Here is a 455067-nt window from a genome sequence, read left to right on the forward strand (position 1 = left end):
TCAGCTGGGCCAGCTCATAGGTGCGGAACTCACCCAGCTGCGAGCGCACTTCGCCGAGGTACTGCACGGACGGAATATCGTTGGAGGCCATCGCGCTCAACTGCGCGTTGGCCTCGGACAGGCGGACCAGAGCGAAAGCGCCCAGTACGACGGTCATCAGGGTGGTGAGGGTGAACCCCACGGCCAGCTTGCGGGCGATGGGCAGATCGTGGAACCACTTCATGCAGGGTGCTCCAGGTGGGCAGGGCGCCGGCGTCGTTGCGTCGGCTGGGGGTGGTTGCAGAGCGAACGGTGGTGCCCGGTGGGGGTTCGGTGACGGCCGTCAAAGCGAAATAGCGGCGCAGTTCGGATGGACTTTATGGACGCAGATCACATTCGGTTGCGTAGGGACGGCGGCGCGAAAGTGGCGCCATGACAGGGCTTTCGCTTGAACGGCAAGGTTGCGCCCGAAACCTTCGTGCAGACGGAGTTCACGGTATGCCTGGCGAAGCGAGCGCGGTCAGATCGTGGCCGTGCGCGCAAACGAAAACCGCCGCCCCGAAGGGCGGCGGCTCAGTGCACGCATGCAACGTGGATCAGGCGGCCTGCGGCATCCGCAGCGAACGCACCAGACCGCCGATGTCGACGATCAGGGCCACGCGGCCATCGCCAAGGATGGTGGCACCGGATACCCCGCCGATGCGGCGGTAGTTGTTCTCGATGTTCTTCACCACCACCTGCTGCTGACCGACCAGCTCGTCCACTTCCAGCGCAATCTTCTGGCCATCACCTTCAACCACCACCACCAGCGATTCGCTGCCCGGTGCGCGGTTGCCGTAGCCGTAGTACTCGCTCAGCGACAGGATCGGCAGATACTCGCCACGCACGCGCAGCACGCGGCCTTCGCCGGCCATGCTGCGGATGTCCTCGGCCTGCGGCTGCAGGGCCTCAAGCACATAAGCCAGCGGCAGGATCAGGGTTTCACCGGCCACTGCCACGGTCATGCCGTCGAGGATGGCCAGGGTCAGCGGCAGCCGGATCAGCGTGCGGGTGCCGGCGCCGAGGCTGCTTTCGATCTGGACCTCGCCCCCCAGTGCCTGGATGTTGCGGCGGACCACGTCCATGCCGACGCCACGGCCGGACAGGTCGGTGACTGCATCGGCGGTGGAGAAACCCGGCTGGAAAATCAGGTCCCAGACCTGCGAATCGGTCGGGTTGTCCGGCACCGCCAGGCCGCGTTCGGTGGCCTTGGCCAGGATCTTGGCGCGGTCCAGGCCGCGGCCGTCGTCGCTGACTTCGATGACGATATGGCCACCCTGATGCGAGGCTGCCAGGGTGATCGTGCCGGTCTCGTCCTTGCCCGCACCGCGACGTACGTCGGGCATTTCCAGACCGTGGTCGATCGAGTTGCGCACCAGGTGCACCAGCGGATCGGCGATCTTTTCGATCAGGCCCTTGTCCAGTTCGGTGCCTTCGCCGACGGTGCGCAGGCGGACCTGCTTGCCGAGGCGGCTGGACAGGTCGCGGACCAGGCGCGGGAAGCGGCGGAACACCGCATCGACCGGCAGCATGCGCACGCCGATCACCGCTTCCTGCAGGTCGCGGGTGTTGCGTTCAAGCTGGTCCAGGCCGGCGAACAGGCTCTCGGCGTGGACCGGGTCCAGCGCGTGCGAGACCTGCTTGAGCATGGCCTGGGTGATGACCAGTTCGCCGACCAGGTTGATCAGCGCATCGACCTTGTCGACGCTGACCCGGATCGAGGTTTCGGCTTCCTGGCCGCCAGCGCTGCTGGCAGCGGCGGCGGGTGCCGCCGGTACAACGGCAGCCGGTGTGGAAGGGGCGGGTGTGGCAGGTGCCTCGGTGGCCAGGCTCGGCGGCGCAGCCGGACGGATGTCCAGTTCGCAGTCGTCAAGCACCCAGGCGAAGGTGTCTTCGATCTTGCTGCGCGGCACCTTGCCGACCAGACCCAGGTCCCACGCCAGGTGGGCCTCGAGCGGGTCGAGTTGGGCGAAGCCGGGCAGGCGTTCCATGCGCGCGGCGACCTGCAGCGAACCCAGGTGCTCAAGTTCGCGGATGATGCGCAGCGGGTCGTTGCCGCTCATGAACAGCGATGGCGCCGGGGTGAAGCCGATCTGCCAGGCTTCCGGCGTATCGTCCACCTTGGCTGCGGCGGCCGCGGGGGCGCTCGCTGCGGCCTCGCCGGAAAGAACCGCCTCCAGGCGCGCCTTCACCGCAGCAACTGCGGCGGGATCGGCGGCTTGGCCGTGTTCGGCTTCGCGCAGCAGGGCGCGCAGCACGTCCACCGAGGACAGCATGGCGTCGACGGCGTGGCCTTCCAGCGCCCGCTTGCCGGCACGCAGCTCATCGAGCAGCGTTTCCAGCACATGGGTCAGGCCGGCGATCGCATCGAAGCCGAAGGTGCCGGCGCCGCCCTTGATCGAGTGGGCGGCGCGGAACACCGAATTGATGATCTCCGCGTCCTGCTGCCCCGATTCCAGGGCCAGCAGGCCAGCCTCCATCGCGTCGAGGCCTTCGCGGCTCTCCTCGAAGAAGGTGGCGTGGAAGCGTTGCAGGTCCATGCTCATGGCAGTGGTGGTCCGGAAGCGAAGAGGGGGAGCGGTGGCGGGCGATCAGCCCAGCACTTTCTGCACGGTGGCGACCAGCTGTTCCGGATTGAACGGCTTGACCAGCCAGCCGGTGGCACCGGCGGCCTTGCCTTCGGACTTCTTGTCGGCGGCCGATTCGGTGGTCAGCATCAGCAGCGGCGTGAACTTGTAGTCCGGCAGCTGGCGCAGTTCGCGGATCAGCGCGATGCCGTCCATGTTCGGCATGTTGACGTCGGTGACCACCGCATTGAAGCGCTGGCCCTTGGCGCGACCGAGCGCGACCGCGCCGTCTTCAGCTTCTTCGACGGCAAAACCGGCCGAGGTGAGGGCGAAGGACACCATCTGGCGCATTGACGCCGAATCGTCCACCACCAAGATACGTGCGCTCATGCAGCGTTCTCCACAGATTTCAGGTTGTCATGGGTTACGTCCAGGCCCAGGGCCTGGGTGACGCCCAGCAGGCGCGCGGCGTCACGGAAGGTTGCAGTGCAACCGTGGAAGTCGGTGCCGAGGCCTGCCTCGCGGCGGGCCTGCACGAACGCACACAGCACCTGCACGGCGGCCGTGTGGATGCGGGCGACCTGGCTGGCATCCAGGGTCAGCTCGCCTGCCTGCGCCACCAGCGGGGCGAGGCGGTTCTTGAGCTCGGTGGTGCTCTCGATGCCGAGATCCCCACCCAGTTCGACAGTGCTCATCGTTGCTCCGGACAAACGGTTCCGTGATCCATAACGGCACCCCGGTGGGGTTCTTTAGGGGAATCGACGCGGTGCGTCGATGCGGTCGCTGTTGAAAAGGGGACGGAGGGGATTAAGTCGCAACTGGCTCGGCGCTTTGCGCCGATGCGGTGCCTGTCGGGTACGCAAGGTGTTGATCCGTTGGATCAACGCCTTACGTGCCCACTGCGTGGTCGCCGTTGCCGAAGGTGGCTGCGGGAGAGCCTGGTCGATTGCGACTTAATCCCCTCCGTCCCCTTTTTTTCCGCTCAGCTCAGCAGCCGGGTGGCATCCAGTAGGATCATCGGGCGCTGGCTGACCCGGGCGACGCCACGGAACAGGTCGTTGGAGATCTGGCAGATGCGAGCGGTATCGGGCGGCTCGATCTGCGAGTCGGTGAGGTTGGCGACATCTTCCACTGCCGACACGCGCAGGCCGATGGTCTCGCCGTCTTCCTCCAGCACCACGATGCGGGTCTGTGAGTCGTCTTCGGCGGCCGCGGCGCCCAGGTGCAGGCCGAGGTCCATCACCGGTACCACCTGGCCACGCAGGTTCATGATGCCCAGCATGGCCGGCGCAGTGCCGCGCAACGGCAGCAGCGGCACCGGCAGCACCACTTCCTGCACCTTCAGCAGTTCCAGTGCATAGGCCTGGGTGCCGCAGCGCAGGCGCAGCCAGCGCGAGGTGCGCTCGCCGGCGCGTCGGTTCTGTGGATGCGGGCTGCTGGCGGGCCGATGTGCCTGTGCCTGCAGCTCCTGCCAGCTGCTCGGGCGGTTGCCTGCTGGCGCGTCCACGGCCACGCGCGGGGGCGGCGCGGCATCGGTGCGTGCAACTGGAGCGGGTGCTGCGACCACGGCCGCTGGTGGCGCAGGAACGTCCTCGCCGCCGGCAGCGGCCTCGAACGCGGCCTCCAGGCCGGGGCTGTCGGTGTGGGCGAGTCGATGGCTGTCGGCCGGATCGGTCTCGTAGATCACTTCGTCCGGCAGGTCGTCCCATGTAGGTTCCGGGCCGGACTTGGCGGTGGCGGGAGCAGGGGCCGTCTCGTGGATCACCTCGTCAGGCAGGTCATCCCAGGTCGGTTCGCGCTCGGGGGCGGCGACAGGCATTGCGGCGGCCTCGAAGGCGGCCTCCAGTGCCGCGTCGTCCTCTGCCGCGGCAGCAGCAACAGTCTCCGTTTCGTAGATCACTTCGGCGGGCAGATCGTCCCAGGTGGGCTCGCGCTCAGCCGTTGCGGCCGCCTCGAAGGCGGCTTCGAGTGCGGCGTTGTCGACGGCAGGCGCAGCGGCGACGGTCTCGGTTTCGTAGATCACCTCGGCCGGCAGGTCATCCCAGGTCGGCTCGCGTTCGGCGTCGGCTGCAATTGCCGGGGACGCTTCGTCGCTCGCCGGCGGCGGTGCAGCCGGTGGTGCCGCGGCGATCGCTTCGCCTAGCAGTTCGTCCAGGTAGTCGTCCAGTACACCGGTGCTGTTCATGCGGCCTGCTCCAGAGCGCGGGCATCCTCGCCGAGGATCCAGTTCAGCGCGCGGCGATAGGCGGCCAGGCCGCGGCCCGGGTAATCCTCACCAACGCTCGGCAGGGTCAGGCCGGCGGCGTTGCTGATGCGGGTGTCGATCGGAATCGCGTCTTCCCACACACGGGTGCCGTGACGATCCTGCATCGTGCGCAGCGACTCGTTGCCGGCGCGGGTGCGGCGGTCGAACAGGGTCGGCAGGATCGAGATCGGCAGCGGGCGGCGGCGCGAGCGTTCGACCATCTCGCCGGTGCGGACCATGCCATCCAGGCCATGCAGGGCCAGCGGCTCCGCCTGGGTGGGGATGATCAGGCGATCGGCTGCGGCCAGCGCATTGATCATCAACAGGCCGAGGGTGGGGGCGCAGTCCAGCAGGATGTAGTCGTGCTGGCCCTGGTGGCGCGCAAGCGCATTCTGCAGTGCCAGGCCAAGGCCGGGCTGGTTGGCGCTGCGGCGTTCCAGCGTGGCCAGCGCGGACTGTGCGCAGACATAGTCCAGGCCATGGATGCTGCTGGCATGGCACAGGCTGGAAAGATCGGCGGGCGGGGCGCCGAATAGCTCCAGCACGCCAGCCGGCGGCGGGTCCACCGGTACGCCGAACGCGCGGCTGAGCGAGGCGTGCGGATCGAGGTCGATCAGCAGCACGCGATGGCCAAGTGCGGCCAGTCCGCGGCCGAGGGCGAGGGTGGTGGTGGTCTTGCCGACTCCGCCCTTCTGGTTGGCGACTGCCCAGATGCGCATCGGATTACTCCTTCATTGCCGGGGGAACGGCGGCGCCGACGCGGCTGCCAGCCGGCACCGGCGGCAACTTCACCGGTGCGATGGGGGAGGTGGGGGCGGTAGCCGGAGTTGCCGCGGCTTGTTTGGTATCGGTGTTCCGGGTGGCACCGGTGGCTGCGTTCAGGCGCTGGCCCAGCGGGTCCACCGAGTGCGAGGTGTCGGCCAGGATGATGACCATCACCCGGCGGTTGCGGTTGCGGCCCTGCGCGCTGTCGTTCTCTTCGCGCGGGCGGAACTGGCCGTAGCCGACCATCGCCAGCCGCGACGGCTGCACGCCCTGGTCGGCGAACAGGTGCACCACGCTGGCCGCGCGCCCGGCCGACAGTTCCCAGTTCGACGGGAAGGTGGCGGTGGCGATCGGTACGTTGTCGGTGTGGCCTTCCACGCGCACGCTGTTGGGTACGTCGCGCAGGACCTCGGCCAGGCTGGCCAGGGTCTGCCGCGCATGCACGTCCAGCGCGGCCGAACCGGTGGGGAACAGGATGTCGCTGTTGATCTCGACTTCGATCCACAGCTCGGTGCGGCGCACGCTGATCATGCCGCGGTCGATCAGCGGCGCCAGTGCGGCGGTCAGGCGGTCCGCGATGCTGTTGAGCTGGCGCTCGGCGCGCGCGATCTGCTCCTGGTTGTGCACCGAAACAGGCATGCGCATCTGCGAGGCCATCGACGGCAGCAGGGTCGGGTCGTGCGACGGCGCAGGCGCCGAGGGCCCGATCTTGGTGCCGGACTTGATCACCGAGGGGCTGTCCCAGCCGCCACCCTGCACCTGCTTGTTACCCACCTGTACCGGATTGATGGTGCGCGGCGCGCCCCCGAAGGCATCGGTCAGCGCGTCGGCCATGATCCGGTACTTGCCTTCGTTCACCGAGGAAATCGCGTACATGACCACGAAGAAGGCGAGCAGCAGCGTCATCAGATCGGCATAGGGGATCGCCCATGCTTCGTGGTTGGCGTGCTCTTCGTGGTGCTTGCGGCGGGCCATGTCAGTGCAGGAAGCCGGAGAGGTTGGTTTCGATGTTGCGCGGGTTCTCGCCCTGGGCGATCGAGATCAGGCCTTCAATGACCATTTCGCGGTCGCGGGTGTTGTGCGAGATCACACTCTTGAGCTTGGCGGCCACCGGCAGGAACAGCAGGTTGGCCGAGGCGATGCCGTAGATGGTGGCGGTGAACGCTGCGGCGATGCCGTGGCCGAGCTTGCTCGGATCGGCCAGGTTCTTCATCACCGCGATCAGGCCAAGCACGGCACCGATGATGCCCAGCGTCGGTGCATAGATGCCCATCGCTTCGAAGACCTTGGCACCGGCCTGGTCCTGGTGTTCCTGGCTGCCCAGTTCGATTTCCAGCATGTGCCGCATCGATTCGGGTTCGACGCCGTCCACCAGCAGCTGCAGGCCCTTGCGCAGGAACGGGTCCTGCTGTGCTTCCACCTGCGATTCCAGGCCCAGCAGGCCCTGGCGGCGGGCGATGTTGCTCCACTCGACGATCTGCTGGATCAGTTCGCGGCGATCGCTGTGCGGCGGGCGCACGACCCAGCGCACGATCTTGAAGGCATGCTTGAACACCGCCGGCGAGGTGTGCAGCAGGATCGCGGCGACGGTGCCGACGATGACGATCACGAACGCCGCAGGCGACCACAACGACGCCAGGCCGGCGCCCTTGAGGATGCTGCCGCCGACCAGCGAGGCCAGGGCGAGAAAGAGTCCAATGAGGCTGAGTCTATCCATGGTTCCGGTATCGGCGTGTATGAATGGGACTTGAGACACCGGTAGATCGCGTACAGACGGTAGTCACAGTTTTCGGGGCGCCGGGCATGGCCCGGCGGGGTTCATCGCAGCCCGTCCACGTCCAGGATCAGCGCCATGCGACCATCGCCGATCAAGGTTGCACCGGCATAACCGCGCAGGCCGCGCAGCGCCTTCGGCAGCGGCTTGATGACCACTTCCTCACGCCCGCGTACCTGGTCCACGACCAGCCCGAAGCGCGCTTCGCCAGCCTGCAGCACCACGATGGTCAGCAGCGGCGAGGCGGCCGGCGTCACATCCAGCCACTGGCGCAGATCGACCAGCGGCAGCGTGTGCGAGCGGCGGTCGAGCACGGCACGGCCATCGAACCAGCCCAGCGAGGTGCGCGGCGCGTGCAGCACTTCCATCACGCGGGCCAGCGGCAGCGCATAGACGTCCTCGCCGGCCTGCACCAGCAGGGTCGGCAGGATCGCCAGGGTCAGCGGCACGCGGATCAGGAAGCGGCTGCCACGGCCCAGTTCCGACTGGATCTGGATCTGGCCGCTCAGTTCGCGGATGCGTGACTGCACCACGTCCATGCCGACGCCACGACCGGAGATGTCGGTGACCTGCTGCTTGGTCGAGAAGCCGGGCAGGAACACCAGGTGCAGGCACTCCTCGCTGCTCAGGCGGGCGGCGGCTTCCGGATCGATCAGGCCCTTCTCGCGCGCCTTGGCGCGCAGCTTTTCCGGGTCGATGCCGGCGCCATCGTCCTGCACTTCGATGCTGACGTAGTCGCCTTCCTGCTGTGCGGACAGGCGCACATGGCCCATCCGTGGCTTGCCCTGTGCCTCGCGCAGGTCGGGCATTTCCACGCCATGGTCGATGGCGTTGCGGACCAGGTGCACCAGCGGGTCGGCCAGCGCTTCGACCAGATTGCGGTCGAGCTCGGTCTCGGCGCCGATCAGTTCCAGGTCCACTTCCTTCTTCAGCGAGCGGGCGACGTCACGGGCAACCTTGGGGAAGCGCGAGAAGACCTTGCCCACCGGCTGCATGCGGGTGCGCATCACTGCCGACTGCAGGCGGGCGGTGGCGATATCCAGAGTGGACACGGCCCGGTCCAGCTCTTCATCGCGCAGGCGTGCACGCAGGGTCTTGAGCCGATTGCGTGACAGCACCAGTTCGCCGATCAGGTTGACGATCGCGTCCAGGCGCTTGGTGTCCACGCGCACGGTATGTTCGGCCTCGGCCAGCGGCTTGGCGGCCGGCTTCGCCGCCGGTGCCGGTGCGGCGACCGGGCGCGGCGCTGTGATCGGTGCCGGTGCCACCACGGCCGCAGGCTTGGTGCCCGGTGCCGCGCCACCGTGCAGCTGGTCGAGCAGGGCTTCGAACTCGTCTTCGCTGATCAGTCCGTCGTCGGCCTTCTTCGCTGGCGCGACCGCGGTCGGCGCGTTGCCACCATGCAGCTGGTCGAGCAGAGCCTCGAATTCGTCGTCGGTGATCAGGTCGCTGCCACCCGCGGTGGGTGCTGCTGCGGCGGCGGGTGCAGCCACGGCACCGCCGTGCACGTCGAACTGTGCGATCAGGTCCGGCGGCGCATAGCCCGGCTCGGTGCCGGAGGAAACCGCGTCCAGCATCGACTGGAGGTAGTCCAGCGATTGCTGGGCCGCGTCGAAGTGGTGGGCCTGCAGCACGGCCTGGCCGGCACGTGCGGCGCCCAGCGCCTCTTCAGCGGCATGGCACAGCTCGACCATGGCGGTGACGCCGAGGAAGCCGGCGCCGCCCTTGAGCGTGTGGTAGCCGCGGAACACCGCGTTGAGCTGATCGCTGTCCTGCGGTGCCTGCTCCAGCGACACCAGCTGTTCGCCGAGGCGATCCAGGATCTCCTGCGCCTCGATGATGAAATCGGCAGTGATGTCGTCGGATACCGCGCTCATGCTTACAGCCCCAGATCCGACAACAGGTCGTCGGCGTCGTTCTGCGAGACCGCGTGGCGGTCCAGTCCCTTCAGTGCCGGCCCGGCCAGTTCCGGGTCGGTGCGATGCTGTTCCGGCGGCAGGCCGAGCGCGCCGAAGCCTTCGTGCACGCGGCGGACGATGCCGACCACGCGACGGATGATCTGCCCGGTCAGGTCCTGGTAGCTCTGGGTCAGGGCGATCTCGGTCAGGTTGTGGCGGATGCGCTCGAGCTGCGCGTCCTGGCCCGGCTGCAGGCCTTCAGCGCGCAACTGTTCGGTCAGGCTGCGGCATTCCTCGGCCAAGTCCAGGGTGCGGTGCGTCGCCTGTTCGGTCATCGCCACCACGTGGTCCAGTCGCGCGCAGGCGTCGTCCAGTTCGCCGGCTTCGCTCGGCACGGTCGGCAGTTCGCCCAGCGCCTGTCCCAGCTCGCGGGCCAGCCGCGAGAGGCCGCTCATCATCGGCTGCGTGCGCAGCGCGGCCAGCCCATCGATGCGCTGCCGCCAGGCGGCCTCGTCACCGGACTCGAGTGCGTCCAGAGCCTCCTGCAGGCGCAGGGCGAGGGCGTTCTTGTCGACCGTGGTATCCATCAGGCGCTGGCCGCCAGGCGTTCGAAGATCTTGCCGAGCTTCTCTTCCAGCGTCTGCGCGGTGAACGGCTTAATGATGTAGCCGTTCACACCGCTCTGGGCGGCTTCGATGATCTGCTCGCGCTTGGCTTCTGCCGTGACCATCAGCACCGGCAGGGTCTTCAGCTTGGCATCGGCACGGATCGCCTTGAGCAGCTCGATGCCGGTCATCACCGGCATGTTCCAGTCGGTGACCACGAAATCGAACGGCTGGCTCTGCAGCAGCGACAGCGCGGCATGCCCGTCCTCGGCTTCGGCGGTATTGGTGAAGCCCAGATCGCCCAGCAGGTTCTTGACGATTCGACGCATGGTCGAGAAGTCGTCGACGATCAGGATGCGCATGTTCTTGTTCAAAGCAGAATTCCTTTGTTGTTCATTCCGGACGGCCGGGGGCAGCCGCCTCGGGGATGTTCATTCTTCGAGGCCTGCGTCGGCAGCCTCGAACAGCTTCAGCCGGCCACGCAGGCGCAGTACCGCCTGGCCGTGGATCTGGCAGACCCGCGACTCGCTCACGCCGAGCACCGCGCCGATCTCCTTCAGGTTCAGTTCCTGCTCGTAGTACAGCGAGAGCACCAGTTGTTCGCGCTCGGGCAGGTGGCCGATGGCCTTGCCCAGCTCGCGACCGAACTCGCCGCGCTCCAGTACCTGCTGCGGGGTCGGCCCGCCCTGGGCGACGGTGTCCAGCTCGCCCTGGTCCTCGATGCGCGATTCCAGGCTCAGCACCTGGCCACGTGCAGCGTCTTCCATCAGCCGCAGGTACTCGGGCAGCGGCATCTCCATCGCGGCGGCCACTTCAGTGGCGCTGGCGGCACGGCCACTGCTCTGTTCCAGGCGGCGGATGGTGGCGGCGGCATCACGTGCACGGCGGTGCACCGAGCGCGGGACCCAGTCACCACGGCGGATCTCGTCGATCATCGAACCACGGATGCGGATCGAGGCGTAGGTCTCGAAAGAAGCACCCTGGTCGGCGTCATAGCTGCGCGAGGCTTCGATCAGTCCCATCATGCCGGCCTGGATCAGGTCGTCGACCTCGACGCTGGCAGGCAGGCGCGCGGCCAGGTGGTGGGCGATGCGCCGCACCAGGTCCGAATGCTGGGCGATGACTTCGTTCGCCGCCGAGCGCTGCACTTCCCTGTACTGGGCTGCGCCTTTCATGCCGTCACCCCACGCTGCTTGAGGATGCGTTCGAGGAAGAACTCGACGCCGCCACGCGGTTCGGTCGGCGCCTGCCAGCGCGCGGTACGGCGCGCGATCTCGGTGATCGCCAGCGCCGCCGGGCTGGACGGATAGGCCTTCACCACCGGCTGCTGGCGCTGCACCGACAGGCGCAGCCAGTCATCCTGCGGCACGCAGCCGAGGTAGTTCAGCGAGACATCGGCAAGGAACTTCTCGCAGACGCGGGTCAGCTTTTCGTACAGCACGCGGCCCTCGTTCGGGTCGCGCACCATGTTGGCCACCACCTGGATGCGGTCCACGCCGCGCTCGCGCGACAGCACCTTGATCAGTGCGTAGGCGTCGGTGATCGAGGCCGGCTCGTCACAGACCACCACCACGGTGTCCTGTGCGGCCTGGCAGAAGGTCAGCACGCCATCGGTGATGCCCGCGGCAGTGTCCACCACCATGATGTCCAGCTCGCGCTCCAGTTCGGAGAACACGTTGACCAGGCCAACGTGCTCGGCCGGGGCCAGCTCGGCCATGTGGCGGCGGCCGGATGCGGCCGGGACCACCAGCACGCCGTTCGGGCCTTCGACGATGACGTCATCCAGCGTGCAGCGGCCGGCGACCAGGTCGGCCAGCGTAAAGGTGGGGTTCAGGCCCAGGATCACGTCGATGTTGGCCAGGCCGAGGTCGGCGTCCAGCAGCAGCGTGCGCTTGCCCATGCCAGCCAGTGCCACGGCCAGGTTGGCCGACACATTCGTCTTGCCCACGCCGCCCTTGCCGCCAGTGACTGCAATGGTGCGCACAGGGCCGAGCGGCTCGCTGCGGGTGGCCGACAGCGGGAAGGTCTTGGTCAGCTTGGCGTACTCACGCGACGGCATGGTTCAACTCCGGGTTGCAGGGCATATCGGCCGCGCGGCGCAAATCTTCAAGGCGAAGTACAAGATTGGCTGCACTGGCCCGGTGCAGGTCCTCCGGGACGTCCTGGCCATCGGTCACCCAGGTGATCGGCAGGGCATGATCCACGGCCACCGACAAGGCGTTGCCGAAGCGGCCGGTCTCGTCCAGCTTGCTCAGTACCAGGCCCTGCAGGTTGGCGGCGCCGAAGCGGCGGACCACCTCGTCCATGTCGCCGAAGCTGGTGTTGGCCGGCAGCACCAGCAGGGTGCGGACCTGGCGGGCGGCACGCAGCCACTGCAGTTGGGCGGCCAGTGCGCGGTCGCGCGGGCCCAGGCCGGCGGTGTCGATCAGCACCAGCTTGTAGTCCTTCAGGCGTTCCAGCAGCTGGTCCAGGTCGGTGCCGCTGTTGGCCTCGTGCACGGCGATGCCGAGCTGGCGGCCGTAGCCGTACAGCTGCTCGCGAGCACCGATGCGGGTGGTGTCGGTGGTGACCAGGGCCACGTCACGCGGCGCGTGCTTCTCGGCGAAGCGCGAGGCCAGCTTGGCGATGGTGGTGGTCTTGCCGGCGCCGGTCGGGCCGACCAGGGCGATCACGCCGCCTTCTTCCAGCGGGTCGACCGGGGCGATCGGCAGCTTGCGCGAGATCAGCCCCAGCATCAGGCCACGGCCACGGTGGGCTTCGGTCTCCAGCGGGATCTGCATGGCCACGTCGCGGGCGAGGCCGGCATCGAAGCCATACTCGTCCATCAGGTCCAGCGCGGTGGCGCGCACCGGGCAGCCGCGCAGGCGCTCGTCGGTGAAGCGGTTCATCTCGCGCTCGATCACATGGCGCATGCCGGCCACTTCCTGGCGCAGCTGGCGGATCTCGGCGTCGTCCTGGGCCACCAGGGTCAGTGCCGGGGCTGGGGCCAGCACGGGGGCAGCGCCGGTTTCGTCGCTGGCTTCGACCGGTGCCGGTTCGCTGGCGACGATCCCGGGTTGCGCTTCGGTCACGGGAGCGGTCGGCAGCGGCGGCGGCTGCACGGCCGACGCCGCGCTTTCGTGAGGCGTCTCGTGCGGCGGGTCGATCTGGAAGCGGGCGCGGTTGGCCGGTGCGGCGGTGCTGGGCGCCGGTGCGACGATGGCTTCGGCGAACGGAGCGAAGATCTGATCCGGCAGCGCCGGTTCGTTGACGGCGGCGCGTGCCAGGGTGGCGGCGAAGCCGGTGCTGCCGCGGGTCGGCACGATCTCGTCGGCGCTGTCCAGGGTGCGGCCGGTGGCGCCGACCGCAGCGCGGGCGAGGGCCGCCACGGCCGAGGTGGTTGCGGCGACCGGTTCCGGTGCTGGGGTATTGCTGCGGCGGCGGGTGACCGCGGCGATCACCGCGTCGGCGGCGGTGCGCGGCTTCGGCGCCGGCGGCGGAGCGATGTCACGACGCGAGGCTTCCAGTGCACGCTGCACGGCGCTCTCGTCGTAGTTGGCGGCGGCGACGATCTCGATGCCTTCCTCGATCCGGCGGTTGGACAGGATCACGGCGTCAGGACCATGTTCCTTGCGCACCAGGTTCATGGCCGAGCGCATGTCGGCGGCGACGAATCGTTTGATTTTCATGCTGTGGTCACGGGACGAAGACGGCGGGGTGGCGGTCGGAGAACTCGGGTGGTCGGTGGTCTGCACGGTGCGGGTTCCCCTTGGTATCTGTCTGTTGCGTTGGTTCGAAAGTGGTGTCTGTTTTCTGGCGCATCGGAGGGCGGCGTCAGCTGATCGTTCCGACCAGCTTCAGGCGCTTGTCCTCCGGCACCTCGCTGTAGGCCAGGACCGACAGCGACGGAACGCTGTGGCGGACCAGGCGGGCCAGCGCGGCACGCACCGGGCCAGGTACCAGCACGACCGCGGGCTCGTTGCGGGCTTCCTGCTTGCTGACACATTCGGCCAGGCTCTGGTGCAGTCGCTCAGCGAGTCCGGGTTCCAGCGCGGCGCCGTTGCCCTGCGTGGACTCCTGCAAGACACGTTCCAATTGTGGGTTGAGCGTGAACACCGGCAGCTCCGCCGACATTCCGGCGATCTCCTGCACGATGAAACGACCCAGTGCGGTGCGCACGGCGGCAGTCAGCACGGCCGGGTCCTGGCTGTTGGGCGCGTGTTCGACCAGTGCTTCGGCGATCTTGCGCAACTGGCGGATCGGAATGCGCTCGATCAGCAGGTTCTGCAGCACGCGTACCACCGCCGACAGCGGCAGTGCCTTCGGCGTCAGATCTTCGACGAGCTTGGGTGCGCTCTTGGCCAGGTTGGCCAGCAGGTGCTGCACTTCTTCGTGGCCGAGCAGCTCGGGCGCGTGTTCGCGGATCAGGTGCGACAGATGGGTGGCCACCACGGTGGCTGGATCGACCACGGTATAGCCCAGCGTTTCAGCCTGGGCACGCTGGTGCGGTTGGATCCAGGTCGCGTCCAGGCCGAACGCGGGGTCCTTGCCGGCGATGCCTTCCAGCGCGCCGAGCGCGCTGCCCGGGTCCAGGGCCAGCTCGCGGTCCGGATGGATCTCGGCGGTGGCCACCGGTACGCCGTGCACCAGCACGCGGTAGCCGTTGGCCGGCAGTTCCAGGTTGTCGCGGATGTGCACCGACGGGATCAGGAAGCCGACGTCCTGGGTCAGCTTGCGCCGCACGCCCTTGATGCGTGCCATCAGTTCGCCGCCCTGGCTGCTGTCCACCAGCGGAATCAGCCGGTAGCCGACCTCCAGGCCCAGCGGATCGACCGGGCGCAGTTCGTCCCAGCTCAGTTCGGCAGTCGGAGCCGGCGCGGCCGGGCGGCCGAGTGCGTTGAGCGCGGCAGCGTCATTGCCTGCGGCTGCAGGATCGGTGGCCGCGGCCTTGCCCTTGCGGTAGACCTTCCAGGCGATGAAGCCGAGGATCGCGGACAGCGTCAGGAAAGCGACGTTGGGCATGCCCGGCACCAGGCCGACCACGCCGATGATGCCGGCGGTGATCGCCAGCGCGCGGTACTGGCCGAACACCTGGCCGGTCATGGCCTGGGCCATGTCCTGCGAACGCGAGGCGCGGGTGACCAGCATGGCCACGGCGCTGGAGACCAGCAGCGCCGGCAGCTGCGCCACCAGGCCATCACCAATCGACAGCAGGGTGTAGGTGGCAGCGGCATCGCCGAACGGCATGCCATGCTGCAGCACGCCTACGGCCAGGCCGCCGAGCATGTTGATGAACAGGATCAGGATGCCGGCAATGGCATCACCACGGATGAACTTGCTGGCACCGTCCATCGCGCCGTAGAAATCGGCTTCCTCGCGGACTTCCTCGCGGCGCAGCTTGGCTTCTTCACGCGTCAGCAAACCGGCGTTGAGGTCGGCGTCGATCGCCATCTGCTTGCCGGGCATCGCGTCGAGGATGAAGCGCGCGGTCACTTCCGAGACGCGGCCGGCGCCCTTGGTGATGACCACGAAGTTGATGATGGTCAGGATCGCGAACACCACGATGCCGACCGCGTAGTTGCCGCCGATCACGAACTCGCCGAAGGCGGCAATGACCTTGCCCGCGGCGTCATGGCCGTTCTGGCCGTTCAGCAGGATCACGCGGGTGGAGGCCACGTTCAGCGCCAGCCGCAGCATGGTGGTGATCAGCAGCACGATCGGGAAGATCGTGAAGTCCAGTGGGCGCTTCACGTAGACCACCGCCAGCAGCACCATCAGCGAGATGGCGATGTTGAAGGTGAACAGGGCGTCGAGCACCGGTGCGGCCAGCGGCACCACGACCATGGCCAGCAGGGCCAGCACGATCAGCGGTGCGCCAAGGCCCTGGCGGATCATTTCCAGCGCGCGGCGGGTGTTGAAACCGGTGGAGGGCTGGGCGCTCACAGGCGGCCTCCCTTGCCGAATTCATCCACCTGGATGTGCGGGGCGTCCGGCATCGGGCCAGTGCGCCAGGCGCGCAGCTGGTAGACGTAGGACAGGACCTGGGCGACGGCCGAATACAGTCTCACGGGGATTTCCTTTCCGAGTTGGCCTTCCCGATACAAGGCGCGTGCCAAAGGCGGGGCGGAGACAATAGCGACCTTGTTGCCGTCGGCCACTTCACGGATGCGCAGCGCGGTCTCGTCCACACCCAGGGCGACCACTTTGGGGGCGTTCATGGCGCCGCCTTCGTACTTCAGGGCCACCGCGTAGTGGGTGGGGTTGACCACCACCACGTCGGCAGTGGGCACCGCCTCCATCATCCGGCGGTTGGCCATCTGCTGCTGCAGCTGGCGGATGCGGCCCTTGACCTCGGGGCTGCCCTCGCTTTCCTTCATTTCCCGGCGCAGCTCTTCACGCGTCATCTTCAGCTTGCGCATCCAGTTCCAGCGCTGGTAGGGCGCATCGATGGCAGCCAGCACCAGCATCGCGCCGGCGGTGGCCAGCAGCAGGCGCAGGGTGAAGCCGAGCCCGTCGGTGATGGCGGTCTCCAGCGGGTGGTGGATCAGCCCGCGCAGGGTGTCGAAGCCGGTCCACACCACCAGCCCGGCGGCAACGCCGACAAAAGCCACGCGCAACAACGACTTGGTGAACTCGGCGATGGCTTCTGGGCCATACAGGCGCTTGAGCCCACTCATCGGGTTCATGCGGTTGAAGTCGGGCATCATCGCCTTCTGCGACCAGCGCAGGCCGCCCATCACCAGCGGGGCGACGAAGCTGGCCAGCAGGCAGACCAGCACCAGCGGCGCGATCACCAGCATGAACTGCAGCAGCAGGTCGCCGAAGTGGCCGAACAGTGCCTTCGGGTTCTGCCGCAGGCTCTGCTCTGGGCTGAGTGCATGCTTCATCCAGGCGCTTGCACCGCGGCCGATCGAGCCGCTCATGGCCATCACCGCCAGTACGCCGGCGCCGAACACGGCGGCCGTGCCGAGCTCGCGCGAGCGCGGCAGGTTGCCCTGTTCACGGGCGTCGCGCAGGCGTTTTTCGGTAGGTTGTTCGGTCTTTTCGCCGGCGGATTCGTTCTCGGACATCACGGGCACTGCGGCAGGGGATGCCGGGGTGCGTGCAAGAAGTGTTCCGTGATGGGTTCATGTGCCAACCAAGGTTGGCATCTACCAGAGCAGGTGCAGGTGGGAGCGCAGCCTGGATCTACCCCGGCGGGTGCTGCGTCGGCGGGCTCTGCGCCAGTTCCACCCGAGGCCGGGGCAGGTCATGCAGCTGCATGAAGCGCGCCGCATCCACCGGGCGGCCGAGCAGGTAGCCCTGCAGGTAATCGCAGCCCAGCCGCTCCAGGTAGGCGCGCTGCGCGGCGGTTTCCACGCCTTCGGCGACGATGTCCATGTCCAGCGCGTGGCCCAGCGCCACGATCGCCGAGACGATCACCACGTCCTCGGCGCTGTGCTCCAGGTCGCGTACGAAGGCGTGGTCGATCTTGATTTCGGTGGCCGGCAACCGCTTCAGGTACAGCAGGCTGGAATAGCCGGTGCCGAAGTCATCGATGGAGATGCCCACGCCCAGTGCCGAGAGCGCCTGCAGCAGGCGCAGGCTGGTATCGGTATCGCGCATGACCGTGCTTTCGGTGATCTCCAGCACCAGGTGGCGTGGGGCAATGTCGTAGCGTTCGATCACTTCACGCACATCCTGCAGCAGGTGCGGCGAACTGAACTGCACCGGCGACAGGTTCACCGACATCGACCAGCCCTCGTGGCCGGCATCGTGCCAGCGGCGCAGCTGCTGGCAGGCCTGGTCCAGCGCCCAGCGCCCGATCTCATTGATCGCACCGCTGCGTTCGGCCAGCCGGATGAAGCGGTCCGGCGGGATCAGGCCATGCTCCGGATGACGCCAGCGGATCAGCGCTTCGGCACCGGCCACCTTCTGCGTGGCTACCTGGATCTTCGGCTGGTAGTGCAGGAACAGCTGCTCGCTGCCGATGGCCCGGCGCAGGTCGGCCAGCAGCCGGAACTGTTGTTCGGCGCTGTCATTCATCCAGTCGGCGAACAGCACGAAGGCGTTGCGTCCGGATTCCTTGGCCTGGTACATCGCTGCATCGGCAAAGGCCATCAGCTGCCGCTCGCTGGCAGCGTGATCCGGACAGATCGCCACGCCGATGCTGGCGGTCACCTGCAGTTCGTTGTCGGCCAGCAACGGCCCGCTGCCGACCGCCTGCAGGATGCGCCGGGCCAGGGTCGGCAGGTCCTCGTCGTGCTCGATGCGCACCACCAGCACGAATTCGTCACCGCCCAGACGGGCCAGCATGTCGTTGGGCCGAAGCAGCTGGCGCGTGCGTTCGGCCACCGCAACCAACAGTGCATCGCCGGCCTGGTGGCCGTAGGCATCGTTGACCTGCTTGAAGCCATCCAGGTCCATGAACATCACCGCGAAGCGGCTGCCACCCTGTTCGGCCTCGGCCAGCGCCTGCACGATGCGACGCTGCAGCAGCAGGCGGTTGGGCAGGCGGGTAAGCGGATCGTGCAGTGCGGCCTGGGTCAGTTCCTGCTGTGCGTCGGTCAGTGAGGTACTCAACAGGGAATTGCGCAGGCGCAGCAGCTGCGCCTCCACCCGCTGGTCCAGCCAGGAGACCACCAGCACCACGGCCAGGATGGCGACGGTCAGCACCACCACCAGCATGGCCAGCCATTCGCTCTGCAGCCCATCGCCGACGGCTGCGCCGCAGATGCTGCCTTCCGGAAAGCGTGCGGCGGCCATGCCGGTGTAGTGCATGCCGACGATGGCCAACCCGAGCAGGCCGGCAGCCGCGAGCCGGTCGCCGACACGGGTGCGCTGCGCGCGCAGGCGGAACGCCACGTACAGCGCCGTCCACGAGGCGGCCACCGCCACCATCAGCGAAAAAAGCAGCCAGCCCGGGTCGTAGTCGATGCCAGGCTGCATGCGCATTGCGGCCATGCCAACGTAATGCATGCCGGCAATGCCGGTGCCCATCAGCAGCGCGCCACCGGCCAACCGCGGGTGGGGCAGGGTGCGAAGTGAAACCAGCCACAGCGCGAACACCGATGAGGCGATCGCCAATGCGAGGGAAAGCAGGGTGATCGGCAGGTCGTAGCCGAGCGGAATGGGCAGGTCGAAGGCGAGCATGCCGATGAAGTGCATCGACCAGATGCCCAGGCCCATGGCGAAGCCACCACCGAGGCGCCACCACCACGCCGCGCCCTTGCCGGGTGCAGTGACCGTGCGCCCGGCCATCGCCAGCGCGGTGTACGAAGCCATCACGGCCACCAGCAGCGAGATCGCCACCAGCCACGGGTTGTACGTGCCTACCAGCATTCGTCAGTCTCCCGGACCTGCCTGTCGACGGAAACCACGGTGGGGCATGCATGAGGCAGGCCGACGCACGGCGCCGGCCACGTGCGGCATCCCCCCGGTTGCCGCGTATTCACTCTAACGCGCAGACCCGGGGGAAGGGCAAGCAGTAAAACGTGATGATCCGGTCAGTGTGTGACCGTGTCCGCAGCCTGGAAGGCGGCATCGAACAGGCGCTGTACCGGCGGACCCATTTCCCCGGCCAGCAGCGCCAGCAGGAACAGGCCCAGCAGCAACGACACTGGCAGGCCGAGCTGGATCGGGTTCAGCGCTGGGGCCGCACGGGCCAGTACGCCGAACGCCAGGTTCACCGCCAGCATTGCCACAGTCAGCGGGATCGCCAGGGTCAATGCGCCGCGCAGTACGGTCAGCAGGAAGGTTGGGGCGATGCTGAAGAAGGCGTGCGGGTCCGGCAGCGGGGCGCCGATCGGCAGCGCCCGGTAGCTGTCCACCACCAGCGAGATCAGCGCAAGGTGCCCGTTGGCGGTGAAGAACAGCAGGCCGAACAGCAGATAGAACCACTGCCCGATCACGCCGGAGGTGCCGCCACGCAGTGGGTCACTCATCTGCGCGAAGGCCAGGCCGGTGCCCTGGGCGATCAGTTCGCCGGCCATCGCACCGGCCTCGAACACCAGCCGCAGCAGGAAGCCGATGGATACGCCGATGGCCAGTTCACGGGCGATGGTCAGCACCGTGGCGGCATCGAAACCGGTCCAGTCCGGTACCGGCGGCAGCAGCGGCGCCAGCGCGATGGCCAGGGTGCCAGCCAGCACCACGCGCACCCGTGCGGGAACGGCACGGGTACCGACCATCGGCATGGCCATGGCCACTGCGCCGATGCGCAGCATGGTCCACAGCACGGTGCCGATCATGCCGAAGGCCTGCAGGCCGTCGGCAGCCATCTGGGTGGCGGCGTCCATCGAAGCGCGTGTCCTAGCCGATCAGGTGTGGAATGCGCTGGAACAGCAGCGTGGTGAACTCCACCAGGTGGCCGATCAGCAGGCTGCCCAGCGCGAACAGCACCGCGGTCAGCGCCGCCGCCTTGGCGACGAAGGCGATGGTCGGCTCATTGAGCTGGGTCGCGGCCTGCACCACGCCCACCACCACACCGACCACCAGCACGGTGAGCAGCAGCGGGCCGGCCACCCACAACACGGTGATCAGGCCGCCACGCAGTTCGGTCAGGGCAAGTTCGGGAGTCATTCGGGTTCCATCTGCTCATGTAGAGTCGAGCTGCGCTCGACTGTGCTTCTGTAGAGTCGAGCCATGCTCGACTGCCTCTCGATCACGCCGGATTGAAGCTCGCCGCCAAGGTACCGACAGTCAGCACCCAGCCATCCACCAGCACGAACAGCAGGATCTTGAACGGTGCCGACACCAGCATCGGCGACAGCATCATCATGCCCATCGACATCAGCACGCTGGCCACGACCAGGTCGATGATCACGAACGGAATGAAGATCAGGAAGCCGATCTCGAAGGCGGTCTTCAGTTCACTGGTGACGAACGAGGCGACCAGCACCGGGAACGGGATCGCGTCGGGGCTGGCGTAGGTGCCATGCCCGGCGATGCCGGCAAAGGTCATCAGGTCGGTCTCGCGGATCTGCGCCAGCATGAAGGCGCGCAGCGGCGTGGTGGTCAGCGTCCAGGCGGTCTGGAAGTCGATCTCGCCGTTGAGGTACGGCGCCATGCCGGTGCTCCAGGCCTTGTCCCAGGTCGGCAGCATGATCATCGCGGTGAGGAACAGGGCCAGGCCCAGCAGCACCTGGTTGGACGGCGTCTGCCCGGTACCCAGTGCCTGGCGCAGCAGGCCCAGCACGATGATGATGCGGGTGAACGAGGTCAGCACCAGCAGCATCGACGGGATCAGGGTGATCGCGGTCATCAGCAGCAGGGTCTGCAGCGGCAGGCTGACCGGCACACCCCCGATCTTGCCGACGTTGATGTCCGGCAGCGGGGTGGTCGGCGCGCCGGGTGCGGCGAAGGCCAGCGCCGGCAACAGGCACAGGGCGAGCAACAGCAGCCACGGCATCAGGGTGGCAAGACGGGTACGGGTGACACGCATGTCAGGGATCCTTGCGCAGCCGCTGCTGCAGCAGCTGGGCGAAATTCGGCAGGTTCTTGAAGTCCGGCACGCGCACCGGCGCGGGCGCCGGCAGCGGTTCGGGCAGGGTGTGCAGGGTGTTGATGCCGCCAGCGGTGACGCCCAGCAGCAGCTGCTGGCCGTTGACCTCGACCACCACCACGCGCTCCTTGGCACCGACACTCAGGCTGGCCACCACCTTCATGCCGTCGGCCGGGCGGAAGCCGCTGCCGGGCAGGCGCTTGAGCAGCCAGCCGAGGCCGATGACCAGGGCCAGCACGGCCAGCAGCGCCAGCACCGCACCGAACAGGCTCGGTGCGGCGGCCGCGTGCTGGCCGACCTGCGGACCGATCGGTGCGGCGGTCTTGCCGACCGCCAACAGGGTGGAGGCCAGCAGGCTCAACGCAGTCTCCGGATCCGCTCGCTCGGGCTGACCACGTCGGTCAGGCGCACGCCGAAGCGGTCGTTGATCACCACCACCTCGCCGTGGGCGATCAGGGTGCCGTTGACGAACACGTCCAGCGACTCGCCGGCACCGCGTTCCAGTTCCACCACCGAGCCCTGGTTGAGCTGCAGCAGATTGCGGATCGGCAGGCGGGCACGACCGACTTCCAGCGACAGGGTCACCGGCACGTCGAGGATCACGTCCAGGTTGAGGTCGGCGCCGGCCCCTTCTTCGGCCTGCAGGGTGCCGAACTGGGCCGGGGTCGGTTCGAGGGCGTCGATATCGTTCATTGCGGGTCTTCCTGGATGACGGGTGCGCGCGGGCGGGTGCCCGGCGGATGGGTAGCGGTGATCTTCACGGCGTTCATGCCGTTGGCGATGCCGAACTCGCCGGTGAACACCGGGATGTTCTCCACGCACAGCGGCACCTGCGGGCTGAGCTCGATCGGCAGGATGTCGCCGACCTTCAGCTGGGTCAGGTCACGCAGGGTCATGCGCTTGCTGGCCAGTACGCTGGACAGGGTCACCTCGGCGATGTTGAGCTGTTCGCGCAGGGTCTGGCCCCAGCTTTCGTCGCGATCATTGCGGTCGCTCTGGATGCCAGCGTCGAGCAGCTCGCGGATCGGCTCCAGCATCGAATACGGCAGGGTGACGTGGATGTCGCCGCCACCGCCGTCGAGCTCGACGTGCAGGCGGCACACCACCACGTACTCGCGCGGCGTCACGATGTTGGCGAAGTGCGGGTTGATCTCCGAGTTGATGTATTCGAAGTCGACATCCATCACCGGTGCCCAGGCCTCGCGCAGGTCGGCGAAGGTCTGCTTCAGCAGCAGGTGGATCACCCGCATTTCGGTGGCGGTGAACTCGCGGCCTTCAATGCGGGTCGGGTAGCGCCCGTCGCCGCCAAAGAAGTTGTCGACGATGGCGAACACCAGGGTCGGTTCGAACACGATCAGGCCGGTACCGCGCAGCGGCTTGAAGCGGATCAGGTTCAGGTTGGTCGGCACATACAGCGAGTGCATGTAGTCGTTGAACTTGATCAGCTCGATGCCGCGCACCGACAGTTCGGCCGAACGGCGGATCAGGTTGAACAGGCCGATCCGCCACAGGCGCGCGAAGCGCTCGTGGACCATTTCCAGGGTCGGCATGCGACCGCGGATGATGCGGTCCTGGCTGGCGAAGTCGTACGAACGTGCTTCGCCTGACGGCGGTTCCGCATCGGTCTCGACCGCGCCACTGTCCACGCCGTGGAGCAGGGCATCGATCTCGTCCTGGGACAGCAGATCATTCATCGGTGGGCCCTTACTGGGTCACGAAGCTGGTGAACAGCAGATCGTCGGCGCCGTTGCTGCCGGTCTCGGCCTTGAGCACTTTCTGCACTTCGGCCAGCGAAGCGACCTGCAGCTTCTGCTTGCCGGCGATGTCGGCGATCTGGTCGGGGCTGACCTGCGAGAACAGCATCAGCAGGCGTGCGCGAATGGCTGGCGCATGCGTCTTGATCGCTTCCAGTGCGGCTGGGTCGCGGGTCATCAGCTGCACTTCCAGCTGCAGGTAGCGCGGGCCGTCGACCGGGCCGTTGAGATTGACCACGAAGGCCGGGTCCAGGGCGAAGTACTGCGCCGGTGCCGGGGTCGTGGTCTTCTTCGGGGCCTGCGCGGTCTTCTCTTCGTGCTTGGACTGGGTGAAGAACCAGACGCCGCCACCGGCGGCAGCGGCGGCGAGCACGGCCACCAGTGCGGTGATCAGGATCGGACTGCGCGGCTTGGCGGCCTTGTCCTTCTCGGCGGTCTTCTTGGTTTTGTCAGCGGCTGCGGCCACGGGGTGAAGCTCCTGAGGGTTGCTTCACCGGGATATGCAAGGGGCGTGCCGGAGCCGGGGCAGAGGGGTGCGACGGAATTCCGTCGGGGTGCCGGTGGGGCCGTGCGGAGCACGCTCCGCACCCACCAACGCGATACTGGTAGGTGCCAACCGTCCGGCTCTGGTGGGTGCCAACCTTGGTTGGCACGTCTGTCAGGCGTACGCGTCCAGCAACCCGCGCTGGCGGATCAACTGCGCGGACGACACGCTGGCCTCGCCCGGCGACGGTTCTCCGTCACCCGCGATGCCGCCGCTACTGGCCTGGCCTGACGCATTGCCGTCACCACCGGGCGCCTGATGACCAACATCAGCATGAGCCAGCTGGAAGCCTTGTTCGCCGAGGAGTTCGCGCAGGCGCGGCAGGCTGCTTTCCAGTGCCTGGCGCACATCCACGTGTGGGCTGCTGAAGCTGGCATGCACCTTGTCGCCGTTCAACTGCAGGCGCACATCGACCGGGCCCATGTCGTCCGGACTCAACCGGATGTGGGCGTGGCCGATCTTCTGGTCGGCCAGCCAGCCCAGGCGCGCGCCGACGGCCTGGTCGAAACCATCGTCACCGAGCACCGGCTTCGGTGTCGGCTCGCCGTTGAAAATGGCGTTGCCGGTAGCGAGTGCGGCTTTCAGATCCTGCACAGCCGCGTTGCCCGGCGCATGCAGCAGCGGCGCTGCGGCACGGTCGCCGATGAGGGGTGCGTCGCTGCCTTCGCCACGCTCGTTGCGCTTGCCGGGCAGCACCAGTTCAGGCAACGGCAACGTGGCTGTCTGGTCGGTGCCGCTGCTGGTGGTGGACGATGTGGCCGCCGCCGCTGTGGATGGCAGGGCTGCGGCGGCCGGCAGTGCGGCGGGGGCGGGTAGTGCGTTGCCGTCTGCGTCGGTAGCCGTTGCAGCCACTGTTGGCAGAGCGGCGACAGGATCGGCAGGCGCCGGTGCCGCCAGCACCAGCCCAGCCAGGCCGAGTGGCGGCCACGGGGCTTCCTCGGTCGCCGCCGGGGTGTCCTTTTCGGCAACCGGCTTGGCCGGTGTTGTGGGCACCGTGGCGGCGGTCTCTTCGGGGGCGGCAGCGCTGTCCGGCCTGCGCTCGGCGCCGGCCTGGCCAGTACTGTCCGATGCCGGTCCCTGCGTGGACGGCATGGGCGAGTTCGAGGGTTTCGAGGGTGCATCGGCACCCGGCGAGCCACCCTGCAGCAGTTGGCTGAATCCCTTGTTGCCATCACCGCGTGGTGCGCGGGGGGCGCTGCTGCCGGAATGCTGTGGCTGCGCGTTGGCGCTGCTGGCCAATGGCGCGGGCATCACGAGCGGCCTCCCTGCTCGGCGCCGTCCTGATCTTCGGCCTGTACCAGGCGGGCGCGACGCGCGCCAATGTCGTCCATCTCGCGCTGGTCGCGGCGGTCGGTCACCACTTTTTCCTGTGCGCGGTAGCTGGCGGCCAGCTGTTCCAGCACGGCTTTGTCACGGCTGGCCAGGATCAGGCGGGCGCGCTCGGCTTCCACCTTTTCGCGGTTGCCGTTGACCGTGGCCTGCTGCTGCTCCACCGCACTGTCGAGACGGTCGAGGAAGGCGCGCCGGTTCAGCAGCTGCGCCGGGCTGGTCGCCGCCATCTGCGCGTTCGCGTATTCCTCGGCATAGCGGCGCAGTTCGTCCAGTCGCGATAGATGGGTATCGAGCACGCGCTGGCGTTCGGCCAGATCGCGGGCGACTGCGTCCTCGTGTTCCTGGGCCCGCTTGAGCAGGGGATCGATGCGCTTGGACTGGTTCATGGCTTAACTCTCTTGTTCCACCAGGCGCTGCAGTGCCGCCTGGCTGTGCGGGAGATCTGCGGCCTTGGCGACGTCCTGGCCGAGGAACTCCATGATTTCCGGCCAGCGTTCCAGGGCTTCGTCGGTGGCCGCGTCGTTGCCGCGCTGGTAGGCGCCGATGGCGATCAGGTCGCGGTTGGCCGAGTAGGCCGAGACCAGCCGCTTCAGCTTGCGGATGCGCAGGCGCCACGGTTCGTCGGCGATTTCCGTGACCACGCGGCTGACCGACGATTCAACGTCGATGGCCGGGTACAGGCCACTGTCGGCCACGCGCCGCGACAGCAGGATGTGGCCGTCGAGGATCGCGCGCGCTGCATCGGCGATTGGATCCTGCGGATCGTCGCCTTCGGTCAGCACCGTGTAGAACGCGGTGATCGAGCCACGGCCCTTGGCACCATTGCCGGCACGCTCGACCAGCGCCGGCAGCTTGGCGAACACCGACGGCGGATAGCCGCGGGTGGTCGGCGGTTCGCCCACCGACAGGCCGATCTCGCGCTGGGCCTGGGCGAAGCGGGTCAGCGAGTCCATCAGCAACAGCACGTTCAGGCCCTGGTCGCGGAACCATTCGGCGATGGCGGTAGCGCGATAGGCACCATGCAGGCGCGCCAGCGGCGGCCGGTCGGCGGGACTGGCCACCACCACGGCGCGGCGCAGGCCTTCCTCGCCCAGCGTGGTCTCGACGAAGTCGCGTACTTCGCGGCCACGTTCACCGATCAGGCCGACCACGATCACGTCGGCGGCGGTATAGCGGGTCATCATGCCCAGCAGCGTCGACTTGCCGACGCCGGAACCGGCGAACAGGCCGACACGCTGGCCGCGGCCGATCGGCAGCAGCGCGTTGATCGCGCGCACGCCCACGTCCAGCGGCTGGGTGATCGGTTCACGCGCCAGCGGATTGATCGACACGCCGGCCATGCCGACATGCCCTTCGGCGCGGATCGGGCCCTTGCCATCCAGCGGCACGCCGTCGCTGTCGATGACGCGGCCGAGCAGGCCTTCACCCACTTCCACGCCACCACGTCGCGCCGACGGTACCACCCGCGCATTGGGCAACAGGCCATGCAGCTCTGCGCTGGGCATCAGGTAGGTGCGCTCGCCGGCGAAGCCCACCACTTCGGCATCGACCCAGCCACCATCAACCACTTCCACCTTGCAGCTGGCGCCGAGCGGCGCCTCGCAGCCGACCGCTTCCAGGGTCAGGCCGACCGCGCGACGCAGGACGCCTTCGCGGATCAGGCCGCGGCCATGGGCGGTATCCACACGCAGGCCATCGAGGCGACGGGCCAGGCGCAGGTTGCGGGCAATGGCCCAGTCCGCCGGTGGCGGCGTCGGCTGCTGATCGGGGTTCATGCATTGGCTCCGGTCTGGCGGATCACCGCATCCAGCGCGCCGCGCAGGCGGGCTTCCAGGGTGCCGTCGATGCGCACGGCTTCGGCGTGCACGCGAAGATCGCCGCGGCTGAGGCTGGTGTCTGGCACCAGGCGCTGTTGTGGCGGCAGGCTCAACAGCGGGGCGAGGGCGGCGATGTCGTCCGGGTGCAGGCGCACTTCGACCTCGCGGGTGCTGCCACCGACCGCGTCGATGGCCTCACCGACCAGCTGTGCCAGCAGTGCCGGGTCGGCTTCATAGGCGCGGCCGACCAGCGCACCGGCGATGCGTACCGCCAGCTCGCCCAGTGCGCCGACCACTTCGTTCTCCAGCCGCACCAGCGGTCGGCTGAAGTTGTCCAGGATGCCTTCGATCTGCGCGGCGAGGCGACGCACCTCCGCCTGGCCCTGGCCGTAGCCTTCGGTATGGCCCTGGGCGAACCCTTCCTTCTCGGCGCTGTCCTGGATGGCCTGGATTTCTTCCAGGGTGGGCAGCTGCAGCGGCGGCTCCGGTTCGTGTTCCGGGTCCGGCTCGGTGAGTTCGAACGCATCCTCCTGATCCAGCGCCGGTTCGGGCTGGGCCAGCAGGTCCGGGGCAAGCCAGCGCACGACGTTGCTCACAGCATGGCCTCCGCACTGCCACCGATGGTGACGGTGCCTTCATCGGCCATGCGCTTGACGATGGCCAGGATCTCGCGCTGCGCGCCTTCCACGTCGGACAGGCGCACCGGGCCGCGGGCTTCCATGTCTTCCAGCAGGATTTCGGCCGCGCGCTGCGACATGTTGCGGGTGATCTTGTCGCGCACCTTGATGTCGGCACCGCGCAGGGCCAGGCCCAGGCGCTCGCCGCTCACTTCGCGCAGCACCAGCTGCATCTCGCGGTCGTCCAGGTCGACCAGGTCGTCGAACACGAACATCAGGTCCTGGATGCGGTTGCTCAACGGCGCGTCGATACGGGCGATCTCGCCCAGGATCGCCTGGTCCTGGCCGCTGTCCATGAAGTTCAGGATATTGGCCGCGCACTGCACGCCGCCGATGTTGGACGACTTCAGGTTCTGGTTGCCGGCGAACTGGCGCTCCATGATCTCGTTGAGTTCATTGAGCGCGTTCGGCGGAATGCCGTCGAGGGTGGCGATGCGCAGCAGCACGTCCACGCGGGTACGGTCGGGCAGCAGCTTCAGCGCGTCGGCGGCCTGGTCGGTTTCCAGATGCGCCATCACGATGGCGATGATCTGCGGGTGCTCGTTGCGCACCAGGTCGGCCACCGCGCGCGGGTCCATCCACTTCAGCGCGTCCAGGCCGGTGGTGTTGCGGCCGAGCAGGATGCGGTCGATCAGGTTCCCGGCCTTCTCGCTGCCGAGTGCCTGCACCAGCATGTTGCGGATGTAATCGTCCGAGCCCACGCCCAGCGAGGTCTTCGAGCCCAGCTCCTGGCCGAACTGGTCCATCACCCGTTCCACCTGTTCGCGGGTGATGTCGGTCATGGTGGCCATGGCGATGCCGATTTTCTGCACTTCCTTGGGTTCCATGTGACGCAGCACTTCGGCCGCATCCAGCTCACCCAGCGAAAGCAGCAGTACGGCGGCGCGCTGCACGCCAGTCAGTGAGGCCTCAGTCATTGGCCACCCAGCCCTTGACCACCTGGGCCACGCGCTTGGAGTCGGTCTTCACGGCTTCACGCGCCATCCGCAGTCGTTCCTCATATGAATCCACCGGCAGGGCCAATGCATCCGGCCCGCCCAGGCTGGCCCGGTCGGCGCCAAGCGCCGGCAGCGGCATGCCATCGTCATCGACCAGCTGCACGTCCGCGGTATGCGGCTCCAGTGCCTGTTCGTCGTTCTTCTTGTTCTGGCCGGTGATCGCGCGCAGTGCAGGGCGCAGCACACCGAACAGCAATGCCAGCACCACCACGGCACCCAGCAGCATGCGACCGGCGTCGTGCACCCACGGCAGCTCCCACCATGCCGGGCCTTCGACCGGCGTGGTGTCACGCACGAACGGGGCATTCATCACCGACACGGTGTCGCCACGCTCGGCGTTGAAGCCGACGGCCTGCTTGACCAGCGCCTCGACGCGGGTCAGCTCGGCGGCCGACAGCGGCTGCGGGCTCATCTTGCCGTTGGCACCGGCGCGCGGGACGTTGTCCACCAGCACCGCCACCGAGACGCGCTTGATGCGGCCAGCCGGCTGGCGGGTGTGCTGCAGGGTGCGGTCCAGCTCGTAGTTGCGGGTCGCGTTCTTGCTGCTTTCGGTCGGAGTCTGTGCGGTTGCCGGTGCGGCCTGCTGGCCCGGCGGGCTGTTGCTGGTCGCGCCCGGCACGCCCTGCGGGCCCGGGGTGCTGGTGGTGTTCTCGCTCATCTGCTCGCTGCGCAGCTTCTGCGGTTCACCGTTGTAGAGCTCACGGGCTTCCTCGGTTACCGAGAAGTCCATGTCCACGCTCACTTCCGGATTGACGCGGCCAGGACCGGTCATCGGCTCCAGCAGCTCGCGGATGCGCTGGTTGAACGAGGTTTCCTGGCGGCGGACCTGCTCGAACTGGGCCGCATTGACCGCCGCTTCGCTGTTCGGGTCGGTGATGCTGAGCATGCGTCCGCTCTGGTCGACCACGGTCACCCGTTCCGGAGCGAGGTCCGGAATGCTGGCCGCGACCATGTGCACGATGGCGTCGACCTGGCTGCGTTCCAATTGCTGGCCGCCACGCAGTTCCAGGGTGACCGAGGCGCTGGCTACGTCGCGCTGCCGGGTGAAGGCGCTGGGTTTGGGAATGGCCAGGTGCACGCGCGAATCGCGCACCGGGCGCAGCGTGTTGATGGTGCGCGACAGCTCGGTTTCCAACGCATGCTGGTAGCGCGCGCTTTCCACGAACTGGCTGACGCCGAAGCCCGGGTCGCGTTCCATCAGCTCGAAGCCGAGCTTGCCGCTGTCGGTCAGGCCGGAGCCGGCCAGCTTCAGGCGGGCGTCGTGCAGGTTCTTTTCCGGCACGGTGATGCCACCGGTGGCCGGGTCGAGCGCGAACGGGATCTGCGCGGCGCGCAGCAGGTCGGTCGCTTCAGCGGTGGCCTTCTGGTCCAGGCCGGTATACAGCGGGACCATGCCGGGCTTCTGCGACCAGAAGAATACGGACAGCCCGGCCGCTACGGCCACGGCGATCATCGCCATCAGTCCGAGCCGACGGGTGATCTGCAGGCTTTGCAGCCGATCGAACCACTGGCCCGCCTTTTCGGCGTTCAGGGATTCCTTGGAGAGCGACAGGGCCATGCGGTTCTATCCTTACAGCGGCATGTTCATCACGTCCTGGTAGGCCTGGACGAGACGGTTGCGGACTTCCACGGTGGCGCGGAAGGCGATCTGGGACTGCTGCGAGGCGACCATGACCTTGGCGAGGTCGGCGCTGGGGTCGCCCATTTCGAAGGCTTTTGCCAGGGCGCCGGATTTCTGTTGCGCGTCGTTGACGCCGGCAATCGCACCACGCAGGGTTTCGGTGAAGCTGGCCGGCTGGGCCTGCGGTGCATCCAGCACCGTGCCCGGCAGGGCGTTGCTGCGCGGCGTTTCGCCCAGCGGGTTGAGCGCCGGCTGTCCCATCTGGGTCTGATAGGAGCGGATCTGCGAAAGGATCGACGTGACGGAGTGGGACATCTGCAACGGTTCCAGAAACAGGGGATGGGGTTGTCTGCTGGAGCAGGTGCAAGTGCCGTGCCGAAACCGGTTTTCGATTCAGTGAAGTGAGGGTTTTGGGTGTGCTGGCAGGGCTGCGCCCTGCACCCGCCGAATCAACGTCAACGTCAACGTCAACGGCTGGCGATCCGTGGGGGGCGGGGTGGGTCCGGTTGCGGGGGACGCTGCAAGTACATCCATGTAAGCTCGGTCGCGCCATCCATGGCGCTCACGCCCCCGCAACCGGACCCACCCCGCCTTCGACAGAATTCCGCGATCTGTTGGAACCTGCTGCTGATGGTGGGTGCCGACCGTTGGTCGGCACGGGCTCTTACCCCATTGAAGGCGCCATTTAACCGGCGTCGGTTTTCTGGCCTATGGCTGCAGGGTCCAGCGGCCGGAATTCTGGCGCTGGCGGGGTGCGATGGGGCCGTCGTGCTGGGTGTAGATGAAGCGGCCCTGGTGGTCGGTCTGGCAGGTCAGCAGCAGGGTGTAGTGGGTAGGGCCGGCCGGGTGGGCTTCGGTCATCTGGATTTCCGCGATATGCGGGGCCAGGTGCTGATAGCGGTAGCTGCCGCCGATGCGGAGGTCGGTGCCGAGGATGTCCAGCACATACTGGTTGCCGGCGAAGCTGACCTGCACCATGCGTCCGGCATTGGGGTTGTCCGGTGCGTACAGCGGGTCGCTGAGGTTGGTGAACTGGCGCTGGTCCAGCGTGGTGGGCAGGGTGCAGTCGGCGGCGCTGGCCAGGGGCGGGCAGAGCAAGGCGGCGAGCAGAGTGAGGCGATGCATGGTGGGACCTCGTTGGGATGTCCTTGCCATGCTCCGCACTGCGGCGGTGATGTCTTTAGGAAAACGTGCAAATGCAATGGGGTCAGATCTCTTTCCGCAGGAAAGGGATCTGACCCCAGGTACTGGAAACACCAACGCCCGGGCAAGCCCAGGCGTTCGTGCCCCCTTCATGCTGGTCGCGAGGTTCAGCCGGCCAGTTCGGCCTGCTCGCGTTCGATGCCGTACTTGCGCAGCTTTTCCACCAGGGTGGTGCGGCGCAGGCCGAGCAGCTGGGCGGCGTGGGCGACGACGCCCTGGGTGCGCTCCAGTGCTTCGTTGATCAGGCCCAGTTCGATGTTGGCCATGTGGTTGCGCAGGTCCATGCCTTCATCGGGCAGCGCCGCCGGTGCTGCGGCGCGATTGACGGCAATGCCGTGCTCCAGCGCCGGTTGGTTGCCGCCGCCCGGGGTGTGGAACGAGAAGCTGCGCAGGTCGAGGCGTTCTTCGCTGGCCGTCGGCTGTACCGGTGCCGGTGCGGCCACCGCTGCCAGTGCAGCGTCGCCACGGTAGCGGGCCGGCAGGTCCTGCACGCGCACCGAGCCACCCGGGTGCAGCACCGCCAGGCGCTCGACCAGGTTGGTCAGTTCGCGCACGTTGCCGGGCCACTCGTAGCCGGCCAGGGCCTGCAGGGCTTCCGGGGTGAAGCGCACTTCGCCACGGCCGGTGCGGGCCAGCTGTGCGGCGATGGTTTCCACCAGCGCCGGCAGGTCTTCGCGACGCTCGCGCAGGGCGGGCACGTCGATCGGGAACACGTTGAGGCGGTAGAACAGGTCCTCGCGGAACTTGCCTTCGGCGATGCGGGTTTCCAGGTCGCGATGGGTCGCGGCCACAACGCGTACGTTGCAGCGGATGGTCTGGTTACCACCGACACGCTCGAAACTGCGTTCCTGCAGCACGCGCAGCAGCTTCACCTGCATCGGCAGGCTCATGTCGCCGATTTCGTCGAGCAGCAGGGTACCGCCTTCGGCCATTTCGAAACGGCCCTTGCGCGCGGTCAGTGCGCCGGTGAAGGCACCCTTTTCGTGGCCGAACAGTTCGCTTTCCAGCAGGTCGGCCGGAATGGCGCCGCAGTTGATCGCCACGAACGGGCCGTCGCGGCGCGGCGAGCGCTGATGGATTGCGCGCGACACGACTTCCTTGCCGGTACCGGATTCGCCCAGCACGAGCACGGTGGTGTCGAATGCGGCCACCTGTTCGATCATCGTGCGCAACGCAGTCACTGCCGGACCGTTGCCGGTCGGGCCCTGGTCCTGGGCGGCGCCGGCCTGGTGCTCGGCGTCCAGGCGCTTGAGGCTGGCGCGGCGCAGCAGGGCTTCCATCTGCGCATGGCGCAGCGGCGTTTCCAGCGGCCAGATGTTGGCTTCGTGCAGGCCGTGCTGATGGGCAAAGGCTGCGGCATCACCGTCGGCCAGCAGTACCGGCGGCGGCAGGCTGCTGCCGCCCAGCCAGTTGTACAGCGCGGTGCTGGCAGCGGTGTCGTCCAGGCTGCCGACGATCACGGCCATCCAGTCGTTCTGGCGCTGGCGACCCAGGTCGAAGTCGGCCGCGTCGGAAACCCAGCGCGGGTTGAAATCCATGAATTCCAGCAGGGCAACGGTGCGCTCTGCACGCACGGCGTCGTTGTCCAGCACCAGGATGCGCGATTCGCTCACGATCGATCCTCCCTGAGGCCTTCCAGGATCGGCATGACTTCCTGGATGTAGGACAGCTTGCTGACAAAATTGTCGGCGCCAGCGCGCAGCGCGTGTTCGCGGTGCTCGGCGTCGTCGAAGTGGCTGGCGATCACGATGTACGGTGCATCGTCCTGCGACTTGATCAGGCGGGTGGCCTGCAGGCCGCCCATTTCCGGCATCGCCAGGTCCATCAGCACCACCTGCGGGCGCAGCGTTTCCGAGCGCTCGATCGCTTCCAGGCCGTTGCCGGCGCTGCCGACGATCTGCAGCCAATCGATCTTGCGGAAATGGCGCATCGCCGCGTTGATGAAGCCCTCGTGGTCATCGACCAGCAGGACCGTGAGCTTGTTCATGTCCAACATCCTTTTCAGCCCACCCGGGCCAGCTGCGGTTGCCTGGCGCCAAGCCGGCGCCGTTCACGGGCCGGGGCGATGTCCAGTTGTTCTCGGTATTTTGCGACGGTTCGGCGGGCAATGTTCACCCCCTGGCGCGACAGCAGGCCGGCGATGGCCTCGTCGGCCAGCGGGCGGCCGGCCGGTTCGGCGTCGATCAGGCGGCGGACCATGGCCTTCACGGCCTGGCCGGAGACGCTGGCGCCTTCCAGGCGCACGGCGAAGAAGTGCTTCAGTTCGAAGGTGCCGCGCGGGGTCTGCAGGAACTTGCCGGTGGTGATGCGCGAGACAGTGGACTCGTGCATGCCGATTTCCTCGGCCACTTCCTTCAACGTCAGCGGCGCCATGGCCTCCTCGCCACGCACCAGGAACGCGGCTTGGCGCTCGACGATCACCCGCGCGGTGCGCAGCAGGGTGTCGTAGCGCATCGACAGGCCGCGGCTGAACCAGCGCGCTTCCTGCAGCATTTCGCGCAGTGCCGGTGCGGCCTCGCTGGTCTCGGCCAGGGCCTGTTCGTACTGGCTGTTGATCGAGACGCGGCGGCTGGTCGCCGGATTCAGCGCCACCTTCCACTGGTCGTCGGCGTGCCAGGCGACCACGTCCGGCACCACCACGGCATTGCGTTCGGGCAGCAGGCTGTCACCCGGGCGCGGCTGCAGCGAGAGGATCAGGCGCACCGCCTCGCGCACGTCGTCGATCTCGGCGTCGTGCAGGCGAGCGAGGGCGGGGTAGTCGTGCGCGGCCAGCGCGTCGAGCGCGCCATCGAGAATGCGTGCCGCCAGGTGGCGGGCGGGGACTACGCCGTGCAGGCTGCGCAGCTGGGCCTGCAGGCCTTCGCGCAGGTCCTGTGCGGCCATGCCGGCCGGCTCGCCATGCAGCAGCTGCTGACGGATGGCTTCCACGCCGTCGGCGGCGATGTCGAACTGGGCGCTGGCCAGCAGCTGCAGCTGGTCCAGCGGTGCCTGCAGGTAGCCTGCCTCATCGCAATGGTCCAGCCAGAAGGCGGCCACGGCCAGCTCGCGGTCATCCATGTCCAGCGACAGGCGCTGCAGCACGCGCAGCTGCGGGTCGCTCGATTCGCCGGCGGCGATGCGCGCCATGCGGTCGTCGTCGCCGTCCTGCCAGCTGGCGCCGGCCACGTCCCACATCGACGACTCGGGCAGCTCGTCGAACGCAGCGGTTTCCAGCGTGGTGGCGCCGGCCTCGGTGGCTTCGGCGGTGGGTGCTTCAGCCTCTTCGATCTCCAGCAGCGGGTTGGAGTCCAGCAGGCGCTGGATTTCCTGTTCCAGGTGCAGGCCATCGAGCTGCAGCAGCCGGATCGACTGCAGCAACTGCGGGGTGAGGTGAAGTTGTTGGCCCAGCTGGGCCGAGAGTGCAGCCTTCATCGTGGTTCCCCGGCACCGCTCCCCGGCGCCTTGTGGAACGCATCTTGCTTTTGATCCGGCGGGGGCGGAATCAGGGGGTTCCTGAGGGGCTTCGTGAATGTCCTGACAGGGTGTAGGGGTATTCCCTACATTGCCGCGGAATGTTGACGATGATCGCCGCTAAGTTGCTGATTTCCGGTGTTGGTGCCGGGTTAAGCGGGCTGCGCCGTGTACGGATTCCTGTCAGGGAGTGTCGGGGTGACGGGAATTCGTCGTCAGTGCGGATCTGGCCTCCTTCGCAGAGGATCACTCCAGCTCGTGCTGGTGGCGCGCGGCCAGCAGCAGCAGATCGTTGGCGCGGCGACAGCCCAGCGACTCCATCATGCGTGCGCGGTGGGTTTCCACTGTCTTGACGCTGATGCCGAGGTCGGCGGCGATTTCCTTGTTGCTTTCGCCCTTGCCGATGCGGCGCAGGATCTCGCGCTGGCGCGGCGACAGTGCGGCGATGCCGGTGGGTTTCTCTCGACCGAGCATCGGTGCCAGCATCTTGGCGGAGATCTGCGGGCTCAGGAACACCTGGCCGGCGTGCGCGGCACGCAGCGCCAGTTCAAGCTCCTGCGGTGCGGCATCCTTGACCAGGAACCCGACCGCACCGCGATCGAGTGCATCGCGCACGTGTGCGGCGTCGTCGTGCATGGTCATCATCACCACCCGCGTGCCGGGGGCGCGCAGGCGGATGTCGCTGAGGGCTTCCAGGCCGGTGCGGCCGGGCAGTGACAGGTCCATCAGGATCACGTCCGGGGCGTGCTGCAGGGCCAGCTGCAGTGCCTGCTCGGCATTGCTGGCCTCGGCGACGAGCTGCACGTCGGCAAACCCCTGCAGCAGCCGCGCCAGGCCGGCGCGGACCAGGGTGTGATCGTCGACGATGAGAACTCGCACAGGCACGTTGGAGGTCCGTGAGGGGAGTCCACCTTAACTTAGCTGAACGGGCGCGCCAAGGGTTGCCCATCCGGCGTCATGGTGGCAGGTTTCAGCGGGCGCGGCGTGCTTCGGCCACCTGGCGGCGATGCAGGCGGAACAGATGCCGCTCCATTGCCATCTCCAGGCCATCGCCAAGACGCTGGAAACGCAGCCACAGGTAGTGACCACCGCCACCGTCCGCCGCTTCGGCGATCACTTCCACGGGCAGGTCGATATGGTCAGGCAGCCAGTCGCTGGGCTGCAGGCGCACCAGGCCGGCCTGGCCGGGGCTGGCGCCGCTGCGCGGCCCCAGCTGCAGGCGGATGCCGCGGCGTGACCAGCGCACGGGGCGCAGCGTCAGTTCCTGGCCCTGCTGGCGTACCAGGCGGCCGAGCAGCACCATTGCCAGATCCAGCTTGGCTTCCAGCCGCTGCAGCTGCAGGCTGGACTCATTGCGGTCGTCGTGCTCGTCAACGCGGCTGTCCTCGACCAAGGCCAGGCTGCGCAGCAGGCCTTCGGCACTGCTGGTGCGACCGGCGGCGCTGCCTGCCTGGAACTCGGCCGGCAAGGCCAGCTCGCAACTGAGCGTTTCGTCGAACAGCTCGCTTTCGGCGGGGTGGTGCAGCGACGTGGTCGGCAGTTGGGTCATGCGAGTGATTCTGCCTGCAGGTAGGCATGCGCCGCGCGAAGGGAGCGGCCGGTGTGCTTCAGGTGAGCTGCGGCTTCATCGCGGAGGGAGATCATGCGCGCCAGTACGCGTTGCTGGTGGTCGCGCAACGCGAGGATGGCGGCATCACTGGGGCGCTCGACAACCAACGACAGGGCAGCCACGGCTTCCAGGTGTTCGGCCATCAGCCGTTCGCTGGTGTCGTGGTCCTCGCCTTGGAGGCTGGTTTCCAGCGTATCAAGGGCGTCGTGCATAGTTTGAAGGTTCATGGCGCCACCGCTTTGGTGACCTGGCGCTGGTCTGCCGGAATCGCGTTCCAGGCCGAATCGATCTCCACCATCAAGCCCAGGGCTTCCTTCAGTGCGGTTGGATCGTTGTGCAGGTTGCCCTCGGTCAGGCGCATGATGACGAAGTCGTACAGTGCCGACAGATTGCCGGCAATCTCGCCGCCGGCTTCGTGATCGAGCGAGCCGTTGAGGTGGCCGACGATGGCGCAGGCTTCGCCGATGGCCTTGCCCTTGCGCGCCTGGTCATTCTGCTGCAAAGAGGCTTCAGCGGTGCGGATGCGCTCGCAGGCACCGGCCAGCAGCAGCGCTACCAACTTGTGTGGATCGGCATCGACGACCGAGGTGGTCACGCCGACTTTTCGGTACTGCTCGGCGAACTGCCGATTGGAACCGTACATAGGGGAAGTCTCCTGGAATGCCTGCCCATCCGCGTGGGTTGAGGGGTTCGGCACGGGTCTAACGGGTTATCGGCGCAGCCGGGGCTCTACTTGAGTACCGACTGCGCCGGAAAAATGCCTGGAAATCAGTTGCCGAGCTGCTGGATGAGCGAGCCGCCGGCCGATTGCATCTGCGTGACCATCTTTTCCATCGCGGTGAACTGCTTGGTGTAGCGGTCGGCCACCTTTTCCATGTTCTTGTCCAGCTCGTCCAGCTGCTTTTCCAGTGCCTTGATCTGCTTGTTCAAGGTCGCCGTACGCTGGGTGATCGTGCCGGTGGTCGCGTCCAGGCTGCTCTTGAGCAGTTCGGTCATCGGCTTGCCCAGCGCGCCCTCTGCACCGAACAGCTTGGTGGCGGCCTCCGGGTTCTTCGCCAGCGCGGTGTCGAGCTTGGCGCCATCAAGGCTCATGCTGCCGTCGGCGGCAATGGTGATGCCCAGATCCTTGAGGTCGTTGACGTTGGCACTCAGCTGGGCGCGCAGCTGCTGCTGCAGGCCACGGACCATGGCGTCGCCGGTCATGGTCGAGGCCGTGCGCGTCTCAGCGTTGTAAGCGCTGGAATTCTTCAACGTGGTCTGGATGCCGTTGTAGGCGGTGATGAAGGCCGTGAGATTGGTCTTCAGCGTGCTGTTGTCCGGAGTGACGGTCAGCGTCTGCGTCTCGCCTTCCTTCGCCTTGGTCAGGGTGAGGCTGATGCCGGGTACCAGGTCGGTGATCGTGTTCGAGCTGCTGGTGCGGGTGAATCCATCCACCACCACCACTGCATCCTTGGCGGGCACCATCTCGGTCATCTTCGATGCGGATGTGCCGTCATAGGCCAGCTCGGAGAGTCCGCCATTGCCGCCACTGGCGCTGACCTTCAACGCGCCCTTGCTGCCGGAATCAACGGCGGTCAATACCAGGTGCATGCCATCGTCTGCGGTTACCACGGCCGCGGTGACGCCCTTGCTCTCGGCGGCGGAATTGATCTCGGCTGCGATCTTCTCCATCGTCGCGCCGGGTTCGATGTTCACGCTGATGGACTTGTCGCCGTATGCGATCGTCAGCGTTCCGTCGCCAACCACGGCGTCCTTTGTATACGCCTTGGAGCTGAGCTTCTGGTTCTGTGCCAGGGATTTGACTTCCACCTGGTGGCTGCCCGCAGCGGCCTTGCCGGCGGTCGTGCTGGTGTCCAGGGTCGCAGTGAAGTTCGACTCGGTCGGCGTGCTGACTTTCAGGCCGGGGGTGGCCACACCCTTGACCAGGGTCTTCAGCGCGCTCTGCAGACCTGTCATTCCGCTTTTGATGGTGCCAAGCGCCGAAAGCTTGGCGCTGGCGGCAACACCCGCCGAGTTGATCTGCTTTTCCCGGGGCTCGCGTTCCTTGGCGGTCAGCTGTGCAACCAGGCTGGGAATGTCGAGGCCGGAACCAATCGTGCCGATGGCCATGAGGGGAATCCTTTTTCTTGGACGGGCCGGGCGGGTGTCCTGCACCTGCTATCGGCCTGGGAGGGGCGAGCTTGAGCGTGGAAACGCTCTCCAGCCTTCTGCAAGGCCCATGCCAATCCGCCACCGGGCACGAAGAAGGGGGCTTGCGCCCCCTTCCCGTTGTTGCCTTGTACTACCGCTGGATCAGCGCAGCAGGCTCAGCACGTTCTGGCTGGACTGGTTGGCCTGGGCAAGCATGGCGGTACCGGCCTGCTGCAGGATCTGGTTGCGGGTCAGCTCGGCGGTTTCCGAAGCGTAGTCCACGTCGCGGATGCGGCTGCGGGCAGCCGACATGTTTTCCGACGAGGTGTTCAGGTTCGCAACCACCGAGGTGAAGCGGTTCTGGATTGCACCCAGGTCGGCGCGGGCGGAGTTGATCGAGTTCAGGGCAGCGTCCATCGCCAGGATGGCGTTGTCGGCACCGTCCTTCGAGGAGATGTCCAGATCGGCAAAGCCTTCAGCGGCCTTGCCTGCCGTGAACTTGGCGGTGCCAGTGGCCAGGCCGGTAGCATCCTTCAGCTTGTCGGCGGTCAGGCTGCTCTTCACTTCGAAGTCGGCCTTCTCCGAGGTCAGCTGCAGCTTGCCTTCCACCAGCGAGGCGGTGACACCCGTCTCGTGGGTCTTCGCATTGATTGCGTTGACCAGTGCGGTGCTGCGCTCGCCTGCGGTCTTCGCACCGCCGACGGTAATGTCGACGAAGCCGGAGCCATCACTCTTGCTGATCTGAAGTTCGCCAGCGGCGACGCCGGTGGAGAAGTCGGCAGCCTTCGGCAGAACGGTCGCTGCAGCAACAGTCTTCGCTGCGGTGAGGTTGCCACCCGTCATGCTAAAGCCGGCGCCAGCGTTCGAGATGACGCCAGAAGTGCCATCCATGGTCACACCAGAGGCGGCCAGAGTAGCGTTGCTATTGATCGCCGTGGCCATCTTCGAGATGAGGTCGGCAGCAGCAGCGGCATTGTCCGCGCCCGTTGCAGCAGCGACGGTGACGTTCACACCGTTCACATTCAGAGTGGACTCGGCATAGCTCGTAGCTGCCGTGAAATCACCCGCTGCGACGGTCGCCGCAGTTGCATTTGGGGTGCCTGCGGTTGCGCCACCCACCGGTACGGCGCCGGTTGCGGTCGCAGCTTTCGACGCGGTGGTCCAGTTACCCAGCTTGCTGATGTTGGCGTTGGCAACCTGCGAGATGTTGATCGTCTGGCCCTGGTTGGCGCCGATCTGGAAGGCCTGGTTGGTGAAGGTGCCGTCCAGCAGGTTGGTGCCGTTGAAGTTGGTCTGTTCGGCGACGCGCTGGATTTCCTGCTTCAGCAGCTGCACTTCGGCGTTCAGGGCCTGACGGTCGGAATCAGAGTTGGTTGCGCTGCGCGACTGCACGGCCAGCTCGCGGACGCGCTGCAGGTTGTTGCCGATCTCACCCAGTGCGCCTTCGGCGGTCTGGGCCAGCGAGATGCCGTCGTTGGCGTTGCGGGCGGCCTGGTTGGCGCCGCGGATCTGGGTGGTGAAACGCTCGGAGATCGCCAGGCCGGCAGCATCGTCCTTGGCGCTGTTGATGCGCATGCCCGAGGACAGGCGCTGAATGGTGGTGGCCAGGTTGGCGCCGCTGGTGCCCAGGTTGCGCTGGGCGTTCAGCGACATGGTGTTGGTGTTGATGACTTGTGCCATGGTGCGGTTTCCTTGTAGGCAGTGTGTCCGGCAGAGCAGCCTGACCGGTTTCGGGGGGCAGTGGCTGGCGTCCCCCCAAGGGGTGTGCTACCGCTGCTGAAATCAATAACGGCACTACCCCTCCGGCCTTTAGCGGAGTTTCGATCCTTTTTTCTCTGGTCAAACGAAAAGGCCCCGCCATCTGCATGGCGGGGCCCGGCTCCAGCTCGAGTGGTGCAGGAATTACGACTGCAGCAGGCGCAGTACGTTCTGCGGCACCTGGTTGGCCTGGGCCAGCATGGCCGTGCCGGCCTGCTGCAGGATCTGCCCGCGGGTCAGTTCGGCGGTTTCCTGTGCGTAGTCAACGTCGCGGATGCGGCTGCGTGCGGCGGACAGGTTCTCCGAATTGGTGTTCAGATTGGCGATGGTCGAGGTGAAACGGTTCTGGATCGCGCCGAGGTCGGCGCGGGCCGAATTGACCGACTGCAGCGCCGCATCCATGGCGAGGATGGCGTTGTCGGCGTTGGCCTGGTTGGAGATATCCAGTTCTGCAAAGCCCGTCTGGGCCGTACCTGCGGTGAATGCCGTGCCATTGGTGGCGCTGCTGCCTGCCGTCAGGCCAGTGGCATTGGCCAGCGCGGTGGCGCTCAGCGAGCCACCAATGGTGAAGTTGCCTTCCTTGTTTTCCAGCTGCACCTTCCCGTCGATCAGCGATGCGGTGACGCCGGTTTCGTGGGTCTTGGCGTTGATGGCGTTCACCAGCAACGTATTGCGTTCCGAGGCGTTCTTTGCCGCACCCACGTTGATGTCGACCACGCCACTGCCATCGGCCTTGGTCAGCGTCAGCTGACCGGCAGTGATGGCGGGGAAATCAGCAGCAATTGCCGGCGTGCCGTTCTGATGGTTGGCGACAAAGGCGCCAGTGGCGAAGCCCTCACCGGCACCGGCACCGGTGACGGTGATCGGCAGGTCATTGCCGTCGGCGCGCGAGAACGCCAAAGTGCCGGCAGCGACGGTGCCACTCATGGTGATGCCGGCGGCGGCCAATGCATCGGACTTGCTGGCCAGTGCTGCGGTAATGTCAGCGGCGGTTACATTGGCGCCAGCAGCAGCGGTATGGATCGAAATGCCGCCTACTGAGAAGCTGAAAGCAGGAGCAGCGGCCGCGACATCATTGAAGATGCCGGAGGTCCCCGAGGTCGTCGGAATCGCAGCCTCGGCGCCACCGGTCGCAGTCTTGCCGGCCACGCTTGCCGGGGTCGAGGCACTGGTCCAGTCGCCCAGCTTGTGCACATTCGCATTGGTGATCTGCGAGATGTTGATGGTCTGGCCCTGGTCGGCGCCGATCTGGAAGGCCTGGTTGGTGAAGCTGCCGTCCAGCAGGCTGGTGCCGTTGAAGTTGGTCTGCTCGGCAACGCGCTGGATTTCCTGCTTCAGCAGCTGCACTTCGGCGTTCAGCGCCTGGCGGTCCGAGGCCGAGTTGGTCGCGCTGCGGGCCTGTACGGCCAGTTCGCGGATGCGCTGCAGGTTGTTGCCGACTTCGCCCAGTGCGCCTTCAGCGGTCTGTGCCAGCGAGATGCCGTCGTTGGCGTTGCGCGCGGCCTGGTTGATGCCACGGATCTGGGTGGTGAAACGCTCGGAGATCGCCAGACCGGCGGCGTCGTCCTTGGCACTGTTGATGCGCATGCCCGAGGACAGGCGCTGGATCGAGGTGGCCAGCGAGCTGCTGCTGGTGGACAGGTTGCGCTGAGCGTTCAGCGACATGGTGTTGGTGTTGATGATCTGTGCCATGGTGCTTCTCCGTGGTTGCTCGGTTGTTTCGGTGTGGAAGGCGCGGGACGCGCCGTGCTGGAAGACGGATGGAACGGGGAAAGGGACTAGCGGATCTTGTTGAACAGGGACATCGCCTGCATCTGGCTGAAGATCGTCTGGGCGGCTTGAAGGGCGGCGGTCTCCAGCTTGTATTGGCCGATGGCATCGGCGTAATCGAGGTCGCGCATCGTCGAGAGCGTGCTCTTGACGGTGACGGCAGTGGCTTCGCGGGCGCTGGCCGCGGTATCGATGGCGGCCAGCTGGGCGCCGCCCTTGGCGCGGGCGTCGATCATCGTTTCCGAGGCCCTGTTGAGGTCGCGGATGCTGGACTGCAGCGTGTTCTGCAGCGCCGTGCGCTGGCTTTCGGTGGACGGGTCGGTTTCCAGTGCGGCGACCAGTTTGTCCAGGGTGGAGAAGATGTCGCGGCTACCCGCGTCGCTGACGTTGAACTGATCACCGGCGGCTGGCTTGCCCTCGATGCGCATGCGCACGCCGCCAACGACAATGTCCTCGCCGGGTTTGTGGGTTCCGCTGCCGACCACCGTGCCGGTGCCATCAACCACCTCATAGGCACCTTCGGCAGTGCCGGTGAAGCGGACATTGAGCGTGCCGCCGGCCCAGCTGCCGCTGCCGTCACGGCTGACCGAGGTCAACAGGCCACTGCCGGTGTTGCCAGCGGCCGCGCTGGCATCCACACGGCCATCGCCGGTGGGGATGCGCATGAAGATCTCGCTGCCGGGCAGGGCGTCGGAGACCAGTTGGCCCGGTGCCACCTCCACCTGCCGCTGGTTCTGGTCACCGCTGTAGGTCACGGTGCCGCCGCTCCGCTGGAACGGGGCGTCAGCATCGTTGCTGCCACCGAACAGGTAGCGTCCGCTGCCATCCCGGGAATTGGCCAGCGACAGCAGGCTTTCCTGGATGGTCTTCAGCTCGCTCACGATGGCCTTGAGGTCACTGGCCTTGGGCACCGGGCTGTTGGCCTGGATACTCAACTCCACGGCGCGCGACATGAGCTCATTGACCTGAGCCAAGGCGTTTTCCTGCAGGCCCAGGCGGTTCTGCACGCTGTTGGCGTTCTTGCCGAGCTGCTCGAGCCCGGCCACGACACGGTCCAGGCCAACGGCCGTACCTGCAGCGACGGGGTCGTCCTTGGCGGAGGTGATCTTGCTGCCAGTTGCGATCTGCTGCTCGAGGTGGCTGATTTTCGACTGCTTGGCGAGCATCAGCGACACCGACTGGTTGAACATCATCCCGGTGGAAATTCGGCTGCTCATCGACGGACGGCTCCCAGGATGGTCTGGAACATGTTGTCGGCGGTGGAGATCAGCTGCGAGGCGGCCTGATAGGCCTGCTGCAACCGCAGCATGTCGGCTGCTTCCTCATCCAGGTTGACGCCGGAGATCTCGTCGCGGGCTGCCTGCGCCTTGTCCGTGATGACCTGCTGCGCGTCCAGCGAGTACTCGGCCGAACGTGCCGCCGCGCCGACCTGCGTGGTCACCCCCCCAGCGCACCGTTGAGGGTGACGGTGCCGCCGTTGAACGCCTTGGCGTCCTCGACCTTGGCCAGCTTTGCCGCGTTGCTGTTGTCCGACGAGCCTGCCGGAGTAGGGCTGATATTGAAGGTGTCGCCGACCTTCGGTGTGCCGTCCAGCACGAAGCTCCAGCCATTGGCGCTGATGGTCTGGCCCGGCGTGTAGGTCTGCGGCGGCCCACCGTTGATGGTGTAGGTGGTCGCCGACGTGAACACGATTGCGGCAGGGTCGCGCAGGTTCGGATTGGATACGTCGTTGACGGTGACGCCGGTCAACTTCCCGGTGCCGGTGTTGGCCAGTGCAGCCGTACCCTTGACCGCTGCCGCTGCGGCGATGCGGGAGGGATCGGTGATGGCGGTTTCCAGGCTTCCGGCGACGCCCGCGGTCGGCTGCAGGAGGAAACGGTCGTTGGTGGCCGGGGTGCCGCCGACCACCAGCTTGACGCCATTGATCACCAGCGGATCGGCGGTCGTGCCGGTACCGGTCAACGCAACGGTGGCGCCGGTGTCGGCGCGGGTGGCCTGCCACTGGGTGCCGTCGAACTTGAGGACGATGTTCTGTGCCTCCAGCTTGGAGAGGTCACCGTAGGTCGCGGTGAGGCTGCCGGTACCGGTATTGCTCGCGTTGGGCGTGACGCGCGGGTTGCCGATGGTGAAGAAGTCGCCGCCCATCTTGCCGTACAGGTCCACGCCCTGGTGGTGCGCCTGGTTGAAGCTCTCGGCCAGGCCGACGGCGAGCTTGCCCAGTTCGGCCTGGGCCGGTGTCAGCACGGTATCGCGGAACTCGAGCATGCCGCCGATCTTTCCGCCCACTGCCTTGGGATCGAGCGTGATCGTGTTGCCCTGGGTTTCCAGCGCCAGTTGCAGGCGTTCGGGCTGGTATGGATCGGTCACCGTAGTGACCTTGGACGCAGTCGTGCCCACCACCAGCGCATTGCCGCCTGCGGTATAGACGTTCATCACGCCGCCATCCTGGACGACGGCAGTGCCACCGGTGTAACCGATCAGCTGCGAGATCAGCTGGTCGCGACGGTCGAGCAGGTCCGGCGCCGCGTTGGCCACGTTGCTGCCAATGGCGCCGTTGATCTGCGCAATCTCCTGCGCCAGGCGATTGACTTCCGTGGCGCCGGCAATGAGCCCGTTGTTGACCTCGCTGCTCAGGTTGTTCATCTGCGTGTTGAGCTGCACGAAGCGGCTCGCCAGGGCCTTGCCGCCATCGAGCAGGCTCTGCCGGTCGGCCGTGCCGGCCGCGTTGGACGAAAGGCCACTGACGGCGTCGAAGAAGTTGGACCAGGAGCCGGCGACATTCGTGGCCGGGTCCGAGAACAGGGCATTCACCCGGTCGGCCATGCCCGAAAGCTGCTTCAGGCGTGCCAGCTCGCCGCTGCTGTCGAGCAGGCGCGAGATGGCCAGCTGGTCGGCAGCACGGCGGATATCGGTGATGCGGGTGCCGCTGCCAACGTCCCCAAAGCCGTAGTTCTGCGGATCAGACGTGGCGAAGTCGACCTTCTGCCGGCTGTAGCCAGGGGTGTTGATGTTGGCGACGTTGTGGCTGGTGGTCGCCAACGCACGCTGGAAGGCGAGCAGGGCACCAGTACCGGTGGAAAGTACGCTGGACATGGGGTTCCTCAACGACGAGTGATACCCAGCGCCGCGGTTGCGGTGCTGGCGAAGGTCTGGCCAAGGCGCGAGCCGGCATCGGCGACGGCGCTGACGGCGCGCTCGATGGTCGGTCCGCCGGCGATCGCGGCGATCTTGGCCGCATAGCGAGGATCGGTGGCGTAGCCGGCGCGCTGCAGGCCGCGGGCGAAGCCCTGCACGTCGGTGCCGGCCTGCAGGGCCTGCTGGTAACGCGGGCTGGTCTTCAGCAGACGCACGTAGTCGGCGAAGCTTTCGGCCGGCGAACTGTAGGCACGGAAGCTGGCGGTCTCGTTGCGGCGCACGCCATCGACATATTCATGGGTGCCGGCTACGGCGCGCTGGCCGTTCCAGCCATTGGCCTTGATGCCGAACAGGTTGTGCGAAGTGCTACCGTCGGCATGCTTGATGTGGCGCTTGCCCCAGCCGGTTTCCAGCGCCGCCTGGGCGACCAGGGCGCGGGCATCCACGCCCAGTTCCTTGGCTGCACTCTGCGCGTGCTGCCAGATGCTGGCAACGAAGCCTTCCGGGGTGTGCTCGCCCAGCTGGGCGACGGCGGTGCGGGTAGCCATCGCATCGGCCGGACTGATCGCGGTGCCGCGGTTGCTGGCGGTGGCCGACCACTGGTCGCTGTTGGCGGCCCAGTCCTCGCCCTGCAGGCTGCCGATGTACGGATCCTCGGTGCCCAACGAGCGGTGCATGCTGCTGCTCTCGCGGCCGGCGATCAGGTCCAGGGCCTGTTCCATCGGTGCGACCGCCGCCTGCGCACCGTGCTGTGCACCGGCGGCCATCTGCTGCAGCAGGCGTACGGCCTGGCTGCCGTCTTCCAGCGGCAGCGACGGTGCCGGCTTGGCCGGTGCATTGAGCTGGTAGGCACGACTGGCCTGGGCCGGGTCCACGCGGGTATCCAGCGCCGGGCCGTCGGCGGCCTGGCCGGACAGCTGCCGGCTGATCATGCCCGACAGTCCCAGGCCCTTGCCGCGGGTCATGGCCTCGGCAATCTTCTGGTCGTACATCTCGCGGAACATCTTGTTTTCGCCGGGGAACAGCGAATCGCCGAAGCTGGCGTCACGCATGCTCTTGACCAGCATCTGCGCGAACTGGCCTTCCAGCTGGCGCGCGACCTTGTCGATCTTGGCCGGATCGTTCTGTTGCGCCGGGTGCAGATCGAATGCGGGAGTGATACGCATATCAGATCACCTCGAGCTCGGCACTCAGTGCGCCGGCCTGCTTCAGGGCTTCCAGGATCGCGATGAGATCGCCCGGTGCCGCGCCCACGGCGTTCACCGCGTGCACGATCTCGTCCAGGGTGGTGCCGCCGCTGAACTTGAACATGCGGCTGCCGTCGTTGGTGGCGGTGATGGTCGACTGCGGGCTGGCCACGGTGCGGCCGCCGGACAGCGCATTGGGCTGGCTGACGTTGGTGTTTTCCTGGATGGTCACGGTCAGCGAACCATGCGAGATCGCCGCCGGTCCCACGCGCACCTGCTGGCCGATGACCACGGTGCCGGTACGCGAATTGACCACCACCTTGGCCGGGGCGCTGCCGGGGGTCAGTTCCAGGTTCTCGATGCGTGCCAGCAGGCCGATGCGCGCGCCTGGGTCGGTCGGCGCGGTGACCGCCACGGTCACGCCATCGACCGCACGCGCCGCACCTTCGCCGAAGGCGTTGTTGAGCGCGGCAACCATGCGCGAGACCGTGGTGAAGTCGTTGTTGTGCAGGTTCAGGGTGATGTCGCCGCCGTTGGCCAGCGGGTCGGGCAGGGCGCGTTCAACGGTGGCACCGTTGGGAATGCGGCCGACGCTGGGCACGTTCACCGAGACACGGGAACCATCCTTGCCCTGCGCACCAAAGCCGCCGACGATCAGGTTGCCCTGTGCGATGGCATAGATCTGGCCGTCAGCACCGCGCAGCGGCGCCATCAGCAGCGAACCGCCCCGCAGCGAGACCGCGTTGCCGATCGAGGACACGGTGATGTCGATCGGCTGGCCCGGCTTGGCGAACGGCGGCAGTTCGGCGTGGATCGCCACGGCGGCCACGTTCTTCAGCTGCGGGTTGACGTTCGGCGGCACGTTGACGCCCAGTTCGCCGAGCAGGTTCTTCAGGCTCTGCACGGTGAAGGGTGCCTGGCTGGTGCGGTCGCCGCTGCCATCCAGGCCGACCACCAGGCCATAACCCACCAGCGCATTGCCGCGCACGCCGCCGACCTGGGCCAGGTCCTTGATGCGCTCGGCGCTGGCAGGGGCAGCCACGACCAGCAGCATCAGCGCGACGAACGACGCCATGCGTCGCTGCCAGGAAGAAGAGGAGAAGAGTTTCATGGCCATACTCAGAACGGCGTCAGGCCGGAGTTGAAGAAGCGGCTCAGCCAGCCCATCGCGTTGGACTGCGCGACGGGACCGCGGCCGCCGTAGACGATGCGGGCCTCGGCCACGCGGCTGGACGGAATGGTGTTGTCCTGGCTGATGTCGCCCGGGCGCACGATGCCCTGCACCTGCACCAGTTCATCGCCCTGGTTGAGCCGCAGGTTCTTCTGACCCTGCACCACCAGGTTGCCGTTGGGCAGGCGCTGCACCACGGTGACGGTGACGCTGCCCTGCAGGCGGTTGCTCTGCGCGCTGTTGCCCTTGCCGGTGAAGTCACGCGCGCCCTTGGCTGTGGCACTCAGGATGTCCTTGCCGCCGAGGGTGACCGGAGCGCCGAGAATGGACGGCGTTCCCAGGCTCAGGTTCGATTCCTTGTTGGTGGCCGTGTTGGCGCTGGTCTGCGCGGTGGTGTTTTCCAGCAGGGTGATGGTCAACAGGTCGCCAACATCGCGCGCGCGCCGGTCCGAATACAGCTGCAGGGTCGGGCCGGCAGCGTAGATCGCGCCGGCGGTCGGCTGTGCCTGCGGCGGCATGATCGGCTGGATCGGTGCCATCGTCGGGTAGGGGCGCACGTCGCCCGCGATCACGCAGCCACCGAGCAGGGTGGCCACGGCGCAGGCGAGAGCAGTGCGGGCGAAGTTGGAAATGGGCGACATGGCGGTTTCCCGATTTGGCCGGTCAGAGCTTGTTGTTGAGATAACCGAGCATCGAGTCGGTGGTGGAGATCGCCTTGGCGTTCATCTCGTAGGCGCGCTGGGTTTCGATCATCGACACCAGCTCCTCCACCACGTTGACGTTGCTGCCTTCCAGCGCGCCCTGCACCACAGTGCCGAGGCCGTTGAGGCCGGGGTTGCCGTTCTGTGCCGGGCCGGACGCAGTGGTCTCCAGGAACAGGTTCTCGCCACGTGCCTGCAGGCCAGCGGGATTGACGAAGTCGGTCAGGGTCAGTACGCCGACTTCCACCGAGGCGGCGCCGTCGGCCATCTTCACGCTGATGGTGCCATCGGTGCCGATGGTCACCGACTGCGCGCCTTCGGGAATCTGGATGCCCGGCTGCACCGGGTAGCCGCTGTTGGTGACCAGCTCGCTGTCCTGGTTGATCTTGAACGAGCCATCACGGGTGTAGGCCGAGCTGCCATCAGGCATCTGAACTTCGAAGAAGCCGCGGCCATTGACCATCACGTCCAGGGCGCGGCCGGTCTGCTGCTGGCCACCCTGTTCAAAGTTCTTGGCGGTGGCGACCACGCGCACGCCGGTACCCAGCTGCAGGCCGGTGGGCAGCTGCGTCTGCGCCGACGAGGAGCCGCCGGGCTGCCGTACCTGCTGGTACAGCAGGTCTTCAAAACTGGCACGGTCCTGCTTGAAGCCGGTGGTGTTGGTGTTGGCGAGGTTGTTGGAAACCACCGACATGCGCATCTGCTGCGCATCCAGTCCGGTTTTCGCGATCCACAATGCCTGGTTCATCTTCGATGTCCTGTCTGCTGAAGCCGGCCGCGTGGTGCGGCCCTTGTATGCGGGTGTGCAAGCGGTGTGCCAGCGCCGGCATCAACCGGCGCCGGAATTCCGTCAGCTGCCCAGGCGCAGCATGCTGTTGGCGCTGCGCGCGTTTTCGTCGCCGTGCTTGATCACCTGCACCTGCATTTCGTACTGGCGCTGCAGCTGGATCATCTGCACCAGCGCGCCAGCGGCATCCACGTTGCTGCCTTCCAGCTGGCCGCTGTGCACGGCCGTGCCCTGTGCCGGTGCGAACGGCTGCAGCGGGTCGGTGTTGCGGAACAGGCCATCCAGGCCGCGTTCGAGGCGCTCATCCGGTGCCTGCACGACCTTGATCCTGCCGATCTGCGCCATGGTCTGCGGGCCTTCGCCCTGCGGAATGATCGAGAGCGTGCCGTCGGCACCGATCTCCATCGCCTGGTAGGGCGGAATGGCGATCGGGTTGTTGTTGTCATCCAGTACCGGGCGGCCGCTGGAGGTCACCAGCTGGCCGTTCGGCGTCACCGACAACGCCGCGCCGCGCGTGTACGCCTCGCTGCCGTCACTGGACTGCACGGCCAGCCAGGTGCCGGTCTGCAGGGACAGGTCCAGCGGTTTGCCGGTGATGTGCTGCGAACCGGGCGTGCGGTTGAATCCGGCGTCGACATGCAGCGCATCCACCCGCGAGGCAAAGCCCGGGCCACGGATCGGGAAGGCTTCGGTGTTGGCCAGCGCTTCCTTGAAGCCGGGGGTGTCGGAGTTGGCGAGGTTGTGGCTGAGCGTACCCTGCGCCTGCAGGGAGGCGCGGGCACCGGTCATCGCGACGTAAAGGGCTTTATCCATGCGGGGAGTTCCGTGACGGGGTCAGCAGGTCATCAACGGATGTTGATGACGGTCTGGGTGATCTGGTCCTGCGTGGTGATCATCTGCGCGTTGGCCTGGAAGTTGCGCTGCGCGGTGATCATGTTGACCAGCTGCTCGGTGAGGTCGACGGTGGATGCTTCCAGCGAGCCGGCCTGGATCTTGCCGAGGTTGGAGGTGTCTGGCATGCCGGTGCGCGGCGTGCCCGACTCGAACGTCTCCACCCACAGGTTGTTGCCCTTCTGCTCCAGACCCTGCGTGTTGTTGAACGTGGTCAGTGCGACCTGGCCGAGGGGCTTGTCGTCGCCGTTGGAGTAGCGGGCATAGACCACGCCGGTTTCCGATACGGTGATCTCGTTGAGCTTGCCGGCGGCATAGCCATCCTGCTGGGTGTTGCGCAGCGCGAACTTCTCGCCGTACTGGGTCGAGCCGCTGATATCCAGCGTCATGTTCAGCTGGCCCGCGCCGGTGGTCGGGGTGAAAGTACCGAGGCTGACCTTGCCGTTGGCAGGATTGGTCAGCTTGCCGCTGTTGTCGAACGTCACCGGGGTCGGTGCGCCGGCCGGCTGGCCATCCACGTAGTTGCGCACGGTCCACTCGTTTGGGTTGGCGCCCTTCACGAAGTACGAAACCTGGATGTGGCTCACGCCCAGCGAGTCGTACACGGTGATGCCGCCGCTGGAGTGGTTGTAGCTGTTCGAGTCGGTCGGGTCGAAGGTATTGACCGTCGGTTGCTTGGCGTTGGCGGGCAGGGTGAAACCGACCTTCACTTCGCTGGTCTGCTTCGGCGCGCTGTCGGTAGTCAGCAGCTGCAGGTCCACCAGGCGGCCGGCATCGAAGTTGGTGCCATCGGCGTTCGGCGCGAACACCTGCAGGCGCGCGCCCTGCGGGTTGATCACATAGCCGGCGGAATCGGTCTGGAAGTTGCCGGCACGCGAGTACACGCGCGAGCCGTTCATGTTCATGGTGAAGAAGCCCTCACCGGAGATCGCCATGTCCAGGCTGCGGCCGGTCTGCTCGTTGTGGCCCTGGATGAACTGTTGGGCCACGTTGGAAACACGCACGCCCGAGCCGGTCTGGTTCTTCGACAGGCCGTAGCTGGTGGAGGCGAACAGGTCAGCGAACTCGGCGCGTGATTGCTTGAAGCCGGCGGTATTGACGTTCGCGACGTTGTTGGCGGTGACGCTCAGGTCGGTATTGGCGGCATTGATGCCGGACAGGGAGACGTTGAAGCCCATGGGATGCTCCTGGTAGATGCGGAATGTGCGGCTCAGCTGACGCGGAGCACGTAGTCGATCGGGGCCGTGCCCAGGCCCTTGAGATTCAGGTACAGGCCGTCGGAGCCGACGGTCACGCTCTCCACCGGGGCCTGCACGAAGGTGGACAGCTTGGTGCTCTTGCCGGCGGTGTCGACGTGGTTGGCGACGATGGAGTACTTGCCCGGTTCCATGCGCTTGCCGTTGGCGTCCTTGCCGTCCCACTGAAACGCGGTTTCGCCAGCGGCCTTGGCTTCTACGCTCAGCGAGGTGACCTTGGTGCCGTTGGCATCGGTGATGTCGACGGTCACGATGCCGGCCGAGGGCGCAGCCACCGTGCCTTCGACGCTGCCTTCCTTTTCCAGTACCAGCTTTTCCGACGGCACCAGTACCTGGTGGCCAACCAGAGCGGCACCGCGCAGCACCTGGTCGCTGGCCATCGATTCCTGGAAACCCTTCACCGTCTTGTTCAGATCGGTGATGCCCTGCACGGTGGACATCTGCGCCATCTGCGCAACCATCTGCGTGTTGTCCATCGGCTTCAGCGGATCCTGGTGCTGCAGCTGCTCGGTCATCAGGCGCAGGAAATCGGCCTGGTCCAGCGTGTTCTTCTTCTTGGTGGCGTTGCTGTTCGGGGCGTTCAGGCCGAGCGCGGCGTAGACGTCCTGGTTGGTCTGGTTGTTGACGGCGGTGGTCATGGTGGTATCCGGTGCTACGGGCCTCAGCGGCCCATGGTCAAGGTCGCCAGGGCCAGTTCCTTGGCGGTGGTCAGCATCTCCACGCCAGCCTGGTAATTGCGCGAAGTCGAGATCAGGTTGACCATCTGCGCCACCGGATCGACATCCGGCTGGTAGATGTAGCCATCGCCGTCGGCCAGCGGGTGGCCCGGTTCATAGCGCTTGATCGGCGCGGCTTCGCTCTGGGTGATCTCCTTGACCTTCACCGACGTGATGTTCGGATCGTTCTTGCTGGTCACTGCCTGGAAGATCGGTTCCAGCGGCTTGTACACGGCATCGGCGGAACCGGCGACGGTGTCGGCGTTGGAGAGGTTGGAGGCGATGGTGCTCATGCGCACCGACTGCGCCTGCAGCGCGGAGCCGGCGATATCGAATATCGGCAGGTTGCTCATGGCTTATTGCCCCGTGATCGCGGTCAGCATGGAACGCACCTTGCTCTCGACGAAGCTGAGCGAGGCGCGGTATTCGAGTGCGGCGCGGCCATAGGCGGCACGCTCGGCATCTGGATCGACGGTGTTGCCGTCCAGGCTGGGCTGCACGCCTTCGCGCGAGATCTGGAACGGGTTCAGGCCACTACTGATCTCGTAGTGCTGCTCGTGGGTGGTGGCCATCAGGCCATTGGCATCCTGCCCCTGGGCGTGGCGCAGGGCGGCATCGAAGTCCAGATCCTGGGCCTTGTAGCCGGGAGTGTCGGCATTGCCGAGGTTGCTGGCGATCAGCTTCATCCGCTGTTCGCGCAACGGCATGGCCTGGGCGTGGACGCCCAGGTAGTCGGTAATCAGGTTGCGCACGGTGCACTCCCACAGGAACGTTGCCCGGGAAGCTGCAAGGGGTGTGCCAAATTCGAGAGGGTAGTGCCGGTCGCTGGCCGGCTTCCCGGATTGTCCGCGGTTGCCGGCCAGCGGCCGGCACTACCGGATCAGAGGCCTCAGGCCGCCATCGCGACCTTGCGCAAGCGGTCCAGCACGAAGTCGGCCAGTTCGTGCGGCGAATACTTGGCGACGAAGGCGTTGGCACCGACGCGCTCGACCATCGCATTGTTGAATACGCCCGACAGCGAGGTATGCAGCAGGACATACAGGCCGGCAAGGCCCGGGTGGCGCCGGATTTCCGTCGTCAGCGTATAGCCGTCCATGGCCGGCATTTCGATGTCCGAGATGACCATGGCGTAGCGCTCGGCGGGGTTCTCGCCCGAGGCCTGGATCTGCAGCAGGTGGTCCAGCGCCTGCTTGCCGTCGGAAAGCAGGGTGGCACCCACCCCAAGCTGGTCCAACACGCTGCGGATCTGTTGGCGGGCTACACGAGAGTCGTCCACCACGAGCACCTGCAGTTGCGGGCCGTCGGCGGGCATTGCCATCGCCGGGTCGAGTACTGCTTCACCGCGTACCTGGGCGATATCGGCCAGCACGCTTTCAACGTCGATCACCTGGATCAACTCGCCCTGGAAGCGGGTCACCGCCGTCAGATAGCTCGATTCGGCGCCCAGTTCCGGTGGCGGATGGATGTCTTCCACCGCGATGTTGACGATGCGCTCCACGCCGCTGACCAGGAAGCCCTGGATCGAGCGGTTGAACTCGGTGACGACCAGGTAGCCGGGCGAGGTGTCCGCATCGGGCTCACGCTCGGGGTGGCCGATGGCCAGGCCCAGGTCCAGCACCGGCACCGAGCGGCCACGGACGTCGGCCACGCCGGCGAACTGGCTGGGCAGTCCGGGTACCTGGAACAGCTCCGGGCGGCGCAGGACTTCCTGCACCTTGAAGACATTGACGCCAAAAAGCTGACGTCCGCCGAGGCGGAACAGCAGCAGCGCCAGGCGATTGTGGCCGGCCAGTCGGGTCCGCTGGTCGATCCGGTTGAGCAGGTCATGGGACATGGCTGCTGTATCGGCGGGGTGGGCCCCGAACTTGAGCGCTTTTGTAGAGTCGAGCCATGCTCGACTGCTCTGCTCCGGACGGCCAGTCGAGCATGGCTCGACTCTACAGAAGCCGCTCCGTCGATCTGGCACACCCCTTGCACGCACCTGGGCCAGATCCCTTCGACAGGAGGCGCCATGCGCCGGGTCACATCTCTGTTCGCCATCGCGCTGGCGCTGGCCCCGCCGTGGGCGGTTGCCGCCGACTGGCAGCCGGTGGCCAGTATCCGCACCGCCGCGTTGTCGACGCTGCCGGCCGGCAGCGAGGGCGAGGCCCAGGTGGCCGATGCGCTGCGCTTGCCCAGGTGTGCTGGCGCGCTGCAGGTGCAGCCCACCGCCAACACCACGGTTGAAGTCAGCTGCCCCGATGCCGGCGGCTGGCGCCTGTTCGTGCCAGTAAAGGTGCGGCGCAACCAGACCGTGCTGGTGCTCAACCGCGGAATCGGTACTGGAGAAACCCTCACCGCCGCCGATATCACCACTGCCCAGCGTGACGCCGCCCGGATTGCCGGTGCGGTGCTGGCCGATCCGAATGCAGCGATCGGCCGCATCGCCCGCCGTCCGTTGCAGGCCGGAGCCCTGCTGTCGAACAACGATCTGGTGGTGCAGCGTCTCATCAAGCGAGGAGACAATGTGGCCCTGGTTTCGCGTCGCGGCTCGGTCGAGGTCCGTATTGCAGGCCGTGCGATGGGCGATGCCGGTGAAAACGAACGGGTCTCGGTGGAGAACCTGTCCTCGCGGCGCATCGTGCAGGGCACGGTCGATGCCGCCGGTGACGTAATCGTGGCGCGTTGATTTACCGCAAAATATCCCTAAAGATCACGGCCCTGCGGCCGTTATCCCTTGTGAACGGCAACTCCAGGACACCCCATGAGCCAGAAAATCGACGGCAACCTGCAGGTCCCCCAGGCACTGCGCAGCGTGACGACCCCGGCCAACAAGCCCGGCGTCAGCACCGATGCGGCGACGCGCCCGGTCGAAGCGGCCGACAGCCTGCGCCTGACCGGCGAGGCCACCAATCTGCAGGCCATCGAGCGTGAGCTGACCACCGCCCCGGCAATCGACGCCCAGCGCGTGGCTGCGGTGCGCGAGTCGCTGCAGAACGGCACCTACAAGATCAATCCGGACGCGATCGCATCGCGCATGCTCGAGCTGGACCAGCAGCTGCACGGATGACTGCGGCGATGAGCGAGCCGCTGCAGCGTCTTGCCCAGGCCCTGGACGTTGAACGCCAGGCCCTGGTCGAGCACGACGTGCACGCCCTGATCCGGGCCACCGGTGCCAAGCTGGAGGCGCTGCGTGCGCTGGAAGGCGCGCCGCCGGTGGGCGAGGGTGAACAGCTGCAGGAACTGGCCGAGCGCAACCGTGCCAACGGCGTACTGCTGTCGCGCCGCCGCCGCGAGGTCAACTGGGCACTGCGCCAGCTGGGCCGCACCGAAGATGCCTCGGCCTACGATGCCAAGGGTCAGGCGCACACGGTCACTGCGCGCCGCCCACTCGCCGTCGCCTGACGCGACGGCGGTCGCACAACCCCATCAAGCGGGCTGAAGCCCACCGCACGACCGCGTATATTGGGCGCCTGTTCGAATGCCCCGAGTCGCCGTGTCCGCTGCCAACGCCCTGGTTACCGCCCCCCTTCCGCCGCAGCCGGTGCTGCAGGCGCTGCTTGAGCGCCTGCGCGAAGGGCTGCTGCTGTTCACCGAAGACGGGCAGGTGGCCCTGGCCAACCCGGCCGCGCAGAACCTGCTGGCCAGCGGTGAGGGCGGCGGCCTGCCGCCGCCGCAGCGCCTGCGTGAACTGCTGCCGCCTGATGCATTGGAGCAGGCGCGCCAGCATGGTCACTGGAACGGCAGCCTGCCGCTGGGCGAGGGCGTGGTCATCGCCCATCTGTATCACCACGGCCCGGTCGGCCAGGGGCACTTCCTGGCGTTGTTCCGCCATATCGAAGGCCAGGAAGACTACGAACGCGAATTGCAGCAGCGTCATGCAGAGCTGCGGCAGGCCTACCTGCGCCTCAACGGTACCCAGGAAAAACTGCTGCAGTCGGAGAAAATGGCCTCGATCGGCCAGCTCGCCGCAGGCGTCGCGCACGAGATCAACAACCCGATCGGCTACGTGCACTCCAACCTGGGCAGCCTGCAGGAGTACCTGCGCAGCCTGTTCACCGTGATCGAAGCCTACGAGCGCGCATTGCGGGCGCCGGACCCGAAGGCGCTGATCCCGGAGATTGACGATATCCGTGACCGCCTGGACATCGATTTCATCAGCCGCGACCTGCCGCAGCTGATGGCCGAGTCGCGCGAAGGCATCGAGCGGGTGACGCGCATCGTGCGTGATCTGAAGGACTTCTCGTATTCCGGCCGCGACGAGTCGTGGAAGCTGGTCGACCTGCACGCGGGCCTGGAATCGACCATCAACATCATCTGGAACGAGCTGAAGTACAAGGTCACCCTGGTGCGGGAGTTCGGCCAGTTGCCGTTGGTGGAGTGCCTGCCGTCGGAATTGAACCAGGTCTACATGAACCTGCTGCTCAACGCCGGCCACGCCATCGCCGAGCGCGGCACGATCACGGTGCGTACCGGCGTTGATGGCGATCATGTATGGGTCGAGTTTGAAGACACCGGCGGCGGCATCTCGCCGGAACTGCGCCAGCGCATCTTCGATCCGTTCTTCACCACCAAGCCGGTCGGCAGCGGCACCGGCCTGGGCCTGTCGATCTCCTACAGCATCATCAACAAGCACCACGGCCGTATCGACCTGGACAGTACCCCGGGCGTGGGTTCGCGTTTCCGCGTGGTGCTGCCGGTGAAGCAGCCGCGCTGACCGCTTCAGGTAGTGCCGGCCGCTGGCCGGCGATCCCATTGGACCGGGCATCGAGAGCAGCCGGCCAGCGGCCGGCTCTACCAGGGCTTGTCCCAGACCTGGATTCGCGCTTCGGGTAGTGCCGGCCGCTGGCCGGCAACCTCATTGAACCCGACATCCAGAGCAGCCGGCCAGCGGCCGGCGCTACCAGAGGGGATCGTTACCGCAATGGGCGATCCTCGCCGCCATCTCCGCTTTCCACCGGCGCCGGACCGGCGTTGCTGCGGCGCTGTTCCTCATAGGTGCGGAACGCCTGGTGGATGTGCTTGCGCAGCTCGTCGTCGTTCCACGGCTTGGTCAGGAAGCGATAGATCGCACCGCGGTTGATCGCGTCGGTCACGGTGTTCAGATCGGTGTAACCGGACAGCACCAGGCGGATCGTGTCCGGGTACAGCATCTTCACCCGGCCCAAGAACTCGGTGCCGCTCATGTCGCTCATGCGCTGGTCGGACAGGATCACCTGCACGTCATTGATTGCCAGCAGGTCGAATGCATCGCGCACGTTGCCGGCGGCCAGGATGCGGTAGCCGTCGCGACGGAACAGGCGCACCAGCGAGCGCAGTACGTTTTCTTCGTCGTCCAGCAGCAGCAGCGTGCGGTCGGGACGGGTCTCGGCAAAGGCTTCCGGACGCAGGTAGCGGCGGCGCAGGGTCATGCCGGCGGCATCGGCCGACATCGGTTCGCCGAACAGGTAGCCCTGGAACACATCGCAGTCATTGCGGCGCAGGAAGCCCAGCTGGGCCTGTGATTCCACGCCGTTGGCGATCACGGTCATGCCCAGCTGATGGCCCATGGCGACGATCGCGCGGGCGATGGCCGCCTCACGGTTGCCGGCCGGCGCGCTCTTGATGAAGCTGCGGTCGATCTTGAGCTTGTCCACCGGGTAGCGGACCAGTGCACTCAGGCTGGAATCGCCGGTGCCGAAATTGTCCAGGCTCAGGCTGATACCTTCGTTGCGCAGATTGGCCAGCGTCTCGTGCACGAAGTTGACGTTGTTGGTCAGCGCGCTTTCGTTGATCTCCAGCGTCAGCATCTGTGCCGGCACGCCCGCGGCCTGGATCAGGCCCATGACTTCAGCGAAGAAGTTGGGCCGCAGCAGCTGCAGGGTGGAGACATTTACCGCGATGGTGAAGTCGTCGAAGCCCTGGTCGCGCCACAGGCGTGCCTGCTTCAGTGCGCCTTCCAGCACCCAGGTGCCGATCTGCACGATGATGCCCAGCCGCTCGGCGGTGCGCATGAAGCGCTCCGGCACCAGCATGCCCAGCGTCGGCGACTGCCAGCGCAGCAGCGCTTCCATGCCGACCACGTGGCCATCGCGGGCGCTGACCAGCGGCTGGTAACGCAGTTTCAGCTCACCATTGGGAATGGCGTCCACGATCTGGCGGGCGATGATGCTTTCGCTGTGCGCGCTCGGTGGCGTATCCACGGCGTGGATGCGCACCGCGTTGCCGCCTTCGCGGGCCGCTTGGTACAGCGCATCTTCGGCGTGATCGAGCAGGCGCGAGGTGCTGCTGGCATGGTCCGGGCACAGGCTGACGCCCAGCTTGCCGGTCATGAACAAGGTGTACGGCAGCACCGACAGCGGCAGCTCCATCTGCTGCCGGATCTCCTCTGCGAAGTCCTCCGGCAATGGCACGTCGGCGGTGCGTGGCACTGCGATCAGGAACTCATCGCTGCCGTGGCGCCACAGCTTGCCGCGACCACGCAGGTAGGACTGCAACCGCTGCGCCACCAGCACCAGGGCCTGGTCACCCACCTCGGCGCTCATGTTTTCGTTGACCGAGGCGAAGTGGTCGATGTCCACGTGCATCAACATCAGTGCGGTGCCGCCCGAGGCCGCCTCGGCGACCATCGCCTGCAGCTCGGGGTTGCCGGCGCCAAGGCGATCAGGCGCATCATCGATGCTGACCGGGGGCTGGTTGGGATTCCACATAGGCTCAGTAGTCCGGTGACTCAACGGCGGCCATGCTGGCCGCCTGGTAGGGGAGGTGTACGTCGATCAGGGTGCCTTCGCCGTGTGCGGATTCGATCCGCACATGGCCACCGACGCTCTGCGCACGCTCACGCATCACGATCAGGCCCAGCCCGCGCGGACCGTCCGGGTCGAAGCCCTCGCCATCATCACGGATCTGCAGGTGCAGGCCGCGCTGGCCGACATCGCGCAGCTGCAGCAGGACCTGGCTGGCGCGGGCATGGCGCAGGGCATTGGTCAGGCTCTCCTGCGCGATGCGGAAGCAGGCCTGCTCGATGCTGTTGTCAGGACGTTGTGGCAGCGGTTCGATCTCGGCCAGCAGTTCCACTGGCGACGAACGGAACAGCACCCGTGCCTGCCAGCTCAGTGCGGCCTCCAGGCCCAGGGCATCCAGCTGCGGCGGGCGCAGCAGCGTGGAGATGTCGCGCAGCTTGGCCACGGTGGTGTCGGCCAGGCTGACGATCTGCGCCAGATCCTCGGCGCGGCGCTGTGGATCATGCTCGTCCTGCGCAGCATGGGCGGACAGCTTGATTGCGGTGATCGCCTGGCCGATGTCGTCGTGCAGGTCGCGCGAGATCGCGCGGCGCTCATCCTCCTGCAGCGAGAACAGTCGGCCGGCCATCGCCTGCAGCTCACGGTTGCTGGTTTCCAGTGCAATGCGGGTGCGTTCGGAATCGCTCAGGTCGCGCACGATCAGCAGCTTGCAGTCGCGTCCGCCATAACGCACTTCGCCCACCGCCAGGCCGGCATGGAAGCTGCGGCCATCCGCGCGCTGCATCGCCACCACGCTGCTGTGACCGGGCCCCAGGTGTGGTTGGCCTGCACGCAATTGGCTGCGCACGCGGGCCAGATCGGCGCTGTCCACCAGTGCTGACAGGGGTTCGCCCAGCAGGGTGTGGCTGCCATAGCCGAACAGGCTGGCGGCCCAGGCGTTGGCGTACAGCACGTGTTCGTCGGAGAGGATGACCACGCCGTCGGGCAGTACTCGTACCAGCTCGCGGAACTGTTCCTCGCGCTCGCGCAGCAGGCGTCGCGACTGCTCGCGCTCCGTCACGTCCTGCAGGGTGCCCAGCACGCGGTTGCGGCCGGCCTCGTCGATGCCGCTGGCCGCACGCAGATGCACCATCAAGGCGCGCCCATCCATCGACAGCAACGGCAACAGCACGTCCACCTGGACCGGCTCGCCGGAGCAGAGCTCGGCCAGCAGCTGTTCGGTCTGGGTGGCGGTGGCCGGGTCTGCCGGCACCAGCAGTTCGTCGAAGCGATGCCAGCGCCGCGCCTCGGGCGGGCGGCGACCGAGCAAGCGATAGACCTGGTTCGAATAGCGGCCAAGTCCCGTGGAGGGGTCCAGTTCCCAGGCGCCGATGCGCGCCAGCTCGTGGGCTTCTTCGACCCGCGCCAGCGCCTGGTCACGGCGCAGCTGGGCCAGGTCTTCAGCGGTGCGGTCGATGGCAATCAGCAGGCGGGCGTTGTGGCCGTCATAGCTGATGGCATTGGAGCGAAGTTCCATCTGCCGCAGCGAGCCGTCCCGCAGCTGCAGTTGGGTACGCAGGATGCACAGTTCCTCCGGTGCCTCGCGGATCGCCTCCAGCTTGGTCTGCAGTGCCTGGTCCTGGCCTGGCGGCCACAGCGAATCGATGGTCTGCTCCAGCAGTTCGCCACGGTCCCAGCCGAAGGCCGTACAGGCCGCCGGATTGGCATCGAGGATCGCCAGCGTATCGAGGTCGTAGACCAGGATAGGGCCGGGGTTGCCTTCGAACATCTGCCGCAGGCGCAGCTCCGAGGCTTGCTGGCGTGCATGGGTGTGCAGCACATGCTCGGCCAGCGGGCGCAGCAGCAGATACAGCAGGCCGGCACTGGCGAGGGCAAAGAACGAGCCCTTCAGGCCCTGCCACAAGGCCGCCTGCTGCGGGTCGGGCACCAGTGCCTGCACCGCACTGTCGGTGGAGATCATCCAGGCCAGCGCCATCGCCAGGTAGCTCAGCACCACCCGGCGCCGGTCGCGGCTCAGCGCCTGCGCCATCCGCGGGTCGGGAACTGGGGCGTTGCCGGTCGGTTCTGCGGGCATGGACAGGGCGGAAGAAAGGGGCGCCGGCCATCTTACCGCGCAGGTGCGCCCAGACCACTCAATTATCCGCCGCAGGCGCCGTTAACCACTGCGTGCCCCGCTGACGGGCGTGTCATCCGGAGCAAGATCGCGTGGACCAAGGGATCATCGCCAGCCTGCTGCAGCACCCGCTTGCGTCGGCGCTGGTCATCGTCGACCGCACGGGCCGCCCGCTGGCGGCCAATCCGGCTGCGCGCGAGCACGGCCTGCCGGCGACCGTGGCTGCGTATGCGCCGATGCTGGAAGATCTGCGCCTGATGGCCGCCGATGGCGGCATCGTGGCCTGTACGCTGCCGGGTGGCCCGCACGGCCACTACGACGGCCACCTGCGCGCGGTGCATGATGGCGCCGGCAACCTGCTGGCCTTCACGCTGAGCATTCCCGAGCCGGTGCCGCTCGGCGGCGGTGGGCGCTGGGAGCTGGCGCTGGACAGTGCTGGCCACAGCCTCTGGGACTGGGACATTCCCAGCGACCGTGTGGTGCGCACCCCGGCACTGGGCGATGAAACCGCTACCGAGATTCTGGCCCGCGTGCACAGCGAGGACATCGCACAGGTGCGGGCTGCACTGGATGAGCATCTGCGTGGCTTGAGCGAGCAGTACAGCGTACAGTTCCGTTTCCGCCAGGCCGATGGCCAGTGGCGTTGGGTACTGGACCGCGGCCGCGTGGTCGCGCGCACCGCCGATGGCCAGCCGCTGCGCATGGTCGGCACGCATACCGATATCGAACAGCAGAAGCAGCTGGAAGGGCTGCTTCAGGAACAGCAGCTGCACCTGAGCGAGGCCCAGCGCATCGCCAGCATGGGCAGCTGGTCGTTCGACCCCAACAGCGGTCATTTCTGGTGGTCGCCGGAGCTGCGTTCGCTGCTGGCGTTGGAGCAGGGGGCCGTACCCGGCCAGCGGCGCTGGCTGAAGCAGCTGCATCCGCGCTCGCGTGGTGCGCTACGCGCAGCATGGCGACGCTTGTGGCGCGACGGCCGGGCCGCCAACATCGAACTGGAACTGACCCGCGGCAATGAGCCGTCGCAGCATCTGCGGCTATGGATGCAGCCGCTGCTGGACATGGATGGCCAGCCCAAGCGCCTGCTCGGCCAAGTGCAGAACATCACCGAGCAGCACCAGACCGATGCACTGATCCGCTGGCGTACCGAACTGCTCAACCGTGTTTCCGCGCTGGGCCGCATCGGCGGCTGCGAGATCGAAGTGCAGACCCGGCACATGCAGTGGACCGAGGAGTGCTACCGCATCCACGGCCTGCGCAAGGAGCCGATCACCCTCGATCAGGCGCTGGCGCTGTACACCGAGGATTCGCGCAATGCCTTCGAGGCGGCGCTGGGCCGGATCGCTGCGGGTGGACTGCCGGAACAGCTGGACCTGTGCTTCTATCGCCAGTCAGGCCTGCGCGTGTGGGTGCAGGTGCTGATCGAGCTGGATCGCCGTGACGGCCTGCCGCCTCGGTTCGTGGTGCTGTTCCGTGACATCACCCGCGAGCGCGAGGCCAACGAGCGCATCGAGCTGCTGGCGCACTACGATCTGCTCACCGGTCTGCCCAATCGTGTGCTGCTCGGCGAGCAGACGGCAGAAGCCATCGAGGAAGCGCGCGACCGCGGCACCTCGCTGGCGATGTTGTTCATCGACCTGGACGGCTTCAAGACCATCAATGACAGCTTCGGTCATGCCACCGGTGATGCGCTGCTGAAGGCCGCCGCCACCCGCCTGCACCAGAACCTGCGCAACAACGACCTGTTTGGCCGCTTCAGTGGCGATGAGTTCATCGTTGTGCTGCGCGACCTGGCCGAGCCGGAAGATGCGGGTCATGTCGCCCGCAAGCTGATTGCCTCGCTGGCCGAGCCACTGCGGCGTGGTGAGACCACGTTGAAGGTCGGTGCCAGCGTCGGCATCGCGATGCTGGGCGATGCCCAGACCGATTTCGATTCACTGCTGCGTGCCGCCGACGCCGCGATGTACGCGGCCAAGGAAGCGGGGCGCAACACCTACCAGTACTACAGCCAGGACGCATTGGCCCGCATCCAGCGCAAGCTCGAGTTGGAGCATGCCCTGCACGGGGCGATCGAACGCGAAGAGTTCAGCCTGGCCTACCAGCCGCTGCTGCATGCGCACCAGGGCGAGCCACCAGCGGTCGAGGCACTGCTGCGCTGGCATCGTCCCGGCATCGGCTACTGCAGCCCGGCCGAGTTCATTCCGATTGCAGAGAAGTGCGGCGAAATCGTGCGCATCGGCGACTGGGTACTGAATGAAGCCTGCCGCCAGGCGATCGCCTGGGACCGGGCCGGCCTGTGTTTCGACCGCATCGCGGTCAATGTATCGGCGGTGCAGTTGCGTGACCGTGGCTTTGCCGAGCGGGTGATCGAGATCTGCCATGCCCATGGCTGGCCGCCGCAGCGGCTGGAACTGGAGCTGACCGAGTCGGCGCTGATCCGTGACACCGACATCCTGCGCCACTGCTTCGACGTGCTGGAACGGCATGGTGTGCCACTGGCGGTGGATGACTTTGGTACCGGCTTCTCCAATCTGAACTACCTCAACCGTTTCCCGGTGGGGCGCCTGAAGATCGACCGCAGTTTCGTGCAGGGCATGCTGCATGACTCGGGCACGGCCGAAGTGACCCAGGCCATCGTGCACCTGGGCCACGCGCTGGGCATGAAAGTGGTGGCCGAGGGCGTGGAAACGCACCAGGAAGAAGATATGCTGCGTCGCCAGGGCTGCGACGAGATCCAGGGCTACCTGTACTCGCGCCCGCTCAGCCCGCGCGACCTGGCGCAGTGGCTGCGCCAGCAGCACGCCGCGCCCGGGCGCACCGACGCTGCCAGCGAGGTCGTGCTGGCACGCTGAGGTTGGCGCCGGGCCATGCCCGTCGGGATCGCCGCACGCCGACGCACCGCTCTGGTAGGTGTCGACCTTGGTCGACACGGATGCCGGTGCTCGCGATCATCCACGCATGGCGTGGATCTACTGCGATGCGGCAACCATTCGCTGCGGAAATTCGGAGCGAAGCCGTGCGCGCACTGCTTCCACCACATGTGCATAGCGTCGGCGCTGGATGAAATAGCCCATGTAGAACAGCAGCAGGGCCACCAGCATCGGCGACGCAGCCGGGCGGACCAGGATGATGGGCACCAGCATCAGTGTCAGGCCCAGCGCGAACCAGCTGCACCGCCCGACCACCCGCACCTCCCTGCGTTGCGCGTCGATCATCACCCGCCCGCGCATCAGCGGAAAGTAGCGACCGCCAAAGCTCGGCGTGAAGCTCTCGCGAAAGGCGACACTGCCGTCCGGCAGCGCGCGGAATACCAGGCGCAGCCAGGTATCGGCCGGCAGATCATGCTCCAACCCGGCCAGCGAAAGCTGCGCCAGCTCTGCCGGCGTAGCGGCAATGCGTTGATTGAACAGGACGATGCCGGTGCGGAAGAAGAACGGCGCCCACAGCACTAGCAGCAGGACTTCGATCAGCAGCAATGCGATCAGGGCGATGGCCATCGGTCTTCCATGAACGGGACCGGGGCATCATGCCATAGCGAATACGCCACGCCAGTAGATCCACGCCGTGCGTGGATGTTGCCCGGAACCAGCTACCGTCCTCGCGGGGGCGGTCCAGTGAATCGAGCAGTCTCCTGGGTTCAATCGTCTTCCACCAGATCGCTGAGATCCAGAATCTGTGGATCAACACTGTGCGCGACGATGCTTCGGAGCATTCCAGCCTTTGGGCGTAGGGCATAGCAATGCATCGTATGGATGGGATTGAATTCCAGCCACGGGCAGGATGAGTGCCCCACGATAACCGGCATGTTGAAATTGATGTCTTTTGGATCATCCAGTGGAAGGGTCCATTTGCCGCCGTGATGCTCCCACACTACATCGCCCAGATATCGTGCAAACACAATCCTCAGGCCATCCTGTTCGTCCTCCGACAACGTTGCAGCCATCGTCGTGTACAGCGTCTCCAGGCGATCAAGGCTCTCCAAGCTGCCGTCAAGGTCGACGCCGCGGAGCTGTGCTTGTTCGATCAGCCATTCAATCTGATCGTCCATGATGATCAGAAACTGTTCGAAGGTTTCTCGCGCTTCTTCGAAATTGAATGCCATGCGGCCACCAGGGTGGGAGAGCGACGAGTGTGCCCCGGGCCTGTGATCCACACCATGCAACAAGTCCGAAAGGGTGGAGGGGCGATCGCATGCACCCACGCATGGCGTGGATCTACCGTTTCATCAATGCGATGCCTGCAATGGAATAGCTGGCGATCAACAGCCCGAACACTTACTCCGCGACGATGATCAGCCAGAAGGTTATCGGCTCGATGTCCCGCCATGCATCAATGGTGCCGGAGCGGTGATGGCTCAGATGAACATGCCCGGTGTTGATGGCAGTTGCCGGCGCCCAGGCAAATAGAAAGGCCATCAGCATGAAGAGCAGGCTGCCGAACAGGAATGCGACAGGTCTATGCCGGGGTGGCCGCAAAGTGGCGTAGGCGGGGCGCCAGGTGAAGGTGACCGCGATGAGCACCATCACAGAAAATCCCAGCCAGGTCATGAACGTGGTGCTCATGCGACGACACTCCGTGTCCAGCCGTAGGTGGCATGGGCGGATCATGCCATGGGTTTGGAGCGGGTGGTGGTGAAGACCATCCACGCATGGCGTGGATCTACCTCAAGCCTTCCCCATCCAACCCCAGGTCCCACGCCAGACCCAGCAGCGCGTCGTCCGTGCGGGACAGGGCAGGGCGCGCATCGGCCAGCTGCTGCAGTTCGCGGATCTCCTCGCGGGCCACCTCTTCCAGCTGCTGCAGCTGCTCACGCACGCTCGCGTTGCGCGGGCGCTCGGTGTCGGCGAGGGAGGGCAGGGCGCGGATCAGGGTCATGGTGCGGGTACAGGATGCATCCAACGGCGGGTTACAGGCAAAGGCCCCGGACGAACCGGGGCCTTGCGGGCTGCCGGCGGCGGCAGCGGACATCAGGATCAGAACAGCTCGACGGTGCCGGCGCCCATGCTCTGCTGGGCAACCGGCTTGTGCGGCGGGCGTTCCCATTCGCTGCGCAGTTCGCGCAGGCGGCTGCCGGTGCGCTGCAGGGCGGTGGCGATCTCTTCGTCGAACACGCCGCCATTGCGGTGCAGCAGTTCCTGCAGGGCCACCGCCTCGCGGTTGATCGCGGTCAGGCGGTCCAGGTGGGTGTGCACGCCGCCCAGCGCCTGGGTGGCGATGTCTTCGAACTGCAGGGCGCGCACGGCTTCGGCCACGCTGCCATCGATCGAACGGGCGCAGTCGGAGACTTCGCGCATGCCATCACCCAGCGACGCATTGATCTGCGCGACGTTGTCGAGCATCGCCGCCGCCTCCTGGCGCGCTTCGCGGGAGCGGTCCATGTCACGCGAGGCCATGTGCGAGACCGTCTCGCGCACCTTGGCAATGGCGTCCTTGGAGCTGTGCGCCAGCTTGCGGATCTGCTCATTGAAGGTGGTCGAGCGCTCGGACAGGTTGCGCACTTCGTCGGCGACCACCGCGAAGCCACGACCGGCTTCACCGGCACGCGCGGCTTCGATGGCGGCGTTCAGCGCCAGCAGGTTGGTCTGGTCGGCGATCGACTTGACGTCTTCCAGCAGCGCGAAGATGCCATCCAGGTGCTGCGCCATCTGATCGATGTGCTGCACGGTGGTGCTGCTCTGGCCGCTCACCTGTTCCAGTGCTTCCACCAGCTGCTCCATGCGATGGCTGGCGTGCTGGGCGAAACGGGCAACGTCGAGGCCGGCATTGCCTTCATCACCGGCACGATCGACGATGCGCGACAGGGCCTGGCTCTGCTGGCGCGACTTGCGGTTCATGGCGTCGAAGCTGCCGCCCAGGCTGGACACCGCCTGGCGGATCAGGTCACGGGCGCGTTCCACTTCGCCACGCGAACCGTCGATCTCGTTGCCGACGAAGTTGCGCAGTTCGGTCAGCAGCTGGTCCTGCTCACGCAGGACACGGGCGTGTTCCGGGGAACGGTGCGCCTGGGCGCGGGTGGTCCACCACGCAAAGCCGAGCCAGCTCAGCGTCATCGTGGTCAGGATCGCCCAACGCAGGGCGGCCGGCCATTCGAAACCGATGGCGAAGGGGAGCAGCAGGGTCAGAGCCAGGGGGGCGGCCAGACGGATGAAAATGCGTGAGTACATGGACGTTCTCGGGAGGTGCACGGAGGATGTATCGGCCGTACCCCCTTTCTCTTTAACGTCGAAATGCCTCGAAGTGCATTCTGAATGCGCCGGTTTTCCGACGCCTCGGCGGCTTCGGGGTCAGAGCCCTTTCCTTGCCGGAAAAGGATCCGACCCCATGGGGCTCAGGCCAGCTGGCGGTCCACGGCCTCGATCATCGCCTTGCGGCTGAACAGGAAGTCCCAGTAGCTGCCGCCCAGCTGCCGCCACAGCACCGCCGAGCGCACCGCGGCCAGCAACAGGGCGCGGATCTCGGCGACCACACCGGCCTGGCCCAGGTAATGCGGGTTGCCCTGCACCATCACCCGCGGCTTCAGGTGGCTGATGGTGTCGGCGTACAGGCCACCCAGGTTGGCCAGCACGTCCGGGTGCCCACTGTCGCCCAGCTCGACGGCTTGGCGCTGGGCGCGTTCGATGCCCGAGGCGACCTTGTTCACGGTGGCGCCGTCCTGCACGAAGCGGCGCTCCAGCTGCAGCACCGACAGGGCCAGCTTGGGCAGGATCGGGTCCTGGCCCTGGCTGCGGAAGTAGTTGTGCAGCAGGCGCAGCCCAGCCTTCAATGCATGGCGGTCACCGAACACCTCCTGCGGCGAAGACGCGTCGACGCGGAACACACTGTCCACGGCGGTGCGCACGGCAGCGGCGTCGGAATGGCCGGTATCGGCGATGCGGCGTACCTGCTGCAGGGCCTGGGCAATGCCGGCCAAAGCCAGGACGCGGTCGTCGACAGTGAAACTCATGCAGCGATTACCTCAAAAGGGGAAGGGGTGGTGCGCAGGCGCTGTTCCAGCGGCGCATCGGTGGCGGCGATCACCGCGCCACCCAGGCACACATCACCGTCATACAGCACCAGTGATTGACCGGGAGTAACGGCGCGCTGCGGGCGCGCAAAGGTGACCAGCACGCTGCCATCGTCCAGCACCTCGACCGTACACGGCTCGTCGGGCTGGCGGTAGCGGGTCTGGGCGGTGCATTCGAAGCGCCGTGCCGGCGGCGCGCCGGCAATCCAGTGCGCGGTTTCCGAGCGCAGGCGGTCGGACAGCATCCACTTGCTGTCGCGGTCCTGGTCCACGTACAGCACGTTGCTGGCCACATCCTTGCCGACCACGTACCACGGCGCGGCCGGGCGGCCACGCACGCCGCCGATGTTCAGGCCCTCGCGCTGGCCCAGGGTGAAATAGAAGACGCCTGGGTGCTCGGCGATCACACTGCCGTCGGCCGGGTCCAGGATCTGCCCGGGCTTGGCCGGCAGGTAGCGGCCGAGGAACTCGCGGAAGTCGCGCTCACCGATGAAGCAGATGCCGGTGGAGTCCTTCTTGGCGTGGGTCGGCAGGCTGACGTCACGCGCGATCCGGCGCAGGTCGGTCTTTTCCAGGTCACCGATCGGGAACAGGGTGGCCGCCAGCTGCGCCTGGCCCAGCTGGTGCAGGAAGTAGCTCTGGTCCTTGGAGCGGTCGGCGCCACGCAGCAGCAGCCATTGGTGGCCGCGCTGGGTCACCCGCGCGTAGTGGCCGGTGGCAATGCGTTCGGCGCCCAGCTCGCGGGCGGCATCCAGGAAGTGCTTGAACTTCACTTCGCGGTTGCACAGCACGTCCGGGTTCGGGGTGCGGCCGGCCGCGTACTCGGCCAGGAAGTGCTCGAACACGCCCTGCCAGTACTCGCTGGAGAAATCACGGAAGTGGAACGGGATACCGAGCAGGCCGCAGACGGCCACTGCATCGCGGCGGTCGTCCTCGGCGCGGCAGTCGCCGCTGCCGTCGTCGGCCCAGTTCTGCATGAACAGACCGGCTACGGCCTCGCCCTGCTGCACCAGCCGCCAGGCGGCGACCGAGGAGTCGACGCCACCGGAGACGCCCACCATCACGCGCGGAGTGCTCATGCGACCTCCCGGACCAGCGAAAGCGGATGGCGCTGGCCACCCAGGAAATCAGCCACCACCTGCCAGACCAGCGGGCTACGCAGGCGCTCCGTGGCGGCCTGCAGCTCGGCCGGGGTCAGCCACAGCGCGCGATCGATGCCGGTGTCCAGCGGCTGCGCCGGGTCGTGCGATACCGGACGCGCCGCATAGCAGAAGCGCAGGAAGGTGGTGCCGTCGCCGGCCGTCCACTGGTAGCAGCCGATGAAGTGGGTCAGCTGCACCGTCCAGCCGGTTTCCTCGCGGGTCTCGCGCAGGGCTGCCTCGGCCAGGCTTTCGCCCGGCTCGAGGTGGCCGGCCGGCTGGTTCAGCACCTGGCGGCCGTCGATGGTCTCCTCGACCAGCAGCACGCGGCCGCCGTCGACCACTACGGTGGCGACAGTGGCGTGCGGTGCCCAGCGCGGGTCCGGCGTGGTGTTCAACTCAGAACTCGTCCTTCTTGGTCAGTTCCAGCTCCATGGCGTCGGCGGTGCGGATGGCCGCATCGATGGCGTCGCTGAGCTGGTCGGCCGTGGCATCGGCGTCGATCTTGACCACGAACATGGCGGTGGTGTCCTGCTTCACCCAGCCGCCCATCTTGGCGTCCTGCGAATCTTCCAGCAGGCGGTTGGCTACGGCCACCGGGAACTGCTTGGTCTTGGCGTTGTAGGCCGGCGACCAGATCTCGCGGATGTTGTGGGTGCCGAAATCTTCCACCGACGAGCGCACGTAGACCATCTGGGTGCGATCACCCTCGACGTCGAACACCATGCGGTAGTCGCCGTCCTCGTCGACCTCGTAGGTATAGCCCAGCTTGTCCAGGTGGCGGGCCACGGCCTTGTCGGCCTGGGTCTCGGCGGCGGCGGAGCCGGCGGCGGCCAGGGCGATCAGCAGGGCGGGGAGAAGGGTCCTTTTCATGAAGATCCTGTGAAACAGTGTTGAGAGAGGATGCAATTGTGACGGTGGGCGTGCGTGCCGTCCAATCTGCGGCAGGCCGACGCAGGCTGGCCCGTGCCTCTATAATGGGCAGATGCCCCATGAGTCTTCCCCCGATTCCCATCACGAGCACGGCGTTGCCGTGGAGCCCGCGCGCCCGGAAGTGGCGCCGCCGCCGTTTTACCAGGTGATGCTGCTCAACGACGACTACACCCCGATGGATTTCGTGGTGGACGTGCTGCAGCAGTTCTTCAGCATGGACCTGGACAAGGCCACGCAGGTGATGCTGCACGTCCATACCCGTGGCCGCGGCGTGTGCGGGGTGTTCACCCGCGAAGTGGCCGAGACCAAGGTCGCCCAGGTCAACGAGTACTCGCGGATGAACCAGCACCCGCTGCTGTGCACGATGGAAAAGGCCTGACCGGCTGACGGTTTTCGTCCGGGCACATCGACTCCGGACCCGGTGTGCCCACCAAGGTGGGCACCTACCAAGGCAGGGGCCTGTATCGATAGTGGATGGGGCGTGCCCACCAAGGTGGGCATCTACCAGAGCGCGGGATCAGCCCTCCGCCAACGCCTCCAGTGCCATCCGCGCCACCGCCTCGTCGACTTCGGCGGGGTCGCCATCATCCCGGAACCACACCGCTGACAGCCCCGCGCTGGCTGCGATCCAACGCAGCAGGCGCGTGCGTTCCAGGCCCGCCAGCGCGCCGACCTGTTCCAGCCGGGTGGCAAACCGCTCGGGTCGGGTGGCCACATGGATGCCGGGGCCGCACAGGTCCGGATTGCTGAACATCGTCGTGTAATCGAACGCGCGGTCGCCCAGCAGCCGCTTCGGGTCGATCGCCAACCAGCCGCGCGCGCCGAAATCCAGCACGTTGTCGTGGTGCAGGTCGCCGTGCAGCGGCCGGATCTCCTGTTCCTGCTGCAGCAGGCCCTCCGCCAGTGATCTGCACTGTTCCAGCAGTGTCGGCAGCGCAGCCCTTGGCTGCAGCAGGTCGGCGAACCATGTTCGCAGGCAGATCAGTTCCGCTGGCGGTGCGCCCCGTGGCCGGTGCAGCCGTTGCAGGACCTGGCACAGGACCGTGGTGCAGGTGTCATCGTCGCCCTTGATCGAACGTTGCCGCAGCGAGTCGCCGCCGGCACGTTCGATCAGGATCGCCGGGCCCTCGTGGGCCAGCAGGCGGGCGGCGCCGTCACCGTCCCACCAACGCAGCAGGCGATGGCTGTTCTGCTCTTCGGTTTCGCTGCTGATCTTCAGCATGGCCGGCTTACCGGCGGCGGTCAGCACCGGCCAGAGCCGGGCATGGGGCGTTTCGATGGCTGCGCCATCACGCCGCAATCGCCAGCGGCTCAGGTAGGGTTCGCTCATGCTGGGTGGGCTGTCCTGGAGTGAATGAAGATCAAGCGATTCGCACTGATAACGCCATCTGAACGCAGCAATCCGCTAGGGTGATGGAAATCGCGTAGTCAGGCCGCATATTGTCCCCATCTGCCGCCGGAGTAATCCATGTTCAGCAAAGACCTCGAACACACCATCGGCCAGTGCTACAAGCGCGCCCGTGAGGCCCGGCATGAGTTCATGACGGTCGAACACCTGCTGTTGGCACTGCTCGACAACCCGTCCGCCCAGGCCGTACTGAAGGCCTGTGGCGCCGACGCCGAACGCCTGCGCCAGGAGCTGGAGCAGGCCATCGAGGCCTCCGTGTCCCGCCTGGCCGAAGATGACGGCCGCGATACCCAGCCGACCCTGGGCTTCCAGCGCGTGTTGCAGCGGGCCGTTTACCACGTGCAGTCCTCGGGCAAGAAGGAGGTCACCGGCGCCAATGTGCTGGTCGCCATCTTCGGCGAGAAGGACTCGCACGCCGTCTACTACCTCAACCAGCAGGATGTCACCCGGCTGGATGTGGTCAATTACCTGTCCCACGGCATCGCCAAGCTGGGCGAGGAAGGCGAGCAGCCGTCGTCCTCCTCCGAGGGCGAAGGCCGCATCGAAGGCGGGGAGGGCGAGCCGAAGGGTGATGCCCTGACCGAGTTCGCCAGCAACCTCAACGAACAGGCCCGGGCCGGTCGCATCGACCCGCTGGTCGGCCGTGCCGACGAGATCGAGCGCACCATCCAGGTCCTGTGCCGCCGCCGCAAGAACAACCCGCTGTACGTGGGTGAGGCGGGCGTAGGCAAGACCGCCATCGCCGAGGGCCTGGCCCGCCGCATCGTCGAGGGCTCGGTGCCCGACGTTCTGGCCGATGCGGTGATCTATTCGCTCGACCTGGGCGCGCTGGTGGCCGGCACCAAGTACCGCGGCGACTTCGAGAAGCGCCTGAAGAGCGTGCTGACCGCGCTGAAGAAGGTGCCCAATGCTGTGCTGTTCATCGACGAGATCCACACCATCATCGGTGCTGGCTCGGCGTCGGGCGGCACCATGGATGCCTCCAACCTGATCAAGCCGGCGCTGGCGTCCGGAGAGCTGCGCTGCATCGGCTCGACCACCTTCCAGGAGTACCGTGGCATCTTCGAGAAGGACCGGGCGCTGGCCCGCCGCTTCCAGAAGATCGACATCGTCGAGCCGACCGTCGGCGAGACCTACGAGATCCTGCAGGGCCTGAAGTCCAAGTACGAGCTGCACCACGGTGTGACCTATTCCGACGAGGCTCTGCAGGCGGCGGTGGACCTGTCGGTGAAGCACATCGGCGACCGCCTGCTGCCGGACAAGGCCATCGACGTGATCGACGAGGCGGGCGCCCGCCAGCGCCTGCTGCCGGAAGGCCAGCGCAAGGAACTGATCGACGTCGAGGAAGTGGAGGCGATCGTCGCCAAGATGGCGCGTATCCCGACCAAGCAGGTCAGCGCCACCGACAAGGATGTGCTGCAGCACCTGGAGCGCAACCTGAAGATGGTGATCTTCGGCCAGGACCCGGCCATCGAGACGCTGTCCTCGGCGATCAAGCTGGCCCGTTCGGGCCTGGGCAACCCGGAAAAGCCGATCGGCAACTTCCTGTTCGCCGGTCCCACGGGTGTCGGCAAGACCGAGGTGACCAAGCAGCTGGCGCTGCAGCTGGGCATCGAGCTGGTCCGCTTCGACATGTCCGAGTACATGGAGCCGCATTCGATCAGCCGCCTGATCGGTGCGCCTCCGGGCTACGTCGGCTTTGACCAGGGCGGCCTGTTGACCGAGAAGATCGTCAAGACGCCGCACTGCGTGCTGCTGCTGGATGAGATCGAGAAGGCGCACCCGGACATCTTCAACATCCTGTTGCAGGTGATGGACCGCGGCGTGCTGACCGATACCAACGGTCGCGAGGCCAACTTCAAGAACGTCGTGCTGGTGATGACCACCAATGCCGGTGCGGCGCAGGCCTCGCGGCGTTCGATCGGCTTCACCAAGCAGGACCATGCCACCGACGCGATGGAGACCATCCGCCGCAGCTTCACCCCGGAATTCCGCAACCGCCTCGACGCGGTGGTGCAGTTCCAGGCGCTGGGCTTCGAGCACATCCTGCGCGTGGTCGACAAGTTCCTGATCGAGCTGGAGATGCTGCTGCAGGACAAGCACGTCAGCCTGTCGGCCACCCCGACCGCGCGCGACTGGCTGGCCCACCATGGTTTCGACCCGCTGATGGGTGCCCGCCCGATGGCCCGCGTGATCCAGGACAAGATCAAGCGTCCGCTGGCCGACGAGCTGTTGTTCGGCAAGCTGGTCAACGGTGGCAAGGTCAGCATCGACGTCCGCGACGACGAGCTGGTGGTCGAGACCCAGGCGGAGCCGGAGCGGCTGCTGCCGGTCACGGTGGAATGAGCTGATGCCATAGGCTTGGCGTGAAAGCCTGGAAATGACAAGGGCGGCTTCGGCCGCCCTTGTTGTTTCCAGTGGGACTGTCGTCCGCGGCCTTGCTTGAACGGAACGGAGGTGCCAATGCTGTCTTCTGGTCGCGATAGGGTGTTGCCCTGTTTGTATCGCGAAACGATACAGGATACAGTGATGATCATCGGTTTTCGCCACAGGGGCCTCGAGCGGCTCTACCGTTCCGGCAGTAGCAGTGGAATCCGCCACAGTCACGCCAGCAAGGTGTTGTTGATCCTGTCGATCCTGGATGTTGCTTCGGGTCCTGAGGATCTCGCCATGCCTGGATTGCGTCTGCATACGCTTCAGGGCGGCCTGAAAGGGCATTGGTCTGTATGGGTCAATGGAAACTGGCGGATTACCTTCCGTTTCGCCGGCAGCGACGTGGAGCTGCTGGATTACCTGGACTATCACTGAGGCCGCGCATGATTCATCACCATCCGCATCCCGGGCAGGCGATCAAGGCAATGGTCTTTGATCCAATGGATCTGTCTGTGACCGAAGCGGCCGAGCGCCTGGCAATGTCGCGGGTAGCCCTTTCGCGGGTTCTGAACGGCAAGGCGGGCATCAGTCCTGACCTGGCCATCCGCCTTGAGATGGCGGGGGTAAGTACTGCGGTTTTCTGGATGGGGCTGCAATCCAGCTACGATCTCTGGTTGGCACGGCAGCGCGCGCAACCGAGAGTGTTGTCGCTGGTTGCCGCGACGCGTTGACGTATATCGCGACAAGGGCGGCTTCGGCCGCCCTTGTCCTGTCTGGGGTCAGCGGCTGCGGCGGCGCGCCTCACGCTTGAATCGCTCGGCATCGATCGGCTCGATGCGTGCAACCTCGCAGCTGCCGCGACCTGTGTCCAGTGCGCTTCGGCCCTCGCTGCACAGCTCGTCAGCTTCTTTGCCGTCGGTCTTGAAGCCGAGGCGGGTGGCCAGTACGGCAGAAGGGCAGCTGTTGCGGAAATGCACGACATAGTGGTCTTCGCCGGAGCGAAGCAGGATGTTCTTGTCGGCGCCGGCGCGAACGATCTGCTGTTCGCTGGTCAGTGATACGCACTGTGCCGGCGCGGTGTCGGCGGCATGGGCGGACGACGCCAGCAGGGTGACGGCAGACAAAGCCAGGGGGATGAGCAGGGAAGACAGGTTCATGGCGGGGCAGGGGGCAGCGATCCGGACTGGATCGGATCCCAAGATGCCGCCGCCGCTGCAAATGCGAATCTGCCGCAAGCAGGGCTGACCGACGCCACGGTGAGATCGGTCACGATGACCTTTGGCGCCTCAGGCCGCGATCGAACGGAATCCCTGCTGGCGCCCCTGGTCGCCGCCGTCTTCGATGACAAAGGCGACCGCCTCGTGCGGAATGTGCAGGCGCTGCTTGAGGGTGCTGCCCATATGCGGAATCTCGCGCTGCACGGCCAGGTACAGCGGGTGCGAGGCGTCCATGCTGGTGCAGACCAGGCAGGGCTGGCCGAACCAGGTGCCGTCCGGGCCCTTGCTGGCGTAGCAGCGGCTGGTGACGGACTGGGGGTCCAGGACGATCAGGTGGGTCATGCGCGCAACGCCTTCTGTGAAGAACGCATTGAGTCTAGAGTCGCGGCGCGATGCGGTATTTCGGACAGGGACGAAAATCGATCGGTCCCGGTGCCGGTCGCTTTCTTCCGCGCACGACAAAGGGCCAGCAGCGAGGCCGGCCCTGTCGGAGTGGCGCAATGCGCCGACCGCTTACTTCATGCGGTAGGTGATACGACCCTTGGTCAGGTCGTACGGGGTCATTTCAACTTTGACCCGGTCACCGGTGAGGATGCGGATGTAGTTCTTGCGCATGCGGCCGGAGATGTGGGCGATGATTTCGTGCCCATTTTCCAGACGAACGCGGAAAGTGGTGTTCGGCAGCGTCTCGCTGACGGTGCCCTCGAACTCGATGGAATCGTCTTTCGACATGTAGTCCTGTGCGGTTCAGAAAACGGCCACGCTGGGCCTAAGGCGCGGTATTTTACGCGTGATGGGCCCGGCTTGCAAAGTTTGTGTTAACCCCCGGCCAAACGCTGTGCTGGCAAGCGTCCTACCGCCTGGGTCCAGGGGCCTTCACGGCCGTCATGGTGTACGGCCTGACGGACGTGCTCCAGGAAGTCCGCGCGCGGCAGGTGCTCGGCGCCCATCCGCAGCAGGTGCGGATTCTCCACCTGGGCATCGATCAGTTCCCAGCCCCAGCCACGCAGGGTGGCTGCCAACGCGGCCAGGGCGATCTTGGAGCCGCCACTGGCGCCACTGAACATGCTCTCGCCGAAGAACATGGCGCCGATCGCGACGCCGTAGATGCCGCCGACCAGTGTCTGCCGATCCCAGACTTCGAAGGAATGGGCGAAGCCAAGGTCGTGCAGTTGGCTGTAGGCCTCGACCATCGCCGGGCTGATCCACGTACCGTCCTGGCCAGGGCGTGGTGCGGCGGCGCAGGCGCGCATCACCTGGCTGAAGGCGCTGTCGGCGGTGATCTCCCACGTGCTGCTGCGCAGCTGGCGGCGGAAGCGACTGGACAGATGCACGCCGTCGGTGCGGAACACCATGCGCGGGTCCGGCGACCACCACAGGATTGGCTCACCCTCGCTGAACCACGGAAAGATACCGCCGGCGTAGGCATTGAGCAGACGCACCGGATGCAGGTCGCCGCCCACCGCCAGCAGGCCATCGGGCTGGCGCAGTGCGGTCTCGGCCGGAGGGAAGGGGGCGTCCGGCGCATCGGCCAGGCGCCAGGGCAGCTGGCGGGTCATGGGGCCATTGTATTCGTCGTGGTGATTCGTGATGTCTGGCACCATCACTGTTCACCGGCAAGGAGCCTCCGAATGAGTGACTCGATCAGCGCCATCCTCGACCTGCATGACGCCCCGCGCACGCGCAACGACAGCCAAGGCATGCTGCTGTCGATGGCCACTGAACAGCCGCGTCAGCTGGGAGAGTTGATGCTGCAGGCGCTGGCGCGGCCTTCGCCGAGCTCGGCCTTCCTCGACATGGCACTGGACCTGCTGCCGGATGACGCGGTGCCCGCGGTCGTGGCCGACGCGTGGCGCCGCTATCGCGCGGGCGAGCGCGGTGACGTGTTGACGAGCGTGATGGAGTTCGCCAGCTATCAGGCGCCGCAGGTGCTGCAGGGCGACTGGGAGGCATTGCTGGCGGTCGCCAGTGAGGATGAGGTGCAGTTGGCCACGCAGGTCTGGCAGGGCCTGCCCAGCGCGACGGCCGCGCATTGGGCGCAGATCCTGGCCGAAGCCGATGACGATCGCGAAATGGCGCGGGCCAGGGCGTTGCTGCTCGCCGCCCAACCCGAAACCTACGCCATTGCTCGCGGCTACCTGGTCGACTGGGGGCGGTTGGATGCCGAGGTCTGGGCGCACTGGGCCGGCCTCGCCGAAGGTCCGCAGCCGCGTCGCCTGCATGGCGAGCGGCCATTGCACTTCCGCTTCGGCCACGAACAGCATCGCGCGCAGCAGGCAGACGAACCGAGCTGGCGCAAGCGCACCTGGCGCCTGCACCCGACCTGGAATGGTGGGCAGGTACACCATGTTGGGGAGATGGGAGGGCCGCTGGAAGCGCTGTGTAGCAGCTGCCATGCGCCGCTTCAGCGCCTGCTGCAGACCGATGCTGCCGCGCTGCAGCCGGGCGCGTCGGGCGAGATCACGCTGGGGCTGTGCCTGGACTGCTGCGGCTGGGAAGACCCGCCCGTGCGTTTCTATCGCCACGATGCCGACGGTCTGCCCACCTGCCATCCCAGCCAGCACCGTGCGGTGCCGAGTACGCCCACCGACAGTGGCGACCTGATGCGGGCCGAGGTGGGCCTGGTGGCGCTCGAAAGCGCGCGCTGGCAGCAACAGGACTGGGGCCAGTCCAATCATCGGCAGAACCTGTCGCGTGTGGGCGGAGCGCCAAGTTGGGTGCAGAGTGCGTGGTACCCGGCGTGCATCGATTGCGGCGAAGAGATGCCGTTCGTGATGCAGCTGGATTCGACACTGCCGACCACGGGTGAGGGCACGCTGCTGTGGGGCAGCGGCGGCATGCTCTATACGTTCTGGTGTGCAAAGTGCCGGGTGAGCGGGCACTTCTGGCAGTGCACCTGAGCACAGCGCCCTCGCTATTGCCTTGGTAGGTGCCAACCTTGGTTGGCACGCCTTTCGGCACCGCGCCAATCGAGCAAGCGCGCCTCTACGGTTCTACGCGGAACGGCCCATGCCCCTGCAGCTCCTGCTGGTAGCGCCGCACACTCTGTCGCTCCTGCCGGCACCACTCCTGCAGCGCTTCCGCGAAGTCCGGATCGGCCACCCAGTGCCGGCTGCGCACCAGCGTCGGCAGGAAACCGCGTGCCAGCTTGTGCTCGCCCTGTGCGCCCGGCTCGAAGCGGGTCAGCCCTTCGCGCAGGCAATACTCGATGCCCTGGTAGTAGCAGGCCTCGAAGTGCAGGCCGGGCAGCGTGGCGCCGCCCCAGTAACGGCCGTACAGCGTGTCTCCACCGCGCAGGCATAGCGCGCCGGCAATCGGCTCGCCGTCCTGTTCGGCCAGGAACAGCACCAGCCCCCGACCCAAAGAAATGGCCAGGTGACGCAGGAAGGTCTCGGTCAGCGCCGGGGCATTGCCGTACTCGAGGAACGTCTGCAGGTAGAAGCGGTACATCGCCTGCAGATCGGCGCGGCTCGCTTCATCGCCGTGCACCACGCGGAAGGTGATGCCCTGGCGAACGACCTTGGCCCGTTCCTGGCGGATGTTCTTGCGATGCTTGTGGTTCATCGCACCGAGGAACTGGTCGAACGTGGCCCAGTCGCCCGGGTTCTGCCACTGGAACTGCACGTCCTCGCGCAGCAGCCAGTCATCGCCGAACAGCGCCTCGTCGCCGGCGGTATGGAAGTTGATGTGGGCCGACGACACCCCCAGTGGCGGCAATGCGTCGCGCAATGCCGACAGCAATGCGGCGCGCTCTGAATCGTGACGGGCCAGCAACCTTGGGCCAGTGACCGGCGAGTACGGCACCGCGCCCAGCCACTTCGGATAGTAGTCGCGGCCATGACGGGCATACGCGTTGGCCCAGGCATGGTCGAACACGAATTCGCCGTGGGAGTTGGTCTTCAGGTAGCCCGGAATGGCGCCGACCAAGGTGTCACCTTCCCATAGCGTGAAGTGCCGGGGCTGCCAGCCCCAGTCCTCGCGCAGGCAGCCGTGCTGTTCAAGCCCGGAAAGGAAGGCATGACTGACGAAGGGGTTGCGGCCGTCGTGCAGGGCATCCCAGTCGGTGGCGGAAACGGACTGCAGGGAGTCGAGGAAGCGGAGGGAGGGCATGAGGGAAGGATAGGGCAGATGAAACAGAAAGGCCGACGCACTGGCGTCGGCCTTTTGCCTGAGTCGAGCTTGGCTCGACGCTACAGAAGCAGATCCGCTTCTCAGCCGGCCTTGCCCTGTGCGTCCAGGTAGCGCTCGGCGTCCAGTGCGGCCATGCAGCCGAAACCGGCCGAGGTGATCGCCTGGCGGTAGTGCTGGTCGGCCACGTCGCCGGCGGCGAACACGCCTTCCACCGAGGTCTGGGTGGCATTGCCGCCGAGGCCCGAGCGGATTTCCAGGTAGCCGTTGTTCATCGCCAGCTGGCCGTCGAACAGGGTGGTGTTCGGGTGGTGGCCGATGGCCACGAAGAAGCCGTGGGCGTCTATGTCGCGGGTGCTGCCGTCCAGGGTGGACTTCACGCGCACGCCGGTCACGCCGGCGTCATTGCCCAGCACTTCCTCCACCTGGTGGTGCCAGACGGTCTCGATCTTGCCTTCGGCCACCTTCTTGAACAGCTTGTCCTGCATGATCTTCTCCGCCTTCAGGGTGTCGCGGCGGTGGACCAGGTAGACCTTGCGGGCGATGTTGGACAGGTACAGGGCCTCTTCCACGGCGGTGTTACCGCCGCCGACCACGACCACGTCCTGGTCGCGGTAGAAGAAGCCGTCACAGGTGGCACAGGCGGACACGCCGCGGCCCTTGAACTCGTCCTCGGTCGGGATGCCCAGGTACTTGGCGGTGGCGCCGGTGGCGATGATCAGGGCATCGCAGGTGTACTCGTGGCTGTCGCCGATCAGCTTGAACGGGCGCTGCGACACATCGGCGGTGTGGATGTGGTCGAAGATGACCTCGGTCTCGAAGCGCTCGGCATGGGCCTGCATGCGCGCCATCAGGTCCGGGCCCATCAGGCCGTGGGCGTCACCCGGCCAGTTGTCCACCTCGGTGGTGGTCATCAGCTGGCCACCCTGCTGCAGGCCGGTGATGACGACCGGCTTCAGGTTGGCGCGGGCGGCGTAGACGGCGGCGGTCCAACCGGCCGGGCCGGAACCGAGGATGACGAGGCGCTGGTGGCGGGAGGGCAGGCTGGTGCTCATGTAGACTCGCGAAAAGGTAGATGGGACAAGGCGCTGGCGATGTTTGCGCAGCATCCGTGGCTGGTCATAGAGTGGCGGCTGGGGCAGGGCGATTCAAGCCGATGAACAGAACGCCGTCATCCAGCAGTGGTTCCGGCCCTCTGATTGCCCTGTCAGATGTCGCATAACTGAAAACTGACGCCGTCTCATTTATTATCAATCACTAACAGCGCATTCCAAAGGTATGGTCTAAGGTGGCGAAGCAGGTCCCCGAACGCTCCAAGTCCGACGACAGCAAGGCGTCACGTCGCACGGCCGCGGCGGCGACGACCGACAATCCACGCCGCCAACGCCTCTGGCGCGACCTTGGCCTGATCGCCATCGCGCCGGCGCTGCTGTACCTGGCGGCCAGTCTGTTCACCTATTCAGCGACCGACCCGGGCTGGTCGCACACCGGCAGCGTGGTCGCGCCAGTGCACAACCTCGGCGGCCGCGCCGGCGCCTGGATCGCCGACGTGCTGCTGCAGCTGTTCGGCTACATCGCCTTCCTGCTGCCGGTGGTGCTGGGCGCGCTGGCGTGGATCGCCATGTTCGGCCTCAAGCGCGAGAGCAAGGGCGAGAACGACCTGGACCCGGCGCTGCGCCTGGTCGGCCTGGTCGGCTTCCTGATCGCCGGCACCGGCTTCCTGCATGTGCGCCTGTTCAGTGGCGATGTCTCCAGTGCCGGCGGCATCCTCGGCAAGCTGGTGGGCAACTCGCTCACGGTGGGCTTTGGCGCGCTGGGCGCGAACCTGTTCGTGCTGGTGCTGCTGCTGGCCTCGATCACCCTGGCCACCGGGCTGTCCTGGTTCACGGTGATGGAGAAGATAGGCCGCGGCGTGATGTCGCTGGCGCCGTTGCTGGCGCGCAAGAAGGAAGAAGTCACCGAGTGGCAGCAGACCCGGGTGATGCGCGAGGAGCGCCAGGAAGTGCGCAAGGCCGATGCCGAGGTGCGCGCCAAGCGCGAGCCGGTGAAGATCGAGCCGCGCCCGGAACCGGTGATCGAGAAGAGTGACCGAGCCAAGCGCGACACGCAGATCCCGATGTTCCGTGGCGTCAACGGGGATGGCTCGGACCTGCCGCCGCTCGCGCTGCTGGACGACCCCAAGCCGCAGCCGGTGGGCTACGACAAGGAAACCCTGGACGCGCTGTCGCGGCAGATCGAGTTCAAGCTGAAGGACTTCCGCATCGACGCCCAGGTGGTCGGCGCCAACCCCGGCCCGGTCATCACCCGTTTCGAGATCGAGCCGGCGCCGGGCATCAAGGTCAGCCAGATCAGTTCGCTGGACAAGGACATCGCGCGCGGCCTGTCGGTGAAGTCGGTGCGCGTGGTCGACGTCATTCCGGGCAAATCGGTGATCGGCCTGGAAATTCCCAACGTCACCCGCGAGATGATCTACCTCTCCGAGCTGCTGCGTTCGAAGGAATACGACAAGTCGGCCAGCGTGCTGACCCTGGCGCTGGGCAAGGACATTGCTGGCCGCTCGACCGTGGCCGATCTGGCGCGCATGCCGCACCTGCTGGTGGCCGGTACCACCGGTTCGGGCAAGTCGGTGGCGGTCAACGCGATGGTGCTGAGCCTGCTGTTCAAGGCCTCGCCGAAAGACCTGCGGATGCTGATGATCGACCCGAAGATGCTCGAACTGAGCGTCTACCAGGGCATCCCGCACCTGCTGGCGCCGGTGGTCACCGACATGAAGGAGGCCGCCAACGGCCTGCGCTGGTGCGTGGCCGAGATGGAGCGCCGCTACAAGCTGATGAGCGCGGTGGGCGTGCGCAACCTGGCCGGCTTCAACAAGAAGGTGAAGGAAGCCCAGGACGCCGGCCAGCCGCTGATGGACCCGCTGTTCAAGCCGAACCCGGAACTGGGTGAGGCGCCGCGTCCGCTGGAGACGCTGCCGTTCATCGTCATCTTCATCGACGAATTCGCCGACATGATGATGATCGTCGGCAAGAAGGTGGAAGAGCTGATCGCGCGCCTGGCACAGAAGGCGCGTGCGGCCGGCATCCACCTGATCCTGGCCACGCAGCGCCCGTCGGTGGACGTGATCACCGGCCTGATCAAGGCCAACATCCCGACCCGCATCGCCTTCCAGGTCAGTTCCAAGATCGACTCGCGCACCATCCTCGACCAGTCCGGCGCAGAAACCCTGCTCGGCCACGGCGACATGCTGTACCTGCCGCCGGGTACCGCCATGCCCGAGCGTGTGCACGGCGCCTTCGTCTCCGACGAGGAAGTGCATCGCGTGGTCGAACACCTCAAGGCGATGGGCCCGGCCGATTATGTCGACGGCGTGCTGGACGAGGTGCAGACGATGGGCGACGGCGTGGTCGTCGGTGCCACCGGCCTGCCCGAGAACAGCTCTGCCGGCGATGAGTCCGACCCGTTGTATGACGAAGCGCTGCGGGTGGTCACCGAGACCCGTCGCGCCTCGATTTCCGGCGTGCAGCGCCGGCTGAAGATCGGCTACAACCGTGCAGCGCGACTGATCGAGGCCATGGAAGCGGCCGGCGTGGTCAGCCCGCCCGAGCACAACGGCGACCGCACGGTGCTGGCACCGCCGCCGCCGAAGTAAGACCCGACGTATCCCCCACGACGTCCAAGGAACCGACGCATGCTTCACCCCGTACCAAGCGCGCTGGCACTGGCGCTGGCAGCCTTCCTGGCTGCCGGCCCGGCACTGGCAGACACCGCCACCTCCGCGCCCGCCACGGCGCCGCCTTCAACCAGCGGCGATACCGAAGCCAGCAATAATTTCAGCATTGTCCGCTACCGCGCCGACTATCAGGTGCGGCCGGATGCAGGCAATGTGCAGACCGAAACCTACGAAGTCCTGCTCAAGACCAAGGCCTCGGTCGAGCAGTTCAGCCAGGTTCGGCTGAGCTACAGCGAGAAGATGGAGACGCTGGAAGTACTCGGCGCCTACACCATCACCGCCGACGGCCAGCGCCGCGACGTGCCGGCCGACCGCATCTACACCCAGGAAAGCTATTCCAGCGCCTCGGCGGCGATGTATGCCGACCGCAAGGTGCGGGTGATCGTGTTCCCGAACCTGGCCCCGGGCACGCGCCTGTTCTACCAGGTACGCCGCACCCAGGCCACGCCGTACTTCCCCGGCTACTTCGGCCTGTGGGAAACCTTCAATGTCTTCACCGAGTACGAGGACGCCGAGGTCACCCTGAGTGCGCCGGCCAACCTGCCGATGTTCGTCGACAGCCGCGGCGTGCAGGGTAGTGATCGCCCGACGGTGAAGAACGGCCAGGCACAGTGGCGCTGGCGCTACCAGCGTCGCGAAGCCATGCCAGCACAGAACTGGTCGGCGGCGGGCTGGGAGTTCGGCCCGAACATCATGGCCAGCACCTATCGTGACTGGTCGCAGATGGGTCGCGCCTACCAGCTCAAGGCCGGCCCGGCCGCGCAGGTCACGCCGGAACTGCAGGCGCTGGCCGATGAGATCACCGCTGGCATCAGCGACCGTCGCGATCAGGCCGACGCGTTGTACCGCTGGGTGGCGCAGAACATCCGCTACGTGGCGGTGTACCTGGGCAATGGTGGCCTGGAGCCGAACAGTGCGCAGAGCATCCTCGACAACCACTATGGTGACTGCAAGGACCATGTGACGATCCTGGAGGCGCTGCTGGCGGCCAAGGGCATCGCCAGCTCGCCGGTGCTGATCGGTGCCGGCGGTGGCCCGACGCTGCCGAAGATCCCGGTGCTGGGCCGCTTCAACCACGCCATCACCTACATCCCCGAGTTCGATCTGTACCTGGATTCGACCACGGCGTGGGCGCGCTTCGGGCAGTTGCCGGAAGGTGACCTGGGCGCACCGGTGATGCGTACCCGCGACGCCTCACTGGCGCGCACCCCGGCCAATACGCCGGAGCGCAATGCCACCTCGATGGAGGTGCACTTCACCTTCGACGCCAACGGCAACCTGCGCGGCGAGACGATTCCGAAGCTGGGCGAGAACGCCGAGATCGGCATGCGCGCCCAGTTCTCCCAGCTCAACGCGCAGAACCGTGCGCGCGCTGAAGAGCAGATCATGGCCGCGTCCGGTTTCGATGGGCGAGGGCAGCTGCAGATCCAGGGCGTGCCGGTCGACCTGACCCGGCCGTTTGGCTATCGCATGGCGTTCCAGGCCGAGGACTACGCCGACTTCAGCGTGGCCGGCGGCATGGCCGTGCCGGATCCGCCGGGTGGCGAGTCGGTGCGTGGGCTGTACGCCACTGCCTCGGCGCCGGCCAACGAAACGCCGTTCTACTGCAATGCCAGCCTGCGCGAGGAAACCTATCGCCTGCAGTTCCCGGCCAATGCGCCGATCATCGCCATCCCGGCCAGCCAGCGTTTCGCCAATGCAGCCGGCGAGTACCGGGTGGACTGGAGTCGCGAGGGGCAGGAGGTGATCGTGCACCACCGCTTGCAGCAGAATGCAGTGCGTGGGCCAGAGGCGTTGTGCCAGCCGCAGGACTATCCGGCGTTCCGCGCGCTGTATCGCGAAGTGCGGCGTGGCTTCCGCGGCCAGGTGCTGTACGGCAAGCTGCCGGGATCCGGTGGCTGAATCGCCGATGGACGTTCAGGGCGGCATAATGTCGCCCTGATCGCCCATTCATCTTTCCCCGGGCACACTGGCAACCACCTTTCCTGGCGCCCGCGCCCACAGGATTCCCGCATGAACTTCCGCTTCCGCCGTTTCCTTGCCACCACCACCCTGGCCGTGGCCTGCGCCGCCGCCGGCAGCGCCTGGGCTGGCGCCCGCGATGACCTGAAGACCTTCACCAGCGGCCTGAAGGGCCTGGATGGCCAGTTCAGCCAGCAGGTGTTCGACAGTCGCGGCAAGGTGAAGGAATCGACCAGTGGCCGTGTGGCACTGTCGGCGCCGCGCCTGTTCCGTTGGGAATACGTGCGCCCGCACGAGCAGTTGATCGTGGCTGACGGCAGGAAGGTCTGGATGTACGAGCCGGACCTGGAGCAGGCCACTGTTCGCGAGCAGGGCAAGGAAGAGCAGAACAGCCCACTGACCGCGCTGATCAACCCGGCGCTGCTGGAACAGCAGTACGACGTCAGCGAAGAGGCCGCGCAGCGCGATGGCCTGCAGTGGCTGTCGCTGTCGCCGAAGCGTGAGACCGAAGCCAGCTTCCAGTACGCCGCGCTGGGCTTCAATGCCCAGGGTCTGGCCAAGATGGAAATCACCGATGCGGTTGGTCAGCGCACCGTGATCAGCTTCAGTGGCTGGAAGCGCAACCCGGGCTTCGCGGCGGGCACCTTCAGCTTCACCCCGCCGAAGGGCACCGACGTCATCGGTAATTGATCTGTGGCCCGGCGCAAACGCTCTGGTGGGTGTCAACCGGCACCGTCTTGGTGGGTGTCAACCTTGGTTGACACGCTTTTGATCTGCCGGCCAGCGGCCGGCACTACCGGAATCGTGGCCACCCGGCGCGGTACAATGGCCGTGTGCCAAGACATCGCTCCACTTCATTCCCCGGCCCCGATCTGCTGAGCGTTGATCGGGAACACATGCGCCCGCTGGCCGAGCGCATGAGACCGCGAACCCTCGACGAAATGGTCGGGCAGAAGCGCCTGCTCGCGCCGGACAGTGCGCTGCGCCGCGCGGTCGAATCCGGTCGCGTGCATTCGATGATCCTGTGGGGGCCGCCGGGCTGCGGCAAGACCACGCTGGCCCTGCTGCTGGCCGAATATTCCGACGCCGAGTTCCGTGCGATCTCCGCAGTGCTGTCCGGCCTGCCGGAAGTGCGCCAGGTGCTGGCCGAGGCGGCGCAACGGTTCGCCGAAGGCCGCCGCACCGTGCTGTTCGTGGATGAGGTGCATCGCTTCAACAAGGCGCAGCAGGATGCGTTCCTGCCGCACATCGAGCGCGGCACCATCCTGTTCGTCGGTGCCACCACCGAGAACCCGTCCTTCGAGCTGAACTCGGCGCTGCTGTCGCGCTGCCGCGTGCATGTGCTGGAAGGTGTTTCGCCTACCGACATCGTCGAGGCGCTGGAGCGTGCGCTGGGTGACCGCGAACGCGGCCTGGGCGAGGAGGGCATCGAGGTCGCCCCCGAGCTGCTGCTGGAAGTCGCGACCGCCGCCGACGGCGACGTGCGCCGCGCGCTGACCCTGTTGGAAATCGCTGCCGAGCTGGCGGGCGGGGAGGGTGGTCGCATCACCCCGCAGACCCTGACCCAGGTGCTGGCCGATCGCACCCGTCGCTTCGACAAGGGCGGCGAGCAGTTCTACGACCAGATCTCAGCGCTGCACAAGTCTGTTCGCAGTTCCAACCCGGATGCCGCGCTGTACTGGCTGACCCGGATGCTCGATGGCGGCTGCGATCCGTCCTACCTGGCCCGCCGGCTGACCCGCATGGCCATCGAGGACATCGGTCTGGCCGATCCGCGCGCGCAGAGCATGGCGCTGGAGGCCTGGGACATCTACGAGCGGCTGGGTAGCCCGGAAGGCGAACTCGCGTTCGCTCAGTTGGTGCTGTACCTGGCCAGCACCGCCAAGTCGAATGCAGGCTATGCGGCCTTCAACCAGGCCAAGGCCGATGTGCGCGAGAGTGGCACCGAAGAAGTGCCGCTGCACCTGCGCAATGCGCCGACCAAGCTGATGAAGGAGCTGGGCTATGGTGCCGAGTACCAGTATGACCATGATGCGGAAGGCGGTATCGCACTGGACCAGACCGGCTTCCCGGATGCGATGGGCGAGCGCGTGTATTACAACCCGGTGCCGCGCGGCCTGGAAATCAAGCTGAAGGAAAAGCTGGACAGGCTGCGCGCCGAGCGCGAGGCGGCAAGGGCGGCAAAGGGTCGTTGAGCCCGCTCTTGTAGAGTCGAGCCATGCTCGACTCCGCTCTTGCACGGACTACGGGTGCCTTCTGGAACAGCAGTCGAGCATGGCTCGACTCTACGGAGGGCAATGGCAGTCGAGCATGGCTCGGCTCTACAGGGGGCAATGGCAGTCGAGCATGGTTCGTCGCCACATTGTCCTGTGCGCCTGCATTTGGCACACTCCGCGGCTTCTCTTTCAAGGATCGATGCCGTGCAGGAAATGATTCTGCCGTTGAAGCGCTACGCCCAGTTCGAGGGCCGCGCCAACCGCCGCGAGTACTGGATGTACCAGCTGTTCCTGTTCCTGGTCGCAACCGCGGTGATGCTGCTGGCCGGTGTGCTGGCGATCCTCCTGCGCAACAGTCCCGATGCACTGGCCGGCATTCTGATTGGCATGGTGGCACTGCTGGGCGTGATGTGGCTGGCCACGATCGTGCCGCTGATTGCCGTGACCGTACGCCGCCTGCATGACTGCAATCAGTCGGGCTGGCTGTTCCTGCTGGCGCTGGTGCCGGGCGGTGGCATTGTGATCATGATCTTCTCGCTGCTGCCGGGCACGCCGCAGGAGAATGTTTACGGTCCGGTGCCTTCGGGGCCGTGAGGCTGCGGGAGTCGAGCATGGCTCGACTCTACAAAAGCGGGGAGGGGGCGAAGCCGGCGTGATGCCGGCTTCGTCATTTGCAAGGGGGTGTCGGTTGCGCGAGGCAGGATACCGGAGGGGGCTGACGGCCTATGCAGCGCGAGCCGTTATAGGCAAGCCCAGCGGGCTGTCGTGGATGATGCCCCATTGCGGGTATTGGCTATCGTGCAGCTTGACGTCAACAAAGCCGGCTTCCCCCAGCAATCGCACCAGATGAGGATACGAATAGATCCTCAGTTCCAAAGTTGAGCCGTCACCACCATGGAAGGACAGGTCAGAGAATCGTTGCTCCCTGCCATCGCTGGTGATGTTGACAAGAACCCGATCCGCACCTTTGCCCTCGATCCGGTAGTCGTTGAGCTCAGGGAAGTGCTCAATCGTGACCTCGTGAAATCCATAGGGAACGGTGAGCACAAGCAGCCCGCCCGGCTTCAACAATGCCCGCAGGTTTTCGAGCGTGCGCTCGCAGGGCCCATCCACGTGTTCCAGTACATCTGAGCTGACAACAAAGTCATATTTTCCCAGGTAGTGTGCGGCTGGGTGACGGATGTCCAGCATGGGGCGCTTGTGGAAGTAGGTATTGATGTAATCGAACTTGCGCCGCAGGGCATTAGTGTAGATATGGGCGTCGGTCATGCCGATTCCCTTGATCTGTCCGCGCCTGGGGATCCGCTCAAGCACGCGGATCTCCCGCGCTTGGTCCATCTCCGACTGCAGGGCTGCCATGAGGGCACGGAAGCGCAGAGTGGATCCGCAGCCAATACAGCTGCGGGTTTCCCTTTCGGCGATGGCCTCGCGGGATGCTCGCAGGCGGAAACCGCAGATGTTGCACGCGGGCCTCTCGGTGGTCGGTATGCTCACGGGGAAGACGTGTGGGCGAATCGTGTCGAGCCCTTTTCGGGCAAGGCTGCGGCAAATGGCGTACACGCTATGACAGTCCCTGTTCTTGTTGATACCGCCTAGCTTGCCGTATGGCCGTGGCGCGAATCCAGCCTGCCCATTGTCTCGTTTCGTGCCGAAGGCCCTCATGCGCGCGTGATACACAGTGTGACGTTCGATCGATGTGATAATCATTCGCGTTTAAGGTAGACTGCGGTCCCTTGTGAACCGGCGGCCCTGGGCCGCTTCTGCCGCCGCTGATGAAGCATTTCGTCCCGCCTTCGCGCCGTGGTCCACTGGCCCGCGGCCTGGTCGCCTTGATGATGGGTCTGCTCTTGGCCACCCCGTACGTCCATGCGCAGCAGCGCAATCCGCTGCAGAAGATCGGCCACACCGTGCTCGACGAGCCGGCGGTCAGTTATCGCTTCGAGCATTTCGTGGTGGACAGTCCCGACCAGCAACGCCGCTGGCGGGTGAATGTGGCGATCCCGGCCAAGGCCAGCAAGGCGCCGCTGCCGGTGCTGTACGCGCTGGATGGCAATGCCGTGGCGATGGTGCTGGATCAGCCGTTGCTGGCCGAGCTGGCGGCACGCAAGGCGCCGCCGGTACTGGTGCTGATCGGTTATGACAACGACCTGCGCATCGATTCCAAGGCGCGCACCCGCGACTACACCGCGTGGATCGACCGCGCCGACGACGAGAGCGGTACGACCCAGGCGGTCGGTGGCGGTGCTGCCGCGTTCCTGGATGTGATCGAACGCCGCATCAAGCCGGAAGTCGAGCGCCGCGCACGCATTGATACGCAGCAGCAAGCACTCTGGGGCCACTCGCTGGGTGGGTTGTTCGTGCTCAATGCGCTGTACACCCGTCCCGCCGCCTTCCAGTCCTATCTGGCGGCCAGTCCGTCGCTGTGGTGGAGCCAGGGCGCGGCGCTGGGTGATCCGGAACAGCAGTTCGTGCAGAACGTGCATGGCCAGCCAGCAACGCTCTGGCTGATGCTGGGCGGTGCCGAGCGTGTCGGTGATCGCGGCAAGCGCGACATGAACAATCCGCGCGTGGTCGCACACCTGCGCCGCATCGGTGGTGCCACCCCGGATGCGGCGATGCAGCTGTCCGAGCGGTTGGCCAAGGTGCCGGGCATGCGCGTGCAGTACCGCGAGTTCGACGGCCTCGGTCACGGCCCGATGCTGCCTGCGTCGTTCCATGCCGCGTTGCATGAACTGTACGGCGTGACCGACCGCAGTGCCGGTGACGGCGCACCCAATAGCGGTGACAACGCCGCCGAATGAATCCCTTCGCATGCCAAGGCGTGCGACCCCACTACCCAGGCGAGGCTGCCGATGTGCAGCGGCCCAGGCAACCGATGAATCCCGCGTCACGTGGCGCGGCCTACGTGTGCAAGGAGCCTTCCATGTCGTTCCGTCCGTCTTTCCGTCTCACATCTCTCGCCGCTGGCCTGTTGCTGGCCGTGACCGCCACCGCACAGCCGGTGTTCGATCAGCCGGCCAACGCCACCTTCAAGGGCGAGGTCGTCTCGCGCGGTGAGAACGTGGTTCCCGGCAGCACTGCCGACGTGGTCGGTCGCGGTTTCGTGCCGGGCCAGAAAGTCAGCCTGTTGCGTGGCGACAGCGTACTCAACACGCAGCCGCTGGTGGTCGATGCCGATGGCAACTTCAAGACCCAGCTGAGCATTCCGGCCGACGCCGTGCCGGGTACCCACCCGGTGGTGGTGCGCGCCAGCCAGCCGGCTGCAGCCACCGTGCTGAAGCTGCGTGTCTCGCCGCAGCTGCCGCTGTCCGGCCAGGCGCAGTTCGCCACCCAGTCCAACAAGCTGGTGCCGGGCCTGTATCAGTCCGCCTACAGCGCCGCCAGCAACGCGGTGTTCGTGACCTCGGCCGTGGGCCGCCCGCCGGTGACCCAGTCGCAGCTGTTGAAGCTGGACCCGAAGTCGCTGAAGGTGACCAAGGCGATCACCCCGGCGCAGGTGCCGGGCAGCACCAATGGCGCGGTCTACGCGGTCTACGGCGTTGGCGTGGATGACACCAACGGCAATGTATGGGTCACCAACACCCGCCAGAACTCCATCGCGGTCTACCGCCAGAAGGACCTGTCGCTGGTCCACCAGTTCCCGGTCGATGCCGTGCCGCACGCGCGCGACGTGGTGGTTGATGGCACCCACGGCAAGGTGTTCGCCTCGGCCACGGGCGAGGACCATCTGTCGGTGTTCGACGCCAAGACCCTCAAGGAGCTGCCGGCGGTGACGCTGGAGTCCGGCGTGGACGACGGCAAGTTCACCCCGATGAGCCTGGTGCTGGACGAGAAGGGCGGCAAGCTGTTCACCGTCAGCATCGGCACCCCGGAAGCGGCAGTGATCGACGTGGCCAGCGGCAAGGTCGAGAAGGTCATCGACCTAGGCAATTCGATCAGCGCCTCGGGCGTGGCCTTCGACGCAGCGCGCAACCGCCTGTACGTGGCCTCGCAGGGCACCGACAACCTGCTGATCGTCGATGTGGCCGCCGGCAAGGTGCTGCACGATGTGCCGGTCGGCGCCGGCGCGCTGAACGTCGCCTTCGATGATGCCTCCGGCCTGGCCTACGTCAGCAACCGTGGCGCTGGCACGGTCACCGTGGTGAACGGTGACGGCAAGGTGGTCGCCAACCTCGACGGCGGCACGCTGCCGAACCACGTCCGTGCCGATGGCAAGGGCAACGTGTTCGCGGTGAACAAGTCGCGCGGCGCCGAAGACCCGAAGGGTGACCGCATCACCCGCATCACCCCGAAGCAGTAAGTCACACGGCGGGGCGGCGTGCGCGTCGCCCCACCAGCAAGGAGAACGAGCATGAACATCGCGTCCCGTCTGCGCCTGTGTGCGCTTCCGTTGGCTGTCTCGCTGGCACTGGCTGCCTGTGGCGGTTCATCGACGCCCTCGGACACCGGCAAGCCGGTTGAACCCGCCGCCGCAACCGCGGCTGGCGAAGCCGCGTTGCCGGCTGGCTGGCAGCGCGTGGCCGGCACCGATATGCCGGCCGTGCGCGATCAGAAGGCTGTGCTGCCGGCCCAGGTGCATTCCGATGACGGCGCCGACGTCGAGGTGGCCGATACCAGCCGCATCATTGCCGGTGGTGACGACGTGATCGCGGTGATCGAGGCGCTGGGACTGGACAAGCAGGTGTTCGCCGCGCCGACCAATACCACCACCCAGGCTGGCCTGGCTGCCCCGCACCAGTTCCTGTTCAACCGCACCACGGGCGTGGAGGGCGTGCTGAGCCTGCAGGGCTCGCTGTTCCTCGGCAACAGTCTGCGCCGCCACACCGAACTGGCGAAGAAGCTGCGTGAGGTGGGTGAACCGGCGGTGGTCATCGATGACCTGCAGCCGGCGCCGGACAAGGTGCGCAAGGTCGCCGCCGCACTAGGGCTGGCCGAGGCAGGGCAGACGCTTGCCACACAGGTGCAGCGTCAGCTCGACGAGGCTGCAGCGATTGGCAAGGGGTTGGGCCATGCGCCACGAGTGATCCACGTCTCGGCCACCGGCGCCGGTGGCTCACCAACCGTTGCAGGTGCCGACAGTGCGTCGGCGCAGCTGATCGCACTGGCGGGCGGCATCAACATCGGTACCGAAGCGGGAGTGAAGAACTACTCGCAGCTGAGCAATGAGGGCGTGGTCGCGGCGGCACCGGAAGTGATCCTGGTGACCGAGCATGACCTGCAGCTGTTCGGCGGTGCCGAAGGCCTGTGGAAGGCGTACCCGACGCTGAAGCAGACCCCGGCCGGGCAGGCCAATCGGGTCTGGGTGATGCCGGATGTGCAGCTGAAGTACACCAGCGTGGGCTCCGGTGCCGGTGCGCTGGCGCTGGCCAAGGCCCTGGCGGCGTTGCCGAAGGCATGAGTCCGGCGGATCGGCGCCGCCGTCGCGGGCGGACGATGTTGCTGGTGGCGTTGCTGGCACTGCTGGGGGCAGTGCTGGCCTCGTTCGCCGTGGGTCCGTTGCGGCTGCCGCCGATGGAGGTGATGCAGGCGTTGGCGGTGAAGCTGGGTCTGCTCGATCCACAGGCGGTCAGCAGCCGCGACCTCGCCGTGGTCTGGCAGCTGCGTATTCCGCGTGCCCTGTTGGGCGCGATGGTCGGTGCGTCGCTGGCGATGGCCGGTGCCAGCCTGCAGGGCCTGTTCGGCAATCCGCTGGCCGATCCTGGCATTGTCGGTGTCAGCCAGGGTGCTGCGCTGGGTGCAGTCGCTGCCATTGTTCTCGGCGCTGCGGGCGCAGCCGGCTGGCTGGTGCCGGTGGCTGCATTCGCTGGTGGTGCACTGGCGATCGGCCTGACCTACGCATTGGCCCGGCCCGGCAAGGGTACGGGCAACGCCACGCTGCTGCTGGTCGGTATCGCGATGGCCGCGTTCTGCTCGGCGTTGATCGGTTTCCTCACATATATCGCCAGCGAAAGCGAGCTGCAGTCGCTGGTGTTCTGGCAGATGGGCTCGCTGGCGCGCGCCAACTGGGCCGATGTGGCGGCCGTGGTGCCGTTGTTCGCCATCGGTGTGTTCGCGCTGCAGCGATTGGCTACGCCGCTGGACATGCTGGCGCTGGGCGAACGCCAGGCACAGCACCTCGGGCTGGATGTCACCCGCACGCGTCGCCGCCTGGTGGCGTTCAGTGCGCTGCTGGTGGGCGCAGCGGTGGCGTTTGCTGGTTCGATCAGTTTCGTCGGCCTGGTGGTGCCGCACGTGGCGCGCCTGCTGGTCGGCCCTGGTCATCGCTGGTTGCTGCCGTTGTCCGGCCTGCTGGGTGCACTGCTGATCGTGGTGGCCGACACCGCCGCGCGCACATTGGATCCGCCGGCGGAGATTCCGCTGGGCCTGTTCTCGGCTGCGCTGGGCGCGCCGTTCTTCCTGTGGCTGGTGCTGCAGCAGCGCCGCAAGGCCGCACCATGAGCGTGTTGTTGAAGCTGCACGAAGTGGTGGTGCGCCGCCAGCAGCGCGAGATCCTGCACGGCATTTCGCTGGCGTTTGAACCGGGTACGGTCACCGCACTGGTTGGCCCGAATGGCGCGGGCAAGTCCACGTTGCTGGCTGTGGCGGCAGGTGACCTGCGTGCCGACGCTGGCGAAGTAAGCCTACTCGGCAAGCCGTTGGCCGGTTACAAGGCCGGGCCACTGGCGCGCGAGCGCGCGGTGATGCCGCAGGAGCACGGCGTGCGCTTCGCGTTCAGTGTGGAAGAAGTGGTGGCGATGGGGCGGCTGCCGCATCCGCCGGATCCAGCCGTGGACGACGCCCAGGTGGAAGCGGCAATCGATGCCGCCGAGCTGCAGGCGCTGCGCCTGCGCGAGGTGCAGCAGCTGTCCGGTGGCGAGTCCGCCCGGACGACGTTCGCGCGCGTGCTGACGCAGGACACGCCGCTGCTGCTGCTGGATGAGCCGACCGCAGCGCTGGATCTGCGTCACCAGGAACGCACGCTGCGCAGTGTGCGCGCCTGTGCCGAAGCCGGTGCGTGCGTGATCGTGGTGCTGCACGACCTCAATCTGGCCGCGGGCTATGCCGACCGCATCGTGCTGCTGGAGCAGGGCAGGGTGGCGGCCGATGGCACGCCGTTGCAGGTGCTGACCGAAGATAATCTGCAGCGGGTCTACCAGCAGGATGTGGTGGTGTTGGAGCACCCAAGGCGTGGGGTGCCGCTGGTGGTGGTCACGTGACTGTGTGAGGGCGTCGCGCTGGGCGCTTCTGACCGCGGCATCAGGCCCCTCAATGGCGCGGCGGCAGCGGATCCCGTATGCTCCGCCGGAACCAGGGGGCAAGCACGATGAAAGGGATTTCGTGGGTGGTCGCGGCAGCGCTCGCGACGGTGCTGGGTGGGTGCGCGACGCTGAAGGCACGACCGGATGTTCCACTGGCCGCGGACGAGGGCTACGTGGTGATGTCGGTGAACTGCGCCACCAGCAACATCAGGCTGATCACGATCTTTGCCAGCGGCACGCGGTCGACGTCGCCGTTGGCTGACCTGCGCGGCGAATTCGAGTTCGGCTGCAGGGCCGGTCTGGCCGCCATCCGCGCCAAGGCCGGGCGCCACTATGTCGGCTACCTGACCGAACATGGTTATGGATACGTCGGGGCGGTGCCCGAAGACGAAGCGCTGACTTTCGACGTGCGTGCAGGCGAAACGACCTACATCGGTGAGGTTGTGGTGTCTGGACTGTTCGACCGCCTGCACTCAAGGCCGACCTGGATCTCGGTACGCGATCGCGAAGCGGAGTCGTTACGGCTGTTGCAGCAGACGCAGCCCTGGCTGCTGGAACGCCATCCCTTCCACACCCGGCTGGCGACACCAGCGCCGGGCGCGCCGAGCGCCGAAGTGCTCGCCGAGCAGTTCCGCAGCTGCACGCCGGCGTGCGACAGCATCCTGGCCCTGCCGCTGTTCATCCGCTGAGGAGGTTTCCAATAAAGTGGATCTGCATGTGCTGACTGATGGGTCGCGCCATCCGGACGCTGTATCATTCGGCGCCAGTTACATTCAATGGACTGATTCAATGTTGCCCTCCGCTTCAGGTGTTTCGCGGACGTTGCTGATCGCATCGGCCTTTTTCTCTGCATTTGCCGCCAATGCGGCGTCGACATCTCCAGTTTCGCTGACCCACGCGGCCGAGAACGCCTCGCTGATCGAGACCCTGCATTCCAGTAGCGAGGGTGCTGCAGTGACATCGATGAAGACGCAGTACTTCGCCAACGAGGAAATGTCGGTGAGCTGGGACGACCAGCAGGTGCTGGTGCTGTGCAGTGAAGCGGCGTACCTGCAGATTCCTGCCGCCAAGCTCAAGGCCGGAGCGTTGACCTCCGAGCAGCGGCAGATGATCGTCTATCAGGCACTGATGTCAGGCCTTGGGGTTGTCGCGGGCGTCGTCGGGCCGGCAGGCGAGGTGGTGGCCGTGGCTGATGACGGTAGCGAGACTCGCAGCGTTGGCGAAAACAGGTGGGCGTATGGCGTCGAGCGCTACGACGTCATCACCCAGCGGCTCCCGGATGGTGCGCTTCGGGTACGAACCCGCAAGACGGAAACCGTGAATACCACGCCGCCGGCCGGTCCGGACGACATGCTCAGCACCGAAGACGACCAGGCGGCACGCCTGTCCGAGTTGGCGCCGGTGGGCAGCTGGACCGAGGTGGTTGTCCATGAGGGGCCGAGGCTGCCGCATGTGGATCCGGCAATGTCGTTGAAGGGCTGGATCTCGATGGGGGACGACCAGGCTGCGACCGTGGCTGAGGCGCGCAAGCTGCACGACTGCAAGTAAGGCGGGGCAGGGGTCAGAGCCCTTTGCATTGGGCAAAGGGATCTGGCCCCGGTCATTGCCGGCCTCATCGTTCTATTTATGTGCGTAATATTCACTTGCGCGCCAGATTGACCGGTCTAGAATGCGCCCCATGAACCGGATGCCGCTCCTGAAGTTTTTCACCCTGACCCGCGCAAGCGCGGAACGGGCGTGTCTGCCTGGAGCCCCACGAGGCCGTTGAGACGGCCATCGCTGGACCTTCGACAGAGCGCCCTCCGGGGCGCTCTTTCCGTTTCTGATTTCCCGCAAGTCGACCAACAGTCGACTCTACCCAGTCGGCCCTACCCAGTACCCAAGGAGAACGTGCCATGCACCAGATCGCCGAGACCGAACGCTAGCCGCGCACCCTGTCGCCAACCGGGGTGTGCGGCCCCTGAAGTTGGCTTTGCAGGAACCTCTTTATGAACACCCAAGTCCTTTCCCGCCGTCGCAACCTTGGCATCATTGCCCACATCGATGCCGGCAAGACCACGCTGACCGAACGCCTGCTGTGGAAAAGCGGTGAGATCCATCGCGTCGGCGAAGTGCACGATGGCAACGCGACCACCGATTTCTCGGCGATCGAACGCGAACGTGGCATCACCATCGGCGCTGCTGCCGTACAGGCGCAGTGGGCGCCGCGCGACCTGCCGCCGCATCGGCTGACCCTGATCGACACTCCCGGCCACATCGACTTCGCCATTGAAGTCGAGCGTTCGCTGCGCGTGCTCGACGGCGCCGTGGCCGTGTTCTCGGCGGTGGACGGCGTGCAGCCGCAGTCGGAGACGGTGTGGCGCCAGGCGCGTCGCCATCGCGTGCCGCTGATCGCGTTCGTCAACAAGATGGATCGCGTCGGCGCCTCGTTCGAGCGCGTGCTGGAGCAGCTGCAGGACAAGCTGAGGGCGCGGCCGTGGGCGCTCGGTGTGCCACTGGGCAGCGAAAGCGACTTCAACGGCTGGGTCGACCTGGTCGATGAGCGCGTGCTGCACTGGCAGGATGGTGCCGTAACCACGGTGACCCCGTGGGACGACGCGGCGCGCACCCTGTGGCAGCCGCAGCGCGACGCACTGGTCGAGGCCGTGGCCGACCACGACGAACTGCTGGCCGATGTTTGGCTGGAAGGTCGCGTGATCGATGCCGAACAGCTGCGCGCTGCGATCCGACGGGCGACGCTGGCGGGCGCAGGCGTGCCGGTGCTCGCCGGTGCGGCCTTCAAGGACAAGGGCATCGAGACGCTGCTGGATGCGGTGGTCGATTACCTGCCGTCGCCGCTGGATCGGCCTGCCGTCACCGCTGAAAGCGAGAGCGGCGAGGTGGTGCTGCTGCCGGATCCAGACGGTCCGCTGGCGGGCCTGCTGTTCAAGATCACTCACCAGCAGCACGGCGCGCTGAGCTTCGTGCGGCTGTACTCGGGCACCTTGAAGGTCGGCGATGCGGTGGCCAGTTCGCAGCATCCGCAGGGGCGGCGTGTCAGCCGCCTGGTGCGGGTGCAGGCCGACCAGACCCATGACATCGAGCAGGCCGTGGCCGGTGACATCGTTGCGGTGCTGGGCTGGAAGGATGCGGTCAGCGGTGAAACGCTGAGCGGGCGTGCGCAGCCGCTGCGCCTGGAGAACATCCAGGCACAGGCGCCGGTGCTGGCGTGGCGGCTGGAGCCGGCGCGGGCGGCCGACCTGATCCGGATGGCGCAGGGCCTGGCCAGCCTGGCCCAGGAAGATCCGTCGTTCCGCGTCGAAACCGATCGCGACACGGCGGAGACCCTGGTCTGGGGCATGGGCGAGCTGCACCTGGAGGTGATGGTCGAGCGCCTGCGCAGTGAATGGAAGGTCGACGTGGGCGTAGGTTCGCCGCGCGTGGCCTACCAGGAGACACCGCTGCGAGCGATGACCGGCGTGGTGGGGCGGCTGGTCAAGCAGACCGGTGGCCAAGGCCAGTTCGCGCACGTGGTGCTGGATGTGTCGCCGCGCGAGGACGACCAGGTCGTGTTCAACGACCGCATCGTCGGTGGCGTGGTGCCGCGCAGCTTCATCGCGGCGGTGGAGAAGGGCGTGCGTGCCGCGCTGTCGGAAGGCCCGCAGGGCCATCCAGTGGTGGGTATCGAGGTCAGTCTTGTCGATGGCCAGACCCACGCCAAGGACTCTTCGGAAATGGCGTTCCATCGCGCCGGTGCCGAGGCGATCAAGGCGGCGCTGGTGGAGGGCGGTACGCAACTGCTGGAGCCGGTGATGGCGGTGACGGTGCATTCGCCGTCGGCGTCGGTGGGTGATGTGGTGGGCGATCTCAACCGTCGCCATGGTCGCATTGCCCGCATCGAGGACCAGGACGGTCGCGCCGAGGTCAGTGGTTTCGCACCGCTGGCGCAGCTGGTGGGTTACACCACGTCGCTGCGGTCTCTCAGCCAGGGGCGGGCCAGCAGTGAGGCGCACCTGCATGGTTACGAGCCGGTACGCGCTGCGTAAGGAAAGGCGAGGGGAGCCCGTGAGCGGGCTCCCTTTTTTTGTCGTCGGGAACGCCCATCCACGCATGGCGTGGATCTACCGGGTGATCGGGTTGCAGGCCCTGCAGTAGATCCACGCCATGCGTGGATGAATTCGCATCGACACCGGGATAATGCACTGCATTGCAACAAAACTGCAGAAAAAGCTGGATTAAAGTGATGCCTCACGATAAATTGCGCACCCCCCGTTGCTCGCCGCCGCCCGCACCCCTCTCATGCGTGATGACAAAGACCCCGGAACCCTGGAGCTGACCCTGCCGCGAAAGCGCGGTCGTCCGCCCAAGTTCGGGTACGCAATGAGTGACGCGCAGCGGGCAGCGCGCTACCGCGCGCGCCGGGCCGGGCAGGCCAACCACGCCGATGTGCGCTCCTGCTCGGACATGGTGCTACTGGACAAGATCCGCGCTGCTGTGAGCGCGCGCGACACTGAACTGGCCGGGTTTCTGGTCCACGTCCTCTGGCAGCGCTACCCCCTGCAGTTGAAATAGGCCGTCGGTGGGGTGGCCGTTGTCATCGAGCTTGTTGATAATGCGGGATTCAGGTTGTTCCCGCTGGCGCGCCCGGGATGGCAGGCGCGCATGATCGAACGGTTCCCAAGATGACGACCACCAGCGACACCACCACCGAAGCGGCGCCGAGCAGCGCCCCCCTGTTCTACACCCGTCCGGTGCCGCTGCAGGCCGATGTGCATGCCGATCTGCGCATCCTGCCGGGCAGGCTCGAGTTTGCCGCCGGCAACAACGCCATTCCGCTGGTGCTGGGCGAGTTCTCGCTGGCCCTGCATCACTTCCCGATCCTGTTTGCCGGCCCGACCGCCGTGCCGATGGCTGCCGTGGGCGTGTCCGACCAGAACCTGTTCATCAAGGACGGCCTGTGGGAAGACGAGGCCTATATCCCGGCCTACCTGCGTCGCCACCCCTTCATCTTCATCGACACCGGTGCAGACAACGACTTCCTGCTGGGCATCGACGAAGAGAGCGCGCGCGTGGTCAAGGGCGGTGACGAAGGCCAGCCGCTGTTCGTTGATGGCAAGGCCACCGACATGGTGCAGCAGGCGTTGGAGTTCTGCGGCCAGTACACCCGCGAACACGAACAGACCCAGGCCTTCTCCAAGGCCCTGATCGACAACGGCCTGCTGGTCGAGCGCAACGCCACCGTGCGCACTCCGGATGGCCGCGAGTTCAATCTCAACGGCTTCCTGGTGGTGGACGTCGAGAAGTTCGTGGCGCTGCCGGAAGCGACCGTGGTCGAGTGGCACCGCAGCGGCTGGCTGGCGCTGATCCACCAGCACCTGATGTCGCTGGGTCGCTTCAATGACCTTACCCGTCGCCAGGTCGAGCGCCTTGCGGCCTGATCAGGTCGATGGTGCGGCTTCCGCCCTGCGGGAGCCGTGCCACTGCTGCAATCCCCGCAGCAGTCGCCGCGCCTCGACCCAGTCAGGCGCGGCTTCATGCCCCAGTTCCCACAGGTCGGCCGCCGTGCCGGCCTGATCCGTTGCCCGGCACATCTGCAGCGTTCCCTGCAGCCGGTGTGCATGATGGAGCAGTGTCGAGGCATCGGCGTCCTGCACGGCCTGTTCAATCCTGGCCAGCTCATGGGCAATGTCCGCAGCGTAATCCGGCGCGGCGCGAGGGGTGTCATCGGGCGCAGTGCCGTGCGCCGAGGGCGGCAGGTCCAGCGCCTGCAGCAGGCTCGCAACCTGCAGCGGCTTGACCAGGATGGCGTCGAAGCCGGCCCTTCGGCAGCGTGCCGCGTGCCGGCGCCCCGTGCGGGCGGACAGGGCAATCACTCGCAGAGGTGCCTGTGCCTGCGCACGCAGCTGCTGCGCCAGTGCATAGCCATCCGAGCCGCGAAGCCCGATATCCAGTACGACCGTGCCGCGCGGTCGTAGCGCTTGCTCGGCCAATGCGGCGTCGGCATCGGCAACCGCGCGTACATCGGCGCCCAGCCGACGCAGTTGCTCTGCGACGACATGCCGGCTGAGTGCATGATCTTCGACAAGGAGCAGGTCGATGCCGGTCAGTGGCGACTGCTGCAGCGGCTCGATGGGCGGCTGATCGCCGTGAACGGCGCGGACCGGCAATCGCAGGGTGAAACGGCTGCCGCGCCCATGCACGCTGTGTGCGGTCAGGTTGCCGCCCATGGCAACGGCCAGTTCGTGCGCAATCGTCAGGCCCAGTCCGCTGCCGCCACGTCTCTGGCCATCCTCGTTCTGCTGGAATGGTCGGAACAGAAGCGCCAGTTGAGTGGGTGCGATGCCGATGCCGCTGTCGATCACATCCAGCAACAGCTCCCGGGGAGACAGGGCGGGTTGTAGTTGCAGGCGCACCTCGATACCGCCGACATCGGTGAATTTCAGTGCATTGCCCAGCAGGTTGTCGACAATCTGGCGCAGTCCATCAGCATCGAGCACAACCACCGGCGCTGGATCGGGCGCGCGATCCAACTGGAGTGACAGCCCTCTCCGCAGTGCCTCCGGCCGGATTGCTTCCAGTGCACGGGCACAGAGTTGGCCGACGTCGCAGGGCGTGGGATGCGGCCTGAAGCTGCCGCTGGCAAGGCGCGAGAACGCCAGCGAGCGATCGAGCAGCCTGCGCAGCGAGTGGCCGGCGGCAAGGGCAGCCGCGAGCAGTTCACGCTGCCCCTTGGGCAGGTGTGACTGGCTCAGCAGGTCGATCGAAGCCAGTACTGTCTGCGCGGAATTGCGCACTTCATGGCTGATCATTCCCGCCGCGCGCCCGAGGCGTTGTTCCGCGCGGCCGATTCGCCAGCGTAACGCCTGCCAGAGCACGGGCAGGCCGATGAGTGCCGCGGCCAGACACAGCAACCAGAGCAGGAGCGGGGAACGCACACGATCCAGTGCGCTCTCGATGGATGTGGGCAGCATCTGCTGCGCCCACAACTCCAGCAGGCCTGCGTGCTCTTCGAGGGTGATGGCGCGCAGCGCCTGATCGATGCGCGCCAGCAGCTGCTGGTCCTCCCGGCGGACAAGCAGGTGCAGATCGGTAGAGAATCCGCTGTCGAACGGGTGCAATTGCAGGTTTCCCGTGAAGTGCTGCCGGATCATCGAGTGCAGCGTTGCTTCCAGGCCGATCGCAGCATCGGCGTTGCCGCTTTCAACAGCGGCCAGGGCCGCATGGCGGTCGGGGAGATGCAGGAGGCGGATCCGGGGGTGGTGGATCGTCAGCCAGTCGGCATAGGGGCCGCCGTCAACCACGGCCAGCAGCTGCGCCCTCACGCCGGTAATGTCACGGGGCGGGCGCCCATCTTTACGCACGGCCAATACCGTCTTGCCGCCATGGAAGGCGCCGGAGGCCATCAGGTCGGGACAGGGAAGCGGGTGATGCGAGGGGCTGCCCATGACCAGCACCAGGTCGGCCTCGTCCCGGCAGACGGCAGCGACCGCTGCGCTCGTGCTGGGGTAGTTGAGATCGCGGAAGCGCAGGCCGGAATGCCGAGCCACAAGCTTGGCATAGCCATGGGCGAGGGTGGGCAGTGCGCTTGAATCCGCCAGCGTTGGGGGGAGCGGTCGCAATGATGGCGCGGTGGCAACCCGCACTTCGCGGCCGGCGGACCATCTCCGCAACTGTGCATCCTCGGCCGATGCAGCCGGCAGCAGGATCAGGGCCAGCAACAACGTGCACGACGTGCGCAGACGGAGGCGAACGCGCCGCCTCATTGGAGCTCCAGCTGCTGCCGCAGTGCATAGATCTCCACGTCATTACGCAACCCGAGCTTGCGCAGGGCGGCGACCTTCTGGGTGCTGACCGTCTTGACGCTGCGGTGGCGGCGCAGCGCGATCTCCGAGACAGTCAGGCCGGCCAGGAGCAGGTCCAGCACTTCGCGTTCATTGCGGCTTAGTTCCTCGCGGCACGCCGGGAACAGGCAATCAGCAGGGAGGCGGCACAGCCCCTGCGAGATGCGCACGATGGCATCAGACAGCATCTCCAGGGGCTCGGACTTGCTGACTACGCCGGAGATGCCGCTCGCCAGCAGGTGGTCGATGCGGGTGGTTGGCGTCAGCGTGGCGAAGGCGAGCAGGGGGATATGTGGAAAACACTTGCGCAGCAGGGGAACCAGCTCATCACTGCTGCGGTCGCCAGGCGCCAGGGTGAGATCGATGATGGCGACATCGACTGCCAGCTGGCGGAGGCTGCCGATGAGCTCGTCGCTGCGGGTGTGGCTGGCGACAATGCTGAAGCGAACGTCGTGAGACAGGTGCAGGGCGGTGCCGCGGCGGACGATTTCGTGATCGTCGAGGAGTGCCAGCCGCAGTCGGCGCGGTGCAGGATATCCATTCATGCGCAGGGAGGTGATCGGCGCCCGCAGGGCGTGGCGAACATTCTGGCGCCGCTGTCGCGTCGAGCATCGAACTTGTTGGAATTTTGCGATTATTCCTAAGAATCGATGCGTAAAGCCCATCAATTCAATGCCGCCGATTGATGAGGTGGATCGTCAGGCCCCAGTTACGCGCTTCGGGGTCGCGAAGCCGGCAGCCGGGTTCCATGTAGACATTGAGATTGATCAACCACTGATGCTTCAGGAAGATCCGCCCGGGGAGAAGGCTCCGCGTCATCGCACCGACTGCGGCACCCGCCTCAGCTTGTGGGTGTCGTAACCCATGGCCGCAATCCGCTCGACCGCCTGCTGGTAGTCACTGTCCGATACCTGCGGGGTGCGGGCCATGTACCAGACGTAATCGCGCTTGCTTCGTGCCACGATGGTCTGATGGTAGCTTTCATCGAGCCAGGCGATCACGTACTCAGCCTGGATCGGCCAGATGAACTGCATGCCCCAGATCGCGCCGTTGCCTTCCTTCTCGACACGGCCGACGGGGTGCATCGACTTCTGTGGCGCGTCGAAGCTGCCTTTGCGGTAAGTGAAGGTGGTCTGGATGCGTCCATCGGGGCGCAGGGCATAGCTCTCCACGGCGTCGAAGGCCTCGCGCTCAGGGCGCGACGGGATATGCGCGATTACGTACCAGTCGCCCATGAAGCGCGGTACATCCACCGACGGCGGACGCGGCAACGGGCGGGTGTCGCTGGAGCTGCAGCCGGAACCGAACAGGCCGACCGCGATCAGGGGGAGCAGCGGAAACATGCGCATCGGGCACCTCAGCGGGGTCGGAACAGATAGTGGGCCACCAGCCACTGCTGGCCGTCGTCGTAGCCGAACAGCTCGGCGCATGCCATCCAGAACATGCGCCAGCGCTGCCACCAGACCTTCGCTGCAGCCTGGCCATAGGTGGCGATCAATACCGGCATCACCCGCTCGCGGGCTGCATCCTGGTTGGCCAGCCAGTGGTCGGCCGTGCGCTGGTAATGGGTGCCGTCCAGCAACCACCGTTGCTCCAGGCGCAGGTCGCGCTGGAAATGCAGCAGTGTGTCGGCCGCCGGCATCAGTCCGCCGGTAAAGAAGTGGCGACCCATCCAGTTGTCGCCGCCGTCTGTCTCGAACGGATACATCAGTGTGCGATGGGCGAAGATGTGCACGAACAGTGCACCGTCCGGTTTCAGCCACCGTGCGATGCCTGCCAGCAGGCGCTGGTAGTTGCGTACGTGCTCGAACATCTCCACCGAGACACAGCGGTCGAACCGGGCCGTCGGCAGGTCAAGCTGGTTGACGTCGCGGGTCATCACCTCGACGTTGCCCAGGCCGCGCGCCTGGCACTGCGCCATGATGTACTGGCGTTGGCTGTGCGAGTTGGAGACGGCGGTGATATGCGCCTGCGGGTAACGTTCGGCCATCCACAGGGTCAATGAGCCCCAGCCGCAGCCCAGCTCAAGTATCTGCTGGTCATCGGCCAGTCCGGCGCGCTGGCCGTACAGTTCCAGCATGGCGTCCTCGGCCTGGTCCAGCGTTTCGCGCCCGGTGGCGTAGTAGCAGCTGCTGTACTTCAGCCGCTTGCCCAGGCAGGCCTGGAAGAATGCCGCGGGAACTTCGTAGTGCTGGCGGTTGGCCGCTTCGGTATGCAGCGCGAGTGGGCTGTCGGCCAGCTCGGTGATGCGCTGGCTGAAGCGTGCCGATTGGCCTTCGATGCCGCCTTCGCTTTCCTCATGCAGGCGTTGCGCGCACAAGCGGCGGATGCCCGCACGCAGCGCCGCATCGGGCACCAGCCCACGTTCGGCCCAGGCGATCAGCCCGGTTTCCGCATCTTCGGCCGGATTCAGTGACGGGATCGCGCTCATGCGGAATGCTCCTTGGAAGAACGGGGGAACCAGGGAAAGAACATCGAGGTAGTGCGCTGGTAGGCGCGGTAGTCGTCGCCGCGGCTGCGCAGCGCTTGCTTTTCAGTGAAGGGAATGCCGCTGAGATAGCGCAGGAATACGTACATCAGCAGCGGGCCGGCCCACGCCAGCCACCACAGTGGCGAGCCGACCGCGAGCAGGACATAGCCGAACCAGTGCAGCCACTCGAAGAAGTAGTTGGGGTGGCGGGAGTAGCGCCACAGCCCCTCGCGGCAGGTGCGGCCCTTGTTCGCCGGGTCGGCGCGGAAGCGGGCCAACTGGCGGTCGGCCAGGCTCTCGCCGCCGACGCTCAGCAGCCAGACAAGTGCGGCGGCCACGATCCACAACGTCGTGGTTGTCTGCGGATTGTCAGCCACCGCGAGGAAGGGCAGGGCGAACAGCACGACCAGCAGCGCCTGGGCCATGAAGAAGCCGAAGATCTTGCCTTGATGCCCTTGCCAGTGCTCGCGCAGATAACGGTAGCGGCCGTCTTCCTGTTCGTGGCGGACCCGGTGCCACAGGTGCAAGGCGAGTCGACTGCCCCACAGGCCACCGAGCACGCCGAGCGCCATCCGTGGCGCCGCCGCACCATCGCCGAGCCACGCCAGCAACAGGGCTGACGCGCCCACGCCCTTGGCCCAGAGCACATCGACCACGCCGATGTTGTGATGGCGGCGCTGCCAGGCCCAACCCCAGCTCATCACAAGTACGGCATACAGCAGCACCCACAATAGATTGATCATGACGGTGCTCCTGCCAAGGGCGGCGGGAGGGTGCGGGAGCCGCGACGAGCGGCCATGCACAGCAGCGAAAGCGCGATGCTCCAGCCCACACCCAGCACCAGCAGGCCCTGCCACAGCGGCGCAGTGAAACGGACCGCCTCGAAACCGCGCGCTGCGGAGAGATACGCCAGCGGGGCCAGCAACAGGCCAAACAGGGCTGGCAGGGCAGGGTGGCGCAGCAGGAAGCGCATCGAAGTGGTCAGCGTCATCGCAAACGCGGCCCACAACGCCATGATCCAAAGGGGCGGGGTCCAGCCCAGCGGGGCAGCAGCGTAGCGCACGGCGCCGCTGGCGGCGGCACTGGCGTCGACCAGCCACGCGCAGGCCAGCGCCAGCAGCATCAGCCGAAGGTCCAGCCGAGGGTGCGGTGAAGTCAGCAGCTGGCTGCCGATATAGATCGTTGCGGCCAGCAGCGCCGGCCACTGCCAGCCTCGCCCTGCGCCGGCCACGGCACACAGCCAGACCAGCTGGTTGCCAAGCAGATTGGTCCAGAACCGGCGCATGTCAGCGGCTGTCGCCCGCAGCGAGGACGGGCCGGTGGTCCGGACGGGCCAGCAGCAGATGCGAGACGCCGATCGAACGTTCCAGGAAGCCGCCCTCGCAATAGGCCAGATAGAACTCCCACAACCGGCAGAAGTGCGCATCAAAGCCCTGCGCCTGCACCGCGGGCAGCTGGGCCAGGAAGCGCTGGCGCCAGGCGCGCAAGGTCAGTGCGTAGGAGTGGCCGAAGTCCTGCTGGGCGATCAGCTGCAGGTCGCTGGATCGGGTCTTGGCGGCCATGATCGCGTTGATCGATGGGATGAAGCTGCCCGGAAATACATAGCGCTTGATGTAGTCGACGCTGCGCCGGGCCTGTTCGTAGCGATGGTCCTCGATGGTGATGGCCTGCAGCAGGGCAACGCCATCCGGCTTGAGCAGGCGTTGCAGCGTAGCCATGTAGGTGTCCAGGTACTCGGCGCCGATCGCTTCGATCATCTCGATCGAGACCAGCTTGTCGAACTGGCCCTGCAGGTCGCGGTAGTCCTGCATCAGCAGCGTGACCTGGTCCTGCAGGCCCGCCGCCTCTACGCGCTGGGCGGCCAGCGCATGCTGTTCCGCGGAGATGGTGGTGGTGGTCACATGGCAGCCATAGTACTGGGCGGCGTGTACCGCGAAACCGCCCCAGCCCGTGCCGATCTCCACCACGCGGTCGCCTGGCTTGAGTTGCAGCTGCTGGCAGATGCGGTCCAGCTTGCGCCGCGAAGCAGATTCCAATGACTCGGATTCGCTGTCGAACATCGCCGACGAGTACATCAGGTCCGGCGACAGGAACAGGGCAAAGAAGTCGTTGCCCAGGTCATAGTGCGCGGCGATATTGCGGCGGCTGCCTTCACGGCTGTTGCGGCGCAGGCGGTTCCAGACCCGCAGCATCCCCCCACCCAAGCGGGCCGGGCCACGCTCCATGCCGTCGAGCAGATCGCGATTGCGCACCAGCAGCCGGATCAGTGCCACCAGATCATCGCAGTGCCACTCGCCCTTGATGTAGCTCTCACCTGCGCCCACGCTGCCTTGCGCAGCAACCTTGCGATAGAACGCCGGGTCATCGATGGTGACGGTGACATGCAGTTCACCACGGGCGTCGCCCAGCCAGACCTCGCCGAGTGCATCGCGCACGCACAGCCGACCGTCGCGCATGGGGGCCAGCTGGGCCAGCAGGCGGCGGCGCAGGAACGCATCCAAGGCGCCGGGGCGCGGCAGGGCAACCCGGGGAGTCATCGAGTTCATCGCGGTTTCTCGGTAAGAGTGGGGTGGTCGTGCACCGGGTTGCGTTTCAACCACAGCCGCAGTGCGTGCCAGTGAATGGCGGCCACGACCTGGGTGGTCATCAGGGGATAGCAGGCCAGAACCCGGGCCAGCCCGCGGCCATCCAAGGCACGCCGCTGCATGGCCTGGGTGGCATCAAACTGGCGCACGCCGTCCCGCCAGACCTGCATGTGCACGCGCAGGTCCTGGTCGGGGCGGTTGAATCGCCAGTCGTAGCCGCAGTCCATCGGCATGAACGGCGAGACATGGAAGCACTTGTCGAACTGCCAACGCAGTGAGCTGCCTTCGTGCGTGGCGGTAGCGACCGGCAGCACATAGGCGTGCCGTTCCTTCCAGGGCGTGTTGGTGATCTCGGCGACAATGCAGTCCAGCGTGCTGCCGTCGGCCTGGTAGCAGTAGTAGAAACTGACCGGGTTGAACACGTGCCCGGCAAAGCGAAGATGGGTGAGCAGGCGCACAGGGCCGGTCGGCCGGTAGCCAAGAGTGTGGGCAGCGTGATCGCGGATGGCATCGGCCAGGGGCCGTGCGGGATCGCCGAAGTAGTCGCTGCGGCGGAACTCGGCCAGGTTGCGGCGATTGACCGACCACAACCAGCGCCCGGCGAACACCGTATCGAGTTCGTCCAGATCGAGCAGCAGCTGGGCGATGGGGTAACGGAAGGCATGCGGGTGCGGATGATGCCGGCGATGCATCACCTGCCCGATGTAGAGCGCGCTGGCACTCATGCCGCCACCTCATCCGCGCCGGATGCCAGCCGATGTGGAGCGCAGGCCTGCAGGGCATCGACCACGCGGCGGGCGCTGCGGATGCCATCCTCATGGAAGCCCCAGCCCCAATAGGCGCCTGCGAACCACGTATGGCGACGGCCCTGCAGTTCCGCCCAGCGCTGCTGTGCCCGCACCGCGGCGTGGTCGTGCACCGGGTGGGCATAGCGCAGCGTACGCAGTACTTTGGCCGGGTCGATTGCCTCGCTGCGGTTGAGGGTAACCACCAGGGGCGTATCGCCGGGCAGGCCCTGCAGCAGGTTCATGCAATAGCTGACCGTGCAGGGCGCGGCGCGATCCTCTGGCACGTGCGCGTTCCATGCCGCCCACGCCTTGCGGTTGCGCGGCAGCAACGAGGCATCGGTATGCAGTACGGCCTCGTTGGATTGATAGCGGATGGCGCCGAGGACCTCACGCTCGATGGCATCGGCGTCGCACAGCAACGCCAGCGCCTGGTCGCTGTGGCAGGCCAGGATCACTTCGTCGAAGGCCTCCGCGCCGGCCGCGCTGTGCACGCGTGCACCCCAGGGCGTGCGTTCGACCATCCTGACCGGGCATTGCAGCCGCTCATGCACCCGCCAGCGGCGACGCAGCGCATCCACGTAGCGCGCCGATCCCCCGCTGACCACCCGCCAGCTCGGGCGCCCGGTCATCTGCAGCATCTGGTGATTGGCCATGAACTGGGCCAGGTAGCGCGCCGGGAAGTCCTGCACGGTGGCGGTCGGTGAGGACCACAGTGCCGAGGCCATCGGCAGCAGGTGCTCGTCGATGAAGGCCTCGCCATAGCGCTGGCTGCGCAGGTACTCGCCGAGCGTGGGGCCGTCTTCCTCGGCCAGCAGCAACGGTGCATCCCGATAGAACCGGCGCAGGTCGGCCAGCATGCCCCAGAATCGAGGTGACACCAGATTGCGGCGCTGGCAGAACAGGCCATCCAGCGAGGTGGCGTTGTACTCCACGCCGCTGCGCTCGCTGTGCATCGAGAAGCTCATCGTGGTCGGCTGCGAAGCCACACCCAGCTCGTCGAAGAGCGCGGTCAGCAGCGGATAGTGCTGGGGATTGAACACGATGAACCCGGTATCCACCGCCATGCGCACGCCATCCACATGCACGTCGTGCGTGTGGGTATGGCCACCGAGGTAGTCGTTGGCCTCGAACAGCGTGACGTCGTGCTGGCCATCGAGCCACCAGGCACTGGACAGCCCCGAGATACCAGAGCCGATGACGGCGATGCGCATGTCAGTACCTCGCCTTGGCCAGGACCCACTCGGGGATGGGCTTGAGACCTTTGACCAGGCCCAGGGCCGCCATCGCGCGCAGTCCGTACCAGGTCAAATCCACTTCCCACCAGCGGAAGCCCTGGCGGACAGTGCCGGGGAAGAAGTGATGGTTGTTGTGCCAGCCTTCGCCGAAGGTGAGCAGCGCCAGCCAGAGGTTGTTGCGGCTGTCATCGCGTGTGTCGAAGCGGCGGCGGCCGAATCGATGCGCCAGCGAATTGATGGTGACCGTGGCATGGAACAGCACGATGGTGGAGATGAAGAAGCCCCACACCAGCAGCTGTGGGCCGGAGGTGTGCAGGCCCGGTGCCCAGCGTTCCAACCCGGCGCCCAATGCATACAGCGCTGCGGCCAGCAGTACCGGTACGGCCGTATCGAAACGGTCCAGCCAGCGCAGTTCGGGGAAGCGCGCCAGGTCCGGTACCCGTGACAGATCGGTGGCGAACGCCTCGCGGGTCAGGAACCAACCCATGTGGCTGCGCCAGAAGCCGCCCTCGCGTGGCGAGTGCGGATCCAGCGGCTGGTCGGCATGCCGATGGTGATGGCGATGATGGGCGGCCCACCAAAGCGGCCCACGCTGCACGCTGGAGGCGCCGATGACAGCGAACACGAACTGCACCGGCCGCGATGCCTGGAAGGTCCGGTGCGAGAAATAGCGGTGATAGAACGCCGTGATGGCAAACATGCGCACCGCATAGAGCACTGCGGCGACGATCACCGCTGTCCATGAGATTCCGACCCAGAGCACAGCGATGCAGGCCAGGTGCATCAGTGCAAATGGCACGGCGCGCAACCAGTCGATGCGGCCGGGCTGTTCGCCGGTGGTCTCTGCGACGTTGCCGGTGTCGATCCAGCGCTGCAGCGTACGCAGCAGGCGCGAGCGTCGACGGGGGAGGGGCGCTACAGAGGCCATTGGGGGATCTCGGCGGGTGTCGTGTCTACCTGTACGCAGCAGCGCGTGCAATGGATGCGCTGCGACGCGAAGAATCTCGACTTCACCTGGGCGTCACGGCGCAGCGGTCGACCAGAGGACGCGTCCAGGCCTGCTGCCATTCCGCGGCAGTCTGCTCGGCAGCTGGCGAGCTGAAGCGCACCGTCACCTGCGGGTAGCTGCCGCGGGCATCGCGCAGGTTGCTGGTGCCGCGGAATTCCAGCAGGCGGCGGTCGGTGCTGGCATAGACCAGTGACAGACGCGGGGCGATGCCGCCGTACCAGGTGTCCAGACTGACGTCGATCGACTGGCCATCAATACCCTGCCAACGTACCGGACCGATGCGCCGCACCTGCACCGGGAAGTAGCGCTGCCGCCCCGGCACCAGAAAGGGCAGACTGATGCGTTCGCCGCGCAGCAGCGCCGGCCAGTGCAGGCGCACCGCGGCGTCGAACCCTGCATCGATCACCGCGTCCGGCGGCAGTTCAAGTCGGCGCTGATGCGGCTGGCTGGCGGCATCTTCCTTCCAGGCGATCGACACCGAGTCGCCAGTGGCGTCGACTTCGGCGGTCTGGCCGCTGCGGCGGTCCTGCAGCGAATAGCTCCGTGCCTGCGGGCGGGCGCTGGCGGGCAGATGCTTGCGGGCGAAGGGCTGGCCATCCGGGCACTGGTACAGCACCCAGCGTTCGGCACCCTCCGTTGCCTCGCGCCGCCAGTGCACTTCACGGTAGAGGATGTCGCCCTGCGCGGAGGTGGCCACACCCTCACTTCGCAGCCAGGGTGCCGCCAGCGCGGCATGGGGCAGGCACAGCAGCAGCCAGGCAGTGCGCATGGTGTTCATCCGGAAGGGTAGGTCTCTCAGGTCATACGGCGGGGGCGCCCGGTTGGATGCGCAGTGCCGACTGCATCCAATGGCTGCCCCTGCACGTACAGAGGACAGACCTTCACCCGCCCGCCGCGAACGCAGATGTACCCTGACGCCGCCAGCACACTCCTCAACTTCGATACCGCACGTACCGTGTCCAGTTACCAGCAGCCGAGCAGCGAGCCGACGAACTGGGCCGGTGACATGGACGGCGTGGCGCGGCTGCGCGACCGCGAGTGTTTCATGCGGATCTACGACTACTTCATGCCGCGGCTGTGCGTGTACCTGCGCGGCCTGGGCGCACCCGATGCCGTAGCCGAGGAGCTGGCGCAGGAATGCCTGTTGCGCCTATGGCTGCGGGCCGCCGATTTCGATCCGGCACAGGGGGCGCTGAGTACGTGGCTGTATCGCATCGCCCGCAACCTGCATATCGATCGAGTGCGCCGCGAGCGCAGCTGGATGCAGGTGCAGGCAGCGGTGGAGGACGCGGCGACGCTGGATGTGATCGAGCGCAGCAGCGCCGAACAGTTCGCCGACCAGGCGCGTCTGCGCCAGCGCATCAACGAGCTGCCTGCGGTGCAGGCGCGGCTGGTGCGGATGTCCTATTTCGAGGCCAAGAGTCACAGCGAGATCGCCGAAGCGCTGGGCATGCCGCTGGGGACGGTCAAATCGCACCTGCGCCGTGCCTTCCTGCAACTGCAGGCGAAAGTGGGAGGTGTGCTGTGAATCCGCACCACCACCTGCACGAATCCACGCTGATGAGCTATGCCGCGGGTGCGCTGTCGTCGCCGTTGAGCATCGTGGCCGGTGCCCATCTGGAGCAGTGCCCGCATTGCCGTCAGCGCCTGCGCGATGCTGAGGCGATCGGTTCGGTGCTGCTGGAGCAGACCCAGCCGCCTGCAACCGACACGCGGCGCGAACAGTTGCGCGAGGCCATGCTGATGCAGCTGGTCGCGGAAACGCCGATGGCCATGGCGGAATCCCTGCGCCCTATGTCGAAGGAGCGGCCCGAGGCCGATCCCGATCATCTGCCGGTGTCACTGCATCCCTACTTTGGCACCTCGCTGGGTGACCTGCGCTGGCGTTGGATGGCGCCGGGGGTGCACTGCATCCGGGCCGAGCAGATGCCCTTGCTGATCATGCTGAAGATCGCCCCCGGCAAGTGCCTGCCCATGCACAGCCATGGCCGCAGCGAGCTGACCCAGATCCTGCGCGGTTCCTACAACGACGCGCTGGGGCTGTTCGCGCCGGGTGACGTGGCGGATCTGGACGAGGAGGTGGAGCACCAGCCGGTGACCGCGCCGGGTGTGCCGTGCATCTGCGTGTCTGCGTTGGATGCGCCGTTGGTGTTCAGCGGTTGGCTGGCGCGGAAGATCCAGCGTTTCGTGAAACTCTGAGGCGGGTGCGATGATGGTCGGGACGGGTGCATTGCGGATTCTGTTGACCGGTGCCGCAGGCCTGGTCGGGCAGGGTGTGGTGCTGGCCTGCCAGCGCTCACCGCAGGTCTCCCGCCTGACCGCGCTGGTCCGCCACTCGGGCAGTCTGAGCGGTACCGGCAGCGAACTGATTGTCCCGGACTTTCTGCGTATCCAGGAGCGGGTGGAGGAGCTTGCCGGGTTCGATGCATGCCTCTACTGCGCCGGTGCGCCACCGGTCGGCACCGCCGAGGCCGAGTACCGACGCGTTACCGTGGACACCACGCTGGCGGTGGCCCGTGCCTGGGCGGCCGCGAATCCCGAGGGATGCTTTCTGTATGTATCCGGTGCGGGTGCAGACCCTCAGAGCCGGCTGATGCCGCTGAGGGTCAAGGGCGAGACCGAAGTTGCTTTGCAGGCCCTGCCGGTGCGCTCGGTGATGCTGCGCCCGGGTGGCGTCAGGCCGGTCGCGGGAACCGGCACCCGTCATGCCCTGTTGAAGCCCTTGTACTGGGGCGGCGCGCCGTTGATGAAGCTGGCCGGTGCGATTGCGCCTTCGTTGATGACCAGCAATCTCGCCCTGGGCCAGGCGATGATTGCGCTGGCCGCCAGGGAGCATCCGCCGGCCACGGTGGAGTGCGCGGACATCAACCGGATCGCCGCTCGCATGCGCGATCCGGCGTCCTGACCTCAGTGCGGCGTCGCCTCCAGCGCGGTGCGCACCGCCGCTGCAAGATCACTGCGGGTAAACGGCTTTGGCAGCAATGAAACGGCGCGTCCCTGGCTGCCCACCTGGTCGTGGTCGCGTGGATAGCCCGACGTGAACAGGACGGCGACTTCCGGCCAGCGTTCACGTACTTCGTGCACCAGTTCCCAGCCCGACATGCCGGGCATCACCACGTCCGAGAACAGCAGATCCACCCTGGTGTCGGGGCGTTCCAGCAGCCGCAGTGCGGAGGGTCCGTCGTGGGCTTCCAGCACGCGGTAGCCGAGCAGCCGCAGCGCATCCACCGTGTGGGCGCGGACATCGTCATTGTCCTCGGCCACCAGAATGGTTTCCTCGCGCGGTGAGTAACCCGCCAGGCCGGTCTGTGGGGTGCGTGCTTCGCAGGGCAGGGACAGCGGAGAGCGCGGGAACATCATGGTGATGCTGGTACCGCCGCCTTCCACCGAGTCGATCAGCACGTGGCCACCGGACTGCTTGACGAAGCCATGCACCATGGACAGGCCAAGCCCGGTGCCGCGGCCAACCTGCTTGGTGGTGAAGAACGGCTCGAACACGCGCGCCAGGGTCGCTGCGTCCATGCCGTAGCCATTGTCGCGCACCCGCAACATCACGTACTCGCCTGGCGTTGCATCGGGAAACAGGGCGGCGTAGTCGTGGTCGAGGTGGCTGTTGTCGACTTCGATCACCAGCCGGCCGCCATGCGGCATCGCATCGCGGGCATTGACCGCCAGGTTCAGTACGGAGGCCTCCAGCTGGCTGATGTCGATCTCCACGCACCAGATGTCCTCGGCGTTGCGGATCTCCAGCTGCACCAGCTCACCCAGTGCACGCTGCAGCATGTCGTGCATGTCCAGCAGGCGTTCGTTGAGGTTGGCGGCCTGGCTGTGCAGCGGCTGGCGACGGGCAAACGCCAGCAGGCGCTGGGTCAGGCTGGCGGCACGGCCGACGCCTTTCAGTGCATTGTCCAGTGCACGGCTGACCATTGCCCCGGGTTCTCCGGCGCGTTCGTTGAGCAGCATGGCGTGCTCGACGTTGCCGGAGATGACCGTCAGGATGTTGTTGAAATCATGGGCGATGCCGCCGGTGAGCTGGCCGACCGCCTCGATCTTCTGTGACTGGCGCAGCGCGTGTTCTGCTTGTAGCCGCGCGGTGGTTTCCACCGCCTCGGAGACCACGGCGGTGACCACGCCTTCGGTATCCAGCAGCGGGCGGAACGAGAAGTCGAAGCTGCGCCGCCCGGTCGGGAGTTCCAGTTCCAGTGCATGCAGCGAACTGCGGCCCTGTACGGCTGCGGCGACGGCCTGGTCGATCAGCGCACTGATGCCATCGGTTGTGGCAAACCAGAGCGATTCGCCGAAGCGCGCGCCAACAGTGTCCTTCTTGTCCGCAAGCACCGCGGCCAGTGACGCGTCATTGGCATCAACCACGCGTCCGGACAGATCCAGCAGCACCTGATGCTGGAAGCTGGATTCGAAGATCGCCTGCAGGCGCCGCTTGCTGGCCCGCAACTCGGCGGTGCGTGCCTGCACCTGTCGCTCGAGAACCTGGTTGTCCTCGCGCAGCGCCAGTTCGGCCTGCTTCAACAGTGAAACATCGCTGCCCATGCAGATGTAGCCGACCACGCTGCCATCGGCCGCATGTTCCGGTACGCAGTCCATCTGCACGAATCGTGATTCGCCGCTGCGGTGGACCAGTTCGACCTGGAAGCTGGTGCGCTCGCCCTGCAGTACCCGCTCCAGGCTGGGCAGGGCGTGCTCGAAGGCGGAAATGCCGCTGACATCCCGTGCCGCGCGACCCAGCAGTTCGGCCAGGCTGACGCCGTGCCAGTCCAGGAACGCCTTGTTCGCGAAGCGGTAGCGATGCGCCGTGTCGAGCTGGGCGATCAGCGCAGGGACGGCATTGGTTACCTGCTGCAACTGCGCCTGGCTGTCGTTCAGTGCGGCCTGCGCCTGCACAAGCTGGGTGCGTTCATGGGCCTCCTGCCGCGCACGACGGATCGCATCCGGCAGGCGCTGCAGGCGCTGCTTGACCACGTAGTCGCGCGCGCCGCGGGTCAGCGCCTGCACGGCCAACTCCTCGGTAAGCGTGCCGGAGACGAAGATGAAGGGCGTCTGCGGAATCCGCTCGCGCGCCAGCGCCAGTGCAGCGTCGCCGTCGAATCCGGGCAGCACATGATCGGCCAGGATCACATCGAAGGCGCGATTCTCAATTGCCTCGATGAAGGCATTGCGGGTCCACAGGCGCTCGGCCTCGAAATCGAGGCCGGCACGCTGCAGCTGTGCGCTGATCAGCTCCGCATCAAGCGCGCTGTCCTCCAGCATGAGGATGCGCAGGCGCTCGCTGCGGCGCGATCCATCACGCATTGTGCTGCCCCGAGCCGTTGGGCCGATGCGGCGGGGGCTGGTTGGTGATGCCCCAGAACATGCCCAGCCCTTGGATGGCGTCGAAGAACTCCTTGAAGTCCACTGGCTTGACCACGAATGCGTTCACGCCCAGTTCGTAACTGCGCACGAGATCCTGTTCTTCGCGCGAAGAGGTCAGCATCACCACCGGGGTGCTGCTCAGCTGTGCGTCACCACGCACCTGTTCCAGCACTTCCAGGCCGTTCACCTTGGGCAGCTTCAGGTCCAGCAGCACCACCACCGGGCCGCCGTGCATGGCGCCGGCGAACTTGCCTTCGCAGCGCAGGTAATCCAGCGCTTCGGCGCCGTCACGTACATGGATGACATCGTTCAGCAACTGGCAACGCGACAGCGCCGCCAGCGTCAGCTCTGCATCCTTGGGGCTGTCCTCTACCAAGAGGATCGGCCGCAGGTCCCTCATGGGTGATCTCCTGTGGAACGGGGTAGGGTGAAGTGGATCGTGGCGCCCTTGCCAGGTTCGCCCTCGGCCCAGGTCCTGCCGCCGTGGCGGCCGACGATGCGGCGCACGTTGGCCAGGCCAATGCCGGTGCCTTCGAATTCCTCGACGTGGTGCAGGCGCTGGAATACGCCGAACAGCTTGTCCACGTAGCGCATGTCGAAGCCACAGCCGTTGTCGCGCACGAAGAAGTGGTCTTCGTCGTCGTTTCGCTGGTGACCGACCTCGATGACCGCCTGCTCGCGCTCGCGGGTGAACTTGATCGCGTTGGCCAGCAGGTTCTGCCAGACCAGGCGCAGCATCGTCGGGTCGGCTTCGACCTCCGGCAACGGCGCAAGCGTCCACTGCACGTCGCGGCCGCTGTAGTCCAGGACCAGGCTCCGGCGCACATCCTCGGCCAGCGCGGCCATATCCAGCCGCGCCCGGCCCAGCGTAGAGCGGCCCATCTGCGAAAAGCTCAGCAGGTCGTCCACCAACGTTCCGGCAGATTTGGCCGACTCCACGATCGTATCCAGGAAGCGGCGCTCGGTATCGTTGAGGCGTTCGCCGGCCGAGCTGCCCAGCAGTTCCGAGTAACCGACGATATGGCGGAATGGCGCGCGCAGGTCATGGCTTACGGAGTAGGAAAACGCTTCGAGTTCCTTGTTGCTGCGGACCAGCTGCTCGTTGAGCTCAGCCATTTCCTCGGCCTTGCGCAGCACGATGTCGACGATGGCCGTGCGCATCTCGTGCGCGGCATCGCGGTCGGCGTCATTCCACGGCAGGCTGCGCTGCTGCACGGTCTCTTTCCATGCTTCGAATGAACTGCGCGGGGACAGTGCCACGCCGGGCGCCGCCGCTTTGCGTGGGTCGCCCCCCCAGCGCACGGTGTGCACCACTTCCGGGCGGAACCACATCAGATAGCTGTCGTGCAGCTGCGAAATGGACACCGCCAGTACGCCGCTCGCCACGTCGGACAGGCGCGCGCCGGGCGCCCAGTCGGCTGCCAGATGGTCACTGCAGTACGTTTCCTGCCCGGCCTGCTGTGCGGCCAGCCAATCGGCCAGGGCCAGCACGTCGGTCGCGGGCGGGCACTGGCCCACACGCATGCAGTCGCCCTTGTGCACAATGGCGGCGCCTGCGGCACCGGTCAGCGACAGCAGGCTGGCTTCATCGTGGCGCAGCGCAGCCATGAAATCCTCGTCGCCGGCCATGCGTGCCAGCAGCTTGACCAGCACCGAGCGGCGCGCCACGCGTTCTTCGATGGCGCGTGCACGCTCCTTCAGCGCGATTTGCAGCGACAGGATCTGGCCCATGAATTCACAGGCGGTGCGCACGTGATAGGGCAGGCGGCGCGGCTGCACCGTGTGGCAGGACACCAGGCCCCACAGCTGGCCCTCATGCACCAGCGACACCGACATCGACGCGCCGGTGCCCATGTTGCGCATGTACTGCAGGTGCACGGGCGAAACGCTGCGTAGCACGGCCAGGCTCAGGTCGGTGGCCGGCGCGTCGCGGTGCTCCTCGCTGCGCATCAGCGGGGCAGGGGTGTAGCTGTTGTCCGCGATCAGTCGCACCCGGTTGCGCCGGTACAGCTCGCGGGCCTGGGCCGGAATGTCCGACTCGGGGAAGCGCAGGTCCAGGTAGGACGGCAACAGGCCGTTGCCATCCTCGGCGACTACGATGCCGTTCCAGCCTGCATCGAACTGGTAGACCAGGGTCCGGTCGAAGCCGGTCAGCCGGCGCATGTGCGCGGCCGCCAGCTGGCACAGATCTTCCACGGTGGTAGCCGATTCGATGCCGGTCATCAGTTCGCGGATCGACGGATACAGTTCTTCCAGCGAACCCGGCTGGCCGGGAACCGGTGCCTCCAGCTCGATCAGCAGATCGGTGGCGGAGCGATGCACCAGCAGCTGATGTCGGCCGTGGCCATCCAGGTGCACGGCGCCCACATGGGCGCTGCTGCCCACCGTGGCCTGCTGGAACAGCGCCTGGAAGGGCGCCAGCACGCCGCCCAGTACCTCGCTGACATGCTGCATCAAGGGTTCGCCGAACTGCTGCAGCAACCCCTGCTGGCTGATGGCACGCTCACGCACCCGCAGTGACTGTGGATCCACGACCAGAAGCACGCCATATGGTTGGATGGCACCGGGCGTATGAATCGGCTCGCGCGCACAACGGGACTGGGCAGTGTCGTGCGTGGACTCGGCAGAAGGCATCAAAGGCGGGGCTCATGATTCGTGGATGGCTGGAATGGCCCAGCGTCGCATCCGGTATGCATGGATGGTGAAGCAAAATCGTGCATTCGCCTACCAGCACGTACGTGTGAAGAACGTTTCATTCAAACCTGAACTCTTCATCTGGACATTCCAACAGCACTTGCATGTTTCGCGAAAGGTACATGTGCGCTGCACGCGCGCTCGACACCGACTTGCCTAGGGTGAACGCACATTCCTGAGTGACCACGTCCGTGAACCTGCAGACCTTGCCTTCAACGCCATACCGCATGCTTGCCGACAGCTGCCAGTTTGAATTGCTGGATGTGGATGCGTTGCAGGACCCGGCCAGCGGACGCCTGCTCCACCTGTATTCGCTGGTTGCGCGGTGCATGAGCTGCGAAACGGTGTTCAAGGCCGAGGAAGGGCAAGGGCTGGTCAGCCACACCGCCGCGCGGGTGGTGCGATGCCCCGCAGGTTGTGGCCAGCAGGCGTTCAAGCCGGCGTTGCTGCGTGCATGGCAGCCGCAGCGCGTCGCACGGGCCTGAGAGTCCTGATCCCGGCTCACAGCAACCCGGGATTGGCCCGCCACACCGCGAAGTTCAGCACCGAGGCGAACGATATCCAGGCCAAGTATGGCAGCAGCATCACCGCCGCGCCGCGATGGAGGCGGGCGAAGGCAACAATCGTTGCGCAGACCAGCGTGATCAGTACCAGGATGTCAACGAAGGCCAGCGCGCCCAGCTTCCAGCCGAAGAACAGCCAGCTCCAGAGGGCATTGACGGCCAGCTGCACCAGATAGAGCACCAGGGCCGGTTGTGCACCTCGCCAGCCGCGCTCACGCCAGACCAGCCATGCAGCAACAGCCATCATCGCGTAGAGCAGGCTCCACGCCGGGCCAAACACGCTGGCAGGCGGTGCCCAGGCGGGAAGGGCGAGAGTGGCGTAGAAGCTGGCGGCGGATGTCGATGCCCATGCGCCGACCGCCGCCGCCGCAAAAGTGACCACACTCCATCCCAGAAGTCCCATAGCCTGTGAACGCCGCTTCACTCCGTGCCGCTCCATCCTGTGTTTACCCGCTCATACGAACGGAAGCAGCAAATGGATGCAGCCCGGGGCGATCAGTCTGAAGAACCCGCGGCGCTTCCACCTTCGGCAGCCGGCAACAGCGAAGGGCGCTGATCGAACCATTCACGCGCCTTGGCCAGATGCCACTGGCGCTGCTCGCCATCAAGCTCGATGCCGGCGCCCAGCAGCCCCCAGCGCAGATAGAGATCGCCACGCTTGCGCTGCTCCAGCAGATCCAGCCGCGCACGTACCGACAGGCGATCATTCTCGGCCTGCAAGCCGTCGATCAGCAGATGACCCGGGCGCCAACGCAGCGTGGCCTGTGCATCGACCTGGCCGGAGTCGAGCAGGGACAGCGTCCAGCGCGGGTAGTCGGTGCGCTTGGCGAACACGGCTAGCAAGGGGCGTGCATCGCTCAGGGTCAGATCGGTGATAGCGTCCACCTGGAACGGAGACTGCGCGTCGATGCGGCCCCGCTTGAACACGGCGCGGCCTTTCCACGCGCTGCTGGAATCGGTGCCGGCCACCTGCACATTGCGCAGCTCCACGGTGGTGCCGGACAGATCGAAATGGCGCTGGTTGAAGTCCCCGCGGCGAAGCGTCGCGTTCACGTCGACATCGCCGCCCATGTCCAGGCCCGCCACCTTGGCGCTGGCATTGCGACCTAGCAGCCGCGCGGTGCCATGGCCGACGCGGCCATCGGTGTCGAGCGTGGCGTCGCCGCTGAGGCTGCCGGAGCCACGCAGCAGGCGCACCTGTTGAGAGCCAAGGTAGCGGTTGTAGGCGGCCAGGTCCGGGATGGTCGCTTGGCTGAAGCGCAACCGCGCACGAACGCCCTTGCGCAGTTCCTGCAGGCGGCCATCGCCGGTGAGGTCCACGGCCAGGTCGCGACCGTCGAACAGGCGTACATCCTTCGCATCGCTTGGGCGAGCGGTGAAGCGGGGCAGCCGGATCGCCAACTGTGCCTGAGTGGGGCTGCCGGCCTTCAGCTCGCCATGCGCACTGGCCGTGCCGGCTAGCCGCACGCCAGCGACCTCGGCCACGGCGGCAGCCGAAGGGATGTCCACGGTACTGCCTTCGATCAGTTCGCCATTGCGCAGGCGCAGATCTGCTTTCAGGGTGCCGCCGCCATCCAGCTGCAGCCACGGTTTGCGTACGAACAGGGCAGGGATCCAGTTGAGCGAGGTGAAGGTCCATTCGCCGCGCACAGTGCCGGAGCTGCGTTCCAGCAGCTGGGCAGGGTGCTGGAAGGGAATCTCGCGCCCGGTGATGTGCAGGTCGGCATCGATGCCAGCGGCCGAATCCGGGCGTGGCGGCAGGCGGGCCTGCAGGCGCAGGTCGTTGGCCACGTTGAGCTGCAGGGCCAGCACGCCGCGATCGGGTGCGCCGTCGCCGAGGTAGAGCGGAACCTGCCAGAGCGCGTGGTCACCAGGTTGCAACTGGCCGTCCAACAGGTGGACCGCCAGTTGCAGGCGACCGGGAACCGGCGAACTGGAGATGCGGGGCGTCTGCGCGTCCGTATCCATGCGCAGGCCCTGGCTGCGCGCATCCACTTCAAGTTGCGCATGCAGCAGCTTCAACTTGGCCAGGCCGGGCGCCTGGTCGCGATAGTGGCGCGGATAGCTGAAGCGCGCGGTCAGATCCATGTCGCCCAGCAGCTGCACGCCGTCATAGCTGGTGTCTCCCTTGCTGAACGAGACTTCGGAATCGAACAGTTCGGACGGGCCGCCGCGCAGCTGCTTGAGGAACCCGACCGTACCCTGGCCCTTGCCGATGATCAGCAGCTTGCCGAGCCGGGCACTGCGGATGCTGTCGCTGTGGATGGCGTCGAAACGCAGGGTCCAGCCTTGGTCGCTACGCGGCGGTGACGGAATGGCGTCCTCGACGCGACTGATCTCGGCCGACACGCCAGTGGCCTGCAATCGCGGAACCCGCACTTCGCGGCGGAACAGGGGCAGGACTGCCAAGCGGGCGCTGGCACGCTCGGCGTGCAGTACGTAGACGGTATGGTTGACGTGACCGCGCATATGCACGTTCCAGGCAATGACGTGGCCCGGCAGCAGCGTGATGGCCGGGCCGGTCGTCATCACGAACTTGTGCGGCTTGCGGTTGGTTACCTGGCCGAACAGCGGGGTGTTGAGGAAGATGTTGCCGGCCAGCAGGTAGAGAACGTACACGCCAAGCAGGATGTAGCCAGCGACGCGCCATCGGCGGAGCCGGAGCGGGATGCGCGCGGGAATAGGTGGCATGTACTGTTCCAACGGCTGGAATTCACTCAACTATTGCGGAACCGATGGCGGTGGCGCGTGAAGCGCGTGCGGGGCGCTTGCTGGATTCTGCTAGTGTCCGCCTTGTGCATCACGCCACTCCGCGAGGAACCGCATGGAAATCCGGCCCGCCAGCGCGGACGACATCGAGACCATGTGGGTGATCTTCCAGGCCGCCATTGCGACGGAAGATGCGCTTCCGTTCGCCGGCACCTTCGAGGCCGGGACCTTTCGGAGCCATTGGTTCGGAGTGCAGGCGGCCTTTGTGGCCGTTCTGGAAGGGCGCGTGGCCGGAATGTACAAGATGGGTGCCAACTATCCAGACCTGGGCGCGCACGTGGCCAGCGCTACCTATGTGGTCGATCCCCGGGTGCAAGGTCGCGGCATTGGCCGGGCGCTGGTGGAGCACAGTCTTGATCGAGCCAGATCGGAAGGCTTCCTGGCCATGCAGTTCAACTACGTGGTCAGTTCCAATGCGCCAGCGGTTGAGCTGTACCGGAAGCTGGGCTTTGCCGTGGTCGGGACGCTACCGGCGGCGTTCCGGCATCGGTCGCTGGGGTTGGTTGATGTATATGTGATGCACCGGTTCCTGTAGACAGCGATATCGCTGTCCATCGGCTTCGGTGCGTCGGGCGGAATGGGATTGAAATGCCGTGGCGATGTGTATCGCCGACGGCACAGCTATCAGGCGAAGACGCGCTCGATGTCCTGCTGGGCGTGCCGCAGTGCCTGTGCGCGCGCATCGTCGCCCATTGCCAGACCTTCGGCCCGGATGAACTGCAGGTCGGTGACGCCGAGGAAGCCGAACAGGCTGGTCAGGTAGGTTTCGTGATGGTCCATGGCCGCACCCGGCACATCACCGGCGTACATGCCGCCGCGGGTGGAGGCGATAAGCACCCGCTTGCCGCCCGCCAGGCCTTCCGGCCCCTGTGCGGTGTAACGGAAGGTCTTGTCGACAATCGCAATGCGGTCGATCCAGGCCTTGAGCTGGCTGGGAATGCTGAAGTTGTACATCGGTGCCCCGATGACGACGACATCGGCCTGCAGGAAGGCATCCAGATCGTCGGCACCGAGCGCCACGTCCTGCTGCAAGGCATCGGCTTCGATGGGGGCGCCCTGGGCAGCGGCAAGGTGGGGCGGAGCAAGGTGGTCGACCGGTGCCAGGGCGAGGTCGCGGTAGGTCACGTTCACGTCGCCATGCTGCTTGCGGGCAGCTTCGATGAGCTGGGCGGTGAGCTGGCGGCTGACCGACTGCTGGCCCAGGATGCTGGAATCAATGTGCAGGAGCTTCATGGCGGTTCTCGTAGTGGAGGGTAGGACGGGCCCGGCGAACGCACTGCCATGGGCCACGGCTGCACTCTATTTCGGGGCATTGGGCCCCACTAGCCGATTGCAGCGGATTTCATTCGTCCACGGATGGGGGCAATCCCGCTGTGGGTGGATTCGTCCATGAATGGACGGGTGAATTCCCCCTGGGGCGGCTAGTGGGCGGTGGAAGGGGCGCCTAGAGTGCGTCCCACTGGCAATGATGATGTCGTCGTTCCTGCCGCTGCCACCGTCCCTCTTGTTTCAACACGCCTCCAGGAAATGCAGACATGTCCACTTATTCCACAACCACCTTTGGTGCCTCGTCCTCCACCCGCCTGCAGGGCGCAGTCGAACTGCTCGGCCGCCTCCTGCTGGTCGCACTGTTCCTGCTGTCGGGATTCGGCAAGCTGAGCGCCTACGAGGCCACGGCGGGGTACATGGCCTCGGTCGGTGTCCCCGCGCTGATGCTGCCGCTGGTGATCCTTGCAGAGGTCGGCGGAGCGCTAGCGATCGCAGCGGGTTGGCAGACCCGGCTGGTCGCCATGTTGCTTGCCGGCTTCACCCTGGCTACCGCCTTCCTGTTCCACAACAACGTTGCTGATCAGACGCAGATGATCATGTTCCTCAAGAATGTCTCCATTGCCGGTGCATTCCTGATGCTGGCCGCCAACGGCGCAGGCCGGTTCAGCCTGGATGCGCGCAAGGCCCGATGAGGGCAGGGCGCTGCGCCGAGCGCCGCGACACCATTTGCAACACAATGCAGGGACCTCCGTACCGGAGGTCGTCTGCATGGAGACCACGGGTGATCGATCTCAATGATGTGGCCCTGTTCGTACAGGTGGCCAAAGCCGGCAGCTTCGCTGAGGCCGCGCGCCGGATCGGCATGCCCTCCAATACTGCCAGCCGGCGCATCCAGCAGCTGGAAGAGCAGCTGGGTGTCCGGCTGCTGCATCGTTCCACCCGCAAGTTGACCCTGACCGATGCCGGTGAGGGCCTGTACGCACGCAGCGTGGAGCAGATCGAGGCGCTGGCGGACGCCACCCTGGAGCTTTCCGAGGGAAGCGAAGTGCCGGTGGGCAAGGTGCGCGTCGCCGCGCCGGTGGACTTCTTCAACTGGTTCCAGCTGGAGTGGGTGCAGTCATTCCTGCAGGCCCATCCACGGGTCCGCCTGGAGTTCGTGCTCAATGACGCGCGCGCCGACCTGGTCGCTGACGGCATCGATGTTGCGATTCGCGCAGGTGCAGTCACCGGGCCAACACTGATCGCGCGCCGGGTGGGCAACAACCGTGCAGTGTTGGTGGCCAGCCCGGCCTACCTGGGGGCACGGGGAGCGCCCAGCTCATTGGAGGAGCTGTCCACGCACGACTGTATCGCCGTGCCCTCGGGCTCAGGGCGCACGCAGTGGCGCTTGATGGGGCCGGATGGCCCCGCCGACGTCGAAGTGCGAGGGCGATTCAGCGCCAACTCGGCCTTGGCCTTGACCAAGGCCTGCGTGGCCGGCATGGGCATCGCGCTGCTGACCGAGGCGATGGTGGCGCAGCCGTTGCGGGAAGGGACGCTGGTCCAGGTCCTGCCCGACTACCGTATTGATGGGCTGGAGTTGTTCGTGGTCTACCAGAGCCGGCGGCAGTTGCCACGCGCCGCCAGCGCGTTTGTCGACTTCGCCACGACCCATCTGATGCTGGGCAACTGGTAAGCACCTGAGCGGGAGGCGCTGCCGCCTCCTCGCGTGGCAGCCATTGCTCCAACGATGGAGGAATGAAATCCGAACTGGCGGGCTACTGCCATGAGTGCTCAGTGCCTACCTTGGGCGTACGACGTCGTCGCGACGTTCGAAACCCGCTTCCAAGGAGACCACGCCATGCTTGCCGTCCACCCCTCCGAATCCACCGCGATGTCTCCGGTCGCCTCCGTGCGCCGCATCGTGCATCGCACCCGCGGCCGCAGCCACGGACCCATCACCCGGCTGGTGAGTCCTTCCGACCTGGGCGAACGTCTCAAGCCGTTCGTCTTCCTCGATCTCATCGACGCGCGCGATCTTTCGCGCGCCGAAGCCCCTGCGCTTGGCCTGCATCCGCACTCGGGCATCGCCACGCTCACCTGGCTGCTGGAAGGGGCCGTCGACTATGAAGACGACCAGGGCCGCCAGGGCAGTATCGAGGCCGGCTGGATGGAGTGGATGCAGGCCGGCAGTGGCGCGTGGCACGGTGGCGGATTCGGTGATTCTGATCGCCTGCGCGGTTTCCAGTTGTGGCTCGCGTTGCCACCTGCATTGGAGCTGGCTGCACCTTTCAGCCGCTACATCGGCCCCGAGCAGATCCTCAGCGAAGGCCCGGTGACCGTATTGCTGGGAGCGTACGGCACGGCCCGCAGCCCCATCGATGCCCCGGCACCGATCAACTACTTTTCGGTGAAACTGCGGGCGGGAGAATCGTGGCGGTTCCAACCGCCGCCGGGACATGACGTAGCCTGGGCCGCCGTGAGCGTGGGCTCGCTGCGTGTGCCCGAAGCGATCGGTGCAGGTGAACTGGTGGTCTTCGAGGAAGGCGGCCACGAGGTCGCGTTCTTCGCCCGCGAGGACACCGAGTTCGTGTTCGGTACCGCAGCACAGCATTCGTATCCGCTGGCAACAGGCTACTACTCGGTCCATACCAGCCCGCAGGCGCTGAAGGCGGGTGAGGCGCGGATCCGGGAGCTGGGGAAGCAGATCCGGACGGCGGGAAGCGCTGGCTGATGGAGTCGGCTCTGGAGCAGGGCAGGAGGGCGGGGCCCAGCTATCCTGAGTGGCCGCTACTGCTTCCGCGCACGAAGGCGGCTGCCAGCCGCAGTGCATCGTCGCTGCCACGATCGCCACGCAGGGCATTCACCAGCCGGCCGGGCGTTACCCCGGTCCAGCGGACAAGATCATGCGTGGCATGGGCCTGGTCGCTGTAGCCGTGACGTGCGGCTGCAGTGGCAATGCTGGTGGCTTCTCCATCCAGGGTGTGCAGAATCGCCTGCAGACGGCGCACACGAGCGTACTCCTTCGGGGGCATGCCCACCGCGGCCAGAAAGCGGGATTGCAGGCCGCGCAGGGACATGCCAAGCCGCCGCGTCAGTTCGGCAATGCGCAGATCGCCCTGCATCGCATCCAGCTGCGCAACCGCCTGTTCGACACGTTCGTCCAGGACGAAGCTGGAACAACGATCCCGCAGGACCTGCCAGAGAGGCTCGGGCGTGTTGGTGGCCGCACTGGCGCGTGCGGCGGCACTGAACGTTTCGGCAAAGGAAGCATCCAGCGTGTAAAGGTCCGGGGCCTGGTCACGAAGGCCGGGCAAGCGGGCACCGGCGATCAAGGCGCTCGCGGCCGGCTGCAGCCGCACACCGATGCAGAACACCGCACCAGCGGCCTGCAAACGGATTGGCCCTGACTGCTGTGCCGCGAAACAGAACGGTAGATCGGAACGGATACGGCCATCTGTGCCATGCAGCTGCAGCGGCACGCCCACTTCGGCCAGCAGCTCGCAACGGCCATCGGGATAGATAACCTGCACGTCATTCCCGGGTGCGTCGTCCTGCAGCCACCAGATGCACTGGACGTGACGGCGGAGGTCGTCGGGGGCAGGGTGCTCGCAGTAGTCCATGCGGCATCGGACGCCATCCTGCGCGTTTTTACAAGCGCCCTCGGTGTCCGTGCCGCTAGCCTGCAGCCAACCCAACCAGGAGGTCAGGACATGTTGAAGTCGAAGGTGGCGGTGCTGGGCGCTGGCCTGGCGTTGGGAAGTGGCGCGGCTATGGCCGCACCGGCCGAGTTCGACTGGCTGGCCGGGCATTGGTGCGGCGGTACCGAGGAGCGCAGGCTTGATGAGGTCTGGCTGCCCGAGGCCGGCGGGGCCTTACTTGGGATGTCACGGACGCTGAGCCACGGCGATATGGAGTCATTCGAGTACATGCGCCTGGTGCCGGCGGGCAAAGCGGCTGGCCTGCATGTGCAGCCCAATGGCGTGGCGCCAACCACGTTCGTCATTGCAGACCATGGCGCGAACTGGGTGGTGTTCGAGAATCCGCAGAATGACTTCCCGAAGCGCATCGAGTACCGGCGTGATGGCACTGCGCTGAAGGCGAGCATCTCCGGTCCGGGTGATGACGGGAAGATCCTGCGGATTCCGTTTGACTATCAACGCTGCGGGGATTGAGTGGGAACGCTGGCCAGGAGTGAAGTCAGGGATCTGAGGTGTTGCACGCGCAAAACTATGATTCTGTATCTCATTGATTAATCAATGGATCGATGCGGTGTTGCACCACAATCGCGCGCGCGCCAATGCTGTGTAGTTGGACATTGCACAACGCTAGTGCATGAATTTGGTGCGGCGCCAATGCACGGCTTCTAATTTGAGGCAAAGCCAATGGAGCGGCTGTGCCCGGCGGCGTAGTTCAAACGAGCGTAATCAATGCTGTGGGGACTGGAATGCTCTTGTCCGGCAGGCTATCGATGATTGTGGCCGAGCCGCTCTCGCAGCAGTCGAGGTGGCCATTGGAGGTTGCGAACCTCTTCCTTTAGGTCGGCCCCGCCACGTGGTCGAGGTGGGGCTCGGACTCGGACTCGGAGGAAGGGATAGTCGCGGCATCGCTAGAGATTCAGCCAGCCTCGCGCTGGCCCGCTGACGCTGATTGTGCACAAGCTAATCGCGCGACGCCCCAAGTTGAAACATCCGTGCTCCGGGCCGGAAGGCAGCGACCTCACTCGGTGCACCTCGAGCTGGGCACGAAGCGCGTGAAGCCTAGAGGCGTCTCCCTCAGGCAAGCTTCCTCGCTAAACAGCGCGGAGTACCCGGGCAGGCATGCCTCATGTCGCGCCCAACAGCTGCCATGACCAAGCCATCACTTCGTCAGCCACTGGCCGTAAGCCTCAACATCAATCATCGGTACGGTCCCACTGAACTGAAGTTGGGCGATGAGTTTGAAGAGGAACGCCGTCGCGGGCTTGTTCTCATTCACAAAGAGATAGCGATCCTTGGAATGGTCAAAGAAGAAGTGACCATGCGCAGCAACGCAGCCAAGGTCCAAGCGCCCGTCGCCGGGATTGGCGGTCAGTGCCCTTTCCAGGGAGGGCCCAAGCGCTGGACTCCAGTCACTTTCAAAGGTCAGCAGCCCGCCAAGAATTGGCATCAAGGCCTTTGGCGGATAGACCCCACCCGCGTGCGGGATTGGCAGGCTAGTGCGCTGCAACTGTCGAACGCTTGCCACCTTCTGCTGGGCGTACGCCACCAGCTCTGCATTCGCTGTCTGCTTGGCTTCGAACACCGCATAGACGCTCTCGGCAGGAACAATGATTTCACCCTCGTAGGTGAAAATAAACGGTGAATACTGCCGATCGAAAATCACCACATCAATCTGCTGGCTGAAATTTCCTTGACTATCCACCACGTGTGCCTTCGCAGCTTGATAGCGCTTTGGTAGGTAGGTATCCAGCAAGCTGATCCACACGTTCTCACTGGCATCCCCCTTGGACCCTGGGTGATTGAACGTCTTCCGGACAGTGGCAAGGCGCAGCTGAACATCCTCATGCAATGAAGAAAGCAGCTGTGAAAGTGACCATTGGGACATCTTGGGACCTCCATACACTCAGCAGCAGGCGCTTGCCTGGTCAACAATGTGAAATAGCAGCGACTGGGGTGGGGCAGCCAGCTGTGCCACACGAAACAGTGTCAGCGGCGCCCCGGCGCGTGCTGGGAAGGCATCTCAGCCATGATCCTGAAACGCCGGCGTTGGCTGCATTGGGCGAGCAATCTCAAGCGCGCGTTTGCTCTCAATCGATCGGTCTGGATAAGCATCTAGTACGATCGAGGGGATCAACCGCTGTGTGATGTCAGAGTAGGTGAAGCCGACCTCTTGTCCATCCTTCGCTCCAGTGGCCTCTACCAGCCCTTCGATCTGCACGGAGGATAGACCCAGCGGTCGCAACTGGTGTTCCAGGACGTAGCGTCGCTGAGCTGAATCAGGACGGTTGAAGGTCAAAATGTCAGCGGCGCGACGGCGTACGGCCGGATCCAGCGCGTTGAGGCGATTGGTGCACATGATCACGGCGGCGGGCACCTTCGTCTGCGCCAGACGATCGATACCCCTGATGAAGGCATTGACCCCTGCTCGATCCTCATGGTGCATCTGCGCCGATTCCCGAGACTGGGTCAGCGCATCGGCCTCATCCACCAGCAAGATGACCCCTCCGGTGCTTTTTCCGCGACCTTGCAATTTGGTCGCTTCTGCCAGCGCGTAGTCGAACGCTGTGGTGAGTAGCTGGGTCATCTCGCCAACCTGTCCCTTGCCTCGGGTGGCCAGGCTGAGCGGGAACAAGGTGATATCAATCTTCTCCTGTCGCGCCACGGCATCACCGATAGTCTCTGCCAATTCGGTTTTGCCAGAGCCGACGTCACCGGAAAGAATGACCAAAGGAGGTCGGCGCAGTACGGAATCAAGCAGCGTTGCGGCACCTGGGTGATGGCGCTTGGCCCACAATTCCAGGCCAGCTGGGTGGACTAGCAGGCCGAGAATCTTCGACAAGCGAGCCTTCTGATCGTCCACGCCAATCAGCCGATCCAATCGGGTGCGGGCGTCGATGTCCGGATAGATGCGACGTTGATCAAACAACTCGTCAAGGGTTGGCTTTGAGTGCATTAGTAGCTCCTGACACTGAGGCGGTCGAGTGCCTTGCCACCCGCAGAGTAGCTGCGGTCAGACACCAGGCTTCCGCTGATACCAGGCTCGGCTGCCCCGGTACGCTGAAATGGAAGCGACTTTTCAAATGACTCCCGCTGAGGAGCCGACAGCGTGAACCAGGCAGAGGAATACGTCAGGTAGTTGTAGAAGCTCGCCCCGGATACATCTGCGCCTGGGCGGAGCTTGCCGGGATCGTCATCGATTCCGGACATGCCTGCAAGATCTTTTGCGGTGTAGCGCAGTGTGGGCTCGATCCAGTTATCACCCCGCTTGAAACCGTAGGTGACTGTGTCCAGATAGCCGGCCTTCAACAATTCAACCACTTCGGTCTCATAAGCGGCGATTCTGTCATCGCTGGGCGCCCCATAGAAGCGCTGCATACGCTTGAGGTCGGCGGCCAATTTCGCTGCCATGTGGCGGGCATGAGTGATCGTAAAGGTGCTGGTGCTTGATTGTGTGTAGCTGCCAGTCATAGGGCCCTCACGCTTGGAAGGAAGAGCCGAAGACCTTTTGCCAGTAGCGCACGGTCTCCTGCTTGGTCGGTGCAGCCAGTGCCGCATCAATCGCGTCGCCGGCATCCAATGCCGCCTCGACAATGGCATCGACCTGCGCGTGACCGTACAATTTGGCCACGTTGTTCTTCTCGTTCACCGGATCAATGATCTGCATAGGCTCGGAGAAGGCGGCGATAATGGCGGTAGGGTAGTAATCCTGGAATGCGATTTGTTCGCGAAGGCCGCTCTGCGCCACGTAGGTGAAGAAGTGCTGGAGCGCTTCGGGGTAGTTGGAGAAATCACGCCCCTCATCGCACAGCTTTGCCAGGATCATCTCGATCATGAAGGACTTGAAACGAAAGCCGGGAACTTCCGTCTTCATGCGCCTTGCCCAGAACTTGACCAAGCGCACCACCTGCACAAAATCCGAAGGCTGCAATTGTTTACGCCGCTTGGCAAACTCTAGGTGCCGGGGAATGCTGGTTCTCAAGAACGAGCCATCATCCTGACTGACTAGGTTGCCATACCAGTCAGGATCGCCGTCATAGAGGATCGGCACCACGTCCACATCCAGCCCAGAACCTTGGAACGAGACTGTTACGGAGTAAGTCTGGGGCTTGACTTGTTCGGGCTTGAAATTTGGATAAGCCTTTCGAAGCCGCTCTGCCAAGTACTCCAGCAGCCTCCCAATGTCCTTGGGGGCGTCTGCCCCACTGATGTAACAGGCCACGTCAATGTCGTTGAGCGACCGCAATGCGGTGCCTTTTGCCAGACTTCCCGAAAGGATCATCTTTCGAAGGGTGAAATCCGGGTGCTGCCCTAGGTAGGTCTCCAGACGCTCTCTCAGTCCACGCGCCTGCGCGCGTAGCTCATTGGCTTTATCGCGTGGCAGATTGACCCGATCGTCGGCAAAATTGACAAGCTCCCTATGGCCTACGTGCTGCGTTCCCATGCATCGATCTCCAAGCCGGGCGCGTGCCGACCGGCGGATAGGTGAGGTGGTACTGCGACTTCCCCGCTGCCAACTTGCCGGCTCGTTGTCGCAGGAACTGCGACTCTTCCCCGATCACGGGCCGGAAAGCTGATAGCTCCCGATCAACATTGGGATGGCTTTCACAGTTTCAAGGGCGTGGGTGGGTGCCGGGACGCGGCGCGCCTGGGACGGGCTCAATCCGCGTCGAGCAGCCGTGCGGCCGGGTTGTGCTGGGCGCCGCCCTGCTGGAAGTAGCCAGCCGCGCTGGCCACCGAGCGGTGATCGGTATTCGCCATCAGGGCGGGCAGCGCCAAGCCTTGGTGCGCCCCTTCGGTGATGAAGCCCGAGCGCAGGTTGTGTCCGCCGAAGTCCCCTCCAGGCCGGCGAGTGCGGCGCGGTGCTGGATGACCACGGCGGTGGTGTGGGGCGCCTATCGCCAAGTCAACCCGGGTGCCCGCACGCGGCAGGACAGCGCGTCATCGGTGATCCTAGCGGTGGGCAGTATCCGCAACTGACTGGCGCACAACGGCAGATGGTGCGCGAGGAGTACATGCGGGGCACCTAAGGTCTTCGGTTTGGGGTGGAAGTCCCGCTGGTCCAGTACGTCATTCAGGCCTATCGCGCGGCGCCGAACCCTCAGCGTCATCTTGCTCCTGACTATCTACTGATGGTAGACCAGCCAGAGTCTCTGCCCGATGGCGCCATCTGGCATTGACTGGTGCATCAGCATCACGGATTGAAGGCGCCTGGCCCTGGCGTGGATTCGATTGCTGTTGTTGGCAAATGCTACGAATAAATGGGTGCCGCCCATTTCCAGGTGCAAACAGGCGGCTTCTCTATCTCGGCAGCTGAGTTGTGCGTCAGAAGTTTAGGGTGGGGCGATCGATGCCTTTGCTTAGGGTTGCGTTATCCGAACGCCACGCGCAATTCGTGTGGATGGCTCGTATCCAAAAGCGCAATGGGACTGGGCGATCTATAACGCTCCGGAAGCGCGCTCAAGTTGCCCTCATGCTCCGAGAGGAGGATGCCGTCCGCGTAGCCCTGGGCGAGCACCGCTAGTCTCACTCGTAGTCCCAATCCCGAGTTGCTCACCCGCTGCGGGCTGGAATGGCTGAATTTGCCCAGGAGCTCATCTACGAAGTTCAAATAGTTGGGGTGAATCACTCGATAGCGCCCGCCTGGCCTGGTCGCGGCGTAGCTGCTCCATCCATCCGGAGCCGGTTGATCCCGAGCTCCGGCGACTCGCTCGCCTTGAGGGCTAAAGGCCTGATCTGATCGACCTCGTCGGGAACCTCTGGCTGCATTCTGGTCAATGTAACGGAGGATTGGGCCTGAGTCGTCCTCAGAGCCCGTATGGTTTGCACGTAGTGCTGTATCTGCGCCTGCTGGTGGTGATTGTTGATCTGGGTGTGTCGTGAGCCTGTACCTTTTAGCGTTGCAGACCCTCCTGGCCTGGCGTAGCGCCAGGCCAGGAGGAAGGTCCACAAGGCTGGAAATCCTGCTGGGATCAACGTGTACCCCTGGAGTTACGATCAGCCGACTTGTACGCCTTTGCTCCGCACACCAGTTGAGGTAGGCCTGTAGATACGCCGTGGCATTGGGGTGGGGGTGTCTCTGCAAGGCGGAAGCCGACTCATTCATAAGGTCAAAGCCGCACGCACAGGTGAGCAACTTCGTGGGCGTGCCAGCGACTGTCACCGGAAATCCATTGCATCGTGGGCAACTCTGGCGCAGGCGAACGCCATGCCAGGGACACGTGGAAATCCAGGGCAGCTGATGCAGTGTGGTGTGATACCCGAGTCTGATGCAAGGAAGGCAGTACCTCAACCTGAGATGGGAGGGCAGTCTCGGGTCGTCCGTCATGAACGGATACCACGCCGCCAAGTCCCACTCGGGCGGAGTCTCGATCCCAAGGGTTGTAGAGAGTGCCTCTTGTTGTACTTGCGAGGTCGTCAGGCTCAAGAGCAGGTTGATGTTTCTGTTTGGCTTGATTCCGAGGAGTTGTGAGTACTCCGTGACCCGCCTGGCCTGGTTCAGTCGCGATAGCCTCGCGACGCAGCCAAAAGCCGATTGGTATGGAACAAGTCGGAGGTTGCCGCCGACCAGCTGAGCGCCGCTCCTCATTTGCCTACGGCCCTATTTCTTGAGCTTTCGAAGCCGGCGTATGCGCTGCGCAGGAGAGCTTCATCAATGTGCTGGGTAGTAAGCCCTTCGAAATCGTTGCGCCCAGCAGCGATCTTGGTGAGTAGGTGGTAGACAAACTGGTTGAAGGAGGCCATGAGCCAATCCTTGGGAACGGGATAGTTGCCTTGATTGGCAAGGTTCTCAATTCGTTCGCGTATCGCTTCGGTCTCCTTCTCAAGGCGCCAGCCAACGCTGTAAGCATAGGGTGCGAATGCTTCGGTGTAGGTCTTTCCTCCCTCGTCCAGCCACCTCATAACTTGGTCAAGCTGGCGAAATGCCAAGGCGACATCACATGCGTCCTGCACGTCAGCGTCCTCCGTCGGGATGTCCCAGAGAAGCCCGGTAAAAGGATGGCTGTCGACAAAGAATCGGCCATACAGATGTGGCGGCGCCAGCTGACTAAGATCGTCTGCGCCTCCAATCACGCTGTTGCTCTGGTGGATGAAGAGAAAGAACGGTTGCACTGATGATCCGAGGAAGTGGTTCTGAAGCTTTGCAAGGTGGGCGTAGTCCTTGAGCGTGAGCTGCTCAGCCGTATCGATCGCAATCACGACCACGTCGGCCGATGCTCTAGCGGCTTCCTGCTCAATTGCCCGGATGATCCTGAGGAGGAGATCCTGTGGGCTGGCTACGGTTGTTGCCCTCATGCCCAGTCCAAGGATGACCTCGCGGAAGAAGTTGCCTTCGCTAGGGGTAGTCGGTTTTCCGACGACCATCCGGAGGAATCCAATAGGAAATGGTCGCCAAGAAGTGGTGGTTTCAAGTATTCGCGTGGCAGTTGACTTCCCACACCGGCCATCGCCAATGATCCTCAGGCTCGGCCGCCCATACTCCAGGCACGTGGCGAATCCAGATGCCATTCGCAGTAAGGGGAGAGTCTGGATATTGGGGCGATGTCGCGCGTGCATTGGGTGGTTCTCAAGGCTCGCCGGGGCCTTCATCAGCGGAGCCTCGTGTTGAACGTGGCCCTGCGGATTCCCATCAGTGGAGAGCCTTGCCCCTGACTGTTGGTCGTGGAAGGTGGCTTGGGCACATCGCCAGCTGCCATGAGCGAGGCGCTGTCCCTGACGCCAGCGGCCGCCGATCGGACGGCTGCGTGATAGGCCTCAATGTTGTCGGCTAAACAGTAGTTACCGGGCTCCCGTGACGCGTCGCTCTTCGCCCAGCGTGCCGCGCGCTTCCTGATCGACAGCGTGTGGGCCACGCTCGCATATGGGGCGAGAGCGTGAAGTGTGAGTACACGCTTACCGCCTCTCCAGAGGGTCAGCTTGCGAATGTCTCGCCAGTCTTCGTAGGTTGCGTCAAATGACTGCCCAATCAGGTGCCACTGTCCAGACAGTGTTGGTGACCTGTACCTAGCGTGGTCGAGATAGACGAGGGGAGGTACACCACTCCTTCTGGAGCCTCTGATGGTCACCTTCATCCGCCTAACGGTCATGTTTCTCACGTCATCTTCGGTGCCAGGTGCATGCCACACCCACTCCCCAGATGCCAGATGCTCATCAATGATTCGCTTGGGCGACCTGGGTTCGCGAGTGGACCGGCTCGTCACATTGTGCGAGGTAACATAGGTGTCAATGAGGTCTTTCAAGACCTCCAGGAGAATGGGGTGGTCTTTCCCGTCAAGCTTTGTAGTGACTTGACGCTCATTCACTTGCGTTGCGGGAGCAAAGCCGCCGGCGATGTGGCGCAGCAGGCCATTCTCAATCTTCTTGAATAGAGCCTCGATGTAGGGGCGACCTTCGCCCATCCCGGATCGTCCAAAGTGCAGGATTCCCTTGTGATGATCAATGAGATTTCGGACTGTCATCTTGGCGTGATGGGATGAGTCGTTGTCCATTGCGATCATTGCGCTTCTCATCACTACCTCATCCACTAGGTAGATCGACGGCATCCATGCACTAGTCGAGTAGCTCAAGTTCGACGTGCTCAGATCCCTTGGTTGCCAGGGGCTCATGATCTTCGCGAACAGGCTGACTACATCGTGTTGCTCGTACTTCCGGCCAAGCACCATTTCCCAACCAAGGATGGCGCCACTCCCGACATCAACAACTGCCAGTAGCCAGATCCGACTAATCTTCTCTAGCCGGAATGAGCCGTCCGCCATCGGCATGGCCAGCCATGCGTCGATGTCGACGGAATGCTCGTCGTACTCAACTCGATCAAATGGCCGAATGCTGAGTAGGTTCTCGATTCGGGTGGAAGTAGGCTCATCCGCAGCCAAGAGCATCTCATTTTCGCTCTTTGTGCCTCGGATGCGCTTTATGAGGGAGGTCAGTGCTCGTCTTCCCTTGTCACGGATGTTGAGCGGATACATGGCCTGAAAGCCCTTCCCAGTCAGCACCTTCACGAACTGGGAATGCAGCCTGTCGAACGCGGGGCTCCTTTTGGACTGTGTTGGCAAGGCGCCCTTGAATCTTGCGACTGCATCGCCGAGTTCGGGGATCGCTTGCAGGACAGCATCTATGGCGAACGGATGTGAACTATCGGGGACGACCGAGTTGTTGCGATCTGACACGCTGAATCGCGCATAGGGAATGCAGGCTCGGTATCCGACTCGATGACCGCTCTCGTCGAAGAGCAGTGCGGTCCGGATCATTCGAGAGAGGGTATTTCGCGGCACGCCCCATCGAAGGGCTGCGTCGACCAAGGTTGCCCCATCAAGGACGCTGGTGAGTGCTGACAGGCGGGCTTGAAATTCCGACTGTTGATCAGCTGGAAGTACGATCCCATTTGGCCTTGGAGTTGCCCGGATCGACTCGAGGTCGACGGCATTGAACTTGGAACTCATGGGTCGGCCCTCCAGATCCTTGATCGCCCCGTCATTCGAGGAAATGCATCGGTCGCCAGAAATCCGACGTGAAGCAACTCAGCCACGACCCCCTGAATGTGAGTTCGAGGGTGGTGCCTGAGCTCATGGATGAGTTCATCTGCACTGATGCTGCCGCTTCGCTCGATGGTCGCGGCGATTTCCTGTCGCAACGCCAGGCTGCTCCCCAGATCCTTGGCTGACTGGCAGAACCCGAGCAGTTGGTAGCAGAGCTCATTCCTGCCGCCGGGCGCCTTGAGTTCGTCCTCCGTGATTAGCCACAAAGAGATGCCTGCATCCTTGGCTGCTGAACGAAGCCGGTCCAGCTCGCGAGGACGACGCTTGCCATCCACGCCGGGTACTGTCTGCGAATTCGGAATGACGTTTGCATAGATCTCCTGGCCTCCGCGCCTCTGAAACCAGAAATGGAGTTCCATGCTGTCAAGTCCTACCGGGATGGACCGAGGCCTCTCGGTCACGGCCGCCACTGATGGATCAAACTCCAATTGCAGTCGAAGCGCGAGTTGCAGGGGGCCGTGTACGGTAACCGTCCGGTTCTCTTTCGGGCTAAAGAAGGTGAAGATGTCCCCCCTCTTGATCTGGCCAGCGGTTAGTTCACGGGGGGCCAGCGGTCGATCCTTCCCATTGTGGAGCGGGTCGGAGGCGCGTGCAGACGCTACGCCTTGGAACGGGCTCACGGGATTGGTCGCGTGGTTGCTCATGCTGCCTCCTTGTGGATGACTGCAGTTCGCATGGTCGAGGAGTGGCGCTGCGCAATCGCGATTGAGGGATGACTCAATGCATGGTCAGCTGAGTGTTGGATCTTCATCGATCGACTTCCCGGTTGGCCTCGGAGAATGAGGCTCGGTACTGGCGGCAATGGCCAGCAGGGTCATTGGGGATTTCGGGCATGGGGTGCCGTGCCGATTGCCATACGATGGCAGTCGGAGCGCGCAGATGCCCGCTCAAGCAGCTTTGCCGCTTGACACGAAGTCGGAATTGCGGGAGCCTACATACGTTATCGTAGAGCTTCACCCCCTCTCGCTCCGGCGAGAGGCTATCGCCCCCGTTGCTGCGGGGGCGATTTCATTTCCGGGGTCGGAGATTTGATGAACTGGGGGGCTAAATGCCTCCTTTGAAGCTGGAGTTTTGGCGTCAAGCCGTTCAGGGGCGCACTGTGCGCCTAGGTGAGTTTCAGCAGATCAGAAGTGGTGCGGGCCTTTTGGCTTCGGCCTCAGCTCGCGTGCTCAGGAATTACAGCGAGTTCAGCCACTCAGCGACATCTCGCGTTTTGGCGAACAACCCCCGCCGACCTGGCAGCGGAAAGGTGCGAACCGGCAAAAGTTCACGCTGGACGGCTCGGCCGAAGGTGCGGCCGTTTGGAAAGCCAAGGTTCCGCTGGAGGTCGCTGCCGCCCATGAGCTCCCCATGCCGCTCTAGCAGCTCGCGACTGAGTTCGGTGGAGACTGCTGCTTCTGGATTCTGGATAGGCATGACGCAACTCCTAGCTACCGTTGGACCCCATCATGCACAATTGCAGCCAGTTCTAGGGGATTCTTTAGTCCCGCTTCAGAAGATCCATAAGTATGCCTCGTGGCAAGATTCCAACAGACGTGGCGCTGGTCGTCCGCAATAGCGTGTGGGCCTGCGTTGTGCGAAGGCTGCATGGCGATCGACTGACCTGGGATGATCTTGATCAGTTGCTCTTGCCTAGAGTTGGGCTCGATATACACGCGCAAGCGGCCAACGGTCGTCCCCGATCCTTCTACCGGTTCTTCAGCAAGGGGCATCATCCAGGGAAGCTACGCGGTCCTGGTGGATACTTGATTGACTCGGTGCATGGGGATCCAGCGTTCGCGGCTGCAAAGGAGGCCTTCGAGCATCCGATCTGGATGATCTGCAGCACAGAGGCTCCCACTGCGGAGCAATTGCGGGGCGTACGTCGATCACTAATGGAGCGTCTTGGGCTACTGATGCCGTCCATCACCGAACGCCTGGTGGCTTCTCATCACAATCTCCCTGGCCTCAGCAGCTATGCGCCAAGTCGGGTAGATGCCTTGGAGTCCATGTTCAACGTGGCCGAAGGTGGCTCCTTGGACGCGATAGGCCTGTGTGCGTGTAACTATCTGTTAGCTATAGACAGCGGTAGGCTCGAGACTGCAGTAGATGTCCGGGATGCACTACGCTGGGCAATTATTCGTTTTTGTGCTGTTTGGGGATTGCGCCCCGACGCATGCACGGCAATCCAGCTGTTGATGGAGCAGCGGGTGGTCAGGCTTCGTAGGGGATCGCTGTTGCCAAAGGATGTTGGGTTTCCACTTGGCAATACGGATTCCAGCGCGTTTAGTAGCAATTCGGCGAAGGGGGTATTCTTCGCAGATGACTATCCGTGCATGCTTCCGGTGACTCCTCGCACAGGTGGGGTGGATACATTCTTCGCCCGGTTTCACTCGCACTATCTTGCTTTCGTGAATGATCTGACAAGGCAAGGAGCATTCGCGCAGCTGGCTGGGACTGAGCTCGGCGGATCTTTGCCGACTCAAGATGCAATTGACGACCTGTTTCTTGGGCTGCTGGACGTGCCGGAGGATGTTTGTCACGGCGAGGTTGCAACTCTCAAGCAGTTTGCGCCAATCAGTCCGGTAGCGGCATGCGTGGCGGAAGTCCTGCCCACTTCTAGCATCGGAAGCTCGCCTTACACCCGCATCAAGCCTCTGGGCGCAGTGCTTCTGAAGTTCATGCGTTCTGTCGACATGCTGGTTGACGTTGAGCATCCGCATCCCATGGTTGATGAGCCGTGAGATGCGCCTCCAGGATCTTTCGTTACCTTGAAGTGGCGTCAACAAGGGAGAGGTATCAACGCTAGCCGCGCGGTGGAGGTCACTGTTCTTGCGGGGAGATGCGCATGCTGGTTCTGCAATGCATGCCGAGCCTTTTAAGCTATGGTCAGTACGAAGAGGTCGCCCCAAAGGGATTTCCTTGAAGCGCTGAACCTCTTATTGCGAAGGAATCGTCAGTCAAGCGCGCCGACAGGGCTTATGAATGCTTTCCCTTCTAGCTCGGATGGTGCGCTGGAGGCCACCACTTGACCAGCCAGTCCTGTGTAGCCAGAACTGGCAAGAAGCCATTTGCTCAAAGTGGTCGCATGCTCGTTGAGCGGGATAGTGGGGTGGGCACTAGGCGTGAGCCTAGTGGTACGCATCTGAAGAAGACTGAGCCTTAGCTCAGTAAAGTCAGTCTTTGAGTCGCTTCTCAAAGTCGGCAATGAGCTTGCCCAGGGATAGGCCTGTCAGGCGCGCTATGTCCCTAAGCTCCACGACGTCAACCCTGCGCTTCCCTGTCTCAACATCGCTAATGAACGACTGGCTGCGCCCCAGCTTGCTGGACACTTGTACTTGGGTAAGGCCAGCAGCCAAGCGCGCGTCTCTGACGGTCTCAATCAGGGCGGCGTATTCCTTGCGATGGATTGTCTTGGCCACGGCCGCACCCTGGTTGAGCGGCTTCAGAAGCTATATCCAGTTCTCCGATATCTAAAAACCAGATATCCTGTGCTTCTCATTGACAGGGGAAGGGCATGATCAAAGAACAACGTCGACGCGACGCAGCTGGCTGGGGCAGGCAGGGCTTGCTGCTTGCTCTGACGGTCCTAGTTGCCGCCTGCAGCGGTCCAGTAGACAGGAAGTTGGTCACTGACGGCACGCAGGAGCAATACAGAGCGTCGATTGACGCAATTGACGCCGAGCTGAGTGCCCATGAGCGGGATGCCTTCAACTGGGCCGTTGCCGGCCTTGATCTGGCTGAGCTGAACAAGGCCTACCCGAATGCATCTATAAGACAGGTGGTTAGGGGGCACATCAAGCAGATTAGGGATGCCCATCCAAAAGAAATTCTTGCTCTGCAGGAGCAGGCCAACGCGCAGCGGCCGACGATCACCGAACTAGAAAGAGTGCGTGCGAGTGGCGCAACGTTACGGATCGAGGACAGCTTCTTTGGCCCGAAGCCGGTCATTGAGGCGCGAATTGCGAATAGCTCAACTTTGGCGCTCAGCCAGGCCAGCTGGGCGGCGACGCTCTACATCAATGGCGAAGCTCAGCCCACGGCAAAGTCGCGGGTGCACAGCGACTTCCGATCGATTGATGGCCTCAAGCCGAGCCGCGGCGTCACGGCGCGCTTCAATGTTGGCTTCGTAAAAGGTGATGATGCGTGGTCGACACTGGCAATTCGACAAGCGTCTTCAACGCGAGTCGAGCTCGAACTAATTCCTCAGACGGCTTTGGACTTCAATGACAAGCCCTACATAGCTGCCAACTATAGGGAAAAGATCCAGTCTCTGGAGAATCAGCTTAAGCAAGCCGAGAAGTTCTCAGATATCTGACTCATTGGCGTTCCGCAACTGCGTCCGATGACCAAGCGCAGCGCGGAACGCTCCAGATCCAAGTGTCCAACTGCTGATGAGGATCCTAGCGCTCAATGCGACCGACCATCCTTGCTCTCGATCTCGAGGGGACGCTGATCTCAAATGCTGTCAGCCAGATTCCACGCCCAGGGCTTTATCAGTTCCTTGAGGTCGCTCATGAACTCTTCGAGCATCTGGTCATCTACACCACGGTCCCTGAGGCAGCTTTCCGCAGGATTTCGCGGCTGCTGGTCGAGGAAGGGAGCGCGCCAGGCTGGTTCGCTGAGTTGCCATATACATTCTGGGGAGGGGCAACGAAGGACCTCCGGTATGTGTCTCCGATCCTGGGTGCAGCGCTGTTGCTGGACGATCACGCGGACTACATCCATCCGGGGCAGGAGCGCTATTGGATTGAGGTCTCTTTGTTCGGCGCTCCATATGACGCGGATGACGCCGGCCTGGAAGTGGCCCTTGAGATGCTGAAGGAACGATTGGTTGTTCCGTTGTAGTTGGTGTGCTTAGTGAGTGGGTTGGCGGGTGCAGCTCTTCCAGCCAGCAGCGCCGGTTGCTGCATAGGAATGGGCTGTCGTTCAGGAGATCCGACATGATTCGAACAAGTTTGACCCACCCTTTAGCTATCGCGGAACTCCCGGTTGGCGAAAGGGGAGGGGCAATTGGTGTGACCTTCGCGCCAGGTAAGTACCAAGAAGTTGCGATGACGGGGGCATGGGCGAGAGACATCGATGTGGATGTCTCTGTGATTCAGTGTTGGGGAGCCAGCCACCTGATCACGCTACTCGAGCCGTGGGAGTTCAGTGAGTTGCGGATCGAGTGCTTGCCTCAAGTGGTTGAAGGGCAGGGCATCTCATGGCATGGCCTTCCAATCACGGATGGCGCAGCACCTGACCAGAGGTTGCTCGAACGATGGCCAGTACTGGGGTCAATGCTCGTTCGGAGTTTGCATTCGGGCCTGCGCATTGTGGTCCACTGCAAGGGTGGGCTGGGGCGAGCCGGCACTGTCGCAGCGATGCTTCTACTGCAGTCAGGGGCTGAGCGAACAGCGCAGGCTGCCATTGGCTCGGTGCGACGTGTCAGGCCGGGTGCCATCGAGACCGCTGTCCAGGAGGATTTCCTGCAGCAATGGGCACAGGGACTGCGCTCGTAGTTGCCCTTCCAGATCAAACGCGTGGCGAGCTCATCAGTCGTTCAAGGCCAGCCCTGGCTATTGGCGCCACCGATACCTACGCGATCTAGTCGACCGCTGACACCGGATTCGCTGGGTCGCGCGCCCACTAGTGGACGCGGCGCGGAGAGTATCCGCTAAAGCCTCCAGTCGCTACTTGGCTGCAGCCAGTACTGTCTGCCCAGAGGGATAAACGTCTCCATTGCCACGTCCAAGATCAACGGCTGACGCCAGCCATGGCCTGGCACGAAGCAAAAGTCAGTCGGGCCAAGTGCTCCCGATTGAACTCGGCTAACGAGCCAAGTGCATCTCCTGCTGATCTCTCGATCAAGTACCCGACGGGCGGCCTCCTCGTCCAGATCAGCTTTCAGGAACTCCGACGCAACGTTGCGCATGCCGGCCCACAGTACATACCTCTTGCGTCCCAAGCTCAGTGCATTCCACTCCGGGAGCTGGGTCGATCTCAGGCCATTGCCCAGCGTGGGAGATAGCCGATACTTGCGTAGCAGGTTGGCCAGGTATGCACGGGCTTCGCTCTCTGCGAGCGAGGTTCCCAAGGTCCGTTTGGCAGTGGACGGGCATTCGGCAGCCCATCGGGTAAGCGTACTGGTCAACCTGGCCTCCAGACTCACGTCCTGACGTGACCAAGCGGCCTGATAGGTCCATGCCAGAGGCTCATACAAGGACCTCGCCCCGGAATTGGGGGCTGCGATGGGAATGCGCTGCAGTACGCGAAGTGAGGCAAGCGTATCGAGTGCGGCTGAGGCCAAGCCCTCGGCGGCAACAGGCCCGCTTACGGTCCTTGAGCGCTCCAGTGCGCACCAGGCGCAGGCTAAGAACGGGCCGATTGAACGAACGAAATCGTCCAACTCTGGCCAATGCGAAATGAGGGTCGGTTGGGTGACAACATAGGCCACTTGTCTCTCAGATCGCTCGCCTAGCTCACCAGCATAGCAGCGAGGCGAGTCCGCGTCTATCTGATCTTCAGATATCGCCACACTGCTGTCCGTGGCTGCGCTGGAGTTGTGAGTGAAAGTCCCGTCGCTTCCTCCAGCGGTGTTCTAGGTTCTTTGGGGAGCCGTGCTATGCCGAGGAGCGCGAGTAGGCCATTGAGCATGGACGAATCAGTGGTTCAAGTTCCATGTCGCGCGGCCGATACAGCCCTGTCCAGACTCCTGGCGGGTCGTCCCGGCCACGAATCCAGTCGATGGCATCCCGTTTGCCCAGGAGCTCCGGAGCGACGTTCTAAGTACCCTGCCATGTACTCAATTCAGAAGATCATCGACCTGCTGCTGCTATTGGGCGTTCCTTCGCTGCTCTTCATTGGCGCTTACGTTCTGCGCCGCCCCAAAAGAGAGCTCAGTTGGGAGCCGGTGCTGGATCAGCGAGTTCATTGCTGGAAATGGTGCGCCTATGGCTTCATTTTTCTCTTGTATGTTCCCGGGACGACGTTGTATCGAACGTTGATTCCTACGGGTTGTGATGGACTTGTTTGCGTCCAGTTCTTCACCGCGAGTGGATACCGTATCGCCCCGAGCGAACTTCATGTTGTTCTCGTCGCAACTGCCGTTTTCGCGGGGTACTTCTTTGCGCGTGTTCGAGCTTCGTACTCACCGATTCCTACCAGGGCCCGGGGCTACGTCCTGAAGGTTGCCTATCATGGCAAGGGGGAGTACTCGCCACACTTGGAGATAGCCCGCCAAGTTCGCCGGCGTCAGCTCAGAGCGGAGCTTGCTGAAAGGCGTAGGCTTGAGCGGGAGGGCTTCCACCTATGGTTAAGATCCGTACGGCCGTGGGTTTGCACGTTGGCCAGAGGCTCTACTGTTGAGCTACTTAGCCCCATGCTGTCGGGAAGGGACCCACTCACTCTTGTCAGGTGGCTATCTCGTAGCGGCCCCATACATGATGTAGTCCTTCTTTCTAGGCGACTTCGTTGGTGTGAGGCGTTCTTCTACCACCTCACCGTGAATCATCGACTTTCCTTCAAGTCAGTTCGATCCGAAGGCATACGATTCAGGGTCGGCTGAAGGCCCCACTCATCACATCCTGTGTGTCTTAGGGCGATACACGATTCTGGGAGGCCGGGCGTATTGGCTAACTGATTGAGTCAAGTCGAGGGCCAGAGGCGGTGGCATTTGACCTTCGGCTTAGCTGAAGATAGTCCAGTGACATTCAGTTCATGAGTCGGCCGCCACCGAACCCACTCGCCCTTTCCGGGCTTTAGTTGAGCCCATTCTCCACTTCAGGCGAATGGGCGGCATATCACGCTCAATGATAGCTCGTGCTCGCACTCACCTTGCCGCGGAAAACGCGGTATGACCAGGCGGTGTAGCCCAGGATGACAGGAAGCATGACCGCCAAGCCGACCAGGCTGAAGCCAAGCGACGACACTGGCGCTGCTGCATCCCAGATCGTCAATGCCGGGGGGAGCAGGTACGGCCACATGCCGAGTACGAGGCCTAGGTAACCCAGGACAAACAACGACAGGCTCAGTAGGAAAGGGGCAAGATCATGAGTGGGGCGTTTCTCCGCGCGCCACAGCGCCACTGCCACGGCGAGCGTAAGAAGGGGGACGGGGGACAGCCACCAGAAATTCCCGTCACTGAACCAGCGAGTCATTAGTCGCAGATCAAGGAACGGCAGCCAGCTGCTCACGAGCCCCATGGCCACGATCACGGCGACCACCAGGGGGCGGGTCAGGCGCCTGGCAAGTGCGTGGGTTCGCCCCTCGGTCTTCAAGATTAGCCAGGTGCCTCCAAGCAAGGCGTAGCCGGCAACCAAGGCTGCTCCGGTAAGCATGGCAAAGGGGCTGAACCATAGGAATGGCCCGCCAGCGTAGGTGTCACCAGTCATTGGCACGCCTTGCACCACCGTGCCAAGAATCACTCCTTGAGAGAACGCGGCCAGAAGCGAGCCAAGGCCGAAAGCCACGCTCCAAAGCCTCTTGGAGCGATGGGCTTTGAACCTGAACTCAAAGGCGACCCCCCGGAAAACCAATGATACAAGCAGCAGAAGTACTGGAAGGTACAGGGCCGAAAGAAGCGCTGCATAGGCTGTTGGAAACGCTGCTAGCAATCCGGCTCCGCCGAGCACCAGCCAGGTTTCGTTGCCATCCCATATTGGGGCAGCGGTGTTCATCATCACATCGAGCTGCTCTTCATCCTCGGCAAAGGGCGCGAGAATGCCAATACCGAGTACGAAGCCGTCGAGGACGACGTACATCAGGACGCCGAAGCTGATGACGGCGAACCAGGCGATGGGCAACCAGGTCATCGAGTCCATGTCAGCGTTCCTCAGAGAGATTGATCAGCGGCCGAGATAGGCCGTGCAGGTGTGCGATCACCACCCTCTAGCGACGGACTTCCGTCTTGGGCATGTGGGCCATGTCGGAGGATCTTGACCAGATACCAGATGCCCCAACCAAATACGAACGCATATCCAGCGACATAGACCGCGAGTGAGATCGCTGTCATCCAGGCCGTTTGCGGTCCCACGGCATCAGCCGTTCGCAAAACGCCATAGACAATCCAAGGCTGGCGCCCCATCTCGGTGACAAACCAGCCGGCCACCAAAGCAACGAACCCACTTGGAAGCATCCAGTTCCAAGCGCGCAGCAGGGCCCCGGAATCGAACAGCTTACGGCGGGCCAGGGTGAAAGCAGAAAGCCAGGCGAGCAGTAGCATGAGGGTGCCTATCCCAACCATGATCCGGAATGCGAAGAACACAGGCGTGACCGGAGGTCGTTCGCTCGCCGGTACGGATGTCAGCGGTGCGAAGGTTCCATCCATGGAGTGAGTCAGGATGAGGCTGCCAACACGCGGAATCGCGATCTCAAGATCGTTCCGCTCTTCCTTCTCATTTGGTACAGCGAAGACGACCAGCGGAACTCCTTCACCTTCTTGGCCCTGATGCCAGTGAGCCTCTACCGCTGCGATCTTCATCGGCTGGTGCTTGAGGGTGTTCAGACCATGCATGTCACCCACGAAAATCTGAACAGGAACGGTAATGGCCGCAAATATCACAGCCGCCCCAAGCATCTTGCGGCCGGCTTCGACGTGCTCCTTACGCCGCAGGTACCAGGCGCCAACACCACCCACCACGAAGCAGGTTGTTATGAATGACCCTATTGCCATATGGGCCAGTCGATAGGGGAACGATGGATTGAACACAACCTCGAACCAGTCAACCGGATGGACCACTCCGTTGATCATTTCGTAGCCCGCAGGCGTATGCAACCAGCTGTTGGAGGCAAGAATCCAGAACGTTGAAAAGAGCGTTCCAAGTGCGACCATGCATGTGGAAAAGAAGTGCAGGCGTGGTGATACTCGCCCCCAGCCGAACATCATCACTCCGAGGAAACTTGCCTCCAGGAAGAAGGCTGTCAGGACCTCGTAAGTCAGTAGGGGGCCGATTACGGTTCCGGCGATCTGGCTCAAACGAGGCCAGTTTGTGCCGAACTGGAACGCCATGACGATACCGCTTACCACGCCCATGCCGAAGGACACGGCAAAGATCTTCTGCCAGAAGAAGAACAGATCCCGCCACACCGGGTTGCGGGTTCGAAGCCAGCGCCATTCCACGAAACCAAGCCAACTGGCCAAGCCAATGGTGAAGGCAGGGAAGAGCACATGGAAGCTGATGAGAAAGCCGAACTGAATTCGGGAAAGGAGGAGGGCGTCCATAACGATCCCAATAGGGGGTGGGTGGTGGCTAGCGGCTCAAGTTCCGATGGTGCCTAGCAATTTCATCGGCGGAGATCCTTGCTCATTGCACGGCAGGCGTCATCTGGCGTCATACGGCTGCTAGGTGTGCAGCTTCCAAATCGAGTAGGCGCTGGGGGTGTGAATAGATGTTGAAGCCATCCGAGCGCGCGAAACCGACAAGACAGATCCCTGCGGCCTTTGCGAGATCTATGGCTAAGGCTGTGGGTGCCGATACCGCTGCAACGATCGCCATGCCTGCATAGGCGGCCTTACTCACCATTTCGTAGCTAGCACGGCTAGATAGAAGCACGAGACCTTCGTTGGTTGAAGTCGATGAGCGCCTCATTGCACCAATGAGCTTATCTAGTGCGTTGTGCCTGCCCACGTCTTCGCGTACCACTTCGATAGCTCCGTCCGGGAGAACCCATGCTGCTGCGTGGGTTGAGCCGGCAGCCTCGTTCATTGGCTGTAGCCCTTTTAGCGAGGACAGTGCTACGCGTAGCGCCAAGGCGGAGTAGGTGGTGGGTCGGTCGATTGGCAAAGGCATTCTGAGCACTTGCTCCAGTCGACTAGCTCCACATAGCCCGCAACCGCTACGCCCGGGTAGGTTGCGGGTGGCGTCGTTGGGCATTGACACGATGGGTGCACTATCTGTGACTTCCATCGCCAGCTCAATGCCTTCCAGCGATGGCCTCACTTCAATCCGGAGAAGTTGGGAGGGATCAGAAATTGTTCCCTCCGTCATGGAAAAGCCCAGCGCAAAGTCTTCCAGATCCGTTGGGCTGGCCATCATCACCGAGAAAGGACTGTCGTTGTAGAGCATCGCGACAGGCACTTCTTCGGCAACGCTGTCCATGATTGAGCCGCGCTCGCCACCACGCCACCGAAGGGTTCTTCGATATGCGATGCCGCAGGGCTCGTTGGCAGGTACTGGGCTGGGCGCTTGCATGGAGATGAGGCCTGGCGGGGAGGGAAGCCGGTAACGATGATCTGGGCGTGCAGGGTCCCTCGGGTCGGGGACTTCTTAGTGGTTTGACAGTGCGGAGAGTATCCCAAGGCGTACACCCCGCTGCGGTCAAAATTTACAAATGTTCGCAGATGGACAGTTTGGCTGAGTTGATCCGACATTCTGTTCGAGGGGCTGTGGCCCGCCTGTCCGCTACATGTGCCTGTAGCTAGAAAACGCCCGATAAATTAGATAGTTACAATCGATGGCGGGTGGCGTGAAGACCTGTTCGTGGTGAGGGCCAGGATGAGCGCTTCGGGTCCGTTGAGGCACTCGTATCGGACACCAGTGCCTCGATTCGATCCCCGGCGTGTACGCCGGACGTCTTGTCTGGGCAGGGTGGACATACTGTCCGTGGAAGGGGAGGCCGTCGCGTGCTTAACTTTTCCCACTCCCAATTGCATGCTGCGAGTGCCTGTCATGTCAGAGCAGAAGATCCCCCGTTACAAAGCCTACGACCATCCTGCCGGTGGTTGGGGTGCCGCCGGTGCAACCGCCAAGGTTCTGATGCAGCAGAGCGTCATTGCCAAGGGATCTAAAGCGCTTTTGTCGATGAATCAGCCTGGGGGATTCAAGTGCCCCAGTTGCGCTTTCCCGGATGCAGATCACACCAAGAAGCTGGAGTTCTGCGAAAACGGTGCGAAGGCCTTGGCATGGGAGGCAACCAAGCATCGCGCCACGCGTGAGTTCTTCGCGGAGCACACTGTCCAGGAGCTGATGGCGCAGTCCGACTATTGGCTGGAGATGCAGGGTCGATTGACCGAGCCGATGCGATATGACCCGGTATCCGACCATTACGTTCCTTGTAGCTGGGATGAGGCCTTCGCGCTGATCGGGCGACACCTGCAGGCCCTGTCCAGCCCGCATGAGGCTGAGTTCTACACCTCGGGGAGGACGCCGAACGAAGCCGCGTTCCTGTACTCGATCTTCGTGCGCGAGTTCGGAACCAACAACTTCCCGGACTGCTCGAACATGTGCCACGAGCCGACCAGCCGGGGGTTGCCGCCGGCAATTGGTGTCGGCAAGGGCACTATCGTGCTCGATGACTTTGAGCATGCTGAGGCCATCTTCGTCATCGGCCAGAACACAGGCACCAACTCACCACGAATGATGTCCAACTTGGTGGAGGCGCGGAAGCGTAATGCTCCAATTGTCGCGGTCAATCCTATGCCGGAACGTGCGCTGATTCGCTTTGCCGAGCCCCAGGACGTCGTGCAGATGGCCACGTTTGGCTCCACCGAGATTTCCAGTGAATTTGTACACATTCGCATCGGCGGTGACCTGGCCCTGATCAAGGGCATCATGAAGGCTATGTTCGAGCGGGAAGCGGCCGGCGAGTCTGTTCTCGATCACGAATTCCTGACCGAGCACACCGTCGGGCTGGAGGCATTGCGTGAAGAAGTGATGTCCCTGGAGTGGAGCCAGATCGTCCAAGTGTCCGGGATCAAGAAGGAGCAGATTCTGCGTTGTGCAGAGATCTACATCCGTTCCCGTGCGACCATTATCTGCTATGGCATGGGCCTGACCCAGCACCAGCAAGGATCTCGCCTTTTGCAGCAGGTTGCCAATCTGCTGATGCTGCGCGGCAACTTCGGAAAGCCCGGGGCGGGCATTGCTCCTATTCGCGGCCATTCCAACGTGCAAGGCGACCGTACCGTCGGCATTGATGAGAAGCCGACGCAACGCTACCTGGACCAAGTTCGCGACGTGTTCGGGTTCGAACCGCCGCGCGAACATGGGCACCATGTGGTTGAGTCTATTGAGGCGATGCTGGCTGGAACCGCCAAGGTCTTCATCGGCATGGGCGGGAACTTCATCCATGCTGTTCCTGATACCGAAATTGCCTACAGGGCAATGCGTGGTCTTGAGCTTACGGTTGGCATCGCCACCAAACTCAACCGTGGCCACCTAGTGCATGGCAAGGAGGCGCTGATCCTACCGGTGGTGGCGCGCTCGGAGTGGATCCATACCCCGCTGGGTGAGCAGTTTGTCACCATTGAGGATGCCATGTCGAATGTCACCGCATCCCGTGGAGTACTGGAGCCTGTGAGTGAACATGTTCTTCCGGAAGTTGAGATCGTGTGCCGCATGGCAATGGCAACACTGCCGGACAGCAAGGTCGACTGGGCAGCTTGCATGCACGATTACAACCATGTTCGTGAGCTGATCGCGGCGGTCTATCCCAGCATCTACGCAGACTTCAATGAACGGATCCAGGCGCCGCGTGGCTTCCACTTGGACATTCCGCCGCGCCGCCGTGAGTGGCCGACACCTAACGGGAAGGCCAATATTCTGGTGTTGCCGGGTCTTGAAGTGAACGACCTGGTCGAGGATCCCACTATGCTTCGGCTGGCCACGGTTCGCTCCCATGACCAGTACAACACGACAATCTACAGCTACAACGATCGCTATCGCGGTGTGTATAACGATCGAATGATCCTCTTCATGAACCTGGAAGATCGAGTAGCACGAGGGATTGGGAAGGAGGAACAGGTGAGCCTCGAGACGATCTCCAGTGATGGCGTCTGCCGGCGGGTCGATGGGTTGACTGTGCTTGACTATCCGATGCCGCGTGGCGCGATTGCGGGCTACTACCCTGAACTCAATCCACTGCTACCTCTGGATTACTTCGATCGCATCAGTGGTACCCCCGCGGCGAAGTCGATCCCGGTCAGGGTGGTCATTTCACAGTGATTGCGCCGGCATGTCGTAGGGAGGACTAAGAATGTCAGCCGAGCTCATTCGGGCGCCAGAGCCGGTAGGTGAGGGCGCACTGGCAGATCATCCCCGCCAACTCACCGACGGTTTCGGACGCAGCTTTCCGTACCTGCGCCTTTCGTTGACCGAAGCCTGCAACTTCCGTTGCAGCTACTGCCTGCCCGACGGCTACCAGGCCGATGGCCGCCCGCGCTTCCTGCAGGTGGAAGAAATCGCGCGCCTGGTGCGTGCGTTTGCCGCGCTGGGCATGAGCAAGATCCGCCTGACCGGCGGCGAGCCCAGCCTGCGCAAGGACCTGGATGAGATCATCGCCACCGTGGCGGCGGTGCCGGGCATCCGCAAGGTGGCCATCACCACCAATGGCACGTTGCTACCGCGGCGCCTGCCGGGCTGGCACCGCGCCGGCCTGACCGCGCTGAACGTGAGCATGGACAGCCTGCAGCGCGAACGTTTCAAGACCATCACCGGGCATGACCGCCTGCCGGAGATCGAACAGGGCCTGGCCCTGGCGCAGGCGCTGGGCCTGCCGGCGATCAAGCTCAATGCGGTGCTGCTGCGTGGCCTGAACGACGACGAGCTGCCGCAGTGGATGGACTACCTGCGTGACCGCCCCTTCAGCGTGCGCTTCATCGAACTGATGCGCACCGGCGACAACGAAGCCTATTTCCAGCGCCACCACCTGCGCGCCGACGTGGTGATCGAGCAGCTGCTGGCGGCTGGCTGGCACGAACGGCCGCGCGCCGCCGATGCCGGCCCGGCGCGTGAGTACAGCCACCCGGACCATCGCGGCACGGTGGGCATCATCGCCCCGTATTCGCGTGACTTCTGCAAGGGCTGCAACCGCCTGCGGGTGACCGCCAAGGGTGACCTGCGGCTGTGCCTGTTCGGCGAGTTCGGCGTGCCGCTGCGCCCGCTGCTGCAGAGCGACGATGACCATGACGCGCTGCTGGCACGCATTACCACGCAGCTTGGCCTGAAAGCGGCCGGGCATGGACTGCACCAGGGCCAGACCGGGCTGACCCCGCACCTGGCCTCCATCGGAGGATGAGCAACACGATGAGTGGGGAATTGAATGCGGCCTTCCATATGGCCGATGTCCGCGACAAGCGCATCACCCGCCGACGTGCGGTGGCGGTGGGCGAGCTGCATGCCGGTCCAGTGGCCTATCCGCTGATCGTCGAGCGCCGCCTGCCCAAGGGCGATGCGCTGGTGATGGCCGAGATTGCCGGCCTGCAGGGCGCCAAGATGGCCTCGATGCTGATGCCACTGTGCCACCCGCTGCCGCTGGAACTGGTGCAGGTGTTCTGCGCGCCGGTACCGGAACGGCAGGCGATCCGCGTGTGGTGCGAGTGCGCCAGCGAGGCGCGCACCGGCGTGGAGATGGAGGCACTGGCCGGCGTCAACGCGGCGCTGCTTACCCTGTACGACCTGAGCAAGCCGGTGGAACCGGCCCTGCGCATCGAAGGTATCCGCCTGCTGTTCAAGGAAGGCGGCAAGCGCGGTGTCTGGCTGCACCCCGACGGCATGGACGATGCCGAGCGCACGCGTTTCAAGCCGCGTGCGCCGAAGGGCCTGGAGGGCGCGGCCTGCGCGGTGATCACGCTGAGCGATCGCGCCAGCGACGGCACCTATGAGGATATCTCTGGCCCGACCCTGGTGACCGGCCTGAAAAAGCTGGGCGGCGAGGTGGTGGCCGCTGAGGTGTTGCCCGATGGCATCGAGCCATTGGCGGGTCGCCTGCAGGCCTTGGCCGCCGAGGGCGTGCGCCTGTGCCTGTGTACCGGTGGTACCGGACTGGGCCCGCGTGACCTGACCCCGGAGGCGCTCCGTTCCCTGAACGCGCGGCCGGTACATGGCCTGGCGCAGATGGTGCGCGCGCTGAGTGCACAGCACACGCCGATGGCCTGGCTGAGCCGCGCCGAGGTGGTGCAGCTGGGCAACATGCTGGTGTTCGCGCTGCCCGGCAGCCCGAAGGCGGCGGCGCAGTGCCTGGATATCCTGGCGCCGGTACTGGGCCACGCCCTGGCGATGGTCGAGGGGGATGGCCACTCATGATTCCCTATTGCGAAGCCTTGCAGCACCTGCTGGACGCGGCCACGCCGCTGCCGGCCGAGCGCGTGCCGCTGCATGAAGCCGGCGGCCGTACCCTGGCCAGTGACATCCACAGCGGGCAGTCGTTGCCGCCGTTCGACAATTCGGCGATGGACGGCTTTGCGCTGCGCGCCAACGGCGCGACGTTCGAGGCCGGTACCGAATTCGCGGTGCAGGGCTGGCAGGCAGCCGGCGATGCCGGCGCCGAAGGCGGCGAGGGTGCCTGGGAAATCATGACCGGAGCGCGCATGCCGGTTGGCCTGGATACGGTGGTGCCGGTCGAGAACGTGGAGATCCTCGCCAGCGAGGACGGCCGCCCGACCCGCATCGCGCTGACCGCGACGGTGAAGCCGGGCCAGAACGTGCGCCTGCGCGGCCAGGACGTGCGCGAGGGTGAGCGCGTGCTGTGCGCCGGCCAGGTGCTGGATATCAATGCCCGCACCCTGCTGCACGCCCTGGGCGTGGGTGAGGTGGCGGTGGTGGCGCGGCCGAGGGCGGCGGTGATCGCCACCGGCAAGGAACTGGTGACCGAGGCGGCGCAGGCGCTGGAATCGGGCCAGATCCGTGACAGCAATCGCCCCTACCTGGTGGGCCGCCTGCAGGCGGCCGGTGCCGAGGTGGTCTGGCAGGGCACGGTGGGCGACGACGTGGCCGCGTTCAATGCGGTGCTGGATGAAGCGCTGGCCGCTGGCGCGCAGCTGCTGATCAGTACCGGCGCGGTGTCGGCCGGCCGCTACGACTTCGTTCCCGATGCGCTGCGTGGCCGTGGTGCGCGCATCGTCTTCCATAAGGTGGCGATCCGCCCCGGCAAGCCGTTGTTGTTCGCGGTGTTGCCCAATGGCGCGCTGTACTTCGGCCTGCCCGGCAACCCGGTTTCGGCTGCCGTGGGCCAGCGCTTCTTCGTCGAGCCGGTACTGCGCCGCCTGCTGGGGCTTGCACCGGAACCGGTGTTGCGGCTGCCGCTGCAGGCCGACGTGCGCAAGCCGCCCGGTCTGCGCTTCCACGCGCGGGCGCGGGTGGAAATGGACGGGCAGGGGCGCCTGAGTGCGCGCGTACTGTCCGGGCAGGAGTCGTTCCGTTTGATGTCCATGCTGCAGGCCAACGCCTGGGTGGTGCTGGAGGCCGAGGGAGACCTGGCCAGCGCTGGCACCTTCGTGCGCGTGCAGGGCTGGGGTCACCACGAACCGGTGCAGCTGGTGAGCCAGGAGTCATGATGAAACAGGTGAATCTGCAGTTGTTCGGTGCGTTTTCCGATCTGGATGCCAGCCGCGAAATCGCCGTCGATGTGGCCGGTGGCACCGTGGCCGATCTGCGCCAGGCGCTGCGCGAGCTGCTGCCGGTGCGTTGGCCGGGTTTCCGCGCGGGCCTGCTGGACTACTCGGCGTTTGCCGACCAGCAACGCGTGCTGCGCGACCACGAGGCGCTGCCCGACGATGGCCGCGTGGCGATCCTGCCACCAGTGAGCGGGGGCTGAGCGATGAGCGAGAAGATCATCGCGACGGTGGTGGACCGCGCGCAGGCGGCGATCGATCCGGCCGAAGGCATCGCGGCGGTATCTGATCCGGGCTTCGGCGGCATCGACGTGTTCATCGGCAAGGTGCGCGACGTCAACATCGGCCGGCCGGTGACCGGGATCACGTACGACCTGTTCGAACCTTTGGTGCTGAACGAGTTCAAGCGCCTGGCGGCAGAGGTCGAGGCGACGTTCGGTCCGAAGCTGAAGCTGTATGTGGCCCACGCCAAGGGCCGGTTGGGCATTGGCGATGTGGCGGTGGTGGTGGCCGCCGGCAGCCCGCATCGAGACGAGGCATTCCGGGCCTGCCGGCAGTTGATCGAGGTGGTCAAGCACCAGTGCCCGATCTGGAAGCAGGAGCATTACGAGGACGGCGACAGCGAGTGGACCGAAGGCTGCAGTCTCTGCCATGCGGATAACGAACCCACGCAAGCTCATGACAATGCCCATGAATGTGCACACGATCACGAACATTCCCACTGACGGCATCGTGCTGGCCGGTGGTCTTTCCAGCCGGATGGGCCGTGACAAGGCGCTGCTACCGTGGCACGGGCGAACCCTGCTAGAGCACATGCGTGGCCTGCTGCGACAGGCAGGTGCGGAAAGGGTATGGGTGAGTGGCAACTACCCGGCCTTCGGTGGCATTCCTGATCGCGTGGCACGCTGCGGCCCGTTGGGCGGGCTCTACAGTGTGGCCATGTGCATGCCGGACGCTGCCGCTCTGGTGCTTCCGGTGGATACGCCCAATGTGACCCCGGCGTTACTACAACGGTTACGTGATGCGCCTTCGGCTGCCTGTGTGCTGTTTGCGGAAGAACCCCTGCCGATGCGGTTGCAGATTGATGACCATTGCCAGCATGTGTTGCGGGAATTGATCGAGAATCCGGCGGCGCACCGCTCGCTACACGCCCTGCGAGAACGCTTGGGCGCAATCGAGCTGCCACTGGCGGATAGCGAATACGACCAGCTACTCAACTGCAACACCTCAACCGAGCTCGAGTTCATTGCATCATGAAAGTCCAGCTACAGCGGCAGGCAGTTCGTCTGCGCGTTGATGAAGAGGAGCTAGCGCAGTTGCTGGCCGGCGAATCGGTGGAGAACCTGACGCGGTTCGGCGGCGATCGCGGCTGGGGCATGGTGCTATCACTGCATGCAGGGCAACAGGCGGTGCTTCTGGAGGGGAGCGAGTACTGCCGGTTGATGCTTCCTCGCGAAGCGGTTCAGTCCTTGGCATTACGTTTGCCCTGTCGTGATGGTCTGGGTTTTGGCATTGCGCTGGATGATGACATCTCGCTGCAGCTTCAATTCGATGTGGATGTACGAGACAGCCTGCGCCAACGAGGTCCGCACCGTCGTGCACCCTCTACCTAGCTCTGGGCGGGCCAGCTATGTAGCGCCTGCGATGCCAAGGATAGGCGGTGAAACCGATCTAAACCCAACCAAACGGGGAAACCAATGATGAAACGAGTTGGACTGTTGTTGCTGGGACTGCTGGCCACGGTGCCGGCCTTGGCGGCCGACCTGACGGTGTCGGCGGCATCGAGCTTGACCGAGAGCTTCCGCGAACTGGGCACCGCCTATGAGAAGGCACACCCGGGAACCAAGGTCGATTTCAACTTCGCCGCGTCCGGCGTGCTGCTGCAGCAGATCAGCCGCGGCGCGCCGGTGGATGTGTTCGCGTCGGCCGATGAAACCACGATGGACCAGGCCCAGCAGCAGGACCTGCTGGCGGCCGGCACCCGCGAGGTGTTCGCGGTGAACGCGCTGTGGGTGGTGGTGCCGCCGCAGGCCAAGGCTGCGCCGCGTACCTTGAAGGACCTGGCCGGTGCCGGTGTGCAGCGCATCGCACTGGGCAACCCGGACAGCGTGCCGGTCGGCCGCTATGCCAAGGGCGCGCTGGAAGCGGCGGGCCTGTGGCCGTCGGTGCAGGGCAAGACCATCACCACGCAGAACGTTCGCCAGTCGCTGGACTACGTGGCGCGCGGTGAAGTGGATGCCGGCTTCGTCTATGCCACCGATGCGCAGGCGATGCCTGATCGGGTGCGCCGTGCCTTCGCGGTGCCGGTGGCGGGGCGCATTGCCTATCCGTTGGCGGTGACCAAGGCCAGTGCGCAACCGGTTGAAGCCAAGCGCTTCACCACCTTCGTGCGTTCGGCACAGGGCCAGGCGATCCTGGCCAAGCATGGGTTCGGCAAGCCCTGAGGCATGGATCTCGACTGGAGCGCACTGTGGTTGTCGCTGAAGGTGGCCGGCTGGGCCACCGCGATCAATCTGGTGCTGGGCGTGGCACTGGGCGCGCTGCTGGCACGTCGGCGATTTCCTGGCCGTGAGCTGCTGGATTCGCTGCTGACCCTGCCGATGGTGCTGCCGCCGACCGTGCTGGGGTATTACCTGCTGGTGCTGATCGGCCGCAACGGCCCGATCGGCGCGTGGCTGCAGTCGTGGTTCGGCATCAACCTGGTGTTCACCTGGCAGGCGGCGGTGATCGCTGCGGCGGTGGCCTCGCTGCCGCTGGTGTTCAAGCCGGCACGCGCGGCGTTCGAGGAAGTGGATGGACAGTTGGAGCAGGCCGCACGCACGCTCGGTGTGTCCGAAGCAGCGGTGTTCTTCCGCATCACGCTGCCGCTGGCGTGGCGCGGCATCCTCGCCGGCCTGCTGCTGGCGTTTGCACGCGCGATGGGCGAGTTCGGCGCGACGCTGATGGTGGCGGGCAGCATTCCCGGCCGCACGCAGACGCTGTCGATCGCCATCTACGAAGCGGTGCAGGCCGGCCAGGACGGCAAGGCCAATGCGCTGGTGATCCTGACCTCGGTGGTGTGCATCGTGATCCTGCTGCTGGCCGCGCGGCTGGTGGGCGGACGTCGCCGGGAGCTGCGTGATGTGGCTTGACCTGCAGGTGCAGCGTCGCCTGCAGGCGGCCGGCCAGGATTTCGTATTGGACGTGTCGCTGCAGTGCACGCAGCGGCAGGTGGTGCTGTTCGGGCCCTCGGGCGCGGGCAAGAGCCTGACCCTGAAGGCGGTGGCCGGGCTGCTGAGGCCGGGCCAGGGTCATGTGCGCCTACAGGGGCAGACCCTGTTCGATGCGGCCACCGGTGTGGATCTGCCGCCGCAGCACCGCCGGCTGGGCTACGTGTTCCAGGATTACGCGCTGTTCCCACACCTGAGCGTGCGCCAGAACGTGGCGTTCGGTCTGCAGAAGGGCTGGTTGAATCCGCGGGTCGGCCAGCGCTTCGATGCGGTGGAGCAGTGGTTGCACGCATTCCGCATCGATACGGTGGGTGATCTGCTGCCCTCGCAGGTGTCCGGCGGCCAGCGCCAGCGTACCGCCTTGGCACGCGCCTTGGTGACGCAGCCGCAGGCGCTGCTGCTGGATGAACCGTTCTCCGCGCTGGACCAGGATCTTCGCCAGCACTTGCGGCAGGAGCTGGAGGCCGTGCTGGACGGGGCCGGTATTCCACTGCTGCTGATCAGCCATGATCCCAACGACATTGAGATATTTGGGGGCCAGATCGCCTGCATCGAAAATGGGCGACTGATCTCTCCTCCCGGCTCGCGTCAGAGGCCGACCCGTCAGCCCCGCCTTCTACCATCCTTAGTCGGCTCCCCAACAAGCCCGGGTCTTGAGGGGAAGAGCAACCATCAGTCAGTCGGAGACTCAGAGAGTCCAAAGCCACGATACATCTGCCCGCGAGCCGCGCAAATGGGAGACGACCCTGGTGCATAGGCATCTCTATGCCGGTAGGCGAGCGGTAGGGCCTGGACCTTCTTGCAAGGCGGATCGACTCGCCCGCGCTTGGCCGCGCTGCGTGGCTCCGGCCGAGGCGGGGACAACGCGCACCCAGCGCTTCCCATATGGCCGAATTGGCGTAATGATCCGCTCGAAGGGAGCGAGACTTCTCCAGCCTCCCGTGGCGACCGACCGCCGAGGGGCTTGGAGGGGCACGGAGGCCATTGGCGCTCTGGGCAATATGGCGAGGAGCCCCCGGTCCGTTTGGCCACCAAGAGGTCGATACTAGGCTCGTAGGGCAAGAGTTCCGGATTGGCATATGACTGAGGTCGACAGCATTGAACGTCTCAGACTGGCCTTTGGTGCACAACGTCCTACGTCGTGAGAGGGGGTGTTTTGTTCGATATGTCACCCGTCATCTAGCGGTCGAAAGATCGAAATGAACTCGAACACGAATCGACGGAACTAGCCACGCTTCAATTGTACTGAGGGAAACATGACGCCAAAGAGCGCCAACCAATCTTCCGAAGAGCGCGCAAACGGCGATCTTGCATGGCCGGACCTTGCGCGCTCATCGATACTGATCGTTGACGACGAACCTGGCATGCGTAGCTTCTTGGTTCGTGCCTTGCGACCGCGATGCAAAGTTGTGGAAGCTGCAGCTGACACCATTGAAGCGGAGCAGCATCTGACGGAGCGCCACTTTGACATCGTGATTGTGGACAACGTGTTGCCAGGGAAGAGTGGCATCGCGTGGCTGGAGGACCAGCGCAGGGGAGGGGTCTTGGCCGACTTCATTCTGATTACTGCGTACGCAGACTTGGATTCCGCTATCGGCGCTATCCGCGCGGGAGCGGCTGATTTTCTTCTCAAGCCTTTCAGAACCAATCAGTTGCTGGCCGCTATATCGCGCTGCCTGGAACGCGGTCGCCTACGGCGGGAGAATGCCATTCTCCGTCACGAGCTACATGGCTCCGGTGCACCAGCTGCGCTTCGAGACAGGCTCACAGGTAGCTCGCGTGCGATTCAGGCCACCAAGGATCTGATCGCGAAGGTCGCACCACTGCCCAGTAGCGTGCTGTTCACTGGAGAATCCGGCTCTGGAAAGGAGGTTGCCGCAAGATCGCTGCACGCGTTGTCCGCACGGGCATCTCATCCTTTCATTCCAATAAATTGTGCAGCTGTTCCCAGCGAGTTGATTGACGTTGAACTGTTCGGGAGTCTCAAAGGAACGTTCAGTGGAGCGAACTCGTCTCGCCAAGGACTGGTCGCCTATGCAGAAGGCGGAACATTGCTGTTTGACGAAGTCGCTGATCTTCCCTTGGCTCTCCAAGGAAAGCTGCTAAGGATGCTTGAAGATAGACGGATACGACCAGTTGGCGCAGATCGGGAGATTCCGATCGATGTCAGATTCATCTTCTCAACCAACAAGAATTTGGTTGCGGAAGTGAAGAATGGAACATTCCGGTCGGATCTCTACTATCGCATCAACGTTCTCGAGGTGTCGCTTCCTCGCCTTCATGACCGCGGCGCTGATGTGTTGGAGCTGGCGGCGGGCTTCATGCGTGAGCTGGGGCTGCAGCTTGGCCTTCAACCGATTCCGATCGACGAAAGGATCCGGGCATATCTTCAGAGCTACTCGTGGCCCGGGAACGTCCGCGAGCTTCACAACTACGTTGAGCGTAGCCTGATACTCGGACACTTTCCGACTCAGCTTGAGCGGTTGGAGTCACTCTCTGACCCACGAAGCCGGCTGCTCTCGGAGGTCGAGCGCAGGCACATCCTTGCAGTGCTTCGTGAGACTGGCGGAGATCGCGAAAGAGCGGCCACGATCTTGGGCATATCGCGAAAGACGATTGATCGTAAGTGCTCCAGTTGGAATGTATCAGCCTAGGAATCTGCAATGAACCGAGCGCGCTCAGTTCGCTTCCGCCTGCTTCTAATCGCGATCCTTCCAATGTTTGTGATCCTGCCGGCTATCGTCGGCGGACTCATCTACCAATGGGATTTGCGCTTCGACCGACTGCTCGCCTCGAAGGTTGGCGGGGACCTGAAAGTTGCGGGACAGTACATGAACCAGCTGCTCGTCAACGACCGCGCGACGCTGGCTGCGATTGCTGATTCGCAGAGCTTCCATGGCGTCATTAGCCAGGGGGTCAACAAGAATGCAGAGCTTGGCAGCCTACTAGCGTCGAAAGCCCAAGGTGGTTCACTAGACTTCATCGCACTGTTGGATTCAAACGGTCGCTTGTTGGCTAGTAGTGAGCCGGCCTCGCCAGCTGAGCTTGACTTGGACTGGTCAGTCATCGAAAAGGCCCTGAAGGGAGCGTCCAGCGTGGAGGTGGGGGTGGTAAGCCGGGACGATCTGATGGAGATCTCCCCAAAGCTCGCCGCACGGGCCGAGGTCATTCGTCCGCATAACGCAAGGAATCCTGTCGATTCGGCCCAGAGTGAGAAGCGGGGCCTAATGATTCAAGCTGCAACGCCGGTTGCACTTCCAAACAATCAGGTTGGCGTCTTGATTGCGGGTACTCTGCTGAACCACAACACCGAGTTCATCAAGCAGATCACTGATCTTGTCTACCGAGATAAGGCCCTGCGTACTGGCGCAACAGGGATAGCCTCCATCTTCCTTGGTGATACCCGCATCAGCACCAACGCGTTGTTGGCGGGAGGGAACCCAGCGTCGGGGACACGGGTGTCTTCTGAAGTGGCCGAGGCCGTGCTGGGCCAGGGAAAGACCTGGCAGGCGAGAGCCTACGTAGTCAATGATTGGTACATTGCCGGCTATATGCCCATTCTCAATGGCCGGGGCGTACCTATTGGTATGCTCTTCGTGGGCTTTCTGGAGGAGCCATTCACCACCGCCCGTCGAAATTCCATCGGAGCGATCGTGTTCGGTTGCCTCCTTGTTGCAGTCATCACCGTACCCCTTTTTCTGTACATCGCTCGCGGCGTGTTCAAGCCACTTGAGCGGATGGATCAGGCAATTGGACGGGTCAAGGCGGGCGACCGCAGTGCTCGCTCCGGAGCAGGGGCATCCAATGATGAAATCGGACGTGTCGCTTCGCACTTGGACCAGCTGCTCTGTCAGCTGGAAGAGAAGGAACGGCAGCTGGTCGCCTGGAACGAGGAGCTCAATTCCAGGGTAGAGGAGCGAACTGCTGGTCTCGCACTAGCCAATAGACGGTTGGAAGAGACGACCCAGCACCTGATTGTCACTGAGAAGCTGGCAACAATTGGCGAGATCGCAGCAGGAATAGCGCACGAGATCAACAATCCGCTTGCCGTCATGCAGGGGAACCTCGAGCTTCTGCGTGACTCGATCAGGGAGCCCGAGGGTCAAGGGTTTGGAGAAGAGATTGACCTCATTGAGGATCAAATTGGGCGTATCAGCACCATTGTTTCCAAGTTGCTGCAGTTCTCCAAGCCCAGTGAGTACTCCGGTCATAGTGAGCTGTTAGAGCCTGCCACGCTGATGTTGGAGACGCTGCCCCTGATTCAACACCTCATCAAGCGCCATCCCGTGAAGATAGAGAAGAACTTCCTGTCCACACGGCTCGTAACGGGCAATCGGGGCGAGCTGCAGCAAATTCTTGTGAACCTCCTGATCAATGCAATCTATGTCATGCAGAAGGGCGGAACGCTGGGATTGGCGACGTTGGACGTTGACGACGTTCATGGTCACCCTGGCGTCGCTTTGCGAGTCTCAGATACTGGAAGCGGCATTCCTCAGGACATTCTGGTCCGAATTTTTGAGCCATTCTTTACGACCAAACATCGTCAAGGTACTGGGCTGGGTCTTTCCATCAGTCAGATGCTTGCCAACCGCCACGGTGGCAGCCTGTCGGTAGTGAGAACCGGCCTGACAGGGACGGTCATTGAACTATGGATGCCCGAGGCTGCCGACGATGAACTGCTTTAGACCTGCTGTAGCAGTGTCATGCGAACGGCGTGATGTCATTCGCATTTCGAACTCAAGTGGAAGGAATTTGTTGCCTAGGCGTATCGACGCCAGCAGTCGATCAATGAATCAGAGGTTGGCATGACACACCGTCTCCCAGATGTTGAAACGAGAATGCGAAGGCAGCCGACGTTGTGGGACGTTGCGTTTGCCGTCAGGGGTACCATCCTGCCCAGGATCGCATTGCATCTACTACTGATTAGCATTGTGACCGCAGGAGCGGTGCTCGCATCAACGGAGCATCCAGGAATCTTTGCTCGCTTCAGTGCCGTTCCGTTCACGCTCATTGGTATCGCACTTTCCGTATTCATGAGCTTTCGAAACAACGCTTGCTACTCCAGATGGTGGGAGGCGAGGCACCTTTGGGGTGACCTGGTCATAGCGTGTCGCTCAATAGCCAGGCAGACGTCCCTGCTGGATCCAAACAGCCGAGCACAGATCCTGCGAGGCCTGTGTGGCTTCAGTGCTGGCCTCTATTCTCGACTGCGCCGGGCCGACGAAGCCCATGCGATCGCACCTTGGTGGGATATTGGCAAGGCATCACAAGGCCCGAATCCGACGGACGCTGTGCTCCAGGGCATTGGCTTGAAGCTTGCCCATCTGGCTCATGAGGGAAGGATCGACTCGATTCAGTACTCGGTGATGGATAAGCAGCTTGCCAACTTGGCTCGTATCCAGGGGGGGTGCGAGAGGATACTCAATACTCCGATTCCATTCTCGTATTCGCTGCTGCTTCACCGGACTGCGATCGTATTCTGCACAACACTTCCTTTTGCGCTGGCAGGAACATTGGGGTGGTGGACCTTTTTACCGGTGCTCATTGTGGCGTACACGTTTTTTGGTCTCGATGCGCTGGGCCGTCAGCTGGAGGAGCCATTCAGTTCCGCGCCGAACGCGCTCCCGATCTACTCAATGCAGAGGACGATCGAGACAGAGCTAATGTCAACGCTGGCTCTGACTGCGGTCGATCAGGAGTCGGTACAGCAGCCAGGTAGGGAGGAGTGAGGCGTGAGCGGAGGGCGGCGGGTGCACTTCTGAGGCCGCTCCGGCATGTAACGACATGCCAGCTCACGCCCTAGCGCTAGTCAGGCATGGGTTGCCAGGCTCACCTGAAAGGAACTCGCCCAAAGATAGCATTCGTACAGCCCCCTTGGTTCCGCTCGCACATATGGGATGGAGTCTGTGAGACGGGAATAGTTCCTCTAACGATCAAGAATGAGCCAGTAGGAGCGTAAGTGATGTCAACAGATATGTTCGTAATGCATTCGGATCATACGCCGGCCGGGGATCAACCCGAAGCGATTGCCAGGCTAATTGCTGGCATCGAGGAGGGAGCAACACATCAGACCTTGAAGGGAATTACAGGGTCAGGGAAGACCTTCACGATGGCCAATGTGATCCATCGGCTGAAGCGACCCACGCTCATTCTTGCGCCAAACAAGACGTTGACTGCTCAGCTCTACGGGGAGATGAAGGCGCTGTTCCCCGAGAACGCCGTGGAGTATTTCGTTTCCTACTACGACTTCTTCCAGCCAGAGGTCTATATCCCAGGTAGCGATCGTTACATCCAGAAAGACTCAGCCATCAATGATCACCTTGAGAGGCTTCGACTATCGACTACGAAGTCTCTGATTGAGCGTAGAGACGTGATTGTTGTCGCTTCGGTGTCCTCAATCTATGGACTGGGAGACCCACAGAGCTACCGGGATCTGCAGGTTGAGCTTGCGCTTGGAATCGAACTGGATCAGAGGGACTTCCTGCGTCGGCTTGCATCGCTTCAGTACGACAGGACTGAGCGGACCCTGAAGCGTGGCACGTTCCGTGTGTCTGGCGATGTGGTCGATATTTTTCCCGCCGACTCTGAGTACAAGGCAATTAGAGTAGAGCTCACGGACGAGGGGAGAGTGCAGTCGCTCACCTGGATTGATGCGGTTACAGGGAAGAAGCTTGGCGATGAGACGCGCTACCTCGTTTCTCCAAAGACACTCTTCGCAAGCCCCAAAACAGAAATCAATGAGGCTACGAAGGCCATCCTCAAGGATTTGGAGGCCAGGGTGACGGAGCTCAACGCATCTGGTCGAATCGTTGAGGCAAATAGGCTTTACGAGAAGATCACGAACGACGTGGAGATGATGAGGGAGCTGGGATATTGCTCTGGCATGGAGAACTACTCCAGTTACCTGAACTCGAAGCCTTCAGGAGCTAGGCCGACGACACTCATGGACTACCTCCCGAAGGATGGCCTGCTATTTGTTGATGAGTCGCACGTCATGGTTCCTCAGATCGAGGCGATGTTCAGGAGCGATCAGAGCAGGAAGGATACTCTAATCGAGTACGGGTTCCGTCTACCTTCGGCGATGAACAACAGACCGCTTAGCTTCTCTGAGTTTGAAGCCATCAAGCCCCAGACGATCTTCGTTTCGGCTACGCCTGGCGCCTATGAGATTGGGAGATCCAAGGGAAGATTGATTGACCAGCTCATCAGGCCCACTGGCTTGCTCGATCCGCTGGTAGAGGTGAGGCCGAGGGAGGGCTACAGGCACGATCTTCTGTCAGAGATCGCCCGTTGTGTACGAGAGGGCGACAGGGTCTTGGTGACCACGCTGACAAAGGTGTCTGCTGAGGAGCTGTGCGAGTTCCTCGAGGATCAAGGGGTGCGTGCGAAGTACATGCACTCGGATATCAAGGCAGAGGATCGAGTTGAGATCATCAATGGGCTGAGGGCCGGCGAGTTCGATGTGCTAGTGGGTATCAGCCTGCTGAGAGAGGGGCTCGATATTCCTGAGGCCTCTCTGGTCGCTATCGTTGATGCGGACCAGGCGGGCTTCCTTCGGTCGAGCCAGGCCCTCATTCAGATGATTGGACGAGCCGCAAGAAACTCGCGCGGTAAGGCGATCATGTATGCCGATACGATCACTAGTGCGATGCGGCAGGCCATTTCTGAGACTGATGACAGGCGACAGCATCAGATCGCGTTCAATGAGGAGTTCGGCATCACCCCGTCAACGTCTCGCGGAATGTTGGGATCAACAGAGGCTCGACCTGACCGGTCGCAAGCCCATTCAGCGGAGTTCTGCGCCAACCTAAAAGACCTCTGTGATCGAATTACATCAAAGGAGCGACAGCTTCTGGAGCTCTCTGATGCCGGGGACGAGGAGGAGATCGAGTTCGTCAGGCTGGAGCTAGACAAGCTATACCGCCAATTCATCTACATGTAACCACTCTTTCGAGTGGTGGGGCGTGGCTCCTACAGGAGCCCGCCTTTTGTGGTGTGGGGGTGGGGCGGGAGGGGTCTGTCACTGGCCTCTGGCGGCGGCTCGAAATCAGGCGCAGACTCAGTTGACGGAGTTAAAGACCCTCGCAGATTGCTAGCTTGCATACTATCGGGGAGTATAGTATCGTTCCCTCATGTGATACGGACAGGTGCGCAATGCCTCACAGCCCTCGGGAGAAAAAGCAGGCCCTTACCCGCGTACGTCGGATCAGCGGACAGGTGGCTGCATTGGAGCAGGCTCTGGAGAGCGGGGCGGAATGTGCTGCAGTACTTCAGCAGCTTGCTGCTGTGCGCGGGGCGGTCAATGGTTTGATGGCGACGGTTCTGGAGAGCTATCTGCGTGAAGAGTTCCCGCATAGCGACACCCACACCGACTCTCAAAGGAAGTCGATTGACGAGACCATCTCTATTGTCCGCTCCTATCTCCGTTAGTCAGTTCGCGACATTGCTTGATGGCGCTAGTACTAAGTAGAGGAGGCAATCTATGGGTGTCCGAACTACTTCATTTCCAAGTAGAACCCGCCATTCCTAACCCCTTCGTGGGTTAGGGCGTCACGACTAGGACGTTGAGGCCTTTCCAGGAGGCTCCAAGGCATGCTGGATGATGTCAGTCGAGTTGCGCCTGTCTGTATTTCTTGGAGCGGGCAATCTCTGTCGGCATCGTTGCCTTCGGCATCTGACTGAGTCATGGGAGGCCCTTTGAAGTGAGCTTCCAGCCTCGTTGCGACTCCCATGCGGTCCGCGCCTGGCTGGAAGGTGGGAGAGCAAGGGCCTGCGATCTATGCGGTGCTGTCCTCCCAGCTTGTTGTGGTTCCCACTACCGCCCTACACCAGAGCCGGCTCCACCACACGACCTTTCGCTGAGCTATCGCACAAGCAAGTGATAGACCTCCCGTGAGCGGTGTTTAGAAGATCATCCATTCTTGAGGCTATGTATGAATGACCCATCCGGCCTGAGCCAAGCTGCAGGCACGCCAGCAGAAGGCTACGTATATGGGATGCCGGCGCACGCGGACCGCCGCGCCGCCGTTGAGGAAGTCCATGCGCGACCGCACCTTCTCACCCAGTCTCCGCGAAGCCTTCTCCAGCTCTCCTTCATGACAGAAGGGGACATGAGTCGAGATCGTGCCGCGATCGACGATCTTTCAGGTCGTATGGAGGCTGCAGTCGAGGATCACACCACACCTCATCACGCGCTTACGTGGAATGAGGGTGATCTGCACTGCGAGAAGCACACTGAGTTCTCTTCCTACCTCTGGAGCGCACCACTGAGCTCAGAAACAGGTGAGCCTTGTGGGGACAACCCGTTTAGACAGGGATTCAAGCCGCCAGGACCCGTGATCTCGGCTGTTAGCGTCAGGCTTTTGCCTTGGACCGCGGAGGCGGAGAAGGAAATAGATTGCTTTGATCCCGTCAGCCGCTGCTACTCGCTGGTTGAGAACGGTGCCGCGGCCATTGTGACCGACTTCCGTCAAGACGAGGAAGGGCTAACCCACATGCTCATCCTTGATCGCGACCTGACTCCGGCGCGGGCAGGAGCGCTGGCGCAACGACTGCTCGAGGTCGAGACATACCGAACGCTTGCCCTCCTAGCGCTACCGCTGACTCGTTCCATGACGTCGAATCTTCGTCGCATGGAGGCGCGTCTGGCTGCAATTACTGAAGAGATGCGCAGGGCCTCCGGCGGACGTCGTGACAGTGACGTGCTCCTCTCGGATTTGACCAGCCTGGCTGCAGAGTTGGAGGCGGACGCCGCGGCAAATCTCTATAGGTTTGGTGCAAGTCGGGCTTACTACGAAATTGTTGAAGAGCGACTGGATGCGTTGGCGGAGGATCAAGTTGCCGGCTATAGCACCTGGGCGGACTTCTTGTATCGAAGGATTGCACCGGCCATGCGAACTTGCCAGTCAGTGAAGGAGCGACAGGGGAAGCTCTCAGACAAGTTGACGCGCTCGATCTCGCTCCTCCGGTCGTGGATTGATGTTGAGCTCGAGCGGCAGAACCGCGACCTACTGGCGTCCATGAATGAACGGGCGAAGGTTCAGCTGCGCCTGCAGCAGACGGTGGAAGGTTTGTCGGTGGCCGCCATCTCGTACTACGTCGTGAGTCTTCTCGCATACCTGCTCAAGGGTTTGCCTGGGACGCATGACATCGCAGCAACCGTCACTGCGATCTTGGTTCCCGCTGTATTGCTGCTGATTTGGTGGATTGTCCGAAGGATCAGGCATGCACACGGTGACTCGGCAGTCGAGGACAAGGCCTAAAGCCTCGCTTAAGGCCACATTCGATTCGCGATAGATGGCCTATCAAATTCAACTCAGAGGAAAGAACAATGGAACGCATTGAGCGTCACGCAAGCTTCGGTGGATGGCAGGACGTCTACCAGCATGAATCATCCAGCCTTGGTTGCACCATGAAGTTTGGAGTCTATCTCCCTCCGCAGGCGTCCAGCGGCCCGGTACCTGTTCTCTACTGGCTCTCTGGCCTGACGTGCACAGAGCAGAACTTCATCACCAAGTCTGCAGTGCAGCAGCTCGCTGCTGAGCATGGCATTGCCATCGTTGCTCCGGATACAAGTCCGCGCGGAGAGTCCGTCGCGGATGATCCAGCTTACGATCTCGGCCAAGGTGCGGGGTTCTACGTCAATGCCACCGAGGCACCGTGGTCCGACCACTACCGCATGTATGACTACGTTGTAAGTGAGCTGCCTGCTCTCGTTGAGAAGAACTTCCCTGTTAGCCAGGCTCGCTCAATTAGCGGCCACTCAATGGGCGGCCACGGTGCCTTGGTCATCGCTTTGCGAAATCCAGGTCGCTATCGCAGCGTATCCGCCTTCTCTCCGATCGTGGCACCCACCCAGGCTCCTTGGGGCCAGAAGGCGTTTTCGGCCTACTTGGGGGGAGATCAGGAGCAGTGGCGGCAGTATGACGCCGTGGAGCTGATTGCAGATGCAAAGGAGCGCCTGCCCCTGCTCGTGGATCAAGGGCTCAGCGATGATTTCTTGCAGAATCAGCTCCGCCCCGAACTGCTTCAAGATGCATGCGCCAAGGTGAATCATCCGCTTTCGCTGAACCTTCGCGATGGTTACGACCATAGCTACTACTTCATCTCCAGCTTCATTGCCGATCATCTCAAGCACCACGCATCGGCGCTGAACACCTAACCAAGGAGTGCTGCCGTGATCAAGACCTCCAGAAATCGTCATCAAGTTGTGATCGTTGGGGCGGGCTTCGGCGGACTGGAGGCCGCCACGCACCTTGAAGGAGTGGATGTCGATGTAACAATCATTGACCGGCGGAACTATCACTTGTTCCAGCCGCTGCTCTACCAGGTGGCTGGTGCGTCACTGTCACCGTCGGAGATCGCATGGCCGATCCGCTATCTGTTCCGTGACCGCCCGGAGGTCAGAACCCTCATGGCGGAGGTCGAGGGTGTGGATAAAGCTGCCCGCCAAGTGATCCTTCAGGACGGCACTCGATACCCTTACGACACCCTTGTGCTCGCTACGGGAGCAACACATGCCTACTTTGGGCATGACGAATGGTCGAAGTACGCTCCAGGCCTGAAGAGCCTGGAGGATGCAACAACCATTCGAGGCAGGATCTTGAGCGCGTTCGAGCAAGCGGAGCTCTGCAATGATCCCGAGGTTCGAGAGGCCCTTCAAACCTTTGTGATCATTGGTGGTGGGCCTACAGGTGTCGAGCTTGCCGGAACCATCGCGGAGCTGGCGCGTGGCACGCTGCAGGATGACTTTCGGTCAGTTGATCCCAGCAAAACCCGGGTATTTCTCATTGAGGCGGGTCCGCGGCTGCTCCCCGTCTTTCCTGAAAAGCTCTCCGAGTACACGAGGCGCGCCCTCGAGAAGCTTGGGGTATCCGTTTTGTTGGGGGCCCCTGTCACCGAGTGCGCCTCTGATGGGGTGATGCTCAATGGCAAGAAGCTGGCGGCATCCACAATCGTCTGGGCAGCGGGAGTTCAGGCGTCTCCAGCCGCACGTTGGCTCGACACCGAATCAGATCGGGCGGGGCGCGCAATCGTCGGCCCTGATCTAACGGTGCCTGGTTCCCCCAACATTTTCGTGATCGGGGACACTGCTTCATCAGCCACTGCGGACGGAAAGACCGTTCCTGGAATCGCGCCGGCGGCCAAGCAGCAAGGCAAGTACGTCGCGGGCCAGATTGAAGGGCTGATAACAGGGGCGCGGAGGACCGCTGCATTCAAGTACCGGCACCAGGGCAACCTCGCCACGATTGGACGCAGCCTTGCAGTAATCGATATGGGGAAGCTAAAGCTGAGCGGAGGAATCGCATGGTGGATCTGGAAGCTCGCTCACATCTACTTCCTTATCGGAGTGCGAAATCGCCTGAGCGTCGCAATGAGCTGGGTATGGAATCACAGCGTTGGATACAGAGGGGCTCGCATCATCCTCCGTGAAAAAGCAAGCAATGCCACAAGCGGCTCATTGGATGGGAAGCTGAAATAGGGGCCAAGACGCTCTGAATGCACACTCGCAACTGACTTCCCGAAGGAGAACACCTTGGCAGATCTATTCACAGCGAAACCAAGGGCACCACTGGCCGAACTGCTACGACCGAAGTCTCTCGACGAGTTCGTTGGGCAGCAACACCTGCTGGGGCCGGGGAAGCCTTTGCGTCTTGCCTTTGAAGCAAGAAGTCTGCACTCCTTCATCATGTGGGGGCCCCCGGGCGTCGGTAAGACCACCCTGGGGCGCCTCGCAGCGATGGTGACTGACAGTCACTTCATTGCGATCTCCGCCGTACTCGCCGGGGTAAAGGACATCAGGCAGGCCATTGATGATGCGCGGGCCGAACTCGACGTCCGCGGTCGCTCCACGGTACTTTTCGTCGACGAAATTCACCGGTTCAACAAGGCCCAGCAGGATGCGCTGCTACCTCACGTTGAATCAGGGCTACTCACGCTGGTGGGCGGCACCACAGAGCATCCAGGACTGGCCGTTAACTCGGCGCTGCTTTCGCGCGCGCAGGTGTACACACTTGAGCCTCTGTCTGACGCAGATCTTGAGAAGCTCTACGAACGCGCCAGACCTCACTTGCGAGGCGTTGACCTCTCCGATCCCGCATTGCAGCTGCTGAAGGGCTTCGCTGATGGTGATGGCCGCAGATTCCTGAATCTTCTCGAGCAGGTCTCAACTGCGGCCTCTGAGAAGCGGGTGGAAGAGGTGGATCTTGAGTTTGCCAAGCGCTCCACCAGCCCGTCACTGCGTCGATTCGATAAGGGCGGGGACGAGTTCTATTGGCAGCTCTCCGCGTTTCACAAATCACTGCGTGGCTCTGATCCCGACGCCTCCCTCTACTGGCTAGCGCGCATTCTGGATGGGGGCGGGGACGTGAGCCAGGTCACACGTCGAATGATTGTTATGGCAAGCGAAGATATCGGAAATGCTGATCCGGGCGCTCTGCACTTGGCCATCCACGCTGCGCAGGCGTATGAGCGACTTGGCTCTCCTGAAGGTGAAATTGTCTTGGCCCAGGCTGCGACCTATCTGGCGCTCTCCCCCAAGTCGAATGCGTCCTATGCGGCTTGGGATCTAGCAAGGGCCTTCGTCAAGGAGCACGGATCATTACCAGTTCCCATGCATCTTCGGAATGCTCCAGCGAAGCTTATGAGGCAGATGGGGTATCGACAAGCATATCGCTACGCGCATCATGAGCCAGACGGCTACGCAGCTGGACAGACGTACCTGCCGGAGGGTGTGGAGAGGCCGAACTGGTATCGGCCCACTGATCGGGGAGCTGAGCGCGCCTTGGCTGAGAGACAGGCATGGCAGCGAGCCTTGGATGAAGAGGCATCGCAAACCGAAGCCGATCCCTCTTCGGGCCAGTGATCCAGCTGAACTTAACGTCTACAACCTACAGAGACATGCACATGCCAAACGCCACATTCGGTGAAGCTTCCTGCAGTGTCGCAGCAAGCGGCCTTGTAGAGGTGCGCGGTGCGCGTGAGAACAACCTTAGAGACGTTGATGTCTCAATTCCTCGCAACGCACTGGTCGTCTTTTCCGGTGTATCCGGTTCCGGGAAGTCATCTCTTGCATTCGGGACAATCTATGCGGAAGCTCAAAGGAGGTACTTTGAGTCCGTTGCTCCCTATGCTCGACGCCTAATCGATCAGGCAGGCGTCCCTGATGTTGACTCCATCGATGGACTCCCGCCGGCAGTAGCGCTGCAGCAGCAGCGTGGTGCCAGCAATGCGCGATCTTCGGTGGGTAGCGTCACCACGCTATCCAGCCTCATTCGTATGATGTATTCCCGCGCGGGAGCATATCCGGCTGATCAGCCTATGCTTTATGCCGAGGACTTCTCACCCAATACTCCCCAGGGCGCATGCGCGACCTGCCATGGCCTTGGCCATGTGTACGAGGTGACAGAGGCCCTCATGGTGCCGGATCCAAAGCTGAGCATCCGTGAGCGTGCCATTGCTTCGTGGCCACCTGCATGGCACGGGCAGAACCTTCGCGACATTCTGGTGACGCTGGGCTACGACATTGATAGGCCTTGGAAGGACCTTCCCAAGAAAGACCGCGATTGGATTCTGTTTACCGAGGAGTCGCCCACTGTGCCGGTCTATGCTGGGTTCACGCCGGCGGAGACGCGTGCGGCCCTGAAGCGTAAAACTGAGCCGAGCTACATGGGAACCTTCACTGGCGCCCGTAGGTATGTCCTGCACACGTTTGCTAACACGCAAAGTGCCCTGATGAGGCGCCGCGTATCGCGATACATGGAGGGTAAGCTTTGTCCCACCTGCCATGGCAAGCGCCTTAAGGCAGAGTCGCTGTCAGTGACATTTGCGGGTGTGGACATTGGTCAATTCATGCAGATGCCTCTTGACCAACTGGCTTCCCTGCTCGAGCCCATTTCTCAAGGAGACTTCAGTGCTCATGCTGGCGGGGGCAAGGCGAACAAGGAAGCCACCCGTCGTGATCGCGCCGATAGGGCGGCCAGTGGGCGGGCGGTCCACGCGGTGTCTCCTGACGTCCGCCGCACCTCAGCGCTGTCGGAGGAGAAGCGCCTGGCCGCGCAGCGCCTCGCTAGTGGAGTGATGAGCCGAATCAGTCAGTTGCGTGGCCTTGGGCTTGGCTATCTAACTTTGGATCGCGCTACGCCGACATTGTCCGCTGGCGAGCTGCAGCGATTGAGACTCGCCACGCAGTTGAGCTCGCTGCTCTTTGGCGTGGTGTACGTGTTGGACGAGCCGTCGGCAGGTCTTCATCCCTCCGACAGCCAGGCTCTCTATGACGCCTTGGACCGCCTCCGCGACGGTGGTAATTCCGTATTTGTTGTGGAGCACGATCTGGAGCTGATGCGCCGTGCCCAGTGGTTGGTGGATGTTGGGCCTGAGGCGGGAGAGCGGGGCGGCAAAGTGCTCTACAGCGGAGAGCCGGATGGTCTTCGTGACATCGACGAGTCACGTACCGCGTTGTACCTCTTTGACAAGGTCCCGCCCCCTAGTGGCCAAGAGCGTCAAGCGAGTGGTTGGCTGGAACTTCAGGGCATCCAGCGTCACAACCTGAAGCGCATTGATGCGAAGATACCTCTGGGCATCCTCACCGCGGTGACCGGGATTTCGGGATCGGGCAAGTCCAGCCTCGTCGCCCAAGCGTTGCCGGAGCTGATGATGCTTCAACTTGGACACGAGCCTGAAGACGACGCGGTGGAAACGGGGGCAGCAGACGGGCCAACCGTCATCGAGACGACAGGGGGACACCTCGGCGGAGATGTCGATGCTATTCAGCGTCTCGTCCAGGTTGATCAGAAGCCAATCGGACGGACGCCGCGATCGAATCTCGCGACTTACACCGGCCTTTTCGATCATGTTCGAAAGCTGTTTGCCGCAACACCAGATGCGCGGCGTCGACGTTACGACGCAGGTCGATTCTCCTTCAACGTGGCCAAGGGACGTTGTGAGACGTGCGAAGGGGAGGGGTTCGTGAGCGTCGAGCTGCTGTTTATGCCTAGCGTCTATGCACCGTGCCCAACGTGCCACGGTGCGCGATACAACGAAGCTACGCTGAAGGTGCTTTGGAACGGTAAGAACATTGCAGACGTTCTGCGGATGACTGTCGAGGATGCACGTGAATTCTTTGGCGATGAGGACGCGATCGCTCGCCCACTTCAGTTGCTGAAGGAGATTGGCCTTGGATACCTTCGACTGGGCCAGCCGGCTACCGAGCTATCGGGTGGTGAAGCGCAGCGCATCAAGCTGGCCACAGAGCTTCAACGAAGCCAGCGCGGGCGGACACTGTATGTCCTGGATGAACCCACTACGGGCCTCCATGCCTCGGACGCGGATAGGCTGCTTGTGCAGCTCCAGCGGCTCGTTGATGCCGGCAATACGGTGGTCATGATTGAGCACGACATGCGTGCCGTTGCTCAGGCGGATTGGGTAATCGACGTGGGTCCAGGTGCCGGTGATGCGGGCGGGCAGATCGTGGCGGCAGGAACTCCAAAACAGGTCGCTCGCGTGAAGAGAAGCCGTACCGCCCCCTTCTTGGCTGAGGAACTCGCCCGCGCGGGTTGACCCGACGCTCTTTTGGCCACCATGAGCGTCCCTGGCGCTCATGGCGGCCAGATCCCGTATCAGAGAGCGGCCAAGCGACTCGGCATTAGCGCTTCCCTGCTTTGGATGGCGTTAGGGCCGAGGTGGGGGAGGGCGCCATCTGCGTAAGGCTTGGTAGTGCTCCGACGGCGGAATGGAGTGCATCGAAAACTACTCTGACGCGAGGTGAGACTGGGCCGCGTTGAGGCCGATAGACGTACAAGCCCCACGGCGCAGGATCGAATTCTTCCATCACACGCTGCAGAACACCTGACTGAATGAGTGGGGCAGCCATGTAATCAGCAAGTTGGGCAAACCCCAAGCCCGCAATGACCCCTGCCATCTCCATGTCGGCATTGTCTGCAATGAAGACCGGTGCTGTCGGCGCCACCTGTACGCCTCCAGCCAGGTACCAGGGCCAGGGCCTGCCTGTATTGATGTCCACCGATGCAACCAGTGGAAACCGCGAGAGCTCGCTAGTCTCCGCTGGTGCTCCGATTCTCTCTACAAGTGCGGGGGAGCCAACGATGTGCAGTCGCATCTCTCCTGCCTTCTTCGCAATGAATCTGCTATCACGCATGAAGCCGACGCGGATTCCGACATCGATCCCTTCATCGACAGCGTCTGCAACCCGATCGCTTAAGCGAACGTCCAAGACAATTCCCGGGTGACTTTGGGTCACTGTATCCAAGGCGGCAAGAACTGCCCTGGAGCCCATGCTGTGAGGGGCACTAATTCGGACTGTGCCCACAATCTGTGAGGCCGTCGCCTTGGTTCGCGGGCGCCACAGCTTGTCTAAGCCCTCAAGCGCCGGCCGCAGCTGATGTAAGAGATCCTCCCCAAAGGCCGTGATGCGAACCTGGCGTGTGCTTCGGTGGAACAACAGCTCCCCGTAATGACTTTCAAGGGCCTGTATCGCTCGGGTGATGGCCTGAGGAGAGCTTCCCAGTCGAACAGCGGCCTCACGAAAGCTCGGCGCCTCAGCCGCGGCCCTAAACGTCTTTAGAAGATCCAGCTCGCTGTTCATCTCAAGGCCCCCATGGTCGTTGGGCTCATATTATTCCATTTCAGGGAATTATGAAATCCTATCAATTCCATATACAACAATTCTTCAGGTCTCCAGAATTCCTCCACACCCTCACCTGACCGGAGAACCTGATGAGCAAGTTCAACTACATCGAAGAGTACTACCAGGCATTCAACCGCGGTGATCGCGACGCGATGCTCTCGATGCTCACTGATGACGTTGTGCACGATCTAAATCAGGGGAGTCGCGAAGTAGGGATCGACGCATTCCGCGCGTTCCTGAGCCGCATGGATTCCTGCTACAGCGAGCAGCTTCACGACATCGTGGTGATGTACAGCAGCGATGGTGCGCGTGCCGGCGCGGAGTACGTGGTGCACGGACTCTACCACCACACGGACGAAGGTCTCCCTGCAGCGGCAGGGCAGATCTATGTTCTTCCCGGTGGCGCGTTCTTTGACATCCGTGATGGAAAGATTGCGCGCGTCACCAACTACTACAACCTGGAGGACTGGATTTCCCAGGTCCACAAGGCGCCCTGAAATGGCTACCAACGTGCGAGTAGAGGTACTGGTCGGCACCGAAATCGAGGACTGGCTCGATCGCGTCGCTCAGTTGCGGATCGAGATATTCAGTAGCTATCCCTACCTGTACGAAGGAGACATGGACTATGAGCGTCACTACCTCCGCAATTATGCGACGTCTGACGGGGGCATCGTTGTCCTGGCCAGGGATGGAAGGGACGTTGTAGGTGCATCGACTGGCCTTCCTTTGTTGAGCGCCGATGCCGCTTTCATTCGTCCCTTCCAGGAGCACGGTCCCCGGCCAGAAGAAGTCTTCTACTGCGGGGAGTCCGTACTGAGGCCGGAGTACAGAGGAGCTGGCTTGGGCCACGTCTTCTTTGATCGAAGAGAGGAGCAAGCCCGACGAAAGGGCTTCAAGTGGTCTTCTTTCGCGTCGGTGGTTCGGTCGGAGACTGATCCGCTTAGGCCACCTGGATATCGAAGCAATGAAGGCTTCTGGACTCGCCGTGGGTATGCACAACAGAGCGCGATGAAGGTCGCTCTTCCTTGGCGGCAGCATGGGGCCACGCACGAAACCGAGCAGACACTTTCACTTTGGCTCCGTTCCTTGGAGGACGTTACATGAAGATTGCAGCAGCTAAGTACGTGATCGGTCGTCCGAAGACCTTTGCCGAGTTCGCTGCGCGCCAGCGCCGAATTCTGAATGACGCACGGGAACAAGGAGTTGAGCTTGCAGTACTTCCGGAATACCTGTCGCTGGAACTGGGTTCGACTCTTCCAGAAGCTCTTCAGCTTAGCCTGAGGTCCACCCTGGAGTCGCTCCAGATCTATCAGAGCGCATGGTGTGAGCTCTATAGCACCTTGGCTGTCGAACTGGGAATGACCATCCAGGCAGGAACGTTCCTCACCGCAACATCCCATGGGATGTATCGCAACCGTGCCTGGTGGTTCACAGCTGATGGTCGCAGCGGATGGCAGGACAAGCTTCAGCTTACTGGCTTCGAGAAGCAGGCAGTTGTCATCGAGCCTGGCGATCGCATCGCGGCGTTTGAGCAGGACGGAAAGCGTGTCGGGATTGCGGTTTGCTATGACAGCGAATTTCCGCTTCCTGTTCGCCTCCAGCAGGAGGCAGGGGTGCGCTTGCTGTTGGTGCCAAGTTGCACCGACACCGACGCCGGTGCCACCCGTGTCGATGTTGGGTGCCGAGCGCGAGCGCTTGAGAATCGGATGTTCGTGGCAAAGGCGGTCACCGCTGGCGTCGCCGACTGGAGTGAAGCGCTTGATGTCAACACCGGTGAGGCAATGATCCTCTCACCGATGGACCATGGCTTCCCCAGTGACGGCGTGCTCGCAGCGACCTCCGACGATCAGGAGTGGGCGATTGCTGACATTGACTTCGCAGCGCTCGAAGCAAGCCGTGCACGAGCGCAGGTAGCCGTCGACAAGGATTGGGATGGTCAGCTCCGCTTCCATTCCGTTGAGGTCCTGAACTAACCAACGTCTAGATGCCTGGGCCATGAAGTGCTCGTGGGCGTCGCTGGCAACTCAAATACCTGGGGAATCAAAATGCATCGTATTGTCATTGTTGGTGGTGGGGCCGGAGGGCTGGAGCTGGCTACGCAGCTGGGCCGGAAGCTCGGGCGCTCAGGGCGAGCAAAAGTCACTCTTGTCGATGCTCGGATGACGCATCTGTGGAAGCCACTTCTTCACGAGGTTGCCTCAGGCGCGTTGGATGCCGCAGAAAGTGAGCTCAACTATCTCGCCCAGGCTAGCTGGAATCACTTCCAGTTTCAGTTGGGGCGGATGACGGGTTTGGATCAGAAGTCCAGAAAGATCGAGCTTGCCCCACTGTACGATGAGGAGGGCAACGTTATTGCGCCCCGTCGCTCGATCTCCTACGACACCCTGGTGATCAGCGTGGGTAGCGGAACGAACGACTTTGGAACTCCCGGTGCAGCGGATCATTGCCTGTTCCTGGACGATCCCGATGCCGCCATTGCTTTCCAGAAGCGGCTGCTGAGCGAGTACATGGGCGCGCAAGCGCGCGGCAAGTCAGAAACACTGGAGGTTGCGATCGTCGGCGCCGGCGCCACCGGTGTCGAGCTGGCGGCCGAGCTGCGTGATGCTGCAAGGCAATTTAGCGCTTATGGGCTGGACAAGATCTCTCCCGAGAATCTGAAAATCACGCTTATCGAGGCTGGTCCGCGAGTGCTGCCAGCTCTGCCAGAGCGCGTGAGCCTGCCGGTCGCCGAGCGACTTGTACATGAAGGCGTTCGTGTCATGTGTGGCTCGGCTGTGACCCTAGTGGATGAAGAGGGCCTGCAACTCGCCAATGGCATCAAGGTTGCTGCGAGGCTGAAGGTATGGGCGGCGGGCATCCGTGCTCCCGTCTTCCTTGCATCCCTCGGGAACCTAAAGACCAATCGCATCAACCAGCTCGAGGTATCTGAAACGCTGCAGACAACGCAGGATCCGAACATCTTCGCATTCGGGGATTGTGCAGCCTGCCCGAATGGACACAGCGGTACAAACGTTCCCCCCAGGGCACAGGCCGCTCATCAGCAGGCTCACTTCCTTGCGCAGGCGATTACCCGCCGTATCGAGGGACGCCCGCTGCCCAGCTTCACCTATCGAGACTATGGATCGCTGGTGTCCCTGTCGAGGGAGGGCGCCGTTGGCACGCTGATGGGTAACCTCATGGGGTCATTCAAGGTCGAGGGCTGGCTGGCCAGGATGTTCTACATCTCACTGTATCGCATGCACCAGAGGAGCCTGTTCGGTACACGCCGGGTGGTTGCGCGCATGCTGGCAGACGCATTGGGACGGAGTACGGAGCCTCGCCTCAAGTTGCATTGATGCGGGCGAGCTGAGGGGCGGAGCTGCGAGTCAACAATTCCAACGCAAGGAATTATGAAATCCAATCTGTTCCATATACAGCAATCCATCGAAGTCCAATACTTGGTCCCAACAGCTCGCCAAGAAGAATGCTGTAGGCGCATTCGACCTGATTGAAACGCGTTCTAGAGCCGGCGCCAGGGGCGGCGCGCCCGATGTACCACTGATCAAGCTCGCCCCAAAGACCGTTGTCGCACTTATCTCGTTACACCCAAGGAGAACTCACATGAAATCCCGTGCAGCCGTTGCATTCGGTCCCGGTCAACCGCTCGAGATCGTCGAAATCGATGTTGCTCCGCCGAAGAAGGGCGAAGTACTGGTGAAGATCACCAGCACTGGTGTCTGCCATACCGACGCATTCACCCTGTCGGGCAATGACCCTGAAGGCCTGTTCCCGGTGGTGCTGGGCCATGAAGGCGCCGGCATCGTTGTCGAAGTGGGCGAGGGCGTGACCAGTGTGAAGCCCGGCGATCACGTCATCCCGCTGTACACCGCAGAATGCGGTGAGTGTCTGTTCTGCAAGAGCGGCAAGACCAACCTGTGCGTTGCCGTACGCGCCACCCAGGGTAAGGGTGTGATGCCTGATGGCACCAGCCGCTTCAGCTACAACGGCCAGCCGCTGTATCACTACATGGGCTGCTCGACCTTCAGCGAGTACACCGTCGTGGCCGAAGTCTCTCTGGCCAAGATCAATCCGGAAGCGAATCCGGAGCACGTCTGCCTGCTCGGTTGCGGTGTCACCACTGGCATTGGTGCGGTGCACAACACGGCCAAGGTGCAGGAAGGTGACAGCGTGGCCGTGTTCGGCCTCGGTGGCATCGGCCTGGCGGTGATCCAGGGTGCTCGTCAGGCGAAGGCTGGTCGCATCATCGCAGTGGACACCAACCCGTCCAAGTTCGAGTTGGCCAAGCAGTTCGGCGCAACCGAATTCGTGAACCCGAAGGATTACGACCGTCCGGTTCAAGAAGTCATCGTTGAGATGACCGGCTGGGGCGTCGATCACAGCTTCGAGTGCATCGGCAACGTCAATGTGATGCGTTCGGCGCTGGAGTGTGCACACCGCGGCTGGGGCCAGAGCGTTGTCATCGGTGTGGCCGGTGCTGGTCAGGAGATCTCCACCCGTCCGTTCCAGCTCGTGACCGGTCGTCGCTGGATTGGCAGCGCCTTCGGTGGTGTGAAGGGCCGTAGCCAGCTGCCTGGCATGGTCGAAGACGCCATGCGGGGTGAGATCGATCTGGCTCCGTTCGTGACCCATACGATGGGCCTGGAAGCAATCAACGAAGCCTTCGAACTCATGCACGAAGGCAAGTCCATTCGTACTGTCATCAACTACTGATGCACCGCAGCACCGGGCAACCGGTGCTGCACTTCCAACAATAGGAGTTTAAGTCCATGCAACACCAAACTATCCATCCCTCGGTCGATTCCGGCGTCGTTGCCGGAACCGCCGGCTTCAAGGGCGGCACGCTGAAGTGCCTGTGCTCTGACAAGCCGGTTGAGATCTCCGTCGCAAGCAATGTGGCCCACAACCATGCCTGTGGTTGCACCAAGTGCTGGAAGCCGGAAGGCGCCATCTTCTCCGTGGTCGGTGTCGTTCCCCGCGATACCGTTTCGATCACGGCGAATGCCGACAAGCTGGCGATTGTCGATCCGGCTGCGACCATCCAGCGCCACGCGTGCAAGGACTGCGGTGTCCACATGTTTGGCCGCATCGAGAACAAGTCCCATGCCTTCTACGGCCTGGACTTCATTCACGTTGAACTGTCCGAACAGAAGGGCTGGGAAGAACCGCGCTTCGCCGCATTCGTGTCTTCGATCATCGAAGGCGGCGGCGCAAGGCCGGAACAGATGGACGGCGTCCGTAGCCGCCTGAAGGCTCTGTCCCTGGAGCCGTACGACGTGTTGAACCCGCCGCTCATGGATGCGCTGTCCGCGCATGCTGCACGACTCAGCGGCGTTCTCTCCTAAGCAGTGTAAATGCCGCCCCTTGCATGCAAGGGGCGGTACTTCCTGACAGTACGCCACCGGCGTATACATTTTCGCTCAGAGCCTGGAGTCTTCGACCATGTCCTTGCTTCCCCCCAACGCAATGCACGAGCGGACTCTGCAGGGCGTACAGAGCACCGGCAACGCACGGGCAATTACGAAGGCCGCGACTCTCACTGCGGTCATGATGTCCGTCGAAATTGCTGGAGGATGGGCCTTCAACTCGATGGCTCTTCTCGCAGATGGCTGGCACATGAGCTCTCACGTGCTGGTACTCCTGTTCGCACTTTCTATCGCTTGGTACGCTGAGCGGAATCAGAGCCGCCCAGAGCGCGCGGCTCGGGTGCTAGCGGTTGAGCTCATCGCGGCGAGCGTAAGCGCGATGATCATGCTTTGGATTGCCGCTTCGATGGCCTATGAATCGACGGAGCGTCTCCATGCGCCAGAGGCTGTTCAGTACTCAGAAGCGCTTGCCATCGCCGTTGCGGGTTTGATTACAAATATATTCTCAGCGCGGTGGCTACATTCTGCCTACCATCGCGAAGGTGCTGCGGTTGATCACTGCCACGTTCCGCATGAGCGCCATGCTGACGAGAAGGGGGCCGATGCGCGCAGGAGTCCCAATCTTCGTGCGGCCTATCTTCACGTCGCTACGGACACCGCTGTAACGGCACTCGCAATTACTGCACTTGTCGTGGGGATGATCTGGGACGTGACGTGGCTGGACTCAGTCACAGGCCTCATCGGAGCGTCGGTTGTCGCAGTCTGGGCCATTAGATTGCTTCGTAGCTCCATTTCGGCGTGGATAGGTCGGCGTAAGTAGCTAGTGCGGTGGTGCCTCCGTGCTCAGCACGGAGGCTAGCCCTGCGATTGGGAGCCTTCCACAAAACTCGCTGCGACCGGAGTCATTCCTGGACGCATCTGGCGAGCCCGCTGAGCGCATATGCCCCACCTCACATGATGCGGAGTTGCTGGCGGGGTGGCCATTCTCTCAGTCAGAGATCAACAAACTGACTGTGATTCTGAAACGTCCATCTTGAGCGGCTGACGTTGCTTCGCAGCGAGGTGACGTGCCCTTCAGTCTAGGTCAGTACCTGGGGCGCCGGCTGTTGCGGCACTAGGGGAGGGCCTGGACGATCTCTTGCTCAGGCGAACGTCTTGGCGAGCCCAAGAGCGCTAGATACTGCTGCAGGGATGCGCCGCCTTTGAAAGCAATTGGCGTGCGGCCGGCTGATGGCCTGGTGTATGGCTCAAACCCCTTCCTCCGGGTCTACTGCGACAGCGCATTAGATCTTCAATTGAACCTCACATTGAGTCAAATGGCAGCAAGCCCATGAAAAGACTGGCGCTTAGTCGGTTGTCTGTGATGGCGGCACTCGTGTTCCTGGCCGCTGCCCGAGCCCCGGTGGCCCAGGCGGCCGAACAATGTGGCCCGGACGCGATGCGCGATCACCCGCCGCAGATCAGCTTCCGCGTCGACAACGACCTGTTCGGTGGCCGCCACCAAGACCAGGGCTATACCAACGGCGCGCAGCTGACCCTGGTCTCGCCGAACCTGGTCGACTACACCGCCGACCCGTGCCTGCCGCGCATGGCGCGCTGGGTGAACCAGTACCTGGAAGGCCTGCACCCCGGCAGGTTCGAGCAGCAGAACATGATCTTCAGCATCGGCCAGGCCATCTTCACCCCCACCGACCCGACCCGCCGCGACCTGATCGAGGATGACCGGCCGTATGCCGGCGTGCTGCTGGCCAGCTTCGGCTTCAACGCACGCAGCGGCGACCGCCTGCAGACCACCCAGCTGGCCGTGGGCGTGGTCGGGCCCTGGGCCCAGGGCAGGCAGGTGCAGAACGCCGTGCACGACGCGCTAGGGGACGAGAAGTTCAAGGGTTGGGACAACCAGCTGCACAACGAGCCGGTGTTCATGCTGACCCACGAGCGCATGCGCCGCTGGCCGGCCGATGCCAGTGTCAATGCCGGCGGCTGGGGCTGGGATGCGATCAGTCACTATGGCGGTGCGATCGGCAACCTGGAAACCAAGGCCAACGCCGGTGGCGAAGTGCGCTTCGGCTGGAAGCTGCCCGACGACTTCGGCAGCACGCCGCTGCGCCCGGCCGGCGAGAACACCGCGCCGACCCGTGGTGGCCGCCTCAGCGGCTGGTCCTGGCACTTGTTTGCGACCACCGACGCGGCATGGGTAATCCGCGACATCACTCTGGACGGCAATACCTTCCGCAACAGCCACAGCGTGGACAAGCGCCACGTGGTCGCCCAAGGCGGCTACGGCATCGCGGTGATGCGCGGGCGCTGGAGATTCGCAATGGCGCGTTACCACAGCACCCGGGAGTTCTATGGCCAGCGCCAGTCGCCGGTGTTCGGAAGCTTCACTATTAGCCGCTCGCTATAGTAGGTGGCGACGATCGCGGGTGTTCGACCATGCAATGTCCTTGAGTGCAGTACCTCGCAGAGCGACTACAGAAGTAACGCGGGAGTGCATGATGGAGAGTACTGAATGATGCTAATCACCAAGCTCGTCGTAGTCATCGTCGCGCTTGCCGCTGGGATCAAGGTGATTGATTGCTGTGTCGTGTGGGCAGCGCGACGAAGGCTGGAGAAACTTCAGAAGCTAAAGGCGCCGGCCCCATCGAGATCTCCTTTACCCGATGCCCTGGTGGTCTACTACTCTCGCTCTGGGCACACCGCCTTAGCCTCTAGTTATCTGGCGAACCAGTTACACGCCGATCTGCGTGCTGTCGAAGCATTTGACTACTCATTGGGCTTGGCCGGGTGGGTGAATGCTATGGCTGATGGGGGTCTTGATGACGCGTGGATAAATCCCGCGTGGATGGATCTAGCTCCCTATGACGCTATCTATTTGGGAACACCCATCTGGCGTGGTTGCCCAGCGCCGCCGGCTTGGGAGTTTGTTAGGAGCAACATGTTCCCTGGGAAAAAGGTCGTACTAGTCACTACATCCAGAGGATCATGGAAGCAGTCAGCTATTGAGCTCCTTGGGCGAGAGATAGTTCGACGAGGTGCGCGATCATTCGAGCATCGGCCTTTGGCGCGCAAGCGTGCCTGGTTCAGAAGATCGGACCCAGATGATCTCAGAATTACGGATCTGATGTGACCGACCTACCATGAATGCCCCCGGCCAATGCTGCGTTTAGTCGGCACCCCTCGCCTTAGCTAGCGCTATGCCAATCGCCGCGTCGCCCCTTGCTGCACGCTCGTCAACGGCCTAGGGCCGTCCCGAGAGTTTCGTGAGGTGGTTTCATTCGCGATTGTCGAGCCGTCCGTTAGACAACGCATGCTGGAGAGCAATCGCAACCTGCGTCGCGGCGTAGACCCAATCGTTGTCTTCTTCGTACGGATCCACTTCCGAATCTTCTTTGCCACCATGGAAGAGGTTGTTGCGGACTTGCCGCATGGCTTCCACCAGCGCGACCGCATCCGATTCGGCATCCAATGGGCAGGGGCAAAAGCGGGCCACCAAGTTCCCGTTCTCTTCAATAATCATCTGCTTCATGGGGCGCTCATCGCGTTGACAGAGAAGGCGCGCACGCGCCGACTCAGGAACCTCTGACGCGAAATCGTCGCCCAACTTTCGGACGCGCTCTTGCACCTTGCGCCAAGCCACGTCGGACGTCGGTTGCCCCGTCCGGTCTTTCCGGAAGAAGTCCCCGTGCCGTCGGAGCTGGAATTCCAGTTTGCTCACGGTCTTGAGAAGGTCGTAGGCGAGATTGGCGCTTACCGGCATTTCAGCATTCTATGTGAGTAGTGTGAGGTCCGAATCGCAAACTGCCACAGCGAAGGCACAAGGACCACCAAGAAATGGCGCTACTTGAGAGCCGCCTAACACGCGGGAGGATGTCATCCTGTAGGCCGGGCGTCGCACCTCATCTAGATTCTTGACCTATAACCGCTTCGGGCTGGCAACGCAGGTCGGCAGTGACTTGGGACAACTTTGCCTAGACACCGCTAAGAATACTTGGATGGGGTTCGCGTGAAGGCCGCGCTTACGATTCGCCTCTCAGTAGTCGTCCATTGATTGCAGGTGAGTGCTGCGCTTCGACTTGGTGGCTGTCGAGTCTGGGTCGGGTTCATCTCCGTTCACCGTTACCCACTCGATGAGAGGGCCCAGGTCGGATTGGCGGCGGGCTTCCGCATACAGCTTGCTATAGGCGGCCATGGCGTATATCGGCGACAGCATGAGCTCCGCTGCCAAGGCGAAGACATCGGACTCGGGTGGCAGCGACACAGTGGTGAAGGCGCCGCTGTCGGCATCGGTGTGGCGCTCAGCCAGCGCATCCAGAAGACGCCGACGGAGTGCTTGCTGGAAGGGGCTATGGGTGGGATTAGGACACCTCAGGCCGTCTTCGACCGGAACCCAGGTGTCCAGTGACCAGGCGGGGGCGAGCACTTGCGGGGTTGCCGCGTCGTCAATCCCCTGTGCATTACCCTTCAGAGTGCCCATAGCCTGGTCAGAAAGCCGATTTCGCAACAACCAGCGGTCATCAACTGAACGCTGCCAGAGAGTCCATAGACTCCCACCGGACCGCCATTGGCCGATCTCCTCGAACAGTTCGGAGGCCAGTCCGCCTCGCGCCTCCAGCTTTGAGGCAAGGCTCCATGAGGCCGCCAGCGCGGGTGGGTTACGGAGCGGATGGGCCACGTTCGATAGGCCTAGCCATTGCGCGAGCACCGCAAAATCGGATAGACCCTCCCTGATTTCCTTAGGAACGGCTGCAACGCATTGTCCAACGGTATCGATGTGCTGCCCGCCCCGCTGGAAGGCAGCGAGGGCCGCGTACAAGGCCCACATCGGGCTGGCCATTGCTTGCTCGGTTGATGGCACCGCCACCTCCCGGCCGACTGTAAGCTGCGCTCGCGCCGCCTCCGTCGCAAGCCCGATCGGATCGAACAGCAGTGACGCACTTCCCATCCGGACCAGATGGATGGAGGCAGTCGCCAAGTCGAGCATTCGTGCGCCCTGAGTGTCCACCATCGGAGGGGTTGGCGGAGCTGAGGTACAGTCAAGGTAGATCTCGGTACGCCACCCCTTAATCACCGGGACGACCAGTCCGTCTTCATTCGACTCGTCCCAAGGGCTGGCCGTTCGCAGTGCGAGGCTGCCAGCTGTTGCTGCTAATTTGAGGTAGGCGTAGCCGAGCCTGTCGTCCGTACCACTGTGGATGAGGCGCTCCTCCAAGGTTGCCCCTACAAGGGAACTGAGGTGCCACTGCCGCCACGGTGGCGCGGGGTTTAGAGAGCCGTCGGGACTGAAACTGGAGTCGCGCGCGAAGACAAAGACCTCACCGATTTCGCTGAGATCGCGGCTTGGCTCCGTCGGAATCATCGAGTATTCAGCGGCATGAAGGGACTGATTTTGGTGCGTGGTTGACGTGCCGATGACGGGCGCAGCCGCGGAAAATTCGGGCCCGGGCAACCGCTGGTCGAGGGGCGCATCCGCAACAACGAACAGCGATTGCGCCGATTCGGCCCCGACGTGCACCAGGGCTTTGTAGAGTCCCGGAGCTAAGGACAGCGAGACCACTCCCGTACCGATGCTGACACGAGCGTAGCTAGCATCGAGCACCGTGATCTGCGCGTTGGGATTGTCCGTCCTCAACACCACCGGCTGCGCTGCAACCTCGTCGGTTCGCAAAGCGGGCATGTCGATAGGTGCAGCAACGGGAGGGGTGTTGCCTGCAGCTGGCAGCACCGGGTAGGGAACCTCGAAGGCGACGTCGGGTAGATTCCCTGGTGTAACGACGAGATGCAGACCCGGGGTCAGCTCCACGATGGGATGCTCGAGCTGGCGAAGCTGGCTACTGCGTAGCTGCCCATTTGGCGTCATGTCGGTGGGCGGCGCGGGTGGGTAAGGTGAGATGTCAGGATCCGGTTGCCGGTCGATGGCCGCGAATTTAGCAATGATGCGGCTCAGGTCGACGGCAACCCGGCGTGGGAGCGCGGAAGCTGGCGCCGACGCCGGGCGCTGATATATTCGAATCCGCTTCGTTGCGGGAGTCAGTGGTGGCGTGTATCCGGTTTCCTGTTCGTAGCGATCGGCCCATAGCACCTGGAAGTAGTCCGCGACGGCGCGATCCGTCACCCATCCGTCGGCGTCAGGCGGTGCGCTGCGCAGCGCGTCCAGTAGGACGCTAGTGAACAGGCCGCGAGACTGCCCGGCCGGGCCAATGTTGCGCTCAAAGGACTGACGTCCCCGCGGCGCTCCATACGCCTGGAACAATCGGACGTGTGCCGTTCGTTGCCGGTCCGGCGGGGTCCAAGTCGGCTCGAGCACCTGGCTCGCCTTGAGTACGTCCTGGCAGCAGTCCGTTACCAGGATGATTTCATCAAAGAAACCCGCGTTGGCGATTTTCGACGCATAACGCAGGACGGCGATATGCGCCGTGTCGCCGTTTTGCGCGACGGCCGAGAATAGTGCCGGGTCGTGAATCGCCGAACCGGCTGTGAACCCGTGTCCGGCGAAGAACAGATACAAGCGCTGTCCAATGCGGTCATGCCATCCGTTCGGGGTGCGCAGCCATAGATTAAGCGCCTTCTTGAGCTCCTTCTCGGTCGGGTTTGCGTCGTCCGGGGTCGCTGCCACGCCATAATCCTGCGACCGTATGACTTGGATACGTCGGGTGTCCAGGTCGCCGTACTCCGGATCGAGGAGCCATTGCCGGAACTCTTCGCCATCGTTCTCAGGTCCATGGAGGTCACTCAGGCCGGGATAACGGTTAATTGTCAGCACGATCGCGTAGTGATCATCTCGCGGCATGTCCACATCTCTCCCTGTTGCGTACACAAGGGCACCTTTGGCGTGCTCTCGAAGATGTCACCATCCGCCGAGGAGGCTCTCAACGCTGAGCAGCGTATCTTCGTCGTCGTCGAAAGCTCCGTGATCAATGCTTGTGCTGTTCAAGCCTGCTGTCTGTCCTTGGGACTTGGACCAGATCGTACGGTTCGGTGCAGCTCCGAGCCACGCGCGGACTGCACCTATTTCGGGAAACTTGCTATCTGAGTAGATGTGGTGCCAAGCGAAGAAGCGTTCCATGCCCAGCAGCGGCATGTCCGGTTCGTCGACGAGCGTTCCGTCGGAATTTGGGCGCGATTCGAGGACACCCGACACCAGATAGAGGAGGGAGCTGGGATAGATGAAGCGCTTCCAGTCCTGCCCATTGGGAAATTTAGAGTCGTCTCCGACGACCTGATCGTCCCGTTCGAATTCATCGCGCATGCCAAACAAGCGGAAGTGACGGATGCGATCGCCATGTTGGGTGATCGTGGCGGCAAAGCGCTCGTAGGTGATGGCGGGCGCCAGGAACACGACGTCGAATGCAATCTCGGCCGGCAGAAGCTCTGATGCCTTGTCAAGCCAATTGGCGATGTAGACGGCGCCAGTGCTGTGGCCGACTAGAGTGATCCTCGATAGCAGCCCTTCAGAGGCATGGGCGGCACGCAGCCGCTCCAGCAGCGCAGTTCCGGCATACAGGTCGGAGCCGTCGCCGAACGCATCGAGTGAGTCCTGCTTCATGCGGTTCCACTGGAGTGCCTTGCCCCATTCATTGAGTCCACTGCCACCAAAATGAACACCACGCAACACTTCCTCTACGACCGTTGCATACAGGCCGTGATCGCGTTGATCCGCGTACCGACGCAGAACACCCTGCAGGATGCGCTTCACCAGAAGGGAAACTTTGAACCAGACGATCAACCCGCGGCCTCCCTCGACCCCGGCGACCTGCGTTGATACCGCCTGCGAGAACGGGGTATCTCGAACGCTCGCTCCGCCCCCGATGAATGCATCGCGTGCTTCGTCTAACGCGGTTGGCAGGGTTTGCATGGCGACCACAAACTCGCTGTCGGTTTGCAAGTCGGCTTCGATCTCGGCGTCGTCGATCAGCGCACTCGCCGCACGCGCACCTGAGGGCCCCACTACAGGTTTGAAATCACGGTAGGGCACGTGATTGCGACTGGGATCGCTCCAATATGTATCAACTGCCTGGCGGACCTTCCCTGCATCGACGTTGCCCGGCGTGATGGTCCGGGCGCCGTTGCTACCTCCCAAGCGGCGGAGCGCGTACTCTAGCGCCTTGCGCACCAGATTCTTGAATACCGGCTCATCCGGCAGCTCGCGCAGGTTGTTGCGGATCGTTTCAACGAAACCCGACTCCCACACGGAAAAAACCGGATAGGCCGATTGAGAAAAGCGCCCCTCAAGTCGCTGGGCAATACCGATACCCGCGGCCTTGTCGACCAGGCCCCCGTGAAAGTAAAGCAGCAAATGACCACGCCCGTCCTTACGAAGCGCCGTGACGATAGCGTCGATATCCTCTGGCTTCGTATCGGTTCCGGCACCGATACGGCCGTTGCGACTGTGGATTTGATGCAGACTGCCCATACCTGGCCCCCTGTGACCAGAATGATGCCAACCCAGAGTGCCATGAGTTTATGAAGTGGGCAATCAGTAATCGCCTAGGTAGGGATTGGTCACCTCAATGCCGAGTAAGCGAAGGGCTAGAGTTGAATGCCCCGGACCATGCCGCAGCTGGGGCGGTAGTTTGCATTTGGCGCTCGATCGATAGGGACACGAGGGCACGGCTCATCGACCTGATCATTGAGGTACAGACGGAGAATTGGCTTTGAATGCCAATGGCGTCCATCTGATACGGTTCCTATGTAGGGTAGCTACCCAGGCAGGGGTAGCGCGGTATCCGTGCCGGGCCTCAAGTTTGGCTACGATCATGCCATCCGCTAATTCAGCTCGCCAAATAGCCACGGTTGGATCGCGGTTGGATCGTCGACGCAGAGGTGAAATTCGTTCGGCGGCTCCTTCTCTGCATCGGTGGCGCAGCGCAGTTCATGTAGTCGGTATTGGAGTAGTGCGGCACGGGTTCTTAACCTGTAGGCTGCCTTACCTCCGAAATACTCGATACGCACCATATCCTTCTGATCTGGTGTCAGATGCGGATGGGGGACGATCGACAGCTCTACCTGTGTCTGCCAGGCGGCGTCCTGGCTAGGCTCGGCCCGCTCTGGCCGAGGATCAGCCAGCTGTTTCAAGCCGCTCAGCCGATTTATAGACAGGTCCAGGAAGCGTCCGGCTTCCGCCTCGTCCTCGGCGATGACAAATGCGCGAACATGCCAGCGCCTGCCTGCCTGCACCAGCGCATGAGGGAACAGTCGTTTGGTGCGAGGTGCTGGGTTGCGCATGGACCGGTGCTCGCCAACGAGCCCCTTGCCCTCTCTGCAGGCACGATTAAGCAGTGCGAAGTGGCGTCGTTCAACGCCGCCGAGGATAAGCTGGGAGCTCTCGATAAAGCCTGTAGCTTCCTGGGGGCGCTCAAACGCAAGGTACTCTTCGATCAGCCCTTCGGTTAGGAGGGGTCTGAAGCCAGACATCGCCACGTATCCGCGCACATGGCTTCGGTACTCAAGGCCGCCTCCATTGAGTTCAGCATATTGGGTTAGCAATCGACTTACCGTGGTGATATGCAGATCAAACACTTGGCGTACTCGCTCATTGGTGACTTGCCCCTCCCAGAGGAGCAGCGTTTCGATGGCTCGAAGTGTTTCCGGACTTTTGTTTGGATTGGGGCGGGGGCGGGGCATGGGGCTGGGCCGGGGTCAGATGACACGCAGCTTAGCATTGATGCTAAGTTAGCGTTTATGATATGTTAGCGTTTATGCTAATGTGAAGTAGATAGCCCAACTTCTGTGGAGTTGCACAGTGTCCAGCTCTCTGTTTGAGGTACTGCCATCGCAACTCTTTCGCCCATTGGCCTCGGCAAATCGGGAGAACTACTGGCGGCTGCTCTTGGGTCTGTACGAAGAATTCTTCGGGCCAGAGGCTGAGGTTCCCCCGGCGACCGGCTGGGAACGGCGGCAGTTGACGCAGTTCATCGAGAACTACCTCGAACACGATGACGCTTGGCAGGCAGAAGAGGGGGTAGGCCAGCTCACTCCGCTCAACATTCGCGCCAACATGTACTTGAGCCATCTCACGGAGAATGGCTGGTTCGAAGAAGAGCAGGTGGGACTCACGCGCACTCTGTCCATGACTGCTGTGGTAAGCCGTTTCCTTGCCACCTTGCAGGTCTTCACAGAAGACACGCCGGCGATGGTGGGCGCGAAGATGCGTTCCATTGAAGACACATTACGTCGGGTGCTTGATCCTGCAAGCAATGTCTACGGTGACGACTTCGTAAACGCCGGCGACAGCGCCCATGCGCTTCTGTCCGGGATTGCCGCCATGAGTCTGAACGTGCGTACCCTGCAGCGCGAGATATTCAAGTCCGCGACCCCCGGGGCGGCTATCCGTCGGTTGTTTGAAGACTACATTTCCAAGCACGTCATGGCTGACTATGCGGACTTGGCTGGCGCCGATCACCCCCTCGCACGAAAGGCGCAGGTGTTGAGCCTAACTCAGGAAATCCATTACGGGGATCATCGGGAACGGATCATCGTGTGGTTGGCCGAGCGACGCTACAAAGGTGATAAAGGCACGGCTGAGGCTGTCTATGAGAAGGCGATCAGGCGATTGAGCAATGTCTATCGTCTGCAAGACTACTTCGATCGCTTGGGCCAGGATCAGCGCCATATCGAGCGTCGCATGCTGGCCATGATCGAGTACCAGCTTCGCGCGCCGGGCCAGCTCGAGAGACGGATCAAAAAGGCTATCGCCGGAGTCAATGCTGCGGAGAACTTCGACGCCTCCATGCCCGTTGGGCCCGGAGCATTGCTTTCCGGTGAACTCCTGTTTCAACCACGCATCGCCCGTCCGCCCATTCCCAGGACCGCGGATTCTCCGCGGCAGATGACAGCCGAGCAGGAGGCGCGGATGAACCTGCACAGGCGTGCGCGTGATGCGCGTACCGCCATGCCAACAGAGGTGAGGGTGTACTTGCAGGGTGTCATGGGAGGAGGTAGGCAGATCCGGGCGTCTCAGCTTCCCATCACCGGTATCAAGCAATTTCGAATGGTGCAGACGCTGTCCACCTACGCACAGGAAGCAATGACAGGCCTCGGAAAGAAGCACCATGAAGGAATTTCAAAGCGACTACCTGGATATCGCTTCCAAAGCGCCGGTGATGAACGAATTGCCGGGCCGTATTTGGACATGCCGGACTTCTACATCACCAAGGTGAAATGACATGGCACGCCACTGGGAAAAGGCGCTTAGCCGCGACACTATGTACGAAGAGCAGGACTACGAGCAGGCGGCCTATCGGCTAGTAACCCATCAGGTCTTGTCCGCCTCTGACCGGGCGACCCGGAAGGATTACGGCATTGTCAGCCGAAATATCAATGACTTTGAGCAGGCAGTTCGTCCCCTTGGCATCGAGCTGTTGCACGACACCAACTACCAGTACATCGTGGCGCGGCCCGTGCACGTACTGACCCAACAGCGAGCCAGCAAGGACGAAACCCTGCTGCTGTTGGTGCTCGCCGGCGTTCATCATCGCGTCCGTTTCGAGGGGCGCGAAGAGCCAAATGGCGAAACTTTCGTCGATTTGCCTGACTTGCAAGAGCACTACGAGAAGGAAACGGGCAGGGACTTTCCCTCGCCTGGGGACTTCCGCTCTTTGATGACCAAGTTCAAGCGCTGGGGGATTGCTGCCTTTGAGGACAAGGACGATGTACGGAATCAGCTCGCGAAGGTTCGCATCCATCCCGCGATCGGAGATCTGCTGCGGAAGGAATACTTGAGCCATCTGGAATCCTTCCGTAAGGAAGTGGCAGGTGAGGGGGATGCGGCTACTTTCGACGCAATGAATGAAGTCACGGAGGATGGCGATGTATCTGCTTGAGAAATTTCACTTGGTACAGTTTTTCCTATTCCGTGCCGAAACCCTGAGCTTTAGCCCTGCAACAGGCATTGTGGCGCCTAACGGATCTGGAAAATCTGCGATTCTGGATGCGATGCAGATCGTCTTGTACGGAGGGGATCAGAATCAAATCGATCTCAATGCGCAGTCAGGGGGGGTATCAGGCACTCGAGGGCGTTCAGTGCGCGAATACTGCCTCGGCTACTATCGCGGTGACGAGCATATTCGTGAGAATGCGACGTCCTATTTGACCATGGTGTTTCGCGACACTGAGGGCGAATTGCCGCCGGTTTCGGTTGGCCTGGCCCTGGGCGCGTCAGTGGGCGACCCAAAGCTGCACGTCTACGGGCGCTATGTGGTCCAAGGGGTTGCGCTCGCGTTAGATGATCATCTTGAAGCGAACGCCGAGGCGGAACTTTTGCCGTTGGCCTGGGGAACGTTCAATAAGCTGATGGAGGACGCAGTCAGTCGCGTGAATGGTAGGCTCGCAGTGCCTCCGTCGGCGGAGAAGCAGGTTGAAGCAATGTTGTTCGCCTTGCGCCCCAAAGGAGGGGGCAGCATCGACCCGAGAGCTTTTCGGCGAGCGATGAAGAATGCGCTTAATCTGCAGAAAGTTCCTGACACCAGCAGCTTTGTTCGAAATTACATTGTCGATGCCTATCCTATCGAGCTCAAGAACTTCCGCTCCCAGCTCGACAATCTGCGCTCGCTTCAAGCCAAGGTTCTGGAAACACTGGACAGGCTTGAGAACGTCAAAAGCTTGATCGCAGCCGGTCATAAGGCTACTCAGACTCGGATGCACGCAGCGACCTATAGGGCGCTGTTGGATGACTATGAGCGTGAACAACACATGGATGCTGTTGATGCGGCACAAACTACGCTGCATGAAGCGCGGGACAGGCATCAGGCAGCGCAGAATGCAGTCGACAGCGCCAAGGCGGAGCATGATCGACTCAACGGCGTGTACATCGAACTAGAGCTTCAATCAGCAGCAGATCCGGCGATCAGTGCCGCCCGTGACCTGGCCAGCGAACGAGAGAGATCACTTAGACCTATCAAAACCAACGTGGCCCAGGCCATTCGCGAGGTGGTGGCGGGCTTCGAGAAGGCCAACCGCGTGAAACCCGATCTCGGAGGCTGGCAGCATCTGGCGATGCCGTGGGTTGAGCTTCTTGATGCGGTTTCCAGTACATCCGTATCCGATGCGCTTGTGCTTGACGTTTCGCAGGCCTCGGCAGCATTGCGCGAGTCCAGCATGCGGGTTGCTCCGATCATCCAGTCGGCACGGCGTCAGCTAGACCATGACGAGCAGAGGCTGTCCAAGCTTGGAAATGAACTTAGGATCGCTAACGAGCAGATCAAACGCATCCAGGAAGGCAAAGCGGAACTCCCGCCGGCCGTCCAAGCAGTTGTGAACATACTTGGAGACAAAGGACTTCTGTGCACGCCCGTCTGCGATTTGGTTACAGTCACAGATGCCGACTGGGCACCCGTAATCGAGGGATTCCTTGGTCGTTCGCGCACTGCCCTGGTTGTCCGTAGCGGCAAGTTTGAGGATGCCTTGTCCGTTTTCAACAAGATTCCGTGGGATACAAAGCCGGATTCAGTACTGTTGGTGAACCCGGTGAAGTCGAAGGCGGATATGGGTGTGGTTCCGCCAATGGGTCTCGCGCACCTGATCGCGGGTGACAATCAAGTGGCGGTGGACTATATCCGTCTTCGACTCGGCCGGCTGGAGCGATTGGAGCGCGTCACCACGGATAGCCCAGAGGGCTTCACCCGTACTGGCGAGCAGGCTGGACGTGCTGATTTCGGCCGTCGACGCCCCTTGTCTGCAACGGAACTGGTGTTGGGACGCCAAGATGCGAGCCATCGCCTGGCGGTGCTTCGGCAGCAGCGCAGCACTTTGGGGCAGAACGCAGCCGAATGCGAGCAGGAGGCGAACCGGTCGCGCCAGTTGGTTGAAGCCCTTGAGAAGTTGGTGGGACTTGAAGGACGTATCCAGGACATTGAAAGATGGCTGAACTCGCACATTCAGGAGCAATCCGCGCTTGATGCAAAGGCGGCGATGCAAGAGATCGCAAGCGCACCTGATCTCCTTGCTCGTCAGCTGCTCATCACAGAGGCAAGGCGAGCTGCCCTGGCAGCACAGTCGAAGCTGGAAGAAAGCAGCAGAGACGTCGGAACTCATGGTGAGGCTTTCCGGCAAGCACAGAGACGGCTAGACGAGCTTGCGGATAGAACCAACGGAATCTGCTCAAAGGCGGCTCTCAGTCGCCGCAATGAATACGTGGGTGATGAGTGGTTCGAAACAAAACGCGATGAGTTTGATGGTTCCGGCCTATCGCTGCATACGATTGTGGCGAAGATTAGTGACGCTACGGTTAGAAGTGGCAATCAGCTGTCTTCCCAGGTGCAGGCCTTGGCAAGTGACATGTCTACATACGCAAACCAATTCGATCCGCAGATGGATATCGCGGTGGGCGACTTGGGTGCCATGTGCGAGACGATGGCTCAGGAGAAGCAACGGCTAGAGGAATCCGAGCTCCATCACTACCAAGTGCTTTCCGCGGAAGCTGCAGAAGCGGCAGAGCAAACGTTCAAGGTGCAGATCGCCGCCCGCCTGAGCGACCACTTCGCCAGCATGCGCAGCACGCTCAATGAGCTGAACAGTACGATGGAGCGCTTGCCGCCATTCTCGAACAACGAGAAGTATCACTTCGTCACCAATCTCAATAAAGATCATGAGTCGCTGTACAAATTCATACTGAAGGTGGCTGGTGCGGGACCGGAGGGGGATATCTTCTCTGGACAGGTGGATGCTCCTCCTGAGTTCAGGGCGATGCTTGAGGGAAAGGATGCAGAGGCCAACAGGCTTCTGGAGGACTATCGCAATTTCTTCAACTTCGAGATTGACGTTCGCAGCAATGGTGTGACGGTGACCGACTTCTCAAAGCGCATGGACAAGGGTTCCGGGGGCGAGCACCGCGCGCCTCTTTTCATCGTTGCTGCAGCGTCGATGGCGCGCGCATTGGGAAAGTTGCGCGGTGATCAAGGCGGCATGTCGCTGATAATTTTCGATGAGTTGGGTGACAAGATTGACTCAGTGAATACCCGTGCCGTCTTTGAGTACCTGAAGGCATTGGGCCTTCAGCCCATCGTCGCGGCACCGGACGATGCCTTGGGTAAGATCAACGAATCGGTGGATACCTACATCGAGATGTACCGTGACGACGATCTTATCTCCATCAAACACGTACGCATTGATGACGATGGTCATGTAATTCTGGATTCCGATAACTGGCGCAAGCATCCCGAGCTTTTCGAGGAGGAGCTCAAGCGTGTTGAAGCAAGTCGAATGCCCCATGGGGAAGGGGTCGTTGCATGACTATAGCCCGGGCCTTCCTTACGTCAATTTTCAATCGCTCCCAGAATGCAGTGAGTCGTGGCAAGGATGAGCGAATAGCTCTCAGGCTGACGGAGTCATCATGCCCAGAGTTCTTCAGCCTGCGCAGCATCGAGGATGCAAGAGCGTTTCGTTCCGAACTTGAACTGGCTGAGCGCTCTGGAGCCATCGAAATCAAGGCCAAGGTGATGGTGCAGCCGCCTCTAGATGTTGCGGGCGTTGCCGTACTGAACCTCGCAAAGCTGGCGAACTTCTTGGGCGCACGACTTCGTCGTGATTCCGTATCAGAGGCCCGTTCCATGCTGGACACTCACACCGGCCTTTTCCCCGTACTGACCGAGGTCATTGAGCGCTGGTCGCTGGGCCATAAGGTTCGCGGGCAAGAGGCTACCGATGCTTCTGTAGCGCAAATACTGGATGCAATCAGACTCATTTCAGCAAGGCGAGGTGTCGTCAGGGACGAACTGTTGCGCCGGGTTTCGGCCATGATGTTTGGTGACAGCAAGCGAGTGGAGGGCATCGTGAAATGGATCGATTTGCTTTGGTTCAACTCTATTGCACCATCTGGACTTGATAGTAGCGAGGTCTTCTCGGCCATAGGCCTGCACAAGGAACCATTGCCCGTACTGATCTCAGGTCCGCTTACGGTTGTTACGTCGACTACGGTGGTGGGAGTGGTTCATCCATATCTCGGCTTCGCTCCTGCCCACATCACTGGATTCGTGCCGAATCCAGCCGTGTTGAGTTGGCGTGTTCTCACCATAGAGAATCGACAGACATTCCATGAGTTTGCTGAAGCTGCATCTGATCAAGTCGGCCTCGTGCTGCTCTATACCGGTGGTATGCCGTCCCCATCCTGGAGACAGGTCTACATGCTGATCTTGAAATCACTTCCTTGCCAGACAACTCAGGCGTTTCATTTCGGCGACTTGGATGAGGGGGGATGAGAATTGGCGCCGTCATCGCAGGATCTGCCGCCGAGGCGGGGTTCACCCTGAAGCCGTGGTTGATGGATCCCAGGGAGCTCATTGGTCTCGGTTACGCTCTCAAGCCAACGGCTGAATCGGTGTCTAGCGCAATATCTCGAACTTGTCGATCCATCGGGTGGAATGACTTGGCCATTCATGTGGAAACGCATCCGGGGACGCTGGAGCAGGAGGTTCTCCTTCCACAGTTTCCAGGCTCCTAGAATTCTGGGCAGTCTGACCTAGGCGACAAATTGCTTTGCGCCGTCTTTAATGCCTTGATGCGCGTGCCCCGATCATTGCGGGAAGGGAATCATGAGATTTTTTGAACTTGATGCTGTAGATATCACAGCGCTCAGTGCTGGCGATCTGCGTGAATTGGTTGCCCGTCTTTGCGAAGCGGAGGTAATCCAGCAGGGGCGTCGGCCGAAGAGCGTTATGTGGGGAGGTGCGCAGGAGGCACCTGATGGCGGTTTGGATGTCCGTATTGAGGCTATGGACTTGCCGTCCAACGACGGCTTTGTTCCTCGTGGGATCTGCGGTTTCCAGGTCAAGAAGCATGCTATGGGTGCGGCGGCATGCAGGGACGAGATGTTGGAGGGTGGCACCCCAAAGCTCGTACTTGCAGATCTTGCCGATCGAAATGGTGCCTACATTATCGTTAGTGGCAAGGACGATTGTTCAGACAGCATGTTGGCGAGTCGAGTGCGGGCGATGGAGGCGGTCGCGGAGACCCTTCCTGGAAAAGCGTCTCTGCGCGTTGACTTTTATGGTCGAGATCGATTGGCGACTTGGCTACGGCGGCATCCAAGCGTTGCGCTGTGGGTTCGTGCGCGCCTCGGCCGCCCCTTGTCCGGCTGGAGGCCTTTCGGGAGGTGGGCAGCTACTCCCCCAGCCCAGAACGACGCATTCCTTGTTGATGACCACCCCTGCGTGATTGACGCGAACTCGAGCGCAAAGACTCCTATGCCTGTTTCTGAGGGTATACATCTAGCTCGAGAACGGTTGCGCCGCCGCGGTAGTGCGGTGCGCATCACCGGCCTCTCCGGAGTGGGGAAGACGCGATTCGCGCAGGCCCTGTTTGAGGCGAACGTTGGTGAGGAGGCCTTGTCACCAGCTAGCGCAATCTACGCCGACCTGGGTGAGAACTTGACACCGACGGCATCCGAGCTAGTTTCATACATCGTTGCTAACGATCATGCGGTTCAATTGGTGCTGGACAACTGCCCGCCAGACGTGCATCGGCAGTTGCAGAAGCAGGTCTCCGCAAGTAGCGCGATGCTCAGCCTTCTGACAATCGAGTACGACATCTCGGACGATCGTCCTGAGGAAACCGAAGTGATCCACCTCGAGCCGTGCAGCGAGGAGACGGTCTCGATGCTGATCCAGCGGCGGCACCCAGACATCGGGAAGTTGAACGCGGGCAAAATCGCCGAATTTTCCGGCGGCAATTCGCGCATCGCGATCGCGCTGGCCAGCCGGGTAGATGCAGATGAGACGTTGACAAACTTCTCCGACGAGGACCTTTTCCATAGGTTGTTCAGTCAACGAAAAGGAGCGTCCAATGAACTTCTGGAATGCGCTGAAGCGCTATCGCTCGTCTATTCCTTCAATGTCTCCTCGTCCGAGTTCAATGATGAGCTTGGCGTCCTAAGTGCCATCGTTGGCCTCGATCGTCGTGGTCTGCATCGGGCTCAGGCTGAGTTGATGCGTCGTCAGCTCGCGCAGAGTCGTGGTGAGTGGAGAGCAGTTCTTCCTCATGCACTTGCCAATCGTTTGGCGAAGCGTGCGCTGGAGAACATCCCTGTCGATGCAATCAATGCCGAGCTGCTAAAGCCAGAGAACCTCCGACTTTTCGTCTCATGTGCGCATCGACTGGGATACCTGCACGATTTCGAGCCTGCGGTTCGGATGGCAAATAGTTGGGTGAGCCCCGGCGGACCGCTGCATGATATTGGATCGTGTAACGAAGGCACGCTGTCTGCATTGCTATACATAGCGCCGGTATTCCCGGAGACCGTGCTGCAGCTGATCGAGAACGCCGCAACCAAGCCAGGCTTTGCCTCGCGCGAGAACCGAAACTTCAGGTTGTTCGTGCGCCTGCTGCACCAGCTAGCTTACGACGACGATAAGTTTGATCGTGCTGCGACGGTCATGCTGAAGTTCTCCGAGGGCGAGAAGTCAGGTGAGAACAGGGACAGCATAGTTGGACAGATGCGGCATCTGTTCTCGTTGCACCTGTCAGGTACGCTGGCGCGACCAGAACGGCGGTGTGCGTTTGTCAGCAAGCTACTCGAGTCGGGCACCGAGAGGCATCGCGAGATCGCAGCCGAGCTGTTCCATGCTGCGTTCGAAGCGACGCACTGGACGTCTTTCTCTGCGTTCGACTTCGGTGCACGTAGACGTGATGCTGGCTGGCAGCCGCGAACGCGTGCCGAAGAGCTCGAGTGGTATATCGGCTTCTTGAACTTGCTGCGACCGGTGCTGACATGTGATGACTTGACTCTTCGCGACTGGGCGCGCTCACTTCTGGCAGGTCATTTCCGGGAACTATGGACGTTTGCGGGCTGTTTTGATGATCTCGAGGAGATAGTCAGAAGTCATGCTTCGAAAGGGGAATGGCCGCAGATGTGGGTCTCGGTAAAGAAGACGCTTGGCTTCGATGGCGACTCAGCTCATCCTGATCTACTGGCTCGGCTGGAGTCACTTTCGCGCGTTGCGGCACCATCCGACCTCTATTCTGAGATCGAGGCCTATGTGCTGTCCAATACTTGGGATCACATCGAGAGTAGGGGGGGCAAGTAGCCTTCAGTGACGAGATGATCAAAGAGAAGGTCATCTCTCTTGGTGAGATGGCCGCAGCAGAGCTAGGTTGCTTAGAGCGATTGGGTCCAGGGCTTTGGTCGGGCGAGTTCGATGCACTGCATCCTTTCGGCATTGGGCTGGCGCAAGGCAGCGTCGACCTAATTGCCACTTATGAGCGTCTTTTGAGCCTGGTGCAACTGCAGGCGCCTGCGAAGCTCAATCCACAGGTGCTTCAAGGCTATATCAGCGCTGCAAACGATATCGACCCCCGCTTGGCCATGGTGATGTTGGAGCGGGTGCTAGATCATCCCTTGTTGCGGACCTTCTTCATCTACCTGCTCAGCGCCATCAAGATTGGCCCATGGGGGTTCAATATGCTGATTGAGTTGGCTCGAGGGGAAGAGTTCGAAGCGTGGCGGTTTGGACAGCTTGCCTATGGCCGCATGCACGAGTCCCTTACCGACAGCGAGCTCGCGGAACTGTTCACCATATTGAACCAGCGCCATGATGGCTTCTACACCACGCTTAGTGTGCTAGAAATGCGATTCTTCGCGGGGAGGGGCGGAAACTACGTGCCGAGTGAAGATCTCCTTTCGACAGGGCGCGACGCCATTCGCGCTCTACTCGGGGGGAAGCGCGGACAGACTGAATTGAATCGCATCCGAGGGACCAAGCGGATCGCCCAGCAGTGCCTATCTGAGTCTGCTCCAGAACAGGAAGTCGAGGAGATCGTGAGGTTGCTTTGCGAAGGGTTGGATGATCTTAGAATTCGCAGCTCTGATTTCGAAGTCCTCATGACAACGCTATTCCGCAACTTCCCGGAGATTGTCCTTGGAGAGATCTTCACGGGCGACGATAGGGAGCGTCGTTTGATTGATCGCGTTTTCAAGTGTCGTTTCGGAGGTGCTTCGCCGTCACTCAATAGTATGCCGGTGGATCGGTTGATTACCTGGTGTCGAGGTGATCAAGATCGGATCGTGGGTGTTGCCGCAGCGACCTGCGCCTACTCAACTGTAGAGGCAACCGATATACCACTAGAACATCCCAAACGCGTTGTCCTCAGTGCGTCCATCAAAGGCTTGCTGGAAGCCGCAGTGGACAAGCAATGCATCGTCGATGTGATGTTTGCCGGAATCCAGCCCATGAGTTGGTCTAGCTCGTTGGCTGACATCATAGAAATTCGGGCCAAAGCTTTTGCTGAGCTGCTGGAGCATCCATTGGCCGAAGTTAGGAATCTTGTGGCGGAGAGGCTTGAACGGATCGAGCTCACAGTGCGAAGAGAGCGACAGAGGGAGGCGGAAGATCACAGTCGACGGGAACAGCGCTTTGAATGATGCGTATGGGTGAGATGGAGCCGGCTAGTCATCTTGGTGTTGCGCCCCGCATAGATACTCGGTCCTGTTGGCTCATTGTGAATTCGATGTACATAGATGAAAGGACCCTGTGCACACTGATTGGTTCTACGCGGGCACAATCAGCTGTGGCCGAACAGCAACAGGGCGGCAACTCAGGCGGGACTGTCACTCAAGCAGCTTGGGACCCAGTAAGTCCTTGGTAGCAGGTCGCCGAAGAACCGCCGGATGAACGCTGTTCTTCGGCGTATCCCTGTGGTGACAGACGGCGCTTTGCGTGGTCCAGCCGATATGGGGCCAGCTGGCATCGCCAGGTGAGCCGCTCCAGGTTGTGACGCCTAACATGGCCCAGTCGGATCTGCTGGGCCGTGGGCGTATGCAGGCCGGCTACCTCAACGGGCAGCGGGGCAGCGTGGGTGCAGGCTGCGCTCAAAGATCTAGGAGAGATCTGGACCAATGGTGTCACTTCGACTAGCGCCAAGATTCGACTCTGCCTCTTTTCCAGGCTCCGCGCGAATCCTGGGAGTGACCGGCTAGAAGATATTGAAGTCTCTCCCGATTTATCCGATGCGCCCAGGAAGGATGGGCTTTAGGTTCAGCCTTGGCTCCAACAGCGATGGACCGAAGCAGGCTCAAGGCCAAACATGGATTCGGGGTGTCTATCGTGGTAGGGCAATGGCTGCTTCCGACGCATAGCGGTCGTTCCAGTTCTTACGCCAGAAGGGCTGCGTCAGCGATAACAGCCTGTAGTTTAGCGTCTAGGATCGAAGCGGAGTATGGATGGCCTTAGACCGAGTATCCGCCCTTCGCCGTTCTTAGGAGAGTTTGCCCGCAATTACTCGGCTGCTCTATATGCCTGCTTGCGAACACATTAACGGCTAAGGACTCTTTCCCATAAGCGGCGGTGAGTTGTTCCAGGCCAGCCGGCGTCACAACGAGGTAGCAACCCTCGCCCCACAGAGAATCCGCATCGATTCCAACCGGGCCAGCGTCACGCCACCAGTGAAGCTCTGCGACCACCGTTCCGCTCGCATCGAAGAATACGCTCGGTGTCTCGTCATGAGCGCGCCAGCGAAGCCCCTCAACCCAGTTTGGGCATAATGCAAACGGATTGGCCGCTGTGTCAAAGCCCATGTCCACGGAGCAGACAACTCGCCTTACCAGCGTTGGTGCCAGATCATTGTCGAGTGGGACGTACTGGCCTAGCCAAACAGCGATGGGCAGCTTGGCGTAACAATCGTCGAACTCTTCACTATCAGTCTCTGCCCAAGGTGCTCTAAAGCGGTAGAAGCGGTGCTCTGACAGTCGTGCCTTGTGGATATGGAAGCGAGACACCTCGGCCACGACTTGGCCGTCGCAGTGCGCCAGGAAAGGGGCAACATCGCCGTCAACCTCGTCAATCCACTTCTGCTCTCGCTCGGACCAACCGGCACTTCGGTCAATCAGCGGCCTTCGAATCCACTCGGGACGAACTCGCGGGAGCATCAATGGCCGAGGCGGAAGCGGGTAGCCCAATCTCTCCAACAGCATCGGACTGTCCCGGCTCTCCAACTTGCCGGCCAGGCGCAGCTCCCCTGCGACGTGGCGAAGGGCAGCAATGGCGATGTAGGCGTGTGGCTTCATGTAAGTGATCTGCATATCAAGGACACGAAGCTGAGCCTCAAGCTCTTTGACACCAGAGGGCCCGAAGGCCTCAAGTCCACCCCAATCCTGGATGAACATCGCCGCGCGACGGCGAACTGTCATCTCCTCGATGTCTGCCGCCTTTGCAATGTGACGTGCCGTCGAGCGCAACATACGAGTCCAGCCAAGCGGCGATTCGACGCGCATTGCACCAGTTCTCTCGTCCGTGAATGCCTGGTCGCTCTCTGGCAGGTCACTGAATTCGAGGAGATAGAAGAGCGGCAGTGGCGTCGCGTCAAAAGAGACAGCCAGCCCCCACCGATGCGACAAGAGCGTGGCTGACTCGGCTACTGCAATGTCACGGTGACTGACCATTGCAGCTACGGCGCGGCCCAATACGGGCTCGAGGTTCGCGCTGTCGGCAGCGAGCAGCGTTCCGAGTGCCTGCAAGGGGGCGTCCAAGTCACCGTCCATAAGTCGCCGGATAAGGGATGTGAACAAAGATTGACCCTGTCCGACTTGCCTTGCCAAGCTCAGGGCGCAATTGCGCGCGTGCCGCTGAACCTCTGCAATGGGAAGTCGATAGGCAAAGTGCAGCAACTCCTCCAAAAGGTCCGTGTCGCTGAGTGGTAGCTCGCTCGACTGGAAGGGTCGCCCCAACTGGAACTCGCGAGTGCAGGTCATCTGCTCCTCAATCAGCGACCAGATAGCCGGCCAATCTGGCGTCAAGCTGATGACCGGCAGTATCGAATCCAGCTCTGTGAGCAGTGCCTGGGTATTCTCCTGGCCCGTTGTCACTGAATCGACTATGTTCTCGAAGGCCGCAGGGCATGTGGATGATCCGTGCAGAAGCTTCTTCGCCTTAAAGTAGAAGAACTTGCCGCCACCCATCCCTTGGCTCCAGGAACTCCAGGGGTCGTTGCTTGTCTCGTAGCCTTGCATAAGCTTCTTGGCGTAATCGACCTCATCGGCTGCAGCAAACCGCTTCACCATCAGGAAACGGCAGCGTGCGTTGTCCTGCAATACCTGCCAGCGCTCAAAGACCCTTCGCGCCAGATGAATCGGAGCTGTGTCTGCCAGCTCTTCGAAACGGTCCGGGGCGTTGTGGTTCAGCTCGTCGCTATCTGCTTCAAACGCGAGTTCAAGATCCGCGAGAGTAGCTTCCGAGGCGTACTTGTTAGACGTATACGAGTGTCGAGGCTCCGGCGCTTCTGGCGTCCACCGGGCGATGGCGGCTTCGAGCTCAGGCGACGAGAATCCATGCTTTCCGGAAGCCTTGTGAATGCGCTGGAGCAGCGTGATTCTCTCGTGCGCTCTGCTGGCTACCTCGACCGCCCCAAGCAGCATCAGAGCGAGCGGTTCAATCTGGTCAGGGCCGGCTGCGTCCGCGGAGGCGTCGATGAAGTCACCAACATGGGACGGATCCCGGTAGTGCGGTTCCATATAGAATGGCAGGCAGAGACCGCACCAGACGGTCGCGCATGCCAAGACGAGTTCAGGGTTTCGCCTGACCATCCCCGTCATGAGCAGGTCGACACGATTCGGCCAGCCGATTAGATGCCAATCCGCCAGTGTCTTTGACACCTCGAAGCCGAAGCGAGGTCCAACCTGCATCGCTTCCTTAATCAGTGCCATGGTAAGGCGACGCGCGGCCGACGACCCTTCCGTTTTGGTCATGCCACCGACCTGACGCATCAGGTCTGAGACCCGCTTGACACGGTTTTCCGGGTCAGCCGCGTTCGCGAGAGCTAGAGTGTTTCGCCAGATCGCGTACTGCGGGTCTTTCTTGGGAGCCAAGGCATAGCCAAGGCATTGCTCAGGAACCGTCGCCAGCAACTGATTCGCCCGCTCTAACTCCCCGACCGCAGCCAACCCGATGGCTAGATTCGCTAGCCCGTCGATCTGCTCGCTTGGTGTACTTTCTTTAAGCTCCGCCACGAGGGCATTAAGCCGATCCGCCGCCGCCGCACGATCACCGTCAACGCGATATGCATCGACAGCCAATCTGCGTCGCAGGTAAGCAGTTCCCTTCGACGCCGATGAAGCGATGGCTGAGTCAACCTCCCGAAGTACCGCGCGATACTCAGTCTCACCGCGCTCGGCGCCGAGCCTCAGCAGCGCTTGCACGAGCGTGGGGATCGCTTTCAAAGACTGCTGGATACGGTATGACTCGCTGCCGCCTTCTGATGCGAGACGTAGGACATACCCAAGGGACGTGCGGGCTATGCCTTGGATGCCGCCTGCCGATAAGGACCCGTTGACGCCGGCAGCGCGAGCTAGAAGCACACCTATCGTCGAAGCGTGCTGTTGGAGTGGATGAAGGAAGGTGTGCTTCGACGGTGTCACGCTTGGCAGTGGCCTCTTGAGCAGCGTGCAAAGCCTCGCGTGATGCATCACTGCGCCGACCAGATTGCCCAGCCCAGCCAGGTCCGTCTTGTCGTCGCACATGGAGATCATCGGTGCGACCAGCTTGTCGAACAGGGCCTCGGCTAGGTCACGACGGCCAGCTTCGAATGCGATCAGCGCCATCCGTTGACGGTAGCCGTTTGGTACCTCCCCGAACCGGGGAAGAGCGACGGCACTATCAAACAGCGCAAGCGCTTGCCCAACGTCGCCACGTCGACTGGCCGCAAGCCCTGCGTGAACCATCACCGACGGCTTATCTTCGTTGGCTACTCCGAGCTTGCTACATAGTTCTTGAGGATCGGAGCCAACCTTCTGACCTAGCATCGCCTTTGCGGCTTCCCTCCTAAGATGCAGCCGCAGCGCTACGGCAGATTGCGGATCCACCGTTTCCGGCTCCCTTAGACCCTCTGCGGCGAGATGATCAATCGCTATCTGGATCTGCTCGGTGTCTCGGAAGTGGACGGCGCGCATTGCCCATCTTTCGAATTCCTTGATGTTGTGCTGGTGCCCGTAGTTTCTGAACTTGGGCGTATGGAGCTGCGATAGTGGTTCGAGGCTTTCAAACAGCTCCTTCGCGCGGTCGAAGTCGCCTCGCGCTAGTAGGGCGTCGACGACCTCGTAGCCCTGGCTGGGGAAGTCCTGCACGAGGGAGACAGCTGCTTCAATGTTCCCCACCGCCAGCATAGCCAGCGGGAGTTGGTTGGCGTACTCAAGGGCTGATTTGCGCCGATCCACTTCGTCACGACACAGCAGCAGTCGTGTAAAGGCGGTCGCGTCGTGCGTTTCACGCACTGCCAGCAGGGCGAGGCGGATGTCGGCGTGAATCTCGGCGATAGAACGCCCGTCAGCCAGCTGCTGCCTGAAGCGAGCGGGCATCGCCAATGCCAGTACATCGGCACCGTCGCCGGCACGCGCGCGGTAGCGCAGCTCAAGCCAGTACTGTGCCGATTCAGGTGGCGCGCTCTTCGCCAACTGGGCAAGGTTGCGGTATACGCGCTGCGAGTATTCAGCGTCGACGCTCCCGAGGCGGGTTCGCGGTTGAGCGATGACGAACAGCCTAAAGCTGTTGTGGAAGACGCTCCATCCCCGGGATGAACTGCGGAGCAGGTGCTGCGCAATGACCAGGGCGCGTTCAATCGAGGACTCCTTGACCATCGTGGCCAGCAGTCGCAGGTCCATGGGTGCCTCAGCCCGAGCGATGAAGCCCAGCACATCCATGGCATCGACATCGTTTGCGATCTCGCGCCAAGCAGCTGAATATACAGTCTCAATATCGCCGTCGAACGGCATCCCGCCGCTAAGAAGGTGCTTGCGACCAGCTTCGTCAGCGTGCAGCAGTGCCTGAATCAAGTAGCGCGTTGCCAGCGGGTGGCCATGCGTGAGATTGCTGAGATCCAATCTTGGAATCTCGGCAGGCAAGCCTAGCGCATCCGCCATCCAGGTGAGTTCCTCGCGACCGAGAGGCCCCATGAGAACCTGTCGCTCGCTCTTCTCCGCTTGCGCTCTTACGGCGGGCTTCAGATTAGCGAGATCCAACCGTTGCGTGCCGAGCACGAACACGACCCCATTTGGGATTGCCGCGGGAAGAGGCAGCTCTCCCAGAAACGAATTGGTCGGCCGTTCTTCGCGTGGCACATGGTCTAGCCCGTCGACAACGATGATTGTACGGATCCCTTCGCGAGTGAAGCGCTCACCAGCCTGCCGTAGCAGGACGCCGAACTGTTCGCGGCGCTCAGATAGCGAGTCATCGCGAAGACGAAGCCCAACTAAACCGCTGTTCCGCAGCTGCGTACCTACGTCGGTCAGGAAGTTGTCGGCCTCCCCACGACCCACGCCTTGAGCCGCGCCCGGCACGTACGCTAAGTAACGAACGAGCCGGACACTTGCTTCAGTGGCCAGCGCAACCTGCAGGAGAGTGGATTTTCCGGAGCCAGGTGGTCCTATGAGTGAGACGTAGCCGTGATTGGAGGCATGAAGCGCTGCTAGTAGCTTGACCTCAGTGTCCCGATTGCGCTGGACATAGGCGCCGACCGGGAACCGATGGATGAGCAAAGTCTTGGCGGGATCGCGCCATCCAAGCTCATGAAGCAGCTCGTCACGCGTCCACCTGTCCTTGTCGCGTTCATCGGCGACTAGCTTGGGCAGCACGCTGGCAATCTCGCATGCCTGTCTCGCCTGCTCCGCATTCAGCTTGTGCGACTGGATGAAGTTCGCTGCAGCTCCGCACACCACGCGCAGGGCATGCATGAACTGTTCGAAGTCGTCATCATTTAAGCCGGCTTCGCGGCGCAGGTGGTCGATCAGTCGGCTCCATCCTCGCGCGGACCAATCCGACAGCGACCGATTTGGATGCTGTTGGAACTCCTCGAGAAATGCAGCGCTGTGCCGTAGCCTGCCGTCGCCTGGCTTGTCGGTAACCGATGGAAAGTCGTTGACGACCAAGTGAATCTCGACGCGACTTCCTGGGTTGTCCTTGGACAGGCACTGCCAAGCTTGAACTAGGGGCTTCAAGAGACCATTGGCACCAGTAAACAGCGTCTCAACAGTGAAAGTGCCTGGGAACTTGGACGTCTTGAACTGGTGACCGACCACCAATCCATCGAATCCTAGTACCAGGTCGTCCGCAATGCCCGCGTTGCGGTCAGCGACGCCAATCCAAAGCAGCTCGTCGCGCTCAAGCGCGGCATAGATGGCAGCGCCCGCGCGCTCGTACTGGCCGACGTATCCACGAAGCGCTCGGCGTTCGCCCTCCGCCGGTGCCGTTGCGGGAGCTGTAGCAGCGGATGGCTGCGAATTTTTGGGCGCTTTCGAGGCCATAAATATGGATTGGGTAGTGGGTGCGAACCTGAGAAAAGGGAGCCGCTCCAGCATAACCCGGGGGCGTCGAGCACCAGCGGGTATGCCGTCGCCGCATCGAGCGGCATTGTGAATCGAAGTATATCCGTCGTCGATCACATCGGTCACTCGCACGGACGCGAGAACGGCTGTTCAGCCCATGGCTGACATTTGTCCGTAGGAGCTGATCGGACGCATGTGGCCGCAGGCGGACATCAACGGAACAAAGGGGGGGGGCAGGGGGAATTATCGGGGGTGAAGCATGGCAGCTGTCGGCCCGAAACGGAGGCTCGACTTACACCTTCCAGACTTTGCTAATCACGGGCACATCAGCTTTATCGAGTCTAGGGAGATAGGCAATCAGTTTGTAGCCGCCAGGTCGAAAGTGGTCGAGACGAAGCTCCGCTTCTGCTTGCAATCTGGTGCCGTCCGGACCTTCGACCATGACCGCATAAACGGGATTCTTCTTGCCATGCGAGAGCGGCAAATCGGACGGCAGGGTCGAGTGGCCATTGCCTTTCGCACCGCCAAGCATCGCAGGATCTTTGGTGTAGCCGCGCGCGATTTACTGGAGACGGCCGACTCAAGCATCGGGCACAGATCACCCGATCTCCGTGACGTGAGGGCCGACTGCGACGGGAGATCATCAGAGACCGACAGTGATAGATCGCAGCGAAGCCGCGACGATCAAAGGATACTTCTACTAGTTTGACCGCACGATTGCCTAGGACTCAGCGCTCGTCGTGTCTCCATACCGCCCTATGGGGCGCTCGGCACTTGACCTTGCGGCAGCTTCCAGCATTCGAGCCGCCGGATTCGTTTCGGCCGCACCGGCCTGATAGTAGCCGATGACACTGACCACCGATCGGTGATCGGTCATTGCCATAATGGCTGGCAGGGCAATTCCTTGCCTAGCACCTTCCGTTACGAAACCCGATCGTAGGCTGTGACCGCCAAAGCTCCCCACCAATCCGGCAGCGCGGGCGCGATTCTGGATGATGGTGGCCACCGACTTGGGTGACAAGCCGGCCCCAACTTTCCCGCGTGTCAATTGGCGGAAGAGGGCACCCTCCTGCAGTCCAGCCGCTTCGATCCAGGTGCGAAGCGCTTCGGCCGGTGGACCTAACAAGGGCTTGTCCGGCGAGCCGCCTGCTTTGACGCCCTCCTGAAGCGTTTTGCCGACGTCCAGGTGGTAGAGGTAGCCGCCGTCGATCGGCGCAAGCTTGCTCAAGACGGCATGGGCCGTCTCGCTCCGACGGCGCCCACCACTGGCGAAGGCGAAGTAGAGCAGGGCACGATCACGTTTCCCAACAAGATCGTCCTCACAGGTCGCAATCATCGCCATCAATTCGGTCGCAGTGATCGCCGTCTTCTTGCTCGGCCGCTCGCCGCGCTTATGTGCGGCGCGACGGCCCTTGGCCAGCAGCTGCCGAACCTCGCTGCTTTCGCAGGGATTGGCCAGCTTGAGCAATTGATGGGCGCTGGAGAGCACCGCAACGCGGTGGACGATGGTCGACAGCTTGAGCGGTCCTTGGCGCTGCTTGAATTTGCCTTCCACCAAAAGCGCATCCAGTGTCGGCGGCAGCTCCCAGGTCAGGGCATCGCCTGAGCGCCGGGCCAGATGATCGATGATGAACTGGATCACGCAAGACGCGTCGACCGGCATGGCGATGACCGCTCCGTAGCGGCCTTGGTACCAGGCCGCCCAGTAGCGCAAGGCGGTGGCGTAACTGCGCGTGGTGTTGGCCGAGGCCGCTTCGGCGAAGACTTCGCGCACCGCGTCCGCCGAGGACTGCGAGAGCTGCGCCACAGTCGGATTGGCAGGAGCCGCGGTGGTCAGAGCTGGAAGAAGGTCGCTCATAAGTGGTTGAAAGTAGGGATTAAAAATAGCCTGAGTTCCGATAAATATATCTTATCGGAACCGTATATGTCGCACTTACTAAGATCACGGAGACACGTTCGGTGTCAGTCTCGAAGGATCGAAATGGCCGTCTATGTTGTCACCTGGAATTTGAACCGAGAAGCCAACTACGACGCAAAGAGGACTGCGTTCCTCAAGCACCTGGAGCGCTACCAGAACGTAGCAGATCCTGATCTGGAGTCGGTCCGCTGGGTGTCCGGGGATATGAGCGCTCACGATCTATCTGCCGATCTTCAACAGAAGCTCGATAAGAATGACGGGATTTTTGTATCCCAGCTTGTCCGTGGCGAGTACCAAGGCTACCTCAGCAAGGCGACATGGGAATGGATCAGTCAGCGCCTTGACTGACACCGCCGAAGTCCAAGGGGTTCTGACGTGGTTGGGGCTCGGGGACCGCGACACCGGAGCCAGCAAGTGAATTGTTCGCTTGGACTCTTCAAAATTGGAGGGTCCAAGCCGCTGAGCTAGCTCAGAAATGAAGCCGACGGTCATAGCCGTCTCCCAAATTAGATGCTCTCGAAAGCGCGTGGCTGCAACGCCTTGGCAACATCATTGGAGATGCAACAGATTCGCGACGCACCATTGGTGATGCACCAAGATCACAGCGAGTCATTGGGACTGCACGTAGCTCAGCGCATCAATTGCTACAAGTTGCCGCGCAAGCTGCCCCAAATTCGCAGCGCTCAACACTGAGGACTGGTGAGGCTCTGGCTTCTTGGGTAGCGATCTTGCCCGTAACATAATATACATTATGCGAAATGTTGTATCGGGCGTGGTAATGGCTGCGGCTCTGGCTTGGCGCTTGCCTACATTGATTGCCGCGAATAAGTCGCCCTGTTCCCAAGGAAACCCGCCCCTTTTGGCGCGGAAACTCGCCCATGTTTTCGCCAATCCCCGGATAAGACGCCCTGTTTCCTGCGTTGACGCGGATCCGGCCGGGGTTTCCTTTGCGGCCTGGACGAACGTACGGAGCACCGTAGTCATCAGATTCATGGTCGCCTTCATGGTCGCCACCTCGCCCAATGCTGGATCAGATGTATCGCTACTGGACTGTTCCTGCCGCGCCCCGCGGCGAGCCTATTGCTGGTCCTCCGTCCCTGCCATCTCGATGAGGTAGCAGATCATGGCCAGACTTGTCTGAAAAATCATCTCCGCTTCGGTGCGATGCGGTGCATCGCCGCTTCGTTGCCCATGCCTGACGAACGCCGCATTGTTGGAGTAGGCGTATAGCTTTTCAATGATTTCCAGGCCCCAACGGTTGTATCTGGGATCTTTTCGCAGCTCGATGACAGCGGTTCCAAGCGTCTTGGCTTTCGGCACGATCACCTTAGCAGCACTTTCCAAAGCGCTGATGATCTCTCTTATCGCCGTTGCCTCATCCATTGGGTGGCTAAAAAGCGCGGCAAGTCCGCGCTTGTAGTGCTGCCGCGCTAATGCGTAGGGCTTCTTCAGCGCCGCGTCTGTTGCGACAATCGCGCTCTTCATCGCTTGAGTTTTGCGACGCAACTCACCGTCTGCATCCATTTGCCAGCCGATGCTTTCCTCCTCGAGCAGGATGTTCACTTGCGCCCGATATGCGCTGAACTGAACATCGCTGTCGAAGGGAATCGAATCATCCTTTTCTATTAGAAGCTCAGCAATTAGCTCGACGAAGTCGAAGAACAACGACCATTCGCAATGTTTGAGGTGACTCGTGAGCGCCTGCCACGAACTTGACTCTGCCCAGTCGTGAGGCTCAGCATCAATTCTGCACCGAGCTAGGAAAATCTCGTGTGTTTCATAAGTGTCGAGGGGCTCCTTGCGAAAGTGGCGAGGCGCATTCGCTTCGCCCAGATAAGGAGGAAGCACAATTTTGATGTAACCGAGCCGAAGTGATGCAGGAGCATCATCAAGAATGGGCTCTCGTGGCGTCGCCAACCTTGCCGAAAACCTCCTCCTTGGCCGATCTGTCATTGGTTCTTTCTCCCAGAGTAAGTGCCAGAGTGGAGGGAGTAGGACTCTACAGCCCGCTTCCCGGCGTATCCGACATCCCAGGCCTAGAGATTGCGGGTGAAGTGGCGGCCATGGTGGCTTTTGCATCCAGAAGTGCAAAGTCTAAGGCAAGAAATACAATTCGCACAGCTACTGCATATGCGGCCGACACGCTCATAAGAGCAAAAAAAACTGCACCACCGAACACTGCCGGGACTGCGCTTTCCCGGAATACCTCAGTGCTTACACTGGGGGATAAAAGTCGTGATCCAACGAACCAAAAGAACGCCGCCCAGAGAATCCCGGCGAAGACATTGAAACGGCCCAGTCTGTCTACGGATTGAACCTTTATTAGTTGCACGCCTCTTTCAAGTCCATCCAACTCGGCTAACGACTCGCTTAGGCTGTTTAGCTGTTTTGTCAGACTGGCAACCGACTTAGCTGACAATCCAGAGAAAATGGTTCTGCTTGGCAGGCCGAAGTAGACACATGTTGCGCCGACAATGAACGACGCAACTACCATTTCCTGACGAAAAGTCGGTTCAATGAACCAAAAGGCGCATGCGACGATCGAAGTCAGCGCGGCCATCCAGACAAGCCGCTGCCAGATCACCTTGAGGCCTGCCTGGACAAGCCATGGCGCGACCAGGAGCTCTTCTGCGAGAGCTATCAACCGGCTATCCGGCGGCACTCCATCCTCTTCCCAGAGCCAAGTCCGTCCAATCACAGCTCGCTCGGCAAGCCGAATGGCAGCTCTTGTTTTGTAAAGTTGCATGCGATTCTCCTTCCACGCCCTCTCTGATGCAGCGGCCACTGACGTGCGAGTCAAGCGCTGCGGGGCACGCGCAATCGCCCACTTCGTCACTTGCAGCCCTGACAGGGTATCGGCAGGCAAAGCCCTTGTTTGAGCTCCCTCAAACGCTGGATCGGCGCATGACAATTGCTACGCCTTGAAAGACGTCGTAGTCGATTCGAAATGGCCCTGGCGGCCGCGCCTTGTGGCGCCTGCCGTCAGGCAACTCTGATCATCCCTGCTAGCTGTGAGCCCACTCATCCGCGCCACATAGTGACATGCAGCGCTCCGCCCTGCAGAACCCACTCCATTAACGTGACGCGTCACGCCCGATCACCCTATCCCATTGGCGCCCCACCCCTCTCCCACTATAGTGCCAACCCCCACAAGGACGAGGCGGCACACATGCCCTATATCGGAATCGGACTCCACGTACTAGCAGCCATCTACTTCGCGGTGCACGCCATCCGCTCGGGCCAGAGCCTCTATTGGCTCATCCTGCTCTTCTCGTTCCCGCTGCTGGGCAGCGTCGTCTACTTCCTTGCGATCTACTTCCCGGAAGCCCGCAACTCGCGCGGCGCGCGGCAGGCAATCCGCTCCGCCAAGCAGCTCATTGACCCGGGCCAGGACCTGCGTAACGCACGCGCTGATCTGTCGCGAACGCCCACCGTGCAGAACCGGGTTCGTCTTGGCATGACGCTACTGGATGCAGGCCAGGCGGAGGAAGCCAGAACCCTGCTTGAGCAGGCGGCCAGCTCGCCACTGGGCGACGATCCCTACATTCTGACCGGCCTGGCGCGTGCTCGCCTCGAGTCCGGGCACGCCGCGCTTGCAGTTGAGACGCTGGACGGCCTGTTCGGCCGCCATCCGGATGTGCGTCGCAAGCCGGAACAGACCCTGCTCCATGCGCAGGCGCTGGCTGCTGCACAGGCACCTGGCACCCGCGCCGCGTTCGAGCGCGCCGTGGAATGTGGAAATGATGCGGCCGCCCGCTGCCTGTACGCCGAGTGGCTGATGGCGCAACCGCAGCCCGCCGACCGTGAGCAGGCCCGCAGCCTGTTCGCCAGCATCATCGACGATGCCCAACACTGGTCGCGCCACGCACGCAGCCACAATGCCGCATGGCTGGAGCGGACCAAGGCCGCGTTGAAGGGCTACTGACGCCTGGCAGCCTTTGGCAATCCTGTCGCATCCGACTCGCTCGTGATCCCTGCGTGCGGATGCCGACAGTCCGCAGGCCTGCACCACCGACATCGCCGATAGCATTGCAGCGCAAGGCTCCAGTGTCATTGCGCGGTATGCAACGATTCTGAAAATGTTGAAAGTCGTGTCGGCATCGGCCTTACTGCATTGGCATCACGCATAGGTCCGCGTATTCCTTGCCGTGCCACCGTGCATCGGTGGTCGGGATTCGAAACCCCGGTTGTGTGGATGTTGCTCGCACTTGCCAGCCGGCACCGCTACGCGCGGTGTCGGCTGGCAATCCGTCGGCCAGCTCTGGCGGGCGGTGCGTGGAGGCCTTGCGCCTGCCCGGTCATCCACACACGGGGTTTCGAACCATGCACCGTCCGCCACCTTTATCGGTGGCGGCTTCTGCCTGCACGCAAGGAGCCCAGCCATGACCCACCCCCACTCCCCTGCCCCGCACCCGATCTACGACGCGCCCGCCAACGGCCCCGGACTGGATCCGAACACGCTCATCGCCCTGCTGCACAGCATCGGCTCCGGCGCAGCGTCCGATGGCCAGCCCTGGCCTGAGCGCCATCAGATGCCCGGCCGACGCATCGCCCTGGCGGACACCGATTGCTCCTTGGCCGGCCTTCGGGTGGTGCTGGAAATCCTGTTGGCCGCACAGCGTGCCCGCGAGAACGGCGAACTGGAACAGTACGTCGGCCCGCGCGTCATGGAGGGCCTGATCATGGCGGGGCTGGGCCTGGTGGCGCACGCCAGCACACTGGTACGCCCGGACGGCTGAGTGACGCGGCATCGCTGGGCCGCCACCGCGCTCTGTCTTGTGGCGGTAGTTGCGGCACAGACGCAGTGGCCGGCGCCACCGGTGCCCTCGCCTGTCGGGTTCCAAAGCATCAACGACGATCGATTCTCACAACTGCGCCGCCAAGCGATGCAGTTCGTGGAGTCTCGGCCACGACAGGGCTTCCAGTTCGTCGAGCGGCATCGAGATGCCGAGTTCCAGGTTCATTGCCGAGGCATACCAGTGCTGTGGCTGGAGCGGCGCTCGCAACATCCGCTGTTGCGGGTCTCGCTGGACGCGGAGCAACGGGCGCCCGCAGTTCTGCAGCTGCGGGCAATCCTCCAATGGCAGTTGGAGCCATTGGATTATCTGGAACAGGTGCTGGCTGGAGTGCCGGAGCCTGTTCTGATGGACCGGATGCTGCAGGTTCTCGCTGGCGATGTGCCTGATGGGGCGCGATGTGGTGTGCCGTAGTCGAGCATGGCTCGACGCTACAGCGGCGCGGGCTGCGGCGGCTCGGGTTCGTGAATGGAGCCTTCCAGCAAGGCCACGTAAGTGTCCAGGCGGGTGCGCAGCCCGATCAGCATCCAGCCTGCAAGGTAGAGAAGGACCAGCATATAGATCAGGAATGCGCTCACTATGCCAACGTCAAAAGCGCCAGCCCAGTCCCCCCATTTCCAGCCACGGAACTGCAGATAGAGCGCGATCAACAGCGGGAATGGCCCAAGGCGCTGCATTCCTCCGTACATCAACCCCATGCGTTCGATCATGCTGTTGCGTAGGTGGCTGATATACTTGAGACGGCGCTCGCGCTCGATCCTGGGGAAGCTGCGCAGCTCGGTGACGACCGTGTGCCAGCGCGAAAACTCGAAATCCATTTCCTTCGAATGCGATAGCCGTGGCTGAGTGAACTGGCGGATTCCGCGTCCGGCCGCGAAGATGACCCCCACTAGGAAGCCCGCAATCTCCGTTGCCAGGCACGCGCGCACGATCACCAGCGTGACACTCGATGGCAGCCATCGATCCGGAAGCTGGCTGCACAGAATGCCGACAGCGGCGGCGACCCAACCAACGCGAAACGCCCACGTCTCCACCCTGCCCGCTTTCGGGTAGATGCTGTGCTCAACCAGCCCCTGCACCCGCTGGTAGAGCCAGTGGAAGGTCAGTTCTTGTTGCTTGGTCTGGTTTGGCGGATCGAATCCGCCCCCTGTCTGCATGTCCATTGCGTCCCCCGCCCCACGGCTCAATGCCGATGGCGCCCATCGTAGCCGAGGTGTGTGGCAGGCGGCTTGGATGAACCATCCGCCGACATGAGAGGTCCGCCTTCACTTTCACAAACAGCTAACAAATAGAAGCATAGCTTGATCAGCCCGAAGGAGGGTGCCCTATGACTCCACATCCCACGGGCGATCTGGGCGACGAGTCGCAGCAATTTGGACTTCTGGTCAATTCCGTCACTGATTACGCGATCTACATGCTCGACCCTCGCGGGGTCATCCGTACCTGGAACCCAGGCGGAGAGCGCATCAAGGGCTACCGAAAGGAAGAGGTGGTCGGCACCAACTACGCCAGGTTCTATACGCCCGAAGACATTGCTGCCGACGTCCCGGCACGCAACCTTGCCATTGCCGCGAATGAAGGTCGCTACGCAGGCGAAGGTTGGCGGCTTCGGAAGGACGGCTTGCGCTTTCATGCCAGCGTGGTCATCGACCCGGTGAGGGTGGACGGCGTACTCGTCGGCTTCGCAAAGATCACGCGGGATGTAACCGAGCGCTACCTTGCCCAGGAGCAGCTGAGAAGTGCCCAGCAAGAGCTGTTGCAGGCGCAGAAGATGGAGGCCATCGGCAAGCTGACCCTGGGCCTTGCGCATGACTTCAACAACCTGCTCAGCGTCGTCACCAACTGCCTGGATCTGATCGCCGCGCAGCCTCACGGCGAGCTTTCTGACAAGTACATCCGCACGGCCCTGAGGTCGGTAGAACGTGGCGCTCTGCTGACTCGGCAGTTGCTGACGTTTGGTCGAGGCCATGAACTGGCGCCAGAACGGTTCGATGTCGGCAAGGCGATACGTGACATGCACGACATGCTGCAACGTTCCGCCGGCGATGCGGTTGCAGTCGAGCTCGACGTTGCGGGCGATCTTCCGTCCGTCAGCCTCGACCGTGGTCAGTTGGACTCCGCCATTCTCAACCTGGTGTGCAATAGCCGTGACGCAATGCCGCGCGGCGGCTACATCAAGATTACAGTGCGTTTACAGACAGAACGTCATCCTGATGGCCCACACCAGGAACCTGGCAGGTTCCTCTGCATAACCGTTGAGGACAACGGCCAAGGGATTGCGCCGGACGATCAGGCACGAGTATTCGAGCCTTTCTTCACCACGAAAACCGTCGGACGCGGCAGCGGGTTGGGACTCAGCCAGGTCTTCGGCTTCACCAGCCAATCGGGCGGTTTCATCCGCGTAGACAGCACGCCTGGCTCAGGAACCTCTGTCGCCCTCTACTACCCTGTCGCCGAGTAGCCAATGCCTCTTTCAGTACTATTTGTCGACGACGAGGATGATCTTCGCGAGATCGTTGTGGATGCACTTGCCGCCCAGGGCTTCGCGGTGACCACCGCCCGCAATGGCGTTGAAGCGATCCAATGCCTGCGCGGCAGCGCTCGGTTCTCTATTGTCGTGACTGATTACAGCATGCCAGAAGGCGTGTCTGGCCTGGATGTGGCCTCGGAAGCCGCCGCCGTCCAGCCCGACGCCCGCATCCTGCTGGCATCGGGCTATAGCCGCTCGCAGCTGCCTGTATTGCCGGACAACGTCCAGTTCCTTTCCAAGCCCTATCGCTTCACGCAGCTGATTGCTGCGATCAAGAGCCAGTTCTGAACTGCGGCTCCCGGTTGTACAGGTGGGAGCAGAGAAAGGGCAACTCAAGCGGCGATGGCGTAGGGCTCTACAAGCCCCACCAGGAGATCCATGGCGGTTGAGTTGACATTGCCGGCATCGCCTCGCTGATTGAAGCGGGTCCAGTCGGCGTGTGCCAACCGCCGCAGTTCCTGCGGCTCAACAGGCAGCCACCTCATCGGCCAGAAGGGTAAGCGGCGTTGTCCCACCCTGCCCCGTTGCAGCTCAACGATGCCATTGTGGCTGCTGGCGCCCAGCACACGTGAGTACGCTACCGACAGTCCGTCCTCCGGCCCCTCCAGATACTGCAGGAAGCGCTCGCCATCGAACAGGAGCACGCCGGTAACCCCGGCATTGCGATTGAAGCGGGCTGCGTCGTCCACGATCCAGTCCAGCTTGCCGCTGGGCAAGCCCAGCCTGTCGCCCGCGATGCCCTTGCCGGCACCGCTTGCATATACCACCGCCCTGATGGGCATTGTGCACCTCCTTGATGAGACACGACCCTAGCAGCAAGGGGCGTGTGTCAATGTGAGGTGTCGAAGAAATACACAACAGTTCAGTTTCGCATGACGCTGAATATGGGCCGTCATCACAAGATGGAGGCGATGCGCAGTGCACCATGCGCGAAATCTCCAGGTATGCCGCAATGCCCGATACAGGCTTCTTCTACGTTCTCGACCTCGACGCTGCCCGCGACGAGCAGGGCCATCTGGAACATGTGAATGCGATCAGCATTCGATGCAACCGGTGCCGGCACATCACCCATCTGAAGGTGCCTCAACTGGAAGGCATGCCTGGAGGGACGCTCCTTGCCTGCGCAGGCTGTGGTGAGCGGCAGGCTGTCAGCAACGCGCGCCTGGTCGAATGCGATCACGTGCTGGGACATGCGCCACCCGCGTCGCTGCAGGCCTGAGCTGCGCCAGGCTCTACGCCGACCCGAACATGCACTACATGGCTGATGCCTCGATGGAACATCTTGGCGTACGGGCAGACGCGTTCGGTGTTGCGGACCAGTTCGCGGGCCAGGTTCGCATCCATGCCAGGAAGATGGACCACGATCTCGGCCGACAGCAGGTACTGCCCATCCGCCGGATCACGGGCGAAGGTGACCGCCACTTCGACGCTGGGGTTGTGCAGCAGCAGGCCGGCACGCGCGGCCACCAGCACCATGGCGCCGTGGAAGCAGCCGGCGTAGCTTGCGGCCAATAGCTGCTCGGGATTGGAGCCACCGCCGGGCCCACCGAGTTCCGGCGGCAGGCGCAGGTCCACTGCCAGTGCACCGTCGTCCGATAGCACCACGCCGGACGCGCGCCCGTGCTGGGCCTGGCCGCCGTTCACCCGCACGCGGCCGGTGTACAGCGGCTGCACGTCGTCGCCCTGGTAGCGGTCCAGCATGGCGGGCGAAGGTGGCTTCAGCTCGATCATTGGCAGGCTATCGATTCGCCGCTCAGGCGGGCTGACGCTGCAACAGGCCGGACTGCTGCAGCCAGGTTTCGAAGCCGACCTGCCCCAGCCACGCCTGCCCCACCGGCACCAGCGTATCGATCTGCAGCGGCGCGCCGAAATACAGGGCCTCGGCATCTGGCACGACCTGCCGCGGGTCGCCGGTCCGCTGCAGATACTGCCTGGCCATATCTGTCATCGCGGCGCGCTGGGGGCCTGCAATTTCCACCACGCCATTGCGGGGTGGCTGCTGCGCGATGCGTGCCACCGCTTCGGCAACATCCTCGGCGGCAATCGGCTGTACGTCGGCGGCGGGCAACCGCACGGTCGCCCCATTGCCGGCGGACTGGATGATGCCCGGCAGGAACTCGAAGAACTGCGTGGAATGGATGATGGTGTACGGCAGGCCAGAATCGCGGATCAGGCGCTCCTGCGCGATTTTGCCGCGGAAGTAGCCGCTGGCCGCAAGCTTGTCGGTGCCTACGACGGAAAGCGCAACGTGGTGGCGTACGCCGGCACGGGCGGCGGCGGTCAGGATGTTGTGGCCAGCGGTCACGAAGAACGAAAGCACTGCTGCATCTTCGAACGAGGGCGAGTTGGCGAGGTCCACCACCACGTCGACGCCGTCCATGGCGGCGTCCAGGCCTTCACCGGTCAGGACATCCACGCCGGTGGAGGGCGCGGCCACCACGATGTCATGCCCGGCGGTGCGCAGGCGCTCCACCACCTTGCTGCCGATGCGGCCGGTACCACCGATGACGAGGAATTTCATGACGTGTCTCCTGGAATGTAGAAGGGGCGACCGGCTGTGGCCGGGCATGCTGGAATCGTAGGCAGCGGGGGTGCGGGGCAGTAGGTCCGCGCTGGGGCGCGCACTGTTGCCCGGCACGCACCAATGCGTTCAGGCCCAGGCGGGCTGTGCGCCTGGCTTGATGGGGGTGGCCCGCTGGCGTGCTTCCCAGTGCGAGATCACATCCAGTTCGAGCGCGCGCACCCGCTGCGTGCTGAAGTCGATGAAGGCCCGCACGCGCTTGGGAAGCTGGCGGCGGCTGAGGTAGCACAGGTAGTGGCCGCGATCGAGCGGCGCATGCCGGTCCAGGCAGGTCACCACCCTGCCCGCCCACAGCGCTTCACGCACCTGATAGCTGGGCAGCTGGGCGATGCCCAACCCGTCGATGACGGCCTGCAGGGCCAGGTCGGCATCGTTGAACACAAGTGGGGCCGGCGGCTGCAGGTGCACATCGGTGCCGTCGACCCGGAATTCCCAGGGCTGCATGCGTCCACCCGGCAGGCGCCGCCCGATGCAGGCATGCGTGGACAGCGCATCCAACGACGCCGGTAGACCATGCACCTGTGTGTACTCCGGTGATGCGCACACCACCAGCTGCATCGGCACCAGCTGCTTGGCGATTACCTGGCTGTCTTCCAGCAGGCCATCGCGAAACGCTACGTCGATGCGGTCACCGGCCAGGTCGGGGGCCTGCTCGTCCAGCAGCAGTTCTACCGAGACCTGCGGGTACTCGGCGCGGAAGGCGGCCAGCAAGGGGGCGATTACCCGTCGGCCGAAGCCGTGGCTGGCACTGATGCGCAGGTGCCCGCGCGGCGGGCCCTCGCGCAGGTCGCGCATTTCCTCCAGCGCCTGCAGGATGCAGTTCACGCCCGGGTTGCAGCCTTCCAGGAACAGCTCGCCTTCGCGGGTCAGCGTGGTCGAGCGCGTGGTGCGCAGGAACAACCGCACGCCCAGCTGGTTTTCCAGCTTCTGCACGCTGCGGCTGACGGCCGAACGGCCGATGCCGAGGCGATCGGCCGCGCGCGCGAAGCTGCCCTCGGCCGCCACTGCAATGAAGGCCAGCACGCCGGCGTAGCTGGTGGAGAAGGATGCATTGAGCGCATCGTGGCCGTCGCTGGCCGGGCTGGGCTGTGGGGCGTTCATGGGCGGCCTGGCTCCAGGCGGGCACGTTGTGCATGCAGGTGGTTCCGCGCCAGCGCCAGGCGCTGCCTGCACGCGGAAAGGTCGAGCCCCAGCAGGGGCACGATGTCCTCGAACCCGGCGCCCAGCACGTCGTGCAGCAACAGCACCGCACGTGCATCGGGCGGCAATTCACGCAGTGCGGCCAGGAAGGTCTGCCAGACCTGTTCGCTGGCAGGGCGGAATGCGGTGCGCAGGTGCGATGCGGTGTCCATGCCCGGCAGACGGCCGAGCATTGGCCGCTGTGACAGGCCATTGGTGTTTTTCATGCAACAGCATGCGGCCCGGCCCCGGCCTACCGGTAGTGCGGGCGCAGGCCTAGCCTCGCTGTGTCCTTCACTCGCTACAGGAACACGCCATGACCGCACGTCTGGATTACGCCGCGCAATCCCCCGAACTGTTCAAGAAGCTCGGCCTGTACTCGCATGCCGCCCATACCGCCTCGATCGAAGCGGCCATCATCGATCTGGTCAACATCCGTGCATCGCAGCTCAACGGCTGCGGCTTCTGCCTGGACATGCACGTGAAGGAGGCCACCCTGCGCGGCGAGCGCCCACTGCGCCTGCATCACCTGGCGGCATGGCGTGAATCGACGCTGTTCAGCCCGCGCGAGCGCGCCTGCCTGGCCTGGACCGAGGTGCTGACCCAGCTGTCGGCGCAGGGTGTGCCCGACGAACTGTACACGCGCGTGCGCGGCCAGCTGTCCGAGCAGGAGATCGTCGACCTGACCCATGCGGTGATGGCGATCAACGCATGGAACCGCGCCAACGTCGCCTTCCGTACTACGCCCGGCACCCTGGACGCGGCCTTTGGCCTGGACAAGGCCGGCCTGGCCTGATCGATCCGCCGCTGCCCCATGCAGCGGCCCTCCCCTACCGCACTGGAGACCTGCCATGCGTCGTTCTGTTCTGGCCCTGCTTGCGCTGCTGCCACTGTGCAGCGCTGCCGCCTCCCCGCCCCCTGCTGCGCCCGAGCCCCTGGTGCACGAGGTGATGGCCCGCGCCCTGCCGGAGCAGCCCGGCAAGGAAGCGCTGATCCTTACCGTGGAATACCCACCGGGTGGCGCCGATCCGGTGCATCGCCACGATGCCCATGGCTTCGTCTACGTCCTGGAAGGACGGATCGTGATGGGCGTGGCCGGCGGCAAGGAAGTCACCCTCGGCCCGGGTGAGGCCTTCCATGAAGGCCCGGCCGATCTGCACACTGTAGGTCGTAACGCCAGCGCTACCGAGCCGGCGAAGTTCGTGGTGTTCCTGATCAAGGACATCGGCAAGCCGGCGGTTCTGCCGCCGCACTGATCGCACGTCCGGCGCTGGCACCAACGACAGGTCCCCGGATGTCACAATCCGGGGACCTGTCCCGTCTACGCTGGCATGGACGATTCCACTGCGCTGTTCTCCCGCCTCCGCCCGCGCCTGTTCGGCGTGGCCTACCGCATGCTCGGGTCTTCGCACGAAGCCGAGGACGTGGTGCAGGACGTCTGGCTGCGCTGGCATGGCGCCGATCAGTCACAGATCGAGAATCCCGAAGCCTGGCTGGTCGCCACTACCACCCGTCGCGCCATTGATGGCCTGCGCCTGGCACGGCATACGCGCGAACATTATGTCGGCATGTGGTTGCCCGAGCCGCTGCTGACCGATGACACCAGCACCCCTGAATATGTACTGGAAACCGCCAGCGATCTGTCGGTCGCCTTCCTCAGCGTGCTCGAACGGTTGGCGCCGGATGCGCGTGCGGCCTTCCTGCTGCACGACGTGTTCGATCAGGACTACGCGGTTGTCGCGCGCACCCTGGACAAGACAGAAGCCGCCTGCCGGCAGATTGTGCATCGTGCACGGCTGCAGCTCAGGCAGGAGCGCCCGCGCTACAACGTCCCGCAGGACGTGCACCAGAAATTGCTGCGCCGTTTCGCCGAGGCCGCATCCAGTGGCGATTTCCGCACGATGAAGGCGCTGATGGCCGAGTCGGCCGAGCTGGTGGGTGACGGCGGCGGCATCGTCACCAGCTTCCCCAAACCGATGGTCGGGGGCGCACGCATTGCCCAGCTGCTGTATGCCCCGCACCTGCGGCGCAGCGCGCAATTGCGGATGGTGCCGGCCATGCTCAACGGACGGCTGGGACTGCTGCGCTATTTCGATGGCGAGCTGGAAGCGGCGATGGCCTTCGAGACCGATGGAGAACGGATCACGCAGATCCTGGTGCAGCGCAACCCGCACAAGCTGCAGCGGCTGGCACTGCCCACCTCCATCCAGTAGATCCGCGCCCCGCGTGGATCGCATCCATTGCGACCTCGTTCTTGCGGGATTCGACCGGGGCGCCGATGCGCCCCGATCGTTAACGTCTGCCTGTGCAATGGCCGCAGGACCCGATCAGAAGTCCCAGAACACCGGCACCCAGCGGAAGGTCTCGCCCTCCAGCGACACCCGGCCCACTGACGGGAACGGAAGATGCGTGGCCACCAGCATTTCGCCGGTGCCTGCCAGTTCCTTCAGCAGGGCGATGCGGACGCGCGCGGATTCCTCCGGGTCGTGCTCGAAGCCGTTGTGCCAGTTCGGTTGGTCGAAGCCAACCGCGAACACCGCGTCACCGGCGAACGTCAGGGCCTGCCCGGCAGACGCTACGCGCACCACGCAGTGGCCCGGGGTATGCCCACCGGTGCGGTGGGCCGTCACGCCCGGCGCGATCTGCTGTTCGTCCTGGAAGGTGTGCACGTAGCTGCTGTACTCGGCCCAGAAGTGCTTGGCCGTGGCGCGCAGCGCATCGGGGAACCCCTGCGGCATGTTGGTGCGGCTGAAGTCCGGCGACTTCCAGAACTCCACCTCCGCCGCGGCCACGTGGATCTTCAGGTCAGGGCGCAGCTGTTCCTTCACGCCTTCAACCAGCAGCCCGCCGACGTGGTCCATGTGCATGTGGGTGATCACCACATCGGTGATTTCGCCCAGGTTGATACCGGCGGCACCGAGGCGGCGGATCAACTGGCCGGCGCGCGGCAGCTGCAGGTCCGGGTCCATGCCCAGGCCGGCATCGATGAGGATGGTGCGATCATCACTGTGCACCACCATCACGTTCAATGCCCAGTCGAACGCATCCTGCGGCAGGTACATCTCTTCGAACCATTCGGCACGGTCGGCGGCCGGTACGTTGTGGCCGAGCATCTGGGTGGGCAACGGCAGGACGCCATCGCTGATCACCAGCACTTCGACGTCGCCCACCTTCAGGGCGTAGCGCGAGGGCACCAGTTCATCGAGGGCGGGGGCAATGGGCGCGGCGGTGTTTTCCAGACTGAACATGAGGGATCTCCACGTAGGGGCATTGGGCGGGCAGCGATGCAAGGCTGGCGCGAACGATTCCGGGCGCTTTCCCACGGCGCAGGGCGTGGCGTTGCCAGGGCACGGATGCCTGGCAGGCCAACGCTGCAGGGTTCATGGGAAGACGGGCCACTGCGCAAGCGGTGGGCCCGGAACACGGCTTGTGCCGTGTGCGATCAGGCTAGGCAGCACACCGTTGCTGCGGTAGGCCCGTGGAGGGGGACGTGATGTTGCATTCCGGGAAGCAATGCGAATCACATACCCAGATCAGACAGCCCCGGATGATCATCGGGGCGGCGCCCCAGCGGCCAGTGGAACTTGCGGTCGCTTTCCTTGATCGGCATGTCGTTGATGCTCGAGAACCGGCGTTGCATCAGGCCATCCGCACCGAATTCCCAGTTCTCGTTTCCATAGGAACGGAACCAGTTGCCGGAGTCGTCATGCCACTCATAGGCGTAGCGCACGGCAATACGATTGTCGGTGAAGGCCCATAGCTCCTTGATCAGTCGGTACTCAAGCTCCTTGTTCCACTTGCGGGCCAGGAACTGCCGCGCTTCCTCGCGGCCATGGGTGAACTCGGCACGATTGCGCCACTCGGTGTCCAGCGAATAGGCCAGCGAAACCTTGTCGGCATCGCGGGTGTTCCAGCCGTCTTCGGCAAGACGAACCTTCTCGATGGCCGATTCACGGGTGAACGGGGGAAGTGGCGGACGGGGTGCTTCAATGGACACGGTGGGACCTCCAATCAAGTGGATGAACGGGGTGCTTCGACGGGTTTTGATGGCTCGGGCGTCAGCGCCTGGCCTGCTCCAACAACACTGCTGCAACATTCCTTGCAGTGTCTGCGGCGGTGTAGTCGCCCATCACGCGCGAGACGGTGATGGCGCCTTCCATGAGAACCAGCAGCTGCCGCGCCAGTGCTTCCGGCTGCTGGATATGCAGTTGCGTGGTTAGTTCCAGCGTGTAATCCAGCAACTTCTGCTTGTGATGTTTGGCGATGTGGCGAATCGGATCGTCGGGGTCGCCGACCTCGCCTGCGGTGTTGATGAAGGCACAGCCGCGATAGCCGTCGGACTGGAACCAGTCCTTGAGCACGGTGAACATGCTCAGGATGCGTGCTTCTGCGGTGTCGGCCTTGTTGCACTCCTGCTGGAACCAGGTGAGCCAGCGCACGTCGCGCGCGTTCAATGCCGCAGCGGCTACCTGGTCCTTGTTTTCGAAGTGACGGTAGATGCTCTTCCGGGCAACGCCGGAGGTCTTCACCAGCAGGTCCATGCCGGTGGCGTGGATTCCGTTCTGGTAGATCAGCGCCTCGGCCGTGGCCAGGATCTTCTGCTGGGTTTCGGTGGTTGTGTTCACGGCGCCAAGGTAGAACGCGCGTTCTACCTTGTCAACGGGCGGCGCGGCGACCTCTCGCGCGGGCGAGCTCGCTCAGGACGATCTATCAAGAAATTCGTACATGTCATCATCCAGGCGCCCGATCTCGGCCGCAAAGTACGTCTCACCACCCACCCATGAGACGCCCCGCATGAAAACCTTCGCCCGCACCTTGGCCATTGCCACCCTCGCCCTGTCGGTCCAGGCCGGCCTGTCCGCGCAGGCCGCCGAACCGGCCAAGCCGGCGGCAGTCACCAGCATCGCGCGCACCGCCAGCTATCTCACCACCGCCGATGGCGTGCAGCTCTACTACAAGGACTGGGGCCCGAAGGACGGCCCGGTCGTTACCTTCAGCCACGGCTGGCCGCTGAACTCGGACAGCTGGGAATCGCAGATGATCTTCCTGGCCAACCACGGCTACCGCGTCATTGCCCATGACCGTCGTGGCCACGGCCGTTCCAGCCAGCCTTGGGATGGCAACGACATGGATCACTATGCCGATGACTTGGCCACGGTGATCAACACGCTCGACCTGCATGATGTCACCCTGGTGGGCTTCTCCACGGGCGGCGGCGAAGTGGCGCGCTACATCGGCCGCCATGGCACCGGCCGGGTGAAGAAGGCGGTGCTGATCAGCTCGGTGCCGCCGTTGATGCTGAAGACCGCCGACAACCCCAATGGCCTGCCGATCGAAGTGTTCGATGGCATCCGCAAGGCGCAGATGGACAACCGCGCGCAGCTGTACAAGGACATCCCGTCGGGCCCGTTCTACGGCTTCAACCGCCCGGGCGCGAAGGTATCGCAGGGCCTGATCGATGCCTGGTGGGCGCAGGGCATGCAGGGTGGCCACAAGAACACGTACGATTCGATCGCTGCATTCTCGGCCACCGATTTCCGCGCCGACCTGAAGAAGTTTGATGTGCCGACGCTGGTCATTCACGGTGACGACGATCAGATCGTGCCGATCGATATCTCCGGCCGCCAGTCGGCGAAGCTGATCAAGGGCGCCAGGCTGATTGTTTACCCGGGCGCGCCGCACGGCCTGACCGACACCCACAAGGACAAGGTCAACCAGGATCTGCTGAGCTTCCTGCAGGAAAAGTAAGCAACAGGGGCTCCGGCAATGCGCCGGAGCCCGTCCCACATAAGCGTGTTTCTGCCCTGCCGCGTGTCCGTTCCCGGTCAGAGCCGTCGCCGCGTGGATTCGGGCGGTGCAGAATTTCATCCGGGCCCGGCTGCAAGGGCGTGGAAATGGCCATGCCAGAACCTCGGCCCCCGACAATAATCCTCCCCCTCCTTCACACAATAACTCTGCTTTACAGGGAGGGAGCGGGTAAGCTGAAAATACGCGTTCGTGAAAGTGGTCACAGTTAACGGCGGGGAAAGTCAATACCTTCAAGTCCGCTGCAACCTAATTGCTGATAATGCGATTGATTTCCAGGCGGACCATCAATCGGTTGTGACATGGAGGTGGGGATGTGCATGGTCTCTGGCAGCTCTTCAGCAACGCTTGCGGCTCTACTTTTTCTGATGACCACCTGCGGCGCATCCGCGACCCCGTCGGCGAGCGCCAGGGAGGCCCGATCACTGGTACTTGTCACGCTCTCGCCTGCGCAAAGTGCGGTCCTTGCAACTGGACTGCTCAGGGGGGTACTGAGGCCAATCAATGGCTGTGTCTACTTCGTGGACCCAGGTGGCACGGCATATCTTGCAGCATGGCCTCACGATTACTCGCTGGCCATGAAGGGCGGCGTTCCCGTAGGCGTGCAGAGCATCCGATCGGGGAAAATAATGGAATTCGGAACCGCCGCATCATTCGGAGGGGGGCATGGAAGTGAACTGCTCCGTTCGAGTCTTGCTGCGTCTATTCCGGCTGCCTGTACGGGCCCACTCATGACGATTCATTTGATGCGTCAGGCAAAGGAGCAGCCATGATTAGTCTGCGCACGAAGCTATCCATGCGTGCCCTGACATTGTCCGCCCTCGGTGCGTTCGCATTCTCCCTGCACGGCCAGCCGATAACTGGCAACCCCACGGCACACACCTACTCGCGAACGTTCAATGTATCTGAGGCCGAAGCAAAATACAGGTCGATGAAATCGATCTCTGCGGCAGGTCTGGAAGCCAGGATTCAGGCATCTGAGCCGGATACGTTTGGTGGCTTGTACGTTGAGCATGAGCCAGAATTCAAGATCGTAGTGCTGTTCACGAATAGGCCGAAAGAGACCTTGGCAAAGTACACGCAGGATCCTGTATTTACCGGCCGCACTTCCGCTCAATCGCTCGAGATGCTCTTGGCGACCCAAGCCGAGGCAGAGGCCCAGCTTCTCGCAAAGAAGGTTGGGTTCGAGTCGGGCGTTGATATCAAGCGGTCCATTGTGACCTTTTACGTGAAGGATGAAGCGGCCGCTAGACGCGCACTCCGACCATTGCTGGGCGCTATCGATTTCATGGCGATCAAGCAAGTGAAAGGCTTTACTGTCACTACCGCAATCTCCGGCGGCCATAAGTTGACCGGTACTGCCTTCAGTTGCACTACTGGCTTCAACGTCTTCGACGCAGATCGTGAGCTTGGCGTCCTCACGGCCGGTCACTGTGACAATACGCTGACCTATCAGGGCATTGCCGCGCCTCTCGTTTTCCAGAGCGAGCAGAACGTAGGCGACTACGATGTCCAGTGGCATAAAGAGCCGCCCAGGGGCCCGCGCCACGCGCAGACAAATGAAATCTCCCTGATCAATGGTCCGTCGCAGACGCTCGAAATAACCAGCACGCTCCCCTCCAGTTCGACGCATGTGGGGGATGTGATCTGCAAGAGTGGAATTCATGGCCACTACGCATGCGGGACCATTGAGGATATGAATTCAAGGTCCAATCATAATGGGGCCATAGGCAGGTACATCCGTGCACGCAACCTTTCTCCAGGTCCTCTCAGCGTCGAAGGTGACAGCGGTGGGCCGGTCTTTTCGAACAATGCGGCCCTCGGCGTCATTCACGGCCGGGGCGGTGAAGACACGGGATTTGAGAACGACCTGTTCTACATGCCCATCGAGCGGGTTTCAGCACTTGGTGTTTCCGTATTGACGGAGGCCTTTGAAGTTACCGGCATCGCAGATCGCACTGAAAATTATTTCAGGCCATTTTCCGTTCCGGTTGCGTACAAGGGAGTTCCGAAGTTCCCGATAGAGTTGACGCTGGAGCGCCCCGTGTGCCCGAGCGGGCCCTGCGAACCCGCCACGGAAACGTTGCCGGACAAGATGCCCTCCCCGCTCAACTACACATGGGCCTGCTTCTACCCCATCGTGCTCTACCCGCCTCCCGTCATTCCCCCTCCCCCGTTGACCTGGAGGGAGCGGATTACCTTGAAGGATGCGTCTGGAATCACCGCCGAGCCCGTTGAGTACAACCTGCACTGCAGTGGATGCCCTGATTGTCCATAGCCCGCATCTGTTGATGAGTGCAGTGCTGGAACCACGTGCGTGGATTCTTCGTCAGCCGAGCATGGCTCGGCTCTACATAAGCGCCAGCTCCCTGGCAAGGAACGGCGCCGTCCTGCTGCCTTTGGCGCGAGCCACCTGTTGCGGCGTTCCTTTCGCGACGATGGTGCCCCCTGCCCCGCCAGCTCCGGGGCCTACGTCAATCACCCAGTCCGCCTGTGCAACCGCCCGCATATCGTGCTCGATCATCACCACGGTATTGCCCGCGTCCACCAGCCGCTGCAGCTGCACCAGCAGCCTGTCCGCATCCGATGCATGCAGGCCGGTAGTGGGTTCGTCCAATACGTACAGCGTGCGCCCGCGCTGGCTGCGCTGCAGCTCGGTGGCCAGCTTGATGCGTTGCGCCTCACCGCCGGAAAGCTCCGTGGCTGGCTGGCCCAGCCGCAGGTAGCCCAGGCCGATCTCCTGCAGCAACTGCAACGGGCGTGAAATGGCCTCTTCCTCGCTGAAGAACGCATGCGCCTGGTCCACCGTCATCTGCAGGACCTCGGCGATGTTGCGGTCATTCCACTGCACCTTCAGCGTGGCGTCGTTGTAACGCGCACCGTGGCAGGTGGGGCACGGCGCATAGACGCTGGGCATGAACAGCAGCTCGACGCTGACGAAACCCTCGCCCTCGCAGGTCTCGCACCGGCCCTTGGCCACGTTGAACGAGAAGCGGCCGGCATCGAAACGGCGGCGGCGCGCGGCCGGCGTTGCGGCGAACAGCTTGCGCACGTGATCGAACAGCCCGGTATAGGTGGCCAGGTTGGAGCGCGGCGTGCGGCCGATGGGCTTCTGGTCGACCTGCACCACCCGCTGGATCGCGTCCATATCGCCTGCCAATGTGCCCCGCGTCGTTTCGATCACGGTCGGTCCGTCGGTGGGCGCGCTATCGGCGCGGTCGTCGGCAGGCTCATGCCCGAGGTGCAGCAGCAACAGCTCGGGCAGCGCCTGCGCCATCAGGCTGGACTTGCCGGAGCCGGAAATGCCGGTCACGGCTGTCAGCAGTCCCAGCGGCACCTGTGCGTCCACGCCCTGCAGGTTGTGGCGGTGGATGCCCTTCAGTTCCAGCCAGCGGTTGGCGCTACGCTGTTGGCTGGCAGGCGCCGGCACCTGGTCGAACAGATACAGGGCCGTGCGTGAATCCTGGATCTGGCGCAGGCCGTCGGGCTCGCCACTGTAGAGAACGCGCCCGCCGTGTTCCCCCGCCTGCGGACCCACATCCACCAGCCACTGCGCGCGGCGCATCAGCTCCAGATCGTGTTCAACAACGAACACCGAGTTGCCGCCGTCGCGCAGCCGTTCCAGTGCGTCGTACAGCGCCTGGCTGTCGGCCGGATGCAGGCCGGCCGAGGGTTCATCAAGCACGTACAGCACGCCAAACAGCAGCGAGCTGAGCTGCGTGGCCAGCCGTAGGCGCTGCAGCTCGCCGGCTGACAGGGTTGGCGTCGCACGGTCCAGCGAGAGATAGCCCAGGCCCAGGTCACGCAGCTGGCGTACACGCGCCATGACTCCGCCTGCCAATCGTTGTGCGGCGAGGCGCTTCTCTTCGGACAAGGCCGAGGTCAGGCGCACGTCCGGAGCGCCCTCGTGGGTCGCCTGGCCACTCGCGGCCCTCCGGGCGCGATCGCGGGGTGTCGCGCTCCTGTTGGTGCGAGCGCCCTTGCTGTGCGCGCCGAAATCACCTTGTGCGATGGGCTCCAGCAGCGCCGCCAGCTGGTCCAGCGGCAGCCGCATGAACTCACCGATATCCACCCCGGCAAAGGTGACCGAGAGCGCCTCCGGCTTCAGGCGCTTTCCGTGGCAGGCCGGGCACAACCGGCCTTCCATGTAGCGCGACACGCGCTTGCGCATCAGCGCGCTCTGGGTATTGGCAAAGGTGTGCAGCACGTAGCGGCGCGCGCCGGTATAGGTGCCCATGTAGCTGGGCTCCTGCTTGCGCTTCAGTGCGGCGCGGGTCTCGGCGGGCGTGAACCCGGCATAGACCGGCACGGTGGGGGCCTGCTCGGTGAACAGGATCCAGTCCCGGTCCTTCTTCGGCAGCTTCTTCCACGGTATGTCGATGTCGTAGCCGAGCGTGACCAGGATGTCGCGCAGGTTCTGGCCATGCCATGCCGGCGGCCAGGAAGCGATGGCGCGCTCACGGATGCTCAGCGACGGGTCCGGAACCATCAGCGCTTCGGTTACTTCGTAGACATGCCCCAGGCCATGGCAGGTGCTGCAGGCGCCCTGTGGCGTATTGGGCGAAAAGTCCTCGGCGTACAGCATGGGCTGGTTGGCCGGGTACGCACCGGCACGCGAGTACATCATGCGCACCAGGCTGGATAGCGTGGTCACGCTGCCCACCGATGAACGCGCATTGCTGGCGCCGCGCTGCTGCTGCAGGGCCACTGCCGGCGGCAGCCCGTCGATGGCATCCACATCGGGCACGCCCGCCTGGTCGATCAGGCGCCTTGCATAGGGCGCGACGGATTCGAAGTAGCGCCGCTGCGCTTCGGCGAACACGGTACCGAAGGCCAACGATGACTTGCCGGAACCTGATACGCCGGAGAAAACCACCAGTGCGTTACGCGGAATGGAAACGTCGACATTCTTGAGGTTGTGCTCGCGGGCACCACGCACCTTGACGCAACCGCTGGCGGCGGCAGCGCATGACGATTCACCAAAGGGGGTGTTGGACATTTCAGCGTTCCTGCATTCGGCGGGCGGGCCGCGCAATGGGCGCGCCCGGTAGGCCATTCTCGCTGCTGCGGAGTGAATGGTGTGAGGGCGCAGGAGGTGGAATGCCACTTTCACCTCCCCTTGCTACGCCGTTGCGCGGCCAAGGGCTAGCGTGAGTCATCTGCACGATAGGAGGCGATCATGCATCCCGATGTACTTGGCTGGATCGCCACGGCGGTCCTGATGGCGACGTTGATCCGGCAGATGGTGAAGCAGTGGCAGTCGCCAAACCCCGAAGCGGTATCGAAGTGGCTGTTCGTGGGCCAGATGACCGCGTCCGCGCTGTTTACGGTGTACAGCGCGATGCTGGGCAGCACCGTCTTCGTGGTCACCAATGCGATGCTGCTGTTGACGGCCGTGGTGGGCCAGGTGATGGCCTGGCGCCGTCGCGGCCGGTGCAACGCTCCCCCGCCCTGCTGATTGTTAACGCGTATTGCCTGAAGGATTGACATCACGTTGCCCCACTCTTGATGGGGCCGCTCACAGTGCACTCCTATGCTGGGCCCGCCACCTGACTGGTGGTGATCAACCTGGAGATTCACCATGCAACGTGATCAGAAAGACCTTCCCCACCCGGACCCGGAAGCGCAGAATCCCGATCCTGTCAGTCCACTGCAGGCGAAGCTGCACAACCGCCGCAACCATGACGAAGCGCTGCAGGAAACCTTCCCCGCCAGTGACCCGATCTCTCCCTTTGTTGCTGCACCAACCCCGGAAGAGCAGGCCAAGCGCCTTGGGGAGCGGGTCACGCTGCCAGACCGCCGCACGGATAAGGAGGCCGCGGGAGGTGACGCGTGATCCGGCGCGGTTTTGCCCGTGTGGCGGCCGCAACGGCACGATTGTCCGGCAGCCTGGGCGCATTCGTCGCCGCGCTGGGGGTGATCATCACCTGGGCCGCCAGCGGGCCGGCCTTCCACTTCAATGATACGTGGCAGCTGGTGGTGAATACGGGAACGACCATCGTGACCTTCCTGATGGTGTTCCTGATCCAGCATACGCAGAACGCCGATACGGCCGCGCTGCACATCAAGCTGGATGAGCTGATCCGGGTCAGCAAGGATGCCAACCAGGAGCTGTTGAACCTGGAATCGATGGAGCCCGCTCACCTTGAAGAGATTCGCCAGCGTTACGAGGCGCTGGCGAAGACCGCGGCAGACATCAAGTTCAAGAAAGAGCGTTGCATGCCCTGCGAGGTGGACGCGGCCGCCGAGGCCTGAAAGGCGCCGCGACGACGGCAGACCCGCGTGTGGATGTCCTGGTGCAAGGCACTGCCTGGCAGGGCCTTGCAGGGCTGTTCCGACGGAGGCCATCGACCGGGGACGCAAGCAGTCCCAAGCTGCGATGCCATCCTGAAGCCATGCCGAAGGCCTGCCGGCATTGAAATGCAGCCACACACAGTGACAGGCGCCGCTTCGTGAAGACGGCGCGCAGGCTTTCTGCTGACGTTCCCATGCAGCCTTCACCTGGCCCCTGCTTTGGCGCAACCGGGCGACGCCTACGCTGAGCGCTCCACTCAACGCGGAGCCCACTATGGCTATCAAGACGGCGGAAGACCTGTTCATCCACGAACTCTCGGACATCTACAGCGCCGAGAAGCAGCTGACCAAGGCCCTCCCGCGCCTGGCCCGTGCGGCCGAGAATCCGGATCTGGCGGCGGCGTTCGAAACGCATCTGGAAGAAACCCAGGGCCAGATCGAGCGCATCGACCAGGTAGTGGAGGTGCTTGGGATCCGCCTGAAGCGCATCAAGTGCGCGGCAATGGAAGGTCTGGTAGAGGAAGGTAAGGAAGTGATCGACAGCATCGACAAGGGCCCTGTGCGCGATGCCGCCCTGATCGGTGGCGCACAGAAGGTCGAGCATTACGAAATTGCATCCTACGGCACCATCGCCGCGCTGGCCAAACAGCTGGGCTACAAGGATGCCCTTCCCTTGCTGCTGGAGACGCTGGAGGAAGAGAAGGCGACCGATGAAAAGCTGACCCTGCTGGCCAAGGGCGGCGGCAATGCCAAGGCCGCGCAGGCTGCCTGAGCCGCGTCGAATGCAGCCCGGCCGCCATGGAAGGCGGCCTCAGGGTTCGTACAGCACCTGGTCGTTCGGGCAGAAGAATGTGCGCCGCCGGGTGGTACCCATGTACAGCTTGCTGATCGGGCCACCGCAGACCGGGCAGATCCTGCGCGTGTGTACCTGCCAGTGCTTCTTCAGCTCGAAGCGGCGCTTCCACTCCAGGAAATCGAAGCTGTAGGTGCGTGCCTGCGTGATCAAGGCGGTGAGCTTGCGCGGCGGCAGGTTACCCAGGCGAGTGGTCGGGTGCACGCCTATGCGGAACAGCACCTCGTTCTTGATGATGTTACCGACGCCGGCGAAGATTGTCTGGTCCAGAAGCGCGTCACAGACCAGGACGCCTGGCATTGCCTTCAGCTTGCGCCGGGCCAGCTTCGGATCCCAGGCATCGTTCAACACATCCGCGCGCCAATCATAGACGTCGTCCAATGGCTCGCCAATGAGTTTTACGGAACAGGCATAGAAGTTCAGCTCGCCATTGTCGAACTCCAGGGACACCCGCGCAGGGGTTGGCTTCCGTTCGTCGATGCGCCAGCTGCCGAACATCATCAGATGGATGCGCAGGGTCTGGTGGCTGAACTCCAACAGGAAATGCTTGCCCCAGCTTCGAACGGCTTTCACCCTGCGTCCTTGAAGTGGCGACAGATCGATCCGACTGTTCCCTGAAACCGCGCGGACGACGTGCCCTTTGAAATGCCTCGCAGCCTCGCACAGCAGGACGATGGATGGTCCCTCAGGCATGCTCTCCCTCCTGCAGCAGGGCCTGCAGGCGCAGGGCGTTGCTGGTGGCGTGGCCCAGCGCGGTATTGTCCAGTACGAACCAGACTGATCGTTGCGTATCCGATTCGAGCTCTAGCTCCCGCGCCAGGCCCGCCAAGGTCTGTTCGCTGTAGGCGCTTCGATAGATCTGCGGCTGGCCGTGCCAGCGCCAATAGCTCCACGTGCGGTCCCCGCCGGGAATCGCAGCTGAGGGTGCCCGTGCCGGATCCGCTGCAACCCGGGCAACACCATGGTCGCTCAGCAGGGCGTCCGCTTCCATAGTGAACCAACTGGGATGGCGCGGCTCGCAGGCCACATCGACCTGGGTACGTGCACGCAGACCATGCAGAAATCCCTCCGCCGTCGCCGGTTCGTATGCCAGGCTGGGTGGCAACTGGAGCAGCAGCGGACCCAACCTGTCACCCAGTGCCAGCACGCCATCGAGGAACCGCTGCAGCGGTGGCATTGCATCGCGAAGCCGGTGTTCATGGCTGATCGAGCGCGGCATCTTCACTGCGAAGCGGAAATAGTCCGGCACGCTCGCAGCCCACCGTGCATAGGTGCTGGGCAGGTGCGGACGGTAGAACGAGGAATTGATCTCGACCATGGGCAGGCGGGTGGCGTAGCGCTGAAGAACGCTATTGCCCTGCCCAAAGGCTCCCTGCGCCGACCGGGACAGCGACCAGCCAGCGCAACCAATGCGTGTCGGACCAGGCGGCGACGGAGCTGTGTTCACCGCGCCACCCAGCCGTCAGGTTCCAGAGCGCTGCTGGCGGCGCCGTCCACATTTGACTGCGTCACCCACAGCAGGCGATCGAGCGCGCTGGTGCCTGAAGCCAGCGCCGATGCGCTGCGCACGAAGCCTGTCCAGTCGGAGATGGCAATCTTTCCCAGCGCCAGTTCATCCACCCGCACGCAGCACATCCGCCAATGGGGGAACTGCCGCCGGCCCACCCTCCCCCGGTTGAGTTCGACCACGCCACTGTGGCTGCCGGCTGCCAGGATCCGCTTGTACGCGCTGCTGATCCCCGCTTCGGGGCCTTCGAGGTACTGCAGGAAGCGGCTGCCATCAAATAACAGCGTACCGGTGACATCGGCGGATTCATTGAACAGCACCGCGTCCATCACAAGCTGCTGCAGTCGTTCCGCAGTCAGGCTGTCGGACGCTTCACTTACATAGGCAATTGCGCGAAGAGGCATGACACCACCGGTTGTTGCAGACAGCCCTACCTTAGCGACGCGCATCGTACGCGCGGTGAGACCGGTGTGGAGGTTGCGTCGAGCTGTGGCGTGGCCGCTGCGCATCGCGTCTACACGCAACGTGCGCTTCAGATGTGCGCACGCGTGCCAGCACATGGCGGGCTTCAGCCGCGACGGCGGCCGGCATGGGCTGACAGTGGCAATCAAGGCGGAATGCCGTATCGGCGCAGGTCGCACTCAGGCGGTCATCGAGCTGGAGAGTGCCGCGCCCGGGAAACCCCTGGGCCTGGCCGGGTCGCGGCCCGGTTCCGCCGAAATCAGCGCCTGCATCACGTGATGCTGGACGCGATTCCCACTCTCCTCCATGCCCACGAAATACACAAAACGGCCATCGAACTTGGCCTGCGCCCCCTCCAGGGCGGTGTTGGCCTGAACGGCTCGCTTCAGCGACTTCATCCATACCCGTTCGGGTGTCCGGTCAAGCTCTACAACAACGGCGGTGCCACCGCAGTCCAGGGACATGCTCTCGACACGCAGCACGCGTGGCGAAGCGGGATCGGTTCCAGGTCGATGCATGGCAGAAGCTCCAGTGTCGAAGATGGCGGCAATAATCCATGGCCGCTGCCAAAATGCCGTCAAGGAACGCCGGGCTCTTTCCACGCCACCTCGACAGCATTGGCGACACCTTCCCAGCTTCGCACCGGGCTGACATTCCACACTCGCAGCCTTGATGCAGCACAGCACACACTGCAGTTCCCGAGGCAATACAGGCATGCGCGCATGCAACCCGATATGAGCCGGCGCAGGTGCAACCTGCTGCTGGTGGAGGATCAGTTCGATCTGGCCGCACTGATGGAGCAGGCGCTCGAAGACGGGGGGGGCCAGGTAACCCATGCGTATAGCGTGTTTGATGCGATGGGGCTGTTGGAGAAGCAGACGTTCGATGGCGCCGTGCTGGATGTGGAGCTTCGTGACGGCGTGGTCTTTCCGGTTGCCGATCGCTTGGCCGAGCTTGGCATCCCGTTCCTGTTTGTGTCTGCGGTCTATGACCAACTGGTGCCGCAGCGCCACCGAAGCGCGGCCTTCGTGGCCAAACCTTTCCACATCGCCCAGTTGCAGCAGGCCGTCCAACGCGTGATGGGCGATGCCTGCACGCCCTTGACCACGCACTGATCCTGCGTCGCAGTCAACTCAGTGGGGTGTCAGCAAGGGAAAACCCGTTTCACTTGTCCTGCGCCGCCCTGCGAAATTCGGGAGGGTCGGCCTACAGCAACGCGTCGACCAGTCAGGCCGCTTTAGCATAGGGTTCGACGATCGAGAGGAGCTTTTCCATCGCGGTAGCTCCCGCCTGGTTCGTCGCCGCCCGCTGGATGAAACTGGTCCAGTCAGCAAGGGCGATCATCCGCAGCTCATCCGCACTGACTGGCAGGCAGCGCATTGGCCAGAACGGCAACCGCCGTTGCCCGACACGCCCGCGAGCAAGCTCCATCAGGTCGGTGTGACTGCCGGCGCCACTGACGCGGGAGAAGGCCACATCCAGCCCATCGGCGGGGCCCTCCATGTATTGCAGGAAGTGCCGGCCGTCGAATAGAAGCACGCCGGTCACACCCGCTGATCGGTTGAAGCGGGCCGCATCTTCCATCAGTGCTTCCAAGCGCGCGGACGTGAATCCAGCGACGGCTTCGCTGACATAGACAATCGCTCTGTTCGGCATGGTGGCGCTCCTGCTCTCCCGGTCGCTCAATCTAAGGCCGGTGTCGTTGAGAGACCGTAAACGCCAAACGTGAATTGGTCACATATTGCCCGGCGAACCGGGGTTTTTTAACAGCATTTCCGTTGCATTCCGCCATGGCGCGCCGAAATGCCTGATTTTCAAGTCAACAGGATTGGCTGGCCCGCCGCCGAAGCGGCGCCCGCCGCTCCCATCTCCGCCAGATAGGCTGAAAATCCCCCTGTCGCGCGTCCTGCCAGGCGGGCACTGGTCATGACGAGCGGCGCACCCGCCCACCGCACATCAGCGCCGAGGCGCTGCAATGTCCTCACCAGCTGGACATCCTCCCCGCAGTGCAGCGGCGAAAAGCCGCCTGCCGCACGATAGGCCTGGGCGGAAACACCCAGGTTCGCACCGTGGATACGCCCATGATCGTCCCCCCATTGCTGCCGCCTCCGGAACGCCTTGCGCAGGCGCTCCTCGGCGCTGCAGTTCGTTGCGATGTCCACCAGCCCGCAGAAGACGTCCGGGCGTGCCTCAAGCTGTGCGATCAGCCACTCAGGAGGTACCTCGCTGTCCGCGTCCGTGCTCGCCAGCCATCTTGCACCCCGACCCAGCAGCTCGGCGGCGGCGGCCCGGGCGATGCCCACGCAGCGTGCATCCAACCGCAGCGTATCAACCCGTTGCTGGGCGCAGATGGATTCCGTGGCGTCCGAACAATCGTCCAGCGCAACAATCACCTCCACCGCTTCGCCACCCAGCCCGGGATTCAGGGCCGCCCTCCTGATCGACTGCAGGCACCGCTCCATGCTGGCGGCCTCGTTGTGGGCCGGAACCAGCACGCCTATCACCGCAGGCCCTCCAGTCGGGCCAACGACATCGCGCCGCGCGCCCAGCCCTGCAGTACGAAGTCCGCGTCGCGATAGTGGAAGGCCTCCTGCAGGCCTTCACCCAGGCATCGATGCACGACCTCGGTGCGGCTCGCGCGCCCCGGGAACGAGGGCAGCCAGTGGCAAGCCACCAGCAGCCCGTCATCGCGAAGCGCTTCCCCGATACCGGCGCGCAGCTCGCGCAGCGCGCCGGCTCCCAAGTAGTAGCCCATTTCGCCGCAGACGATCAGATCGAAGCGGCCCGGCGGCCATTGCTCGGGATGGCTGGCGCAGTGGACCTGCACGTGCGGCAGGTGGGCCAGGTTGCGGCGGGCCTGGAACGCAGCACGCGGGCTGATGTCGGTTGCCAGAAGTCGCTCGCAACGGGCGGCCAGGGCCTCGGTCAGTACGCCATTGGAACAACCCAGCTCCCACCCGCGAGTGAAATGACGCTGGCTCAGGCTTGCCAGCAGCAGTGCACGCTTGCGTTCTTCATACCATCGGCTTCGGTAGCCGAACGGGTCCTCCTGCTCATGCAGGTCATCGAAGTACGGTTGCGCGCTCATGCCAGGAATACCTCGTAGTTTCGGAAGAATCGGGTCAGTACATGCGCGGGCAGCACCGGAGGGCTGTTCAAGCCCGGCACGTCGCCCGTCTGCGTCCGGAAATGCGCGATCGCGTTTCGTTTCGCGGCCGCCACTGCTGAAATGTCGACCAGTCTGGGCACCTCCCACGCCATATGTGCACAGGCCGGATCCAACCAGTGCCATCCCCAGACCGGGTACTCCAAGCGGCGGCACCCCACCGCCCGGGCGGCGCGGCAGGCAGCACGCCCTGCCGCTTCATGGTCGGGGTGGCCATCAAACCGCCATGGCGCCAGGACCAGGTCACGCGGCTGCAGATGCTGTTGCAGCCAGCCTTCCAGGCCCTGTTCGTGCGTGCTGACCGCGCCGTCGGCGATACCCAGGTGAAATATGGAACCGGCCGGGATGCCGAGTTCGCCAAGGGCCGCGGCAAGCTCCGCCCGCCGTGCCGACCGCAAGCGCCCTGGCGTCCACCACGGCTCGCCCGGATAGCATGCTTCGCCGTCCGTCACGGCAACGACGCTCACCTCCATGCCCTGCCCCACTGCGTGATGGAGCAGTCCGCCACAGCCGAGGATTTCGTCATCCGGGTGCGGCGCGACCACCACCAGGCGGTCATGCCCGGTGCACAGCCCGCTTGCCGGTGTGATCGGCTGCTGCCAGAGCCAATGGCAGCGCAGCCATGCCTGCTCCTGGGTTCCTTCGCCTTGCAGCGGTGCATTGGCTACAGCGCCCATGTCGCCTCCTGGGCCGCCCGCTGCACACCCAACCACTCCCAATCGCGGTCGGCGTGGTTCTGGCGAAGGAACACGGCCAGGTCCGCGCAGCGGTGGGCATGGGCGTCTTCCAGGCACATGGGCGCCGGGCCCAGGGCCCGACCCGCCAGATCCAGCACGCGCGTGGCCGCACGCTCGATCACGCAACGTACCCGCACCACGTCCTCGCGATGCGCCGATTCGGGCTCGGCATCGATGCGTGCCGCCAGTTCGCGAAGCAGCGCCGCGGCCGGCGCCAGCGCGAGGTCCACTTCGCCCAGTAGACGTGCGCGATTTCCCTCGGTGCAGGCGGATCGCATGCGCTCGGCCAGCGCGACCGCTGCGCCAAACCAGACCGCCGCAATACCCGCGCCTCCATGCCAGAAGCCCGGTCGCTGCAGATAGTCATCGCGCGCGCCCAGTATCACCATCGGCGCGGCATCAAAGCGCACGGTGGTGGACGGAATCCCGGCCATGCCGACGGCGGGCCAAGGCTCACCCGACAGCGTCGTCCAGTGCTCCGCCGCGACCTGGCATAGCCACACCCCCTGAGCGCTGCGAACCGTGACCAATGCGGCATCCACCCAGGCGCTGCCCGAACACCAGGGCTTGTCCCCGCGCAGCCTGCCCTCGGCGTCGATGCGGAGTGTGCTCGCCGGGCCCTCTGCGGCCCACACCGCCCACAGTTGGCCTTCAGTAGCCGACGGTGCCTTCAACTCGGCCATGATCGCCTGCGCGTCGTAGTGTGCCTCCAGCACCTTGGCCAGGCAGAGATCTTCGCCCCCCAACGCCGCAAGCGCCCTCCAACGATCCAGTGTCTGCCCGCATCCCGGTAATGGCAGTTCAGGCTGCTGGACGAGTACCTGGCGGGCGCGGTTGATCAATGATGATGGCGGCGTCACATCCTGCATGAGGGCTTCTGCAATGAAGATATGTCATGAACGTAGGCGGCAGGCGGTCACATCACTGTCTTGGAGGTGTGGCGGGCACATGAATGCCCTGCGCAGTGATCCTCACGCACCTGTCCCACGCCGTTGCTGCCTCACGCGCAGGCACTGCTGCAATTCCCACAGCCATGGCAGCACCACCAGTACCACCGCCGGCAACAGAACGAGCCACCAGGCCTCAAGCGCCGCAGGATCCACGCTCAGCGACCACCGCGGCTGCGCGTGCCAGCCGACCCAGCCCAGCAGAACCCAGGGCGCGGCATCGAGCACGCTGTGCACGTGCTGCTCCGCTGGACTGATACGCCGGCGACCGTCCGCGCTGACGGTGTCGAAATAGCCGGTGATCGCGTGTGCGATCACCAGAAGCGCCAGGAGCGCGACGAGTGACCGGGTATTCTCCAGCAGGAGCCATGCCAGAACGCCACTGCCAATCAGCAGTAGCTGCAGCCCGTGCAATGCGCTTTCCCGCAACGCAGAGGTGTGCGGCAGGTCGGTACGCCGGTGGAAATGGAAGTCGAGCCAACCGGCGGCCAACCAGAGCGCATAGACGCACGTCATGATGATCGCGCTCATGGCGGCACGCTCAAGGTGTCAATACGATCTTGCGGCAGTCGTCGTCCTTGGCATCAAACATTGCATAGCCTTGCGCTGCATCGGCCAGGCGCATCCGGTGCGAGATGATGTCACCCGGGTCCAGCTTTCCTTCCATGATTGCGTCGAGCAGTTCCGGCATCAGTCCCTGCACATGGGTCTGCCCCATCTTGAACGTCAGCCCCTTGTCGAACGCGTCACCCAGCAGGAAGCCATGGATGAAGCCGGCGTAGACGCCTGGGATGCTGACCACCCCGCCGCGGCGTGCTGCCGCGATGCACTGCCGGATCGCCACGCCGCTGCTGCCTTCCAGTTTCACGGCGGTCAATGCTGACTCCAGCGCACTGCCCTCGGCCTCGAAGCCTACCGCCTCAATGCAAGCGTCCACGCCCCGCCCGCTGGTCTGGGTAAGGATGTAGTCCGCCGGGTCTTCGGTCGCCTTGAAGTCAATGGGCGTAACACCGTAAGCACGGCGCGCGTAGTCCAGGCGGTAACGAAGATGGTCGACCATGAAGATGGTCTCCGCCCCCAGCAGCCGGCAGCAGGCCGCGCTCATCAGCCCTACCGGGCCCGCACCGAAGATGGCCACCGTTGAGCCCGGCTTCACCCCTGCGTTCAGCGCGGCCTGGTAGCCGGTGGGGAGGATGTCAGACAGGAACAGGACCTGCTCGTCGGCTACGCCTTCCGGAATACGTAGCGGGCCCACATTCGCCTTGGGCACTCGCACGAACTCCGCTTGGCCACCGGCAACCCCGCCATACAGATGGCTGTATCCGAACAGCGCGGCCGGCGGCAGAAGGCCCTTCTGATTCAGCGCGGCGCCCTTGCCGGTATTGGTGGTTTCGCAGGCGGCATACTCGGCCAGCCGACAGTGGAAGCACTCACCACAGGCGATCACGAAGGGAATCACCACCCGATCCCCCGGGTTGACCTGGGTGACGCCGCTGCCGACCTCTTCCACGACGCCCATGAATTCGTGGCCCAGCACATCGCCGTCGTGCAGATCGGGAATCTTGCCCCTATACAGATGCAGGTCCGAGCCGCAGATGGCGGTAGCGGTAACACGCAGGATCAGATCGTCGTCAGCCGCCAGTACCGGGTCCGGCACGGTCTCGACACGTACATCCTTGCGGCCGTGGTAGGTCAATGCCTGCATCGCGCTTCTCCAGCAAGAGGGGGTTCCAGCATCGCAACACCCCCTCCCCCTGCGGTGACATCCCGGTGTGCATGGTGTTCATTTCGCGACGTCACCGCGTTAACCGGATTGATTGCACGCTTCAACCTCCTGCTGCAGGAGCAACCCATGACCGACAAACTCCCCTTCAATCCGACCACGGACGTGGATGATCAGTCGAAGGCACATACGCCGGACAAGCGGCGCAATGATCGAGCCAAGTGGAAGGAGCACGACATGCCCGACGATGGCGATGGGCCCAAGGCTGTACCCGAGGACTACGAGCGTCCTGATCCCGATCCCACAGGGAAACGTTGAGACCACATCACATTCTGGATGCGCAGCAATCACAAGTCATGGCGCTGCGACCGCGCAAGCTTCATGCATGGTCTCTGGAACAGCCTGAACGAGGTGTTGCATGTGGAAGCGCAACGGTCTCTCGCTGGTGCTGCTTGTGCTCACCGTCGTATTCATTGGTGGGCAGGCAATTGCGGGACATCACGTGCACAACCAGGAGCTGGTGCAGCACGGACGCACGCCGATCGATCTCTGGCACTACCTGGCAACCGGGCATTTCGTCAGCGCCACATTTGAGAACTGGGAGAGCGAATTCCTGCAGATGGGGATGTACGTGCTTCTGACGGTCAGCCTGCGCCAGCGCGGTTCGGCCGAATCGCGGCCCTTGGACCCTGCGCAGGAACAGAATCGCATCGAGCCGGGGCCGACGCCTTGGCCCTTCAGGCGTGGTGGCGCATGGAAAGTCATCTACGGGCACTCGCTTGCGATCGCCTTCGGCCTGTTGTTCCTGACCAGCTTTACGCTGCACGCATTGGGAAGCTGGCGAGCCGAACAAGCCGAGCAGCAGCTGCAGGGCCTGCCAGTGCCGGGCTTTCTCGAGCACCTGGCCAGCAGCACGTTCTGGTTCGAATCCATGCAGAACTGGCAAAGTGAGTTTCTGGCCGTGCTGTCTCTGGTTGTGCTGACCATCTTCCTGCGCCAGAAGGATTCGCCACAGTCCAAGCCGGTCGAAGCGCCCCATGCCCAGACAGGAGATTGAGGCATGGCACGTGCCCCTTCTACCGCCCTGCTGATCATCGACATGTTCAGTCGTTTCGACTTCCCAGGTGCAGATGCGCTGGCGCCAGCGGCAGAGAAGGCGGCCCGGCAGATCCGCCGCCTGAGAGACCACTTCGATGACCAAGGGTGGCCAGTCATCTATGCCAATGACAACTTCTCAGATTGGAAGCGGGACTTCCGCCAGCAAGTGGAGCAGTGCCAGCGGGACGGGGGGACGGCTGCCCGAATTGCCACAACCCTCTCCCCCCTGCCCGGCCACTATTTCGTGCTCAAGCCCAAGCACTCGGCGTTCCTCGCCAGTCCCTTGCCGATTCTGCTGGCCAAGCTGGGAGTACGCCGTCTTTGCCTCACTGGCATGACGGCCGACTCGTGTGTCCTGGCCACGGCGCTGGACGCCAACGCCAGGGAGTTCGAGGTCGTGGTGGCATTGGAAGCTGTGGCGGCGATGCCCTCCCAGAAACGGCGTGCACTGGCAGTGCTGGTGAACTCGGGTGCAGCCCGGGTCGCTGGACTTTCGTCGCTGGTCTCTGCGTAATCGGCAGGGTCAAACCGAGGCAGCTCAGGCCCGGTCCGCTACACCTTGTACACCGGCATGACCGGCGCAATGTGCACAGCAGAAGATCTGGCCCTTTCCTTCAACGCCATGTCCGATAACTGCGCAGTCGCAATGTGCACAGCGCGGTGCGAATGCATGGATGGCGCACTCGAACGAATCGAAGGTTCCGCTGCGTCCGCCCTGCTGCAGGGTGAAACTCTTGTCGTAGTTGTTGCCGCAGACATCACAGGTGGCCATGTCGCACCTCTTTGTGCGTAAGGGAGGTGCAGTGTGGTGAGCGCGGGTGTCGGTGGCCGTGAACGCAGCGTGTCCAGGAGGTCCAGAATACGCATTGCAAGGTACTCGTAGAACGTGCCCCGCCCAGTAGACGGGTGGGCTGTCCAAGCGTGCGTTCTGCCTGGTCAAACTCTTGCCGCGTTCTGCATCGGTTGGGATGCGGCACGTTTCCGGATCGGTAGCGAAGAACCCGCACGCGAGGGCCGGCTGCAGGGCGGCGATCCAGTTCCAGTGAGCCCATCGCGGCTGTGATGCCGGACGGTCATCGAGGCAACATCGACCTAGACCCGCAATGCCTCCAGCACCAGGCTGAACGCCGGGGAAGGCTGCCGCCTGCTCGGGTAATACAGATGATAGCCGGGGAACAGCGGGCACCAGTCCTCCAGTACCCGCACCAGGCGGCCGCTTTCCAGATGGGGTGCCAGCTCATCAACGGGCAGATGCACCAGGCCCAGGCCATCAAGCGCGGCATCGACCATGTGCGGTGACGTGCTGAACACCAGCGGGCCATCCACGCGCACATTGATCTCGCGACCCTTCTTCTCGTACTCCCACACATACAGTCCACCGCTGGTGGGAAGACGGATGTTGATGCACCGGTGACCAGTCAGATCGCCCGGCACCTTCGGCATTCCGTGCGCAGCGAAGTAGCCCGGCGTCCCTGCGGTGGCCATGCGCAGGCGTGGGCCGATGGGCAGGGCGACCATGTCCTTGTCGATGGATTCGCCAAGGCGAACACCGGCGTCGAAGCGGTCGGCAACGATGTCACGCAGTGCATAGCTGACATCGAACTCGATGCGGATGTCCGGATAGCGGTGCAGCAGCGGCATCAGCTTGGGCAGCAGCACCGTGCGCAGTACGTGGTCGCCACTGGTGATCCTGATCTGCCCGGCCGGTGTGTCCCTCAATGCAGTAAGAGCTTCGAGCTCCATTTCGATGTCGTCGAAGTGGTTGCCGATCGACTGCAGCAGGCGCTCGCCTGCCGTGGTCGGCGAAACGCTGCGCGTCGTGCGCGTCAGCAGCCGAATACCGAGACTCTCTTCCAGGGTCTTGATGGCCTGACTCAGTGCGGACTGGGTAACCCCCAGCACGCCCGCCGCACGGGTGAAGCTGCCCTCCCGCGCTACGGTCACGAAAGCCAGCAGGTCATTGAAGTTGCGTCGTGCCATGCGTGCAGTGTGTCACAGGGATTGATTAGCGCAACTAATTGACCCATTCGAAATTGATTATCTAATCAAACGCCAGCGTGTGGTCCAGACTGGCCCCCTCCCCCACCACGGGAGGTCCGGCCGCCGGAACCTTCCGCCGTTGTCGCCCTTCTGGGCCTGGATACCTTCATGAGTTCACTCAATCTCCCCCCGGCTGGGGCAGGCATGGCCGCGCCTGTCCGCTCGGCATCCCCCAGGGAATGGGGCGCGGTGTTGGCCCTGTCACTCGGCGCCTTCGCGCTGGTCGCTTCCGAATTCATGCCGGTCAGCCTGCTGACGCCCATCGCCACCGACCTGCAGGTCAGTGAAGGCCAGGCAGGCCAGGCGATCGCGGTGTCCGGTGCATTTGCACTGGTCACCAGCCTGCTGGTCTCGCCACTGGCCGGGCAGCTGGACCGCAAATGGCTGCTGCTGGGCCTCACTACCGCAATGATCCTCTCGGGAACGCTGGCGGCACTGGCGCCCAGCTTCCCGGTGTTCATGCTGGGCCGTGCGCTGATCGGCGTGGCCATCGGTGGCTTCTGGGCCATGTCGGCGGCCACCGCCATGCGCCTGGTTCCTTCGCACCAGGTGCCCCGCGCACTGGCCATCGTCAACGGCGGCAACGCGCTTGCCACGGTCATTGCAGCGCCGATGGGCAGTTACTTCGGCGCCATCATCGGTTGGCGCGGCGCCTTCTTCTCGCTGGTGCCGGTGGCTGTGGTGGCCCTGCTGTGGAAGATCGCTGCGCTGCCATCGATGAAGGCGACCGCCGGGCGCGCTTCGTGGAATGTGTTCTCGCTGTTGAAGCGCCCGCCGGTGGCGTGGGGCATGGTGGGCGTGAGCCTGTTCTTCATGGGCCAGTTCTCGCTGTTCACCTACCTGCGCCCGTTCGTGGAAGCCACGCTGCACGTATCGCCTTCGACGTTGTCGCTGTTGCTGCTGTTGATGGGGGCTGCGGGCCTGGCTGGCACGGTGTTGATCGAGCCCTTCGTGCACAAGGCACTGTTCCGCACACTGGTACTTCTGCCGGCGCTGATGGCCCTGGCGGCTGTGTGCATGATCCTCATCGGCAACACGCTGCCGAGGGTGGCGGTGTTGTTCGCCCTGTGGGGCCTGCTTGGCACGTCGGCGCCCGTGGCGTGGTGGTCGTGGCTGGCCCGCACCCTGCCCGATGACGGCGAGGCCGGTGGCGGCCTGATGGTGGCCGTGGTGCAGATGGCCATCGCCATCGGTGCGACCGTGGGCGGCCTGCTGCTGGACCACCAGGGCTACCGCGCCACGTTCTGGTTCAGCGCTGTCCTGCTGCTGGGCTCGGTAGTCACATCCTGCATCGCTGCGCGCTCGGCGCAGCACCATCGCCTGCCTGTCCATTCCTGAAGGAGTCCCCCATGCACTACACCTCTCTGGGCCGCTCGGGCCTGAAGATCAGCCGGCTGGGTCTTGGCACCATGAACTTCGGCGAGCTTGCCGACGAGTTAACCAGCTTCGCCATCATGGATGCCGCCGTGGACGCCAGCATCAACTTCTTCGACAGCGCCGACGTCTACGGCGGACCGCAGTCGCCGGACATGGCGCAGGGCTTCGGCCTCTCCGAAGAGATCATCGGGCGCTGGCTCAAGCGCAGTGGCAAGCGTGACGGCCTGGTACTGGCGACCAAGGTGTACCAGCCGATGGGGCTGGGCCCGAATGATCGCCGGCTGTCGGCGTACCACATCCGCCGCGCCTGCGAGGCCAGCCTGCGCCGGCTGCAGACCGACCACATCGATCTGTACCAGATGCACCACGTGGACCGGGCCACGCCATGGGAAGAAATCTGGCAGGCCATGGAACAGCTGATCCGCGAAGGCAAGATCACCTACGTGGGCAGCAGCAACTTTGCCGGCTGGGACATCGCCACCGCACAGGGCGTGGCCACCGCGCGGCACACCTTCGGCCTGGTGGCCGAGCAGAGCCTGTACAACCTGACCCAGCGCACGGTGGAGCTGGAAGTGATCCCGGCGCTGCGCTACCACGGGCTCGGCCTGATCCCCTGGAGCCCGATCGGCATGGGCCTGCTGGGAGGCGTGCTGAAGAAGGTCACCAATGGCCGACGCGCTACCCCGCACCTCCTGCAGCGTATCGAACAGCTGCGCCCGCAGCTGGAAGCGTATGAAGCGTTCTGCGATGAACTGGGTGAGGCGCCCGCCGACGTGGCGCTGGCCTGGCTGCTGCACAACCCGGTGGTGACCACCGCGCTGAGCGGGCCGCGCACGGTGGACCAGCTTTTGCAGAACCTGAAGGCCCCTGCGCTGAAGCTCTCAGATGTTTCACTGGCTCGACTGGATGCGATCTGGCCTGGCCCCGGTGGCGAGGCGCCCAATGCCTACGCCTGGTAATCCCCCAACTCCTGGAGTACTCCCCATGTCCATGCTTCTCGGTACGTTGATATCCATGGCTGCGCCTGCGACCGGCGGCGGCCCGGCCAGCGATGATCTGAGCATAACGCCTGCTGGCAGCGCATCGTCCGTGGCGGGCCCCGCTGACTACTTCACTGGCAACGTGCGCATCGATGGCGGGTTCCAACGCCCTGCGCCGGCACGCGTAGGAGGTGCAACGGTCACCTTTGAGCCCGGCGCACGCACGGCCTGGCACACCCACCCGCTGGGCCAGACCCTCATCGTGACCGCAGGCGTGGGCTGGGTGCAGCAGTGGGGTCAGCCACGGCAGCAGATCCGTCCGGGGGACACCGTGTGGATCGCCCCGGGCGTGAAGCATTGGCATGGTGCAAGTGCCACAGTGGCGATGACCCACATCGCGATTGCCGAGGCGGTGGATGGCAGCCCGGTGACGTGGCTGGAGAAAGTAAGCGACGAACAGTATTCGGAGATGCGCGAATGAAGACGCTGATGCTTTCTCTGGTCCTCGCGGCCATCCCCCTCACTGCAGTTGGACAGGACATGGCCCACGGCGCGGACAACTTCTATCGCAGCACCCAGCTCACCAGCGAGAAGGTGCGCTTCAACAACCAGTACCACATGCAGATCGTCGGCAATCTGTACGTGCCGAAGAACCGCAGGCCTGGGCAAGCATTGCCCGCCATCATCGTGGGCCATCCCATGGGCGCGGTGAAGGAGCAGAGTGCGGATCTCTACGCACAGAAGCTGGCTGAACAAGGCTTCGTGACCCTGGCTATCGACCAGTCATTCTGGGGTGAAAGTGCGGGCGAGCCCCGCAATGCAGTTGCGTCGGACATCTATGCCGAGGCCTTCAGTGCAGCCGTCGATTACCTGGGCACGCAGCCACAGGTGGATCGCGAACGGATCGGCGTGCTTGGCATCTGCGGCAGTGGCAGTTTCGTGATCAGTGCGGCCAAGATCGACCCGCGCATGAAAGCCATTGCTACCGTCAGCATGTACGACATGGGCGCTGCGAACCGCAGTGCCCTCAACCGCTCGCAGAGCGTTGAGCAGCGCAAGGCCGTGATTGCTGCTGCCGCGCGCCAGCGTTGGGTCGAAGCCGAGGGCGGCGCCGCACAGTACACCTCCGGCACAGTGCATAGGCTTGAGGCAGATACTCATCCGATCCAGCGCGAGTTCTACGACTTCTACCGCACTTCGCGCGGCGAGTTCACGCCGACTGGTTCATCACCGCAGCTCACCACCCACCCGACGCTGACCAGCAACGTGAAGTTCATGAACTTCTATCCGTTCAACGACATCGAGACCATCTCCCCGCGTCCGATGTTGTTCATTTCGGGTGATCAGGCGCATTCAAAGGAATTCAGCGAGGAGGCCTACCGACTGGCGGGACAGCCGAAGGAACTGCTGTGGGTGAAGGGTGCAGGCCACGTGGATCTGTATGACCGGACCGATCTGATTCCGTTTGCAGCGCTGGGGGCGTTCTTCCGGAAGAGCCTGGACGGAAGCATGTGACAGGCCAACGCCCGCCTGGCCTCACCCCGTCCGCAGCACTGCCACCAGCACCCCCATCAGGGCACTCCCCGTCGCGAGACTCAGCCACACCCTCCCCACCCTGCGGGCGCTGAAAACGCCCACAGCAACAGCAATGAACAGCACGAACCCCAGCAGTGAACTGGCCAGGACCGAAACGGACGTCCTCACCCCGACCAGCACGGGCAACAACAACGCCAGCGCCGTAGCGGTAACCGCGGTGAACACGTAGCCGCCCAGCGAGGCGGCCAGCACGCGGCTCGCCACCTGCCAGCGATAGGCCGCTTCCCGCCCAGCCGGAGGCTTGGCAGTGCGCGTAACCTCCTGTGCCCGTGGCCAGCGGCGCTGCAGCATCAGGGCCATTCTTGCCAGCATCAACCCGAATGCCAGTGCGACCAGCTCCACGCCGGCCTGCTGCCACGCGCCCCGCTGCAGATACATCAGCAGCCCCTGCCCGGTGGTTGCCATGTTCACCAGCGGCAGCGCCAGGCACAGTGCTGCAGCCAGCCACAACTGCTCGATCCAGGCCAGGCGCGGTGGGCGCCACAGCGCGTGCAGCACCGAGGCAGCGCAGGCAGCAAGAAAAATGCGTATTTCCCATGCGCTGCGATCGCTCATTCCCAATGGCAGCAACCGATTGCCATGCAGGTAGACGATGCTTGCCAGCGCCACCCCGGCCAGCGATGCCACGTTGAAGGCTTCCACGCAGCGGTAGATGCCCGCCGTGGCCGCGCCGAACTCATGCTCGCTGCGCTTGCGCCGCTTGATGGAGAACAGCAGCGTGCCGATGGCGATCATCGCCGTGCCCAGCAGGCCGCTGATGAAGTACAGCCACTTCATCGGCCAGCCGCCGAAATCGGCCTTGTGCAGTGCTTCGATGGTTTCGTGCACCTGTACGGCACCAATGACATGCGGATGTGCACCATGCTGTTGCAGCAGCGCGCCGCTGGCAGCATCGAACGTCACCCGGCTGGCCTCGGTCAGCAGATGCCTGTCTGCGCGCCCCACGGGCTTGCGACCGATCACCTCCACCACGCTGTGCACGGTGCCGGGCGCCTGGATCACGATCAGTGCCGGTGGCTGCCCGCTGATGGCGTGCGCGCGTGCCAGCAGTTGCTGCACGTCCGGCAGTTGCGCGGTGGATACCAGGATGCCCGGCGGAGCTGGCTGCACAGGCGCCAGCTCGGCTTCGTAGCGCGCATAGGCGTCATCGGCATCGCCATAGGCCGCATGCACCGGCCACGGCAGAAAGCTGCTGTAGAAGAAGGTCAGCCCGGTGTAGCCGATCATGAACAGGAACGGCAGGGTCAGCACGGCACTCAGGTTGTGCGCATCCAGCCAACTGCGCTGTCCCTTGCCCGGGCGGAAGGTGAAGAAGTCCTTGAAGATGCGTTTATGCACCACCACGCCGGACACCAGCGCCAGCAGCATGCAGGCGGTGATCCAGCCGACCAGCCAGTAGCCGGCCATGCCGCCGTGCAGGGTGTAATGGAAGGACATGAAGTTGCGCCCGCCTTCGGTTTCCCGAAGACGAGGTGGAGGCTGTGGCATGCCGGCGCGGGCATCCACCCAGCGTTCGTGCGCAGTGCCGTCGCCATCCTCCCATGACAGCTCCAGCGGCCAGCCGTGCTGCGCAGGCCAACGGATCTGCCATGCCCGGGCATCGGCGGCGTTGGCGGCCAGCCAGTGCTGCGCACGCACCGCCTGCGTTGCGGTGTCCACCGCTGGCGAGGACACCGGCACGGGGCCGGCCTCCATCCATCGCGTGATCGGCTCACGGAACACGCTGAGCGTGCCGGTCAGGAAAATCGCGCACAACAACCAGCCACAGGTGAGGCCGCACCAGGTGTGCAGCCACGACATGCTCTGCCGAAAGCCCGCTTTCATGCCTGCCCCGTGGCGGGCAGGCCGTTGCCCCGCCGGTTGCGGAAGGTCACAGCGAGCCGCGCAGCGTCAGCATCACATTGCGGGGTTCGCCAAAGAAGTTGCCGCGGCGGATCTGGCTGATCATCGCGTAGTAGCGGGTGTCGAACAGGTTGGCCACGTTGACGCCTACGCTCCAGCGCGGATTGATCCGGTAGCCGGCCCGCAGGTCCCACACGGCACGTCCCGCTGCGCCCATGCGCCAGTCCGGGTCGTCGTAGGCCGGATAGGAGTAGCTGCTCTGTGCCGATACACCACCGCCCACGGAGAACGCGTTCCACTTGCCCGGCAGCTGGTAGGACGTCGACAGGCGCAGCAGGTGGCGGGGCGTCTCGGCGCTGATGGTCGCGCCCTCATCGTCGCGGCTGGTGACGTGGGTATAGCCCGCCATCATCTGCCAGCCCGGCGCCAGTTCGCCGCTGGCCTCCAGCTCAAAGCCCTTGCTGCGCAGCTTGCCGCCATTGCGGTAGCAATCGGACGACGCCAGCGAGCCACGGCAGCTGCCCGGGTCGGATTCGTCCACCACGGCGTTGCCGGTCTTGCGGATGGAGAACACTGCGGCGGAGACATTCAGGCGGCCATCGTTCAACTCACCCTTCACGCCCAGCTCGTAGTTGGCGCCGATGGCCGGATCCAGCACCGAGCCGGACGCGGTGACGTACGAGCTCTGCGGCTGGAAGGTATCGGCGTAGCTGGCATAGACCGACCATTGCGGACCCAGGTCGTAGACAAGGCCGGCGTACGGGGTGAATTCGTGCTTCTGTTCGTAGTCGCGGCTCTTGGCGCCGGTGAAGCCATCGCTGGACTGGTACTTCACCCAGCTCAGCCGGCCACCCAGCGTGAGGTGCAGCGGTTCTGCCAGCTGCAGACGCAGGTTGCTGTACACGCCGCTCTGCTGGGCGCGGGCGTTTTCTGACCAGTCCCACGCGGGCTGCATCGGCTGCGCAATGGCGCTGTGGTCGGGTGCGTAGACATTGATCGGCACGTCGATGGCCAGGTCCGCCGAGCTCTGGCGGGTACGCTGGCGCGACCACATCGCGCCCAGCAGCAGCTGATGGCTGCGGCCGAAGGCGTCGAAACTGCCGGTGGTGTGCAGGTCGATGCCATCACTACGCACGCGCGAGCGGTTGAAATAGATGTCATAGAAGCGCGAACCGATGCCGGTGGCGCGGTCCACCCCGCCCAGCGGAACCGCGACACGCTGGTCCAGGTCCGACTCGGTGCGGTTCACCGACAGGCGTGCCTTCCAGCGTTCGTTGAAGCGGTGCTCCGCCTCTGCAAAGGCTTCGTCGACGGAGCCCTCCTGCCGGTTCCAGTCCTGGATGAGCGAGGTGGAACGCTTGATGTCCAGCGCACCGCCATCGGTGTAGCGCGGCAGGCCGAACAGCCAGTAGCCGTCGGTGTCACTGGCCTGATGGCGCAGGCCGAAGGTCAGCGTGGTATCCGTGCCCAGATCGGCATCGATCACCCCATAGGCCACCGGCGTCTTCGATGAGGTGCCCCGCTGGAAGTAATCGCGGTCCTGGTAGGCGGCGACCAGTCGGCCGCGCACGCTGCCGGCGGCATTGAGCGGGCCACCGCCATCGACTTCGACACGGTAGTTGTCCCACGAGCCCACGGTTGCGGCCAGATCCAGATGAGCCTGGTCGCGCGGGCGCTTGCGCACCATGTTGATTGCTCCGCTGGGGTCGGCTGCACCCAGCATCATGCCACCAGCACCGCGCAGCACTTCAACGCGCTCCAGTACCGCGGTGTCGATCGGCAGCCAACCCACGGGCGCATAGACGATGCCGGCCACGCCGTCGACCAGATAGTTGCTGTCGTCCACGGTAAAGCTGCGGATCGAGAACTTGTGGTTGCCGAAGTTGCGGGCGGTCTTGGTCACACCCGTGGTCTGCGCCAGGGCCTCGTCCAGCGTGGTGAGGTTGCGGTCGTCCAGCTGCTGGCGGGTGATCACGCTGACCGACTGCGGGGTCTGGCGGATGCTCTGCCCCAGCTTGCCCAGGCTCAGTTCACGTGCCGTGTAAGCGCCATCGCTTGGGGCATTGGCGGTCACGTTCACGGTCTGCAGGGTGGTCTGGGCCTCCTTGCTGCGCGCAGGTGTTGCTGCTTCCTGGGCCAGGGTGAACACGCCCGGACGGGTGGCATTGACACGCACGCCACTCCCCTCCAGCAGGCGCGCCAGTGCGTCCTGTGGCGTGTAGCTGCCGGTCAAGGCCGGGGCGCGACGGCCCGCCACCGCCGATTCGCTGAACAGCACCTGCTGCCGGGACTGCTCGGAAAAGCGGCGCAGTGCGGCATCCAGCGGTTGCGCCGGAATATCGAACTGCACGCGCGCAGCCGGCTGCGCCTGTGCAATGGTCGGCGCTGCCAGCGCGCTGGAAATGCACAGTGCCAGCAACGGCAGCCGCTTGGCGTGTACCCCCGTAGAGAACGCGCCAGCAACAAGTGCGCGCTTGATCTTCATGTACCCCATTACCGCTCCATCATGCTTGGCCGCTACTGGCCTCACTGGGGTAAACGGAAAATGGCGGTGGGGTGGGAACCCGCGCCGGAAGAAATTTTCGTTCCGGCGTCAGCGGGTGACAGGCCGTTCGTCGATGCGATAGCCGCCCTGGGCAGTGCGGGTCACCTGCACGGGCAACAGATCCGGCAGCGCTTCCAGGAAGGTGGCCGGGGCATCGGTGGCTGCGTAGCCGGAGACCGGCAGGAACTTCAGCCCTGGCTGGCCCAACGTGACGGGATGGCCCAGATACTGCCCGACCTCCTGCGCCACTTCGTCCAGCGGGGTGCGCCGGAACACCAGGCGTCCATTGCGCCAACCGCCAATGCTGTCTGCGCTTGCGGCGATGGGGCGATAAGCAGCGGTGAGCGTGGTAACGGCCAGGCCCTGTTCGGCGCGCAGGCTGACCGGCGAGGCACCTTCGGCGCGATCCGGCTGCACCCGCACGTGCCCATGCAGCACCTTGACCACGACTTCGCCCGGCCCATTGCGCACATTGAAGGCCGTGCCGACCACCGTCACCCGGCTGCGCTGGGCATCGACGGTGAAGGGTCGGTCGGCCGCCGGGGCGACCTCGAAGAACGCCTCGCCCTGGCTGAGCACCACTTCACGACGGGACCCATAGAAATGCACCGCCAGCGTGCTGCGTGCATTGAGTGAAATCCGTGAGCCGTCCGGCAATTGAAGATCACGTATCTCGCCCGCACCGGTGGCCACGTCCTGTACGTAGCTGGGCGCGGTGTACCAACCGTAGCCGACGTACCCCAAGGCCAGCATTGCCGCGGCGGCAGCCGCCGCAATGCGGGGCAGGCGCCACGAGCGTGCACGCCGCGCCGCCCTGCCCCGCCGTAGAGCGGCAGGTGCAGGTACTGCTGGGGTGATCACCGCATGCGCGTCCGAGGCCAGTACGGGGCGTGGCAGCAGGCCCAGGTCGTTCCAGGTTCTGGTCACATCGGCGAACGCCTGTCGATGTGCTTCGCTCCCGGCCAGCCAGTGCTGCAGGGCCGCCTCGTCCTTCGGTTGCCAGTCCGCATCCTGCCGCCGTACCAGCCACGCGGCCGCCGCCTCATGCAGGGCAAACGGGTCGGAACCTGCGGCAGAAGGGAGATCGGTCATCGGTAGGGAAAATCAGCATCGATGGCAGGCGCCAACGCCTCGCCCGCCTTGGTCGGGCGATGCAGTTCCTGCATCTGTGCCAGAGACGCATAGCGTACCCGCACTTCGCAGTAGGCAACCGCTCGCGACAGGTGCTTGACCACCATGCGGCGGGAGATCTGCATGCGAGCGGCCACGTCCTCCTGGGTCAGCCCATCGAAGCGGCAGAGCACGAAGGCCTCGCGTTGACGTTCCGGCAGCTCGGCCAGCGCTTCTCGCAGGCGCTCCAGGCGCTGCCGCTGGGCGCTGAGCTGCAACGGGCACTGTGATTCATCGCTGGTGATGGCTTGGCCCGCATCCTCGGCATCTGCCAGTGGCAGGGTCTGGAGACGGCGACCTGCGGTGTGCTCACGATACTCATCGGCCACGGTGTTCATCACCGTTCGCCGGAAATAGGCGCCTTGCTGGTCGCACGAGGCCAGTGCAGGGTTTGCCGCCAGCCATTTGACTGCACCGTCGTGCAGGGCGTCCTCACCGTCCGCACCTCTGACACGCGCAAGGCTGCGCAGAATGGGCCCGCGCCAGCGGGCATAGGCTTTCGCAAGGAGGTTGCCGCCCATTGGCGAGGCGTCTTCCGGAATGCCTGCCTCCGTGGACGAGGCCCGATCTGCGTTGCTGCCCGTGCCCCGGCCTAGCGTGGACACATCACCCTCAGGGCAAATGCCTGCGGTCTGCACAGGTGGGGCGGGGAATTCACGTTGGGAGCCGGAGTTCTGGCCGCCATAGGCGGCGGAAGGGGTGGGATGCCGCAAGTGTAGTGAGAGTCATTTGCAATTGGAACTCCCTACCCCCTCCCTTTCCTGCAGCCGCGGTTCGGATGAGGCCTGGGAACCGGGGTGAAGCGCACGGCAGTTGCGCTCTCCGGGAAGCTGCCGTGATCGCACCATTGGCGCGATGAACTCCACCGCCTCAATCGCGAACCGGCCTGCAAGCGCCTTGGCATGACCGTCCGGGGTGTAGCTTTTCCGGATGTCCCTCATATCGGCTTCGTCGGCGAGCAGCAGCAGTGCTACCTGCCTGCCAGTGCCTGCGTCGATCGCCTCGATCTCGAGGGAAAGCTGCCCCTTGCTCACCGGCCCCATCAGGACCGATGTGGCAATGTTCAGGCCGACAGACACCTCCTTCACCGAGGTGATCCTTGCAAGCAGCAACAGCCCCGTTCCCGGTCGCCCTGCCCCACTCCGGCCCAGGCGCCTGTCGATCTGCCGCTGCAGCTGACTGCTTACGGCAGCCTTGAGGCGATCACCGACGCCCGGGCTCAGCGTTGCAGCCACCTCTGGCATCAGCAGGACGGGGGCGAGAGTCACCGTCTGGAAGTGCCCGTGCGTGCTACCCGCTGGCACGATCTCCATCCGACGCTCCCCGTGGATGCTGAGACCTGCATAGGTCCTGGCCTGGTTTGACCTGACCACATGCACCGGACTGCATGCGGCCAGCAACAGCATTCCCACTCCTGCGAGGAGCCGCGGAACCCGCCGCCACAAGCTGCCTTTCGCGACGCGTCCGGAACCGGATGTTCTGGCCAGAGTGGCAGTTCGATCGCCGCCTGATGAATGACGACGGCAGCAGGGAATTGCAGAGTGCATGACTTTCACAGGTTGAGTGGAACGGAATCAATCGAGGTCGAACATCCCCCATGTGCGGGGCTCGCCTTGGCCGGTCCGGAATGCCGGGCCCGACGATTGCAGGGTGTCGGCAGGATGTCGGCAATCACCAATGCAACATGTGCTTCGGATCGAACAGCACGCACGACACTGCCATGATGATCACGACAAGCACCGCGAATCCTGTGGCAATGGCGCCTCTGAGAAATCCAATCCGGATGAGGATGTGCTTCAACAGGGCCACCTCGCCAAGCAGCAGGACAAAGAGAAGTCCTGCTTGTGCTGCGGCAAGCAGTGCATAGACCAATGCCCAGCACCCCCATGCGATGGCCGCCACACGAATGACGGACGCCGGAAGGTCCATCAGCAGCCCCACCACGATCAGCATCGTCACCGCAATGGTGATCGTGCGCATGTTCTCAGCCACGTTCTTCAACGTAGCGCCTTCCCGCGCCAATCGATCGACCTCAAGGAATCTCGCCGCGAGTTTCGATTCAAACAGCCGTATGCGCTTCATGGTTCTACCCAGGTGAAGGAGGGGTGGCTGGAGAGGACTGCACACGCACTGGTGCAATGGACTACAGACGCGCAACCACCACCGGCAGCACGGCCCGGCGGCAGCCCCGACGTCATTGGGTGGCCCGGTCTCTACCGATGGCTACCCGCCGTGCTGGAACCAGGGTGGATGCTGTCTACCTGGATTCCCGGAACTCGGTTGGCAGGCAACCCGCCCAACGCTTGAATGCGCGGCGGAATGCACGGGCGTCGGAATATCCAACCGCGTCTGCAATTTCGGCGATGCTCAACTCTGAGTTCAGCAGGAGATCGCGGGCCCGCTCATACCTCGCTTCGTCCCGAATCTCCCTATAACTGGAATCCTGGCGGCTCAGGCGGCGGCGGAGCGTTCTTTCACTGACATTGATCAGGCTCGCAAGTTCGCTCTGCTTGGTCGTTGACTCGATATCACATCGAAGGTGGCTCGACAGGGATTCAACAATCTCATTGCGGCCCCCTCGCGTTGGAAGAAGTGAATCCAACTGCTCTCGGACAATTCTTGAATTGACCCGATCGAAACCGGGCAAGCGCGCGCTCAGCCAATGTGAGTCTATGGTCAGGCGATTGACGCCAGCATCGAAGCGGACAGGGCACTGGAAGAATCGTCGATAGACTTCAGGATCAGAGGGCTTGGGGAGTGAGAAATCAACCCTGAGTGGCGCGAATGATGGTCCAATTACGTATCTGCTGACCGCAACGAATCCGGCGAACGCGTCCTCGACCAGCACCGACTCCAGTTGAATGTCGAATCGTTTGAACCGGACTTCCATCCTCACTTCCCTTCCCACCTCCTCCACCGTGTGGATCAGCATCGAGCCGATGGCTTGCTGATGGGTGAGGCCGTACGTCAGTGCATCGCCGTAGGTCTCGCAGGTGAGCATTGCCAATCCGGGTACGCCCCAGGAAATGGGCGTCTGTCTGGCTCCCAGTGCCAGGCCCAGCGCAGGTTCGCCCAGCAAACGCTCAGCCCGCATGAACAACTGGCGCATCTGGCGGTAGGACAGCCTCACGTCCCTCATTGATAGATCGCGATAAGTGAAGCCGAGCCCGCGGCATAGCTCTTCCGGAGAGAACCCCCGGTCCTCGACCAAGCCGAGGATTGCCCTCGCCCCGGTAGGCACTATCTCGGCAATCTGCGATTCGCTTGCGGCGTTTGGATCTTCAGAAGCCTGGAGACCGGCAGCATCCAGCGCGGGATCCTCGCCGGCGACAGGCCAGTCCTTGAATGCCGGCAAATTCTTGGGGATAGGGGCCATCACGTCTTCGAAAGGTAGTGCGACGCCCACATAGTCGGGCCGCCAGGGGACCTGTTTCAACGTGGCGGACACATTCTGGCCTTTTGGGTCCCCTGCCCGACCTCCAATGTCCCTTTGAGGGCACCGACAGTAACCATGCCCTCACGTCGCTGACCAGATTCAGGCTGGGACATCTCATGCGACGAGGGATCACCAGGCGCGCCATCTGTCCCAGATGACCTGTTTGAGCCCCCGCGTGTCCACAACTGTCCTGTTCGGGGTGCAGGTGTCCCCCTAAATTTACGCCGCCTGCAGACCTGACCACACCGCGCTGGTCTGTGGAACTGACCACCCATACAAGGAATCGAACGTGAAAACCCATATGACCTGGTCATTGGTGCCTCGTCTCAGCGCGCTGGCCATTGCCCTGTCCGCGATGACGGGATGTTCCGATACACCAGAGAGCGGGACGGCAGAAGCCCGCACCGCGTATGTCGCCTCCGTTCGACAGGCTGCTGGCGATCAGCGCGCTTACATCGGGACCGTGCGTGCCACGCAGCGAGGACAGCTGTCCTTCCCGGTCTCCGGAAAGGTCTCCGCGGTACTTGTTGAACCGGGTGACGTTGTACGCAAGGGACAGGTGCTTGCTCGACTGGATCCGGTCCCCTTTGCAGCGCAGGAGGCGTCCGCTGCCGGCGACGTCGCACGCGCGCAGGCCGCACTGGACGAGGTCCAGCGACGCGTCGAGCGACTGGATGTTGCGCAGAAGGCTGATGCGCTCAGCCCGGCGGAGATGACCGCCGCGAAGGCCGAACTGGCGGCTGCCAATGCGGCCGTCCGCAATGCCCGCGCGCAGCACGAGCTCGCCGGCTGGTCGCAAGGCGAAGCCACGCTGAAGGCAACGTTTGACGGAGTCGTGGCTGCCCGAAACGTTGAAGTTGGACAGTCCGTGGGCCCCGGCGCTGTTGCCATCCAGGTCGATGGTGCGGGCCGCGAGCTGTCTGTCGCGATTCCGGGCACTGCTCCCCTGGCTGTTGGGCAGGTGGTCAACCTGATCAGCGGCTCGGACACCGTGGCGAGCAAGGTGCTCCGTGTCGACGGCCGCGTTGATGCAGGCGGCGTGCGTACCGCATACATCGCAGTGCCCGAGGCGGCGACCGTGGGTTCGACCTGGTCGGTCCGGATCACAGGAACGGATACAGGCCCAGCCAGGCTTCAAGTGCCATTTCGGGCTGTTCTGCCGTCTGCCGTTGGCGGCAAGGGCCAGGTGCTTCGGCTGGCAAAGGATGGCAAGACGACCGAGCTGGCGGAGGTAGATCTGGGTCAGTATCACGGTGACTGGATCGAGGTGAGCGGGCAGATTTCCGCCGGTCAGCGTGTCGTGGTTGCGGGTGCCAAGGCCATCCGTCCGGGCACGCTGATCAAGCCCGTCGAAATGAAGATGGGATCAGAACAATGAGCCTCTCCTCATTCTCGCTGGCGCGCCCCCGCCTGACCTTGCTGGCGATTGTAGCGATCGTCCTCACCGGCCTCATTCTGGCGCTGGACTTCCCATCCACTGAAGAGCCCCCCATCACCATTCGCACGGCGACGGTACTCAGCTTCATGCCGGGCGCCGGCGTGGACCGGGTCGAGCAGCTGGTCGCTCGCCCGATCGAGGAGAGCATTCGTGGCATGCCGGAGGTCAAGCGCATCCGGACGACTGTTCGTCCAGGCTTTGCGTTCACCTACGTTGATCTCTATCCCACCGTGGAATCGGAAAAGATCCCCATCGTGTGGCAGCGTTTGCGCTCGCGCATGGGGGACATCCAGAGCCAGCTTCCCGAGGGAACGATTGGCCCGGTCGTGGACGACGAATTCGGTCGGGTTGCGGTGATGACCATGGGCCTGACCGGCGAAGGCTATAACGCAGGCGAGCTTCGGGCAGAGGCACGCCGCCTGCGCGATGAGCTGTTCCGGCTGCCCGGGGTGGAGCGTGTCTCGCTCCACGGCGTGAGGGACGAGCAGGTCCAGATCATCCTGGACGTGCCTTCCCTGGCTGCGCGTGGGCTCAACCCCAATGTGATTGCCGACGCGGTTTCCAGGCGCAATGTCATTGCGCCGGCAGGTTACGTCGAGATCGGGGGTTCGGAGATCGCGCTCAACGTGAGCGGTGACGCCGACAACCCGTCCCAGCTGAAGAGCACGCCAATTCCGCTGCCGAGGGGTGGCTCGGTGCCCCTGGGCGCCCTTGCGCGAGTGGAACGGGTGACCCAGGACCCGCCGATGACGGGTGCATTCGTGAATGGCACGCCGGCCGTGGTGATAGCGGTCTCCATGGCGCCAGGACTCAACGTAGTCAGCTTCGCCGATCTGCTGCGCGGCGACGTTGAACGGCTTTCGGAAACGCTGCCGGCCGGCATGCAGCTTGTCCAGATCACGGATCAGGCCGAGGTTGTTTCCACCCAGCTGCTGCGTGTTGCCAAGGTTTTCCTGGAGACCCTGGCCATCGTCATGGCGGTCGTCGTGCTGTTCCTTGGAATGAGGACCGGCCTGATCGTCAGCGCCATCGTGCCGACCACGGTGCTGGGGACGATGGCAATCATGAAGATCCTGAACATCGATCTGCACATGATCTCGGTGGGTGCAATCATCATTGCCCTGGGCCTGTTCGTTGACAACGCGATCGTGGTTGCCGAGGACATGGAGCGGCGGCTCTCGCTGGGTGAGTCGCCGGACCAAGCTGCCGCTCACGCAGGCAGCACGATGTTCGTGCCGCTTCTGGTTTCTTCGCTGGCGATCATCCTCGCGTTCATGCCGCTGGCCATCTCCAGCACGGAAACCGGCGAGTATCTGCGCAGCCTCGGCATCGTGATGGCCATCGCGCTGCTGTTGTCGCTGGTCATCGGCGTTACCCTGATTCCGCTGCTGTGCAAGTACTTTGCCCATCACCATGCCGAACTCAGCCGCACCGCACGCGCGGTCGAGCGGCTGACGGGCTGGTACCGGGGCAAGGTCCGCTGGATCCTGGGGCACAAGGCCATCTACATCGGCGTAATGGTTGCACTGCTGGCAACCTCCGGCTGGTTGTTCACCACCGTCCCCAACGAGCTGATGCCGCCGTCCGAGCGCCATCAGCTGCAGATGGCCATCGAGCTGTCCCCGGATTCCAGTCCGGCCAATACGATGGCGGTTGCTCACCAGATCAGCAAGGTGCTGGCGGACGAGAAGCTCGTTCCGGAGATCTCCAGCCACGCCCTGTACATGGGCGATGGTGGCCCACGCTTCATTCTGGCACTGAATCCCCCTACTCCTGCAGGACACCGCGCGTATGCCGTGCTGTCCCTTGCGAAGGGCGTCAAGCATGAAGCGGCCATTGAGCGGCTGCGTTCTGTGATGGCAACACACTTCCCGGACGTGCGGGTGGAGCCCAAGCGGTTCTCGATGGGATCTTCGGATGCCGGCGTTGCGACGTTCCGCATCTCCAGCAGCGACGGCGCACATCGGATTGCCGCCGAGAAGCTGCTGCGCACGCTGCAGGACACGCCGGGGATGGTGGATGTATCCAGCGATGCCGAACGCCAGGTTGTCCAGCTTGATGTGGACGTCGATCAGCCCAAGGCCCAGGCCGCAGGCATCAGCAGCGCGGACATCGCCAAGAGCATGGACATGCTGCTGACCGGCGCAACGATCTCCCGTTATCGTGAGGGCGACACCGTTCTCCCGGTCATCCTCCGCGGAGAGGCGGCACTGCGCACGGATATCGGCCAGCTTGAGGCACTCCCGATCCAGAAGGCGGATGGCAGCGGAAGCGTGCCCTTGGGCCAGGTGGCCAAGCTTCGGTTGGCGCCGCAGCTGTCTTCAATCCAGCGAGTGAACCAGACGCGCGCGGTCACCGTGCTTGCAAAGAGCTCCGAGCTGACGGCCCAGGGGATCGCGGACAAGGTGGAGCCACTTCTTTCCGAATTCCGCAAGCAGGGCGTGCGGGTTGAACTCGGTGGCGAGATCGAAGAAAGCAAGAGTGCCAACGAAGGCATCGAGAAGCTGCTCCCGCTCTGCCTTGCCGCCATGTTCCTGTTGTTCGTATGGCAGTTCGAGAGCATCCGCAAGAGCTTGATCGTCCTGGCGAGCATTCCGTTCGTGGTCATCGGCGCGACCTTGGCACTCAAGCTGAGTGGCACCAGCCTGACCTTCATCGGAACACTGGGGCTGCTCGCACTTGCCGGCATCATCGTCAACAACGCGATTCTGCTCATCGATGCGATCGACGAAGGCCAGCGCGATGGCTTGCCTCCTCTCCAGGCCATTGAAGAAGCTGCGGCCAAGCGCCTGCGCCCCATCGTCATGACCAAGATGGTCTGCATTCTCGGCCTTGTCCCGCTGCTGCTGTTTGGCGGTTCCATGTGGACCAGCATGTCGATCGTGATGATCGGCGGCCTCGCCCTTGGAACGCTGATCACGCTGGGTCTCATTCCAGCGCTGTATGCCGCGCTCTACCGCATTCACCCGGCCGAGGAGGCATGATCATGTCTATTGGAAATCGAGTTGCCTGCCTGTCGATTGCTGTGCTTGTGGCCCTGTCTTCTGGCTGCGCCTCTGTGGCCCCCAGGACCGAGATCCCTGACGCCGCAGCCCGGCATCATGTGGGCCAGGCACCCACGCCGGCGGCGCTGGACGCGGATGTCCTGCCCGGGACGCCCAACAGGCAATGGTGGAAGGACTTCTCCGACCCCAACCTGGATGCGCTGGTCAGCCTGGCCATGCGCGGGAATCATGACCTGAAGTCTGCCCTTGCCGCCGTGGCGGAAGCGCGCGCACTGGCAGGCGCAGCGCGCAAGGACTATCTGCCGAGCGGTGCGCTGCAGGTCAAGGCCGAAGCCATGCAGTCCGCCCAGATCGAAGCGGATCCCTATCGCCAGGATCTTCCCCGCCCCCCTTCCCAGAGACTGCTGTCCGCCGGACAGATGTTCTCCTGGGAGCTGGATCTGTTTGGGCGCATTGGCACCGCCGCAGCCATGGCCGATCGCAAGGCCGATGCGGCGGCGGCTGACGCGAGATCAGCTGCCGCAGTGCTCCAGGCCGAGGTTGCGAAGAACTACTTCCTGCTCAGGATGGACCAGATCAACCTGTCCTCTCTTGAGCGGGAGGTTGAGCTGAGCAAGGCGCGCGTTGTGCGTGTGAAGGCCCGGTATGCGGCCGGGCTGGTCGATCGCAGGGAGGCACTTGCGGTCGAATCCGAACACGCCGAGCTGGTGGCGCAGGAGGCGGCAACCGCTACCCGGCTGCAGGCGGACAGGGCCGGATTGGCGGTTCTTGCAGGCCGCTCGCCGACCGCGCAGGATGACGCCTGGGAGGCGTTGCTGGCCCCGGCTCCACTGCCGGCCCCACCGGATCTTGCATCGCTTGCGCAGCCGACCGACCTCCTGGCGCGGCGGCCAGACGTCGCCAAGGCCGATGCACTCCTGCGAGCAAGCCTTGGCAACGTCGTACTCGCCGAGCGCGCGCACCTTCCGCGCCTCACGCTGAATGTTTTCGGCGGCATCCTTGCACCGTTCGGTTCGCTGGGCGATTCCAGTGCAAAGCGCTTCTCGGCCGGCCCGGAGCTTCAGTGGGAGTGGCTGAGCTTTGGCCGGAAGAAGGCCAGGGAGGAAGCCGCTCGCGCCGGCAGTGATCAGAACTGGCATGCCTTCGAGCAGACCGTGCTGACGGCGCTGAAGGAGAGTGAGGACTCCCTGCATGCGTGGACGAGTTCCCAGGTCAGGATGCAGCAGGCGGTAAATGCCGAGGCACTCAGCAGCAGATCTTCGGCCTATGCCTCTTCCCGCGTGGACGCCGGAATCGAGCCGAAGGATGCCGGCCTGCAGCAGCAGGCGCTGCACGAAAAGGCGCGCAGAGAGCTTGCGGCGGCACAGGCCGGGCTGCTGATGGCCCACGTGCAGGTGCAGCTGGCGCTGGGGGCATGGCAGCCCGAGAAGGGGGACCCGGAGATTGAAATCGGCAGGCCCATCGCTTCCCGGAAGAGCGCCGAAAGCGAAGCATCCGCGGCGCATCACTGACTGGCTCGAACGGCAACCCGCCAGGCCGTACCGGCCTGGCGGATCGTTCGTCGCCCGCTACATGAGGAAAACTATCTTGAACGCTACCCACAGTTCGTCCGTGCGTGTGCCCGGCATACTCATCCGCGAAACGGCAGCGCTTATCGTCCGCAATGGCCGGTCTTCGGTGACCGTCAGTGAGATTCTCGAATGCTCGGGCGTCAGCCGTGGCGCGATGTTCCATCACTTCTACTGCAAGCAGGATCTCATCGACGCCACTTTCTCGTGCTGGCTGCAGAACTTCAATCAGGATGTGGAACGGAGAATGCGTGCCAACGGGCTCCGCTCCGGCGCATTCACCCACGCCTACGTGGAATCGGTGGTCGAGGGCTGCAGGCGGCACGACGTTGCAATGCTCTCGGCCCTGATCATCCGCCTGGACCTGACCCAGGTATCCGCGTCGCAGTGGATCGAGTGGATGAAGAAGAAGCTGGCCACCGAGCCGTCCGAGGCCGACGATCCCGCGCTGAAGTCTGCGCGTCTCGCTGCCGATGGTCTGTGGCTTGGCTCACTGTCCTGCCCTGTCCCAGCCAATGAACCGAAGATCGACATTCAAACGCCGCAGATCCCGGTGCAGCGCTGTGGCCACGGTCCGTCCCATCGCCTTGTCTAAGGACGCTCAGGACGCGCGGTCGCGCGCTCATCGAACAGCAGGGATGCAACCGTGCCATGGCTAGAAGAACCAGGGAGGACGCACACGCCACGCGTGAGAGGATCCTCGATGCCGCACTGGTGTGCCTGCTGCGCCATGGGCCCGCGGGCGCCACGCTGGAGCTGATCGCCACCGAGTGCGGCCATTCGCGCGGCGCGATCTACTGGCACTTCGGGTCCCGTCAGAACCTGCTGGGTGAACTTTCCGCGCGTGGGCGGCCAGATGCACCCGAGGGACTGCGGGAGGCCGCCATCCGGCAGTGTAGTGACCCGTTCAAGCTTCTGTTTGCGGACCTGGTCAGGGTCTTTGATCACACGCGCCGCACCCCACGCGTTCGCCGGACGGTTGAGCTTCTCCTGCGCTCTGGTGAATCACGTGAGCTGGGCGGCATAGGTGACGTGCTCGCAGCGTGCGCGATGCCGGAGGTCCGCATGCTGGAGCTTGTATACCAGCGTGCAGGAGCACTGGGCCAGCTCCGTGAGGGCGTTGATGCAGCCACCGCGTCGCGCAGCCTTCATGCGATCGCGGTCGGTGTTCTGCTGGGATCAATCCTGGAGCCCGGCATCCTCGACCTGGAGATGGGCGGGGCGCGCACCGTGGAAGACCTGCTCAGGCTGCACATGGCTGTTCCCTTCGCGGCCGCCGGAGCGTGGCTCAGCCCATGCGTGGGCTGACCCGGTTCCTCATCGATCCACTTCGCCGAACACAATGTCGTAGGTGCCAATCATGGCGACGACATCCGCCAGCATGTGGCCCCTGACGATTTCATCCAGAGAAGAGAGATGAGCGAAGCCGGGAGCACGCAGGTGCACCCGGAACGGCTTGTTGGCGCCATCGGAGATCAGGTAGCAACCGAACTCGCCCTTGGGCGCCTCGACCGCTGCGTAGGTCTCACCTGCCGGCACCTGGTAGCCTTCGCTGAAGAGCTTGAAGTGATGGATCAGCGCTTCCATGTCGGACTTCATCTCCTGCCGGGACGGCGGCGCCACCTTGAAGTTCTGGACCATCACCGGGCCGGGGTTGGCGCGAAGCCAGTCGACACATTGCCGGATGATGCGGTTGGACTGCCGCATCTCCGCGACACGGCACAGGTAGCGGTCATAGCAGTCACCGGCGCTGCCAACCGGAATGTCGAAGTCAACGGCATCGTACTTCGCGTAGGGGCGCTTCTTCCTCAGGTCCCACGCCACGCCCGAGCCTCTCAGCATCACCCCGGTCATGCCCCACTCCATGGCCTGCTGCGGGCTCACAACGCCAATGCCCACCGTGCGCTGCTTCCAGATTCTGTTGTCGGTGAGCAGGGTTTCGTACTCATCAATGCGGTTCGGGAACTCGCGGGTGAAATTCTCGATGAAATCGAGCAGCGACCCTTCTCTCGCGGCGTTCAGCCGCCGCAGCTCCTTCCCCTTCTTCCAGCGTGACTCCTTGTACTTCGGCATCTGGTCAGGCAGATCACGGTACACACCGCCGGGCCGGTAATACGTGGCATGCATTCGAGCGCCGGATACCGCCTCGTAGCAGTCCATCAGCTCTTCGCGTTCCCGGAATGCATAGAGCATCACGGCCATGGCGCCCAGGTCCAGCGCGCCCGTTCCGATGTTCATGAGGTGATTGAGGATACGGGTGATCTCATCGAACATCGTGCGGATGTACTGTGCCCTGATGGGCGCCTCGATTCCCAGAAGGGTTTCAATCGCACGTACGTAGGCGTGTTCATTGCACATCATGGATACGTAGTCCAGCCGATCCATGTAGCCGATGGACTGGTTGAAGGGCTTGGACTCCGCCAGCTTCTCGGTACCCCGGTGCAGCAGGCCCACATGCGGATCCGCGCGCACAACGGTCTCGCCATCCATCTCAAGCACAAGGCGCAGTACCCCATGTGCCGCAGGATGTTGGGGGCCGAGGTTCATCACGTAGTTCCGGATCTCGGTATCCCGCCGATCACCGCGCACGGGAGCGGGGCCGCCCGCCGTCGTCCGCTTCATGTTCATCCAATAGCTTCCGTAGACCGAACGCATTCAGCGGAAGTGCTCAATGCTCCAAGCGTCGATGCTACTTCGACGTGGAAGGCCGGTTATGGACTGCTTGGTCTGGAATGTGCGTGCGCTGCGCTTCAGCCCACCGCGCTGAGTGCGCGGACCGAACACGCGCCATCGCCTGCGCGAAGCAATTGTTCCTCCAACGCTTCGATCGCAGGCGTCCGCACGGCTGCACTGCGCATCAGCCGGAAGCTCGCTGCGGGGAGCACAGGAAGGCCCAGTCCACTGCCCGCAATCATCAGGCCATCCTGGATGTCATCCTGGAGAGCGACAGTGATGGCGAGCCCGGACTTCGCAGCCGATCGCAGGCCCTGCTGGTTCGGCGAGGTAAAGGTGACGCGCCATTCCAGGCCGGCTTCAACAAGTGCTCCGATGCACACGTCGCGGTGCATGCACGGGCTGGGCGCGAGTGCGAGTGGCAGCGTCTTTTCCGGTTCGTGCTCAAATCCCGAACCGATGGCCCAGACGAAACGTGTCCGCCTCAGAACCGGCCACACAACGTCCTCCCGCAGGAACAGGTTCACCGCCAGGTCGAGTGTTCCCGCCTGTATCTGTTCGTTCAGCGCCCCATAGGACTCCACGGCTACATCCAGCCGCACCGCGGGGAACCTGCGGGAGAAGCGCGACAGCATTGCGGTCAGCCGGTCGCCGGCATAGGTCTCCGGCACACCCAGGCGCACTGCCCCGGTAACGGGAGCCCTCTGGAACCGGCGAACCAGCAGGCTCTGGGCAGCAAGAATCTGCTCGGCATGTCGCAGGAAGTCTTCGCCGTCTTCGGTGAGTGTCACGCTTCTCGTGGTCCGTTTCAGCAAGGCGCTGCCCGCCTGCTCTTCCAGCTTCCGGATCTGGTGGCTGATGGCGGACTGGCTGAGGTTCATGCGCTCACCCGCCTTGGTGAAGCCGCCGGTCTCTACGACGGCGACAAAGGCGCGCAGCAGGTCGGGGTCAAAGAACACCGGGGCAATCCATGATGAGGATTGATCAATTCTATTAAATAAAATCATTTTTATCATCATGGAAGTCCCTCCAAGATGGCCGCTCACTTGAAACGCGCAGCTGCAGTCGCCCCGGCAGTGCGCCAGATCCCGGACCTGCCTGAGGAGACCCATGACTTCCCTTTCACCTGCTGCTCGAGACCGCCTGACGCTTTCTGCGGCGTGCTTGGCTTCCCTGATGTTCGGGCTGGAAATCTCCAGCGTGCCAGTCATCCTGCCGATTCTGGAGACAGAGCTTGGCAGCAGCTTCAGCGGCCTGCAGTGGATCATGAATGCCTACACCCTCGCCTGCACGACGGTGCTGATGGCGGCTGGCGCTCTGGCGGATCGGTACGGGCGCAAGCGCATCTTCGTGATCAGCCTGTTGCTGTTCGGCATCACATCCCTGGCCTGCGGCCTTGCTCGAAGCGGAACGGCGTTGATCGTGGCTCGATCACTGCAGGGTGCGGCGGGAGGCGCAATGCTGGTCTGCGTGTTTACAGTGCTTTCCCATCAGTTCAGTGACTCCGCACAGCGCGCCAAGGCCTTTGGCATCTGGGGCGTGGTCTTTGGCATAGGGCTGGGTTTCGGGCCGGTCATTGGTGCTGGCGTTGTTGTCATCAGCAGCTGGAGCTGGGTGTTCCTGGTGCATGCGCCCCTGGCAGTGGGCGCGACGGCTCTCGCCGTTCTGGGCATCCGGGAATCGTGGGCGCCAAGCCAGCGGAAACTGGACCTTGCGGGAATCGTCTCGCTGTCAGTGGCCGTCTTTTCCTTCACCTGGTACATCACCCAGGGCATTCCTGCAGGCCTTGCAAGCGCCTCTTCCATGGCGGCCGCTCTGGTTGCCGTCATCAGCCTGGCGGTATTCATCGCGGTCGAGCGCAGGGTGCCGGACCCGATGTTCGATTTTTCCATCTTCGGCAACCGGCGCTTCTCGGGCGCATTGCTGGGCTCGATGGGCATGAACTTCAGCTTCTGGCCACTGATGGTGTACCTGCCACTGTTCTTCCAGCACGGACTTGGCTACTCAAGCATCGCGACCGGCCTGTCTGTCCTGGCATACACATTGCCGTCGCTGCTGCTGCCGCCTTACGGCGAGCGTCTCGCTGTACGCTTCGGGCCTGAGCGCGTGATCCCCGCTGGGATGTTTGCCATGGGCGGCGGGATGCTCATGATGGCGATCGGTGCAGGCGCGGAAAACGCGAGCTGGTTGACCCTGCTGCCAGGCTGCATTCTTGCGGGCTCGGGCCTGGGCGTGATCAATACGCCCGTCACCAACACGACGACCAGTTCCGTGCCCAGCGATCGCGCCGGCATGGCATCCGGCATGGACACCAGCGCCAGATTCATCAGCTTGGCCATCAACATCGCGGTGGTGGGGTTGATTCTGGTGAAAGGTACCTACTACGCACTTGAAACGAACCTGCCCGGCGGTGACCCTTCGCATCTGCGGTCGCTTGCGGAGGGATTGTCCGCAGGTACTGCGCACCTGGATGAGCTGGCGGCCACTGGCCAGGCAGTGTCCCTTGACGTAGCGCATCAGTCGCTGCTTTTCGGCTACCGACTGGCCATGGTTTACGCGGGCGCTTGTGCCTGTGCCTTGGCCGTTGTCAGTGCGCTTACGTTCCGGGGCGGTCATCCCGGGATCACATCGTCCGCCAGGAATCGAAACTGCCAGACGACGTCCGAGGATTGAGCTGAACATGCTGCGCCCATGCGTGCGACGCCTGTTCGTAAAACCGGCCACGATCATCGGCGGAATGGGACCGGGCGAAGGAGCAGCCATGATCCACATGTGCGCGAGGGTATCCATCGATGGACGGCCGCAAACAGCCGCGAGGTCATCGCAAGGCCGTTGATCCCCTCACCACGCACCGACCGGTCATCACCAGCCGGCGTACCGGCAGCTCCGGCTCGCGCAGGCGCTCAAGCAACAGCGACATCGCTGCGCGCCCCATCTCTTCGACCGGCTGTTCGATCACGGTGATGCCCGGCTCGACCAGTTCGGTCCAGCGTTCGTTGTCAAAGCCCGCCAGCGCCAGCGCGTCCGGAATTGCCAGGCCTGCACTGCGGGCCGCCTTCAACGCTCCCATGAGCAGCAGGCTGTTGCTGGCGACCAGCGCCTCCGGCCGTGATGGGTCGGCCAGCCACTGATCGAGCGTTGCAATGGCCGCTTCAGCCGTGGGCTCAACTTCGCGGTAATCCGGCTGAAGCCCATGTGTACGCATCGCAGCGAGATAGCCGTCGCGACGCTCGGCCGCCGTGGTGCTGGTGCTGCCGAACAGGCCGCCGATACGGCGATAGCCGCGCGCGACCAGATGCTCGACCAGGCCCGCCATCGCGGCCGGATTGTCGAGCACCACGCTGTCGATCGACCCGCCGGGTGCGGCGCGGTCCACCAGCACCGTCGGATAGCCCAGTGCGAGCCGTTCCAGGCGCCCCACCGTGGTGCGGGTGGGCGCAAAGATCAGTCCACTGATGCGTTCCTCGTGCATCAACTGCAGATACAGCGCCTCGCGCTCGGGGTCCTCGTCGGTGTTGCAGAGGGTGACGCGCAGGCCTTCACGATAGGCAACCTCCTCCACCGCTCGGATCAGCGCCGTGAAGAACGGGTTGCGGATGTCCGCCACGATCAGCCCGATGATGCCGGTGTGCCGGGCACGCAGGCGCCGTGCCTGCAGGTTGGGGTGATAGCCGGTCTGGCGGATCGCCGCCTCCACCCGGCCACGCACGGCCTCGCTGACCGGGCCGCCGCCGAGCACGCGCGACACCGTGGACTTGGAGACCCCCGCCACGCGCGCGACGTCGTTGATGCTGATGCTCATTGGAACCGTTCCCGGAAACTTTTACTGTTCGAGGCCGGATGGCCATTCAGGGCAATGCTAACGCCAAAGTACTATTGGCTTTTTGTGCAGTGCACATTGAAATGAAGACTGGGAACGTTCCCAATATGCCACAGCACCCCCTTCCCGGAGCCCACCTTGCAGCCCTTGACCTCCCCAGCCCCCGTCAGCCGGGAACTGATCCGCCTGGATGCGCGGGCGCTCGACAAGGCCGACGCCATCGCCCAGGTGGCGCAGATGCTGGTCGCCGCCGGCTGCGTTGCGCCGGCTTACGAGGCCAGCATGGGGCGTCGCGAGGCGTTGGCGAACACCTTCCTCGGCCATGGCGTGGCCATTCCGCACGGGCTGGGCGAGGACCGTCACCTGGTGCGCCGCGATGGCATTGCCGTGCTGCAGTTCCCGCAAGGCGTGGAGTGGAATCCGGGCCAGGTCACCCGCTTGGTGGTCGGCATTGCCGCCCAGTCCGATACCCACATCACCCTGCTGCGCCGGCTGACCCGACTCATCCAGGATGACGCAACGCTGCAACGCCTGTTCACCACGGCAGATGCGAGCGAGATCATCAGCGCGCTGACCGGCGATGTTGCGACCACAGCCCCCAATGTGCCGGTGACTGACCTGGCCGACCGTTTCGACTGGACCATCGCCTATCCCAACGGGCTGCACGCACGCCCGGCCACGCGCTGGGCCGAAACAGCGCGCGGCTTCGCGGCCCGCGCACAGGTCCGAGCGGGCGATCAGGCTGCCGATGCCAAGAGCCTGGTGGCGCTGCTGCAGCTCGGGTTGCGCCATGGCGACGCGGTCAGCGTGTCTGCTGAGGGCGCCGATGCCCCTGCCTTGCTGGCCGCGCTGCGCAAGGTCATGGACGGGCTGGTGGCACAGGAAAGGGCCGATGCCGAGCGCGCGGCGCAGCGCAAGGCCGCGCCGGTTGCGGGCTGGAATCCGCCCGACGCACAGGCGGCGATCGTCGGCATCGGCGCCAGCCCAGGCCTGGCGATCGGCCCGGTGCATGTGCTGGCCAGCACGCATGCCGACGTTGCTGACCGCCCCACCCCGCTCGGCGAAGGCGGCGCACGCCTGCAGGAGGCGCTCAGCCGCACCCACCAGCAGCTGGCTGCACTGCAGGACGACACCCAGCGCCGGCTCGGCGCCTCGGATGCGGCAATCTTCAAGGCGCAGGCCGCGCTGCTCGACGACACCGATCTGATTACCCGTACCTGCCAGCTGATGGTCGAAGGCCATGGCGTTGCATGGTCCTGGCACCAGGCCATCGAGCAGGTCGCCTCCGGGCTGACTGCCCTGGGCAATCCGGTGCTGGCCGGGCGCGCCGCCGATCTGCGTGACGTGGGCCGGCGCGTACTGGCACAGCTTGATCCGTCCGCAGCGGGTGGCGGCCTTGCCGACCTGCCTGCTCAACCCTGCATCCTGCTCGCCGCGGACCTGTCGCCGTCCGACACGGCCAACCTCGATACCGGTCGCGTGCTCGGCCTTGCCACCGCACAGGGCGGACCGACCTCGCACACCGCGATCCTCTCACGCACGTTGGGCCTGCCGGCGCTGGTCGCCGCGGGCGCGGAGCTGCTGGCGATCAGCCCGGGCCGCGAGGCGATCATCGATGGCAGCAGCGGGCGCCTCTATCTGTCTCCGTCCGAGGCCGATCTCGCCTCGGCCCGTGCGTGGATCGCCGAACAGCAGCAGATTCGCGAGCGTGAAGCGGCGCAACGCGCGCAGCCGGCACAGACCCCTGACGGCCACCGCATCGACATCGGCGCCAACGTCAACCTGCCCGAGCAGGTGCCGCTGGCACTGGAGCAGGGCGCGGAAGGCGTCGGCCTGATGCGCACCGAATTCCTGTTCCTCGAGCGCGGGAGCACGCCCAGCGAGGATGAGCAGTACGCCACGTACGTGGCGATGGCCAAGGCACTCGACGGCCGCCCGCTGATCGTGCGCGCGCTCGATATCGGTGGCGACAAGCAGGTCGCTCACCTGGAGCTGCCACGCGAGGAAAATCCGTTCCTCGGCGTGCGTGGCGCGCGCCTGCTGCTGCGCCGCCCCGACCTGCTGGAACCACAGCTGCGTGCGCTGTATCGCGCGGCGAAGGACGGCGCACGCCTGTCCATCATGTTTCCGATGATCACCTCGGTGCCCGAGCTGATCGCACTGCGCGCCATCTGCGAACGGTTGCGCGCCGCGCTTGAGGCACCCGAAGTGCCGATCGGGATCATGATTGAAGTCCCTGCCGCAGCAGCCCAGAGCGATGTACTGGCGCGCCATGCCGACTTCTTCTCGATCGGCACCAACGACCTGACCCAGTACGTGCTGGCGATCGACCGCCAGAACCCGGAACTCGCCGCCGAGGCCGACAGCCTGCACCCGGCCGTGCTGCGCGCGATCCGCGCCACGGTGGAAGGTGCACGCCTGCATGGGCGCTGGGTTGGCGTCTGCGGCGGCTTGGCCGGCGATCCCTTCGGTGCAATGCTGCTGGCCGGCCTGGGCGTGGACGAACTGTCGATGACCCCGAACGACATCCCGGCCGTGAAGGCACGCCTGCGTGGCAACGCGATGACCGATCTGCAGGCGTTGGCCAATAGTGCACTCGACTGCGAAACCGCCGAGCAGGTACGTGCCCTCGATGGAGTGCGCGCATGAGCGCCCGCGCCGTCACCGTTACCTTGAACCCGGCGATCGACCAGACCGTGCGGCTGGCGCACCTGCAACCGGGCCATGTGCATCGTGCCCGCAGCACCCGCGACGACGCCGGCGGCAAGGGCATCAACGTGGCCGCCTGCCTGGCCGATTGGGGTGTGCCGACCACCGCGCTGGGCGTGCTCGGCGATGGCAACGACGGCGTGTTCAGCGCACTGTTCGCCGAGCGCGGCATCGCAGACGCTTGCCTGCGCATTGCGGGCCGCACCCGCACCAACATCAAGCTGGTCGAAGAGGCCAACGGCGAGACCACCGACATCAACCTGCCCGGCCTGTCACTGCGTGATGCCGATCTGGACGCGGTATCGCGCCGACTCGACGCCCTGCTCCAGCCGGACCTGCCGGTGGTGCTGTCCGGCAGCCTGCCGTCCGGGCTGCCAGCCGATGCATGGGCGAGACTGCAGGCGCAGGCGAGCGCCGCCGGTGCGCGCGTACTGCTGGACACCAGTGGCGACGCGCTGGCCGCGGCGTTGAGCGGCGCACAGGGCGCACTGCCCTACGCGATCAAGCCCAACCGCCACGAACTGGAGGCTTGGACCGGTACGCCGCTGCCGGATCGCAGCGCCCTGCGGGCCGCAGGCCACGCCTTGGTCGAACGCGGAGTTGCGCTTGTGGCGATCTCGATGGGCGCCGACGGCGCGTTGTTCATTGATCGCAGCGGCGTCCTGATCGCGCGACCGCCGCGACTGGCACGCGGCAGCACGGTCGGTGCTGGCGATGCCATGGTCGCCGGCATCGCCGCCGCCTTGCTGCAGCCCTCCCTCGATCTGGCAGCGTGCGCACGACTGGCGACGGCGTTCTCGATGAGCCGGCTGGAGAGCGGCGACGCGCGACGGCTGGATCCGGCACAGGTGCGCGCGTGGACCGGCGATGTACTGATCGAGCGGTTGGATTGAAACCCCTGCAGAGGGAGCTGCGGCTGGCCCGCCCCCTCCTGCAAGGACGAACCCGAAGAATTCCAGGAGTGCCCATGCAAGCTTCCACCGTAGTCATCGCCGCCGGCGAACGCAGCATCGAGGCGGTGCTTGCCGCCGAAGCGCTGCGCCGCGCCGCCCGCCAGCAAGGGGCTGAACTGGCGATCGAAATCCGCAGCGACCAGGGCGTGACCGGGGCACTGCCCGCCACGCAGGCCGCCGCCGCAACGCAGCTGCTGCTGGTGGGTGACGGCGAGGCGGATCCCGCGCGCTTCGGCAGCGCCCAGATCGTACGCGCCAGCCTCGGTGAGGTGCTGGACGACCCGCTTGCCGTGCTGGCGCAGCTTGCCGCGACGTCCGGAACCGCGCCCGCCGCGGACGCCAGCAAGCACATCGTCGCCGTCACCTCCTGCCCGACCGGCATCGCCCACACGTTCATGGCGGCCGAAGGCCTGCAGCAAGCCGCCAAGGCATTGGGCCACGCGATCCGGGTGGAAACCCAGGGCTCGGTCGGCGCGCAGGACGCATTGAGCGACGAAGAAATCGCTGCCGCCGACCTGGTGCTGATCGCCGCCGACCGCGAAGTCGATCTGTCACGCTTTGCTGGCAAACGCCTGTTCAAGAGCGGCACCAAGCCGGCGATCAATGACGGCCAGAGCCTGATCCGCAAGGCGCTGGCCGAGGCCAGCGTGCAGGCGGGTACGGCGGCTTCAGGCCGCACCACCGAAAAGGCCAAGGTCACCGGTCCCTACAAGCACCTGATGACCGGCGTGTCGTTCATGCTGCCGTTCGTCACTGCCGGTGGCCTGCTGATCGCACTGGCGTTCGCGCTCGGCGGCATCTATGCCTTCGACGATGCACACAAGGGCACGCTGGCTTGGTCGCTGTTCCAGATCGGCGCCAAGTCCGGCTTCATGTTGATGGTGCCGGCGCTGGCCGGTTACATCGCCTACTCCATCGCCGATCGCCCGGGTATCGCGCCGGGCATGATCGGCGGACTGGTGGCAGTCAACATGGATGCGGGCTTCATCGGCGGCATCCTGGCCGGCTTCATCGCCGGCTACGGTGTGCACTGGATCAATCGTGCGCTGCGCCTGCCGCGCAGCCTGGAAGGCCTCAAGCCGGTGTTGATCCTGCCGGTGCTGGGCACGCTGCTGGTCGGCTTGCTGATGATGTATGTGATCGGCACCCCGGTCGCCGGACTGCTGGCCTGGCTGACCGACTGGTTGCGCGGCATGCAGGGCAGCAGCGCGATCCTGCTCGGCCTGCTGCTGGGCGGAATGATGGCGGTGGACATGGGCGGGCCGGTCAACAAGGCCTCCTACGCGTTCTCCACCGCACTGATTTCCAGCCAGGTCTACACGCCGATGGCTGCGACGATGATCGGCGGCATGACGCCGCCGCTGGGCATCGCGTTGGCCACATGGCTGTTCAGCAACCGCTTCACCGCCGAGGAGCGCGGCACCGCCGGTGCCGCGGGCGTGCTCGGCCTCAGCTTCGTGACCGAGGGCGCGATCCCCTACGCCGCACGCGATCCGCTGCGCACCATTCCGGCGCTGATCCTCGGCTCGGCCGTGGCCGGTGCGATCTCGATGGCCGCAGGCGTCGAGCTGAAGGTGCCGCACGGTGGCGTGTTCGTGCTGCCGATCCCGAACGCAGTCACGCACCTTGGCGTCTACCTGCTGGCATTGGTGGCCGGCGTGGCCGTCACCGCCGTCGCGCTGCGCGTCCTCAAGAAGCCGGTCACGGCTCCCACCCTGTAAACGGAACCTCGCCCATGACCTCCCCTTCCCGCCGCCTGTTGCCGTTAGCGATCCTGCTGGCCCTGCCGTCCGTGGCCGCAGCCGCCGACGCGAGTGACGTCTTCACCCCCAAGCTGGCATACACCGGCGAGGCAGCCGCCACGCTCGATGGCGGCAAGCGCGGCGGCACGGCGTATGCCGGCCAGCTGATGTTCGGTGCCGACGTGAACCTGAACGCTGCGTTTGGCTGGCGGGGCGCGACGATCAAGGCCTACGGCATCAACCGCCATGGCACCAACCTGGCCAACAGCCGTACCGGCAACAGCACCTCGGTGCAGGAAATCTACGGCGGCCAGGGCACGCGCCTGGCCAACCTGACGCTTGAACAGAAACTGCTGAACGACCGTTTGGTGCTGGAAGCCGGGCGCAGCGTCGCCAACATCCATCACCTCGGTTCGGAGCTGTGCCAGTACTTCCAGGGCAATTCGGCCTGCGGCAACCCGACCTACGTGTTCCGCACCAGCAGTTTCACCTGGTGGCCGGTATCGAGCTGGATGGCCGATGCCACGGCCTGGGTGACGCCCGATGTCTATGTGCGCGTCGGCGCCTACCAGGTCGATCCCAGCCAGGCCGAGGACGGCCAGCACGGCCTGAAATGGAGTACCAGTCAGGCCACCGGCTGGATCGTGCCCTACACGCTCGGTTGGCGCAGCCCTGCTTCGGCACGACTGAAAGCCCGCTACGAACTCGGTGGCTGGCAGGACAACTCGACCTATCTGGATCCGCTGCGCGATGCCAACGGCACCCCGGCGCTGCTTAGTGGCCAGGACTACGCGAACCGCCGTGGTCGCTCCGGGGTGTTCGCCCGCTTCGAGCAGCAACTCACCGGGGATGGTGCCGGGCGCGGCCTGACCCTGTTCGGTGCGGCGCTCAAGGGCACCTCCGGCCAGCTGATCGAGGATCATTTCCTGCAGGCGGGCGTGGTGCAGAAAGGCACGTTCGCCGGCCGGCCGCAGGACAGCATCGCGTTCGTTGTGACCCAGCAGAAGTACAGCAGCATCGCCTTGGAGGACCTGCGCCTTGCCCGTGCCGCGGCAGGCGGTAGCGGCACGCCGCACGGGAGCCAGGTGATGATGGAACTGAGCTATGGCATCCAGCTCACCCCGCAGCTCCGGATCGCACCGAACCTGCACTACATCGTGCATCCGGACCAGTTCAACGAACCCGCCCGCCAGCGCGACCTGCCGAATGCGTTGATCGCCGGCATGCGGGTTGATTGGAGCCTGTAAGCCAAGCCAATGGCGGCCTTCCTGCCGAACTGCGTGGCGCGAAACGATTGGAGCAGAATCCGCTGCATCCAATCCGCGCCCCGGGCCGTAATGAGGATGCCCGCGCATTGCGGGCGCCAATCCGAGGGTCGCACCGTGAACGCTCTCCAGCGAATTTCCGCCGCAGTCAGCCTCGCCGTCCTTGTTTCAGCAGCTTCTTCCAGCTTCGCCGCCAACACTGTCATGGTTGGTGGCGCAGCGATGTATCCGACCAAGACCATCGTCGAGAACGCCATCAACTCCAAGGACCACACGACCCTGGTCGCCGCAGTCAAGGCGGCGGGCCTGGTCGACACCCTCAACGGGGCGGGTCCCTTCACCGTCTTCGCCCCTACCAATGCAGCCTTTGACAAGCTGCCTGCCGGGACTGTCGACACCTTAGTTAAACCGGAAAACAAGGCACAACTGACCAAGATTCTTACCTACCACGTGGTGCCAGGCACCTACACTTCCGTGCAGCTCGTTGCAGACGCCAGGAAGCATGGCGGGAAGGCGACGCTGAAGACCGTGCAGGGCGAACCACTTACGATCTCTCTCCACGAAGGCAAGCTGTGGGTTATCGATGCCAAGGGAGGCAAAGCGGGCATCAGCATTGCTGATGTAGGCCAGTCCAATGGCGTGATCCACGTGATCGACACTGTACTGATGCCGAAATGATGCGGCTTGGGCAGCGGGCATCCGGAACGATGCCCGCTACCAGCATGCTGAGCTGGGGGCCCCGCCAGTGGCGGCGCACCTTCCTGCCCGTGCCACTGAAACCAGCATTAGCGTGACGCGTCACGCGCAAATGAGGTTCAGGTTGCCGCTTTCCACCCTTTCGCCGCCGCGTCCAGTCGCAACGAGGCCAGATAGCGGCAGTACTTGCCAATGAAGAGGCCGGTGAAGCCCCCTGACAGCAGCAGGTAGGCCGCACTGGCGCCGGCATTGGCGATCAATGGCGGCGACACCGCAAATGCGACTTCGAAGCCGTACTTCACCAGGAAGGTGATCAGCAGCAGCGGCAGCAGGCTGAAGTCCGCGTTGCGCCAGAGCTTTCCGGTAGCGCCATCCAGGGTCAGCTTCACGTGGCCCAGCAGCAGCCATCCCAGTGCCGCGCCGGTGCCGATGCCGGCCAGCCACTTGCCCCAGGCGCTCCAGGACACTCCATAGCGATGGCTGATCGACCAGGCGCCCCAGACGGTGAACAGCGCAGGCACGACGGCCAGTTTCTGCAGTGACGTTTCGCCCGGCTTCATCGCGGCAATGCCGCGTGTGACCAGGAACGCCAGGAGAAGCCAGACCCAGGCGGGTGTCTGCGAGACGATCTGCTGGAGCATGTTCACGAGCGGTCCCCTTGTGATGAGTGGTAGCGAGGTGTCCTCGCCATGGCGCTCACTATTGGCAATCACGCGGCCCGCGGCCAGTGACAGCTGTCAGTCTTCGAGTGTTACGGAGCGGCGGTAGTCGGGCGCGCCCAGGACGCTCTCGATCCAGCCCACATAGCGCGATACCCGCACGTTGTGCACCACCTGGCCATAGAAGCCGGCTTCAAGAGCATGCTCGGGAACGGCGCTGATCCACGAGCCCAGCCCCACCAGCTGCCACGCGCCGTGTTCCCCGATGACCAGCGGGCCGCCACTGTCGCCGTTGCCCAATACGCCTTCCAGTGGGAGGCCCTGTGGCGGGGCATCGAACCGATACCAGAGGTAGCGATCATTGCCACCGGTAATGGCGTTGTATGCGCGCCGCAGCGATGTGCGATGCGGCCCGCCCGGCACCAGTCCAATCGCCCCATTGCCAGTGGCGCCCTTTCCGATCAAGGCGGCGACCTGCGTGACCTCGGCACTGCCGCGATAGAGCGACACGGGCTGCACATCGTTCACGGGGGCCGTGAGCCTGATCAGCGCAATGTCATCCGATCCGGCCAGGAACGCATGGATCTTCGCCGGGCTCCCCGTGGCCAGTGCTTCCTTGCCCAAGGCTTCCGGCATTCGCCTGTAGCCCGGATGCACGACCACACGTTCCACGCCGTAGTCCTTGCCGTTGATGGCGATGGTCTGCCCCATACCCTTCATCGGTGCGGCATGCGCTGCGGTCAGCACCCACTGCGGGGCGATCAGAACACCCTGCCCTTCACCCGGCATGTCGGCCAGGGCGGGAAATTCTGATCCCTCGATCCGGTAACGGGCATCGTCCACGTCGTGGCGGATGACCACGGCCCCGGCAGCGAGCGGCAGCGCGGCAAGCGCGAGGAACAGCCAGCGGATCATGAGGGCCTTCATCCTTGCGGTCAGTCGCTGCAGCCTAGCCGAACACGCCGGGCCAAGGGGAGGCATCCGACCAGACTCCCGTGTTCGACGACGAATGCGGGAGAACCGGCCCCGAAGCCGGGGCGGCCACAGGCCGTTAACAGCCCCGCTCTATGCTGGAGCCTCATTGGAGACCCATGAGGTACGCGGCATGACCAGACTGCACACCCTGATGTTGACCGGCTGCCTGCTTGCACTGAGCCCACTGGCCTCGGCCGAAACCGTGAACCTGACCAACAGCGCCGACGGTGCCAATCGCGATGCGGGCATCGCGGCGGTCAAGAAGAAGCTGCAGGACGCGTGCACCGACCGCAAGGGCTCGCCCGATGCGGCTTCGTTCGAGGTGGTCTTCGAGAAGACCAGCGAGAACCCGAACGTACCCAAGCCGTACTACGTGGACGGCAAGATGAAGTGCGAACTGCCGGGCTGAAGGGCCCAGCCACGCGATCATCGATAGAGCATCAAACGTTGGCGGTCGACGTGCGCCGCCGGTACCGCTCTATCCAGCCCAGTGATGGCGCAATGCCACCGAACGGGAAGAAGTGCGGGCTGACCGGGCCATGGGCGTCCGTCAGCCCACTCAGCAGGCGATCCATGAACACCTCCGGCCCTGCCGTTCCCAGCAGCCGGCCGATCGAGATGCCGTACCGCGCCAGCATCGATGCACTGGCACCCACGCCGCACATCGCGGCGTAGCGCGCCAGCCGCGCAATGCTGGCCGGGCCCGGCACGCCCACCAGTACCGGAACCGTGATGCCACGGGCGCGCAGCGCATCCAGCCAGGCCAGCACGATATCGGCATCGAAGGCGAACTGGGTGATGATCAGCGGTGCCATGCCTCTCGCCTCGATGGCCTGGCATTTGCGTTCCAACACGTGCCACCGGTCCTCGGCGGTCATCACCGGATGGCCTTCCGGATGCCCGCCGATGGCCACAACCTTGATGCCGTAACGCTCAAGAAGGCCGGTCTCGATGATCGAGGTACTGTCGGCAAACGGCCCTGCGGGCGCGGAAAGATCACCGGCGATCAGCAGGCACTTCTCTACCCCCGCTTCGCTGGTGGCGCGTTCCAGGAACCGCGCAAGCGCCGCACGCGACCCGATGCGGCGGGCAGAGAGATGGGGCATCGGTTCGAAGCCGAGTTCGCGCACCGTGCACGCGGCCGCCAGCCGGGCGTCGTCGTCCTCGCTCGCCAGGTAAGGGATCGAGATCGTCGTTCCCGGAGCGATGCGATCCGCTTCCGCACGCAGTGCCGGCATGGCCTTCGCGCTCACTTCCAGAGAAAACGCGTCGATGAAGGTTTCCGTCCGCTGCGATCCAGGTGCGGGCATCAACGGGCTCCGCCTGCATTGCCGGCGATCGGCGTGCTGTTCCGGGCCAGCTCGACGAAGGCCTGCAGATAGTCGATACCCGTATCGGCCTCACGCGCACCCAGGTAGATCTGCTTGGGAATGCCCTTCGCCCCCAGGCGCACCGGCACCACGTCCATGCGTGCGGCATATTCCTCCACCAGCCAGCGCGGCATCGCGGCCACGCCACGGCCGCTGGCCACCATCTGCATCATGATGTCGGTGGTTTCGATGGTCTTGTGGCGCCGCGGCGTGATGCCGGCCGGCAGCAGGAACTGGTTGTAGATGTCCAGGCGCTCGAACGGCACCGGGTAGCTGATCAGCACTTCCTGGCCGAGCTGGCGCGGCTTTACGTGATCCACCTTGGCCAGGGCGTGATTCCTGGCCACCACCAGCACCTGCTCGTAGTCGAACACGGGCACGAACTTCAGGCCCGGCTTCAGCAGCGGATCGGGCGTGACCAGCAGGTCGATCTCGTAGCCGAACAGCGCGCCAATACCGCCGAACTGGAACTTCTGCTTTACGTCCACATCGACGTCCGGCCAGGCGGCCAGGTACGGCGAGACGATCTTCAGCAGCCACTGGTAGCAGGGATGGCATTCCATGCCGATGCGCAGTGCGCCGCGCTCGCCCTGTGCGAACTGGCCCAGGCGCTCCTCGGCCAGGTCCAGCTGCGGCAGCACGCGGTTGGCCACCGCCAGCAGGTACTGCCCGGCCTGGGTCAAGCGCAGGCTGCGGCCTTCGCGCAGCCAGACATCGGTGCCGAGCTGCTGCTCCAGCTTCTTCATGCTGTGGCTCAGGGCTGACTGGGTCAGGTTGAGCACGCCGGCGGCAGCAGTCAGCGAGCCCAGTTGCTCGACCTGCTGCACGATGCTGAGGTGGATCCGTTCCAACATGACGATGAATACCGCTCATGGATTGGTGAAGTAATACCATTTTACGTCATGGAAGGGCATGACTAGGATCGGGTCATGCCTTCGGTTGCCTGCCAGCCCGGTCACCTCGCCGGCCTGCAGGACTGCGCCCCCGCAGATCGCCCGAAGGAGTTCCCCCTCCTGCTGAAAGCGAACAGATGACCCGCCCCCTCCGTATCGTCGCCGTCTCCGGCGGACTGCAGCGCCCCTCCAGGGCTGCAACCCTGGCCGAGTACCTGCTGGACCTGATCGGCGAGGACGTTGCCTGCGAGCCGCACCTGATCGAGCTGGGCGAACTGGCGCCGCAGTTGGCCGGTGCGCTGTGGCGCTCGCAGCTGCCCGAGGCTGTGGAGCGGCAGCTGGTGGCCGTTGAACAGGCAGACGTACTGGTGGTGGCCACGCCGGTCTACCGCGGTTCGTACACCGGCCTGTTCAAGCACTTCTTCGATTTCATCCACCAGGATGCGCTGGTCGACACCCCCATCCTGCTGGCCGCCACCGGCGGCAGCGAGCGCCACGCACTGGTGATCGACCATCAGCTGCGGCCGCTCTTCAGCTTCTTCCAGGCGCGCACCCTGCCCCTCGGCGTCTACGCCACCGACCGCGATTTCGCCGAGGGCCGCGTGCACAACGAGGCCCTGATCCAGCGCGCACGGCTGGCAGTGCAGCGGGCACTGCCCCTGCTTGCCCTGTCCCATCGCGCAGCGCCTGCCACTGCCGAGACCGCTGCAGTGCTTTGAATGCCGAATGCCAGCGACCCGCATTCGGATGTCACCCCCGCAACCCGGAACGCCGCCCATGACGACCGAGAACTTCACCTTCAGCATCACGCGCATCCCTTTCAACGAGGACTACCAGCCCGCTGACGGCACGCGCATCACCACCAACTTCGCCAACCTGGCTCGCGGCGAGTCCCGCCAGGAGAACCTGCGCAACACGATCAGCATGATCAACAACCGCTTCAACGATCTGGCGCACTGGGACAACCCGAGTGCGGACCGCTACGCCGTTGAGCTGGACATCATCTCGGTGGAGATGCACATCGATGGAGCCGACGGCAGCGATCCGTTCCCGCTGATCGAAGTGCTGCGCCCGACCATCGTCGACACGCACACCGGCGCGCGCACCGAGGGCATCGTCGGCAACAACTTCTCGTCCTATGTGCGCGACTACGACTTCAGCGTGGTACTGCCGGCCAGCAACGAGGGAAAGGCCACCTTCGGCATTCCGGAAGGCTTCGGTGATCTTCACGGCAAGCTGTTCCAGCACTTCCTGGAATCGGAGGCCTACCGCGCCAATTTCAGCAAGGGGCCGGTAATCTGCATCAGCGTCTCCAGCAGCAAGACCTACCATCGTACCGAGAACCACCATCCCATCCTGGGCGTGGAGTATCGCCAGGGCGAGTTCTCCCCCACCGACCAGTACTTCGACAAGATGGGCCTGCAGGTGCGCTATTTCATGCCGCCGGGCAGCGTCGCGCCGCTGGCGTTCTACTTCCAGGGCGACCTGCTGGGCGACTACTCGAACCTGGAGCTGATCGGCACCATCAGCACGATGGAGGCATTCCAGAAGATCTACCGGCCGGAGATCTACAACGCCAATTCCGTGGCCGGCAAGGTCTATCAGCCCAGCCTGAAGCACCAGGACTACTCCTCCACCCGCATCGTCTACGACCGCGAAGAGCGCAGCCAGCTGGCGGTCAAGCAGGGCAAATTCACCGAAGAGCACTTCATCAAGCCGTATCGCGCCGTGCTTGAGCAGTGGGCTGCCCGCTGATCCACCGATTCCCCATTCGCCCCAGGACACAGAACGCAATGTCGACGAAGAAACTGCTCCCTACCTCCACCGCCGGCAGCCTGCCCAAGCCCTCCTGGCTGGCAGAGCCCGAAAAGCTCTGGTCGCCCTGGAAGCTGCAGGATGAAGGCCTGACCGAAGGCAAGCAGGATGCCCTGCGCCTGTCCCTGCAGGAACAGCAGCACGCCGGCATCGATATCGTCAGCGACGGTGAGCAGACCCGGCAGCACTTCGTCACCACCTTCATCGAGCACCTCAGCGGCGTCGATTTCGAGAAGCGCGAAACCGTGCGCATCCGCAACCGCTACGACGCCAGCGTGCCGACCGTGGTCGGCGCCGTGAGCCGGCCCAAGCCGGTGTTCGTGGAGGATGCGAAGTTCCTGCGCCGGCAGACCACGCAACCGATCAAGTGGGCCCTGCCCGGCCCGATGACCATGATCGACACCCTGTACGACGCGCACTACAAGAGCCGAGAGAAGCTGGCCTGGGAATTCGCGAAGATCCTCAACGAGGAAGCGAGGGAGCTGGAAGCCGCTGGCGTCGACATCATCCAGTTCGACGAGCCCGCCTTCAACGTGTTCTTCGACGAAGTGAACGACTGGGGCGTGGCCGCACTGGAGCGTGCGATCGAAGGACTGAAGTGCGAGACCGCCGTGCACATCTGCTACGGCTACGGCATCAAGGCCAACACCGACTGGAAGCAGACGCTGGGCTCGGAGTGGCGCCAGTATGAAGAGTCGTTCCCGAAGCTGCAGACCTCCAACCTCGACATCATCTCGCTGGAATGCCACAACTCGCACGTGCCGATCGACCTGATCGAGCTGGTGCGCGGCAAGAAGGTGATGGTCGGCGCCATCGATGTGGCTTCCAGCACGGTGGAGACGGCTGAAGACGTGGCCAGCACCCTGCGCAAGGCGCTGCAGTTCGTGGATGCCGACAAGCTCTACCCGAGCACCAACTGCGGCATGGCGCCACTGGCCCGTGAAGTGGCACGGGGCAAGCTGCGTGCGCTCAGCGAAGGGGCAAGGATCGTGCGCGAGGAACTTTCGGCGTAGCCTTGGCCGGGAACGCACTCCCTTCCGGCCGCCGGGTTGACGGAGCCTGGCCTGGTATCGACCAGGCTCCACCCCGCCCCGGCACCTCGGGCCTGGCCAGCATCGCCGGGGGCCGCGGCGCCAGCGCCGCCTTGATCCGTCCCATCTCCCCCGCCCCGGCCTCGGCCAGGCGGCGGGCCTGCTGCCGCTGCTCCCGCGTAGGCGCCGGAGGTGATAGAGCACCGGTATCTACCAGCCGCGCCACCGCATCGCGCAACCGCAACTGCGGGCAAAGCCGGGCGGCACACCATCGCTCGGCGTAGCGCTTGGCCTGGCGAGCATTCACGGCGGCCACGACCTTGGGCTGGGGTGATTTCCGCGCGGCGAGGAACAGGCGGACGCCGAGCACGGCATGCGGCACGACGCTGGCCACACAGCGGCCGTTCCACCACAGGTCCCAGCGGTCACCGCTCTGCACCCAGCCGGAGGGCCGGGTAGCGGTCATGAAATCGGGAGGGCTGGAGGGTGAATGCATGGCCCGAAGAATACGGTCGGCCGTCGCATGGAATGAGATTGCGGATTTGCGCTGGCGACCTCTCAACGCTTCTGCCGTAGCGAAGCCCTCTCACCACTCTGGGCCGAGCAGCTTCTCCACCTCGGTTTCGAGCTTCTTTGCGGCTTCGGCCTGCGAGGCTACCTTGATGCACAGCCCGGACTGCGCGGGACCCGGAGTCAACTGGTAGCGGTTGATGGTGCCGCCGCCGTCGCCATCCAGCTCCACCCGGGCCACCAGGGTTCGGCCGTTGGCATTGAAGATCCAGTCCCGGTATTCGGACATCGTTGATTCCATGCGTGAGACTTTGAGTGGCCTTCACTCTAAGCGGAGCGACGGTGAAGAGCGCCCGAAGAAAACGTTCGCGGAGCGTGGGTGCCGGGGGCACGCGGCAAGCAGACAAGCATGGGCTGGGCTCCACAGCTCGGGCGCGGCTCACGGAGTATGATGCCGCCTTCCCCGAACTGCCGTGATTGCAGCGGGCGCGTTCCTGCGAGGTACGCGTCGGCGCCGCTGAGACACCCCGCCCGATGCTCGCTTCCTACTCCTCTTTCCTCATCTGGGCGGCCGTGGCCATTGCCACCGTAGGCCTGCTGTTACGGCCATTCCGCATTCCGGAGTACGTGTGGGCACTGGGGGCTGCTCTTCTGCTTCCACTGCTGGGAGCGATGTCGGTCGGCACGACCTTGCACGCGGTGGCCGAGGGCCGCGATGTCTATCTGTTCCTGGTCGGCATGATGGTGCTGGCCGAACTGGCCCGGCGCGAAGGCCTGTTCGACTGGCTGGCGTTGTACGCGGTCCGTCATGCGGGAGGCTCGGGACGACGCCTGTTCGACCTGGTGTTCCTGGTCGGCACGCTGGTGACCGTGTTTCTTTCCAACGATGCCACGGCGGTGGTGCTGACCCCGGCGGTCTACGCAGCCTGCAAGGCGGCCCGTGCCAACCCCCTGCCCTATCTGTTCGTCTGTGCGTTCATCGCCAATGCGGCCAGCTTCGTGCTGCCCATTTCCAACCCGGCCAATCTGGTGGTGTACGGCCAGCACATGCCGCCCTTGATGCAGTGGCTGGCACAGTTCGCGCTGCCGTCGCTGGCCGCGATCGGCGCCACCTATCTGGTGCTGCGCTGGGTGCATCGGCGCGAGATCGCGCAGCCGCTGGTGGCGGCGCCGGCGCATCGCCCGCTGACCGAAGGCGGCCGGCTGAGCGCGCTGGGCGTGTTGTTCACCGGCACCGTGCTGCTGGTGACCTCCGCACTGAACGGCCCGCTCGGCCTGGCCACGTTCTGCGCAGGCACGCTGAGTGTGGCACTGGTGGCGATGCGCCAACGACGCAGCCCGTTGCCGCTGCTGCGCCATGTGTCATGGGGCGTACTGCCGCTGGTGGCCGGCCTGTTCGTGCTGGTGGAAGCGGTAGCACAGACCGGTGTCATCCAGGCGGCGGCCAGCGCGCTGCAGGCCGTGGCGCAGGCATCACCGCACCAGGCCAGCTGGCTGGCCGGTGGCGCGGCGGCGTTGCTGAGCAACGTGGCCAACAATCTGCCGGTCGGCCTCGCCGCAGGCTCGCTGGGCCAGATGGCCGACCTGCCGGCACAGACCCGCGCCGCATTGCTGGTCGGCGTGGACCTGGGCCCCAACCTGTCGGTGACCGGCTCATTGGCCACGATGCTGTGGCTGGTGGCGCTGCGCCGCGAGGGCGAGCATGTCAGCGCGCTCGACTTCCTGCGCGTCGGCGCGCTGGTGATGCCGCCTGCGCTGATCGGGGCGCTGTTGCTGCTTTAGTCGGGCGCTGCCGGGCGCCCCCCGGACTATGGGGTCTTGCCTGCAGCAATCTTCCCGACCAGGGCATCGATCGCCGCTTCCATGGCATGCGCGGTCTGGTCGCCACTCTGGTTGGTGATCACGAAGATGCCCAGATCGTGCTCGGGCATGATGTAGATGTAGCACTGTGAGCGCGGTACGCCACCGTGGTGGGCATAGAAGACGCCCTTCTGGCGATCGCCGGCGACGATGTTCCAGAAGTAGCCGATGCTGAACTCGTCGTCGAATCTGGCCAGGGCGCGATGCGATTCCTTTACCACCGGCCCATTGGCCAGTTGGAACTGAAGGTACTTCACCATGTCCGGGACGGTTGCTTTGACGTTGCCGGAAGCGCCCCATGGCAACTGTGGCATCGGCGTGGTCGGTACGGGGTTGTCGCTGTGATAGCCGGCCGCCAACCGCGGCGCTTCGGCATCATCCAGCCTGATCCGGAGGCCGGTCATCGCCGCGGAGTCGCTGAAGAAGCCACGCAGCAGTGATGCGTAGTCGGTCTTGTAGGCCACCTCCAGAACATGCGCCGCCAGCTCGGTCCCTGCGCTGGAGTAGGCGTATTCCTTGCCTGGCATCCGCGGGATCTGCACGGCGTGCAGGTCCCGGAGGAAATCCGTCTTGCCGTAGTGCGCGTAGAGCGCATTGAGTTCGCCCGGCGTGCGGTGATCGGTAAAGTCCTCCAGTACCGTGTTCGCGCGCTCCGGCAGCATGTTCGGCAGGCCACTGGTGTGCGACAGCAGGTGGCGGACGCGGATGGGTTGGCCCTGGTACTGCAGGTTGGGATAGTCGCCCTGCAGGTACGTGCGAACGTCATCCTCCAGGCCCACCCTGTCTTCCAGCACCGCATTGGCCATCAAGGTGCCGGCCAGCGTCTTGCTCAGTGAGCCGATCTCATAGAGCGTGGCATCGGTCGGCGCGCCGGCTGTACCGGCCACCATATCGCCGCGATGGCGGATGAAGGTCCTGCCCCGGTACACCACGCCGATGGAGGCCGAGTGCAGCAAGGGCTGCTCGATCAGGGTCTGCGCAACCTCGTCGATCTCTGCCCCCGGTTCCTTCGATGGCGCCTTCCCGCCCGTGCATCCGGCACCAAGGAGTACGACGGACACGACGAAGGCATGAAACCAACGTCTGTTTCGAACGGTCATCGAAGTGGCTTCCATGCGTTGGCGCTTGAAGGGCGATCAGGAAAGAGCGCACACGATAGTCGATTGTCGAGACGAACACGCTGGCTGCGGAGCGCCTCCTGGCCCTAAGCATCGCCCCCGAGATCAATCACCCGGTCAGTCGGGCTCACGATGCCGCGCCGATGGGTGATGGCCACCACGGTTACATCGTTCGCCAGTGCGCGGATATGGTCCATGATCTCGCGTTCAGTGGCCTCATCCAGCGCGGAGCTTGCCTCGTCCAGAAACAGGATCGCCGGCTCGCCATACAGTGCACGGGCAATCGCGATGCGTTGGCGTTCCCCGCCGGACAACTTCAGGCCCCGCTCGCCCACCGTGGTTTCCAGCCCCTCGGGCAGCGCCTCGATCAACGGCAGGATCGCAGCCTTGCGTGCGGCATGCCGCAGCCGATCATCATCACGCGCGCGCCCGAGCAGGATGTTGTCGGCCAGGCTTTCGTTGAGCAGGATGACATCCTGCGGAACCACCGCGACAGCGGCATGCCAGGCCGCACGGTCGATCCGGGACAGGTCAAGGCCATCGACCAGGATCCGGCCACGCTGGGGATCGATCGATTTCAGGGCGAGCTTGAACAGCGTCGACTTCCCTGCCCCGGTCGGCCCGATCAGGAAATTGATGCCGCCACGTTCGGCCTCGAAGGACACATCGCTTACCCCGCGACCGTTGCCATAGCGGTGGCTGACCTGCTGGAACTCCAGGCCACCGCTTTCCCCGGCGAAGCGCTGGGCATCGGCCACCTGCTGCTCCTCGGGCGCCGCCCACAAGGTGGAAAGCGGAGCCAGCATGCTCCACGAGCGCGCGACGTCATCGATCGAACGGGCGATCATCTCGAACGGCATGTTGAGCTGGAGCAGCAGCAGATTGAACAGGACGATGTCGCCGACGCTCAGACCGCCGCTCTGGTAGCGCGGCAGCAACAGATGGAAGGTAACGATGAACTCGACCGCCAGGCCGATGCCCAGCAGCGCAATGAAGCCGATCCGCTGCAGTACGTAGGCGCGCCAGCTGTCGCGCACCTCCTGGGCCTTCTGCTCGAAGCGCTGCACCATCCAGGCGCTGCCGCCGAACTGGCGCAGCGTCTCCATGGCATTCATGGCATTGCCGACGAAGCGCGCGTTCTGCTGGCCGGCCTCGACCGCAGCTTCGCGATGGATGCGTGCGCGCCGGGTAGCGATGGCGGAAAGCGTGACGGCTACCGTGCCGTAGGCCAGCACGATGGCCACCACCTGCAGGTTGATCAACGCACCCAGCGTTATCAGCGTCAGCAGGATCTGCAGGGCACTGGGAATGAAGGCCACCAGCCCCAGCTGCACCACGATCTTCAGCGCGCCACGGCCTTTCTCCCCTGCAACCTGCAGCTCGGCGGCGTTGTACTCCAGGAAGAAGCTGTTGGTCTTCTTCAGCAGACGGGCGAAGTAGCGGGTACTGGTGATGAAGCCAAGATTCTCGCCGCTGAGGAACGACAGGTACTGCACGGTGTTCTGCAGGGCGCTGCCAGCGCCAAGCATGACCGCATACAGCAGGAAGCCGCCCGCGAGAGCGCCGACCCCGTCGATGGGCAGACGGTCGATCAGACGTGAGAAAAGATAGGGCGCCGCAACATTGGCCAGGCTGGATAGCACGACACTGCCGGCGATGAGCAGCAGCAGCCTGCGGTCAGCCTTCCAGTACGTGCCCAGGATTTCAGCGACGGGCGGCGGAACAGCAGTCTTCTTCATCGGCCTGGTTCCGGCGTGGACTCAACCCTATAATGATATGCTATAACATATCCATTCAGGAGCGACGTAGCCACGTCGCAGGCCACTTTCGGATGGGATCGATGGACCGGGGAATGACGAACGTATCCGCTGCCATGCCACGCGCGCTCATGGCCCTCAGCATTGCCGCTGCACTGTTGGCCAGCGTGCCTGCGATCGCCCAGAACCCCGGCGATGCCCGGCGTTCGCGGGCCGCAGGCGCAGCACCCGAGGCGCCGACCGCCACCCTGGACAAGGTGCTGGTGGTCGGCAGCAACATCCGCGATGCCACTGGCGGAGGCGCCTCGCCGGTGATCGTGATCGACAAGGAGGCCATCGACCGCACCGGCGTGGCCACCGTGCAGCAGCTGTTCGAGAAACTGCCGCAGAACTTCGGCGGTGGCGCCAATGGTGCCAACGTCGCCAACCTTGGCGTCGACCGCGATACCGGCAACAACTTCGGCCAGGGCACCGCCATCAACCTGCGCGGTCTGGGAACCGGCACCACGTTGACCCTGATCAACGGCCACCGCGTGACCTCGTCGAACCGCTACCAGTACGTGGATGTCTCGCTGATACCGCTGAGTGCGGTGGAACGCGTGGAGATCCTCACCGATGGTGCCTCGGCCATCTATGGCACCGATGCGGTCGGCGGTGTAGTCAACATCATCCTGCGCCGCGACTTCACCGGGTATGAGACCGCTGTGCGTTACGGCGCCGTGACCACCGGCGGCATGGAGGAATACCAGGCCTCGCAGTCGGCAGGCTGGTCGTGGGATGGTGGCCATGTGCTGGCCAACTACGAGTTCCTGAAGCAGAGCAACCTGCCGGCGGTGGACAAGGATTTCTCGAAGAACGTGCGGGTCAAGCCGTACGACCTCTACCCCGGTTCGAAGCGCCACAGCCTGTACGTAGACGGCGTGCAGCAGCTCAGCGATGTGCTGACCCTGAACGTGACCGGCTCGTTCGCCAAGCGCGAGATGGACACCACCATTTCCGGCACGGCCGACGAAACCCGGTTGTTCCCGCATACGCGCCAGTTCGACCTGTTCGCCGGCCTGACACTGGACCTTCCGCGTCAGTGGCTGGCGCGCCTGGATTCGGGGTTCGGCAGGAGCGATGTGTCCTATCAGCGCACCACCATCACCGGCAGTTCGGCCAGTACGGCGCCACCGACCGATACGAACTCCGAATCGCGTTACCTGGACCTGGTCGCCGACGGTGAGCTGTTCAGCCTGCCCGCCGGTGGGGTTCGCGCGGCATTCGGCGCGGGCTATCGCCGCGATGGCTATGAACTGATCGATCACCGCGGCCTGGAAAAGCCGCTCGACCTGCAGCGTACCGTGAGGTCCGCTTTTGCCGAGCTCAACGTTCCGCTGCTGAAGGATCTGCCGGGCGTGCGCAGCCTGTCCCTGACCGCCGCAGCGCGCTATGACGACTACAGCGATTTCGGTTCCACGCTGAACCCCAAGTTTGGCCTGCTGTGGGAGGCGACCCAAGGGCTTTCGTTCCGTACCAGCTACGGCCGCTCCTACCGGGCACCGGTGTACCAGGACATGCAGTTGAACAACACCGTGGTGGTGGCGAACGTGCCCAACCCGAGTGCAGCCAATGGCAACACCATCCTGATGATGCTCTCCAATGGCAATCCCGATCTGGGCCCCGAACGGGCCAAGACCTGGACCGGCGGTTTCTCGTTCGCGCCGCCGTCGCTGCCGGGGCTCAAGATCGATGCGAACTACTACCACATCGAATACGCCGACCGTATCGGCAGCGGCTTCGGCGGCAGCTTCCCGTCGCTGTTCCTGCAGTCCACCGCACCTTACGCAGACATCCTGACCACCAATCCCACGCAGCAGCAGATCCAGCAGGCACGCCAGCTGGGCGTATCGGGGCTGGGCCTGTTCGTCTCGCGCGTGGGGCCGTATGCGTTGCCGCCAGGCATGGACGAAACCAACAGCCAGGTGATCCTCGACAACCGCTTCCGCAACAACGCCTTCACCCGGCAGCGTGGTGTCGACTTCAGCGGATCCTATGGCTTCGATGCCGGCCAGACCCACATCGGGCTGAACCTGGCCGGGCAGTACATCATCGAGTCGAAGCGGCGCGTGACCAGTACGTCGCCCGAGGTGGATGCGGTGAATTCGGTTTACTACCCGGTGGACCTCAAGATGCGCGGTGGCATCGCGCTGAGCCGGCAGCAGGCCGCGGCGGGGATCTTCGTGAACTACGTGGACAGTTATCGCGACCCCGCCAATGTCGCCCGGCCCCACATCAGCTCCTGGACGACCGTAGATCTGAACCTCGCCTACCACTTCGGTGCATCGGCGGACCCGCAGCGTGGCACCTCGCTTGCGTTCAACGTGCAGAACCTGTTCGACCGGGATCCGCCGTTCATCGTCAACAGCATCAACACCGGCTATGACCCCACCAATGCAACAGCGCTGGGTCGCTTCCTGTCCATGACGCTGACGCACCGCTGGTAAGCCGCCATGCGCGCCGAAGCCCCTGCCCTGTCCCGGTCCGTCATGGCCATCCAGCAGGCGTTTGCTGTTGCGGCAACCCAGCTCACGCTGATGTGGCGCGAGCGGCGCGTGCTGTGGCTCGCCCTTGCCCTGTTGCTGATTGCGGGAGCATCGGTGCTCAGTGGTGCTGCACGCCTGACCCTGCATGCGCAGGAGCGCCAGGCAATGAGCGAGGAAGAGGCGCGGCTCTGGGACAGCCAGGGCACAATCGACCCGCATAGCGCCGCACATGTGGGGCGTGCCATTGCTGCCCCTGTGCGGCCACTGGCTGCACTGGACCCGGGGCTGACGGACTACCTGGGAACCTCGGTGTTCATCGAAGGCCACGCGCAGAACCCGGCCCGGCACCGTGCCGTGGATGGTGGCACCGCACTCAGCCGCTTCGAGGGTTTCTCTGCGGCGTGGGCGCTGCAGGTGGTGGCGCCGCTGCTGATCATCCTCGCCGGGTTCGCCACACTGTCCGGCGATGTGGCCTGCGAGACGCTGCGCCAGGAACTCGGTACCGGCGCCTCGGCCGGCGTGCTGATCTGTGGACGCTTGATTGCCCTGGCGGCCGCCTCGCTGCTGCTGGTGCTGGCCATGCTGCTGATCAGTCTTCCGGGGCTGTCCATCCAGTACGGCGACGCCACGGATCTTGCCGCCCTGCTCGCACTGGCGGCCGCCTACCTGCTCTATCTGCTGGTGTTCTGTGCACTTACCGTGGGGGTGTCGGCACTTGCCGGCTCGGCACGGACGTCACTGGTCGTGCTGCTCGGCTTCTGGGTGGTGTCCACACTGCTGCTGCCGAGGGTGGCGCCTGCGGTTGCCGAATCCCTGTACCCGACCCCTTCGGCACCGGCGTTCAGGACCGGCGTGACCGAAGAAGCGGAGAACGGCGCGGATGGCCATGACCCGGCCGACAAACGCCTTGATGCCCTGCGCACGGCGTTGATGGCGCGCTACCGGGTCGACAGCGTTGACGACCTGCCGCTGAACTTCCGCGGTGTGGCGCTGGAGTTTGCCGAGGCCAACTCGACGCGCGTCTACAACCGCCATTTCGATCGCCTGCATGCCACCTACCAGCAGCAGGACGCCACCCAGCGCCTGTTTGGCCTTGCCTCGCCGACGCTGGCGCTGCAGTCCTGGTCGCGCGCCTTCGCCGGCACGGATTTCCCGGCGCATCTGGCGTTCCTGCGCGGCGTGGAGGACTACCGTTATCGGTTGATCCAGGCACTCAACCAGGAAGTGAAACTGCACAAGGCACCACAAGGCGGGAAGCATGTGGCCGACATCGCCGGCATCACCCGTTCAGTGCACTACCGGCCGCCGCAACAGACCCTGGCCGGTACCGCTACCGCGCAGCGCGGAAATCTCGTCATTCTGCTGGCCTGGCTGATGCTGGGTTGCGTGGTGGTGCTCATCTCCGCTCGGAAGCTGGGGAGATCGCCATGAACGTTGTGTCGATTGCCCGCTATGAGATCCGCCGATTGCTGCGCGATCGAGCGCTGCCGGTGCTGCTTGTCCTGCTGCTCGGGCTGGGTGCCTACGCCGCGTGGAACGGCCGCGCATGGGTGGACCAGCGGGAGGCGGCCATCGCCCTGATCAAGCAGGAAGAACAACAGACGAAGGAACGCAGCCGGGCATTCGTCGGCAAGGCGCCCTCGGTGCTGCCCCGCACTCAGCCGGTGCTTGCGCCTGCCGCCATGGCACCGCTGTCGATCGGCCAGGCAGACGCCTACCCCTACACCGCCGATGTGGTCGCGCTGGGCGATCCGACCCAGCTGCTCAAGCACGTCTGGGCCGACATCGGCAATCCAGCGGCACGGGCTGCGGGACGGTTCGACCTCGCCTTCGTCATCGTCTTCCTGCTGCCGTTGGTCATTCTCGTGGCCACCCACGATCTGTGGTCCCGTGAGCGCGAGCGCGGCATCGCGGCGCTGGTGCTGTCACAGCCGGTGTCGGCAACGCGCCTGCTGATGGTCAAGGTGCTGGCCCGTGGCCTGATGGTGCTGCTGCCCGCACTGGCCATCCTCCTGGCGGTGACGATCGGGGCCGGCGCGCGCAGTCCTGCGGGCCTGGCCATGCTGGCCCTGACCGTCCTCCTGTACGGCGCGTTCTGGCTGGCCCTTGCACTGCTGATCGGCTGCCTTGCCCGGCGCACCACCGAGGCGGCCATCGCCGCCGGCGCGCTGTGGCTGCTGATCGTGGTCATGGCGCCGTCGCTGGCGCTGGCCACGGTGAATCTGATCGCGCCGCCGCCGTCACAGATGCAGTTCGCCACCGAAGTAAAGGCGATGCAGTCCGATATCGCCACGCGCCAGCGGCGCGAGCATGCGAGGTCGGCGCCAGTGAATTCGCCGTCCCCCGTCATCTCCGACACTGTGCGCCAGGCCTACGCCGATCGGGTTGCAGCTGACCGGGAACTGGAACGCCTGATCGCCTCGCATGCGCAGGCCGAGGCCGCATATCGCCAGGTTCTGGACAAGGTGCGGCTGCTGCTGCCGGCCGTCGCGACACAGGACGCGCTCGACCGCATCGCAGGCTCGGATGCCGACCGCGCGCTCGACTTCCAGGGACAGGTCCACTCCTTCTGGCAGGCGCGGCGGCTGTTGCACAAGGCCTATCTGGATCGTGACGCGCCGCAGACCTTCGAAGAGTACGACACCCTGCCCCGCTTCCAGTTCCACGAAACAGCCGGCGTCGCCCAACGTGGTGTCCTGGCCGATCTCGCCGCACTGATCATTGCCACCCTGCTTGTCCTGCTTGCAGCCGGTGCATTGCGCAGCCGGCTGGCAACGCCCTGAGGAGACGTCCACATGCTGTCTGCAAAAAGCCTGGTCATGGAACACGGTGCACATCGGGCGCTGGATGACGTCAGCTTCGAGGTGAAGCCCGGCGAGATCTTCTGCCTGCTGGGCGCCAACGGCGCCGGCAAGTCGACCACCATCAAGCTGTTCCTTGGCTTTCTGAAACCCACCTCCGGTGCGGCCGAAGTGGACGGTCTCAGTGCGCACCAGCAGCCGCAGGAGGTACGCCGGCGGCTGCTGTACATCCCCGAGACCGTGGCGCTGTACGACGAGCTGACCGGCTACGAGAATCTGGACTACTTCGCGCGCCTGGCCGGTGTCGAGGAACGCTCGCCAGCGCGGTTGAAGGACGCACTCAGGTCCGCCGGCCTGGCGACCGACGCATTCGGGCGACGCGTGGGCCTCTATTCCAAGGGCATGCGGCAGAAGGTCGGCATCGCACTGGCCATCGTCAAGGAAGCCAGGGCCCTGTTGCTGGATGAACCCACCTCGGGCCTGGACCCTACGGCGTCAGCCGAGTTCCACGAGCTGATCGTGCGGGAACGCGATCGCGGCACAGCGATCCTGATGGCCACCCACGATCTGTTCCGTGCCCGTGAGGTGGCGACCACGATCGGCCTGATGCGGGCCGGCCGCCTGCGCAGGACGCTTGATGCCAGCACGATCACCGCGAACGATCTTGAGAGCCTGTACCTGGAAGAAATGAGCCGCAGCGCCTAGGCCACGGCGGCCGCCTGCGCGCCACGCTGGCCGGACCAGCGCCGCAGCCACGCTTCGATGTTGATCTGCGGGCCGAAGATGCCGAGCACCTGCGATGAGTGGTCCGGGCCGACCTGCTGGATGCCGGCATCGGCCAGCGCGCTGTCGAGATAGCCGCGCTTGGCCAGCATGCCGTCAACCAGCAGATTCCTGATGAACTGCTTGTGCCCCTGGGTGACCGCCACGGAGTGATCATCCAGATAGGATTTCACCTTCCGCGACAGCAGCGCATCCGGTAATAGTCCCTTCATTGCACGCCGCGCGATGGTGCGGTCTTCCGCGTCCGCGATGAGCAGGTGCAGCGGAATGCGCGCGAACAGTTCAACAAGCGGCTGCGCACTGATCGGCGATACACCATGCCAGTGGCCGGCGCCTTCGAACGGATCAAGGACGCTGGTCGGGAACACCATCCGGCCGATATGGGCCAGCTTGTAGGGTGATACGCGATGGCCCTGCGCCTGCGCATGCCGCAACCAGGCCGGCTGCAGGCCATCCTGTTCGGCGCGGTCCACCCGCACCCATGGGCACGGTTTGCCCCAACGGCCATTGATGCTGCCTGGCCGCTTGAGCAGACCATGGACCATCGCATCCTTCAGCACGCCGTACAGTGAATCGCCGGACTGCGCGGTTTCGAAGGCGACGCGGAAGAAATCCCGGTCGATGCCGCGCCGCCAGGCGTAGTCGATCGCAGCGGCATTGCCCTTGAAACGCAGGAACACCGCATCACCGCCAACACCGGTGAACTGCACGGTGTCACCGTCGAAGGCCACGTCACGGCGGTGGAGAAGATAGCCGGAACAATGCGCCGGCCGGGCTGTACGCGGGAAGGTCATGATCTCTTCCAGCGCGCAGTGAGGTTGCCTTCGGTACTCGATGTATTCGCAACGCCTGCCCGAGGAATCACTGGCCCCTTGCACTGCCATCCGCGCGAACAGCCGTTCGTCGGCGCCGATGCCATCATCGTAGTGGTGAACACACGTCACCTCCGGTGCCGACGGCGCCTGCAACAGGCCGGCCAGGATGATCGAGGAATCCAGACCGCCCGACAGCTGCAGCTGGATGCGCCGGTGCGGGCTGGCCAGTGCACCGATGCAGCCCAGCAGCGTGGAACGCGCCAGCGACACGGCTTGCTGAAGATCTTCGATCGGCGCGTCGCGGGCCAGCCGCACCACATTCCACTGGCACTGCCGGCCCACCGGTTCGCCGTTCCGGATCGAAACCGCCTCACCGGCTTCGACGGCAGTGACTTCCTCAAAGCCGGTCTGCAGGCCATCACGAAACGGATACAGCAGCGAATAGGACAGGAATGACCAGTCGACGTTGAACTCGCGCAGGCCCAGCAGCAGGCAGTCTTCCATGTTGGAGAAGACCACCGTCAACTGGCCCACGGTGGTCATGTAGCACGGGATCTCCGCGGTGGGATCGCGCAGCACGAACCAACTCGCTGTCTCTGGCTGGTAGCCAAACGCCACGTATCGCCCCCAGTACTGCTGGACGATGCTCCGGCCAAGGCTGCTGCAGGCGGTGTCGGCCGAGCCCGCATCGAGGCGCACGCGGCCGGGCACGGTGCCTTCGCTGAAATCCTTGTGGAACAACGCACCGAGTACCACCAGCGCATCCGATCGACTGGATTCGAAATAGCCGGGGTTGTCACTCTGCGCATAGATCGCAGCACCGTTGTCGTTCAACACGCAACCAATGCCAGGCAGCGCGGCCTCGATGCGTTGCACGGCCTGTTGCGCCTGGGCTGTTGCGGCGTCAGAGAGGGTGTTCCAGAGCACGGCGATGTATCGGTACATGCGTCAGGTTTGGTTACAGCACCAGAATGGGAACCATCCGGCGCAGGTTGAAGGGAATGTCGGTCAGCACGTGATCGCCGTGCTGCAACCAGCAGTGCGCGGCGAACGGCTGGGTTCTGACCGCGAACACCCAGCGCGGCACGATGCCGTACTTCGACAGGAACTCGCGCATCGCCAGGCAGTAGAGAAAGCACTCATCAGTTTTCCTGAAGGCCAGGGGTCGTAGCCAGTCGAACACCCGGACCCGCGACGCCAGTTCTTCAATGCTCACATGCGTGCCGTGGTGGTGATCCGCTCGACGGCGCTCGGCAGACACCGTGGCACTGAAAGGAAGGAATGTTCTGCTGCAGGCGGCATGGGCACACGAGACAATGAAACGACGCAGGTCCCGAGCCATGATCGGTGGACGGCCGCGAGGTGCGCCCTCGCGCACCCAGTACCGTGGCAGCGTAATGGCAGGGCTGGCGGCGGATTTGCCCAGCAGCGGGTCCGCGGTGATCAGGCGGCGGTCGATCAAGGCCTGCAGAAGCCTTGGCGTGCTTGCGTCATCGGACTGCAGGGGCCAATCGAGAACGAGCTTGCCAAGGCCCGCGGCGCCGCGCCTTTCAAGGGAAAGATACTTACCCGTGGCCTGGTCCAGAATCACCATCGCATCGCCGGTGACACAGACGTGGGCGTGCTTTGACAGGAAGTACGGGGCGGCTGCCTGCTCCATCATGCGCTCCTGCGCCGGAACCGGAGAAGCGGTGCATGCAGGGCATGCACCGCAGATGCGACGTTGTGCGGAAGATCAGGGCGACGTGGTCGGGAACACGCCATCCCACAACGTGCCGTGGTTGTGCGCCTTCGTTTCCGAAACCACCGAGCCCAGCTCGATCAGTTCGCCTCCCACACCCTGATCCTCAGGGTTCTGCTGTCCTGCCACTACACCCAGCTCAATCAGCTCGTTCATGAACATCTCCTCTAGTCAGTGGATGTATCCATGCGTTGCGTTGGATCGCGTTGCATTGGATACGGAGCAGCCAAGCCACCATCGCCGCCACAGTGCGGGGCGATTGCCGCCAAGGCATCGAAATGTTACGATATAACATATTATTTTGGCGTGACGAACGACGCCAACGGCCCGCTGTCGATGCGACACATGAGAGGCAAGAGGGATGAACACCGAAATCAGTGCTGACGGGCTGGATCCCACGCTTCTGCTGAAGGGGATGTTTCCCCTGCCGAAGCTCATCCGCTTCGTACGGGAGCGTTGCCCCCCGGGACGCTTCGACGAGGCTGCGCTGGTGGAGGAATGGCGGACGGCACGTGCCGAGGTGCTGAGGCTGCAGCAGAAGGAAGCCGGTGAGGCCGACGCCATCAATGTCCATGCGTTGGCGGATGAGATGCTGCCGCTGGCTGAGCAGACGCTGCGACAACCCTCGATGCACCGGATGACGAGTGTTCTGCCACGCAGTTGGCAGATGGTCGAGATCGATCGACTGGTGATCTTCCAGGAGTGCATCAACCTGCGTCACATCGATCAGTTGGCGGCATCCCTGACCGCCTCGCCCACCGCGCAGGAGGTCATGCAGCTTGTCGCGCGCAGCGGCAGCCATGCACATCCGGAAGTGCGCTTCACCCAGTCCGATGGCAGCTACACCTTCGCGTCCACCTCGAACGACCTGCGCTTCCTCGATGTGGCGACCCTCGATCCGGCTGCCATCGCCGACTACGAGCCGTTCGGCGCAGCCAGCCACGCCGTCGTCATCTATCTGGGTTTCAGTGACAACCTGATCAGCGCCACCCGGTTCGGCAGGCGCATGGTGCTGACCAATGGCTCCCATCGCCTGTACCTGCTGCGCCGGCTCGGGTTCAGCCATGCGCCCTGCCTCGTCACCGATGCCTCCGACAGCGACCTCAGCGAGGTTCTGCTGCCGGCGGCGGTCAAGCAGGATCGCGGATTCTACCTGTCTTCCCCGCGTCCGCCGCTGTTCAAGGACTATGTCGATCCTCGCCTGACCTGCGTCGTGCCGGTCACCCGCAAGCACTACGCTCTGAGGGCCAAGCTCGACCTGCAGAGGATCACGGTTCCGGCGCTGTAATCCTGGGCCGAACCCTCCCCTCCCTGGGGCCACGTCGACAGAGATGGCCGGATTGGTGAATCACCTGGCGGAACTGTCGAATGACGCCTGTCGGGTTGACCCATACGCTTCCCATCCTCAACAAGAGAGGATGTCAGCGTGATTGAACAGCCACGGACCACCGAACCCGCAGGAAAGGACACGCCGATCGTCCATGTCCTGATGGGACTGATCTGTGTCTGGCACCGGCGCCAACCGGGGTCGGCACACGATGACCAGTGAGCGCCACCGTGCTGTGCGGCGTCCCTCTCGGACCTAGGCGCCGCCGTGGAGATTTCGATTGCGGGGCTGAGCGAGGTTGGGCCCGACTATCCGGACCGTGTCGATCTTCCGGTGATGGTGCTTGGGCTGGACCCCATTCCAGATGCCTGGCAGATGCCCTTCCATGCGCACCGGAAGGCACAGCTGCTGGTTGCCACGCGCGGCTTGATCATGCTGGAGACTGCAGCCGGCCTGTGGGTGGTTCCCCCACAGGGTGCGATCTGGATTCCCGGTGGCCTGTCCCATCGGGCCAGCAGCAGTGGGCGGCCGCACGGGTTCGTGGTGTTCGTGGAACCCGGTGTCGTGCCGGGGCTGCCGACGCACTGCGCTGCAATGGCGATCACCCCGTTCATGCAGGCCTTGCTGGAGCGGGCGTCCGCCCTTCCCGGGCACTACGAGCCCGGCAGCGCGCAGGACCGCCTGATGGCCGTGTTCCTGGATGAGCTGATCGCCGCGCCACCGGAGTGGCTCCATCTGCCCATGCCATCCGATGCAAGGTTGCGCCGGCTTGCCAACGCAATGCTGGACACGCCAGCCGAACGGGCAACGCTTGAAGTCTGGGCGAGCCGGATTGGAATGAGCGAGCGCAACATGTCGCGCCTGTTCTCTGGAGAAACCGGTTTAAGCGTAAGGCGCTGGCGCAGGCAGCTGCATGTTGTGGTCGCGCTGCCGCTGCTGGCCAAAGGCAGGACAGTACAGGCCGTTGCGGACCACCTGGGCTATGACAGTGCCGGAGCGTTCGTGACCATGTTCCGCAAGACCGTGGGTGCGCCGCCCAAGCGTTTCCTGGCGGAGCGAGGCACTCGGCAGCGGGCATCGGACGCCGACGATCAGCGGCCGCAGGAGCCACGTTGACGGATGCGGGAGCGCGTGGCTCCCGCACCGGCAAGGATTGTCCTTCCCCTCAGCGCTGGTAGTCCTTCAGGAACAACCAGGTGATCAGCGTGGCATCCGGCCCCTTCGGGTCGGTGAACGGCAGGCCGGACTGGCTGCCGCTCCACGCATGGCCCATGCCCTGCACCACATAGTGCTGCACCAGCGTCCTGCCACCGTAGGCGTAGGTATCCACCGTATACGCACGTCCACCCGGCACCTGGCCGTGATAGGTGCTGGTCGGCACGTACTTCACCGAGTCGTTGTCCAGACCGTCGTCGGCCAGATCATTGGTCTGCAGGAACTGGCGCACGGCCTGCTGGCCGTTCACCGGATTGACGGTGAGATCGGCGCTGCCATGGAACACCAGCACCGGCAGCGGTCGCGGCGACGGCGATCCCGAGCACTGCCAGGCCAGACGGCCATTGCTGTCCGGCGAATAGATGCTGCCGGCCAGCAACGCATAGGCGCTACCGGAAATCGTGGTCGCACCCTTGAACATGCCACCGGAATGGATGGCGCCGGCAGCGAACACATCCGAATAGCAGGCCAGCATGATCGAGGTCATCGCGCCGCCCGCGGAAATGCCGGTGACATACACCCGGTGCGGATCCACGCTGTAGCCCGCTTTCACCTTGTCCACGATGCCGGCCAGGATCGAGGCTTCGCCGCTGTCGCGGGCCTGGTTGATCGGCAGCTGCCAGTTCCAGCAGCGGGCCGGATTGGAGGTGACGTTCTGCCGGGGGTAGACCACGATGAACCCCTCCGTGTCGGCCACATCATTGAAGCCTGACGCCTCGCCCATCAGGTTCGGCCCGGTCACACAGCCATGCAGCACCAGCAGCAGCGGCAGCGGCTGGCTGTCGTCATAGCCGGCCGGCACCCATACCTGGTACTCGCGGGCGCCGAACAGATTGCCGTAAAGGCCGATATCCCAATGACCGGCCGGGCCAGCGGCAACCGCGCTGCCCGCCATCGCCAGCCAGCTGCACAACACCAGCAGTACCGCCTTGATCGAATCGATTCCGGATTTCATGACCAGATCCTCGTGCGTGAGTCGTGGATGAAGGAGTACCGGGGACCGCTTCCGGCTGGGGGCGCGCCCAGTATCCGCATCCACGGGCCGCTGCCGACTGGACCTAGGTCCACTCGCTGCTGGCCGATGACACCGCTAGCCTTGGCTGCAGGGGTGGCAATGGGCCATCCGCACGCTCATGCCTGGGGGAGGACCGAATGAAACGGAATTGTTTGAGTCTCATGATCGGCGCGCTGCTGGCCACGGGGCCGGTACTGGCACAGGAATCACCGACGGCAGGCAGATCCGCTTCGCCGACCAACCTGGACAGCATCAAGGTCACCGCGCGCAAGCGTGAGGAAACCCTGCAGGAGGTGCCGGTTGCCGTCACCGCATTTACCTCCGAGGCGCTGGACAAGATGAATGTCCAGGACATCAGCGACCTCGATGCGCAGGTGCCCAACCTGACCATCTACGCGGCGCGCGGCGCCAGCAGCACGGTCACTGCCTACATCCGTGGCATCGGCCAGTCCGACCCCACCTGGGGCGCGGACCCGGGCGTCGGCATCTACCTGGATGACGTCTACATCGCACGTCCGCAGGGTGCGCTGCTGGATGTGTTCGATGTCTCGCGCATCGAGGTACTGCGCGGCCCGCAGGGCACGCTCTACGGCAAGAACACCATCGGCGGCGCGATCAAGTACATCTCGCGCGGCCTGCCCACCCAGACCGAGGGCTTCGCCCAGATCACCGTGGGCAACTACAGCCAGCTGGATGCGAAGGCGGCCATCGGCGGCCCGATTGGCGGCGCCGACAGTGGCCTGCGCGCCCGCGTGGCGGTGGCCAGCATGAACCACGACGGGTTTGGCGAGAACACCTTCAACGGCCAGCCGGTCAGCGACAAGCAGATCAATGCCGCCCGACTGAACGTCGGCGCGTACGCGGGCGATGACTTCGACGTGCAGTTCGCACTGGACTGGATCGATGACCAGTCCGGCATGCGCGGTTCGAAGATGCTGGCGCCCAATCCGTTCCTGCGCGCATACCCGCCGATGGACAGCCGCTATGACATCCGCTCGGGCATGCGCAACCTCAACAACGTGGAGAGCAAGGGTGCCTCGGCTACGGTGAACTGGCGGCCGAACGAGGACATTGCGCTGAAGTACGTGGTCGCCAAGCGTGAATCGGACAGCGAGGCCAACATCGACTTCGATACCGCGCCGGTCAAGCTGGCCGACGTGGGTGGCACCTATCACGACGACCAGGTCAGCAACGAAGTGCAATTGAACTACGATGCCGGCGGCCGGGTGCGCGGTGTGGTCGGCCTGTACCAGTTCAGTGGCGAGGCGGGCGGCCAGATCCAGAACAACTACTTCAGTGCGCAGTTCGCCGACAACCAGGGCAAGGTGTTGACCGACAGCATCGCGCTGTACGCGGACTGGACCTTCGACCTGACCAGCAAACTCAAGCTGGATGTAGGCGCCCGTTACACCGACGAGGACAAGCGCGCGATCGTGCTGAACCGCCTGTACGCCGACCCGGGTTTCAGCCGGCCGGTGGCGGTGACCGCGGACTTCGACAAGAAGACCAACTTCAAGAACGTCTCGCCCAAGGTCTCGCTGGACTACCAGATCACTCCGGACATCATGGTCTACGGCCTGGCCACGCGTGGCTTCAAGTCCGGTGGCTACAACATCCGCGCCAACGCTGTGGCCGTGCCACGCTCGGCCGAGCCGTTCGACGACGAGACCGTGGACAGCTACGAGGTCGGCAGCAAGATGGCCTTCCTCGACCAGCGCCTGTTCCTCAATCTGTCGGCCTTCTACAACAAGTACAAGGACATCCAGTTGTCGGTGTTCACCGGCCTGGATACCAATGGCGATGGCGTCGATGACTCCTTCTTCGGTGATTTCACCAATGCCGGCGCAGGTACGGTCAAAGGCCTGGAAGTCGAGTACCAGTACCTGCCCAGCCAGCACTGGCTGATTTCCGGCAACCTGGCGTGGCTGGATACCAAGTACGACGAGTACATGGATCGTGGCGTCAACGTGGCCAGGCAGATGAAGTTCACCAACGCGCCGGAGTTCTCGGGCGCGTTCAACGTGGAGTACCGCACCGAGCTGGCCAATGGCAGCAACCTGTCGGCACGGGTGAGCTACAGCTACCAGAGCGAGGTGTGGCCGACCACCGACCTGAGCCCGGTGATCCGCCAGCAGGGCTACGGGCTGGTCAATGCCGGCGTCATCTGGCGCCTGGATGATGCGTGGACCTTCTCGCTGCAGGGCACCAACCTGGCCGACAAGGAATACCGCACCACCGGCTACAACATCCCGGCGGTCGGCACGCTGATTGGCTTCTATGGTCCGCCACGCCAATATAGCCTCAGCGTCCGTTACGATTTCTAGCGCATCCGTTACGATCTCCAGGAAGCTTCTGCATGACGCAGTCTTACGACGACCTTTACTGGAACAGCAATGATGGGTTGCGCCTGCACGCGCGCGACCATGCACCCGATGCGGGGCGGGCAGCGCGTGGCACGGTGGTCTGCATTCCCGGGCTGACCCGCAATGGCGCCGATTTCGATGCGCTTGCCGATGTGCTCACCGCCGAGGGCTGGCGCGTGATCGCGGTCGACCTGCGCGGTCGCGCAGGCTCGGAACGCGCATATGACCCGTCCAGCTACAACCCGCGTGCCTATGCGGATGACATGGTTGCGCTGCTGCGCTCGCAGAACATCGCCAAGGCGGTATTCGTCGGCACCTCGCTGGGCGTGCTGGTGACCATCACCCTCGCCTCGCGCGCGCCCGAGCGGATCGCGGGCGCAGTGCTCAACGATGCCGGCCCCAAGGTGCCGCGTGAGGCGCTGGCACGGATCGGCAAGTACGCCGGCAAGTCGGTGCCGCCGATGGACCTGGTGCAGGCCACCGCTTACGTGGAATCCATCGGCAAGGCCGCGTTCCCTCGCTTCAGTACCGACGACTGGCGGCAGATGGCGGTGCGCACCTTCCGCCCGCGCAGCGATGGACTGCTGGAGCTGGATTACGATCCGGCCGTGATCCGAACGACACGTCCGTGGCTGCTGTGGTTGCTGCGGCCGGTGCTGTGGCGTGCGGTTCGTGGGCTGACCGCACGGGTGCCGGTACTGGTGGTGCGCGGTGCGCTGTCCGACATCCTGCCGGCCGATGTCGCGCGGCAGATGGCGGCCACCTCGGAAAGTGCCCGCCTGGTGGAAGTGCCGGATGTGGGACACGCTCCGATGCTGTCCGAGCCAGAGGCACGTGACGCGATCCTGGCCTTGCTGGAGCGTGTGGCGTGAGTGCGGAGAGCAATCTGCCTCCCGCGCTGCAGGCGTTGCAGCAGTGGGCGGCCAGCGAGCGGGTGAGTGGCGTGACCCACGTGGACCAGGCGCGCATCGATGCCTTTGCCGACGCCACCGGCGACCACAACTGGATCCACGTCGATCCAGGCCGCGCGCAGACGCAGCTGCCGGGCGGGCAGACCATCGCGCACGGTTTCCTGCTGCTCTCGCTCACCGTGCAGGACGATGTGGTCGCCCTCACCGGCTTCCCCGGCATCGCCCATGTGCTCAACTACGGCCTCAACAAGGTCCGCTTCCTGGCGCCGGTACCCAGCGGGTCCGGGGTGCGGGTGCGCTCGCAGCTGGTGTCACTGGACGCGCGCCAGCCGGGCCAGTGGCTGCTGACCCAGCGCAAGGCCGTCGAGCGGGTTGCCGATGGCGAGCTGGCACTGGTCGCTGAGCAGCTGTCACTGATCGTGGTCGTCCCCTAGCACCACCCTGCCCGGTTCTCTCCCTACACTGGAGCGATGTTGACGCCCTCCATCGTCCTCTTCGCCTGCATTGCATGGACCGCACTGCTGTTTGGCGTGGCGCTGTGGGGTGAGCGCCGGGGGCACCGGCTTTCGAAGGCATGGCCGCTCATCTACGCGCTGTCGCTGGCCGTGCACTGCACCGCGTGGACCTACTACGGCGCGGCCTCGCAGGGACTGCAATGGGGCTTCCCCATTCCACCCACCCTGGCCGGCATGGCGTTGATCTTTGCCTTCGGCCTGCCGTTCCTGCTCCGCCTGGGGCGGCTGGCCAAGCAGCACAACAGTGCCACCATCGCTGATCTGGTCGTCGCACGACTGCGTGCCGATCGCGGCCTCGGCTTCACCATCACCCTGGTGGCACTGTTCGGCATCATTCCCTACATCGCCCTGCAGCTGAAAGCCGTCAGTCAGGGCCTGGGCGCGCTGCTGGGCGATCGTTTCGCGCCTGCTGCCGCGCAGCTGGACATGTCGTTCTGGTTCGCCCTGACGATGGCGGCGTTCACCCTGCTGTTCGGTGCACGCAAGGCATCGGCCACCGAGCCCAATCGTGGCATCGTGGTCGCACTGGGGCTGGAGTCGGTATTGAAGCTGGTGGCGCTGCTCGCCATTGGCCTCTATGCGGCGCTGTCGGTGCGCCAGGCGGGCACGCCGCTGCTGGAAAAGATGGCGCAGCTGCCGCCACCGGCCATCATGCCGGACTATCTGACCATGGTCGCGCTGGGGGCGATCTCCGCGTTTACCCTGCCGCACCAGTTCCATGTCGGCGTGGTCGAACTGCGCCAGACCTCGGACCTGAGGACGGCACGCTGGTTGTTCCCGGTCTACCTGCTGCTGATCGGGTTGCCGTCGGTGCCGATGGCGCTGGCCGGTGCCGCGCAGCTGCCCGCATCGGTGTCGCCTGACCTGTACGTGCTGGCGCTGCCGCAGGCCGGTGGCCACCACCTGCTGGCGCTGCTGGCCTATCTGGGCAGCCTGAGCGCCGCCACCGGCATGATGATCCTGTCCGGGCTGACCCTGTCGATCATGCTCGGCAACCATGGCTTCGGCTCACGGTTGCTGGACGGTATTGCCGGCGGTGCCGCGGCGGCCGACCTGCGTCCACGCGTGCTGGCCTTCCGCCGTGCCGGCATCCTCGCCGTGTTCCTGATGTCGTGGCTGTACAGCCGGGCGATGAGCGACACCGAGGCACTCAGCGATTTCGGCCTGATGTCCTTCACCGCCCTCTCGCAGCTGGCGCCGGCGGTCCTGCTGGCGGTGTATCGCCCGCGCACGCCCTCTCCGGCCATCATCGCCGGCATCGTGCTGGGGTCGTTGGCCTGGCTGTGGCTGGTGCTGCTGCCGATGGTGATCCCTGCCTCGCCCCCCGCCTCGGGGCCCGATGACCTGCACTGGCTGTCCGTGGTCTCGCTGCGCCTGCAGTCGGGCCATATCGCCATCAGCATGGGCGCCAGTCTGGCGGTCAACCTGCTGACGGTTGCGCTGGTGTCGCGCGCGGTGCGTCCCTCGTTGCCGCGACGACGGGATGCGGTGGCAGCAGCCTCGCTGCGCAGGACGGCCGGACGCTTCCTCGGCCAGGAGCGGGCCCGGCAACTGATGGATGGGCATGCCGGGCAGCTGCTGGACGACGACCGGGTCATCACCATCGAACGCGAACTGAGCGCCGTGGTCGGCGCGGGCATGGCGCGCCTGCTGGTGGAGGCCGCTCGCGATGGCGGTGCCGCGCCCTTGGATGCGGTGACCCGTGCTGTGGGCGAAGCCACCCAGGCGCTGCGCTTCAACCAGCGCCTGCTGGAAGCGGCGTTGGAAAACATGAGCCAGGGCATCAGCGTGGTCGACGCGCAGCTGCAGCTGGTGGCCTGGAACAGCCGCTACGCCGCGTTGTTCAAGTTTCCGCCCGAGTTGCTGCAGGTCGGGCAGCCGGTGGTCAATCTGACAGCGTGGGCGCTGGCCGAACTGAAGATCGGCGACGGCCCGGGTGACTCTCGCGACAAGGCCCTGCAGCGTCGCGCCGCACACATGCGGCGTGGCACGCCGCATCTGTCCGAACGGATCTTCCCCGACAACACCATCGTCGAGATCCGTGGCAATCCAATGCCCGGCGGTGGCTACGTGGCCACCTTCACCGACGTCACCGCCTTCCGCCGCGCCGAGGAAGCGCTCAAGCGCAGCAATGAAACCCTGGAGCGCCGCGTACAGGACCGCACCGCACGGCTGGAACAGGCAGTGCACGAAGCCGAGCGCGCGAACGTTGCCAAGACACGCTTCCTGACGGCGGTCGGCCACGACCTGATCCAGCCACTGCATGCGGCGCAGCTGCTGACCGATGCGATGTCGCAGCACATCGAATCGGAGTTCCTCGACAGTTTCCTGCGCCAGATCCGTGGTGCGCTGGACTCCACCGACGACCTGCTGTCCGGGCTGCTGGATATCTCCCGTCTTGAGGCGGGCGGGCTGGTCGCCGATCCGCGCCCCTTCGCGCTGTCGACCGTCCTGGATCCGCTCGCGCAGGAGTTCGCGGTACTGGCGGCGGCGCGCGGCCTGCAGTTCCGTTACGTGCGGACCCAGGCATGGGTGCACAGTGACCCGCTGCTGCTGCGCCGTGTGCTGCAGAACTTCCTAGCCAATGCCATTCGTTACACCCGCCATGGCGGTGTGTTGCTCGGTGTGCGCCGCCAGGGACAGGCACTGCTGATCGGTGTGCATGACACCGGCCCCGGCATTGCTCCGGAGCAGCAGGCGGTGGTGTTCGAGGAGTTCCACCGGGTCGATCGCAGCAACGGCCAGGGACTGGGCCTGGGCTTGACCATCGCGCACCGCATCGCCGACCTGCTGCACGCACCCCTGCACCTGCGCAGCGTGCCCGAGCACGGCTCGGCCTTCTCGATCAGCGTGCAACGCGCAGCACCACCTGCGACCCCGCGCAGCTCGCCGCCGGCAGCCGGCAGCAGCGCGCTCAAGGGAGTCCGCGTGCTGGTGGTCGACAACGACCCGGACGCATTGGAGGCGATGCGGCAGCTGCTGCTTTCCTGGGGTTGCGATGTCATCGCGGCAGGCAACGCCGATGACATCGGACCCTCAGCGCACGAGGCGGCGCTGTGGCTGTTCGACTATCACCTGGATGATGGCGATACCGGTGTTGCGCTATGGAAGCGGCTGGTAGGCATGCATGGGCCGCGGCCGACGGTGATCCTCAGTGCGGATGCCGGCAGCGATACGCGCGAGGCGGTGCGCGGCGTTGGGCTGTCCCTGCTCAACAAGCCGTTCAAACCGTTGGCGCTGCGCTGGGCGATCAACCACCTGCTGGCGGCCAGCACCACGCCCTGACCGGTCAGGGCTCAGGCAGTTCTTCGATCTGCCGGGACGGATCGGCCAATCCCATTTCGTGCAGCACGCGGATGGCCTGCGCGCGGTTGCGCACGCCCAGCCGCTCCATGATGCGTGTCATGTGCGCCTTGACCGTGCGCAGCTGTACGCCCAGCCGGTCGGCAATCTGCTTGTTGAGCAGGCCCTCGGCCACCAGCCCCAGCACCTTGTACTGATGTGCCGACAGGCTGGCCAGGCGTGCGGCCAAGTCGGCATCCCTGCTGAACGTCGCCACCCGTGCCACCGGTTCGCGCAGCAGCGCCGGGATCCAGCGCTCGCCCTCCAGCACGGACTGCAGCGCGGACTGCAGCTCGTTCAAACCCGAGCTCTTGGGCAGATAGCCCGCGGCGCCAAGGTCGATGGCACGCCGGATGACCTGCGGCTCCTCGTTGGCGGAGACGATGATGATCGCCAGGCCCGGCTGCAACGCACGGATCGTGGCCAGCCCGGCCAGTCCGTGGTTGCCCGGCATGTGCAGGTCCAGCAGCATCAGATCGATCGACTGGTTCTCGATCACCTCCAGCACGCTGTCCAGCGAATCAGCTTCGCTGATCTGCAGATCGGCGACCGCCTCTTCCGCCGCGCGATGCAGTGCCGCGCGGAACAAAGGGTGATCGTCGGCGATGAGCAGGGTGGGCATGTCCTGGCGAGATTATCAAATCGGGTGCACGCAGGAACAGGTACCTAGGTACGCTGGTGCAGCAGGAAGGGCTTGCTAGTGTGGTGCGGAGAAGGCCGGCGACCGCAACGCCGCCCACGAGGAAATGCCATGTCATCCGCCCCCACTCCCGATGCCAATGCCTATCCGCTGCTGATCAAGCAGCTGCTGCTGATGCCGCTGGCGGTGAGCCCTGAACAGGAAATCGTCTACGGCGACCAGGTCCGATTCGACTACCGCACCCTGCAGGCGCGCATCGGCCAGCTGGCCGGCCTGTTGACCTCGCTGGGAGTCGGCCACGGCGACACGGTGGCGGTGATGGACTGGGACAGCAACCGCTACCTGGAGGCCTACTTCGCCGTGCCGATGATCGGTGCGGTGCTGATGATGGTGAACGTGCGCCTGGCCCCAGAGCAGATCGCCTACACGCTGAACCACAGCGGGGCGCGGGTGATCCTGGCCAACCGCGAGTTCCTGCCGCTGCTGGACGCCATCGACGAGCAGCTGCCGGACCTGCGCACGCGCATCCTGCTGGACGATGCAGGCGGTCCGCTGCCGCCAGGCTTCACCACCGAGTACGAAGCGGGGTTGCGCGATGCCACGCCGATCGTCCGCTTCCCGGACTTCGACGAGAACGCCCGTGCCACGGTGTTCTACACCACTGGAACCACCGGGTTGCCCAAGGGCGTGTATTTCAGCCACCGGCAGCTGGTGTTGCATTCGCTGGCGGCGATGGCCGCGCTTGGCGGTGCACCCCGTCAAGGCCGCCTGCATCGCGACGATGTCTACATGCCCATCACCCCGATGTTCCATGTGCACGCGTGGGGCCTGCCCTACGTGGCTACGGCGATGGGCATCAGGCAGGTCTATCCGGGGCGCTACCTGCCTGCGAAGCTGCTGGCATTGATCGCCCGTGAGAAGGTGACCTTCTCGCACTGCGTGCCAACCATCCTGCACATGCTGCTGGAGCATCCGGACGCGGCGCAGACCGGCCTGGAGGGCTGGAAGGTGATCATCGGCGGTGCGGCCCTGCCGCGTGCGCTGGCGCAGCGTGCGCTGGCGCGGGGCATCGACATCTTCGGCGGCTATGGCATGTCCGAGACCTGCCCTCTGCTCACCATCGCCCAGATCGACGTGGACAGCGTGACCGATGCCGATGAGGTGCTGTCGCTGCGCACCAAGGCCGGCATACCGGTACCGCTGGTGGACCTGCGCATCGTCGATCCGGACATGAAGGATGTCGCCCACGACGGCATCGCCACCGGAGAGGTCGTCGTGCGCGCACCCTGGCTCACCCAGGGCTACCTGCACGATCCGGATGCATCTGCAGCACTGTGGGCAGGAGGCTATCTGCATACCGGGGACATCGGCAACATCGATGAATACGGCTACCTGAGGGTGACCGACCGGATCAAGGATGTGATCAAGACCGGCGGTGAGTGGATCTCCTCGCTCGCCCTGGAGGACATCATCGCCCTGCATCCGGCGGTCAGCGAAGTCGCGGTGATCGGCATCGCCGACACGAAATGGGGCGAGCGGCCGTTGCCGCTGGTGGTCAGGCAGCCTGGCAGTGAGGTGACCGAAGCGGAGATCATCGAACTGGTCGCTGCGCGAAGCCGCTCAGGGGACATCTCACGGTATGCGATTCCGGAACGGGTCAGTTTCGTGGAATCGATCGAGCGGACCAGCGTGGGCAAGATCAACAAGAAGAAGCTGCGTGGGTTGCATGACCCAGCGACTGGCTCGGGCCGTGGGTGATCTCCGCCCGATCGCCGAGGTCAATGCTCGAAGGACACGATGCAGGGCACGCCAAGGTATGGAGCGGCGCCCCGGGACGATGATCTCCCGGGGCACCACTGCTCTGCAGCAGACCTGGTTCAGTTCTGCCAGGACCGGTCACCCTCAGTCGATGCAGGGTCCCTTCGCAGCGATCTCCGTGCCGGATCCCTTCGCACCGATGCTGGCCGGGCCCTGGCATGCATCAAAGCTGTACTTGATCAGCTTCCACGCCCCACTCGACCACCGGTATGTCCACGACTCGGAAGCACCGCTCGGCAAGGTATTGGAGATCGAGATGACCTCGCCCTCCACACCGCGTGCAGGCAATGGAACAGGCGGGCCCGCCGCACCGGCCGGCTTCAGGCTGCCAGCAGACTGATAGCTGTGCGAGATGGCCAGTTCGCCCGTCTGCAACGCCGGCGCGTAGGCGGGCGAATTCCGTTTGATCCAATCGACGATGTAGCCGGCTTCCAGCGAATCCGACGCGTACGTGGCCTTCGCAACTACAGTGGCGGTCGCGGTGCCCGCGATCGGTCCTGCATTGACGCCCCCACCGGGGACTCCACTCAGTGCCAGCACCAATGGCAGCGCCGCGCCCAACAGCGAGAACTTCATACCCTGCTCCTTGTGTGTATGCAGCTTTCTCAACGGGCCGTCTATGACCCGCGGGCAGTGTAGGCATTGCGGACAGGCTGGGCATCGGCGCAGTCATGCCCATTTCTCATATCCATCAGGCTTCGAGCGCGAGCTGCCCTGCTGAAGGTCGCAGCGCCGATTGTGTTGAACGCGGCGCTTAGATCCGCGTCGTTGCCATGAACCGTTCGCGGTCCTGCTGCGTGCGGCGGCGGATCTCCTCCAGCGCCTGGCTTTCGGTCGCCTGCAGCATGGCTTCGAACAGGCGCTGGAAGTGAAGGCGCATCGCATTGCGCGCGGCCACCGGATCACGCGCGCGCAGGGCTTCGAAGATCGCCATGTGCTCGTCCGCACGGCTGGCGCCATCATCATGGCAGACCCGGGCATAGACCTCGGTCACCCGCGGCAGTTCGCTGCGCATGCGCCAGATCTGCTGCACGAAGAATTCCACCACCGGGTTGCCGGAAAGCCGTGCGATGGCCAAGTGGAAACGGCGGTCGTACTCGCCGGCTTCTGCGTCACTCAGGTCGCGACGGCACAGCGCTTCGGCCAACGCCTGCAGCTCGGCAATGCCGGCATCATCCAGATTGCTTGCAGCCAGAGCGGCGGCCTCGGCCTCGAATACCGCGCGGGCGGCGGTGAGGTCGAAGGCGCTGACATCCGGCAGACCGCCGGACGCCTGCGTCGGGCGCGGTTTCACATGCACGCCCGAGCCGATGCGGATGGCGATCCAGCCCTGCGCCTCCAGTGCGATCTCGGCTTCGCGGATGGTGACCCGGCTGACACCGAACCGTTCGGCCAGCTCACGCTCGCCCGGCAGCCGCGAGCCCGGCGGAAATTCGCCGTCCTCGATCAGCTTGCGGAGCTTGGCAGCGATGGTCTGGTAAAGGCGGTTGGCGGACATGCGGCTGACCCTTGGCGATTCCTTCCGGGTCCCTGCCCTGCCACCGCGGCCGGCAAGGGTCCGGTTGGAGCGACGGCGCGACCACTGGCCGCGCCGCCCTGTTCAGAACTTGTATCGTACACCGAAATACGCACGCCGCCCGTAGGTCACCACTTCGCGGAAGTTCCCATAAAGCGGCTGGTAGGCCACGCGCGGCTCGTTGGTCAGGTTCATCAGCTCCAGCGACAGCGACAACTGCTTGTTCACCCGGTAGCGCAGGCGCAGGTCCACGCTGGTGTTGTCATCGTAGTAGCGGTTCTGCTGCGCGGTGTTGCCGGTGAAGTCCTGATAGTAGTGCGAGCGGAACTTGCCGATGGCCTGGATGTTGAAGCGCCCGACGTCCCAGTAGATCGAGCCGGACAGCACGTGCCGCGAGAAACCACTCAGGCCAGCCGGTGGCACGATGGCCGGAATGATCGTGCCATCGCTGGCCAGCTGCTCGCCCAGTCGCGAGTCCTGGGTCTGATAGTCGGCATCGGCGTAGTTGTAGCTCAGCTTGAAACCCAGCCCGTCGAACGGCTTGGGCAGGTACGACAGTCGATGGGTGGCGGTCAGCTCGAAGCCGGTCAGCGTGCTGTTCTCGTCGGTGGTTACCTGTTGCCGCACCGGTACGGTCACGCTCTGGCCGTCGATGGTGTAGGTCTCCGGCACCAGCGCAGTGGCGGTGCCGCCGTTGAACTGCTTCCAGTACACCGCGCCGGCCAGCATCGTGTCCGGGTTCGGGTACCACTCCAGGGAAAGGTCGCCGTTCCAGGACATCAGCGGCTGCGCGGCGGGGTTGCCGCTGGCGCTGATGTCATCCAGCGCGTCGGCCAGGTTGCCGTAGGTGGCATCACTGCTCACGTTGATGGTGCGCCCGGCACCCAGCGCGGCAATGTCCGGCCGTGACATCGCGCGATATGCACCGACCCGCAGCAACACGTCCGGGCGCAGCTCGAAGGCCGCGTTGAGGCTGGGCAGCAGCTTGTCGTTGCCCGCCTTGAACACCTGCGTGCTGTACTCGCCGGTGGGTTGCAGGCGGATCGTCCCGTCACCGTTGTCCTCGATGCGCAGCCCGGTACGCACGCCTTCAGAACGAACATCGGTCTTGACCCAGCGCAGGCCGAGGTTGCCGGTCACCGGCAAGCCGAACAGGGTGCTGCTGAACTCACCCATCAGATAGAGCGCGCGTGTCTTCTCGGTGATATCGACATTGTTCGGATCCTGGAAACCCGGATCCAGCCCGCTGTCGAGGCTGCCGCGGAACGACTGGTACAGGCAGTTCGGATCGAAGTACGCCCACGAGGAGATCGTGTTTCCGCTGGCGGCATCCATGAAGTCATCCTGCGGGAAGGGTGCACGGCAGGCCTGGTTGGCGGCGATGATCTTCGCTTTGTCGGCCGCCACGCGCTGGTCGTAGTCGGTTACCAGGGTGTTGTCGCGCAGGCGGTAGTCGGCCTGGCTGGCGCGCACGCCGCCCTTGATGCGGGTGAAGAAACCGGACTCCGGCATGAGGCTGGCATCGAAGCGGCCGGCCTTGATCCTGTGGTCATTCTCGGTGGCGCTGGAGGTCACCCGCGCCGCGCCGGTGTAGGCGTCCCAGTTGTTGGGGTCGAAGTTCGGCGCCAGGGCAACACTGGGCACTTCGCCGTGCCAGTCCCAGTCATAGTCCACGTAGCCGGTGGCACCACTGCTGATACCGGGCACGACGGCATTGTTGACGTCGCGCTGGTTGGCGCGCAGGCGGGTCATGCGCTCGCTGTCGAGGCGATTGGTGTGCGAGTAGGAAAGATCGGTAGACAGCTCCCAGGCCGGGGTCGGGCGCAGGATCAGGTTCAGGCCACCCCCGGTGTATTCCTCGCCACGCCAGTAGCGGTTGGAGGTGGAATCAATCGAGGTGCTGCCGTGCAGGTGGCGCACGATACCGTCTTCGTCAACCTCGCGCTGGGTGATGCCGCGTCGTGCGTTGGACAGGCTCAGATCGCTGCGGTTCTCATACCAGTTGCGCTCGGTGTGCTCGAAGTCGAGGTTCACTTCAACCACATCATTTGGCCGCCACTGCAGCGCGGCGAACTCGCTCTGCCGGTCGTTGCGCTCCTGCTTGAGCCGGTAGATGCGGCTGCTCGGCACCAGGTAGTACGGCGCGCCGTTGGCGATGGCCTGCGCGGACACTTCGTTGCAGTTGGCATTGCCCACGTTCTGCGTGCCATCGCAGGCATACCAGGTGGAACCGCTGGTAATGCTCTCTTCCGGATCGGTGCCGTCCAGGCGCTGGAAGCCCAGCGAGATGCCCAGCTTCTGCCCGTTGCCGAACTCGAACTGATCGATGTAGCTGGCGGTGCCGCGATAGCCGATGCCGTCCTTGTCACGGTACTTGCTGTCGTACTCCGCCCAGCTGCCGCGCAGGTCCAGCTGCACTGCACGCTTGCCGTACTCCAGTGGGCGCACTGTTTCCAGGCCGATGGTGCCGGCCACGCCGCCTTCGATGATGTCGGCGCGCTGGGTCTTGTAGATGGCCACCGTGTTGATCAGCTCGGCCGGGAACATGTTGAAGTTCACCGAGCGGTCGCCGCTGCCGTTGGTGATCTCGCGGCCATTGAAGTTGGTGCTGCTGAGGAAGGCGCCCAGGCCCCGGATCGAGATCTCCGAGGCGCCGGTCTTGTCGCGGGTCGAGGCGGCGCCGGTCAAGGTCTCGATCGCATCGGCCAGCGACGGTGCCGGCAGGTCGCCGATGTCATCGGCCGAGAGCACGTCGGCGATGACCGTGTCGTCGCGCTTCTTGTTGATCGAACTCTGCATTGATTCGCGGATGCCGGTGACCTGCACCTGGTCCAGCGTGGTGGGATCCTGCCCTGACGCGTCCTTGCTGGACTGCGCCTGGGCCGCGGGCATGCCCGCCAGCACGGCAAGCAGCGCCACGATCAGGGGTGTGGGGGACAACGAGATGCTGTGCACTGCTCCGGCGGGTCGCCGCATGGTTTCCTCCTCCCAAAGGATCGCCTGCATGCCAGGCGTGGGACGCAGCTTCGGCACGGCGACATGAAAATGTCAACCAATTGGTATGCGAATGTTCAAATGCCTTTCATCCATACCAGTTGAATGCAATTTAATGTGCTCATGCAGCATGACTTTGCGCGAAAGCTGGCTTACAACGGACCCGGAAGTGGTATGCAGACCCACCCTGAAACGACGGCCCGGCCGTCTCTGGAAGGATTTCATGCGCATTCGTCCGCTTGCTCGACATCCGCTCAACAATCCATCACTGTTTTGCCTGACCACTGGTCTGGCAATGTGCCTGACCACTTCAGCGGCAAGTGCAGCCAGCTGGCTCGTCCACGATGTCGCTGAGTTCACTACCGCCGCCTCGGCGCTGCAGCCCGGCGATGAGATCGTGTTGGCTGACGGCACCTGGACCGACGCGCGATTGCTGCTGAAAGGCCAGGGCACGGCAGCCGCGCCGATCGTGTTGCGCGCGCAGACCGCCGGCAAGGTCGTCCTCAGCGGACGTTCGGACCTGCGCCTGGCGGGTAGCTACCTGCAGGTGTCCAACCTGGTGTTCCGCAACGGCTATACGCCGGGTGATGCGGTGGTGGCGTTCCGCGAATCCAGCAAGGCGGTGGCCCGCCACAGCCGGGTGACCGGCCTGGTGATCGATGACTACACCAACCCCGATGCCAGCGACCAGGACTACTGGGTATCGCTGTATGGCAGCAACAACCGGTTGGATCACAGCCAGCTGCGCGGCAAGACCAACGCCGGGCCCACGGTAGTGGTGGTGCGCGATGCCACCCAGGGCCTGGACAACCAGCACCGCATCGACCACAACTGGTTCGGACCGCGCCCGGCGCTGGGCGTCAACGGCGGCGAAACCCTCCGCGTCGGCACCAGCGACACTTCGTTGAGCGATTCCAACAGTACGGTGGAGAACAACTGGTTCGAAGGCTGCGACGGCGAGACCGAGATCATCAGCAACAAGTCCGGCGGCAATACCTACCGCGGCAACGTGTTCTACCGTTCGGCCGGCGCGCTCACGCTACGCCATGGCAACGGCAACCGGGTGATCGACAACGTGTTCCTGGGCGACGACAAGGCCGGCACCGGCGGCGTGCGCATCATCAATGCCGACCAGACCGTCAGCAACAATTACTTCGAACGATTGGCCGGCTCCAGCAACCGTTCCGCGCTGGCGGTGATGGACGCGCAGGCCGATCCGCCGCTGTCCGGCTATGCGCCGGTGGTGAATGCCACGATCAACCGCAATACCTTCGTGGACGTGGCGAAGATCAGTTTCGGCGTCGGCCATGATGAAGCCAAGGGCATCGTGGTCGCCGCCAGCAACAGCCGCTTCAGCGCCAACCTGATCGTCAACCGCACCAGCAGGAACCCGCCGAATGCCGCCAGTTCGCTGGCCGGCATCGACTTCAGTGGCAACGTGCAGTCACCGGCAGCCAGCACCGTATTCCCGGGCGGCGTAGAGGGGCGTGGCGTCAGCCTGCAGCAGGCTGCCAGCGGATTGTGGGTGGCAGCGCCCGCCCTGCCCGCCGTGGGCGCCGATCCTGCCCTGGCGATGACCGCGCGCGAGGCGACCGGCGTCGACTGGTATCCCAAGGTGGGCGAAGTTGCCCTGTCACGCACCCGCAATGGAGTTGATCGATGAGGTTGCAGCCGCTGTTCGTCTCCCTGGCCCTGGCCACCCCCTTTGCCCTGCTGCCGGCCGCGCCGCTGTTCGCAGCCCCCGCTGCCGCAGCGAGGCAGGCCGACACCGCGCCGGTGCTGGTGACCGCAGCGCAGTGGCAGCGGATGGCCAGCGAAGGCGGCCGCTACCCGTGGTTCGCCAAGGAACAGGCGCGCACGGAAAAATCGCTGAAGAAGATGATGAAGGCCGGCATCGACGTGCCGGTACCGAAGGACAAGGGCGGCGGCCGCACCCATGAACAGCACAAGCGCAACTACCAGGCCCTGATGGCGGCCGGCACCCTGTACCGGCTGACCGGCGACAAGGTCTATGCCGACTACGCGCGCGACATGCTGCTGCAGTACGCCAGGCTCTACCCCACCCTGGGCCCGCACCCCGAAGGCCGCGGACAGATTCCAGGCCGCGTGTTCTGGCAGGTGCTCAACGATTCGGTGTGGCTGGTCAACGCCATCCAGGGCTACGACGCGATCCGCGACGCGCTGTCCGCCGAGGACCGCGACACCATCGAATCGAAGGTGTTCCGGCCGATGGCTGAGTTCCTCGTCAGCGAGCCGAAGAACTACGACCAGATCCACAACCACGCCACCTGGGCGGTGGCCGCCACTGGCATGACCGGCTACGTGCTGCGCGACCCTGAGCTGGTGGAGAAATCGTTGCGCGGCAGCCAGAAGAACGATCAGTTCGGCTTCCTTCGCCAGATCGACCTGCTGTTCTCGCCCGATGGCTATTACGAGGAAGGCCCGTACTACCAGCGCTACGCACTGGCACCGTTCCTGCTGTTCGCCAACGCCATCGAACGCAACGAGCCGCAGCGCAGGATCTTCGCGCGCCGCGACGGCGTGCTGCTGAAGGCGGTGGATGTGCTGGTGCAGTCCAGCTATGACGGCCTGTTCTTCCCGATCAACGATGCCATCCTGGACAAGGGCATCGATACCGAGGAACTGGTGGCCGGTATCGGCATTGCCTATGCGCGCACCGGTGACGACCGCCTGTTGTCGGTGGCCCAGCAGCAGAAACGCCTGCTGTTGTCCCCCGAGGGACTACAGGTGGCGCAAGCACTGGCCGCCAACAAGGCCAAGCCCTTCGATTACCGTCCGATGCTGCTGCGCGATGGCCCGGACGGCGACCGCGGTGGCCTGGCGATCCTGCGCATGAACGGCGAACGCGGCCAGGCGCTGGTGCAGAAGGACACGATGCAGGGCATGGGCCATGGCCACTTCGACAAACTCAACTGGCTGTTCTACGACAACGGCAATCCGGTGGTGACCGACTACGGCGCTGCCCGCTTCCTCAACGTGGAAGCCAAGCGGGGTGGCATCTACCTGGCCGAGAACCGCAGCTGGGCCAAACAGACCGTGGCCCACAACACCCTGGTGGTGGACGAACAGAGCCACTTCAAGGGCGACTGGAAGCGCGGCGAGGAGCATGCCCCGCAGGTGCGCTTCTTCCAGGCCGATGCCGATACCCAGGTTGCCTCGGCGACCATGCGCGATGCCTACCCCGGCGTGGTGTTCACCCGCACCCAGGCGCTGCTGCGCCACCCCGACCTGGGCCTGCCGGTGGTGCTGGACCTGCTGCAGGTGCACGGCGACAAGGCCGCGCGCTACGACCTGCCGCTGCACTTCAACGGCCACATCGTCACCACCGGCTTCGAGGCAGAACACTTCCCCACCCAGCGCCCGGTGCTGGGCAAGGACAACGGCTACCAGCACCTGTGGCTGGATGCACGCAGCACGCCCGGCAGCGAATCGCGTTCCCTGGCGTGGCTGCTGGATGGGCGCTTCTACACCTACCGCTTCGGCAGCAGTGCGCCGGCACAGGCGCTGCTGGTGGAAAGTGGTGCCAACGATCCCGAGTTCAACCTGCGCCGTGAACCGGCCCTGCTGCAGCGCGTGGAAGGCCAGAAGGACGTGACCTTCTTCAGTGTGCTGGAGCCGCATGGCGAGTACAACGGCACCGCCGAGTACGTGCACGGCGCGGACAGCCGCATCAAGGACATCGTGCGCAGCCGGGGCAGCGATGCAGCGGTGATCGAACTGCGCCTGGCCAGCGGTGCACGCATCGCCCTCGGCGTGGCCGACGACAGCAGCGCCAAGGGCGAGCACAGCGTGACCGTGGACGGCCATGCCTACCGCTGGAGCGGCAGCCATGCACGCATGGACCGCAGCAAGGGTGACGGAAAATGAACGGCCCTGCCGTGGTGGCCAACCTGCGCAAGTTGCCGGTGCGTTCAGCAGTGCGCTGGTTGATCGTGGGCCTGATCGCCGTCGCTACGGTCATCAACTACATCGACCGCAATGCACTGGCGGTGATGTGGCCGGAAATCGCCAGGGAAGTAGGCGCGACCAAGGACGACTATGCCCTGCTGGTAACGGTGTTCATGCTGTTCTACGCCGCCGGCCAGTTCCTGTTCGGGCGCCTGTTCGACATGATCGGCACGCGCCTGGGGTTCGCCCTGTCGATCAGCGTGTGGTCGATCTCGATCGCGCTGCACTCGATCACCCATTCGATGCTTTCCTTCAGCCTGGTAAGGGCGATGCTCGGCATCAGCGAAGCGGGTGCGTGGCCCGGCGCGGTCAAAGCCAATGCCGAGTGGTTCCCTGCGCGCGAACGCGCGTTGGCGCAGGGCGTGTTCAACGCGGGTGCGTCGATCGGCGCGATCGTCTCCGCACCCGCCATCGCCGGCCTCTATCTGTGGCTGGGCTGGCGCGGCACCTTCGTGCTGGTCGGTGCGATCGGCTTCCTGTGGCTGCTGCCGTGGCTGTTTGTCTACCGCGCCGGGCCGGACAAGCATCCGTGGGTGAGCGATGCCGAGCGCCGGCTGATCCAGCAAGACCAGGCCGGGCAACAGACAGAGGCGGCGCCCAAAGCCAGCGTGCGCGAGCTGCTGGCCCATCGCCAGAGCTGGGGCATGCTCGCCTGCCGCTTCCTGCTGGATCCCATCTGGTGGCTGTTCGTGTCCTGGCTGCCGATCTATCTCGCTGAAACCTTCGGCTTCGACATCAAGCAGATCGGCCTGTTCGCCTGGGTACCCTTCGTCGGCGCGATGCTGGGCAGCCTCAGTGGCGGCTGGCTGTCGGGTCGCATGATCCGCGCCGGACACAGCGTGGACCGCGCCCGCAAGCTGGCCATCACCCTGGGGTGCGTGATCATGGCGCCTGCACTGCTGGGTGCTGTGCTGGCCAACCAGCCGCTGCTGGCAGTGCTGGCAATCGCTGCGGTGCTGTTCGGCTTCCAGGTAGCCATCGGCAACATCCAGACCCTGCCCGGCGACCTGTTCGACGGCCGTTCGGTGGGCACGCTGGCAGGCCTGGGTGGCCTGGCGGCGGTCGCCGGCACCTTGATCACCACCTGGCTGGTGCCGGTGCTGACCCGCCACTCCTACGCCCCGATCTTCATCCTCGTTGCCGCGCTGGTGCCGCTGTCGCTGGCTGCGCTGTGGTGGTGGACCGGACCTATCCAGAAGCTCGACCGTCGCGGCGGCTGAGCCTGGGTCTCCTTCTTTTCCAAGTACTTCCATTCCCCCGCAAACCAAGGAGTTTTCCGCATGTCGTTCCAGGACAAGGTGGCCATTGTCACCGGTGGTGGCCGCGATATCGGCCGCGCCGTTTCGATCAAACTGGCTGCCGCCGGTGCACGCGTCTGCATCAACTACGCCCATGATGAAGCCAGTGCCCAGGAAACGCTGGCAAAGATCCAGGCGGCCGGTGGCCAGGCCATCGTGCATCGCGCCGACGTCACCGATGCCGCCGCCGTGGCCGGCCTGGTCGCTGCGGTACAGGCCGCGTTCGGCGAGCGTATCGACCTGCTGGTGAACGTGGCCGGTGGCATGGTGCAGCGTCGGCCGCTGGCTGACATCGACCCGGCGTTCTTCCACGCCGTGATGGACCTGAATCTGACCTCGACCTACCTGACCACGCACGCGGTGGTGCCACACATGCGCGACGGCGCAGCCATCGTCAACTTCGCCTCCCAGGCAGGTCGTGATGGCGGCGGCCCGGGCGCATCGATCTACGCCACCGCCAAGGCGGCAGTAATGACCTTCACCCGTGCCATGGCCAAGGAGCTGGGGCCGAAGGGCATCCGCGTGAATGCACTGTGCTGCGGCATGATCGCCACCCGTTTCCATGATGAGTTCACCAAGCCGGAAGTGCGCACGGCCGTTGCCGGCGCTACCCCGCTGCGCCGCCAAGGGGCGCCGGACGAAGCCGCCGACGCTGCCGTATTCCTGGCCTCGGATGCGGCGGCGTTCATCACCGGTGCGAATCTGGACGTCAACGGCGGCACCTACTTCTCCTGACTGGAATCCTGACCATGCAGCGCTGGACGCTCCTGCTTTCATTGACGATCTGTTCCGCCGCGGCCGCGCCCGGCGCGTTGGCCGCACCGGTCTGGGTCACCGCGTGGACCGCCTCGCCGGCACCGGACCGCAAGGATGGCATCGCCGAGGCCCCCCTACAGTCCGCCGCGCAGACCGTGCGCCAGGACATGCGCATCGGCAGCCGTGGCGATGCGTTGCGGCTGCGCATCAGCAACGAACTCGGCACGGCGCCGTTACGGGTCGAGGACCTGCGCGCAGGAGTGAAAAACGGCACGTCCGCCCCTCTGCCGGTAACGGTGGATGGCCGCGCGGTCATCGAGGTGCCGGTGGGTGCCGCGCTGCTGAGCGACCCGGTACCGATGCCGGTGACGCCGCTGCAGGAGATCAGCGTGACGGCCTATTTTCCGCAGCCGACCCGCCCGGCGGTGCGCCGCACCGAAGTGCGGGTAGCGGACGGCAGGCAGACATCGGTTGCCGACAGCGTGCGGCTGAGCTACCAGCAGAACGTGTTCTCGGCAGTGATGGTGCAGCGCGCTGATCGTCCCCAGGTGATCGTGGCACTCGGCGATTCCATCACGGAAGGTGCCACCGCCCGTCGCGGAACCTTCAACCAGTGGCCGGAGCGATTGGCGCAGCGCCTGCAGCAAGCCTGCCCGAACCGGTTCGTGGTACTCAATCAGGGCATCAGCGGCAACAAGCTGCTTGACCATGGCCGCAGCCACAGCGCCCTGTCACGATTGGATCGCGATGTGATCGCGGTGGCCGATGCCGATCAGGTCATCCTGTTCGAGGGCATCAATGACATCCGCCACGGTGGTGGCACGCAGCCGCTGCCTGGACGCAGTGCGGCGGACATGCTGCTGGGCTATCAGCAGGTTGCAGCGCGACTGCATGCGCACGGCATCCGCGCCTGGCTGGGTACGTTGACCCCATTCGGTGGTTCCGAGCGCTACGAGCCCGTGTCCGCAGCGACCCGCACCTCGATCAACCAGTGGGCACGCGGTGGGAAGACCGGGTTCGATGGCATCATCGATTTCGATGCCGCGCTGCGTGACCCGAAGGCCGTGGAATCGTTGCCCAACGACATCACCCGCGACCACCTGCACCCCAATGACGAAGGCTACCGGCGCATGGCCGATGCCATCGATCTGCGCATGCTGGGCTGCACCCCCACCGAATGAGAGAGAACCGATGAGCCGCGTCGTTTGTTTCGGTGAACTGCTGCTGCGCCTGGGCGCACCCGGTCGTGAACTGCTGCTGCAGACACCGCAGCTGCAGGTCCACGTGGGGGGCGCCGAGGCCAATGTGGCGGTCTCACTGGCCTGTTTCGGCCACGATGTGCAGATGGTCAGTACGGTGCCCGGCAACGCGCTGGGCCGGCATGCCGTGGCCGAGCTGCGGCGGCATGGTGTGGGCGTGGCAGGTGTGCGTGAAGTCGACCGCGACCGCATGGGCCTGTATTTCCTGGCCACCGGCGCGCTGCAGCGCGCCAGTGAAGTGGTGTATGACCGGGCGGGTTCGGCATTCACCAACACTGCCCTTGCCGACCATGACTGGCCAACGCTGTTGCGTGATGCGCAGTGGCTGCACCTTTCCGGCGTCAGTCCCGCGCTGGGCGCCAATGTGGCCGAATCCGTCTTGAGCGCTGCACGGGCCGCACGCAGGTCAGGCGTGCGTGTGTCCTTCGACGGCAACTACCGACCTTCGCTCTGGCAGCGTTGGGGCGGCAACGCCGCCGCCATCCTGCGGGAGCTGTTCGCAGAGGCGGATATCGTCTTTGCCGACCATCGCGATATCGAACTGGTGCTGGGACTGCGCTTCGCCGAGGACAGCCCCATCGCGCGGACCGAGGCGGCTGCAGCGGCAGCGTTCGCGGCGCTCCCGCACCTGCAGTGGCTGGCCTGCACCCAGCGCGACGTGGTGAGTGCAGACCATCACATCCTGGGCGCGCTGCTGTTGGGACGCGACGGTACCCGTGCGCAGGCCCCCTCGCGGCCATTGCCCGGTATCGTTGATCGCATCGGCGGCGGCGATGCATTCGCGGCAGGCATCCTGCACGGGCTGGCGTCCGGGTTCGATGCAGAGAGCACCGTGCGCTTCGGTCTGGCGGCAGGTGCGCTGAAGCACTCCATTCCCGGAGACTTCAGTCCCGTGCGCGAGGCCGATGTCTGGGCGCTGCTGGAGAGTGACCAGTTCGACGTCCGGCGCTGATCTCGCTCCGCCCTACAGGCCGCTCAGCCTGGCCAGCGGCACACGCACGCCGACCATGTACTTCAGCAGCGCCATGCCGAGCAATGCACCGGGCGTCAGCATTCAACGACGGAAGGCTCCTGCCCGCGATGGCGGCCTGGCAGCACTGGGTGGCGGGATGTTCATGCGATCCTCTCCTGCGGAATTCAGCCCTGCACGAGGTCCTGCGCGCACCTACAGCGTCAGCAGCCACGCTTCAAGCGCCCGGGTGTCGCGCATGTCGCCCGTATAGCGATGATCGGGCACGTGCGGTTCATTCGAACCACGTACCCGCCCACGGAACACCTTCATCGGCACCGAGATCCTGGCCAGCCCGCTGGGCAACCGCTCCGGCCGCACGTCCATGTACAGACTGTCGGCGGAGGTCTCGACGCCCACCTGCACCGCGCCCAGCCGCTTCCAGAGGTCCAATGCATCCAGGCAGGCCGAGCCACAGGAAGCATCGGCCACAACCAGGACCCTGCCCTTGCGCACAGGTCCGGCCTGGCTTGCTGCGGATGCTGGATCTGCGCTGGCCTCGGATGGCTCGCGCCACAAAGCCTCACCCCGGCCGCGAGCCTGCGCCATGCCTGCCGTCACCGATTCCAGCATGCGACGCAGCTCAGGCGACGCGTCGGGCGCCTGTTCCAGCTTCTGCAGGAAGCCGCGAAGCTGGGCGATGTTGCCCTCCGAGGTCCGCCACTCTACCCAGCTGCGGTCGGGCAGCGCATCGACAGCGGCCCGGCCCCAGATCAATCGCGCCAGTTCGATGCTCCATTGCGAAGCACCGCCAGTGTTGCCACGCACGTCCAGCACCACCGTCGGTGCCTGCTGCAGCCCTTCGGTTTGCGGAGCAAGCTGTTCAAGCAGCGCGGTCAGTTCCTTGAAGTTCTGCTCCGCAGGGTCGGCATTGAAGCTGCTGGTGGTGATCCAGTAGCTGCCATCGGGCATCGCGTGCCAGCCGTTGGGGGGACGGAAGCTGCGCCGGGTATCAGCCAAGCGCTCCTTGCGCTGTGCTGCCTGCAGCGGCTGCCACCGCAGTGCATAGGATGTCTCGCGTCCGCCCACCTGGAAAACGCAGGTACGCAATGCAGGCACGTAAGGATTGCCCTGTTCGAGCAGCACTTCACCGCCACCCTGGATGCGGCTGGCCTGCAGGTTCCAGCGCCCGTTGAAGTCACCCACCCGGCGTGCAGCCAGCGTCTGCGCATCGATGCCATCGCAGGCCAGCATTCGAGCCCCCAGCGGCGGATGGCCCGGACCACCATCCACGGTCATGACCACCTGCGCATCGCCGTCGAAGCCGGTCAGGAAGCCCGGCCACTGCGTTGGAAGATCGGGAGCATCGGCAAGCGCGTTGAGGCTGACATGCCCATCGTTGAAGGAGGCCGCATAGCCCTTCATCGTCCACCAGTAGCCCGGGTAGCTGGCGACCTGTTCGGCGCGCGAGCGTGCAAGCGCCAGGGCATCGTCCAGCTGTGCGCCGAAACCAGGATTGCGCAGGTCCACGGCGCCCGGATGGCTGCCGCGCATGGCGGCGTCGGCAGCGTCCAGATCCTTCAACAGCGTATCCGACCAGTCGATCGGCGCGCCTTGCGCGGTAGGTGCCGCAAGCACTGCACCGAGCAACAGCCATGCAATGACCATGGATTCCTCCCTTCCCCGGAACAAACGCCAGTCTCGCAGTTCTACTGCCTGGCGTACCGCGCCCGCCGCAACGGGCGCGGCCTTCCATCAATGCAGCGGCACCTTCAACACCGAAGGCGCATTGGCCGGCGAACTGAAGGTCACCGTGCCACCCAGCTGGCTGATGCCCGCGTACCGCAGGTCCACGGTGTCCACCACCAGGGTCAGGCGGCTGCCGGCCGGAAGGTTCCAGCTGCTGGCTTCCAACCGCAGGTCGATGGTCTTCGCCTGCCCCGGCGTGGCACCACGCAGCGTATAGGGCTTGTGGCTGATCAGCTGGCCGTTGCCCAGCACATCCTCGGCGTACAGGTAGGCGTACAGCGTGGTGTTGGCGCGGCTGGGCGTGACGGTCAAGCGTACCTCCGGCGTTCCATCCAGGCGCTGCGCACTCCACTGGATCGGCCCCTGCCAGACACCTGCGGCGTTGCGGCCCACGAAGGGCACATAGGCGCCCGGCGGCAGGTTGATCATCTGCAATGCACCGGAGGCCATCGCCACGCCGGAATTGGCGGCGGTCAGCAGCCCGCTGCCGATCCGGTAACTCCAGCCGGTGCTGCTGCCGCTCGCGACCAGGCCGCCCGTGGGCAGCAGAAGTCCTTTGGGTGCGCTCAGCGCATAGCTGACAGCGCCGGCATTGGTCGCCTCCCAGTTCGGATAGGTACTCCAGCTGCCCTTCTGCGATTTCAGCTGTACTGCAGGCTGGCGATCGATGCCATTGGCTTCACCCTTGAGGTAATGGTCGAACCAGTCGCCCACCGAATCGTAGACCTCGTTGGGAACACCCAGAGCGCCAAAGGCTTCGTTGAGCGCATGATCGCCATGGCGCAGCTGCAACTGCTTGGGGCCTTTCAACCGGGTGAAGAAATCGACCAGCTGGCCCGGCGGGAACAGGCTGTCGTTGAAGGCGTTGGCGAGGAACACCGCTGGCTGGTTGGCGTTGATCTCATCGATGCTGGCCCCAGGGCTGCGCTGCGCCGCCACCGGCAACAGCGAATCCACCGCGCCCTGGTAGTTGCCGACCAGTACATTGCGATTGATGGTCGTCAGTTCCGGTCCCGGGCGGCCGGTGGCCAGGCCGGCTGCCACCAGCAAGGCGATGCCCTGCGCGCTGGGGGTGTCGTTGCTGTACAGCGAGGCCTGCAGATCGGCCCAGCCACTCAGCGCCGCCACGGCCTTGATGCGTGGATCGCGCGCCGCCGCCAGCAGGCTGGTGCCTGCGCCGTAGGAGATGCCCGAAACACCGATCCGGGCCGGATCGGCGCGGGTGTTGTCCAGCGCCCAATCAATCAGGGCGCTGACATCTTCGACCGTGGCTGGCCCTGCGATGTCGATGCTGCCGCCGGACTCCCAGAAACCCCGCGAGCTGTAGCTGATCACCACATAGCCGCGCCGCGCCAGCGACTGCGCCACCCCCACATACTCCACGCTGGGTACCGCCCAGCTGCTGGGCATCACCAGCAGTGGATAGCGCCCGCTGCCCGCGTCCTGCGGTTCGATGACGAAGGCCCCGAGAGGCGTTCCATCCCAGCTGGGAATGGTCCGGTGGGTGGTCTTGACCGTAGCGGCCCAGGCGGTGGGCGCCAGTCCGGTCAGCAGGATCAACAGCAGCAATACCTTGCGCATCGTCGTCTGTCCCCGTCGGTGGTGGCGCAACGGGTTGGACCGTACCAGTGCGAATGGTGGGTGGCACCTTGCGACGCAACATGACGTTTGCTGCATTGCCGGCCTATGGGATCGATGCTATGAGAGCTGGGCCCCAAGGATGAATGGACGTCATGAGGTCACGCTTCCTGCTCTTCGCTGTACTGGCGCTATGTGCGCAACGAACCGTGATGGCCAACGAGCAGGCGTTCTCCGATGCGGCGGCCCGCGAGGTCTTCCGGCGCGCCGAACAGCTCTGCAACGGAGACCGGGGTCGATTGTGGGGTCAATCCCTGTGCGGGCCGATGATGCTGGTGGATCCAAAGAGCCGGCAGGTCATCGCCTCGCAGGCAGACGCACATGGTGCGCTGAAGGAGCGCGGCGATGTGTTCGCAGGCCAGCTTCCGTCTGATGCGATCGTCGCCAACACCGCCGTGGACTGGTCCGGCACACGCTGGACGCAGCTGCTCTGGCCATTGCCGCAGGACGCGTCCAGACGCAGTACGCTGCTGGCTCACGAAATGTTCCATCGCCTGCAGCCGGCGCTGCCCATCATCGCGCCGGCGGAGGGTGGAAACGAACACCTCGACACGCTTGAAGGACGTTACTGGCTGCAGCTGGAATGGCGCGCGCTTGCGGACGCACTTGAATCCACCGATGCAGTAGCGCAGCACGCTGCGATGACGGACGCGCTCGCATTCCGCGCCGAGCGCTACCGCCGGTTCCCTGCGGCCGCGCAGGAAGAAGCGGCGCTGGAATTGAACGAGGGCCTGGCCGAGTACACCGGCGTGTTCGTCGGCAATCCGACGCCGTCGACACGTATCCAGGCGGCACTGCATGACCTTCGCGCACACGTGGGTGATCGCAGCTTCGTCCGCTCTTTCGCCTATGCCACCGGCCCGGCCTATGGCCTGCTGCTGGACCAGGCGGCACCTGGCTGGCGCGGCGACCTCGCCCACCAGGCTCGCGATCTCGGCACGCGTCTGGCCGAAGTGACGCAGGCCCCATTGCAGCTGGACGCGACCGCGCTGGGAGCGGCTGCCGCGCGCTATGACGGGCCGGAGCTGCACGAAGCCGAAACGCTGCGCGAACAGCAGCGCCTTGCGCAGCTGGAACACAACCGTGCGCGCTTCGTGACAGGCCCGGTCGTGCGCCTGGATCTGCGCAACATGCGCATCCAGTTCGATCCCAACACCATGCAGCCGTTGCCAGGGCAAGGCATGGTGTATCCAGCAATGCGGCTGTCCGACATCTGGGGCAGCCTGGATGTCACCGACGGTGCGTTGCTGCAGAGCGACTGGAAGGTCGTATTCGTGCAGGCCCCGGCAAGTGCTGAACCGCCACTGGAGGGGCCGGGGTGGTCGCTAAGCCTGAAGCCGGGATGGTCGCTGGTGCCGGGAACACGCAAGGGCGACTACGTGTTGAAGACGAACCCCTGACCATCGCTACAGGCAGCGCGATGTCCTAGCACGCCTGCGTTTCATCCACGCGCCCCATGATCTGACACATCTCCAGTGCTTGCGCGCTGTCACAGCTTCGTCGTTTCGCCATTGACCGAAAGACGACAGCTTGTGACGCTTACGACACCGCACGGCCTCCGCGGCCCTGTCATCGCGGTCACGTCCCACGCATTCCGCACTACCCGACTCCGCAGTGTCCTCACATGACCTCGCTCCGGCCCGGTCGTGGCGGGCGGCTGCGTCCTGAATCCTCTGCTGGAGAATCGCAATGCGCCTTGCAGGTTTCTTCTTCGCGTTCGTCCTCAGTACCTTCGCCGGTGCCGCCCAGGCCCAGGTCGTCACCCTCAACAAGGGCGGCTTCGTGCTCACCTACGACTGCAGCATCCACAGCGCCACCCGCTACGAATACACGCTCACCGCCGACACCGGCTCCGCCGCGCGCCCGTCCAGCTTCTACAAAGACCCGGACCTGCCGGCCGGCTGCCTCGGCCAGAACAGCACCGCGTCGTATGCCAGCATCCGCAGCGGCTATGACCGCGGCCATCTGGTGACCTCCAACCACATGGACTACAACGCGACCTACATCCGTCGCGCCAACTACATGACCAACATCGTTCCGCAGGTTTCCAGCTTCAATCAGGGCGTCTGGGTGAAGGCCGAAAACGTGGCCGAGTGCTACCGCGACATCGCGCCGGTGGATGTCTACGGCGGCGTTGTCTATGGCGACGCGTCCAACGATTACTTCCTTGCCAGCCACGGCATTCCCACGCCGGAGTTCTTCTGGAAGACGATCATCACCCGCGACCCGAACACCGGCACCGCCAAGGCGATCAGCTGGATCATCCCGAACGAAGCGAACCTGGGCACCCTGGACAGCTACCTGGTGACCATCGCCGACCTCGAGGAGCTGCTGGGCGCCAGCTATGTGGCGATCAACGCGCCCGCTTCGCTGAAGAACATGCTGCCGGCCACCACCTGGCCGCAGCCGGCGGGCTGTGATCTGAGCTGATCCGCCAGGACGCCCGTGCGGTCGCGAATCCGACCGCACAGGCGCACTTCGCCTGGACAGGTACGGCGCAGTTGGATTCAGTGCTCTGCCACCTGCACCACCACTTTGCCGAACGGCCCCTGCTGCAGTGCTGCCAGTGCCGCAGGCAGGCCGGCGAACGAATGCACGCTGTCGATGACAGGCTGCAGGCGCTCGCGTTCGATGAAGCCGTTCATCCCCTCGAAGGCCCGGCGATGGCCAACCGAAACCCCCTTCAGGGTCGCGCGGCGCAGCATGAGAGGAACCGCCGGCATGTGCAGGTTGGGATCCTCGAGGAAGCCGATCTGCAGGATGTGCCCGCCCACTGCGAGCGCCTCCACGCTCTGGGCGAGGTTGCCGCCTCCGAGCAGCTCAAGCACATGATCGACGCCCTGCCCTCCGCTCAGCTCCATCGCTCGCGCGCCCCATGCAGGATGCTGCCGCGTGTTGATCGACGCCCATGCACCCAGCCGTTCTGCAAGGGCAAGCTTGCTGCCACTGCGTGAAGTCACGATTACCCGGGCTCCCAGCCGCTGGGCGAACTGCATCCCGAACAAGGAAACGCCACCGGTCCCCTGCACAAGCACGGTCTGGCCAGGAGCGAGTTGGCCGGCCTCGACCAGTGCAAACCAGGCCGTCAGCGCCGCCACCGGCAACGTGCTGGCCTGCAGGTCAGACAACGAGGGGGGCGTAGCGACTGCCACGTCCTCCGGCAGCACCACATACTCCGCCAGCACTCCCGGCAGCGGACCGCCCAGGGACAGTCCGTGCTGCAGCATCTCGGGCGGAGGCGCGCCATCGAGCCACTGCGTCCAGAAATTGCCCATCACCCGCTGGCCAACGCTGAAGCGTCGCGCTGGGCTTCCGGTTTCGACAATGACGCCGGCCATGTCCGAAGCGGGAACAAACGGGTGTGGCAGCGGACCGGACAACAGTCCGCCGTCGATCACCAGGCGATCGCGGTAGTTGAGCGACACGGCACCGACCTTGACCAGTACCTCACCAGGGCCTGGCCTGGGAATGGGGCGCCGTACGCAGCGCAGGTGAGCAAGGCCCGGGGCATCGAGCTCCCAGACCTTCATGGTCGAAACAGACATGGGAAATCACTCATTGGCGCGCGGAAATGCGCCAGGAAAGTCTATTGACGCATGGATGTGTTCAGTGACGGGATATTGTCGATACACTGAATCCATAAATTCCCCAATTGACGCATATGACCAGCTACAGTGCGGCGCGCCTACAGGGCATCAGTGTGTTCGTCCAGGCCGTGGACGCCGGCAGCTTCACCGCAGCCGGTCTGCGCATGGGGCTGAGCAAATCGGCCGTTGGCAAGAGTGTGGCCACGCTGGAGCGGCGACTGGGCACCCGGTTGCTGGATCGCACCACGCGCAGGCTGGCGCTCACTGTCGAGGGCGCCGAGTTCTACCAGGTCTGCCGGCGCATCCTGGCCGAACTGGACGAAGCCGAATCCAACGCAGCGTCGCGGCGGCAAGAGGTTTCCGGCCTGTTGCGGGTCAGCCTGCCGGTAGCGTTCGGGCAGCGCTGGGTGATGCCGGTACTGATCGGACTGGCGCAGCGCCATTCGCGGCTGCAGCTCGATGTCAGCTTCACCGACCGCAGGGTTGATCTGCTCGAGGAAAACGTCGATCTGGCCGTCCGCCTGGGGCCGCTTGACGACAGCAGCTCGCTCTCTGCCCGCGCGCTCGGCCGCCAGCATGCCGTGATATGCGCTGCACCCGGATACCTGGCGGCACGTGGCGTCCCGGTGCGCGCCGAGGATCTTGCCGGACACGACTGCATCACCTTCGGCCGGCAGGGGCACGCGCTGCCCTGGACGGTGCCGGACGGCTCCGGCGGGCTTGTCCAGCACCGCATTGAAGGGCGCCACCGCATCAGTGACGGCGATGCGCTGCGTAGCGCATTGCTGGCCGGGCTGGGCATTGCAGAAGCGACCACCTGGCTGGTGGGGGACGCGCTGCGCAGCGGCGCACTGGTGGCCGTATTCCCTGCCTCGGGTAGCACGGGCGCGCCCCTGCATGCGCTCTGGCCTACCACCCGCGACCTTGCTCCCAAGGTGCGTGCCGCAGTGGATGCGCTGGTCGAGGCGTTCGTTCCGTCTCCACCGTGGGAAAATACCCGCTGATCGCCCCCATGGCTGTTGTTTCAAGGAGCTGTAGATGTCCCGTTTCCCCTTCGATGCCGTGCTGTTCGACTGCGATGGCGTACTCGTTGATTCCGAGCCGCTGGTCGCCCGCGTGCTTTCGGAAATGCTGACCGAGCGCGGCTGGCCGCTGACCCCGGCGCAGGCCGGTGAGGTGTTCCTGGGCCAGTCCGTGGCCCATCTGGCCGGCCTGATCGAAGAACGCACCGGCAAGCCGTTCACCGAGGAATGGCTGGAAGAGTTCCGCCAGCAGCGCAACCGCGCGTTGGAACGTGACCTGGTTGCCATCCAGGGTGCGCCCGAGGCGGTGCGTGCGATCGCGGTGCTCACCGGCGGCCGGATTGCCTGCGCGTCCGGCGCCGATCTGCACAAGGTGAAGCTGCAGCTGGGCAAGGTCGGCATCCTTGATGCCTTCGGGGCCCACGTGTTCAGCGGCCAGGACATGCCGCACACCAAGCCGCATCCGGATGTCTATCTGGCCGCCGCCGCTGCGCTGGGCGTGGACCCGAAGCGTTGCGCGGTGATCGAGGACACTGTTACCGGTGCAACGGCCGGTGTGGCCGCTGGCGCAACCGTGTTCGGCTTCAGTGAAGGCGGTCCGCACCACAGTACGCCGGAGGCCCTGCGTGCGGCGGGTGCACAGGTGATCTTCCAGCGCATGGAAGACCTGCCCGCCCTGCTTGCCGCCCATGCGGTCGACGCGGTCGCCTGACCTTGCCTCAGCCCGCAGCGCCGAGTGCGGCGCTGCCGCGCCTTCCGGCGTAGTGCAGCACGAACAGGTAAAGGCCGGTGAACAGTTGCAGGAACAGGGGGGGCAACGGCGAGTAGGTGATCCACGCTGCAGGTTCGCCCTGCCCCAGCCCGCGAACGGCGAAGTTGGCGATCACCGCCAGGGTGAACACGATCGAGGTCCAACGATGCACGGGCCGTGCCCAGCCACCGCGGCTCATTGCCGGCGCCTCGCTTCGGAACGGGCTTCGATCATCTTCCAGCCATTGCCTGACGGGTCACGGAATCCGGCGTCGACGGCGCCATAGCGCTCGATCGGCTCCTGGGTGAATTCCACGCCCAGCGCCAGCCATTGCGTGTAGCACGCCTGGCAGTCATCCACGGCCAGCACCAGCGGCGGCATTGCGCCCTTGGCCACCAGCTGCTGCAGCGAAAGCGCGGTAGCGGCGTCGTGGGTGGGCGGGCCTGGCACGAACAGGCCCAGCTGGAAACCGTCCTGGCCCGGGCTGCGTACCGTCAGCCATCGGTAGCTGCCATTGCGTACGTCGGTATGCACTTCGAAGCCGAGCTTGCCGACGTAGAACGCCAGCGCCTCATCCTGGTCGCGCACATACAGGCCGACCGTGCTCACAGTGTTCGTCATGGGACCTCCCTCAGGTAGGGTCCACGTTAGCAACCGCCTCGCGGCGGCGCTTCTCCAAAACTGCGATCTTCAGGTCCGGGCGCTGCGCGGCGCGTGCATGGCATTCCGGCACGCTGGCCGACGCCGCCCGGGTTGCACGCTCACGCTCACGCACATTGCCCGGGCTGTCACCGGTGATGTCACGGAAAATGCGGCCGAAGGTACCCAGGCTGCTCCACCCGGTCTGCGCGGCGATTTCAGTGACCGGCAACTCGGTGTCACGCAACATCGCCACGGCCCGTTCGATGCGCCGGCTGAGGAGATAGCGGTGCGGTGGCAGCCCGAAGGCCTGCTTGAACGAGCGGGCGAAGTGCGCCGGCGACACCGCACTGACCTCGGCCAGGCGTGTGACTGGCCATTCCTCATGGCTGGCCCGGTCCATCCGGTCCTTGGCACGCAGCAGGCGTCGCAGCAGTTCGGGGCTCTGGTTCACGGCGTCACCGCTTGCGCCAGATGATGGCGTGCTGCGTGCCGTGCCTCGGCGGCCTGTTCGACCACCCAGTCACGGAATGCGATGACCTTGGCGCTCCCACTCCGCGCCGAGGGCGCCACGAACCAGAAGCTGCGACCGTCGCTGGCGACACCCGGATGCGCCTGCACCAGGCGCCCGCTCTCCAGCTCGGCCTGGAACAGGATCGGCGAACCGATGGCGATGCCCTGCCCTGCGATCGCGGCACCGACATCCAGATGCTCGACGGCGAAGGGCGTGACCAGACTCCCTGGTGCCGGCGGTGGAAGGTGCCCGTGCGCGGCGAACCACAGGGCCCACCAGTCCGGCCGACCGAGCAGGGGAATCTCCAGCGCGGTGCTGCCCAGCCCACGGGCCGCCGGCAGCAGCGCTGGCGCACACAACGGCATGAAAACGCTGGGGAACAGGGGCGTGGCCTGCAGCCCAGGCCACTCGCCATGCCCGTTGCGGATGGCGGCATCGAAGTGGCCGGCGGCAAGATCCTGCGGCTCTGCCGACAGATCCAGTTCCAGCAGGAGCTGCCGATGGCGGGCGCGGAACGTACCCAGCCGCGGCGTCAACCAACTGGTGCCCAGCGTTGGCAGTACGGACAGGCGCAGTCGCGCCGCATCCATGCCAGCGGCGCGCATGAAGCTGGCGCGTAGTGCGTCGAATGCCCGGGTGGCTTCCTGCGCGACGCTGGCACCCACCACCGTCAGTTCCACGTGCTGTGCGTGGCGCAGGAACAGGCAGGTACCGGTCTGGGCCTCCAGCCGCCGCACGTGATAGCTCACCGATGCCGCAGTGGTGTCGAGCTCCTCGGCGGCACGCGCGAAGCTGCCCAGCCGCGCCGCCGCCTCGAAGGCGCGGATGGCGGCAAGCGATGGCAGCTGGCGTTGGGTGACCATAAGTGTGACTTAGCCTGAGCCCCGATATCTGCGTGGTCAATCCCCTTCGTACCCGCAACGATGGGGTACCTTCGGTAGGGGATCACGCATATGGATCGACGGCAGTTCCTGGTCACCCTGGCCGCCACGGCCGCGTCCACCGCCCTGCCCTCCGGGTGGGCCCTGGCCAGTCACAGCGATGACTGGAAATGGTTGCAGGGCACCTGGCAGGTCCGGCACCAACGCCTGAAGGAGCGGCTGGTGGGCGATACCCGCTGGGAAGCCTTCACCGGCGCCAGCGCGGTCTGGCTCACCCTGGGCGGGCTCGGCACCATCGATGACAACGTCATGGCACTGCCTTCGGGTCCCTACAGGGGCCTGGGCGTGCGTGCCTTTGATCCGGTGTCTTCCACGTGGTCGATCTGGTGGATCGATGGCCGCAATCCTGCCCATATCGAAGCCCCCGTACGCGGCGGTTTCAAGGGCGATGCCGGCAGCTTCCGCGGCACCGACCGGATCGACGGACGCCCCATCGACGTGTGGTTCCGGTGGCACGCCATCCACGGCGAGGAGCCGTGGTGGGAACAGGCATTCTCCGACGACGCCGGTGCGCACTGGGAGGTGAACTGGCGCAACTGGTTCCGCCGCACGGCTGCGGCCCCCTCGCCGCTTCCGACGCTGCCGGATGCACCGGGCGATTTTGATTTCCTGGTGGGCCATTGGAACGTGCGCCATCGTCGCCTGCGCGCCCGGCTGGCAGGCAGCGATGCGTGGGACGCGTTCAACGGCACCCTGCACAACTGGCCGGTACTGGGAGGATTCGGCAACGTAGGTGACAATCTGATGGACGTGCCAGGAGCGCCGCTGCGCGGCATGGGCATCCGCGCCTGGAATGCGGCTGAGCGGCACTGGCTGAGCTGGTGGCTGGATGGCCGGGAACCGACCCGGATCGGCGCGCCGCTGCGCGGTGGTTTCCAGGCCGGTGTCGGCCGCTTCTTCGGCGAAGACCAGCACGACGGTCGAACAATCCAGACCCGGGTGATCTGGTCACGCATCACCCCGCGTTCGGCGCGCTGGGAACAGGCGGCCTCGACCGATGGTGGACGCAGTTGGGAAACCAACTGGGTCAGCGACTTCGAGCGACAGGCATGAAGGCGCTGCTGGCCGTGATGCTGCTGGTTGCTGCGTCGCCTCCCGCGTCTCCATCCAGGGTGCTACGGATCGTCGGACCCGCCGAGCGCTTCGCCCCGGGCGTTGCATCCACGCAATACGACGAGATTCGACTGACCTTGAGCCCGAACGGTAGAACCGCACTGTGGTTCAGCCGCAACCGGCCCGGCGGTCCGGGTGGGTATGACATATGGGTTTCGCGCCACGACGGGCAGCGCTGGCGGCCGGCGACGCCGGTGCCGTTCAACACGCCGGGACGTGACTTCGATCCCGCCTTTTCCGCCGATGGCCGCGCGGTGTATTTCTGCTCGGATCGAGCAGGCGGCCAGGGTGGTGACGATCTGTATCGGGTCAGCGTGGGGAGCGACGGCCGATTCGGGGAGCCGGTCAATCTTGGCCCCGCAGTGAACAGCGCGGCCGATGAGTTTGCGCCGATGCTCTCGCCAGACGCAGCCACGCTGCTGTTCTCCAGCAATCGTGCAGGCGGTGCGGGTGGCCATGACCTCTACGTCGTAGCGATGGTCCGTGGTGAGGCGCAGCCCGCGCGGCCAATGCCCGGAGACCTCAATACCTCGGCGCAGGAGTTCGATGCCACCTTCCTCGGGGATGGCCGTACTGTGGTCTTTGCCCGCGCTCTCGACTTCGGCAGCGCACCGGTGCGCCAGTTCATTGCCTACGAACGTGGAGGCCGTTATGACGCGGGCCATGCATTGCCCTCGCCCTTGAACGAAACCTCCGGCGACAGCTACGGCGCGATGCTGGATGGCTCGCACCCCGGCATGTTGACCTATTCGGCGCGGCGTGCGGACGGTGCAGGGTTGGACCTGTACCGCATCCGCTACTGGATGAAGCGCCCTTGAAGGCGGATGTTGTCGATTCCCGGCGCCCCGGTTCGTCGAGAGGATGAATACCCCAGGAGAAAATGCAGATGCCCTCCCATCAGTCCCTTGCCTGCGCCTGCGGCCAGGTCCGCCTGACCGCCACGGGCCAACCCATTGCCACCGTCGAATGCTGCTGCGACAGCTGCCGCAAGGCCGGCGCCATGCTGCAGTCGCTGCACCGAGCACCCGAAGTACTGGGCCCGCATGGCCAGACGCTTTTCGTAATGCACCGCAAGGATCGCGTCAGCATCGATGCCGGACATTCCATGCTGCGTGCGTTGCGCTTGTCCAGCAGGGGCGGCAGCCGCCGCGTCCTGGCGGGCTGCTGCAATACGCCGCTGTTCCTGGAGTTCAGTGGCGGCCATTGGCTGAGCCTGTATGGCCTGTTGTGGCCCGCATCGGAAAGACCCGTCGTGGAGATGCGGACGATGGTCAGTGATCTTCCTGATGCGTCTGTCCTTCCGGACGATGTGCCCAACCTGCAGACCCGGTCGCTGCGGTTCTATGCACGGTTGATGAAGGCGTGGATCGCCATGGGCTTCCGCAGCCCTCGCATCGAAGTCGCGGGAGATAGCCATGTCTGAGCCCGAGCGGATCGAGATCGAGATCGAGATCGAGATCGAGATCGAGAGTATCACCACGCCCGGGCACATCCAGCGCGTGGATCGTGCCAAGTATCTCGCCATGCGCCATGCCTTGCTGCAGACCCTGCCTGCGCAACCGCCAGGGTTGACCGTTGCGCAGGCCAAGCAGGCGCTGCTGCCGCACCTGCCCGCCGCCTTGTTCCCGGCAGGCGCCACCGCCGGCTGGTGGTTGAAGGCCGTGCAGCTGGACCTGGAAGCCAAGGGCGTGATCGAGCGCGTCACGGGCAAGCCGTTGCGCCTGTTCAAGCACCTGGCGGCCGGCTGATCAGCGCTGCGCAGGCAGCTCCAGCCGGTGCTTGCGGCACAGGCGATACACCGTCACCCGCGAGATCTGCATCTGCCGCGCGCACTCGGAAACGTTGTAGCCGGTCTGGCGCAGGGTCTGCAGCAGCACATCGCGCTCGGCCTGGCCCCGCGCATCGTGCAGCATCGCCCCAGGCAGGACCGCCACCGATGCGCCCAGCTCCAGGTCACGCTCGCTGATCAGCTCGCCCTCGGCCATGATCGCTGCACGCTGCACACGGTTCAGCAGTTCGCGTACGTTGCCGGGCCATTCGAAACGCCGCATGGCCTGCAGTGCGGCCGGCGCAAAGCCGCGTGCACGCACGCTGTGCCGCTGCCGGAAGCAGCGCAGGAAGTGTTCGGCCAGCAGCTGCACATCGGCACCGCGCTCACGCAATGGTGGCATGAGCAGGCGCAGCACGTTCAGACGGTAGTAGAGATCGCTGCGGAACCGGCCCTGCGCCACCGCGTGTTCCAGTTCCACGTGGGTGGCAGCCAGCACTCTCACATCCGCCCGCAACGGCTGGCTGCTGCCGACGCGCTCGAAGGTGCCTTCCTGCAGTACACGCAACAGGCTGGTCTGTGCCTCCGACGGCAGGTCACCGACTTCGTCCAGAAACACCGTGCCGCCGTGCGCGGATTCGAACACGCCGATCTGCCGCTTGTCGGCACCGGTGAACGAGCCACGTTCGTGGCCGAACAGCTCCGACTGCACCAGGTTGGCCGGAATCGCACCACAGTTCACCGCAATGAAAGGCCTGCCAGCACGCCCCGACAACGCATGCAGCGCATGTGCGGCCAGTTCCTTGCCTGTACCGGTTTCGCCGGTGACCAGCACCGGCAGCTCCACCGGCGCGAACTTGTGCAGCACCGTGCGCACCGCATGCAGCGCAGCGCTTTCGCCAATCAATGCGTGCGGTCCCTGCCTGCTGCAGGTTGCGTCGACAGGCGGATCATCCGCGTCGAACTGCTGGCGCATTGCGCAGACCAGATCCTGCAGGCCGAACGGCAGCGTGAAGCGGGAACGGCATCGCTGCAGCAACGGCAGCCAGGCCGCTGAAGCAGGTCCGCCACCCGGTGGCAGTACCGCCAGCCAGGGTAGATGCTGGTGCTGCTCGATCCACGGTACCAGCAGCTGCAGCGCGACCGCATCGAGGTGGCGCAGATCGAGCACGGCGAGCAAGCGATCGCGCCCGCGCAGGCCAATCGCCATGGCGGGATCGGGACGGATGCTGCGCACATACCAGCCTGCTGCCGCCAGCGCACTGCGCTCGTTCGCCAACGGCTCGCCAAACCAGAGCACGCAACGTGACGTTGAAGCCTCCGGGACCGCTGCCATGCTTCCCCCAGCATCCGGACACTGTCGGCGGACTGTCAGGCAATCACCGGCGTGCCGCCCCCCGCCGGGACCTCTACGGCCACCGGGGCGGCCTTTGTTGGGCGGATCCTAGCGCTTCCCTAAACGGCGGCGCAATGAGCAGTGCGTCAAGAAATTCCTGGCTGAAGCGGCACCGTTGCAGACCGCGACGCCACCTGTAACACGGATGCGACAGTCGCCCGCCGCCCTTGCCCTGCGGTGCCTGGGGCTTCGAAATCCCAACAATTCCACGACGTGCCTGTAACAGCGTGGCAGCAGCCCGGTCAGGTGCGGCACGGTGCCGACATTGGCCGGTGGGCACTTCGGAGTTGGCACGGTTGATGCGTGGTTCCGCCGCACCCATCGCGGGAGATCGGCATGGACGGCTCCACCCTGATTCGCGGCCTGGCCGCAGCACTGGCAGTGGCCCTGCTGTCGGTTGGCGCGGGCGCATCCGCATCCGGCGCCCGCCAAGGCGTGAAGGCACAACCGGGCGAGATCGTCCTGCTGCGGGATGTATCCGCGCGCCCGGCATATCGCATGGCACCGCCGGGCATGGCGCTGATTGCCGACCCGAAGCCGCAGCGCGAGATCGCCACCGCATTGGGTGCCGGCGGCACAACAACCGGCATGGACGAGTTGAGCGATGAGGACTATGCCGGCATGGGCGCCGGCCAGGCTGCGTCCATCGGGGCTCCGGGTGGCACCACCGTTGAACGGGTCACCCAGCAGGCCCTGGGCGGCACGCTGGGCCGCAGTGGCGACGGCATGGTCGGCAGCAATCTGGGGGGTGCCATGAGTGGGCCGCTCGGTGCGGTCGGCAGCAGCACCCGCGGTATCGCCGATACCGTGCGCGGCGCACTGGCCCAGTTCCCGCTGCAGGGCACGGCCCCGGCAGGTGGAAAATGAAGCCCCTGCACGGGTTGCTTCTGCTGCTCGCTGCCGCGCCCTGGGCGACCCGGGCCGATGACTACAGCGGCATGCTCGCCTATCTCGACGTGGCCCGCATCGACGGCCACGCACTTGCCGGAACAAATGGCGCCATCGCCGTGAACCAGGCCGCCGGCGACCTCAACGTGCAGGCCAACCTACGGGGTATCGCCAAGGGTGATCGCGCCGATGTCGCGATCAATGCGCGGCAACTGCAGCAGGGCAACCGCGTGCTGTCCGGACCGCTGCAGGCCACTGCATTCATCGGCGGTGACGCACTGGCCGGTGCCAGTGGCATCGCATCCATCAACCAGGCCAGCGGCATCGCCAACACGACGCTCAACGTCGTCAGCGCGACGCTGGCCCGACAGGGCATACGCGAAACCGACGATACGGCCTTGGCCGCCGAGGGTTCCGCGTTGGCAGGGGGGCGGGACGACACCGGTCACGGCGTCGCGACGGGCACCCGCAGCGCAGGTGTAGGCAACACCGCACTGCGGGGATTCGACGGGGTCCTGCAACTCAATCAGATCGCGGGCAACGGCAACGACACAGCCAACGTATTGGGCCTGGTCGTGCAGGACCGCCCGTGACAACCACCCAACCGATGCACCACCTGATGAGAGAGAGGGCACCATGAAAGCGACCGTCAAACAGACCATGCTCGCCATGGCGATTGCCACTGCCTCGACCGCCGCTGCGGCCAATGGCTGGGACAACCAGAACGCCAACGCGAACATCAATCACAACCACACCGTCAGCGAAACCCGCAACGACACCCACAACCATACCGACAACGACGTACGCAACCGCACCGTCAATGTCAATGTGCAGAAACACAGCAACATCCAGGCCGACGAACGCAAGGAAAAGAACAACCACGGCGTCGACGTGAACCTGGAGAAGGACCTGCGGCTGAGCACCGACATCAATTTCTCCGGTGACCCGAACATCACCGGCGACATCGACCTCGACTCGGCGGCCATTGCCGTGATCGACAACCGCCAGTCGATCAGCAACAACGTCACCAGCAACAGCCTGGTCACCAACAGTGCTTCCATCGGTGACAGCGTGGGTGCCGGCGCCTCGGGCAATCTCGGCTTCAACGTGGTGTCCGGCGACAACAACGCGCAGGACAATGCCGCGTCGCTGTCCGCTGCCGACGCGTCCTTCAGCTTCGGCATGGCCGACGCCGAGGTGTTCGTCAACCAGGCCGGCTTCGGCAACGCCACCATGAACTCCGGGGTCACCAACGCCGCAGGTCTCGGCGGCAACGCCTTCGGTGGTGCTTCGGGCAACATCGGCGTGAACATCGCCTCGGGCAACAACAACGAGCAGAAGAACGCGCTTGCGGCCTCGGTAGCGACCACCGCAGTGGCGCAGTCGAGCATCAGCTCCAACCAGGTCTCCACCGGCAACACGGTCAGCAATGCCGGCTTCGTGCAGTCCTACACGGATACCGTGCAGGTCGGCATGCGTGGCGGCGTCAGCGGCCTGACGCTGGCCTATGGCGCGGGCACCTACCGCGGTACCGGCAACGCCTACCAGATGGCCAACTACTACCTGGATACGTGGAGTGGCGAGCTGCCACACCCGGGTGGCAACAGCACCGGCCACATCGACCTGGACAACCAGATCCAGAACGCCACGATGAACCCCAACCGGCCGGGGGTGGGCGGCCTGGGCTTCGATACGCGTGAGAGTGGCACCAGCCAGTTCGTCGAACTGGGCGTGGCCGATCTGTACGCCAGCCTCAGCGGCACGGTCAGCACCACGCGCTGGGTGAACGTCAACGCCACCAACACCTCGGCGTTGTCCGGCAGCGCCTTCTCCGGCGCCTCCGGCAACATCGGCGTGAACGTGGCTGCAGGCACCGGCAACCTGCAGGCCAACAGCCTGGCCCTGGCCGTCGCCCAGCCCAGCACCGGCGGCGGTGGTGGTAGCGGCGAGTAGGCGCAACACCCCGGCCGTCCGCCAATGGTCGGGTTCCCGGGAGCCCCTGTTCCTCCTCCCCCTTGGGACAGGGGCTCCCCCCTGCTGCCGGAGAACGTGATGATCCGTTGCCGCCTCTCGATGCGCCTGCTGGCGATGCTGTTGCTGCTGGGTACCGCCTCCGCGTGGGCGGGCGAGGTGCGCTTCAGCGGCGTATTGCCCAATGGCGCGTTGCTGCAGCAGAAGGTGGAGAGCATGCAGGAGCGGCGCTACCGCAACGTGGTGCGGCAGCACACCGATTACAGCTGCGGGGCCGCCGCGCTGGCCACCATCCTGCGCCACGCCTACCACCTTGATACCGACGAGGCGACGGTGATCGAGGGAATGATGGGGGTCTCCGATCCCGCTCTGGTAGCCGAGCGCGGCTTCTCGCTGCTCGACATCAAGCGCTACGTGGAATCGCTGGGCATGCGCGGTCGGGGCTACCGCATCGATGAAACACGACTGCGCACCCTTCGCGTGCCAGGACTGGTGTTGATGGACGTGCGCGGTTTCCGCCATTTCGTGGTGCTCAAGCAGGTGCGCAACGGCATCGTGGAAGTGGCCGACCCGATCCTGGGCAACCGCAGCCTGGCCCTTCCGGAGTTCCTGGCCGCCTGGCCATCGCGCGCGGTCTTCGTGGTGATCGGCAGCGACTTCGATCGCAACACCGCTCTTCTGCAACCCAGCGAACGGCCAAGCGCCCGCGCGCTCTACGCGCGGCAAGGGCCGATCACCGATGCCGAACTGGTCGACTTCGGCTTCAGCCACGCCGACCTGTTCTGAAGGAGGTTCGACCATGTTCCGCCAACCGATGATGATGGCTCTGCTGCTGGCCTTCCCTTCCCTGCCTCTGCAGGCGGCAGAGGGTGCTCCCGGTCGCGGCCTGAAGGAAATTCCGGACCCGGAACTGAGCCTGATGCGGGGGCGCTACACCGTGGGTGGCAACAACGTTGCCTGGTTCGGGGTCAGCATGGTGTCGCAGTGGCAGGCCAGCAACGGCGCGACGCTGCAGGGCAGCCTCACCCTGGGCATGGACTTCCGTGGTGGTGGCGCGCCGAAGCTGAGTTTCCAGCCCAGCGTGCATGTCACGGCAGCCGATGCGCCGCTGCCCGATACCCACGGACGCAGCATCGACAGCAGCGGTCTGGCCAACGCCAGCGGCCTGGTGCAGAGCGTGCAGGTGGCCGGCGATGGCAATGTCGCGCGCAACGTCACCACGCTGACCGTCCGCGAGGGTGGCGTGCCAGCCGTTCTCTCTGATGGCGCAGGCAACGTCACCGCGCAGCAGGCCGGCGCCAGCGCGACCGCCATGCTGGAAGGCAACCAGGCACGCCTGCTGCTGCAGATGGATGGCCAGGGGCTGGTGCAGCAGTGGATCCGCAATGGCAGCGTCGGCCAGGGTATCGCCCTCGCCGGTGACGGCCAGATCGCCAGTAACCAGCTGCGGCTGGAGCTGGTGCGCAACGCCGTGGGCAGCAACCTGCCGTTGAGCCAGAACGTGGCCCAGGCGATTGCGTTGAACCGCGGCATGGGGCCTGGCCAGTAACAGGGCCTGGCATTGGGGGAAACGCTCCACAACGCAGGACACCAACATGCACACCCTGATGAGGATCACCCCGTTGGCGCTGGCGGCGCTGGCGGGCACCGCCCTTGCCGCACCGCCGACGTCCGACGATGGCGCTGACGTGCAGGCCCTGGCCAACCAGCTGGAACAGCTGAAGGCCAACTACGCACAGGAAGTGCGGCGGTTGCGCGAACTGGACATGCAGGTCCAGGCCATGCAGGCGCGCTTGAGCGGGCGGGTTGGCCCGGTCACAGCCCCACCGGCCGCACCATTGGCGCAGGCAGCCGCCGCCGCGGTCCCACCGAGCAGCGAGGGCTACGCCAGTACCGCCGCCGAGGCGCAACAGGCCAAGCAGGAGTCGCGGCGCAGCGTGGACGACGTGAAGCAACAGCAATCGGCCCTGTTCTCCCGCCGCTTCACCATCGAGAACAGCCTCACCTACGCCCGCTACGACCGCAAGCAGCTCACCCTCAACGGCTTCCTCGCGCTGGACGCCATTTTCCTCGGCAATATCGCCATCGAGAACGTGGAGTCCGACTCGCTGACCTACAACGTGGCGGCCCGCTGGGGTGTCAGCCCGAACCTGACCCTGAACCTGGACGTGCCCTACCTGGCCCGGCGCACCGTATACCAGAAGGGCGGCGCCGGCGGAGCAGCGGCCGCCATTGCACAGGAAGAGACCAACGGCAACGGTCTGGGTGATATCGGGCTCAGTGCGAACTACCGGTTGTTCGGCGAACGCGGCTGGCGCCCTGAGACCGTGCTTACCGCCGGCGTCACCGCCCCCACCGGGCGCGCACCCTACGGCCTGGACTGGAAGGTGATCGAGCGCGATGACGACGACTACATCCGCTTCGCCGTGCCGCGCGAGCAACCCACTGGCAATGGCGTATGGCAGGCCAACCTGGGCCTGTCGATGGTGAAGACCGCCGACCCGGCCATCCTGTTTGCCAACATCGGCTACGTGCACTCCATCCCGCGCGGGTTCAACGACATCGACAGTAATCCGGACACGGTGAACCCGGGCGATGTGAAGCTGGGCGGCTCGGTGTACTTCGGCGCAGGCGTGGCCTTCGCATTCAACGAGCGGACCAGCCTGAGCCTGTCCTTCAGTGACCGCATCAGCGCACGCGCTTCCACCCGCTTCCAGGGCGGCAAGTGGATGAAGGTAATCGGCAGTGATGCCAATGCGGCATCACTCAACCTGGGCGTGACCTATGCGTTGAACCAGCACACCACGCTGGTGACGTTGCTGGGCATCGGGCTGACCCCGGATGCGCCGGACTTCACGTTGGCGTTCAAGATTCCGTACATGTTGTAGCCAGCTGGAGTCCTATTGCACGTGCGGCAGGCAGATCTGCGCAGAAGTGACAACTCCACATCCACATTCTGGCTGGGTTCCAGCGAGTGGAATGTACTTGTGGCCATGAACGTTGCCGCATCGGCCACAGCTATGTCTTGCATCCGTGCGAGTTACGAACCAGCCGTTGTTCAGCGCATCGGCGATGGTTTGGTCATGGGGCACGCTCGGGTAGGCATTCTCATACGTCGACAGGACCATGCGGCCCGGGCCCCGCACATTTGGTGTCGCTCCGAACTGGATATAACCGCCGTGGTGTGGAGCGACTACAGCAGTTACACCGTCCAAAGCGTTTGAGTCAAATGAGCCGTACTCGGCGTCACCACACAGCACAGCGACGGCGCGCGCAGACTCAACCCTGAGTGCCAGCGAGCTGTTGTTCTTCAGGTAGCTCTGGGTGTTCGGTGAGCCGGCGGAGGGCGAACAGGACCATATTCCGATGCTCGCCCCCTGAATGTGGACACTCCCTTCAGGCCAGACGAAAAGTGAACCATTACTCGCTAGCGTCCGCAGGAAATGAATGTGGCTTCCCCTGTACAGAACACCCTCTGGCAGACGGACAATCCACTTCCTTTGCAGGGCACTATCGCGATACTTCGGGGCTGTTTTCCAGTACTTTTCTGTTGAGTCCCAGGCCGCCCCACCGGACTCCACAGCAAACAGCCAATGGTCCTGATCCAGATGAGAGAGCACGACTGGTTCAGCATGATTGAACGCAAGAGGATTGAAATTGACAAGCAGTGGTTTGGTTCTGGCCTTGAGCCCAATCGGGCGGCCGAAATCAAAGAAGAGGCGAGGATGTTCGTTGCAATCGACAACCGCGTTGAAGTTTGCCTGGCCTACATCATAGATCGCGATGCCATGGGGTGCTCCCGCTTCTGCATTCTTCAGCAGTTTTCTGATGCCAGCCTCACTTGCAGGCCTGCCGACGGAAAACCTGCCTATTGTTCCGCAGACCTCAACATCTTGAGGCGACATCTTCTCAATCGTCATGAACAGCTGCTCTCGCTCGCCGTCACCACGATCGTCCAGAACGGCCGTTGACACCGGGATCGCCCCGTTGGAGGGAGTATCGGAGAGTGTGATCAGCTGGATCGTCTCATACAGAAGCTGGTCGGTTGGCCCCCTCCCCTCTTCCGCATATGCCAGCAGGAAATCAAGGGAGGGGAGATCCGCCCCTGACTCCAGATAGTTCTTCGCTCCATCTACCGGAATCGCATCAATGAGCAACGGCGCCCCTCGATCTTCTTCGCCTTCCTCTGGCTCGTTCAACGGTTCAATAAGCGCGTAGTACTGCGCACTACGCCCTTCGGATATGTGGCGTTGCATGCTCTGCACCCTCCTTGGCTAGACCCGACACAGCGTCGGCTGGGACGTCATTGCCCCTCCACCGATTAGGCCCGGAGTCGGCGGCAGAATCAACGACCGGACTATTACAGAGGTTCCACGGTGCCCATTCACCCACCGGCACCACAGCCGCCCCCGGCCACTGCTATATTCAGTCCAGCTCGGCAGGCATGGTGCCTGCCCTCGAATCACAGGGAGTTGGTCATGGGTCTGGTACAGGCGGTGAAGGGTGCGGTTGGCGGTGTGCTGGCCGACCAGTGGAAGGACTTCTACACCGTGCCGGCGGGCCTGCCGTCCACGGCGGCGCTGTTCGCGGCGGTGCCGCAGGGCACCAATGCCGGCCGCGGCTCCAACACCAGCGGCTCGTCCAACATCATCACCAACGGCTCGAAGATCATCGTGCCGGAGGGCTACGGTCTGCTGCTGTTCCAGGACGGCGCGATCACCGCGTTCGTTGCCGAACCGGGCGGCTACGAGTGGCGCTCTGACGATCTGAACTCGCAGTCGATCTTCGCCGGTGACGGCCTGGTCAGCACCTTCATCAAGCAGAGCTGGGAGCGCTTCAAGTTCGGCGGCCAGCCGGGCTCGCAGCAGGCGGCCTACTTCGTCTCGCTGAAGGAACTGCCGGACAACCGCTTCGGCACCCAATCGGAAATCTACTGGGACGACGGCTTCCTCAATACCCAGGTCGGCGCGGTCACGCGTGGTTCGTACACGCTGAAGATCGTCGACCCGATCCTGTTCGTGAAGAACTTCGTACCGGCCAGCTACCTGCAGCCGGGACAGGTGTTCGACTTCACCGATCTGGACAACGCCGCGGCCAGCCAGCTGTTCAATGAAGTGGTCGGTTCGCTGGCGCCGGCCTTCAGCCTGTATACCAACGACCCGAGCAAGGGCAACCGCATCACCAAGCTGCAGCAGGACTCGCTGGGCTTCGCGCAGAGCCTGTCGGCTGCGGTCGAACAGGGTTACCAGTGGAAGTCCGACCGTGGCCTGGCCATCGTCAAGACCGCCATTGTCTCGATCGAGTACGACGCCAATACCCGCGAGCTGCTGAAGACCTTGCAGCGCGCCGATGCCCTGTCGGGCTCGCGCGGCAATTCCAACCTGCAGGCCAGTGTCGCCCAGGGCATCCAGTCGGCTGGTGAGAACGGCGGCGCGGCCGGCCTGGTCGGCGTCGGCATGGCCTCGGGCATGTTCGGAGTGGGTGGCATGCAGCAGCCGGTCACTCCGGCCGCGGATGACCCGGTCGCCAAGCTGAAGAAGGCCAAGGAAATGCTGGACCTGGGCCTGATCACCCAGAGCGACTATGACGCCCTGAAAGCCAAGGCACTGGGCCTGTAACAGCAGGACGCACAACGAACATGTCCGATCCCCGAAACGGCCCACCGCCGCTGCCCGGATCCGCGCCCGCGACGCCGCCGCCCTTGCCGGCGGCGTCGTTGGATGGGCCCGGTTCGCCGCAGGACGTCCCTCCCCTGCCCGGCAGCTTCCCGCTGGACACCTCGAAACTGCCACAGGCCATCCGCGATGAAGTGGAAGCGCCCGATCCTGTGGCCATCGATACTTCGGCCAGCGAGCTGAAGGACGGCCTCAACCGCTGCCCGAAGTGCGGCGCCACCGACATCCGGCCCAAGGCCGGTACCGATATCCTGGTCTGCCTGTACTGCCGTCACGAATGGCATGGCGCACGCGTCGAGGAGGAGTTCGGGCTGGGCGAGGCCATCGACCAGCTGCGCGGCACCGTCATCGCCTCCGGCGCACGCGACATCGATGCCGACACCTCGGCGTTGATGACCTTCAAGTGCACGGGCTGTGGCGCAGAAGTCACGGTCAACACCGAAAGTACGATGACGGCGCGCTGCCACTGGTGCCGCCATGTGTTCGGCGTCAACGAGCAGATCGCCAACGGCGCGGTGCCCGATGCCGTCCTGCCCTTCCACATCAAGAAGGACGATGCGGTCGCACGCATCCGCCAGTTCGTCGACAAGCGCCGGATGTTCGCGCTGAAGGCGTTCAAGGACCAGTTCACCCCTGAAAACGTGGTGGGCGTGTTCCTGCCCTACATGATCGTCGACAGCAATGTCAGCGCTGCGGTGGCCGGCAAAGGCGAGATCAAGACCCGTGAGTACACGGTCGGCAGCGAGAAGAACAAGCGCACCCTCTACGACGCCGATGTCTACCAGGTCGAACGCCAGGTCGATTTCACCGTCGACGATCTTCCGCTGGAATCCTCGGCCGAGCGCGGCAACCTGGATACCCGCGCCAACACCAACAACATCATCAACACCATCCTGCCGTTCGATACCAAGAACGCGGTGAAATGGAACGCCTCCTACCTGGCCGGCTTCACTTCGGAGAAGCGCAACCTGGATGTGGAAAAGCTGCGGCCGCGGCTGGAAGACCAGCTGCTGTCGATTGCCCGCGCACAGGTGGAAGGCTCGGTGAAGCGCTACAACCGCGGCGTGCGCTGGGAGCAGGAACAGCTGGAGGTGCATGGCACCCGCTGGGTGTCGATGTACCTGCCGGTCTGGCTGTACTCGTACCATCAGCCTGGCAAGAACGGCGGCATGCTGCACTACATCGCGGTGAACGGCCGTACCGGCGAAACCATGGGCAGCGTGCCCGTGCAGCAATGGAAGATGCTGCTGGCGGCCCTTGCCACCGGCACCGTCATTGAAGCCCTCGCAATTGCCTTCCTGGTGGCATCGACATGAGCGACGACAGTGGCCTCTGGCTGTTGGCGGCAGGTCCGGCCGGCGCAACCGCGCTGTACTGGGCGTTGTACCGCTATTACCGCAACACCGACAAATCGCATTCCTTCGAGCACGAGACCGAAATCGAGGCGCAGCCCGTGACCGGTTCAGACCAGCAGGTGGGCCGGGTCACCGGCACCGAGGAAAAGCGCATACGCGGTGACAACGTGTACGAGTACCGGAAACGGGTGGCAAGGGTGAAACCCGACCAGTAGAGCCAGGCCATGCCTGGCTGATCGACAACGTCGCAACGACGACGGTGAACAGCTTCAGCCGGGCAGATGTGTACGCGCCTGCGACTGTGGCCTGCTTCGCAGATCAGCTCTGTTTGCCATGCCTATACTACCGCCGCTTCCACCCCTGCCATCGTTGCACCTGCTGGTGGAAGCGGCGGGGCTGGATGTCCCCGTCGGGCCGGCCGCCATGCTGCCGCCGGCCCTGCCAGTGATTTGTAACCCAACGCGGTTCAACCAATCACCAGGGGGAAGGCTATGCGCTACACACGTCGTGATTTTCTTGCCACCACCGCCAGCGCTTCATTGGCGTCACTGGTAGCACCCGGGGCCTGGGCCAGCGGCGCCGCACCGGCCGGAAAGGCCGCGCAGGCACGCTACCACCGCTACAACGTCACCAGCCCCGAAGGCCAACGCATGCTGGCCAGCTACGCGCGTGGCATCAAGGCCATGTTGGCACTGCCGGCAGACGATCCACGCAACTGGTTCCGCAACGCCTTCGTGCATCTGATGGACTGCCCGCACGGCAACTGGTGGTTTTATGTCTGGCACCGGGGCTATGTCGGCTACTTCGAACAGACCATCCGTACGCTCAGCGGTGATCCGCAGTTCGCCATGCCCTACTGGGACTGGACCGAGCTGCCACGGATTCCCCCGGCGATGTTCGACGGCGTATTGACGCCCACTGACAGCGCCTATGCGCCGTATACCCGCAACCTGGCGGTCTTCACCCGGTTCATGCGCCCGGCGTTGCAGCGCTACTGGGACACGCTGGATGCAGGCCAACGCGGCCAGCTCAAGTTCCGCGGCTACCTCACTGCAGACGATGTCTGGAACGATGTGACCGGCTACAGCGTCGCGGAAAAGACCGGCATCTCGGGCAATGCGGCCTATGCGATCACCTGCGGCGCCCGCTACCTCTGGCGCGAGAATCCCGGCTTCGATGCAAAGACCGCTTCGGCCGTGTCTCCCGACACCATCCACGCGGGGCTGTCGCCGGTCGAGTTCTACAACGACGATGTCAGCCGCAGCTTCACCAGCTCGCGTACGGCCTCGCACGTGGTGCAGCCTGACGGCGCCACGAAATTCTCGGTACTGGAAGGATTCCCGCACAACAAGGTGCACAACTGCATCGGTGGCGTCGGCGCGGTCGATCCCGGCCCCTACGGCAACATGACCAACTTCCTGTCACCACTCGATCCGATCTTCTACCTGCACCACGCCAACATGGACCGCCTGTGGGATGTGTGGAACCAGCTGCAGCAATCCCGCGGCAAGCCGATCATGCCCATCAACGTCGACCAGCGGCGTCAGTTCATGAACGAACCGTTCCGGTTCTTCGTCGATGCACAGGGCAAGCCCGTTGGCGAGCGTCCGGCCAGTGCGTTCTTCTCCACCACGGCCTTCGACTACGACTACGTCTACGCGCGCCGCAACGACATGCTGGAGGCGGTCACGCTGCCAGCAGCTGCCGGCGCGGTGCGGCTGGTGCGCGGCACACGCTCCGATGGCGCCGTCCGCGTGGCTGTCCCCAATGAGGCGGTGCGCGCGCACCTGACCACATCGGGCCCGCGCCAGTTGATTGCCGAAGTGACCCTGGAGCGACCACACGGTTTGAACAATACGCGCGAGTTCGACGTGCTGATCAACGCACCGGCGGGCACCGCCTCCGTGGCGGCCGACAGTCCGTACTACGCCGGCACCGTATCGTTCTTCGGGCCGACCATGGCCGGGATGGATCACAGCCACCCAACCACGTTCGCGGTGCCGCTGCCGCAGAAACTGGGGGCCCTGCAGGCACTGAATGCCGCCGATGGGGGAACGACCACGCTGGAGATCCGCCTGGTCGCATCGTCCGGCCAGGCACCGCAGACGTTCCCGGTACTGGATGCCGCCATCCTGGTAGCACCGCAGCAGCCGTGATGACGCACGGCAGGTGCCGGGCTGTCCGGCACCTGCCTTCAGCCTGGCAGTCTTCAGCCGGCCTGCCCCAGCCGCACCTTCAACTGCTGGATCTCCTGCTCGCTCACTCCGATCGACTTCAGGTACCCTTCCGCACCACCATACTGGCTGTGCAACGCCGCCAGGAACTGCTCCATGTTGTCCGGTGCGGTACCGGCCATACCGGCCATCTTGCGGGCGATCTCGGGGTTCTGCTTGACCAGCGCCATGATCTGCGCGTTCATCGCGCTGTCCTTCGGCTGCCCTTCCAGGTAGTGCGCGGAGATCGCGTAGTTGTGCACGATCTCGGACTTCGGCACGCCGGCCAGATCCAGCAGCAGGGCAGCGATGATGCCGGTGCGGTCCTTGCCGGCCGTGCAATGGAACAGCACGGCACCGTCCTGCTGCGCGGCGATGCGCTGGAACACCTGCTTGAACTGCGGCTGGCTGTGGCCCAGCCACTGCACATAGGCTTCGCCCAGCGAATCCGGGAAACTGGTCATCATCTTCTGTAGGTCCATCTTCTCGGTGCCCATCAGCGAAATGCGCTGGTAAGCAAAGCGATCATCCCTGGCCAGCAGGTCCGGCGACTGCGCCTCTTCATCGGCAGTACGCAGGTCGATATCCAGCTTCACGCCGGCCGCGGCCAGGGCATCACGGTCGGCATCGGTGAGGCGGCCGAGGTCTGCGGTGCGCACGAACGCATCGGCCGGAATCGGACCGTGGCGGCCCTGCAGGCCGGCGAAGGTACGCACGTTCCAGGCGCCCTGCAGCGGGATCACACGCTGCGCATCGGCAGCGACGGGCTTCACGTTCGCAACGGCCGTCGGCTTCGCGGCGGCGACCTGCGGCGCATCAGCGGCAGCAGCCGTCGCAGCCATCGGCAGGCTGAGCATCAGGGCCAGGACAAGTTCGGTAGAGCGGTGCTTCATGGAATTCTCCGTTCGAATCAGAAGTTGACGGCCATTTCCAGGCCGAAGGTACGCGGGTCGTTGAAGATGCCGCTCTGGCCCAGCGCCGCGCTGTTGATCTTGTAGAACAGGTGCTGCTCATCGAGCAGGTTGCGTGCCCACAACGAGAACGACATGGTGGTGCCAGTGCTGTTGACCGGCACATCCACCAGCGCCACCCGTGCGTTCACCACGAACGAGCTGTCGGTCAGCATCTGGTCGTACTCGCTGGTGTAGTAGCCATCGGACCAGTTGCCGTCCACATGGAACTTCAGTGCCGAGAAGTTCGCGAACGGCAGCAGGTAGTCCACCGACAGGCTGCCGGCGTTCTTCGGCGCCAGCAGCGGCTGGACCGTTACGTGCACCCCTGCACCGAACGGGTCCGTCGCGGTCTGCGCGTCGATCTTCGTATAGGCGTAGTTCAGGCCCAGGGTGAGGTTGTCCACCGGCATCACGTTGAACTCCAGCTCTGCGCCGCGCGACTTGCCATCGCTCAGTGCATTGGTGGTGACCATGGTGGTGCGGGTTTCGCCGCTGTTCGGGTCGAACGGCAGCGAGAAGTCCATCTGCTTGTGCGCGATGGTCGAATCGAACACCGCCAGGTTCAGGCGCGCGCGGTTGTCCCAGAACTGCGATTTGAAGCCCAGCTCATAGGCCGTCACTTCTTCAGGACCGAACGCGCTGTAGTTGGTCGAGCGCGAGTTGGCACCGCCGGCCTTGAAGCCGGTGCTGTACTTGGCATAGACCATCGCGTGCTCGCCGAGGTCGTAGGCGATATTGACCATCGGGTCGAAACGGCTCCAGCGATCCTTGAACGCAAGGTTGGTCCCCGCACCATTGACGATGTACAGGCTGCCCTTCTTGTCATCGCGGGTATAGCGGCCACCCGCTGTCAGGTGCAGCCGCTGCATCGCTTCCGGGGTCCACGTGGCCTGGCCGAAGACGCCCAGGCTGTCGGTCCAGGCCTTGCTGGCGCGATCGATGCGTACCCGCGAGAGATCCAGCGGGTTGGTCGCCGGATTCACGGTGTAGCTGTTGCCACCCGGCCCCCAGACCAGCATGTTCGGGGTCTGCGCATTGTCACCAGCGGTCTCGTGGTAATAGAACGCACCGCCCAGGAACTGCACCTGCGAGGTGTTGCCGATCAGCTGGAATTCCTGGCTGTACTGGTGCTGGTAGACCTGGGCCAGGCTGTAACGCCCGAAGGGTGTGCCTGCGCCACCATAGGCCGAAATCGCATCGACCAGCCCCATGTCGAACTGCCCCTGGGTGAGTTCACGGTAGGAACTGATCGACTTCAACTCCAGGTTGTCGTTCAGCGTCCACGACAGGTTCAACAGATGGCCACTGGTCCGTCCGATGTTGTCTTCCTGCGGCCCGCCCAGGATGGTGCTGTCGCGCCGATCCTGGCTGGCGCCGGCCTTCTGCAGGGGGCTGAGGTAGGCGCCTGGCACCAGCACCTGGGTGTGATATGGCGTGGTGGCATCATAGGAGCGATCGAACGCGTACAACAAAGAGAAGTCATCGCTCGGCTGCCACAGCGCACTCAGGCGGGCGCCGCGCTTGTCGTAACTGTTGAAGTCGCGCTCGCCGCGCATCGGATTGTCGGTGGTGCCGCCACGCTTGGCCTGCACGGCGTCGATCTTGAAGCTGACATCGCCCACCTTGGGCAGATCCAGGTGCAGCGCACTGTTGTAGCCGCTGAAGTTGGACACGCCCGCGCTGACGTTGCCGCCAAACTCGCCGGTCGGCGCCTTGGTCACGATGCTCACCGCGCCGCCTTCGGTATTGCGACCGAACAGCGTGCCCTGCGGCCCCTTCAGCACTTCGATGCGCTCCACGTCGTAGAGCATGCTGCCCAGGCCCTGCGCGCGGCCCATGAACACCCCGTCGACGTAGATGCCGACGCCGGCATCGCGGGCCGGTTGGTTGGCGTCGCCGGAGGCACCGATGCCACGGATACCGATGTTCAACGCAGAGCTGCGGGTGGCAAACGGCGTGACCCGCAACGACGGAATGGAGCCATCAGACAGGCTGCCCAGCGAGATCGCGCTGCGGTCCTTCAGCGCTTCGGCATCGACCACCGACACCGATATCGGCGTCTCCTGCAGGTTGGTGGCGCGTTTCTGCGCGGTCACCATCACCTGGTCGAGGGCAACCACGGTACGGGCCGCGTCGGCGGATGCCGTGGCCTCGGCGCTGGGATTGTCTTCGGCGTGAGCCAGCGCCGGCAGCGCAGCGGCGATGGCGAGGGTAAGCAACGGGCGGTGCTGCGGGAGGTGGCGCATCGGACTCATTCGCGGAAGGAGAAGGCCGGCGCAGTCTGGGAGGCGGGAATTACAAATGAATGACCGTTCATTCACACCTTTTGTGACGTACTATCCCGCCTCTGGACGCCCCGACTTCATGCAATGACGCCGAAAACCGCCGTAGCTGCACCCGCTGACGCCCCTGCCGCCGCCCATGCCGAAGCCCAGCGCCGGCGCATCCTCGACGCCGCCCAGAAGTGCTTCATCACCCGTGGTTTCCATGCCGGTTCGATCGGCGATATCGCTGCCGAGGCCGAGATCAGCCAGGGGCTGATGTACCGCTATTTCGCCAACAAGCGCGCCCTGATCCTGGCCCTGATCAAGCGCCAGCTGCGCCACGACCAGGCCTCGATCAGCGAAATGCCGGCGGCGTCCGATCTGATTGATGGGCTGCTGGAGTGCTACCAGCAATGGGCACGCGGCGAGGTGCTGCCGATCCACGGCAATGCCATTGCCAGCGTGGCGCTGTATGCGGAAATCAACGCCGAGGCACACCGCGACCCCGTCCTGGCCGAGGTGCTGCGTACCCATGACAAGCAGACCAGCGCCGCGATCCATGCATGGCTGCGCCAGCGTGACGTCAATCTGGGCCGCGCCGTGGACGAAGAGCGGATTGCCAGCCGAACCCTGCTGCTGCGGCTGCTGGTGGAAGGGCTGGCGATGCGTGCCGTGCGCGATCCGGACCTGCCGCCGGAACGGGTGCGGGCGCTGCTGGCCGATGCGATTGGTCGTGTTATGACGGATTGAACGGTAGTGCCGGCCGCTGGCCGGCACCCCGGGCAAAAACGGTGGTATCAGATGAAGAAACGGGCAGGCAGAGCCTTATGCACGGCCTTCGCGCGCTCGCCGAAGTACCAGGTCGCCAGCGCGAGGAACCCGATGACGATCAGCAGCCCGTATCCAGGGCGTCCCCAGCTTGCGATCGGGCCTGCGCTTGCCGCTACGAAAAATTTGCCACCCGCAGCGAGCAGGAGGGTGTTGGAGATCCGCGCGACGCTGGCGCAGAGCAACAGACTGAGGAGGGCGGACCAGGAAAATTTGTGATTCATCGAAGTCTCTTCAGGTTACGGAGAATAGTCAACGTCGCTTCGAACACGGTTGGCCACGAGGACTGACCCCAGCGTAGGGCCTGGCGTCTGCATTCCTGCCCCCTAACCGGCTTGATCGCAGCGGCAGTTGGGCGCCTGCCCGGCCCCGGCACATCGGACACGTGCACATCTCAGGGACATGCCCGTCCGCAAGATCAGGCATCCACCTGCCCTCCCCCTTGCCTTGATGTCTGCCCCCACCGGTTCCCGTCTGGTCATCTACGCCGCCCTCGCGGGCAACCTGGCCATTGCCATCGCAAAGTTCATTGCCGCCGGCATCTCCGGCAGCTCGGCCATGCTCAGTGAGGGCGTGCATTCGCTGGTCGACACGTTGAATGAACTCCTGTTGCTGTACGGTCTGCGCCGCGCCGGCAAGGCGCCAGACCCCGTGCATCCGTTCGGCTATGGCCGTGAGCTGTACTTCTGGAGCTTCATCGTCGCCCTGCTGGTGTTCGCGGCTGGTGCCGGCGTCTCGGCCTACGAGGGCATCCAGCACATCCGTCGGCCGGAACCGGCCAGCAACCACGCGCTGAGCTACAGCGTGCTGGGCATTTCCATCCTGTTCGAGGGTGCTTCCTGGTGGGTAGCGCTGCGGGAATTCCGGCGTACCAAGGGCAAACTCGGCTACTTCGAAGCATTCCGCCGCAGCAAGGACCCGTCCACCTTCACCGTGTTGCTGGAGGACAGTGCCGCCCTTCTGGGCCTGGGCTTCGCGCTGATTGGGCTGCTGGCCGCCCAGCTGCTGGAAATGCCGGTGCTTGATGGCGTTGCATCACTGTGCATCGCCGGCGTGCTGGCCGCAACCGCCTTCCTTCTGGCGCGTGAGACCAAGGGCCTGCTGGTCGGAGAACCTGCCCACCCCGCGGTGGCCGAGCGGATCATGGCGGTGGCCGAAACCGATCCGGACCTGCGTCGCGCGAACGGCGTGACCACCATGCAGATGGGGCCGGAACAGGTCGTGGCGATGCTCAGTGCCGAGTTCGAGGACGATCGGCGGACCCCGCAGATTGAAGCCTGCATCACCCGCATCGAAACGGCGGTGAAGCGGGAGTATCCGGAACTGGTTGCACTGTTCATCAAGCCGCAGACGCCCGAAGTCTATGCCGCGCGGCGCGCGGCACTGGCCGCGCCGCCTGCGCCGGAATGATGCTGCGTCTGCGCCCGTTTCACCTGACCGATGCCACAGTGCCACCGTCTTTCACCCGAGCCTGCCACTACCGTGCCGGACTGGTTGCCCGCTTCACTGCAGATCCTTCCGCGCCGCTTCTACCAGCGCCCTTCGACCGACGTTGCGCCCGAGCTGCTCAACAAGCTGCTGGTACGCAACGATGGTCGCGCGGCGCGTATCGTTGAGGTCGAGGCCTATGCCGGCAGCATCGATCCGGCCGCGCACTCCTATCGCGGGCAGACGCCACGCACCGCCAGCATGTTCGGTGAGGCCGGCCATCTGTATGTCTACTTCACCTACGGCATGCACTGGGGCAGCAACGTGGTCTGCGGCGAAATCGGCGAGGGCGTCGCCGTCCTGCTGCGGGCCGCCGAGCCGATGGCGGGGCTGGAACGAATGCGCGAACTGCGCCCGGCGGCCCGACGTGACCATGATCTGGCCAGCGGCCCCGGCAAGCTCTCGCAGGCCTTCGGGCTGGACCGCGGCTTCGATGGCGCAGACCTGGTGACCGGCAGCCACGGCATTGTCATTGCCTGCGATGGCGTGCCTCCCCCCGAGGATCCGGTGGTCGGGCCCCGCATCGGCATCACCCGTGCGGTGGACTTTCCCTGGCGTTGGCATGTTCGCGACCACCGTCACGTTTCGGTGCGCCCCTCGCGCGGGCCCCGCAAGCCCTGACCGGGACGCGTCACGTCGGCGTCACCCCGTCGTGGCGATACATAACGCGCTACGCACTAGCGTGGTGCATGACAGCCGCCGAAGCCGCCCTCGCCCCCCAGCCTTGAAACGCGCCATGGACGAAGCCGAACGACTGCTTGAACTCGACCGCCTGCACCTGCTCGACACGCCACCAGAGCCTGTTTTCGATGCGATCGTCGCCGCCGCGCGTGCCGCAACCGGCATGACCATGGCTCTGATTTCAGTTGTTGCCGACGAGCGCCAGTGGTTCAAGGCCAACATCGGGCTGGAAGGTGTCAGCGAAACCGCGCGCGAGATTTCATTCTGCACCCATGCCATACAGCAGGACACGCTGTTCGAGATTCCGGACGCGCGCCAGGACCCGCGCTTCGCCAGCAATCCACTGGTCACCGGCGGCCCGCGCATCCGCCACTACGCGGGGATCTCGCTGGGCTCGGCGCATGGCGCGCGCATAGGAACGCTGTGCCTGCTCGACCCGATGCCGGGCGTTCTGTCTCCCTCCCAGCGCGAATTGATGGTGCATCTGGCCCGGGTCACCACCCAGGTGCTGGAGCAGCGCAGCACGCTGATGGCCCAGGTCGGCCAGGCCAAGGCCCTGCATCGTGAGCTGAAGCGCAGCGAGGACTTCCTGGAGCGCACGAACCGCGCGGCCCGGGTGGGTGGCTGGGAAATGGACCTGGTCAGCAACGAGGTCCGCTGGACCCGCGAAACCAAGCAGATCCACGGCGTGCGCAGCAACTTCGAACCGACGCTCGAAACTGCGCTCTCGTTCTATCGCGAGGACAGCCGAAACATCATCCGCACGGCGGTGCAGCGTTGCATCGATGAAGGCACGTCGTGGGAGGTGCAGCTGCCGATGACCACCGCCGACGGACGAGCCATCTGGACCCGCGTGGTTGGAGGCCGGCAGCAGGTCGATGGCCGGCCGCGGCTGGTCGGGGCCATACAGGACATCACCGAGGAGCGCGCCGCGCTGGATGCACTGGAAGCAAGCGAAACCCGCTACCGGCGGTTGTTCCACTACAGCCTTGGCCTGATCTGCACCCACACGCTGGAGGGCGTGCTGACCTCGGTGAACCCAGCGGCCGTGCAGTCACTGGGCTTCGATGAGAGCTACATGATCGGGCGCAGCTTGTGCGACCTGATGCCGCCGGAGAAGCGGGCCGCGTTCAAGGCGTATCTGGAACGCATCGCAGTCAACCACACCGATGCCGGCGTCATCGAGCTGATCGCCGCCGATGGTACCCGGCATTTCTGGGCGTATCACAACGTGCTCGACAACGAGGCCACCCCACCCTACGTGCTCGGCCATGCGCAGGACGTCACCGCACTGCGGATGCAGGAACAGCAGTTGCGCGAGATGTCCTTCAAGGATCCCCTCACCCAGAGCTACAACCGCCGCTTCCTGCCCCGCCTGGACGAACTGATCGACCAGCCTTGGGCTTGCCTGATGTTCGATCTGGATCATTTCAAGCAGATCAACGACACCCAGGGCCATGCACGGGGTGACACGGTGCTGGTCGAGTTCGCCGCCTTCCTGCGCGCTCCACTGGGGTCAATGGAAAGCGTAGTGCGTATGGGTGGCGACGAGTTCATGGTGGTGCTGACTGCACCGGAACCGGGACGGCTGGCCACGCTGGAGCAGTGGTATGCGCAGCATGCCGGGCAGTCACCCACACCCTTCTCGCTGGGCGCGACCCACCACGCACCCGGCGAGACGGTGGCCGACACCCTGCAGCGCGCCGACAGCCGTCTGTATCGCGAGCGTGCACGCGTGCGCACGCATCCGCGCCCCTCATCCTGAGGCTGCTCCTGTGAAGCCAAAGGCAACGGCTCCTGCCGTTGCCTTCGGCTCCACAAATGCCTGCACCGGGCCTGCGCCTACTCCGCTGCCAGCGCCTGGATCGGGTCCAGTTGTGCCGCGCTGCGCGCCGGGAAGTAGCCGAAGCCAAGCCCGATCGCAGACGAGCACGCCAGCGCGGCGAGCACCGGCCCCGCCGTGAACAGGAACGGCACACCCAGCGACAGCAGGCTGGACAGCGCACCGACCCCGAACGCGAACAGCACGCCCAGCACGCCACCGAACAGGCAGATCAGCACGGCCTCGATCAGGAACTGGCGCAGGATGTCGCCCTGCCGCGCGCCCACCGCCAGGCGCACACCGATCTCGCGCACGCGCTCCTTCACCGAGACCAACATGATGTTCATCACCCCCACCCCGCCAACCACCAGCGCCACGGCGGCAATGGCGGAGACCAGCGCGGCCATGGTCTGGCTGGACTTCATCACCGCCTTGCGGATCTGGTCGGCGTTGTAGATGAAGAAGTCACGACGGCCATGCAACCGCTCCAGCTCGGCACCCAGCGAGGCTTCGGCGGCGTTGGTGGGCACGTTGTCGCGCACACGCACCGTGATGCTCTCCAGGCGCTCGCTGCCCAGCAGCCGCGAGGCCGCCGAGGTATACGGCACGTAGACCGTCGGGGTTGCACCGCCCACGAACGCATTGGCCCCGACCACACCGATCACCTCCACCGGCATGCCGCCCAGCAGCACCGTGCTGCCGATCGGGCTGCCGCTGAACAGCGCTTTGGCCGCCTTCTGGTCAACCACGCCCACGGCACGGTGCGCATCCACTTCGGCGTCGGTGAAGAAGCGGCCGGCCTTCAGCCGCAGCCCACGCACGCGCGGCATGTCGGCGCCTACGCCCAGCACCTGGGTGTTGGCACGCCGATTGCCTTGCAGCGCCGCCACCGATCCGCTCAGGTTCGGGCTCACGCTGTCCACGTAACTCAAGGCCGCAAGATGGTCCGCATCGCCCACCACCAGTGTCTCGATCTCCGCCGAGCGCGGGTCACCGAAATCGGCGCCCGGGAAGATCTCCAGCGTACTGGCGCCCAGTTCGTTGATCTGTGATTCGACCTGCGCCTGTGCACCCTTGCCCAGCGCAACCACGGTCACCACGGCCGCTACGCCGATGATGATGCCGAGCATGGTCAGCAGCGTGCGCAGGCGATGGGCCAGCATCGAGCGCACGGCCATGCGCGCGGCTTCGCGAACTGCGTCCATGCGTGCGCGGCGCTCGGTGACCGGCGACGCGTCGCGTTCGGTCCCGGAAGTTTCAGCCGCAGCACGCGATCCCCGCTCGCCGCGGTCGGCCACCACCCGGCCGTCAGCGATCTCGATCACCCGCGCCGCGTTGGCGGCGATCGCTGCATCGTGCGTCACCAGGATCACCGTGTGGCCCTGTGCATGCAGGCGCTTCAGCTCGGCCATCACCTGCTGGCCACTGGCGTGATCGAGCGCGCCGGTGGGTTCATCGGCCAGCACGATCGCGCCGCCGTTCATCAGCGAACGGGCAATGGACACGCGCTGCTGCTGGCCGCCGGACAGCTGGCTCGGCCGGTTCGCCATGCGTTCGCCCAGCCCCAGCGTTTCCAGCAGCGTGCGTGCACGGGCAGTGCGCACGTCCGCCTCCACGCCGGCATAGACTGCCGGCAGCGCCACGTTCTCGGTGGCACTCAGGTTCTCCATCAGGTTGTAGCGCTGGAAGATGAAGCCGAAATGCTCGCGGCGCAGGCGTGCCAGCGCGTCCGGCGCCATCTGCTCGGTGGCCTCGCCGTTCACCCGATAGCTGCCGTCGGTCGGCCGGTCCAGGCAGCCAAGGATGTTCATCAACGTGGACTTGCCCGAGCCCGAGGGGCCGATGATGGCGATGAACTCGCCGGCATCGATGCGCAGCGAAACGTCTTTCAGCACCACCACCTCGCCGGCAGCGGAGCGATAGGCGCGCGATACGCCATGCAGTTCCAGCAGTGCGTCGGCCATGCTCACATCCCCAGCAGGCTGGTCGGTTCGGATTCGCCGCCGCTGGGCGCCTGGCCGACCACCACGTTCTCACCCTCGCGCAGGCCGGACAGGATCTGCACGGCGGTGGCGGTGCGCAGGCCGGTCGTCACCGCACGTTCCTGGGCGCGGCCCTTGGTGTCGAGCACGCGCACGGTTCCACGGCTGCCGTCCTTGCCATCCGAATCGGTCAGCGCCGTCAATGGCACCTGCAGCGCGTTGGCAACCCGTGCCAGCTGCAGGGTCACCTTCACCGTCATCGAGGGCTTCAGCTTCAGGCCGGGATTGGCCACGTCGAACAGGCCGGCGTAGTACACCGCCTTCGGCGTCTGCGCAGAGCCACCCGCATTGCCGGTGGCGACGTCGGCAATCGAGGACGGCGCCGGTTCCAGCTGCTGCAGGTGGGATTCATAGCGGCGGCCGCTCGGCCCCAGTGTCGAGAACCACAACGGTTGCCCCGGTGCCACCAGCTCGACGTCGGCCTCGGCGATCTCGGCGCGCACGGTCATCGTATCCATCTGCGCCAGCATCACGATGGTCGGCGTGGTCTGCATCGAGTTCAACGTCTGCCCGGCCTTGGTGACGATGGCCACGATGTAGCCGTCGCTGGGCGACACAATGCGGGTATAGCCCAGGTTGATCCGTGCGGTTTCGACCTGGGTCACGGCCTGGTCGATCTGCGCCTGCAGCGCGGCCACCTCTGAGCGTGCCGCATCGCGTGCCACGCGTGCGGCTTCGAAACCTTCCTGTGACACCAGGCGCGACGCCACCAGCTGCGACTGCCGCTGGTAAGCGCGACTGGCCTGCGCATAGCGAGCCTCGCTGGCGGCATGCTGGGCACGCAGCGTATTGGTAGCCGCCTCGGCGCTGCGCAGTGCGATGCGCTGCGGCTGCGAATCGACCTCGGCGATCAGATCACCGGCTTGTACGCGCTGGCCCAGCACCACATGCAGGCGCTTGACCTGGCCGGACACCTGCGCACCCACCGCCACCAGCTCCTTGGGATGGACCCGGCCGACCGCCTGTACGGTCTTCTCCAGATCCGCCACCCTTGCCGGCGCAGTGATCAGCGCGGCATCATCGCCGCCGGCGAACGCCCACCATCCAGCGCCGGCGGCCAATGTGGCCACCGTAGCGGCAATGATCCAGGTCCTGCGGTTGCTCATCGAAACGCCCGGCTGCGTGCAGTCGCCCAATGCGACCGCCGAAACCGCAGTCTGGAAGCCGCGGATGGACGTTTCTTGGAGCCACTGTGGAGATTGCATGGAGGCGCGGCAGCCGTTCAGGCACCAGCCCCGCGCCTGAATGCTGCAGCCTGCGTCCACGCAATCTCGACACAATCTCGACCGAGTCTCCATCAACGGTCGCTAGCCTCGTCGGCCTCGCCGACTGCCCGCCTGCCGTGTCCCTTTCCCATCCAGACCTGCCACCCATCGATGTGCGCCGTGCCTACCTGGCGTGGTGTGCGCCTTCGCCGTGGTTGATCGCCGTCGTGTTGGCATCGACCACCAGCTGGATGCTGGCCGCGCCGGATCCGTTACCCCCGCTGCTGGCGGGCTTCGGGGCCGCCGCCCTGGTGGGGTTCCGCAGCGATGGGCCCGGTGGCACCGGCCGTTCCGGCGCTCTCGCGTCACTGGCGCTGATTGGTCTGGCGGTCTGGGCGGCAACGCACCCGGTCGCCGACGTCACCCTGCATCTGCTGCTCGCCCTAGCCACTCTCGTGGTCGTCGCCCTGCTGGCACTGCGCCTGCGCGCCATCTTGGGCATGGCCTCGCGGCTGCAGGCCCGGGTAAACACCACCCCCATGGCATCGCGCTGGAGCAAGCTGCCGGCGGCGGTGTCCACCCTGGTGCTGCAGCAGCTGCGCGGCCCAGGTGCAGTGGAACCCAGCCTGCAGCGCACGCTGGTGCTGGCCGCCCTGGCCTGGGCTGCCAACGAAGAGGCGCAGGACATGCAGTGCCGACGATGACCCTGCCCCTGATCCCGCCCTTGCCCACCCTTGCCCCGAACCCGCAGCACGCGATGAAACACGATCTCCGTACCCGACAGGCACCCTTGGTGCTGATTGCCGAAGATGAGGGCGAAATCGCTGACATCCTCAGTGCTTACCTGGCCCGTTCCGGCCTGCGCAGCGCCCGCGCCGCCGACGGTGAGGCGGCACTCGCCAGCCACCGCCAACTGCGTCCGGACCTGGTGCTGCTGGATGTGCAGATGCCAAAACTGGATGGCTGGCAGGTGCTGAGCGAACTGCGACGGATCGGCAACACCCCGGTCATCATGCTCACTGCGCTCGACCAGGACGTGGACAAGCTGACCGGCCTGCGCGTGGGCGCCGACGACTACGTGGCCAAGCCGTTCAATCCGGCCGAGATCGTCGCCCGCATCCAGGCCGTGCTGCGCCGGAGTTCCCGGCCCCTGGTCGAAGCGCCCAACGGGTTGATCCGCCAAGGGCCCTTCGAGATCGACCTGCGCAGCCACGAGGTGACCGTGCGCCATGGCGAGCAGGTGCACGAGCTGAACTTCACCCTCACCGAGTTCCGGCTGCTGGTGCATATGGCACGCGCGCCGCGGCAGGTGCATGCGCGGGTGGATCTGCTGCATGCCTGCCTGCCCGAAGGCGATGCGCAGGAACGCACCGTCGACAGCCATGTCAGCAAACTGCGGCGCAAGCTGGAGGATGTCGGCGTGATCGGCATTCCCGCCACCATCCGCGGCGTCGGCTACCGCTTCCTGGACTGACTGATGAACCCCAAAGGCAAGAGCATCGGACGCCAGATCACGCTGTCCATCACGGTGGCCTCGCTGTGTTCGACGGTGCTGTCGATCAGCGGCTTCTACCTGTTCTATTACCTCATGGAGGTGTTCTATCCGCGCTGGTACGACGAGCCGGAAACGATCATGCCATCCGGGCTGGAATGGCTGTGGATCGGATTGACCGCCACCGTGGTCGTCATCTTCGCCACGCTGGTCGCCTCGCGCCTGACCCGGCGCATCATCACGCCGTTGAACTCGGTGGCCGAAAGCCTGCGCCGGGTCGCCAGTGGCGATCTGGAAGCGCGTGCACGCGGTGGTGATACCACGATGGCCGAAGCGGCCACGCTGGTCAGCGATTTCAACTCCATGGCAGAACGGCTGAGCCGGATGTCCGAGAACCGGGTGTTCTGGAACGCGGCGATCGCGCATGAACTGCGCACGCCGATGACCATCCTGCGCGGCCGCCTGCAGGGCATCGCCGAAGGCGTGTTCGAGCCGGGGCCTGAGCAGTTCAACAGCATGCTCACCCAGCTGGAAGGCCTGACCCGCATCATCGAGGACCTGCGCGTGGTCAGCCTGGCCGAGAGTGGCCACCTGGATCTGCGCCTGCAGCGCAGCGATGTCAGTGTGCAGGTGGCCGCGGTGGTTGAAGCGATGTCCGAGGCACTGACCGAGAGTGGTTTCTCGGTGACATTGGACGCACGACCTTCGCTGGCCGACTGCGATCCTGCACGCATCCGCCAGGCAGTACTGGCACTGTTGGAGAATGCACGACGCCATGCCATTCCCTGCCCGCTGCGGGTGTACGTGACGCTGGCCGAAGGCCATTGCACCGTCACGGTGGAAGATGGCGGCCCCGGTGTGCCGGACGACCTTCGCGACAGCATCTTCGAAGCCTTCCAGCGCACGGATGTTTCCCGCTCGCGGCAGAGTGGTGGCTCCGGGCTTGGCCTGGCGGTGGTGCGTGCGATTGCCGTGGCCCATCACGGAACAGCGCTATGCCGGGCCACCGAACGTGGTGGCAGTGCCTTCGAAATCCGCTGGCCGGTGCATGCCCGCCGTTGAGGCGGTAGACACTGCCCTGGTAGCGGCCCACCTTGGTGGGCATTTGCATCGCTGAACGCCGCCGGCTTCTCCACGCAATCTCCATCGATCCTCCATGCCCGCTCCAAAGGGCTGCAGATACTGGGCGCGATCCGGGAGATGGCAGGCATCCGTCCCCTGCTCTGACTCCGACCCACCCAGGCATCCCCATGAAACCCCCACACGATCCGGCGGCCGCCGCCGGCAGCATCGGCCAACAGAACGCGGCCGCCACCCTCAAGGCCATCCTGCGCACCTACCCCTGGCAGCTCACCGGCACCTTCTCGCTGGTGGCGCTGGAAAATGCGCTGCTGCTGGCGTATCCGCTGTTTGCCGGCTTCGCGGTGGACGCGATCATCCGCGGCGACATCGGCCACGCCATCTCCTACGCCGGCGTGGTGCTGTTGTTCTGGCTGGTCGGTGCCGCCCGCCGTGCGGTCGATACCCGTACCTTCACCCGCATCTATGCCGACCTGGCGGTGAATGTGGTGCAGGCACAGCGCAGGCTGGGCCACGCCACCTCCACCTCGGCCGCACGCGTTGTGCTGGCCCGCGAGTTCGTCGACTTCTTCGAGAAGCACGTGCCGATCATCGCCACCGCGCTGGTATCGATGTTCGGTGCGGCGGTGATGCTGCTGGTGATCGAACCGCTGGTCGGCGCCGCGAGCCTGATCGCCCTGCTCGGCGCAGTGTTGTTGATGCCGTCGTTCGCACGCCGCAACGAGCAGCTGCATGGGCGACTGAACAACCGGCTGGAGCATGAGATCCGCCTGGTCGACCGGGTCAGTCCTTCGGTGCTGCGTCGCCACTACACCACGCTGTCGCGGCTGCGCATCCTGCTCTCCGATCGCGAAGCCGGTGCCTTTGTGGTAGTTGGCGCGGCGGCAGCGGTGCTGTTCGCGCTCACCATCGGCCGTCTCGCCACCACCGACGGTGTGACGCCGGGTCATGTGTACGCGGTGATGACCTATCTGTGGACGTTCGTCGGCAGCCTGGACGATGCACCGTCGATGGTGGATCAGCTGGCGCGGTTGAAGGACATCGGCCGCCGCGTCAGCCCGGGCATGGAAGATGCGGAGCGCAAGGATGTCGCTTGACCGGTAGATGCCCACCTTGGTGGGCACCGACACATCGCGGCGCCAACCAAGGTTGGCGACTACCGGGGCAACGGTGCCAACCAGGATTGGCGGTTACCTCGCGGAAGGACATCGGCCGCCGCGTCAGCCCCGGCATGGAGGATGCGGAGCGCAAGGACGCCGCGTGACCGGTAGATGCCCACCTTGGTGGGCAACGATGTATCGCGGCGCCAACCAAGGTTGGCGACTACCGGGGCAACGGTGCCAACCAGGATTGGCGGTTACCTCGCCGAAGGACATCGGCCGCCGCATCAGCCCGGGCATGGAAGATGCGGAGCGCAAGGATGCCGCTTGACCGGTAGATGCCCACCTTGGTAGGCAACGATGTATCGCGGCGCCAACCAAGGTTGGCGACTACCGGGGCAACGGTGCCAACCAGGATTGGCGGTTACCTCGCGCCTGCCGTGCGCCCGCACATCGCCAATGCACCGATGATCAACGCTTCCATGCTGCGGTCGAACTCGGCCTCCTGCGCCTTCCGATCCAGCGGGCGTCGCGTGGTATCCACCACCGCATGGCGTGAGTACACGGTGTCGGCCAACGCCACGGCGTGATAGGCCACGGTCGACAGCAGCCACGCCGCCTGCTCGAGCGGCAGATCATGCACGCGGCTGAATTCGGCATGGTGGCGCTGGATGCGCGCCAGCATCTCCGGTGTCTTCGCGCCGTGGCTGACCAGGAACGGCGCCAGGCCCGGATTCCCGTCCACCAGCGTCCGCAGTGAACGTTGGAACGCACGCAGATCCTCCTCGATGCTGCGCCGGCCAGCGGCATCCAGTGCCGGTGCCTGCCAACGCTCGAAGATCGCCTCGGCCACCAGCTCGCGCAGTGCCGCCAGATTCGCCACATGCTTGTACAGCGCGATGTGGCTGACCCCCAACGCCGCCGCCACGCCCACGAAGCTCAGCCCCGGCAGCGTCATGGCAATGCCGGCGTCGGCGATGCGCTCGCGGGTGATGGTGGGCGGTCGCCCACGGGCAGCGGTCTTTTTCGGTGCAGCCATGCGGTAACGGTTCCTGCGCGGTGCGCGGGCAAGGGCCGTCATGGTGGTCCGCAGCGACGCCGTGGTCAACGCGTCGCTGCGGTCCGTGGACAGGCCCCGGTTGCGGCACGATCAATTTAGTTTACTATTATGTAACTAATTCGCATTTGCAGTGTCCAGGATCGTTGTCGATGTCCGCGTCCCCCACTTCAATCACCCCGGCCGGGCCGCTGCGCGGCGCCGACCATGATCGCGGCCTGCAGGCGCTGCAGGTCCAGGTGGTCGCGGTTGCACAGCCGTGCGCCAGCCTGCTGCGCCTCGTGGTCCAGCTGCCGGAACATGCAGAACTCGCGCCCTGGCAGCGTGCCAACACCGCCGTGCGCATCCAGCTCGGCGCCACGTTCGGCGATGTGTCACGGATCTACACCGTGCGCAGCCTCGATCCCAACACCCGCCAGTTCACCCTGGACGTAGTGCTGCACGAGGCGCCGGGGCCGATGCTGGCCTGGGTACGTGCGCTGCGCCCCGGTGATGCCTTCGATCTGACCGGACCGCGCCACCATCTGCAGGTACCGCAGCGCGAGGGCACCTGCGCCCTCCTGTTCGCCGACCCAAGCGCCATCCCTGCCCTGTTTGCATTGCTGCAGCAGTGGCCGGCCGACCTGCGCGCAGAGGCCTGGATCGCCTCGGATGATGCATTCCCGGTAGACGAACTGCCCGCCATTGAAGGTGTCCGCGTGCTCCGCCTCGCCACCGGTGACGTGCCGTTGCTGCAGCAGGCGCGCCAACTGCGGCCGGAACCCGGCAGCACGGTCTGGGCGGCCGGCGAGCGCGAGGAAATGCGTGCCCTGCGCCGCCACTTCATCGAAACGGTCGGCCTGCCACGCGCCGACGTTGCCGTGGCCGGCTACTGGAAACGTGGCGAGACCACCACCGAGACCGACCAGCGTCGCCGCCGCAACTACGAGCGCGTGCTGGCACGCGGCGGTGGCCTGCAGGACCTCGACGACCTCGCCGACGATATCTGATCCACCCCGCAGTATCCGCGCCCCGCGCTTCGTTCCACCCAGCCACAGATCGCCCACGCACCTCGCGTGCAGCACTGCCACAGCGGCAGTGCCGTGCCCTCTGCCAGCCATTCCACAGCCCGCGTCGTCCTGCCCCTGCAGGTCACAGACGGCGCCGTGCTGGCCGATCGCACGACCCACCACACGAGAACCGCCATGTTCCTCCCCCTGCGAACCCTGCCCCTCCCACGCCGCTCGGCGCTGTCCCTGGCCGCCCGTGCGGCGTTGCTGCCCACCCTGCTGATCGCCACCGCCGCACACGCCAACGATGCACCCGATGGCGCCCGCCAGTTGCCCACCGTGAACGTGCGCGCCGACAAGACCGCACCCACCGATACCTACGCCGGCGGCCAGGTCACGCGCGGCAGCGGCGTCGGCCTGCTCGGCGAGCTCGACTTCATGGACACGCCGTTCAACACCACCCGCTACACCGCCGACTTCATCGACAACATCCAGGCGCCGGACCTGGTGCGGGTCATCGCACTGACCGACCCCAGCGTCTACAGCAGTGGCTCCAGCGGTGGCATCACCGACTACTTCAACGTCCGCGGTTTCGGTGTCGCCTCGTCGGATATCGGCTTTGGTGGCCTGTACGGGCTGATCCCCTACTACCGCGTCACTCCCGAACTGGCCGAGAGCATCGAAGTGCTGAAGGGCCCGTCCGCGCTGCTCAACGGCATGCCGCCCGGTGGCTCGGTGGGCGGTGCGGTTAACGTGGTACCCAAGCGTGCAGGCGACACGCCGCTGACCCGCTTCACCGCCAGCTACGGCAGCGACGCGCAGTGGGGCGGTCACCTGGATGTCGGCCGCCGCTTCGGCGCGGACAAGCAGTTCGGCGTACGCCTCAATGCCGTGCATCGCGACGGCGACACCGCCACCGACCACCAGCAGCACAAGACGCAGCTCGCATCGCTCGGCCTGGACTGGCGTGGTGAGCGCTCGCAGGTGTCGCTGGACCTGTTCAGCAGCCGCGACCATGTGGATGGCCTCAACCGTGGCGCCTCGCTGGCGCCCGGCCTGGCCGTGCCCCGCCCGCCGAAAGCCAGCACCCTGTTTGCACCGGACTGGACCTTCAGCACCGTCAAGGACCAGGCCGCCGCACTGCGCTGGTCGTTCGACATCAATGACTACCTGCAGGCGCATGCCAGCTACGGCCACGGCCATACCGATTTCGACTCCATCGCCAGTGCCACCACGCTGATCACCAACACCGCCGGCGACTTCCGCAACAACTTCGCCCACCAACGCTTCATCTACAGCAAGGACACCGCCGAAGCCGGATTGTCGGCGCGTTTCCGCACCGGCGCGGTCGATCACGCGCTGGCGATCAGTGCAGCCTGGTACCAGCACGACCAGAAGTTCGGCTTCAAGCGCAACCTGCTGGCCCGCGATTGGGTAACCAATATCTACACCCCGCAGTGGGGCCCTGCCATCGACCGCAGCTTCAGTGATGCGTCGCTGCCGAAGACCGCGGAAGTGCGCACCACCAGCTTCGGCATCGCCGATACGCTGTCCTTCATCGATGATCGTGTGCAGCTGACCCTGGGCATCCGTCACCAGACCGTGCTCAGCGATACCTTCGATGGCGGCACAGGCAAGCGCACCGCACGCTACGACGCCAGCGCCAACACCCCGGCCGGTGCACTGCTGTTCAAGGCCAGCGACCGCCTGTCACTGTATGCCAATTACATCGAAGGCCTGAGCCAGGGCAGCACCGCCCCGGCAACCGCCGCCAACGCGGGCGACGTGTTCCCGCCGTTCAAGACCCGCCAGCGCGAGGTCGGTGCCAAGTTCGACTTCGGCCGCTTGGCCAGCGCATTGAGCGTGTACGAGATCGAAAAGCCCAGCTCCTACACCGACCCGGCGACCAACGTGTTCTCGTTCGGAGGCCAGCAACGCAACCGGGGCGTGGAATGGACCGTGTTCGGCCAGGCCACCGAACAGCTGCGCGTGCTCGGTGGCATCGGCTGGCTGCAGCCGAAGCTGACCCGTACCCAGGGCGGCGTCAACGAAGGTCGGTTGGCGACGGCCACACCGCAATGGCAGGGCAAGCTCGGCGTCGAATGGGACGTGCCGACCGTGGCCGGCCTCACCCTCACCGGCAACGCGGTCAGCCTGTCCAAGGGCTACATCACTGCTGACAACAGCCAGTGGGTGGCGGGCCGCACCGTGTTCGATCTCGGTGCCCGCTATGCGACGCAAGCGGCCGGCCATCCGCTGGTACTGCGTGCCACCGTGCAGAACGTGACCAACAAGGCGTACTGGGCGGGCAGCCTCGGCTCGGGGCTGGGTACGCCACGCACCGCCCTGCTGTCGGCCACCATCGATTTCTGATCCTCGTTTCAAGGGCGCCACGCCATTGCGCGTGGTGCCCTGGAGAAGTGCTTTGACCGTTTCCCGTACCGCCTCCGTGCTGACCTGGCTGCCCCTGGTCTCACGCATCATCGCCGCGTTGTTCGGCGGCTATGTGCTGGCCGCACTGTGCAGCATCGCCGCACTGACGCTGCCCATTGATGGTCGCCAGGCCGTGTTCACCGGCATGCTGGCCAGCTTCCTGCTGTACGCCGGCGCCGTGGTCTGGGTGTTCGCGGTGCGCTCGGCGTGGCGTGCGTGGCTGGGCCTGATCGTCGCGGCGTTGCCCTTGTGGTTGATCGCACAGACGGTCGGCAACGGAGGCGCTGCATGAGCAAGGTCGATCGCACTCCGAAGCCACGCGGCATCCGCCAGACCATGTCCGACCTGCATATCTGGGTGGGGCTGCTGGCCGGATGGATCCTGTACGCGATGTTCCTCACCGGCACCGCCAGCTACTTCCGCGACGAGCTCTCGCGCTACACCCGCCCGGAAATCGCCACACCGTCCGTGTTGCCGGACGCCGCTGTGGTTGCGCAGCGTACCGTCACGGCGATCATGGCCGACACGCCTGCGGCCAACCAGATCAACCTCAGCCTGCCGAGCACGCGCATGCCGTGGGTGTCGGCGATGTGGGCCAGCCCGGGCGGGCGTGGCCGGCATGGCTTCGACTCGGGCCTGTTCGACGCCAGCACCGGTGCACCGCTGCAGGCACGTGACACCGGCGGCGGTGACTTCTTCTACGCCTTCCATTTCAATCTGCACTACATGCCAGCCATGTGGGGTCGCTGGATCGTCGGCCTGTGCGCGATGTTCATGCTGGTGGCGATCGTCAGCGGCGTGATCACCCACAAGAAGATCTTCGCCGACTTCTTCACCTTCCGTTGGGGCAAGGGCCAGCGCTCATGGCTGGATGGGCATGCGGCGCTGTCGGTACTCGGCCTGCCGTTCCACTTCATGATCACCTGGAGCGGCCTGGTGATGCTGGCGGTACTGTACATGCCGTGGGGCCTGGCCAAGCTGCCGGACAAGCGCCAGCAGGCCGAGGTCGTCAGCGAGATGCGCCTGTTCCTGCCACCGCAGAAGGCCGCCGGCCACCCTGCTCCGCTCACCAACGTCGGTGCACTGGTGCAGCAGGCCGAGCAGCGCTGGGGAGCCGGCGCGGTGGGCAGCGTGCAGGTGCAGAATCCCGGCGACGAGAACGCACGCGTGGCCGTGGTGCGTGCGCAGTCCAGCCGTGTTTCGACCACCCCGAACTATCTGCTGTTCGACGGCAGCGGTGGGCAGCTGCTGCAGATCAAGGAACACTCGGGCGTTGCCGCCGATACCCAGGGCGTGCTGTATGGCCTGCACCTGGGCCGCTTCGCCGATGCCGCCCTGCGCTGGCTGTACTTCATCGTCAGCCTGGCCGGCACCGCCATGGTCGGCACCGGGCTGGTGCTATGGACGGTCAAGCGCCGCGCGCAGCTGCCTGATCCGCAGCGCCCCTACTTCGGCTTCCGCCTGGTCGAGCGTCTCAACATCGCCACCGTCGCCGGCTTGTCGGTGGCGATGGCGGCCTATCTATGGGCCAACCGCCTGCTGCCCATCACCATGGACGGGCGCGCGGCGTGGGAGGTGCATGTGTTCTTCCTGACCTGGGCGGCCATGTTCGTGCACGCCACGATGCGCACACCCAAGCGTGCATGGATCGAACAGTTCCTGCTGGCGGCGTTGCTGCTGGCGCTGCTGCCGGTGCTGACTGCGGTGACCACGCTGCATCCGCTGTGGCGCACGCTGGCCGCGGGCGACTGGGCATTCGCTGGCACCGACCTGACCCTACTGGCATTGGCCGCCCTGCACACGCTGCTGGCCTGGCGCACCTGGCGGCATGCGCCGAAGGTGAGGCGTGCACGGCCGTCTGCCGCGTCACGCACTGCGGCACCGGAGGCCAGCGCATGATCCACGTCATTCTGTTCGTGTTGTCGCTGGCCGCGTTCGCCTGCCTGGCACTGGCGATGGAGCGTCATCAGCGGGACGTATTGCGTCGTGTGCTGAGCGCGCAGGCAACCCAGCAGCTGCGCGCGATTGGCTGGGCACTGCTGGTGTTCAGTACCGTGTTTGCCATGCGCGGGTTGGGCGTGGGTTTCGGTCTGGCCGCGCTGTCCGGTCACACCAGCGTTGCCGCGGGCGTGGTGGTGTTGGTGGTGGTGGCGCATGGGCGGTGGAATCGGTAGATACCCACCTTGGTGGGCGCCGATGGAAGCCAGCGCCAACCAAGGTTGGCGACTACCGGGCCTGCGCGGCGTTGCTTTGGTAGATGCCCACCTTGGTGGGCACCGGGAGCGATAGGCACCCATGCGCCGCTGGGCGCTACAGGAACTCCGCCATGCGCTGCAGTTCGTCTTCAAGCGCGCCACGAAACACCTTGTCGCGGGCCAGCGACTTCCCGGCGTAGCCCACGCTGGACGCCAATTCACCGTCGAGTACGCTGAGATTGGCCCAGCCCACCACCTGGTCGTGCCACAGCACCGGCAGCGCGTAGTAGCCGTATTGCCGCTTCGGCGCAGGTGTGTAGGCCTCGAACTTGTAGACCCAGCCCCACAGCAGCTCGAAGCGGCGGCGGTCCCACACCACCGGGTCGAACGGCGCCAGCAGGCGTACCTCTTCGTCCGGCGCATGCCGGCGCGAGCGCGGGTTCTCGTCGGCCGGCCAGTACCAGGTGGTGCCGTCCAGCGTGCAGCTGGCCAGCTGTTGCTTGGCCAGCATCAACGCCTGCCGGGTCTGTTCGGCCAGATGCGGTGCGCCATAGCCCAGCAGGCGCACCAGATAAGTCAGGCTGGCCGACGGCAGCGGCGCGTACTTGCGTACCACCAGATCAATCAGGGCGGCGGCGCGTTCAATCTGTGCCTGCTCGCTGGCATCAGCTTCCGCGTGGTCGGCTACGGCATAGATGCGGGTGCCGCTGTCGCGCCGCTGCACGCGCAGCAGGCCACGGTAATGCATGCCATCCAGCAGGTGCGTGCTGGCACTGCTGGTGCCGCCCCAGTAGTTGGTCACCCGGCCATGCGCGAACGCCTGGTCAACCTCGCGCGGATGCACGCTGCCGCGCTCGCGCACGAAGGCCAGCACATCCGCTGCACGCCGCTGGGTCTCGGTGTCCCACGCGCGCTTGGACACGCGCGGATGCATCAGCGCCAGATATTCGCGCGGCAGGAAGCCGTAGTTCACCAGGCAATCTTCCTCCACCGGCAGGCGCGCATAACGCCGCTCCAGATCACCGGCACGGTAGTCCTTCACCCGATGGCGCAGGGTCAGGTCCTGTGCGCGTGCCGGCGCCCGGATCGGGTCAGCCTGCACGAAGCCCAGGCGACGGATCGCGGTCAGCAGCGTGGTGGGCTTGAACAGCGTGCGCGCCACCGCATGGCGGCGCAGATCATCGAGGGTGGGCGTGGCAGGCATGGCTGCATTGTAGATCCACGCCATGCGTGGATGGGGCCGTGGGGAGCCGTGCAACGGCATCCACGCATGGCGTGGATCTACCGAAGTTCCAACACCTCCAGCGAACCGATCACCAGCGCACGCATGCCCTGCTTGAACTCGGTGATCACCTGGCCCTCTTCGTCGTCGGCAATCCCGTAGACCGTATCCGCACCGGCAATGCAGTAGAACGCGATCGTGGCCAGCAGCCAGCGTGCCTTGTCCAGCGGCAGGCCGAACACCTCGGCCACATGGGCCTGGTGCGAGGCGATCTTCTCCAGCATCGGCGTGGTCGCCACCGAACGACGCAGCAGGTACGGCGGCAGCCCGGGGTGCGCTTTCACCACTTCGCACAGCGAATCCACGAACCCCAGCAGGTAAGCCTGCAGACCGCCCGGTGCATCGGCCGACGCTCGCGGAATCTGCCAGCGCTGGAACACCGTGTCGGCCACCAGCCGCTTCAAGGCCTCCAGGTTGGCCACGCGCTTGTAGAGCGCGGCCTGGGTCACCGCCAGTTCGGCGGCCACGTTGGCCATGGTCAGGTTCGGCAGGCCCAGCTTGATGCCGATGTCGGCCAGGCGATCGGGGGTGATGGTGGGCGGACGGCCACGGGCCGACGCCGGGGTTTCAGGGTGCATGTTCATACCGTAGCGAGGGTGCCAGCAAAGGGACCCTCTTGTCCGCTTCATATGGTTTAGTTTAATTTACTCAACTAATTCGGAATGCGTGAGGTTCGCAACCCCGCCGCCGTCCGCGATCGAGCCAAAGGCTCACTTCCCGCCAGGTCCCCACCCAGCCGACAACCCTGCGCCGCGCCCTCCCCCGTGCTTGCCGTCGGCAGCGCGCCAGGCGCGTTCGCACCTGCGATTCACAGGAACCTGGCATGACCGTGTACCACCTTTCCTCTCCCCTGCAGCCCGCAGCGGCCGCCGCGAGCCGCGGGCAGATGCATCCGCCGATGGCCCGGCGCTACCGGGTGTCAGTCCTGGCAATGGGGCTGCTGGCCTCGTTTGCCGCGCTGGCCGAATCCGCGCCGTCCACTCTGCCCTCGGTGCAGGTGCAGGAACAGCGCCGGGTGACCGGCGACTATGCCGGCGGACAAGTGGCCTCCGGCAGCCGCGTCGGCCTGCTCGGCGACAAGGACTTCATGGATACGCCGTTCAGCACGGTCAGCTACACCGAAGCCTTCATCCGCGATCGCCAGGCCAAGGACCTCACCGACGTCATCGCCGCCACCGACCCTACGGTGTTCAGCAACGGCGTGACCGGCGCCTGGAGCGAGAACTACGCCATCCGCGGCTTCGCCTCCAGCACCAGCGATACCACCTTCAACGGCCTCAGCGGCATGGCGCCGTACTACCGCACCTCGCCGGAGATGTTCGAGCGCATCGAGGTGCTGAAGGGCCCGTCCGCCCTGCTCAACGGCATGCCACCGGGCGGCTCGGTCGGTGGCAGCGTCAACCTGGTGCCCAAGCGTGCTAGCGAGCAACCATTGCTGCGGGTCAGCGCCAACTTCGCTTCCGATGCGCAATTCGGTACCCATGTGGATGTGGGCCGCCGTCTGGGCGCTGACAAGCAGTTCGGCATCCGCTTCAACGGCGCCTGCCGTGATGGCGACGGCGCAGTGGGCAAGCAGAGCAAGAAGGTGCAGCTGGGTTCATTGGCACTGGACTGGCGCGGCGAGCGCGCCCGCCTGTCCGCCGATCTGTACAGCGCCGACGACCGCGTGGACGGCCCGGCCCGTGGCGTCGGCCTGGCGCCGGGCGTGGCGATTCCGCGCCCGCCCCGTGGCGACACCCTGATCAACCCGGACTGGGCCTACGTGGACAGCCAGGACAAGGGCGCGATGCTGCGCGGCGAGCTGGACATCAACGAACACCTGATGGCCTACCTGGCCTATGGCATCAGCAAGACCGACTACCGCTACAACGGTTCGATCAGCGCGCAGATCCTCAATCCAGCCGGCGACTTCAGCACGGTGATCGGCCAGCTGGCGTTCGACATCAAGAAGCAGTCCGGTGATGCCGGCCTGCGCGGCAGCTTCCGTACCGGCAGCGTGAGCCATCAGTGGGCCGCCAACGTGACCCACTACCAGCACACCCAGAACGACTACGGCCGCCGCAGCGTGCCGGGCTGGGACTGGACCACCAACCTCTACAACCCGGTGTGGGGCCCGGCTGCGCCGTTCATCGCGCCGCATATCTCGCACACCGAACTGCGGCTGGACAGCATCGGCTTCGCCGACACGTTGTCCTTTGCCGATGACCGCGTGCAACTGACACTGGGCGTACGCCGCCAGCAGGTGGTCAGCGAGACCTTCAACGTAGCCAGCGGTGCGCGCACCTCGCGCTATGACGAGAGCGCCGCCACCCCGGCCGCCGCCCTGCTGGTGAAGGCCACTGATAAGCTTTCGGTCTACGCCAACTACATCGAAGGCCTAAGCCAGGGCGCCACCGCGCCGATGACCGCCGCCAACGCCGGCGATGTGTTTGCACCCTTCCGCACCAAGCAGAAGGAGCTGGGCCTGAAGCTGGACCTGGGCAGCTTCGCGCACACCTTCAGCGTGTACGAGATCAAGCGCCCGAGCAGCTACACCGATCCGGTCACGAATATCTTCTCGTTCGGTGGCGAACAGCGTAACCGTGGCGTGGAATGGGGCTTCTTCGGCGCGCCCCTGGACGGCGTGCGCCTGCTGGGCGGCGTGGCCTACGTGCAGCCGAAGCTGACCCGCACCGCCGGTGGCGTGAATGAAGGCCGCATTGCTACCGCCGTTGCGCAACGCCAGGCCAAGCTGGGCGTGGAATGGGATGTGCCGGCGCTGGAGGGCTTGACCCTGACCGGCAATGCCACCGCGATGTCAAAGCAGTACATCAGTGCCGACAATCGCCTGTCGGTCCCGGGGCGCACGTTGTTTGATGTGGGTGCGCGCTACAGCACCACGGTGGCGAGCCGACCGCTTGCCCTGCGCGCCAGCGTGAACAACGTGACCAACAAGGCGTATTGGGGCATGCCGTTGTTGTCGAGCCTCGCATTGGGTGCGACGAGGACGGTGCTGTTGTCGGCCACGATGGATTTCTGAAAGGCATCCACGCATGGCGTGGATCTACGTTTCATTTCGGGTGCAGGCGATAGATGGCATGACTGGTCAACGCCAATGCCGCCAGCTTCAGGCCTTCCATCACGCGGTCGCCGACGTAGTGTTCCGGGCCGCCATTCTGGCGGGCGCGTTCTGCCGCCAGCAGGATTTCCTGCACGATGCGCAGTCCGGCCAGCGCACCATCAGCATCGGCCAACGCCATGCATCGGCCCGGCAGTTGATGGCGCTCGGGCCAAGACTGACCGTCAGCAGCCGCGCCCAACCCGATGCGATGCAGCAGGGTCGTCAGGCTGTTGGGATCGGGCGGGATGTCGTGCCCCTCATCGGCATTGGCCGGGGCGCGCTGATGGGGGAACTCCGATGCATTCATGGCAGGTCTCCGTGCAAGGCATGCAGGACCACCGCCCTTAACAAAGGCGGCGGACGGTACGTGGCTGGAAATCCGGTGGTCGCGTAAGCACTAACCGGCAGGTGGGTTTTCACCCACCTCCACGCACCGCCCGCCATAAAGCTCGAACGGAATGCCAGCCGACGCCGCACAAGGCGACGCCGGCTGGCGAGCGCAAACTACACGCGACCAACGGGGTTTCCAGGCCCCGGCCATCCTTTTTCGATGGCACCCCATCATGAGCACAACGGGGTGGCAGGCGCCAACAACCCAAGTGCAAAGACAGCAACGTTCACGCAGTGGCAGCATTGTCGCATATCGACAATCGAGCCGAAGATTCAACAACTTGCACCACGCCGATGACGGCATGCTTCACCCGCATCGGCATCGCGCATTCCTTGACCGCATCCGGCATTCAGGGACATGCCACATGCCAGTTCCGACATTACGCAAGCAGACGAGCAATCAACGCCAGCACCGCCAGATGCCCCACGTAGTATCCATAAAACGCCCAGCGCCAGCGCGGCAGTTGCCACGGCACCCGCGCCGCCAACAGCAACACAGGAACGGCCAGCAACGCCCAGCCGTTGTGGTTGGCCCAGCACACTGCAGCAAGCCCGATCAGCAGCAGCCACCACGCACCATGGCGGAACGCCAGCCATCCGAGCAGCACGAAGCCGACGCCCGCCCATTGGTAGTCCACCAGCATCGGCGCCATGCCCGCCGCCAGCAGCAACAGCAGTGGGCGATTGCTGGCCAGTGCATGCACCGCCACCGCAGCCAGGGCAAAAGTAAGCAGTATGTTGAGTGGCAACCAGGGACCGAAGGCAAGTGCATGCAGCGGTTGCGCGACCACGCCCCATACGGCCAGGCGACGGATCGACTTGCGCAGGTCTGCACCCGGCTGGGCTAGGTTGCAGGCCATTACCAGTGCAAACAGCGGGAACGCGATGCGCCCCAGTTCGCTTATGACCGGCAGGTAGCCGCCGTAGACCACTTTCGCCACGTGGTCGCCGGTCATGGTCAGCAGTGCGATCCACTTCAGCAGCTCGCGTGCGCCGCTGCCGAGGGTGAGGTTGAAGGTGGACGTCCCGGCCGTGGTCGCTTGCATCGCGGCAGCTTATGCGCATCGGCCAGCCCATTTCCAGCACCGCGCAGGAGCCCGCCGCTGCAGGCCACAGGCGGCGGCGCTATGCTGGCCGCCCCTGCTTGTGAGACGCCTGCCATGCGCACCCTGTACCCCGCCATCGAGCCCTACCGCGAGTTCACCCTGCCAGTGAGCGATCTGCACACCCTGCACATCGAGGAATGCGGCACGCCCGACGGGATTCCGGTGGTGTACCTGCATGGCGGACCGGGTGCCGGCATTTCGCCCACCCATCGCCGCTTCTTCGACCCGGCACGCTACCGCATCGTGCTGATCGACCAGCGTGGCAGCGGACGCTCCACACCGTTCGGCGAGCTGCGCGACAACACCACGCAGGATCTGGTGGCCGACATCGAGAAGGTGCGCGAGCACCTCGGCATCGAGCGTTGGCTGGTCTATGGCGGTTCCTGGGGCTCGACCCTGTCGCTGGCCTACGCGCAGGCACATCCTGAGCGCGCCACTGGCCTGATCGTACGCGGCGTGTTCCTCGGTCGTGAGATCGAGAACCGCTGGTTTGCCGAGGCCAACGGTGGTGCGCGCTGGATCTTCCCGGAGCGCTGGGATCGGTATGAGGCCTATATCCCGGAGGACGAGCGCAACGACATGATCGCGGCCTACTGGACGCGCATGGACAGCGCCGATGAGGCCACCCGCATCGCCGCCGCGCAAGCCTGGCTAGGCTGGGAGGACAACGCCGCCACCTTGCAGCACGAGGTGGATGCGGTGTCCACCGATGATCCGCTGGACACGTTGGCCAAGGCCCGAATCGAAGCGCACTACTTCCGCAACGGCATCTTCCTGGAACCGGACCAGCTGCTGCGCGACATCGATCGCATCCGCCACCTGCCCGGCGTGATCGTGCAGGGCCGCTACGACATCATCTGCCCGCCGCGCAGCGCCTGGGACCTGGCCAAGGCCTGGCCGGAAGCAAAGCTGGAGATGGTGACTTCCGGCCACAGCGCCAACGAGCCGGCGACGGTCGATGCACTGGTGCGGGCCACGGACGCGTTTGCCGACCGCTTCTGACGGCGTGGGTAGTGGCGGCCGCTGACCGGCATCCCGCCGGTTGCAGGTAGAGCCGGCTGTTGGTCGCCTCTACCCAGCCGCTCTGCCCTCCTGTCACGGATTGGCGTCGAACACCACCGTCATGTTGCCCTGCCAATGCGAACCGGGCGACTTCAGCATCTCCGTCACCGCCTCGCGATCAGCGGTAAATCGCAGCGTCGAACGCCGCTGCATCAGATAGCCATCCGGGGTGAAGCGTGGCGCCCGCGCATCATCCGGCAGCAGCGCTGTGTTCTGCGCAGGCCGTCCATCGCGCACAGTGCTCATACCGGGAATCGTCACATCAATCTCCACTGGCGCTATCACGTCGTCGCGGGAGTTGCGTATCCCACAGCGATCACCCGCGTCGTACTCGCAACGAAGCTTCATACTGAAGTCCATCGACGTGGTCAGATGGAACGGCAGTTCCTGACTCAATCGTTTGGGTGGGCGACCATGGTCAATCCACTGCGACCAGCCTTCTTCTGGAGCCAGCTTCACGCTGGGCGCGGACTCTGAGAAGCGCACATTGAAGTCATGCATCACATCAAACACGAAGTTCAATCGTATTGACTAAACCCCCGTAATATTGTCTCCAAGATCAATGTCCGCCCCGGCTCCTCCAGTAGTCCAGCTTTCTGAAGCCTCATATCGCCCCGACTGCAGTGCGGTCGCATTCGGAAGCTCTACATTGAGGCCAATTCCAACATTCCGATATGAGTAGCTTCGGCCGTTTCTAGCAACGGTGCTGAAACATTCCTGAGGATTGGACGGAGTGCGGACACCCCATCCTCCGTGTGACCAACCTAATCCGCCCGCCCCACGAATAGCGGTGCAGCCCCCCGCAGTACCGTAGTACCAAGGATCCTGACCCCGGCCGAAACTCAAGTACAGCGAAATCGCCATGAAACTGATGGTCACATCGAACTCTGCACCGGTTCTTACTTCCCGGACCGTGACGGCTCTTGGGGCGGGGAAGCGCACGTATGTGGTATCCCTGCGAGATGCTGGATCGCCATCTCCAGACTTGGTCCAATACGTTCTCGCGCCAAGATCGAAGATGTAGGCCCCGCTTCTGTCGCACTCAGCGGGCCGCCAATTGCAGAACCCCCCACGTGGTGTCGTGTTTTCAAAGGAAGTGTTGCCCGGGTTCAGCGCATTCGGCCGAAATTCACCGGAGACAGTCCTCTCCACCACCTGCGCTTCTGCAGGAAATGTCTGCGACAGAATGAACAAGACCACCACACCCATCACCGCTTTCATCTCAACTGAGACCTCCTATTGGTCCTGAATCACTTCACAGCCAATGACACGGGGCAACGAATGCCACCCACCATCAGCACATCCCCCTCCCGTGGATAGCGCCCCTCTTCCATCGTCAGCACGCAGCTCACCAGGTTCGGATAGCGCAGCTCCACCACCGGCGCGCGTGCGCTCAGCTCCAGCGTGAAGAATCCCTCCTCCTGGCTGACGCTGCGCCCGGCATGGTTGATCACTTGTACACCGCGCACGCCGTTGCCGTCGGCATCCAGCACCTGGCCCATTACGGTGAAGGTGCGCAACACATCCACGGTAGCGTGCATCACCCCACCCTTGTTGAGGTGGTAGCTGATGGTTGCCGGTTGCAGCGTGGCCGCGGGAGCATGCCGCCCATGGAAGTCGAACTGCACGTGGCCCGCACGGTACGCGGTTACCGGCACGAAGTTGCGCCCCGGCTTCAACTCCACACCGCCGCCCCGGCTGTCGTCGCCACGCAGCATCACGTCGGAGTAGTCGCTGCGCACGTCGACGATGATGCCGGTATCCACGCTGCCGCTGCGGCCCTGGCCAAGCACCGCAGCACGGCCACCGCCGATCACCAGCGTGCTGTCCAGGTTGGCGCTGCCACTGACGTGGCCCGAGCCCGCGCCACGGTACAGCTGCACATCACCTTCCAGCAACGAACTCTGCAGGTACGCACCTGCTCCAGCGCCAATGCCACTGCGCTCAGTACTGATCATCCCGTTCACGGTCTGCACAAGCTTGCCATCCACACGCTGCGTCGCTGCCGCGCTGACGTAGGTGTCGCGCTGGCCGCCCTCGCCGGTACGACTGCCCAGGCTGCCGCTGTAGCTGCGACGCTCGCTGCCCAGCGATACGCTGACGGTGAGGTCGATCCCGCGCTGACGGCGGTAATGGGTGAAGCGACTGCCAGGGCGGTCGTAGGCCGAGACCCGCCAGTTCACGTCGTGCCTGCCGAACAGGGTCTCCCGACGTCCATAGGACACATCGATGCCGGTGCCTTTGGTGAAGCCCGAGCTGCGCGCCACCCGCAGGCTGGCGTTGTCGCGATGGCTGAAGCGATGGGTGATCGATACCGCGGTGGTGTCCTGCCAGCCCCCGCGGGTTTCCCAACGCGGCACCGAGCCGTCACCGGGCAGGACACGCTGGCGCTGTTCTGCCCAGCTGCGCGCATGGTTGGCCACTACCGATCCGGCGCGGTAGCGGTACAACCCCTGCAGGTCGACGCCGCGCCCGGCATCACTGGACGTATAGGCATTGGTGTAGGTGCTGAAGCGGTCGCTGGCCTGCCAGTCCATCGACAGCCCCGCCGCGCGGCGCGTGCCGATCTGCTGCACGGTGGCACCGGCCACCGCCCGCGGATGCACCAGGTAATTGACCACCGCACCCGCGGCCAGCCTGCCCTCCTGCAGTGCGCGACCGCTATCGAGCAGGCCCCGCTGTTGGCCAGCGAACACGCTGTAGCGCCAGCGGCGGCTGGGGTCGCTCCATCGACTTGGTTTGTGGATCGACGCGGTCTCACGCGAGGCTTCGTGGCCGTCCTTGATGACCCGCAGTTCCACGTCGTAGATGCCGCCGGGCAGGCGCCGGGTGTCGATCTCCTGGATGCCCGGCTTGACGGCCTGCGTGGACAGGAGGTTGCCGTCGCGCAGGATCTCCACCACGCCTTCGCGGCTGGCAGTGACATAGACCGGGTACACACTGGGGCTGCGCGTGTCGGCCAGCAGCACGTCCGAGGAGCCGAGCATGAAGCCCAGCGCGGTATCGTTCTGCGTGCCGAGTGCGCGCGGCTGGCGGATGATGCCTTCGAAGGTGGGCAGGAAGTAGCCTGCACGCACGAAATGGTCGCCCAGCTCGCGCTGGGCATGCAGGGCACTGAGATAGTGCTCGCGGCTACCCGGTTGGGCGTAGTACTGGTAACTGCCTACCGTGCTCCAGCGGCCGACGCTGCCGCGCAGTTCAGCGCTGTAGCGCGCGGAGGTCTGCTGTTCCTGGCCGCCATGCACGGCCACGCTGTTGCGGACGATCAGTCCATGGCTGCCGCGCTCCGGCAGCGCGACGTGGCGTCCTTCCTTGTGCGCACCTGCTTGGGTCAGCAGGCTGAGCAGGGAATTGGACAGGCTGTAGTGCAGCGCCGCCAATCCGCGACACTGCTGGCTGCACACACCCAGCGCCACCGGCTCGGCCAGCACGTCTGCCCAGCGCGAACGCTCCGTCTGCGGAAGCGGGCTGCCGTGGGCTTCGCCGAAACCGATCAGCTGCACGCGATTGTCTTCGTGCAGCAGCACCTCGGCGTCGCCCAGGTAGCGCCCGTCCAGCTCCACCCGCACGGTGAGCGGATTGCCGAACAGGTGCTCACGGAACTCCGCAGGCATGCGCTCGCGCTGCTCCAGCAGGCTGGGCAGCTCACCCAGCGCAAGACCGGCGGCATGGCTGGACGCGGCAAACACCACGGCGCCGATGCCGGCAGCCAATCGCGCAAGGGCCGGAGATGCGGGACGGACGGGTCGTTTCATGGGCGGATGCCCGTGCCCTCCCGCTGCATCTGCGATGCGGCAGGAAGGGCACGAAGCTGCATGATCGTCAGATATCGCTTTCGAAGATCATGTGGAACTGGCCGCCGTAGCTGCCCTGCTTGTAGCCATCGGTCGGCACGGTGGGGGTAATGGCAAACGCCAACGACTTGCCGGCCGCGGCCTGTGCGGCATTGGCCACCGTGATCTTGGCGGCCGAGGTGGCCGGCACCACCACGTTGTCCAGCTTCACGGCCAGGTCGACCACGTCGGCGGCCGAGGCCATCTGCGCCGGCGCAGACAGATAGGCGGTGATGGCCGCCGGCGACTTGATGTTGATGACACGGCCGGTCAGATCGCCCAGGGTCTGGCGGGCGGTATCCCACGGCAGGTTCTGCGGCAGGCCTTCCCAGCCATCGGGGGTGGACACCTGCAGGCCAGCGGTGTTCGGCACATCAGCGGTGACGTTGACGGTGATCGACTTGGTTTCGGTCGCGGCCAGGGCAATGGCCGGGGTGATCAGCAGGGCGGTCGCCGCTGCCAGCAGGGTGGTCTTCAGGGACATGGATGCACTCCAGGTTCAAGGGTAGGAATCAAGGTGCCAGGCAAGGGCAACGCCGTCCCAGCGGGCGCCTGGCAGGCCCGTTCGGGACAGATCCAACGGTGGAAGTGGGCTTAACGGCGTGAGTCGATGCTGCGTTGGCTGTCGCCTTCGCGAAGCTCGAAGCGCAGGAACTGGTGCTCGGCAGCCTGCAGCGCGTAGCTGTTGCCGGGACGCACATGCGCGATGATTCCCGGCGTGCAGGTATCGGGACGGTCGCGCTCGCACTGGCGCAGGTTGTCCAGCACCACGGTGGCATTACCGCGATTGCGTACCTGCTGTTGCTCGATGAGCGTGTCGTAGTGCGGGTTCTCCGGCGCGACGAAGAAGATCGTGCCGTAGCCGGTGAACACGCGGATGGCCGAGGTGAGCTCCGCAGCCTCCCGGGCCTGCTCTTCGCTGAGCGAGAAGTCCTCGGCCGTTGGCGCCACCGGGATGAAGCGCAACCGGTAGTAGCGCTCCTGGTCACGCGCACCGCGATACACCAGGCGTGTGGCCTGCTGTCCATTGCCTGCGATGATCAGGCGGCTGGGGCTGGCGATGACTCCTTGCGCATCCGGCGTGTTGCGGACCAGCGCTGTGGTATCCACCGGCGTTTCGCTGGCCTTGCCCTCCGCATCGAAGTGCATCTGGGTGACTTCAACCCGCACGTAAGCCGTGGCGTCACCGGTGTTGCGGATGCGCTTGAGCAGGTTGCTGTGCGTGGGCTGCAGATAGTCGAACAGCACGCCTACGTTGATCTGGGGTGTGGATGCGTGCGCGCTACCAGACAGGATGACCAACAGAATCAATGAGAGAAGACGACGCATGGCGGGCCCGCAGGGAAAGGCGAGCGCGAATTTTCACGACCGCATCACAATCTCGATATGCAAAAAGTTGCAAAAGCCGGACATGTCCTACGCATCTGAAGCGATTCCTAGTCTGCCGGTCCTGACCCGCTGGACCGGCGCCATCGCGGTGAACGGCGCCCTACTTGCGTGCACGCTTGCCTGCATTCTTCGCAACCGGCTTACAGTCCCCCGCCGAAGATCCGGCCGTGGCCACCACACCGGTGGACCGCCCCCTCCTCAGGAGCACGCCATGACCGGTTTCCGCTACCTTCCCGCTCTCCTCATCCTCTCGGCCGGCATTCTGCTGGGCGGTTGTTCCAAAACGCAGGAAGCCAGCAAGGCCACCGCGGCCGAGGACGTAACCGAAGTGAAGTTGATTCCAGCCTATGAATCGCTGGACAAGGACAAGGACGGCATCGTCACCCTGGCCGAAGTCGATGCGGTTGCGCCGGACTGGGCAGAACGACTGCACGCCTGCGATACCGATCGCGACAAGAAACTGAGCCGCGGCGAGTACGATGTGTGCAAGCAGACCAGCACCTCGCATTGATTCCTTGATGCGCCGCCGATTGGCGCGATGCTTGCCCGGCTATACCAAGGTATAGCCGGGCTAACCCACGAGCCTCTAGGACTGCCCCATTCAGGGGCGGACAATAGCGCCACTGGCCAGGGCAACCCTGGCTGGCTCCCTCCCCTCATGGAGACGCAGATGGACCCCGACCCTGCCGGGCGCACCGCGCCCCGTATGCCCGCCTGTTGCCTGTTCCTGGCGCCTGCCCGCCGGTCCCTGCCTGCCTGAGTGACGGGGGATCGCCAGGCGCCGCCTGCCTGGAGATCACCCCCATGTCCTACAAGATCCTCTACATCACCCTACGCCGCCTGATCGGCGAGCGCGATGTTGCCGCCCTGCGCAGCCACCTGCTGCAGCACGGCCCCGTGATTTTCGCCCGTTCGCTGTCGCTCGGTTCGCCGCGCGTGGTCGCCGATGCACTGTCGCTGCTGCCGATCAGCGAACGTATCAACGTGCTGCGCCATCTGCCCTACCCCCTTCGCGATGCGATGAAGCCGCTGTGCATCGGCGGCAGCCAGCGCCTGCACATGCAGCCGTGGTCGCCGGCGGCGCTGGCGATGCGCCACGCCTGAACCGTTGCATCCGTTCCGTTCGTGTTCCGGCCGCGGCCGGCTCTGACATTCAAGGAGTTCCCATGAGCCTGCTCAACGCCTGGTTCAATGCCTTCCTGCGCAGCCGTCGCGCAGGCAACCTGTTCGGCCGTCGCGCCATGCCCGAAGCCGGCTTCGGCCCGGGCAGTGCCGAAGCCGCACCTTTCGCGCTCACCACCGGCCTGGTCACCCTGTCGCAGCTGGACGAGCCGCGCCTGCTGGCTGCGCTCGACTCGCACGTCGATGGCCTCAGCCCGCACGAGGCCGAGGAGCGGCTGGCCACGCTCGGCCCCAACGAGGTGGATCACGAAAAGCCGCTGCCGTGGTGGCGCCATCTGTGGCAGTGCTACCGCAACCCGTTCAACCTGCTGCTGACCGTACTGGCGGCGGTGTCCTGGCTGACCGAGGACATCAAGGCCACGATCGTGATCGGCGCGATGGTGCTGCTGTCCACGCTGATCCGCTTCGTGCAGGAAGGCCGCTCCAACCGTGCCGCCGAGCGGCTGAAGGCACTGGTCGGCAATACCGCACGCGTGCTGCGCCGCAATCCGGGCACCGAGGCCGCCGATGTGGCCGACCAGTACTTCGGTGCGCACCTGCACAGCCGTCGCCCGGCCCGCCTGCTGGACCTGCCGATCCGTGAGCTGGTGCCCGGTGACCACATCGTGCTGTCGGCCGGCGACATGATTCCGGCCGATTGCCGCGTGCTGACCGCCAAGGACCTGTTCGTGGCGCAGGCGGCGATGACCGGCGAGTCGCTGCCGGTGGAGAAGTTCGCGCACCCCGGCGACGGCCTGGCCGGCCTGCTGGAGCAGCACAACCTGCTGTTCATGGGCACCAATGTGGTGTCCGGCACAGCCACCGCCGTGGTGCTGGCCACCGGCAACCGCACCTACTTCGGCACCCTGGCCCAGCGCAGCACCGCCACCGACCGTGCGCCCACCGCGTTCCAGGCCGGCGTCAACAGCGTCAGCTGGCTGCTGATCCGTTTCGCGCTGGTGATGGTGCCGTTCGTGCTGCTGATCAACGGCTGGACCAAGGGCGACTGGACCGAGGCCTTCCTGTTCGCGCTGTCGGTGGCGGTAGGCCTGACCCCGGAAATGCTGCCGATGATCGTCACCTCCACCCTGGCCAAGGGTGCGGTGCTGTTGTCGCGGCGCAAGGTGATCGTCAAGCGCCTGGATGCGATCCAGAACTTCGGCGCGATGGAAGTGCTGTGCACCGACAAGACCGGCACCCTCACCCAGGACAAGATCGCGCTGGAACGGCACACCGACGTGTTCGGTCACGATTCGGAGGATGTGCTGAAGTTTGCCTACCTCAACAGCCATTTCCAGACCGGGCTGATCAACCTGCTCGACCGTGCGGTGCTGGAGCACGTGGAGCTGCAGAGCTCGCTGCGGCTGTCGCAGGACTACCACAAGGTGGATGAGATTCCTTTCGACTTCGAGCGCCGCCGCATGTCGGTGGTGGTGTCCGAACGCGAGGACCACCATGAGCTGATCTGCAAGGGTGCGGTGGAAGAGATGCTGGCGGTATGCAGCACGGTGCGCGAGAACGGCGAGGACAAGCCGTTGGATGAGCAGCGGCTGGCGCGCGTGCGGCAGACCACCGAAGAACTGAACGAACAGGGCCTGCGCGTGGTGGCAGTGGCGATGAAGGAAACCGCCGCCAGCCAGACCGTGTATTCGCAGGCTGACGAATGCGGGCTGACCCTGGTCGGCTACGTGGCCTTCCTCGATCCGCCGAAGGAATCGGCTGCGCAGGCGCTGCAGGCGCTGGCCGCGCATGGTGTGGAAGTGAAGGTATTCACCGGCGACAACGAGCTGGTCACCGCCCGCGTCTGTGCCCAGGTCGGGCTGGACGCGGACACCATCCTGACCGGACCACAGATCGAGCGCATGGACGACGGCACACTGTCGCGTGCATTGCACCACCACCGTGTGTTCGCCCGATTGACGCCACTGCACAAGGAACGGCTGGTGCGCGAGCTGCGTGCGCAGGGCAAGGTGGTCGGTTTCCTCGGCGATGGCATCAACGATGCACCGGCGCTGCGTGCGGCGGACATCGGCATCAGCGTGGACAGCGCGGTGGACATCGCCAAGGAGGCCGCCGACATCATCCTGCTGGAAAAGAACCTGATGGTGCTGGAGGAAGGTGTCATCCAGGGCCGGCGCACGTTCAACAACATGCTGAAGTACATCCGCATGACTGCCAGCTCCAACTTCGGCAACGTGTTCTCGGTGCTGGTGGCCTCGGCCTTCCTGCCGTTCCTGCCGATGCTGCCACTGCAGCTGCTGGTACAGAACCTGCTGTACGACATCTCGCAGATCGCCATTCCGTTCGACAACGTGGACGAGGAGCTGGTGCGCAAGCCGCTGAAGTGGAACCCGGCAGACATTGGCCGCTTCATGGTGTTCTTCGGGCCGATCAGCTCGATCTTCGACCTGAGTTGCTTCGCGCTGATGTGGTACGTGTTCGATGCGCGCACACCAGCCGACCAGGGCCTGTTCCAGTCCGGCTGGTTCGTGGTCGGCTTGCTGACCCAGACCCTGATCGTGCACATGATCCGTACGCCGAAGGTGCCGTTCCTGCAGAGCATCGCCGCGCCGCCACTGCTGGTGATGACCGGCCTGATCATGGCCATCGGCGTGGCCCTGCCGATGAGCCCGCTGGCTGGCTACTTCAAGCTGCAGGCCCTGCCGACCGGCTACTGGCCGTTCCTGGTGGCGATCCTGTTCGGCTACGCGGTGCTGACCACCCTGCTGAAGAAGATCTACATCCGTCGTTACGGCTGGCAGTAAGCGCCCGCCGCCTGGTCCAGGGAGAAACACAATGGACATCAATCCGAACCTGCCGGCGTTCAACGCCGGCGCGACCCTGAGCTCGTTGATCAGCCTCTCGGTGGCGTTCGTGCTTGGCACCGTTATCGGCCTGGAGCGACAGCTGCGTCAACGCACCGCCGGCCTGCGCACCAATACACTGGTGGCGGTGGGTGCTGCCGTCTTCGTGGACCTGGCCGTGCGCTTCCACGACCTGTACGGCGGCCCGCCGTCGCCACTGCACGTGGTGGCCTATGTGATCTCCGGTGTGGGCTTCCTCGGCGCCGGCGCGATCATGAAGGACGGTGCGCAGGTGTCCGGCCTGAACACCGCGGCCACCTTATGGGGCTCGGCGGCGGTGGGTGCCTGCGCGGGTATCAAGCTGCTGCCGGAGGCGGTGCTGGCGGCCGTGTTCGTGCTGGCCGCCAACACTTTGCTGCGGCCGGTGGTGAACCGCATCCAGCGGCAGCCGCTGCCGGAGGCGTTCAGCGAGGCGACCTATGCAATCAACGTGGTCTGCCAGCGCGAGCAGCAGGCCGAGGTGCTGGACCAGCTGTTGCTGCTGCTTGAACAGGCGCACTACCCGGTACGCGCGGTGGACCAGCGCCCATTCGGCGAGCGTGACGTGGAGATAGAAGCCGTACTGTATGCCACCACGGTGGATGCCGGTGAACTGGATGCGGTGCTGGCCACGCTGGCGACCACCCCCGGCGTGCTGCAGGGGTTCTGGAACGCCAGCCTGGAGGAGTAGTGCCGGCCGCTGGCCGGCAACCTCATGATCCCCGGACGCACCGTGCATCGCCTCGGCATGCCCACCGCTGGGGTAGTGCCGGCCGCTGGCCGGCAACCCCGTGATCTCCGGAAGTACCGTGCAGTTGCCGGCCAGCGGCCGGCACTACCAGGCATCGTTCTGGTTTGTGCCGGCCAACGGTCGGCACCCACCACACAAGAGCACGCCGACCCAGGTCGGCATCCACCAATGCCGGCTTTGCTATCCTTTCCGCCCACGCCCGGGAGCTTCCCCGATGCCATCGCTGTCGCCCCGCCGCCCGCTGGTGCTGCTGGCCCTGATCGTCGTGATGGCGGCGATCTTCCTGATCGACACCGTCACCGACTACGCCGTGGCGGCCGCCTGCTTCTACGCAGCGGTCATCCTCGCCGCATCGCGCGTACTGGCCGCGCGCGGGCTGATCAGCCTGGCCATCGCCTGCATCGCACTCACCGCCCTGAGCTTCTTCCTCACCCGCTTCGGCACCTACCGCATCGGCCTGGTCAATTCGGTGATCGGCATGCTGGTGATCGGCATCACCACCTACCTTGCGTTGAAGATGGAAGCGGCCAAGGCTGCGGTGCAGGAAGCACAGGGCCGGTTGCTGCGGGTGGCGCGCGCATCAACCGTGGGCGAGTTGACCACATCAATCGCCCATGAAGTGAACCAGCCACTGGCGGCGATCGCCAGCAGCGCCGAAGCCTGCCAGCGCTGGCTGGCACAGGACCCACCGAACGTGGACAAGGCACGGCAGACCGTGGCCCGCATCCTGGCCGATGCGCATCGCGCTGGTGACGTGATCGCCCGCATCCGCGGCCTGACCCAGGGCGCGGCACCGGAACGACGCGCCTTCGACCTGAACCAGGCGGTGGAGGAAATGCTGGCACTGTCGCGCAGCGAGCTGGACCAGCACGGCGTGGCCGTGGCCCTGCTGCTCGATGCCGACCTGCCGCTGGTACAGGCCGACCGCGTGCAGGTGCAGCAGGTGATCGGCAACCTGATCCTCAATGCGGTGGACGCGATGGAAGCAGTGCCGGCTGCCGACCGCCGCCTGTCCCTGTTGACCCAACGCGACGGACAGCGGATCAGCCTCAGCGTGCGCGACCGCGGTGTCGGCCTGCCAATCGACCATCCTGAGCGCGTGTTCGATGCGTTCTGGACCACCAAGTCACACGGGCTGGGTCTCGGTCTCAGCCTGAGCCGTTCGATGATCGAGGCCAACGACGGCAGGATCCGAGCCGAGCGCCCAAGCGGCGGAGGTGCCTGCTTTGTGTTTGACCTGCCCATCGCCACGGAACTCCCTCATGCGTAAGCCCGCTGCACCCGCCGCCGATCCAGCGCCCATCGTCTATGTGATCGACGACGATCCGTCGGTGCGCGCCGCGCTGGAAGACCTGCTCGCCTCGATGGGCCTGCAGGTACGGGCCTTCGCCTCCACCCAGGCATTCCTCGAGCACGAACTGGAAGATGCACCGGCCTGCTTGGTGCTGGACGTGCGCATGCCCGGCCAGAGCGGGCTGGAGTTCCATCGCACGATGGGCAGCCACGGCCTGCAGCTGCCGGTGGTGTTCATCACCGGCCACGGCGACATCGCAATGGGTGTCAACGCGATCAAGGACGGTGCCATCGAGTTCCTGACCAAGCCGTTCCGTGACCAGGAACTGCTGGATGCGATCCACAAGGGCATCGACATCGACCGCCAGCGCCGCCGTGACGGCGAGGCACTCGATGCCCTGCAGCAGCGCTGGAACACCCTCAATGCCGGCGAGCGCGAGGTGGTCGACGGTGTGGTGCGCGGCCGCCTCAACAAGCAGATCGCCGGCGACCTCGGGGTCAGCGAGATCACGGTGAAGGTGCGCCGCGCACAGGTGATGCGCAAGATGGGCGCGCGTACGCTGGTCGACCTGGTGCGCATGTACGACCGCTTGCAGGCAGGTACCCCATGAGCGTGCATGTCGCACTGCTGCGAGCAGTCAATGTCGGCGGCACCGGCAAGCTGCCGATGGTTGAACTGGTGGCGATGTGCGAGGACGCCGGCTTCACCGACGTCCGCACCTATATCGCCAGCGGCAACGTGGTGTTCCGCAGCGGACTTGACGAAGCCGGCGTGCGAAAAGCCCTTGGCCAACGGCTGCAGGCCTATGCAGGAAAACCGGTGGGTGTGCTGGTGCGCTCGGCAGCCGAGATCGCGGCGGTTGCCGCCGGCAATCCGTTCCCGCACGCCGCCGGCAATCGCGTGGTCGCGCTGTTCGTGGATGAGATACTGCCTACCGATCCCTTGACCGGGGTAACCGGCCTGCGCGATGAGCAGCTGGTGCTGGGCACCCGCGAGATCTTCGTCCACTATGGCGACGGCATGGCCGACTCACGCCTGCGGATTCCCTATGCCCAACAGGGCACCGCCCGCAACCTCAACACGGTTGGCAAGCTTGCGGCAATGGCCGCCGCACTCGGCCAGGCCACCTCAGACAGTAGAGGGCGGCGGTAGAGTCGACTGTCAGTCGACTATCGCGCGCAGCGCGGGATTCTCCGCAACCTTGTGGAAGAGCAGTCGACTAACAGTCGACTCTACCCGGCACGTGCTGGATACCGGACAAGATCACGCTCGTTGCAGGCGGTGCTTCAACCGCGTATCCATCAACCCCACCGCCAGCAGCACTGCGCTGGTCAACCAACCGGCGGCCAACAGATGGGTCTGCGGCAATACGAAACCCATCACGCCCAGTGCCACTGCACCGATCAGATGCGAGTACGGCGCGCGACCGTACACCACGCGCTTGTACAGCGCGCTGCCCAGCAGGTAGATCAACGGGCCGGCCAGCAGCACGGCCGCATACACCGACGTCACCGCGGCATGCGGGTGATCCATGACCAGGTCATTGCCCACCGCCGTAGCGATGATCCCTGCGATCAGCAACGCGTGCACATAGTGGAAGTTGGCCCCCATCCGGCCCGGGTCTTCGGCATGGCTGATGGCCTCGGTGGCGTCGCGGCTGGAGATGCCGAAGTACAGCCACCACATGGCGATCGTGCCGGCGAACGTTGCCAGCACCGCCGACACCACCGCCCCACTCCACTGTTCGACCTCGCTGAGCACGCCACCGGTCGCCAGCAGCGTCTCGCCCAGCGCGACGATGACGAACAGCTGGCAGCGCTCGGCCAGGTGCCCGCCCTCGATGGTCCACTCGCGGGTGTGCGAACGGCCCAGCCCCGGGAACGCGAAGCCGAACATCGGTGAGACGTATTCGCACGCCACCGCCACCGCCCACAGCGCCAACCGCGTATTGCCCTCGGCTGCCGCACCTGCCAGCCAGAAGCAGGCCGACACGCTCACCCAGGCCAGCATGCGACGGAAGTTCGGTGCCAGTGGGTGCGTGCGACCGACCTCCAGCAGCACGAAGGCGGTGCGCCCGACCTGCATTGTGGCGTAGGCCCCGGCAAACACCCAGGCGCGGTCGGCGAACGCCTCGGGAATGGACGAGGACATCAACAAGGCCAGCAGCATGGTGGCAAACAGCAGGCCGCGGATGCGCGGTGCCTCCGGATCGAACCAGTTGCTGACCCAGCAGGCATACTGCCAGCCCAGCCACACCGCAAACCACAGCACCAGGGTCTGCAGCACGCCGGCCAGGTCCAGGTGGTGCAACAGGTGGTGGCTGAGCTGGGTGACCGCGAACACGTAGACCAGGTCGAAGAACAGTTCTTCGTAGGTCACGCGGGCGTGGTGGCCGTCGCGCTGGCGCAGGGCCGGCAATCGCAGTCGTGTACTCATGGCCTTCCTTCAGCGCGCCAAGCGCCAGTAGAGCAGGCCGGCCAGCAGGGCCGGCACCGCGAACACCAGCAACAGGATCGGCAGTTCTTCGCGAACCCCGTAGCCGGCCTTGCTGACGCCCACCCACAGGTTGGCCACCGTCACCAACAGCCAGGTGGCAATGAACGCGATCAGGGCCGTGGGCAGCTGTGAGGTACCCACGCTCCACAGCCGTCCGAACAGCAGGAACACTCCCAACAGCACAATGCCACCCACCATCACCAGAAGCACATGCATGGTCCACCTCCTTGAGCCTGCAGGCAGGCTAGCCGTGGGCGATTCTGCGCTCCAGCCGATGATCGTGGATTCACTTTCCAGACGCGGCGAACAATCGCCCTGACGATCGCGGCATGGCAAACGAGAACAGTTCCCATTAGTATTGCGTCATTACGCAGGGATGACCTCCCGGCACCCGCCTTTCACCCTTGCTGCCCGTCCGGATGTCCCAGCCGACACTTTCCCGCCCACCTGCGCTGCCGCTGGTGACCTCGCTGGTGCGCCACTACGAGGAACTGGTGGACTACCTGCATCGCCGGTTCCGCTCGCCCGGGCTGGCCCGCGAAGTGGTGCACGATGTCTGCGTGCGCCTGCTGGAACGCCCGGCCGTGCATGACGCCCGCCAACCGATCGCGCTGCTGCGCAGGATCGCACACGATGCGGCGGTCGACCGCTGCCGCGCCGAGGACCTGCGCCGGCACTGGGTGGAGCCCCGTGCCGAGCTCCCCGAAGGCGCCTGCGAGCGCCCCGGACCCGAGCGCCAGGCACAGGGCCAGCAGGCGCTGCAGCGGCTGACCGCCAGCATCGAGCGCATGCCCTGCCGGCGGCAGCAGGTGTTCATCCTGCACAAGATCCACGAGCTGCCCCAGGCCGAGGTGGCGCAGCGGATGGGCATCGGCCTGAAGGCAGTGGAACGTCATCTGCGCCTGGCCATGGCCGACTGCCGGCTGCACGGTGCGCTGTGGTGAGCCCTGCATCACCCGATCCGGCAACGCCGTCGGCGCCCGCCGAACCGTCCGCCGAGGACACGCTCGATCAGCACCGGGAGGCACTGAAGGAACGCTTCCCGTTGCCAGGCCCGGAGCAGTTGCAGCGGCGGCGCGGCGGATCTGGCGCGAAACGGGTACTGCCGGTGCTGTTGCTGGCGGCCGCCGCGCTGCTGCTGGCCGACCCGGCCTGGCAGGTGCGTGACTACCAGACCGCCGTCGGCGAGCGCCGCGACATCGAGCTGCCGGACGGCAGCCGCGTGCTGCTCGACGCGGGAACCCACCTGCAGGTCCGTCGCCATCTGCGTTCGCGGCAGGTGCTGCTGGCGCAGGGCCATGCGCGCTTCGAGGTGCAGCATTCGGCGTGGCGCCGCTTCCAGGTCGATGCCGGGCCGGTACAGGTGCGCAACTACGGCACGGTGTTCGATGTTGACCGCCAGGGCAATCTCAGTGAGGTCACGCTGTGGCGCGGCGAGGTCGGTGTCAGCGTGGATGGCGGCGGCACCGAGCAGCGGCTGAAGCCGGGGCAGCGCCTGCTGGCCCAGCCAGGATCGCTGTCTCCGCCGGAAGCCGTGGATCCGGACCGGGCCGACTGGACCACCGGCCGGCTGCAGTTCGACCGCATGCCACTGAGCGAGGTGCTGCGCATCCTGCAGCGCTATCACGACCGTCCGATCGTGCTGGACGACCCGGCACTGGGTCCGCTGCAGGTGTCGGGCGTGTTCGATGCCGATCGTGCCGAAACGGCGGTCGCGCTGCTGCCGGAGATCCTGCCGGTCCAGGTGCATACCGCCGCCGACGGCAGCCTGCATCTGCGCGCCCGCGATTGATTGCCACGCCGAGGGTGGGTTGCGCGCCGTCCCATCCGGCAAGTGCTTGAACCCTTCCGAAGGACCCCCGCATGACCCGCCCTGTTCCGCCCGCCGCGCTGCGCCGCCTGGCCCCCACCCTGCTCGCTGCCTGCCTGTGTGCGGCGCTGCCCGCCACCGCGCAGTCCGCTGCGTCCGCACCCGTCGAACTGCACCTGCCGGCCGGCCCGCTGCAAACTTCGCTCAACTCGCTGGCGCGGCAGAGTGGCATCCAGCTGCTGTTCGCGGCCGACAGCGTGAGCGGCCGCAACGCGCCCGCCCTCGACGGCCGCTACACCCCGCACGACGCCCTGCAGCGCCTGCTGGCCGGGCAAGGCCTGGCGATGCAGGAGCGCTCGCCGGGGGTGTTCGTGGTGAGTGCCACGCCGGCATCCCCCACGCCCCGCGCTCCGGCCCGGGCCGCGTCATCGGCAGCGTCCCAGGCCACGACCACTTCGCTGGCCCGGGTCACGGTATCGGCCTCGACCGCGCGCATGCCGCAGGGCGAGACCGCGATGCCCAACACCATCACCGTGCTGACCCGCGAGGACATCGCGCAGCAGCTGGCGCTGGGCTCGGATGTCTCGCGCGTGCTGTCGGCGCAGATCCCGGCATTTGCCCCGGCGCGCGAGAAGATGTCCAACTACGGCGAAACCATGCGCGGCCGCGGCATCCTGTACATGGTCGACGGCGTGCCGCAGTCGACGCCGCTGCGCGATGGCTCACGTGATTCGCACACCATCGATCCGGCGATGATCGAACGCATCGAGGTCATCCACGGTGCCAACGCACTGCAGGGCATCGGCGGTACCGGTGGCATCGTCAACATCATCACCCGCAGCGCGCCCAGCGAGCCCGGCGCCTTCCTGCTCGATACCAACATCAGCTACAGCTCGGCGCTGCCCAGCCGCCGTGATGACAACGGCCAGCGCGGCTCGGCACTGGTCGGCGTGCGCGGCGAGCAGTTCGATCTGGTGGCCGGCCTGGCCTATGAGAAGCAGGGCCTGTACCACGACGGCGAGGGCCGTTCGATCGGTACCAACGCCCAGGGCGAACTGATGGATTCGACCTCGTCGAACGTGTTCGCCAAGCTGGGCTGGAACATTGCCGAGGGCCACCGCCTGCAGCTGATGGCCAACCGCTACGAGCTGCGCGGGCTGGACAACTACCTGGCGGTGAACGGTGATTACCGCACCGGCCGCCCGACCATTTCGGTGCCCGGCGATACGCCGCTGGATCCACCGATGAACCGCTCGCGTTCGTTGACGCTGGACTACAGCGCCGCCGACCTGCTCGGTGGCCGCTTCCAGGCGCAGGCCTTCGCGGTGGACTTCGAAGGCCGCTATGGCGCCAGCCAGTGGGATCCGTGGGGCAACACCGGCGCCAACGCCGCCTGGGACCAGACCCAGAACGAATCGGACAAGCGCGGCTTCAAGCTGACCCAGAGCTGGGCCCGCATCGCCGACACCACGCTGGACGTGACCCTGGGCCTGGACGGCCTGCGCGACCGCACCCACCAGGTGCTGCTGGCCAGCGGCATGAACTGGGTACCGCAGACCACCTATCAAAGCCTGTCGCCGCTGCTGCAGCTGCACTGGTGGCCAACCGACCACCTGATGCTGTCCGGCGGCCTGCGCTACGAAAAGGGCGAGCTGGAAGTAGGCGACTACACCACCCTGCCCCGCTACGGCGCGCGCAAGGTGGCCGGCGGCAAGCCGACCATGAGCGAGACCCTGCCCAACTTCGGCGCGGTCTGGTACATCAATGACCGCCTCAACGCCTACGCCTCGTATTCGGAAGGCTACACCGTGGCCGACGTCGGCCGTGTGCTGCGTGCAATCAATCGCGACGGCCAACGCGTCGACAATCTCATCGACCTGTCACCGGTGGTGTCGGACAACCGCGAGATCGGCCTGGAGTACGACGATGGTCGTTTCAGCGGTGACATCGCCTACTACACCTCCGAATCCAAGCTGGGCTCGGTGCTGATCTACGATCCGGGCATCGATGCCTATGCGGTGCAGCGCCAGGCCACCCGCGTGGAGGGCTTCGAAAGCAACCTGCGCCTGCGCCTGGGCGACAGCCGGCTGGGCCTGGGTTATGCACGGGCCAACGGCCGCTACGATGCCGACGTCGATGGCCGCCTCGACAGCGACCTGGCCGGCGTCAACATCGCGCCGAACCGGCTGACCGCATTCTGGGAGCAGAGCTGGACACCACAGCTGAGCACCCGCCTGCAGGCCAGCCACGCCTTCGACCGCGACTTCGACCTGCGTGGCGCGCGGGTGGCGGAGTTCAAGGGTTACACCACGTTGGACCTTGTGGCCCGCTACGTGCTGGACAAGCACGCCTTCACGCTGGGCGTGCAGAACCTGGCGAACAAGCAGTACATCAGCTACTACTCGCAGACCACGCCGTCGAACCCGAGCTATTTTTCGGGCCGCGGCCGGGTGCTGACGCTGGGGTGGCAGTACCGGTACTGATCCATGGCGCCCTTATGGGAGCCATGAAATCTATGCGCGACGCGATGAAGGAGGCCCATGCTAGTTTCTGGGCCTCCTTCAAACGGACGTGAACCATGCGTTTTTCCCCGCTCGCCTTCGCCCTGGTCACTGCTCTCCCGATCGCGCACGCCAGCGCCGCCGAGGCACCCCTGCCGCAGTTGCGGGCCTACACCGTGGATGCTTCCTGGCTGCAGCCGATGGCACCGCTGCAGATTGCCGACCACACCTGGCAGATCGGCACCGAGAACCTGACCGCGCTGCTGGTACAGACCAGCGAAGGTGCGGTGCTGCTGGACGGCGGCATGCCACAGATGGCCGGCCACCTGCTCGACAACATGAAGGCACGCGGCGTGGCACCGCAGGACCTGCGGCTGATCCTGCTCAGCCATGCGCATGCCGACCATGCAGGCCCAGTGGCGGAACTGAAGCGCCGCAGCGGCGCGCATGTGGTCGCCAACGCGGAATCGGCAGTGCTGCTGGCGCGTGGCGGCAGCGATGACCTGCACTTCGGCGATGGCATCACCTACCCGCCTGCCAGTGCAGACCGCATCGTGATGGATGGCGAGGTGGTCGAGGTGGGCGGCATCGAATTCACAGCGCACTTCATGCCCGGGCACACCCCGGGCAGCACCGCGTGGACCTGGAGCGATACCCGCGAGGGCAAGCCGGTGCGCATCGCCTATGCCGACAGCCTGAGTGCACCGGGCTACCAGCTGCAGGGCAATGCGCGCTATCCGCGCCTGGTCGATGACTACAAACGCAGCTTCGCGACGGTGCGGGCGTTGCCCTGTGACGTTTTGCTGACCCCTCATCCGGGTGCCAGCAACTGGGACTACGCCTCCGGCAGCAAGGCCAGCGCCAAGGCACTGACCTGCAAGGCCTACGCGGATGCGGCCGAACAGAAGTTCGACGCGCAGCTGGCCAAGGAAACAGCTGGCGCCCGCTGATTTTGTAGAGTCGAGCCATGCTCGACTGAAGCAGAGCAGTCGAGCATGGCTCGACTCTACAAAGGGCAAGCCGAGCGTGGCTCGACTCTACAAAGGGCAAGCCGAGCGTGGCTCGACTCTACAAAGAGCAAGCCGAGCGTGGCTCGACTCTACAAGGAGCAAGCCGAGCGTGGGCTCGGCTCTACATTGGGCGCGCCGAAGGGTGCCGGTCAGGACGACCGGCACCGCCGCCTGTCAGCCGCCCTGGCCGTGCTGGGCAAACGGCTCGGTGGTGCCATCGTTGCGCACCAGTTCAACGGTGTACGGCTGCACGTAGCCATCCGGCATTTCCATGCCCGGCGAGCCGGCCGGCATGCCCGGCAACACCAGGCCGCGCGCGGCCGGCCGCTCCGCCAGCAGTCGCTTGATGTCTTCGGCCGGGATATGGCCTTCAACCACGTAACCACCGATCTCGGCGGTGTGGCAGGACGCCTTGCCGACCGGCACACCCAGCCGGACCTTGATCGGGTTCATGTCATCGGTATCGCGAACATCCACCTGGAAGCCTTCGGCCTTCAGGTGGTCGACCCAGATGCCGCAGCAGCCGCAGCTTGCGGTCTTGTGCACGATGGCGATGGGCAGTGCCGGATCCACCTGCGACGGGCTGGCCTTGATCGGTGCCGCCGGGGCTTGGCTGGCAACCGGTGCGGCCGGCGATTCTTCAGCTGCACGTGCGCAGGCGGTGCTGGCCAGCACGGTGCCCAGCAGCAGGCCGAGGGAGAGAGATCGGTTCATGGTGTTGATTCCTTTGCAGATGCGGGCAACGCGGCCCGCTGCCTGCGCATCGAAGGCACAGGCAGAGTCGAGAATGAGTCGAGCAGCTACGGCAGGCGCTTGAGGCCTGCAGGGAATCACACGATGGGCGGCCGTAGCGGATCCGGCAACGGCGGCGGTGCGCGTTGCTGGGCGCTGGCTGGCAAAGGCGCCTCACGCCAGGGTGACGCTGGCGTTCCGCTCAGGGTGGCCAGCATGCCGAGGCTGGCCGGCGGGCATTCGCACTCATTGCTCTGGCAGACCGTTGATGCTGCCTCGTCGCAGCATCCGGCCATGGCCGCCAAATGCGGTGCGGCGCAATGGTCCGCGCTGGACTGCACCGCGTACGAGGATGAGGCAACCGCAAGCGCCGGTGCATTCAGCACCAGGGCAAGGAGAAGCATCCATCTCAGCAGCAGGCCAGGCAGGTTCACCCGTTGATGATAGCCGATGAACGCATCACGCAATCGCCTCGGCCATCGCCCGCATCCGCACCGGAATCGACTTGGCCGCCGGCGTGCCGCTGACCCGATCGTAATAGTCCAGCGGTAGCAGCGGGTTCAACTCGGGGTAGTAACCGGCCAGCGCGCCGCGCGGCATCGGGTAGTCCAGCACGGTCAGGCCCTCGATGCGCCGCTGCACGCCATCACCGCTGATGGTCTCCAGGCTGACCAGCGCCTCCTTCTCCAGCCCGCGCGCCAGCCGGTCCTCGATGTTCATGAACAGCACCATGCGGTCGTTGTACACGCCGCGGTAGCGGTCGTTGTAGCTGTAGATGGTGGTGTTGTACTGGTCGTGCGAGCGCACCGTGGCCAACCGCAGCATCCCGGGATCGTCCACCGGCGCGTCCACGTCCAGGCCTGGCATCACCAGGATGTTGGCCTTGCCGTTGGGCGTGGGCCACACCCGGCGGCGCGGCGGAATGTCCAGGTGGAAGCCGTGCGGCTGCTGGATGCGCTCGTTGAAGCCGGTGTAGATCTCCGGGTACACCGCCGCAATCAGCTCGCGGATGGGTGCGTAGTCATGAATGCACCCGGCCCAGTCGACCCTGCTGTGCGGCAGCGTGGCCATCGCCATGCGGCAGACGATCTCGACCTCCGGGAGCACGTCCGTGCTGACCGGCTCGAGCACACCGCGCGAAGCAGTGACATTCGACATGGCGTCTTCGATAGTGACGAACTGCTCGCCAGCTGGCGTGACGATGCGCTCCGAACGTGCGACCACCGGCAGGATCAAGGCATCGCGGCCGTGTACCAGATGACCGCGATTGAGCTTGGTGGCGATGCCGACCGTCAGCTCCAGGCCGCGCATGGCCTCGTACGCGCGCGGCGTATCGGGCACGGCGTGGATGAAGTTGCCGCCCATACCGATGAACACCTTGGCGCTGCCGTCCAGCATCGCCTCGATCGATTCGACCACGTGATGACCATGCTCGCGCGGCGGATCGAAGCCGAACACCTGCTGCACGCGATCCAGATAGGCCGGCTTGGGTTTCTCGTCGATGCCGACGGTACGGTCGCCCTGCACGTTGGAATGGCCACGGATCGGTCCAATGCCTGCGCCGGGCTTGCCGAAGTTGCCACGCAGCAACAGCAGGTTGGCCACCTGCTGCAGCAGGGTCGAACCATACTGATGCTGGGTCAGGCCCATGCCATAGCAGATCACCGTGGCCTTGGAGCGGATATAGATCTCCGCGCAGCGGCGGATCTGCGCCTGCGTGATGCCGGAGACCTGCACGATCTCGTTCCAGTCCTGTGCCGTCACGTCCGCGCGCAGTGCGTCCAGGCCTACCGTGTGCTCGGCCAGAAAATCGTGGTCAAGCACGCGCTCGCCCTGCGCTTCGCGTTCGAACATCACCTTCATCATGCCCTTGATCAGGGCCAGGTCGCCGCCGATGCGGATGTGCACGAACTCACTGGTGATCTCGGTCGAACCGAACGTGGCCATCTGCACCATGTCCTGCGGTTCGGCGAAACGGATCAGCGCACGCTCGGGCATCGGGTTGACCGCCACGATCGGGATGCCGCGTTTGCGCGCCTCGACCAGGTTGCTCATCATCCGCGGCGAGTTGGTGCCGGTGTTCTGGCCGATCACGAAGATCGCCTCGGCGTGCTCGAAATCCTGCAGCACGATGGTGCCCTTGCCCACGCCGATGGCCGGCGGCAGGCCGCGGCTGGTCGGCTCGTGGCACATGTTCGAGCAGTCCGGGAAATTGTTGGTGCCGAACTCGCGCACGAAGATCGAATACAGGAATGCAGCTTCGTTGGGCGTGCGGCCGGAGGTGTAGAACTCGGCCTGGTGCGGGCTGTCCAGCGCCTGCAGATGACGGCCGATCAAGGCAAACGCCTCGTCCCAGCTGCAGGGAACGTAATGATCGGTGGACGCGTCGTAGCGCATCGGCTCGGTCAGCCGGCCCTGCATCTCCAGCCAGTAGTCGGTCTGCGCCATCAGTTCGGTGACCGTGTGCTGGGCGAACAGGTCGCGGCCGGCACGGAACTGGGTGGCTTCCCAGGCCAACGCCTTGGCACCGTTCTCGCAGAATTCCAGTTTCCTGCGTTCGTCGGCATCGGGGAACGCACAGCTGGGGCACTTGAAGCCACCGGGCTGGTTCATTGCCAGCAGCGCCTTCGAGCCCTTGCCGATCACACTCTGCTGCAACAGCACCTTGGCCGTGGCACCGGCGGCACCCCAGCCACCGGCCGGCTGGTTGTAGGGCTTGTAACGCGGCGGCTTCTGCTCGGACATGTTCGGGAACCTGGCAGGAGGAACACAACAATCAACGGCGCGAGATGGGCCGGATGCGGCGTCTGCAGCGCGGCCAGCCTCGCAGTCAAGCACGGACAAGGCCGCTTCGCCAGAGGCAGATGCTGTTTTCAGCGCAGCCTGCCATGACAACGGTTACACCCGCGTCAGCGCCCGGCCACTGCGCTATTCTCGAAGCCGTGGGTGGTCCACCACCTGCGTATTTCCCTTGCCCGGACGCGCTGCATGCCTGACTCGACCCCGCCGCACTCCCCGCCTGCCGGCACGGCCCAGCGTCCGTTGCAGCGCTGGCGCAGCGAGGGGCACCAGCAGCAGGTCGACGTGGTGGCCGAGGAAGTGCCGGTTGCACTGCGCTACAACGGCGCCGCCTTCGCGGTGATGATGGCCACGCCCTGCGACCTGGAAGACTTCGCGCTGGGTTTCTCGCTCAGCGAGGGGTTGATCACTGCGCCCTCGCAACTGCTGTCGATCGAGGTCCGCCCGCAGCTGGAGGGCATCGAGCTGCAGATGACCGTTTCCGAAGACGCACCCGGTGCCGATCTGGATCCGGCCAATGGCCGCCTGCTGCCCGGTCGCGGTGGCTGCGGCCTGTGCGGCACGCGCCAGTTGGAGGATGTGCTGCGCCCGCTGCCGCAGATCCGCGAGCGCCGCACCTATCCGCATGCCGCATTGCAGCGGGCACTGGCCACGCTGGCGCAGCATCAGCCGATGAATGCGGTGAGTGGATCGACGCACGCCGCAGCCTGGGCCGATGCCAGCGGGCGGATTGGCTGGGTGCGCGAAGACGTCGGCCGCCACAACGCGCTGGACAAGCTGATCGGCGCCCTGCATCACAACGAACACACGATCGAGGGTGGGCTGCTGGTGATTTCCAGCCGCGCCAGCTACGAAATGGTCAGCAAAGCCGTACGGGCCGGCGTCAGCGTACTGGCTGCTGTCTCGGCACCGACCGCGCTGGCGATCGACCTGGCCCGCAGCGCAGGCCTGTGCCTGGTCGGATTCGCGCGGGAGAGCGGGTTCAATGTGTATACGCACCCCGAGCGGCTGCAGGCGGACGACAGGTAGCGCCGACCACCCCGTCTGCTCCATTTCGACCGGCCCGGGCGGCCCATTGCCACCCGGGCCAGACCGTACCTCAGCGCAGCGCCACCTTCGGGAAGTCCACCGGCACGTCGAACGCGACGTTGACGTAGTTGGTGAACAGGTTGAGTGCCACATGGGCGAGGATCTCGACGATCTGCTCGTCATCGAAGCCGGCTGCGCGCAACGCCTGCACATCACTGTCGGCGATCTGCGCACGTTGCTCGACCACCTTCAGCGCGAAGTCGAGCGCCGCCGAGGTGGCCGGATCGCTGGACTGGCCGATCTGCGCGGCAGCCATCTGCTCGCTGCTGGCGCCGGCCTTGCGACCCAGCGCCGTGTGCGCGGCCAGGCAGTATTCGCAGGCATTGCGGTTGGCGATGGCGACGGCGATCTGCTCGCCCAGCAGCGGCGACAGGCGGCCGCCGCCCAGTGCGCCGAACGAGCCCCACATGCTCTGCAGGGCGGCCGGCGAATTGGCCACAGCGCGGAACATGGCCGGGGTGGCACCGAAGGCGGCGTGGACCTGGCCCAGCAGGGCCTGGCGGTCGGCGGTGGTGTTGGCGGCATCGATCAGGGGGACACGGGACATGGTGGATCTCCTTGGGAAAGCGCCCGGATTGGACGACCCGCTCATCCTAGGTAGAATCTACGGACGTATTGGTCGTAATCAGCCACACATGTTGTCCAGTCGTCCATGAGCATACCCACCGACACCTCCGCACCCGACCGCCTGTCCTCTCTGCTGGAACGCTTCCGGGTGCAGGCCGCGCTGTTCCACAGCGGACCTCTGTGCGGGCGCCATGTCTTCGAGCCGCAGCCCGGTCGTGCGTTCCTGCACATCCTGCGCCAGGGTGAAATGGAGGTCCGTCACCCCGACGGCGATATCGCGCTGCCGCGGTTGAGGATCGACACCCCGAGCCTGCTGCTGTACCCGCAGCCGCTGCATCATGTGTTCTTCAATGCGCCACTGGATGGCCCGGACTTCACCTGCGCCACACTCGACTTCGATGGCGGCGCGCGCAATCCCATCGTGCAGTCGCTACCGCCGGTGATGGTGGTGCCACTGGCCGCGATCGACGAGCTGGACGACACCCTGCATCTGCTGTTCACCGAGGCCGACCGCCAACGCTGCGGTTCGCGGCTGCTGACCAACCGGCTGTTCGAAGTGGCGCTGATCCAGATCCTGCGCTGGGTGGTGGATCATCCCGATGCGGCCGGGGTCAGCCACGGGCTGATGCGCGGGCTGTCCGATGCGCGGCTGGCCCGTACGCTGGTGGCGATGCACCAGGCGCCACAGGACGAGTGGACGCTGCCGCGCATGGCCGCCACCGCTGGCATGTCGCGCAGCGCCTTTGCAGCGGTGTTCAAGGAGGTGATGCAGGCCACGCCGGCCAGTTATCTACTCGACTGGCGGCTGAGCCTGACCTGCGCGCAGTTGCGTGCGGGCGTGGCGGTCAAGCAGGTGGCGATCGAGGTGGGGTTTGCCGATGCCGCGTCGTTGTCGAAGGCGTTCCGCAAGCGGTTGGGGGCTTCGCCGAGGGCCTGGCTGGCCGCGAGCGCAGCGCAGGCTGGGTAAATGGAGAGGGGTAGAGTCGACCGCTGGTCGACTATCGCGCGCAGCGCGGGGTTTTCGTGGTCGGAGCGAAGAGCAGTCGAGCATGGCTCGACTCTACAAGGGCGGCGACCCGTCGGGTTTCGCCAGCAGCCCGGCGATACGCTCCGCCACCTGGGCGCGCACGCTTTCATCCAACTGCCCTTCGTACATCGCTTCATAGATCCACAGGCCATCGGCCGCCAGCCGCGCCACGAAGTTGTCGAGCGCGGCCGGATCCTGTTCCGCGGCCGACGGTGGCAACGGCGCCCAGCGCCGTACCGCCGGGCCCCACGGGCGCTCGTCGGCGTCCGGGTCAGCCGATTCGAGCATGAACATCAGCTCGGCACGGGTGGCGCTCTGCGCCGACACACGCACGAAGGTCTGGTAGCGCTCCAGCGCCGTGGCCTCACCTGCGGTCTTGCCCAGCAGCGATTCCATCGACGCTTCCCAGGCCTGCACCAGATGCTCGTCGATGCCGCGCAGCAGCGCCTCGCGCGACGGGAAGTGATACAGCAGGCCGCCGCGGGTCAGTTTGGCCTCGGCCGCCACCGACTCGAAGGTCACCGCACGCACGCCGTCACGATTGATCACGTTGACGGCGGCGTCGAGGATGCGGTCGCGCTTGCTGGTTCTCATCGTTTCATTTTACGCGATCGGCCGCGCCCTCGCGGCTGCCAACGCGGCCACGCAGCAGGCGCGCCAGAATCGTCGCGCCCATCGCCAGCACTGCCGTGATCACCAGCAGCACGATCTGGTAGCCGCGGTCATACGCGGCCGTGGCCAGCGCGAACCACTCGCCCTGCCCGTTTTCGCGTGCCACGTGCAGCGCCTGGGTGAAGCCGTCACGGGCAAGCTCGGGCATGTCCGCCGAGACCGGCAGGAAGGCGCCGTACATTGCCGCACTCAGGCTGCCCAGCATCGCCACCGCGAGCAGGCCACCAAACTCGTAGGACACCTCTTCCACCGACGAGGCCATGCCCGCGCGGTGCGCCGGCACATTGTTGAGGATGGCAGTGGACGCCACCGAGATGGCCGAGCCCATGCCAAAGCCGGTGATCGCCATGCCAGCCACCACCCAGCCAAGGCCGTGCGGGAAGCCGAACGCCACCACGCCGACACCCAGCGCACCTGCGGCCAGGCCGCCGCAGATCAGCGGGCGCAGGCCGACCCGGTGCAGGATGCTGCCGCCCAGCAGTGCACTCGGCAGGCTGCCCAGCGCCGCCACCGACACCAGCAGGCCCGCCTGCAGCGGGGTGAAGCCCGCTACCAGTTGGAAGCGCTGGGTGGTGACCAGCTGCAGGCCGGCCATCGCGAACAGGGTGAACACCGCCGACAGCGTGCCGGCCAGGAACGCCGGATTGCGGAAGATCGCGAAGTCCAGCAGCGGGTACGGCAGCTGCTGCTGGCGGCGTGCGAACGCCGCACCCGTAATGACCGCCAACAGCAGCGCACCGGCACCCAGCGCATACGACGGCGGCGTGGCGATCAGCGACTTGATCGCCAGCACCAGGCCGGACAGCGCCGCCAATGCCAGCAACGAAGACACCAGATCCCACGGCCGCGAAGTATCGCGCTGGCCTTCCGGTGCCAGCAGCAGCGTGGCCACGAATGCGACCACCACCACCGGCACGTTGATCAGGAACACCGAGCCCCACCAGAAGTGCTGCAGCAGCCAGCCGCCGATGATCGGACCCAGCGCTGCACCGACGATGGCCACCGAGCCCCAGATCGCGATGGCAATGTTGCGCTCGCGCTCTTCATGGAAGCTCAGGCCGATCAACGCCAACGTGGCCGGCATCATCGCGGCCGCGCCGATCGCCAGGAACGCGCGCGCGGCAATCAGCTGCGCCGCTGTACCAGCGAACGCCGCTCCCAGCGAGGCGATGCCGAACACCACCAGGCCGATCAGGAACATGCGGCGGTGGCCGATGCGGTCGCCCAGCGTGCCCGCGCCCAGCAGCAGGCCGGCCATCACCAGCGGATAGGCGTTGATGATCCACAGTGCCTGGCCGGCACTGGCCGAGAGTTCCTCGGTCAGGGTGGGCAGTGCGGTGTAGAGCACGGAGTTGTCGAGCGTAACCAGCAGCAGGCCGGCGGCGACGGTGAACAACAGCGCCCAGCGACGGGCACGCGACAGGGCCGGAGCACCGGCCAGGGGCTGGGACAAAGCCATGGGAGAACCTGGTGGGGGTGGAGTACAGCCATAACTATACCGGATATCCTGTATAGTTATGATCTTCGGAATCCACCAGTTCAGGGTCTGTAGGGGCAAGTCTGCTTGGCTGAACCGCCAGCCAGGCATGGCCTGGCTCTACTGGTAAACGCTTATCGGCAGTCTTCCGGCAGCGCGGCAATCGCCGACACCACCGCACCCTGCATGCCCTGCCCCACGGCCATGTCCAGTTCCCCGCCCGTTGCCCCATGCTGGCGCCGCAGTTCGTCCTCGCACAGCCCGCGCACCCGCGCACGGGCATTGGCGCGCAGGCTGCTGCATCGCCAATCGGTGCCACCCAGCGGCAACACCGAATACACCACGCTGTTGCAGGCGTTACCGGCCCGCTGCTGCAGCGACAGACCGCCGAAATCACGCGGTTCGCTGCTGCGCTGCGGATCGAAATAGCTGTCCGGGAAGGTGCGCGCGTACTGTTCGATGTCCACCTGCATGCTGCGCCCGCCGGCCAACGGCATCTGCAGCGGCTGGCCACAGCGCGTGGCGTCGGCACGATGCTGGATGTACTGGTAGATCGGCCGGTCCAGCGTTGGATCCTTCTGGGTCACCGCACTGACCGCCGCCAGCACCGGCAACGATGCACGATTGGCCATGCGCGCCAGCAGCCCCGTCTGTGCCGGCTGGCAGCGGTCGCGCAAGGTCGCCGCAAGCAGGAACAGCACGTCGTTGCGAAAAGCGTGGTCTTCGCCGAGGCGTTGTTCGATGCGCTGGCGGGCATCGGACGAAGGCGGCGGAAATGCGATCGCGGGTGGCGCGATGGGTGCAGCCTGCCGCTGCCACCACACCAGCAGCGCAACCACCACCAGCAAGGCTGCTGCAACGATGGTCCAGCGCGCACGCATCAATTGTGGATCGCCGTCAGTGTCGCCGCAGCCGCGTCGTAGGACGCGCTGGCGATATCCGCATCGAAGCGCTTGACCTGCAGGCGGCCGGCAAGCCGGTACGGGTCCCACAGGTCTCCCAGTGCGATCGGCGTGGCCAGGGTCACATGGATGATCTGGTTCGGTGGCGGTGGTGGCACATGGATGCAGGCACCGTAGAACGGCACGAACAGCAGTTCATCCACCAGCCCGGCGTCGTTGGTGCCCAGCGGCACCACGTAGCCATCCAGATCCACCGCGCGACCGTCGACAGCGTCGACCACGCGCGAAGAGCCGAACTGCTTGGCGCGATCCGGGCTGGAATGGTCGATCTCCTGCCCCGGTGGCGTGCCCGAGCCGGTGTCATCGATCAGCCCGCCCACCCCGTCCATGCCATTGCGTGACAGGCCGATCTGCGGCGGCGGGCGCTGGTAGGTCACTTCGTCGGGCCGCAACGCGTCCCAGCGAGCGATGGGCGCTTCGGTCGTGGCCGGCTGTGCCGGTGCTGCGGCGCCGGTGGTGGCTCCCCCACCCGCCTGCGTACACCCCAACAGGCCCAGGCAGCAGGTCAGTCCGATCAGGACGCTACGGTTCATACGGCCTCAGCTGTGCGTCACGCATGGTGTAGGCGGAACCGGCCAGGTCATCGTCCAGCCGTTCGGCACGCAGGGTACCGGCCAGGAAGAACGGCGAATACATGTCCGGCATCTCGATCGGGCGCGGCAGCACCACGTGCACGATCTGGTTCGGCGGTGGCGGCGGCACATGGATGCAGGCGCCGTAGTACGGCACGAACAGGAATTCGGTCAGCCGCCCGTCCTGCGCGTTGGCCAGCGGCACCACGTAACCCGGCAAGCGCACCGGCCGCTGCAATACGGTGTCCACGGTGCGGAACGTACCGAACTGCGGCATGCGCCGGTTGCCGTTGTGCTCGACCTCCGGTCCCTCGCCACGCTCCAGCGCCGCCAGTTCTTCCTTCGGCATCATCTGCAACCAGTCCAGTTCCTGTTCCTCGGCAGCTGCCGGGGCATCGCGATCGATCACCGGCGACGGTGTCAGCGCCTGCACGCCGGTATCGACCGGGCGTTCGCAGGCGCTCAGCACCAGCAAGATTGGCAACAGCGGCAACCAGCGCATGCTCAGCCCCCGGGTGACAGGCCATCGGCCAGCGTGCGCCGATAGGCCAGCAGCGCCGGTACCAGGCCGGCCACCGCGCTGATCGCCAGCACACCTGCGACCCACGCCAGTTCGCGGCCATCCGGCCAGATGTGGGTGATCGACAGGCCAAAGTTGGCCAGCGCCCAGCCACGCCCGGCCAGGCTGGCCACCACCAGTGCGGCCAGTGCGAGCACGCAGGCAAACGCGCTGGTCGCAACCGCCTCCACCACCAGCAGGCTGGCGATATAGCCAGGGCGTGCACCGATGGCACGCAGCACCGCCATCTCGCGCCGGCGCTCCTGCAGGGTCGAGACCAGCAGCGCCACCAACGAGACCATGCCCAGCAGCACCACCATCGCGCTGATCAGCTGCAGTGCCCGCTCGGCCGTGCCCAGTGACTGCCACAGCTGCTGCAGGGTCACGCCGGGCAGGATCGCCAGCATCGCCTCATCCGGATACTCGTTGATCCTGCGCTGTACCGAGAACGTGGCGATGCGCGAATTCAGGCCAAGCATGAAGGCGGTGATGCTGGTCGGGGTCAGGTCCAGATGGCGCGCCTGCTCGGCGCTGACGCTCTGGCTGCGCAGCTGCACGCCGGAGCGCCAGTCGACATGGATCGCCTCGATGGCCGGCAGCGAGACCAGCACCGACGAATCAACCGGCGTGCCGGTGCGCTGCAGGATGCCAGCCACACGGAACGGCTTGTCGGCATGCGTGGCCAACGTGACCGCGCCGGTGCCATGGGCCAGCACGATCTCGTCGCCGAGGCCGACCTTCTGCGCGTGCGCCACCTCTGCGCCGATCACGGCGTCGTACAGATCGTCGAACGGCCGCCCCTGCGCAAATGCCAGCGCATGCCCCGCGCCGTAACGATAGTGCTCGAAGTAGCCGCCACTGGTGCCGACCACCCGGTAGCCGCGCCACGAATCGCCCAGCGACAGTGGCACCGCCCACTTCACCTGCGGCAGCGAGGACAGCTCCTGGTAGGACTGCCAGGACACGTTGTTGGTCGGGTCGCCGATGTGGAACACCGAATACAGCAGCAGGTTCACCGGCCCGGAGCGGGCACCGACGATCAGGTCAGTGCCTGAGACGGTGCTGGCGAAACCTTCATGCGCCTGCGTGCGCACGCGCTCAACACCGAGCAGCAGCACCACGCTGAGGGTGATCACCAGCACGGTGAGGCTGACGCTCAATGCGCGGCTGCGCAGGCTGGCCCAGGCAAGTTCAAGCATGGGTGCCACCTGCGTGATTGATCTGCGACAACGCGATGGTGCGGTCGAACAAGGGCTGCAGGCTTTCATCGTGGCTGACCACCAGAACCGTGGTACCGGCGGCCCGGCACTGTGCGGACATCAGCTGCAGGAAGGCGGTCGCGGCTTGGCGATCCAGCGCCGAGGTCGGCTCGTCAGCCAGCAGTACTGCGGGGCGGCCGATCAGGGCGCGTGCGGCGGCCACGCGTTGCTGCTGGCCGACACTCAGGCTACCGGCCGCACGCTTGGACAGCGCCGGGTCCAGCTGCAGCGCTTCCAGCAGGCGCAGGATCTCGTCGTCCAGCGGCCCGCTGATGCCCTCACTGCGCACCGGAGAAAAGCGCAGGCCAAGCGCGATGTTGTCGCGCACGCTGAGGAACGGCAGCAGGTTGAACTGCTGGAAGATCACGCCCAGGTGATCGGCACGGAAGCGATCGCGCGCGGCACCTCTCATGCCCTGCAACGCCTGGCCGGCCACCTCGACACGGCCCTTGCCGGGCAGCAGCACACCCGCCAGCAGGCCCAGCAGGGTGCTTTTGCCACCGCCACTGATTCCGCGCAGCAACACGCTGCTGCCCTGCTCTATCAGCAGCTGCGGGATGTCCAGCACCAGGCGTGTTGCGTAGCCGAACTGCACATCCTCCAGTGCGATCACCGCTGGCGTGCTCACGGCGCCAGCACCACGCGCAGGTTGTCGGCACTCAGCACGCTGCGGTCCTGGCCGTTGGCGGTCGCACTGTTGACGATGACTTCGTGCAGGCCGGGGAACAGCACGGGAAGGCGTAAGACGATGGCGCGCAGCTCGGCAGGTTTGGCACAGTGGTACTGCAGCGTTACGCTGAAACCTGCGTGCCGATGCTGCCCTGGCGGCGGCGCGGCGGCCGTCGCGTCGAAGCCCTCTGCATCGGCTTTACCGCTGGCCAGGCGGCAGTTGGCGGCGGTGGGCAGGGTGACCCAGCTGCCGCCCTTCAGCAATGCCGTGGCGCGCGACAGTGCCGCCTGCTCGGTCGCGTTGGCGGGCGGTCGCTCGAAATCAAGAATGCCGATGCCCGGCGCCTGCAGGGCGAACTCCAGCGTTCCCTGGTCGAGAGCGAGATCAACAGTGGCCTGGCCGTGCACGTGTGGCGCGTGCTGGCGGACATCGTGTGCCTGCGCCGCGTTGGCAGCCAGCAGCAGGAAAAGAGCAGCAGGAAGCTTCATGGGGGACACTCCAATTGTTACTATGTAACATAATGGACCACATCCCCCCGACCCCCGCAAGGGCTCTGGCCCAGCCGCCAACTTCGGCACGCTGGCATCCCCGTTTCGATCTGGCCGGCGCCTGGCTGTCGCTGGCCTGCGCCGCCCATTGCATCGCCCTGCCACTGCTGCTGGCCTTCGTGCCAGCGGCAATGATGGCGCTGCGCTCGTTCCAGCACCCCGGCCACGGCGTGATGACGCTGCTGTTGATGATGTCGCGCTGGGAATGGTTGTTCGCATTGATGGCCTCGACATTGGCGCTGGCCAGTACCACGGCCGGGCTGCACCGGCATGGGCGCTGGCTGCCGGTGCGGCTGGCCGTGGTTGGCGCGATCCTGCTGGTGTCAGCGTCGCTGTACCTGCCCTTGAAGGAATCACTGCTCTGGCATGGCGTGGCCACCGCCTGCGGTGGCGTGCTGCTGGCATGCGCGCACATCGGCAACCGGCGGGCATTGCACGGCCCACGATAGCGCCGGGCCATGCCCGGCGGGGTGCCGCCATCCACGCTTGGCGTGGATCTACCGTGGATTCGTCAGAAGCGGTACCCCACTTCCGCGCCGAAGATCCGCGGGCTGTCGACCGGGCCGTAGTAGTTTCCGTCGCGCCCGAAGGCCAGGTTGTCGAAGATCAGGCCGTTGATGCGGCGCTTGTTGGTCAGGTTCTGCACGAACACCCGCGCGCTCCACGGCCCGGTCTCGTAGCCCAGCTGCGCACCGAGCACGGCCACTGCGGGCTGGAACGCGCGGTTGCGTTCATCCAGTGCACTGGAGCCGGTGAACTGCGATTCCAGCCGTGCATGGATGCCGGAGTCGAACTGATAGCGCGCCGCCAGATAGCCAGTGTAGTGAGGGGTCAGCTTGACCCGCTTGCCATCCAGGTTCTGGTCCACGCTGACCCACAGCTTGGTGTACTTCGCATCGACGTAGCCCACATTCGCCATCAGGGTGAAGCCCGGCAGCACTTCGAACACGCCCTCCAGCTCGGCACCACGCGAACGGATCGAGGCATCCGAACCTACGTAGTCCGACGAGATCGGGCGGCCGTTGGCATCGGTGGCCACCTGGATCTCCTGCCAGTTGTCCGAGGTGATGTGGAACAGCGCGCCGCCGATGTGGCCACGACCGCCGGCCAGGTTCATCTTGAAGCCCAGCTCATGGCTCCACATGCGCTCGGACTCGTAGCGCAGCACCTTGTCGTTGACCACATCGCTCTGCGCCGCAGCCAGATTGAAGCCACCCGGAATGTAGCCCTTGGCCGAGGCCGCGTAGAAGGACAGGTCGTCAGTGGCGTCGTAGCGCAGCGACACCCGCGGCAGCGTGGCCGAGAAGGTATGCGCCAGCGCGGCATCGCGGTACAGCACGCGGCCACCGGCGCCCAGGTCCAGCGCACCGGCACGCTGTTCGGTGGAGCGCCGTGCCTGCTCATGGCGCAGGCCGGCGCTGGCGGTCAGCTTCGGCACCGCCGGGAAGGTATAGCTGGCGGTGGCGAAGACGCTGTAGTCCTCGCCCTTGGAGGTCTGCCGCGGTGCCAGGTTGTAGCTGTCCAGCCCGTGCAGCGCCGGGCCGACGAAGGTGCCGAGGATCGAATCCTTGCTGTTGCGGTAGGTCGACACACCGGCCATCCAGGTCAACGCCTGGTCGCTGGGCGAGCTGAAGCGCGCCTCGGCCGTCCATTCCTTCTTCCTGTCGTAGATGCGGCCGGCCAATGCCGGGCTGTTGGTCATGTCGAAGTCGTAGCCGGCCGAGGTCACCTCCTCGTCCCGCCAGGAAGCGGCCACGTCCAGCGTGCCGGCCTGCAGCTGCCATTGCGCACTGAGGCCGCCCACCGTTTCGTCCTTTTCGGTGCGCTTGGGGGCATCGTTGATGTAGGTGAAGTCACCGGCACGGCGGCCGCCATTGAGCGATGTGCCGTAGGTGCGGTTGTAGAGGCCGGTATCCAGCGGCAGGTATTCATACTCGAACATGCCCGGCGCGCGGGTGCGCAGATGATAGGCCAGCGCGTTCACCGAAACGTAATCGCTCGGCCGCCAGCGCAGCTTGCCCTGCAGGTAGCCTTCGCCGACCTTGCCGCGCGCACCGGAAGGTGTGAGGTTCTTCAGGTAGGCGTCCTCATCGGAGCCCATGAACGCCACCGAGCCGGACAGGCTGCCCGTCTTGTTCAGCGGCCCTGCCAGGAAGCCATCGAGAGCGGTGCCATTGCCGTTGCCGAACCAGGTGCTGCGCACATTGATCTCGCCCTCGCGCGCATCGGCCGGGCCGCGTGTGCGCACCAGTACCAGGCCGGATTCGCTGTTGGCGCCGTACAGCGTGCCCTGCGGGCCGCGCAGCACCTCCACCGACTCGACCTGGTTGAGCACGGCATTGCTCAGCTCGCGGAACGGAATGCCATCGATGTAGACCGAGGCACGATTGACCAGGAATGGATTGGACTCGATGCCGCGGATCGAGATGAACATGTTGCTGAGCTGCCCCATTGCGTTGAACTTCACGTTGGGCGCGAGCTTGTCGAGGTCACGGAACTCGGTGACGCCCGCTTCTTTCAGCGCCTGCCTGTCGAGCACCGTCACCGACAGATCGCTCTTCAGGTATGGGGTATCGCGCTTGGAACCGGTGACGCGGACACCGTCGAGCGTGGCCGGGTCGGCCTGCTGGGCAAGGGCGGGCAAGGCAGGAACGAGCAGGGATGCTGCGATGAGCGCGGCAGCAGGCGTGGACGACTTCAAAGCGGGAACCTCGACGGATGGAGTGGCGGACGCGCGGGCGGCGGCAGCGCGGGACAAGAGTGTTATTCTGTAACATTCGCACCCTGCCGCCACTCCATTTCCGGCAGCGCCGCTCCATTCCCGGATCCGTGATGCCCGCCCTCGCCGACCAGCTGCTGCAGGAAACCCGGTCGCAGGCCCCTGCGGCCTACGCCAGCGACGATGGTGCGGTGGTGCTGCTGCGTCATCGCTTCGATGCCAGCGAAGGCGAGATGGGACATCCGCAGCAACTGCGCCTGGGCCTGGCCGTGGGCGGCGGCGGTCGGCTGCAGCAGCGCACCCTCAGCGGTCTTCTGCAGGCGCCGTGGCGGCCCGGCCAGTTCAATCTGGTGCTGCCGGGAGACACCGGCACCTATGCCAGCCCCGCGGTCGATCTGCTCGGCATCGCCATCGATACCCACCTGCATCCGCAGGATCCGCAGCAGTTGCAACAGCTGCAGCCGCTGGCGGCGCGGCTGCACCACGACCCGGTGATCACTTCGGTGCTGCAGGCGCTGTGGTGCAGCGCGCAGGCTGATGTTTGCCTGCCCGGCTTCCTCGAGCATGGCGCGCAGGTGCTGCTGCACCGCCTGGGTCAGCTTGCCGGTCAGCCGCGCCAGGCGCGTGGCACGGTGTCCCCACTGTCGGCACGACGGTTGCGGCAACTGGAGGCCTACATCGACGCGCAACACGGCCAGGCGCTGACCGTTCCACAGCTGGCCGCTGCAGTGCAGATGGAGGCCGCGACGTTCGGCCGCGCGCTGCGTGCGGCCACTGGCCTGCCGCCCTATGCCTTCCTGACCCAGCACCGCATGCAGCGGGCGCGCGCCGAACTCGCGCAGGGCCGGCGTGTCACCGACGTTGCCCTGGCCAGCGGATATGCCAATCCCAGCAAGTTCAGCGCGGCGTTCCGGCGTGTGGTCGGTTGTTCGCCGTCAGCATGGATCGCGCAGTCACGGGCCCGGTAGTGCCGGCCGCCAACATTACGAACTGGTAATGTCCAAGTCAGGGCCTCGAAAGGCGGTGGACGTCACCCTGCAGGCCACTTCCTCATCGGTGATCCACATATGACCCGCTCCCTGTTCCGCGTCGCCCCGCTCGCCCTGCTGCTGTCCGGCCTTTCGGCCGCGCCGCTGGCGCTGGCCCATCCCAGCCTGGTGCGTTCGACGCCAGCGGCCAATGCCACCGTGGCCCCGGCCAGCCAGATCGAGCTGCAGTTCAGTGAGAAGGTGATGCCGCGTGCCACCCGCATCGAACTGAGCATGGACCACGGCCGCATGAAGATGGCGATGCCAACCACGGCGCAGGAGATCTCCGAGGACGGCCACACCCTGCGCGCGCGCTTTGCCAAGCCGCTGCCCGCCGGCAGTTACGCGCTGCAGTGGCGCGCGGTCGGCCAGGACAGCCATCCGATCACCGGCACCTACCGCTTCACCGTGAAGTAAGGCCGCTGCTGTGGCCGAGCTTTCGCCGTATGCGCTGCGGCTGGCGCTGTATCTGGCCCTGATGCTGCTGTTCGGGCGGATGCTGTTCGTCCGCCCCGGACTGCCGCGCAGCGTCTCGCTGGCCCTCGTTCTGGTGGCACTGGTGCTGGTCGGCATCGATGTGGTCACCCGTTTGTCCGGCGTGCTTGGCATATCACCGGTCGACATCGATGGCGAGACAGCGCGCTGGTTTCTTACCGGTACGCCGGTGGGCGAGGCGGGACTGCTGCGCATCCTGGCCCTGCTGGCAATGCTGCCGCTGCTGGCAGTCAATCGCCCGGTACAGGGCCTGCGCCGCCCCGCACTGCTGGCACTCTCGGCGGTGACCCTGGCCAGCCTCGCCTGGAACGGCCATGCCGTTGCTGGGGATGGGGTCGCTGGCCGGCTGCGTCTTGCTGCCGGCATCGTGCACCTGCTGGCGGTCGGTGCCTGGATCGGTGCGATCGCCGCCATCGTACAGTTGGCACTGCGGCGGCAAGGGCCGAGCCTGCGCGAGCGCACCCACGAACTATGGCAGGCCGCGCACGGCTTCGCCCTGCCCGGCACGATCATCGTCGCCCTGCTGGCGATGACCGGCACCTATACCTATGTCGATCTCGGCGGTTCCATACAGACCCTGACCGGCGCCGCGCATGGACGCTGGCTGCTGCTCAAGCTGGCACTGGTGGGTGGCATGCTGGGCCTGGCCGCGCTGCATCGCTGGCGGCTGGTGCCGGCGCTGGCGGTCTCCATCCGGGGTGGCTGGCAGCCCAGGCCGCTGCGTTCACTGCGCCACAGCCTGGCCTGCGAATCGGTACTGGCGCTGCTGGTGCTGGCCTGTGTCGCGATTCTCGGCACGCTGGATCCGCTGGCATGAGACTGCGCAGCCAGCCCACGCCCAAGCTGCGATGATGGGCGCACCATGAAACTGCTGATCGTCGAAGACGAACCCAAGACCGGCAACTACCTGCGCCAGGGCCTGATCGAGGCTGGCTATGTGGTCGACCTCGCCAGCAACGGCATCGACGGCCTGCACCTGGCCGAGAGCGGCGAGTACCAGCTGGTCATCCTCGATGTGATGCTGCCCGGCCTGGATGGCTGGACTGTGCTGTCGCGGCTGCGTGGAGCCGGCTGGCCGCTGCCGGTGCTGTTCCTGACCGCACGCAGCAGCATCGCCGACCGCGTGCAGGGCCTTGAGCTGGGCGCCGACGACTACCTGGCCAAGCCCTTCGCTTTCGCCGAGCTGCTGGCGCGCGTGCGCACGCTGCTACGCCGCGGCCAAGCGGTGCCGCAGGTTGAACGCATCGTCATCGCCGACCTGGTGGTGGATACCCAGCGCCGCCGGGTGGAGCGTGGCGGCCAGCGCATCGCGCTCAGCCAGAAGGAGTACACCCTGCTGGAACTTCTGGCGAGGCGGCGCGGTGAAGTACTGCCGCGCTCGTTGATCGCCTCGCAGGTGTGGGACATGAACTTCGACAGCGACACCAATGTGATCGACGTGGCGATCCGCCGCCTGCGCGCGAAGATCGACGATGACTTCGACGCCAAGCTCATCGTCACCGTGCGCGGCATGGGCTACGTGCTCGAAGCACCAGACGACGGCGCTGTGAGCAACGGATGAGCCTGCGCCGTTCCATCGCGGTGCGGCTGACCCTGCTGTTCGCCATCGTGGCCACGCTGGTGCTGGCCGCATTGGGCGTGGCCATCTATGTCAGCGCCCGCCATGACCTTGTTGCCCAGGATTTCATCGAACTGGAGAACAAGGTTGCGTTGATCCGCGATCTTGCTGGCAATGGGCCCGCCGCCGCACGCGGCCCGCGGTTGGCAGAGGCGCTCAGCCATCATCCCGATATCGCCTTCCACATCGTCAATGGCCACGGAGCCGTGCTGTTCTCGACCGCACCTGCACTGCTGCGCGAGCACGCACGCAGCCAGCCCATCGACGCCGCGCCACGGCGGCACGACTGGATTCTCGACGATGGTCGCTGCATGCATGCCCTGCACCTGCGGCAAACCCTGGCCGACGGCAGCCAGCTGGTCACCCTGCTGGCCATCGATGACGACCGCCATGCCGATTTCCTGCAGCGCTTCCGCCACCTCCTGGCGATCGCCATCATCGGTGCCGCCGTGGCCAGCAGCCTGCTCGGCGGCTACGTAGTGCGACGCACGCTGCGACCGCTGCGCACGTTGGCCGATGAAGCCCGGCAGATCACCGCCGGGCGCCTGCAGCGGCGTTTGAACGCGCGCAGTGCGCCGGCCGAGCTGGAACAGCTGGCACAGACGCTCAACGGCATGCTGGCGCGCCTGCAGCTGGACTTCGCACGCCTGACCGAGTTCTCTGGTGATCTGGCCCATGAGCTGCGCACGCCGATCACCAACATGCTGACCCAGGTACAGGTGGTGCTGGCCCACCCCCGCAGCAACGAGGCCTACCGCGAGACGCTGGCCTCGTGCGCCGAAGAACTGCAGCAGTTGGCGCAGACCGTGGGTGACCTGCTGTATCTGGCGCAGGCCGAGGCGCCGGGCGCACTGCCCTCGCGGGAGCCGGTGGCACTGGATGGGGTGGTGGATTCGCTGCTGGAGTTCTATGACCTGCTGGCCGAGGACCGGCAATTGACCCTGCGCCGCGACGGCGTGGCGAGCGTGGAAGGCAACCGTCTGATGCTGCACAGGGCGATCGCCAATCTGCTGTCCAACGCGTTGAAGCACGCAGCCGTGGGCAGCGAGGTGCGGGTGCAGCTGGTCGAGGGCGATGGCGTGTGCAGGGTCAGCGTGCACAACCTCGGCCCGCCGATTGCCAAAGCAGCACTGCCACGCCTGTTCGATCGCTTCTATCGCGGCGAGCGGGGCCGCCACGAAGGTGCTGGACTGGGCCTGGCGATCACCCGTGCGATTGCACAGGCGCATGGCGGAACGGTAAGCGTGACCTCCGATGAAACCGGCACCGTGTTCGAGCTGGTGCTGCCAAGCGCATCGGCCCGGTAGTGCCGGCCGCTGGCCGGCAACCTTGGCACATCACGCGTGTTGCAGTTGCCGGCCCGCGGCCGGCACTACCTCATCTGGTCGAACACCCCGGCCACCCAGTCGATGAACACCCGCAGCCGCGGCGACGGTGTGCGGTTGCGGGGGTAGACCAGGCTCAGTGGACTCGGTGTCGGCGGCGCGTCCGGCAACAGCTCGACCAGCTGCCCGCTCGCGATGTAGGGGTCCATCCGGTAGCGCGGTGCCTGGATGATGCCGAGACCCGCCAAGGCGGCACCAAGGAATGCGTCCGCGCCGGAAACCCTCACCCGCGCGGGCAGCGGCACATAGCGCACCTGCCCACCCTGCTGGAACTCAAGCGGAATCAGCTGGCCGGTGGCGCTGGAGCGATAGCCGACCATCTGGTGGCCTTGCTCCAGTGATTCGATGGTCTCGGGCACACCGTGCGCCTGCACATAACCCGGTGCGGCCACCGTAACTTCCCGCAGCATGGTCAACCGGCGCGCCGCCAGATCGCTGTCGGCCAGGGTCCCCACCCGCAACGCCGCATCCACGCCTTCGCGCAGCAGGTCGACATAGCGGTCGCCTTCGCTGACCTCCAGTTCGATCTCGGGGTAATGCTGCAGGAAGTCCGGTAGATGCGGAAACAGCAGGTGCCGGCCCAGCGTGCCATGCACTTCAATGCGCAGCGGGCCACGCGGCGGCACGTCACGGAACGCGGCTTCGGCATCGTCCATGTCGGCGATCAGGCGCAGGCAACGCCCATAGAACGCTTCCCCTTCCAGGGTGGGCACCACCAGCCGCGTGGTCCGGTGCAGCAGGCGCACGCCCAGCCGCTGTTCCAGTGCTTTGATCGCATCGGTCACCGTGGCCCGCGGCAGGCCGAGGTCCTCGGAGGCACGGGTGAAGCTGCGGCGCTCGACGATACGGACGAAGGCACGCATGGCCGTGAATCGGTCCATTGTTCGGCAATTCGGATGATGTTGGCGGATTATGCATGATTATCCGAACTGATGAGATGGCGAAGATGGCACTGCGCCAGTCCGGCGCGCCCTGCTGGAACCAACCATGCCCACCTCCTCCGCCCGCCGCGTCGCCCTGGTCACCGGCGGTTCCCGTGGCATCGGCGCGGCCATTTCGCGCCGCCTGGCCGCCGACGGCCATGCCGTGGCGATCAACTACGCCGGCCGCCGCGACGATGCCGAGGCACTGGCCGCCGAACTCACGGCCACTGGCGCGCAGGCCATCGCGCTGCAGGCCGATGTGGCCGACCCGCAGGCGGTGCGCCAGCTGTTCGACGCCATCGAGGCGCGCTTCGGCGGTATCGACGTAGTGGTGAACAGTGCCGGCGTGCTGCAGTTGGCGCCGCTGGCCGACAGCGATGACGCGTTGTTCGAGCGGGTGATCGGCATCAACCTGAAAGGCGCCTTCAACGTGCTGCGCGAGAGCGCGCGACGGGTGCGCGACGGTGGCCGCCTGATCAGTCTGTCCACCAGCGTGGTCGGCATCAGACTGGAGCACTACAGCGTGTATGCCGCCAGCAAGGCGGCGGTGGAGACGATGGGCGCGATCCTCAGCAAGGAGCTGCGCGGGCGCAACATCACCGTGAATGCAGTGGCGCCCGGCCCGACCGCCACCGACCTGTTCCTGGAGGGCAAGTCACCCGAGCTGATCGAGCGGTTGGCGAAGATGAACCCCCTGGAACGGCTGGGTATGCCGGAGGACATCGCCGGTGCGGTGGCCTTCCTGGCCGGTGCTGATGGCGGGTGGATCAACGGGCAGGTGCTGCGCGCCAATGGCGGGATGGTGTAGGTAGTCGCCCACCTTGGTGGGCGCGTCGCCGCGTGCCCACCAAGGTGGGCACCTACCGGGCCATGCCTGGCGGCCGGGTCGCACCCACGCATGGCGTGGATCTACGGTGCCGATCATCCGGCGCGCGCCTCGCGGCGCCGGTGCACCCAGTAGTACAGCGTCGGCAGCACCAGCAGGGTCAGCAGCATCGCCGACAGCAGGCCACCGATCACCACCACCGCCAGCGGCTTCTGGGTCTCGGCGCCGATCGCATGCGAGGTCGCCATCGGCAGCAGGCCGAACATCGCCAGCAGTGCGGTCATCAGCACCGTACGCAGGCGCTGCAGCGAGCCCTGCACCACCGACTGCAGCAGGTCCATGCCCTGCTCGCGCAGCTGGGCGAAGCGACTGAGCATCACTACCCCGTTCAGCACCGCTTGTCCGAACAACGCAATGAATCCGATCGCCGCCGACACTGACAGTGGAATGCCGGTCAACCACAACGCCAGGATGCCGCCGATCATCGCCAGCGGTACGTTGGCCAGGATCAGCGCCGCGCTGCTGATGTCCTTGAAGGCATCGAACAGCAGTACGAAGATGAGCAGCACCGACAGCGGAATCACCCAGCCCAGCCGCTTCATCGCACGCTGCTGGTTCTCGAACTCACCGGACCATTCCAACCGGTAGCCTTCCGGCAGCTGCACGCTGGCATCCACGCGCTTGCGCATGTCGGCCACCACGCTGCCCATGTCCCGCCCGGCGATGAAGATGCTCACTGCCTTCACCCGCTGTGCGTTCTCGCGCGAGATGTTGATCGCGCCGCTGGCCATGCGGAAGTCGGCCACGTCGGACAGCGTCACCGTGTGGCCATCGCCGATGCCCACCGGCACCGTGCGCAGCCGCTGCAGGTCACGATCGGCATCGTCCAGGCGCAACGTGATCGGGAACCTGCGGTCGCCCTCCCACAGCTCGCCGACCTGGCGCCCACCCAGCGCTGTCTCGATCACTTCGTCGATGTCACGCACATTCAGCCCATACCGTGCTGCACGGTCGCGGTCGATCTCGATCTGCAGCTGCGGCAACGAGCCATCGCGGTCAATGAAGGCACTCTCCACGCCCTCCACGCCACGCACCTGGCCCAGGATCGCCTGCGCCTGCCGGTTCAGTACGTCCAGATCCGAGCCACTGACCTTGATCACCACCTGGCCCTTGATCTGCGAGATGCTCTCCAGGATGTTGTCGCGCACCGGCTGTGAGATCGAGAACTCCGGCCCCGGAATGCGCTGCTCCAGCGTGCGCTGCAGGTCGCTCACCAGCTGCCGCTTGTCCACCCCCTTCGGCCATTCCTTCTCCGGCTTCAACGCCACCAGTGCCTCGATCTGGTTGGCGCCCTTGGCATCGGAGCCGTCTTCCGGCCGCCCCAGCTTGGCCACCACCGTCGATACCTGCGGGAAGGTTCCAACCAGCTCGCGGATGCGCCGCGACTGCTGCTGTGCTTCGGCCAGGCTGGTGCTGGGGTCAAGCGTGGCGGTCAGCCAGATCGAGCCCTCGTCCAGCTCGGGCAGGAACTCCGAGCCCAGGCGGGTACCCAGTGCCAACGTACCCACCAGCAACGCCACTGCGGTCAGCACCACCGCACGTGGCCGGGCCAGTGCGCGCTCCAGGATCGGCCGGTACCAGTCGGTCAGGCGGTCCATCAGCGGGTTGCCGTCGCGCATGCGGTCGCGCCGCAGCCACCAGTAGCAGAACAGCGGCACCACGGTCAGCGCCAGGATCAACGCACCGATCAGGGCCGAGGTCACCGAGTACGCCATCGGCGCGAACATGCGGCCTTCCTGGCGCTGCAGGGTGAAGATCGGGATGTGCGCGGCGATGATGATCAGCATCGAGAAGAACGTCGGCCGGCCCACTTCCGATGCGGCGGAAAGAATGGTCGAGAACCGCGTCTTCCGATCAGCCGTAGGTGGCAGCTTCGACAATCGCGAGACAATGTGCTCGGTGACGATCACCGCGCCATCGATGATGATGCCGAAGTCCATCGCACCCAAGGACAGCAGGTTGGCCGGCACGCCCCACAGGTGCAGGCCTAGGAAGGTCGACAACAGCGCCAGCGGCATCATCGCCGCCACGATCAGCGCGGCGCGGGCGTTGTACAGGAACAGCCACAGCACCAGGAACACCAGCACCGCACCTTCCAGCAGGTTGCGGAAGACGGTCTTCAAGGTGGTCGACACCAGCCAGGAGCGGTCGTAGAACGGCTCGATGCTGACCCCGGCCGGCAGCTGGTTCGCTTCGATCTCGGCGATGCGCGCATGCAGGGCGTCGAGCACGTCGGACGGATTCTCGCCCTTGCGCATGAGCACCATGCCGAACACCGCATCGTCATTGTCGTCCTGGCCGACCAGGCCCTGCCGTGGCAGGCCGGTATCGGCGATGCCGGCCAGGTCGCGCACCAGGATCGGCGTGCCACCTCGCTGCGCCACCACCACGTTGCCGATGTCACCCGGCGAACGCATCAGGCCCACGCCGCGGATCAGGAACTGCTGCTGGCCGCGCTCCACGTAGCCGCCGCCGGCATTGGAGCTGCCCTTCTCCAGCGCCTCGGCGAATTCACCGAGGCTGATGCCGCGATCACGCAGCTTGTCCAGGTCCGGTTTGACCTGGAAGGTGCGCGCGAACCCGCCGAAGCTGATCACATCGGCCACGCCTGGCACGGTGCGCAGGCTGCGCTCCATCGTCCATTCCTGCACGGTGCGCAGCTGGGTCGGCGCCATGTGCGGGCCCTTGAGTACGTAGCGGTAGATCTCGCCCACCGCCGAACTCATCGCCTCCAGCTCCGGGGTCACGCCCTCCGGCAGCTCCACGCCCTGCAGGCGCTCCAGCACCTGCTGCCGCGCGAAATAGTCGTCGGCCTTGTCGTCGAAGGTCAGGATGATCATCGACAGGCCGAACTGGGTATGCGAGAACACCCGCACCGAATGCGGAATGCCGGACAAGGCCACTTCCAGCGGCATCGTCACTTCGCGTTCCACCTCTTCGGCGGCGCGGCCCGGGTGCAGCGACACCACCGTCACCTGGGTGTCGGAGACGTCCGGGAAGGCCTCCACCGGCAGCACGCGGAACGCGGCGATGCCGCCGCCGATGAACAACAGCAGTGCCAGCATCACCATCAGCGGCTGGCGCAGGCAATAGGCAATCAGGCGATCGATCATGGGGCGGCATGCCCCGCGCCGGTGCTGGCGGCCGCTGGCGCGCTGTCGACCAGCTGCTGCAGCAGCAGGCCCCCTTCGACCACCACCCTGCTGCCAACCGCCAGGCCGTCACGCACCCACAGTCGGCCGTCACCCAGCTCCTCGGCGTGCACGGCGTGGCGCACGTAGCGGCCCTTGCCCTCCTCCACGAACACCACCTGCGTGCCGTCGATCAGCAGCACCGCCGCATCGGGCAGCGAGACGCCGCCCTCGGCCGGCAATGCTACCTGGGCACGCACGTACTGCCCGGCCTTGAAGCCCCGTGCGCGGTTGTCCAGCTCGGCGCGCGCCTGCACCACGCGGCGTTCGCTGTCGACGAAGTCATCCACATGCTGCAGGGTCGCCTGCAGCGGCTGGCCATCTGCGCCCGGCACACTGACCGGCATGCCGGCCTTCAGCCGTCCTGCCAGGCTTTCGGGGATGTCCAGCAGCAACCACAGCCGGTCCGGATCGCCGATCACCGCCAAAGGTTGTTCACTGTCGGGGCTGACCGACATGCCCGGGCTCATCCGCCGCTCCACCAGCACGCCATCGATGGGCGCGCGCAGCGGCAGGCGCTGGTCGACGCGCTGGCCGTTGCCATAGGCCTTGGCGAAGGCGGCCGCGCGTGCATGATCAGCCTGACTGCCAGCGAAGTTTGCCTCGGCCTCGTCCAGTTCACGACCCGACGCCACTCCCGCCGCATGCAGTTCGCGGGTACGGTCCAGTTCCTTGCGTGCCTGCTGCAGCTCGGCGCGACCACGGGCACCTTCAGCCTGAGCCTGGCCGAACTCGGGCGAGGTGATCCAGGCGATGACCTGGCCGGCTTTCACCTTCTGTCCCGGCTGTGCCTCGATGCGCGCTACCTGCCCCGGCAGCGGCGTGTGAAGTGCGCTGGAGCGCGTCTCATCCCAGACCACCCGGCCCGGCAGCTGTAGGCTGGCGCTGGCGCCGGCACTGACTGTCTCGCTGCGCAGCACGTCCAGCTGGCGGCTGTCGGAAGGAAACTGAATCTGGCCGGCGCTGACCCGAGGTGCGTCCTCAAGATAGGAAGCTGGCTCTCGACCACAGCCGCCCAGCAGGATCAGCGCCAGCAAGACGGGCAGCACGGCGTATCGCGCCTGCGGGCGATAGGCGACGGTGGACTTCATCGGGATTCTCCTTCGGCAACGGATGTGGCGGCTTCCCAGCGCGCCAGTGCAATGGCATGGTCGGTGCGCGCCTCGATCAGCGCGGCCTCGAAATCTCGCCAGCTGCGGCGCGCATCCAGCAGATCGGTCAGGTTGGCGGCACCGCGCCGGTACGCCAGTTCGATGCCCTGCACCGCCCTGCGTGCGGCGTCGGACTGCAGTCCCTCATAGTCGCTGCGGCGCTGTGCGGCGGACTGCGCGCTGGCCTGCAGCTGGTCCAGCTCGGCGCGTGCTTCGCGCTGCAGCACCTGCAGCTCCAGTGCGGCGCTGTCGCGGTCGGCCTCGGCACGCTGGATCGCGCCGCGCGCCCGCGACGGCGCACCCAGCGGAATGGTCAACGACACGCCCCAGGTAACACCGCTGATGTCGGTCGGCTCTCGTTCGGCCTCCACGCCCAGCTGGATATCGCGATGGCGCTCGCTGCGCGCCAGGGCCACGCCTGCGTCGGCCGCGACCAGGCGCGAACGCGCGGCACGCAGGTCGGCGCGCTGCTGCGGGTCGAACGCGCGTACATCGGCCACGCTGCTGGCATCCGGCCAGGGGTCATCAGCACTGAGGTCGCGGCTGTCATCGCTGCCCAGCAGCATCCCCAGCACATTCCGCGCGTCACGCAGATCCAATGCTGCCTCGCGCGCCGCGTCCGCCACAGCCAGGTCGTCCACAGCCAGCCGCGCGCGATCCACCGGTGCCATCGCCCCTGTCGCAACCTGCTTATCCGCCGCCGCCATCTGCTCGGCCGAACTCTGCCGGTTGGCGTCGGCAATCTGGGCCCGCTCCTGCGCGCCCTTCAGGCCGAAATAGGCTTCATGCAGTGCCACCTGTTGTCGGCGACGGGTATCGAGCATCTCCAGCCCTGCGACTTCCAGCAGCGCGTCGGCCTGGCGGATGCGCAACGCACGCTTGCCACCTCGTTCCCAGGTCCAGCCCAGGCCCACGGTGCTGTCCACGCGCTTGTCCTGCCAGCGCCCCGGGCCGATGCCATGCTTGGGGCTGACCTTGCTGGTACCGAGCGACAGCTCGGTGGCCGGGCGCAATGCCGCCGTCTGCGCATCACCCTGCACACCGCGCAGCTCCAGTGCCGCCGCACGCAGGTCAGGGTTGTGTGCGTCCATTGCGCGCTGCGCGTCCTGCAGGGACAGCGCCGAAGCCACAGGCGCGCACAGAAGAGTGGCCAGCACGGCCGCAAGACGAGAGGAGAAATTCATGTGCGTCAAGGTAAGGTGATGCACTTGCGCCAAACTTGCCCCAACCTTGCACGAAGCTTGCAATGCGAATCCTGCTGATCGAAGACGATGCCGCCCTGGCCGATGGACTGATCCGCGCCCTGCAGGGTGCCGGCCATCTGTGCGATCACCTCTCGCGCGGACTGCACGCACCTGCGGCGCTGGCCAGTGCACCCTATGACGTGATGGTGCTGGACCTTTCATTGCCGGACGTGGATGGCCTCGACCTGCTGTCGCGCCTGCGCAACGATGGCGCCACCTTGCCGGTACTGATCCTGACCGCACGCGATGGCGTGGAGGACCGCATCCTCGGCCTCGACCGCGGCGGCGATGACTACCTGGCAAAACCATTCGCGCTGGGCGAGCTGGAAGCGCGCCTGCGTGCGTTGTCGCGCCGCCGCAGTGACGCACCGGCGCAGAAGCGATTGGGCCGGCTGTGCTTCGACAGCATCCGCAACGAAGTGCAGGTGGACGGCCAGCGCATCGAGCTGACCGCACGCGAGCTGTCGCTGGTCGAAGCGTTGATGCAGCACCCCGGCCGCACCGTGACCAAGCAGCGCCTGTTCGATGCGCTCTACAGCTGGGACCACGAAGCCAACCTGTCGGTGATCGAGGTGCATGTCAGCCGCCTGCGCCGCAAGCTGGAACAGGCGCGCGCCGGCGTCGGCATCCGCATGTTGCGTGGCCTTGGCTACCGGCTGGAGGCCGTGGGTGACTGAGCGCGTGCACAGCCTGCGCGGCCTGCTGCTGCGACGCCTGTGGCTGCCGCTGCTGGTGCTGCTGCTGTGCAGCGCAGTAGGTTCGTTCGCGCTGGCGCGCTTCTACGCCGGCCAGGTCTACGACCGCTGGCTGCTGGATTCGGCGATGTCGTTGTCCGAGCTGGTGACGGTGCAGGACGGCCGCGCATCCATCGAGATCACCCCGGCGGTATCACGCATGTTCACCTGGGACACCGCCGACGAAGTGCATGGCGAGGTGGTCGATGCGGATGGCGGGCGCCTGTATGGCGACCTGCCCGAGGCATTGCCACGTCCGGCGAGCGCCGCCGCGAATGACGATGCGGTCTACTACGATGCGCGCCTGCGTGGTCAACCGGTGCGCATGGTCGAAGTGGTGGTCAGCGCCGGGCCGGGCCATGACATCCGGCTGCGCGTGGCCGAGACACTGCGCAAGCGCCACCGGCTGGAACGCAAGCTGCTGCTGACCAGCGTTCCGTTCCAGGCCGCGATCCTGGCACTGGCGGCGTGGCTGGCCTGGTCCGGCACCGGCGCCGCCGCAGGCCACGCCAACCTGGTCGCACGGAAGCTGGCCAGCCCGCGGCCGGATCCGTTGGCACCGCTGGATCCGGCGCAGGAGGCACCGCGCGAACTGTGGCCGGCGGTTGAGGCCTACAACGCCCTGCTGCAGCGCCTGGACGCGATGCAGGATGCGCAGCGGCGCTTCGTCAGCAACGCCGCACATCAACTGCGCACACCGTTGGCGGCCATGCAGGTGGAGCTGGAGAGCTCATTGCGCCAGCATGATCCGCAGGCCCAGCAGCTGGCGCTGTCCGGCACGCTGGCCGGGTTGGCCCGCTTGCAGCATCTGGTCAACCAACTGCTGATGCTGAGCCGCTCCGAAGATCCACATGGCAGCGCACTGCCGCTGCAGCCAGTGGACCTGGCCGCGTTGGCGCGTAGCCTGGTGGAGCGCTATGCGGACCGTGCATTGGCTGCAGGCGTGGACCTGGGTTATGACGGGCCCGACGACGACGTGCAGGTAAAGGGCGATCCGCAGCTGCTGCGCGAGGCGTTGGGCAACCTGCTGGACAACGCGCTGCGCTACGGTTCCGTGCCAGGCTTGATCACCCTGGGACTACAGCAGGATGCCGAGGGCGTGCAGGTGTGGGTGGACGATGACGGCACCGGCATTGCCGAGGCCGAGCGCGCGCGCGTCACGGAACGCTTCTACCGGGCCAGCAGTGAAGGTGATGGCTGTGGGCTGGGACTGGCGATCGTGGCCGAGATCGCGCAGCGGCATGATGCGGCGCTGGTGATCGATACCGCCCCGATCGGTGGCGCGCGGGTGGGGATGCGGTTTCGATCCCGCTGACGTCCTGCGTGCCAACCAAGGTTGGCACCTACCCGGTCACGCCATCCGGTAGACGCCCACCTTGGTGGGCGCTGTTGACCTCCCGTGTGCCAACCAAGGTTGGCACCTACCAAAGCGGGATTCCTCGGGAGCATGGCTCGGTAGACGCCAACCTTGGTTGGCGCCGTTGACGTCCCGCGTGCCAACCAAGGTTGGCACCTACCAGAAGCGGGATCCCCGTATGCCAACCCACAACCCATCACCGGCTCATCGAATACGGCGCCTGCGCGCCCTGCCCCGGCCAGTCCCTGTTCGGCTCGGCCTGCATGCTGAAGCGCAGTTCGCCACCTGCCAGGATCTCGTCGTGGCGCAGGAAGGTGCGCTGCAATGGCTTGCCGTTGAGGCTCACATTGCCCACATAGGTGTGCTTGTCATCCAGTCCATCGGCCACGATGGTGAACGTCTTGCCGTTCGGCAGGCGCATTGCGGTCTTCGGCAGGAACGGGCGACCCAGGATGTACTCGCCCGAGCCCGGGGCCACCGGGTAGAAGCCCAAGGCGGTGAACACGTACCACGCCGACATCTGGCCGACGTCATCATTGCCGGCCAGGCCATCGGGGCGGTCGGCGTACTGGGTATCCATGATCTGCTTCAGGCGCGCCTGCGTGCGCCACGGCTGGCCGGCATACGAATACAGGTAGGCGACGTGGTGGCTGGGCTCGTTGCCGTGCGCATACCAGCCGATCAGCCCGGTGATGTCTTCCATGTGCTCGAAGATGGACGGGTCGACCTTGGCGTTGAACACCTCGTCCAGGCGCGCGAGCAGCTTGTCACTGCCACCGTGCGCTGCCGCCAGACCGGCCACATCCTGCGGCACGTACCAGGAGTACTGCCAGGCATTGCCCTCGGTGTAGTCGGTGCCGTATCCACTGGCGCTGGGGTCGAATGGCGTGCGGAAGCTGCCATCGCGCTTGCGTGCGCGCATGAAGCCAGTGTCTTTGTCGAAGGCGTTGCGCCAGTTGCCGGCGCGCTTGTCGAAGGTGGCCGCAACATCGGTCTTGCCCATCGCCTGTGCCATGCGCGCGATGGTCCAGTCGTCGAAGGCGTACTCCACTGTCTTGCTGGCCGCTTCGCCTTCCTCGTCGATCGGCACATAGCCCAGCTCGCGGTACTGCGCGATGCCGTCGTAGGGCCCGTAGTTGGCGGTCTCGACCATCGCCTTCAGTGCCTTGTCGGCGTCGAAGCCGCGGATGCCCTTTACGTAGGCGTCGGCGATCACCGGCACGGCGTGGTAGCCGATCATGCACCAGTCTTCCAGGCCATGGAATGACCACACCGGCAGCATGCCGTACGGGCTGTGCTCATGGTGGGCCAGCATCGAATTGACGAAGTCGCTGTTGCGCTTCTCCGGCTGCACCAGCGTCAGCAGCGGATGCAGCGCGCGGTAGGTATCCCACAGCGAGAACGTGGAGTAGTTGGTGTAGCCCTTGGCCTGGTGCACCGCGTTGTCCGAACCGCGGTACTGGCCATCGGCATCCATGAACAACGTCGGCCCCAGCATCGTGTGGTACAGCGCGGTATAGGCGCTGCGTCGCGCATGTTCCGGCGCATCGATATCGAGCACCGACAGCGCCTGCGTCCATTCCTGCTTTGCCTGCGCACGCACGCGGTCGAAATCGAAGCCGGCCACTTCCGCGTCGAGGTTGGCAATGGCACCGGCTTCGCTGACAGGCGAGATCGCAACCTTGACCACCAGCGGTGCATCCAGCTTGCCGAAGGCGAAGGTGCCGACCAGCTGGCGCCCCTCGATCTGTGCGCGCTGCGCCGGATCCTTCTCGCCCGGAGGCGGGAAGCCCTTGTAGACAATGTCCTGCTCGGTGTTGTGCAGCTCATGCCCGGAAAGCGGCCGCGAGAAACGCATCGCGAAATACAGCTGGCGGCCCGGCGCCCAGCCACGGGTTTCGCGGAAGCCGGTCACCGTGCCGTCGGCGCGCACCCGTACCCGCGACCACAGCACCTTGCCCGGGTAGTCGTACATGCTGGTGCGCATGTCCAGCAGCACCTTGGCGTCGGTGCCCTTGGGGAACGTATAGCGGTGCACGCCCACGCGCGCACTGGTGGTCAGTTCGGCGCGCACCTTGTAGTCATCCAGGGTGACCGCGTAGTAGCCCGGCTCAGCCTTCTCGTTATCGTGGCGGAAGCGCGACGCGTAACCGCTACGCGGCTTTTCCGGATCACCGCGCTCCAGGCCGGGATTACCGGTGAACGGCATCAGCAGGATGTCGCCGAGGTCCGAATGACCGGTTCCGGAAAAATGCGTGTGCGAGAAGCCGACGATGCTGCTGTCGTCGTAGCGATAGCCGGCTGCCCAGCCATAGGCCTTTTCGCGTGGCTGGATGCGTGTGTCCGGGCTGAGCTGGACCATGCCGAACGGCACCGTGGCACCCGGGTAGGTGTGGCCTTCACCTCCAGTACCAATGAACGGGTCGACCGAGGTGTAGGCCTTGTCGGCGGCGGTTTTGGCGGGAGCGGCCGACGCCAGGCCGGAAGCGAGCATTGCCGTGGCGGCGACAGCGATCAGGAGATGACGGTCCAACGTGGGCATCGGCGTTTGGATCGATTCAGGTGGTAGCCGGATGCTAGCACCGGGCCTGTCACGCCGCATGCTGCAGTGCGACTGCCCGGTGTCCCGCGCCGGGTTCAATCGTCAACCGGGAAGCGCGTTCTGCAACGACATGAGGTCCGCGCTGTCCAGCGGCCTCACCACCCGCGCGACCTCTTCTCCATCGCGCAGCAGCACCACTGTCGGCCACAGCTTCACCTTGAACGCTCGCCCCAATGGCCTTCCCTTGCCATCCTCGATCTTCCAATGCGCCAGATCGTTCGCTTCGACGAAGGCCTGCAACGCGGGCTGCGCGGCCTGGCAATGACCGCACCAGGGCGCACCGAACTCCAGCACCTGCCACCCAGCCTGCGCCGCCACCCCCGCAGAGGTGGGCTCGTTCGGAAGGTGATCACGCATGAACGGCATGAGCGCTACGCCGCCAGTGCCTTCTGGATGTCTTCCAGCGGCGCGTTGGTCAGGTCCTTGGCAATATCCCCGAGCAATCGCGCCTGGACCTCTTTATGCAGCAGCGGACGAATGCGACCCAGCGTGGTCGGGTCGGCGATCAACACCAGGTGCGCATAGCGGTTCTTCAAGGCATCCTCATTGAGCTGTTCGGCCACCTGCTTGGCGAACGTCGCCTCGTTGAGCTGCGAGACCGACATGTCCTTCGGCACGGCACCCGCAGGCCCCTGCCCGGACACGCCCTGCTCACTGATGTCCTGCAGGCGCAGCTCGCCCTCCTGTTTCAGGGTCAACTGATGGTTGCTGCCCACGTTGGTAAACACCCGTGCCGAACCACCGTCGGCTACCACGATCAGCGTTCCTTCGGGAATCGTCCGCGCCATTGCATCCTCCATCAATTTGAAAAGTGGGTGTGTGCTCCACCTTATGCACGCCGATGTCACCAGAGCGCGTACAGGATGTGATTCCGTCATCGCAATCTGAAATCCGCCCTAAATTTACCGGGAGGCCTGCCGCTATGGCCTCCATCATCGCGAGGAACCTCTGTGCACGCTGGCTCACTGTTCCACATCTGCTTCGCCACCAGCCTGGCCATTGCCGGCTGCGCCGGCTGCATCCACCAGTTCCTGCAGGGCCAACCGTTTTTCGCCCTGGCCATCATGCTCTCGGTGCTCACGATGATCGGCGCCGCACTGGTCACGCGGAAACTGGCACTGCCGGGCGCCTTGGCGATTACCTGCACGGTGTTCGGTTTGCTGGCGAAGTCGGCCTGAGCCTTCTGAACAGGCGACGTGGAACACAGCGTGCAGATCAGCCCGCTTCGCTGCACGCTCACGCCGGTGCCGTTATGATGAACGGATGATCGACACGACCCACTACGTGACGGGCGCACCTGTTACGTGGGAAGCACTGCCGACCGGCGCTTCGCTTGCCACGATTGCTCCCGCCCTGCATTTCCATCGCCTCGCGCTGGATCCCGGCGGATGACGCCCGCAGGCCCACGGCCTGCCATCCCCACACGCTGATGTGACACGCGGCTGCCAACTGCGCGGCCGTTGTGATCCCGTTGCCGCGTTTCCGCCCTTGCGGCGGTGCTTTGCCGTGCGCGTGGCGTTGCGCCTGCACACATTCCCCGGCCCCCACGCCCCCTTCCGATGCCCCTGCGCCACTTGCGCCTGCATCGCCGTTTCCGATTTCCGGGACACACCACAGCACCCATTCCCCTATTCCATACCTACAAGGGAGCCCCTATGCAGGACACGCCCGATTCCCATGCCCACTTCGGCTGGTTCAAACGCCGCCGCCACCTGAAGGTCGATGAGATCACCGTCGTCGACAAGCCCATGCTCAAGCGCGCCGTCGGTGCCGCTGCACTCGGCAATGCCATGGAGTGGTTCGACTTCGGTGTCTACGGCTATCTGGCCGTCACCATCGGCCAGGTGTTCTTCCCGTCGAGCAATCCCACCGCACAGGTGATCGCGGCCTTTGCCACCTTCACCGTGGCATTCCTGGTGCGTCCACTCGGTGGCCTGGTGTTCGGCCCGCTCGGCGACCGCTATGGGCGCCAGAAGGTGCTGGCGTTCACCATGATCCTGATGGCGCTGGGTACCTTTGCGATCGGCCTGATTCCTTCCTACGAGCGGATCGGCATCTGGGCACCGGTGCTGTTGCTGCTGGCGCGTGTGGTGCAGGGCTTTTCCACCGGCGGCGAGTATGGCGGTGCGGCCACCTTCATCGCCGAGTATTCCACCGACCGCAACCGCGGCCTGATGGGCAGCTGGCTGGAGTTCGGTACGCTGGGCGGATACATCGCCGGCGCCGGTACCGTGACCGCGCTGCACATGCTGTTGAGCAGCGAGCAGATGCTGGACTGGGGCTGGCGCATTCCATTCCTGGTGGCCGGCCCGTTGGGCCTGCTCGGCCTGTACATGCGCATGAAGCTGGAGGAAACCCCGGCGTTCCGCGCGTTCGCCGAAGAAGCCGAGAAGCGCGAGCACGACCGGCCGGGGCTGGGCGCACTGTTCCAGGTGCATGGTCGCCAACTGCTCGTGTGCATGGGCCTGGTGCTGGTGTTCAACGTCACCGACTACATGCTGCTGACCTACATACCCAGCTACCTCAGCGTCACCATGGGCTATGCCGAGAGCAAGGGCCTGCTGCTGATCATCATCGTGATGCTGGTGATGATGCCGTTGAACATCGTCGGCGGGTTGTTCAGTGACAGGCTGGGCCGCCGACCGATGATCATTGGTGCCTGCATCGCGCTGCTGGTGCTGGCGATTCCGTGCCTGATGCTGGTCGGCAGCGGCAACGATGGGCTGATCTTCCTTGGCCTGATGCTGCTGGGCCTGGCACTGGTGTGCTTCACCAGTTCGATGCCGTCCACGCTCCCGGCGCTGTTCTATACGCCGGTGCGCTACAGCGCGCTGTCGATCGCATTCAACGTGTCGGTGTCGCTGTTCGGTGGCACCACGCCGCTGGTCACCGCGTGGCTGGTGGAACGTACCGGCGACCCGCTGGTGCCGGCCTATTACCTGATGGGCGCGGCGGTGATCGGGCTGGTGACCATGCTGTTCGTGAAGGAGACCGCCGGCCTGCCGCTGCGTGGCTCACCGCCGGCAGTGGGCAGCGACAGGGAAGCCGCTGCGTTGTTGAAGAGCGATGTGCCGGTAACGGTGGACCCGAGTCTGCCACCACTGCCGGAGGCTGCGGAGCCTGAGCAGGTGAAGCCGGCCTGAGGCTGGCCGCAGTACGCGATCCCCCCTTGGCGTGGACCTACGGGGCCAGTGGCGCCGGGCGAATACGCCCGGCACTCCTTGGCGCTATTTCTTGATGTAAGTCAGCTTCCCCGGCGTCCAACGCAGCGTCCATGTGTAGTTTCCGTCCGGCGGACAGACGTGGCGGTTCGGGCTCTTCCATTCGCAGACCGTCGCCCCGGCACTGACAGTGAAATCGACAACGATGCGATCACCCTGGATGCGGATGGCACGGATGGCGCCTGGAATCTGTTCAGCCGCGTCGTCAGCATAGCCATACCTGCGGATGGCGGCATAGTCCTCTGCTTCCACCGGCGACAGGCTGTTCGGGTTCTCCTGGCCGCGCGGATCGTTTGCCGTCAGCGCCGTCATCACCGCAACAACGTTGCTTTGGGCGAAGCTGCCGCCGGAATAGTCGGACGTGTAGAAATACACGACCTCGGCACGGCCATCGCCATCGAGATCGGCAACAGCGGTCCAAACCGGGCGGAAGTCGGATTCAATGTCGCCGCCGGGAATCAGCCGCAGGTTGGCTTCGGCGGCGTGGAAGGCCTGCACCAGGCTGGGCGGCGATGGTCGCTTGGCGGCAGGCGACGCGGCCATCGTCGGCATGCAGGACAGCGCCAGTGCCAGCGCGGCAAGCACCAGGCAGATAGAACTGGCGCGGAACGTCGCAGGTCCGTGCATGTCATCCTCCTTGAGTGTGCGGTCAGTCTAACCGCAGCTCCGGTGGCAGTCGTGCACGGCGCGGTTTCGCGCGATGTGTGAAAGGTATCCACGTATGGCGTGGATCTAATCCGAGGTGTTCAATTCCATCGCACGCATCACGATGGGCTTGGCCCAATCCGGCGTATGCAGCAGCTCGGCCACCGAGACCGGGTACTGCAGCTGGCCATGCGCCATCGCCAGCACCGGCAGCGGCTCGACGCAGCCGTCGGCGTCGGCGGGAGCGCTGTTGTCGTAGACATGCAGCTCGGCCAGGTGTGGCAGCAGGTCCAGCAGGTTCTCGCGCGCCGAATCGAAGCGGGCGTGGATCTTCTCCACCGGAATATCGTGGCCACCGGCCGCTACCCGCGCAGCGACGCGGGCGATGTGCAGCTCGACGCTGGCCAGGCCGCAGAACCATACCGCCACATGATGCTGCTCACAGGCCTCGCGCAGCAGGCCTGGAATGGTGTTGCCGCCCAGCGTGGTCTCGAAGGCGAAGTCCGTGCCATCAGCCATGGCCTGGCGCAGGCGGCGGGTGCCTTCCTGCCAGGCCTCCGCATTGGCATCGGGCAGCGGCCAGCCGGCCTCCACCAGGCGCCGGGTGAACGAATCGGGGTTGAACCAGCCCAGCCCTTCGGCTTCCAGCCAGGTACCCAGCAGCGAACTCTTGCCGGCGCCATTGACGCCGGCAAGCACCAGGATCCGCCCCATCGGTCAGAGCGGACGGCCGAGGGTGACCTTGCGACCGCGGCGGATCGGCTGGCCCAGCACCTTGCCCAGCCCCTCCCCGCGCTGCAGGCTGGCCAGGGTCTGGTCAAACTCACCGCGCAGGCGCAGCAGTTCTTCGCTGCGCTCACCGGCATCGCCGCCAGCGGCCTTGGCCAGCAGTTCCTGGTAGGTGCGGATGTCCACGATCACCGCTTCGGGGTGGTTGTGGTTGGTGATGACCAGCGCCTGCTTCTCGCGCACGGTGCGCATCAGGCTCGGCCAGCCACGGGTCTTCACCGACGACGCGGGGGCCTTTTCGAGGCCAGGCAGATCCAGCGGCAGGGTCATGGCACGGCTCCAGACGGGGACAGTTGAGGCCATTATGCCCAATTTGGCCCAATTGGGGATAAATGGGCCTTTACCTGCCGGAACCGCCCGCCGCCGCGCCGGGAGCGTCGGTCTGCAGCAGGCTGTCTCGCTCGCGCAGCGGAAAGCGGATCCAGGCATCCAGGCCCTGCGGGCCAAAGCGCAGCTCGCCGCTGCCGGCGAGTTCGTAGGGCACGCGCTGCTCGATCAGCGCCCGGCCAAGGCCACGCTGCCGGGGCTGCTCCCAGTCCTCCACTTCGGCATGGCGCTCGCACCAGTGCAGGCCGAGCCATGGCTGGCCGGCCTGAACCTGCAGATCCCAGGTCACCTCGATCCGGCCATCCTCATGGGTCAGTGCGCCATGCCGCAGGGCATTGGTCGCCAGCTCGTGGATCGCCAGGGACAGTACTTCGGCCGCCTTCGGCGGCAGCAGCACATCCTCGCCCTGCAGGCGGTAGGCCGCCGCTGCCGGCGTCTGCGCCGCGATCTCCTCATCGAGCATGCCACGCAGGCAGACCCCGGCATTGGCGCCGCGGGTCAGCAGGCTCTGCGTGCGCGCCAGCGACATCAGTCGCCCGCACAACCGTTCAGCGTATTCATCCACGCTGCTGACCGACTCGCGGGTCCGCCAGGCAATGGCATGGATGGTCGACATGATGTTGCGCACCCGGTGCTGCAGTTCGGCCAGCAATACAGACTGGCGCTCGGTGGCACGCTTGAGATCGTCGATGTCCACGGCGATGGCAAATACGCCGCTGACCTCACCGTCGCCATCGCGCAGGGGCGCGGCCGCGACCCGGGTCCAGCGCGCGCGCCCATCGTCATGCAGATACTGGAACTCCAGCCCCGGCACCACGGTCTCGCCGCGCATCGCACGGGCGATGGCGAAATCCTCCGGCCCGATGGCGCTGCCGTCCGCATGCCAGCCACGCCAGCGATGCAGGTTCACCTCATCCGTGGAGGGCACCTTGCCGCTGGGCAGGTAGGCACGCATCTGGTCGTTGGACAGCTGCAGGCGCCCTTCGGTGTCGACAATGCAGACGCCCACCGGCAGCACCTTGAAGGCCAATGCCAGGCGCCGGTCCGCCTCCCGCCGCTTCTGCTCTTCGCGCTCGCGTGCCGATTGGGCCACATGCGCCGCTGTGGTCTCGAACATGGTCACGAGCACGCCGTTGATGCGCCCTTCCTCGCCAAGGATCGGGCTGTAGGTAATGGTGAACCAGACATCCTCCAACCGCCCGCGGCGTGCCAGGGGATAGAGTTTGTCCTCGTAGGTGATGGTTTCGCCCTGCCAGACGCGCTGGTAGATGGGCCCATTGATATGCCAGACCTCGGGCCAGCACTCGCGGGTCGGCTGGCCGAGCCCGCCGGGATGCTTGTCGGCCAGAATCTCGGCATAGCCATCGTTGTAGAGCTGCACCAGCTGCTCACCCCACAGCACGATCATTGGGAAACCATGGGCCAGCATCAGGTCGACGGTGGCGCGCAGGTGGGGCGGCCACTGTTCGCAGGCACCCAACGGCGTGGATGACCAGTCGTGGCGGGCGATGCGCGCGGCCATGCCATCGTGGCGCACATGCAGCTGCGGTGCAGGTGGCATCTGGCCACGCAGCTTGGCGGCGTGGATGTCTTCAGGACGGCGCGACATGCCGCGCAATCAGGCAATGCCCGCAGAGACCTGCGGCGCCGCCACCAGCGCGGCCAGCTGCTGCACCAGCGCTTCGATGTGATAAGGCTTGGTACAGCGCGGCGCGCTGGCAAAGCGGCTGGGCAGGTTGTCGTCGTAACCGGAGGTCAGCAGGAAGGGGATACCCGTCTCGGCCAGCCGATCGGCCAGCGGATAGACCTGCTCACCGCCCAGGTTGATGTCCAGCAATGCCACATCGATGGGATGGGTATCGACCAGCCGCCCCAGCGCCTGCAGGTCACCGGCAGGCCCCACCACCTGTGCGCCTTTCAGCTCCAGATAGTCGACCAGAAACATCGCGATGGCGAATTCATCCTCCGCCACCAGTACACGCAGCCCTTTCAGGCCCTCTGGTTTGTTGCCCGCTTCCAGCACGACCGGCGCTCCTCGATACACGCGGCCCAGCTCTGCCGCAACACCCGAAGGATGCGCGAAACGGGCTACAAGAGCGCGTGATGATGAATGAAGATCGCGGCCACGGCGCGTTCACCGTGGCAGTGCAGCGGCGCGTTCAGAAGGCCCGTTCCCATTTCAGGCTGAGCAGGCTGCGGTCGTGGCTGTACAGCCAGCCGACGTTGCTGTCGATGCGCGCGTAGCGCAGGCTCAAGCTGGGCACCAGCCCGGCCACCGCCAGGCGCTCGCTGCGGACGACGGCAATCAGGTTCCGTTCGCTGTCCTCACGCCGCGCCTCCAGCAGCGGGCTCCACGCGTCGTAGTCACGCTCGCGCAACGACACGAACACGGTGGCGGTGGTGCCCGTCCACTGGCGCGCCGCCCCCAGGCGCAGGCCATGCTGGCGGTAACCGTTGGCCGGATTGGCGGCGCGGCTGTCACTCAGGTCCAGCCCGGCAAAGAGGGTCCAGCGCGGGTTGAGCGCACGGAACCAGGTGGCATACACCGCGGCCAGCTCACCGTCGTAATTGCTGGCCAGGCCGCGCTGGCGATAGCGCTGGCGCTTCCAGTCGGCCTCCAGCCTGAGCAGGCTGCGCGCGTCCAACGCATATTGCCATTCGCCATGCAGCCCGCTGCCGCCCTGCAGGGCCCGGTTGCCCAGGCCCTGGTAGTCATAGCTCGGCGCGATCTGCAGGGTATGCCGTGCGCTGCGCCAGCTATAGCCCGCCTGCACGCTCGCATTGAGCTCGTTGTAGGCGCTGTGCCCGCGCCATGCCTGGCCGAACGCGAGCCCGCGCACATAGACGCCGTGGTGACCGGCCAGTGCCCAGCGACGCTCCAGGTTGCCGTCGTAGTCCAGGCCCATGGCGCGCTGGGCATCGGGAAGATTGCGCTGGATGATGCAGGTGTCGCCCACCCCGAACAGGCAGGTGCGGCTGGCCGAGCTGCGGTTGATGTTGTCGCTCCATGCCGGGCCGGCTGCCAGCGCTCCTTTCCAGCGCTTGCGCGCCTGCAGTGCGGCCAGGTAGGCGTCCACCCGTCCGCGTACACCGGCGGTGGCGGGGTCGTCGGCATTGATGTCACCGGCGATGGCCGTGAACAACGCCTCCGCATCGCGGTCGCGCTGGTCCTCGGCATGGACACGTGCAAGCTCAAGGCGGGCCGGCAGGAAATCCGGCTGCGCCGCCAGCAGTGCTTCGTACTCGTTGGCCGCGCGGTGGTGATTGCCGGCCACCCGCGCCAGGCCGCCCTGCGCGTAGTGGCGCAGCAGCGGGTCGTGACCGGGCAGTTCGATGTATTCGTCCAGGAAGCGCTGCGCTGCGCCCCATTGCTGATGCTGCAGCGACAGGTACAGCGCCTGGCCCAGATCGTCGACCGTGCGCTCCACGCGCAGGGTCTGGCCGTCGATGGTGATGGTCGGTCGCGCCGACTCGGCCTGCTGCAGGCGCTGCTGGTCCTGCTGCTGGTGGCGCAGCTCGCTGCCCTGCTCCAGCACACGACGAAGATCATCCTGCTGGGCGCGCACATCGGCAGCCGCCAGCAACAGGATCACAAGGAAGATGGGATGGCGCATGGTCGATCCGTGGTGATGCATGCAGCGGGCCGAAGCAGGGACTGGCGGATCGCGGCTTGTCCCTGCCCTGCCCCGTCAGGGGCGTGGCAATCAGTTCTTGCTGCCGCCGAAGGCGGTGTCGTACTGGCTGTTGCCGGCGAAGGTGGCGATGCCGGCCAGGGTGGCGGCGTTGGCGCCGAAGAACTGGCCCTGGGTGGTGCCGTTGACGCTGCCATTGACGTTGGCCGAACCGGCGAACGATGCATCGGCACTGTTGATGTTGGCAACGATGGCCAGGGTCAGGCCATTGCCGGACAGCGCACCATCCAGGGTGCCGGCGCCGAAGTCGGCGTCGAAGGTGCCGCTCAGCAGGTTGCTGCCGTTGAACTTGTTCAGGCCGGCCACGGTGTAGGACGCCACGCCGGCGGGCAGCGTGGTGCCGGCGCGGTCGCCAACGAAGTAGACCTGGCGGTTGTTGAAGCCACCGGCGGCGCCATCCTTGGACCATTCGCCGAACCAGACATCACCACTGCCGACCTTGACGAAGTTGAAGTGGCCCATACCGGCGTGGCTGCCCGGTGCGCCGGTGATCGGCATGGCCAGGGTACGTACCGTCACGCCATTGACGGTGGTGGGTGCCGAGTAGGCGCTCAGGCCCTGGAAGTCCACCGGCTTGGCCTGGGACACGGTACCGACACCGATGCCGGCCTTGCCAGCGCGGTGCGGGCCGCCATTGACCTGCGATTCACCAACCGCCACGTACAGCTCGGCATCGGTCCTGGCACTGGCGGCACCGACGATGTCGGCAGCATGCGCGGCTCCGACCAGAGCCAGCGAGGCGGCAACGGCGAGCACCGAACGGGAGATCATTTTCATGGTATTGCTCCTTGGTTGAGGGAACTACGGGTACAACGCTTGAAGATGGGAGATCAGAAGCGCGCGATGACGCCGAGCTTCAGGGTGCGACCCGGGGCTGGCAGCGTGGACCGCGTGGCTGGATCGACGTAGTAGCGGTTGCCGAGGTTGCTGCCGACCAGTTCGACGCTGGCATGCTCGTTGAAGCGCCAGCGCGCATAGGCATCGACGGTGGTGATGTTTCCCCAGGTGAACGGCACGTTCTGCCAGAGCAGGCCGCTGCCGCCGCTCAGCAGGCGATCACGGTAGGCCTGCAGGTCAGGGTTCTCGTGCCGCTGGTAGTGCACGATGCGGCTGCCCAGCTCCAGGCGCTCATCGAACAGGCGCGTGCCCAGCGACCCGTTGATCGACAGCCTGGGAATGGCCTGGGTCAGCAGGTAGCCACCGACGAAACCATCCTGCACGCAGTTCGGAACCAGGCCGCGGTTCGCGTCCAGGAGCACCGCCGTGCTCTCGTCACACACCTCATTTTCCAGCGTGCGGGTGATGCCCAGATCGGTGAAGAAGCGCCGATTGTCGAAGCGGGCCTGCAGTTCGATACCACGGATGGTCTGCTTGTCGATGTTGTCGAACAGGAAGTTGCCATCGCGTTCGATCACGTCACGGGTCTTGTGCACGTAGTACGCCAGCTTGACGTCGGCATCGGCGGTGTTGCCGAACAGGGCCGACAGGTTGTGCACGTAGCCCACCTCATAGTTGTAGGCGTGCTCGGGCTTGAGCGCATGCAGCGGATTGAGGCTGCCGGAGAAGGCGATGGTGCTTTCGAACATGCTCGGGAAGCGCACCGCTTCGCTGTAACGCACGTAGGCACGGGCGGCCGGGGACAGGTGTGCAGTGGCCGAGAAGGTCGGCAGCCAGGCATGGTCGCGGCGGCGGCTGTTGCGTCCATCGACCGGCTGCGACTGTACGCTGTTGCCGATGTTGCAGACCTGGTCGCTGCCGGCGAACACCGGCTGCACGCCGGGAATGGCCGCCACTTCGCCATTGAGGCAGGGATTGCCGGCGCGGGTGTAGTTGCCATCGGCATCGGGCAGCCAGGGCCGCGTGTACCGGACCGGACGCGGCGTCTCGTACGGTGCCAGCAACGCACGGATGCTGTCGTCGATGAACCAGCCCATGCCGCGCTTTTCCCATACGGCGCGGCGTGCTTCCAACGCGTCGATGCGGGCCTGCAGATTGGCGGGACGGGGCGGCAATTCGTTCACGGTGTACTGCGCTTCCTTGCCACCTACGCCCTTGGTGAGCAGCTCGGGGTGCGTCTCGAGGAAATCGTCGAAGGCCCAGTAGCGGCTGTAGCGCACGCCTGCATTGAGGGTGAGGAATTCGACCGGCCGCCACTCCAGGGTCAGGTAGCCTTCACCCTCCTGGCGGCGCCCGGCACGCGGGAACATGCGCCAGCCATCGGTGGTGCCGAAGTACGGATCGCGGGACCCCAGCTTCTCGTACTGCCAGTTGCCGCCCACGGTCAGGTCCAGGGTCGAATGCAGGGCGAAACGATTGCTCAGGATCAGGCCGGTGCGGTCGTTGCGCGCGTTGGCCAGCGCGGTGTTGCGCAGGATCGGGCTGGCGTCCGGATTCCACGCCGGATTACCCACTGCGAAGTTCGGGAAGCCGCCAGCGCTGTAGGTATCGCTGTCCGTCTCCGTGCGCCACAGGTTGGCGTAGAGGTCCAGCCAACGACTGCCGGCGGGCTGGAAACGGTATTCCAGGTTCCACACATCCGAATCGACCCGGCTGAGCGGCCACTGGATGCGGCCGTAGTCCGGGGCCGACAGGATGCGCGACGGCATGATCTCGCCGTAGTGCGACAGCGTGCGCCGCCAGGTCGCCTTCAACTGCTGGTCATCGTTGATCTGCCAGCTGCCTTTGACCAGCCAGGACTCCTGTTCGCTGGAGGTATTGGGCACTTCATCGCCGGGCTTGAAGTAGCGCGCCAGCGTGGTGATGTAGTCGATGCCCTGGTACTCGTACTGCTCGCGCCGGTCCTGGTCGTAGTACGCGCTTCCCTTGCTGCCGGAGAAGTAGTTGCCGCGCTTGCGCCAAGCGTAGGCAGCCATCAGGTCGACGTTGTCGCCGCGTACGCCCAGTGCCAACCGCCAGGCCTGGTCTTCGCCATCGAAGGGGTTGTTGCCGCTGCGCGACTTCACCGGCACCACCAGGGTGCGGTCGTTATAGGGTGAGTTCGGCGAGCCCTGCGGGAACCCCGGCACGGTGCGGTAATCCTCGCCGGTGTGCAGGCGCGGCAGGCGCGGTGCCACCGCATTGCTGCTGCCTTCGATCTTCAGCTCCCCGCCGAAGCGTTCGCCGGCAGCAACAATGTCGTCAACGTCGATGGTCTTGATCACCAGCGCACCGCCGATCCCGCTGTGCACATCGCGCACCAGCCCTGGCCCCTTGATGACCTGGATGCCACCAATCAGGTTGGGATCGATGTAGTTGCGGTTGCTGACGCCGTTGTAGCCACGCCAGACCGTGAGCGCCTGTTCGCCGCCATCGATGCTGACCGGCACCCGCCCGGGCCCCTGGATGCCACGGATATTGACGTCCAGCGCGCCGCTGTTGCGCGCATCGCCACTGAACACACCGACCAGATCCTTGACCACGTCGGCCGGATTGGAGCCACGGTAACGTTCCACCCGGTCGCGCCCCGAATACGCCGTGGTCATGTCCAGCGCGAACACATCGTCGTAGCCACGCCGATCGCGGGCCTCACCCCCTTCCGACTGAAGGCGACCGGCCACGTCCAGTGTTTCGGTCACCCGCACCCCTTCGCCCTCACCCGCCTCCGCTGCGGCCCGCAGGCTCCAGGTACCATCCATGCCGCGCTGTGCACGCACGCCGCTGCCGCGCAACAGCTGCTGCAGGGCCTGCATCTGGCTGTACTCGCCACTCACCGCACTGGAGCGGCGGCCCTCCACCAGGTCACTGCGGAACACCACCTGCACATCGGCCTGGCGGCCAAAGGCACGTACGGCATCAGCCAGTGGCTGCTCCGGAATGGCGTACTGGCGCAGCGGCGCGACGATCGCCGGTTGTGCCTGCACGGTCGGCACCCAGGCCAGCGGCAGCAATGCGGTGGAAACGGCCAGGGCCAGAACGGTGGCGCGACGATGACAGGCGGATGCCGTGGACGGCATGGACAGGAACTCCTCAAGCGTGGCTGGACCACGGGCACATCCGGTGCCGGTGGTGTGTCTGGCTTGAGGAAAAACGGTGTTTCGCTCTGGCTATACCTCTATAGACAGCGGGACACTGCAGGTGCCCACGGCTTTTTTCATGTTTTTTTCATGCGGCCCGTTCATCCAGGTGCTGCGCGGGCCTCACCACACCACCAGCGCGCCGCCGGGCAAGCGCTGCACTCGCAGTCCTGCCTGCGCGGCCACCGCATCGATGGCCGTCTCCGGCTGCCGCAGGTGGAACAAGCCACTGACCCGTACGCCTGCACCCTGCCCACCCAGTACCCAGACCGGGGCGCGATGGTAGCGCGCCAGATCGGCGATGGCCTGCGTGGCCGACTGATCATCGATCACTACCTCGCCCCGCCGCCATGGCGCCACGGCCTCGGGATCTTCCAGCCGCACAGGCTGCAGCCAGCGACCGTCACGGAACACGCGTGACTGCCCCGCATGCAGGCGCTGTACGCTGCCATCGCCCGGACGCACGTCGACCACACCCTCGCTGACCTGGGTGGTGACCGTGGTATCCAGCATCGACACACTGAAGGCGGTACCGATGTCACGGACCAGGCCGCCCGCCGCCTCGACCTGGAACGGTCGCGCCTCATGGGCCACCTGGAACCAGGCCTGGCCGCGCAGCAGGCGCAGGTGCCGCTGCTGGCCATCGAACGCAACCGCCAATGCGGTGCCCGCATCGAGCACGGCGGTGCTGCCGTCTTCCAGCTGCACCACGCGTGGTGTATCGCTGCTGCGCAGGTCACTGCGTGCCAGCAACAGCGCCTGCGGTGCGGCCGCGACCATCAGAACCACAGCGGCGGCACTGGCCAGCAGCCATGGCAGGCGGCGCGGCGCGATCGGGCGCAGGCCCTCGCGATCGGTGGTGAGCTCGGGCAGCGCCGCCAGCACCTCGGGCCCGGCGGCATCCAGCCCCCGCCAGAACGCCGTCTGCTGGCGCCAGGCCAGCGCATGGCGTGGATCGGCCTGCAGCCAGCGCTGCAGGGTTCGTTGCTGGCGTTCCGGCAGCGGGCCTGCACTGCACCGGATCACCCAGCGCAACGCCTGCCTGGCCTGACGCGGCGAGGGTTCGGACGTGGTCATGGTTGTGGCCTGCCGCACCACGAACGGGTGCGCTTTCCTGTTGTGACAACGGCGGGCGCGATCTGCCCACTGCAATCGCCGCTCATCGATGCATTCCCTGCTGGTGCTGCTGGATCAACAGTGCCGCGCGCAGCACATGCTTGCCGACCAGGCTCTTGGAAATACCCAGCCGTGTCGCGATCTCGCGCTCGCTCAGGCCCAGGTAGCGGTTGAGCACGAAGCACTCGCGGACCTGCGCTGGCAGCGCGAGGATGGTCTGGGTGATCTCGCGCAGCTGTGCCTGGTCCAGTGCCTGCGCCTCGCCGTCGTGGCCCGCCTCGGCCATGTCGGCGGCGTACTCGGCCATCGCGCGCCGCTCGCGGGCGTCGGCCTGGCTGCGGTTGAGCGCATGGTGATAGGCCATCCGGTACAGATAGCCGCGCGGCTCCAGGATCGGTGGATCACCGGGCACGCTGCTGGCCTTCAGGTACAGGTTCTGCAGGGTGTCCTCGGTACTGGCCGGGTCGAGATAGCGCGCGATGAAGCGAGACAACGCACGGCGCTCGCGGATCAGCAGCTCGACCAGCGCCAGGGCATTGGGAGACATAGGTGCCAAGGCCGGACCGGGGAATGATGGGCGTGATGGCGACGGTCCGGACATGGATTGTGGGCTGCGCGGCCGCAGGCGGCAAGCGAAAGCCTGTCGCGCGGCACCAGGATCATCCACACATGGCGTGGATCTCCCAGGCGGCGCCGGATCCAGTAGATCCACGCCATGCGTGGATGCGGAGCCTACGGTTCGTCCAACGCCTCGAAACGCTCGGCGAGGTAATCGATCAACGCACGCACTGCCGGCAGCAGCCCACGCCGCGAAGGGAACACCGCATGCACGATGCCGTGCTTCGGCACCCACTCCGGCAGCACCGGCACCAGCGCGCCGCTGTCCAGCTCATCGGTGATCATCATCCGCGGCAGCATCAACAGCCCGACCCCGGCCACCGCGGCTGCGCGCAGCGCGATCATGTCATCGCTGACCAGGCGCGGGCGGTGATGCACGCTGGCCTGGATCTCGCCGGGCCCACTGTATTCCCACACATGCTGCTGACTGGGCGAGGCCAGATCGACGGTCGGCATCATCGCCAGGTCGGCCGGCACCTGCGGCGTGCCCAGCCGCTGCAGCAGCGCCGGACTGGCACTGGTGCACCACACTCGGCGCGCCAGCACGCGTACCACAAGTTCACTGTCCTCCAGCGGCGGCGGCCGTACCCGGATCGCCACATCCACGCCCTCGCCCACCACGTCCACGCGGCGGTTGGTGGCGTCCAGCTGCACCGTCACCTGCGGGTGCAGGGCCAGGAAGTCGGCCAGCATCGGACCGATGCGCGCGTGCAGGATCGCGATCGGGCACGCAAGGCGGATGGTGCCGCGCGGCTCGGCGCGTGACATCGCGATGGCTTCTTCTGCGGCCTCGGCCTCGACCAGCATCGCCTTGCAGTGGCGGTAGTAGTCCTGGCCGACCTCGGTGACCGAGAAACGCCGCGTCGAGCGCTGGATCAGGCGCACGCCCAACCGTTCCTCCAGCAGCGCGATGCGCCGGCTCAGTTTCGACTTCGGCATGGCCAGCGCCCGACCGGCCTGCGAGAAGCCGCCGTGCTCGACCACCATGGCGAAATAGAACAGGTCGTTGAGGTCACAACGGCGGATATCTGCGATGAACACGGGGCGATCTCCTGCGGCCCACGGCCTGCCGCCATTGTTCACCAGATAGGACTATGACGGCAAATGTTGGCGTCTACCGGCCAAATTGTCGCGGCGATATCGTCTCCTGCAACGAAGAACAGCGGCCGGCAGCCCCGGCCAGGAGATCGCCATGAAGCGTGTCACCGGTACCTACAGCGCCCCCCGCCCGCACTGGGTGGGCGATGGATTCCCCGCCCGCTCGATGTTTTCCTACAACACCCACGGCCAGCACCTGAGCCCGTTCCTGCTGCTGGACTATGCCGGCCCGTACACCTTCGCCCCCAGCGATACCCCGCGTGGGGTCGGCCAGCATCCGCACCGCGGTTTCGAGACGGTCACCATCGTCTATGAGGGCGAGGTCGCCCACCGCGATTCGACCGGGGCCGGCGGCACCATCGGCCCGGGTGACGTGCAGTGGATGACCGCTGCCTCCGGCATCCTCCACGAGGAATTCCACACGCCGGAATTCAGCAAGCGCGGCGGCACGCTGGACATGGTCCAGCTTTGGGTCAACCTGCCGGCGCGGGACAAGATGGGCGCACCGGGCTACCAGACCCTGCTTGACGCAGAGATCCCCTCGGTGGATCTGCCTGAGGGCGCCGGCCGCGTGCGTGTCATCGCGGGCCGCTTCGACGGCCACGCCGGTCCGGCACGTACCCACACGCCGATGGATGTCTGGGACATCCGCCTGCAGCAGGGCCACCACGCCGAACTGCCGGTGGCCGATGGCCGCACGCTGGCGGTGGTGGTGCTGAAGGGCTCGGTCCGGATCAACGGCGGCCAGCCGGTCGGCGAGGCGCAGCTGGTCACCTTCGATCGCAGCGGCGAGGACGTGTTCGTCGACGCCGACAGCGACGCCACTGTACTGCTGCTCAGCGGCGAGCCGATCGACGAGCCGGTGGTGGGCTATGGCCCGTTCGTGATGAACAGCCAGGCCGAGATCGCACAGGCGGTCAACGACTTCAACAGCGGCCGTTTCGGCCGGATCGCGCACTGAGCGCTTCCGCGCGGCGGGCGATGACCCGTCGCGCCAATGGGCCATCGCCCACCTTCCCCAGGAGACTGACCATGAGTACCCCCGCCAACTTCAATGGTGCCCGCCCGGTGATCGATCCGGACAACGCCGCGATGCTGCTGATCGACCACCAGAGTGGCCTGTTCCAGACCATCGGTGACATGCCATTCACCAGCGTGCGCGCCCACGCCACTGCGCTGGCGAAGATGGCCACGCTGGCAAAGATGCCGGTGATCACCACCGCCTCTGTTCCGCAGGGCCCGAATGGCCCGCTGATCCCGGAGATCCACGACGCGGCCCCGCACGCCCAGTACGTGGCGCGCAAGGGTGAGATCAACGCCTGGGACAACCCGGAATTCGTTGCCGCGGTGAAGGCCACCGGCCGCAAGCAGCTGATCATTGCCGGCACCATCACCAGTGTGTGCATGGCCTTCCCGTCGATCGCCGCCGTTGCCGATGGCTACCAGGTGTTCGCGGTGATCGATGCCTCGGGCACCTATTCGAAGATGGCCGAAGAGATCACCCTGGCCCGCGTGGTGCAGGCCGGCGTGGTGCCGATGGACACCGCCGCGGTGGCCTCGGAGATCCAGCGCAGCTGGAACCGCGACGATGCTCAGCAATGGGCCGAGGTCTACACGAAGATCTTCCCGAACTACCAGCTGCTGATCGAGAGCTACCTCAAGGCGCAGGACGTGCAGAAGAACCAGGAGCAGCTGGATTCGCAGCGCAGCTGAGCTGCCCCCGGGGTGCCGGCCCGCTGCCGGCACTCCTCCCAACCGGAGACCCATCATGTCCAGTGAACCGATCCGCGACCCGGCCAGCGACCACCTGCTGACCCCGCAGAATTCCGCCTTCATCATCATCGACTACCAGCCGGTGCAGGTGAACTCCATCGCCTCGATGGACCGCCAGCTGCTGGTCAACAACATCGTCGGCACCGCCAAGGCCGCTGTGGCTTACGGTCTGCCGATCGTGCATTCGACGGTCAACGTCAAGACCGGCCTGAACAAGCCGCCGATTCCGCAGCTGCGCAAGGTGCTGGGCGACTACCCCACCTACGACCGCACCACCATCAATTCCTGGGAAGACGTCGAGTTCCGCAAGGCGGTGGAGGCCACCGGCCGCCGCAAGCTGATCATGACCGCACTGTGGACCGAAGCCTGTCTGACTTTCCCGGCCCTGGATGCGTTGAAGGAAGGCTATGAGGTGTACGTGGTGGTCGATGCCGTTGGCGGCACTTCGCTGGCGGCGCATGATGCCGCGTTGCGCCGCATCGAACAGGCCGGGGGCCAGCTGATCAGCGTGCCGCAGTTGTTCTGCGAGCTGCAGCGCGACTGGGCCCGCTCAGAAACGGTGCCGGCTTTCATGAACCTCTTCATTGAAACCGGTGGTACGGCAGGCATCCAGTTCTCGTACGATCGTACCGAGTGATTGGGTGGCGGCGCTGGCCTTGGCTGGCGCCGCCTTTGGGAGCAGTCGAGCATGGCTCGACGCTACAGTGGGTTTGGTCGAGCGTGGCTCGACGCTAGAGACAGATGGAGAATGTGATGGCCTACGCGCGCATTGTTTCGACCGGCGACAACTACCTGCACCACATCAGCAATGGAAGCTTTGATGTAGACGCGGACGAGCCCGCCTCGCTGGGCGGTCAGGGCAAGGGCTTCGCGCCCTTCGATCTGTACCTGGCCTCGCTGGCCGCCTGCACCGCCATCACCCTGCGCATGTATGCGCAACGCAAGGGCTGGGAGCTGGGCGAGTTCCATGCCGAGCTGCGCTCGGAACGCGACGAAGATGGACGCTTCCACGTGCACCGCGTGCTGCATGCCAGCGCCGAGCTGAGCGATGCGCAGTGGCAGCGGTTGCTGGAGGTGGTGGAAAAGACCCCGGTGACGCTGGTGATGCGCGAAGGTGCGCGCATCACCAGTGAGCGCGGCTGAAGGAGGTCTGGCCCACCTGCGGCGGATCTTGGCCGGTTCCTCGCTTGTTCCGGCCTCGCCCCTGTTCCAAGCTGCGCGTCCGCGTTCGGATGCAGTGAGCGCGCAGCAACAGGAGGACCGCACGCGATGTTACGTGCCCATGCTTTGGATCTGGATTTCAACGGCCGCGCCCTGCTGGCCGACGTCAACCTGCACCAGCCCTCAGGTGCCCGCATCGCCCTGATCGGCGACAACGGCAGCGGCAAGAGCTGCCTGCTGCAGATATTGGCCGGTACTCTGGTGCCCAGTGGCGGGACCATCATCCGCCGCGATGGCGCACGCATCGCCTACGTGCCGCAGCACGTACTGGATGACTCCTCTCGCAGCGGCGGCGAGCAGATGCGCCATTCGCTCGCCCGCGCGCTTGATGCCGACCCCGATGTACTGCTACTGGATGAACCCAGCAATCACCTGGACCGCAGTGCACGCCGCTCGCTGATCGCGCGCCTGCGCCAGTTCCACGACGCACTGTTGGTGGCCACCCACGATGAAGCCCTGATCGATGCGCTCTGTAATGAGCTCTGGCACATACGTGGCGGGCGCGTGAGCCACTTCGGCGGTCGCTACCGCGACTATCAGGCGGACCTGCAGCAGCGACGCGAGGCCAGCGACCGGCAGCTGCGCCAGCTGGATCAGGAGCGCGGCCAGGCCCATGAGGCGTTGATGCGCGAACAGCAGCGCGCCGCGAGCTCGCGGGAACGCGGCGTGCGCAAGGTCGAACAGCGCAAGTGGGGCGGCGTCCGTTCAGCCACCAAGCTCGGCCGTGGCAATACCACCGCCGGCGGCAAGCAACTGCAGATCCGTGAGCAGCAGGAAGACATCGAGGCTCGTCGCAATGACCTGCAGCGCGAGACCATCATCGAGCCTGCCTTCGCGTTGCCGGCCGGCTGGCGACGTGAGGGAGTGGTGGTGCAGCTGACCGACGCCAGCGTGGCGCATGCCACGGAAACGGTGCTGGGTGGACTGCATCTGCGCCTGGATGTCGGCGATCGCCTGGCGATCACCGGTGACAACGGCAGCGGCAAGTCCACGCTGGCCCGCGCGCTGTGCGGCGACCCAAGCATCCACCGTGATGGTGACTGGTTGCTGCCGCCAGCTGCTCAGATCGCCCTGCTTGACCAGCACTACCGGGACCTGCCGATGCAGGTCACGCCTCTCCAGGCGCTGTCTGCCCAAATGCCGGAGTGGAGCCAGACCCAGTGCCGGCTGCACCTGGCCGACTTCCTGTTCCGCGGCGACGCCACGGCGCAGACGCACGTGTCCGCATTGTCCGGTGGCGAACGGGCGCGGCTTTCATTGGCATTGATGGCGGCCAAACCCCCGACGCTGCTGGTTCTGGACGAACCCACCAACAACCTGGACATGACGCTGCGGATGCACTTGCTGCAGGTGCTGCGGGTGTTCCCGGGCACGTTGGTGGTGGTGTCGCATGACGACGCATTTCTGCAGGCGCTGGAACCGGGACAGGTGCTGGCGTTGTAGCTGCGGCCGGGCGTGTGCCATCCACGCATGGCGTGGATCTACTGTAGAGGCGAAGACAACGACAGGGGCTGTTGCCAACGTCGCGTGCAACCGCCCGAAAAGCCGAGCATGGGCCCGGCTCTACGGAAGGCTCAGCGCCGTGAATGCAGCACGGTGCGCTGGCGCATCGCGTTGAATTCCTGTTCGACCTGCTGGATGTCCTCGGCCTGGAAACCGGCCGCATCCAGCAGCTGGTCGGCGGCAGCCGCCGCCAGCGGATCATCGTCACGCTGGCGCCAGCAGCGCGCCGGCAGGAAGTAGCCCACTTCGCTGCGCCCGCGCATGATCACCACCGGCCGGCCCGCATACAGCAGGAACTCGGCCAGGTGCTGGCGCAGGCCCTCCACTGAAACATAGGCCGGTCCAACACCCAGCATCTGGCTGGACGGTTCGGGACTCTCGAACAGTTTGCGACGGCTCATCCACTCCTCCTTTTGAACAACGCGTGGTCTCCTTTCCTTAGACGGGCGCATCGCTGCGCCCCCGCCACGCACTACGTGATCCGCATCACGCCCGCCACTCAGAAGCCGGTGTTGAACTCCAGCTGGAACACGTCGATCGACAGCGGCGCACCGGACACTTCCTTGGCCGCCATCCACTTGCCGCTGATCCAGCTGCGCGCGTCCAGCGCGTAGGCACCGCCCACGTAGTAACCGCGGGCGTTGGTGCCGCCCAGGTGGAAGTTCGGATCGTTGTAGGCGTCGGGCAACGCGTCGGCCTCAATGTGCTTGTAGCCCAGCAGTGCCTGCCACTGGCCCTTCTCCTTCAGCTCGGTAGCACCGAAGGTGGCCTGCAGCATCCAGGCGGTGTCGCCGCTGCGGAAGGTATCGATGCCGACAGTATCGCCGGCGCCGTAGTTGTTGACGATGCCGTTCTGGGCACGACTGAACATGGCCTGCTTGTCGTAGGCCAGGTTGCGGATGTAATCGCCATCCAGGCGCAGACCGATGCCCTGCGCCAGCTGTGTATCCCAGCGCAGGTTCAGCGTGGCCAGGCGGAAGGCCGAGGCCAGGCCGACATACTGCGGGGTCGGCGTACCGGCCGGATCCACCGGATTGCGCGCGATGTTGCGGATCAGCATCAGGGTGTTGCCCTTCTGCATGAACGCCGGGCGCGACCAGTCAGTGTCGCAGCCCACCGCACCCGAATACAGCGAGCACGTTGAGGACAGGCGACCGCTGATGTTCTTGAAGTCGTAGTAGCCCAGCGCAGCACGCAGTGCGTTGTCATCGTTGAAGCGCCAGTTCACGCCCACCTGGGCACCGGACAGCCACTTGTTCTCGTTCGGAGTCTTGACCTTGCTCTGGCTCGGCGAGCTGTCGGAGGTGTACTCCAGCGGTACCACCGCGAGGTTGCCGAACAGGTCGAGGTCGCCACCATCGAAGTCATACTTCAGGTTCGCGGCCAGACCATCGAAATTGAGATCGTTGGAGAACAGCGTGTCGCTGGTCCAGAACGGATTGCCGAAGCGGCCGCCACGCACCGTCACCCAGTCCGCCGGGCTGTAGGCTAGCCAGGCCTGGTCCAGCCACACGTCCTTCTTGCTCAGGCCGCCACCCAGCTGCTCGGTGGTCGACACCGGGCCATTGCTGCTGCCGCTGGCCAGGCGCACGCCGGCCGTGGTGTGCTGGCCAATGGTGGCCTCGATGCCCAGGCGGGCACGGATGCGCCACAGGTTGCGGCGGTCCTGGCGGGTGTTCAGCAGCGGCGGCAGCTGCAGGTTGGTATTGGTGTTGGTATCGAAGCCGTTGCCGGAATTGATCGACGCCCAGTTGCTCACGATGTCGCTGTTGCGCTCGGAGTAGAAGCGCGACTCGCTGCGTACACGCATGTCACCGGTGACCTTGATGCGCTTGGTCCATTCGGCCACTTCGTTGGGTGCCGCCCAGCCTTCCGCCTTGGCCTGCGCCATCACGTCCTGGCGCACCTCGTCACGAATGCCGTCGCGTACGCTCTGCGGCACGTAGGGCACGCGCACGTCGCCGGCTTCCAGGGCCACGCCACCGCTGGCGGCTGTGCTGCCGCTGGCTGCGGTGCGTTGTGCGGCCACCGCTTCGGCTTCGGCCTGCACCAACAACGCCTGGCCGTCTTCGGGCTTCAGTGCACCACTGGCGATCAGGCCCTTGATCAGCTTGACCATGGTGGTTTCGGCGGCCATCGCACCGGCCGGTGCAGCCAGGCTGAGCAGCACGGCGCAGCACAGCAGCGCCCGTCGGGCCGGCCGCGGGCGGCGGGAGTCGGTTCGTGCGCGGACGTGGTCGTTCATCACGGTTCTCATCGAAAGAAGGGGAATCATGGAAGTCGGGAATCAGGCCCCGGGCCGGCGGCCCTGGATCAGGACGCGGGCGGGGAAATCGAGTGACGGCGGCGGTGCCTGGTCAACCTTGCCGATGCGACGCAGGGCATCGAGCACGGCCGCGTCGGCCTCCTCGTTGCCACTGCCGCGTACCAGCTCGACCTTCTCCAGGCGGCCGTCGTTGGCCAGCCACACATTCACCTGCAGCTGGAACGCCAGGCGCTTGACCTTGTCGTCGCGCGAGATCGCCTGCTGCATCAGGTAGCCCAGGTAGCGGCCGTAGGTAGCGTTGCCGGCGCCACCACGGCCAACGCCGGACGAACCGCCACCACTGCCGGACTGGATACCGAAGTTGTCACCACCGGCCTGCGCGTCGGCATTCATCGTCACCGGATCGCTGTTATCCGGCGTCGGCGTCGGCTCTTCGGCCGGCGTCGGCTGATCCAGCGGCTCCGGCTCGGGCATCGTCTCTTCCGGCGGCGTCTCCGGCTCCGGTGGTTTTTCCGGGGGCGGCGGGGGCGGCGGCGGAGGGGGGGCAGCGCCAGCATCGGCGGTTGCACCACCGGCCGGCGGGTGCTGGCGGTGTCCTTGAACAACAGCCACCACACCGCGATACCGAGCACCAGCAACGCGGCCAGCACCAGGGCCACGGTCACCAGCAACTGGCGACCGCGCATGCCGGGCTCCGGCCGAGGGGGTTGATGGGCCGTCATGCCTCAGCCCTGCGCCTTGCCGGTGACCAGGCCGACCTGGGCCAGCTCCAGCCGCCGCAGCAGGTCCAGTACCTCGACCACGCGGGCGTACTGCACCTGCGCATCACCGCGTACGATCACCGGAAAATCCGGTGTGGTCGCGCGCTCGGTACGCAGGCGGTCTTCCAGCTCGGCCATCGTCACCGGGTAGGCATCCAGGAACACCTGGCCGCTGGGGTCGATGGTGATCGCCTTGGTCTTCGGCTTTTCCAGGGCCACGCTGTTGCTGGCCTTCGGCAGATTGACCTCGATACCGGGGATGGAGGCATTGCTGGTCAGGATGAAGATCACCAGCACCACCAGCAGCACGTCGACGAAGGGCGTCACGTTGATGCCCTTCTCGCGCTTCTTGATGCCGAACTTCGCCTTCTGGCCCATGGCGCGCCCCTCAGCCCTGGACCGCGGCCGGGCCGCGCCCGTCCTGCTCTTCGGCCAGGCGCGCGGCGAACTCGTCGATGAACACCGCCATGTCCGCGCCGATCGCCTCGGCACGCGCGCCCAGGTAGTTATAGCCGAACAGCGCCGGAATCGCGACGCCGAGGCCGGCAGCGGTACACAGCAGCGCCGCGGCCATGCCGGGCGCCACCGAGTTGATGTCCACCGCGCCGGCCATCGCCGCCACCACGAACACCAGCATGATGCCGATCACGGTGCCGAACAGGCCCACGTAGGGCGCACCTTCGATGGTGGTCGACAGCCAGTTCATGCGCCGTGCCATTGCTTCCTGCTCGCGCACCATCACCGCATCCATCGAGGCACGGATCGCGGCGATGGTGGCACCGCTCAGGTAGCCACTGTTGCCATCGCGCTGGTGGCGCTGCTGCATTTCATCGATGGCCACCTGGTAGATGCGCCACAGCGAGCCGTCATGCATCGCGGTCGGCGCCTTGCCCTGGCGGTCCATCTCGGACAGAGTGCGCAGCGGCACACCGGACAACTTGCCGAAGCTCTCGGTGAATACCGCGTTGGCCTTGCTGGTGCGGCCGAAGTGGCGGCTCTTGGCAATCATGATCGCCCATGACATCAGCATCATCAGGCCGAGGATGGCGACCACCACCCAGGCATCGAACGGCATCGCCTTGAGGATGAAGCCGAAGTGGCTCTGGCCGGCCGACTGCTCGTCGGCGCCGTAGCTGATCAGGCGCGAGTCGGCGCCCTGAGCGGTGGCATCGGCCAGCAGCAGCGCGGCTGGACGTGCAACCCGCGAGACGCGCAACTCATCCAGCGCACCTTCGAAGTTGGCCAGCGGCTGCGCCGCGCCCGGCGCATCGGCGCCCACCACCGGCGCGGTACCCAGCGCCGGCAGCTCGCCGCTCAGCTGGGCCACTACACGGCCGTTGAGGTACAGCTGCAGCGCACCCTTCTCCGC

The 455067-nt window shown here is 64.8% G+C and carries 413 protein-coding genes and 5 pseudogenes (2 of these 418 only partly in view); 193 read left to right on the forward strand and 225 right to left on the reverse strand.

Translation table 11 applies throughout. From position 1 onward, the window contains the following. The 55 genes and pseudogenes from ACZK3W_RS10475 to ACZK3W_RS10745 all read right to left on the reverse strand — a co-directional run. Positions 1-223, reverse strand: partial view of a methyl-accepting chemotaxis protein gene (locus ACZK3W_RS10475; protein WP_478450787.1) — the 5' end (the start) only. Its footprint begins 2027 nt before the window's first position; only the first 223 of its 2250 coding nucleotides appear in the window; the start codon lies at positions 221-223; the stop codon falls past the left edge of the window. Positions 224-575: 352 nt separating this feature from the next. After that, positions 576-2564 carry a chemotaxis protein CheA gene (locus ACZK3W_RS10480; protein WP_032129224.1) on the reverse strand — a complete coding sequence of 663 codons (1989 nt, stop codon included), beginning with the start codon at positions 2562-2564 and terminating at the stop codon, positions 576-578. A 45-nt stretch (positions 2565-2609) separates the two neighbouring features. After that, positions 2610-2975, reverse strand: coding sequence for a response regulator (locus ACZK3W_RS10485; protein ID WP_005409521.1), 366 nt, complete (start codon positions 2973-2975; stop codon positions 2610-2612). Further along, complete coding sequence (locus ACZK3W_RS10490; protein ID WP_478450788.1) at positions 2972-3280, reverse strand: STAS domain-containing protein; 309 nt, start codon at positions 3278-3280, stop codon at positions 2972-2974. Before ACZK3W_RS10490 ends, ACZK3W_RS10485 begins: the two co-directional genes overlap by 4 nt. A gap of 287 nt (positions 3281-3567) precedes the next feature. Further along, complete coding sequence (locus ACZK3W_RS10495; RefSeq protein WP_478450789.1) at positions 3568-4770, reverse strand: chemotaxis protein CheW; 1203 nt, start codon at positions 4768-4770, stop codon at positions 3568-3570. Then, a complete protein-coding gene (locus tag ACZK3W_RS10500; protein WP_005413243.1) occupies positions 4767-5549 on the reverse strand; it encodes a ParA family protein in 783 nt (260 codons plus the stop codon). Before ACZK3W_RS10500 ends, ACZK3W_RS10495 begins: the two co-directional genes overlap by 4 nt. 4 nt (positions 5550-5553) lie before the next feature. Next, positions 5554-6570, reverse strand: coding sequence for a flagellar motor protein MotD (gene motD / locus ACZK3W_RS10505; protein ID WP_478450790.1), 1017 nt, complete (start codon positions 6568-6570; stop codon positions 5554-5556). A gap of 1 nt (position 6571) precedes the next feature. Next, positions 6572-7312 (reverse strand): flagellar motor protein, encoded by a 741-nt coding sequence (locus ACZK3W_RS10510; RefSeq protein ID WP_010482457.1) that lies wholly within the window; start codon positions 7310-7312, stop codon positions 6572-6574. A gap of 101 nt (positions 7313-7413) precedes the next feature. After that, positions 7414-9246 carry a chemotaxis protein CheA gene (locus ACZK3W_RS10515; RefSeq protein ID WP_478450791.1) on the reverse strand — a complete coding sequence of 611 codons (1833 nt, stop codon included), beginning with the start codon at positions 9244-9246 and terminating at the stop codon, positions 7414-7416. 2 nt (positions 9247-9248) lie between these two features. Then, on the reverse strand, positions 9249-9854 hold the full coding sequence (locus tag ACZK3W_RS10520; RefSeq protein WP_478450792.1) for a protein phosphatase CheZ: 606 nt from the start codon (positions 9852-9854) through the stop codon (positions 9249-9251). Then, positions 9854-10246: a chemotaxis response regulator CheY gene (cheY, locus tag ACZK3W_RS10525; RefSeq protein ID WP_006365466.1), complete on the reverse strand. Its 393-nt coding sequence runs from the start codon at positions 10244-10246 to the stop codon at positions 9854-9856. The genes ACZK3W_RS10520 and cheY overlap by 1 nt, the downstream gene beginning before the upstream one ends. Positions 10247-10303: 57 nt before the next feature. Next, positions 10304-11047 (reverse strand): RNA polymerase sigma factor FliA, encoded by a 744-nt coding sequence (locus tag ACZK3W_RS10530; protein ID WP_049401180.1) that lies wholly within the window; start codon positions 11045-11047, stop codon positions 10304-10306. Next, a complete protein-coding gene (locus ACZK3W_RS10535) occupies positions 11044-11931 on the reverse strand; it encodes a MinD/ParA family ATP-binding protein (RefSeq protein ID WP_049401182.1) in 888 nt (295 codons plus the stop codon). The genes ACZK3W_RS10530 and ACZK3W_RS10535 overlap by 4 nt, the downstream gene beginning before the upstream one ends. Beyond that, the gene (flhF, locus tag ACZK3W_RS10540; protein ID WP_478450793.1) at positions 11918-13540 is read right to left on the reverse strand and encodes a flagellar biosynthesis protein FlhF; all 1623 of its coding nucleotides are present in this window, start codon (positions 13538-13540) and stop codon (positions 11918-11920) included. Before flhF ends, ACZK3W_RS10535 begins: the two co-directional genes overlap by 14 nt. Before the next feature lie 145 nt (positions 13541-13685). After that, a complete protein-coding gene (gene flhA, locus ACZK3W_RS10545) occupies positions 13686-15746 on the reverse strand; it encodes a flagellar biosynthesis protein FlhA (RefSeq protein ID WP_193391246.1) in 2061 nt (686 codons plus the stop codon). 44 nt (positions 15747-15790) lie between these two features. After that, positions 15791-16921 carry a flagellar biosynthesis protein FlhB gene (gene flhB / locus ACZK3W_RS10550; protein ID WP_423175434.1) on the reverse strand — a complete coding sequence of 377 codons (1131 nt, stop codon included), beginning with the start codon at positions 16919-16921 and terminating at the stop codon, positions 15791-15793. Between the two features lie 118 nt (positions 16922-17039). After that, positions 17040-19172, reverse strand: a complete 2133-nt coding sequence (locus ACZK3W_RS10555; RefSeq protein ID WP_121503205.1) for a putative bifunctional diguanylate cyclase/phosphodiesterase — start codon at positions 19170-19172, stop codon at positions 17040-17042. Between the two features lie 164 nt (positions 19173-19336). Next, positions 19337-20128, reverse strand: coding sequence for a flagellar biosynthetic protein FliR (fliR, locus tag ACZK3W_RS10560; protein ID WP_012510964.1), 792 nt, complete (start codon positions 20126-20128; stop codon positions 19337-19339). A 13-nt stretch (positions 20129-20141) separates the two neighbouring features. Further along, positions 20142-20411 (reverse strand): flagellar biosynthetic protein FliQ, encoded by a 270-nt coding sequence (locus tag ACZK3W_RS10565; protein ID WP_012510965.1) that lies wholly within the window; start codon positions 20409-20411, stop codon positions 20142-20144. 82 nt (positions 20412-20493) lie between these two features. Further along, positions 20494-21273: a flagellar type III secretion system pore protein FliP gene (gene fliP / locus ACZK3W_RS10570; protein ID WP_423175436.1), complete on the reverse strand. Its 780-nt coding sequence runs from the start codon at positions 21271-21273 to the stop codon at positions 20494-20496. Position 21274: 1 nt separating this feature from the next. Beyond that, a complete protein-coding gene (gene fliO / locus ACZK3W_RS10575; protein WP_125895418.1) occupies positions 21275-21694 on the reverse strand; it encodes a flagellar biosynthetic protein FliO in 420 nt (139 codons plus the stop codon). After that, on the reverse strand, positions 21691-22026 hold the full coding sequence (gene fliN / locus ACZK3W_RS10580; RefSeq protein WP_012510967.1) for a flagellar motor switch protein FliN: 336 nt from the start codon (positions 22024-22026) through the stop codon (positions 21691-21693). Before fliN ends, fliO begins: the two co-directional genes overlap by 4 nt. Next, entirely contained in the window at positions 22023-23027 is a 1005-nt protein-coding gene (gene fliM / locus ACZK3W_RS10585) for a flagellar motor switch protein FliM (RefSeq protein WP_032129211.1), read from the reverse strand. Before fliM ends, fliN begins: the two co-directional genes overlap by 4 nt. A 10-nt stretch (positions 23028-23037) precedes the next feature. Continuing rightward, positions 23038-23553, reverse strand: a complete 516-nt coding sequence (locus ACZK3W_RS10590) for a flagellar basal body-associated FliL family protein (protein ID WP_423175438.1) — start codon at positions 23551-23553, stop codon at positions 23038-23040. Positions 23554-23745: 192 nt separating this feature from the next. After that, complete coding sequence (locus tag ACZK3W_RS10595) at positions 23746-24882, reverse strand: flagellar hook-length control protein FliK (RefSeq protein WP_478450794.1); 1137 nt, start codon at positions 24880-24882, stop codon at positions 23746-23748. Next, positions 24882-25349, reverse strand: a complete 468-nt coding sequence (gene fliJ / locus ACZK3W_RS10600; protein WP_005416437.1) for a flagellar export protein FliJ — start codon at positions 25347-25349, stop codon at positions 24882-24884. Before fliJ ends, ACZK3W_RS10595 begins: the two co-directional genes overlap by 1 nt. A 3-nt stretch (positions 25350-25352) precedes the next feature. After that, positions 25353-26738 (reverse strand): FliI/YscN family ATPase, encoded by a 1386-nt coding sequence (locus tag ACZK3W_RS10605; RefSeq protein WP_049421896.1) that lies wholly within the window; start codon positions 26736-26738, stop codon positions 25353-25355. Next, a complete protein-coding gene (locus tag ACZK3W_RS10610; RefSeq protein ID WP_423175441.1) occupies positions 26735-27376 on the reverse strand; it encodes a FliH/SctL family protein in 642 nt (213 codons plus the stop codon). The genes ACZK3W_RS10605 and ACZK3W_RS10610 overlap by 4 nt, the downstream gene beginning before the upstream one ends. Beyond that, a complete protein-coding gene (gene fliG / locus ACZK3W_RS10615) occupies positions 27373-28359 on the reverse strand; it encodes a flagellar motor switch protein FliG (RefSeq protein ID WP_024958226.1) in 987 nt (328 codons plus the stop codon). The genes ACZK3W_RS10610 and fliG overlap by 4 nt, the downstream gene beginning before the upstream one ends. Before the next feature lie 7 nt (positions 28360-28366). Continuing rightward, positions 28367-30013 carry a flagellar basal-body MS-ring/collar protein FliF gene (gene fliF / locus ACZK3W_RS10620; RefSeq protein ID WP_049421900.1) on the reverse strand — a complete coding sequence of 549 codons (1647 nt, stop codon included), beginning with the start codon at positions 30011-30013 and terminating at the stop codon, positions 28367-28369. 12 nt (positions 30014-30025) lie between these two features. Next, positions 30026-30391: a flagellar hook-basal body complex protein FliE gene (gene fliE, locus ACZK3W_RS10625; protein ID WP_005409552.1), complete on the reverse strand. Its 366-nt coding sequence runs from the start codon at positions 30389-30391 to the stop codon at positions 30026-30028. Positions 30392-30784: 393 nt separating this feature from the next. Further along, the gene (locus ACZK3W_RS10630) at positions 30785-31201 is read right to left on the reverse strand and encodes a hypothetical protein (protein ID WP_125895717.1); all 417 of its coding nucleotides are present in this window, start codon (positions 31199-31201) and stop codon (positions 30785-30787) included. Between the two features lie 185 nt (positions 31202-31386). Then, complete coding sequence (locus tag ACZK3W_RS10635) at positions 31387-32892, reverse strand: sigma-54 dependent transcriptional regulator (RefSeq protein ID WP_049421906.1); 1506 nt, start codon at positions 32890-32892, stop codon at positions 31387-31389. Then, positions 32889-33266: a response regulator gene (locus ACZK3W_RS10640; RefSeq protein WP_010485922.1), complete on the reverse strand. Its 378-nt coding sequence runs from the start codon at positions 33264-33266 to the stop codon at positions 32889-32891. Before ACZK3W_RS10640 ends, ACZK3W_RS10635 begins: the two co-directional genes overlap by 4 nt. A 14-nt stretch (positions 33267-33280) precedes the next feature. Next, positions 33281-34690, reverse strand: coding sequence for an RNA polymerase factor sigma-54 (gene rpoN, locus ACZK3W_RS10645; RefSeq protein ID WP_049398121.1), 1410 nt, complete (start codon positions 34688-34690; stop codon positions 33281-33283). Positions 34691-34975: 285 nt separating this feature from the next. Beyond that, a complete protein-coding gene (locus tag ACZK3W_RS10650) occupies positions 34976-35608 on the reverse strand; it encodes a response regulator (RefSeq protein WP_032970105.1) in 633 nt (210 codons plus the stop codon). Between the two features lie 91 nt (positions 35609-35699). After that, positions 35700-36278, reverse strand: a complete 579-nt coding sequence (locus ACZK3W_RS10655) for a PilZ domain-containing protein (protein ID WP_010485910.1) — start codon at positions 36276-36278, stop codon at positions 35700-35702. Next, positions 36275-36565, reverse strand: a complete 291-nt coding sequence (locus ACZK3W_RS10660) for a hypothetical protein (protein ID WP_125429337.1) — start codon at positions 36563-36565, stop codon at positions 36275-36277. The genes ACZK3W_RS10655 and ACZK3W_RS10660 overlap by 4 nt, the downstream gene beginning before the upstream one ends. After that, positions 36562-36981 (reverse strand): flagellar export chaperone FliS, encoded by a 420-nt coding sequence (gene fliS, locus ACZK3W_RS10665; RefSeq protein WP_049398118.1) that lies wholly within the window; start codon positions 36979-36981, stop codon positions 36562-36564. Before fliS ends, ACZK3W_RS10660 begins: the two co-directional genes overlap by 4 nt. A gap of 125 nt (positions 36982-37106) precedes the next feature. Continuing rightward, a complete protein-coding gene (fliD, locus tag ACZK3W_RS10670) occupies positions 37107-38447 on the reverse strand; it encodes a flagellar filament capping protein FliD (protein WP_049421909.1) in 1341 nt (446 codons plus the stop codon). A 183-nt stretch (positions 38448-38630) separates the two neighbouring features. Continuing rightward, a complete protein-coding gene (locus ACZK3W_RS10675; protein WP_106467965.1) occupies positions 38631-40148 on the reverse strand; it encodes a flagellin N-terminal helical domain-containing protein in 1518 nt (505 codons plus the stop codon). A 222-nt stretch (positions 40149-40370) separates the two neighbouring features. Further along, on the reverse strand, positions 40371-41153 hold the full coding sequence (locus ACZK3W_RS10680; protein ID WP_478057450.1) for a flagellin: 783 nt from the start codon (positions 41151-41153) through the stop codon (positions 40371-40373). 33 nt (positions 41154-41186) lie between these two features. After that, positions 41187-41918, reverse strand: a pseudogene (locus ACZK3W_RS10685) (flagellin N-terminal helical domain-containing protein); the annotation flags it as partial. Between the two features lie 86 nt (positions 41919-42004). Continuing rightward, a complete protein-coding gene (gene flgL, locus ACZK3W_RS10690) occupies positions 42005-43213 on the reverse strand; it encodes a flagellar hook-associated protein FlgL (RefSeq protein ID WP_049398114.1) in 1209 nt (402 codons plus the stop codon). Beyond that, positions 43210-45089, reverse strand: a pseudogene (gene flgK / locus ACZK3W_RS10695) (flagellar hook-associated protein FlgK). Before flgK ends, flgL begins: the two are co-directional and overlap by 4 nt. A gap of 8 nt (positions 45090-45097) precedes the next feature. Continuing rightward, positions 45098-46297: a flagellar assembly peptidoglycan hydrolase FlgJ gene (flgJ, locus tag ACZK3W_RS10700; RefSeq protein WP_478450795.1), complete on the reverse strand. Its 1200-nt coding sequence runs from the start codon at positions 46295-46297 to the stop codon at positions 45098-45100. 1 nt (position 46298) lies between these two features. Next, positions 46299-47435 carry a flagellar basal body P-ring protein FlgI gene (locus ACZK3W_RS10705; RefSeq protein WP_049421917.1) on the reverse strand — a complete coding sequence of 379 codons (1137 nt, stop codon included), beginning with the start codon at positions 47433-47435 and terminating at the stop codon, positions 46299-46301. Between the two features lie 2 nt (positions 47436-47437). Next, on the reverse strand, positions 47438-48130 hold the full coding sequence (gene flgH / locus ACZK3W_RS10710; protein ID WP_478416039.1) for a flagellar basal body L-ring protein FlgH: 693 nt from the start codon (positions 48128-48130) through the stop codon (positions 47438-47440). A gap of 22 nt (positions 48131-48152) precedes the next feature. Further along, on the reverse strand, positions 48153-48938 hold the full coding sequence (gene flgG, locus ACZK3W_RS10715) for a flagellar basal-body rod protein FlgG (protein ID WP_478450796.1): 786 nt from the start codon (positions 48936-48938) through the stop codon (positions 48153-48155). Positions 48939-49040: 102 nt separating this feature from the next. Beyond that, on the reverse strand, positions 49041-49790 hold the full coding sequence (locus ACZK3W_RS10720; protein ID WP_032127377.1) for a flagellar basal body rod protein FlgF: 750 nt from the start codon (positions 49788-49790) through the stop codon (positions 49041-49043). A 32-nt stretch (positions 49791-49822) separates the two neighbouring features. Continuing rightward, complete coding sequence (gene flgE, locus ACZK3W_RS10725) at positions 49823-51046, reverse strand: flagellar hook protein FlgE (protein ID WP_049398109.1); 1224 nt, start codon at positions 51044-51046, stop codon at positions 49823-49825. A 32-nt stretch (positions 51047-51078) separates the two neighbouring features. Next, entirely contained in the window at positions 51079-51762 is a 684-nt protein-coding gene (locus ACZK3W_RS10730) for a flagellar hook assembly protein FlgD (protein ID WP_049421924.1), read from the reverse strand. Between the two features lie 23 nt (positions 51763-51785). Then, positions 51786-52193 (reverse strand): flagellar basal body rod protein FlgC, encoded by a 408-nt coding sequence (flgC, locus tag ACZK3W_RS10735; RefSeq protein WP_010485892.1) that lies wholly within the window; start codon positions 52191-52193, stop codon positions 51786-51788. A 3-nt stretch (positions 52194-52196) separates the two neighbouring features. Continuing rightward, entirely contained in the window at positions 52197-52592 is a 396-nt protein-coding gene (flgB, locus tag ACZK3W_RS10740) for a flagellar basal body rod protein FlgB (RefSeq protein WP_478450797.1), read from the reverse strand. Between the two features lie 137 nt (positions 52593-52729). Then, positions 52730-53674: a chemotaxis protein gene (locus ACZK3W_RS10745; protein ID WP_032127374.1), complete on the reverse strand. Its 945-nt coding sequence runs from the start codon at positions 53672-53674 to the stop codon at positions 52730-52732. Between the two features lie 177 nt (positions 53675-53851). Here ACZK3W_RS10745 and flgA point away from each other — a divergent pair, with 177 nt between their 5' ends. From flgA to ACZK3W_RS10765, 4 genes are all read left to right on the forward strand, one after another. Continuing rightward, positions 53852-54508 (forward strand): flagellar basal body P-ring formation chaperone FlgA, encoded by a 657-nt coding sequence (gene flgA / locus ACZK3W_RS10750; protein WP_478445788.1) that lies wholly within the window; start codon positions 53852-53854, stop codon positions 54506-54508. A 75-nt stretch (positions 54509-54583) separates the two neighbouring features. Further along, entirely contained in the window at positions 54584-54889 is a 306-nt protein-coding gene (gene flgM, locus ACZK3W_RS10755) for a flagellar biosynthesis anti-sigma factor FlgM (RefSeq protein ID WP_049421929.1), read from the forward strand. Continuing rightward, positions 54886-55224 carry a flagella protein gene (locus tag ACZK3W_RS10760; RefSeq protein WP_010485882.1) on the forward strand — a complete coding sequence of 113 codons (339 nt, stop codon included), beginning with the start codon at positions 54886-54888 and terminating at the stop codon, positions 55222-55224. The genes flgM and ACZK3W_RS10760 overlap by 4 nt, the downstream gene beginning before the upstream one ends. A gap of 91 nt (positions 55225-55315) precedes the next feature. Then, positions 55316-56536 (forward strand): ATP-binding protein, encoded by a 1221-nt coding sequence (locus tag ACZK3W_RS10765; protein ID WP_019337422.1) that lies wholly within the window; start codon positions 55316-55318, stop codon positions 56534-56536. A gap of 199 nt (positions 56537-56735) precedes the next feature. Here the strand turns inward: ACZK3W_RS10765 and ACZK3W_RS10770 are convergent, their stop codons facing one another. Beyond that, positions 56736-58508, reverse strand: coding sequence for an EAL domain-containing protein (locus tag ACZK3W_RS10770; RefSeq protein ID WP_317216541.1), 1773 nt, complete (start codon positions 58506-58508; stop codon positions 56736-56738). Between the two features lie 4 nt (positions 58509-58512). After that, positions 58513-60615: a PAS domain-containing sensor histidine kinase gene (locus tag ACZK3W_RS10775; protein WP_478450798.1), complete on the reverse strand. Its 2103-nt coding sequence runs from the start codon at positions 60613-60615 to the stop codon at positions 58513-58515. Positions 60616-60746: 131 nt separating this feature from the next. Here ACZK3W_RS10775 and ACZK3W_RS10780 point away from each other — a divergent pair, with 131 nt between their 5' ends. Then, complete coding sequence (locus tag ACZK3W_RS10780) at positions 60747-63506, forward strand: bifunctional diguanylate cyclase/phosphodiesterase (RefSeq protein WP_478450799.1); 2760 nt, start codon at positions 60747-60749, stop codon at positions 63504-63506. A 117-nt stretch (positions 63507-63623) separates the two neighbouring features. Here the strand turns inward: ACZK3W_RS10780 and ACZK3W_RS10785 are convergent, their stop codons facing one another. From ACZK3W_RS10785 to ACZK3W_RS10825, 9 genes are all read right to left on the reverse strand, one after another. Continuing rightward, positions 63624-64151 (reverse strand): hypothetical protein, encoded by a 528-nt coding sequence (locus tag ACZK3W_RS10785; RefSeq protein WP_478450800.1) that lies wholly within the window; start codon positions 64149-64151, stop codon positions 63624-63626. A gap of 140 nt (positions 64152-64291) precedes the next feature. After that, positions 64292-64756 (reverse strand): hypothetical protein, encoded by a 465-nt coding sequence (locus tag ACZK3W_RS10790; protein WP_478450802.1) that lies wholly within the window; start codon positions 64754-64756, stop codon positions 64292-64294. A gap of 172 nt (positions 64757-64928) precedes the next feature. Beyond that, the gene (locus ACZK3W_RS10795; RefSeq protein ID WP_478450804.1) at positions 64929-65216 is read right to left on the reverse strand and encodes a hypothetical protein; all 288 of its coding nucleotides are present in this window, start codon (positions 65214-65216) and stop codon (positions 64929-64931) included. 97 nt (positions 65217-65313) lie between these two features. Then, positions 65314-65529 (reverse strand): hypothetical protein, encoded by a 216-nt coding sequence (locus tag ACZK3W_RS10800; protein WP_478450805.1) that lies wholly within the window; start codon positions 65527-65529, stop codon positions 65314-65316. Between the two features lie 98 nt (positions 65530-65627). Then, positions 65628-66818: a methyl-accepting chemotaxis protein gene (locus tag ACZK3W_RS10805; RefSeq protein ID WP_032127364.1), complete on the reverse strand. Its 1191-nt coding sequence runs from the start codon at positions 66816-66818 to the stop codon at positions 65628-65630. 164 nt (positions 66819-66982) lie between these two features. Further along, complete coding sequence (gene hflD, locus ACZK3W_RS10810) at positions 66983-67597, reverse strand: high frequency lysogenization protein HflD (protein ID WP_032127363.1); 615 nt, start codon at positions 67595-67597, stop codon at positions 66983-66985. After that, the gene (mnmA, locus tag ACZK3W_RS10815; RefSeq protein ID WP_049399373.1) at positions 67594-68736 is read right to left on the reverse strand and encodes a tRNA 2-thiouridine(34) synthase MnmA; all 1143 of its coding nucleotides are present in this window, start codon (positions 68734-68736) and stop codon (positions 67594-67596) included. The genes hflD and mnmA overlap by 4 nt, the downstream gene beginning before the upstream one ends. Further along, a complete protein-coding gene (locus tag ACZK3W_RS10820) occupies positions 68733-69194 on the reverse strand; it encodes an NUDIX hydrolase (RefSeq protein ID WP_071227431.1) in 462 nt (153 codons plus the stop codon). Before ACZK3W_RS10820 ends, mnmA begins: the two co-directional genes overlap by 4 nt. 1 nt (position 69195) lies before the next feature. Beyond that, the gene (locus ACZK3W_RS10825) at positions 69196-69669 is read right to left on the reverse strand and encodes a hypothetical protein (RefSeq protein WP_032127360.1); all 474 of its coding nucleotides are present in this window, start codon (positions 69667-69669) and stop codon (positions 69196-69198) included. A gap of 112 nt (positions 69670-69781) precedes the next feature. Here ACZK3W_RS10825 and clpS point away from each other — a divergent pair, with 112 nt between their 5' ends. Next, positions 69782-70108, forward strand: a complete 327-nt coding sequence (gene clpS / locus ACZK3W_RS10830) for an ATP-dependent Clp protease adapter ClpS (protein ID WP_006444529.1) — start codon at positions 69782-69784, stop codon at positions 70106-70108. Between the two features lie 138 nt (positions 70109-70246). On the opposite strand, the gene ACZK3W_RS10835 is transcribed toward clpS, so the two are convergent. After that, positions 70247-71059, reverse strand: a complete 813-nt coding sequence (locus ACZK3W_RS10835; protein ID WP_346486640.1) for an APH(6) family putative aminoglycoside O-phosphotransferase — start codon at positions 71057-71059, stop codon at positions 70247-70249. Positions 71060-71197: 138 nt separating this feature from the next. Here ACZK3W_RS10835 and clpA point away from each other — a divergent pair, with 138 nt between their 5' ends. From clpA to ACZK3W_RS10850, 3 genes are all read left to right on the forward strand, one after another. After that, positions 71198-73483 carry an ATP-dependent Clp protease ATP-binding subunit ClpA gene (clpA, locus tag ACZK3W_RS10840; RefSeq protein WP_049421950.1) on the forward strand — a complete coding sequence of 762 codons (2286 nt, stop codon included), beginning with the start codon at positions 71198-71200 and terminating at the stop codon, positions 73481-73483. Between the two features lie 183 nt (positions 73484-73666). Beyond that, positions 73667-73945, forward strand: coding sequence for a type II toxin-antitoxin system RelE/ParE family toxin (locus tag ACZK3W_RS10845; RefSeq protein WP_478445792.1), 279 nt, complete (start codon positions 73667-73669; stop codon positions 73943-73945). A gap of 8 nt (positions 73946-73953) precedes the next feature. Further along, entirely contained in the window at positions 73954-74241 is a 288-nt protein-coding gene (locus ACZK3W_RS10850) for a HigA family addiction module antitoxin (RefSeq protein ID WP_032127356.1), read from the forward strand. Between the two features lie 48 nt (positions 74242-74289). Here ACZK3W_RS10850 and ACZK3W_RS10855 read toward each other — a convergent pair whose 3' ends face one another. The 4 genes from ACZK3W_RS10855 to aat all read right to left on the reverse strand — a co-directional run bounded on the left by ACZK3W_RS10855 (position 74290) and on the right by aat (position 76286). Then, complete coding sequence (locus ACZK3W_RS10855; protein WP_478445793.1) at positions 74290-74667, reverse strand: hypothetical protein; 378 nt, start codon at positions 74665-74667, stop codon at positions 74290-74292. Positions 74668-74796: 129 nt separating this feature from the next. After that, positions 74797-75069 carry a hypothetical protein gene (locus ACZK3W_RS10860; protein ID WP_125895705.1) on the reverse strand — a complete coding sequence of 91 codons (273 nt, stop codon included), beginning with the start codon at positions 75067-75069 and terminating at the stop codon, positions 74797-74799. 171 nt (positions 75070-75240) lie between these two features. Continuing rightward, complete coding sequence (infA, locus tag ACZK3W_RS10865) at positions 75241-75459, reverse strand: translation initiation factor IF-1 (RefSeq protein WP_005409596.1); 219 nt, start codon at positions 75457-75459, stop codon at positions 75241-75243. Between the two features lie 86 nt (positions 75460-75545). Then, positions 75546-76286: a leucyl/phenylalanyl-tRNA--protein transferase gene (aat, locus tag ACZK3W_RS10870; RefSeq protein WP_478445794.1), complete on the reverse strand. Its 741-nt coding sequence runs from the start codon at positions 76284-76286 to the stop codon at positions 75546-75548. 72 nt (positions 76287-76358) lie between these two features. On the opposite strand from aat, the gene ACZK3W_RS10875 reads away from it, so the two are divergent. Continuing rightward, on the forward strand, positions 76359-77627 hold the full coding sequence (locus ACZK3W_RS10875; RefSeq protein ID WP_478445795.1) for a hypothetical protein: 1269 nt from the start codon (positions 76359-76361) through the stop codon (positions 77625-77627). A gap of 85 nt (positions 77628-77712) precedes the next feature. Here ACZK3W_RS10875 and ACZK3W_RS10880 read toward each other — a convergent pair whose 3' ends face one another. Next, on the reverse strand, positions 77713-78837 hold the full coding sequence (locus tag ACZK3W_RS10880; protein ID WP_478450806.1) for a GNAT family N-acetyltransferase: 1125 nt from the start codon (positions 78835-78837) through the stop codon (positions 77713-77715). A 101-nt stretch (positions 78838-78938) separates the two neighbouring features. Continuing rightward, a complete protein-coding gene (gene trxB, locus ACZK3W_RS10885) occupies positions 78939-79910 on the reverse strand; it encodes a thioredoxin-disulfide reductase (RefSeq protein ID WP_197581033.1) in 972 nt (323 codons plus the stop codon). Positions 79911-80143: 233 nt separating this feature from the next. Here trxB and ACZK3W_RS10890 point away from each other — a divergent pair, with 233 nt between their 5' ends. From ACZK3W_RS10890 to ACZK3W_RS10910, 5 genes are all read left to right on the forward strand, one after another. Continuing rightward, entirely contained in the window at positions 80144-82504 is a 2361-nt protein-coding gene (locus tag ACZK3W_RS10890; RefSeq protein WP_032127351.1) for a DNA translocase FtsK, read from the forward strand. A 39-nt stretch (positions 82505-82543) separates the two neighbouring features. Further along, positions 82544-84487 carry a DUF3857 domain-containing protein gene (locus tag ACZK3W_RS10895; RefSeq protein WP_253143103.1) on the forward strand — a complete coding sequence of 648 codons (1944 nt, stop codon included), beginning with the start codon at positions 82544-82546 and terminating at the stop codon, positions 84485-84487. 111 nt (positions 84488-84598) lie between these two features. Beyond that, positions 84599-85237 (forward strand): outer membrane lipoprotein periplasmic chaperone LolA, encoded by a 639-nt coding sequence (gene lolA / locus ACZK3W_RS10900; RefSeq protein ID WP_024958744.1) that lies wholly within the window; start codon positions 84599-84601, stop codon positions 85235-85237. A gap of 206 nt (positions 85238-85443) precedes the next feature. Continuing rightward, positions 85444-86742: a replication-associated recombination protein A gene (locus ACZK3W_RS10905; RefSeq protein ID WP_253143104.1), complete on the forward strand. Its 1299-nt coding sequence runs from the start codon at positions 85444-85446 to the stop codon at positions 86740-86742. Positions 86743-86967: 225 nt separating this feature from the next. Further along, positions 86968-87357 (forward strand): DUF805 domain-containing protein, encoded by a 390-nt coding sequence (locus ACZK3W_RS10910; protein ID WP_253143105.1) that lies wholly within the window; start codon positions 86968-86970, stop codon positions 87355-87357. A 129-nt stretch (positions 87358-87486) separates the two neighbouring features. On the opposite strand, the gene ACZK3W_RS10915 is transcribed toward ACZK3W_RS10910, so the two are convergent. Beyond that, positions 87487-88257, reverse strand: coding sequence for a methyltransferase domain-containing protein (locus tag ACZK3W_RS10915; RefSeq protein WP_253143106.1), 771 nt, complete (start codon positions 88255-88257; stop codon positions 87487-87489). Between the two features lie 278 nt (positions 88258-88535). Here ACZK3W_RS10915 and ACZK3W_RS10920 point away from each other — a divergent pair, with 278 nt between their 5' ends. The 10 genes from ACZK3W_RS10920 (at position 88536) to ACZK3W_RS10965 (ending at position 99418) form a co-directional block, all read left to right on the forward strand. Beyond that, positions 88536-89564: an alpha/beta hydrolase gene (locus ACZK3W_RS10920; protein WP_478450807.1), complete on the forward strand. Its 1029-nt coding sequence runs from the start codon at positions 88536-88538 to the stop codon at positions 89562-89564. Between the two features lie 122 nt (positions 89565-89686). After that, the gene (locus ACZK3W_RS10925; RefSeq protein ID WP_065723255.1) at positions 89687-91063 is read left to right on the forward strand and encodes a YncE family protein; all 1377 of its coding nucleotides are present in this window, start codon (positions 89687-89689) and stop codon (positions 91061-91063) included. 51 nt (positions 91064-91114) lie between these two features. Next, positions 91115-92161, forward strand: a complete 1047-nt coding sequence (locus ACZK3W_RS10930; RefSeq protein WP_180837729.1) for a heme/hemin ABC transporter substrate-binding protein — start codon at positions 91115-91117, stop codon at positions 92159-92161. Continuing rightward, positions 92158-93201: a FecCD family ABC transporter permease gene (locus tag ACZK3W_RS10935; RefSeq protein ID WP_012511012.1), complete on the forward strand. Its 1044-nt coding sequence runs from the start codon at positions 92158-92160 to the stop codon at positions 93199-93201. Before ACZK3W_RS10930 ends, ACZK3W_RS10935 begins: the two co-directional genes overlap by 4 nt. Next, the gene (locus ACZK3W_RS10940) at positions 93198-93959 is read left to right on the forward strand and encodes a heme ABC transporter ATP-binding protein (protein WP_180837728.1); all 762 of its coding nucleotides are present in this window, start codon (positions 93198-93200) and stop codon (positions 93957-93959) included. Before ACZK3W_RS10935 ends, ACZK3W_RS10940 begins: the two co-directional genes overlap by 4 nt. 107 nt (positions 93960-94066) lie before the next feature. Next, on the forward strand, positions 94067-94690 hold the full coding sequence (locus ACZK3W_RS10945; protein WP_180837727.1) for a hypothetical protein: 624 nt from the start codon (positions 94067-94069) through the stop codon (positions 94688-94690). Between the two features lie 100 nt (positions 94691-94790). After that, positions 94791-95549, forward strand: coding sequence for a hypothetical protein (locus tag ACZK3W_RS10950; protein WP_478450808.1), 759 nt, complete (start codon positions 94791-94793; stop codon positions 95547-95549). 440 nt (positions 95550-95989) lie between these two features. Continuing rightward, entirely contained in the window at positions 95990-98026 is a 2037-nt protein-coding gene (gene fusA / locus ACZK3W_RS10955; RefSeq protein ID WP_478450809.1) for an elongation factor G, read from the forward strand. A 253-nt stretch (positions 98027-98279) separates the two neighbouring features. After that, complete coding sequence (locus ACZK3W_RS10960) at positions 98280-98552, forward strand: hypothetical protein (protein ID WP_005409616.1); 273 nt, start codon at positions 98280-98282, stop codon at positions 98550-98552. Between the two features lie 110 nt (positions 98553-98662). Next, complete coding sequence (locus ACZK3W_RS10965) at positions 98663-99418, forward strand: SapC family protein (RefSeq protein WP_032127340.1); 756 nt, start codon at positions 98663-98665, stop codon at positions 99416-99418. Here ACZK3W_RS10965 and ACZK3W_RS10970 read toward each other — a convergent pair whose 3' ends face one another. From ACZK3W_RS10970 to ACZK3W_RS11020, 11 genes are all read right to left on the reverse strand, one after another. Then, positions 99419-101743 (reverse strand): ATP-binding protein, encoded by a 2325-nt coding sequence (locus ACZK3W_RS10970; protein ID WP_253143114.1) that lies wholly within the window; start codon positions 101741-101743, stop codon positions 99419-99421. Next, positions 101740-102486: a LuxR C-terminal-related transcriptional regulator gene (locus ACZK3W_RS10975; RefSeq protein WP_253143115.1), complete on the reverse strand. Its 747-nt coding sequence runs from the start codon at positions 102484-102486 to the stop codon at positions 101740-101742. Before ACZK3W_RS10975 ends, ACZK3W_RS10970 begins: the two co-directional genes overlap by 4 nt. Positions 102487-102636: 150 nt before the next feature. Continuing rightward, positions 102637-103170, reverse strand: a complete 534-nt coding sequence (locus ACZK3W_RS10980; protein WP_125894019.1) for a lipocalin family protein — start codon at positions 103168-103170, stop codon at positions 102637-102639. An 8-nt stretch (positions 103171-103178) separates the two neighbouring features. Further along, positions 103179-104252, reverse strand: coding sequence for an SAM-dependent methyltransferase (locus ACZK3W_RS10985; protein ID WP_478450810.1), 1074 nt, complete (start codon positions 104250-104252; stop codon positions 103179-103181). Further along, positions 104249-105034 (reverse strand): DUF1295 domain-containing protein, encoded by a 786-nt coding sequence (locus tag ACZK3W_RS10990; RefSeq protein ID WP_478450811.1) that lies wholly within the window; start codon positions 105032-105034, stop codon positions 104249-104251. Before ACZK3W_RS10990 ends, ACZK3W_RS10985 begins: the two co-directional genes overlap by 4 nt. Further along, positions 105031-105576 carry a DUF2878 domain-containing protein gene (locus tag ACZK3W_RS10995; RefSeq protein ID WP_125894025.1) on the reverse strand — a complete coding sequence of 182 codons (546 nt, stop codon included), beginning with the start codon at positions 105574-105576 and terminating at the stop codon, positions 105031-105033. Before ACZK3W_RS10995 ends, ACZK3W_RS10990 begins: the two co-directional genes overlap by 4 nt. 1 nt (position 105577) lies before the next feature. Continuing rightward, positions 105578-106837: a class I SAM-dependent methyltransferase gene (locus tag ACZK3W_RS11000; RefSeq protein ID WP_478450812.1), complete on the reverse strand. Its 1260-nt coding sequence runs from the start codon at positions 106835-106837 to the stop codon at positions 105578-105580. Continuing rightward, positions 106834-107601 carry a DUF1365 domain-containing protein gene (locus tag ACZK3W_RS11005; protein WP_478450813.1) on the reverse strand — a complete coding sequence of 256 codons (768 nt, stop codon included), beginning with the start codon at positions 107599-107601 and terminating at the stop codon, positions 106834-106836. Before ACZK3W_RS11005 ends, ACZK3W_RS11000 begins: the two co-directional genes overlap by 4 nt. Then, positions 107598-108875 carry an NAD(P)/FAD-dependent oxidoreductase gene (locus tag ACZK3W_RS11010; protein ID WP_478450814.1) on the reverse strand — a complete coding sequence of 426 codons (1278 nt, stop codon included), beginning with the start codon at positions 108873-108875 and terminating at the stop codon, positions 107598-107600. The genes ACZK3W_RS11005 and ACZK3W_RS11010 overlap by 4 nt, the downstream gene beginning before the upstream one ends. 1 nt (position 108876) lies before the next feature. After that, positions 108877-109827, reverse strand: coding sequence for an acyl-CoA desaturase (locus tag ACZK3W_RS11015; protein WP_032127330.1), 951 nt, complete (start codon positions 109825-109827; stop codon positions 108877-108879). An 82-nt stretch (positions 109828-109909) separates the two neighbouring features. After that, on the reverse strand, positions 109910-110677 hold the full coding sequence (locus ACZK3W_RS11020) for a hypothetical protein (RefSeq protein ID WP_277778751.1): 768 nt from the start codon (positions 110675-110677) through the stop codon (positions 109910-109912). Between the two features lie 135 nt (positions 110678-110812). Between ACZK3W_RS11020 and ACZK3W_RS11025 the strand changes: the two genes are divergently transcribed. The 3 genes from ACZK3W_RS11025 to ACZK3W_RS11035 are packed head-to-tail and all read left to right on the forward strand — an operon-like array spanning position 110813 to position 112813. Then, entirely contained in the window at positions 110813-111436 is a 624-nt protein-coding gene (locus ACZK3W_RS11025; protein WP_125894037.1) for a sigma-70 family RNA polymerase sigma factor, read from the forward strand. Continuing rightward, complete coding sequence (locus ACZK3W_RS11030; RefSeq protein WP_478450815.1) at positions 111433-112107, forward strand: ChrR family anti-sigma-E factor; 675 nt, start codon at positions 111433-111435, stop codon at positions 112105-112107. Before ACZK3W_RS11025 ends, ACZK3W_RS11030 begins: the two co-directional genes overlap by 4 nt. A gap of 13 nt (positions 112108-112120) precedes the next feature. Then, on the forward strand, positions 112121-112813 hold the full coding sequence (locus ACZK3W_RS11035) for a Rossmann-fold NAD(P)-binding domain-containing protein (protein WP_478450833.1): 693 nt from the start codon (positions 112121-112123) through the stop codon (positions 112811-112813). Positions 112814-112815: 2 nt separating this feature from the next. Here ACZK3W_RS11035 and ACZK3W_RS11040 read toward each other — a convergent pair whose 3' ends face one another. Genes ACZK3W_RS11040 through ACZK3W_RS11050 form a run of 3 tightly spaced genes read right to left on the reverse strand, consistent with a single transcriptional unit; the run spans position 112816 to position 117909 of the window. Then, complete coding sequence (locus tag ACZK3W_RS11040; protein ID WP_478450816.1) at positions 112816-115215, reverse strand: response regulator; 2400 nt, start codon at positions 115213-115215, stop codon at positions 112816-112818. Next, positions 115208-115675 (reverse strand): response regulator, encoded by a 468-nt coding sequence (locus ACZK3W_RS11045; protein WP_125894043.1) that lies wholly within the window; start codon positions 115673-115675, stop codon positions 115208-115210. Before ACZK3W_RS11045 ends, ACZK3W_RS11040 begins: the two co-directional genes overlap by 8 nt. Continuing rightward, positions 115672-117909 carry an ATP-binding protein gene (locus ACZK3W_RS11050; protein WP_478450817.1) on the reverse strand — a complete coding sequence of 746 codons (2238 nt, stop codon included), beginning with the start codon at positions 117907-117909 and terminating at the stop codon, positions 115672-115674. The genes ACZK3W_RS11045 and ACZK3W_RS11050 overlap by 4 nt, the downstream gene beginning before the upstream one ends. A gap of 251 nt (positions 117910-118160) precedes the next feature. Between ACZK3W_RS11050 and ACZK3W_RS11055 the strand changes: the two genes are divergently transcribed. Then, positions 118161-118454 (forward strand): hypothetical protein, encoded by a 294-nt coding sequence (locus tag ACZK3W_RS11055; RefSeq protein ID WP_478450818.1) that lies wholly within the window; start codon positions 118161-118163, stop codon positions 118452-118454. Positions 118455-118470: 16 nt separating this feature from the next. On the opposite strand, the gene ACZK3W_RS11060 is transcribed toward ACZK3W_RS11055, so the two are convergent. After that, positions 118471-118971, reverse strand: a complete 501-nt coding sequence (locus tag ACZK3W_RS11060) for a TspO/MBR family protein (protein ID WP_478450820.1) — start codon at positions 118969-118971, stop codon at positions 118471-118473. A 56-nt stretch (positions 118972-119027) separates the two neighbouring features. Further along, entirely contained in the window at positions 119028-121223 is a 2196-nt protein-coding gene (locus ACZK3W_RS11065; RefSeq protein ID WP_478445811.1) for an AsmA family protein, read from the reverse strand. 133 nt (positions 121224-121356) lie between these two features. On the opposite strand from ACZK3W_RS11065, the gene ACZK3W_RS11070 reads away from it, so the two are divergent. Then, entirely contained in the window at positions 121357-121836 is a 480-nt protein-coding gene (locus ACZK3W_RS11070) for an N-acetyltransferase family protein (RefSeq protein ID WP_478445812.1), read from the forward strand. Positions 121837-121925: 89 nt separating this feature from the next. On the opposite strand, the gene ACZK3W_RS11075 is transcribed toward ACZK3W_RS11070, so the two are convergent. After that, positions 121926-122534, reverse strand: a complete 609-nt coding sequence (locus tag ACZK3W_RS11075; protein ID WP_125894055.1) for an FMN-dependent NADH-azoreductase — start codon at positions 122532-122534, stop codon at positions 121926-121928. Positions 122535-122836: 302 nt separating this feature from the next. Between ACZK3W_RS11075 and ACZK3W_RS11080 the strand changes: the two genes are divergently transcribed. The 3 genes from ACZK3W_RS11080 (at position 122837) to ACZK3W_RS11090 (ending at position 125283) form a co-directional block, all read left to right on the forward strand. Beyond that, complete coding sequence (locus ACZK3W_RS11080) at positions 122837-123262, forward strand: DoxX family protein (protein WP_125894057.1); 426 nt, start codon at positions 122837-122839, stop codon at positions 123260-123262. Between the two features lie 89 nt (positions 123263-123351). Further along, positions 123352-124245, forward strand: a complete 894-nt coding sequence (locus ACZK3W_RS11085; protein ID WP_253143126.1) for a LysR family transcriptional regulator — start codon at positions 123352-123354, stop codon at positions 124243-124245. Between the two features lie 165 nt (positions 124246-124410). Continuing rightward, positions 124411-125283: a pirin family protein gene (locus ACZK3W_RS11090; protein ID WP_317216585.1), complete on the forward strand. Its 873-nt coding sequence runs from the start codon at positions 124411-124413 to the stop codon at positions 125281-125283. 40 nt (positions 125284-125323) lie between these two features. On the opposite strand, the gene ACZK3W_RS11095 is transcribed toward ACZK3W_RS11090, so the two are convergent. Then, the gene (locus tag ACZK3W_RS11095; RefSeq protein WP_346484551.1) at positions 125324-126172 is read right to left on the reverse strand and encodes a helix-turn-helix domain-containing protein; all 849 of its coding nucleotides are present in this window, start codon (positions 126170-126172) and stop codon (positions 125324-125326) included. Positions 126173-126262: 90 nt separating this feature from the next. Here ACZK3W_RS11095 and ACZK3W_RS11100 point away from each other — a divergent pair, with 90 nt between their 5' ends. Continuing rightward, positions 126263-126724: a DUF6265 family protein gene (locus ACZK3W_RS11100; RefSeq protein WP_125895913.1), complete on the forward strand. Its 462-nt coding sequence runs from the start codon at positions 126263-126265 to the stop codon at positions 126722-126724. Positions 126725-127409: 685 nt separating this feature from the next. Here the strand turns inward: ACZK3W_RS11100 and ACZK3W_RS11105 are convergent. The 9 genes and pseudogenes from ACZK3W_RS11105 to ACZK3W_RS11145 all read right to left on the reverse strand — a co-directional run bounded on the left by ACZK3W_RS11105 (position 127410) and on the right by ACZK3W_RS11145 (position 137199). After that, positions 127410-128135 carry a DUF6602 domain-containing protein gene (locus ACZK3W_RS11105; RefSeq protein ID WP_026070607.1) on the reverse strand — a complete coding sequence of 242 codons (726 nt, stop codon included), beginning with the start codon at positions 128133-128135 and terminating at the stop codon, positions 127410-127412. A 135-nt stretch (positions 128136-128270) separates the two neighbouring features. Then, positions 128271-129203: an AAA family ATPase gene (locus tag ACZK3W_RS11110; RefSeq protein ID WP_017355006.1), complete on the reverse strand. Its 933-nt coding sequence runs from the start codon at positions 129201-129203 to the stop codon at positions 128271-128273. After that, positions 129203-129718 (reverse strand): HORMA-1 domain-containing protein, encoded by a 516-nt coding sequence (locus tag ACZK3W_RS11115; protein WP_026070608.1) that lies wholly within the window; start codon positions 129716-129718, stop codon positions 129203-129205. Before ACZK3W_RS11115 ends, ACZK3W_RS11110 begins: the two co-directional genes overlap by 1 nt. Before the next feature lie 7 nt (positions 129719-129725). Continuing rightward, positions 129726-130691: a CBASS oligonucleotide cyclase gene (locus ACZK3W_RS11120; protein WP_026070609.1), complete on the reverse strand. Its 966-nt coding sequence runs from the start codon at positions 130689-130691 to the stop codon at positions 129726-129728. A gap of 215 nt (positions 130692-130906) precedes the next feature. Next, a pseudogene (locus tag ACZK3W_RS11125) lies at positions 130907-131115 on the reverse strand (integrase); the annotation flags it as partial. 1717 nt (positions 131116-132832) lie between these two features. Then, positions 132833-133837 carry an ATP-binding protein gene (locus ACZK3W_RS11130; protein ID WP_478450821.1) on the reverse strand — a complete coding sequence of 335 codons (1005 nt, stop codon included), beginning with the start codon at positions 133835-133837 and terminating at the stop codon, positions 132833-132835. Continuing rightward, entirely contained in the window at positions 133837-135687 is a 1851-nt protein-coding gene (locus tag ACZK3W_RS11135; RefSeq protein WP_049399271.1) for a hypothetical protein, read from the reverse strand. Before ACZK3W_RS11135 ends, ACZK3W_RS11130 begins: the two co-directional genes overlap by 1 nt. Then, on the reverse strand, positions 135684-136427 hold the full coding sequence (locus ACZK3W_RS11140) for a hypothetical protein (protein ID WP_017354507.1): 744 nt from the start codon (positions 136425-136427) through the stop codon (positions 135684-135686). The genes ACZK3W_RS11135 and ACZK3W_RS11140 overlap by 4 nt, the downstream gene beginning before the upstream one ends. Before the next feature lie 532 nt (positions 136428-136959). After that, positions 136960-137199, reverse strand: a complete 240-nt coding sequence (locus tag ACZK3W_RS11145; protein ID WP_049399270.1) for a hypothetical protein — start codon at positions 137197-137199, stop codon at positions 136960-136962. Positions 137200-137528: 329 nt separating this feature from the next. On the opposite strand from ACZK3W_RS11145, the gene ACZK3W_RS11150 reads away from it, so the two are divergent. After that, positions 137529-138506, forward strand: coding sequence for a hypothetical protein (locus ACZK3W_RS11150; RefSeq protein WP_146027644.1), 978 nt, complete (start codon positions 137529-137531; stop codon positions 138504-138506). A gap of 432 nt (positions 138507-138938) precedes the next feature. On the opposite strand, the gene ACZK3W_RS11155 is transcribed toward ACZK3W_RS11150, so the two are convergent. Then, complete coding sequence (locus ACZK3W_RS11155) at positions 138939-139184, reverse strand: helix-turn-helix domain-containing protein (protein WP_017354505.1); 246 nt, start codon at positions 139182-139184, stop codon at positions 138939-138941. 95 nt (positions 139185-139279) lie between these two features. Here ACZK3W_RS11155 and ACZK3W_RS11160 point away from each other — a divergent pair, with 95 nt between their 5' ends. The 3 genes from ACZK3W_RS11160 to ACZK3W_RS11170 all read left to right on the forward strand — a co-directional run bounded on the left by ACZK3W_RS11160 (position 139280) and on the right by ACZK3W_RS11170 (position 141266). Beyond that, positions 139280-140080, forward strand: coding sequence for a hypothetical protein (locus ACZK3W_RS11160; protein WP_017354504.1), 801 nt, complete (start codon positions 139280-139282; stop codon positions 140078-140080). 95 nt (positions 140081-140175) lie between these two features. Further along, entirely contained in the window at positions 140176-140610 is a 435-nt protein-coding gene (locus tag ACZK3W_RS11165) for an NIF family HAD-type phosphatase (protein WP_017354503.1), read from the forward strand. Between the two features lie 206 nt (positions 140611-140816). Next, complete coding sequence (locus ACZK3W_RS11170) at positions 140817-141266, forward strand: phosphatase domain-containing protein (protein WP_017354502.1); 450 nt, start codon at positions 140817-140819, stop codon at positions 141264-141266. Between the two features lie 2286 nt (positions 141267-143552). Here ACZK3W_RS11170 and cydB read toward each other — a convergent pair. From cydB to fdhD (ACZK3W_RS11185), 3 genes are all read right to left on the reverse strand, one after another. Continuing rightward, complete coding sequence (gene cydB, locus ACZK3W_RS11175) at positions 143553-144566, reverse strand: cytochrome d ubiquinol oxidase subunit II (protein ID WP_017354501.1); 1014 nt, start codon at positions 144564-144566, stop codon at positions 143553-143555. An 11-nt stretch (positions 144567-144577) separates the two neighbouring features. Next, positions 144578-145966 (reverse strand): cytochrome ubiquinol oxidase subunit I, encoded by a 1389-nt coding sequence (locus ACZK3W_RS11180; protein ID WP_017354500.1) that lies wholly within the window; start codon positions 145964-145966, stop codon positions 144578-144580. Between the two features lie 109 nt (positions 145967-146075). Beyond that, entirely contained in the window at positions 146076-146936 is an 861-nt protein-coding gene (gene fdhD / locus ACZK3W_RS11185) for a formate dehydrogenase accessory sulfurtransferase FdhD (protein WP_026070516.1), read from the reverse strand. 477 nt (positions 146937-147413) lie between these two features. On the opposite strand from fdhD (ACZK3W_RS11185), the gene ACZK3W_RS11190 reads away from it, so the two are divergent. The 21 genes and pseudogenes from ACZK3W_RS11190 (at position 147414) to ACZK3W_RS11290 (ending at position 172839) form a co-directional block, all read left to right on the forward strand. Continuing rightward, positions 147414-149687, forward strand: a complete 2274-nt coding sequence (locus ACZK3W_RS11190) for an FdhF/YdeP family oxidoreductase (protein ID WP_026070515.1) — start codon at positions 147414-147416, stop codon at positions 149685-149687. 31 nt (positions 149688-149718) lie between these two features. After that, entirely contained in the window at positions 149719-150759 is a 1041-nt protein-coding gene (moaA, locus tag ACZK3W_RS11195) for a GTP 3',8-cyclase MoaA (protein ID WP_017354497.1), read from the forward strand. Between the two features lie 8 nt (positions 150760-150767). Beyond that, entirely contained in the window at positions 150768-151766 is a 999-nt protein-coding gene (moaCB, locus tag ACZK3W_RS11200) for a bifunctional molybdenum cofactor biosynthesis protein MoaC/MoaB (protein ID WP_026070513.1), read from the forward strand. Then, positions 151763-153016: a molybdopterin molybdotransferase MoeA gene (locus ACZK3W_RS11205; protein ID WP_017354495.1), complete on the forward strand. Its 1254-nt coding sequence runs from the start codon at positions 151763-151765 to the stop codon at positions 153014-153016. The genes moaCB and ACZK3W_RS11205 overlap by 4 nt, the downstream gene beginning before the upstream one ends. After that, positions 153016-153276 carry a MoaD/ThiS family protein gene (locus ACZK3W_RS11210; RefSeq protein ID WP_017354494.1) on the forward strand — a complete coding sequence of 87 codons (261 nt, stop codon included), beginning with the start codon at positions 153016-153018 and terminating at the stop codon, positions 153274-153276. Before ACZK3W_RS11205 ends, ACZK3W_RS11210 begins: the two co-directional genes overlap by 1 nt. A 3-nt stretch (positions 153277-153279) precedes the next feature. Further along, positions 153280-153798: a molybdenum cofactor biosynthesis protein MoaE gene (locus ACZK3W_RS11215; RefSeq protein ID WP_017354493.1), complete on the forward strand. Its 519-nt coding sequence runs from the start codon at positions 153280-153282 to the stop codon at positions 153796-153798. Next, entirely contained in the window at positions 153764-154330 is a 567-nt protein-coding gene (gene mobA, locus ACZK3W_RS11220) for a molybdenum cofactor guanylyltransferase (protein WP_478449906.1), read from the forward strand. The genes ACZK3W_RS11215 and mobA overlap by 35 nt, the downstream gene beginning before the upstream one ends. Further along, positions 154327-154686, forward strand: coding sequence for a hypothetical protein (locus tag ACZK3W_RS11225; RefSeq protein WP_017354491.1), 360 nt, complete (start codon positions 154327-154329; stop codon positions 154684-154686). The genes mobA and ACZK3W_RS11225 overlap by 4 nt, the downstream gene beginning before the upstream one ends. A gap of 87 nt (positions 154687-154773) precedes the next feature. Continuing rightward, the gene (gene modA, locus ACZK3W_RS11230) at positions 154774-155517 is read left to right on the forward strand and encodes a molybdate ABC transporter substrate-binding protein (RefSeq protein ID WP_026070511.1); all 744 of its coding nucleotides are present in this window, start codon (positions 154774-154776) and stop codon (positions 155515-155517) included. Between the two features lie 3 nt (positions 155518-155520). Then, positions 155521-156204: a molybdate ABC transporter permease subunit gene (gene modB / locus ACZK3W_RS11235; protein WP_005413347.1), complete on the forward strand. Its 684-nt coding sequence runs from the start codon at positions 155521-155523 to the stop codon at positions 156202-156204. Beyond that, a pseudogene (locus tag ACZK3W_RS11240) lies at positions 156194-156853 on the forward strand (ATP-binding cassette domain-containing protein); the annotation flags it as partial. The gene modB and the pseudogene ACZK3W_RS11240, both read left to right, overlap by 11 nt. A gap of 685 nt (positions 156854-157538) precedes the next feature. Next, a complete protein-coding gene (locus tag ACZK3W_RS11245; protein WP_026070510.1) occupies positions 157539-158936 on the forward strand; it encodes a sigma-54-dependent transcriptional regulator in 1398 nt (465 codons plus the stop codon). A 9-nt stretch (positions 158937-158945) separates the two neighbouring features. Next, on the forward strand, positions 158946-160967 hold the full coding sequence (locus ACZK3W_RS11250) for a cache domain-containing protein (protein ID WP_017354487.1): 2022 nt from the start codon (positions 158946-158948) through the stop codon (positions 160965-160967). Between the two features lie 120 nt (positions 160968-161087). Next, entirely contained in the window at positions 161088-162011 is a 924-nt protein-coding gene (locus ACZK3W_RS11255; protein WP_227832955.1) for a bestrophin family protein, read from the forward strand. A gap of 233 nt (positions 162012-162244) precedes the next feature. Next, on the forward strand, positions 162245-164224 hold the full coding sequence (gene uvrB / locus ACZK3W_RS11260; protein WP_017354485.1) for an excinuclease ABC subunit UvrB: 1980 nt from the start codon (positions 162245-162247) through the stop codon (positions 164222-164224). A 212-nt stretch (positions 164225-164436) separates the two neighbouring features. Next, positions 164437-164712, forward strand: coding sequence for a formaldehyde-responsive transcriptional repressor FrmR (frmR, locus tag ACZK3W_RS11265; RefSeq protein ID WP_017354484.1), 276 nt, complete (start codon positions 164437-164439; stop codon positions 164710-164712). 503 nt (positions 164713-165215) lie between these two features. Further along, positions 165216-166544: a DUF3422 family protein gene (locus tag ACZK3W_RS11270; RefSeq protein ID WP_478449907.1), complete on the forward strand. Its 1329-nt coding sequence runs from the start codon at positions 165216-165218 to the stop codon at positions 166542-166544. A 68-nt stretch (positions 166545-166612) separates the two neighbouring features. After that, entirely contained in the window at positions 166613-167443 is an 831-nt protein-coding gene (fghA, locus tag ACZK3W_RS11275; RefSeq protein ID WP_017354482.1) for an S-formylglutathione hydrolase, read from the forward strand. 15 nt (positions 167444-167458) lie between these two features. Continuing rightward, entirely contained in the window at positions 167459-168763 is a 1305-nt protein-coding gene (locus tag ACZK3W_RS11280) for an NAD(P)/FAD-dependent oxidoreductase (protein ID WP_026070508.1), read from the forward strand. A 54-nt stretch (positions 168764-168817) separates the two neighbouring features. Beyond that, on the forward strand, positions 168818-170146 hold the full coding sequence (locus ACZK3W_RS11285; RefSeq protein ID WP_005413341.1) for a replication-associated recombination protein A: 1329 nt from the start codon (positions 168818-168820) through the stop codon (positions 170144-170146). 41 nt (positions 170147-170187) lie between these two features. Continuing rightward, positions 170188-172839: an excinuclease ABC subunit UvrA gene (locus ACZK3W_RS11290; protein WP_026070507.1), complete on the forward strand. Its 2652-nt coding sequence runs from the start codon at positions 170188-170190 to the stop codon at positions 172837-172839. A gap of 85 nt (positions 172840-172924) precedes the next feature. Here ACZK3W_RS11290 and ACZK3W_RS11295 read toward each other — a convergent pair whose 3' ends face one another. Further along, a complete protein-coding gene (locus tag ACZK3W_RS11295) occupies positions 172925-173884 on the reverse strand; it encodes a LysR family transcriptional regulator (protein WP_017354479.1) in 960 nt (319 codons plus the stop codon). A 131-nt stretch (positions 173885-174015) separates the two neighbouring features. On the opposite strand from ACZK3W_RS11295, the gene ACZK3W_RS11300 reads away from it, so the two are divergent. The 9 genes from ACZK3W_RS11300 (at position 174016) to ACZK3W_RS11340 (ending at position 182416) form a co-directional block, all read left to right on the forward strand. Continuing rightward, a complete protein-coding gene (locus ACZK3W_RS11300; protein WP_017354478.1) occupies positions 174016-174423 on the forward strand; it encodes a ketosteroid isomerase-related protein in 408 nt (135 codons plus the stop codon). 1 nt (position 174424) lies between these two features. Beyond that, positions 174425-175030 (forward strand): GNAT family N-acetyltransferase, encoded by a 606-nt coding sequence (locus ACZK3W_RS11305; RefSeq protein WP_017354477.1) that lies wholly within the window; start codon positions 174425-174427, stop codon positions 175028-175030. Then, the gene (locus ACZK3W_RS11310; protein ID WP_017354476.1) at positions 175027-175899 is read left to right on the forward strand and encodes a carbon-nitrogen hydrolase family protein; all 873 of its coding nucleotides are present in this window, start codon (positions 175027-175029) and stop codon (positions 175897-175899) included. The genes ACZK3W_RS11305 and ACZK3W_RS11310 overlap by 4 nt, the downstream gene beginning before the upstream one ends. Before the next feature lie 72 nt (positions 175900-175971). Then, positions 175972-177261 carry an NAD(P)/FAD-dependent oxidoreductase gene (locus ACZK3W_RS11315; protein WP_037590709.1) on the forward strand — a complete coding sequence of 430 codons (1290 nt, stop codon included), beginning with the start codon at positions 175972-175974 and terminating at the stop codon, positions 177259-177261. A 265-nt stretch (positions 177262-177526) separates the two neighbouring features. Then, positions 177527-178636, forward strand: a complete 1110-nt coding sequence (locus ACZK3W_RS11320) for an S-(hydroxymethyl)glutathione dehydrogenase/class III alcohol dehydrogenase (RefSeq protein WP_005413335.1) — start codon at positions 177527-177529, stop codon at positions 178634-178636. A 56-nt stretch (positions 178637-178692) separates the two neighbouring features. Continuing rightward, positions 178693-179268 (forward strand): S-(hydroxymethyl)glutathione synthase, encoded by a 576-nt coding sequence (gene gfa / locus ACZK3W_RS11325; RefSeq protein ID WP_005413334.1) that lies wholly within the window; start codon positions 178693-178695, stop codon positions 179266-179268. 97 nt (positions 179269-179365) lie between these two features. Beyond that, positions 179366-180109 (forward strand): cation diffusion facilitator family transporter, encoded by a 744-nt coding sequence (locus ACZK3W_RS11330; RefSeq protein WP_049400906.1) that lies wholly within the window; start codon positions 179366-179368, stop codon positions 180107-180109. 543 nt (positions 180110-180652) lie between these two features. Next, entirely contained in the window at positions 180653-181693 is a 1041-nt protein-coding gene (locus ACZK3W_RS11335) for a lipid A deacylase LpxR family protein (protein WP_017354473.1), read from the forward strand. A gap of 108 nt (positions 181694-181801) precedes the next feature. Beyond that, on the forward strand, positions 181802-182416 hold the full coding sequence (locus tag ACZK3W_RS11340; RefSeq protein ID WP_157804745.1) for a flavodoxin family protein: 615 nt from the start codon (positions 181802-181804) through the stop codon (positions 182414-182416). Positions 182417-182560: 144 nt separating this feature from the next. Here the strand turns inward: ACZK3W_RS11340 and ACZK3W_RS11345 are convergent, their stop codons facing one another. The 4 genes from ACZK3W_RS11345 to ACZK3W_RS11360 form a co-directional block, all read right to left on the reverse strand. After that, entirely contained in the window at positions 182561-183046 is a 486-nt protein-coding gene (locus ACZK3W_RS11345) for a hypothetical protein (protein ID WP_017354472.1), read from the reverse strand. A gap of 273 nt (positions 183047-183319) precedes the next feature. Continuing rightward, a complete protein-coding gene (locus tag ACZK3W_RS11350; protein ID WP_017354471.1) occupies positions 183320-186076 on the reverse strand; it encodes a caspase family protein in 2757 nt (918 codons plus the stop codon). 57 nt (positions 186077-186133) lie between these two features. Continuing rightward, a complete protein-coding gene (locus tag ACZK3W_RS11355; RefSeq protein WP_017354470.1) occupies positions 186134-187699 on the reverse strand; it encodes a hypothetical protein in 1566 nt (521 codons plus the stop codon). A gap of 353 nt (positions 187700-188052) precedes the next feature. Next, on the reverse strand, positions 188053-188910 hold the full coding sequence (locus ACZK3W_RS11360; RefSeq protein WP_146027645.1) for a BrxR family helix-turn-helix transcriptional regulator: 858 nt from the start codon (positions 188908-188910) through the stop codon (positions 188053-188055). 118 nt (positions 188911-189028) lie between these two features. On the opposite strand from ACZK3W_RS11360, the gene ACZK3W_RS11365 reads away from it, so the two are divergent. The 6 genes from ACZK3W_RS11365 to ACZK3W_RS11390 all read left to right on the forward strand — a co-directional run bounded on the left by ACZK3W_RS11365 (position 189029) and on the right by ACZK3W_RS11390 (position 199636). Beyond that, a complete protein-coding gene (locus ACZK3W_RS11365; protein WP_049400904.1) occupies positions 189029-190450 on the forward strand; it encodes a Wadjet anti-phage system protein JetA family protein in 1422 nt (473 codons plus the stop codon). A 1-nt stretch (position 190451) separates the two neighbouring features. After that, a complete protein-coding gene (locus ACZK3W_RS11370; protein WP_017354467.1) occupies positions 190452-191108 on the forward strand; it encodes a DUF4194 domain-containing protein in 657 nt (218 codons plus the stop codon). Beyond that, a complete protein-coding gene (locus tag ACZK3W_RS11375; RefSeq protein ID WP_158704768.1) occupies positions 191095-194514 on the forward strand; it encodes an SbcC/MukB-like Walker B domain-containing protein in 3420 nt (1139 codons plus the stop codon). The genes ACZK3W_RS11370 and ACZK3W_RS11375 overlap by 14 nt, the downstream gene beginning before the upstream one ends. Beyond that, entirely contained in the window at positions 194511-195479 is a 969-nt protein-coding gene (locus tag ACZK3W_RS11380) for a hypothetical protein (RefSeq protein ID WP_478433961.1), read from the forward strand. The genes ACZK3W_RS11375 and ACZK3W_RS11380 overlap by 4 nt, the downstream gene beginning before the upstream one ends. A gap of 333 nt (positions 195480-195812) precedes the next feature. Further along, positions 195813-198302, forward strand: coding sequence for a hypothetical protein (locus tag ACZK3W_RS11385; protein WP_231347462.1), 2490 nt, complete (start codon positions 195813-195815; stop codon positions 198300-198302). Positions 198303-198316: 14 nt separating this feature from the next. Continuing rightward, positions 198317-199636, forward strand: coding sequence for a hypothetical protein (locus tag ACZK3W_RS11390; RefSeq protein ID WP_197577761.1), 1320 nt, complete (start codon positions 198317-198319; stop codon positions 199634-199636). A gap of 804 nt (positions 199637-200440) precedes the next feature. Here the strand turns inward: ACZK3W_RS11390 and ACZK3W_RS11395 are convergent. The 3 genes from ACZK3W_RS11395 to ACZK3W_RS11405 all read right to left on the reverse strand — a co-directional run bounded on the left by ACZK3W_RS11395 (position 200441) and on the right by ACZK3W_RS11405 (position 208379). Continuing rightward, the gene (locus tag ACZK3W_RS11395; RefSeq protein ID WP_026070503.1) at positions 200441-206500 is read right to left on the reverse strand and encodes a DEAD/DEAH box helicase family protein; all 6060 of its coding nucleotides are present in this window, start codon (positions 206498-206500) and stop codon (positions 200441-200443) included. 313 nt (positions 206501-206813) lie between these two features. Next, positions 206814-207053: a hypothetical protein gene (locus tag ACZK3W_RS11400; protein WP_146027648.1), complete on the reverse strand. Its 240-nt coding sequence runs from the start codon at positions 207051-207053 to the stop codon at positions 206814-206816. 189 nt (positions 207054-207242) lie between these two features. Next, positions 207243-208379, reverse strand: coding sequence for a site-specific integrase (locus ACZK3W_RS11405; RefSeq protein WP_017354461.1), 1137 nt, complete (start codon positions 208377-208379; stop codon positions 207243-207245). A gap of 123 nt (positions 208380-208502) precedes the next feature. Here ACZK3W_RS11405 and ACZK3W_RS11410 point away from each other — a divergent pair, with 123 nt between their 5' ends. Next, on the forward strand, positions 208503-208787 hold the full coding sequence (locus ACZK3W_RS11410) for a hypothetical protein (RefSeq protein WP_017354460.1): 285 nt from the start codon (positions 208503-208505) through the stop codon (positions 208785-208787). 729 nt (positions 208788-209516) lie between these two features. Here the strand turns inward: ACZK3W_RS11410 and ACZK3W_RS11415 are convergent. Further along, complete coding sequence (locus ACZK3W_RS11415) at positions 209517-210518, reverse strand: AbiJ-NTD4 domain-containing protein (RefSeq protein WP_345780539.1); 1002 nt, start codon at positions 210516-210518, stop codon at positions 209517-209519. Next, entirely contained in the window at positions 210439-211185 is a 747-nt protein-coding gene (locus ACZK3W_RS11420; protein ID WP_197615138.1) for a hypothetical protein, read from the reverse strand. Before ACZK3W_RS11420 ends, ACZK3W_RS11415 begins: the two co-directional genes overlap by 80 nt. A 423-nt stretch (positions 211186-211608) precedes the next feature. On the opposite strand from ACZK3W_RS11420, the gene ACZK3W_RS11425 reads away from it, so the two are divergent. The 3 genes from ACZK3W_RS11425 to ACZK3W_RS11435 all read left to right on the forward strand — a co-directional run bounded on the left by ACZK3W_RS11425 (position 211609) and on the right by ACZK3W_RS11435 (position 213649). Next, on the forward strand, positions 211609-212364 hold the full coding sequence (locus ACZK3W_RS11425) for a tetratricopeptide repeat protein (RefSeq protein ID WP_197615139.1): 756 nt from the start codon (positions 211609-211611) through the stop codon (positions 212362-212364). Positions 212365-212821: 457 nt separating this feature from the next. After that, complete coding sequence (locus tag ACZK3W_RS11430) at positions 212822-213178, forward strand: hypothetical protein (protein ID WP_197615140.1); 357 nt, start codon at positions 212822-212824, stop codon at positions 213176-213178. 81 nt (positions 213179-213259) lie between these two features. Then, on the forward strand, positions 213260-213649 hold the full coding sequence (locus tag ACZK3W_RS11435; RefSeq protein ID WP_478449912.1) for a hypothetical protein: 390 nt from the start codon (positions 213260-213262) through the stop codon (positions 213647-213649). Between the two features lie 17 nt (positions 213650-213666). Here ACZK3W_RS11435 and ACZK3W_RS11440 read toward each other — a convergent pair whose 3' ends face one another. Further along, positions 213667-214398, reverse strand: coding sequence for a hypothetical protein (locus ACZK3W_RS11440; RefSeq protein ID WP_197615142.1), 732 nt, complete (start codon positions 214396-214398; stop codon positions 213667-213669). Between the two features lie 164 nt (positions 214399-214562). Here ACZK3W_RS11440 and ACZK3W_RS11445 point away from each other — a divergent pair, with 164 nt between their 5' ends. Both ACZK3W_RS11445 and ACZK3W_RS11450 read left to right on the forward strand, forming a co-directional pair. After that, the gene (locus tag ACZK3W_RS11445; protein WP_197615143.1) at positions 214563-215696 is read left to right on the forward strand and encodes a PAS domain-containing sensor histidine kinase; all 1134 of its coding nucleotides are present in this window, start codon (positions 214563-214565) and stop codon (positions 215694-215696) included. Between the two features lie 3 nt (positions 215697-215699). Next, positions 215700-216053, forward strand: coding sequence for a response regulator (locus tag ACZK3W_RS11450; RefSeq protein ID WP_087922597.1), 354 nt, complete (start codon positions 215700-215702; stop codon positions 216051-216053). A gap of 44 nt (positions 216054-216097) precedes the next feature. Here the strand turns inward: ACZK3W_RS11450 and ACZK3W_RS11455 are convergent, their stop codons facing one another. The 6 genes from ACZK3W_RS11455 to ACZK3W_RS11480 form a co-directional block, all read right to left on the reverse strand. Then, complete coding sequence (locus ACZK3W_RS11455; RefSeq protein ID WP_197615144.1) at positions 216098-216547, reverse strand: BLUF domain-containing protein; 450 nt, start codon at positions 216545-216547, stop codon at positions 216098-216100. A gap of 113 nt (positions 216548-216660) precedes the next feature. Next, on the reverse strand, positions 216661-216957 hold the full coding sequence (locus ACZK3W_RS11460) for a hypothetical protein (RefSeq protein WP_180837066.1): 297 nt from the start codon (positions 216955-216957) through the stop codon (positions 216661-216663). After that, on the reverse strand, positions 216942-217496 hold the full coding sequence (locus tag ACZK3W_RS11465) for an OsmC family protein (RefSeq protein WP_197615145.1): 555 nt from the start codon (positions 217494-217496) through the stop codon (positions 216942-216944). The genes ACZK3W_RS11460 and ACZK3W_RS11465 overlap by 16 nt, the downstream gene beginning before the upstream one ends. A 22-nt stretch (positions 217497-217518) precedes the next feature. Continuing rightward, complete coding sequence (locus tag ACZK3W_RS11470; RefSeq protein ID WP_197615146.1) at positions 217519-218286, reverse strand: SDR family oxidoreductase; 768 nt, start codon at positions 218284-218286, stop codon at positions 217519-217521. 129 nt (positions 218287-218415) lie between these two features. Beyond that, positions 218416-219447, reverse strand: a complete 1032-nt coding sequence (locus tag ACZK3W_RS11475; protein WP_197615147.1) for a LysR family transcriptional regulator — start codon at positions 219445-219447, stop codon at positions 218416-218418. Continuing rightward, on the reverse strand, positions 219444-219752 hold the full coding sequence (locus ACZK3W_RS11480) for a sigma factor-like helix-turn-helix DNA-binding protein (protein ID WP_012511059.1): 309 nt from the start codon (positions 219750-219752) through the stop codon (positions 219444-219446). Before ACZK3W_RS11480 ends, ACZK3W_RS11475 begins: the two co-directional genes overlap by 4 nt. A gap of 89 nt (positions 219753-219841) precedes the next feature. On the opposite strand from ACZK3W_RS11480, the gene ACZK3W_RS11485 reads away from it, so the two are divergent. From ACZK3W_RS11485 to ACZK3W_RS11495, 3 genes are all read left to right on the forward strand, one after another. Next, positions 219842-220321, forward strand: coding sequence for a carboxymuconolactone decarboxylase family protein (locus tag ACZK3W_RS11485; RefSeq protein ID WP_197615148.1), 480 nt, complete (start codon positions 219842-219844; stop codon positions 220319-220321). A gap of 55 nt (positions 220322-220376) precedes the next feature. Further along, positions 220377-220781 (forward strand): cupin domain-containing protein, encoded by a 405-nt coding sequence (locus ACZK3W_RS11490; RefSeq protein WP_197615149.1) that lies wholly within the window; start codon positions 220377-220379, stop codon positions 220779-220781. A gap of 75 nt (positions 220782-220856) precedes the next feature. Beyond that, complete coding sequence (locus ACZK3W_RS11495; protein WP_012511062.1) at positions 220857-221738, forward strand: RNA polymerase sigma-70 factor; 882 nt, start codon at positions 220857-220859, stop codon at positions 221736-221738. A 114-nt stretch (positions 221739-221852) separates the two neighbouring features. On the opposite strand, the gene ACZK3W_RS11500 is transcribed toward ACZK3W_RS11495, so the two are convergent. From ACZK3W_RS11500 to ACZK3W_RS11510, 3 genes are all read right to left on the reverse strand, one after another. Continuing rightward, positions 221853-222773, reverse strand: a complete 921-nt coding sequence (locus ACZK3W_RS11500) for an MBL fold metallo-hydrolase (protein ID WP_197615151.1) — start codon at positions 222771-222773, stop codon at positions 221853-221855. Between the two features lie 272 nt (positions 222774-223045). Continuing rightward, a complete protein-coding gene (locus tag ACZK3W_RS11505; protein WP_197615152.1) occupies positions 223046-223522 on the reverse strand; it encodes a nuclear transport factor 2 family protein in 477 nt (158 codons plus the stop codon). A gap of 61 nt (positions 223523-223583) precedes the next feature. Beyond that, positions 223584-224150: a TetR/AcrR family transcriptional regulator gene (locus ACZK3W_RS11510; protein ID WP_197615153.1), complete on the reverse strand. Its 567-nt coding sequence runs from the start codon at positions 224148-224150 to the stop codon at positions 223584-223586. Between the two features lie 169 nt (positions 224151-224319). Here ACZK3W_RS11510 and ACZK3W_RS11515 point away from each other — a divergent pair, with 169 nt between their 5' ends. Beyond that, positions 224320-225273, forward strand: a complete 954-nt coding sequence (locus tag ACZK3W_RS11515) for an alpha/beta fold hydrolase (protein WP_197615154.1) — start codon at positions 224320-224322, stop codon at positions 225271-225273. Positions 225274-226099: 826 nt separating this feature from the next. Next, positions 226100-227608 carry a S1 family peptidase gene (locus ACZK3W_RS11520; protein WP_197615155.1) on the forward strand — a complete coding sequence of 503 codons (1509 nt, stop codon included), beginning with the start codon at positions 226100-226102 and terminating at the stop codon, positions 227606-227608. Between the two features lie 72 nt (positions 227609-227680). Here ACZK3W_RS11520 and ACZK3W_RS11525 read toward each other — a convergent pair whose 3' ends face one another. After that, positions 227681-230329, reverse strand: coding sequence for an excinuclease ABC subunit UvrA (locus ACZK3W_RS11525; RefSeq protein WP_125893207.1), 2649 nt, complete (start codon positions 230327-230329; stop codon positions 227681-227683). A 180-nt stretch (positions 230330-230509) separates the two neighbouring features. On the opposite strand from ACZK3W_RS11525, the gene ACZK3W_RS11530 reads away from it, so the two are divergent. The 4 genes from ACZK3W_RS11530 to ACZK3W_RS11545 all read left to right on the forward strand — a co-directional run bounded on the left by ACZK3W_RS11530 (position 230510) and on the right by ACZK3W_RS11545 (position 232396). Then, positions 230510-230788, forward strand: a complete 279-nt coding sequence (locus tag ACZK3W_RS11530; protein WP_219630815.1) for a hypothetical protein — start codon at positions 230510-230512, stop codon at positions 230786-230788. A gap of 123 nt (positions 230789-230911) precedes the next feature. Next, positions 230912-231166, forward strand: a complete 255-nt coding sequence (locus ACZK3W_RS11535; RefSeq protein WP_049463392.1) for a hypothetical protein — start codon at positions 230912-230914, stop codon at positions 231164-231166. Beyond that, a complete protein-coding gene (locus tag ACZK3W_RS11540) occupies positions 231163-231585 on the forward strand; it encodes a low affinity iron permease family protein (RefSeq protein WP_071228246.1) in 423 nt (140 codons plus the stop codon). The genes ACZK3W_RS11535 and ACZK3W_RS11540 overlap by 4 nt, the downstream gene beginning before the upstream one ends. Before the next feature lie 313 nt (positions 231586-231898). After that, entirely contained in the window at positions 231899-232396 is a 498-nt protein-coding gene (locus ACZK3W_RS11545) for a YciE/YciF ferroxidase family protein (protein ID WP_005416567.1), read from the forward strand. Positions 232397-232435: 39 nt separating this feature from the next. Here the strand turns inward: ACZK3W_RS11545 and ACZK3W_RS11550 are convergent, their stop codons facing one another. The 4 genes from ACZK3W_RS11550 to ACZK3W_RS11565 all read right to left on the reverse strand — a co-directional run bounded on the left by ACZK3W_RS11550 (position 232436) and on the right by ACZK3W_RS11565 (position 234964). After that, entirely contained in the window at positions 232436-233170 is a 735-nt protein-coding gene (locus ACZK3W_RS11550; protein WP_197615156.1) for a DNA-formamidopyrimidine glycosylase family protein, read from the reverse strand. Beyond that, complete coding sequence (locus ACZK3W_RS11555) at positions 233163-233924, reverse strand: DUF72 domain-containing protein (RefSeq protein ID WP_197615157.1); 762 nt, start codon at positions 233922-233924, stop codon at positions 233163-233165. Before ACZK3W_RS11555 ends, ACZK3W_RS11550 begins: the two co-directional genes overlap by 8 nt. Then, entirely contained in the window at positions 233921-234388 is a 468-nt protein-coding gene (locus ACZK3W_RS11560; protein ID WP_134950744.1) for a BLUF domain-containing protein, read from the reverse strand. The genes ACZK3W_RS11555 and ACZK3W_RS11560 overlap by 4 nt, the downstream gene beginning before the upstream one ends. 237 nt (positions 234389-234625) lie before the next feature. Further along, positions 234626-234964, reverse strand: coding sequence for a hypothetical protein (locus ACZK3W_RS11565; RefSeq protein ID WP_197615158.1), 339 nt, complete (start codon positions 234962-234964; stop codon positions 234626-234628). 204 nt (positions 234965-235168) lie between these two features. Between ACZK3W_RS11565 and ACZK3W_RS11570 the strand changes: the two genes are divergently transcribed. Further along, positions 235169-235561 (forward strand): response regulator, encoded by a 393-nt coding sequence (locus tag ACZK3W_RS11570; protein ID WP_180837258.1) that lies wholly within the window; start codon positions 235169-235171, stop codon positions 235559-235561. A gap of 112 nt (positions 235562-235673) precedes the next feature. Here ACZK3W_RS11570 and ACZK3W_RS11575 read toward each other — a convergent pair whose 3' ends face one another. From ACZK3W_RS11575 to ACZK3W_RS11605, 7 genes are all read right to left on the reverse strand, one after another. Beyond that, positions 235674-236102 carry a BLUF domain-containing protein gene (locus ACZK3W_RS11575; protein ID WP_049463400.1) on the reverse strand — a complete coding sequence of 143 codons (429 nt, stop codon included), beginning with the start codon at positions 236100-236102 and terminating at the stop codon, positions 235674-235676. 158 nt (positions 236103-236260) lie between these two features. Next, positions 236261-236950, reverse strand: a complete 690-nt coding sequence (locus ACZK3W_RS11580; protein ID WP_478449917.1) for a glycosyltransferase family 2 protein — start codon at positions 236948-236950, stop codon at positions 236261-236263. Beyond that, positions 236947-237534, reverse strand: coding sequence for a class I SAM-dependent DNA methyltransferase (locus tag ACZK3W_RS11585; protein ID WP_197615160.1), 588 nt, complete (start codon positions 237532-237534; stop codon positions 236947-236949). Before ACZK3W_RS11585 ends, ACZK3W_RS11580 begins: the two co-directional genes overlap by 4 nt. After that, the gene (locus tag ACZK3W_RS11590; RefSeq protein WP_197615161.1) at positions 237531-238289 is read right to left on the reverse strand and encodes a PIG-L deacetylase family protein; all 759 of its coding nucleotides are present in this window, start codon (positions 238287-238289) and stop codon (positions 237531-237533) included. Before ACZK3W_RS11590 ends, ACZK3W_RS11585 begins: the two co-directional genes overlap by 4 nt. Further along, positions 238277-239218: an acyl-CoA dehydrogenase middle domain-containing protein gene (locus ACZK3W_RS11595; RefSeq protein ID WP_197615162.1), complete on the reverse strand. Its 942-nt coding sequence runs from the start codon at positions 239216-239218 to the stop codon at positions 238277-238279. Before ACZK3W_RS11595 ends, ACZK3W_RS11590 begins: the two co-directional genes overlap by 13 nt. 102 nt (positions 239219-239320) lie before the next feature. Then, entirely contained in the window at positions 239321-239827 is a 507-nt protein-coding gene (locus ACZK3W_RS11600) for a hypothetical protein (RefSeq protein ID WP_088025996.1), read from the reverse strand. Positions 239828-239837: 10 nt separating this feature from the next. Then, positions 239838-241001, reverse strand: a complete 1164-nt coding sequence (locus ACZK3W_RS11605; protein WP_197615218.1) for an alcohol dehydrogenase catalytic domain-containing protein — start codon at positions 240999-241001, stop codon at positions 239838-239840. 147 nt (positions 241002-241148) lie between these two features. On the opposite strand from ACZK3W_RS11605, the gene ACZK3W_RS11610 reads away from it, so the two are divergent. The 3 genes from ACZK3W_RS11610 to ACZK3W_RS11620 all read left to right on the forward strand — a co-directional run bounded on the left by ACZK3W_RS11610 (position 241149) and on the right by ACZK3W_RS11620 (position 242631). Further along, positions 241149-241337: a hypothetical protein gene (locus ACZK3W_RS11610; protein WP_081352294.1), complete on the forward strand. Its 189-nt coding sequence runs from the start codon at positions 241149-241151 to the stop codon at positions 241335-241337. A 100-nt stretch (positions 241338-241437) separates the two neighbouring features. Beyond that, positions 241438-242076 (forward strand): DUF6766 family protein, encoded by a 639-nt coding sequence (locus ACZK3W_RS11615; protein ID WP_197615163.1) that lies wholly within the window; start codon positions 241438-241440, stop codon positions 242074-242076. A gap of 3 nt (positions 242077-242079) precedes the next feature. After that, positions 242080-242631: an isochorismatase family protein gene (locus ACZK3W_RS11620; RefSeq protein WP_197615164.1), complete on the forward strand. Its 552-nt coding sequence runs from the start codon at positions 242080-242082 to the stop codon at positions 242629-242631. A gap of 24 nt (positions 242632-242655) precedes the next feature. On the opposite strand, the gene ACZK3W_RS11625 is transcribed toward ACZK3W_RS11620, so the two are convergent. Continuing rightward, a complete protein-coding gene (locus tag ACZK3W_RS11625) occupies positions 242656-242889 on the reverse strand; it encodes a hypothetical protein (RefSeq protein ID WP_049422290.1) in 234 nt (77 codons plus the stop codon). Positions 242890-243209: 320 nt separating this feature from the next. After that, a complete protein-coding gene (locus ACZK3W_RS11630) occupies positions 243210-244097 on the reverse strand; it encodes a LysR substrate-binding domain-containing protein (protein ID WP_197615165.1) in 888 nt (295 codons plus the stop codon). A gap of 168 nt (positions 244098-244265) precedes the next feature. On the opposite strand from ACZK3W_RS11630, the gene ACZK3W_RS11635 reads away from it, so the two are divergent. From ACZK3W_RS11635 to ACZK3W_RS11650, 4 genes are read left to right on the forward strand one after another with little or no spacing between them, the layout of a single operon-like run. Continuing rightward, complete coding sequence (locus ACZK3W_RS11635; RefSeq protein ID WP_197615166.1) at positions 244266-245495, forward strand: MFS transporter; 1230 nt, start codon at positions 244266-244268, stop codon at positions 245493-245495. A gap of 11 nt (positions 245496-245506) precedes the next feature. After that, complete coding sequence (locus tag ACZK3W_RS11640; protein ID WP_197615167.1) at positions 245507-246493, forward strand: aldo/keto reductase; 987 nt, start codon at positions 245507-245509, stop codon at positions 246491-246493. A 25-nt stretch (positions 246494-246518) separates the two neighbouring features. After that, complete coding sequence (locus ACZK3W_RS11645) at positions 246519-246995, forward strand: (R)-mandelonitrile lyase (protein ID WP_189719432.1); 477 nt, start codon at positions 246519-246521, stop codon at positions 246993-246995. Then, the gene (locus tag ACZK3W_RS11650) at positions 246992-248029 is read left to right on the forward strand and encodes a dienelactone hydrolase family protein (RefSeq protein ID WP_197615168.1); all 1038 of its coding nucleotides are present in this window, start codon (positions 246992-246994) and stop codon (positions 248027-248029) included. Before ACZK3W_RS11645 ends, ACZK3W_RS11650 begins: the two co-directional genes overlap by 4 nt. Positions 248030-248050: 21 nt before the next feature. Here ACZK3W_RS11650 and ACZK3W_RS11655 read toward each other — a convergent pair whose 3' ends face one another. From ACZK3W_RS11655 to ACZK3W_RS11685, 7 genes are all read right to left on the reverse strand, one after another. Next, a complete protein-coding gene (locus ACZK3W_RS11655) occupies positions 248051-249934 on the reverse strand; it encodes a PepSY domain-containing protein (RefSeq protein WP_197615169.1) in 1884 nt (627 codons plus the stop codon). A 46-nt stretch (positions 249935-249980) separates the two neighbouring features. Further along, on the reverse strand, positions 249981-252437 hold the full coding sequence (locus tag ACZK3W_RS11660) for a TonB-dependent siderophore receptor (RefSeq protein ID WP_478449919.1): 2457 nt from the start codon (positions 252435-252437) through the stop codon (positions 249981-249983). Between the two features lie 108 nt (positions 252438-252545). Continuing rightward, positions 252546-253589: a FecR domain-containing protein gene (locus tag ACZK3W_RS11665; RefSeq protein WP_197615171.1), complete on the reverse strand. Its 1044-nt coding sequence runs from the start codon at positions 253587-253589 to the stop codon at positions 252546-252548. Then, a complete protein-coding gene (locus ACZK3W_RS11670) occupies positions 253586-254188 on the reverse strand; it encodes an RNA polymerase sigma factor (protein ID WP_478449920.1) in 603 nt (200 codons plus the stop codon). The genes ACZK3W_RS11665 and ACZK3W_RS11670 overlap by 4 nt, the downstream gene beginning before the upstream one ends. A gap of 204 nt (positions 254189-254392) precedes the next feature. After that, positions 254393-255073 (reverse strand): DUF3313 family protein, encoded by a 681-nt coding sequence (locus ACZK3W_RS11675; protein WP_180837104.1) that lies wholly within the window; start codon positions 255071-255073, stop codon positions 254393-254395. A 265-nt stretch (positions 255074-255338) separates the two neighbouring features. Beyond that, on the reverse strand, positions 255339-255749 hold the full coding sequence (locus ACZK3W_RS11680) for a hypothetical protein (protein ID WP_258015728.1): 411 nt from the start codon (positions 255747-255749) through the stop codon (positions 255339-255341). Positions 255750-255924: 175 nt separating this feature from the next. Further along, on the reverse strand, positions 255925-257043 hold the full coding sequence (locus tag ACZK3W_RS11685) for an AraC family transcriptional regulator (protein WP_263010003.1): 1119 nt from the start codon (positions 257041-257043) through the stop codon (positions 255925-255927). Between the two features lie 349 nt (positions 257044-257392). Between ACZK3W_RS11685 and ACZK3W_RS11690 the strand changes: the two genes are divergently transcribed. The 5 genes from ACZK3W_RS11690 (at position 257393) to ACZK3W_RS11710 (ending at position 264422) form a co-directional block, all read left to right on the forward strand. Continuing rightward, a complete protein-coding gene (locus ACZK3W_RS11690) occupies positions 257393-258481 on the forward strand; it encodes an efflux RND transporter periplasmic adaptor subunit (protein ID WP_253143160.1) in 1089 nt (362 codons plus the stop codon). Beyond that, a complete protein-coding gene (locus ACZK3W_RS11695; protein WP_180837108.1) occupies positions 258478-261525 on the forward strand; it encodes an efflux RND transporter permease subunit in 3048 nt (1015 codons plus the stop codon). The genes ACZK3W_RS11690 and ACZK3W_RS11695 overlap by 4 nt, the downstream gene beginning before the upstream one ends. A gap of 2 nt (positions 261526-261527) precedes the next feature. Continuing rightward, a complete protein-coding gene (locus ACZK3W_RS11700; protein ID WP_197615172.1) occupies positions 261528-263057 on the forward strand; it encodes a TolC family protein in 1530 nt (509 codons plus the stop codon). Positions 263058-263133: 76 nt separating this feature from the next. Continuing rightward, complete coding sequence (locus ACZK3W_RS11705; RefSeq protein ID WP_253143162.1) at positions 263134-263709, forward strand: TetR/AcrR family transcriptional regulator; 576 nt, start codon at positions 263134-263136, stop codon at positions 263707-263709. A gap of 119 nt (positions 263710-263828) precedes the next feature. Further along, a complete protein-coding gene (locus tag ACZK3W_RS11710) occupies positions 263829-264422 on the forward strand; it encodes a TetR/AcrR family transcriptional regulator (RefSeq protein WP_478449921.1) in 594 nt (197 codons plus the stop codon). A 9-nt stretch (positions 264423-264431) separates the two neighbouring features. Here ACZK3W_RS11710 and ACZK3W_RS11715 read toward each other — a convergent pair whose 3' ends face one another. Together ACZK3W_RS11715 and ACZK3W_RS11720 are read right to left on the reverse strand one after the other, a co-directional pair. After that, on the reverse strand, positions 264432-265736 hold the full coding sequence (locus ACZK3W_RS11715; RefSeq protein ID WP_197615222.1) for an NADH-quinone oxidoreductase subunit D: 1305 nt from the start codon (positions 265734-265736) through the stop codon (positions 264432-264434). A 128-nt stretch (positions 265737-265864) separates the two neighbouring features. After that, the gene (locus ACZK3W_RS11720) at positions 265865-266806 is read right to left on the reverse strand and encodes a LysR family transcriptional regulator (RefSeq protein ID WP_478449922.1); all 942 of its coding nucleotides are present in this window, start codon (positions 266804-266806) and stop codon (positions 265865-265867) included. A gap of 91 nt (positions 266807-266897) precedes the next feature. Here ACZK3W_RS11720 and ACZK3W_RS11725 point away from each other — a divergent pair, with 91 nt between their 5' ends. Beyond that, positions 266898-268460 (forward strand): MFS transporter, encoded by a 1563-nt coding sequence (locus ACZK3W_RS11725; protein ID WP_197615174.1) that lies wholly within the window; start codon positions 266898-266900, stop codon positions 268458-268460. Between the two features lie 145 nt (positions 268461-268605). Here ACZK3W_RS11725 and ACZK3W_RS11730 read toward each other — a convergent pair whose 3' ends face one another. Then, positions 268606-269589: a LacI family DNA-binding transcriptional regulator gene (locus ACZK3W_RS11730; protein WP_197615175.1), complete on the reverse strand. Its 984-nt coding sequence runs from the start codon at positions 269587-269589 to the stop codon at positions 268606-268608. Between the two features lie 156 nt (positions 269590-269745). On the opposite strand from ACZK3W_RS11730, the gene ptsP reads away from it, so the two are divergent. The 5 genes from ptsP (at position 269746) to ACZK3W_RS11755 (ending at position 276954) form a co-directional block, all read left to right on the forward strand. Then, on the forward strand, positions 269746-272256 hold the full coding sequence (gene ptsP, locus ACZK3W_RS11735) for a phosphoenolpyruvate--protein phosphotransferase (protein WP_197615176.1): 2511 nt from the start codon (positions 269746-269748) through the stop codon (positions 272254-272256). Beyond that, on the forward strand, positions 272253-273209 hold the full coding sequence (pfkB, locus tag ACZK3W_RS11740; RefSeq protein ID WP_197615177.1) for a 1-phosphofructokinase: 957 nt from the start codon (positions 272253-272255) through the stop codon (positions 273207-273209). The genes ptsP and pfkB overlap by 4 nt, the downstream gene beginning before the upstream one ends. Positions 273210-273283: 74 nt before the next feature. Continuing rightward, positions 273284-274990, forward strand: a complete 1707-nt coding sequence (locus ACZK3W_RS11745; RefSeq protein WP_197615178.1) for a PTS fructose transporter subunit IIC — start codon at positions 273284-273286, stop codon at positions 274988-274990. Between the two features lie 14 nt (positions 274991-275004). Next, positions 275005-276258 carry a carbohydrate porin gene (locus ACZK3W_RS11750; protein WP_197615179.1) on the forward strand — a complete coding sequence of 418 codons (1254 nt, stop codon included), beginning with the start codon at positions 275005-275007 and terminating at the stop codon, positions 276256-276258. A gap of 96 nt (positions 276259-276354) precedes the next feature. Next, positions 276355-276954, forward strand: coding sequence for a fasciclin domain-containing protein (locus ACZK3W_RS11755; protein WP_197615224.1), 600 nt, complete (start codon positions 276355-276357; stop codon positions 276952-276954). Between the two features lie 137 nt (positions 276955-277091). On the opposite strand, the gene ACZK3W_RS11760 is transcribed toward ACZK3W_RS11755, so the two are convergent. Then, positions 277092-277613: a DUF6622 family protein gene (locus ACZK3W_RS11760; RefSeq protein WP_197615225.1), complete on the reverse strand. Its 522-nt coding sequence runs from the start codon at positions 277611-277613 to the stop codon at positions 277092-277094. A 96-nt stretch (positions 277614-277709) separates the two neighbouring features. Next, entirely contained in the window at positions 277710-278546 is an 837-nt protein-coding gene (locus tag ACZK3W_RS11765) for a S1 family peptidase (protein ID WP_197615180.1), read from the reverse strand. Positions 278547-278736: 190 nt separating this feature from the next. Between ACZK3W_RS11765 and ACZK3W_RS11770 the strand changes: the two genes are divergently transcribed. Continuing rightward, positions 278737-279015 carry a hypothetical protein gene (locus ACZK3W_RS11770; RefSeq protein WP_032127271.1) on the forward strand — a complete coding sequence of 93 codons (279 nt, stop codon included), beginning with the start codon at positions 278737-278739 and terminating at the stop codon, positions 279013-279015. 31 nt (positions 279016-279046) lie between these two features. On the opposite strand, the gene ACZK3W_RS11775 is transcribed toward ACZK3W_RS11770, so the two are convergent. Together ACZK3W_RS11775 and ACZK3W_RS11780 are read right to left on the reverse strand one after the other, a co-directional pair. Then, positions 279047-279916, reverse strand: coding sequence for a methylenetetrahydrofolate reductase (locus ACZK3W_RS11775; RefSeq protein WP_197615226.1), 870 nt, complete (start codon positions 279914-279916; stop codon positions 279047-279049). After that, positions 279916-280830, reverse strand: coding sequence for a LysR substrate-binding domain-containing protein (locus tag ACZK3W_RS11780; RefSeq protein WP_197615181.1), 915 nt, complete (start codon positions 280828-280830; stop codon positions 279916-279918). The genes ACZK3W_RS11775 and ACZK3W_RS11780 overlap by 1 nt, the downstream gene beginning before the upstream one ends. A gap of 176 nt (positions 280831-281006) precedes the next feature. On the opposite strand from ACZK3W_RS11780, the gene msuE reads away from it, so the two are divergent. Genes msuE through ACZK3W_RS11795 form a run of 3 tightly spaced genes read left to right on the forward strand, consistent with a single transcriptional unit; the run spans position 281007 to position 283697 of the window. Then, entirely contained in the window at positions 281007-281588 is a 582-nt protein-coding gene (gene msuE / locus ACZK3W_RS11785; RefSeq protein WP_032127268.1) for an FMN reductase, read from the forward strand. A gap of 58 nt (positions 281589-281646) precedes the next feature. Next, positions 281647-282624 carry a DUF1852 domain-containing protein gene (locus ACZK3W_RS11790; RefSeq protein ID WP_121503311.1) on the forward strand — a complete coding sequence of 326 codons (978 nt, stop codon included), beginning with the start codon at positions 281647-281649 and terminating at the stop codon, positions 282622-282624. Between the two features lie 38 nt (positions 282625-282662). Further along, positions 282663-283697: a methionine synthase gene (locus ACZK3W_RS11795; protein ID WP_180837136.1), complete on the forward strand. Its 1035-nt coding sequence runs from the start codon at positions 282663-282665 to the stop codon at positions 283695-283697. Here the strand turns inward: ACZK3W_RS11795 and ACZK3W_RS11800 are convergent. Further along, entirely contained in the window at positions 283654-284277 is a 624-nt protein-coding gene (locus tag ACZK3W_RS11800; protein ID WP_258015729.1) for a hypothetical protein, read from the reverse strand. The genes ACZK3W_RS11795 and ACZK3W_RS11800 overlap by 44 nt on opposite strands. A 24-nt stretch (positions 284278-284301) precedes the next feature. Next, positions 284302-284514: a hypothetical protein gene (locus ACZK3W_RS11805; protein WP_012511105.1), complete on the reverse strand. Its 213-nt coding sequence runs from the start codon at positions 284512-284514 to the stop codon at positions 284302-284304. Between the two features lie 245 nt (positions 284515-284759). Here ACZK3W_RS11805 and ACZK3W_RS11810 point away from each other — a divergent pair, with 245 nt between their 5' ends. Then, the gene (locus ACZK3W_RS11810; protein WP_197615182.1) at positions 284760-286007 is read left to right on the forward strand and encodes an SLC13 family permease; all 1248 of its coding nucleotides are present in this window, start codon (positions 284760-284762) and stop codon (positions 286005-286007) included. A gap of 26 nt (positions 286008-286033) precedes the next feature. On the opposite strand, the gene ACZK3W_RS11815 is transcribed toward ACZK3W_RS11810, so the two are convergent. Further along, positions 286034-287185 carry a serine hydrolase domain-containing protein gene (locus ACZK3W_RS11815; protein WP_258015730.1) on the reverse strand — a complete coding sequence of 384 codons (1152 nt, stop codon included), beginning with the start codon at positions 287183-287185 and terminating at the stop codon, positions 286034-286036. 104 nt (positions 287186-287289) lie between these two features. Next, positions 287290-288942: an ABC transporter ATP-binding protein gene (locus ACZK3W_RS11820; RefSeq protein WP_180837141.1), complete on the reverse strand. Its 1653-nt coding sequence runs from the start codon at positions 288940-288942 to the stop codon at positions 287290-287292. A 113-nt stretch (positions 288943-289055) separates the two neighbouring features. Between ACZK3W_RS11820 and ACZK3W_RS11825 the strand changes: the two genes are divergently transcribed. Genes ACZK3W_RS11825 through ACZK3W_RS11840 form a run of 4 tightly spaced genes read left to right on the forward strand, consistent with a single transcriptional unit; the run spans position 289056 to position 294991 of the window. Continuing rightward, on the forward strand, positions 289056-291446 hold the full coding sequence (locus ACZK3W_RS11825; RefSeq protein WP_258015731.1) for a TonB-dependent receptor plug domain-containing protein: 2391 nt from the start codon (positions 289056-289058) through the stop codon (positions 291444-291446). Positions 291447-291452: 6 nt separating this feature from the next. Further along, positions 291453-292916 (forward strand): DUF3526 domain-containing protein, encoded by a 1464-nt coding sequence (locus tag ACZK3W_RS11830; RefSeq protein ID WP_180837145.1) that lies wholly within the window; start codon positions 291453-291455, stop codon positions 292914-292916. Continuing rightward, complete coding sequence (locus ACZK3W_RS11835) at positions 292913-294268, forward strand: ABC transporter permease subunit (RefSeq protein ID WP_180837147.1); 1356 nt, start codon at positions 292913-292915, stop codon at positions 294266-294268. Before ACZK3W_RS11830 ends, ACZK3W_RS11835 begins: the two co-directional genes overlap by 4 nt. 12 nt (positions 294269-294280) lie before the next feature. After that, on the forward strand, positions 294281-294991 hold the full coding sequence (locus ACZK3W_RS11840) for an ABC transporter ATP-binding protein (RefSeq protein WP_100468543.1): 711 nt from the start codon (positions 294281-294283) through the stop codon (positions 294989-294991). Here the strand turns inward: ACZK3W_RS11840 and ACZK3W_RS11845 are convergent. From ACZK3W_RS11845 to ACZK3W_RS11855, 3 genes are all read right to left on the reverse strand, one after another. After that, the gene (locus ACZK3W_RS11845; RefSeq protein ID WP_197615183.1) at positions 294988-296829 is read right to left on the reverse strand and encodes an asparagine synthase-related protein; all 1842 of its coding nucleotides are present in this window, start codon (positions 296827-296829) and stop codon (positions 294988-294990) included. The genes ACZK3W_RS11840 and ACZK3W_RS11845 overlap by 4 nt on opposite strands. A 13-nt stretch (positions 296830-296842) precedes the next feature. Continuing rightward, positions 296843-297544 carry a lasso peptide biosynthesis B2 protein gene (locus tag ACZK3W_RS11850; RefSeq protein WP_180837151.1) on the reverse strand — a complete coding sequence of 234 codons (702 nt, stop codon included), beginning with the start codon at positions 297542-297544 and terminating at the stop codon, positions 296843-296845. A 75-nt stretch (positions 297545-297619) separates the two neighbouring features. Next, positions 297620-297781, reverse strand: coding sequence for a hypothetical protein (locus tag ACZK3W_RS11855; protein WP_012511114.1), 162 nt, complete (start codon positions 297779-297781; stop codon positions 297620-297622). A gap of 205 nt (positions 297782-297986) precedes the next feature. Here ACZK3W_RS11855 and ACZK3W_RS11860 point away from each other — a divergent pair, with 205 nt between their 5' ends. Both ACZK3W_RS11860 and ACZK3W_RS11865 read left to right on the forward strand, forming a co-directional pair. Beyond that, a complete protein-coding gene (locus ACZK3W_RS11860; protein ID WP_180837153.1) occupies positions 297987-298913 on the forward strand; it encodes a hypothetical protein in 927 nt (308 codons plus the stop codon). A gap of 306 nt (positions 298914-299219) precedes the next feature. Continuing rightward, positions 299220-300068, forward strand: a complete 849-nt coding sequence (locus ACZK3W_RS11865; protein ID WP_100434674.1) for an AraC family transcriptional regulator — start codon at positions 299220-299222, stop codon at positions 300066-300068. A 49-nt stretch (positions 300069-300117) separates the two neighbouring features. Here the strand turns inward: ACZK3W_RS11865 and ACZK3W_RS11870 are convergent, their stop codons facing one another. Next, on the reverse strand, positions 300118-301122 hold the full coding sequence (locus tag ACZK3W_RS11870) for an extracellular catalytic domain type 1 short-chain-length polyhydroxyalkanoate depolymerase (protein ID WP_012511117.1): 1005 nt from the start codon (positions 301120-301122) through the stop codon (positions 300118-300120). 221 nt (positions 301123-301343) lie between these two features. Between ACZK3W_RS11870 and ACZK3W_RS11875 the strand changes: the two genes are divergently transcribed. From ACZK3W_RS11875 to ACZK3W_RS11890, 4 genes are read left to right on the forward strand one after another with little or no spacing between them, the layout of a single operon-like run. After that, on the forward strand, positions 301344-303506 hold the full coding sequence (locus tag ACZK3W_RS11875; RefSeq protein WP_197615227.1) for a TonB-dependent receptor: 2163 nt from the start codon (positions 301344-301346) through the stop codon (positions 303504-303506). Between the two features lie 32 nt (positions 303507-303538). Continuing rightward, on the forward strand, positions 303539-304417 hold the full coding sequence (locus ACZK3W_RS11880; protein WP_197615184.1) for an alpha/beta fold hydrolase: 879 nt from the start codon (positions 303539-303541) through the stop codon (positions 304415-304417). After that, the gene (locus ACZK3W_RS11885) at positions 304414-304890 is read left to right on the forward strand and encodes a MaoC family dehydratase (RefSeq protein ID WP_180837156.1); all 477 of its coding nucleotides are present in this window, start codon (positions 304414-304416) and stop codon (positions 304888-304890) included. The genes ACZK3W_RS11880 and ACZK3W_RS11885 overlap by 4 nt, the downstream gene beginning before the upstream one ends. 36 nt (positions 304891-304926) lie before the next feature. Beyond that, the gene (locus ACZK3W_RS11890) at positions 304927-308256 is read left to right on the forward strand and encodes a PAS-domain containing protein (protein WP_197615185.1); all 3330 of its coding nucleotides are present in this window, start codon (positions 304927-304929) and stop codon (positions 308254-308256) included. Between the two features lie 4 nt (positions 308257-308260). Here ACZK3W_RS11890 and ACZK3W_RS11895 read toward each other — a convergent pair whose 3' ends face one another. Continuing rightward, entirely contained in the window at positions 308261-308935 is a 675-nt protein-coding gene (locus tag ACZK3W_RS11895; protein ID WP_032127250.1) for a response regulator transcription factor, read from the reverse strand. Between the two features lie 129 nt (positions 308936-309064). On the opposite strand from ACZK3W_RS11895, the gene ACZK3W_RS11900 reads away from it, so the two are divergent. Further along, the gene (locus tag ACZK3W_RS11900; RefSeq protein WP_197615186.1) at positions 309065-310711 is read left to right on the forward strand and encodes a long-chain-fatty-acid--CoA ligase; all 1647 of its coding nucleotides are present in this window, start codon (positions 309065-309067) and stop codon (positions 310709-310711) included. A gap of 144 nt (positions 310712-310855) precedes the next feature. Here ACZK3W_RS11900 and ACZK3W_RS11905 read toward each other — a convergent pair whose 3' ends face one another. From ACZK3W_RS11905 to ACZK3W_RS11915, 3 genes are all read right to left on the reverse strand, one after another. Next, on the reverse strand, positions 310856-311347 hold the full coding sequence (locus ACZK3W_RS11905) for a hypothetical protein (protein WP_197615187.1): 492 nt from the start codon (positions 311345-311347) through the stop codon (positions 310856-310858). 178 nt (positions 311348-311525) lie between these two features. Further along, the gene (locus ACZK3W_RS11910) at positions 311526-312269 is read right to left on the reverse strand and encodes a FadR/GntR family transcriptional regulator (protein ID WP_049401514.1); all 744 of its coding nucleotides are present in this window, start codon (positions 312267-312269) and stop codon (positions 311526-311528) included. Positions 312270-312371: 102 nt separating this feature from the next. Then, positions 312372-315263 carry a TonB-dependent receptor gene (locus ACZK3W_RS11915; RefSeq protein WP_478449929.1) on the reverse strand — a complete coding sequence of 964 codons (2892 nt, stop codon included), beginning with the start codon at positions 315261-315263 and terminating at the stop codon, positions 312372-312374. Between the two features lie 241 nt (positions 315264-315504). Here ACZK3W_RS11915 and ACZK3W_RS11920 point away from each other — a divergent pair, with 241 nt between their 5' ends. The 6 genes from ACZK3W_RS11920 to ACZK3W_RS11945 are packed head-to-tail and all read left to right on the forward strand — an operon-like array spanning position 315505 to position 323515. Next, entirely contained in the window at positions 315505-316944 is a 1440-nt protein-coding gene (locus tag ACZK3W_RS11920; RefSeq protein ID WP_180837169.1) for a polysaccharide lyase 6 family protein, read from the forward strand. Further along, positions 316941-319169: an oligoalginate lyase gene (locus ACZK3W_RS11925; RefSeq protein ID WP_197615887.1), complete on the forward strand. Its 2229-nt coding sequence runs from the start codon at positions 316941-316943 to the stop codon at positions 319167-319169. The genes ACZK3W_RS11920 and ACZK3W_RS11925 overlap by 4 nt, the downstream gene beginning before the upstream one ends. After that, on the forward strand, positions 319166-320470 hold the full coding sequence (locus tag ACZK3W_RS11930) for an MFS transporter (protein WP_180837173.1): 1305 nt from the start codon (positions 319166-319168) through the stop codon (positions 320468-320470). Before ACZK3W_RS11925 ends, ACZK3W_RS11930 begins: the two co-directional genes overlap by 4 nt. Before the next feature lie 60 nt (positions 320471-320530). Further along, entirely contained in the window at positions 320531-321283 is a 753-nt protein-coding gene (locus tag ACZK3W_RS11935) for an SDR family NAD(P)-dependent oxidoreductase (RefSeq protein ID WP_180837175.1), read from the forward strand. A gap of 14 nt (positions 321284-321297) precedes the next feature. Then, positions 321298-322485 (forward strand): GDSL-type esterase/lipase family protein, encoded by a 1188-nt coding sequence (locus ACZK3W_RS11940; protein ID WP_478449930.1) that lies wholly within the window; start codon positions 321298-321300, stop codon positions 322483-322485. A gap of 10 nt (positions 322486-322495) precedes the next feature. Beyond that, positions 322496-323515, forward strand: a complete 1020-nt coding sequence (locus ACZK3W_RS11945) for a sugar kinase (RefSeq protein ID WP_180837179.1) — start codon at positions 322496-322498, stop codon at positions 323513-323515. A 213-nt stretch (positions 323516-323728) separates the two neighbouring features. Here the strand turns inward: ACZK3W_RS11945 and ACZK3W_RS11950 are convergent, their stop codons facing one another. Both ACZK3W_RS11950 and ACZK3W_RS11955 read right to left on the reverse strand, forming a co-directional pair. After that, positions 323729-325180: a S41 family peptidase gene (locus ACZK3W_RS11950; RefSeq protein WP_180837181.1), complete on the reverse strand. Its 1452-nt coding sequence runs from the start codon at positions 325178-325180 to the stop codon at positions 323729-323731. Positions 325181-325267: 87 nt separating this feature from the next. Next, the gene (locus tag ACZK3W_RS11955; protein WP_197615888.1) at positions 325268-326842 is read right to left on the reverse strand and encodes a S15 peptidase family protein; all 1575 of its coding nucleotides are present in this window, start codon (positions 326840-326842) and stop codon (positions 325268-325270) included. 152 nt (positions 326843-326994) lie between these two features. Here ACZK3W_RS11955 and ACZK3W_RS11960 point away from each other — a divergent pair, with 152 nt between their 5' ends. Together ACZK3W_RS11960 and ACZK3W_RS11965 are read left to right on the forward strand one after the other, a co-directional pair. Next, positions 326995-328299, forward strand: coding sequence for a hypothetical protein (locus ACZK3W_RS11960; RefSeq protein WP_430541926.1), 1305 nt, complete (start codon positions 326995-326997; stop codon positions 328297-328299). Between the two features lie 289 nt (positions 328300-328588). Then, positions 328589-329329: a DNA/RNA non-specific endonuclease gene (locus tag ACZK3W_RS11965; protein ID WP_180837186.1), complete on the forward strand. Its 741-nt coding sequence runs from the start codon at positions 328589-328591 to the stop codon at positions 329327-329329. A 77-nt stretch (positions 329330-329406) separates the two neighbouring features. Here ACZK3W_RS11965 and ACZK3W_RS11970 read toward each other — a convergent pair whose 3' ends face one another. Next, on the reverse strand, positions 329407-330444 hold the full coding sequence (locus tag ACZK3W_RS11970; RefSeq protein WP_478449931.1) for a zinc-dependent alcohol dehydrogenase family protein: 1038 nt from the start codon (positions 330442-330444) through the stop codon (positions 329407-329409). Between the two features lie 116 nt (positions 330445-330560). Here ACZK3W_RS11970 and ACZK3W_RS11975 point away from each other — a divergent pair, with 116 nt between their 5' ends. Next, a complete protein-coding gene (locus tag ACZK3W_RS11975) occupies positions 330561-331490 on the forward strand; it encodes a LysR substrate-binding domain-containing protein (protein ID WP_197615890.1) in 930 nt (309 codons plus the stop codon). 34 nt (positions 331491-331524) lie between these two features. Continuing rightward, positions 331525-332220: an HAD family hydrolase gene (locus tag ACZK3W_RS11980; protein WP_049401501.1), complete on the forward strand. Its 696-nt coding sequence runs from the start codon at positions 331525-331527 to the stop codon at positions 332218-332220. A 7-nt stretch (positions 332221-332227) separates the two neighbouring features. On the opposite strand, the gene ACZK3W_RS11985 is transcribed toward ACZK3W_RS11980, so the two are convergent. The 4 genes from ACZK3W_RS11985 to ACZK3W_RS12000 are packed head-to-tail and all read right to left on the reverse strand — an operon-like array spanning position 332228 to position 334275. Next, entirely contained in the window at positions 332228-332458 is a 231-nt protein-coding gene (locus ACZK3W_RS11985) for a hypothetical protein (protein WP_197615891.1), read from the reverse strand. Next, positions 332455-332880 (reverse strand): VOC family protein, encoded by a 426-nt coding sequence (locus ACZK3W_RS11990; RefSeq protein ID WP_197615892.1) that lies wholly within the window; start codon positions 332878-332880, stop codon positions 332455-332457. The genes ACZK3W_RS11985 and ACZK3W_RS11990 overlap by 4 nt, the downstream gene beginning before the upstream one ends. A gap of 10 nt (positions 332881-332890) precedes the next feature. Continuing rightward, positions 332891-333352 (reverse strand): helix-turn-helix domain-containing protein, encoded by a 462-nt coding sequence (locus tag ACZK3W_RS11995; protein WP_197615893.1) that lies wholly within the window; start codon positions 333350-333352, stop codon positions 332891-332893. Further along, entirely contained in the window at positions 333349-334275 is a 927-nt protein-coding gene (locus ACZK3W_RS12000; protein ID WP_197615894.1) for a LysR substrate-binding domain-containing protein, read from the reverse strand. The genes ACZK3W_RS11995 and ACZK3W_RS12000 overlap by 4 nt, the downstream gene beginning before the upstream one ends. A gap of 90 nt (positions 334276-334365) precedes the next feature. Here ACZK3W_RS12000 and ACZK3W_RS12005 point away from each other — a divergent pair, with 90 nt between their 5' ends. The 4 genes from ACZK3W_RS12005 (at position 334366) to ACZK3W_RS12020 (ending at position 337214) form a co-directional block, all read left to right on the forward strand. Next, complete coding sequence (locus tag ACZK3W_RS12005) at positions 334366-335406, forward strand: hypothetical protein (RefSeq protein WP_197615895.1); 1041 nt, start codon at positions 334366-334368, stop codon at positions 335404-335406. Continuing rightward, a complete protein-coding gene (locus ACZK3W_RS12010) occupies positions 335403-336284 on the forward strand; it encodes a PD40 domain-containing protein (RefSeq protein WP_197615896.1) in 882 nt (293 codons plus the stop codon). Before ACZK3W_RS12005 ends, ACZK3W_RS12010 begins: the two co-directional genes overlap by 4 nt. Before the next feature lie 62 nt (positions 336285-336346). Beyond that, a complete protein-coding gene (locus ACZK3W_RS12015; RefSeq protein WP_197615897.1) occupies positions 336347-336889 on the forward strand; it encodes a GFA family protein in 543 nt (180 codons plus the stop codon). Then, positions 336882-337214 carry a DUF6958 family protein gene (locus tag ACZK3W_RS12020; protein WP_197615898.1) on the forward strand — a complete coding sequence of 111 codons (333 nt, stop codon included), beginning with the start codon at positions 336882-336884 and terminating at the stop codon, positions 337212-337214. The genes ACZK3W_RS12015 and ACZK3W_RS12020 overlap by 8 nt, the downstream gene beginning before the upstream one ends. Here ACZK3W_RS12020 and ACZK3W_RS12025 read toward each other — a convergent pair whose 3' ends face one another. Then, entirely contained in the window at positions 337215-338570 is a 1356-nt protein-coding gene (locus ACZK3W_RS12025) for a sigma 54-interacting transcriptional regulator (RefSeq protein WP_197615899.1), read from the reverse strand. It abuts the gene before it with no gap. 396 nt (positions 338571-338966) lie between these two features. On the opposite strand from ACZK3W_RS12025, the gene ACZK3W_RS12030 reads away from it, so the two are divergent. The 6 genes from ACZK3W_RS12030 (at position 338967) to ACZK3W_RS12055 (ending at position 344377) form a co-directional block, all read left to right on the forward strand. Next, on the forward strand, positions 338967-339497 hold the full coding sequence (locus ACZK3W_RS12030) for a hypothetical protein (RefSeq protein WP_197615900.1): 531 nt from the start codon (positions 338967-338969) through the stop codon (positions 339495-339497). Further along, positions 339494-340111, forward strand: coding sequence for a hypothetical protein (locus ACZK3W_RS12035; protein WP_197615901.1), 618 nt, complete (start codon positions 339494-339496; stop codon positions 340109-340111). Before ACZK3W_RS12030 ends, ACZK3W_RS12035 begins: the two co-directional genes overlap by 4 nt. A 43-nt stretch (positions 340112-340154) precedes the next feature. Continuing rightward, entirely contained in the window at positions 340155-341471 is a 1317-nt protein-coding gene (locus tag ACZK3W_RS12040; protein ID WP_125894785.1) for an adhesin, read from the forward strand. A 99-nt stretch (positions 341472-341570) separates the two neighbouring features. Then, positions 341571-342275, forward strand: coding sequence for a C39 family peptidase (locus ACZK3W_RS12045; RefSeq protein WP_032127221.1), 705 nt, complete (start codon positions 341571-341573; stop codon positions 342273-342275). Between the two features lie 13 nt (positions 342276-342288). Continuing rightward, positions 342289-343038 (forward strand): hypothetical protein, encoded by a 750-nt coding sequence (locus tag ACZK3W_RS12050; RefSeq protein WP_197615902.1) that lies wholly within the window; start codon positions 342289-342291, stop codon positions 343036-343038. A 46-nt stretch (positions 343039-343084) separates the two neighbouring features. Further along, positions 343085-344377: a transporter gene (locus ACZK3W_RS12055; RefSeq protein ID WP_032127219.1), complete on the forward strand. Its 1293-nt coding sequence runs from the start codon at positions 343085-343087 to the stop codon at positions 344375-344377. A gap of 12 nt (positions 344378-344389) precedes the next feature. On the opposite strand, the gene ACZK3W_RS12060 is transcribed toward ACZK3W_RS12055, so the two are convergent. Continuing rightward, complete coding sequence (locus ACZK3W_RS12060; protein ID WP_478449934.1) at positions 344390-345745, reverse strand: ComEC/Rec2 family competence protein; 1356 nt, start codon at positions 345743-345745, stop codon at positions 344390-344392. A 222-nt stretch (positions 345746-345967) separates the two neighbouring features. Here ACZK3W_RS12060 and ACZK3W_RS12065 point away from each other — a divergent pair, with 222 nt between their 5' ends. The 4 genes from ACZK3W_RS12065 to ACZK3W_RS12080 all read left to right on the forward strand — a co-directional run bounded on the left by ACZK3W_RS12065 (position 345968) and on the right by ACZK3W_RS12080 (position 350675). Further along, positions 345968-347107, forward strand: coding sequence for an SPFH domain-containing protein (locus ACZK3W_RS12065; protein ID WP_197615904.1), 1140 nt, complete (start codon positions 345968-345970; stop codon positions 347105-347107). 20 nt (positions 347108-347127) lie between these two features. Then, a complete protein-coding gene (locus tag ACZK3W_RS12070; RefSeq protein ID WP_049461047.1) occupies positions 347128-348480 on the forward strand; it encodes a membrane protein in 1353 nt (450 codons plus the stop codon). After that, positions 348477-348734, forward strand: coding sequence for a hypothetical protein (locus ACZK3W_RS12075; RefSeq protein ID WP_032127215.1), 258 nt, complete (start codon positions 348477-348479; stop codon positions 348732-348734). The genes ACZK3W_RS12070 and ACZK3W_RS12075 overlap by 4 nt, the downstream gene beginning before the upstream one ends. 276 nt (positions 348735-349010) lie before the next feature. Further along, entirely contained in the window at positions 349011-350675 is a 1665-nt protein-coding gene (locus tag ACZK3W_RS12080) for a tyrosinase family protein (RefSeq protein WP_197615905.1), read from the forward strand. Between the two features lie 53 nt (positions 350676-350728). Here the strand turns inward: ACZK3W_RS12080 and ACZK3W_RS12085 are convergent, their stop codons facing one another. After that, entirely contained in the window at positions 350729-351625 is an 897-nt protein-coding gene (locus ACZK3W_RS12085) for a tyrosine-protein phosphatase (protein WP_478449936.1), read from the reverse strand. A gap of 17 nt (positions 351626-351642) precedes the next feature. Then, a complete protein-coding gene (locus tag ACZK3W_RS12090) occupies positions 351643-353931 on the reverse strand; it encodes a TonB-dependent receptor domain-containing protein (protein WP_197615907.1) in 2289 nt (762 codons plus the stop codon). Positions 353932-354054: 123 nt separating this feature from the next. Between ACZK3W_RS12090 and ACZK3W_RS12095 the strand changes: the two genes are divergently transcribed. After that, positions 354055-354699 (forward strand): TetR family transcriptional regulator, encoded by a 645-nt coding sequence (locus ACZK3W_RS12095; RefSeq protein WP_197615908.1) that lies wholly within the window; start codon positions 354055-354057, stop codon positions 354697-354699. Between the two features lie 47 nt (positions 354700-354746). Here the strand turns inward: ACZK3W_RS12095 and ACZK3W_RS12100 are convergent, their stop codons facing one another. Beyond that, positions 354747-355001: a hypothetical protein gene (locus ACZK3W_RS12100; protein ID WP_032127210.1), complete on the reverse strand. Its 255-nt coding sequence runs from the start codon at positions 354999-355001 to the stop codon at positions 354747-354749. Positions 355002-355227: 226 nt separating this feature from the next. Between ACZK3W_RS12100 and ACZK3W_RS12105 the strand changes: the two genes are divergently transcribed. From ACZK3W_RS12105 to ACZK3W_RS12115, 3 genes are all read left to right on the forward strand, one after another. Beyond that, positions 355228-356187, forward strand: coding sequence for a cation diffusion facilitator family transporter (locus ACZK3W_RS12105; protein WP_032127209.1), 960 nt, complete (start codon positions 355228-355230; stop codon positions 356185-356187). A gap of 72 nt (positions 356188-356259) precedes the next feature. Beyond that, entirely contained in the window at positions 356260-356886 is a 627-nt protein-coding gene (locus ACZK3W_RS12110; RefSeq protein WP_125894809.1) for a DNA-3-methyladenine glycosylase, read from the forward strand. Positions 356887-357001: 115 nt separating this feature from the next. Beyond that, positions 357002-358711 (forward strand): PAS domain S-box protein, encoded by a 1710-nt coding sequence (locus ACZK3W_RS12115; protein WP_197615909.1) that lies wholly within the window; start codon positions 357002-357004, stop codon positions 358709-358711. 77 nt (positions 358712-358788) lie between these two features. On the opposite strand, the gene ACZK3W_RS12120 is transcribed toward ACZK3W_RS12115, so the two are convergent. Together ACZK3W_RS12120 and ACZK3W_RS12125 are read right to left on the reverse strand one after the other, a co-directional pair. Then, a complete protein-coding gene (locus ACZK3W_RS12120) occupies positions 358789-360732 on the reverse strand; it encodes a MacB family efflux pump subunit (protein WP_197615910.1) in 1944 nt (647 codons plus the stop codon). Between the two features lie 2 nt (positions 360733-360734). Beyond that, complete coding sequence (locus ACZK3W_RS12125) at positions 360735-361916, reverse strand: efflux RND transporter periplasmic adaptor subunit (RefSeq protein WP_197615911.1); 1182 nt, start codon at positions 361914-361916, stop codon at positions 360735-360737. 236 nt (positions 361917-362152) lie between these two features. Between ACZK3W_RS12125 and ACZK3W_RS12130 the strand changes: the two genes are divergently transcribed. From ACZK3W_RS12130 to ACZK3W_RS12145, 4 genes are all read left to right on the forward strand, one after another. After that, on the forward strand, positions 362153-362719 hold the full coding sequence (locus ACZK3W_RS12130) for a hypothetical protein (protein WP_478449938.1): 567 nt from the start codon (positions 362153-362155) through the stop codon (positions 362717-362719). Positions 362720-362772: 53 nt separating this feature from the next. Beyond that, positions 362773-363489, forward strand: coding sequence for a response regulator (locus ACZK3W_RS12135; protein ID WP_132810195.1), 717 nt, complete (start codon positions 362773-362775; stop codon positions 363487-363489). Positions 363490-363492: 3 nt separating this feature from the next. Next, positions 363493-364569: an ATP-binding protein gene (locus ACZK3W_RS12140; RefSeq protein WP_121503630.1), complete on the forward strand. Its 1077-nt coding sequence runs from the start codon at positions 363493-363495 to the stop codon at positions 364567-364569. Between the two features lie 188 nt (positions 364570-364757). Continuing rightward, positions 364758-365684: an ABC transporter six-transmembrane domain-containing protein gene (locus ACZK3W_RS12145; RefSeq protein WP_197615912.1), complete on the forward strand. Its 927-nt coding sequence runs from the start codon at positions 364758-364760 to the stop codon at positions 365682-365684. 427 nt (positions 365685-366111) lie between these two features. On the opposite strand, the gene ACZK3W_RS12150 is transcribed toward ACZK3W_RS12145, so the two are convergent. Continuing rightward, on the reverse strand, positions 366112-366726 hold the full coding sequence (locus ACZK3W_RS12150; protein WP_125894821.1) for a TetR/AcrR family transcriptional regulator: 615 nt from the start codon (positions 366724-366726) through the stop codon (positions 366112-366114). A gap of 170 nt (positions 366727-366896) precedes the next feature. Between ACZK3W_RS12150 and ACZK3W_RS12155 the strand changes: the two genes are divergently transcribed. The 5 genes from ACZK3W_RS12155 to ACZK3W_RS12175 all read left to right on the forward strand — a co-directional run bounded on the left by ACZK3W_RS12155 (position 366897) and on the right by ACZK3W_RS12175 (position 372340). Next, positions 366897-367733 (forward strand): siderophore-interacting protein, encoded by an 837-nt coding sequence (locus ACZK3W_RS12155; protein WP_197615913.1) that lies wholly within the window; start codon positions 366897-366899, stop codon positions 367731-367733. 195 nt (positions 367734-367928) lie between these two features. Beyond that, a complete protein-coding gene (locus ACZK3W_RS12160; RefSeq protein WP_478449940.1) occupies positions 367929-370106 on the forward strand; it encodes a TonB-dependent receptor in 2178 nt (725 codons plus the stop codon). A gap of 52 nt (positions 370107-370158) precedes the next feature. Next, positions 370159-370458: a DUF3649 domain-containing protein gene (locus ACZK3W_RS12165; RefSeq protein WP_197615915.1), complete on the forward strand. Its 300-nt coding sequence runs from the start codon at positions 370159-370161 to the stop codon at positions 370456-370458. Beyond that, a complete protein-coding gene (locus tag ACZK3W_RS12170; protein WP_197615916.1) occupies positions 370455-372065 on the forward strand; it encodes a PepSY domain-containing protein in 1611 nt (536 codons plus the stop codon). The genes ACZK3W_RS12165 and ACZK3W_RS12170 overlap by 4 nt, the downstream gene beginning before the upstream one ends. Next, positions 372062-372340 (forward strand): DUF3325 family protein, encoded by a 279-nt coding sequence (locus tag ACZK3W_RS12175; RefSeq protein ID WP_197615917.1) that lies wholly within the window; start codon positions 372062-372064, stop codon positions 372338-372340. Before ACZK3W_RS12170 ends, ACZK3W_RS12175 begins: the two co-directional genes overlap by 4 nt. A gap of 136 nt (positions 372341-372476) precedes the next feature. Here the strand turns inward: ACZK3W_RS12175 and ACZK3W_RS12180 are convergent, their stop codons facing one another. Together ACZK3W_RS12180 and ACZK3W_RS12185 are read right to left on the reverse strand one after the other, a co-directional pair. Then, complete coding sequence (locus ACZK3W_RS12180) at positions 372477-373589, reverse strand: DNA glycosylase AlkZ-like family protein (RefSeq protein WP_478449942.1); 1113 nt, start codon at positions 373587-373589, stop codon at positions 372477-372479. Between the two features lie 53 nt (positions 373590-373642). Continuing rightward, the gene (locus tag ACZK3W_RS12185; RefSeq protein ID WP_197615918.1) at positions 373643-374227 is read right to left on the reverse strand and encodes a TetR/AcrR family transcriptional regulator; all 585 of its coding nucleotides are present in this window, start codon (positions 374225-374227) and stop codon (positions 373643-373645) included. A gap of 239 nt (positions 374228-374466) precedes the next feature. On the opposite strand from ACZK3W_RS12185, the gene ACZK3W_RS12190 reads away from it, so the two are divergent. Continuing rightward, positions 374467-376662 (forward strand): TonB-dependent siderophore receptor, encoded by a 2196-nt coding sequence (locus ACZK3W_RS12190; protein WP_197615919.1) that lies wholly within the window; start codon positions 374467-374469, stop codon positions 376660-376662. A gap of 31 nt (positions 376663-376693) precedes the next feature. Here the strand turns inward: ACZK3W_RS12190 and ACZK3W_RS12195 are convergent, their stop codons facing one another. Together ACZK3W_RS12195 and ACZK3W_RS12200 are read right to left on the reverse strand one after the other, a co-directional pair. Beyond that, positions 376694-377050: a hypothetical protein gene (locus ACZK3W_RS12195; protein ID WP_197615920.1), complete on the reverse strand. Its 357-nt coding sequence runs from the start codon at positions 377048-377050 to the stop codon at positions 376694-376696. Between the two features lie 463 nt (positions 377051-377513). After that, on the reverse strand, positions 377514-378179 hold the full coding sequence (locus tag ACZK3W_RS12200) for a TraX family protein (protein ID WP_125894837.1): 666 nt from the start codon (positions 378177-378179) through the stop codon (positions 377514-377516). 114 nt (positions 378180-378293) lie between these two features. On the opposite strand from ACZK3W_RS12200, the gene pip reads away from it, so the two are divergent. Then, the gene (gene pip / locus ACZK3W_RS12205; RefSeq protein ID WP_100434789.1) at positions 378294-379241 is read left to right on the forward strand and encodes a prolyl aminopeptidase; all 948 of its coding nucleotides are present in this window, start codon (positions 378294-378296) and stop codon (positions 379239-379241) included. Positions 379242-379334: 93 nt separating this feature from the next. Here the strand turns inward: pip and ACZK3W_RS12210 are convergent, their stop codons facing one another. The 4 genes from ACZK3W_RS12210 to ACZK3W_RS12225 all read right to left on the reverse strand — a co-directional run bounded on the left by ACZK3W_RS12210 (position 379335) and on the right by ACZK3W_RS12225 (position 384463). Continuing rightward, the gene (locus ACZK3W_RS12210) at positions 379335-379823 is read right to left on the reverse strand and encodes a hypothetical protein (protein ID WP_197615921.1); all 489 of its coding nucleotides are present in this window, start codon (positions 379821-379823) and stop codon (positions 379335-379337) included. 728 nt (positions 379824-380551) lie between these two features. Beyond that, entirely contained in the window at positions 380552-383056 is a 2505-nt protein-coding gene (locus ACZK3W_RS12215; RefSeq protein ID WP_197615922.1) for a TcfC E-set like domain-containing protein, read from the reverse strand. A gap of 67 nt (positions 383057-383123) precedes the next feature. Further along, positions 383124-383618: a CS1 type fimbrial major subunit gene (locus tag ACZK3W_RS12220; RefSeq protein ID WP_100434714.1), complete on the reverse strand. Its 495-nt coding sequence runs from the start codon at positions 383616-383618 to the stop codon at positions 383124-383126. Between the two features lie 110 nt (positions 383619-383728). Continuing rightward, positions 383729-384463 carry a CS1 fimbrial subunit B flags: Precursor gene (locus tag ACZK3W_RS12225; protein WP_100434715.1) on the reverse strand — a complete coding sequence of 245 codons (735 nt, stop codon included), beginning with the start codon at positions 384461-384463 and terminating at the stop codon, positions 383729-383731. 271 nt (positions 384464-384734) lie between these two features. On the opposite strand from ACZK3W_RS12225, the gene ACZK3W_RS12230 reads away from it, so the two are divergent. The 7 genes from ACZK3W_RS12230 to ACZK3W_RS12260 all read left to right on the forward strand — a co-directional run bounded on the left by ACZK3W_RS12230 (position 384735) and on the right by ACZK3W_RS12260 (position 391724). Continuing rightward, positions 384735-385034: an EF-hand domain-containing protein gene (locus ACZK3W_RS12230; protein ID WP_100434716.1), complete on the forward strand. Its 300-nt coding sequence runs from the start codon at positions 384735-384737 to the stop codon at positions 385032-385034. A gap of 293 nt (positions 385035-385327) precedes the next feature. Next, positions 385328-385627: a hypothetical protein gene (locus ACZK3W_RS12235; protein WP_125894842.1), complete on the forward strand. Its 300-nt coding sequence runs from the start codon at positions 385328-385330 to the stop codon at positions 385625-385627. A gap of 62 nt (positions 385628-385689) precedes the next feature. Continuing rightward, a complete protein-coding gene (mgtA, locus tag ACZK3W_RS12240; protein WP_197615923.1) occupies positions 385690-388449 on the forward strand; it encodes a magnesium-translocating P-type ATPase in 2760 nt (919 codons plus the stop codon). Between the two features lie 31 nt (positions 388450-388480). Continuing rightward, on the forward strand, positions 388481-389218 hold the full coding sequence (locus tag ACZK3W_RS12245; protein WP_012511185.1) for an MgtC/SapB family protein: 738 nt from the start codon (positions 388481-388483) through the stop codon (positions 389216-389218). 274 nt (positions 389219-389492) lie between these two features. Further along, positions 389493-390548, forward strand: coding sequence for an ATP-binding protein (locus ACZK3W_RS12250; protein WP_197615614.1), 1056 nt, complete (start codon positions 389493-389495; stop codon positions 390546-390548). Continuing rightward, positions 390541-391182 (forward strand): response regulator transcription factor, encoded by a 642-nt coding sequence (locus ACZK3W_RS12255; protein WP_100434721.1) that lies wholly within the window; start codon positions 390541-390543, stop codon positions 391180-391182. The genes ACZK3W_RS12250 and ACZK3W_RS12255 overlap by 8 nt, the downstream gene beginning before the upstream one ends. Then, a complete protein-coding gene (locus tag ACZK3W_RS12260; RefSeq protein WP_197615615.1) occupies positions 391179-391724 on the forward strand; it encodes a DUF1697 domain-containing protein in 546 nt (181 codons plus the stop codon). Before ACZK3W_RS12255 ends, ACZK3W_RS12260 begins: the two co-directional genes overlap by 4 nt. A gap of 111 nt (positions 391725-391835) precedes the next feature. Here ACZK3W_RS12260 and ACZK3W_RS12265 read toward each other — a convergent pair whose 3' ends face one another. Beyond that, positions 391836-393008 (reverse strand): low temperature requirement protein A, encoded by a 1173-nt coding sequence (locus ACZK3W_RS12265; protein ID WP_197615616.1) that lies wholly within the window; start codon positions 393006-393008, stop codon positions 391836-391838. A 9-nt stretch (positions 393009-393017) separates the two neighbouring features. Continuing rightward, the gene (locus tag ACZK3W_RS12270) at positions 393018-393284 is read right to left on the reverse strand and encodes a hypothetical protein (protein WP_012511190.1); all 267 of its coding nucleotides are present in this window, start codon (positions 393282-393284) and stop codon (positions 393018-393020) included. Between the two features lie 203 nt (positions 393285-393487). Between ACZK3W_RS12270 and ACZK3W_RS12275 the strand changes: the two genes are divergently transcribed. The 4 genes from ACZK3W_RS12275 to blaL1 all read left to right on the forward strand — a co-directional run bounded on the left by ACZK3W_RS12275 (position 393488) and on the right by blaL1 (position 398329). Then, on the forward strand, positions 393488-394012 hold the full coding sequence (locus ACZK3W_RS12275; protein WP_197615617.1) for a sigma-70 family RNA polymerase sigma factor: 525 nt from the start codon (positions 393488-393490) through the stop codon (positions 394010-394012). Then, complete coding sequence (locus tag ACZK3W_RS12280) at positions 394009-394860, forward strand: FecR domain-containing protein (protein ID WP_197615618.1); 852 nt, start codon at positions 394009-394011, stop codon at positions 394858-394860. The genes ACZK3W_RS12275 and ACZK3W_RS12280 overlap by 4 nt, the downstream gene beginning before the upstream one ends. Before the next feature lie 71 nt (positions 394861-394931). Continuing rightward, positions 394932-397361 (forward strand): TonB-dependent receptor domain-containing protein, encoded by a 2430-nt coding sequence (locus tag ACZK3W_RS12285; RefSeq protein WP_197615619.1) that lies wholly within the window; start codon positions 394932-394934, stop codon positions 397359-397361. A 95-nt stretch (positions 397362-397456) separates the two neighbouring features. Next, positions 397457-398329 carry a L1 family subclass B3 metallo-beta-lactamase gene (blaL1, locus tag ACZK3W_RS12290; protein ID WP_197615620.1) on the forward strand — a complete coding sequence of 291 codons (873 nt, stop codon included), beginning with the start codon at positions 397457-397459 and terminating at the stop codon, positions 398327-398329. A 234-nt stretch (positions 398330-398563) separates the two neighbouring features. On the opposite strand, the gene ACZK3W_RS12295 is transcribed toward blaL1, so the two are convergent. Together ACZK3W_RS12295 and ACZK3W_RS12300 are read right to left on the reverse strand one after the other, a co-directional pair. Beyond that, positions 398564-399103, reverse strand: coding sequence for a DUF411 domain-containing protein (locus ACZK3W_RS12295; RefSeq protein ID WP_197615621.1), 540 nt, complete (start codon positions 399101-399103; stop codon positions 398564-398566). Positions 399104-399580: 477 nt separating this feature from the next. After that, positions 399581-401866 (reverse strand): FdhF/YdeP family oxidoreductase, encoded by a 2286-nt coding sequence (locus tag ACZK3W_RS12300; protein WP_197615622.1) that lies wholly within the window; start codon positions 401864-401866, stop codon positions 399581-399583. Between the two features lie 243 nt (positions 401867-402109). Between ACZK3W_RS12300 and fdhD (ACZK3W_RS12305) the strand changes: the two genes are divergently transcribed. Beyond that, on the forward strand, positions 402110-402949 hold the full coding sequence (fdhD, locus tag ACZK3W_RS12305; protein ID WP_197615623.1) for a formate dehydrogenase accessory sulfurtransferase FdhD: 840 nt from the start codon (positions 402110-402112) through the stop codon (positions 402947-402949). A 70-nt stretch (positions 402950-403019) separates the two neighbouring features. Here the strand turns inward: fdhD (ACZK3W_RS12305) and ACZK3W_RS12310 are convergent, their stop codons facing one another. Further along, the gene (locus ACZK3W_RS12310; RefSeq protein ID WP_032129465.1) at positions 403020-403556 is read right to left on the reverse strand and encodes a carboxymuconolactone decarboxylase family protein; all 537 of its coding nucleotides are present in this window, start codon (positions 403554-403556) and stop codon (positions 403020-403022) included. 105 nt (positions 403557-403661) lie between these two features. On the opposite strand from ACZK3W_RS12310, the gene ACZK3W_RS12315 reads away from it, so the two are divergent. Next, entirely contained in the window at positions 403662-404543 is an 882-nt protein-coding gene (locus ACZK3W_RS12315) for a cupin domain-containing protein (protein WP_197615624.1), read from the forward strand. Between the two features lie 93 nt (positions 404544-404636). On the opposite strand, the gene ACZK3W_RS12320 is transcribed toward ACZK3W_RS12315, so the two are convergent. From ACZK3W_RS12320 to ACZK3W_RS12355, 8 genes are all read right to left on the reverse strand, one after another. Continuing rightward, complete coding sequence (locus ACZK3W_RS12320) at positions 404637-405197, reverse strand: TetR/AcrR family transcriptional regulator (protein ID WP_125893578.1); 561 nt, start codon at positions 405195-405197, stop codon at positions 404637-404639. A gap of 4 nt (positions 405198-405201) precedes the next feature. Beyond that, positions 405202-406734 carry an MFS transporter gene (locus ACZK3W_RS12325; RefSeq protein ID WP_197615625.1) on the reverse strand — a complete coding sequence of 511 codons (1533 nt, stop codon included), beginning with the start codon at positions 406732-406734 and terminating at the stop codon, positions 405202-405204. A 152-nt stretch (positions 406735-406886) separates the two neighbouring features. Further along, positions 406887-407633, reverse strand: coding sequence for a hypothetical protein (locus tag ACZK3W_RS12330; protein WP_197615626.1), 747 nt, complete (start codon positions 407631-407633; stop codon positions 406887-406889). Next, on the reverse strand, positions 407633-408247 hold the full coding sequence (locus ACZK3W_RS12335; protein WP_125893584.1) for a DUF3299 domain-containing protein: 615 nt from the start codon (positions 408245-408247) through the stop codon (positions 407633-407635). The genes ACZK3W_RS12330 and ACZK3W_RS12335 overlap by 1 nt, the downstream gene beginning before the upstream one ends. Next, the gene (locus ACZK3W_RS12340) at positions 408237-408788 is read right to left on the reverse strand and encodes a DUF3299 domain-containing protein (RefSeq protein WP_197615627.1); all 552 of its coding nucleotides are present in this window, start codon (positions 408786-408788) and stop codon (positions 408237-408239) included. Before ACZK3W_RS12340 ends, ACZK3W_RS12335 begins: the two co-directional genes overlap by 11 nt. Positions 408789-408790: 2 nt before the next feature. Further along, complete coding sequence (locus tag ACZK3W_RS12345) at positions 408791-410044, reverse strand: ABC transporter permease (RefSeq protein ID WP_197615628.1); 1254 nt, start codon at positions 410042-410044, stop codon at positions 408791-408793. After that, on the reverse strand, positions 410037-410732 hold the full coding sequence (locus tag ACZK3W_RS12350) for an ATP-binding cassette domain-containing protein (protein ID WP_197615629.1): 696 nt from the start codon (positions 410730-410732) through the stop codon (positions 410037-410039). The genes ACZK3W_RS12345 and ACZK3W_RS12350 overlap by 8 nt, the downstream gene beginning before the upstream one ends. Then, positions 410729-411262: a ZrgA family zinc uptake protein gene (locus tag ACZK3W_RS12355; RefSeq protein WP_197615630.1), complete on the reverse strand. Its 534-nt coding sequence runs from the start codon at positions 411260-411262 to the stop codon at positions 410729-410731. Before ACZK3W_RS12355 ends, ACZK3W_RS12350 begins: the two co-directional genes overlap by 4 nt. Positions 411263-411294: 32 nt before the next feature. On the opposite strand from ACZK3W_RS12355, the gene ACZK3W_RS12360 reads away from it, so the two are divergent. After that, a complete protein-coding gene (locus ACZK3W_RS12360; RefSeq protein WP_197615631.1) occupies positions 411295-411771 on the forward strand; it encodes a MerC family mercury resistance protein in 477 nt (158 codons plus the stop codon). Positions 411772-411833: 62 nt separating this feature from the next. On the opposite strand, the gene ACZK3W_RS12365 is transcribed toward ACZK3W_RS12360, so the two are convergent. Continuing rightward, a complete protein-coding gene (locus tag ACZK3W_RS12365; protein ID WP_197615632.1) occupies positions 411834-413966 on the reverse strand; it encodes a TonB-dependent receptor domain-containing protein in 2133 nt (710 codons plus the stop codon). Positions 413967-414154: 188 nt separating this feature from the next. Between ACZK3W_RS12365 and ACZK3W_RS12370 the strand changes: the two genes are divergently transcribed. From ACZK3W_RS12370 to ACZK3W_RS12390, 5 genes are all read left to right on the forward strand, one after another. Then, positions 414155-415009: a helix-turn-helix domain-containing protein gene (locus ACZK3W_RS12370; RefSeq protein WP_197615633.1), complete on the forward strand. Its 855-nt coding sequence runs from the start codon at positions 414155-414157 to the stop codon at positions 415007-415009. Positions 415010-415108: 99 nt separating this feature from the next. After that, positions 415109-415486: a copper homeostasis periplasmic binding protein CopC gene (gene copC, locus ACZK3W_RS12375; RefSeq protein ID WP_125893600.1), complete on the forward strand. Its 378-nt coding sequence runs from the start codon at positions 415109-415111 to the stop codon at positions 415484-415486. Between the two features lie 10 nt (positions 415487-415496). Continuing rightward, a complete protein-coding gene (gene copD, locus ACZK3W_RS12380; RefSeq protein WP_197615634.1) occupies positions 415497-416381 on the forward strand; it encodes a copper homeostasis membrane protein CopD in 885 nt (294 codons plus the stop codon). A gap of 45 nt (positions 416382-416426) precedes the next feature. Then, positions 416427-417125 carry a heavy metal response regulator transcription factor gene (locus ACZK3W_RS12385; RefSeq protein WP_197615635.1) on the forward strand — a complete coding sequence of 233 codons (699 nt, stop codon included), beginning with the start codon at positions 416427-416429 and terminating at the stop codon, positions 417123-417125. Next, the gene (locus tag ACZK3W_RS12390; RefSeq protein ID WP_197615636.1) at positions 417122-418489 is read left to right on the forward strand and encodes a heavy metal sensor histidine kinase; all 1368 of its coding nucleotides are present in this window, start codon (positions 417122-417124) and stop codon (positions 418487-418489) included. Before ACZK3W_RS12385 ends, ACZK3W_RS12390 begins: the two co-directional genes overlap by 4 nt. 65 nt (positions 418490-418554) lie before the next feature. Here ACZK3W_RS12390 and ACZK3W_RS12395 read toward each other — a convergent pair whose 3' ends face one another. After that, on the reverse strand, positions 418555-419448 hold the full coding sequence (locus tag ACZK3W_RS12395; RefSeq protein ID WP_197615637.1) for a LysR family transcriptional regulator: 894 nt from the start codon (positions 419446-419448) through the stop codon (positions 418555-418557). Between the two features lie 106 nt (positions 419449-419554). On the opposite strand from ACZK3W_RS12395, the gene ACZK3W_RS12400 reads away from it, so the two are divergent. After that, positions 419555-420298, forward strand: a complete 744-nt coding sequence (locus ACZK3W_RS12400; RefSeq protein WP_197631829.1) for an SDR family oxidoreductase — start codon at positions 419555-419557, stop codon at positions 420296-420298. 113 nt (positions 420299-420411) lie between these two features. Here the strand turns inward: ACZK3W_RS12400 and ACZK3W_RS12405 are convergent, their stop codons facing one another. Genes ACZK3W_RS12405 through ACZK3W_RS12415 form a run of 3 tightly spaced genes read right to left on the reverse strand, consistent with a single transcriptional unit; the run spans position 420412 to position 425902 of the window. After that, positions 420412-423489, reverse strand: coding sequence for a CusA/CzcA family heavy metal efflux RND transporter (locus tag ACZK3W_RS12405; RefSeq protein ID WP_197615639.1), 3078 nt, complete (start codon positions 423487-423489; stop codon positions 420412-420414). Then, positions 423486-424658: an efflux RND transporter periplasmic adaptor subunit gene (locus ACZK3W_RS12410; RefSeq protein WP_197615640.1), complete on the reverse strand. Its 1173-nt coding sequence runs from the start codon at positions 424656-424658 to the stop codon at positions 423486-423488. The genes ACZK3W_RS12405 and ACZK3W_RS12410 overlap by 4 nt, the downstream gene beginning before the upstream one ends. Continuing rightward, positions 424655-425902, reverse strand: a complete 1248-nt coding sequence (locus tag ACZK3W_RS12415) for a TolC family protein (protein ID WP_197615641.1) — start codon at positions 425900-425902, stop codon at positions 424655-424657. The genes ACZK3W_RS12410 and ACZK3W_RS12415 overlap by 4 nt, the downstream gene beginning before the upstream one ends. Before the next feature lie 62 nt (positions 425903-425964). Here ACZK3W_RS12415 and ACZK3W_RS12420 point away from each other — a divergent pair, with 62 nt between their 5' ends. Both ACZK3W_RS12420 and ACZK3W_RS12425 read left to right on the forward strand, forming a co-directional pair. After that, positions 425965-426639, forward strand: coding sequence for a response regulator (locus ACZK3W_RS12420; RefSeq protein WP_006370279.1), 675 nt, complete (start codon positions 425965-425967; stop codon positions 426637-426639). Then, positions 426632-428011, forward strand: a complete 1380-nt coding sequence (locus ACZK3W_RS12425; RefSeq protein ID WP_197615642.1) for a sensor histidine kinase N-terminal domain-containing protein — start codon at positions 426632-426634, stop codon at positions 428009-428011. Before ACZK3W_RS12420 ends, ACZK3W_RS12425 begins: the two co-directional genes overlap by 8 nt. 238 nt (positions 428012-428249) lie before the next feature. Here the strand turns inward: ACZK3W_RS12425 and ACZK3W_RS12430 are convergent, their stop codons facing one another. The 3 genes from ACZK3W_RS12430 to ACZK3W_RS12440 all read right to left on the reverse strand — a co-directional run bounded on the left by ACZK3W_RS12430 (position 428250) and on the right by ACZK3W_RS12440 (position 431443). Beyond that, on the reverse strand, positions 428250-430595 hold the full coding sequence (locus ACZK3W_RS12430; RefSeq protein WP_197615643.1) for a GH92 family glycosyl hydrolase: 2346 nt from the start codon (positions 430593-430595) through the stop codon (positions 428250-428252). 102 nt (positions 430596-430697) lie between these two features. After that, positions 430698-431021 carry a thioredoxin family protein gene (locus ACZK3W_RS12435; protein ID WP_197615644.1) on the reverse strand — a complete coding sequence of 108 codons (324 nt, stop codon included), beginning with the start codon at positions 431019-431021 and terminating at the stop codon, positions 430698-430700. A 5-nt stretch (positions 431022-431026) separates the two neighbouring features. Beyond that, entirely contained in the window at positions 431027-431443 is a 417-nt protein-coding gene (locus ACZK3W_RS12440; RefSeq protein WP_019337746.1) for a baeRF12 domain-containing protein, read from the reverse strand. A 162-nt stretch (positions 431444-431605) separates the two neighbouring features. Here ACZK3W_RS12440 and ACZK3W_RS12445 point away from each other — a divergent pair, with 162 nt between their 5' ends. The 3 genes from ACZK3W_RS12445 to proP all read left to right on the forward strand — a co-directional run bounded on the left by ACZK3W_RS12445 (position 431606) and on the right by proP (position 433798). Beyond that, on the forward strand, positions 431606-431833 hold the full coding sequence (locus ACZK3W_RS12445) for a hypothetical protein (protein ID WP_197615645.1): 228 nt from the start codon (positions 431606-431608) through the stop codon (positions 431831-431833). 85 nt (positions 431834-431918) lie between these two features. Further along, positions 431919-432047: a hypothetical protein gene (locus ACZK3W_RS12450; RefSeq protein ID WP_256200907.1), complete on the forward strand. Its 129-nt coding sequence runs from the start codon at positions 431919-431921 to the stop codon at positions 432045-432047. Positions 432048-432310: 263 nt separating this feature from the next. Beyond that, positions 432311-433798: a glycine betaine/L-proline transporter ProP gene (proP, locus tag ACZK3W_RS12455; protein WP_478449952.1), complete on the forward strand. Its 1488-nt coding sequence runs from the start codon at positions 432311-432313 to the stop codon at positions 433796-433798. A gap of 84 nt (positions 433799-433882) precedes the next feature. Here proP and ACZK3W_RS12460 read toward each other — a convergent pair whose 3' ends face one another. The 11 genes from ACZK3W_RS12460 to ACZK3W_RS12510 form a co-directional block, all read right to left on the reverse strand. Beyond that, a complete protein-coding gene (locus tag ACZK3W_RS12460) occupies positions 433883-434503 on the reverse strand; it encodes a hypothetical protein (protein ID WP_478449954.1) in 621 nt (206 codons plus the stop codon). A gap of 105 nt (positions 434504-434608) precedes the next feature. Beyond that, positions 434609-435235 carry an ATPase gene (locus ACZK3W_RS12465; RefSeq protein ID WP_024956515.1) on the reverse strand — a complete coding sequence of 209 codons (627 nt, stop codon included), beginning with the start codon at positions 435233-435235 and terminating at the stop codon, positions 434609-434611. Between the two features lie 3 nt (positions 435236-435238). Continuing rightward, positions 435239-435580 (reverse strand): type II toxin-antitoxin system prevent-host-death family antitoxin, encoded by a 342-nt coding sequence (locus ACZK3W_RS12470; RefSeq protein WP_005413623.1) that lies wholly within the window; start codon positions 435578-435580, stop codon positions 435239-435241. Between the two features lie 70 nt (positions 435581-435650). Next, positions 435651-437246: a sensor histidine kinase gene (locus ACZK3W_RS12475; protein WP_478449956.1), complete on the reverse strand. Its 1596-nt coding sequence runs from the start codon at positions 437244-437246 to the stop codon at positions 435651-435653. 9 nt (positions 437247-437255) lie between these two features. After that, positions 437256-437660 carry a response regulator gene (locus tag ACZK3W_RS12480; RefSeq protein ID WP_024956513.1) on the reverse strand — a complete coding sequence of 135 codons (405 nt, stop codon included), beginning with the start codon at positions 437658-437660 and terminating at the stop codon, positions 437256-437258. Between the two features lie 136 nt (positions 437661-437796). After that, entirely contained in the window at positions 437797-439251 is a 1455-nt protein-coding gene (locus tag ACZK3W_RS12485) for a surface lipoprotein assembly modifier (protein WP_478449957.1), read from the reverse strand. Positions 439252-439341: 90 nt separating this feature from the next. Continuing rightward, on the reverse strand, positions 439342-440106 hold the full coding sequence (locus tag ACZK3W_RS12490) for a Slam-dependent surface lipoprotein (protein WP_024956511.1): 765 nt from the start codon (positions 440104-440106) through the stop codon (positions 439342-439344). A 53-nt stretch (positions 440107-440159) separates the two neighbouring features. Beyond that, positions 440160-443282 carry a TonB-dependent receptor gene (locus tag ACZK3W_RS12495; RefSeq protein WP_478449959.1) on the reverse strand — a complete coding sequence of 1041 codons (3123 nt, stop codon included), beginning with the start codon at positions 443280-443282 and terminating at the stop codon, positions 440160-440162. A 183-nt stretch (positions 443283-443465) separates the two neighbouring features. After that, the gene (locus ACZK3W_RS12500; protein WP_180838018.1) at positions 443466-444419 is read right to left on the reverse strand and encodes a FecR family protein; all 954 of its coding nucleotides are present in this window, start codon (positions 444417-444419) and stop codon (positions 443466-443468) included. 82 nt (positions 444420-444501) lie between these two features. Next, positions 444502-445005, reverse strand: coding sequence for an RNA polymerase sigma factor (locus tag ACZK3W_RS12505; protein WP_049462496.1), 504 nt, complete (start codon positions 445003-445005; stop codon positions 444502-444504). Between the two features lie 185 nt (positions 445006-445190). Continuing rightward, positions 445191-446117: a LysR family transcriptional regulator gene (locus ACZK3W_RS12510; RefSeq protein ID WP_197615651.1), complete on the reverse strand. Its 927-nt coding sequence runs from the start codon at positions 446115-446117 to the stop codon at positions 445191-445193. Between the two features lie 151 nt (positions 446118-446268). On the opposite strand from ACZK3W_RS12510, the gene ACZK3W_RS12515 reads away from it, so the two are divergent. The 5 genes from ACZK3W_RS12515 (at position 446269) to ACZK3W_RS12535 (ending at position 450611) form a co-directional block, all read left to right on the forward strand. Next, on the forward strand, positions 446269-447135 hold the full coding sequence (locus tag ACZK3W_RS12515; protein ID WP_197615652.1) for a pirin family protein: 867 nt from the start codon (positions 446269-446271) through the stop codon (positions 447133-447135). A gap of 71 nt (positions 447136-447206) precedes the next feature. After that, complete coding sequence (locus ACZK3W_RS12520) at positions 447207-447887, forward strand: hydrolase (protein ID WP_071227966.1); 681 nt, start codon at positions 447207-447209, stop codon at positions 447885-447887. 55 nt (positions 447888-447942) lie between these two features. Further along, positions 447943-448584, forward strand: coding sequence for a hydrolase (locus ACZK3W_RS12525; protein WP_005409869.1), 642 nt, complete (start codon positions 447943-447945; stop codon positions 448582-448584). 116 nt (positions 448585-448700) lie between these two features. Next, entirely contained in the window at positions 448701-449090 is a 390-nt protein-coding gene (locus tag ACZK3W_RS12530; RefSeq protein WP_032129425.1) for an OsmC family protein, read from the forward strand. Positions 449091-449216: 126 nt separating this feature from the next. Then, the gene (locus ACZK3W_RS12535; RefSeq protein WP_197615653.1) at positions 449217-450611 is read left to right on the forward strand and encodes an ATP-binding cassette domain-containing protein; all 1395 of its coding nucleotides are present in this window, start codon (positions 449217-449219) and stop codon (positions 450609-450611) included. 131 nt (positions 450612-450742) lie between these two features. Here the strand turns inward: ACZK3W_RS12535 and ACZK3W_RS12540 are convergent, their stop codons facing one another. The 5 genes and pseudogenes from ACZK3W_RS12540 to ACZK3W_RS12560 all read right to left on the reverse strand — a co-directional run. Beyond that, a complete protein-coding gene (locus ACZK3W_RS12540; protein WP_005409871.1) occupies positions 450743-451072 on the reverse strand; it encodes a hypothetical protein in 330 nt (109 codons plus the stop codon). A gap of 98 nt (positions 451073-451170) precedes the next feature. Continuing rightward, on the reverse strand, positions 451171-452916 hold the full coding sequence (locus ACZK3W_RS12545; RefSeq protein ID WP_125893646.1) for a putative porin: 1746 nt from the start codon (positions 452914-452916) through the stop codon (positions 451171-451173). Between the two features lie 42 nt (positions 452917-452958). Next, positions 452959-453623 (reverse strand): annotated as a pseudogene (gene tolA, locus ACZK3W_RS12550) (cell envelope integrity protein TolA). A gap of 39 nt (positions 453624-453662) precedes the next feature. Continuing rightward, on the reverse strand, positions 453663-454076 hold the full coding sequence (locus ACZK3W_RS12555) for an ExbD/TolR family protein (RefSeq protein ID WP_005409874.1): 414 nt from the start codon (positions 454074-454076) through the stop codon (positions 453663-453665). Between the two features lie 10 nt (positions 454077-454086). Beyond that, a protein-coding gene (locus ACZK3W_RS12560; RefSeq protein ID WP_125893648.1) for a DUF2341 domain-containing protein crosses the window boundary here: on the reverse strand, positions 454087-455067 show its 3' portion. The gene runs 804 nt beyond the window's last position; the window shows 981 of its 1785 coding nt (coding positions 805-1785); its start codon lies off the right edge, out of view; its stop codon occupies positions 454087-454089.

This window comes from Stenotrophomonas sp. 80084_Sma, assembly GCF_056481995.1.

Coding starts and splice junctions, on each gene's coding strand:
- ACZK3W_RS11750 (WP_197615179.1), top strand. CDS start 275,005: ATGACCTCCCCTTCCCGCCGCCTGTTGCCGTTAGCGATCCTGCTGGCC.
- ACZK3W_RS12485 (WP_478449957.1), bottom strand. CDS start 439,251: ATGCGCCATCCCATCTTCCTTGTGATCCTGTTGCTGGCGGCTGCCGAT.
- ACZK3W_RS11035 (WP_478450833.1), top strand. CDS start 112,121: ATGGTCGGGACGGGTGCATTGCGGATTCTGTTGACCGGTGCCGCAGGC.
- ACZK3W_RS11530 (WP_219630815.1), top strand. CDS start 230,510: ATGCATCCCGATGTACTTGGCTGGATCGCCACGGCGGTCCTGATGGCG.
- ACZK3W_RS10655 (WP_010485910.1), bottom strand. CDS start 36,278: ATGACCCAACTGCCGACCACGTCGCTGCACCACCCCGCCGAAAGCGAG.
- ACZK3W_RS12120 (WP_197615910.1), bottom strand. CDS start 360,732: ATGGCCGACGCACTGCTGGAACTGCATGGCGTATCGCGCGCCTATCGC.
- motD (WP_478450790.1), bottom strand. CDS start 6,570: ATGGCCCGCCGCAAGCACCACGAAGAGCACGCCAACCACGAAGCATGG.
- ACZK3W_RS11890 (WP_197615185.1), top strand. CDS start 304,927: ATGTTGACGCCCTCCATCGTCCTCTTCGCCTGCATTGCATGGACCGCA.
- ACZK3W_RS10510 (WP_010482457.1), bottom strand. CDS start 7,312: ATGGATAGACTCAGCCTCATTGGACTCTTTCTCGCCCTGGCCTCGCTG.
- fliN (WP_012510967.1), bottom strand. CDS start 22,026: ATGAACGATATCGACGCCCTCGAACCGACCCCGGCCCAGTTCGGCACC.
- ACZK3W_RS11795 (WP_180837136.1), top strand. CDS start 282,663: ATGTCGACGAAGAAACTGCTCCCTACCTCCACCGCCGGCAGCCTGCCC.
- ACZK3W_RS12245 (WP_012511185.1), top strand. CDS start 388,481: ATGGACATCAATCCGAACCTGCCGGCGTTCAACGCCGGCGCGACCCTG.
- ACZK3W_RS11760 (WP_197615225.1), bottom strand. CDS start 277,613: ATGCTCCAGCAGATCGTCTCGCAGACACCCGCCTGGGTCTGGCTTCTC.
- moaCB (WP_026070513.1), top strand. CDS start 150,768: ATGAGTGGGGAATTGAATGCGGCCTTCCATATGGCCGATGTCCGCGAC.
- ACZK3W_RS11805 (WP_012511105.1), bottom strand. CDS start 284,514: ATGTCCGAATACCGGGACTGGATCTTCAATGCCAACGGCCGAACCCTG.
- ACZK3W_RS12195 (WP_197615920.1), bottom strand. CDS start 377,050: ATGAATGCATCGGAGTTCCCCCATCAGCGCGCCCCGGCCAATGCCGAT.
- ACZK3W_RS12200 (WP_125894837.1), bottom strand. CDS start 378,179: ATGCAAGCGACCACGGCCGGGACGTCCACCTTCAACCTCACCCTCGGC.
- pfkB (WP_197615177.1), top strand. CDS start 272,253: ATGAGCGCCCGCGCCGTCACCGTTACCTTGAACCCGGCGATCGACCAG.
- ACZK3W_RS11210 (WP_017354494.1), top strand. CDS start 153,016: ATGAAACAGGTGAATCTGCAGTTGTTCGGTGCGTTTTCCGATCTGGAT.
- ACZK3W_RS11165 (WP_017354503.1), top strand. CDS start 140,176: ATGCGACCGACCATCCTTGCTCTCGATCTCGAGGGGACGCTGATCTCA.
- ACZK3W_RS11070 (WP_478445812.1), top strand. CDS start 121,357: ATGGAAATCCGGCCCGCCAGCGCGGACGACATCGAGACCATGTGGGTG.
- ACZK3W_RS11845 (WP_197615183.1), bottom strand. CDS start 296,829: ATGTACCGATACATCGCCGTGCTCTGGAACACCCTCTCTGACGCCGCA.
- ACZK3W_RS11170 (WP_017354502.1), top strand. CDS start 140,817: ATGACGGGGGCATGGGCGAGAGACATCGATGTGGATGTCTCTGTGATT.
- ACZK3W_RS11025 (WP_125894037.1), top strand. CDS start 110,813: ATGTACCCTGACGCCGCCAGCACACTCCTCAACTTCGATACCGCACGT.
- ACZK3W_RS12525 (WP_005409869.1), top strand. CDS start 447,943: ATGTCCAGTGAACCGATCCGCGACCCGGCCAGCGACCACCTGCTGACC.
- ACZK3W_RS11620 (WP_197615164.1), top strand. CDS start 242,080: ATGGCACGTGCCCCTTCTACCGCCCTGCTGATCATCGACATGTTCAGT.
- ACZK3W_RS11225 (WP_017354491.1), top strand. CDS start 154,327: ATGAAAGTCCAGCTACAGCGGCAGGCAGTTCGTCTGCGCGTTGATGAA.
- flgL (WP_049398114.1), bottom strand. CDS start 43,213: ATGAGCAGCCGAATTTCCACCGGGATGATGTTCAACCAGTCGGTGTCG.
- ACZK3W_RS12075 (WP_032127215.1), top strand. CDS start 348,477: ATGAGCGACGACAGTGGCCTCTGGCTGTTGGCGGCAGGTCCGGCCGGC.
- ACZK3W_RS10675 (WP_106467965.1), bottom strand. CDS start 40,148: ATGGCACAAGTCATCAACACCAACACCATGTCGCTGAACGCCCAGCGC.
- ACZK3W_RS11140 (WP_017354507.1), bottom strand. CDS start 136,427: ATGAGCAACCACGCGACCAATCCCGTGAGCCCGTTCCAAGGCGTAGCG.
- ACZK3W_RS10985 (WP_478450810.1), bottom strand. CDS start 104,252: ATGAGCGCGATCCCGTCACTGAATCCGGCCGAAGATGCGGAAACCGGG.
- flgA (WP_478445788.1), top strand. CDS start 53,852: ATGCGCCGGGTCACATCTCTGTTCGCCATCGCGCTGGCGCTGGCCCCG.
- ACZK3W_RS11065 (WP_478445811.1), bottom strand. CDS start 121,223: ATGCCACCTATTCCCGCGCGCATCCCGCTCCGGCTCCGCCGATGGCGC.
- ACZK3W_RS12345 (WP_197615628.1), bottom strand. CDS start 410,044: ATGCTTGAACTTGCCTGGGCCAGCCTGCGCAGCCGCGCATTGAGCGTC.
- ACZK3W_RS11675 (WP_180837104.1), bottom strand. CDS start 255,073: ATGCTGTTGCTGGCCGCATGCAGTCCGGTGCATGTGGTCAGGTCAAAC.
- ACZK3W_RS12355 (WP_197615630.1), bottom strand. CDS start 411,262: ATGAAGCTTCCTGCTGCTCTTTTCCTGCTGCTGGCTGCCAACGCGGCG.
- ACZK3W_RS11455 (WP_197615144.1), bottom strand. CDS start 216,547: ATGCCCATCAGGGCGGTGGTATATGCAAGCGGTGCCGGCAAGGGCATC.
- ACZK3W_RS10760 (WP_010485882.1), top strand. CDS start 54,886: ATGACTGCGGCGATGAGCGAGCCGCTGCAGCGTCTTGCCCAGGCCCTG.
- ACZK3W_RS11840 (WP_100468543.1), top strand. CDS start 294,281: ATGCTGTCTGCAAAAAGCCTGGTCATGGAACACGGTGCACATCGGGCG.
- ACZK3W_RS11565 (WP_197615158.1), bottom strand. CDS start 234,964: ATGCATCGACCTGGAACCGATCCCGCTTCGCCACGCGTGCTGCGTGTC.
- ACZK3W_RS11090 (WP_317216585.1), top strand. CDS start 124,411: ATGCTTGCCGTCCACCCCTCCGAATCCACCGCGATGTCTCCGGTCGCC.
- ACZK3W_RS10800 (WP_478450805.1), bottom strand. CDS start 65,529: ATGACCCTGATCCGCGCCCTGCCCTCCCTCGCCGACACCGAGCGCCCG.
- ACZK3W_RS12300 (WP_197615622.1), bottom strand. CDS start 401,866: ATGTCCGAGCAGAAGCCGCCGCGTTACAAGCCCTACAACCAGCCGGCC.
- ACZK3W_RS10775 (WP_478450798.1), bottom strand. CDS start 60,615: ATGCCCGCAGAACCGACCGGCAACGCCCCAGTTCCCGACCCGCGGATG.
- ACZK3W_RS11190 (WP_026070515.1), top strand. CDS start 147,414: ATGTCAGAGCAGAAGATCCCCCGTTACAAAGCCTACGACCATCCTGCC.
- ACZK3W_RS11075 (WP_125894055.1), bottom strand. CDS start 122,534: ATGAAGCTCCTGCACATTGATTCCAGCATCCTGGGCCAGCAGTCGGTC.
- ACZK3W_RS12185 (WP_197615918.1), bottom strand. CDS start 374,227: ATGAACATGCACCCTGAAACCCCGGCGTCGGCCCGTGGCCGTCCGCCC.
- ACZK3W_RS10880 (WP_478450806.1), bottom strand. CDS start 78,837: ATGCCCTCCCTCCGCTTCCTCGACTCCCTGCAGTCCGTTTCCGCCACC.
- ACZK3W_RS11375 (WP_158704768.1), top strand. CDS start 191,095: ATGTATCTGCTTGAGAAATTTCACTTGGTACAGTTTTTCCTATTCCGT.
- ACZK3W_RS12475 (WP_478449956.1), bottom strand. CDS start 437,246: ATGTCGCGCCGTCCTGAAGACATCCACGCCGCCAAGCTGCGTGGCCAG.
- ACZK3W_RS11050 (WP_478450817.1), bottom strand. CDS start 117,909: ATGCCTTCTGCCGAGTCCACGCACGACACTGCCCAGTCCCGTTGTGCG.
- proP (WP_478449952.1), top strand. CDS start 432,311: ATGCAGGACACGCCCGATTCCCATGCCCACTTCGGCTGGTTCAAACGC.
- ACZK3W_RS11465 (WP_197615145.1), bottom strand. CDS start 217,496: ATGATCGAGCTGAAGCCACCTTCGCCCGCCATGCTGGACCGCTACCAG.
- ACZK3W_RS11440 (WP_197615142.1), bottom strand. CDS start 214,398: ATGGACATGCAGACAGGGGGCGGATTCGATCCGCCAAACCAGACCAAG.
- trxB (WP_197581033.1), bottom strand. CDS start 79,910: ATGAGCACCAGCCTGCCCTCCCGCCACCAGCGCCTCGTCATCCTCGGT.
- ACZK3W_RS10905 (WP_253143104.1), top strand. CDS start 85,444: ATGCGCCCGCTGGCCGAGCGCATGAGACCGCGAACCCTCGACGAAATG.
- ACZK3W_RS10535 (WP_049401182.1), bottom strand. CDS start 11,931: ATGCCGTCGCGTGAGTACGCCAAGCTGACCAAGACCTTCCCGCTGTCG.
- frmR (WP_017354484.1), top strand. CDS start 164,437: ATGCCTCACAGCCCTCGGGAGAAAAAGCAGGCCCTTACCCGCGTACGT.
- ACZK3W_RS12180 (WP_478449942.1), bottom strand. CDS start 373,589: ATGGCGTGGATCTACAATGCAGCCATGCCTGCCACGCCCACCCTCGAT.
- ACZK3W_RS10785 (WP_478450800.1), bottom strand. CDS start 64,151: ATGGCCATCGCCCTGATCGCATTGCTGCTGATCGAAGTCCTGCTGCTA.
- ACZK3W_RS11625 (WP_049422290.1), bottom strand. CDS start 242,889: ATGGCCACCTGTGATGTCTGCGGCAACAACTACGACAAGAGTTTCACC.
- ACZK3W_RS11415 (WP_345780539.1), bottom strand. CDS start 210,518: ATGCAAAAGCCACCATGGCCGCCACTTCACCCGCAATCTCTAGGCCTG.
- ACZK3W_RS12295 (WP_197615621.1), bottom strand. CDS start 399,103: ATGAACCGATCTCTCTCCCTCGGCCTGCTGCTGGGCACCGTGCTGGCC.
- ACZK3W_RS11810 (WP_197615182.1), top strand. CDS start 284,760: ATGCTCGCTTCCTACTCCTCTTTCCTCATCTGGGCGGCCGTGGCCATT.
- ACZK3W_RS11350 (WP_017354471.1), bottom strand. CDS start 186,076: ATGCCGCGAGATGATCACTACGCGATCGTGCTGACAATTAACCGTTAT.
- ACZK3W_RS12540 (WP_005409871.1), bottom strand. CDS start 451,072: ATGAGCCGTCGCAAACTGTTCGAGAGTCCCGAACCGTCCAGCCAGATG.
- ACZK3W_RS11420 (WP_197615138.1), bottom strand. CDS start 211,185: ATGCAACTTTACAAAACAAGAGCTGCCATTCGGCTTGCCGAGCGAGCT.
- flgC (WP_010485892.1), bottom strand. CDS start 52,193: ATGAGCAACCTGCCGATATTCGATATCGCCGGCTCCGCGCTGCAGGCG.
- msuE (WP_032127268.1), top strand. CDS start 281,007: ATGACCCGCCCCCTCCGTATCGTCGCCGTCTCCGGCGGACTGCAGCGC.
- ACZK3W_RS11955 (WP_197615888.1), bottom strand. CDS start 326,842: ATGCGCAAGGTATTGCTGCTGTTGATCCTGCTGACCGGACTGGCGCCC.
- ACZK3W_RS12505 (WP_049462496.1), bottom strand. CDS start 445,005: ATGTCTCCCAATGCCCTGGCGCTGGTCGAGCTGCTGATCCGCGAGCGC.
- ACZK3W_RS12340 (WP_197615627.1), bottom strand. CDS start 408,788: ATGCGCTGGTTGCCGCTGTTGCCAATCTTGCTGGTGCTGAGCGCCTGC.
- ACZK3W_RS12255 (WP_100434721.1), top strand. CDS start 390,541: ATGCGTAAGCCCGCTGCACCCGCCGCCGATCCAGCGCCCATCGTCTAT.
- ACZK3W_RS12335 (WP_125893584.1), bottom strand. CDS start 408,247: ATGAACCGTAGCGTCCTGATCGGACTGACCTGCTGCCTGGGCCTGTTG.
- ACZK3W_RS12460 (WP_478449954.1), bottom strand. CDS start 434,503: ATGCACGGACCTGCGACGTTCCGCGCCAGTTCTATCTGCCTGGTGCTT.
- ACZK3W_RS12415 (WP_197615641.1), bottom strand. CDS start 425,902: ATGAATTTCTCCTCTCGTCTTGCGGCCGTGCTGGCCACTCTTCTGTGC.
- ACZK3W_RS12260 (WP_197615615.1), top strand. CDS start 391,179: ATGAGCGTGCATGTCGCACTGCTGCGAGCAGTCAATGTCGGCGGCACC.
- ACZK3W_RS12225 (WP_100434715.1), bottom strand. CDS start 384,463: ATGCGTCGTCTTCTCTCATTGATTCTGTTGGTCATCCTGTCTGGTAGC.
- ACZK3W_RS11780 (WP_197615181.1), bottom strand. CDS start 280,830: ATGTTGGAACGGATCCACCTCAGCATCGTGCAGCAGGTCGAGCAACTG.
- ACZK3W_RS10930 (WP_180837729.1), top strand. CDS start 91,115: ATGAACATCGCGTCCCGTCTGCGCCTGTGTGCGCTTCCGTTGGCTGTC.
- ACZK3W_RS10520 (WP_478450792.1), bottom strand. CDS start 9,854: ATGGATACCACGGTCGACAAGAACGCCCTCGCCCTGCGCCTGCAGGAG.
- ACZK3W_RS11570 (WP_180837258.1), top strand. CDS start 235,169: ATGCAACCCGATATGAGCCGGCGCAGGTGCAACCTGCTGCTGGTGGAG.
- ACZK3W_RS12430 (WP_197615643.1), bottom strand. CDS start 430,595: ATGCCCACGTTGGACCGTCATCTCCTGATCGCTGTCGCCGCCACGGCA.
- ACZK3W_RS10980 (WP_125894019.1), bottom strand. CDS start 103,170: ATGCGCATGTTTCCGCTGCTCCCCCTGATCGCGGTCGGCCTGTTCGGT.
- ACZK3W_RS11680 (WP_258015728.1), bottom strand. CDS start 255,749: ATGAAGCGCATACGGCTGTTTGAATCGAAACTCGCGGCGAGATTCCTT.
- ACZK3W_RS11950 (WP_180837181.1), bottom strand. CDS start 325,180: ATGGTCATTGCATGGCTGTTGCTCGGTGCAGTGCTTGCGGCACCTACC.
- ACZK3W_RS11815 (WP_258015730.1), bottom strand. CDS start 287,185: ATGACCGTTCGAAACAGACGTTGGTTTCATGCCTTCGTCGTGTCCGTC.
- ACZK3W_RS12555 (WP_005409874.1), bottom strand. CDS start 454,076: ATGGGCCAGAAGGCGAAGTTCGGCATCAAGAAGCGCGAGAAGGGCATC.
- ACZK3W_RS10850 (WP_032127356.1), top strand. CDS start 73,954: ATGATTCATCACCATCCGCATCCCGGGCAGGCGATCAAGGCAATGGTC.
- ACZK3W_RS11410 (WP_017354460.1), top strand. CDS start 208,503: ATGGCCGTCTATGTTGTCACCTGGAATTTGAACCGAGAAGCCAACTAC.
- ACZK3W_RS12060 (WP_478449934.1), bottom strand. CDS start 345,745: ATGCAACGCCACATATCCGAAGGGCGTAGTGCGCAGTACTACGCGCTT.
- ACZK3W_RS11590 (WP_197615161.1), bottom strand. CDS start 238,289: ATGGGCGCTGTAGCCAATGCACCGCTGCAAGGCGAAGGAACCCAGGAG.
- fliE (WP_005409552.1), bottom strand. CDS start 30,391: ATGTCCCACTCCGTCACGTCGATCCTTTCGCAGATCCGCTCCTATCAG.
- ACZK3W_RS11900 (WP_197615186.1), top strand. CDS start 309,065: ATGTCATCCGCCCCCACTCCCGATGCCAATGCCTATCCGCTGCTGATC.
- ACZK3W_RS12150 (WP_125894821.1), bottom strand. CDS start 366,726: ATGGCTGCACCGAAAAAGACCGCTGCCCGTGGGCGACCGCCCACCATC.
- ACZK3W_RS12090 (WP_197615907.1), bottom strand. CDS start 353,931: ATGCGCCACCTCCCGCAGCACCGCCCGTTGCTTACCCTCGCCATCGCC.
- ACZK3W_RS11250 (WP_017354487.1), top strand. CDS start 158,946: ATGAACCGAGCGCGCTCAGTTCGCTTCCGCCTGCTTCTAATCGCGATC.
- ACZK3W_RS11425 (WP_197615139.1), top strand. CDS start 211,609: ATGCCCTATATCGGAATCGGACTCCACGTACTAGCAGCCATCTACTTC.
- ACZK3W_RS11925 (WP_197615887.1), top strand. CDS start 316,941: ATGAGGTTGCAGCCGCTGTTCGTCTCCCTGGCCCTGGCCACCCCCTTT.
- ACZK3W_RS11915 (WP_478449929.1), bottom strand. CDS start 315,263: ATGCGGCGACCCGCCGGAGCAGTGCACAGCATCTCGTTGTCCCCCACA.
- ACZK3W_RS11495 (WP_012511062.1), top strand. CDS start 220,857: ATGGACGATTCCACTGCGCTGTTCTCCCGCCTCCGCCCGCGCCTGTTC.
- mobA (WP_478449906.1), top strand. CDS start 153,764: ATGAATGTGCACACGATCACGAACATTCCCACTGACGGCATCGTGCTG.
- ACZK3W_RS12465 (WP_024956515.1), bottom strand. CDS start 435,235: ATGGGGCGGATCCTGGTGCTTGCCGGCGTCAATGGCGCCGGCAAGAGT.
- ACZK3W_RS12215 (WP_197615922.1), bottom strand. CDS start 383,056: ATGAAACGACCCGTCCGTCCCGCATCTCCGGCCCTTGCGCGATTGGCT.
- ACZK3W_RS11045 (WP_125894043.1), bottom strand. CDS start 115,675: ATGAGGGACCTGCGGCCGATCCTCTTGGTAGAGGACAGCCCCAAGGAT.
- fliJ (WP_005416437.1), bottom strand. CDS start 25,349: ATGAACCAGTCCAAGCGCATCGATCCCCTGCTCAAGCGGGCCCAGGAA.
- ACZK3W_RS10660 (WP_125429337.1), bottom strand. CDS start 36,565: ATGAACCTTCAAACTATGCACGACGCCCTTGATACGCTGGAAACCAGC.
- ACZK3W_RS12500 (WP_180838018.1), bottom strand. CDS start 444,419: ATGACCACGTCCGAACCCTCGCCGCGTCAGGCCAGGCAGGCGTTGCGC.
- ACZK3W_RS10855 (WP_478445793.1), bottom strand. CDS start 74,667: ATGAACCTGTCTTCCCTGCTCATCCCCCTGGCTTTGTCTGCCGTCACC.
- ACZK3W_RS11560 (WP_134950744.1), bottom strand. CDS start 234,388: ATGCCTCTTCGCGCAATTGCCTATGTAAGTGAAGCGTCCGACAGCCTG.
- ACZK3W_RS11965 (WP_180837186.1), top strand. CDS start 328,589: ATGCGCCTTGCAGGTTTCTTCTTCGCGTTCGTCCTCAGTACCTTCGCC.
- ACZK3W_RS11650 (WP_197615168.1), top strand. CDS start 246,992: ATGAAGACGCTGATGCTTTCTCTGGTCCTCGCGGCCATCCCCCTCACT.
- ACZK3W_RS11960 (WP_430541926.1), top strand. CDS start 326,995: ATGAGGTCACGCTTCCTGCTCTTCGCTGTACTGGCGCTATGTGCGCAA.
- ACZK3W_RS10630 (WP_125895717.1), bottom strand. CDS start 31,201: ATGCATCGCCTCACTCTGCTCGCCGCCTTGCTCTGCCCGCCCCTGGCC.
- ACZK3W_RS11515 (WP_197615154.1), top strand. CDS start 224,320: ATGAAAACCTTCGCCCGCACCTTGGCCATTGCCACCCTCGCCCTGTCG.
- ACZK3W_RS10825 (WP_032127360.1), bottom strand. CDS start 69,669: ATGAAAAGGACCCTTCTCCCCGCCCTGCTGATCGCCCTGGCCGCCGCC.
- pip (WP_100434789.1), top strand. CDS start 378,294: ATGCGCACCCTGTACCCCGCCATCGAGCCCTACCGCGAGTTCACCCTG.
- ACZK3W_RS11130 (WP_478450821.1), bottom strand. CDS start 133,837: ATGAAGGCCCCGGCGAGCCTTGAGAACCACCCAATGCACGCGCGACAT.
- ACZK3W_RS12265 (WP_197615616.1), bottom strand. CDS start 393,008: ATGAGTACACGACTGCGATTGCCGGCCCTGCGCCAGCGCGACGGCCAC.
- ACZK3W_RS11015 (WP_032127330.1), bottom strand. CDS start 109,827: ATGGCCTCTGTAGCGCCCCTCCCCCGTCGACGCTCGCGCCTGCTGCGT.
- ACZK3W_RS12545 (WP_125893646.1), bottom strand. CDS start 452,916: ATGAACGACCACGTCCGCGCACGAACCGACTCCCGCCGCCCGCGGCCG.
- ACZK3W_RS12330 (WP_197615626.1), bottom strand. CDS start 407,633: ATGCGTGCGCGCTGGACCATCGTTGCAGCAGCCTTGCTGGTGGTGGTT.
- ACZK3W_RS11850 (WP_180837151.1), bottom strand. CDS start 297,544: ATGGAGCAGGCAGCCGCCCCGTACTTCCTGTCAAAGCACGCCCACGTC.
- ACZK3W_RS11145 (WP_049399270.1), bottom strand. CDS start 137,199: ATGCCTATCCAGAATCCAGAAGCAGCAGTCTCCACCGAACTCAGTCGC.
- fliS (WP_049398118.1), bottom strand. CDS start 36,981: ATGTACGGTTCCAATCGGCAGTTCGCCGAGCAGTACCGAAAAGTCGGC.
- ACZK3W_RS11060 (WP_478450820.1), bottom strand. CDS start 118,971: ATGGAGCGGCACGGAGTGAAGCGGCGTTCACAGGCTATGGGACTTCTG.
- ACZK3W_RS10770 (WP_317216541.1), bottom strand. CDS start 58,508: ATGTGGAATCCCAACCAGCCCCCGGTCAGCATCGATGATGCGCCTGAT.
- ACZK3W_RS11340 (WP_157804745.1), top strand. CDS start 181,802: ATGCTAATCACCAAGCTCGTCGTAGTCATCGTCGCGCTTGCCGCTGGG.
- ACZK3W_RS10745 (WP_032127374.1), bottom strand. CDS start 53,674: ATGTCCCATGACCTGCTCAACCGGATCGACCAGCGGACCCGACTGGCC.
- ACZK3W_RS10845 (WP_478445792.1), top strand. CDS start 73,667: ATGATCATCGGTTTTCGCCACAGGGGCCTCGAGCGGCTCTACCGTTCC.
- ACZK3W_RS11775 (WP_197615226.1), bottom strand. CDS start 279,916: ATGCCCGCACCTGGATCGCAGCGGACGGAAACCTTCATCGACGCGTTT.
- ACZK3W_RS11835 (WP_180837147.1), top strand. CDS start 292,913: ATGAACGTTGTGTCGATTGCCCGCTATGAGATCCGCCGATTGCTGCGC.
- ACZK3W_RS10925 (WP_065723255.1), top strand. CDS start 89,687: ATGTCGTTCCGTCCGTCTTTCCGTCTCACATCTCTCGCCGCTGGCCTG.
- ACZK3W_RS11970 (WP_478449931.1), bottom strand. CDS start 330,444: ATGTCTGTTTCGACCATGAAGGTCTGGGAGCTCGATGCCCCGGGCCTT.
- ACZK3W_RS12025 (WP_197615899.1), bottom strand. CDS start 338,570: ATGGCAGCGGTCCCGGAGGCTTCAACGTCACGTTGCGTGCTCTGGTTT.
- cydB (WP_017354501.1), bottom strand. CDS start 144,566: ATGGACTCGATGACCTGGTTGCCCATCGCCTGGTTCGCCGTCATCAGC.
- ACZK3W_RS11320 (WP_005413335.1), top strand. CDS start 177,527: ATGAAATCCCGTGCAGCCGTTGCATTCGGTCCCGGTCAACCGCTCGAG.
- hflD (WP_032127363.1), bottom strand. CDS start 67,597: ATGAGTTTCACTGTCGACGACCGCGTCCTGGCTTTGGCCGGCATTGCC.
- ACZK3W_RS12410 (WP_197615640.1), bottom strand. CDS start 424,658: ATGAAGTCCACCGTCGCCTATCGCCCGCAGGCGCGATACGCCGTGCTG.
- ACZK3W_RS11600 (WP_088025996.1), bottom strand. CDS start 239,827: ATGAGCGCGATCATCATGACGTGCGTCTATGCGCTCTGGTTGGCCGCC.
- ACZK3W_RS11480 (WP_012511059.1), bottom strand. CDS start 219,752: ATGAAAAACACCAATGGCCTGTCACAGCGGCCAATGCTCGGCCGTCTG.
- ACZK3W_RS10490 (WP_478450788.1), bottom strand. CDS start 3,280: ATGAGCACTGTCGAACTGGGTGGGGATCTCGGCATCGAGAGCACCACC.
- ACZK3W_RS12275 (WP_197615617.1), top strand. CDS start 393,488: ATGTCCCAGCCGACACTTTCCCGCCCACCTGCGCTGCCGCTGGTGACC.
- ACZK3W_RS11300 (WP_017354478.1), top strand. CDS start 174,016: ATGAGCAAGTTCAACTACATCGAAGAGTACTACCAGGCATTCAACCGC.
- ACZK3W_RS12190 (WP_197615919.1), top strand. CDS start 374,467: ATGACCGTGTACCACCTTTCCTCTCCCCTGCAGCCCGCAGCGGCCGCC.
- ACZK3W_RS12515 (WP_197615652.1), top strand. CDS start 446,269: ATGAAGCGTGTCACCGGTACCTACAGCGCCCCCCGCCCGCACTGGGTG.
- ACZK3W_RS10495 (WP_478450789.1), bottom strand. CDS start 4,770: ATGAACAGCACCGGTGTACTGGACGACTACCTGGACGAACTGCTAGGC.
- ACZK3W_RS10805 (WP_032127364.1), bottom strand. CDS start 66,818: ATGTACTCACGCATTTTCATCCGTCTGGCCGCCCCCCTGGCTCTGACC.
- ACZK3W_RS11295 (WP_017354479.1), bottom strand. CDS start 173,884: ATGAACAGCGAGCTGGATCTTCTAAAGACGTTTAGGGCCGCGGCTGAG.
- ACZK3W_RS11520 (WP_197615155.1), top strand. CDS start 226,100: ATGATTAGTCTGCGCACGAAGCTATCCATGCGTGCCCTGACATTGTCC.
- ACZK3W_RS11345 (WP_017354472.1), bottom strand. CDS start 183,046: ATGCCGGTAAGCGCCAATCTCGCCTACGACCTTCTCAAGACCGTGAGC.
- ACZK3W_RS10795 (WP_478450804.1), bottom strand. CDS start 65,216: ATGAGCACCACGTTCATGACCTGGCTGGGATTTTCTGTGATGGTGCTC.
- ACZK3W_RS10920 (WP_478450807.1), top strand. CDS start 88,536: ATGAAGCATTTCGTCCCGCCTTCGCGCCGTGGTCCACTGGCCCGCGGC.
- ACZK3W_RS10940 (WP_180837728.1), top strand. CDS start 93,198: ATGAGCGTGTTGTTGAAGCTGCACGAAGTGGTGGTGCGCCGCCAGCAG.
- ACZK3W_RS12015 (WP_197615897.1), top strand. CDS start 336,347: ATGCAGATGCCCTCCCATCAGTCCCTTGCCTGCGCCTGCGGCCAGGTC.
- ACZK3W_RS12170 (WP_197615916.1), top strand. CDS start 370,455: ATGAGCAAGGTCGATCGCACTCCGAAGCCACGCGGCATCCGCCAGACC.
- ACZK3W_RS11040 (WP_478450816.1), bottom strand. CDS start 115,215: ATGCGTGATGGATCGCGCCGCAGCGAGCGCCTGCGCATCCTCATGCTG.
- ACZK3W_RS11980 (WP_049401501.1), top strand. CDS start 331,525: ATGTCCCGTTTCCCCTTCGATGCCGTGCTGTTCGACTGCGATGGCGTA.
- ACZK3W_RS11385 (WP_231347462.1), top strand. CDS start 195,813: ATGAGATTTTTTGAACTTGATGCTGTAGATATCACAGCGCTCAGTGCT.
- ACZK3W_RS10500 (WP_005413243.1), bottom strand. CDS start 5,549: ATGCGCATCTGGGCAGTCGCCAACCAGAAGGGCGGAGTCGGCAAGACC.
- ACZK3W_RS10790 (WP_478450802.1), bottom strand. CDS start 64,756: ATGGCATTCAATTTCGAAGAAGCGCGAGAAACCTTCGAACAGTTTCTG.
- ACZK3W_RS12100 (WP_032127210.1), bottom strand. CDS start 355,001: ATGAATCACAAATTTTCCTGGTCCGCCCTCCTCAGTCTGTTGCTCTGC.
- ACZK3W_RS10680 (WP_478057450.1), bottom strand. CDS start 41,153: ATGAGTGGCACCGTCGCTGCCGGCACTTTGGCGTTCTCGCGCGCCGAC.
- ACZK3W_RS11360 (WP_146027645.1), bottom strand. CDS start 188,910: ATGCCCCGCCCCCGCCCCAATCCAAACAAAAGTCCGGAAACACTTCGA.
- ACZK3W_RS11640 (WP_197615167.1), top strand. CDS start 245,507: ATGCACTACACCTCTCTGGGCCGCTCGGGCCTGAAGATCAGCCGGCTG.
- ACZK3W_RS11475 (WP_197615147.1), bottom strand. CDS start 219,447: ATGAACGCCCCACAGCCCAGCCCGGCCAGCGACGGCCACGATGCGCTC.
- ACZK3W_RS12145 (WP_197615912.1), top strand. CDS start 364,758: ATGAAACCCCCACACGATCCGGCGGCCGCCGCCGGCAGCATCGGCCAA.
- ACZK3W_RS11110 (WP_017355006.1), bottom strand. CDS start 129,203: ATGCACTCAAAGCCAACCCTTGACGAGTTGTTTGATCAACGTCGCATC.
- ACZK3W_RS11830 (WP_180837145.1), top strand. CDS start 291,453: ATGCGCGCCGAAGCCCCTGCCCTGTCCCGGTCCGTCATGGCCATCCAG.
- ACZK3W_RS12395 (WP_197615637.1), bottom strand. CDS start 419,448: ATGGACCGATTCACGGCCATGCGTGCCTTCGTCCGTATCGTCGAGCGC.
- ACZK3W_RS11720 (WP_478449922.1), bottom strand. CDS start 266,806: ATGATGATAAAAATGATTTTATTTAATAGAATTGATCAATCCTCATCA.
- ACZK3W_RS12470 (WP_005413623.1), bottom strand. CDS start 435,580: ATGACCCTGCCGCTGGATCTGCCTGGCCTCGAAAAGGCCCCCGCGTCG.
- flgE (WP_049398109.1), bottom strand. CDS start 51,046: ATGGGCTTCAACGTCTCCCTGTCCGGCATCAATGCCGCCAATACCGAC.
- ACZK3W_RS11615 (WP_197615163.1), top strand. CDS start 241,438: ATGTGGAAGCGCAACGGTCTCTCGCTGGTGCTGCTTGTGCTCACCGTC.
- ACZK3W_RS11255 (WP_227832955.1), top strand. CDS start 161,088: ATGACACACCGTCTCCCAGATGTTGAAACGAGAATGCGAAGGCAGCCG.
- ACZK3W_RS12490 (WP_024956511.1), bottom strand. CDS start 440,106: ATGAAAATGATCTCCCGTTCGGTGCTCGCCGTTGCCGCCTCGCTGGCT.
- ACZK3W_RS11920 (WP_180837169.1), top strand. CDS start 315,505: ATGCGCATTCGTCCGCTTGCTCGACATCCGCTCAACAATCCATCACTG.
- ACZK3W_RS11765 (WP_197615180.1), bottom strand. CDS start 278,546: ATGATCCGCTGGCTGTTCCTCGCGCTTGCCGCGCTGCCGCTCGCTGCC.
- ACZK3W_RS10950 (WP_478450808.1), top strand. CDS start 94,791: ATGTTGCCCTCCGCTTCAGGTGTTTCGCGGACGTTGCTGATCGCATCG.
- ACZK3W_RS11400 (WP_146027648.1), bottom strand. CDS start 207,053: ATGCTTGGCGGTGCGAAAGGCAATGGCCACTCGACCCTGCCGTCCGAT.
- ACZK3W_RS11855 (WP_012511114.1), bottom strand. CDS start 297,781: ATGAACGAGCTGATTGAGCTGGGTGTAGTGGCAGGACAGCAGAACCCT.
- ACZK3W_RS11355 (WP_017354470.1), bottom strand. CDS start 187,699: ATGGGCAGTCTGCATCAAATCCACAGTCGCAACGGCCGTATCGGTGCC.
- modA (WP_026070511.1), top strand. CDS start 154,774: ATGAAACGAGTTGGACTGTTGTTGCTGGGACTGCTGGCCACGGTGCCG.
- ACZK3W_RS10605 (WP_049421896.1), bottom strand. CDS start 26,738: ATGAACCCCGATCAGCAGCCGACGCCGCCACCGGCGGACTGGGCCATT.
- ACZK3W_RS11910 (WP_049401514.1), bottom strand. CDS start 312,269: ATGTCCGCCAACCGCCTTTACCAGACCATCGCTGCCAAGCTCCGCAAG.
- ACZK3W_RS12495 (WP_478449959.1), bottom strand. CDS start 443,282: ATGCCGTCCACGGCATCCGCCTGTCATCGTCGCGCCACCGTTCTGGCC.
- ACZK3W_RS12235 (WP_125894842.1), top strand. CDS start 385,328: ATGTCCTACAAGATCCTCTACATCACCCTACGCCGCCTGATCGGCGAG.
- ACZK3W_RS11605 (WP_197615218.1), bottom strand. CDS start 241,001: ATGCAGGCATTGACCTACCACGGCCGCAAGGATGTACGTGTCGAGACC.
- ACZK3W_RS12285 (WP_197615619.1), top strand. CDS start 394,932: ATGACCCGCCCTGTTCCGCCCGCCGCGCTGCGCCGCCTGGCCCCCACC.
- ACZK3W_RS12360 (WP_197615631.1), top strand. CDS start 411,295: ATGGACCACATCCCCCCGACCCCCGCAAGGGCTCTGGCCCAGCCGCCA.
- ACZK3W_RS12325 (WP_197615625.1), bottom strand. CDS start 406,734: ATGGCTTTGTCCCAGCCCCTGGCCGGTGCTCCGGCCCTGTCGCGTGCC.
- ACZK3W_RS11390 (WP_197577761.1), top strand. CDS start 198,317: ATGATCAAAGAGAAGGTCATCTCTCTTGGTGAGATGGCCGCAGCAGAG.
- ACZK3W_RS11100 (WP_125895913.1), top strand. CDS start 126,263: ATGTTGAAGTCGAAGGTGGCGGTGCTGGGCGCTGGCCTGGCGTTGGGA.
- ACZK3W_RS11820 (WP_180837141.1), bottom strand. CDS start 288,942: ATGAAGAAGACTGCTGTTCCGCCGCCCGTCGCTGAAATCCTGGGCACG.
- ACZK3W_RS11485 (WP_197615148.1), top strand. CDS start 219,842: ATGACCGCACGTCTGGATTACGCCGCGCAATCCCCCGAACTGTTCAAG.
- ACZK3W_RS11655 (WP_197615169.1), bottom strand. CDS start 249,934: ATGAAAGCGGGCTTTCGGCAGAGCATGTCGTGGCTGCACACCTGGTGC.
- ACZK3W_RS11405 (WP_017354461.1), bottom strand. CDS start 208,379: ATGAGCGACCTTCTTCCAGCTCTGACCACCGCGGCTCCTGCCAATCCG.
- ACZK3W_RS12140 (WP_121503630.1), top strand. CDS start 363,493: ATGAACCCCAAAGGCAAGAGCATCGGACGCCAGATCACGCTGTCCATC.
- ACZK3W_RS11610 (WP_081352294.1), top strand. CDS start 241,149: ATGACCGACAAACTCCCCTTCAATCCGACCACGGACGTGGATGATCAG.
- ACZK3W_RS11825 (WP_258015731.1), top strand. CDS start 289,056: ATGACGAACGTATCCGCTGCCATGCCACGCGCGCTCATGGCCCTCAGC.
- ACZK3W_RS10720 (WP_032127377.1), bottom strand. CDS start 49,790: ATGGATAAAGCCCTTTACGTCGCGATGACCGGTGCCCGCGCCTCCCTG.
- ACZK3W_RS11630 (WP_197615165.1), bottom strand. CDS start 244,097: ATGGCACGACGCAACTTCAATGACCTGCTGGCTTTCGTGACCGTAGCG.
- ACZK3W_RS11290 (WP_026070507.1), top strand. CDS start 170,188: ATGCCAAACGCCACATTCGGTGAAGCTTCCTGCAGTGTCGCAGCAAGC.
- ACZK3W_RS12085 (WP_478449936.1), bottom strand. CDS start 351,625: ATGAAGCACCGCTCTACCGAACTTGTCCTGGCCCTGATGCTCAGCCTG.
- ACZK3W_RS12040 (WP_125894785.1), top strand. CDS start 340,155: ATGAAAGCGACCGTCAAACAGACCATGCTCGCCATGGCGATTGCCACT.
- ACZK3W_RS10960 (WP_005409616.1), top strand. CDS start 98,280: ATGCGTGATGACAAAGACCCCGGAACCCTGGAGCTGACCCTGCCGCGA.
- ACZK3W_RS11105 (WP_026070607.1), bottom strand. CDS start 128,135: ATGTCCCAATGGTCACTTTCACAGCTGCTTTCTTCATTGCATGAGGAT.
- fdhD (WP_026070516.1), bottom strand. CDS start 146,936: ATGCAAGCGCCCAGCCCAGTACCTGCCAACGAGCCCTGCGGCATCGCA.
- ACZK3W_RS10530 (WP_049401180.1), bottom strand. CDS start 11,047: ATGAAAGGCGCAGCCCAGTACAGGGAAGTGCAGCGCTCGGCGGCGAAC.
- ACZK3W_RS12020 (WP_197615898.1), top strand. CDS start 336,882: ATGTCTGAGCCCGAGCGGATCGAGATCGAGATCGAGATCGAGATCGAG.
- ACZK3W_RS10515 (WP_478450791.1), bottom strand. CDS start 9,246: ATGAGCGCGGTATCCGACGACATCACTGCCGATTTCATCATCGAGGCG.
- ACZK3W_RS11635 (WP_197615166.1), top strand. CDS start 244,266: ATGAGTTCACTCAATCTCCCCCCGGCTGGGGCAGGCATGGCCGCGCCT.
- mnmA (WP_049399373.1), bottom strand. CDS start 68,736: ATGAGCACTCCGCGCGTGATGGTGGGCGTCTCCGGTGGCGTCGACTCC.
- ACZK3W_RS11585 (WP_197615160.1), bottom strand. CDS start 237,534: ATGAGCGCGCAACCGTACTTCGATGACCTGCATGAGCAGGAGGACCCG.
- clpS (WP_006444529.1), top strand. CDS start 69,782: ATGCCCCATGAGTCTTCCCCCGATTCCCATCACGAGCACGGCGTTGCC.
- flgG (WP_478450796.1), bottom strand. CDS start 48,938: ATGAACCAGGCATTGTGGATCGCGAAAACCGGACTGGATGCGCAGCAG.
- ACZK3W_RS12385 (WP_197615635.1), top strand. CDS start 416,427: ATGAAACTGCTGATCGTCGAAGACGAACCCAAGACCGGCAACTACCTG.
- ACZK3W_RS12115 (WP_197615909.1), top strand. CDS start 357,002: ATGGACGAAGCCGAACGACTGCTTGAACTCGACCGCCTGCACCTGCTC.
- ACZK3W_RS11575 (WP_049463400.1), bottom strand. CDS start 236,102: ATGCCGAACAGAGCGATTGTCTATGTCAGCGAAGCCGTCGCTGGATTC.
- fghA (WP_017354482.1), top strand. CDS start 166,613: ATGGAACGCATTGAGCGTCACGCAAGCTTCGGTGGATGGCAGGACGTC.
- ACZK3W_RS11490 (WP_197615149.1), top strand. CDS start 220,377: ATGCGTCGTTCTGTTCTGGCCCTGCTTGCGCTGCTGCCACTGTGCAGC.
- ACZK3W_RS11395 (WP_026070503.1), bottom strand. CDS start 206,500: ATGGCCTCGAAAGCGCCCAAAAATTCGCAGCCATCCGCTGCTACAGCT.
- copC (WP_125893600.1), top strand. CDS start 415,109: ATGACCCGCTCCCTGTTCCGCGTCGCCCCGCTCGCCCTGCTGCTGTCC.
- flgJ (WP_478450795.1), bottom strand. CDS start 46,297: ATGCGTATCACTCCCGCATTCGATCTGCACCCGGCGCAACAGAACGAT.
- ACZK3W_RS10730 (WP_049421924.1), bottom strand. CDS start 51,762: ATGACCACCGCCGTCAACAACCAGACCAACCAGGACGTCTACGCCGCG.
- ACZK3W_RS11330 (WP_049400906.1), top strand. CDS start 179,366: ATGTCCTTGCTTCCCCCCAACGCAATGCACGAGCGGACTCTGCAGGGC.
- ACZK3W_RS12005 (WP_197615895.1), top strand. CDS start 334,366: ATGGATCGACGGCAGTTCCTGGTCACCCTGGCCGCCACGGCCGCGTCC.
- ACZK3W_RS12250 (WP_197615614.1), top strand. CDS start 389,493: ATGCCATCGCTGTCGCCCCGCCGCCCGCTGGTGCTGCTGGCCCTGATC.
- ACZK3W_RS12095 (WP_197615908.1), top strand. CDS start 354,055: ATGACGCCGAAAACCGCCGTAGCTGCACCCGCTGACGCCCCTGCCGCC.
- ACZK3W_RS11550 (WP_197615156.1), bottom strand. CDS start 233,170: ATGCCTGAGGGACCATCCATCGTCCTGCTGTGCGAGGCTGCGAGGCAT.
- ACZK3W_RS11120 (WP_026070609.1), bottom strand. CDS start 130,691: ATGGGAACGCAGCACGTAGGCCATAGGGAGCTTGTCAATTTTGCCGAC.
- ACZK3W_RS12535 (WP_197615653.1), top strand. CDS start 449,217: ATGTTACGTGCCCATGCTTTGGATCTGGATTTCAACGGCCGCGCCCTG.
- ACZK3W_RS11205 (WP_017354495.1), top strand. CDS start 151,763: ATGATTCCCTATTGCGAAGCCTTGCAGCACCTGCTGGACGCGGCCACG.
- ACZK3W_RS12045 (WP_032127221.1), top strand. CDS start 341,571: ATGATCCGTTGCCGCCTCTCGATGCGCCTGCTGGCGATGCTGTTGCTG.
- ACZK3W_RS12230 (WP_100434716.1), top strand. CDS start 384,735: ATGACCGGTTTCCGCTACCTTCCCGCTCTCCTCATCCTCTCGGCCGGC.
- ACZK3W_RS10975 (WP_253143115.1), bottom strand. CDS start 102,486: ATGGGCTTTACGCATCGATTCTTAGGAATAATCGCAAAATTCCAACAA.
- fliR (WP_012510964.1), bottom strand. CDS start 20,128: ATGGACGCCGCCACCCAGATGGCTGCCGACGGCCTGCAGGCCTTCGGC.
- ACZK3W_RS11665 (WP_197615171.1), bottom strand. CDS start 253,589: ATGACCGATCTCCCTTCTGCCGCAGGTTCCGACCCGTTTGCCCTGCAT.
- ACZK3W_RS11080 (WP_125894057.1), top strand. CDS start 122,837: ATGTCCACTTATTCCACAACCACCTTTGGTGCCTCGTCCTCCACCCGC.
- ACZK3W_RS12125 (WP_197615911.1), bottom strand. CDS start 361,916: ATGAGCAACCGCAGGACCTGGATCATTGCCGCTACGGTGGCCACATTG.
- ACZK3W_RS12000 (WP_197615894.1), bottom strand. CDS start 334,275: ATGGTCACCCAACGCCAGCTGCCATCGCTTGCCGCCATCCGCGCCTTC.
- ACZK3W_RS12030 (WP_197615900.1), top strand. CDS start 338,967: ATGGACGGCTCCACCCTGATTCGCGGCCTGGCCGCAGCACTGGCAGTG.
- ACZK3W_RS11930 (WP_180837173.1), top strand. CDS start 319,166: ATGAACGGCCCTGCCGTGGTGGCCAACCTGCGCAAGTTGCCGGTGCGT.
- lolA (WP_024958744.1), top strand. CDS start 84,599: ATGAACTTCCGCTTCCGCCGTTTCCTTGCCACCACCACCCTGGCCGTG.
- ACZK3W_RS12520 (WP_071227966.1), top strand. CDS start 447,207: ATGAGTACCCCCGCCAACTTCAATGGTGCCCGCCCGGTGATCGATCCG.
- ACZK3W_RS11500 (WP_197615151.1), bottom strand. CDS start 222,773: ATGTTCAGTCTGGAAAACACCGCCGCGCCCATTGCCCCCGCCCTCGAT.
- ACZK3W_RS11370 (WP_017354467.1), top strand. CDS start 190,452: ATGGCACGCCACTGGGAAAAGGCGCTTAGCCGCGACACTATGTACGAA.
- ACZK3W_RS12450 (WP_256200907.1), top strand. CDS start 431,919: ATGATCGACACGACCCACTACGTGACGGGCGCACCTGTTACGTGGGAA.
- ACZK3W_RS11725 (WP_197615174.1), top strand. CDS start 266,898: ATGACTTCCCTTTCACCTGCTGCTCGAGACCGCCTGACGCTTTCTGCG.
- flhB (WP_423175434.1), bottom strand. CDS start 16,921: ATGTCCGAGAACGAATCCGCCGGCGAAAAGACCGAACAACCTACCGAA.
- ACZK3W_RS11245 (WP_026070510.1), top strand. CDS start 157,539: ATGACGCCAAAGAGCGCCAACCAATCTTCCGAAGAGCGCGCAAACGGC.
- ACZK3W_RS10860 (WP_125895705.1), bottom strand. CDS start 75,069: ATGACCCACCTGATCGTCCTGGACCCCCAGTCCGTCACCAGCCGCTGC.
- ACZK3W_RS10640 (WP_010485922.1), bottom strand. CDS start 33,266: ATGAACAAGCTCACGGTCCTGCTGGTCGATGACCACGAGGGCTTCATC.
- ACZK3W_RS11445 (WP_197615143.1), top strand. CDS start 214,563: ATGACTCCACATCCCACGGGCGATCTGGGCGACGAGTCGCAGCAATTT.
- ACZK3W_RS10480 (WP_032129224.1), bottom strand. CDS start 2,564: ATGAGCATGGACCTGCAACGCTTCCACGCCACCTTCTTCGAGGAGAGC.
- ACZK3W_RS11525 (WP_125893207.1), bottom strand. CDS start 230,329: ATGTCCAACACCCCCTTTGGTGAATCGTCATGCGCTGCCGCCGCCAGC.
- clpA (WP_049421950.1), top strand. CDS start 71,198: ATGTTCAGCAAAGACCTCGAACACACCATCGGCCAGTGCTACAAGCGC.
- ACZK3W_RS12055 (WP_032127219.1), top strand. CDS start 343,085: ATGCACACCCTGATGAGGATCACCCCGTTGGCGCTGGCGGCGCTGGCG.
- ACZK3W_RS12530 (WP_032129425.1), top strand. CDS start 448,701: ATGGCCTACGCGCGCATTGTTTCGACCGGCGACAACTACCTGCACCAC.
- ACZK3W_RS11215 (WP_017354493.1), top strand. CDS start 153,280: ATGAGCGAGAAGATCATCGCGACGGTGGTGGACCGCGCGCAGGCGGCG.
- ACZK3W_RS12080 (WP_197615905.1), top strand. CDS start 349,011: ATGCGCTACACACGTCGTGATTTTCTTGCCACCACCGCCAGCGCTTCA.
- ACZK3W_RS11975 (WP_197615890.1), top strand. CDS start 330,561: ATGACCAGCTACAGTGCGGCGCGCCTACAGGGCATCAGTGTGTTCGTC.
- ACZK3W_RS11860 (WP_180837153.1), top strand. CDS start 297,987: ATGAACACCGAAATCAGTGCTGACGGGCTGGATCCCACGCTTCTGCTG.
- flhA (WP_193391246.1), bottom strand. CDS start 15,746: ATGATCCGCCAGGGCCTTGGCGCACCGCTGATCGTGCTGGCCCTGCTG.
- ACZK3W_RS10595 (WP_478450794.1), bottom strand. CDS start 24,882: ATGCCCGCGCCATTGGCCAGCAGCGCCAACGCGCAGCCACAGCATTCC.
- ACZK3W_RS11310 (WP_017354476.1), top strand. CDS start 175,027: ATGAAGATTGCAGCAGCTAAGTACGTGATCGGTCGTCCGAAGACCTTT.
- ACZK3W_RS10965 (WP_032127340.1), top strand. CDS start 98,663: ATGACGACCACCAGCGACACCACCACCGAAGCGGCGCCGAGCAGCGCC.
- ACZK3W_RS11430 (WP_197615140.1), top strand. CDS start 212,822: ATGACCCACCCCCACTCCCCTGCCCCGCACCCGATCTACGACGCGCCC.
- ACZK3W_RS10970 (WP_253143114.1), bottom strand. CDS start 101,743: ATGAGGCGGCGCGTTCGCCTCCGTCTGCGCACGTCGTGCACGTTGTTG.
- ACZK3W_RS11895 (WP_032127250.1), bottom strand. CDS start 308,935: ATGCCCACCCTGCTCATCGCCGACGATCACCCTTTGTTCCGCGCGGCA.
- ACZK3W_RS12420 (WP_006370279.1), top strand. CDS start 425,965: ATGCGAATCCTGCTGATCGAAGACGATGCCGCCCTGGCCGATGGACTG.
- uvrB (WP_017354485.1), top strand. CDS start 162,245: ATGTCAACAGATATGTTCGTAATGCATTCGGATCATACGCCGGCCGGG.
- ACZK3W_RS11945 (WP_180837179.1), top strand. CDS start 322,496: ATGAGCCGCGTCGTTTGTTTCGGTGAACTGCTGCTGCGCCTGGGCGCA.
- ACZK3W_RS10945 (WP_180837727.1), top strand. CDS start 94,067: ATGAAAGGGATTTCGTGGGTGGTCGCGGCAGCGCTCGCGACGGTGCTG.
- ACZK3W_RS11315 (WP_037590709.1), top strand. CDS start 175,972: ATGCATCGTATTGTCATTGTTGGTGGTGGGGCCGGAGGGCTGGAGCTG.
- ACZK3W_RS12270 (WP_012511190.1), bottom strand. CDS start 393,284: ATGCATGTGCTTCTGGTGATGGTGGGTGGCATTGTGCTGTTGGGAGTG.
- infA (WP_005409596.1), bottom strand. CDS start 75,459: ATGTCGAAAGACGATTCCATCGAGTTCGAGGGCACCGTCAGCGAGACG.
- ACZK3W_RS11670 (WP_478449920.1), bottom strand. CDS start 254,188: ATGGGCGGCAACCTCCTTGCGAAAGCCTATGCCCGCTGGCGCGGGCCC.
- ACZK3W_RS10705 (WP_049421917.1), bottom strand. CDS start 47,435: ATGGCCATGAAACTCTTCTCCTCTTCTTCCTGGCAGCGACGCATGGCG.
- ACZK3W_RS11270 (WP_478449907.1), top strand. CDS start 165,216: ATGAATGACCCATCCGGCCTGAGCCAAGCTGCAGGCACGCCAGCAGAA.
- ACZK3W_RS11115 (WP_026070608.1), bottom strand. CDS start 129,718: ATGACTGGCAGCTACACACAATCAAGCACCAGCACCTTTACGATCACT.
- ACZK3W_RS11660 (WP_478449919.1), bottom strand. CDS start 252,437: ATGAAGATCAAGCGCGCACTTGTTGCTGGCGCGTTCTCTACGGGGGTA.
- flgH (WP_478416039.1), bottom strand. CDS start 48,130: ATGTCGCCCATTTCCAACTTCGCCCGCACTGCTCTCGCCTGCGCCGTG.
- ACZK3W_RS10835 (WP_346486640.1), bottom strand. CDS start 71,059: ATGAGCGAACCCTACCTGAGCCGCTGGCGATTGCGGCGTGATGGCGCA.
- ACZK3W_RS12050 (WP_197615902.1), top strand. CDS start 342,289: ATGTTCCGCCAACCGATGATGATGGCTCTGCTGCTGGCCTTCCCTTCC.
- ACZK3W_RS12320 (WP_125893578.1), bottom strand. CDS start 405,197: ATGAGAACCAGCAAGCGCGACCGCATCCTCGACGCCGCCGTCAACGTG.
- ACZK3W_RS10995 (WP_125894025.1), bottom strand. CDS start 105,576: ATGCGCCGGTTCTGGACCAATCTGCTTGGCAACCAGCTGGTCTGGCTG.
- ACZK3W_RS12010 (WP_197615896.1), top strand. CDS start 335,403: ATGAAGGCGCTGCTGGCCGTGATGCTGCTGGTTGCTGCGTCGCCTCCC.
- ACZK3W_RS11790 (WP_121503311.1), top strand. CDS start 281,647: ATGACGACCGAGAACTTCACCTTCAGCATCACGCGCATCCCTTTCAAC.
- moaA (WP_017354497.1), top strand. CDS start 149,719: ATGTCAGCCGAGCTCATTCGGGCGCCAGAGCCGGTAGGTGAGGGCGCA.
- rpoN (WP_049398121.1), bottom strand. CDS start 34,690: ATGAAGGCTGCACTCTCGGCCCAGCTGGGCCAACAACTTCACCTCACC.
- ACZK3W_RS10485 (WP_005409521.1), bottom strand. CDS start 2,975: ATGAGCGCACGTATCTTGGTGGTGGACGATTCGGCGTCAATGCGCCAG.
- ACZK3W_RS11645 (WP_189719432.1), top strand. CDS start 246,519: ATGTCCATGCTTCTCGGTACGTTGATATCCATGGCTGCGCCTGCGACC.
- ACZK3W_RS12315 (WP_197615624.1), top strand. CDS start 403,662: ATGAGCATACCCACCGACACCTCCGCACCCGACCGCCTGTCCTCTCTG.
- ACZK3W_RS11180 (WP_017354500.1), bottom strand. CDS start 145,966: ATGGACGCCCTCCTCCTTTCCCGAATTCAGTTCGGCTTTCTCATCAGC.
- mgtA (WP_197615923.1), top strand. CDS start 385,690: ATGAGCCTGCTCAACGCCTGGTTCAATGCCTTCCTGCGCAGCCGTCGC.
- ACZK3W_RS11730 (WP_197615175.1), bottom strand. CDS start 269,589: ATGAGCATCAGCATCAACGACGTCGCGCGCGTGGCGGGGGTCTCCAAG.
- ACZK3W_RS10895 (WP_253143103.1), top strand. CDS start 82,544: ATGCTTCACCCCGTACCAAGCGCGCTGGCACTGGCGCTGGCAGCCTTC.
- ACZK3W_RS10565 (WP_012510965.1), bottom strand. CDS start 20,411: ATGACTCCCGAACTTGCCCTGACCGAACTGCGTGGCGGCCTGATCACC.
- ACZK3W_RS11460 (WP_180837066.1), bottom strand. CDS start 216,957: ATGTCCCAGCACGTGATCGCATTCGACCAGGCGCGCGTTGCTGACAGC.
- ACZK3W_RS10990 (WP_478450811.1), bottom strand. CDS start 105,034: ATGATCAATCTATTGTGGGTGCTGCTGTATGCCGTACTTGTGATGAGC.
- ACZK3W_RS11990 (WP_197615892.1), bottom strand. CDS start 332,880: ATGACGAACACTGTGAGCACGGTCGGCCTGTATGTGCGCGACCAGGAT.
- blaL1 (WP_197615620.1), top strand. CDS start 397,457: ATGCGTTTTTCCCCGCTCGCCTTCGCCCTGGTCACTGCTCTCCCGATC.
- ACZK3W_RS11135 (WP_049399271.1), bottom strand. CDS start 135,687: ATGAGTTCCAAGTTCAATGCCGTCGACCTCGAGTCGATCCGGGCAACT.
- ACZK3W_RS11095 (WP_346484551.1), bottom strand. CDS start 126,172: ATGGACTACTGCGAGCACCCTGCCCCCGACGACCTCCGCCGTCACGTC.
- flgM (WP_049421929.1), top strand. CDS start 54,584: ATGAGCCAGAAAATCGACGGCAACCTGCAGGTCCCCCAGGCACTGCGC.
- ACZK3W_RS12405 (WP_197615639.1), bottom strand. CDS start 423,489: ATGATCGATCGCCTGATTGCCTATTGCCTGCGCCAGCCGCTGATGGTG.
- ACZK3W_RS11880 (WP_197615184.1), top strand. CDS start 303,539: ATGACGCAGTCTTACGACGACCTTTACTGGAACAGCAATGATGGGTTG.
- ACZK3W_RS12065 (WP_197615904.1), top strand. CDS start 345,968: ATGGGTCTGGTACAGGCGGTGAAGGGTGCGGTTGGCGGTGTGCTGGCC.
- ACZK3W_RS11470 (WP_197615146.1), bottom strand. CDS start 218,286: ATGAAATTCCTCGTCATCGGTGGTACCGGCCGCATCGGCAGCAAGGTG.
- ACZK3W_RS12220 (WP_100434714.1), bottom strand. CDS start 383,618: ATGTCCCTGAAGACCACCCTGCTGGCAGCGGCGACCGCCCTGCTGATC.
- modB (WP_005413347.1), top strand. CDS start 155,521: ATGGATCTCGACTGGAGCGCACTGTGGTTGTCGCTGAAGGTGGCCGGC.
- ACZK3W_RS11935 (WP_180837175.1), top strand. CDS start 320,531: ATGTCGTTCCAGGACAAGGTGGCCATTGTCACCGGTGGTGGCCGCGAT.
- ACZK3W_RS10875 (WP_478445795.1), top strand. CDS start 76,359: ATGAGTGACTCGATCAGCGCCATCCTCGACCTGCATGACGCCCCGCGC.
- ACZK3W_RS12400 (WP_197631829.1), top strand. CDS start 419,555: ATGCCCACCTCCTCCGCCCGCCGCGTCGCCCTGGTCACCGGCGGTTCC.
- ACZK3W_RS11715 (WP_197615222.1), bottom strand. CDS start 265,736: ATGAAGCGGACGACGGCGGGCGGCCCCGCTCCCGTGCGCGGTGATCGG.
- aat (WP_478445794.1), bottom strand. CDS start 76,286: ATGACCCGCCAGCTGCCCTGGCGCCTGGCCGATGCGCCGGACGCCCCC.
- fliF (WP_049421900.1), bottom strand. CDS start 30,013: ATGGCCCTGTCGCTCTCCAAGGAATCCCTGAACGCCGAAAAGGCGGGC.
- ACZK3W_RS12440 (WP_019337746.1), bottom strand. CDS start 431,443: ATGGCGCGGACGATTCCCGAAGGAACGCTGATCGTGGTAGCCGACGGT.
- ACZK3W_RS12070 (WP_049461047.1), top strand. CDS start 347,128: ATGTCCGATCCCCGAAACGGCCCACCGCCGCTGCCCGGATCCGCGCCC.
- ACZK3W_RS11305 (WP_017354477.1), top strand. CDS start 174,425: ATGGCTACCAACGTGCGAGTAGAGGTACTGGTCGGCACCGAAATCGAG.
- ACZK3W_RS11535 (WP_049463392.1), top strand. CDS start 230,912: ATGCAACGTGATCAGAAAGACCTTCCCCACCCGGACCCGGAAGCGCAG.
- ACZK3W_RS11875 (WP_197615227.1), top strand. CDS start 301,344: ATGATCGGCGCGCTGCTGGCCACGGGGCCGGTACTGGCACAGGAATCA.
- ACZK3W_RS11160 (WP_017354504.1), top strand. CDS start 139,280: ATGATCAAAGAACAACGTCGACGCGACGCAGCTGGCTGGGGCAGGCAG.
- ACZK3W_RS12105 (WP_032127209.1), top strand. CDS start 355,228: ATGTCTGCCCCCACCGGTTCCCGTCTGGTCATCTACGCCGCCCTCGCG.
- ACZK3W_RS11380 (WP_478433961.1), top strand. CDS start 194,511: ATGACTATAGCCCGGGCCTTCCTTACGTCAATTTTCAATCGCTCCCAG.
- fliM (WP_032129211.1), bottom strand. CDS start 23,027: ATGAATGATCTGCTGTCCCAGGACGAGATCGATGCCCTGCTCCACGGC.
- ACZK3W_RS12310 (WP_032129465.1), bottom strand. CDS start 403,556: ATGTCCCGTGTCCCCCTGATCGATGCCGCCAACACCACCGCCGACCGC.
- ACZK3W_RS11905 (WP_197615187.1), bottom strand. CDS start 311,347: ATGAAGTTCTCGCTGTTGGGCGCGGCGCTGCCATTGGTGCTGGCACTG.
- ACZK3W_RS11940 (WP_478449930.1), top strand. CDS start 321,298: ATGCAGCGCTGGACGCTCCTGCTTTCATTGACGATCTGTTCCGCCGCG.
- ACZK3W_RS12370 (WP_197615633.1), top strand. CDS start 414,155: ATGCCCGCCCTCGCCGACCAGCTGCTGCAGGAAACCCGGTCGCAGGCC.
- ACZK3W_RS12390 (WP_197615636.1), top strand. CDS start 417,122: ATGAGCCTGCGCCGTTCCATCGCGGTGCGGCTGACCCTGCTGTTCGCC.
- ACZK3W_RS11545 (WP_005416567.1), top strand. CDS start 231,899: ATGGCTATCAAGACGGCGGAAGACCTGTTCATCCACGAACTCTCGGAC.
- ACZK3W_RS11985 (WP_197615891.1), bottom strand. CDS start 332,458: ATGAGCCGCGGTGGCTGGGCACGGCCCGTGCATCGTTGGACCTCGATC.
- flhF (WP_478450793.1), bottom strand. CDS start 13,540: ATGAAAATCAAACGATTCGTCGCCGCCGACATGCGCTCGGCCATGAAC.
- ACZK3W_RS12435 (WP_197615644.1), bottom strand. CDS start 431,021: ATGCCGTTCATGCGTGATCACCTTCCGAACGAGCCCACCTCTGCGGGG.
- ACZK3W_RS12035 (WP_197615901.1), top strand. CDS start 339,494: ATGAAGCCCCTGCACGGGTTGCTTCTGCTGCTCGCTGCCGCGCCCTGG.
- ACZK3W_RS11000 (WP_478450812.1), bottom strand. CDS start 106,837: ATGAACTCGATGACTCCCCGGGTTGCCCTGCCGCGCCCCGGCGCCTTG.
- ACZK3W_RS12160 (WP_478449940.1), top strand. CDS start 367,929: ATGTTCCTCCCCCTGCGAACCCTGCCCCTCCCACGCCGCTCGGCGCTG.
- ACZK3W_RS11685 (WP_263010003.1), bottom strand. CDS start 257,043: ATGGCCCCTATCCCCAAGAATTTGCCGGCATTCAAGGACTGGCCTGTC.
- ACZK3W_RS11335 (WP_017354473.1), top strand. CDS start 180,653: ATGGCGGCACTCGTGTTCCTGGCCGCTGCCCGAGCCCCGGTGGCCCAG.
- ACZK3W_RS11010 (WP_478450814.1), bottom strand. CDS start 108,875: ATGCGCATCGCCGTCATCGGCTCTGGTATCTCGGGGCTGTCCAGTGCC.
- ACZK3W_RS11700 (WP_197615172.1), top strand. CDS start 261,528: ATGTCTATTGGAAATCGAGTTGCCTGCCTGTCGATTGCTGTGCTTGTG.
- ACZK3W_RS11005 (WP_478450813.1), bottom strand. CDS start 107,601: ATGAGTGCCAGCGCGCTCTACATCGGGCAGGTGATGCATCGCCGGCAT.
- ACZK3W_RS11450 (WP_087922597.1), top strand. CDS start 215,700: ATGCCTCTTTCAGTACTATTTGTCGACGACGAGGATGATCTTCGCGAG.
- ACZK3W_RS11870 (WP_012511117.1), bottom strand. CDS start 301,122: ATGAAATCCGGAATCGATTCGATCAAGGCGGTACTGCTGGTGTTGTGC.
- ACZK3W_RS12175 (WP_197615917.1), top strand. CDS start 372,062: ATGATCCACGTCATTCTGTTCGTGTTGTCGCTGGCCGCGTTCGCCTGC.
- ACZK3W_RS12135 (WP_132810195.1), top strand. CDS start 362,773: ATGAAACACGATCTCCGTACCCGACAGGCACCCTTGGTGCTGATTGCC.
- ACZK3W_RS11695 (WP_180837108.1), top strand. CDS start 258,478: ATGAGCCTCTCCTCATTCTCGCTGGCGCGCCCCCGCCTGACCTTGCTG.
- ACZK3W_RS11020 (WP_277778751.1), bottom strand. CDS start 110,677: ATGCGCACTGCCTGGCTGCTGCTGTGCCTGCCCCATGCCGCGCTGGCG.
- fdhD (WP_197615623.1), top strand. CDS start 402,110: ATGCCTGACTCGACCCCGCCGCACTCCCCGCCTGCCGGCACGGCCCAG.
- gfa (WP_005413334.1), top strand. CDS start 178,693: ATGCAACACCAAACTATCCATCCCTCGGTCGATTCCGGCGTCGTTGCC.
- ACZK3W_RS11745 (WP_197615178.1), top strand. CDS start 273,284: ATGCAAGCTTCCACCGTAGTCATCGCCGCCGGCGAACGCAGCATCGAG.
- ACZK3W_RS11770 (WP_032127271.1), top strand. CDS start 278,737: ATGACCAGACTGCACACCCTGATGTTGACCGGCTGCCTGCTTGCACTG.
- ACZK3W_RS12155 (WP_197615913.1), top strand. CDS start 366,897: ATGTCCGCGTCCCCCACTTCAATCACCCCGGCCGGGCCGCTGCGCGGC.
- ACZK3W_RS11755 (WP_197615224.1), top strand. CDS start 276,355: ATGCCCGCGCATTGCGGGCGCCAATCCGAGGGTCGCACCGTGAACGCT.
- fliD (WP_049421909.1), bottom strand. CDS start 38,447: ATGGCCATCGGCACGATTGGTTCCGGCCTCGACATTCCCAGCCTGGTT.
- ACZK3W_RS11595 (WP_197615162.1), bottom strand. CDS start 239,218: ATGCAGGATGTGACGCCGCCATCATCATTGATCAACCGCGCCCGCCAG.
- ACZK3W_RS10555 (WP_121503205.1), bottom strand. CDS start 19,172: ATGCTGGTAGGCACGTACAACCCGTGGCTGGTGGCGATCTCGCTGCTG.
- fusA (WP_478450809.1), top strand. CDS start 95,990: ATGAACACCCAAGTCCTTTCCCGCCGTCGCAACCTTGGCATCATTGCC.
- ACZK3W_RS10935 (WP_012511012.1), top strand. CDS start 92,158: ATGAGTCCGGCGGATCGGCGCCGCCGTCGCGGGCGGACGATGTTGCTG.
- fliP (WP_423175436.1), bottom strand. CDS start 21,273: ATGCGTGTCACCCGTACCCGTCTTGCCACCCTGATGCCGTGGCTGCTG.